389 protein-coding genes, 10 tRNA genes, 3 rRNA genes, 8 pseudogenes and 3 riboswitches (2 of these 413 cut by a window edge) are annotated in these 461373 nt (G+C 63.2%); of the genes and pseudogenes, 222 read left to right on the top strand and 188 right to left on the bottom strand.

Features of this window, described 5'->3' with window-relative positions; genetic code table 11:
- The 6 genes from fadB to C163_RS08000 form a co-directional block, all read left to right on the top strand.
- Positions 1-1386: the 3' portion of a fatty acid oxidation complex subunit alpha FadB gene (gene fadB / locus C163_RS07975; protein WP_025338323.1), read on the top strand. 762 nt of this gene lie to the left of the window's left edge; the window shows 1386 of its 2148 coding nt (coding positions 763-2148); its start codon lies beyond the left edge, outside the window; the stop codon is at positions 1384-1386.
- Positions 1387-1417: 31 nt separating this feature from the next.
- Positions 1418-2593: an acetyl-CoA C-acyltransferase FadA gene (fadA, locus tag C163_RS07980; RefSeq protein WP_013971712.1), complete on the top strand. Its 1176-nt coding sequence runs from the start codon at positions 1418-1420 to the stop codon at positions 2591-2593.
- Positions 2594-2670: 77 nt separating this feature from the next.
- A complete protein-coding gene (locus tag C163_RS07985; protein ID WP_023661154.1) occupies positions 2671-2922 on the top strand; it encodes a DUF1653 domain-containing protein in 252 nt (83 codons plus the stop codon).
- 100 nt (positions 2923-3022) lie between these two features.
- Positions 3023-5632 (top strand): type I DNA topoisomerase, encoded by a 2610-nt coding sequence (topA, locus tag C163_RS07990; protein ID WP_025338324.1) that lies wholly within the window; start codon positions 3023-3025, stop codon positions 5630-5632.
- A gap of 256 nt (positions 5633-5888) precedes the next feature.
- On the top strand, positions 5889-6404 hold the full coding sequence (locus tag C163_RS07995) for a DUF6586 family protein (RefSeq protein ID WP_025338325.1): 516 nt from the start codon (positions 5889-5891) through the stop codon (positions 6402-6404).
- 50 nt (positions 6405-6454) lie between these two features.
- The gene (locus C163_RS08000) at positions 6455-6688 is read left to right on the top strand and encodes a hypothetical protein (RefSeq protein WP_004376430.1); all 234 of its coding nucleotides are present in this window, start codon (positions 6455-6457) and stop codon (positions 6686-6688) included.
- A gap of 49 nt (positions 6689-6737) precedes the next feature.
- On the opposite strand, the gene sulA is transcribed toward C163_RS08000, so the two are convergent.
- Together sulA and lexA are read right to left on the bottom strand one after the other, a co-directional pair.
- Positions 6738-7214 (bottom strand): SOS-induced cell division inhibitor SulA, encoded by a 477-nt coding sequence (gene sulA / locus C163_RS08005; RefSeq protein ID WP_025338326.1) that lies wholly within the window; start codon positions 7212-7214, stop codon positions 6738-6740.
- A 13-nt stretch (positions 7215-7227) separates the two neighbouring features.
- Positions 7228-7836: a transcriptional repressor LexA gene (lexA, locus tag C163_RS08010; protein WP_004376420.1), complete on the bottom strand. Its 609-nt coding sequence runs from the start codon at positions 7834-7836 to the stop codon at positions 7228-7230.
- A 215-nt stretch (positions 7837-8051) separates the two neighbouring features.
- On the opposite strand from lexA, the gene C163_RS08015 reads away from it, so the two are divergent.
- From C163_RS08015 to nagZ, 3 genes are read left to right on the top strand one after another with little or no spacing between them, the layout of a single operon-like run.
- The gene (locus C163_RS08015) at positions 8052-8765 is read left to right on the top strand and encodes a TetR/AcrR family transcriptional regulator (RefSeq protein WP_025338327.1); all 714 of its coding nucleotides are present in this window, start codon (positions 8052-8054) and stop codon (positions 8763-8765) included.
- Between the two features lie 40 nt (positions 8766-8805).
- On the top strand, positions 8806-9330 hold the full coding sequence (locus C163_RS08020; RefSeq protein ID WP_025338328.1) for a L,D-transpeptidase: 525 nt from the start codon (positions 8806-8808) through the stop codon (positions 9328-9330).
- 22 nt (positions 9331-9352) lie between these two features.
- A complete protein-coding gene (nagZ, locus tag C163_RS08025; RefSeq protein WP_170978891.1) occupies positions 9353-10351 on the top strand; it encodes a beta-N-acetylhexosaminidase in 999 nt (332 codons plus the stop codon).
- A 266-nt stretch (positions 10352-10617) separates the two neighbouring features.
- On the opposite strand, the gene C163_RS08030 is transcribed toward nagZ, so the two are convergent.
- From C163_RS08030 to mfd, 3 genes are read right to left on the bottom strand one after another with little or no spacing between them, the layout of a single operon-like run.
- Positions 10618-13926: a DEAD/DEAH box helicase gene (locus tag C163_RS08030; protein WP_025338330.1), complete on the bottom strand. Its 3309-nt coding sequence runs from the start codon at positions 13924-13926 to the stop codon at positions 10618-10620.
- Between the two features lie 4 nt (positions 13927-13930).
- Positions 13931-14503: a CsiV family protein gene (locus C163_RS08035; RefSeq protein ID WP_004376408.1), complete on the bottom strand. Its 573-nt coding sequence runs from the start codon at positions 14501-14503 to the stop codon at positions 13931-13933.
- Positions 14504-14512: 9 nt separating this feature from the next.
- The gene (mfd, locus tag C163_RS08040; protein WP_025338331.1) at positions 14513-17962 is read right to left on the bottom strand and encodes a transcription-repair coupling factor; all 3450 of its coding nucleotides are present in this window, start codon (positions 17960-17962) and stop codon (positions 14513-14515) included.
- A 167-nt stretch (positions 17963-18129) separates the two neighbouring features.
- Here mfd and C163_RS08045 point away from each other — a divergent pair, with 167 nt between their 5' ends.
- The 3 genes from C163_RS08045 (at position 18130) to sthA (ending at position 22399) form a co-directional block, all read left to right on the top strand.
- Positions 18130-19593 carry a glyceraldehyde-3-phosphate dehydrogenase gene (locus C163_RS08045; protein WP_031324543.1) on the top strand — a complete coding sequence of 488 codons (1464 nt, stop codon included), beginning with the start codon at positions 18130-18132 and terminating at the stop codon, positions 19591-19593.
- Between the two features lie 210 nt (positions 19594-19803).
- Positions 19804-20802 (top strand): FAD:protein FMN transferase, encoded by a 999-nt coding sequence (locus tag C163_RS08050; RefSeq protein ID WP_025338332.1) that lies wholly within the window; start codon positions 19804-19806, stop codon positions 20800-20802.
- A 202-nt stretch (positions 20803-21004) separates the two neighbouring features.
- Complete coding sequence (gene sthA / locus C163_RS08055) at positions 21005-22399, top strand: Si-specific NAD(P)(+) transhydrogenase (protein ID WP_015269541.1); 1395 nt, start codon at positions 21005-21007, stop codon at positions 22397-22399.
- 42 nt (positions 22400-22441) lie between these two features.
- Here the strand turns inward: sthA and C163_RS08060 are convergent, their stop codons facing one another.
- Together C163_RS08060 and C163_RS08065 are read right to left on the bottom strand one after the other, a co-directional pair.
- Positions 22442-23164 carry a glycerophosphodiester phosphodiesterase gene (locus C163_RS08060; protein ID WP_015269542.1) on the bottom strand — a complete coding sequence of 241 codons (723 nt, stop codon included), beginning with the start codon at positions 23162-23164 and terminating at the stop codon, positions 22442-22444.
- 31 nt (positions 23165-23195) lie between these two features.
- Positions 23196-23780, bottom strand: coding sequence for a PilZ domain-containing protein (locus C163_RS08065; protein WP_025338333.1), 585 nt, complete (start codon positions 23778-23780; stop codon positions 23196-23198).
- A 93-nt stretch (positions 23781-23873) separates the two neighbouring features.
- Here C163_RS08065 and C163_RS08070 point away from each other — a divergent pair, with 93 nt between their 5' ends.
- The 3 genes from C163_RS08070 (at position 23874) to C163_RS08080 (ending at position 27118) form a co-directional block, all read left to right on the top strand.
- Positions 23874-25124 (top strand): lipoprotein-releasing ABC transporter permease subunit, encoded by a 1251-nt coding sequence (locus tag C163_RS08070; protein WP_025338334.1) that lies wholly within the window; start codon positions 23874-23876, stop codon positions 25122-25124.
- Positions 25125-25131: 7 nt separating this feature from the next.
- Positions 25132-25815 carry a lipoprotein-releasing ABC transporter ATP-binding protein LolD gene (gene lolD, locus C163_RS08075; protein ID WP_169774647.1) on the top strand — a complete coding sequence of 228 codons (684 nt, stop codon included), beginning with the start codon at positions 25132-25134 and terminating at the stop codon, positions 25813-25815.
- Between the two features lie 61 nt (positions 25816-25876).
- Complete coding sequence (locus C163_RS08080; RefSeq protein WP_015269544.1) at positions 25877-27118, top strand: lipoprotein-releasing ABC transporter permease subunit; 1242 nt, start codon at positions 25877-25879, stop codon at positions 27116-27118.
- Between the two features lie 130 nt (positions 27119-27248).
- Here C163_RS08080 and C163_RS08085 read toward each other — a convergent pair whose 3' ends face one another.
- Complete coding sequence (locus C163_RS08085) at positions 27249-28601, bottom strand: heavy metal sensor histidine kinase (RefSeq protein WP_025338335.1); 1353 nt, start codon at positions 28599-28601, stop codon at positions 27249-27251.
- On the bottom strand, positions 28598-29278 hold the full coding sequence (cinR, locus tag C163_RS08090) for a two-component system response regulator CinR (RefSeq protein ID WP_025338336.1): 681 nt from the start codon (positions 29276-29278) through the stop codon (positions 28598-28600). The genes C163_RS08085 and cinR overlap by 4 nt, the downstream gene beginning before the upstream one ends.
- A gap of 264 nt (positions 29279-29542) precedes the next feature.
- Between cinR and queF the strand changes: the two genes are divergently transcribed.
- On the top strand, positions 29543-30373 hold the full coding sequence (queF, locus tag C163_RS08095; RefSeq protein ID WP_025338337.1) for an NADPH-dependent 7-cyano-7-deazaguanine reductase QueF: 831 nt from the start codon (positions 29543-29545) through the stop codon (positions 30371-30373).
- Between the two features lie 146 nt (positions 30374-30519).
- On the opposite strand, the gene C163_RS08100 is transcribed toward queF, so the two are convergent.
- Positions 30520-30783, bottom strand: a complete 264-nt coding sequence (locus C163_RS08100) for a DUF4404 family protein (RefSeq protein WP_004376395.1) — start codon at positions 30781-30783, stop codon at positions 30520-30522.
- Positions 30784-30905: 122 nt separating this feature from the next.
- Entirely contained in the window at positions 30906-31469 is a 564-nt protein-coding gene (locus C163_RS08105) for a hypothetical protein (protein ID WP_025338338.1), read from the bottom strand.
- A gap of 200 nt (positions 31470-31669) precedes the next feature.
- Between C163_RS08105 and C163_RS08110 the strand changes: the two genes are divergently transcribed.
- The gene (locus C163_RS08110; RefSeq protein ID WP_015269550.1) at positions 31670-32377 is read left to right on the top strand and encodes a VacJ family lipoprotein; all 708 of its coding nucleotides are present in this window, start codon (positions 31670-31672) and stop codon (positions 32375-32377) included.
- Between the two features lie 166 nt (positions 32378-32543).
- Here the strand turns inward: C163_RS08110 and C163_RS08115 are convergent, their stop codons facing one another.
- Positions 32544-32843: a PilZ domain-containing protein gene (locus C163_RS08115; RefSeq protein ID WP_025338339.1), complete on the bottom strand. Its 300-nt coding sequence runs from the start codon at positions 32841-32843 to the stop codon at positions 32544-32546.
- 282 nt (positions 32844-33125) lie between these two features.
- Between C163_RS08115 and rssB the strand changes: the two genes are divergently transcribed.
- Both rssB and rssC read left to right on the top strand, forming a co-directional pair.
- Complete coding sequence (rssB, locus tag C163_RS08120) at positions 33126-34310, top strand: two-component system response regulator RssB (RefSeq protein WP_015269551.1); 1185 nt, start codon at positions 33126-33128, stop codon at positions 34308-34310.
- On the top strand, positions 34307-34789 hold the full coding sequence (rssC, locus tag C163_RS08125; protein WP_013971741.1) for an anti-sigma factor antagonist RssC: 483 nt from the start codon (positions 34307-34309) through the stop codon (positions 34787-34789). Before rssB ends, rssC begins: the two co-directional genes overlap by 4 nt.
- Positions 34790-34929: 140 nt before the next feature.
- Here the strand turns inward: rssC and C163_RS08130 are convergent, their stop codons facing one another.
- The 5 genes from C163_RS08130 to C163_RS08150 form a co-directional block, all read right to left on the bottom strand.
- Positions 34930-36780 (bottom strand): alkaline phosphatase D family protein, encoded by a 1851-nt coding sequence (locus tag C163_RS08130; RefSeq protein ID WP_025338340.1) that lies wholly within the window; start codon positions 36778-36780, stop codon positions 34930-34932.
- A gap of 186 nt (positions 36781-36966) precedes the next feature.
- A complete protein-coding gene (gene tal / locus C163_RS08135) occupies positions 36967-37893 on the bottom strand; it encodes a transaldolase (protein ID WP_025338341.1) in 927 nt (308 codons plus the stop codon).
- 295 nt (positions 37894-38188) lie between these two features.
- A complete protein-coding gene (gene dusA, locus C163_RS08140) occupies positions 38189-39199 on the bottom strand; it encodes a tRNA dihydrouridine(20/20a) synthase DusA (protein ID WP_025338342.1) in 1011 nt (336 codons plus the stop codon).
- Between the two features lie 366 nt (positions 39200-39565).
- Entirely contained in the window at positions 39566-41086 is a 1521-nt protein-coding gene (locus tag C163_RS08145) for an NCS1 family nucleobase:cation symporter-1 (protein WP_025338343.1), read from the bottom strand.
- 253 nt (positions 41087-41339) lie between these two features.
- Positions 41340-43751 carry a TonB-dependent receptor gene (locus C163_RS08150; RefSeq protein ID WP_025338344.1) on the bottom strand — a complete coding sequence of 804 codons (2412 nt, stop codon included), beginning with the start codon at positions 43749-43751 and terminating at the stop codon, positions 41340-41342.
- 244 nt (positions 43752-43995) lie between these two features.
- Here C163_RS08150 and C163_RS08155 point away from each other — a divergent pair, with 244 nt between their 5' ends.
- Positions 43996-45033, top strand: coding sequence for a sterol desaturase family protein (locus C163_RS08155; RefSeq protein WP_025338345.1), 1038 nt, complete (start codon positions 43996-43998; stop codon positions 45031-45033).
- A 33-nt stretch (positions 45034-45066) separates the two neighbouring features.
- On the opposite strand, the pseudogene C163_RS26280 reads toward C163_RS08155, so the two are convergent.
- From C163_RS26280 to C163_RS08160, 3 genes and pseudogenes are all read right to left on the bottom strand, one after another.
- Positions 45067-45240 (bottom strand): annotated as a pseudogene (locus tag C163_RS26280) (chitin deacetylase); the annotation flags it as partial.
- Positions 45241-45409 (bottom strand): annotated as a pseudogene (locus tag C163_RS26285) (FAD-dependent oxidoreductase); the annotation flags it as partial.
- A gap of 223 nt (positions 45410-45632) precedes the next feature.
- Positions 45633-46193: a nucleotidyltransferase family protein gene (locus tag C163_RS08160; RefSeq protein WP_025338346.1), complete on the bottom strand. Its 561-nt coding sequence runs from the start codon at positions 46191-46193 to the stop codon at positions 45633-45635.
- A 287-nt stretch (positions 46194-46480) separates the two neighbouring features.
- Here C163_RS08160 and C163_RS08165 point away from each other — a divergent pair, with 287 nt between their 5' ends.
- The 9 genes from C163_RS08165 to C163_RS08205 all read left to right on the top strand — a co-directional run bounded on the left by C163_RS08165 (position 46481) and on the right by C163_RS08205 (position 55477).
- Positions 46481-46771, top strand: coding sequence for a hypothetical protein (locus tag C163_RS08165; protein WP_015269619.1), 291 nt, complete (start codon positions 46481-46483; stop codon positions 46769-46771).
- 11 nt (positions 46772-46782) lie between these two features.
- Entirely contained in the window at positions 46783-47415 is a 633-nt protein-coding gene (locus tag C163_RS08170; RefSeq protein WP_025338347.1) for a hypothetical protein, read from the top strand.
- A 434-nt stretch (positions 47416-47849) separates the two neighbouring features.
- Positions 47850-48104, top strand: a complete 255-nt coding sequence (locus tag C163_RS08175) for a hypothetical protein (protein WP_015269621.1) — start codon at positions 47850-47852, stop codon at positions 48102-48104.
- Positions 48105-48207: 103 nt separating this feature from the next.
- Positions 48208-48495, top strand: coding sequence for a DUF3077 domain-containing protein (locus tag C163_RS08180; protein ID WP_025338348.1), 288 nt, complete (start codon positions 48208-48210; stop codon positions 48493-48495).
- Between the two features lie 175 nt (positions 48496-48670).
- Entirely contained in the window at positions 48671-49765 is a 1095-nt protein-coding gene (gene sfnG / locus C163_RS08185; protein WP_025338349.1) for a dimethylsulfone monooxygenase SfnG, read from the top strand.
- A gap of 588 nt (positions 49766-50353) precedes the next feature.
- Entirely contained in the window at positions 50354-50836 is a 483-nt protein-coding gene (locus C163_RS08190; RefSeq protein ID WP_025338350.1) for a formate dehydrogenase subunit gamma, read from the top strand.
- The gene (locus tag C163_RS08195; RefSeq protein ID WP_025338351.1) at positions 50830-52398 is read left to right on the top strand and encodes an NADH-quinone oxidoreductase subunit NuoF; all 1569 of its coding nucleotides are present in this window, start codon (positions 50830-50832) and stop codon (positions 52396-52398) included. The genes C163_RS08190 and C163_RS08195 overlap by 7 nt, the downstream gene beginning before the upstream one ends.
- The gene (gene fdhF / locus C163_RS08200) at positions 52395-55277 is read left to right on the top strand and encodes a formate dehydrogenase subunit alpha (protein ID WP_025338352.1); all 2883 of its coding nucleotides are present in this window, start codon (positions 52395-52397) and stop codon (positions 55275-55277) included. Before C163_RS08195 ends, fdhF begins: the two co-directional genes overlap by 4 nt.
- The gene (locus tag C163_RS08205; RefSeq protein WP_015269628.1) at positions 55274-55477 is read left to right on the top strand and encodes a formate dehydrogenase subunit delta; all 204 of its coding nucleotides are present in this window, start codon (positions 55274-55276) and stop codon (positions 55475-55477) included. The genes fdhF and C163_RS08205 overlap by 4 nt, the downstream gene beginning before the upstream one ends.
- A gap of 163 nt (positions 55478-55640) precedes the next feature.
- Here C163_RS08205 and C163_RS08210 read toward each other — a convergent pair whose 3' ends face one another.
- A complete protein-coding gene (locus C163_RS08210; protein ID WP_025338353.1) occupies positions 55641-56504 on the bottom strand; it encodes a universal stress protein in 864 nt (287 codons plus the stop codon).
- A 154-nt stretch (positions 56505-56658) separates the two neighbouring features.
- On the opposite strand from C163_RS08210, the gene C163_RS08215 reads away from it, so the two are divergent.
- Positions 56659-57276 carry a tRNA-(ms[2]io[6]A)-hydroxylase gene (locus C163_RS08215; RefSeq protein ID WP_025338354.1) on the top strand — a complete coding sequence of 206 codons (618 nt, stop codon included), beginning with the start codon at positions 56659-56661 and terminating at the stop codon, positions 57274-57276.
- 22 nt (positions 57277-57298) lie between these two features.
- Here C163_RS08215 and C163_RS08220 read toward each other — a convergent pair whose 3' ends face one another.
- The gene (locus tag C163_RS08220) at positions 57299-57619 is read right to left on the bottom strand and encodes a YqjD family protein (protein ID WP_025338355.1); all 321 of its coding nucleotides are present in this window, start codon (positions 57617-57619) and stop codon (positions 57299-57301) included.
- A gap of 129 nt (positions 57620-57748) precedes the next feature.
- Here C163_RS08220 and C163_RS08225 point away from each other — a divergent pair, with 129 nt between their 5' ends.
- Positions 57749-58012, top strand: coding sequence for a hypothetical protein (locus C163_RS08225; protein ID WP_025338356.1), 264 nt, complete (start codon positions 57749-57751; stop codon positions 58010-58012).
- Positions 58013-58030: 18 nt separating this feature from the next.
- Here the strand turns inward: C163_RS08225 and C163_RS08230 are convergent, their stop codons facing one another.
- Positions 58031-58513, bottom strand: coding sequence for an LEA type 2 family protein (locus tag C163_RS08230; RefSeq protein WP_025338357.1), 483 nt, complete (start codon positions 58511-58513; stop codon positions 58031-58033).
- A gap of 135 nt (positions 58514-58648) precedes the next feature.
- Here C163_RS08230 and C163_RS08235 point away from each other — a divergent pair, with 135 nt between their 5' ends.
- Both C163_RS08235 and C163_RS08240 read left to right on the top strand, forming a co-directional pair.
- Positions 58649-59770, top strand: coding sequence for a sigma-70 family RNA polymerase sigma factor (locus C163_RS08235; protein WP_025338358.1), 1122 nt, complete (start codon positions 58649-58651; stop codon positions 59768-59770).
- A 231-nt stretch (positions 59771-60001) separates the two neighbouring features.
- Positions 60002-62428, top strand: coding sequence for a TonB-dependent receptor (locus tag C163_RS08240; RefSeq protein WP_025338359.1), 2427 nt, complete (start codon positions 60002-60004; stop codon positions 62426-62428).
- A 752-nt stretch (positions 62429-63180) separates the two neighbouring features.
- Here the strand turns inward: C163_RS08240 and C163_RS08245 are convergent.
- Complete coding sequence (locus C163_RS08245) at positions 63181-64071, bottom strand: LysR family transcriptional regulator (RefSeq protein WP_025338360.1); 891 nt, start codon at positions 64069-64071, stop codon at positions 63181-63183.
- 102 nt (positions 64072-64173) lie between these two features.
- Between C163_RS08245 and C163_RS08250 the strand changes: the two genes are divergently transcribed.
- The 6 genes from C163_RS08250 to C163_RS08275 all read left to right on the top strand — a co-directional run bounded on the left by C163_RS08250 (position 64174) and on the right by C163_RS08275 (position 69867).
- Entirely contained in the window at positions 64174-65253 is a 1080-nt protein-coding gene (locus C163_RS08250; protein WP_025338361.1) for an extracellular solute-binding protein, read from the top strand.
- Between the two features lie 25 nt (positions 65254-65278).
- The gene (gene speB, locus C163_RS08255) at positions 65279-66244 is read left to right on the top strand and encodes an agmatinase (protein ID WP_013971812.1); all 966 of its coding nucleotides are present in this window, start codon (positions 65279-65281) and stop codon (positions 66242-66244) included.
- A 226-nt stretch (positions 66245-66470) separates the two neighbouring features.
- Entirely contained in the window at positions 66471-66788 is a 318-nt protein-coding gene (locus C163_RS08260; RefSeq protein WP_025338362.1) for a hypothetical protein, read from the top strand.
- A gap of 23 nt (positions 66789-66811) precedes the next feature.
- The gene (locus tag C163_RS08265; RefSeq protein ID WP_025338363.1) at positions 66812-67960 is read left to right on the top strand and encodes a PQQ-dependent sugar dehydrogenase; all 1149 of its coding nucleotides are present in this window, start codon (positions 66812-66814) and stop codon (positions 67958-67960) included.
- Between the two features lie 204 nt (positions 67961-68164).
- Complete coding sequence (gene zapE, locus C163_RS08270) at positions 68165-69271, top strand: cell division protein ZapE (protein WP_025338364.1); 1107 nt, start codon at positions 68165-68167, stop codon at positions 69269-69271.
- Between the two features lie 14 nt (positions 69272-69285).
- Entirely contained in the window at positions 69286-69867 is a 582-nt protein-coding gene (locus tag C163_RS08275; RefSeq protein ID WP_025338365.1) for a DinB family protein, read from the top strand.
- 130 nt (positions 69868-69997) lie between these two features.
- On the opposite strand, the gene C163_RS08280 is transcribed toward C163_RS08275, so the two are convergent.
- The 3 genes from C163_RS08280 to C163_RS08290 form a co-directional block, all read right to left on the bottom strand.
- Positions 69998-70996 carry an alpha/beta fold hydrolase gene (locus tag C163_RS08280; protein WP_013971817.1) on the bottom strand — a complete coding sequence of 333 codons (999 nt, stop codon included), beginning with the start codon at positions 70994-70996 and terminating at the stop codon, positions 69998-70000.
- A 75-nt stretch (positions 70997-71071) separates the two neighbouring features.
- On the bottom strand, positions 71072-71509 hold the full coding sequence (locus C163_RS08285) for a YqaA family protein (protein ID WP_013971818.1): 438 nt from the start codon (positions 71507-71509) through the stop codon (positions 71072-71074).
- Positions 71509-71940: a DUF411 domain-containing protein gene (locus C163_RS08290; protein ID WP_025338366.1), complete on the bottom strand. Its 432-nt coding sequence runs from the start codon at positions 71938-71940 to the stop codon at positions 71509-71511. The genes C163_RS08285 and C163_RS08290 overlap by 1 nt, the downstream gene beginning before the upstream one ends.
- Positions 71941-72206: 266 nt before the next feature.
- Here C163_RS08290 and C163_RS08295 point away from each other — a divergent pair, with 266 nt between their 5' ends.
- Entirely contained in the window at positions 72207-72857 is a 651-nt protein-coding gene (locus C163_RS08295) for a hypothetical protein (RefSeq protein ID WP_025338367.1), read from the top strand.
- Positions 72858-72866: 9 nt separating this feature from the next.
- On the opposite strand, the gene yegQ is transcribed toward C163_RS08295, so the two are convergent.
- Positions 72867-74186 carry a tRNA 5-hydroxyuridine modification protein YegQ gene (gene yegQ / locus C163_RS08300; RefSeq protein ID WP_025338368.1) on the bottom strand — a complete coding sequence of 440 codons (1320 nt, stop codon included), beginning with the start codon at positions 74184-74186 and terminating at the stop codon, positions 72867-72869.
- A gap of 133 nt (positions 74187-74319) precedes the next feature.
- On the opposite strand from yegQ, the gene C163_RS08305 reads away from it, so the two are divergent.
- A complete protein-coding gene (locus C163_RS08305) occupies positions 74320-75384 on the top strand; it encodes an AI-2E family transporter (RefSeq protein ID WP_025338369.1) in 1065 nt (354 codons plus the stop codon).
- A 189-nt stretch (positions 75385-75573) separates the two neighbouring features.
- Here C163_RS08305 and phnX read toward each other — a convergent pair whose 3' ends face one another.
- Together phnX and C163_RS08315 are read right to left on the bottom strand one after the other, a co-directional pair.
- Positions 75574-76401 carry a phosphonoacetaldehyde hydrolase gene (gene phnX / locus C163_RS08310; protein ID WP_025338370.1) on the bottom strand — a complete coding sequence of 276 codons (828 nt, stop codon included), beginning with the start codon at positions 76399-76401 and terminating at the stop codon, positions 75574-75576.
- A 33-nt stretch (positions 76402-76434) separates the two neighbouring features.
- Positions 76435-77541, bottom strand: a complete 1107-nt coding sequence (locus C163_RS08315) for a 2-aminoethylphosphonate--pyruvate transaminase (RefSeq protein ID WP_013971825.1) — start codon at positions 77539-77541, stop codon at positions 76435-76437.
- Between the two features lie 112 nt (positions 77542-77653).
- Here C163_RS08315 and C163_RS08320 point away from each other — a divergent pair, with 112 nt between their 5' ends.
- The 13 genes from C163_RS08320 to C163_RS08380 all read left to right on the top strand — a co-directional run bounded on the left by C163_RS08320 (position 77654) and on the right by C163_RS08380 (position 96849).
- The gene (locus tag C163_RS08320; protein WP_015269648.1) at positions 77654-78517 is read left to right on the top strand and encodes a LysR substrate-binding domain-containing protein; all 864 of its coding nucleotides are present in this window, start codon (positions 77654-77656) and stop codon (positions 78515-78517) included.
- 57 nt (positions 78518-78574) lie between these two features.
- Positions 78575-79597 carry an AraC family transcriptional regulator gene (locus C163_RS08325; RefSeq protein WP_024086600.1) on the top strand — a complete coding sequence of 341 codons (1023 nt, stop codon included), beginning with the start codon at positions 78575-78577 and terminating at the stop codon, positions 79595-79597.
- Between the two features lie 78 nt (positions 79598-79675).
- Complete coding sequence (locus C163_RS08330) at positions 79676-84184, top strand: NEL-type E3 ubiquitin ligase domain-containing protein (protein ID WP_025338371.1); 4509 nt, start codon at positions 79676-79678, stop codon at positions 84182-84184.
- Positions 84185-84304: 120 nt separating this feature from the next.
- Positions 84305-88735, top strand: coding sequence for a dermonecrotic toxin domain-containing protein (locus C163_RS08335; protein WP_025338372.1), 4431 nt, complete (start codon positions 84305-84307; stop codon positions 88733-88735).
- A gap of 122 nt (positions 88736-88857) precedes the next feature.
- Complete coding sequence (locus tag C163_RS08340) at positions 88858-90504, top strand: acyl-CoA synthetase (protein WP_025338373.1); 1647 nt, start codon at positions 88858-88860, stop codon at positions 90502-90504.
- Positions 90505-90517: 13 nt separating this feature from the next.
- Positions 90518-91285, top strand: a complete 768-nt coding sequence (locus C163_RS08345; RefSeq protein ID WP_025338374.1) for an SDR family NAD(P)-dependent oxidoreductase — start codon at positions 90518-90520, stop codon at positions 91283-91285.
- An 11-nt stretch (positions 91286-91296) separates the two neighbouring features.
- Entirely contained in the window at positions 91297-92490 is a 1194-nt protein-coding gene (locus C163_RS08350; RefSeq protein WP_024086601.1) for an acetyl-CoA C-acyltransferase, read from the top strand.
- Positions 92491-92498: 8 nt separating this feature from the next.
- Positions 92499-93626, top strand: a complete 1128-nt coding sequence (locus tag C163_RS08355; RefSeq protein ID WP_025338375.1) for an acyl-CoA dehydrogenase — start codon at positions 92499-92501, stop codon at positions 93624-93626.
- Positions 93627-93639: 13 nt separating this feature from the next.
- Complete coding sequence (locus C163_RS08360; protein WP_013971834.1) at positions 93640-94413, top strand: enoyl-CoA hydratase; 774 nt, start codon at positions 93640-93642, stop codon at positions 94411-94413.
- Between the two features lie 569 nt (positions 94414-94982).
- Entirely contained in the window at positions 94983-95387 is a 405-nt protein-coding gene (locus C163_RS08365; protein ID WP_003259022.1) for a TraR/DksA C4-type zinc finger protein, read from the top strand.
- Positions 95388-95565: 178 nt separating this feature from the next.
- Positions 95566-95760, top strand: a complete 195-nt coding sequence (locus tag C163_RS08370) for a hypothetical protein (protein WP_025338376.1) — start codon at positions 95566-95568, stop codon at positions 95758-95760.
- Between the two features lie 409 nt (positions 95761-96169).
- On the top strand, positions 96170-96640 hold the full coding sequence (locus C163_RS08375) for a hypothetical protein (RefSeq protein WP_003259020.1): 471 nt from the start codon (positions 96170-96172) through the stop codon (positions 96638-96640).
- Complete coding sequence (locus C163_RS08380; RefSeq protein ID WP_025338377.1) at positions 96637-96849, top strand: hypothetical protein; 213 nt, start codon at positions 96637-96639, stop codon at positions 96847-96849. Before C163_RS08375 ends, C163_RS08380 begins: the two co-directional genes overlap by 4 nt.
- Before the next feature lie 12 nt (positions 96850-96861).
- Here C163_RS08380 and C163_RS08385 read toward each other — a convergent pair whose 3' ends face one another.
- The 7 genes from C163_RS08385 to C163_RS08415 form a co-directional block, all read right to left on the bottom strand.
- Positions 96862-97227, bottom strand: a complete 366-nt coding sequence (locus C163_RS08385) for a Na+/H+ antiporter subunit G (RefSeq protein WP_025338378.1) — start codon at positions 97225-97227, stop codon at positions 96862-96864.
- Positions 97224-97502 (bottom strand): K+/H+ antiporter subunit F, encoded by a 279-nt coding sequence (locus C163_RS08390; RefSeq protein WP_003259015.1) that lies wholly within the window; start codon positions 97500-97502, stop codon positions 97224-97226. Before C163_RS08390 ends, C163_RS08385 begins: the two co-directional genes overlap by 4 nt.
- Positions 97499-97987 (bottom strand): Na+/H+ antiporter subunit E, encoded by a 489-nt coding sequence (locus C163_RS08395; RefSeq protein WP_025338379.1) that lies wholly within the window; start codon positions 97985-97987, stop codon positions 97499-97501. Before C163_RS08395 ends, C163_RS08390 begins: the two co-directional genes overlap by 4 nt.
- A complete protein-coding gene (locus C163_RS08400; protein ID WP_025338380.1) occupies positions 97984-99663 on the bottom strand; it encodes a monovalent cation/H+ antiporter subunit D in 1680 nt (559 codons plus the stop codon). Before C163_RS08400 ends, C163_RS08395 begins: the two co-directional genes overlap by 4 nt.
- On the bottom strand, positions 99660-100004 hold the full coding sequence (locus tag C163_RS08405; RefSeq protein WP_013971840.1) for a Na+/H+ antiporter subunit C: 345 nt from the start codon (positions 100002-100004) through the stop codon (positions 99660-99662). Before C163_RS08405 ends, C163_RS08400 begins: the two co-directional genes overlap by 4 nt.
- Positions 100004-102919 carry a monovalent cation/H+ antiporter subunit A gene (locus C163_RS08410; protein WP_025338381.1) on the bottom strand — a complete coding sequence of 972 codons (2916 nt, stop codon included), beginning with the start codon at positions 102917-102919 and terminating at the stop codon, positions 100004-100006. The genes C163_RS08405 and C163_RS08410 overlap by 1 nt, the downstream gene beginning before the upstream one ends.
- Before the next feature lie 150 nt (positions 102920-103069).
- Positions 103070-104020 carry a DMT family transporter gene (locus tag C163_RS08415; protein ID WP_025338382.1) on the bottom strand — a complete coding sequence of 317 codons (951 nt, stop codon included), beginning with the start codon at positions 104018-104020 and terminating at the stop codon, positions 103070-103072.
- An 83-nt stretch (positions 104021-104103) separates the two neighbouring features.
- Here C163_RS08415 and C163_RS08420 point away from each other — a divergent pair, with 83 nt between their 5' ends.
- Positions 104104-104667: a helix-turn-helix domain-containing protein gene (locus C163_RS08420; RefSeq protein WP_025338383.1), complete on the top strand. Its 564-nt coding sequence runs from the start codon at positions 104104-104106 to the stop codon at positions 104665-104667.
- Positions 104668-104792: 125 nt separating this feature from the next.
- Here the strand turns inward: C163_RS08420 and C163_RS08425 are convergent, their stop codons facing one another.
- Complete coding sequence (locus C163_RS08425) at positions 104793-105341, bottom strand: cysteine hydrolase family protein (RefSeq protein ID WP_025338384.1); 549 nt, start codon at positions 105339-105341, stop codon at positions 104793-104795.
- Between the two features lie 82 nt (positions 105342-105423).
- Between C163_RS08425 and C163_RS08430 the strand changes: the two genes are divergently transcribed.
- Entirely contained in the window at positions 105424-106407 is a 984-nt protein-coding gene (locus C163_RS08430; RefSeq protein ID WP_025338385.1) for a GlxA family transcriptional regulator, read from the top strand.
- Between the two features lie 106 nt (positions 106408-106513).
- Complete coding sequence (locus tag C163_RS08435) at positions 106514-106894, top strand: antibiotic biosynthesis monooxygenase (protein ID WP_025338386.1); 381 nt, start codon at positions 106514-106516, stop codon at positions 106892-106894.
- On the opposite strand, the gene C163_RS08440 is transcribed toward C163_RS08435, so the two are convergent.
- Together C163_RS08440 and C163_RS08445 are read right to left on the bottom strand one after the other, a co-directional pair.
- Positions 106873-107643 (bottom strand): S9 family peptidase, encoded by a 771-nt coding sequence (locus C163_RS08440; RefSeq protein ID WP_025338387.1) that lies wholly within the window; start codon positions 107641-107643, stop codon positions 106873-106875. The two genes, C163_RS08435 and C163_RS08440, sit on opposite strands and share 22 nt — an antisense overlap.
- On the bottom strand, positions 107627-108745 hold the full coding sequence (locus C163_RS08445) for a DUF3182 family protein (protein ID WP_025338388.1): 1119 nt from the start codon (positions 108743-108745) through the stop codon (positions 107627-107629). The genes C163_RS08440 and C163_RS08445 overlap by 17 nt, the downstream gene beginning before the upstream one ends.
- Positions 108746-108965: 220 nt before the next feature.
- Between C163_RS08445 and C163_RS08450 the strand changes: the two genes are divergently transcribed.
- Entirely contained in the window at positions 108966-110774 is a 1809-nt protein-coding gene (locus C163_RS08450) for an aminopeptidase P family protein (RefSeq protein ID WP_025338389.1), read from the top strand.
- Positions 110775-110815: 41 nt separating this feature from the next.
- On the opposite strand, the gene C163_RS08455 is transcribed toward C163_RS08450, so the two are convergent.
- Together C163_RS08455 and rhtA are read right to left on the bottom strand one after the other, a co-directional pair.
- Entirely contained in the window at positions 110816-111097 is a 282-nt protein-coding gene (locus tag C163_RS08455; protein ID WP_025338390.1) for a hypothetical protein, read from the bottom strand.
- 189 nt (positions 111098-111286) lie between these two features.
- Complete coding sequence (rhtA, locus tag C163_RS08460) at positions 111287-112174, bottom strand: threonine/homoserine exporter RhtA (protein ID WP_025338391.1); 888 nt, start codon at positions 112172-112174, stop codon at positions 111287-111289.
- Positions 112175-112531: 357 nt separating this feature from the next.
- Here rhtA and C163_RS08465 point away from each other — a divergent pair, with 357 nt between their 5' ends.
- The 7 genes from C163_RS08465 to C163_RS08495 all read left to right on the top strand — a co-directional run bounded on the left by C163_RS08465 (position 112532) and on the right by C163_RS08495 (position 121628).
- Complete coding sequence (locus C163_RS08465; RefSeq protein WP_025337292.1) at positions 112532-113482, top strand: IS110 family transposase; 951 nt, start codon at positions 112532-112534, stop codon at positions 113480-113482.
- Between the two features lie 798 nt (positions 113483-114280).
- Positions 114281-115817: ribosomal RNA gene (locus tag C163_RS08470) — 16S ribosomal RNA — on the top strand.
- An 85-nt stretch (positions 115818-115902) separates the two neighbouring features.
- Positions 115903-115979, top strand: a tRNA-Ile gene (locus tag C163_RS08475).
- A 24-nt stretch (positions 115980-116003) separates the two neighbouring features.
- Positions 116004-116079, top strand: a tRNA-Ala gene (locus C163_RS08480).
- Between the two features lie 242 nt (positions 116080-116321).
- Positions 116322-119213: ribosomal RNA gene (locus tag C163_RS08485) — 23S ribosomal RNA — on the top strand.
- 136 nt (positions 119214-119349) lie between these two features.
- Positions 119350-119465: ribosomal RNA gene (gene rrf, locus C163_RS08490) — 5S ribosomal RNA — on the top strand.
- Together the 16S, 23S and 5S rRNA genes with 2 tRNA genes alongside form the textbook arrangement of a ribosomal RNA operon.
- A gap of 354 nt (positions 119466-119819) precedes the next feature.
- Positions 119820-121628 (top strand): ABC transporter ATP-binding protein/permease, encoded by a 1809-nt coding sequence (locus tag C163_RS08495; protein WP_025338392.1) that lies wholly within the window; start codon positions 119820-119822, stop codon positions 121626-121628.
- Here the strand turns inward: C163_RS08495 and C163_RS08500 are convergent.
- On the bottom strand, positions 121625-122854 hold the full coding sequence (locus tag C163_RS08500) for an MFS transporter (RefSeq protein WP_025338393.1): 1230 nt from the start codon (positions 122852-122854) through the stop codon (positions 121625-121627). The genes C163_RS08495 and C163_RS08500 overlap by 4 nt on opposite strands.
- 301 nt (positions 122855-123155) lie before the next feature.
- On the opposite strand from C163_RS08500, the gene C163_RS08505 reads away from it, so the two are divergent.
- The 5 genes from C163_RS08505 to C163_RS08525 all read left to right on the top strand — a co-directional run bounded on the left by C163_RS08505 (position 123156) and on the right by C163_RS08525 (position 128361).
- Positions 123156-125390, top strand: coding sequence for a TonB-dependent siderophore receptor (locus tag C163_RS08505; protein WP_025338394.1), 2235 nt, complete (start codon positions 123156-123158; stop codon positions 125388-125390).
- 204 nt (positions 125391-125594) lie between these two features.
- Entirely contained in the window at positions 125595-125882 is a 288-nt protein-coding gene (locus C163_RS08510; protein WP_025338395.1) for a hypothetical protein, read from the top strand.
- Complete coding sequence (locus tag C163_RS08515) at positions 125879-127393, top strand: PepSY domain-containing protein (protein ID WP_025338396.1); 1515 nt, start codon at positions 125879-125881, stop codon at positions 127391-127393. The genes C163_RS08510 and C163_RS08515 overlap by 4 nt, the downstream gene beginning before the upstream one ends.
- Positions 127390-127722, top strand: coding sequence for a DUF3325 domain-containing protein (locus C163_RS08520; protein WP_025338397.1), 333 nt, complete (start codon positions 127390-127392; stop codon positions 127720-127722). Before C163_RS08515 ends, C163_RS08520 begins: the two co-directional genes overlap by 4 nt.
- Before the next feature lie 99 nt (positions 127723-127821).
- Entirely contained in the window at positions 127822-128361 is a 540-nt protein-coding gene (locus C163_RS08525) for a histidine phosphatase family protein (protein WP_025338398.1), read from the top strand.
- Positions 128362-128364: 3 nt separating this feature from the next.
- Here the strand turns inward: C163_RS08525 and C163_RS08530 are convergent, their stop codons facing one another.
- A complete protein-coding gene (locus C163_RS08530) occupies positions 128365-129150 on the bottom strand; it encodes a sulfite exporter TauE/SafE family protein (RefSeq protein ID WP_013971855.1) in 786 nt (261 codons plus the stop codon).
- Positions 129151-129410: 260 nt separating this feature from the next.
- The gene (locus C163_RS08535) at positions 129411-130004 is read right to left on the bottom strand and encodes a helix-turn-helix domain-containing protein (protein WP_025338399.1); all 594 of its coding nucleotides are present in this window, start codon (positions 130002-130004) and stop codon (positions 129411-129413) included.
- A 114-nt stretch (positions 130005-130118) separates the two neighbouring features.
- Between C163_RS08535 and C163_RS08540 the strand changes: the two genes are divergently transcribed.
- From C163_RS08540 to C163_RS08550, 3 genes are all read left to right on the top strand, one after another.
- Complete coding sequence (locus tag C163_RS08540; protein WP_025338400.1) at positions 130119-131255, top strand: FAD-binding oxidoreductase; 1137 nt, start codon at positions 130119-130121, stop codon at positions 131253-131255.
- A 12-nt stretch (positions 131256-131267) separates the two neighbouring features.
- The gene (locus C163_RS08545) at positions 131268-131645 is read left to right on the top strand and encodes a RidA family protein (RefSeq protein WP_025338401.1); all 378 of its coding nucleotides are present in this window, start codon (positions 131268-131270) and stop codon (positions 131643-131645) included.
- Positions 131646-131817: 172 nt separating this feature from the next.
- Positions 131818-132888, top strand: a complete 1071-nt coding sequence (locus tag C163_RS08550) for a membrane protein (RefSeq protein WP_025338402.1) — start codon at positions 131818-131820, stop codon at positions 132886-132888.
- 157 nt (positions 132889-133045) lie between these two features.
- On the opposite strand, the gene C163_RS27670 is transcribed toward C163_RS08550, so the two are convergent.
- The 3 genes and pseudogenes from C163_RS27670 to C163_RS08560 all read right to left on the bottom strand — a co-directional run bounded on the left by C163_RS27670 (position 133046) and on the right by C163_RS08560 (position 135953).
- Positions 133046-133786, bottom strand: coding sequence for a methyl-accepting chemotaxis protein (locus C163_RS27670; RefSeq protein ID WP_370290711.1), 741 nt, complete (start codon positions 133784-133786; stop codon positions 133046-133048).
- Positions 133787-133900: 114 nt separating this feature from the next.
- A pseudogene (gene mcpA / locus C163_RS27675) lies at positions 133901-134977 on the bottom strand (methyl-accepting chemotaxis protein McpA); the annotation flags it as partial.
- Positions 134978-135074: 97 nt separating this feature from the next.
- The gene (locus tag C163_RS08560) at positions 135075-135953 is read right to left on the bottom strand and encodes a LysR family transcriptional regulator (protein WP_025338404.1); all 879 of its coding nucleotides are present in this window, start codon (positions 135951-135953) and stop codon (positions 135075-135077) included.
- Between the two features lie 102 nt (positions 135954-136055).
- Here C163_RS08560 and C163_RS08565 point away from each other — a divergent pair, with 102 nt between their 5' ends.
- Positions 136056-136484: a PACE efflux transporter gene (locus tag C163_RS08565; protein WP_025338405.1), complete on the top strand. Its 429-nt coding sequence runs from the start codon at positions 136056-136058 to the stop codon at positions 136482-136484.
- A 122-nt stretch (positions 136485-136606) separates the two neighbouring features.
- Here the strand turns inward: C163_RS08565 and C163_RS08570 are convergent, their stop codons facing one another.
- From C163_RS08570 to C163_RS08600, 7 genes are all read right to left on the bottom strand, one after another.
- Positions 136607-137668: a hypothetical protein gene (locus tag C163_RS08570; RefSeq protein WP_025338406.1), complete on the bottom strand. Its 1062-nt coding sequence runs from the start codon at positions 137666-137668 to the stop codon at positions 136607-136609.
- A 243-nt stretch (positions 137669-137911) separates the two neighbouring features.
- Positions 137912-138580 carry a GntR family transcriptional regulator gene (locus C163_RS08575; protein WP_025338407.1) on the bottom strand — a complete coding sequence of 223 codons (669 nt, stop codon included), beginning with the start codon at positions 138578-138580 and terminating at the stop codon, positions 137912-137914.
- Between the two features lie 16 nt (positions 138581-138596).
- Positions 138597-139301 (bottom strand): FadR/GntR family transcriptional regulator, encoded by a 705-nt coding sequence (locus C163_RS08580; RefSeq protein ID WP_025338408.1) that lies wholly within the window; start codon positions 139299-139301, stop codon positions 138597-138599.
- Between the two features lie 44 nt (positions 139302-139345).
- Positions 139346-140656: a C4-dicarboxylate transporter DctA gene (locus C163_RS08585; protein ID WP_003260726.1), complete on the bottom strand. Its 1311-nt coding sequence runs from the start codon at positions 140654-140656 to the stop codon at positions 139346-139348.
- Positions 140657-141094: 438 nt separating this feature from the next.
- Positions 141095-141574 (bottom strand): Lrp/AsnC family transcriptional regulator, encoded by a 480-nt coding sequence (locus tag C163_RS08590; protein ID WP_025338409.1) that lies wholly within the window; start codon positions 141572-141574, stop codon positions 141095-141097.
- Between the two features lie 162 nt (positions 141575-141736).
- Entirely contained in the window at positions 141737-142801 is a 1065-nt protein-coding gene (locus C163_RS08595) for an ornithine cyclodeaminase (protein ID WP_025338410.1), read from the bottom strand.
- A 220-nt stretch (positions 142802-143021) separates the two neighbouring features.
- Entirely contained in the window at positions 143022-144770 is a 1749-nt protein-coding gene (locus tag C163_RS08600) for a sigma-54-dependent Fis family transcriptional regulator (protein WP_025338411.1), read from the bottom strand.
- Positions 144771-144994: 224 nt separating this feature from the next.
- Here C163_RS08600 and C163_RS08605 point away from each other — a divergent pair, with 224 nt between their 5' ends.
- The 6 genes from C163_RS08605 to C163_RS08630 are packed head-to-tail and all read left to right on the top strand — an operon-like array spanning position 144995 to position 150926.
- Positions 144995-146089, top strand: a complete 1095-nt coding sequence (locus C163_RS08605) for an ABC transporter ATP-binding protein (RefSeq protein WP_025338412.1) — start codon at positions 144995-144997, stop codon at positions 146087-146089.
- Positions 146089-147198, top strand: coding sequence for an ABC transporter ATP-binding protein (locus C163_RS08610; RefSeq protein WP_025338413.1), 1110 nt, complete (start codon positions 146089-146091; stop codon positions 147196-147198). The genes C163_RS08605 and C163_RS08610 overlap by 1 nt, the downstream gene beginning before the upstream one ends.
- Positions 147195-148058 (top strand): carbohydrate ABC transporter permease, encoded by an 864-nt coding sequence (locus C163_RS08615; RefSeq protein WP_025338414.1) that lies wholly within the window; start codon positions 147195-147197, stop codon positions 148056-148058. The genes C163_RS08610 and C163_RS08615 overlap by 4 nt, the downstream gene beginning before the upstream one ends.
- A 3-nt stretch (positions 148059-148061) precedes the next feature.
- Entirely contained in the window at positions 148062-148862 is an 801-nt protein-coding gene (locus C163_RS08620; protein ID WP_013971876.1) for a carbohydrate ABC transporter permease, read from the top strand.
- Between the two features lie 12 nt (positions 148863-148874).
- Complete coding sequence (locus tag C163_RS08625; protein WP_013971877.1) at positions 148875-149147, top strand: DUF2160 domain-containing protein; 273 nt, start codon at positions 148875-148877, stop codon at positions 149145-149147.
- 39 nt (positions 149148-149186) lie between these two features.
- Positions 149187-150926 (top strand): ABC transporter substrate-binding protein, encoded by a 1740-nt coding sequence (locus tag C163_RS08630; RefSeq protein WP_013971878.1) that lies wholly within the window; start codon positions 149187-149189, stop codon positions 150924-150926.
- A gap of 186 nt (positions 150927-151112) precedes the next feature.
- Here C163_RS08630 and folD read toward each other — a convergent pair whose 3' ends face one another.
- Positions 151113-151967 carry a bifunctional methylenetetrahydrofolate dehydrogenase/methenyltetrahydrofolate cyclohydrolase FolD gene (gene folD, locus C163_RS08635; protein WP_025338415.1) on the bottom strand — a complete coding sequence of 285 codons (855 nt, stop codon included), beginning with the start codon at positions 151965-151967 and terminating at the stop codon, positions 151113-151115.
- A 292-nt stretch (positions 151968-152259) separates the two neighbouring features.
- Here folD and C163_RS08640 point away from each other — a divergent pair.
- From C163_RS08640 to C163_RS08655, 4 genes are all read left to right on the top strand, one after another.
- Positions 152260-152336, top strand: a tRNA-Arg gene (locus tag C163_RS08640).
- Between the two features lie 41 nt (positions 152337-152377).
- Positions 152378-152453, top strand: a tRNA-His gene (locus C163_RS08645).
- A gap of 52 nt (positions 152454-152505) precedes the next feature.
- Positions 152506-152590, top strand: a tRNA-Leu gene (locus C163_RS08650).
- 44 nt (positions 152591-152634) lie between these two features.
- Positions 152635-152710: transfer RNA gene (locus C163_RS08655), tRNA-His, on the top strand.
- A gap of 73 nt (positions 152711-152783) precedes the next feature.
- Here C163_RS08655 and C163_RS08660 read toward each other — a convergent pair.
- Together C163_RS08660 and C163_RS08665 are read right to left on the bottom strand one after the other, a co-directional pair.
- Positions 152784-153086, bottom strand: a complete 303-nt coding sequence (locus tag C163_RS08660) for an XRE family transcriptional regulator (protein WP_025338416.1) — start codon at positions 153084-153086, stop codon at positions 152784-152786.
- Complete coding sequence (locus C163_RS08665; RefSeq protein WP_025338417.1) at positions 153083-153439, bottom strand: type II toxin-antitoxin system RelE/ParE family toxin; 357 nt, start codon at positions 153437-153439, stop codon at positions 153083-153085. The genes C163_RS08660 and C163_RS08665 overlap by 4 nt, the downstream gene beginning before the upstream one ends.
- A gap of 206 nt (positions 153440-153645) precedes the next feature.
- Between C163_RS08665 and C163_RS08670 the strand changes: the two genes are divergently transcribed.
- The 7 genes from C163_RS08670 to C163_RS08700 all read left to right on the top strand — a co-directional run bounded on the left by C163_RS08670 (position 153646) and on the right by C163_RS08700 (position 162671).
- Positions 153646-153945: a DUF6388 family protein gene (locus C163_RS08670; RefSeq protein WP_025338418.1), complete on the top strand. Its 300-nt coding sequence runs from the start codon at positions 153646-153648 to the stop codon at positions 153943-153945.
- A gap of 247 nt (positions 153946-154192) precedes the next feature.
- Positions 154193-155506 (top strand): trigger factor, encoded by a 1314-nt coding sequence (gene tig / locus C163_RS08675; protein WP_024086620.1) that lies wholly within the window; start codon positions 154193-154195, stop codon positions 155504-155506.
- 91 nt (positions 155507-155597) lie between these two features.
- Positions 155598-156239: an ATP-dependent Clp endopeptidase proteolytic subunit ClpP gene (gene clpP, locus C163_RS08680; protein ID WP_003259400.1), complete on the top strand. Its 642-nt coding sequence runs from the start codon at positions 155598-155600 to the stop codon at positions 156237-156239.
- 108 nt (positions 156240-156347) lie between these two features.
- Positions 156348-157631, top strand: a complete 1284-nt coding sequence (clpX, locus tag C163_RS08685; RefSeq protein ID WP_025338419.1) for an ATP-dependent Clp protease ATP-binding subunit ClpX — start codon at positions 156348-156350, stop codon at positions 157629-157631.
- Positions 157632-157794: 163 nt separating this feature from the next.
- The gene (lon, locus tag C163_RS08690) at positions 157795-160191 is read left to right on the top strand and encodes an endopeptidase La (RefSeq protein WP_015269697.1); all 2397 of its coding nucleotides are present in this window, start codon (positions 157795-157797) and stop codon (positions 160189-160191) included.
- A 152-nt stretch (positions 160192-160343) separates the two neighbouring features.
- On the top strand, positions 160344-160616 hold the full coding sequence (locus C163_RS08695) for an HU family DNA-binding protein (RefSeq protein WP_003259401.1): 273 nt from the start codon (positions 160344-160346) through the stop codon (positions 160614-160616).
- Between the two features lie 183 nt (positions 160617-160799).
- A complete protein-coding gene (locus tag C163_RS08700) occupies positions 160800-162671 on the top strand; it encodes a SurA N-terminal domain-containing protein (protein ID WP_025338420.1) in 1872 nt (623 codons plus the stop codon).
- Positions 162672-162848: 177 nt separating this feature from the next.
- Here the strand turns inward: C163_RS08700 and C163_RS08705 are convergent, their stop codons facing one another.
- Positions 162849-163889: a patatin-like phospholipase family protein gene (locus tag C163_RS08705; protein WP_025338421.1), complete on the bottom strand. Its 1041-nt coding sequence runs from the start codon at positions 163887-163889 to the stop codon at positions 162849-162851.
- Positions 163890-164067: 178 nt separating this feature from the next.
- Between C163_RS08705 and C163_RS08710 the strand changes: the two genes are divergently transcribed.
- The 3 genes from C163_RS08710 (at position 164068) to C163_RS08720 (ending at position 166018) form a co-directional block, all read left to right on the top strand.
- Entirely contained in the window at positions 164068-164346 is a 279-nt protein-coding gene (locus C163_RS08710) for a hypothetical protein (protein WP_003259403.1), read from the top strand.
- A gap of 17 nt (positions 164347-164363) precedes the next feature.
- The gene (locus C163_RS08715; protein WP_025338422.1) at positions 164364-165143 is read left to right on the top strand and encodes a CHAD domain-containing protein; all 780 of its coding nucleotides are present in this window, start codon (positions 164364-164366) and stop codon (positions 165141-165143) included.
- Between the two features lie 77 nt (positions 165144-165220).
- The gene (locus tag C163_RS08720; protein ID WP_025338423.1) at positions 165221-166018 is read left to right on the top strand and encodes an acyl-CoA thioesterase II; all 798 of its coding nucleotides are present in this window, start codon (positions 165221-165223) and stop codon (positions 166016-166018) included.
- 168 nt (positions 166019-166186) lie between these two features.
- Here the strand turns inward: C163_RS08720 and C163_RS08725 are convergent, their stop codons facing one another.
- From C163_RS08725 to C163_RS08735, 3 genes are all read right to left on the bottom strand, one after another.
- Positions 166187-166555, bottom strand: a complete 369-nt coding sequence (locus C163_RS08725; protein ID WP_025338424.1) for an Mpo1-like protein — start codon at positions 166553-166555, stop codon at positions 166187-166189.
- 75 nt (positions 166556-166630) lie between these two features.
- Positions 166631-168109, bottom strand: a complete 1479-nt coding sequence (locus C163_RS08730; RefSeq protein ID WP_025338425.1) for a methyl-accepting chemotaxis protein — start codon at positions 168107-168109, stop codon at positions 166631-166633.
- Between the two features lie 256 nt (positions 168110-168365).
- Positions 168366-169163, bottom strand: coding sequence for a TatD family hydrolase (locus C163_RS08735; protein ID WP_025338426.1), 798 nt, complete (start codon positions 169161-169163; stop codon positions 168366-168368).
- A 158-nt stretch (positions 169164-169321) separates the two neighbouring features.
- On the opposite strand from C163_RS08735, the gene C163_RS08740 reads away from it, so the two are divergent.
- From C163_RS08740 to greB, 4 genes are all read left to right on the top strand, one after another.
- Positions 169322-170728 carry a transglycosylase SLT domain-containing protein gene (locus tag C163_RS08740; RefSeq protein WP_025338427.1) on the top strand — a complete coding sequence of 469 codons (1407 nt, stop codon included), beginning with the start codon at positions 169322-169324 and terminating at the stop codon, positions 170726-170728.
- Between the two features lie 113 nt (positions 170729-170841).
- Complete coding sequence (locus C163_RS08745) at positions 170842-171279, top strand: DoxX family protein (RefSeq protein WP_015269705.1); 438 nt, start codon at positions 170842-170844, stop codon at positions 171277-171279.
- Between the two features lie 223 nt (positions 171280-171502).
- Positions 171503-171811, top strand: coding sequence for a hypothetical protein (locus C163_RS08750; protein WP_025338428.1), 309 nt, complete (start codon positions 171503-171505; stop codon positions 171809-171811).
- Positions 171812-171822: 11 nt separating this feature from the next.
- Positions 171823-172296 carry a transcription elongation factor GreB gene (greB, locus tag C163_RS08755; RefSeq protein WP_013971895.1) on the top strand — a complete coding sequence of 158 codons (474 nt, stop codon included), beginning with the start codon at positions 171823-171825 and terminating at the stop codon, positions 172294-172296.
- Positions 172297-172422: 126 nt separating this feature from the next.
- Here greB and C163_RS08760 read toward each other — a convergent pair whose 3' ends face one another.
- A complete protein-coding gene (locus C163_RS08760; protein ID WP_025338429.1) occupies positions 172423-174930 on the bottom strand; it encodes an ABC transporter permease in 2508 nt (835 codons plus the stop codon).
- Complete coding sequence (locus C163_RS08765) at positions 174930-175613, bottom strand: ABC transporter ATP-binding protein (protein ID WP_016714756.1); 684 nt, start codon at positions 175611-175613, stop codon at positions 174930-174932. Before C163_RS08765 ends, C163_RS08760 begins: the two co-directional genes overlap by 1 nt.
- A gap of 10 nt (positions 175614-175623) precedes the next feature.
- Here C163_RS08765 and C163_RS08770 point away from each other — a divergent pair, with 10 nt between their 5' ends.
- The 3 genes from C163_RS08770 (at position 175624) to C163_RS08780 (ending at position 177666) form a co-directional block, all read left to right on the top strand.
- Positions 175624-176229, top strand: coding sequence for an arylesterase (locus C163_RS08770; protein WP_025338430.1), 606 nt, complete (start codon positions 175624-175626; stop codon positions 176227-176229).
- A 58-nt stretch (positions 176230-176287) separates the two neighbouring features.
- Positions 176288-176578, top strand: coding sequence for a hypothetical protein (locus C163_RS08775; protein WP_025338431.1), 291 nt, complete (start codon positions 176288-176290; stop codon positions 176576-176578).
- A gap of 110 nt (positions 176579-176688) precedes the next feature.
- A complete protein-coding gene (locus C163_RS08780; RefSeq protein WP_003259779.1) occupies positions 176689-177666 on the top strand; it encodes a L,D-transpeptidase family protein in 978 nt (325 codons plus the stop codon).
- Between the two features lie 132 nt (positions 177667-177798).
- Here the strand turns inward: C163_RS08780 and oprI are convergent, their stop codons facing one another.
- Positions 177799-178050 (bottom strand): outer membrane lipoprotei OprI, encoded by a 252-nt coding sequence (oprI, locus tag C163_RS08785; RefSeq protein ID WP_003259780.1) that lies wholly within the window; start codon positions 178048-178050, stop codon positions 177799-177801.
- Positions 178051-178559: 509 nt separating this feature from the next.
- On the opposite strand from oprI, the gene C163_RS08790 reads away from it, so the two are divergent.
- Positions 178560-178841: a GNAT family N-acetyltransferase gene (locus C163_RS08790; protein ID WP_025338432.1), complete on the top strand. Its 282-nt coding sequence runs from the start codon at positions 178560-178562 to the stop codon at positions 178839-178841.
- A 131-nt stretch (positions 178842-178972) separates the two neighbouring features.
- Here C163_RS08790 and C163_RS08795 read toward each other — a convergent pair whose 3' ends face one another.
- Entirely contained in the window at positions 178973-180049 is a 1077-nt protein-coding gene (locus C163_RS08795; RefSeq protein WP_025338433.1) for a 3-deoxy-7-phosphoheptulonate synthase, read from the bottom strand.
- Positions 180050-180280: 231 nt separating this feature from the next.
- Between C163_RS08795 and C163_RS08800 the strand changes: the two genes are divergently transcribed.
- From C163_RS08800 to cysB, 3 genes are all read left to right on the top strand, one after another.
- Positions 180281-181228, top strand: a complete 948-nt coding sequence (locus tag C163_RS08800; RefSeq protein ID WP_025338434.1) for a putative 2-dehydropantoate 2-reductase — start codon at positions 180281-180283, stop codon at positions 181226-181228.
- A gap of 124 nt (positions 181229-181352) precedes the next feature.
- Positions 181353-181850, top strand: coding sequence for a universal stress protein (locus C163_RS08805; protein ID WP_015269711.1), 498 nt, complete (start codon positions 181353-181355; stop codon positions 181848-181850).
- A gap of 128 nt (positions 181851-181978) precedes the next feature.
- Positions 181979-182953, top strand: a complete 975-nt coding sequence (cysB, locus tag C163_RS08810) for an HTH-type transcriptional regulator CysB (protein ID WP_013971904.1) — start codon at positions 181979-181981, stop codon at positions 182951-182953.
- A 122-nt stretch (positions 182954-183075) separates the two neighbouring features.
- On the opposite strand, the gene C163_RS08815 is transcribed toward cysB, so the two are convergent.
- From C163_RS08815 to C163_RS08835, 5 genes are all read right to left on the bottom strand, one after another.
- Positions 183076-183810, bottom strand: a complete 735-nt coding sequence (locus tag C163_RS08815) for a phosphoadenylyl-sulfate reductase (protein WP_015269712.1) — start codon at positions 183808-183810, stop codon at positions 183076-183078.
- 196 nt (positions 183811-184006) lie between these two features.
- Positions 184007-185350: an aminodeoxychorismate synthase component I gene (gene pabB, locus C163_RS08820; protein ID WP_025338435.1), complete on the bottom strand. Its 1344-nt coding sequence runs from the start codon at positions 185348-185350 to the stop codon at positions 184007-184009.
- A 201-nt stretch (positions 185351-185551) separates the two neighbouring features.
- Positions 185552-186532, bottom strand: a complete 981-nt coding sequence (locus C163_RS08825; RefSeq protein WP_025338436.1) for an alpha-L-glutamate ligase-like protein — start codon at positions 186530-186532, stop codon at positions 185552-185554.
- Positions 186532-188067, bottom strand: coding sequence for an inactive transglutaminase family protein (locus tag C163_RS08830; protein WP_025338437.1), 1536 nt, complete (start codon positions 188065-188067; stop codon positions 186532-186534). Before C163_RS08830 ends, C163_RS08825 begins: the two co-directional genes overlap by 1 nt.
- 5 nt (positions 188068-188072) lie before the next feature.
- Positions 188073-188609 (bottom strand): ATP-dependent zinc protease, encoded by a 537-nt coding sequence (locus tag C163_RS08835; RefSeq protein ID WP_025338438.1) that lies wholly within the window; start codon positions 188607-188609, stop codon positions 188073-188075.
- Positions 188610-188938: 329 nt separating this feature from the next.
- On the opposite strand from C163_RS08835, the gene C163_RS08840 reads away from it, so the two are divergent.
- The 6 genes from C163_RS08840 to prpD all read left to right on the top strand — a co-directional run bounded on the left by C163_RS08840 (position 188939) and on the right by prpD (position 197578).
- Positions 188939-189655 carry a GntR family transcriptional regulator gene (locus tag C163_RS08840; RefSeq protein WP_025338439.1) on the top strand — a complete coding sequence of 239 codons (717 nt, stop codon included), beginning with the start codon at positions 188939-188941 and terminating at the stop codon, positions 189653-189655.
- Complete coding sequence (gene prpB / locus C163_RS08845) at positions 189652-190542, top strand: methylisocitrate lyase (protein WP_003259689.1); 891 nt, start codon at positions 189652-189654, stop codon at positions 190540-190542. Before C163_RS08840 ends, prpB begins: the two co-directional genes overlap by 4 nt.
- A 177-nt stretch (positions 190543-190719) precedes the next feature.
- Positions 190720-191847, top strand: a complete 1128-nt coding sequence (prpC, locus tag C163_RS08850; RefSeq protein ID WP_013971911.1) for a 2-methylcitrate synthase — start codon at positions 190720-190722, stop codon at positions 191845-191847.
- A gap of 169 nt (positions 191848-192016) precedes the next feature.
- On the top strand, positions 192017-194605 hold the full coding sequence (gene acnD / locus C163_RS08855; protein WP_025338440.1) for a Fe/S-dependent 2-methylisocitrate dehydratase AcnD: 2589 nt from the start codon (positions 192017-192019) through the stop codon (positions 194603-194605).
- Between the two features lie 143 nt (positions 194606-194748).
- Entirely contained in the window at positions 194749-195939 is a 1191-nt protein-coding gene (gene prpF / locus C163_RS08860; RefSeq protein ID WP_025338441.1) for a 2-methylaconitate cis-trans isomerase PrpF, read from the top strand.
- Between the two features lie 154 nt (positions 195940-196093).
- Positions 196094-197578, top strand: coding sequence for a 2-methylcitrate dehydratase (gene prpD, locus C163_RS08865; protein ID WP_025338442.1), 1485 nt, complete (start codon positions 196094-196096; stop codon positions 197576-197578).
- Between the two features lie 175 nt (positions 197579-197753).
- Here the strand turns inward: prpD and acnB are convergent, their stop codons facing one another.
- On the bottom strand, positions 197754-200363 hold the full coding sequence (gene acnB, locus C163_RS08870) for a bifunctional aconitate hydratase 2/2-methylisocitrate dehydratase (RefSeq protein WP_025338443.1): 2610 nt from the start codon (positions 200361-200363) through the stop codon (positions 197754-197756).
- A 406-nt stretch (positions 200364-200769) separates the two neighbouring features.
- Here acnB and C163_RS08875 point away from each other — a divergent pair, with 406 nt between their 5' ends.
- Entirely contained in the window at positions 200770-201237 is a 468-nt protein-coding gene (locus tag C163_RS08875) for a DUF1289 domain-containing protein (protein WP_161795747.1), read from the top strand.
- 71 nt (positions 201238-201308) lie between these two features.
- Complete coding sequence (locus tag C163_RS08880; protein ID WP_025338445.1) at positions 201309-202577, top strand: hypothetical protein; 1269 nt, start codon at positions 201309-201311, stop codon at positions 202575-202577.
- A 39-nt stretch (positions 202578-202616) separates the two neighbouring features.
- Here C163_RS08880 and queD read toward each other — a convergent pair whose 3' ends face one another.
- Together queD and C163_RS08890 are read right to left on the bottom strand one after the other, a co-directional pair.
- The gene (queD, locus tag C163_RS08885) at positions 202617-202973 is read right to left on the bottom strand and encodes a 6-carboxytetrahydropterin synthase QueD (protein ID WP_025338446.1); all 357 of its coding nucleotides are present in this window, start codon (positions 202971-202973) and stop codon (positions 202617-202619) included.
- 53 nt (positions 202974-203026) lie between these two features.
- On the bottom strand, positions 203027-204106 hold the full coding sequence (locus tag C163_RS08890) for a patatin-like phospholipase family protein (protein WP_025338447.1): 1080 nt from the start codon (positions 204104-204106) through the stop codon (positions 203027-203029).
- A 359-nt stretch (positions 204107-204465) separates the two neighbouring features.
- Here C163_RS08890 and C163_RS08900 point away from each other — a divergent pair, with 359 nt between their 5' ends.
- From C163_RS08900 to C163_RS08920, 5 genes are all read left to right on the top strand, one after another.
- Entirely contained in the window at positions 204466-204777 is a 312-nt protein-coding gene (locus tag C163_RS08900; RefSeq protein WP_025338449.1) for a PepSY domain-containing protein, read from the top strand.
- The gene (locus C163_RS08905; RefSeq protein WP_025338450.1) at positions 204777-205091 is read left to right on the top strand and encodes a PepSY domain-containing protein; all 315 of its coding nucleotides are present in this window, start codon (positions 204777-204779) and stop codon (positions 205089-205091) included. The genes C163_RS08900 and C163_RS08905 overlap by 1 nt, the downstream gene beginning before the upstream one ends.
- Positions 205092-205760, top strand: a complete 669-nt coding sequence (locus C163_RS08910) for a response regulator transcription factor (protein WP_013971919.1) — start codon at positions 205092-205094, stop codon at positions 205758-205760. It begins immediately after the preceding gene.
- Complete coding sequence (locus tag C163_RS08915; protein WP_025338451.1) at positions 205757-207076, top strand: sensor histidine kinase; 1320 nt, start codon at positions 205757-205759, stop codon at positions 207074-207076. The genes C163_RS08910 and C163_RS08915 overlap by 4 nt, the downstream gene beginning before the upstream one ends.
- 341 nt (positions 207077-207417) lie before the next feature.
- Positions 207418-208572: an HPP family protein gene (locus C163_RS08920; protein ID WP_025338452.1), complete on the top strand. Its 1155-nt coding sequence runs from the start codon at positions 207418-207420 to the stop codon at positions 208570-208572.
- Here the strand turns inward: C163_RS08920 and C163_RS08925 are convergent.
- Entirely contained in the window at positions 208546-209412 is an 867-nt protein-coding gene (locus tag C163_RS08925; RefSeq protein ID WP_025338453.1) for a LysR family transcriptional regulator, read from the bottom strand. The genes C163_RS08920 and C163_RS08925 overlap by 27 nt on opposite strands.
- 179 nt (positions 209413-209591) lie before the next feature.
- On the opposite strand from C163_RS08925, the gene C163_RS08930 reads away from it, so the two are divergent.
- Complete coding sequence (locus tag C163_RS08930) at positions 209592-211481, top strand: propionyl-CoA synthetase (protein WP_025338454.1); 1890 nt, start codon at positions 209592-209594, stop codon at positions 211479-211481.
- A gap of 127 nt (positions 211482-211608) precedes the next feature.
- Here C163_RS08930 and zapE (C163_RS08935) read toward each other — a convergent pair whose 3' ends face one another.
- The gene (gene zapE, locus C163_RS08935; RefSeq protein ID WP_025338455.1) at positions 211609-212679 is read right to left on the bottom strand and encodes a cell division protein ZapE; all 1071 of its coding nucleotides are present in this window, start codon (positions 212677-212679) and stop codon (positions 211609-211611) included.
- Positions 212680-212838: 159 nt separating this feature from the next.
- On the opposite strand from zapE (C163_RS08935), the gene C163_RS08940 reads away from it, so the two are divergent.
- Positions 212839-213264, top strand: coding sequence for a DUF1810 domain-containing protein (locus C163_RS08940; protein WP_025338456.1), 426 nt, complete (start codon positions 212839-212841; stop codon positions 213262-213264).
- Between the two features lies 1 nt (position 213265).
- Here the strand turns inward: C163_RS08940 and C163_RS08945 are convergent, their stop codons facing one another.
- Positions 213266-213508 (bottom strand): DUF465 domain-containing protein, encoded by a 243-nt coding sequence (locus C163_RS08945; protein WP_025338457.1) that lies wholly within the window; start codon positions 213506-213508, stop codon positions 213266-213268.
- Between the two features lie 260 nt (positions 213509-213768).
- Between C163_RS08945 and C163_RS08950 the strand changes: the two genes are divergently transcribed.
- Positions 213769-213843: transfer RNA gene (locus C163_RS08950), tRNA-Gln, on the top strand.
- Between the two features lie 91 nt (positions 213844-213934).
- Here the strand turns inward: C163_RS08950 and C163_RS08955 are convergent.
- From C163_RS08955 to C163_RS08965, 3 genes are read right to left on the bottom strand one after another with little or no spacing between them, the layout of a single operon-like run.
- Complete coding sequence (locus C163_RS08955; RefSeq protein ID WP_025338458.1) at positions 213935-216322, bottom strand: response regulator; 2388 nt, start codon at positions 216320-216322, stop codon at positions 213935-213937.
- Between the two features lie 13 nt (positions 216323-216335).
- The gene (locus C163_RS08960; protein WP_015269730.1) at positions 216336-216797 is read right to left on the bottom strand and encodes a response regulator; all 462 of its coding nucleotides are present in this window, start codon (positions 216795-216797) and stop codon (positions 216336-216338) included.
- A gap of 15 nt (positions 216798-216812) precedes the next feature.
- Positions 216813-219062, bottom strand: a complete 2250-nt coding sequence (locus C163_RS08965; protein WP_025338459.1) for an ATP-binding protein — start codon at positions 219060-219062, stop codon at positions 216813-216815.
- A gap of 263 nt (positions 219063-219325) precedes the next feature.
- Here C163_RS08965 and C163_RS08970 point away from each other — a divergent pair, with 263 nt between their 5' ends.
- The 7 genes from C163_RS08970 to C163_RS09000 all read left to right on the top strand — a co-directional run bounded on the left by C163_RS08970 (position 219326) and on the right by C163_RS09000 (position 225663).
- Positions 219326-219853 (top strand): spore coat U domain-containing protein, encoded by a 528-nt coding sequence (locus C163_RS08970; RefSeq protein ID WP_025338460.1) that lies wholly within the window; start codon positions 219326-219328, stop codon positions 219851-219853.
- A 30-nt stretch (positions 219854-219883) separates the two neighbouring features.
- Positions 219884-220420 (top strand): spore coat U domain-containing protein, encoded by a 537-nt coding sequence (locus C163_RS08975; RefSeq protein ID WP_025338461.1) that lies wholly within the window; start codon positions 219884-219886, stop codon positions 220418-220420.
- Between the two features lie 18 nt (positions 220421-220438).
- A complete protein-coding gene (locus C163_RS08980; protein ID WP_025338462.1) occupies positions 220439-220969 on the top strand; it encodes a spore coat U domain-containing protein in 531 nt (176 codons plus the stop codon).
- A gap of 3 nt (positions 220970-220972) precedes the next feature.
- Positions 220973-221476 (top strand): spore coat U domain-containing protein, encoded by a 504-nt coding sequence (locus C163_RS08985; protein WP_025338463.1) that lies wholly within the window; start codon positions 220973-220975, stop codon positions 221474-221476.
- 39 nt (positions 221477-221515) lie between these two features.
- Positions 221516-222292, top strand: a complete 777-nt coding sequence (locus C163_RS08990; protein WP_025338464.1) for a molecular chaperone — start codon at positions 221516-221518, stop codon at positions 222290-222292.
- A 108-nt stretch (positions 222293-222400) separates the two neighbouring features.
- The gene (locus C163_RS08995; protein WP_025338465.1) at positions 222401-224698 is read left to right on the top strand and encodes a fimbria/pilus outer membrane usher protein; all 2298 of its coding nucleotides are present in this window, start codon (positions 222401-222403) and stop codon (positions 224696-224698) included.
- Positions 224695-225663, top strand: a complete 969-nt coding sequence (locus tag C163_RS09000) for a spore coat U domain-containing protein (protein WP_025338466.1) — start codon at positions 224695-224697, stop codon at positions 225661-225663. Before C163_RS08995 ends, C163_RS09000 begins: the two co-directional genes overlap by 4 nt.
- A 164-nt stretch (positions 225664-225827) precedes the next feature.
- Here the strand turns inward: C163_RS09000 and C163_RS09005 are convergent, their stop codons facing one another.
- A complete protein-coding gene (locus C163_RS09005) occupies positions 225828-226976 on the bottom strand; it encodes a M14-type cytosolic carboxypeptidase (protein WP_025338467.1) in 1149 nt (382 codons plus the stop codon).
- Positions 226977-227118: 142 nt separating this feature from the next.
- Positions 227119-227180, top strand: a riboswitch (Fluoride riboswitch).
- A 74-nt stretch (positions 227181-227254) separates the two neighbouring features.
- Between C163_RS09005 and crcB the strand changes: the two genes are divergently transcribed.
- Positions 227255-227632, top strand: a complete 378-nt coding sequence (gene crcB / locus C163_RS09010) for a fluoride efflux transporter CrcB (RefSeq protein ID WP_025338468.1) — start codon at positions 227255-227257, stop codon at positions 227630-227632.
- Between the two features lie 223 nt (positions 227633-227855).
- Here the strand turns inward: crcB and C163_RS09015 are convergent, their stop codons facing one another.
- The 4 genes from C163_RS09015 to C163_RS09030 form a co-directional block, all read right to left on the bottom strand.
- Positions 227856-228629 (bottom strand): helix-turn-helix domain-containing protein, encoded by a 774-nt coding sequence (locus C163_RS09015; RefSeq protein WP_025338469.1) that lies wholly within the window; start codon positions 228627-228629, stop codon positions 227856-227858.
- A gap of 36 nt (positions 228630-228665) precedes the next feature.
- Positions 228666-229898 (bottom strand): MFS transporter, encoded by a 1233-nt coding sequence (locus C163_RS09020; RefSeq protein ID WP_025338470.1) that lies wholly within the window; start codon positions 229896-229898, stop codon positions 228666-228668.
- A 257-nt stretch (positions 229899-230155) separates the two neighbouring features.
- Positions 230156-230365, bottom strand: coding sequence for a hypothetical protein (locus C163_RS09025; protein WP_038408308.1), 210 nt, complete (start codon positions 230363-230365; stop codon positions 230156-230158).
- Positions 230366-230378: 13 nt separating this feature from the next.
- Entirely contained in the window at positions 230379-231161 is a 783-nt protein-coding gene (locus C163_RS09030; RefSeq protein WP_025338472.1) for a VacJ family lipoprotein, read from the bottom strand.
- Positions 231162-231329: 168 nt separating this feature from the next.
- Here C163_RS09030 and C163_RS09035 point away from each other — a divergent pair, with 168 nt between their 5' ends.
- Both C163_RS09035 and C163_RS09040 read left to right on the top strand, forming a co-directional pair.
- Positions 231330-232040 (top strand): response regulator, encoded by a 711-nt coding sequence (locus C163_RS09035; RefSeq protein WP_025338473.1) that lies wholly within the window; start codon positions 231330-231332, stop codon positions 232038-232040.
- Positions 232037-233392, top strand: a complete 1356-nt coding sequence (locus C163_RS09040) for an ATP-binding protein (RefSeq protein WP_025338474.1) — start codon at positions 232037-232039, stop codon at positions 233390-233392. The genes C163_RS09035 and C163_RS09040 overlap by 4 nt, the downstream gene beginning before the upstream one ends.
- On the opposite strand, the gene C163_RS09045 is transcribed toward C163_RS09040, so the two are convergent.
- The 7 genes from C163_RS09045 to C163_RS09075 all read right to left on the bottom strand — a co-directional run bounded on the left by C163_RS09045 (position 233393) and on the right by C163_RS09075 (position 239876).
- Positions 233393-233857: a nuclear transport factor 2 family protein gene (locus tag C163_RS09045; RefSeq protein WP_025338475.1), complete on the bottom strand. Its 465-nt coding sequence runs from the start codon at positions 233855-233857 to the stop codon at positions 233393-233395.
- Positions 233858-234119: 262 nt separating this feature from the next.
- On the bottom strand, positions 234120-235292 hold the full coding sequence (locus C163_RS09050; RefSeq protein WP_025338476.1) for an MFS transporter: 1173 nt from the start codon (positions 235290-235292) through the stop codon (positions 234120-234122).
- Positions 235289-235633 carry an adenylate cyclase gene (locus tag C163_RS09055; RefSeq protein ID WP_025338477.1) on the bottom strand — a complete coding sequence of 115 codons (345 nt, stop codon included), beginning with the start codon at positions 235631-235633 and terminating at the stop codon, positions 235289-235291. Before C163_RS09055 ends, C163_RS09050 begins: the two co-directional genes overlap by 4 nt.
- A complete protein-coding gene (locus tag C163_RS09060) occupies positions 235630-236583 on the bottom strand; it encodes a TIGR03571 family LLM class oxidoreductase (protein WP_025338478.1) in 954 nt (317 codons plus the stop codon). The genes C163_RS09055 and C163_RS09060 overlap by 4 nt, the downstream gene beginning before the upstream one ends.
- A gap of 4 nt (positions 236584-236587) precedes the next feature.
- Complete coding sequence (gene dkgB / locus C163_RS09065) at positions 236588-237391, bottom strand: 2,5-didehydrogluconate reductase DkgB (protein WP_025338479.1); 804 nt, start codon at positions 237389-237391, stop codon at positions 236588-236590.
- 354 nt (positions 237392-237745) lie between these two features.
- A complete protein-coding gene (locus C163_RS09070; protein ID WP_025338480.1) occupies positions 237746-238240 on the bottom strand; it encodes a DUF934 domain-containing protein in 495 nt (164 codons plus the stop codon).
- A complete protein-coding gene (locus tag C163_RS09075) occupies positions 238224-239876 on the bottom strand; it encodes a nitrite/sulfite reductase (protein WP_025338481.1) in 1653 nt (550 codons plus the stop codon). The genes C163_RS09070 and C163_RS09075 overlap by 17 nt, the downstream gene beginning before the upstream one ends.
- A 213-nt stretch (positions 239877-240089) precedes the next feature.
- Here C163_RS09075 and C163_RS09080 point away from each other — a divergent pair, with 213 nt between their 5' ends.
- Positions 240090-241166 carry an ABC transporter substrate-binding protein gene (locus tag C163_RS09080; RefSeq protein ID WP_025338482.1) on the top strand — a complete coding sequence of 359 codons (1077 nt, stop codon included), beginning with the start codon at positions 240090-240092 and terminating at the stop codon, positions 241164-241166.
- 263 nt (positions 241167-241429) lie between these two features.
- Here the strand turns inward: C163_RS09080 and C163_RS09085 are convergent, their stop codons facing one another.
- Both C163_RS09085 and metH read right to left on the bottom strand, forming a co-directional pair.
- On the bottom strand, positions 241430-241645 hold the full coding sequence (locus tag C163_RS09085; protein WP_003256398.1) for a DUF2970 domain-containing protein: 216 nt from the start codon (positions 241643-241645) through the stop codon (positions 241430-241432).
- Positions 241646-241805: 160 nt separating this feature from the next.
- Positions 241806-245513 (bottom strand): methionine synthase, encoded by a 3708-nt coding sequence (gene metH, locus C163_RS09090; RefSeq protein WP_025338483.1) that lies wholly within the window; start codon positions 245511-245513, stop codon positions 241806-241808.
- Between the two features lie 183 nt (positions 245514-245696).
- Between metH and C163_RS09095 the strand changes: the two genes are divergently transcribed.
- From C163_RS09095 to C163_RS09115, 5 genes are all read left to right on the top strand, one after another.
- Complete coding sequence (locus C163_RS09095) at positions 245697-247997, top strand: fatty acid cis/trans isomerase (protein ID WP_025338484.1); 2301 nt, start codon at positions 245697-245699, stop codon at positions 247995-247997.
- 209 nt (positions 247998-248206) lie between these two features.
- A complete protein-coding gene (locus C163_RS09100) occupies positions 248207-249241 on the top strand; it encodes an acyltransferase (protein WP_025338485.1) in 1035 nt (344 codons plus the stop codon).
- 58 nt (positions 249242-249299) lie between these two features.
- Positions 249300-249884, top strand: coding sequence for a Fe-S biogenesis protein NfuA (gene nfuA, locus C163_RS09105; protein ID WP_003250416.1), 585 nt, complete (start codon positions 249300-249302; stop codon positions 249882-249884).
- 340 nt (positions 249885-250224) lie between these two features.
- Positions 250225-250833 carry an SCO family protein gene (locus tag C163_RS09110; RefSeq protein WP_024086651.1) on the top strand — a complete coding sequence of 203 codons (609 nt, stop codon included), beginning with the start codon at positions 250225-250227 and terminating at the stop codon, positions 250831-250833.
- Positions 250834-251316 (top strand): copper chaperone PCu(A)C, encoded by a 483-nt coding sequence (locus C163_RS09115; protein ID WP_013971950.1) that lies wholly within the window; start codon positions 250834-250836, stop codon positions 251314-251316.
- A 127-nt stretch (positions 251317-251443) separates the two neighbouring features.
- Here the strand turns inward: C163_RS09115 and C163_RS09120 are convergent, their stop codons facing one another.
- The 8 genes from C163_RS09120 to C163_RS09155 all read right to left on the bottom strand — a co-directional run bounded on the left by C163_RS09120 (position 251444) and on the right by C163_RS09155 (position 257173).
- Positions 251444-251671: a hypothetical protein gene (locus C163_RS09120; protein ID WP_003260451.1), complete on the bottom strand. Its 228-nt coding sequence runs from the start codon at positions 251669-251671 to the stop codon at positions 251444-251446.
- A 72-nt stretch (positions 251672-251743) separates the two neighbouring features.
- A complete protein-coding gene (locus tag C163_RS09125) occupies positions 251744-252577 on the bottom strand; it encodes an AraC family transcriptional regulator (RefSeq protein WP_025338486.1) in 834 nt (277 codons plus the stop codon).
- Positions 252574-252888, bottom strand: coding sequence for an AzlD domain-containing protein (locus C163_RS09130; protein WP_025338487.1), 315 nt, complete (start codon positions 252886-252888; stop codon positions 252574-252576). Before C163_RS09130 ends, C163_RS09125 begins: the two co-directional genes overlap by 4 nt.
- Complete coding sequence (locus C163_RS09135; protein WP_025338488.1) at positions 252885-253577, bottom strand: AzlC family ABC transporter permease; 693 nt, start codon at positions 253575-253577, stop codon at positions 252885-252887. The genes C163_RS09130 and C163_RS09135 overlap by 4 nt, the downstream gene beginning before the upstream one ends.
- 222 nt (positions 253578-253799) lie before the next feature.
- Positions 253800-254495, bottom strand: a complete 696-nt coding sequence (locus tag C163_RS09140; protein ID WP_025338489.1) for a hypothetical protein — start codon at positions 254493-254495, stop codon at positions 253800-253802.
- Between the two features lie 138 nt (positions 254496-254633).
- Complete coding sequence (locus C163_RS09145; protein ID WP_025338490.1) at positions 254634-255716, bottom strand: hypothetical protein; 1083 nt, start codon at positions 255714-255716, stop codon at positions 254634-254636.
- A 39-nt stretch (positions 255717-255755) separates the two neighbouring features.
- Complete coding sequence (locus C163_RS09150) at positions 255756-256382, bottom strand: LysE family translocator (protein WP_025338491.1); 627 nt, start codon at positions 256380-256382, stop codon at positions 255756-255758.
- Positions 256383-256384: 2 nt separating this feature from the next.
- Positions 256385-257173, bottom strand: coding sequence for a YqcI/YcgG family protein (locus C163_RS09155; protein WP_025338492.1), 789 nt, complete (start codon positions 257171-257173; stop codon positions 256385-256387).
- Between the two features lie 159 nt (positions 257174-257332).
- Between C163_RS09155 and C163_RS09160 the strand changes: the two genes are divergently transcribed.
- The 7 genes from C163_RS09160 to C163_RS09190 all read left to right on the top strand — a co-directional run bounded on the left by C163_RS09160 (position 257333) and on the right by C163_RS09190 (position 268625).
- Positions 257333-258253 (top strand): LysR substrate-binding domain-containing protein, encoded by a 921-nt coding sequence (locus C163_RS09160; RefSeq protein WP_025338493.1) that lies wholly within the window; start codon positions 257333-257335, stop codon positions 258251-258253.
- 417 nt (positions 258254-258670) lie between these two features.
- The gene (locus tag C163_RS09165) at positions 258671-261031 is read left to right on the top strand and encodes a DNA polymerase II (RefSeq protein ID WP_025338494.1); all 2361 of its coding nucleotides are present in this window, start codon (positions 258671-258673) and stop codon (positions 261029-261031) included.
- Between the two features lie 81 nt (positions 261032-261112).
- Positions 261113-265600: an NEL-type E3 ubiquitin ligase domain-containing protein gene (locus tag C163_RS09170; protein WP_025338495.1), complete on the top strand. Its 4488-nt coding sequence runs from the start codon at positions 261113-261115 to the stop codon at positions 265598-265600.
- 199 nt (positions 265601-265799) lie between these two features.
- Entirely contained in the window at positions 265800-266354 is a 555-nt protein-coding gene (locus C163_RS09175) for a DUF4174 domain-containing protein (protein WP_025338496.1), read from the top strand.
- 163 nt (positions 266355-266517) lie between these two features.
- A complete protein-coding gene (locus C163_RS09180; protein WP_013971966.1) occupies positions 266518-267009 on the top strand; it encodes a hypothetical protein in 492 nt (163 codons plus the stop codon).
- Between the two features lie 76 nt (positions 267010-267085).
- Complete coding sequence (locus C163_RS09185) at positions 267086-267934, top strand: DUF692 domain-containing protein (RefSeq protein ID WP_049866756.1); 849 nt, start codon at positions 267086-267088, stop codon at positions 267932-267934.
- On the top strand, positions 267927-268625 hold the full coding sequence (locus tag C163_RS09190) for a DUF2063 domain-containing protein (RefSeq protein WP_025338498.1): 699 nt from the start codon (positions 267927-267929) through the stop codon (positions 268623-268625). The genes C163_RS09185 and C163_RS09190 overlap by 8 nt, the downstream gene beginning before the upstream one ends.
- Before the next feature lie 121 nt (positions 268626-268746).
- On the opposite strand, the gene C163_RS09195 is transcribed toward C163_RS09190, so the two are convergent.
- From C163_RS09195 to C163_RS09210, 4 genes are all read right to left on the bottom strand, one after another.
- Positions 268747-269235 carry a DoxX family protein gene (locus C163_RS09195; RefSeq protein ID WP_025338499.1) on the bottom strand — a complete coding sequence of 163 codons (489 nt, stop codon included), beginning with the start codon at positions 269233-269235 and terminating at the stop codon, positions 268747-268749.
- 14 nt (positions 269236-269249) lie between these two features.
- Positions 269250-269867, bottom strand: a complete 618-nt coding sequence (locus C163_RS09200) for a ferric reductase-like transmembrane domain-containing protein (protein ID WP_025338500.1) — start codon at positions 269865-269867, stop codon at positions 269250-269252.
- Between the two features lie 248 nt (positions 269868-270115).
- Positions 270116-271402 (bottom strand): HAMP domain-containing sensor histidine kinase, encoded by a 1287-nt coding sequence (locus tag C163_RS09205; protein ID WP_025338501.1) that lies wholly within the window; start codon positions 271400-271402, stop codon positions 270116-270118.
- Positions 271399-272139 carry a response regulator gene (locus tag C163_RS09210; RefSeq protein WP_003250463.1) on the bottom strand — a complete coding sequence of 247 codons (741 nt, stop codon included), beginning with the start codon at positions 272137-272139 and terminating at the stop codon, positions 271399-271401. Before C163_RS09210 ends, C163_RS09205 begins: the two co-directional genes overlap by 4 nt.
- 220 nt (positions 272140-272359) lie before the next feature.
- Here C163_RS09210 and C163_RS09215 point away from each other — a divergent pair, with 220 nt between their 5' ends.
- Positions 272360-272635, top strand: a complete 276-nt coding sequence (locus C163_RS09215; protein ID WP_025338502.1) for a DUF2790 domain-containing protein — start codon at positions 272360-272362, stop codon at positions 272633-272635.
- Positions 272625-273161 carry a thioredoxin family protein gene (locus C163_RS09220; RefSeq protein WP_177325756.1) on the top strand — a complete coding sequence of 179 codons (537 nt, stop codon included), beginning with the start codon at positions 272625-272627 and terminating at the stop codon, positions 273159-273161. The genes C163_RS09215 and C163_RS09220 overlap by 11 nt, the downstream gene beginning before the upstream one ends.
- A 119-nt stretch (positions 273162-273280) precedes the next feature.
- On the opposite strand, the gene C163_RS09225 is transcribed toward C163_RS09220, so the two are convergent.
- Together C163_RS09225 and aroQ are read right to left on the bottom strand one after the other, a co-directional pair.
- Complete coding sequence (locus C163_RS09225; RefSeq protein WP_025338504.1) at positions 273281-274129, bottom strand: shikimate dehydrogenase; 849 nt, start codon at positions 274127-274129, stop codon at positions 273281-273283.
- Complete coding sequence (gene aroQ, locus C163_RS09230) at positions 274126-274575, bottom strand: type II 3-dehydroquinate dehydratase (RefSeq protein ID WP_025338505.1); 450 nt, start codon at positions 274573-274575, stop codon at positions 274126-274128. Before aroQ ends, C163_RS09225 begins: the two co-directional genes overlap by 4 nt.
- 327 nt (positions 274576-274902) lie before the next feature.
- Here aroQ and C163_RS09235 point away from each other — a divergent pair, with 327 nt between their 5' ends.
- The 3 genes from C163_RS09235 to C163_RS09245 all read left to right on the top strand — a co-directional run bounded on the left by C163_RS09235 (position 274903) and on the right by C163_RS09245 (position 280645).
- The gene (locus tag C163_RS09235; RefSeq protein WP_038408053.1) at positions 274903-276123 is read left to right on the top strand and encodes a TolC family protein; all 1221 of its coding nucleotides are present in this window, start codon (positions 274903-274905) and stop codon (positions 276121-276123) included.
- A gap of 159 nt (positions 276124-276282) precedes the next feature.
- Complete coding sequence (locus C163_RS09240) at positions 276283-277482, top strand: efflux RND transporter periplasmic adaptor subunit (RefSeq protein WP_025341166.1); 1200 nt, start codon at positions 276283-276285, stop codon at positions 277480-277482.
- A gap of 16 nt (positions 277483-277498) precedes the next feature.
- Entirely contained in the window at positions 277499-280645 is a 3147-nt protein-coding gene (locus C163_RS09245; protein WP_025338506.1) for an efflux RND transporter permease subunit, read from the top strand.
- A 134-nt stretch (positions 280646-280779) separates the two neighbouring features.
- Here the strand turns inward: C163_RS09245 and C163_RS09250 are convergent, their stop codons facing one another.
- The 13 genes from C163_RS09250 to nhaR form a co-directional block, all read right to left on the bottom strand.
- The gene (locus C163_RS09250) at positions 280780-282117 is read right to left on the bottom strand and encodes an MFS transporter (RefSeq protein WP_025338507.1); all 1338 of its coding nucleotides are present in this window, start codon (positions 282115-282117) and stop codon (positions 280780-280782) included.
- Between the two features lie 329 nt (positions 282118-282446).
- On the bottom strand, positions 282447-284597 hold the full coding sequence (locus tag C163_RS09255; protein WP_025338508.1) for a TonB-dependent siderophore receptor: 2151 nt from the start codon (positions 284595-284597) through the stop codon (positions 282447-282449).
- 70 nt (positions 284598-284667) lie between these two features.
- Entirely contained in the window at positions 284668-285078 is a 411-nt protein-coding gene (locus C163_RS09260; RefSeq protein WP_025338509.1) for a DUF2946 family protein, read from the bottom strand.
- 134 nt (positions 285079-285212) lie between these two features.
- Positions 285213-285989, bottom strand: coding sequence for a ParA family protein (locus C163_RS09265; protein WP_025338510.1), 777 nt, complete (start codon positions 285987-285989; stop codon positions 285213-285215).
- A gap of 264 nt (positions 285990-286253) precedes the next feature.
- Positions 286254-287825, bottom strand: a complete 1572-nt coding sequence (locus C163_RS09270) for a sensor domain-containing diguanylate cyclase (protein ID WP_025338511.1) — start codon at positions 287823-287825, stop codon at positions 286254-286256.
- A gap of 77 nt (positions 287826-287902) precedes the next feature.
- Positions 287903-288382, bottom strand: a complete 480-nt coding sequence (locus C163_RS09275; RefSeq protein WP_025338512.1) for a hypothetical protein — start codon at positions 288380-288382, stop codon at positions 287903-287905.
- 208 nt (positions 288383-288590) lie between these two features.
- Positions 288591-289931: an OprD family porin gene (locus C163_RS09280; protein ID WP_025338513.1), complete on the bottom strand. Its 1341-nt coding sequence runs from the start codon at positions 289929-289931 to the stop codon at positions 288591-288593.
- Between the two features lie 16 nt (positions 289932-289947).
- The gene (locus tag C163_RS09285) at positions 289948-290736 is read right to left on the bottom strand and encodes an ABC transporter ATP-binding protein (RefSeq protein WP_025338514.1); all 789 of its coding nucleotides are present in this window, start codon (positions 290734-290736) and stop codon (positions 289948-289950) included.
- A complete protein-coding gene (locus tag C163_RS09290; protein WP_025338515.1) occupies positions 290733-291749 on the bottom strand; it encodes an iron ABC transporter permease in 1017 nt (338 codons plus the stop codon). Before C163_RS09290 ends, C163_RS09285 begins: the two co-directional genes overlap by 4 nt.
- Positions 291749-292744, bottom strand: a complete 996-nt coding sequence (locus tag C163_RS09295) for an ABC transporter substrate-binding protein (RefSeq protein ID WP_025338516.1) — start codon at positions 292742-292744, stop codon at positions 291749-291751. Before C163_RS09295 ends, C163_RS09290 begins: the two co-directional genes overlap by 1 nt.
- Positions 292745-292854: 110 nt before the next feature.
- A riboswitch (cobalamin riboswitch) is annotated at positions 292855-293053 on the bottom strand.
- A gap of 28 nt (positions 293054-293081) precedes the next feature.
- Positions 293082-294248, bottom strand: a complete 1167-nt coding sequence (locus C163_RS09300; protein ID WP_025338517.1) for a DUF1624 domain-containing protein — start codon at positions 294246-294248, stop codon at positions 293082-293084.
- A gap of 203 nt (positions 294249-294451) precedes the next feature.
- A complete protein-coding gene (locus tag C163_RS09305; RefSeq protein WP_025338518.1) occupies positions 294452-296578 on the bottom strand; it encodes a TonB-dependent siderophore receptor in 2127 nt (708 codons plus the stop codon).
- Between the two features lie 108 nt (positions 296579-296686).
- Positions 296687-296895: riboswitch (cobalamin riboswitch) on the bottom strand.
- Between the two features lie 35 nt (positions 296896-296930).
- Entirely contained in the window at positions 296931-297824 is an 894-nt protein-coding gene (gene nhaR / locus C163_RS09310; RefSeq protein WP_015269780.1) for a transcriptional activator NhaR, read from the bottom strand.
- 134 nt (positions 297825-297958) lie between these two features.
- Between nhaR and C163_RS09315 the strand changes: the two genes are divergently transcribed.
- Together C163_RS09315 and C163_RS09320 are read left to right on the top strand one after the other, a co-directional pair.
- The gene (locus C163_RS09315; protein ID WP_025338519.1) at positions 297959-298198 is read left to right on the top strand and encodes a hypothetical protein; all 240 of its coding nucleotides are present in this window, start codon (positions 297959-297961) and stop codon (positions 298196-298198) included.
- Positions 298199-298227: 29 nt separating this feature from the next.
- Positions 298228-298980, top strand: a complete 753-nt coding sequence (locus C163_RS09320; protein WP_003260907.1) for a TerC family protein — start codon at positions 298228-298230, stop codon at positions 298978-298980.
- 131 nt (positions 298981-299111) lie between these two features.
- Here the strand turns inward: C163_RS09320 and C163_RS27300 are convergent, their stop codons facing one another.
- Entirely contained in the window at positions 299112-299288 is a 177-nt protein-coding gene (locus C163_RS27300; protein WP_167506588.1) for a hypothetical protein, read from the bottom strand.
- A gap of 165 nt (positions 299289-299453) precedes the next feature.
- Here C163_RS27300 and C163_RS09325 point away from each other — a divergent pair, with 165 nt between their 5' ends.
- Positions 299454-300188 carry a peptidase C39 family protein gene (locus C163_RS09325; RefSeq protein WP_025338520.1) on the top strand — a complete coding sequence of 245 codons (735 nt, stop codon included), beginning with the start codon at positions 299454-299456 and terminating at the stop codon, positions 300186-300188.
- Positions 300189-300299: 111 nt separating this feature from the next.
- Here the strand turns inward: C163_RS09325 and C163_RS09330 are convergent, their stop codons facing one another.
- Positions 300300-301583 carry an FAD-binding oxidoreductase gene (locus C163_RS09330; protein WP_025338521.1) on the bottom strand — a complete coding sequence of 428 codons (1284 nt, stop codon included), beginning with the start codon at positions 301581-301583 and terminating at the stop codon, positions 300300-300302.
- 203 nt (positions 301584-301786) lie between these two features.
- On the opposite strand from C163_RS09330, the gene C163_RS09335 reads away from it, so the two are divergent.
- The 7 genes from C163_RS09335 (at position 301787) to C163_RS09365 (ending at position 307691) form a co-directional block, all read left to right on the top strand.
- Positions 301787-301863, top strand: a tRNA-Val gene (locus C163_RS09335).
- 202 nt (positions 301864-302065) lie between these two features.
- Positions 302066-302142 (top strand) — tRNA-Val (locus tag C163_RS09340).
- A gap of 168 nt (positions 302143-302310) precedes the next feature.
- Positions 302311-303681 carry an oligosaccharide flippase family protein gene (locus tag C163_RS09345; protein ID WP_025338522.1) on the top strand — a complete coding sequence of 457 codons (1371 nt, stop codon included), beginning with the start codon at positions 302311-302313 and terminating at the stop codon, positions 303679-303681.
- Positions 303682-304037: 356 nt separating this feature from the next.
- Positions 304038-305180, top strand: a complete 1143-nt coding sequence (locus C163_RS09350) for a hypothetical protein (protein WP_025338523.1) — start codon at positions 304038-304040, stop codon at positions 305178-305180.
- Positions 305181-305213: 33 nt separating this feature from the next.
- A complete protein-coding gene (locus tag C163_RS09355; protein WP_025338524.1) occupies positions 305214-306329 on the top strand; it encodes a glycosyltransferase family 61 protein in 1116 nt (371 codons plus the stop codon).
- 126 nt (positions 306330-306455) lie between these two features.
- A complete protein-coding gene (locus C163_RS09360; protein ID WP_025338525.1) occupies positions 306456-307025 on the top strand; it encodes an SPOR domain-containing protein in 570 nt (189 codons plus the stop codon).
- 240 nt (positions 307026-307265) lie between these two features.
- The gene (locus tag C163_RS09365; RefSeq protein ID WP_025338526.1) at positions 307266-307691 is read left to right on the top strand and encodes an HD domain-containing protein; all 426 of its coding nucleotides are present in this window, start codon (positions 307266-307268) and stop codon (positions 307689-307691) included.
- Positions 307692-307705: 14 nt separating this feature from the next.
- Here the strand turns inward: C163_RS09365 and C163_RS09370 are convergent, their stop codons facing one another.
- From C163_RS09370 to C163_RS09375, 3 genes and pseudogenes are all read right to left on the bottom strand, one after another.
- On the bottom strand, positions 307706-307948 hold the full coding sequence (locus C163_RS09370; protein WP_025338527.1) for a DUF1654 domain-containing protein: 243 nt from the start codon (positions 307946-307948) through the stop codon (positions 307706-307708).
- Positions 307949-308032: 84 nt separating this feature from the next.
- A complete protein-coding gene (locus tag C163_RS27680; protein ID WP_371257955.1) occupies positions 308033-308449 on the bottom strand; it encodes a LysR substrate-binding domain-containing protein in 417 nt (138 codons plus the stop codon).
- A gap of 13 nt (positions 308450-308462) precedes the next feature.
- A pseudogene (locus tag C163_RS09375) lies at positions 308463-308951 on the bottom strand (LysR family transcriptional regulator); the annotation flags it as partial.
- A 226-nt stretch (positions 308952-309177) separates the two neighbouring features.
- Here C163_RS09375 and C163_RS09380 point away from each other — a divergent pair.
- The 5 genes from C163_RS09380 to C163_RS09400 all read left to right on the top strand — a co-directional run bounded on the left by C163_RS09380 (position 309178) and on the right by C163_RS09400 (position 315838).
- On the top strand, positions 309178-310464 hold the full coding sequence (locus C163_RS09380; protein WP_025338528.1) for a dicarboxylate/amino acid:cation symporter: 1287 nt from the start codon (positions 309178-309180) through the stop codon (positions 310462-310464).
- A gap of 11 nt (positions 310465-310475) precedes the next feature.
- Positions 310476-311948: an aspartate/glutamate racemase family protein gene (locus tag C163_RS09385; protein WP_025338529.1), complete on the top strand. Its 1473-nt coding sequence runs from the start codon at positions 310476-310478 to the stop codon at positions 311946-311948.
- A gap of 454 nt (positions 311949-312402) precedes the next feature.
- On the top strand, positions 312403-313785 hold the full coding sequence (locus tag C163_RS09390; RefSeq protein WP_025338530.1) for an FAD-binding oxidoreductase: 1383 nt from the start codon (positions 312403-312405) through the stop codon (positions 313783-313785).
- Between the two features lie 13 nt (positions 313786-313798).
- Positions 313799-314149: a cupin domain-containing protein gene (locus C163_RS09395; RefSeq protein ID WP_025338531.1), complete on the top strand. Its 351-nt coding sequence runs from the start codon at positions 313799-313801 to the stop codon at positions 314147-314149.
- A gap of 177 nt (positions 314150-314326) precedes the next feature.
- Positions 314327-315838, top strand: coding sequence for a CoA-acylating methylmalonate-semialdehyde dehydrogenase (locus C163_RS09400; protein ID WP_025338532.1), 1512 nt, complete (start codon positions 314327-314329; stop codon positions 315836-315838).
- 74 nt (positions 315839-315912) lie between these two features.
- Here the strand turns inward: C163_RS09400 and C163_RS09405 are convergent, their stop codons facing one another.
- Positions 315913-317001, bottom strand: a complete 1089-nt coding sequence (locus C163_RS09405) for an asparaginase (RefSeq protein ID WP_025338533.1) — start codon at positions 316999-317001, stop codon at positions 315913-315915.
- Between the two features lie 405 nt (positions 317002-317406).
- Between C163_RS09405 and C163_RS09410 the strand changes: the two genes are divergently transcribed.
- From C163_RS09410 to C163_RS09440, 7 genes are all read left to right on the top strand, one after another.
- Complete coding sequence (locus C163_RS09410) at positions 317407-318363, top strand: sugar ABC transporter substrate-binding protein (protein WP_025338534.1); 957 nt, start codon at positions 317407-317409, stop codon at positions 318361-318363.
- A gap of 21 nt (positions 318364-318384) precedes the next feature.
- Positions 318385-319938 carry a sugar ABC transporter ATP-binding protein gene (locus tag C163_RS09415; protein ID WP_025338535.1) on the top strand — a complete coding sequence of 518 codons (1554 nt, stop codon included), beginning with the start codon at positions 318385-318387 and terminating at the stop codon, positions 319936-319938.
- Positions 319935-320930: an ABC transporter permease gene (locus C163_RS09420; protein ID WP_015269786.1), complete on the top strand. Its 996-nt coding sequence runs from the start codon at positions 319935-319937 to the stop codon at positions 320928-320930. The genes C163_RS09415 and C163_RS09420 overlap by 4 nt, the downstream gene beginning before the upstream one ends.
- 4 nt (positions 320931-320934) lie before the next feature.
- Positions 320935-321957 (top strand): LacI family DNA-binding transcriptional regulator, encoded by a 1023-nt coding sequence (locus C163_RS09425; protein ID WP_025338536.1) that lies wholly within the window; start codon positions 320935-320937, stop codon positions 321955-321957.
- A 15-nt stretch (positions 321958-321972) separates the two neighbouring features.
- Positions 321973-322881 carry a ribokinase gene (gene rbsK, locus C163_RS09430; RefSeq protein ID WP_025338537.1) on the top strand — a complete coding sequence of 303 codons (909 nt, stop codon included), beginning with the start codon at positions 321973-321975 and terminating at the stop codon, positions 322879-322881.
- Entirely contained in the window at positions 322878-323276 is a 399-nt protein-coding gene (gene rbsD, locus C163_RS09435) for a D-ribose pyranase (protein ID WP_025338538.1), read from the top strand. Before rbsK ends, rbsD begins: the two co-directional genes overlap by 4 nt.
- Before the next feature lie 148 nt (positions 323277-323424).
- Positions 323425-324426 carry a nucleoside hydrolase gene (locus C163_RS09440; protein WP_025338539.1) on the top strand — a complete coding sequence of 334 codons (1002 nt, stop codon included), beginning with the start codon at positions 323425-323427 and terminating at the stop codon, positions 324424-324426.
- Here C163_RS09440 and C163_RS09445 read toward each other — a convergent pair.
- On the bottom strand, positions 324398-324610 hold the full coding sequence (locus tag C163_RS09445) for a hypothetical protein (RefSeq protein ID WP_003260960.1): 213 nt from the start codon (positions 324608-324610) through the stop codon (positions 324398-324400). The two genes, C163_RS09440 and C163_RS09445, sit on opposite strands and share 29 nt — an antisense overlap.
- A 276-nt stretch (positions 324611-324886) precedes the next feature.
- On the opposite strand from C163_RS09445, the gene C163_RS09450 reads away from it, so the two are divergent.
- A complete protein-coding gene (locus tag C163_RS09450; RefSeq protein ID WP_023660761.1) occupies positions 324887-325207 on the top strand; it encodes an I78 family peptidase inhibitor in 321 nt (106 codons plus the stop codon).
- Positions 325208-325428: 221 nt separating this feature from the next.
- On the opposite strand, the gene C163_RS09455 is transcribed toward C163_RS09450, so the two are convergent.
- On the bottom strand, positions 325429-325641 hold the full coding sequence (locus tag C163_RS09455; protein WP_003250656.1) for a cold-shock protein: 213 nt from the start codon (positions 325639-325641) through the stop codon (positions 325429-325431).
- Positions 325642-325803: 162 nt separating this feature from the next.
- Positions 325804-326109, bottom strand: a complete 306-nt coding sequence (locus tag C163_RS09460) for a hypothetical protein (protein WP_025338540.1) — start codon at positions 326107-326109, stop codon at positions 325804-325806.
- A 338-nt stretch (positions 326110-326447) separates the two neighbouring features.
- On the opposite strand from C163_RS09460, the gene thrS reads away from it, so the two are divergent.
- The 10 genes from thrS to C163_RS09510 all read left to right on the top strand — a co-directional run bounded on the left by thrS (position 326448) and on the right by C163_RS09510 (position 335306).
- Positions 326448-328370 (top strand): threonine--tRNA ligase, encoded by a 1923-nt coding sequence (thrS, locus tag C163_RS09465; protein ID WP_013972004.1) that lies wholly within the window; start codon positions 326448-326450, stop codon positions 328368-328370.
- The gene (infC, locus tag C163_RS09470; RefSeq protein WP_013972005.1) at positions 328370-328921 is read left to right on the top strand and encodes a translation initiation factor IF-3; all 552 of its coding nucleotides are present in this window, start codon (positions 328370-328372) and stop codon (positions 328919-328921) included. The genes thrS and infC overlap by 1 nt, the downstream gene beginning before the upstream one ends.
- Before the next feature lie 61 nt (positions 328922-328982).
- Positions 328983-329177, top strand: a complete 195-nt coding sequence (gene rpmI, locus C163_RS09475; RefSeq protein WP_003250667.1) for a 50S ribosomal protein L35 — start codon at positions 328983-328985, stop codon at positions 329175-329177.
- Between the two features lie 27 nt (positions 329178-329204).
- Positions 329205-329561 carry a 50S ribosomal protein L20 gene (rplT, locus tag C163_RS09480; RefSeq protein ID WP_003250671.1) on the top strand — a complete coding sequence of 119 codons (357 nt, stop codon included), beginning with the start codon at positions 329205-329207 and terminating at the stop codon, positions 329559-329561.
- 109 nt (positions 329562-329670) lie between these two features.
- Positions 329671-330687, top strand: a complete 1017-nt coding sequence (gene pheS / locus C163_RS09485) for a phenylalanine--tRNA ligase subunit alpha (protein WP_025338541.1) — start codon at positions 329671-329673, stop codon at positions 330685-330687.
- Between the two features lie 31 nt (positions 330688-330718).
- Positions 330719-333100, top strand: coding sequence for a phenylalanine--tRNA ligase subunit beta (gene pheT, locus C163_RS09490; protein ID WP_025338542.1), 2382 nt, complete (start codon positions 330719-330721; stop codon positions 333098-333100).
- 4 nt (positions 333101-333104) lie between these two features.
- Positions 333105-333407 (top strand): integration host factor subunit alpha, encoded by a 303-nt coding sequence (ihfA, locus tag C163_RS09495; protein ID WP_003250679.1) that lies wholly within the window; start codon positions 333105-333107, stop codon positions 333405-333407.
- Positions 333388-333744, top strand: a complete 357-nt coding sequence (locus C163_RS09500) for a MerR family transcriptional regulator (RefSeq protein WP_003250681.1) — start codon at positions 333388-333390, stop codon at positions 333742-333744. The genes ihfA and C163_RS09500 overlap by 20 nt, the downstream gene beginning before the upstream one ends.
- Positions 333745-333856: 112 nt before the next feature.
- Positions 333857-333933 (top strand) — tRNA-Pro (locus C163_RS09505).
- A gap of 164 nt (positions 333934-334097) precedes the next feature.
- Entirely contained in the window at positions 334098-335306 is a 1209-nt protein-coding gene (locus tag C163_RS09510) for a hypothetical protein (RefSeq protein WP_025338543.1), read from the top strand.
- A 230-nt stretch (positions 335307-335536) separates the two neighbouring features.
- Here C163_RS09510 and C163_RS27075 read toward each other — a convergent pair whose 3' ends face one another.
- The 5 genes from C163_RS27075 to C163_RS09515 are packed head-to-tail and all read right to left on the bottom strand — an operon-like array spanning position 335537 to position 340114.
- A complete protein-coding gene (locus tag C163_RS27075; protein ID WP_155951611.1) occupies positions 335537-336322 on the bottom strand; it encodes a hypothetical protein in 786 nt (261 codons plus the stop codon).
- A 59-nt stretch (positions 336323-336381) separates the two neighbouring features.
- Positions 336382-337149 carry a DUF6339 family protein gene (locus tag C163_RS27080; RefSeq protein WP_155951612.1) on the bottom strand — a complete coding sequence of 256 codons (768 nt, stop codon included), beginning with the start codon at positions 337147-337149 and terminating at the stop codon, positions 336382-336384.
- Entirely contained in the window at positions 337142-337981 is an 840-nt protein-coding gene (locus C163_RS27085) for a hypothetical protein (RefSeq protein ID WP_155951613.1), read from the bottom strand. The genes C163_RS27080 and C163_RS27085 overlap by 8 nt, the downstream gene beginning before the upstream one ends.
- Entirely contained in the window at positions 337978-339867 is a 1890-nt protein-coding gene (locus C163_RS27090; protein ID WP_155951614.1) for a hypothetical protein, read from the bottom strand. Before C163_RS27090 ends, C163_RS27085 begins: the two co-directional genes overlap by 4 nt.
- Positions 339868-339892: 25 nt before the next feature.
- Entirely contained in the window at positions 339893-340114 is a 222-nt protein-coding gene (locus tag C163_RS09515) for a hypothetical protein (RefSeq protein ID WP_025338544.1), read from the bottom strand.
- A gap of 153 nt (positions 340115-340267) precedes the next feature.
- On the opposite strand from C163_RS09515, the pseudogene C163_RS27685 reads away from it, so the two are divergent.
- From C163_RS27685 to C163_RS27465, 5 genes and pseudogenes are all read left to right on the top strand, one after another.
- Positions 340268-340634: pseudogene (locus C163_RS27685) on the top strand (IS3 family transposase); the annotation flags it as partial.
- Between the two features lie 13 nt (positions 340635-340647).
- Positions 340648-341390 (top strand): annotated as a pseudogene (locus C163_RS27690) (transposase); the annotation flags it as partial.
- Positions 341391-341496: 106 nt separating this feature from the next.
- Positions 341497-341853: an IS66 family insertion sequence element accessory protein TnpB gene (gene tnpB, locus C163_RS09525; RefSeq protein ID WP_025338546.1), complete on the top strand. Its 357-nt coding sequence runs from the start codon at positions 341497-341499 to the stop codon at positions 341851-341853.
- Between the two features lie 75 nt (positions 341854-341928).
- A pseudogene (locus tag C163_RS09530) lies at positions 341929-342580 on the top strand (transposase).
- Between the two features lie 59 nt (positions 342581-342639).
- A pseudogene (locus tag C163_RS27465) lies at positions 342640-342846 on the top strand (IS3 family transposase); the annotation flags it as partial.
- Positions 342847-342984: 138 nt separating this feature from the next.
- Here the strand turns inward: C163_RS27465 and C163_RS26340 are convergent.
- Positions 342985-344682 (bottom strand): DNA cytosine methyltransferase, encoded by a 1698-nt coding sequence (locus C163_RS26340; RefSeq protein WP_256220393.1) that lies wholly within the window; start codon positions 344680-344682, stop codon positions 342985-342987.
- 34 nt (positions 344683-344716) lie between these two features.
- On the opposite strand from C163_RS26340, the gene C163_RS26345 reads away from it, so the two are divergent.
- Positions 344717-345145, top strand: a complete 429-nt coding sequence (locus C163_RS26345) for a very short patch repair endonuclease (protein ID WP_371257961.1) — start codon at positions 344717-344719, stop codon at positions 345143-345145.
- 141 nt (positions 345146-345286) lie between these two features.
- Here C163_RS26345 and C163_RS09535 read toward each other — a convergent pair whose 3' ends face one another.
- Positions 345287-345550 (bottom strand): DUF3077 domain-containing protein, encoded by a 264-nt coding sequence (locus tag C163_RS09535; protein WP_003256566.1) that lies wholly within the window; start codon positions 345548-345550, stop codon positions 345287-345289.
- Between the two features lie 164 nt (positions 345551-345714).
- Positions 345715-345957 (bottom strand): hypothetical protein, encoded by a 243-nt coding sequence (locus C163_RS09540; RefSeq protein ID WP_025338548.1) that lies wholly within the window; start codon positions 345955-345957, stop codon positions 345715-345717.
- A gap of 540 nt (positions 345958-346497) precedes the next feature.
- Here C163_RS09540 and C163_RS09545 point away from each other — a divergent pair.
- Positions 346498-347160, top strand: a complete 663-nt coding sequence (locus tag C163_RS09545; RefSeq protein WP_025338549.1) for an HD domain-containing protein — start codon at positions 346498-346500, stop codon at positions 347158-347160.
- A gap of 773 nt (positions 347161-347933) precedes the next feature.
- On the opposite strand, the gene C163_RS09550 is transcribed toward C163_RS09545, so the two are convergent.
- The gene (locus C163_RS09550) at positions 347934-348971 is read right to left on the bottom strand and encodes a sensor domain-containing diguanylate cyclase (RefSeq protein WP_025338550.1); all 1038 of its coding nucleotides are present in this window, start codon (positions 348969-348971) and stop codon (positions 347934-347936) included.
- 212 nt (positions 348972-349183) lie between these two features.
- On the opposite strand from C163_RS09550, the gene glsB reads away from it, so the two are divergent.
- The gene (glsB, locus tag C163_RS09555; protein ID WP_025338551.1) at positions 349184-350092 is read left to right on the top strand and encodes a glutaminase B; all 909 of its coding nucleotides are present in this window, start codon (positions 349184-349186) and stop codon (positions 350090-350092) included.
- 959 nt (positions 350093-351051) lie between these two features.
- Here glsB and C163_RS09560 read toward each other — a convergent pair.
- The 3 genes from C163_RS09560 to C163_RS09565 form a co-directional block, all read right to left on the bottom strand.
- A complete protein-coding gene (locus C163_RS09560) occupies positions 351052-352575 on the bottom strand; it encodes a Fic family protein (protein WP_025338552.1) in 1524 nt (507 codons plus the stop codon).
- 158 nt (positions 352576-352733) lie between these two features.
- Positions 352734-352964, bottom strand: coding sequence for a hypothetical protein (locus tag C163_RS27100; protein ID WP_155951615.1), 231 nt, complete (start codon positions 352962-352964; stop codon positions 352734-352736).
- Positions 352951-353868, bottom strand: a complete 918-nt coding sequence (locus C163_RS09565) for a LysR family transcriptional regulator (RefSeq protein ID WP_025338553.1) — start codon at positions 353866-353868, stop codon at positions 352951-352953. The genes C163_RS27100 and C163_RS09565 overlap by 14 nt, the downstream gene beginning before the upstream one ends.
- A gap of 137 nt (positions 353869-354005) precedes the next feature.
- On the opposite strand from C163_RS09565, the gene C163_RS09570 reads away from it, so the two are divergent.
- Entirely contained in the window at positions 354006-354830 is an 825-nt protein-coding gene (locus tag C163_RS09570) for a phytanoyl-CoA dioxygenase family protein (RefSeq protein ID WP_025338554.1), read from the top strand.
- Between the two features lie 80 nt (positions 354831-354910).
- Entirely contained in the window at positions 354911-356302 is a 1392-nt protein-coding gene (locus C163_RS09575) for an amino acid permease (RefSeq protein WP_025338555.1), read from the top strand.
- Positions 356303-356468: 166 nt separating this feature from the next.
- Here C163_RS09575 and C163_RS27470 read toward each other — a convergent pair whose 3' ends face one another.
- The 4 genes from C163_RS27470 to C163_RS09595 all read right to left on the bottom strand — a co-directional run bounded on the left by C163_RS27470 (position 356469) and on the right by C163_RS09595 (position 362389).
- Positions 356469-357269, bottom strand: a complete 801-nt coding sequence (locus C163_RS27470) for a DUF6708 domain-containing protein (protein WP_256220394.1) — start codon at positions 357267-357269, stop codon at positions 356469-356471.
- A 104-nt stretch (positions 357270-357373) separates the two neighbouring features.
- Positions 357374-358192 carry a DUF6708 domain-containing protein gene (locus tag C163_RS09585; protein ID WP_256220395.1) on the bottom strand — a complete coding sequence of 273 codons (819 nt, stop codon included), beginning with the start codon at positions 358190-358192 and terminating at the stop codon, positions 357374-357376.
- A gap of 178 nt (positions 358193-358370) precedes the next feature.
- Positions 358371-359174 (bottom strand): DUF6708 domain-containing protein, encoded by an 804-nt coding sequence (locus C163_RS27695; RefSeq protein WP_371257956.1) that lies wholly within the window; start codon positions 359172-359174, stop codon positions 358371-358373.
- Positions 359171-362389 (bottom strand): T6SS effector BTH_I2691 family protein, encoded by a 3219-nt coding sequence (locus C163_RS09595; protein ID WP_025338559.1) that lies wholly within the window; start codon positions 362387-362389, stop codon positions 359171-359173. The genes C163_RS27695 and C163_RS09595 overlap by 4 nt, the downstream gene beginning before the upstream one ends.
- Positions 362390-362635: 246 nt before the next feature.
- Here C163_RS09595 and C163_RS27305 point away from each other — a divergent pair, with 246 nt between their 5' ends.
- The 3 genes from C163_RS27305 (at position 362636) to C163_RS09605 (ending at position 364335) form a co-directional block, all read left to right on the top strand.
- Positions 362636-362803: a hypothetical protein gene (locus C163_RS27305; RefSeq protein ID WP_023660823.1), complete on the top strand. Its 168-nt coding sequence runs from the start codon at positions 362636-362638 to the stop codon at positions 362801-362803.
- A 96-nt stretch (positions 362804-362899) separates the two neighbouring features.
- A complete protein-coding gene (locus C163_RS09600; protein ID WP_170978830.1) occupies positions 362900-363079 on the top strand; it encodes a hypothetical protein in 180 nt (59 codons plus the stop codon).
- A gap of 305 nt (positions 363080-363384) precedes the next feature.
- The gene (locus C163_RS09605) at positions 363385-364335 is read left to right on the top strand and encodes an IS110 family transposase (RefSeq protein WP_025337292.1); all 951 of its coding nucleotides are present in this window, start codon (positions 363385-363387) and stop codon (positions 364333-364335) included.
- A 633-nt stretch (positions 364336-364968) separates the two neighbouring features.
- Here the strand turns inward: C163_RS09605 and C163_RS09610 are convergent.
- The 8 genes from C163_RS09610 to C163_RS09645 all read right to left on the bottom strand — a co-directional run bounded on the left by C163_RS09610 (position 364969) and on the right by C163_RS09645 (position 374442).
- On the bottom strand, positions 364969-365913 hold the full coding sequence (locus C163_RS09610) for a carbohydrate kinase (protein ID WP_025338561.1): 945 nt from the start codon (positions 365911-365913) through the stop codon (positions 364969-364971).
- A 33-nt stretch (positions 365914-365946) separates the two neighbouring features.
- Complete coding sequence (xylB, locus tag C163_RS09615; protein WP_025338562.1) at positions 365947-367437, bottom strand: xylulokinase; 1491 nt, start codon at positions 367435-367437, stop codon at positions 365947-365949.
- Positions 367438-367453: 16 nt separating this feature from the next.
- On the bottom strand, positions 367454-368929 hold the full coding sequence (locus tag C163_RS09620; protein ID WP_025338563.1) for a mannitol dehydrogenase family protein: 1476 nt from the start codon (positions 368927-368929) through the stop codon (positions 367454-367456).
- Between the two features lie 10 nt (positions 368930-368939).
- Positions 368940-370052 (bottom strand): ABC transporter ATP-binding protein, encoded by a 1113-nt coding sequence (locus C163_RS09625; RefSeq protein ID WP_025338564.1) that lies wholly within the window; start codon positions 370050-370052, stop codon positions 368940-368942.
- Positions 370053-370217: 165 nt separating this feature from the next.
- Positions 370218-371051, bottom strand: a complete 834-nt coding sequence (locus C163_RS09630; RefSeq protein ID WP_025338565.1) for a carbohydrate ABC transporter permease — start codon at positions 371049-371051, stop codon at positions 370218-370220.
- 10 nt (positions 371052-371061) lie between these two features.
- Positions 371062-371985, bottom strand: a complete 924-nt coding sequence (locus C163_RS09635) for a carbohydrate ABC transporter permease (RefSeq protein ID WP_025338566.1) — start codon at positions 371983-371985, stop codon at positions 371062-371064.
- Positions 371986-372082: 97 nt separating this feature from the next.
- Entirely contained in the window at positions 372083-373393 is a 1311-nt protein-coding gene (locus C163_RS09640; protein WP_025338567.1) for a sugar ABC transporter substrate-binding protein, read from the bottom strand.
- 143 nt (positions 373394-373536) lie between these two features.
- Positions 373537-374442 (bottom strand): AraC family transcriptional regulator, encoded by a 906-nt coding sequence (locus C163_RS09645; protein WP_025338568.1) that lies wholly within the window; start codon positions 374440-374442, stop codon positions 373537-373539.
- Positions 374443-374662: 220 nt separating this feature from the next.
- Between C163_RS09645 and C163_RS09650 the strand changes: the two genes are divergently transcribed.
- Complete coding sequence (locus C163_RS09650) at positions 374663-379789, top strand: RecQ family ATP-dependent DNA helicase (RefSeq protein WP_025338569.1); 5127 nt, start codon at positions 374663-374665, stop codon at positions 379787-379789.
- 118 nt (positions 379790-379907) lie between these two features.
- Here the strand turns inward: C163_RS09650 and C163_RS09655 are convergent, their stop codons facing one another.
- The 3 genes from C163_RS09655 to C163_RS09665 form a co-directional block, all read right to left on the bottom strand.
- Positions 379908-380672, bottom strand: a complete 765-nt coding sequence (locus C163_RS09655) for a hypothetical protein (RefSeq protein ID WP_025338570.1) — start codon at positions 380670-380672, stop codon at positions 379908-379910.
- 64 nt (positions 380673-380736) lie between these two features.
- Positions 380737-382014, bottom strand: coding sequence for a bifunctional O-acetylhomoserine aminocarboxypropyltransferase/cysteine synthase (locus tag C163_RS09660; RefSeq protein ID WP_025338571.1), 1278 nt, complete (start codon positions 382012-382014; stop codon positions 380737-380739).
- 114 nt (positions 382015-382128) lie between these two features.
- On the bottom strand, positions 382129-383886 hold the full coding sequence (locus C163_RS09665) for an OPT family oligopeptide transporter (protein ID WP_025338572.1): 1758 nt from the start codon (positions 383884-383886) through the stop codon (positions 382129-382131).
- 293 nt (positions 383887-384179) lie between these two features.
- Between C163_RS09665 and C163_RS09670 the strand changes: the two genes are divergently transcribed.
- Positions 384180-384587 (top strand): hypothetical protein, encoded by a 408-nt coding sequence (locus tag C163_RS09670; protein ID WP_256220396.1) that lies wholly within the window; start codon positions 384180-384182, stop codon positions 384585-384587.
- 9 nt (positions 384588-384596) lie between these two features.
- Here the strand turns inward: C163_RS09670 and C163_RS27700 are convergent, their stop codons facing one another.
- The 5 genes from C163_RS27700 to C163_RS09695 all read right to left on the bottom strand — a co-directional run bounded on the left by C163_RS27700 (position 384597) and on the right by C163_RS09695 (position 390131).
- Positions 384597-384866, bottom strand: coding sequence for a YkgJ family cysteine cluster protein (locus C163_RS27700; RefSeq protein WP_025338573.1), 270 nt, complete (start codon positions 384864-384866; stop codon positions 384597-384599).
- 2 nt (positions 384867-384868) lie between these two features.
- On the bottom strand, positions 384869-386491 hold the full coding sequence (locus C163_RS09680; protein WP_025338574.1) for a hypothetical protein: 1623 nt from the start codon (positions 386489-386491) through the stop codon (positions 384869-384871).
- A gap of 62 nt (positions 386492-386553) precedes the next feature.
- Positions 386554-387654: a hypothetical protein gene (locus C163_RS09685; protein ID WP_025338575.1), complete on the bottom strand. Its 1101-nt coding sequence runs from the start codon at positions 387652-387654 to the stop codon at positions 386554-386556.
- Between the two features lie 104 nt (positions 387655-387758).
- Positions 387759-388778, bottom strand: coding sequence for a YafY family protein (locus C163_RS09690; protein ID WP_025338576.1), 1020 nt, complete (start codon positions 388776-388778; stop codon positions 387759-387761).
- A 381-nt stretch (positions 388779-389159) separates the two neighbouring features.
- Positions 389160-390131, bottom strand: a complete 972-nt coding sequence (locus tag C163_RS09695; RefSeq protein WP_025338577.1) for a GlxA family transcriptional regulator — start codon at positions 390129-390131, stop codon at positions 389160-389162.
- Positions 390132-390261: 130 nt separating this feature from the next.
- Here C163_RS09695 and C163_RS09700 point away from each other — a divergent pair, with 130 nt between their 5' ends.
- Positions 390262-390903, top strand: a complete 642-nt coding sequence (locus tag C163_RS09700) for an HD domain-containing protein (RefSeq protein WP_025338578.1) — start codon at positions 390262-390264, stop codon at positions 390901-390903.
- 116 nt (positions 390904-391019) lie between these two features.
- Here C163_RS09700 and C163_RS09705 read toward each other — a convergent pair whose 3' ends face one another.
- Together C163_RS09705 and C163_RS09710 are read right to left on the bottom strand one after the other, a co-directional pair.
- Entirely contained in the window at positions 391020-392006 is a 987-nt protein-coding gene (locus C163_RS09705) for a 5'-nucleotidase (RefSeq protein WP_025338579.1), read from the bottom strand.
- 165 nt (positions 392007-392171) lie between these two features.
- Positions 392172-393080, bottom strand: a complete 909-nt coding sequence (locus C163_RS09710; RefSeq protein WP_025338580.1) for a LysR family transcriptional regulator — start codon at positions 393078-393080, stop codon at positions 392172-392174.
- Between the two features lie 94 nt (positions 393081-393174).
- Between C163_RS09710 and C163_RS09715 the strand changes: the two genes are divergently transcribed.
- On the top strand, positions 393175-394350 hold the full coding sequence (locus C163_RS09715; protein ID WP_025338581.1) for an MFS transporter: 1176 nt from the start codon (positions 393175-393177) through the stop codon (positions 394348-394350).
- A gap of 130 nt (positions 394351-394480) precedes the next feature.
- Here the strand turns inward: C163_RS09715 and C163_RS09720 are convergent, their stop codons facing one another.
- Positions 394481-395104: a glutathione S-transferase family protein gene (locus C163_RS09720; RefSeq protein ID WP_025338582.1), complete on the bottom strand. Its 624-nt coding sequence runs from the start codon at positions 395102-395104 to the stop codon at positions 394481-394483.
- Positions 395105-395301: 197 nt separating this feature from the next.
- Here C163_RS09720 and C163_RS09725 point away from each other — a divergent pair, with 197 nt between their 5' ends.
- The gene (locus tag C163_RS09725) at positions 395302-395604 is read left to right on the top strand and encodes a DUF3077 domain-containing protein (protein ID WP_025338583.1); all 303 of its coding nucleotides are present in this window, start codon (positions 395302-395304) and stop codon (positions 395602-395604) included.
- A gap of 78 nt (positions 395605-395682) precedes the next feature.
- Positions 395683-396405 carry a hypothetical protein gene (locus C163_RS09730; RefSeq protein ID WP_025338584.1) on the top strand — a complete coding sequence of 241 codons (723 nt, stop codon included), beginning with the start codon at positions 395683-395685 and terminating at the stop codon, positions 396403-396405.
- 99 nt (positions 396406-396504) lie between these two features.
- Here the strand turns inward: C163_RS09730 and C163_RS09735 are convergent, their stop codons facing one another.
- The gene (locus C163_RS09735) at positions 396505-396984 is read right to left on the bottom strand and encodes a transposase (protein WP_025338585.1); all 480 of its coding nucleotides are present in this window, start codon (positions 396982-396984) and stop codon (positions 396505-396507) included.
- A gap of 312 nt (positions 396985-397296) precedes the next feature.
- Between C163_RS09735 and C163_RS09740 the strand changes: the two genes are divergently transcribed.
- A complete protein-coding gene (locus tag C163_RS09740; RefSeq protein ID WP_025338586.1) occupies positions 397297-398217 on the top strand; it encodes a LysR family transcriptional regulator in 921 nt (306 codons plus the stop codon).
- A gap of 706 nt (positions 398218-398923) precedes the next feature.
- Here the strand turns inward: C163_RS09740 and C163_RS09745 are convergent.
- The gene (locus C163_RS09745) at positions 398924-400228 is read right to left on the bottom strand and encodes an MFS transporter (protein ID WP_025338587.1); all 1305 of its coding nucleotides are present in this window, start codon (positions 400226-400228) and stop codon (positions 398924-398926) included.
- 266 nt (positions 400229-400494) lie between these two features.
- Between C163_RS09745 and C163_RS09750 the strand changes: the two genes are divergently transcribed.
- From C163_RS09750 to C163_RS09760, 3 genes are read left to right on the top strand one after another with little or no spacing between them, the layout of a single operon-like run.
- A complete protein-coding gene (locus C163_RS09750; RefSeq protein WP_025338588.1) occupies positions 400495-401658 on the top strand; it encodes an iron-containing alcohol dehydrogenase in 1164 nt (387 codons plus the stop codon).
- A gap of 21 nt (positions 401659-401679) precedes the next feature.
- Positions 401680-401994 (top strand): NIPSNAP family protein, encoded by a 315-nt coding sequence (locus tag C163_RS09755; protein WP_013972037.1) that lies wholly within the window; start codon positions 401680-401682, stop codon positions 401992-401994.
- Between the two features lie 33 nt (positions 401995-402027).
- Positions 402028-402804 carry an SDR family oxidoreductase gene (locus C163_RS09760; protein ID WP_025338589.1) on the top strand — a complete coding sequence of 259 codons (777 nt, stop codon included), beginning with the start codon at positions 402028-402030 and terminating at the stop codon, positions 402802-402804.
- 124 nt (positions 402805-402928) lie between these two features.
- Here C163_RS09760 and C163_RS09765 read toward each other — a convergent pair whose 3' ends face one another.
- The 5 genes from C163_RS09765 to C163_RS09785 form a co-directional block, all read right to left on the bottom strand.
- Positions 402929-403864: a cyclase family protein gene (locus C163_RS09765; protein ID WP_025338590.1), complete on the bottom strand. Its 936-nt coding sequence runs from the start codon at positions 403862-403864 to the stop codon at positions 402929-402931.
- Between the two features lie 98 nt (positions 403865-403962).
- Entirely contained in the window at positions 403963-404505 is a 543-nt protein-coding gene (locus C163_RS09770) for a WYL domain-containing protein (RefSeq protein ID WP_025338591.1), read from the bottom strand.
- 107 nt (positions 404506-404612) lie between these two features.
- Positions 404613-405599 carry a zinc-binding dehydrogenase gene (locus C163_RS09775; protein ID WP_025338592.1) on the bottom strand — a complete coding sequence of 329 codons (987 nt, stop codon included), beginning with the start codon at positions 405597-405599 and terminating at the stop codon, positions 404613-404615.
- Between the two features lie 215 nt (positions 405600-405814).
- Positions 405815-406612, bottom strand: coding sequence for an SDR family NAD(P)-dependent oxidoreductase (locus tag C163_RS09780; RefSeq protein ID WP_025338593.1), 798 nt, complete (start codon positions 406610-406612; stop codon positions 405815-405817).
- A gap of 86 nt (positions 406613-406698) precedes the next feature.
- Positions 406699-407622, bottom strand: a complete 924-nt coding sequence (locus C163_RS09785) for a LysR family transcriptional regulator (RefSeq protein WP_025338594.1) — start codon at positions 407620-407622, stop codon at positions 406699-406701.
- Positions 407623-407992: 370 nt separating this feature from the next.
- On the opposite strand from C163_RS09785, the gene C163_RS09790 reads away from it, so the two are divergent.
- Together C163_RS09790 and C163_RS09795 are read left to right on the top strand one after the other, a co-directional pair.
- Positions 407993-409186 carry an MFS transporter gene (locus C163_RS09790; RefSeq protein ID WP_025338595.1) on the top strand — a complete coding sequence of 398 codons (1194 nt, stop codon included), beginning with the start codon at positions 407993-407995 and terminating at the stop codon, positions 409184-409186.
- A gap of 30 nt (positions 409187-409216) precedes the next feature.
- A complete protein-coding gene (locus tag C163_RS09795) occupies positions 409217-410323 on the top strand; it encodes an alkene reductase (protein ID WP_025338596.1) in 1107 nt (368 codons plus the stop codon).
- A gap of 202 nt (positions 410324-410525) precedes the next feature.
- On the opposite strand, the gene C163_RS09800 is transcribed toward C163_RS09795, so the two are convergent.
- Both C163_RS09800 and C163_RS09805 read right to left on the bottom strand, forming a co-directional pair.
- A complete protein-coding gene (locus C163_RS09800) occupies positions 410526-410921 on the bottom strand; it encodes a hypothetical protein (protein WP_023662326.1) in 396 nt (131 codons plus the stop codon).
- An 88-nt stretch (positions 410922-411009) separates the two neighbouring features.
- On the bottom strand, positions 411010-411918 hold the full coding sequence (locus tag C163_RS09805; protein WP_025338597.1) for a LysR family transcriptional regulator: 909 nt from the start codon (positions 411916-411918) through the stop codon (positions 411010-411012).
- Between the two features lie 291 nt (positions 411919-412209).
- On the opposite strand from C163_RS09805, the gene C163_RS09810 reads away from it, so the two are divergent.
- From C163_RS09810 to C163_RS09820, 3 genes are read left to right on the top strand one after another with little or no spacing between them, the layout of a single operon-like run.
- Positions 412210-413514: an MFS transporter gene (locus C163_RS09810; RefSeq protein ID WP_025338598.1), complete on the top strand. Its 1305-nt coding sequence runs from the start codon at positions 412210-412212 to the stop codon at positions 413512-413514.
- Between the two features lie 30 nt (positions 413515-413544).
- Complete coding sequence (locus C163_RS09815; protein WP_025338599.1) at positions 413545-414786, top strand: Zn-dependent hydrolase; 1242 nt, start codon at positions 413545-413547, stop codon at positions 414784-414786.
- Positions 414786-415808 (top strand): histone deacetylase family protein, encoded by a 1023-nt coding sequence (locus C163_RS09820; RefSeq protein WP_013972048.1) that lies wholly within the window; start codon positions 414786-414788, stop codon positions 415806-415808. Before C163_RS09815 ends, C163_RS09820 begins: the two co-directional genes overlap by 1 nt.
- Before the next feature lie 343 nt (positions 415809-416151).
- Here C163_RS09820 and C163_RS09825 read toward each other — a convergent pair whose 3' ends face one another.
- Positions 416152-417576: a PLP-dependent aminotransferase family protein gene (locus C163_RS09825; RefSeq protein ID WP_015269943.1), complete on the bottom strand. Its 1425-nt coding sequence runs from the start codon at positions 417574-417576 to the stop codon at positions 416152-416154.
- 323 nt (positions 417577-417899) lie between these two features.
- Here C163_RS09825 and C163_RS09830 point away from each other — a divergent pair, with 323 nt between their 5' ends.
- Positions 417900-419309 carry an amino acid permease gene (locus tag C163_RS09830; protein WP_025338600.1) on the top strand — a complete coding sequence of 470 codons (1410 nt, stop codon included), beginning with the start codon at positions 417900-417902 and terminating at the stop codon, positions 419307-419309.
- Between the two features lie 262 nt (positions 419310-419571).
- Positions 419572-420348 (top strand): trans-aconitate 2-methyltransferase, encoded by a 777-nt coding sequence (gene tam / locus C163_RS09835; protein WP_025338601.1) that lies wholly within the window; start codon positions 419572-419574, stop codon positions 420346-420348.
- Here tam and C163_RS09840 read toward each other — a convergent pair.
- Positions 420338-420709: a DUF2784 domain-containing protein gene (locus tag C163_RS09840; RefSeq protein ID WP_025338602.1), complete on the bottom strand. Its 372-nt coding sequence runs from the start codon at positions 420707-420709 to the stop codon at positions 420338-420340. The genes tam and C163_RS09840 overlap by 11 nt on opposite strands.
- Positions 420710-420865: 156 nt before the next feature.
- Positions 420866-421735 carry a LysR substrate-binding domain-containing protein gene (locus C163_RS09845; protein WP_025338603.1) on the bottom strand — a complete coding sequence of 290 codons (870 nt, stop codon included), beginning with the start codon at positions 421733-421735 and terminating at the stop codon, positions 420866-420868.
- Between the two features lie 243 nt (positions 421736-421978).
- On the opposite strand from C163_RS09845, the gene C163_RS09850 reads away from it, so the two are divergent.
- The 5 genes from C163_RS09850 to C163_RS09870 all read left to right on the top strand — a co-directional run bounded on the left by C163_RS09850 (position 421979) and on the right by C163_RS09870 (position 428335).
- The gene (locus C163_RS09850; RefSeq protein WP_025338604.1) at positions 421979-423295 is read left to right on the top strand and encodes an MFS transporter; all 1317 of its coding nucleotides are present in this window, start codon (positions 421979-421981) and stop codon (positions 423293-423295) included.
- A 15-nt stretch (positions 423296-423310) separates the two neighbouring features.
- Positions 423311-424702 (top strand): FAD-dependent oxidoreductase, encoded by a 1392-nt coding sequence (locus C163_RS09855; protein WP_025338605.1) that lies wholly within the window; start codon positions 423311-423313, stop codon positions 424700-424702.
- 226 nt (positions 424703-424928) lie between these two features.
- A complete protein-coding gene (locus tag C163_RS09860; protein WP_025338606.1) occupies positions 424929-425639 on the top strand; it encodes a YebC/PmpR family DNA-binding transcriptional regulator in 711 nt (236 codons plus the stop codon).
- 138 nt (positions 425640-425777) lie between these two features.
- Positions 425778-426722 (top strand): LysR family transcriptional regulator, encoded by a 945-nt coding sequence (locus tag C163_RS09865; RefSeq protein ID WP_025338607.1) that lies wholly within the window; start codon positions 425778-425780, stop codon positions 426720-426722.
- A 200-nt stretch (positions 426723-426922) separates the two neighbouring features.
- Positions 426923-428335 (top strand): DOPA decarboxylase, encoded by a 1413-nt coding sequence (locus C163_RS09870; RefSeq protein WP_025338608.1) that lies wholly within the window; start codon positions 426923-426925, stop codon positions 428333-428335.
- 75 nt (positions 428336-428410) lie between these two features.
- Here C163_RS09870 and C163_RS09875 read toward each other — a convergent pair whose 3' ends face one another.
- A complete protein-coding gene (locus C163_RS09875) occupies positions 428411-429784 on the bottom strand; it encodes an MFS transporter (RefSeq protein WP_025338609.1) in 1374 nt (457 codons plus the stop codon).
- Positions 429785-430160: 376 nt separating this feature from the next.
- Here C163_RS09875 and quiC point away from each other — a divergent pair, with 376 nt between their 5' ends.
- Entirely contained in the window at positions 430161-432068 is a 1908-nt protein-coding gene (gene quiC / locus C163_RS09880; protein ID WP_025338610.1) for a 3-dehydroshikimate dehydratase QuiC, read from the top strand.
- 144 nt (positions 432069-432212) lie between these two features.
- On the opposite strand, the gene C163_RS09885 is transcribed toward quiC, so the two are convergent.
- From C163_RS09885 to C163_RS09905, 5 genes are all read right to left on the bottom strand, one after another.
- Positions 432213-432824 (bottom strand): bifunctional 2-polyprenyl-6-hydroxyphenol methylase/3-demethylubiquinol 3-O-methyltransferase UbiG, encoded by a 612-nt coding sequence (locus C163_RS09885; protein ID WP_256220408.1) that lies wholly within the window; start codon positions 432822-432824, stop codon positions 432213-432215.
- 102 nt (positions 432825-432926) lie between these two features.
- Positions 432927-433790 (bottom strand): sensor domain-containing diguanylate cyclase, encoded by an 864-nt coding sequence (locus tag C163_RS09890; protein ID WP_025338611.1) that lies wholly within the window; start codon positions 433788-433790, stop codon positions 432927-432929.
- Between the two features lie 217 nt (positions 433791-434007).
- Entirely contained in the window at positions 434008-435336 is a 1329-nt protein-coding gene (locus C163_RS09895; RefSeq protein WP_025338612.1) for a TolC family outer membrane protein, read from the bottom strand.
- Between the two features lies 1 nt (position 435337).
- Positions 435338-436678 carry an HlyD family type I secretion periplasmic adaptor subunit gene (locus tag C163_RS09900; protein WP_025338613.1) on the bottom strand — a complete coding sequence of 447 codons (1341 nt, stop codon included), beginning with the start codon at positions 436676-436678 and terminating at the stop codon, positions 435338-435340.
- Between the two features lie 6 nt (positions 436679-436684).
- Positions 436685-438421, bottom strand: coding sequence for a type I secretion system permease/ATPase (locus C163_RS09905; RefSeq protein WP_025338614.1), 1737 nt, complete (start codon positions 438419-438421; stop codon positions 436685-436687).
- 544 nt (positions 438422-438965) lie between these two features.
- On the opposite strand from C163_RS09905, the gene C163_RS09910 reads away from it, so the two are divergent.
- On the top strand, positions 438966-450536 hold the full coding sequence (locus C163_RS09910) for a peroxidase family protein (RefSeq protein ID WP_025338615.1): 11571 nt from the start codon (positions 438966-438968) through the stop codon (positions 450534-450536).
- Between the two features lie 145 nt (positions 450537-450681).
- On the opposite strand, the gene ttdB is transcribed toward C163_RS09910, so the two are convergent.
- The 3 genes from ttdB to C163_RS09925 are packed head-to-tail and all read right to left on the bottom strand — an operon-like array spanning position 450682 to position 453590.
- Complete coding sequence (ttdB, locus tag C163_RS09915; protein WP_025338616.1) at positions 450682-451290, bottom strand: L(+)-tartrate dehydratase subunit beta; 609 nt, start codon at positions 451288-451290, stop codon at positions 450682-450684.
- Positions 451287-452186 carry a L(+)-tartrate dehydratase subunit alpha gene (gene ttdA / locus C163_RS09920; protein ID WP_013972067.1) on the bottom strand — a complete coding sequence of 300 codons (900 nt, stop codon included), beginning with the start codon at positions 452184-452186 and terminating at the stop codon, positions 451287-451289. Before ttdA ends, ttdB begins: the two co-directional genes overlap by 4 nt.
- A gap of 54 nt (positions 452187-452240) precedes the next feature.
- A complete protein-coding gene (locus C163_RS09925; protein ID WP_025338617.1) occupies positions 452241-453590 on the bottom strand; it encodes a dicarboxylate/amino acid:cation symporter in 1350 nt (449 codons plus the stop codon).
- A 196-nt stretch (positions 453591-453786) separates the two neighbouring features.
- Here C163_RS09925 and C163_RS09930 point away from each other — a divergent pair, with 196 nt between their 5' ends.
- Both C163_RS09930 and C163_RS09935 read left to right on the top strand, forming a co-directional pair.
- Positions 453787-454698 carry a LysR substrate-binding domain-containing protein gene (locus C163_RS09930; RefSeq protein ID WP_025338618.1) on the top strand — a complete coding sequence of 304 codons (912 nt, stop codon included), beginning with the start codon at positions 453787-453789 and terminating at the stop codon, positions 454696-454698.
- Positions 454699-454759: 61 nt separating this feature from the next.
- The gene (locus tag C163_RS09935) at positions 454760-455245 is read left to right on the top strand and encodes an isochorismatase family protein (protein ID WP_025338619.1); all 486 of its coding nucleotides are present in this window, start codon (positions 454760-454762) and stop codon (positions 455243-455245) included.
- A gap of 407 nt (positions 455246-455652) precedes the next feature.
- Here the strand turns inward: C163_RS09935 and C163_RS09940 are convergent, their stop codons facing one another.
- Entirely contained in the window at positions 455653-456351 is a 699-nt protein-coding gene (locus tag C163_RS09940; RefSeq protein WP_025338620.1) for a pirin family protein, read from the bottom strand.
- Positions 456352-456526: 175 nt separating this feature from the next.
- Between C163_RS09940 and C163_RS09945 the strand changes: the two genes are divergently transcribed.
- Positions 456527-459043 (top strand): UvrD-helicase domain-containing protein, encoded by a 2517-nt coding sequence (locus tag C163_RS09945; RefSeq protein ID WP_038408066.1) that lies wholly within the window; start codon positions 456527-456529, stop codon positions 459041-459043.
- Between the two features lie 7 nt (positions 459044-459050).
- Here C163_RS09945 and C163_RS09950 read toward each other — a convergent pair whose 3' ends face one another.
- Positions 459051-461373 carry the 3' portion of an NEL-type E3 ubiquitin ligase domain-containing protein gene (locus C163_RS09950; protein ID WP_371257957.1) on the bottom strand. Its footprint extends 2537 nt past the window's final position, so the window shows 2323 of its 4860 coding nt (coding positions 2538-4860); its start codon lies beyond the right edge, outside the window; its stop codon occupies positions 459051-459053.

Raw genomic sequence — 461373 nt, forward strand, 5'->3', positions numbered from 1 at the left:
GCCATCAAGACCATCCAGAAGGCTGCCAACTTCGGCCGTGACAAGGCCCTGGAAGTCGAAGCCGCAGGCTTCGCCAAGCTGGCCAAGACCTCGGTTGCCGAGAGCCTGATCGGCCTGTTCCTCAACGACCAGGAACTCAAGCGCAAGGCCAAGGCGCATGACGAAATCGCCCACGACGTGAAGCAGGCCGCCGTGCTCGGCGCTGGCATCATGGGTGGCGGCATCGCCTACCAGTCGGCAGTCAAGGGCACCCCGATCCTGATGAAGGATATCCGCGAGGAAGCCATCCAGCTGGGCCTGAACGAGGCCTCCAAGCTGCTCGGCAACCGCGTCGAGAAGGGCCGTCTGACCCCGGCCAAGATGGCCGAGGCACTCAACGCCATTCGCCCGACCCTGTCCTATGGCGATTTCGCCAATGTCGACATCGTCGTCGAGGCCGTGGTCGAGAACCCGAAAGTCAAGCAGGCCGTGCTGGCTGAAGTGGAAACCCAGGTGAAGGACGATGCGATCCTCGCTTCCAACACCTCGACCATTTCCATCAACCTGCTGGCGAAGGCGCTCAAGCGCCCGGAAAACTTCGTCGGCATGCACTTCTTCAACCCGGTGCACATGATGCCGCTGGTGGAAGTCATCCGTGGCGAGAAGTCCAGTGAAGTGGCGGTCGCCACCACCGTGGCCTACGCCAAGAAAATGGGCAAGAACCCGATCGTGGTCAACGATTGCCCGGGCTTCCTGGTCAACCGCGTGCTGTTCCCGTACTTCGGCGGCTTCGCCAAGCTGGTAAGCGCCGGTGTCGACTTCGTGCGAATCGACAAGGTCATGGAAAAGTTCGGCTGGCCGATGGGCCCGGCGTACCTGATGGACGTGGTCGGCATCGACACCGGCCACCACGGCCGCGACGTGATGGCCGAAGGCTTCCCGGACCGCATGAAGGACGAGCGCCGCTCGGCCGTTGACGCACTGTACGAGGCCAACCGCCTGGGCCAGAAGAACGGCAAGGGCTTCTACGCCTACGAAACCGACAAGCGCGGCAAGCCGAAGAAGGTCGCCGACGCCAGCGTGCTCGACGTGCTCAAGCCGATCGTCTTCGAGCAGCGTGAAGTCACCGACGAAGACATCATCAACTGGATGATGATCCCGCTGTGCCTGGAGACCGTGCGCTGCCTGGAAGACGGCATCGTCGAAACCGCTGCCGAAGCCGACATGGGCCTGGTCTACGGCATTGGTTTCCCTCCCTTCCGCGGTGGTGCGCTGCGCTACATCGACTCGATCGGTGTGGCCGAATTCGTTGCCCTGGCCGATCAGTACGCCGACCTGGGGCCGCTGTACCACCCGACCGCCAAGCTGCGTGAAATGGCCAAGAACGGCCAGCGCTTCTTCAACTGAGCGGTCAACGAGCTAGAGCGAGAGATTTGATATGAGCCTGAATCCAAGAGACGTGGTGATTGTCGACTTCGGTCGCACGCCGATGGGCCGCTCCAAGGGTGGCATGCACCGCAATACCCGCGCCGAAGACATGTCGGCGCACCTGATCAGCAAGCTGCTGGAACGCAACGACAAGGTCGACCCGAAAGAAGTCGAGGACGTGATCTGGGGCTGCGTCAACCAGACCCTCGAGCAGGGCTGGAACATCGCCCGCATGGCCTCGCTGATGACCCAGATCCCGCACACCTCCGCGGCGCAGACCGTCAGCCGCCTGTGCGGCTCGTCGATGAGCGCGCTGCACACCGCCGCCCAGGCGATCATGACCGGCAACGGTGATGTATTCGTGGTCGGTGGCGTGGAGCACATGGGCCACGTCAGCATGATGCATGGCGTCGACCCCAACCCGCACCTGTCCTTGCATGCCGCCAAGGCTTCCGGGATGATGGGCCTGACCGCGGAAATGCTCGGCAAGATGCACGGCATTACCCGTGAGCAGCAGGATCTGTTCGGCCTGCGTTCGCACCAGCTGGCGCACAAGGCCACGGTCGAAGGCAAGTTCAAGGACGAAATCATCCCGATGCAGGGCTATGACGAGAACGGCTTCCTGAAGGTGTTCGATTTCGACGAAACCATTCGCCCGGAAACCACCCTCGAAGGCCTGGCGTCGCTGAAGCCGGCGTTCAACCCGAAAGGCGGTACCGTCACTGCCGGTACCTCGTCGCAGATCACCGACGGTGCGTCGTGCATGATTGTCATGTCCGGCCAGCGCGCCATGGACCTGGGTATCCAGCCATTGGCGGTCATCCGTTCCATGGCGGTGGCTGGTGTCGACCCGGCGATCATGGGCTATGGCCCGGTGCCATCGACTCAGAAAGCCCTCAAGCGTGCTGGCCTGACCATGGCCGACATCGACTTCATCGAGCTCAACGAAGCCTTCGCTGCACAGGCCCTGCCAGTGCTGAAAGACTTGAAAGTACTCGACAAGATGGATGAGAAGGTTAACCTGCACGGCGGCGCCATTGCCTTGGGCCACCCGTTCGGTTGCTCCGGGGCACGGATTTCCGGCACCCTGCTCAATGTCATGAAGCAGAATGGCGGTACCCTGGGGGTGGCGACCATGTGCGTCGGCCTCGGCCAAGGTATCACCACTGTCTTCGAACGCGTCTGATCGCGTAGCGGGACAGCGACCGGGGCCTTGTGCCCCGGTTTTGTTTTTTACAGGTTTTATTCAAGAGGGTGGGCAACATGCAGATACAACCAGGCGTATACCGGCATTACAAAGGGCCTGAGTACCGTGTCTTCAGTGTTGCGCGGCACTCCGAAAGCGAAGAGTGGATGGTGTTCTACCAATGCCTGTATGGTGATTACAGCTTCTGGGTACGGCCACTTTCGATGTTCCAGGAGTCCGTCGAGGTTGACGGCGAGCAGGTGCCACGCTTTGCTTTGGTCAAGGCCGAAGAGGGGCTGCCCGGGTTGCTGGGCAAGTCGCACGAGTGATAGTCCGAACTTGACCTCACACTTTTGCCACTATATATAGCGGTGCCGCGTCTGGCACCTGACGTGTTTTTCATCTTCAGATTCAGGAATACTCCGATCCATGGGCAAATCGCTGGTCATTGTGGAATCCCCGGCCAAGGCCAAGACCATCAACAAGTACCTGGGCAACCAGTACGTGGTGAAGTCGAGTATCGGCCATATCCGAGACCTCCCCACCAGCGGTTCGGCCAGCGCCAGCAAAGAGCCAGCCGCCAAGCGTGGCAAGGCCGCGGGTGAGGCTCCGGCCCTGTCGCCGAAGGAAAAGGCCCGCCGCCAGCTGGTGGCACGCATGGGCGTCGACCCCGACCACGGCTGGAAGGCCAAGTACGAGATCCTGCCTGGCAAGGAAAAGGTGATCGAAGAGCTGCGCCGCCTGGCGAAGGATGCCGACACCATCTATCTCGCAACCGACTTGGACCGCGAAGGGGAAGCCATTGCCTGGCACCTGCGCGAGGCCATCGGCGGCGACGACACCCGCTACAAGCGCGTGGTGTTCAACGAAATCACCAAGAAGGCCATCCAGGAAGCCTTCTCGCAGCCGGGCGAGCTGGATATCGACCGGGTCAACGCGCAGCAGGCGCGGCGTTTCCTCGATCGCGTGGTCGGCTACATGGTTTCGCCGCTGCTGTGGGCCAAGATCGCCCGTGGCCTGTCCGCCGGCCGTGTACAGTCGGTGGCGGTGAAGCTGGTGGTGGAGCGCGAGCGCGAAATCCGCGCGTTCATCCCGGAAGAGTACTGGGAAATCCACGCCGACCTCGGCACCGCCAAGAACGCCAAGGTGCGTTTCGAAGTGGCACGCGAGAAGGGTGAGGCCTTCAAGCCGCTGAACGAAGCCCAGGCCATGGCCGCGCTGGAGAAGCTCAAGGCTTCCAGCTACAGCGTGGTCAAGCGCGAAGACCGCCCGACCAGCAGCAAGCCGTCGGCACCGTTCATTACCTCCACCTTGCAGCAGGCTGCCAGCAACCGCCTGGGCTTCGGTGTGAAGAAAACCATGATGATGGCCCAGCGCTTGTACGAAGCCGGCTACATCACCTACATGCGTACCGACTCCACCAACCTGTCGGCCGACGCCCTGGACATGGCGCGCAGCTACATCGAGCGCGAGTTCGGCAAGCAGTACCTGCCCGAGGCACCGCTGGTGTACGGCAGCAAGGAAGGCGCCCAGGAGGCGCACGAAGCGATTCGTCCTTCCGACGTGAATACCCACCCGAGCAAGCTCACTGGCATGGAGCGCGACGCCGAGCGCCTGTACGAGCTGATCTGGCGCCAGTTCCTGGCCTGCCAGATGCCGCCAGCGCAGTACCTGTCCACCAGCGTCACCGTGGCCGCGGGCGACTTCGAACTGCGTGCCAAGGGCCGTATCCTCAAGTTTGACGGTTACACCCGTGTGCTGCCGCAGCAGAGCAAGCCTGGCGAAGACGACGTGTTGCCGGAAATGGTCCAGGGCGAAGCGCTGAAGCTGATCCAGATCGACCCGAGCCAGCACTTCACCAAGCCACCGGCGCGCTTCACCGAAGCCAGCCTGGTCAAGGAAATGGAAAAGCGCGGTATCGGCCGCCCGTCGACCTATGCGGCGATCATCTCGACCATTCAGGACCGTGGCTATGTGACCCTGCACAACCGCCGCTTCTATTCCGAAAAGATGGGCGACATCGTCACCGAGCGCCTGTCCGAGAGCTTCTCCAACCTGATGGACTACGGCTTTACCGCCGACATGGAAGAGAACCTCGACGACGTGGCCCAGGGCGAGCGTGACTGGAAGAACGTGCTCGACGAGTTCTACGGCGACTTCAGCAAGAAACTGCAGACCGCCGAGTCCAGCGAAGACGGCATGCGCGCCAACCAACCGACCATGACCAACATTCCGTGCAAGGAATGTGGCCGGCCGATGATGATCCGCACTGCCTCCACCGGCGTGTTCCTCGGTTGCTCGGGCTACAGCCTGCCGCCGAAAGAGCGCTGCAAGGCCACCGTCAACCTGGTGCCGGGCGACGAGATTGCCGCCGACGACGAGGGCGAATCGGAATCCCGCGTGTTGCTGGGCAAGCACCGTTGCCCGATCTGCGCCACGGCGATGGATGCCTACCTGCTGGACGAGAAGCACAAGCTGCACATCTGCGGTAACAACCCGGATTGCGCCGGCTACGAGATCGAGGAAGGCAACTACCGCATCAAGGGTTACGAAGGGCCGAGCCTGGAGTGCGACAAGTGCGGCAGCGAGATGCAGTTGAAGACTGGCCGCTTCGGCAAGTTCTTCGGTTGCACCAACCCGGCGTGCAAGAACACCCGCAAGCTGCTCAAGAGCGGCGAGGCGGCACCACCGAAGATGGACAAGGTGGACATGCCAGAGCTCAAGTGCGAGAAGGTCGACGATACCTACGTGCTGCGTGATGGCGCTTCGGGGCTGTTCCTGGCCGCCAGCCAGTTCCCAAAGAACCGCGAAACCCGCGCACCGCTGGTGCTGGAGATCGTGCCGCACAAGCATGAGATCGATCCGAAGTACCACTTCCTGTGCGATGCGCCGCAGAAAGACCCGGAAGGCCGCCCGGCGGTGATCCGCTACAGCCGCAAGACCAAGGAGCAGTACGTGCAGTCCGAGGTTGATGGCAAGCCGACCGGCTGGAAGGCGTTCTACGACGGCAATGCGTGGAAGGTTGAAGACAAGCGCTGATTCTTCATCAGTCGCTGACCTGCGCGCGCCCTTGTAGGAGCGGCCTTGTGTCGCGAAAGGGCTGCAAAGCAGCCCCAGCAATTTGTGCGTCTGCGCTGAATCCTGGGGCTGCTTTGCAGCCCTTTCGCGACACAAGGCCGCTCCTACAGCTGACCGCGTTAACCGGTCAGGCGGGCAAGCCCGCGAAGGGGCGCAAAGCGGCCCCAATCATTTATGATGCAGCTATCCGCCTTGCAGCCTTAGGGAGGGCACTGAAATGGCCCAGGAACTCTACACCCGCACCAATCAGAAACTGTTCTTTGCCGGCCTCGCCCTGGAGTCCATGGCCAAGGCCGAACAAAGCCAGGCCATGAATGCCCAGGGTCTGGTCCAGGCCGAGCGCGAGTCGGCGCTGTTCCATCTCTACGGCGCACTGCTGGGCCTGTGTCATGAAATTGGTGGCTTCTACCGCCTGCCAGTTGTTGCAACGGTCGAGCAAGCACTGGCCGACGATGCCCTGAACGGCATCGCCATCCCGGAAGTGGCCGAGCTGCTGGAGCTGGCCCGCCAGCGCGAAACCTGGCTGGCGCAAATGCTCAGTGCTTATGCCGATTTGTTCCGACCACCGGTCGCGAAAAAAGCGCCAAAAACCGACGTCACCCAGCCATTGATCCAGGCGGTCAATCTCGATGAGCCCGAGCATCCGGCGCTGTCGCGTGCCGAACTGGAAAGCTGGCGCAGCAACCTCAAGGGCCTGGTGAGACGTTTCCGCGACGCGTTGAGTGAGTGCTGATAGCTGCTACGGCTGGTACAATACTGGCCTTTCGCGGAGAACTGCCATTTATGTCTACGTCGTTTCTGGAAATTGTCGAGTTGCCTGATGGCCGCATCGAACTGCGTCGCGCCGAGGATGAGGGCTCTCTGGTAACCCTGGATTTCTCGGAAGACGCCAAGGCGTTCCTGCAGGGTCAGCATGTGGAAGTGGCCAAGGCCATGCTCAGCGTGGGCGTGCAGATGGCCGGTCGCCTGATGGATGGCGAGCTTGAGCGTGATGAAGGGCCGCGTGTGCTGCACTGAGGTGCAGCAGGGCATCAGGTTTCATGCAGTGACAGGCAAAGCCTGAACATCAGCCGAGGCGGATGTTCAGGCTTTGTGCGTTTCCGGCACCGGCAGCGCGCAGCAATTGCTGGCGTGCAGTGGCGTTGACGTTGCCCAGCCAGCTGACCACAGTGTGGCTGCGGCCCAGGCGCAAGGCTTCGCAGGCCAGTTGAAGCGGGCTTTGATTGCCGCGAGGTTGCAGCAGCAGGATGCGTTCACGGTTGAGCCCGGCATCGCGCAGCCAGGCCTGGGTCAGGCTTGACGGCGGGGCGATCAGGGTCAGCCAGCGGGTCTCGTCCTCTTCGCTCAGTTCGCGCAGCACGGGTGCCAGCAGGCTTTGGCAGTGCCCGGGGGCTCCGCGCAGCGACAGTTCGCTGAACAGCTCGGGCTGGCTGCTCTTGCGCGCCACTTCGCTGGTTTTCAGGCCAGGCAGTACGGGCTGGGCGAGGAATGCTTCGAACAATGGCAACTGGGCTTGCTCGGGTGCGTGAATGAACTGCTGCATGACGCCTCCTGGATCAGCGGCGAATGACGCCGACGCTCAAGCCCTCGATCACCAGCTCCTGTTCTTTCAGGTCGACTTCGATGGGGGCGAATTCGGGGTTTTCGGCAAGCAGCCAGACCTTGCTGCCTTCGCGCTTGAAGCGCTTGACGGTGACTTCGTCGCCGATGCGGGCTACGACGATCTGGCCGTTGCGGGCTTCGCGGCAGGTGTGTACCGCCAGCAGGTCGCCATCGAAGATGCCGACATCCTTCATGCTCATGCCGTGTACGCGCAGCAGATAGTCGGCCTGGGGGTGGAAGAAGTCGGGGTTGATGTTGCAGGATTGCTCGATGTGCTGTTCGGCAAGGATCGGCGCACCAGCGGCAACCCGGCCGATGATTGGCAGGCCGCTTTCTTCGGCCTTGGCTTCCAGGCCGGGGATGCGAATACCACGGGAGGCGCCCGGGGTCATCTCGATCGCGCCTTTGCGGGCAAGGGCCTTGAGGTGCTCCTCGGCGGCGTTGGGCGACTTGAAGCCCAGCTCCTGAGCGATCTCGGCGCGCGTCGGCGGGAAGCCGTTGTCTTCCAGGCAACGCTTGATGAACGCGAGAATTTCGGCTTGGCGTGGCGTCAGTTTCAACATGGTGAGCGCTCTGTCTTTTTGTACAGTGACTGGGATTATATACAGTACTGGATGCGCTGCAAGCCAAAACCTGCAATAAACAGCAGCAATGGCGCTTGCAGCCGCCCGCATGGCGCTTTTAAATGGCGACCGGCCGGTCACCGAGCCTTGACAGAAGCAGGGCTGAAACGTATGTTTCAAACACCTGTTTGTCTGGCGGAGTAGTCGGAGTAGTCATGGCCCAATCGGAAACCGTTGAACGCATTCTCGATGCTGCCGAGCAGCTGTTCGCGGAAAGGGGGTTCGCAGAAACCTCGTTGCGGCTGATTACCAGCAAGGCCGGGGTCAACCTGGCGGCGGTCAACTATCACTTCGGCTCCAAGAAGGCCCTGATCCAGGCAGTGTTCTCGCGCTTCCTCGGGCCGTTCTGCGCCAGCCTCGAACGTGAGCTGGAGCGGCGCCAGGCCAAGCCAGAGCACAAGCCGAGCCTCGAAGAGCTGCTGGAAATGCTGGTCGAGCAGGCTTTGGCCGTGCAGCCGCGCAGCAACAACGACCTGTCGATCTTCATGCGCCTGCTGGGCCTGGCCTTCAGCCAGAGCCAGGGCCACCTGCGGCGTTACCTGGAAGACATGTACGGCAAGGTGTTCCGCCGCTACATGCTGCTGGTCAACGAGGCTGCACCGCGCATCCCGCCGCTGGAGCTGTTCTGGCGCGTGCACTTCATGCTTGGCGCCGCCGCCTTCAGCATGTCTGGCATCAAGGCCCTGCGGGCGATTGCCGAGACCGATTTCGGCATCAACACCTCAATCGAGCAGGTAATGCGCCTGATGGTGCCGTTCCTGGCTGCGGGCATGCGTGCCGATAGCGGTGTTACCGACGACGCCATGGCCACCGCGCAGTTGCGCCCGCGCACCAAGACCAGCGCAGGCGCCTCCACCGCCAAGGCCTGAAGGCTGGGCGGGGCAGGGCGCTTCGGCTAAGCTAGCGCCCATGCCCGACCTCGACTTCCTGCACATTTCCCTCGCTGACCAGTGCCTTTATGGCTTTGCCGATGGCCAGCTGCGCTTGCGCGTGCCGGTTTCCACGGCGCGCAACGGCGCCGGCGAGCGCAACGGCTCGGGTTGCACGCCGTGTGGCCTGCACCAGGTGCGGGCGAAGATCGGCGCGGGCTTGCCGCTGAATGCGGTATTGGCCGGACGGCGCTGGACCGGCGAGGTGTGGTCGCCGGCCTTGCATGCGCAATGCCCCGGCCGGGACTGGATCCTTACCCGCATTCTCTGGCTCAGTGGCTGCGAGCCGGGTGTCAACCGCCTGGGTGCGGTCGACACCTTCCGCCGTTATATCTACTTGCACGGCACCCCGGATACGGAACCCATGGGCGTAGCGCTGTCCCATGGTTGCATACGCCTGCGCAACACCGATTTGCTAAGCCTGTTCGAGCAGGTGCCGGCCCATTGCCCGGTGCGCATCGAGCAGGCCGCCTGCCCCCAGTGGGCTTCTCTCAGTCTTCAATGAAGGATTACCCATGACTGTCAGCCTGCAAGGCTCCCTGATGGTGGATATCGCCGGTAAATGGCTGACCGCCGAAGACCGTCACCTGCTGCGCCAGCCTGAAGTGGCCGGCCTGATCATCTTTGCCCGCAACATCGACAGCCCGCGCCAGGTGCGTGAACTGTGCGCGTCGATCCGCGCCATCCGCCCCGACCTGATCCTGGCGGTGGACCAGGAGGGCGGCCGCGTGCAGCGCCTGCGCCAGGGCTTTGTGCGCCTGCCGGCCATGCGTGCGCTGGCCGACAATGACAACGCCGAGTACCTGGCCGAGCAGTGCGGTTGGTTGATGGCGACCGAGGTGCTGTCGGTTGGCCTGGACCTCAGCTTTGCCCCGGTACTCGACCTGGACCACCAGCGCAGCGCCGTGGTGGGCAGCCGCGCCTTCGAGGGTGACCCGCTGCGCGCCACGCAACTGGCCGGGGCGTTCATCCGTGGCATGAATGCGGCGGGCATGGCGGCTTGTGGCAAGCACTTCCCGGGGCATGGCTGGGCCGAAGCGGATTCGCATGTGGCCATTCCCACCGATGAGCGCAGCCTCGAACAGCTGCGCCAGGCCGACCTGGTGCCGTTCACCCGCCTGAGCGGGCAATTGGCGGCAGTGATGCCGGCGCATGTCATCTATCCGCAGGTCGACAACCAGCCGGCTGGCTTCTCGCGGCGCTGGTTGCAGGACATCCTGCGTGGCGAGCTGGGCTTTGACGGGGTGATCTTCAGTGATGACCTGTCAATGGCGGGTGCGCATGTGGTCGGGGACGCGGCCAGTCGGATCGAGGCGGCGTTGAGCGCTGGCTGCGACATGGGCCTGGTGTGCAATGACCGGGCGGCGGCGGAGCTGGCGTTGAGTGCGGCGCAGCGGATGAAGGTCAAGCCCTCGCCACGGATTGCGCGGATGCGTGGGCAAGGGTTTGCGCGGACGGATTATCGCCAGCAGCCGCGGTGGCTGGAGGCGTTGGGGGCGTTGCGGGAGGCGCAGTTGGTCGATTGACCGCGCCGGCCCCTTCGCGGGCACGCCCGCTCCCACAGGTGCAGCGCGGGTTTCGAAATTAGTGTTGTACCTGTGCCGGCCTCTTCGCGGGTGAACCCGCTCCCACAGGTACAGCACCGCCCTTGAGGGCACTGATATCCCTGTGGGAGCGGGTTTACCCGCGAAGGGGCCGGTACAGGCAGCACAACAGCCTGAAAAGCAGCGCTGTACCTGTGGGAGCGGGCGTGCCCGCGAAGAGGCCGGTACAGGCAGCGAAGGATTCTAGGCTACCGCCCGCGCTTCCCCGGCAGCGGCGCAAACAGCGCTTCAATCTCTTCATCCCCCAGCCGCCATTGCCCGGCCTGCCCGCCATCCAGCAGGCTCGCCGCCAGCGCCGCCTTCTCCTGCTGCAACAGCTGGATCTTTTCTTCCACTGTCCCCCGGGTGATCAGTTTGAACACGAACACCGGCTTGTCCTGGCCGATGCGGTAGGCGCGGTCGGTAGCCTGGTTTTCGCTGGCCGGGTTCCACCAGGGGTCGAAGTGGATCACCGTGTCCGCAGCCGTCAGGTTCAAGCCCACGCCACCCGCCTTGAGGCTGATCAGGAACACTTCGCTATCACCCTGCTGGAACTGCTGCACCGGCGTGCGCCGGTCGCGGGTGTCGCCGGTCAGCAGGCTGTAGCGGATCTTGCGCTTCTCCAGCTCCTGCTCGATCAACGCCAGCATCGAGGTGAACTGCGAGAACAACAGCACCCGGCGCCCTTCGCTCAGCAGCTCTTCGAGCATTTCCAGCAGCGCGCCCAGTTTGCCCTTGTCGGCCTGGTTGCCTTTGCTTTCCACCCCTTTGACCAGGCGCAGGTCGCAGCATACCTGGCGCAGCTTGAGCAGGGCGTCGAGGATGATGATCTGGCTGCGCGCGGCGCCATTGCGGGCGATCTCATCGCGGACTTTCTTGTCCATGGCCACCCGCACGGCTTCGTAGGTGTCGCGCTGGGCATCGCTAAGCTCGACCCAGTGCACCATCTCGGTCTTGGCCGGCAGCTCGGTGGCCACCTGCTCCTTGGTGCGGCGCAGCAGGAACGGGCGGATGCGGCTGGCCAGGTGGGCCATGCGCTCGCTGTCGCCGTGGCGCTCGATCGGTGTGCGGTAGTCCTGGTTGAAGCGCTTCAGGTCACCCAGCCAGCCAGGCATGAGGAAGTGGAAAATCGACCACAGCTCGCCCAGGTTGTTTTCCATTGGCGTGCCGGTCAGGCAGACGCGCTGATTGGCCCGCAGCTCGCAAACCGCGAGGGCGGCCTTGCTGGTGCTGCTCTTGATGTTCTGCGCCTCGTCCAGCACCAGCACATGCCAGGCCTGGGCGCGCAGGTGCTCGAGGTCGCGCGGCACCAGGGCATAGGTGGTCAGGACCAGGTCGTATTCGTGCAGTTTGGCGAAATGCTTGCTGCGCCCCGGGCCTTGCAGGGCCAGCACGCGCAGCCCGGGTGCGAAGCGCTGGGCTTCGTCCAGCCAGTTGGGCACCAGGCTGGTCGGCATCACCGCCAGCGCCGGTGCGCTCAGGCGCCCGGACTGTTTCTCCAGTAGCAGGTGTGCCAGGGCCTGCAGGGTCTTGCCCAGCCCCATGTCGTCGCCGAGGATGCCGCCGGTACCCATCTCGCGCAGCGCCTGCAGCCAGTTCAGGCCTTGTTGCTGGTAAGGGCGCAGGCTGGCCTGCAGCCCGGTCGGCGGTTCTACCTGCAAGTCACGGGCATCGCGCAGGCGACGGCCCAGGTCGCGCACATGCTCGCCACCCTCCCAATGCAGGGGCAGGCCGTCGATGTCGTTCAGGCGTGAGGCATCGGCACGGTCCAGGCGCAGGGACGGGCCTGCGGCGTCTTCGTGCAGGTACAGTTCGCCCAGGGTGCCCATCACTGCCTTGATGCGGCCATAGGGCAAGGCAACGCGCAGGGCCGGGGCATCGAGGCGGCCACGGTTGAGGTCGATCAGCAGGTGCTCGTCGTCACTGCGCCGGGCCAGTTCGCTGGGGCGCAGCAGCTCCGGGTTGCTGCGCAGCAGTTGCAGCACGATCGGCAGCAGGCTGTGGCGCTGGCCATCGACCACGATGCCTAGCTCCAGGTCGAACCATTCATGGCCGGGCGCTTCGTCGATGGTGGCGTACCAGTCGTCCACTTCCTGCAGGTTGAAGGCGAAGTCGCGGTGGATGTCGATGTTCCAACCGGCTTCGCGCAGGCGCGGCAGGCCTTCGCGGGCAAAGCGCAGCCAGGCTTCGTCATCGGGTAACTGGAGCATCTCGCCGGCACTGTCAGGCAGGGCCTTGCTCTGCCGGGTGGCGGCCTTGAAACCGAGGTCGCGCAGCACCTTGCGCAGCGCCTGTTCGGCCTGGGGCTGGCGGCGGATGCGCTGGCAGGTGTCGCCGACCAGGCGGGACAGCGGCTTGTCGTCGCTGCCGCTGGCGCGCAGGCCGTCGTAGTCGAATGCCAGCGCGGCACGGTGTTGCATCTGCCGTTGCATGCGGCCGGTCTTGGGCATGTAGGCGCTGAATTCGAGACTGCCCAGGGTCAGGTGCGGCCTGGGCTGCAGGTCGTCAATGAGTTGTTCGTCCAGCGTGGTTGGCGTAGGGAGTTGGTGGTTCAAGGCGTTGAGCTTGTGGCTGAGGGGCACGACAAGGTGTTCCGGAACGTCAGGGGCGATGGTCAGTTGCAGGGCAATATGCGGATCGAGGCTGTGCTCGAGCTTGCCCACCACGCTGCCGGTGAAATCGAAATAGTAAAGTGGCAGCAGCGCAATCACGCAGTTCAGCGGCGTTTCACCGTGGTACCAGATGCCCCGATAGTGACCATTGTCCAGACGCACCCAGCGGAACTCGGCCGCAAGCGTAGGGCCTTCGCGCAGCAGGGGCTTGTTTTCGTTACAGAGCATGCGGCCGGTATCCAGTGCGCGCTGGAACAGCTCACCGCCTTCCCGACCTTTGAGCTGGTAGCCGCGGTCCTGGCTGCCGGCCTGATTGAGCGCCGAAAGCAGGCGCAAGATGCGGATATCGTCTTCCTTGACGAAGCGCGGAGGTTCGTAAAGGAAATCGTAGAGTGACTGCACACGGCTATAGCGCAGCCCCTGGTCTTCGCGTGTGCCTTTGCGTACCCGCAGCGCGCAGCCGGGCTCGTCGGTCAGCACGAGTTGGTAGCAAACCATGCGCCCGCGTTTGTCTTGGGTTTCGGCAGGCTCCTGCGCAGGCTGTTCGAGACCTTTCAGCCAGCGCTGCAGGTTGGCTGGCAGTGCGTCGCCGTCACTTTTCGCCGTTGCCTGCTGTTCGCTCAGGACGAACAGCGCGGCGGCGCAATGCTTGCAGTTGTGCCCCACGGGGCAACTGCACTGGCCGCGTACATGGCAGCGGCCAGCCAGGGCGGTGAGGGTGATCTTCTGCCGATAAGGGCTGCCCTCGCTGCCACGACAGCTGGCTTCGACGAGCGCGCCGGTGCAGCATTCGATCTCTACCCGGTCTTCCCGGGCGTAACGCTCGCCGCGTTGCAGGACCGGGCCGGTGAACGACTGGGTCCAGTTCGGGTACTCGCGCAGCAACTGGAGAGCGTCACGGCTCATTGCATCACTGCTCCATCATCTCCGGGTCCATCACCGGCATTTTCGGCGTACCTGGTGGCGTCACCTTCAGCAGCACCGCCAGGTGCCCACCGTCGAGGAAGGTCAGCTGGCCGCCCTTGACGTTGCTGTTGCTCTGCTTGAACTGCTCGCTTTGCAGCACGCTGCCGTTGCCGTCCAGCTGGTTGACCCAGAAGTTGGCCTCGACCGCAATGAAACGGCCCTCGGCGATGCTCAGGTTGCCTTCGATGGGGAAGTGGCCGAACTGCTCGGTGCCTTCGCCCAGGGCGATGCGGCTGGGCTCGCTGCCCACTTGCTGCTGCCAGGCCTTGTGCAGCAGCACGGTGTAGTCGGCGGTGGCTTCCAGGCGGGTGGCTTCATCTTCCAGCGCCAGGCGGCGCTCGGCGTCCTTTTCCAGGCGTGGAGCGCCAGCGCTCCAGTCTTCGGGGGCGAACGGGCTGGTGAAGGCGGGCACGCTGTTCTGCCGCACCAGGATCATTTCTACCTGATACAGGCCTTCGGCGAAGGCGGCCGGGGCGAACAGCGCCAGCAGCAGGGTCAGGCAACGGATGGCACGCATGGATCTTCCTTAGGCAGGCTGTGGGGTCAGGCGCTCGAACAGCGCCTCCAGGTTATTGAAGCGTTCGTCGGGGCGTTCCATCGGTACCAGGAAGCGGAACTGGGTGGCGCCTTCGAACTTGTAGCGTTTGGGCTGGCCCTGGATCAGCTTGATCAGGGTCAGCGGGTCGACCGGGGTCTCGGCCTCGAACTCGATCTTGCCGCCGTTGGGGCCGGCGTCGACTTTCTTGATGCCGAGCTTTTCCGCGTGCAGCTTGAGCGAGGTCAGGCGCATCAGGTTCTTGGTCGGCTCGGGCAGCAGGCCGAAGCGGTCGATCATTTCCACCTGCAGGTCCTTGAGGCCTTCTTCGTCGGCCGCCGAGGCAATGCGCTTGTACAGGATCAGCCGCGCATGCACGTCGGGCAGGTAGTCCTCGGGGATCAGTGCCGGCAGGCGCAGGTTGATTTCCGGGCCGCCGCCCAGCGGCTGCTCAAGGTTGGGCTGGGTGCCCTTGCGGATCGCCTTGACCGCGCGCTCGAGCATTTCCATGTACAGGGTAAAGCCCACCGCCTGGATCTGCCCGCTCTGGCCTTCGCCCAGCAGCTCGCCGGCGCCGCGAATCTCCAGGTCGTTGGTGGCCAGCACGAAGCCGGCGCCGAGGTCCTGGGTGTTGGCGATCGCCTCCAGGCGTTTTTCGGCGTCGGCGCTGACCTTCTGCCGGGTTGGCGTCAGCAGGTAGGCGTAGGCCTGGTGGTGGCTGCGGCCAACACGGCCGCGCAGCTGGTGCAGCTGGGCCAGGCCGAACTTGTCGGCGCGCTCGATGACGATGGTGTTGGCGCTGGGCACGTCGATACCGGTTTCGATGATGGTCGAGGCCACCAGCACGTTGAAGCGCTTGTGGTAGAAGTCGCTCATCACCTGTTCCAGCTCGCGCTCGCGCATCTGCCCGTGGCCGATGCCGATGCGCGCCTCTGGCACCAGTTCGGCAAGGTCGGCGGCGCATTTCTCGATGGTTTTCACATCGTTGTGCAGGTAGTACACCTGGCCACCGCGCAGCAGCTCGCGCAGCAGCGCCTCCTTGACCGTGCTCTTGTTCTGCTCCATGACGAAGGTGCGTACCGACAGGCGGCGCGCCGGCGGCGTGGCGATGATCGACAGGTCGCGCATGCCCGCCACCGCCATGTTCAGCGTACGCGGGATCGGCGTGGCGGTGAGGGTGAGGATGTCCACCTCGCTGCGCAGGGCCTTGAGCTGTTCCTTCTGGCGCACGCCAAAGCGGTGCTCTTCGTCGATGATGGCCAGGCCCAGGTCCTTGAAGCGTACATCGTCCTGCAGCAGCTTGTGGGTGCCGATGAGGATGTCGATCTTGCCTTCGGCCAGATCGGCGGCGGCGTTGGCAACTTCCTTGGCCGACTTGAAGCGGCTCATCACCTCCACGGTCACCGGCCAGTCGGCAAAGCGGTCGCGGAAGCTGTTGTAGTGCTGCTGGGCGAGCAGGGTGGTGGGCACCAGCACGGCCACCTGGCGGCCGCTGTGCACGGCAATGAATGCCGCGCGCATGGCCACTTCGGTCTTGCCGAAGCCGACGTCGCCGCATACCAGGCGGTCCATCGGCTTGGGCGCCAGCATGTCGGCGCGCACCGCTTCGATGGCAGCCTGCTGGTCCGGGGTTTCCTCGAACGGGAAGCCGGCGCTGAAGGTGGCGTAGTCGGCGGACGGGTCGGCAAATGCATAGCCCTTGCGCGCGGCGCGGCGGGCATAGATGTCGAGCAGTTCGGCGGCCACGTCGCGCACCTGTTCGGCGGCCTTGCGCTTGGCCTTCTGCCAGGCCTCCGAGCCCAGCCGGTGCAGCGGTGCCAGGGCATCGTCGCTGCCGGTGTAGCGGGCGATCAGGTGCAGGTTGGCCACCGGCACGTACAGCTTGGCGCCCTCGGCGTATTCCAGGGTGAGGAATTCGGCGGCCTGGCCGTCGATTTCCAGGGTTGCCAGGCCCAGGTAGCGACCCACGCCATGGTCGATGTGCACCACCGGCGCGCCTTCGCGCAGCTCGGTCAGGTTCTTGATCACCGCGTCGTTGGCGGTTTCGCCACGCTTGTCGCGGCGCCGGCGCTGCATGACCCGCTGGCCGAACAGCGGGCTTTCGGCGACCAGGGCGATGGCTGGGTCGTCCAGCAGCAGGCCTTCGTCCAGCGGGGCGATGGTGATTGCCAGGCGTTCGTTGCCGGTGATGAAGTCGGCCCAGCCGTCGACGGTATGCGGGCGCAGTTTCAGCCGCTCGAGCAGCTCCAGCAGCACTTCGCGCCGGCCTGCCGATTCGGCGGTGAACAACACCCGGCCGGGGAACTGGTCGAGGAAATTGGCCAGTTCGGCCAGGGGCTGGTTGGCCTTGGCCTCGATTGCCAGGTTGGGCAGGGGGCGCGCCGGGAAGCGCTCGCGGCCCACGCCCGGGTCGAGGTCTTCGGTGCTGACCACTACCCGTGGCCATTGCTTGAGCCGGGCGAAGCAGTCTTCCACCGGCAGGAACAGTTCGGCCGGTGGCAGCAGCGGCCGGCTCAGGTCGCCACGGCGGTCTTCATAACGCCCGCGCACGTCGTTCCAGAAGTGTTCGGCGGCCTGTTCCACGCCGGGCAGCGAGAACACCTGGGTGTCGGCCGGCAGGTAGTCGAACAGGGTCGAGGTTTCTTCGAAGAACAGTGGCAGGTAGTACTCGATGCCGGCGGGGATGATGCCGCTGGCCAGGTCCTGGAAGATCGCGCTGCGGCGGAAATCGACATCGAAGCGTTCGCGGAAGCGCGCCTTGAAGCGGGTCACTTCCTCTTTCTGCATCGGGAACTCGCGCGCCGGCAGCAGGCGCACCGAATCCACCTTGTCGATCGAGCGCTGGGTCTCGGGGTCGAAGGTGCGCAGCGTCTCGATCTCGTCATCGAACAGGTCGATGCGGTAGGGCAGCTTGCTGCCCATCGGGAACAGGTCGATCAACGCGCCGCGCACGGCGAACTCGCCATGCTCGTAGACGGTGTCGACGCAGCGATAGCCACTGGCCTCCAGGCGCAGGCGCATCTGCTCCACGTCGATGGTCTGGCCCACGTCCAGCACCAGGCTGCTGCCCAGCAGGAAACGGGTCGGCGCCAGGCGGTGCAGCGCGGTGGTGATCGGCACCACGAGGATGCCGTGGCTCAGCTCCGGCAGGCGGTAGAGGCTGGCGATGCGCTGGGAAATGATGTCCTGGTGCGGCGAGAACAGGTCGTAGGGCAGGGTTTCCCAATCGGGGAACGGCAGCACCGGCAGGTCCGGGGCAAAGAAGCGAAGTTCCTGTTCCAGACGATCGGCAGCCTGGCTGTCGGCAGTCAGCAGCAAAGTGAAGCGGCCCGCGCTGCTGGCGGCCTCGGCGATGGCCAGGCTGAGGGTGGCACCGGGTAGATTGCCCCAGGTTTGTTTGCCGGCCGTGGCCGACATTTGCGGTAGGCGCAGAACTGACACGGGAGATTGCACTCCAAGCGTTGCGGCAAAGAGATCAATTGTACCGGTGACGGTGCCGGCTGTCAGGTTCGAAAGGGCGTGAACGCTGGCTTGCGTGGCCGCGACAGGCGCTCATTGCCCGTAACGCGTTGGGGCGTCATAATGTAGCCCCTTTTTTCTGTCCCTACATGTGGAAGGTTCCCGTGACTCAGAAGCCCGACCAGTGTCTTGGTGAGTGGATCGATCGTGAAGCCCTGGCTGAAGCGATGATCCCGCTTATCGGTCAGCTCTACCGCAACAACAACGTGGTGAGCTCGATTTATGGCCGTAGCCTGATCAACCGTTCGGTTATCTCGATCCTCAAGGCGCACCGCTTTGCGCGTCATCGTCAAGCCGACGAAACCGAACTGTCCGTCCACGAGACATTCCCCCTGCTCAAGGCCATGAGCGAGCTGAAACTGGGCGCCGCTTCGGTCGACCTGGGCAAGCTGGCCAACAAGTTCAAGCAGGAAGGCAATGGCCGCACTGCCGAGCAGTTCGTCCGTGAAGAACTGGCCGAGGTGGTTGGCCAGCAGAACGCTTCGGCGCGCAAGGGCACCGACGTTGTCCTGTACGGCTTCGGCCGCATCGGCCGCCTGCTGGCGCGCATCCTGATCGAGAAGACCGGTGGCGGCGACGGCCTGCGCCTGCGTGCCATCGTCGTGCGCAAGGGCGCCGAGAACGACCTAGTCAAGCGTGCCAGCCTGCTGCGCCGTGACTCGGTGCACGGCCCGTTCGATGGCACCATCACCATCGACGAAGCCAACAACACCATCACCGCCAACGGCAACCTGATCCAGGTTATCTACGCCAAGAGCCCGAGCGAAGTCGACTACACCCAGTACGGCATCGAAAACGCGCTGATCGTCGACAACACCGGCGTATGGCGTGATGCCGACGGCCTGGGCCAGCACCTGGCCTGCCCGGGCGCTGCCCGCGTGATCCTCACCGCACCTGGCAAGGGCGCGCTGAAGAACATCGTGCACGGCATCAACCACGGTGACATCGCTGCCGATGACAAGATCATCTCGGCCGCTTCCTGCACCACCAACGCCATCGTGCCGGTGCTCAAGGCCATCAATGACCAGTACGGCATCGTCAACGGCCACGTCGAAACCGTTCACTCGTTCACCAACGACCAGAACCTGATCGACAACTTCCACAAGGGCAGCCGCCGTGGCCGTGCCGCGCCGCTGAACATGGTCATCACCGAAACCGGCGCCGCCACTGCTGCCGCCAAGGCACTGCCAGTGCTGAAGGGCAAGCTGACCGGCAACGCCATTCGCGTACCGACGCCGAACGTTTCGATGGCCATCCTCAACCTGAACCTCGAGAAGGCCACCAGCCGCGACGAGATCAACGAGTACCTGCGCCAGACCGCCATGCACTCGGAACTGCACAAGCAGATCGATTACGTCAGCTCGCAGGAAGTGGTTTCGACCGACTTCGTCGGTTCGCGCCACGCCGGTGTGGTTGACGCCGAAGCGACCATCTGCAACGACAACCGCGTTGTTCTGTACGTCTGGTACGACAACGAATTCGGTTACAGCTGCCAGGTGGTTCGTGTGATGGAAGAGATGGCCGGTGTGAACCCGCCAGCGTTTCCGCACTGATACGCTTGTAAGGCAATGAAAAAACGGGAACCTTCGGGTTCCCGTTTTTTTTCGCCTGATTAACTGATCGGGCATTTACTGTGCCTGTACTGGCCCTTTCGCGGGCACGCCCGCTCCCACAGGGATATCACAGGGCTGGAGGGCAGTGGGGTACCTGTGGGAGCGGGCGTGCCCGCGAAAGGGCCAGTACAGACATTCGAGATCTCGATATTGCGCGCATTTCTTTGTTTCTTGCTGATGCTGCTCACCGCCTGCAACCAGGGCCCCACCCTGGAGCGCCTGGGCGGCCCGACCATGGGCAGCAGCTACAGCATCCAGTACGTGCGCGAACCCGGCGGCCCGGCCCCGGTCCAGGTGCAGGCGGCAGTCGAAACCATCCTGCACGACATCGACCAGCATTACTCGACCTACCGTGGCGACTCCACCGTCAGCCGTTTCAACCAGTTGCCCGCCAACCAGTGCCTGGGCCTGCCGCCCGACATGCTCGAACTGGTCAGCCTTGGTCAGCACCTGGCCGAGCAGAGCGGCGGCGCCTTCGACCTTACCGTCGAACCCTTGCTCGACCTGTGGGGCTTCGGCCCTCAGGCCCGTCACGAGCAGGTGCCCGACCCGCTGGCCCTGGCCCAGGTGCGCGAGCGCGTGGGCTACCGGCACTTGCACATCGACGGCCAGGCCCTGTGCAAGGACGCCCCGGTGCAACTCGACTTCAACAGCATCGCCGCCGGCCATGCCGTCGACCTGATCGCCGCGCGCCTGCAGGCCATGGGCGTTGCCAGCTTTGTCGCCGAAGCCACCGGCGAGCTCAAGGCCGCCGGCCGCAAGCCCGATGGCAGCCCATGGCGCATCGCCCTGGAGCTGCCCCGCGAAGATCGCCAGATAGCCCGCCAGATCATCCCGGTCAATGGCCTTTCAGTATCAACCTCGGGTGACTATCGGCACTATTTCGAGGAGAATGGCCGGCGCTATTCGCACACCTTCGATGCCCGCCTCGGGCGCCCGGTGCAGCACGACCTGGCCGCGGTCACCGTGCTCGATGCCTCGGCGCTGCAGGCCGACGGCTATTCGACGCTGCTGTTGATCCTGGGCCCGGAACGTGGCTGGGATTTTGCCGTGGCGCATGGCCTGGCCGCGGTATTGGTGACTCGGGCCGAGGGTGGCTTCGTCTCCCGAGCTACGCCCGCATTCGAACGGGCAGTGAAAGGCGAGTGAAAGCGCAAGCAGGGATGATCGCCGCCAGGGAATGGTTCACACATGTAGTGCGGGCAAAATTGGCCTACGACGCGACCAAGGGTTAATGTGCGCGGCGTTCACGCTTGATTAGACTGCACCCGAATTTTCTCATGACGCCCCGGCGGCATGATCGCGCCCCGCGAGCGACCGTGGCTTGCGGGCCAGTTCTGAAGGAGTACGCATGGCTGTCTACAACTACGACGTAGTGGTGCTGGGTTCCGGCCCGGCCGGAGAAGGTGCGGCAATGAACGCCGCCAAAGCAGGGCGCAAGGTGGCGATGGTCGATAGCCGTCGCCAGGTCGGGGGCAACTGCACCCACCTGGGCACCATCCCGTCCAAGGCACTGCGTCACTCGGTGCGGCAGATCATGCAGTTCAACACCAACCCGATGTTCCGTGCCATCGGTGAGCCGCGCTGGTTCTCGTTCCCGGACGTGCTGAAAAGCGCCGAGAAGGTCATTGCCAAGCAGGTAGCGTCGCGCACCGGCTACTACGCGCGTAACCGCGTGGACGTGTTCTTCGGCACCGGCAGCTTCGCCGACGAGCAGACCGTCGAAGTGGTCTGCCCGAACGGTGTGGTGGAAAAGCTCAACGCCAAGCACATCATCATCGCCACCGGCTCGCGCCCGTACCGCCCGGCTGACATCGACTTCCACCACCCGCGCGTCTACGACAGCGACACCATCCTCAGCCTCAGCCACACCCCACGCAAGCTGATCGTGTACGGTGCCGGCGTGATCGGTTGCGAATACGCCTCGATTTTCAGCGGCCTGGGTGTATTGGTAGAGCTGGTGGACAACCGTGGCCAGTTGCTGAGCTTCCTCGACTCGGAAATTTCCCAGGCGCTGAGCTACCACTTCAGCAACAACAACATCACCGTGCGCCACAACGAAGAGTATGAGCGCGTCGAAGGCCTGGACAACGGGGTGATCCTGCACCTGAAGTCGGGCAAGAAGATCAAGGCAGACGCCTTGCTGTGGTGCAACGGCCGTACCGGCAACACCGACAAGCTGGGTCTGGAAAACATCGGTATCAAGGTCAACAGCCGCGGCCAGATCGAGGTCGACGAGGCCTACCGCACCAGCGTGCCGAACATCTACGGTGCCGGCGACGTGATTGGCTGGCCGAGCCTGGCCAGTGCCGCTCATGACCAAGGCCGCTCTGCCGCTGGCAGCATCGTCGATAATGGCAGCTGGCGCTTCGTCAACGACGTGCCGACCGGCATCTACACCATTCCGGAGATCAGCTCGATCGGCCGCAACGAACAGGAACTGACCCAGGCCAAGGTGCCGTACGAAGTGGGCAAGGCCTTCTTCAAGGGCATGGCGCGCGCGCAGATCGCCGGTGAGCCGCAGGGCATGCTGAAGATCCTGTTCCACCGCGAAACCCTGGAAATCCTTGGCGTGCACTGCTTCGGCTACCAGGCTTCGGAGATCGTCCACATCGGCCAGGCGATCATGAACCAGCCGGGTGAGCAGAACAACCTGAAGTACTTCGTCAACACCACGTTCAACTACCCGACCATGGCCGAAGCCTATCGGGTAGCTGCCTACGACGGCCTGAACCGGCTTTTTTGAGCGGCTCCGACCGGTGGCCTGAGCCGGTCGGAGAGACCGATTTCAACCCTGCCCGAGGGTGGTCTTGGCCAAACCGGGAAAGTCTGTAATCAGGCTGTCCACGCCAAAATCAGCGAGCCGGCGCATCAGTGCCGGTTCGTTGACCGTCCACACCGACACGTGCAAACCCTGGCCCTGGGCTTTCAGCAGGCGCTCGGGGGTGCACAGTGTCCAGTTCAATGCCAGCAGCTCGCAGCCGTAGTTCTGTGCCACTTTCAGCGGGTCGAGCCAGGCGTACTCGGCCACCAGCCCGCGCTTGACGTCCGGCACCAGCTCCAGGGCGGCACCCAGCACTTCGCGTGAGCTGGAGGTGATGGTCACCTTGTCCAGCAGGCCGTACTGCTGGGCCAGTTCGCGGATTGCCAGCACGGTGGTGGCGGCACGGGTGCGCGAGGCGCTTTTCACCTCCAGCTGCCAGTGCTCGAACGGGCATTTCTCGAACAGTTCTTCCAGTTTCGGGATCGGGCAGGGCTGGACGTGGCCCGGGCCGCCTTTGCGGGCATCGATCTTGACCAGTTCGGCGGCCGGGTGCTCGACCACCTTGCCGCGTTTGCCGGTGGTGCGCTTGAGGGTGGGGTCGTGGATCACCATCAGCTCGTTGTCGGCCGACAGGTGCAGGTCCAGCTCGCAGCGGGTCACGCCATGGGCGAGGCATTGCTGGAAGCTCTTCAGGGTGTTCTCGGGCGCTTCGCCCTTGGCGCCGCGGTGGCCGTAGATCAGGGTCACGTTCGTTCCTTCAAATCAGAGAAAAATGGGCTCAGGAGGCGGGGTCGTTCTGTTCCAGCTGCTGGCGCCGTTGTTGTTGCTGGCGCTGCAGGATGTAGCGAGCCAGCAGTTGCCGTTGGGCGTCGGTCATGTCGGTGAATTCGGTGCCGACCTCGAAGCCGCCCTCCGGGCGCGGGTCGCAATGGGTGATCTTGCCGCGCAGCAGCAGGCCATGGGCGCGCGGCATCAGCACCATCTTCACCTTCACTCGGGTGCCGGGGGCCACCGCAGTGGCTTGCGCGAATTCGATGCCGCCTTCGGAAATGACCACCGGCTGGGGCTGGCCAACTTCGCCGATCAGGGTCTGGGCAACCACCGCGCTAAGCAGGTCGAGGCGTTTGTTCTGCGCGCGCAGGAAGGCGGCGAGGGTGCGGTCCTTTTCGCTCAGCTGGCGCAACAGGTGCTGCGACTCGAAGTCGGACAGGTGCAGTTCGCTGAGCAGGTTGAATAGTGGCGAATCATCTTGCAACACATCTGGGTCAAGGGCTTCGGCCGCGCTGAGGGGGCTGATTTGAAGTGCGATCCGATCTTCGATGCGGTAGTATTCGCGGCGATCTTCTTCGTCTAATGTCGTCATGGCGAACCCAAGGTAGCGGCGGTGGTCCGAGTGTAAAGCCGCCGTAGGCGCCTCGCCACAAGGACGTTCCCTTTCATCCGAACAAGCCCCGACATGTTCAGACCTCTTTTCGCATTCATCGGCACGCGTTATACCCGTGCCAAACGTCGCAATCACTTCGTCTCGTTCATTTCCCTGACCTCGATGATCGGCCTCGCCCTGGGCGTGGTGGTGATGATCGTGGTGCTCTCGGTGATGAACGGTTTCGACCACGAGATGCGCACCCGCGTGTTGGGCATGATCCCGCATGCCACGCTGGAGAGCGGCCAGCCCATTGCCGACTGGCCGGCCCTTGCCCAACAAGTAAAGCAGAATCCGCAGGTGGTGGCGGTTGCGCCCTTCACCCAGATGCAGGGCCTGCTGACCCATGAAGGCAAGGTGCAGAAGGTGCTGCTCAACGGCATCGACCCGGCCCGCGAGCGCGAAGTGTCGATCATCGACAAGTTCGTCCTGCAAGGCCGCCTCGACCAGCTGTCGCCGGGCGAGTGGGGCATCATGATCGGCGACAAGGCCGCGGCCAAGCTGGGCGTGGGCATCGGCGACAAGCTCACCTTCGTCGCCCCCGAGGTCAGCGTGACCCCGGCCGGCATGTTCCCGCGCATGAAGCGCTTCACCGTGGTCGGCACCTTCCACGTGGGCGCGGGCGAGATCGACGGCTACCTGGGCCTGACCAACATCAGCGACCTGTCCCGCCTGCACCGCTGGAAGCCCGACCAGGTCCAGGGCCTGCGCCTGAAGTTCGACGACCTGTTCCAGGCGCCACGGGTGGCCTGGGACATCGCCCAGCGCCTGGGTGACCAGGAGTTCTACAGCCGTGACTGGACCCGTACCCACGGCAACCTGTACCAGGCGATCCGCATGGAAAAGGCCATGATCGGCCTGCTGTTGCTGCTGATCGTGGCGGTGGCGGCGTTCAACATCATTTCCACCCTGGTGATGGTGGTCAACGACAAGCGTGGCGACATCGCCATCCTGCGTACCTTGGGCGCCACGCCTGGGCAGATCATGCTCATCTTCATGGTCCAGGGCACGGTGATCGGGGTGATCGGTACCCTGATCGGCGCCGTGGTCGGGATCGTCGCCGCGCTGAACGTGAGCGCGGTGATCGCGGGCATCGAGAAACTGATCGGGCACAAGTTCCTCAACGCCGACGTGTATTTCATCGATTACCTGCCGTCGCAGATCCAGGCCCAGGACGTGTACATGGTCTGCGGTGCGGCGCTGGTCCTGAGTTTCTTCGCCACCCTGTACCCGGCCTGGCGTGCGGCCCGCACCCAGCCTGCAGAGGCGCTACGTTATGAGTGAGTCGCGCATGAGTGATAAAGCCGTTCTGAGTTGCCGCAACCTGGGCAAGTCCTACGACGAGGGCCCGGAATCGGTGCAGGTGCTGTCGGGGCTCAACCTCGAGCTGCATGCCGGGGAGCGGGTAGCCATCGTGGGTAGCTCCGGCTCGGGCAAGAGTACCTTGCTCAACCTGCTGGGCGGCCTTGACCGGCCGACCCAGGGCAGCGTCTGGCTGGCCGGTGAGGAGCTGTCGGCGTTGGGCGAGCGTGCCCGTGGCCTGCTGCGCAACCGCGAGCTGGGCTTTGTCTACCAGTTCCACCACCTGCTGCCGGAATTCACTGCCATCGAGAACGTGTGCATGCCATTGCTGATCGGCCGCACGCCCATCCCCGAGGCCCGTGAGCGTGCCGAGGCGCTGCTCAAGCGCGTGGGCCTGGCCCACCGCTTCAACCACAAGCCGGCCGAGCTGTCCGGTGGTGAACGCCAGCGGGTGGCGATTGCCCGGGCACTGGTCAACCGCCCCGGCCTGGTAATGCTCGACGAGCCGACCGGCAACCTCGACCACCACACCGCCCAGGGCATCCAGGAGTTGATGCAGGAACTGTCCAGCGCGTCGCGCACGGCGTTCCTGGTGGTCACCCACGACCTCAACCTGGCGCGCCAGATGGACCGTGTATTGAAGCTCGACGACGGCCACCTGGTGGCGATCTGATCGACTGCACGGGGTGGCCGGTGCCGCCCCGTTTTCCTGTTTTCATTGGGTGATTTCGTACATGTTCAGACCCTTGCCCATCTTCATCGGCGCGCGCTACACCCGAGCCAAGCGCCGCAACCACTTCATCTCGTTCATCTCGATGACCTCGATGATCGGCCTGTCGCTGGGCGTGCTGGCGATGATCGTGGTGCTGTCGGTGATGAATGGCTTCCAGCGCGAAATGAGTTCGCGCATCCTCGGCCTGGTGCCGCATGCCGCCATCCTCGGCGTGCAGCCGCTGGACGACTGGCACAAGGTGGCCGACGCGGCCATGCGCGACCCGGCGGTGATGGCGGCGGCGCCGATTACCGAAATGGAAGGCATGCTGTCGTACAAGGGCGCGATGCAGCCGATCCAGGTAGGCGGTATCGACCCGGCTGAAGAGGGCAAGGTCTCGATCGTCGGCCAGCATATCGTCCAGGGCCGCCTGCAGGACCTGCAGCCGGGTGAGTTCGGCGTGGTCATCGGTGAGCTGACTGCGCGGCGCTTCCGCCTGAATACCGGCGACAAACTGACCCTGATCGTGCCGGAAATCAGCAAGGAGCCGGGTGGCATCACCCCGCGCATGCAGCGCCTGACCGTGGTCGGCATCTTCAAGGTCGGCGCCGAGCTGGACGGCTCGCAGGCTTACATCCACGTCGACGATGCCGGCGCCATGCAGCGCTGGGCGCCGGGCCAGGTGCAGGGCGTGCGCCTGAAACTGCACGACCTGTATGCCGCACCGCAGGTGTCCAAGGCCATCGCTGCCGGACTGGGCGATGCCTACCGTGCCGATGACTGGTCGCATACACAGGGCAGCCTGTTCAGCGCCATGAAGATGGAAAAGACCATGATCGGCCTGCTGTTGCTGATGATCATTGCGGTGGCAGCGTTCAACATCATCGCCACCCTGGTGATGGTGGTGAACGACAAGGGCCCGGACATCGCCATCCTCCGTACCCTGGGCGCCACACCGGCGCAGATCATGGGCACGTTCATGGTCCAGGGCAGCCTGATCGGCATTGTCGGGACGCTGATCGGTGGCGTGCTTGGGGTGGTTGCAGCGTTCAACGTCAGCCAGATCGTCGGTTGGCTGGAGCGGGTGAGCGGGCAGCACATCTTTACTTCGGATGTGTACTTCGTCAGCAGCTTGCCGTCGCAGCTGCAGTGGGGCGATGTGGCGATCATCTGCACTGCCGGGTTGGTGATGAGCTTCCTGGCGACCATTTACCCGGCTTATCGGGCATCGCAGGTGCAGCCGGCGATTGGTCTGGCAGTTTAACTTCCTGTGGGATTTTAGGGGTGGTGTGGGAGCGGGCGTGCCCGCGAAGAAGGCACCGCGATGCATGGCACGGGCTTCGCCCGTGTTCGCGGGCAAGCCCGCTCCCACAGGGACCGTGCCAGCCCCGATGTCACTGGTCTTCAGTGAAATCGATCACGAATCGCGTCCATCCGTCCGCACACTCCGCCTGAATGCGCCCACCATGGGCCTGCACGATCGACCGGGTAATCGCCAACCCCAACCCGGCATGCTCGCTACTGCCTTCCCGCCGCGCCGGGTCCACCCGGTAGAAGCGGTCGAACAGCCGCGGTAACACCGCCGGCTCGATAGCCGCCCCGGTATTGGCCACGCCAATCCTCGGCCCTGGCCCCAATGTCACCCGTATCTGCCCTCCCGCCGGGGTGAAGCGCAAGGCATTGTCCAGCAAGTTGGACAGTGCCCGGCGCAGCATATGCCGGTCGCCCTGCAGCAGCGCCTCACCCTCGCGCAGCATCTGCACGCCGCTGTCCTCTGCCAGCGGCGCGTAGTACTCCAGCAGCGCATCCACCTCCTCATGCAGCACCAGCGGTGCTTGCCCCGGCACCAGCAGGCCATGGTCGGCCTTGGCCAGGAACAGCATGTCGTTGATCATCTGCGCCATCCATTGCAGCTCCTCGAGGTTGCCGTGCAGGGCTTCGCGGTACTCTTCGAGGCTGCGCGGGCGGGTGAGGGTGACCTGGGTGTGGGTCAGCAGGTTGGACAGCGGCGTGCGAAGCTCATGGGCGATGTCGGCGGAGAATGCCGACAGGCGCTGGAAGGCATCGTCCAGGCGCTGCAGCATGGCGTTCATGGCCGTCGCCAGTTCGGCCAGCTCTTCGGGCATCTGTGCCACCGGCAAGCGTGTGGTGAGCGAGCGCGCCGATACGCTGGCAGCCACCTGGCCCATCTGCCGCAACGGTCGCAGCCCGCGGCGTGCAGCCCAGGCGCCGAGCAGCGCCGTGGCCAGCGCCGACAGGCCCACCGTCAGCCAGATCAGCCGTTGCATGCCCTGCAGGAAGTGCTGGTGATGGGTGATGTCGAGGTACAGGGTCAGTTGTGGCGACTGCGGGGCGCCTTGCGCCAGGTGCACGGCCAGGCTGCGGTAGTCGGTGCCTTGCGCATGCAGGGTTGCAAGCCCGTCGGGCAGTGGCGTCCGGGGCAGGCCTGTACGGCTTTCGAACCAGGTGGCGCCGTCGCTGCCGTTGATGCGCAGGGCCAGGTCGGCCTGGTGGCCCAGTTCATCGCGCAAGGCAGGCAGGCGCGCCTGCAGCTCGGCCGGCGTGGTGATGCCGGCCAGCTGGGTGCGGAACAGCGACAGGCGCGAGTCCAGCAGTTGCTGGTCCAGTTCGACGAAGTGCTGCTCGCTGGCCCGGCTGAATATCAGGCCGGCGCCGAGCGAGACAGCGGCGGTGCAGGCGGCGAACAGCAGGGCCAGGCGGCTGCCGAGGGAGACCCGGCGCATCACTCAGTACGCTCTTCGAGTACATAGCCCATGCCGCGTACGGTATGGATCAGCTTGTTGGGGTGCGGGTCGTCGATCTTCAGGCGCAGGCGGCGGATCGCCACTTCGATCACATTGGTGTCGCTGTCGAAATTCATGTCCCACACCTGCGAGGCGATCAGCGATTTGGGCAGCACCTCGCCCTGGCGGCGCAGCAGCAGTTCAAGCAGGGCGAACTCCTTGGCGGTCAGGTCGATGCGCTGGCCGGCGCGCTCGGCGCGGCGGCGGATCAGGTCCAGGCGCAGGTCGGCCAGGCCCAGGGTGGTGTCCTGGCTGGGGCTGGTGCCCCGGCGCAGCAGGCTGCGCACCCGCGCCAGCAGTTCGGAGAAGGCGAACGGCTTGACCAGGTAATCATCGGCGCCCAGCTCCAGGCCGTGCACGCGGTCCTCCACGGCATCGCGGGCGGTGAGAAACAGCACCGGGGTGTCCAGGCCGGCCTGGCGCACGGCCTGGAGGATCTGCCAGCCGTCACGGCCGGGCAGCATCACGTCGAGAATCAGCAGGTCGTGGTCGCCGGTCAGGGCGAGGAACTGGCCGGTCTCGCCGTCGGTGGCCAGTTCGGTGGCGAAGCCGGCCTCGTTCAGGCCCTGGCTCAGGTACTGGCCGGTACGGGCCTGGTCTTCGACGATCAGCAATTTCATTGGGTGAATTGACTCCAGCAAACGGCACAAAACCCTGTGGGAGCGGGCTTACCCGCGAAGAATTCAACACGGTGCATGGCACCGGCTTTGCCGGTGTTCGCGGGTGAACCCGCTCCCACAGGGATTGGGTGATGCTGAGATGATACGTGACGATGCACCCGCTCGCCCCAAACTGACGAAGATGTAATCCCGCTGACTTGCGCTCCAAGGCAGGGTGCAAAACCGGTAGACTAGGGGCAATTTCGAACCTTCAGGTCAGTTTCCATGCATCCCGCTGCCGAACATTCCCCGCTGGGCAAGTCCAGCGAATACATTGCCACCTATTCTCCGGAGCTGCTGTTCCCGATTCCGCGTACCGCCAAGTGGGCCGAACTGGGCGTTACCGCCCAGACCTTGCCGTGGCAGGGTGTGGACTACTGGAACTGCTTCGAGCTGAGCTGGCTGCTGCCGTCGGGCAAGCCGGTGGTGGCGATCGGCGAGTTCGCCATCCCCGCCGATTCGCCGAACATCATCGAGTCCAAGTCGTTCAAGCTGTACCTGAACTCATTGAACCAGACGGTGTTCGCCTCGCTTGGCGAACTGCAGGCGTGCCTGGAGAAAGACCTGTCCGCCGCCGCCGGCAAGCCGGTCGGCGTGAAAGTGCGCACCCTGGCCGAGGTCGAGGCCCAAGGCGTGGTGGCCTTGCCGGGGCATTGCATCGATGCGCTGGACGTTGCCATCAGCAACTACGAACAGCCACAGCCAGAGCTGCTGCACTGCAACCCGGAGCGGCAGGTGGAAGAAACCCTGCACAGCCACCTGCTGAAGTCCAACTGCCCGGTCACCGGCCAGCCGGACTGGGGCAGCGTGGTGGTCGAGTACAAGGGCAGGGCGCTGGACCATGCCAGCCTGCTGACCTACCTGATCAGCTTCCGCCAGCATGCCGACTTCCACGAGCAGTGTGTGGAGCGGATCTACCTGGACTTGAAGAACCTGCTGCAGCCGGAGCATTTGACGGTGTATGCGCGCTATGTGCGCCGGGGTGGGCTGGATATCAACCCTTATCGCAGCACGGGGGTGATCAGCCCGGACAACAAGCGCCTGGTTCGGCAGTAAGGTTCGCAAGTACGCCGGGGGGCGCTTGGCGCCCCTATCGCGACACAAGGCCGCTCCTACAGGTACAGCGCAAGCCTCAAATCTTGCGCTGTATCTGTAGGAGCGGCCTTGTGTCGCGATAGGGCCGCAAAGCGGCCCCAGTATTTCTAGATCCCCATGCTGTGCAGCGAGTTGGCAATGCTGCGCAGGGTGGCGGTGAGGTCGGGGTGGTCGGCCTCGAAGCGTTCGATCGCCAGGTTCACGCCGTCCACCAGGTTGTTGTCTGGCGTGGCTTCCTCAAGCTTAAGTTGCGCCTCGATCTGGCGCGCTTCTTCGTGCAGCGCGGCCAGTTCCTCGTCAGAAAGCGGCACGTTGCGGTCCAGTTGCTCGCGCAAGCTGTTCAGGCGCTCTTGCAATTCGCGGGCAGGCATTGGCAGTTCTCCATCAATGGCTTGGCAAGCCATGGACCTCAGCGAAGCGGCAAAGGTTCTGGCCTGTCTTCAGCGTAATCCACCTGCCGTTGCTTTGCATGATCCGCGTCAATGGTGCTGTATCAGGGTTTTTCGCCCTTGCGCCGGCGTTGGGCGATGTCCTGCAGGCAGGTGTCCAGCGCTTCCAGGTGGTCGATCACCGAGTGCACGCCCAGGCTGAACAGTTCCAGCGTCGCCTTGCCACGGGCCAGGTCCTGTTCCTGCGCAGTCATGGCTTGCCATTGCCGCGAGCTGCGGTCGCAAAACGGGCTGCAGGCTGCCAGCCCTACCGTCCACAACCCCGCGTTCAGGCCAGATTGCAGCAGGCGAGGGTCGCCGCTGACCAGCACACAGCCGTCCAGGCGTTGGCTGTCGAGCGTCATCAGGGCCTGCCAGCAGGCATTCGGCGCCGGCCAGCGCACGCCGTTCACCGAATGCCCCGGCAGCCAGGCGGGCAGTACGTGCGCCAGGCGCTTGCTCTGGGTGGCGTCGAGGTCGTCCAGCCAGATGCACGGCACCTGGCGCTGGCGCAGGCTGGCGAGGGTGGCCAGGGCGCCGGGGGCGGGCGAGGGGGCGCCATTGGCGGCTTGCACCAGGCAGCCGCGCAAGCCGAACAGCACAGCGGTGAAGGCGGGTGCAGCGTCCATGGCAACTTCCCTCAAATAGTCCGCAGGCTATTCGGCGATTGTTACCGCCCTGTGACAGCGGGCGCCGCGCAACAGTTGTTCACAAAATATTGAGCAGAGATGTGTAAAGCTGTTTATCAGCCCGCAAGCCTCTATACTGCCGCCGTACAGCAGCGCACCCGTTTGCGCTTGCGGCCGAGAAATTCGATGGAGAAACACCTATGCGTAGGATCGGTGCCAGTGTGATCGAACGAGTCACCCAGGCCTGTGTCTGCGCCAGCATGCTGCTGGCGCCCGTGGCAGCCACCCAGGCCGCCACCGAGGAAGATCCCTGGGAAGCGGTCAACCGCCCGATCTTCCGTTTCAACGATACCCTCGACACCTATGCCCTCAAGCCATTGGCCAAGGGCTACCAGGCGGTCACCCCGCAGTTCCTCGAAGATGGCATCCACAACATCTTCCGCAACCTGGGTGACGTGACCAACCTGGCCAACGACCTGCTGCAGTTCAAGCCCCATGCTGCGGGCGTGGATACGGCGCGGCTGATCGTCAACACCACCTTCGGCCTGGGCGGCTTCTTCGACGTGGGTACCAAGATGGGCCTGCAGCGCAACGACGAGGACTTCGGGCAGACCCTCGGCTACTGGGGCGTGCCGAGCGGCCCGTACGTGGTGATCCCGCTGCTGGGCCCGAGCACCGTGCGTGACGGCGTGGCCAAGTACCCGGATACCTACACCAAACCCTACCGCTACATCGACCATGTGCCGACGCGCAATTCGATCTTCGCCCTGGATATCATCGACACCCGCGCCGACCTGCTGTCGGCAGAGAAGCTGATCCAGGGTGACAAGTACATCTTCATTCGCAACGCCTACCTGCAGAACCGCGAGTTCAAGGTCAAGGATGGCGAGGTCGAAGACGACTTCTGATCCTGCGCGTGCTTGGTCCTGCACAGTCCCCGTGTAGGAGCGGCCTTGTGTCGCGATAGGGCCGCAAAGCGGCCCCGGCAATTCATGCGGCGAAGCTGAAGCCGGGGGCTGCTGCGCAGCCCATCGCGACACAAGGCCGCTCCTACAGGGGGGGCCAGCAGGCCCATCAATGCATCGCCAGAATCCGCAACCCGAACTTCTGCTGCCCGCCAGGCTGGTCGGCAATCCACACCACTTCGGTGCTGGCGTGCAGCCCCTTCAGCGCCGGGTGGTCGGACTCGATCCGTACCTCGATATGGTCCCCCACATGGAAGCGCTGCGGTGCCTGCACCTGCATGCCGCCGCTGGACAGGTCCAGGCACACTGCCGCGATCACCTGGCCTTCGTGCAGCAGGCTGACCTCGGTGTCGATGCGCATGCGGATGAAATCGCGTTTCTCGCCATGGCTGGAGGGCGTGTGGGGCATGCTGCATCCTTCCCATCGGGTTGCGCTGGTCGACTTTCTTATAACTCCCGGTGATTTGCCCTGTAAAGTGCGGCGGGGTCGACCCTTGCATGCTTGAAACGCCTGCCGGATGGGAGTACCGTCTGCGCCTTACAAGGTAGCTCTCACAGTTGCCGGACAGTTGCCGGGCAGGTGATCTTGTCCTACAACTCAAAGTAGAGTGTGACCACAAAGAATTCCCGTAGCTGGCCGTCTGCCTTGCCGACACCGCTGCACCAACCTAAATCGGCGCCGTTCGCCCACATGCAGAAAACCAGTGCAACGCTGCTGATCATCGATGACGACGACGTGGTCCGTGCAAGCCTCGCCGCCTATCTTGAAGACAGTGGCTTCAGCGTCCTCCAGGCCGGCAATGGCCAGCAGGGGCTTCAGGTCTTCGAAGAACACCAGCCCGACCTCGTGATCTGCGATCTGCGCATGCCGCAGATGGGCGGCCTCGAACTGATCCGCCAGGTCAGCGAGCGCGCCCCGCAGTTACCGGTGATCGTGGTGTCCGGTGCCGGCGTCATGAGTGATGCGGTGGAAGCGTTGCGCCTGGGCGCTGCCGACTACCTGATCAAGCCGCTGGAAGACCTGGCCGTGCTCGAGCATTCGGTGCGCCGCGCCCTCGACCGCTCGCGCCTGGTGCTGGAAAACCAGCGCTACCGCGACAAGCTCGAAGCCGCTAACCGCGAACTGGAAGCCAGCCTGCACCTGCTGCAGGAGGACCAGACCGCCGGTCGCCAGGTGCAGATGAACATGCTGCCGGAAAGCCCTTGGGTGGCCGGCGAGTTCGCCTTCGAGCACCAGATCATTCCGTCGCTGTACCTGTCGGGTGATTTTGCCGATTACTTCCGGGTGGACGAACGGCGCATCGCTTTCTATCTCGCCGACGTCTCCGGGCATGGCGCGTCGTCAGCGTTCGTCACTGTGCTGCTGAAGTTCATGACCACGCGGCTGTTGTTCGAATTCAAGCGCGGCAGCAAGATGCGCGAATTCAAACCCTCGCAGGTGCTCAGCCACATCAATCGCGGGCTGATCAACTGCAAGCTGGGCAAGCACGTGACCATGGTTGGCGGGGTGATCGATGAAGACACCGGCCTGCTGACCTACGCCGTTGGCGGCCATCTGCCGCTGCCGGTGCTGCACACCCCCGAGCACACCCGCTACCTGGAAGGCCGCGGCCTGCCGGTGGGGCTGTTCGACGAGGCCACCTACCAGGACCTGGTGGTGGAGCTGCCGCCGCAGTTCAGCCTCAGCCTGATGTCCGATGGCATTCTGGACCTTTTGCCGGGTGACACGCTCAAAGATAAAGAAACCGCCCTGCCGGAAATCGTCAGGGCAGCAGGTGGCAGCCTGGATGGGCTGCGTCAACGATTTGGATTGGCTACGCTTGGGGAGATGCCGGATGATATCGCCCTATTGGTGTTGAGCAGGAACCTTCAATGAGTACCGGTAGAATCCAGTTCGCCGAGCAGAGCGGTACCTTCGTCCTGAAATTCGTCGGTGAAGTGCGCCTGACCCTGTGTTCGGCGCTGGATGCGACGATCGAGAAGATTTTCACCGCGTTGAACTTCTCGGCGATTGTCATCGACCTGACCGAAACCGAGAGCATCGACAGCACCACCCTGGGCCTGCTGGCCAAGCTGTCGATCCTGTCGCGCCAGAAGGTGGGCTTGTTGCCGACCGTGGTCACCACCAACCCGGACATTTCCCGGTTGTTGCAGTCGATGGGCTTCGATCAGGTGTTCAACATCGTCGATCGGCCGATCCCGTGCCCGGAATGCCTGACCGACCTGCCGTCCCAGGACCAGAACGAAGACGTTGTGCGCTCCAAGGTGCTGGAGGCGCACAAGATCCTCATGGGCCTGAACGACTCCAACCGCGAAGCCTTCCATGACCTGGTCAATGCGCTGGAGCGGACCTGATCTTCAGCCTGTACCGGCCTCTTCGCGGGTGAACCCGCTCCCACAGGTTATGCACCGGTCTTGAGTCATGCACTCTACCTGTAGGAGCGGGTTTACCCGCGAAGAGGCCGGCAAGGCCAACACAAGCATTACCTGCCTGATCACCCCCGCCGCGCAAACTCGGTAGCCTCACCCCCACCAGCGTCCAGCTGATACACCCGTGCCGGCCGCCCCTGTTCATCGAAGAACACCTGCCCCAACCCCGCGCCATTCCACAACCGCTCGCCAGCCTTGCTATGGCTGGGCGTACGCGGCACCACCTCCATTTCCCGCCGTTTGGTAAACCAGTTGAGCGGCGAGCGCGGCGCATACAGCCAGCGGTTGAGCCGGTCGAGCACATCCAGCAGGCGCCGCGGGAATTCGTTCTTGATCCCGCTGCTGGTCACCTGCCACAAGTGCGGGCTGCGCTGGCGGTGGCGGATCAGCACTTCATAGACGAACGAGTAATGCACGTCGCCGGACAGCACTACGTAGTGCCCCGGCGTGCGCGAGTGGCGGAAGATGTTGAGGATGACCTGCGCTGCACCGCGATGGGCCATCCAGTTCTCGGCATCCACCAGCAGTGGGTAGCCCAGCCAGCTGAACAGCTTCTGCACTGTCTCGATCAGCTTCACGCCAAAAATCGGCGCAGGCGACACGATGATCGCCGACGGGTGGTCCAGCAATGCTTGCTGCAACTCGCTCAGCGCCTCCCAGTCGAGCAGGCCGGACGGCTTGGCCAGGCTGCTTTCGCTGCGCCAGCGGCGGGTGCGGGTGTCCAGCACCAGCAAGGGTGGGTTGGTGGGCAGGCTGAACTGCCAGCCCTGGAAGCGCAGCAGTGCGCCGATCAGCTCATCCTGGGTCTGGCTGTTCAACGCCTGGCATTGCCCGACCAGGGGCTTGCAACCCTGCGGGTCGTTACCCCAGGCCTGGCACAGCAGGTAGCCGAGCAGGGCATTGCCGATGATCCGCCGCGAGAAGGGGTGGCCGTAGGCGGTTTCTTCCCATAGCGCCGAGAGGTTCCAGTCGTCGGTGATGTCGTGGTCGTCGAAGATCATCAGGCACGGCAGGTGGGCCATCACTCGCGCTACCTGGCCGAGGTCGTCGGCAAACGCCTGGATCAGCGGCAGCTCCTGCCGGTAACGGGCCTGGCGCGGTGCGGTGAGCCCGTTGGGCATGTCCAGGTTCACCAGCTGCCAAGGCACCGGTGACCACACCAGCAGGTACATGGCCATGACCTCGGCGAAGGTCACCAGATGGTTGTCGGCGTTGCTGGACGAGAAGATCGGCTTGCGCTTGCCGCCGAAAAAGCGCTCGCGCAGGGTTTCGTTGCGTTCCTGCGCCGGCAGCAGGTCGGCGCGGTGGTAATAGCAGGCCGGGTGCTGGTACAGCGCCTGGCTGTCGGGCACCACCGCGCCCTCCAGTTGCTCGTCGAACAGGCCCAGGCGCGCAATCAGGCTGTGGATGGCGCGCAGCATCGGGCCGGCGACGTCGTCGGCATAGACCTGGTCGCCGGTCATCAACAGCACGGCGGGGCGGTCCGCGGGGCTTTCGCAGGCCTGCAGCAGGCGGTCGGCGCAGAGCAGGCCATCGGTGGCCGGAAAATGCGGCTTGCGGCATGAGCCGTGCAGCAGGTGGTCGAGCCGATCGCGCAGCACCAGGCATGGGCGCCGGGCGCCGGGGTAGAGCAGGTGCGGTGCCCAGCCGGCGATGCCCTGGCCGTTGATGAGCAGGTCATAGTCGAGCAGCTGGTTGCAGGGCAGCGGCTGGGCGAAGTGGATGTCCAGCAGGTGGATGAAGGCGTGCTTGCCCACCGCGACCACCTGGCAATCGACCTGGGCCTCGCCTGCCGGGAAGATGAGTTCGGGTTGCAGCGGTTGCGTGGCGACCAGCCAGATGGCCAGGCGCTGGGGTTCCAGGCGGCGCAGTACCGGGCCGGCGAGTACGAGGGGCAATGGGGTAGAGGAGGTCATCGACAGCTCAGGTGGCTATGCGGGCCCTTTCGCGGGCACGCCCGCTCCCACAGGTATGGCGGCGCTTGTAGGAGCGGGCGTGCCCGCGAAGAGGCCCGAGAAACAAATACACAACTACGACTCGGTAAAACAAAACGGGCGGAAAATGCTGAACACTTCCCGCCCGTCAGGCAATCCCGAAATGTATCAGGCCTTTTCAGCCATCAACTTCTCCAGCTTCTCCTGGTCCCGCGCGAACTGGCGAATGCCCTCGGCCAGCTTCTCGGTACCCATGGCATCTTCGTTCATGGCCCAGCGGAACTGGCTTTCGTTCAGTTGTTGCTTGGGCTCGCCGGCATTGCCCGGCTTCAGCACCTGTGGCAGGTCGCCCTGGTCATCGCTGAGCTGCTGCAGCAGCTCTGGGCTGATGGTCAGGCGGTCGCAGCCGGCCAGCTGCTCGATCTGGCCGATATTGCGGAAGCTGGCACCCATGACCACCGTGTTGTAGCCGTTGGCCTTGTAGTAGTTGTAGATGCGAGTGACCGACTGCACGCCCGGGTCTTCGGCGCCCACGTATTCCTTGCCGGTGCTCTTCTTGTACCAGTCGTAGATACGGCCCACGAACGGCGAAATCAGGAACACCCCGGCATCGGCGCAGGCCTGGGCCTGGGCGAAGGAGAACAGCAGGGTGAGGTTGGTCTGGATGCCTTCCTTCTCCAGCTTTTCGGCGGCGCGGATGCCTTCCCAGGTGGAGGCCAGCTTGATCAGCACGCGGTCGCGGCCAATGCCAGCGGCTTCGTACAGCTCGATCAGCTTGCGCGCCTTGGCCAGCAGGGCGGGTTCATCGAACGACAGGCGGGCATCCACCTCGGTGGAGATACGCCCGGGGATGACCTTGAGGATGCCCGAGCCCACGGCCACCGCGAACTTGTCGCAGGCCAGGTCGACATTACCCTTGGCATCGGCCTTAACCTGCTTGAGCAGATCGGCGTAACCCGGGATGGCCGCAGCCTTGAGCAGCAGCGACGGGTTGGTGGTGGCATCGACCGGTTTCAGGCGGGTGATGGCGTCCAGGTCCCCGGTGTCGGCGACCACGGTGGTGAACTGCTTGAGTTGTTCCAGCTTGGAGGTCATGGGCGTGCTCTGTCCTGTGCAATGACTCGACATTACCCGAGCCCCGACGGCCACTCAAGGGCTCGCGAAGCGCGGTGCGAAAGGTGAGGATTCGAGTCACAAGCGGCCCCGAGGTTCCGTATGCACACGTCTGAAGCTGTCGCGACCCCTTGTAGGAGCGGCCTTGTGTCGCGAAAGGGCTGCAAAGCAGCCCCAGGGCTTCAGCGCTGATGCACAAATTGCCGGGGCTGCTTTGCAGCCCTTTCGCGACACAAGGCCGCTCCTACACCCGACCGCGTCAGATGCTTGGGCCGGGTTACCGCCCCTGCAACAGCTCCACCGCCTGGTCGAACACCGCCAACGGCTCCGCCGCCTTGTGGATATCCGCCGACAGCAACTGGCGGAAGCGCCGCGCCCCCTTGAACCCTTGGGCCAGCCCCAGAATATGCCGGGTAACGTGGTGCATCGCGCCACCACTTTCCATGTGCGCGACGATATAAGGCCGCAACTGCGCCAGCGCCTCGCTGCGGCTGACCACCGCCGCCTCGCTGCCGAATAGCTGCTGGTCCACCTCGGCCAACAGGTAAGGGTTGTGGTACGCCTCGCGCCCCAGCATCACCCCATCGAAGGTTTCAAGGTGTGCCTGGCACTCGTCCAGGGTCTTGATCCCGCCGTTGAGCACGATCTCCAGGTCCGGGAAGTCCGCCTTCAACTGCGCCGCCACGTCATAGCGCAGCGGCGGAATCTCACGGTTCTCCTTCGGCGACAAACCTTCCAGGATCGCGATGCGCGCATGCACGGTAAAGCTCCGGCAACCTGCCTCGCGCACCTGGCCGACGAAGTCGCACAGCTCGGCGTAGCTGTCGCGGCCATTGATACCGATGCGGTGCTTGACCGTCACCGGGGTCGACACCGCGTCACGCATGGCTTTCACGCAGTCGGCCACCAGCGTCGGGTGGGCCATCAGGCAGGCGCCGATCATGTTGTTCTGCACCCGGTCGCTCGGGCAACCGACGTTGAGGTTGACCTCATCGTAGCCAGCCTCCTCGGCCAGGCGGGCACAGGCAGCCAGGTCGGCCGGCACACTGCCGCCCAGTTGCAGGGCCAGCGGGTGCTCGGAGACGTCGTGGCGCAGGAAACGGTGGGCGTCGTTGTGCAGCAGGGCACCGGTGGTGACCATTTCGGTGTAGAGCAGGGTGTTTTTGGAAAGCAGGCGCAGGAAGAACCGGCAGTGGCGGTCTGTCCAGTCCATCATGGGTGCAACGCTGAAGCGACGGGAAGGCTCAGGGCGCGTGGTTGCTGGGTTAGAGCCTGGGTTTGTGGTCATATCGTTCAACGTGTCTTGTACCAAATTCAGCAATTTCGAGGGTGTTTGTAGCAAACCGAGGGCGCGACGTAGCAAAAGTCGGCGGCAGGAGATCGGTGATTGCCAGGGCAGGCGGCTAGTTTACCAAGAGAGCAGGGCATGCGTCTGGAAACAGGTCGGATGGTCCTGCCGAGCGAGCGGGTATCTCAGCTGGCTGCTGGGACCCTTGTAGGAGCGGCCTTGTGTCGCGAAAGGGCTGCGTAGCAGCCCCAGGGATTCAGCGCAGAGGCACAAATTGCTGGGGCTGCTGCGCAGCCCTTTCGCGACACAAGGCCGCTCCTACAGGGGGCCGCGCTGGCCGTGATAAGGGCGCGCTGGCAGCCCCGGTCAGTGGTGCGTGCTATCCACTGCGATGCTTTCGCCGGAAACCTCAAGGTACCTTGCGCTGCGGTTGGCGAGGGCATAGTGGATCAGCCCGCCCAGGCCCGCGCCGAAGAACCAGGAGAACTGCGACAGCGTTTCGAAGGCCGGCACCAGCGCCAGCACGATGGCGATCAGCGACGCCGGGATGAATGCCGCTACGGCGCGCAGGTTGACCCCGCCGCGATAGTGATAGGCGGCCTCGCTGCTTTCGCTATACAGCTCCGGCAGGTTCACCCGGCTGCGGCGTACCAGGTAATAGTCGGTGACGATGATCCCGTACAGTGGGCCGAGCAGGGCGCCCAGGCCGCCAAGGAAATACACGATCACGGACGGGCTGTTGTACAGGTGCCAGGGCAGGATCAGTACGGCGATGGCGGCGCTGAGCAAGCCGGCGCGGCGGAAGTTCAGCAGGTTCGGGGCCAGGTTGGTGAGTACGTAGGCCGGGGCGACGAAGTTGGCCATGATGTTCACCGCCACGGTAACGATCAGGAAGGCCAGGCAGGCCAGCACCAGGCCGGCGGTGCTAGGGATGGCTGCAACGATCTCGGTCGGGCCCTGCACCAGCTTGCCGTCGATGCTGAACTGCGCACCGGCGAGCACCACGGCGATCAGTGCGAAACCAAGCATGTTCACCGGCAGGCCCCAGAAGTTGCCCACGCTGATGGTGCGTTTGTCCGGGCAGTTGCGGGTAAAGTCGCAGAAGTTGAGGATCATGGTGCCGTACAGCGAGACCCACAGCGCGGCGGCACCCAGTACCTTCAGCCACATCGTGGAGCCGGTCGGCGCGTTGCCGCTGGACCAGGAAATCGACAGGCCGCTGCGCCAGTACATCCAGCCCGCCAGGCCTGCGAAGGCGACCAGGATGATCGGCCCGGCGAAGGATTCGTAGCGGCGCACCATCTCCATGCCATAGGCGAAGATCGCCACCTGCACGCACCAGATGCCGAGGAAGGTGATCCAGCCCAAGGTCGACAGGCCGAGGATCGAGTTCTGGTCGTAGGGCTTGAGGTCGGGAGCGATGGCGGTAAGCAGCACGCGCAGCACTACCGAAGCGAGGTAGGTCTGGATGCCGAACCAGGCGATGGCGATTACCGCGCGGATCAGTGCCGGGATCTGCGCACCATGGATGCCGAAGCTGATCCGGCACATGACGGGGTAGGGCAGGCCGGTCTTCTGCCCCATGTAGCCGGACAGGTTCATGAGGCCATAGATCACCAGTGCGCCGAGCGCGAAGGCTGCGAGGATCTGGGCGCCGCTCATGCCCAGGGCGAAGAGGCCGATGGCGAAGGAATAGTTGGCGATGTTGTGTACATCGTTGGTCCACAGTGCAAACAGGCTGTAGCGGCCCCAGGTGCGATTTGCCGCGCGGGTCGGTGCAAGGTCGGCACTGTAAAGGCGCGGGCTCAACTTCAACTGAGTGGGCCCAGCCGTTTCGGCAGGGAGAACATCAAGCTGGCTGACACCGGAACGTGAAATTGACGCCATCGGGACTCCGTAACTCTTGTGTACTTTTATTTTTGGTTTTGTATACAAACAAGATTCGTACCAATCCACCGAACAATTGGAGTTGGCGGTTCTCGGGCTTTTGTATCCTCTTTATTGGTCGCCGTCACCTCTGAAGCGAGCCTGGAGATGGGAAATTTGTACACATATATTGTGCGCATGTGTTACTGGCTGCGCCAAATATGGATACTTGTTCGGCGCCGCTGCCAGGCATCGGCAGCGAGCGCCGGCTGGGTCAGAACGCGTACACCAACGTGGCCGTGGCGCTACGTGGGCTGCCGTACCAGCCACGTGAGCCGATGGCCGTGTAGTAGGTCTTGTCAAACACGTTGTCGAGGTTCAGCGAGACGCTGGTTTGCGGTGTGAAGGCATATTGCGCCATCAGGTTGACCACGCTGTAGGCACCCTGGGTGAAGGTCTCCTTGTTGGGGCCTGCGTTTTTCTCGTACTCCGATCCTTGCCAGCGCACACCGCCGCCCACTTTCAGTTGCGGCAGTGACTGCAGGCGGTAGCTGGTGAACAGTTTGAGGGTGTCGCGGGGCACCTCGGTGAGCAGGCGCTCGCCATCCGAGTTCTTGCTCACGGCATAGGTGTAGCTGCCCGATACTTGCCAGTCAGGCAGGATCTCGCCCGCCATTTCCATTTCGAAACCGCGGGTCTTGGTGCCGGACTCGGCCCGGTAGGCCTGGTTGCCGTCCGGCGCCTGGACGTCGCCGTCCGCCACGGCCAGGTTGTCCTGGTGCACTTCGAACACGCTGAGTGCAGCAGTCAGGCGCTTGTCCCAGAACTCGCTCTTCAGGCCCAGCTCGTAGTTCACGCCCTCCAACGGGTCGATGTAGCTGCCCGATGCAGTCTGTTTGTCTTGCGGGTTGAAGATGGTGGTGTAGCTGGCATAGGCCGACCAGTTGTCGTTGATGTCGTAAACCAGCCCGATGTAAGGGGTGACGACCCCGGTTTCGCTGCGCGAGGTGCGATCGGTTTCACCGCTCGCCAGTGTCTCGTGGGTTTCGTCACGTCGCCAGTCTATCACCCGTGCGCCGGTAATCAGCGACAGGTCATCGGCCAGGCTCCAGCGCACCGAAGCCACCAGGCCGTCCTGGGTTTCGTCCAGCGCATTTTCCGTCGTCTTGTTGTGGATGGCGTCAGGTATCGGCAACGAGCCATCCCATTCATGGATGTTGTCGATATCTTGCCTGGTCCACAGATGGTAGCCGTCGTTGCGGTAGTAGGCCCGGTAGTGGCTGAGCCCGACGTACGCCTGGTGCTCACGCGACAGCACTTCGAACGGGCCCGTAGCCGACAGGTCGAACGAGGTCTGCCGAGGTTCGCCTGCCCAACGGCCAGTCCAGGTCTGTATGCCGCTGCCATCAGGTTTGACGGTGCCGCTGGCGGCGGTGGCAAATACGTCGTCATAGCTTCGGCGACTGTGCTCAGCATTGAATTTCAGGTGCCAACCGTTGGCCAGGTCGTGATCCAAGGTGGTGAACAGGGTCTTGGTGCGACGCTTGTGGTAGCTCCATTCAGAGGCCGAGTTGAACGAGCGGGAAGGGCTGAAGTGACTGCCATCGGAGTTGTACATCGGGAAGCCGTGGTTACCGGCGCCATCGTTGTCCATTTCCTGATATTCCGCCCCCACGGTCAGCATCGTGCTGTCAGTGATGTCCCATTCCAACACCCCATAGCCCACCTGCCGTTCCAGGGACTGGCGGTCGACGTAGCTCTGGCTGTCGGTGTTCGAGGCCACGAGGCGCCCGCGTACATTGCCGCTTTCCGACAGCTTTCCAGACACGTCCAGCTCGGTGCGGTAGGTGTCCCACGAGCCTGCTTTCAGGGTCAGCTTGCGTTGCGTTTCAAAGGTCGGCTTCTTGCGAATCAGGTTGACGGTCGCACCGGGGTCACCAGTGCCGGACATCAGCCCCGTGGCCCCGCGTACTACCTCGACCCGGTCATACGACACCATGTCGGCAAGGTCATCGCGAAAGCCAAAGCTGTCAGGCCGGTTGAGGCCGTCGACCTGGATGGTGCCGACCTCGAAACCACGTACGTAGATATGATTGGCGTCGCTGCCGGCCGGCCCCATGCTGTCGACGACCACGCCTGGGGTCTGTTCCAGTACCTGGGCAACATCGTTCAGGTTCTGGTCTTCGATCTGCTGGCGGGTCACCACGCTGATCGACTGTGGTGTCTCGCGTGCCGAGAGGCGCAGCCCGGTTGCCGTATTGGCCGAACCTGTGGTGTAGCTGCCGGTGCCCTCGGTGGTGGCACCCAGCCCCACGCTGGAGACCGTCGTTGCAGCAAGTTCCATCGTGCCATCCTGGCTCGGGCGGGCCAGCATGTAGTGCTTGTCTCCCGCTTGCAGCATCTGCAGGCCACTGCCTTGCAGCAGTTGCGCGAGGCCTTGCTCCAGCTCGTAACTGCCCTGCAGTCCCTCACTGCGCAGGCCAGCGATTTCTTCGTTGCTGACGCTGACAGTCACCCCACTTGCCGTGGCGAACTGATTGATCGCGGCCCCCAGCGGCCCGGCCGGGATGCTGTAGCTGACAGGCACGGCCCAGGCATTGGCACTGGCCAGCAGCGAGCCAGAAAGGCTTGCTACCAGTGCGGCTTGGCGAATGCTGAAGGCGGGGGGAGAAAAACAGGCGGACATCCATTGGCTCCTTTCGATGGACTATGCGGGCGCAATGATGAGAAGCGTATTGATAATGATAAAGCTTCGCATAAAGGCGGCCGGATAGTTGTCCTTCCTCCTGCAGTTGTCAATCGGTGTGTTGTGTTTTTGCGGGCGGGGGCAAGCGATTACCCGGTGCTTGAAGCACCACTTCATGCAGAAAGCCACTCGAGTAAATCAATCTGATTTACAATTGCGTCCCTTTTGCCGAGGCTGACGTTTCGTGGATGCCCTGTCGCTTGTCTTTGAGCACCTGACCGAGTGGGTAATTACGCCCGTTACCGACCAGTTTCTCGGCATTTTCAATGTGAACGGTCGTTTCGGGGCCTTGTTCCTTTGCATCTCCTATGGCGCAGCCTACGGCCTGTTCCGTTTCAGGAAGCGGCGCGGCCTGAGCGACGCCCAGTCGTTCTGGCAATTCATCGGTGGCGCCCGGGTACATCTGCATCCCTCGGCGCTGCTGGACTACCGCTACTACTTCGTGCGGGCCATCCTCAAGGTTGCGCTGGTGCTGCCCGTCATCCATCTGGTCGACCCCTACATCCTGCGCTCCGGCGATTACCTGGCCTTTTTCAGCAACCTCTGGGGCGCGCGCCCGCGCCTGGGCGAGAACCTTGCACTGTCCCTGCTCTACGGGTTGGGGGTGTTCCTGCTCAAGGACTTCATCCATTACTGGGCGCACCGCGCCTTTCACTCCCGCTGGCTCTGGGCCTTTCACAAGGTCCATCATTCGGCGCCCGTTCTGGTGCCGGCGACGGCGAGCCGGGTGCATTTCGTGGAAAAGATCGTCGAGAAACTGAGCACCGGCATTTGCATCGGCCTCTACGCCGGATGCTTCTGGTACCTTTGCGGCGGTGAAGTCAGCCGCTACACCCTGTTCGGCGTGACCTACCTGGTGTTCATCTTCAACAGCCTGGCGGCCAACCTGCGGCATAGCCATGTCTGGCTGTCGTTCGGCCCGCAGCTGGAGCATGTGTTTAACAGCCCGGCCCAGCACCAGATCCATCACAGTGACGCCCCGCGCCATTTCAACCGGAACTTCGGCACCAACCTGTCCCTCTGGGACTGGATGTTCGGCACGCTCTATGTCACCACATCAACGCCCGAATGCATCCGCTTCGGTACCGGCGAGCAGGACCACCAGCGTTACCTGACGGTCTATAGCCTGATCGTCACGCCCTTTGTCGAAACAGGCCGCAAGGTCCTGGTGAAATGCCAGCGCAAGGCTGTGCTTGGCGCGTCCGGCAGGGCAGGCCGTTAGCTGATCCCGTGTTTGTTGCGAACGACTGACCGCTCAGGCGGGGAACTGGGCTATCCAGTGCCTGGCAATCTCTTCGCGCCGGCAGACCCACACCCCGTCGTGGCCTTGCACGTAATCGAGAAAGCGCGCCAGCGCCATCGCACGGCCAGGATGGCCACTGATCCGTCCATGCAGGCCCATGCTCATCATCTTCGGGTGGTGCGCGCCCGAATGAGGTATTGATCCATGCGAATGAACGGCCAGTCACACCCGACGCTATGTTCTCAGCGTCGATCACGGTGACATTCGCACCTTTGCGAGCCAGGTGATATGCCAGTGATGCGCCCACGATGCCTGCACCAATGACAACGACCCGTTTGCCCTGACCAGTTGTCATACCAACCTCCGTTCTGTCGACGTGCCAATGGTAAGGCAGCGGGGGTAATGCCTGTCAGTTAACCAGTTTGGGGCCGCTTTGCGGCCCATCGCAGGCAAGCCAGCTCCCACAGTGATCGCACAACTTCTGAGTTTTACGCGGTCCCTGTGGGAGCTGGCTTGCCTGCGATGGGCTGCATGGCAGCCCCCTTCCAACACGGCCTCTACAGGTCAAAAGCGCACGCTCACTCAACCAAGGCCAGCCACGGCCAACGTGCCTGGTAGCTGGCAGCTTTTTCCCTGAACAAGCCTGGTCGTGGGTTCAGCTCGTTCATCCTGAGCAGGTCGTTCTGCAGGTCGTCCAGGCCATGCGTGCTGTAAAGCTCGCCAGTGCCGACATCGACCCCCAGGCAGGTCGACCGGATCAGATACCGGTCGATGCCATCCGTGACCTTGTTCAATGGCGGATAAGTGCCGCCGAACTTCGCCTCATACCACAAGTGAACACGGGCCTGGTTGCGCACTTCCACGTTGACGCCCAGGTGCGCGCACGCCTGATGAACCCGGGCGATGACACGGTCCTCTGCCTCCCAGGACAAGTCGGCGTCGAAATAGGCGATGTCATAGTCCTTGATGCCCCTCTCCGAAGGTAGCCCGGCGCGGTGGTTCCAGAATGTCTGGAACAGGGCGCCTGCCGTCAACATGCAGTGCGGGATATCCAGCGCTGGCAGGGCGGCCAGCAATGCCCGATTTATCGGGTTCTCGTGGATGATTGCCAGCACTTGTTCGTCAGTCAGTGAATGCATGGGTACCGTCCGTGGTGGTTGCATTGCGCTGGGCTGAGCTTACCTGAATGACGCCTCGGTGATGTGTTCGTGGGACAGGTTCTGCCCTCGAACGGGCAGTCGGAAAAGGCCATGAAAGCGTTGGTTACATTGCTCTACGCCGTCCTGCGGTCGATGGGACCATAGTTCATGCGTGTTCCGGATCGCTGTCTTGAGCTGGCCGGGGTGCCACTGGTCGCCCGGGCTCGGCAAACGGTAGATTTGATTCGGGTTTTGTACGATGATTTTCGTATTGGCAGGGATGAGCTATGAAATTCGGCTTCAGGGAGGCCCAGCGAGCGGTGATAGCGGCGCTTGAGTCAGGGGAGTATCAACACGTTTCACGCAGGGATATCGACGTAAAGAACCTGCTGGCTACAGGGGAAGTGTCAGCCGGCGAGGTTGCCGAAGTCGTTCGCTCATGCAGGGGTATTCATCACGCCAGCACCCCTCACCATGCCGTCGCAGCCATCGAGGTGCATGTGCTCAAACGGGATGGTTGGTACATAAAGTTCTTTTTCATCGAGCCAGACACCTGGTTCATCAGCGTTCACCAGTGAGTACCCAGATCATGAAGATCTTTTTCGAAGGCGACAGAGGAAATGCGCTTTGCGAGCATTGCCAGGCAGTGGTGCCCACGCACTATGCTCGCCGGGATGTGCCGTTTAGCGATGGCCAAGGTGTGGCCAAGGACATTCTGGTGGGCGTGTGCGCCCGTTGTGATGGTGTGGTCGCCATTCCATCGCAATCCACGCCGGCCATCCGCGAGGCGCGCAAGCAGCAGCTCAAGTCGATCGAGGCGCGTTTGCCGGCGGTCTATCTGGATGTGCTCGATGCGGCCATGCATGCGGTCAGTAATGAAGCGGGGGCAAATTTGCGCAAGTTGTTTCTTGCCCACTATTTCCAACAGTTGGTGCAGGCGCAGCAGTGTGGGCAGTTGCATGCGGCGCATCAAAAGTTCCTTCAGGCGCTGGATGAACAGCGAGAGCAGCGCGGGCTTGCGCGTTCCAATGTTACTCGGCGGTTGTCGATGAAGGTCAATCCGTACATGGCGGAGGACATGCTTGCGCTTCAGCAGAATACAGAGATGAACCAGACCGAATTGCTGAAGGCTGTGATCGCGCGTATTCAGGCGGATGTGCTGGAGAACCGGGATCAGGAGGTGATTCGAGCTTTGCAGCGACTGGCGCGGTTGGCGTTGTAGTGAGCATTTGAAAGAAGCACAGCGTACCGCCAAGCGCTGTGCTTCACACTCGGATCTTCGAGTCTTTTTAGAGAAACTCATATCAGTTCCTACAAGAACTAATCAGATTTTTCCCCTTCCTCGTAGTCCATTTCTGAATCATCCTTTTCAAGCCGTTTCACCATTGCGATGGAAACCTGAGCCCCCTAGTCTCGCCCTGTCGTTGCAAATTCAACGACCGGGTCTGCAAGCCTGGGGAAGTATCGAAAGCGTGCTCATCATCGAGCCGTTGGTCTGTGCCAATGGTTGTGCTTAATGGTGGCTGCGTACGGGTGACCTTTGGGTCAGCCGGGTTTTTCTCGATCTTCCCCGGTCTTGCAGGCCCGTACGCAGCCGCCACCCATTCTCTGCAAGGGATGGGGTGTGGTTTTCTCTCACGAAATCGAGATGTGACCATGCTCAAAATAGTCCCGGATCCCCCCATTTCCGACTCACCCCATCACTTGGAAGATACCCTGATCCAGGCCACGGAATACGTGCTCTGCGCCTTGTCCGTAGGCCATCACGCGATAGCCTCGCTCCCCAGATCTCCCGCCACGATCATGACCCTGGCGGTCATGCATGAAATGGAGGCTGTGCGCACGCTGCTGGAGTCGGCGATTGCGCAGGTGCAGCTCCGGGGCGGGCAGCCGGTGCATACATTGCACTGATGGGCTGATTTTCAAATTTTGCCAGCCTGGGCGGTGTGGTTTTCCTGCCAGGGACTGCAACCGGGAAATCGCACTGGCCGGCAGATTCAAAAGAGGGTTTCAGATGGACAAGGAATTGGATGACGACACCGGCACACTGGGCCTGACCGTAGGTGCGGCCACGTTCCTGGATGGTGTGCTGGACGGCAGGAAACTGTTCCGCGTAGAGGCGGGAAACTGCTGCGACCATGCCATCGAACAAGCGTCGGTCTTGATGGACTGCTCACGGCGAGCCTCGTTTATCGGGGTTATGGACAACGAACCGGTGCTGGTCTGGGCTTCGCACTTTCTCTGCGACATGGCCAAGGCGCTGATGGATGACGCGCATATGGGCATGCGCAAGAACCGCTGACCTGCCCCGGGGCGGCGATGTTGTGCAGGCAACAGCGATCCAGCAGCTTGTTCGACCGCATGCAGCCAATATCGCCGCCAATTTCATCTAACCAATTGAAATAAAAGCACTTTAAAGCCTGGCATGTTTGCTGCTCCTGCCTCCTTGAACCCGAGGATCACCAAGGAGCCTTACCATGAGCCACGCCCCGATCAAGTTCGCCTACTGGGTCCCCAACGTCAGTGGTGGCCTGGTGGTCAGCACCATCGAACAGCGCACCAGTTGGGACATCGACTACAACCGCAAGCTCGCGCAAATCGCCGAGCAGGCCGGTTTCGACTACGCCCTGTCGCAAATCCGTTTCACCGCCGGCTACGGCGCCGACAACCAGCACGAGTCGGTCACCATCAGCCACGCGCTGCTCGCTGCCACGGAAAAGCTCAAGGTCATCGCCGCCATCCTGCCAGGCCCGTGGAACCCGGCGCTGGCGGCCAAGCAGTTGGCGAGTATCGACCAGTTCACCAACGGCCGCATCGCCATCAACGTGGTCTCGGGCTGGTTCAAGGGCGAGTTCCACGCCATCGGCGAACCCTGGCTGGACCACGACGAACGCTATCGCCGTTCCGAGGAATTCATCCGCGCGCTGAAGGGCATCTGGACCCAGGACAACTTCACCTTCAACGGTGACTTCTATCGCTTTCGCGACTACAACCTCAAACCCAAGCCGCTGCAGCAGCCGCACCCGGAGATTTTCCAGGGCGGCAGCTCGCGCGCCGCACGGGACATGGCGGCGCGCGTGTCGGACTGGTACTTCACCAACGGCAACAGCGTGGAAGGGATCAAGGCGCAGGTCGACGATATCCGCGCCAAGGCGGCGGCCAACGGCCATTCGGTAAAGGTTGGAGTCAATGCCTTCATCATCGCCCGCGACACCGAAGAGCAGGCGCGTGCGGTGCTGCAGGAGATCATCGACAAGGCCAACCCCGAGGCGGTGCGGGCGTTTGGCCAGGAAGTGAAGCATGCCGGTTCTGCCAGCCCGGAGGGCGAGGGCAACTGGGCCAGGTCCAGCTTCGAAGACCTGGTGCAGTACAACGATGGCTTCAAGACTAACCTGATCGGTACACCGCGGCAGATTGCCGAGCGCATCGTTGCGCTGAAGGCGGTGGGTGTGGATCTGATCTTGTCCGGGTTCCTGCACTTCCAGGAGGAAGTAGCGTACTTCGGCGAACATGTGCTGCCGCTGGTGCGTGAACTGGAGGCCGGGCGCAGCGTGGACAAGGCGGTGGCCTGAAGCCGGTGCCATGCACCGCGTTGGATTCTTCGCGGGCGCGCCCGCTCCCACAGGTATGGCGCATTCCTTGGGCTACCGGAGCACCCTGTGGGAGCGGGCATGCCCGCGAACACCGGCGTAGCCGGTGCCATGCACCGCGTCGGATTCTTCGCGGGCGCGCCCGCTCCCACAGGTATGGCGCATTCCTTGGGCTATCGGAGCACCCTGTGGGAGCGGGCATGCCCGCGAACACCGGCGCAGCCGGTGCCATGCACCGCGTCGGATTCTTCGCGGCTAAAGCCGCTCCCATAGGGTACGCGGACCGCTTGCGAACTCAGTTCTCCAAGCGACAGCGCAGCAGACGGCATAAGGCCAGAAACAACCCGCGTCGGTTTCAGGATGCGCCTGGTCGTTCGCACGCAACCCCCCGGCGCCACAAGTGCCATGCTTGCAGGATGCCTCGGACCAGTGCGCGCAGACGTGCGGCCGCAGGCAAGGAGGCCGCTGGCACCACGCAACCGTGACGTGGCCGGCGCGCCGCAGCAGAACACGCCGGATACCTGCCCCCACAACAATTCAGGCAGGGTCCGTGATGCCGAGGTCCGCTGTATGCCTGATGAATTGCTCCACCTGCCTGTGATCCACCGCATTCTGGCCCGTGACAAGGATACCCCCGGCGCGCTGTTGCCGATCTTGCATGCCATCCAGCACGACATCGGCTACATCCCCGATGCCGCTGTCGCCGAAATTGCCCATGCCCTGAACCTCAGCCTGGCCGAGGTGCGTGGGGTGATCAGCTTCTACCACGATTTCCGCACCGCGCCACCGGCGCGCCACACCCTGCGCCTGTGCCGCGCCGAGTCGTGCCAGAGCCGGGGCGCCGAGGTGCTGGCCGCGCAACTGCGCGAACAGCTGGCGCTGGACGACCACGGCACCAGCGCCGACGGCGCCATCAGCCTGCGCCCGGTGTACTGCCTGGGCGCCTGTGCCTGCTCGCCAGCGCTGGAACTGGACGGCCAGGTGCATGCGCGTCTTACCCCTGAGCGCCTGCGCGCGCTGGTCAACGCTTGCCAGGAGGACGCAGCATGCTGAAGCTGTACATCCCCTGCGATTCGGTAGCCCGTGCCGTGGGCGCTGACCAGATCGCAGATGCCTTGCAACGTGAGGCCGAGCGCCGCCAGCTGCCGCTGGACATCCAGCGCACCAGTTCCCGCGGGCTGTACTGGCTGGAACCGCTGCTGGAGTGCGAGAGCGCGCAAGGGCGCCTGGGTTTCGGCCCGGTCACCCCGGAAGACGTGCCGTCCTTGCTCGACGCTTTTACCGGTGAGCCCGGTGAGTCTGGTGGCCACTCGCTGGCCCTGGGGCCGGTCGAGGACATCCCTTACCTCAAGACCCAGCAGCGCCTGCTGTTCGCCCGCGCCGGCATCACCCGCCCATTGTCGCTGGACGACTACCGTGCCCATGGCGGTTTCGCCGGCCTTGAAGCGGCCGTGGCCCTGGACGGTGCCGAGGTGGTCGCCGCCGTGCTCGATTCCGGCCTGCGCGGCCGCGGCGGTGCGGCGTTCCCGGCCGGCATCAAGTGGCGCACCGTGCGTGACGCCGGGGCAGGGCAGAAGTACGTGGTGTGCAACGCCGACGAGGGTGACTCCGGTACCTTCGCCGACCGCATGCTGATGGAAGGCGACCCGTTCCTGCTGATCGAAGGCATGATCATTGCCGGCCTCGCCGTGGGTGCCGACAAGGGCTACATCTATGTGCGCTCGGAATACCCCGACGCCATCCGCGTGCTCGACCAGGCCTTCGCCATCGCCCGTGACGCCGGCTATCTCGGCAGCGACGTGGCCGGCAGCGGCCAGGCCTTCGACCTGGAAGTGCGGGTCGGCGCCGGCGCCTATATCTGCGGCGAAGAAACCGCGCTGCTCGAATCCATCGAAGGCAAGCGCGGCATCGTCCGCGCCAAGCCTCCGCTACCCGCGCTGCAGGGCCTGTTCGGCCTGCCGACGCTGGTGCACAACGTACTCACCCTGGCCTCGGTACCCATCATCATGGCCAAGGGCGCGGCGTTCTACCGCGACTTCGGCATGGGCCGCTCGCTGGGCACCATGCCGTTCCAGCTGGCCGGCAACATCCGCCAAGGCGGCCTGGTGGAACGCGCCTTCGGCCTGACCCTGCGCGAGCTGGTGGAAGGCTATGGCGGCGGCACGGCCAGCGGCCGGCCGCTGAAGGCCGCGCAGGTGGGTGGCCCGCTCGGTGCCTGGGTACCGCCCAGCCACTTCGACACGCCGCTGGACTATGAAGCTTTCGCCGCCATGGGCGCGATGCTCGGCCATGGTGGTGTGGTAGTGGCCGACGACACCCTGAACATGGCCAGCATGGCGCGCTTCGCCTTGCAGTTCTGTGCCGAGGAGTCCTGTGGCAAGTGCACCCCATGCCGCATCGGCTCGACCCGCGGCATGGAAGTGGTCGACCGGCTGATCGCCACCAGCGACATGACCGAACGGCATGACCAGGCCCTGTTGTTGCGCGACCTGTGCGACACCATGCAATACGGCTCGCTGTGCGCCATGGGCGGCATGACCGCCTATCCGGTGGCCAGCGCGCTGAAGTACTTCCCCGCCGATTTCGGGCTGACCCACACGGAGGCCGCGCAGTGATCAATTTCTTCGACCCCGCTTCTGATAAAAGCAGCGACCTCGGCACCCCGGCCCGTGACAGCGAGGTACAGGTCAGCCTGAGCATCGATGGCCGTGCCATCACTGTGCCCGCCGGTACCTCGGTAATGCGTGCTGCGGCCATGCTCGGTACCAGCATTCCCAAACTGTGCGCCACCGACAGCCTCGAAGCCTTCGGCTCGTGCCGCATGTGCATGGTGGAAATCGAAGGCATGCGCGGCTACCCGGCCTCCTGCACCACCCCGGTCAGCGAAGGCATGGTGGTGCACACCGAAACCCCGCGCCTGGCCGGCCTGCGCCGCAACGTGATGGAGCTGTACATCTCCGACCACCCGCTGGACTGCCTGACCTGTTCGGCCAACGGCAACTGCGAGCTGCAGACCGTGGCCGGCCAGGTGGGCCTGCGCGAGGTGCGTTACGGCTACGACGGCGCCAACCACCTGGCCGAGAAAAAGGACGTATCCAACCCGTATTTCGACTACGAGCCAAGCAAGTGCATCGTCTGCAGCCGCTGTGTGCGTGCCTGCGAGGATATCCAGGGCACCTTCGCCCTGACCATCACCGGGCGCGGCTTCGAATCGCGGGTGGCGGCGGCGGGTGGTGAAAACTTCCTCGCCTCCGAGTGCGTGTCGTGCGGCGCCTGCGTGCAGGCCTGCCCGACCGCGACCCTGACGGAAAAGAGCCTGGTACAGCTGGGCCAGCCCGAGCGTGCGGTCATCACCACCTGCGCCTATTGCGGCGTCGGCTGCTCGTTCCGCGCCGAAATGAAGGGCGACCAGCTGGTGCGCATGGTCCCGGACAAGAACGGCGGCGCCAACCACGGCCACGCCTGCGTCAAGGGCCGCTTCGCCTGGGGCTACGCCACCCACCCGGACCGCATCACCAAGCCGATGATCCGCAAGCGCCTGGAAGACCCATGGCAGGAAGTCAGCTGGGACGAGGCGGTGACCTACGCCGCCAGCGAGTTCCGCCGCATCCAGCTGAAGTACGGTCGCGATTCCATCGGCGGCATCACCTCCAGCCGCTGCACCAACGAAGAAGCCTACCTGGTGCAGAAACTGGTGCGCACGGCGTTCGGCAACAACAACGTCGACACCTGCGCGCGGGTTTGCCATTCGCCCACCGGCTATGGCCTGAAGCAGACCCTGGGTGAATCGGCTGGTACACAAAGCTTCGACTCGGTGATGCAGGCCGATGTGGTGCTGGTGATTGGCGCCAACCCCACCGACGCCCACCCGGTATTCGGCTCGCAGCTCAAGCGCCGCCTGCGCCAGGGTGCGCGGCTGATCGTGATCGACCCGCGGCGCATCGACCTGGTCGACTCGCCGCACGCCCGCGCCGAGCTGCACCTGCAACTGCGCCCCGGTACCAACGTGGCCATGCTCAACGCCCTGGCCCACGTGATCGTCACCGAAGGCCTGCTGGCCCAGCGCTTCATCGATGCCCGCTGCGAAACCGAAGATTTCGCCCGCTGGCGCGACTTCGTCAGCCTGGCGGAAAACGCCCCCGAAGTGCTTGGCCCGGTCTGCGGCGTGCCTGCCGAGCAGATCCGCGCCGCCGCCCGGCTGTACGCCACCGGCGGCAATGCGGCGATCTACTACGGCCTGGGCGTGACCGAGCACAGCCAAGGCAGCACCGCGGTGATGGGCATCGCCAACCTGGCCATGGCCACTGGCAACATCGGCCGCGAAGGGGTAGGGGTGAACCCGCTGCGCGGGCAGAACAACGTGCAGGGCTCGTGCGACATGGGTTCGTTCCCTCACGAATTGCCCGGCTACCGGCACATTTCCAACGAGGGCGTGCGCGCCGAGTTCGAGCGTGCCTGGGGCGTGACCCTGCAGCCCGACCCGGGCCTGCGCATCCCCAACATGTTCGAAGCGGCGCTGGACGGCAGCTTCAAGGCCTTGTACTGCCAGGGCGAGGACATTGCCCAGAGCGACCCCAACACCCAGCACGTCACTGCGGCCCTGCTGGCCATGGAATGCGTGGTGGTGCAGGACATCTTCCTCAATGAAACAGCCAAGTTCGCCCATGTGTTCCTGCCGGGCAGCTCGTTCCTGGAGAAGGACGGCACCTTCACCAACGCCGAGCGGCGCATTTCGCGGGTGCGCAAGGTCATGGAGCCGCTGGCCGGCAAGGCCGACTGGGAGGCGACCGTGGCCCTGGCCAATGCCCTGGGCTACCCGATGAACTACCGCCACCCGTCCGAGATCATGGACGAGATCGCCCGCCTGACGCCCACCTTCCACCGCGTCAGCTACGCCGAGATCGACCGCCACGGCAGCCTGCAGTGGCCGTGCAACGACGCAGCACCCGATGGCACGCCGACCATGCACATCGACCAGTTCGTACGTGGCAAGGGGCGCTTCATGCTTACCGGCTACGTGCCCACCGAGGAGAAGGTCAACAACCGCTACCCGCTACTGCTGACCACCGGGCGCATTCTCAGCCAGTACAACGTCGGCGCCCAGACCCGGCGTACCGGCAACGTCGCCTGGCATGACGCCGACCGCCTGGAAATCCACCCGACCGACGCCGAAAGCCGTGGCATCCAGGACGGTGACTGGGTCGGCATCGGCAGCCGCGCCGGGCAGACGGTGCTGCGCGCCAAGGTCAGTGCACGGGTGGCGCCGGGGGTGGTGTACACCACGTTCCACTTCCCCGAGTCGGGGGCCAACGTGATTACTACCGACAACTCCGACTGGGCCACCAACTGCCCTGAGTACAAGGTGACGGCGGTGGAGGTGGTGAAAGTGTTCCAGCCTTCGCAGTGGCAGAAGCGCTACCAGGACTTCAGTGACGAGCAGCGGCGCTTGCTGAAGGAGCGCCGTATTGCGGAAAAAGCCGAGGTGCGCCGATGAGCAGTGAAAACCTGGTCAAGATGGCCAATCAGATTGCCCATTACTTCGACAGCGAGCCAGACCGGGCGCTGGCGGTGCAAGGGGTACGGCAGCATCTGCAGAGCTTCTGGACGCCGGCGATGCGCCGGCAGCTGGCGCAATGGATCGAGGCCAATGCAGGGGAGGGGCTGGACCCGAAGGTGCAGGAAGCGTTGGCCTGACTGGCTCAAGTTCCAAGACGTGCGCGGTCCTTGTAGGAGCGGCCTTGTGTCGCGAAAGGGCTGCGTAGCAGCCCCAGCGATTCCTGCGTAGACGCCAGGATCCTGGGGCCGCTTTGCGGCCCTTTCGCGACACAAGGCCGCTCCTACATGGCGCGCGTCACTTTTAGCCGCGGGCCAGTTCCGCCTGATGAGCAATTGCCTCCTCGCTCTTGAGCACCAGCACATCCCCTTCCAGCGAATCCAGCACCACCTCCGAGGTATTACCAATCAACGCCCCGGAAATCCCCGTGCGGCAAACCGTGCCGATCACCGTCACCACGGCATCGATCTTCTTCTCGGTATGCGGTATCAGCACATCCGCCGGCCCTTCGGCCACATGCAAGCGGTCTTCGCTGATGTCGTACTCTGCCTGGAATGCCTTGCACGCCTCGCGGTAGCGCTTTTCGATGGTCTCGCTCAACTGGTACACCGGGTCCGACGCCGACAGCATCGGCGACGGATGGGCGCTGATGACGTGCAACTCACCCTTGGCCAGCGCAGCAATGTCATAGCCATGGTCGATGATGCTGGCATGCAGGCGGCGGTGGTCCTCGTCCTGGTTGCCCACGTCCACCGCAGCCAGGACCTTGCCGCCGGTCCACGGCCGCTCGCTCTTGACCATCAGCACGGCACACGGGCACTGGCGCAGCAGCTTCCAGTCGCTGGGGGTGAGCAGGGCCTTTTTCAGTGGGTTGTCCGGGCGGTGTTCCTTGATCACCAGCTCGCAGCCCTCGGCCTGCTGCACGTAGATGATGGTGTCGTGCAGGTTGTCGCGCCAGGCCTCTTCATGGGTGACGTTGTCGTACCCGTCATCATGCAACTGGCTGCTCAGCAGGCTCAGCAGCGCGCTGTGGTCATGCCTTTTGTCGCACATCAGCAGGTGCAGGCGCGCGCCGGTGACACCGGCGATCAGCTTGGCCCGGGTCAGCGCCCGGCTGTGGGCGTGCTCGGGGTCGAGGACGACGAGGATGCTGCGGACGGCTTGCATGGGCGTTAACTCCCTTCAAAGGTGGCGACCAATGCCTGACTATAGTCGGCGCTTCCCCCGCTGGCGCTTGATGTACATCAAGCATAGTCACTGGCGCCGCCCGCCGCCGCCGGTATAATCGCCGGCCCTGCCTGTTCTTTGTGGTTGCACGCTCATGTCCCTGATCCCCGAAATCGACGCCTTTCTTGGTTGCCCGACACCAGACGCCTGGATCGAAGCGGCGCTCGCCGACCAGGAAACTCTGCTGATCGACCACAAGAACTGCGAATTCAAGGCTGCCAGCACCGCCCTGAGCCTGATCGCCAAGTACAACACCCACCTCGACCTGATCAACATGATGTCGCGCCTGGCCCGCGAGGAGCTGGTGCACCACGAGCAGGTGCTGCGCCTGATGAAGCGCCGCGGCGTGTCGCTGCGCCCGGTGTCGGCGGGGCGTTATGCGTCGGGGCTGCGGCGCCTGGTGCGCGCCCACGAGCCGGTCAAGCTGGTGGATACGCTGGTGGTGGGGGCGTTCATCGAGGCGCGCAGCTGCGAGCGCTTTGCCGCGCTGGTACCGCACCTGGACGAGGAGCTGGGCCGCTTCTACCACGGCTTGCTGAAGAGCGAAGCGCGCCACTACCAGGGGTACCTGAAACTGGCGCACAACTACGGCGATGAGGCAGACATCGCCCGCCGGGTGGAACTGGTGCGCGCAGCGGAGGTGGAGCTGATCCAGTCACCGGACCAGGAGCTGCGTTTCCACAGCGGTATCCCGATGGCGCAGGCCGCCTGATTCGCACCAGGCGGCCCAGGCGTCAGTGACGGCGGCCCAGCAGCAGGCCGACCACCAGCCCGAGGCCTGCGGAAATGGCTACGGTCTGCCACGGGTGGCCACCGATGTAGTCCTGGGTAGCCTCCACCACCGGTTGCGCCTTGCTACGCACCTTGTCGGCAGCATGGCGCGCCTGGCGTAGCTTGAGGCTTACCTGCGCGCGCAGGGTTTCTGCCTCGTCACCCACCAGGGCGGCGCTGTCGTTCAGCAGCCTTTCCGATTCTTCGATCAGCGCCTGCAGTTCGCTGAATACCTGGTCCTTGATCTGATCGCTGTCGGCCAGCGCGGCGTTTTTCCGGGCCATGAACTCGTCCTCGTCGATGGTGTGGTTTGAACAATGGATGCCGGCGCGTCGGGAAAGTTGCGGCGGCTTTGGGCTGTTGCAGTACCTGGGTGTAAGATAGCGGCCATTTTCAAACCTGCAGGTACCTTCATGAGTTTCAATCTGGCCAACATGAGCTTCGAGGAACGGGCGCAGATCGAGGCAGAGAAGGCCCGACTGTTCGAGCTGTGGCAGAACAACCTGGGCAAGGCCAAGGGCGAAGCGGCGCGGCTGATCGCCGAAAAACCACGGCGCAAAGGCAAATGGGCCGAGTGGGTGCGCGCCGAGCTGGATGGCATGTCGCCGCCCGAATACGCCAACATGGTGCGCAGCGAAGTCAACAAACTGATGGCCGCAGCCAGCGCCAACCGCTGATCACACCCCGCCAGGCGCCTACCGGTAGGCGCCCTTGGGCAGGTCCAGCTTGCCCTCGTCGGTAAAGCGCACGGTCCCCAGCAGCCCGCCGGCCAGCTTGCCGCGCAGCACATAGGGCAGGCCCTGCAACGAGTCCACCCGGCCCAGCCCATAGGCTTGGCGCAGGAAGGAAAACGCCGTGATGCTCACCGGCACCACGACCACCGCTTCGCCATAACGGCCGATGTGCCCCTGCTGGTCGCTGACCCCGGCGGCCAGCGGCTGGCCGTTCACTTCCAGGTTGATGGCGATGCCGTTGTAGTCGATCGGCGCCTCGTTGGGGTTTTGTACCCGCATCTTCACCGCCATGCGCAGTTCCAGCTCCTGCCCGGGCAGCGGCTCGATACCGATCACGCTGATATTGACCGGGTCGCGTGCCTGGAACAGCGCACAGGCCCCCAGGCCGCAGGCCAGCAGCAGGACCAGGAACAGGCGGGCGTAGCGGTGCAGACGGGCAGCCATGGGGTGCGACCTTGCCAGAGTGGGCGAATGGGCAGTGTGGCAAATACGCGTCGGCGTTGAAAGTCTCCGCCCAGATGAAAGATACTGTTTCTCATTAACGCCCGATAACTTCTCCTACTGGCCGTTCCCAAACCCATGCTGACCTCTCCCGCGCCGGGCCTGCTGGCAAGCTTCCAGGAGCACTACGACGACCTGCTGCAGTTCCTGACCCGGCGCATGAGCGACCGTCAGCGCGCTGCCGACGTCGCGCAGGAAACCTACCTGAGGCTGGTGAACATCGACCAGCAGGCGGTGCCGGTGCTGCACGCGCGCAGTTTCATCTTCCGCGTGGCCGGCAACCTGGCGATCGATGCCTTGCGCCGCGAGCAGCGCATTGCCGCCAGCCACGACGACAGTGAGCGGGCAGGTGAGGTGGCCTGCCCGGCGCCGGCCCCCGAGGCGGCCTTGCTGGCCCGGGAGCGCCTGCAGATCCTCGACCAGGCGCTGCTGCAGCTGTCCGACAATGCCCGCCAGGCGCTATTGCTCAACCGCGTCGATGGCCTGACCCAGGCGCAGATCGCGGAGCGCCTGGGGGTTTCCGAAAGCATGGTGGCGAAATACATCGGCCAGGCCCTGCGCCATTGCCGCAACTGGCTCAAACAGGCGGGCGTGGCTGCGGCCCTGGTGTTGGCCGTTGCTGTGGCGGGTTGGCAGCAGGCGCCGGTGCTGCTGGCGGATTACCACACCGGGGTGGGTGAGCGACAGGTGATTACCCTGGCCGATGGCACGCGGGTGACGCTGAACAGCGCCACTGCCCTGAGCGTGGTGTTCAGCGACCGTGAGCGGCGGGTGGTCCTTGAGTCTGGTGAAGCCTTGTTCGAGACCACCGATGATTCACGGCCCTTTGTGGTCGATACGGCCGGTGAGCGGGTGCAGGGGAGTGCGGCTACCTTCAGCGTGCGTCGCGATGGCCGCGTGGTATTGGCTCACGGCGAAGCCAAGGTTGGCGAGCGTGAACTGGCAGTAGCGGCCGATGCCGGCACGCAGATGGCCTGGCAGCGCGGCAAGTTGATCTTCAACGGCAAGCCGCTGGGGCAGGTGCTGGCGGAGCTCGAGCGTTACCGGCATGGGCGGATCGTGTTGTCCGATAGCAAGCTGGCGGCGATGGAGGTCAGCGGGGTGTTCGACCTCGATGAGCCGGAGGCCCTGTTGCGGACCCTTGAGCAGCGCTATGGGCTGAAGGTGACCTACCTGCCGTGGTTGGCCGTGGTTCATTGATTCGCCTGTGCCGGCCTCTTCGCAGCACAAGGCTGCTCCTACAGCGAACGCAGAGCCTTCAAACGGTGCGATCCCTGTAGGAGCAGCCTTGTGCTGCGAAGAGGCCGGCACAGAAACAAAAAATATTTTCCATTTGGCACTGCAAGTTCCTGCAAGTCAGATCGTCGTAGTGGGACTGATCAGCAACCAATTCTCATTTACGACTTGTCAGGAAGCTCATTCGTGCCTCTGATGCTCAAGCCCTTGCACCGCCGCCGCGGTCCGCTTCACCATGCCCTGATGTCCTGCAGTGCCCTGGCCATGCTGGTCGGCCCGCTGCAGGCGTTTGCCTCGACTGCCACCGAACAGGCCCAGACCCAGGCCCGCCTGGTCCAGCTCGACCTGCCGGCCCAGCCGCTGGACCAGGCCCTGACCACCTTCGCCGACCAGGCCGGCCTGCACCTGCTGTACACCACCGGCGACGTCGCCGGCCAAGCCAGCCCGGCCTTGCAGGGCAGCTACAGCATCGAGCAGGCCCTGCAGCAGTTGCTGGCCGGCAGCGGCATGAGCTGGCACTTCAGCGATGCCCGCACGGTGACCCTGCGCAAGGCCGACGCCGCGCCGCAGGCGGTCAACCTCAAGCCGATCGAGGTCAGCGTGGCCTCGCGCACCAGCACCGCGATCAGCGAAATCCCCGGCACCGTGTGGGTGGTCGACCAGCAGCAGCTGCGCGAGCAGATCGACAGCGGCGTCAGCCTGAAGGAAGCCATCGGCAAGCTGGTGCCAGGCCTCGACCTGGCGCCGGAAGGCCGTACCAACTACGGCCAGAACATGCGCGGGCGCAACGTGCTGGTGATGATCGACGGGGTCAGTCAGAACAGCTCGCGCGGCCTGTCGCGCCAGTTCGACAGCATTTCGCCGTTCAATGTCGAGCGCGTCGAAGTGCTGTCTGGTGCCAGTGCCATCTACGGCGGTGGCGCCACCGGCGGCATCATCAACATCGTGACCAAGAAGGGCGAACCCGGCCCGGCGCGCTTCGAGACCCAGCTCGGAGCCAGCAGCGGCTTCAACAACAGCGACGACCTGGCCACCCGCTTCGCCCAGTCGATCAGTGGCGGCAACGAGCGGTTCAACGCCCGCCTGGGGGTTTCCGGCGAGCAGAACGAAGCCTTCTACGATGGCGCCGGCGACCAGATCTTCATCGACAACACCCAGACCGACCTGCAGTACAACCGCACCATCGACGTGCTCGGCACCTTGGGGATGCAACTGAACGACCAGCAGAGCCTCGACCTGTTGGCCCAGTACTATGACTCGGGCAACCACGGCAGCACCGGCATCTACTTCCCCAACCTGAACCACAACGCCCCATCCGACCTCGAAGACGCCGAGCTGCGCAGCGGCTACTCGTCGGACCTGGAGCCGCGCACCCGGCGCCTGCTGCTGAACGCCAACTACCACCACGCCGACGTGCTCGGCCAGGACTTCTACCTGCAGGCCTCGTACCGCAAGGAAGACGACAACTTCTACCCGTTCCCGTACTACAACCGCGCCACGCCCACCGGCTCGCGCGGGGTGTACTTCGCCGCCTCGCAGCAGAACTTCGAAGTCACCAGCCTCAAGGGGCTGTTCGCCAAACAGTGGGACGCGCTGAAGCTGACCTACGGCGTCGACCTGGATCGCGAGCGCTTCAACGCAGAGCAGACCACCTTCAACGCCCAGACGTCGTCCGAGTCGGGTGGCCTGGATCTGGAAAAGGAAAGCAAGGCCGCACGCTACCCCAGCTACCGGGTCGATGGCGTGTCGGTGTACGCCCAACTGGACTGGCATGCCACCGATAACCTGACCCTGTCCGGCGGCGCCCGGCGCCAGCAGATGGATGTGGACGTCAGCGACTTCAAGGGTGTGCCGGGTGGCAGCAACGATTACCAGGTCAACCTGTTCAACGTCGGTGCCATCTACGATTTCAAGAATGGCCACCAGGTATGGACCAACTACGGCGAAGGCTTCGACCTGCCCGACCCGGCCAAGTACTACGGCAAGCCCGGCCTGAGCGTGGCCGACAACCCGCTGGCCGGCATCAAGAGCCGCCAGGTGGAGCTGGGCTGGCGCTATGCTGACCTGGACTGGGATGCCCAGGCGGCGCTGTATTACATCTGGTCGGACAAGATCATCAACGTCGACTCGCAGACCCTGACCATCAATGTGGAAGAGCAGAAAAGCCGTGACTTCGGTTTTGAGGGCGCTCTGACCCGACACTTCCAGACCGGCTGGGAAGCCGGTGGCACCCTGCACCTGACCCGCTCCGAGGAAGAGGATGTCGATGGTGGCTGGATCAAGCGCGATGCCCGCTATGCCTCGTTGTCCAAGGCTACAGCGTTCGTCGGCTGGAAGGGTGATGGCCGCAGTGCGCGGCTGCAGGCCAACCATGCCTTCAGCCTGAAGGACGATGCCGACCACGAGATCGACGGCTATACCACCTTCGACCTGCTGGGCAGCCAGGACACCGGCTTCGGCACCTTCAGCGCCGGTATCCAGAACCTGCTGGACAAGCAGTACAGCACGGTCTGGGGGCAGCGTGCGACGCTGTTCTACTCGCCGACCTACGGGCCGGCTTACCTGTATGACTACCAAGGGCGCGGGCGTACCTACACCCTGACCTGGAGCATGGCTTACTGACGCTGCGCGGTTCTGTAGGAGCGGCCTTGTGTCGCGAAAGGGGTGCGAAGCGCCCCCAGGACTTAGCTTCGCAGCACATATCGCCGGGGCCGCTTTGCGGCCCTTTCGCGACACAAGGCCGCTCCTACAGAGACCGCACATGCCTGAGGAAGTCGCGGTCCCTGTGGGAGCGGGTTTGCCCACGAAGAGGCCCGGTAAGACAAACGCCGCCAGCAAATCCTGCGCAAACGCCTGCTGTGCCTCGCCGCCCGGTGCTGACCTGGAGCATGGCTTACTGACGCTGCGCGGTTCTGTAGGAGCGGCCTTGTGTCGCGAAAGGGGGGCGAAGCGCCCCCAGGATTTCAGCTCTGCAGCTCATATTGGCGGGGCCGCTTTGCGGCCCTTTCGCGACACAAGGCCGCTCCTACAGAGACCGCACATGCCTGACGAAGTCGCGGTCCCTGTGGGAGCGGGTTTACCCGCGAAGAGGCCCGGTCAGACAAACGCCGCCAGCAAATCCTGCGCAAACGCCTGCTGCGCCTCGCCGCCCGGTGCTGACCTGGAGCATGGCTTACTGACGCTGCGCGGTTCTGTAGGAGCGGCCTTGTGCGGCGAAAGGGGTGCGAAGCGCCCCCAGGACTTAGCTTCGCAGCACATATCGCCGGGGCCGCTTTGCGGCCCTTTCGCGACACAAGGCCGCTCCTACAGAGACCGCACATGCCTGAGGAAGTCGCGGTCCCTGTGGGAGCGGGCAAGCCCGCGAAGAGGCCGGGTCAGGCAAACGCCGCCAGCAAATCCTGTGCAAACGCTTGCTGTGCCTCGCCAACCGCCTGCGCCCGGTGCCTGGCCAGGGTAAACGGCACCACAAAGTCCAACCCCGGGTCCAGCGACCACAACAACCCCTCAGCTTCCCAAGCTTGCGCGCAATGGCATGGCAGATAGCCAATATGCCGCCCCGACAGAATGAACGTCAGCACGCTCTCGATCTGCTCCGCAACCGCCATGCTGCGCTGGCTCTGGAACGGCTCACCGCCCTTGAGAAACCGGTACGGATGGCGCACCTGGTCCATCGCCAGCAACCGCTCCCGCCCAACGCCAGCCTCACCGAACAGCTCATGGCCCTTGCCGCAATACAGCCGTTGCCGCTCCTCGAACAGCGGCTGGTAATCGAAGGCTGCCTGGTTGCCGGAAAAGTAGCTGATGGCGTAATCCAGCCGCTGCTCCAGCAACAAGCGCTCCAGCTCTGCCGGTGGCGCACTGATCAGCTCCAGCTGCACCGCTTCCTCGCGCCTGCGAAACGCCGCAATGGCCGCCGCCAGCTTCAGGCTCACCGCCTTGTCCTGGTTCTCCGCCATGCCTATGCGCACGGTCCCCAGCAGCCGCCCGGCAACGCCATTGGCCTGCTGGCGAAACTGTTCGATGTTCAGCAATAACCCACGGGCGGCGTCCAGCAACAACGCGCCTTTTTCCGTCAGGTGAAAACCACCCTTGCCGCGACTGCACAGGCGGTAGCCCAGCCGCGCTTCCAGCTGCGCCATGCGCTGGCTGATGGTGGGCTGGCTCAGGCCCAGCACGCCTTGCGCGGCGCTGAAGCCACCGGCCTCGACTACAGTGACGAACAGCCGCAGCAGGTGCAGGTCGGGGTCGTGCACTTGTCCGAGCATTACATTGCCTCTGGTGAATGTCAGCTTTACAAACTTGCCATTCCTGCAATGTAACCCGGCTGGCATGCTCGCGGCATCCACCCATTTGCCGAGGTGTCCGCCATGCGTCGATCGTTGTGCCTGCTGTCCCTGGTCCTGGCCTTGCCCCTGCAGGCCGAAGAAAAGATCGTCAACCTCTACAGCTGGGCCGACTATGTCGCCCCGCAAACCCTCCAGCGCTTCGAGCAGGAAACCGGCTACAAGGTGCGCTACGACACCTTCGACACCACCGAAGTGCTGGAAACCAAGCTGCTGACCGGTGGCAGCGGCTATGACGTGGTGGTGCCGTCGTCGGCCGTGCTGGCCCGGGCGCTCAAGGCCAACGCCCTGCAGCCGCTCGACCCCCAGGCCATGCCCGGCTACGCCAACCTCGACAAGGACCTGCTGGCCAAGCTCGCCGAGGCCGACCCCGGCAACCGCCATGCCGTGCCCTACACCTGGGGCACCCTGGGCCTGGGGGTGAATGTGGAGGCTGTGCGCCAACGCCTGGGGGATGTGCCGCTGGACAGCCTCGACCTGCTGTTCAAACCCGAGTACGCCAGCCGGCTGAAGGACTGCGGCATCGCCATGCCCGACTCGCCCCAGGAGGTGATCGGCGTGGCCCTGAACTACCTGGGCAAGGACCCTTACAGCCAGGACAAGGACGACCTGGCCGCCGCGCAGAGCCTGCTGAGCCAGTTGCAGCCGTCGATCAGCTACGTCGCCAATGGCCGGCAGATCAGCGACCTGGCCAACGGCAGCGTGTGCCTGGCGCTGACCTACAACGGCGATGCGGCGATGGCCGCCGACCAGGCGCGCCGCGCTGGCAAGCCGTTCGAGCTGATCTACCGCATCCCCCGCGAAGGCACGCTGGTATGGCAGGACAACCTGGTCATTCCCAAGGACGCCCCGCACCCCGAGGCCGCGCGGGCGTTCATCGCCTTCATGCTCAAGCCCGAGTCGGTGGCCGCGCTGACCAACACGCTGTTCTTCGCCAACGCCAACCAGGCGGCCACGCCGCTGGTGGACGAAGCGGTGCGCAACGACCCGGACATCTACCCGTCGGCCGCGGTGCGCCAGCGCCTGTATGCCGACCGCAGCATGGCCCTGGCCGACCTGCGCCAGCGCAACCGCCTGTGGACCGCGTTCCGCAGCCGCAAGTAACCAATAACGACAAAGGAGCCCGACCGTGGAGCAAGCCGCAAACAACGACCAGGCCATGACCCGCGACAGCCTGTATGGCACCGCTGCGGAAAGTACCTACGCCGGCATTACCAGTTTCTCTCGCCGCCGCTACAGCCGCGACCTGCGTGGTGTCGATGTGGTGGTCAGTGGTGTGCCGTTCGATACTGCCACCAGCAACCGCCCCGGTGCGCGCTTCGGCCCGCGGGCGATCCGCGCCGCTTCGGTGCAGCAGGCCTGGGCCCGGCACTGGCCGTGGGCGTTCGACCCGTTCGATCACCTGGCGGTGATCGACTATGGTGATTGCGCCTTCGACAGCGGCACCCCGCAGTCGGTACCGGACAGCATCGAGGCCCATGCCACGCATATTCTGGAAGCAGGCTGCGCCATGCTCACCCTGGGTGGCGACCATTTCATCAGCTACCCGCTGCTCAAGGCCCATGCCCGCCGGCATGGCCCGCTGGCGCTGATCCACTTCGATGCGCACAGCGACACCTGGCCGGACGAGGAAGGCAAGCGCATCGACCACGGCACCATGTTCTGGCATGCCGCCCGCGAAGGCCTGGTAGACCCGGCCAGCTCGGTGCAGATCGGCCTGCGCACCACCAATGATGACAGCCAGGGCTTTGCCATCCTCGACGCCCGCCAGGTGCACCGGCAGGGCACCGAGGCGGTGATCGCGGCGATTCGCCAGCGGGTGGGCGAGCGGCCGGTGTACCTGACCTTCGATATCGACTGCCTCGATCCGGCCTATGCGCCCGGTACCGGCACGCCGGTGTGCGGCGGGCTGAGCACGGTGCAGGCACTGGAGATCCTCGGCGGGCTGCGCGGTATCAACCTGGTGGGCATGGACCTGGTGGAGGTGGCGCCAGCCTATGACCATGCCGATATCACCGCACTGGCCGGAGCGACCCTGGCGATGGAAATGCTGTGCCTGTATGCGGCGCGGCACAAGGTGGACAAGGGCCAGTAACCTGGGGCCGCTTTGCGGCCCATCGCGACACAAGGCCGCTCCTACAGGTAATCGCGTACCCCTGTAGGAGCGGCCTTGTGTCGCGATGGGCTGCAAAGCAGCCCCCAGGGCCCATACTGAAACATCAGGAATCATCTCCACCCGCATTCACACTTTTGCCGCGAACCCTTCGCGCCTTAGGCTATCAAACCCACCAGGCGCGGCATTTTCGTACAGGAGGTGAAGCATGACCCCGACATTGCCCATCCTGGCCCTCGGCCTGGTGCTGTGCCTGCCCGCGCAAGCGGCCCCCGAGCCGCCCTTGCAACTCGCCGCCGGCAACAATAACCCCTACAACAGCCCGATCCAGCGCGCCAACCCCAACAGCCGCCAAGGCAGCATGCCGGCCACACCTCCCGTGCGCGGCCCGTCCACCGACCCGTACCAGCGCACGCCCACCCTGGACAACCGCGGCATCGGCAATGGCGACAACCTGCGCCGCCAGCAGCAAACCCCGAACCTGGAGCCCACCCGACCACCCCGCGGCAACCCGCGCGCGCCATGAGCGCCCTACGAAAGGAATCCTGCATGCTTCGAGCACCCTGGCTTGTCACCCTTACCGCCGCCGCACTCCTGCCCCTGCTGGTGCAGGCGGCGGCCGAACAGCAGCTTCGCAGTGAAGAAGGCACCTTGACCGTCAGCACAGTGGCCGACGGCCTGCGCAATCCTTGGGCCCTGGCGTTCCTCCCGGGCGGCAAGGACATGCTGGTCACCGAGCGCGCTGGCAACTTGCGGGTGGTCAATGCCGAAGGCAAGGTCGGCCCGCCGATCAGCGGTGTGCCCAAGGTCTTGGCCGAGGGCCAGGGCGGCCTGCTGGATGTGGTGCTGTCGCCAGAGTTTGCCAAGGACCGCACCGTCTACCTGTCCTACGCCGAAGAGGGCAGTGACGGCAAGGCCGGTACGGCGGTCGGCCGTGGCCAGTTGTCCCAGGACCGCGCCCGGCTGGAAAACTTCAACGTCATCTTCCGCCAGCAGCCCAAGCTGTCGGAGGGCAACCACTTCGGCTCGCGCCTGGTGTTCGACCGCGACGGCTACCTGTTCATCGCCCTCGGCGAGAACAACCAGCGCCCGACCGCCCAGGACCTGGACAAGCTGCAAGGCAAGATCGTGCGTATCTTGCCGGACGGCGAAGTACCCAGGGACAACCCCTTCGTCGGCAAGGACAACGTGCGGCCGGAGATCTGGTCGTTCGGCCACCGCAACCAGCAAGGCGCCGCACTCAACCCGTGGACCGGCAAGCTGTGGACCCACGAGCACGGCCCGCGCGGCGGCGATGAGATCAACATTCCCGAGCCTGGCAAGAACTATGGCTGGCCGATTGCGACCCACGGCATCAACTATTCGCTGCTGCCGATTCCCGAGGCCAAGGGCAAGCATGTGCAGGGCATGGTCGACCCGCACCATGTATGGGAGAAGTCGCCGGGTATCAGCGGCATGGCCTTCTACGACAGCTCTAGGTTCAAGGCCTGGGATCACAACCTGTTCATTGGCGCGCTGGCTACCCAGGAGCTGATCCGCCTGCAACTGGATGGCGACAAGGTGGTGCATGAAGAGCGTTTGCTGGGTGAGCTGAAGGCGCGTATCCGCGATGTGCGGGTGGGGCCGGATGGCTACCTGTATGTGCTGACCGATGACAAGGACGGCGCGTTGCTCAAGGTAGGCCTGGGCGACGCTTGATCACCACTGTTGTACGTGGCCCCTGTGGGAGCGGGCGTGTCGAGGCGTCGAACCGCCGCGAAGCAGGCGCCGCGGTGGATGGCACGGGCTTCGCCCGTGTTCGCGGGCACGCCCGCTCCCACAGGGTTCGCGGCAGCCTTTTGAATTTGGGTAAGACCGTAATTCCTACAAGGTCCGCACTGTGTCAGCCGTGTAGAATGCCGCATGGCTATCGATCCCCATTCCCTCTACCAGCAGGCCCTGACCACTCAGGGCTATGTCGCCGACCCCGCCCAGGCCCGCGCCGTCGAGGCCTTGCAGGCTTGTTTCCAGGCCGTCGAACAGGGCCGCCCCACCCAGGGTATCTACCTCTGGGGCCCGGTCGGCCGCGGCAAGACCTGGCTGATGGACCAGTTCCACCACTGCCTGCGGGTATCCAGCCGCCGCCAGCACTTCCACCACTTCATGGCCTGGGTCCACCAGCGCCTGTTCCAGCTCAACGGCACCGCCGACCCGCTGCTGGCGCTGGCCGGGGAGCTGGCAGGGCAGATACGCGTGCTGTGCTTCGACGAGCTGTTCGTCAACGACATCGGTGACGCGATCATCCTCGGCCGCCTGTTCCAGGTACTGTTCGACCAAGGCGTTGTTATCGTCGCCACCTCCAACCAGCCACCCGAGCAGCTCTACCGCGACGGCTTCAACCGCGAGCGTTTCCTGCCGGCCATCGCCGCCATCCAGCGGCACATGCAGGTACTGCCGGTAGCCGGCGAGCAGGACCACCGCCTGCACCCCGGCGCCGAGCGCCAGCGTTACTGGGTGGCGCAAGCGGGGCAGGCCAGCCAGCTGGGCGAGGTGTTCCGCCAGCTCAGCCCCGGCGACGCAGGCCACGATCAGCCCTTGGCGATCGGCTCCCGGCAAGTGCAGGTGGTACGGCGCAGCGCGCAGGCCATCTGGTGCCGCTTCACCGACCTGTGCGAACAGCCGCTGGCGGCCATGGAGTTCATGGCCCTGTGCGACCGGTTCCCGGCCATCCTGGTGTCGGGCATTCCGGCGCTGGGGGGGGAACAGCGGGCCGGGCGCATTGCCCGGGGCACCGAGGATGCTGCGGCGCGGGTGGTGGCGGGTGACCGCGAGCTGCCAGCGCTGTCGCCCAAGGACGACGCGGTGCGCCGCTTCATTGCCCTGGTCGACGAATGCTACGACCGCCGGGTGGCGTTGTACCTGGAGGCACAGGTGCCGCTGGATGCCCTCTACACTCAAGGGTATCTGGCGTTCCCGTACCAACGGACCCTGAGCCGGCTACGGGAGATGCAACTGCAACGCTTCGCCTGAAAAGGAGCCGAACCATGGAGCCGCTGTCGCATCATCTGCTGACCCAGGCCTACAACAATGGCTGGGCCAACCACCGTCTTTACAAGGCCTGCCTGCAACTGACCCAGGACGAATTCGTCGCCCCGCGCTGCAGCTTTTTCCCGTCGATCAAGGCCACCCTCAACCACCTGCTGACGGTGGACTGGTTCTACCTGCACATGCTCGAGTGCGAGCAGCGTGGCGAGCAGCCCGACGCCGACGGCGAGCGCTTCTTCGACCCCGAACAGCCGTTTGCCACCTGCACCGACCTGCATGCCGAACAGGCCCAGGCCGATCACCGGCTGATCGCCTATTGCCGGGGCCTGCGCGATGGTGAGCTGGCGCGCTATGTGAGCATCGTGCGCCCCGAGCGGGTACAGCGCGAGCAACGGCTGCGGTTGTTGGCGCACCTGTTCGAGCACCAGGTGCATCACCGCGGGCAGGTGCATGCGATGCTCAGTGACACGGCAGTGAGGCCGCCGCAGCTGGATGAGTTTTTCTGCGAGGAAGAGGCGGGGTTACGTGCGGCGGACTTTGCCGAGCTGGGCTGGACCGAGGAGCAGGTCTGGAAAGTGTAGGGGGCTGCTTTGCAGCCCTTCGCGGGTTCGCCCGCTCCCACGGGTAGTGCACAGCTTCCCAAACCTGTGCAGTACCTGTGGGAGCGGGCGAGCCCGCGAAGGGCCGCAAAGCGGCCCCTCGACTATTGGCTCACTTGCCCAGCCACTCCACCAGCGTACGGTTGAACCGCACCGGCTCCTCGATCTGCGGCGCATGCCCCATGCCTTCAAAGGTAATCAGCTCACCCTTGGGAATCAGCTTGGCAACCTGCGGCCCCAGCACTGCATACTTGCCCAGCTTCGCTTTCACCTCCGGCGGCGCGATATCACTGCCGATGGCTGTGGTGTCCTGGTCACCGATCAGCAGCAGGGTAGGCATCTGCAGGTCCTTGAACTCGTGGTACACCGGCTGGGTGAAGATCATGTCGTAGATCAGCGCCGAGTTCCACGCCACCGCTTCATGCCCCGGCCCCTTGTTCAGGCCCACCAGCATCTGCACCCAGCGCTCGTACTCCGGCTTCCAGCGCCCGGCGTAGTAGGTCTTGCGCTCATACTCGCGCACGCCTTCGGCATCCAGCTTGAGCTCGCGCGCATACCACTGGTCCACCGTGCGGTAGGGCACGCCCAGGGCTTTCCAGTCTTCCAGCCCGATGGGGTTGACCATCGCCAGGCGCTCCACCTGCTGCGGGTACATCAGCGCATAGCGGGTGGCGAGCATGCCGCCGGTGGAGTGGCCGAGCACGATGCTTTGCTTCACCCCCAGCTGTTCGAGCAGGGCATGGGTGTTGCTCGCCAGCTGCTGGAAGCTGTACTGGTAATGCGCCGGCTTGCTGGAGCTGCAGAAGCCGACCTGGTCGGGGGCGATGACCCGGTAGCCAGCCTTGCTCAGGGCATCGATGGTGGTTTCCCAGGTGGCGGCGCAGAAGTTCTTGCCATGCATCAGCACCACGCTGTGGCCGTTGGCCTGGCCTTGGGCGGGCACGTCCATGTAGCCCATCTGCAGGGCCTGGCCCTGGGACTTGAAGTCGAAATGCTTGAGCGGATGCGGGTAGCTGAAGCCCTCCAGCTGGGGGCCATAGGTGGGCGATTCGGCGGCGATGGCCGAACTGCCGGCGAGGCAGGCCAGGGCCAGGGCGGTTGCGCGCAGCATGGGGGCACTCCGTGTAGGGCCATGTAGGAAGGGGCGACTGTAACAGCCAGTGGACCACGCGGAACGTGAAAGGTGTTACCAGGCGTGAAACCAGCCCAGGGTAATCATCGCCAGCACCCCATAGCGGCCGGCCTTGGCCAGGGTCACCAGCAGCAGGAAGCGCCAGAACGGCTCACGCATGATGCCGGCGATCAGCGTCAGCGGGTCGCCGATCACCGGCATCCAGCTGAGCAGCAGCGACCATTGCCCCCAGCGCTGGTAGCGCTGCTGCGCGCGCTCCAGCTGGGCAGGGCTGAACGGGAACCAGCGCTTGTCACGCAGATGCTCGATGGCCCGCCCCAGCACCCAGTTGACCACCGAGCCCAGCACATTGCCCAGGGTCGCCACCAGCAGCAGGGTGGCCCAGGCCTCGGGCTGGCGCAGCAAAAGGCCGACCAGCACGGCCTCCGATTGCAGCGGTAGCAGGGTGGCGGCGCCGAAGGCGCTGAGGAACAGCGCCCACAGGCTGAGCATCAGTAGTTGGCGACCACGGTGTCCTTGCCGTCCTGGGTCACGCCGATGACCTGGTAGGCATCCTTGTGGTCACCCATTTCCATGCCGGGCGAGCCCATGGGCATGCCCGGCACGGCCAGGCCCTTGAGGTCGTTGCGCTTGGCCAGCAGGCGCACCTGCTCGGCCGGCACGTGGCCTTCGACGAACTTGCCGTCGATCACCCCGGTATGGCACGACGCCAGGCGTGGCGCCACGCCCAGGCGTTGCTTCACCTCGCTCATGTTCGGCTCGACATGGTCGTTGACGATGAAGCCGTTGTCGCGCAGGTGGCTGATCCAGGCCTTGCAGCAGCCACAGTTGGGGTCGCGGTAGACGTCGATGGTCTCGGCAGCCTGGGCCAGGCCGGTGATGGCCAGCAGGCCCAGGGGCAGCAGGTGTTTACGCAGCTTCATGAAGCACTCCTTCAAAAACGTGGGCGGATACCGGCGACCAGGCCTGTGCCTTGCACGCGCCCGGTGTCGTTACGGCCCCAGGGGCGGTCCGATATCCAGCGGTCGGCCAGCAGCATAGCCTAAGCGGCCTTCAGGCGCAGCGCGGCCTGTTGCCGTTCACCAGCCTTGTTGGGCAAGCAGTCTACCTGCCAGGTAGTGGTTCCGGATGCCGGCCTGTCATCACGCTGGCTAACGTACGGCTCACCTATCTGAGAGCCTGCTGGATCATGACCCTACCACTGGACTGCCTGTTGTACTCCAAGACCAATCTGATCGGCATCGGACCAAACCTGTCCGAAGAGGAACGCCAGGACGTGCAAGCGTTGCTGGACCATGCCGATGAGTTCGCAAGCCGCTTCCTCGACCGGGACGAGCTATGGAAAAGCTGGTTCGACCGCTTCCGCAATCGCCTGGAGAAACATGGCTGCGTAAGGACGGCCGCCCTGGAGTTGCCGCCCCAGGTCATCAGGGACCATGACGATTTCGATACCGGGCTCGAGCCCATCGGCACAGGCAGCACACCGATGCTGTTGGCCCAACTGGCGCGCGCATCCATGCAGGAACTGCGTATCAGTGCTCACGCCAGCAAGTTCCTGAAGTCGGGTTGGCAGAACGACGTCGCCTCATCGTTTCTGATAACACCCTGCCAGAAGGACGAGGAAGGCCAGATCCATCTGGCGGTCTACTCGTTTCGCTTCAATGCCACGGTGGAAATACGCGACTTCGGATTCTGGAGCGAGGCCCAGCGTGACATCGTCGTATGGAACACCGGCACTGTTTACCGTTTTGACCTGGAACGTTTCGCCGCTTTTCGTCAGCAGATTCGTAAGGAATTGGGTGACCGGCGGCTTGGCGCCATTACCAGGATTGAACTCTAGCCACCTCGCTCAAGCTGGCAGGTCACGCATCAGCAGGCCGTATGCCAATGGCACCTGCTCGGGAACAGGAAGGTAGATGGTGTGGCCATCGCCAGGGGCGACCTGCAGCGGTTGCTGCTGGCCATTGCTCATGTGCTCGAGATCGAAGTGGTAGTTGCCGCGTGGAGTCATCAGTTCCAGATGGTCGCCCACGGCGAAGCGGTTCTTCACCTTGACCTCGGCCAGGCCGTCGACGCGCACCCCGGTCAGCTCGCCAACGAACTGCTGGCGCTCGGACACCGAGTTGCCGCGCTGGTAGTTCTGGTACTCGTCGTGCACGTGGCGGCGCAGGAATCCTTCGGTGTAACCGCGCTGGGCCAGGGATTCGAGGTTGTCCATCAGGGAGCGGTCGAATGGCCGCCCGGCCACCGCGTCGTCGATCGCCTGGCGGTACGACTGCACGGCGCGGGCGCAGTAGAAGTGCGACTTGGTGCGGCCTTCGATCTTCAGCGAGTGCACGCCCATGGCGGCCAGGCGCCCGACGTGCTGGATCGCGCGCAGGTCCTTGGCATTCATGATGTAGGTGCCGTGCTCGTCTTCGAACGCTGGCATTTCGGTGCCGGGGCGGTTGCTTTCCTGCAGCAGGAATACCTGCTCGGTCGGTGCACCCAGGCCCAGCGTCGGCTGCACTTCGCGCACGATGTCGCCAGTGGCGTTTTCGGTGGCCGGGGTGGCGTCGTACTTCCAGCGGCAAGCGTTGGTGCAGCTGCCCTGGTTGGCATCGCGCTTGTTGAGGTAGCCCGACAGCAGGCAACGGCCGGAGTAGGCCATGCACAGGGCACCGTGGACGAACACCTCCAGCTCCATTTCCGGCACCTGCTGGCGGATCTCTTCGATCTCTTCGAGCGACAGCTCGCGCGACAGGATCACCCGGCTCAGGCCCAGTTGCTGCCAGAACTGCACGCTGGCCCAGTTGACCGTGTTGGCCTGCACCGACAGGTGCACCGGCATCTGCGGGAAGTGCTGGCGTACCAGCATGATCAGGCCTGGGTCGGACATGATCAGGGCGTCCGGTGCCATCTCGATCACCGGCGCCAGGTCCTTGAGGAAGGTCTTGAGCTTGGCATTGTGCGGGGCAATGTTGACCACCACGTAAAAACGCTTGCCCAAGGCATGCGCTTCCTGAATGCCCAGGGCCAGGTTGGCATGGTCGAACTCGTTGTTGCGCACCCGCAAGCTGTAGCGTGGCTGGCCGGCGTAGACCGCGTCGGCGCCATAGGCGAAGGCGTAGCGCATGGTCTTGAGGGTGCCGGCGGGGGCCAGCAGTTCGGGCTTGGCGATAGGGGTCATGTGCGCACCGGAGCAAAAGGTGCGGATGCTAGGGTTGGCAGATACGGCCCGTATTGATTTGCATCAAGGGAATGGCGGCACTTTTGCCAAGGTGCGGCGCACTAATAACGCATAAGCCATGCGAGGACCCGCGATGAACCAGACCGCCCTGCAGAACAAAGCCCTGGCAGTACTGCTGGCGCTGGTGACCATTGCCTTCATCTGGATCCTGCTGCCGTACTACGGTGCGATCTTCTGGGCGGTGATACTCGGCATCCTGTTCGCCCCGCTGCAGCGCCACCTGCTGCTGCGTTTCGGCCGAAGGCGCAATCTGGCTGCGGCGGCCACCTTGCTGGTGTGCCTGCTGGTGGCGATCCTGCCGGTGATCATCACCAGCGCGCTGCTGGTGCAGGAGGGAGCCGCCCTGTACCAGCGCATCGAGCACGGGGAGCTGGATATTGCCGGCTATGTCGAGCGCGGCAAGGACATGCTTCCGGCTTTTGCCCAGCGGGGGCTGGACAGCATGGGCATGGGCAATCTCGACGGGCTGCGCGACAAGATCACCAAATGGGCCACCCAAGGCAGCCAGGTGCTGGCCAGCCAGGCGTTCAACTTCGGGCAGGGCACGTTCGAGTTCGTGATCAGCTTCGGCATCATGATGTACCTGTTGTTCTTCTTCCTGCGCGAAGGCGCGGAGGTCGCCCGCCAGGTGCGTCTGGCAGTGCCGCTGCCCGAACACCAGAAACGCCGTTTGCAGCTGAAGTTCAACCGTGTGGTGCGGGCGACGGTAAAAGGCAACGTGCTGGTGGCCATTACCCAGGGGGCGCTGGGTGGTTTCATTTTCTGGGTGCTGGATATACCGAGTGCGCTGGTGTGGGCGGTGCTGATGGCGTTTCTGTCGCTGTTGCCGGCGGTAGGGGCGGGGATCGTGTGGGCGCCGGTGGCGGCGTACTTCCTGCTGACTGGTGCGATTTTGTCGGGGGTGATCCTGACCGCGTTCGGCGTGCTGGTGATCGGCCTGGTGGACAACTTGTTGCGGCCGATCCTGGTGGGCAAGGACACGCGCATGCCGGACTACCTGATTCTGGTGTCGACGCTGGGCGGGCTGGCGGTTTTCGGGCTCAACGGATTCGTGATCGGGCCATTGATCGCGGCGCTGTTCGTGTCGAGCTGGGCGATCTTCGCGGCAACCAAACCCCGGGTGCAGTTGCCGGAGTAGCACTTGTTCGAGAAAGGCCTGCCGATACGGCGATCCTTGTAGGAGCGGCCTTGTGTCGCGATCGGGCTGCGCAGCAGCCCCAGCAAATTTCGCATTGACGCAGAAACCCTGGGGCTGCTGCGCAGCCCGATCGCGACACAAGGCCGCTCCTACATCTATCGCGCAAACGTTCAGGTATCACGCAAACGTTCAGGATGCCTGCGGCATCTCACCCTTGGCCAGGCGCCGGTTGATGTCGGCGATCACTTCGGGCAGTTCGTTGATGGTGTCGATCAGGTAGTGCGGGCGGGAGCCGGCGAACAGGGCGTGGATGCGCTGGCGCTCGCTTTCCAGCTTCTCGGCGCTCAGCGCGCGGTAGCCTTCCCAGGTCAGCCCCAGGGCATTGCCCGAGCACACCAGGGCCACGGTCCACATGCCGGCACGGCGGCCTTCGAGAATGCCTGGCACGGTATCGTCGACCTTCACGCACGCCGCCACATCGTCGATACCCAGCGCGATCACGTTGGCCAGGGCCTGGGCCGGCCATGGGCGGCCGTTCGGGGTTTCGTCGGTGGCCACCACATGGTCGGCCACGTAGCCGTTCTGCGCGGCCAGCTCCACCACCTTGTCCATCACCACCTTCGGGTAGCCCGAGCAAGAGCCGATCTTCAGGCCGTCCTGGCGCAGCCCGGTGAGGGTGTCCAGGGCGCCGGGGATCAGCGCCGAGTGCACGGCGATCTTCTCGATCTGCAGCGGCATGAAGCGGTTGTAGATGGCGGTGACATCATCGTCGGTCGGGGTACGGCCGAACACCTTGCGGTAGCGCTCGGCAATTTCCGGCACATCGCACAGGGTGCGGATGTGGTCCCACTTGCCCATGCCCATCGGGCCGCGGGCTTCTTCGATGGACACCTGCACATCGAATTCGGCAAAGGCTTCGACAAAGATCTGGGTCGGGGCGAAGGAGCCGAAGTCGACCACGGTGCCGGCCCAGTCAAGGATGGCGGCTTGCAGCTGGGTAGGGTTGCTGTAGTTCATGTGCGCTTGTTCCTGAAATTGGTGGGCAAAGGGTCAGATGTCCAGCACTTCCATTTCCCGCAGCACCTCGGCCACGGCATTCACGGCGGCCTGCATGCCATCCGCTCCAACCACGCCGATGCAGCCGACACGGAAGGTTTCCACCTGGGTCAGCTTGCCCGGGTAGAGGATGAAGCCCTTGGCCTTGACCCGCTCGTAGAAGTCCTTGAACTGGTAGCGGGGATCGTTCGGTGCGTGGAAGGTGACGATGATCGGCGCCTGGATCTCGGCAGGCAGGAAGCTGCGCAGGCCGATGGCGGCCATGCCGTCGAGCAAGGTCTTGCAGTTGTCGGCGTAGCGCTGGTGGCGCGCTGGCAGGCCACCTTCCTCGTTGTATTGCTGCAGCGCTTCGTGCAGGGCAGCAACCACGTGGGTCGGCGGGGTGAAGCGCCACTGGCCGGTCTTGGCCATGTAGGTGTGCTGGTCGTGCAGGTCCATGGCCAGCGAGTGGGCGTTGCCTTCGGCGGCGGCCAGGGCGGTTTTCTCGGCGAACACGAAGCCCATGCCAGGTACCCCTTCCAGGCATTTGCCGGAGGCGGCGATCAGCGCCTCGAAGGGGATGGCGCGAGCATCGATCGGCAGTGCGCCGAACGAGCTCATGGCGTCGATGATCAGGCGCTTGCCGTGGCCTTTGATCACCTGGGCGATCTCGGGCAGCGGGTTGAGGATGCCGGTGCTGGTTTCGCAGTGGATCAGCGCGACGTGGGTGATGGCCGGGTCGGCGGCCAGCAGGCGGTCGACGTCGGCGGCGGTGGTCGGCTGGTCTTCGGCGGTTTCGAAGGTGCTGTAGGCACGGCCCAGCACTTTGCAGATCTTCGCCAGGCGCTGGCCATAGGCGCCATTGATCAGCACCAGGACCTTGCCGTCACGCGGCACCAGGGTGCCGATGGCCGCTTCCACGGCGAAGGTGCCGCTGCCTTGCAGGGGTACGCAGTGGTGGCTGGCGCTGCCGTCGATGATGGCCAGCAGTTGCTCGCAGACACTGGCAGTCAATTGGTTGAAGTCGCGGTCCCAGGAGCCCCAGTCCACCAGCATGGCTTGGCGGGTGCGGATTGATGTGGTCAGGGGACCGGGGGTCAGCAGAATCGGGGCGTTGCTCATTCCGTTATTCCTCACAAGCGGTGGGCTGAAACTACGGGGCCTAGGTTGCAATTGGCGCTGTCATCAATCAAATTGTTTGTTGTTATCCGAGCTATAAGTCAGGCCGATAAATATGAACCTGTTCCAGTTGCGTGCCTTCGATGCCGTGGCCCGTGAGGGCAGCTTTACCCGTGCCGCCGCACGCCTGTTCATCAGCCAGCCGGCGGTGACCGGGCACGTGAAGGCGCTGGAGGAGCACTACCAGATCACCTTGCTGCGGCGTACCGCGCGGCGGGTGGAGTTGACCGAAGAGGGCACCCGCCTGGCGGCCATCACCCGCGCCATGTTCGGCTTGGCCGAAGAGGCGCAGGCCATGCTCGAGGCCAACCGGCAATTGCTGACCGGGCGCCTGGAGGTGGCGGCCGATGGCCCGCACCGGGTCATGCCGATGCTGGCGCTGCTGCGCGAGCGCTACCCGGGCATTACCGTCAACCTGCGCCTGGGCAATGCCCAGGAAACCTTGGCGGCATTGCTCAGCGAACATGCCGACGTGGCCGTGCTAACCGAGATCGAGCCGCGCAAAGGCCTGCATTTGCAGAACCTGTGCGAGTCGCGGTTGTGCGCCTTGCTGCCGGCGGGGCATGCCTGGGCCAGCGGCGAGGGTGATTTGCCGCTGGCTGAGCTGCACCAGCAGATCATGGTGTTGCGCGAACCCAGCTCCACCACCCGGCGCACCTTCGACAAGGCCTGCAGCAAGGCCGCCGTGCAACCTCGGGTGCTGCTGGAGCTGGACAGCCGCGAGGCGGTGACCGAAGCGGTGGCCTCGGAGCTGGGCATTGGCGTGGTGTCGTCCACCGAAGTCGCCAATGACCCGCGGGTGGTGGCACGCCCGCTGGCCGGTGACGGCCTGGTCAACCAGCACCTGATCGGCTGCCTGGAGCGCCGCCGTGAGCTGCGCCTGATCCAGGCGTTCCTCGGCCTGGCGGCGGGGCTGTGATGGCTGTTTTCAACGGGGCGGCCTAAGATGGCCGGCATTGAGCCGACAGGACCGTCGATGAGCGAGAAAGACACCATTTCCATGCAGCTGGTGCGCGAAGCGCTGTTGCAGACTTGCCCCGCCGGCGAGCCCGATACCGGCTTGCTGGCCCGGGCGGGTATCGCCGTCGAACAGCTGCACCTGCCAGCGGCACGGGTCAGTGCCGAGTCCTATGCCCGGCTCTGGCGTCTGCTGGCGCGGCGCTGCAACGATGAGTTCTTCGCCATGGACCCGCGCGGTCTGCGCAGCGGCAGCCTGGCGTTCATGTGCCGTGCCAGCATGGGCCAGCCAACCCTGGGCGCCGGCCTGGAAACCGCGCTGGCGTTCCTGTCACTGATGCTCGAAGACCTGCAGCCAAGCCTGGTGCGCCAGCAAGGCCTGGCCGAAATCGTCATCAACGAACCGCGTGACACACCGCGCCGCGCTTTCACCTATTTCACCTTCTGGATGATCGTGCACGGGGTGACCTGCTGGCTGGCCGGGCGGCGTATCCCGATCCTGGCTATCGATCTGCGCTGTGCCGAACCGCCGTTCTGCGATGACTACCGGGTGATGTTTTCGGAAAACCTGCAGTTCGAGCGCCCGCGCACGCGCATGATCATCGCTGCCGAGTGCCTCGAGCTGCCGCTGCGGCGCAGCGAAGAAGAACTGCAGCGCTTTCTGGCCGAGGCGCCGGGCAACATCCTGGTCAAGTACCGTGACCCGGCCAGCCTCGGGCGGCGCATTCGCACCGACCTGCTGCGCCTGGACCCGGGGCAGTGGCCCGATGGCGACAGCCTGGCGCGCCAGTTGTGCCTGTCGCCTTCTACCCTGCGCCGGCGGCTGGCCGAAGAGGGGCAGAACTACCAAGGGTTGAAGGACAGCGTGCGTCGTGAGCTTGCAATTGCTTGGCTGAGCCAGGAAGACGCGGCCATGGGCGAAATCGCCGAACGCCTGGGCTTTGCCGACAGCAGTTCGTTCTACAAGGCGTTTCGCAAGTGGTTCGGCTGCAACCCTGGGCATTACCGTGCGCTGATCCTCAAGCGCGGCAGTGGCGGCTAGGGAACCACGCCTTCCCGCTGCCGGCCGCCGCCGCTGGCAAGCATCGTGACAAGTCGATCACTGACCAGGAAATCGACGATGTCTCAACCTGCCTTGCATCCCAAGTTGCGTCACCCCGCCGAAGATTTCATCGCCCAAAGCTTGCCCGCCTGGCTGAAGGCGGCCAAGCCCAAGCAGCTTGCCAGGCTGCAATTGCGTTTCAACGCCTATCTGGCGAGCCAGCGGAAGATGGCAGGGTTCGCCGACCGCCTGCAGCCTCTGGACCGTTTCGCCAAGCAACTGTTCGAGCCTGCCTTGCGCCAGGACAGCCAGCTGAAGCTGCAGGTCGACCTGGACAAACTGGTGTGGCGCGAAACACGCGCACGGCTGGATGTGAGAACGGGCTTGATCCCTGATTATCAACCGTACTTCGTGCGCATGCCGGCCTTGCAAAAGCTGTTGCAGAACTTCAAGGCCAACGAGTCCTTCTTCCTCGGCACCGCCTTGACCCTCCCGGGAGCCCACCAGGACGAGCAGGTGGTGAGCGAAGACATCGAGCGGATTGTCAGCCTGTGCCGCCAGGTGGATGTCGGCAGCGCCTACCAGCGGCACCTGGCGCAGGTATTGACCCCTGACTTTGAAAAAGCCCTGGCCTCCGACCGGCGCCTGGAACTGGCCGTGGCGGTCGAGATCGCGGCCATCAAGCAGCAGCTGGATGCGGAAGACCTGCTGACGCTGCGTATCGCGTGCAAGGATGAACCCGCCGTGATCAAGGCGCCGCTGCAGTTGGAGATCGGTGCGCTGCAGGTCCTTGGCTGCCGGGTGGATGGCGCGCTGGCCGTTGAGTTGATCGAGCAGCCCCGCCACCAGTCCACGTTTCCCTTCGGGGTACCTGGGCGCTTGAAAAGAGTGATCCTGTATACCCCTGACGATCAGGCGCAACCCCTGCGCGCGTTCGCCAATTGGGATGAGGCGAACCGCGTCCTGGCCACGGCGATGGGCAACCAGGACTATCGGCAGGCATTCTTTCGGCGCATTGCCATGGGTGATCGCGCCACTTGCGAGCAGGCCCTGGCCACCCGCTTGCAGGATGCACAACCTGACCTGGAACCCCGCAGGGTGTTGGAAGCGGGGGACGGTTTTGCGTCGATGGCCGCCTGGCACATGCAGCGAATCAAGGCCGATGCACGTTTCCTTGCGGTGCCCACCGCCCAGGCCGACGACGCGGCTGCGGAGCAGCGCCTGGACGAGCTCAAAGGCGCCGGCCTGGTATTGCTCAACCTGGCGGGCCTGTTTGTGCCGGTCATCGGGGCTTTGCTGGTGGCGGACCTAGCCAGGCAACTGTTGATCGAGACCTTCGAGGGCGTGCGTGACTGGCAGTTGGGCCATCAGCATGAGGCCTTGACGCATATGCTTCAGGTGGCCTTCAGCGTGGCAACCACCGGTGCGGTGGTTGTCGGTGCCCACCTGGCCCGCAGCGCATTCGTCGACACCCTGGAGCCGGTCATCACCGAAGATGGCCGGCAACGGCTGTGGCGCAATGAGCTGGCGCCTTACCAGGACACTACTCCACCCGTTCAGCTGACGGAGCTCGACAACGGCTTGCTCGCCGAGGGTGAGCGTCATTGGTGGCGGTCGAATGGTGCCTTGTATCGGGTAAGGCAAACCGCCAATGGCGCTTGGCGCTTGCTGCATGCCGAAGGTGACGCGGCGTTCGGGCCGGTGCTGGAACGTTGCTCTGCGCGTGGCTGGCGGCTGGCTTACGAGCGGCCACTGGAATGGCAGGGCGCCGCACTGTTGCTCGGGCGGCTTTGGCCAGCGGTGGCCGCGATGGACGCCGTGCGGGTGGAGCAGGTGCTGAAGGTCGCGGATGTCGACGAGGCCTACTTGCGTGGCCTGCTGGTGGAACGGCGCGGGTTGCCGGTGCAGCTGCGCGATACCTTGCAGCGCTTTGCCGTGGACGCACGCGCGCAGGCCTTTTTCAGCCGGCTTGAAGCGGGGGAGGCTGATACCGCTACCGAGCTGTGGCAATGGTGCATCGAACGGTTGCATCTGCAGGGTGAAACCGTCGAAGAACAGGTGCTGTCGATCCGTGACGCGGCAAGCGAGTTGCGTGAGGCGATGCTCGAGCATTTCTCCAGGCTTTACCTGGCCGACGACCCGCTGCTGGGCTTGATCCAGCGCGACTTCCCGACGCTGCCAGAGGCCTATGCCCTCGATGTGCTGGAGCAGGCCAGCGAGGCTGTGCGCTTGCGCATGCAGGCAGAGTCCCGCCTGCCGCTGGCGTTGGCTGAACAGGCGCGGGTGGCCCTGCAACTGGCGCGCCTGACCCGTATGCGCGAAGCGTTGTACCTGCAGGGCAGTTATCGGCCGGAAGTGGTGGCGCTGGTCTTTGCCCTGCTGCGTCGGCATGGCCCCGGCGCTGCCGGGTTCAACCTGGTGTTGCGCCGTGACCCGTATGCCGGGGCGGCGATGGAGCGGCTGTTCGCCGAGACCGACCTTGAGCAGGCCGTGGTGCTGGTCAGGCGGGAGGGGCGCTTCCAGCTCTACAACGACAGAGGCTTGCCGGATGAGCGCGAGGTCGCCGCCCCCGAGGGGCTGTTCGAGGTGCTGGCCGCTTGCCTGCCGGTGGAATACCGGGTGCGACAGGGTTGGAATGGCGTCGATGCGCCGACCAGAATCCGCGAGCAGATGCAGGCCTGGCTACCCGGTGACCGGCAGGCCCTGCTGCGCCTGCTCGGCTGGCGGGAGGCAAGGCCCATGGCATCGCCCATGCAGCGTTTGGCCGATGGCCGAGCGGGCTATCCACTGGGTGGCTGCCAGTCGTGCATCGGCTCGCCGGAGCGCGTGGTGCGGCAGCGGGTGCGCGCGTTGTATCCCGGTATCGGGGATGCCGGCGTCGATCGCTATGTCCAGAGCCTGTTGGACATGCGCGGGGGCCTGTTCGAGAACCTGCTGCGCGTCGAGCAGGAATACCGCCGCCTGGATGACAGCTTGCTGGCCTGGGTTGAAGAGGTGGCGGGCAGCGCCAGCCGCGCACGCAGACGTGTCGCAGATTCGTTGCGGCGTGCCTGGCAGATGCGCAGCGACCGCGCCGTCGGGGCTATCGGCAACGATGCGGTGCTCAGCCTGAGCATCGTCGCCGTACCGGTGGGCAGCCTGCCCGTGTTGCCGGTCGGGACGGACTTCTCGCACGTGTCGGAATTGACCCTGTCGGCGCTCGGTCTGGATGCCATCCCGTCGGGGTTCCTCGCCTGCTTCCCCAATCTGCTGTGCCTGGACATGAGCGACAACGCCTTGCGCACGCTACCTGCGGGGCTGGAGCGGTTGACCGCCTTGCGCCAGTTGCTGATGCCGCGCAACCGTATTCGTATCTCGGAGCCGCAGGCCAATGTGCTGACCGGCCTGGCGCTCTTGCGTTCGCTGGACCTGAGTGACAACCCGCTCGGCGACATCAGGCTACAGTTCGAGCGGCTGCCCAGCTTGCGGATCCTGCGTTTGAACCGCGTGCAGATGACGGCGCTGCCCCGGGGCCTGGAGTGGTGTAGCCTGTTGGTGTTCGCCGATCTTCGCAACAACCAGATAGCCGAGTTGCCGGCAGCCTTGTTTCAGGCCCCGTTGCAGTTGCGCCGTGCCATGCACCTGGAGGGCAATGCGCTGCCAGTGCAGGATCTCGATCGCCTTTATGCCGCCGAACGCCTGCTGGCCACGCCCCGCCCGCAACGGCACGCCCCGGCCCGGGAACAATGGCTGCAGACCCTGGACCCAGCGGCGCGGCAGGAGCGGCAAGGGAAATGGGATGCGCTGAATGCCGAGCCCGGCAGCCTGGCTTTCTTCGAGCTGCTCAGGCAACTGACGAGCACGGCCGAATTCAGCAAGGCGCCGGCCGAACTCGGGTTCAGGGTATGGGCAATGCTGGATGCCGCCCATGCCGATACCGCCACGCGCATGGCGCTGTTTGACCTGGCAGCGGAGCCCACCACCTGTGTGGACAGCGTTTCCACCGTGTTCAGCCGCCTCGAGGTGCGCATGCATGTCGAGCAGGCCACCCGCGGCGGCGACCCGATTTCGACCCGCGCGGCACGCCTGCAGTTGGCCAAACGACTGTTTCGCGTGCACTGGGTAGAGAAAATCGCCCGACGCGAAATCGACACCCGCTACCAGGATGGACGTTGGAGCCGCGGGAACCATGATGAAGAGGAGGTGGAGGTCAATCTTGCCTACCTCAGCGGCTTGGCCCAGCGCCTGGACCTGTTGGGCCAACCTCGCCACATGCAGTTTGGCAGGCTGGCCAACGTGTCGCCGCTGCAACTGGAGGAGGCCTTCAAGGAAGTGCTGGAGGTGGAGGCGGGCGAGCAACGGGTCGTGTTCATCAGCGAGCGTGATTTCTGGTTGCCGGTACTGCGGGCAGAGCATGCGGACGACTTCGAAACCCTTGAAACGCAATTCTCCCTGCGACTGGAAACTCTGGACGAGCAAAGGGAGACCTTGACCAGTGACGAGTACTGGAACCTGAGCAACGCCCTGCGCGATGAGCGCGAGCAGGCCCTGGCCAGCCTTGCCCAGCGCCTTACGCGCGAAGCGTTCATGGTGCCAGAGGCAAAGTGACGGCGCTTCACGGGCGGCACGCAGTGTGCCGCCCTGCTTCTACCGCAGGGGTTCCCTCTGCGCAAGCGCCGGCAGGTTGCACACCATGCGTGGCTTTCGACAGCCATCCAGGGACCTGCCATGACCCGCGAACCACACGCACCACAACCCGCCTCTGCGTCTTCCAGCCACTTGCACGACGGTTTCATCGGTGACCGGTTGCCTGCCTGGCTCAAACAGGCCACGCAAAGCCAGATACGTACCTTGCGCGAAAACCTGGAAGCCCATCATGCCACCCAGGCCCGGTTGCGCGGGATCACCCTGGCGCTGCCGTCACCACAGCAGTTCGCCGAACGGCAATTCGCCAGTTTGTTGCGCGAGCCGCTGCCGGGCGACGTAGCGTTCTGGCAGTTGGAGTGGCTGGAGGTTTCCCATCGTTTTTCGTCCACGCCCGGCGCTGAGTCGCCATTTCCCACCTACGGGCAACGGCGTGAAAACGGCTTGCTCCGCCTGATGCGCAACTTTGCCGCCAGCAACGATTTCTATCTGGGAACCGGGTTGGTCGCGCCGGGGCAGGAACGGGTACTTTCGCCAGGCACCGATGAACTGGTCGAGGCGTGCCGCAAGCTCGATGCCGGGCGCCTGTACCAGCAGGAGCTGGACCAGACATTCGACGCCACGGCACAACGCGTCCTTTGTGAAGACAAGCGCTCCGGGCTGCGTCTGGCCGTGCAGGTTGCCGCGCTGAAAGGCGAGATCACCGAGCCGGTCAAGGAGGCATTGCAAGCCCTGGTGAATGAACCCGCGGATCGGCGATCCGCCAGCCTCACGGGCCACCCGGGCCTGCTTGAAGCCCTCGGTTGCCCAGTGGCGGATGGTGTGTGGATTCAACTTCGCGACACACATGGGCAAACGCAGGGCGGCGTGCTCTACCTGCCCAGCGACCCGGTACAGGCGTTGCGACACTTCGACGACCATGCCTCGATCAACCGCGCGTTGGTGGCCGAGCTGCGCCATGAACCCTATCGCCAGGCGTTCAGCCAGTTGATCGGCCTGGATCAGCGTGCCGTGTTCATGCACAAGCTGCAGGCCCGCCTGAAGGATGATCAGCCGGACCTGGAACTCGATGGCAGCGTGCCACAGCATGACATTTTCCAGGCGCTGGCTGCACAGCAGACAAACCGGGTGAAGCAGGATGGTCGCTTGTTGCTGGTGCCGACCGCCGATGCCGATGAAACCGCATCGCGTGAGCGGCATGAGGCGTGGAAGGCCGCCGGCCTCGATGTGCTCAACCTCGCGGGCCTGTTCATTCCTGTGGTGGGCGGCTTGCTGCTCGGGCAACTGGTGGCCCATACCCTCTCGGAGGTTTTCGAGGGCACGCAGGACTGGTTGCGAGGCCATCAGCACGAGGCGCTGGAGCACATGCTGGGCGTTGCCGAGATACTGGCGGGCACCGCCGCGACGGTGGCGGGCGTCACCTTCGTGCGCAGCGCGTTTGTCGCGGCGCTGGAGCCGGTAAGGCTCGCCAATGGGGCGGGGCGTTTGTGGTCCCGAGATCTGGCAGCCTTTGCCTCGACCCCTGAAACGATCACCTTGGGTGCGGACGGGGCCTATGCCGATGGCGAGCGCCGCTGGATGAAGGCCGACGGGGTCTTCTACGAAGTTCATCGGCCTGACCCCGATGGCCCCTGGCGTCTGCGCCATCCCGGTCGCGAAGAGGCGTACGGCCCCGTCGTGCTGCACAATGGCGAACGCAGCTGGCGCCTGATGCACGATGAGCCGCAGCGTTGGCGCGACCCTGCGAAAATGCTCGATACCCTTTGGCCGCGCGATCAACCTTTCGATGGCCAGCAGGCGCAGCGGATCTTGCGCATGGCCGGCATCGATGAGGACGAACTGCGCGGCCTGCTGGTGGAAAACCGGCGAACGCCCGCCACCTTGCGGGAAACCCTCAGGGCATTCGATGCCGATGCCCGGATCGACACGTTCTTCCGCAACCTGGAACGCGACACTGTCTCCGATGAGGACTTGCAGCTGCTGGCCTGGTGCGAGTCCCGACCGGGCAGTGTAAAGGGGCGTGCGGCAGTGCTGGCGGACCGGCCAAGGTCGAGCGAGCTGCTGTTCGCACGGCTGACACGCCTGCCCGAATCAGCGGAGCCTTTGCTCAAGCCGCTGATGGCGCTGGGGCTGCCTGAGCCCTATGCGCGCGATTTGGCCGACGGAGCAAGTCATGACGCTCGCCAGCTGTTCGTCGGTGGTGGAAAGTTGCCGCAAAGCCTGGCCACCCAGGCCAGGTCGTTGTGCTCGCTGGCGAAGGTGAGCAGGGCGTTGGCAGGGTTTTATCTGCCGAGCGCATATAGCGACGAAACGGGCAAGCTGGTGTTGGCATTGCTGAATGTCGAGGCCATTGATGCGTTCAGCCTGGCGTTGAGCAATGCTGCTGCGGATGCCGTGGCGTTGCAGCGCATCGGTTCGGTTGGCGATGCGGCCGAGCAGCGGGTGCTGGTGCGTGAGCAAGGGGTCTTTGCCCTGTATGACGGGCAGGGCCGAAAACTCGCGATGCAGCCACCTGCTTCCTCGTGCATCTTCCAGGCTGTGCTGGCCGCACTCGAATCGCGCAACCTGCTGGGTCGTTTGGGCCTGGCCGAGAACGCCAATGCCGAGGGCTTGCGCGAGAAACTCATGGCGCACCTGGGTACCCATGAGGAAATCGCCCGCATGCTGGGCTGGGCGCCGACGGAGCGCTGGTTCAACCCCGGGCAGCGCCTTGCCGATGGCCGCGTCGGGTACCTGCTCAGCGGGCGCGCGGCACTGCCCACCACACCCAGGGAACAACTGCGGGCCGGCCTGAGGCGATTCTTCCCGGGGCTGGGCGATTCGCTGGAAACGCAAGTTGACCGCTGGCTGCTGCAGAATGTGTCGGTCGCCGATGCGCTCCTGGCGCTGCAGGACGATTTTGAGCAGTTGAACCGCGCGCTCAATGGTTGGGTGTCGGCTGCGCTGAGTGACACTTTGCGGGCGCGACGCCAGCTGTTCGCCGAACGATTGCTGCGTGCCTGGCAGGCGCTTGGCGACCATGTGGTGGTCGACAGTGACGGCAAGCGCCAGGGGCTGCGCCTGGTCCTGAATGACTTGCCAACCGATTCGTTGCCGGTCATGCCTGCGCCTATCGATTTCTATCACGTCACCACCCTGGTACTGAGCGAGACGACCATCGGGGTGGTGAACGAGGAGTTTCTGCGGGCATTCACCTACCTGCAGGAGCTGGACCTGAGCCACAACCAGCTGTTGCGCTGCCCGCGCGGGCTTGGCTACCTGACCAACCTGCGCCGGTTGCGCCTGGGGCATAACCGCATTCGCCTGGATGCTCATGCCATCGAAGCACTGAACGGGTTGCCGCTGCTCAGCCACCTCGACCTGAGCTACAACAGCCCGCTGGGGGTGTACGAAATGCGCTTCCATCACCTGCCTCATCTGATCGAGCTGAATTTGCGCCGCTGCGGGCTCAGCGAGTGGCCCAGAGGGCTCGAGCTGTGTGGCTTCCTGCAACGAGCCGACCTGCGTGACAATTTCCTGCGGGGTGTGCCTGACGGCGTGCTGGCCATGCCGCTGGAGTTTCGCCAGCGCATCCTGGTCGATGGCAACCGCCTGAGCATGGCCGATTACGGCAAGCTCTATGCCTTGGAGCCGCTGCTGGAGGACCCGGAGGAAGAGATCGGCCGAGCCTGGTGGGTCGGTTCCGACTCCGCCAGCCATGGGCGTGGTGAGCTTTGGGACCGGCTGAGCACCCGAGACGAAAATGCCCGCCTGTTCGATCTGCTGGAGCTTCTGCAAGGCCTGGCGGACTACAGCTGGCCCAAGGCTTATCTGTTGCGCATGGGCTGGCAGTGCCTGTCGATGATGGAGACAGACGCCGAATTCGCTCGCCAGGTGCAACTGGCGGCCGACGATGTGGTAATGGATGACAACGGTGCCATCGACCTGTTCAGCCGACTGCTGCGTCTGCATGCCGAGCGCGACGCGGCAGGCGATGGTGCGCAATCCCGAGGCTCGAAGTTGCTGGCGTTGGGGCGCGCCTTGCACCGTCTGGACCGCCTTGACGAGTATGTCGAGGCCGAGCGGCAAAACCTCGAAGGCTTCGCCGAGCCCGCGGTACTGGCGACGTTAGCAATGCGCTACAGGGTACGCTTGCGCACCAGGCTCAGGTTGCCGTTCCAGCCTGCCAGAATGCGCCTCAGGGCCGCCGCCGTAGGGTTGAGCGAGCATCGGCTGCAGGCGGCAGAGGCGGCCGTGGAAAGGGCGAACCTTCTCGTTGATGTAGTCGCAAACCTGTGCACGCGCGCATTCTGGCAGCGCTTTTTGCAACAGCGCTTCGCCCGGCCGTTCAATGACCTTGAGCAACTCGCTGCGGAGCAGCGGGCGGCACTCGCGGTAAGGCGCGATGAACTGGGTGAAGCACAGTATCTGAACCAGGAACAGGCTCTGGATGCGCAGCTGCAGGCCGATCGGCTGGAGTTGCAACTGCAACTGACCGAGCACTACGTGATCAGCCTGGAGCGCGCACCGGGTTGATGGCCACCGGCCAAACCGGTCATCCAGTTTGACAACTTAGGCCATTGCCGCAACGCCAGCGCGGCGCGAACATCGTCGGACCGATGGTTCAACTCCAAAAACAAGAAACCAGGAGTCCGACGATGCGCGATTACACCGAGGCCGCTCGTGCGTTCGACCATGGCCAGGCTGCTGCTGCGGCGCTGCATGGCAACCTCGAAGCCCTCAATGCCTGTGTCGAATGTTGCGACCGCCATGCCGGTGAGGGCAAGACCGCACTGGTCTGGGAAGACCGCGAGGGCAAGAGTGCGCGGTTGAGCTTCGATCAGTTGCAAACACTGGCTGCCCGTTTCGCCAATGTGCTCCAAGCGCAAGGCGTGGGTGCGGGTGACCGGGTCGCCGGCCTGATGCCGCGCACCCCCGAACTGCTGGTCACCATCCTCGCCACCTGGCGTCTCGGTGCGGTGTACCAGCCCTTGTTCACCGCGTTCGGCCCCAAGGCCATCGAACATCGCCTGGAGCAGTCCCACGCCCGCGTGGTCGTCACCGACAGCCACAACCGCGCCAAGCTGGACGATGTGCACGCCTGCCCGACCATCATCACCGTCAATGCCCCCAATGGTGAGCTGGACTTCCAGCAGTGCCTGGACAATGCCGCAGACAAATGCGAGCCGGTCATGCGCTCGGGCAACGACCCGTTCCTGCTGATGTTCACCTCCGGCACCACCGGCCCGGCCAAACCGCTGGAGGTGCCGCTGCGTGCCATCGTCGCGTTCCAGGGCTACATGCGCGATGCCATCGACCTGCGCCCCGAGGACAGCTTCTGGAACCTGGCCGACCCGGGCTGGGCCTATGGCCTGTATTACGCGGTCACCGGCCCGCTGTCGCTGGGCCATGCCACCACCTTCTACGATGGCCCGTTCAGTGTTGAAAGCTGCGCACGGGTGATCGACAAGCTGGGCATCACCAACCTGGCCGGCTCGCCCACCGCGTACCGCCTGCTGATTGCCGCCGGGGATGACTTCTCGGCACCGATCAAGGGCCGCCTGCGGGTGGTCAGCAGTGCCGGCGAACCGCTCAACCCGGAAGTGATCCGCTGGTTCGCCGACGAACTGGGCGTGACCATCCACGACCACTATGGGCAGACCGAACTGGGCATGGTGCTGTGCAACCACCATGGCCTGCAGCACCCGGTACACCTCGGCTCGGCCGGCTTTGCCATCCCCGGCCACCGCATCGTGGTGCTGGACGAGCAGGGCAACGAACTGCCCGCCGGCCAGCCGGGCATCCTCGCGGTCGACCGCGAGCAGTCGCCGCTGTGCTGGTTCGCGGGCTACCACGGCCTGCCGACCAAAGCCTTCGTCGGCAAGTACTACCTCAGCGGCGACACCGTCGAGCTGAACCAGGATGGCAGCATCAGCTTCGTCGGCCGCAGCGACGATGTGATCACCACCTCCGGCTACCGGGTCGGCCCGTTCGACGTGGAAAGCGCACTGATCGAGCACCCGGCGGTGATCGAAGCGGCGGTGATCGGCAAACCGGACCCGGAGCGCACCGAGCTGATCAAGGCCTTCGTGGTATTGGCCAGCGGTTACCAGGGCAGCGCCGAGCTTGAAGAGGCTTTGCGCCAGCACGTGCGCCAGCGCCTGTACGCCCATGCCTACCCAAGGGAAATCGAATTCGTCAGCGAGCTGCCCAAGACCCCGAGCGGCAAGCTGCAACGCTTCATCCTGCGCAACCAGGAAGTCGCCAAACAACAAGCGCAACAGGCCACCCCTGCCAGCGCCTGAAAGGAAACCGATCATGCAAATAGCCAACAAACACTTCATCGTCAGCGGCGCCGCCTCCGGGCTGGGTGCTGCCACCGCGCAGATGCTGGTCAAGGCCGGCGCCAAGGTCATGCTGGTCGACCTCAATGCCCAGGCCGTCGAAGCCAAGGCCCGCGAACTGGGCGAAAACGCCCGTTTCGCGGTGGCCGACATCAGCGACGAGCAGGCCGCCCAGGCGGCGGTCGATGCGGCCGTCAGCGCCTTTGGCAGCCTGCACGGGCTGGTCAACTGCGCCGGCATCGTCGGCGCCGAGAAAGTGCTGGGCAAGCAGGGCCCGCATGGCCTTGCCAGCTTTGCCAAGGTCATCAACGTCAACCTGATCGGCAGCTTCAACCTGCTGCGCCTGGCCGCCGCGGCCATGGCCGAAGGGGCTGCCGATGAGGGGGGCGAGCGCGGGGTGATCATCAACACCGCCTCCATCGCCGCCTATGACGGCCAGATCGGCCAGGCAGCCTACGCTGCTTCCAAGGGCGCCATCGCCAGCCTGACCCTGCCGACCGCCCGCGAACTGGCGCGCTTCGGCATCCGTGTGATGACCATTGCCCCGGGCATCTTCGAAACGCCGATGATGGCCGGCATGACCGAGGAAGTACGCGCCTCGCTGGCCGCTGGCGTGCCATTCCCACCGCGCCTGGGTCGCCCGCAGGAGTACGCCGCGCTGGCCCGCCACATCATCGAGAACAGCATGCTCAACGGCGAGGTGATCCGCCTCGACGGTGCACTGCGCATGGCTGCCAAGTAAGGAGAGCGAACATGACCCTCGCCAATGATCCGATCGTTATCGTCAGCGCCGTGCGCACGCCCATGGGTGGCTTGCAGGGCGACCTCAAGAGCCTGACAGCGCCGCAGCTGGGCAGCGCCGCCATCCGTGGTGCCGTCGAGCGCGCCGGCATCGATGCCGCCAGTGTCGAGCAGGTGCTGTTCGGCTGCGTGCTGCCGGCAGGCCAGGGCCAGGCACCGGCGCGCCAGGCCGCGCTGGGCGCCGGGCTGGACAAGCACACCACCTGCACCACCCTGAACAAGATGTGCGGTTCGGGCATGCAGGCGGCGATCATGGCCCATGACCTGCTGCTGGCCGGCACCGCCGATGTGGTGGTGGCCGGTGGCATGGAAAGCATGACCAACGCACCGTACCTGCTGGACAAGGCCCGTGGCGGCTACCGCATGGGCCACGGCAGGATCATCGACCACATGTTCATGGACGGCCTGGAAGACGCCTACGACAAGGGCCGCCTGATGGGCACCTTTGCCGAAGACTGCGCCCAGGCCAATGCCTTCAGCCGCGAAGCCCAGGACCAGTTCGCCATCGCCTCGCTGACCCGCGCCCAGGACGCTATCAAGAGCGGTCGCTTTGCTGCCGAGATCGTGCCGGTCGAGGTCACCGAGGGCAAGGAGAAGCGCGTCATCAAGGACGACGAACAACCGCCCAAGGCGCGCCTGGACAAGATCCCGCAGCTCAAGCCGGCCTTCCGCGAAGGCGGCACGGTGACCGCCGCCAACTCCAGCTCGATTTCCGACGGCGCTGCGGCGCTGGTGCTGATGCGCCGCTCCGAAGCCGACAAGCGCGGCCTCAAGCCGCTGGCGGTGATCCACGGCCACGCCGCCTTTGCCGACACCCCGGCACTGTTCCCGACCGCGCCGATCGGTGCCATCGACAAATTGATGAAACGCACGGGCTGGAACCTGGCAGAGGTCGACCTGTTCGAAATCAACGAGGCCTTCGCCGTGGTCACCCTGGCGGCCATGAAGCACCTCGACCTGCCGCACGACAAGGTCAATATCCATGGCGGCGCCTGCGCCCTCGGCCACCCGATCGGCGCTTCCGGCGCGCGCATTCTGGTGACCCTGCTGTCGGCCCTGCGCCAGAACAACCTGCGCCGTGGCGTGGCGGCCATCTGCATTGGCGGTGGCGAGGCCACGGCCATGGCTGTCGAATGCCTGTACTGAGGTGAACCATGCTGGTAACTGACGAGCAACAACAGATCGCCGACGCGGTACGCGCCTTTGCCCAGGAGCGCCTGAAGCCGTTTGCCGAGCAATGGGACAAGGAACACCGCTTCCCCAAGGAGGCCATCGAGGAGATGGCCGAGCTGGGCCTGTTCGGCATGCTGGTGCCGGAGCAGTGGGGCGGCAGCGACACCGGCTACGTGGCCTATGCCATGGCCCTGGAGGAAATCGCCGCCGGTGACGGCGCCTGCTCGACCATCATGAGCGTGCACAACTCGGTGGGCTGTGTGCCGATTCTGCGTTTTGGCAGCGAGCAGCAGAAGGAGCAGTTCCTCACCCCGTTGGCCAGCGGTGCGATGCTCGGCGCCTTCGCCCTGACCGAACCGCAGGCAGGCTCCGACGCCAGCAGCCTGAAGACCCGTGCACGTCTGGATGGCGACCACTACGTGCTCAATGGCAGCAAGCAGTTCATCACCTCCGGGCAGAACGCCGGGGTGGTGATCGTGTTTGCCGTGACCGACCCGGACGCCGGCAAGCGCGGCATCAGTGCCTTCATCGTGCCCACCGATTCGCCCGGCTACCAGGTGGCGCGGGTCGAGGACAAGCTCGGCCAGCACGCCTCCGACACCTGCCAGATCGTTTTCGACAATGTGCGCGTGCCGGTTGCCAACCGCCTGGGCGCCGAAGGCGAGGGCTACAAGATCGCCCTGGCCAACCTCGAAGGCGGCCGCATCGGCATAGCCTCGCAGGCGGTGGGCATGGCCCGCGCGGCGTTCGAAGTGGCGCGCGACTACGCCAACGAGCGGCAGAGCTTTGGCAAGGCGCTGATCGAGCACCAGGCGGTGGCCTTCCGCCTGGCCGACATGGCGACGAAGATTGCCGTGGCCCGGCAGATGGTGCTGCACGCTGCCGCGCTGCGCGATGCCGGGCGCCCGGCGCTGGTGGAAGCGTCGATGGCCAAGCTGTTTGCCTCGGAAATGGCCGAAAAGGTCTGTTCGGATGCCTTGCAGACCCTGGGCGGTTATGGCTATCTGAGTGACTTCCCGCTGGAGCGGATCTACCGCGACGTTCGGGTTTGCCAGATCTACGAAGGCACCAGCGACATTCAGCGCATGGTCATTGCGCGCAATCTTTGAAGGAGCAGACTGCATGGCATTCGAAACCATCCTGTTGGACATCCACGGCAAGGTCGGCCTGATCACCCTCAACCGCCCGCAGGCGCTGAACGCGCTGAACGCGCAGATCGTCGGCGAGATCAACCAGGCCCTGGACCAGCTCGAGCGCGATCCGAACATCGGCTGCGTGGTGCTGACCGGTTCCGCCAAGGCCTTTGCCGCTGGTGCCGACATCAAGGAAATGGCCGAGCTGCAATACCCGCAAATCTACGTTGACGACCTGTTCAGCGATTCCGACCGCATTGCCAACCGGCGCAAGCCGATCATTGCCGCGGTGTCCGGCTTTGCCCTGGGCGGCGGCTGCGAGCTGGCGATGATGTGTGACTTCATCCTGGCGGCGGACAATGCCAGGTTCGGCCAGCCGGAAATCAACCTTGGCGTGCTGCCGGGCATGGGCGGCACCCAGCGCCTGACCCGTGCGGTGGGCAAGGCCAAGGCCATGGAACTGTGCCTGACCGGTCGCCTGATGGGGGCTGAGGAAGCTGAGCGTGCTGGCCTGGTGGCGCGTATCGTGCCGCAGGCGGAGCTGGTGGAAGAGGCGCTGAAGGTGGCCGCGACCATTGCCAGCAAGTCGATTCCGGTGAGCATGATGGTCAAGGAGAGCGTCAACCGTGCGTTCGAAGTCACCCTTAGCGAGGGTGTACGCTTCGAGCGGCGGGTGTTCCATGCGGCGTTTGCTACCGAAGACCAGAAAGAGGGGATGGCTGCGTTCATTGCCAAGCGCGAGGCGCAGTTCAAGGACCGCTGATTCTGGTTGGGGATTTGCGCGGGGCCTCTGGGTGCATGCCTTGAGAGGTCCGGCGCCTGTGAGATCGAGCGCCGCCCGCGCGGCGCTTCGCAGCGCAAGGCTGCTCCTACATCTGTTTCGGGCCAGTAACGCCTGTACCAATGCGCGCGACCGCCTTGTTTGTCCGACACGATATCGAGGTGGACACCAAGGGGGCGCGCGCGTTCGCCTCAGGAATAATTGGCCCGAAATAAATGTAGGAGCAGCCTTGCGCTGCGAAGCGCCGCGCGGGCGGCGCTCGATCTCACAGGCGCTGAACATGTTGTGGCGAGCAATTGGTGACTCCTACTCAATCCCCCCATGCCCCACAGGCCCCTCTCCCAGGGCCAGCCATCCATGCACCGACCAGCGGATTCCGAGCAATGGAAGCAAATTCGCACCCAATTGCAGTTGCTCCACGCGACGCGGCGCCTTAGACTGCCGCCCCCTGTAAAAGAGTGCCGGTTGGCGCTTGAAGAATTCCGCTGCCGATGTCAAGGCGTCGGCGGCACCTGAATCGCCCAAATGCACATTTTTTCATAGAGAAATCGATGACCAAGGAACAGTTGCTGGCCATGTCGGCCGATGACTACATGAACGCTGACCAGCTGGCTTTCTTCGCTGGCCTGCTGCAGGCGATGAAAGTCGAAACCCATGAACGCATCGAGCTGAGCCGTGCCACCATCGAAGGCCTGGACACCCCGTCGGATCCTGCCGACGTGGCTTCGGTCGAAGAAGAGCGTAGCTGGCTGGTGAACGCCATCGACCGCGACCAGCGCCTGCTGCCGCAGCTGGAAATGGCCCTGGACCGTATTGCCGACGAAAGCTTCGGCTGGTGCGATGACAGCGGTGAACCAATCGGCCTGAAGCGTCTGCTGATCAGCCCGACCACCAAGTACTGCATCGAAGCCCAGGAGCGCCACGAGCAGCTCGACCGCCACCAGCGCCAGGTGTAACCCCGCGCGGTGTGCCAAGCCCCACGGAGCGATCCCTGGGGCTTTTTGCGTTTCTTGCCGGCCGCGGTTTTGTTGCCCTGCACGTAACACTGCTGTACCGGGATGCGCTGTTTCCGCGCCGTACGCAGGCGTATCATGGCTTTATCGTTAGGGTGCTAATTAAATTCCGGAGGGAATGATGAATAGCCGGGTCGATGTAGCCGTGATGATTGGTTCGGGGGTGCCCGCCACACTGCGTGCGCTGGGTAAACGCATCTGCTGGGTGGTGCTGGTCAATGGCGAACGCCGTGGTACCGCATTCGCCACCCGTGAAGAAGCGCTGGAGTGCCAGGCGGCCTGGCAGCAGCAGTTGAAGAAGGGCCTGGCGGCTTGAGTGCAGTGAGTGCTGCCGACGAGCGAACAGGGTGTCGTTCAGGGCGTTCCTCTGTAAGAAATGTACTTTGCCTCTCGACGAATTTCGGTGTTTTCGTGCATATTCTTCCCCCAGTAATGCGCTGATGGATTGCAGGGCCCGTTCTCACGCGCGCTCTGGCATTGCCTGTCGCATCTTTTCTGGCGGTTTTGCTGTCAGACATTACGCTTCCCGTATCGGGAATATGCCGAAAGCCTGTATTTGAGGCCAGATCTGGCAAGCCAGAGTAAAGATTCCTGCACGCTGCATCGCCAGCGTGCACAGACATTTCGCATATCGCTTCATTACTCTTTTCGCCTATCGATAAGAAATGGCCGTGCCTCACCGAGCTTGGGTGAGGGCGGGTTGTAACCGGTTGAGGATTACTTCATTGGCAGTCAGCACTCTTGATACCCATGCGTTGTTCGCCCTGGGCGACTTGCGCGGTAAATTGGCCCAGCTGTTCCAGGGCCGCTTTGTCTATGTCACCGAACAGAGTCCCGAAGGCCTGTACATGGCCGAAATCGACACCGAAAGCGCATTGGTCGTCGATGACAAGCAGCGGTTGGAACTGAAGGTGGGCGACCACTTTCGCGCCGCCGTACTGCCCAGTCGCGAAGGAGGCAAACTGGAAATGCGCTTTCGCGAAATCAAGCTGAACGTGTATGGCGTGGGCGACTATGCCTTCGTCTCGGTGCCCGAAGGCGAGGGCATCGTGTTCCGTGAAGGCCACGGTGTGATGCTGGTGTTCGCCGCTCAGCAACAAGTACAGGAAGGCCTGGGCAAGTTGCTCAAGGCGGTGACCGGCAAGGTTGCCAAATGGCGCAAAGGTGAGCTGACCACCTTCAAGGCCAGTGAATGACCCACAGTGACGACGCGCCCGCCACGCGTGCCGAGTTCCATCGGCAGCATCAGGCGGATGCCGTGGCCGAGGCCGAGCGTTTGCTGGTCAGGCGCGAAGAGTTGCAGGGCGCCTGGTTGAACTGGGTGGCAGGGGAATTGTATCGCCTCGGCCCGCCGCCTTATGCGGCCATGGTCCGGCGCGAGTTGCAGCGCCTGGCCCAAGGGTGAGGCGGCAACCTTTCAGTTACCGCGATCGCGGCCGCTGCTGACTTCTTCAGGTACCGGCTCTTTCGCCATGCGCTTGCGGAACAGCGCTGCCCGGGCCAGCAACAGTGTGGTCACCGGTACGGTGATCGACAGCAAGATCGGAATCAGCCAGGCGTGCAGCACCGGGGCGTCCTTGAGCCAGGAAAAGTAGATGATCGAGGCCAGTGCCACGCACCAGGCACCAATGGTCGAGGCCAGTGCCGGCGGGTGCATGCGCTGGAAGTAGTCCTTCAGCCGCAACAGGCCCACGGCACCGATCAGGGCGAACAGGCTGCCGGTCAGCAGCAGCGCGGCAGTGACCAGCTCCAGCCAGAAGGGGAGTTGCAGGGTTTCAGTCATTCGATCACCTCACCGCGCAGCAGGAACTTGGCCAGGGCAAACGAGCCAACGAAACCGAACAGCGCAATCAGCAGGGCACCTTCGAAGTAGGTGTCACTGGCATAACGGATTCCCAGTACCAGCATGGTCAGCATGGCCAGGATGTACAGGTAGTCCAGCGCCAGCACCCGGTCCTGGGCGGACGGGCCGCGGAACAGCCGGATAAGCGCCAGGGCCATGGCCAGGGCGAAGATGAACAGGCTGGCGAGGACAGCGTTGGCGAGCAGGCCTGTCATTGGAAAATCTCCATCAGCGGGCGTTCGTAGGTGTCCTTGAAGTGCTGGATGAAGGCCGCCTCATCGTCCAGGTCGAACACATGCAGCAGCAACACGCTGCGGTCCAGCGCCAGCTCGGACCAGACCGTGCCGGGCACTACCGTGGTAATCATCGACAGCGCCGCCAGGCCATGCGGGTCGCGCAGGGCCAGCGGGATGTGCACGAACGCCGAGCGCGGCGGCTGCTTGCCGGCGCGCAGCACGCCACGGGCAACCAGCAGGTTGGACATGATCACATCGATGCCGACCCGGCCAATCAGCCGTGCGATGGCCAGCGGCCGGCGCACATGGGCATGCTGCGGGCGCAGCGGTGCCATCAGCAGCGGCGCCAGCACGCCAAGCGCGGCAGCCAGCAGCAGGTTGCCGGGGCTGACCGACAGGTTCAGCAACAGCCACAGGCCGAACAGCGAAACCGATAACAACGGTGCGGGGAACAGTCGATTCATGGCTGCACCTGTACGTCGAGCGAGGTGGGGCCAGGAATCGGCCGAGCGGCCATCACGGCTTCGATATAGGCGTCGGGGGCCTGCAGGCTGGCGGCGGTGTCCTGGGTGTAACGCAGCAGCGGTTCGGCCTTGAAGCTGAGGATGATGCACAGGCCGAGCAGGATGACGATGGGCAGGCATTCATAGCGGCGCAGCACCGGCGACGGGCGTTCCTCAGGCTTCCAGAAACGCTGGATGCCGATGCGGCCGAAGGCGATCAGCGAGGCCATGCCAGACAGGATCAGCAACGCCACCAGGCCCCAGCCCGCCGTGCCCAGCGGCTGCTCGGCAGGTACGCCCAGCCCCTGCGGGTTGAACAGCGCGCTGATCAGGTTGAGCTTGCCGACAAAGCCCGACAGCGGCGGCATGCCGATGATCAGCAGGGCGCAGGCGATGAAGCTGAGGCCGAGGAAGGCCATGGTCCACGGGATGATCTGGCCGATCACCACCTTCTGCTCATCGTCGAGGTTGATGCCCTTGGGCGGGTGCAGTGATTCCAGCGGTGGCGGCATGGCGTCTTCTTCGTCGTCCAGCGGTGCTTCGTTGGCCGAGCGCGAACGTTCGACCAGTTCGGCGAGCAGGAACAACGCGCACAGCGCCAGGGTCGAGTTGACCAGGTAGAACAATGCCGCGCCGGTCAGCGCCGCTTGCGCAAAACCGACGGCGCCGAGCAGGGTGCCGGCCGAAACCAGGATGCTGAGGGCGGCCATGCGCTCCAGGCGCTGTGCGGCCAGGATCGACACCGCCGCCACCGCCAGGGTGACCAGGCCACCGTACACCAGCCATTCACCACCGAAGTGCGCCGAGGCCCCGGCCTGCCCGGAGAACAGCAGTGTCCACAGGCGCAGCACGGCATACAGGCCGACCTTGGTCATGATGGCGAACAGCGCAGCCACCGGCGCGCTGGCGGAGGCATAGGCCGGCACCAGCCAGAAGTTCAGCGGCCAGATGCCGGCCTTGACCAGGAAGGCCATGGCCAGGATCGCCGCGCCGGCGTGCAGCAGGCCGCGGTCGGCCTCCGGCACCAGCGGAATCTTCAGGGCCAGGTCGGCCATGTTCAGGGTGCCGGTCACGCCATACAGCATCGCTGCGCCGATCAGGAACAGTGACGAGGCGAACAGGTTGATGGCAATGTAATGCAGGCCGGCACGCACCCGGGCGCGGCCCGAGCCATGCAGCAGCAGGCCATAGGAAGCGGCCAGCAGCACCTCGAAGAACACGAACAGGTTGAACAGGTCGGCGGTGAGGAAGGCGCCGTACAGGCCCATTAGCTGGATCTGGAACAGTGCGTGGAAGCTGGCCCCGGCACCGTCCCAGCGGGCGCGGGCAAACAGCAGGGCACTGAAGCCGATGATGCCGGTGAGGGTCAGCAGCAGGGCCGACAGGTGGTCGACCACCAGCACGATGCCGAACGGCGCCGGCCAGTTGCCTGGCAGGTAGACACCGATCGATTCCGCCTGGCCCTGGGTGCGCACCCACAGTAGCAGGCTGACCGCGATGGCCAGGCCGGCGAAGGTCGACAGCAGGTTCAGCCGGGCTTTTATCTGCCGGTGTTTCTCGCCCAGCAGCAACATCACTGCCGCGGTCACCAGGGGCAGCAGGATGGGCGCGATGATCAATTGGCTCATGCCACTCATTCGTCACGCTCCCGGCCATCCACGTGGTCGGTACCGGTCAGGCCGCGCGAGGCCAGCAACACCACCAGGAACAGCGCGGTCATGGCGAAGCTGATGACGATGGCGGTGAGTACCAGGGCCTGCGGCAGCGGGTCGGTGTAGTGCAACAGGTCCTGGGGCACGCCGTCCTTGATGATCGGTTCCTTGCCGATGAACAGGCTGCCCATGCTGAAGATGAACAGGTTGACCCCGTACGACAGCAGGCACAGGCCCATGATCACCTGGTAGGTTCGCGGGCGCAGGATCAGCCACACCCCCGAGGCGGCCAGAACGCCGATGGCAACTGCAATCACTTCTTCCATCAGGCGGCTCCTGCTTGGCTGGTTTTCGCCGGGTTGCCCGGGCGGTAGGCGCGCACCGACTGGTGCGCCAGGGCAGTGAGGATCAGCAGGGTCGAGCCGACCACCACGGTAAACACGCCGACATCGAAGAACAGCGCGCTGGCCACGTGCACATCGCCGAGCAACAGCAGGTGCAGGTGGGCGGTATGGGTGGTGAGGAACGGGTAGCCCAGCAGCATGGCGCCCGCGCCGGTCAGGGTTGCGCACAGCAGCCCGGTGCCCATCCAGCGCAGCGGGCGCAGGCTCATCTGCGCCTCGACCCACTGGGTGCCGGCCACCATGTACTGCAGGATAAACGCCACCGACATCACCAGGCCGGCGACAAAGCCGCCACCGGGCTGGTTGTGGCCACGCATGAACAGGTACATCGACACCAGCAGGGCGATCGGCAGCAGCAGGCGCACCAGCACCGCAGGCACCATCATGAAGCCCAGGGCGGTGTCGGTGGCATGCCGAGGGTTGATCAGGTCGGTGACCACGTCGGGTGCCAGCTGGCGCTGCTGCGCCGGCAGTTGCATGCTTTCCTTCGGCGGGCGGAAGCGCCGCAGCAGGGCGAACACGGTCAGCGCCACGGCCACCAGCACGGTGATTTCACCGAGGGTATCGAAACCACGGAAGTCGACCAGCATGACATTGACCACGTTGGTGCCACCGCCCTGGGGCAGGGCCCGGCTCAGGTAGAACGAGGAAATGTCGTTCGGCGTCGGCCGGGTGAGCATGGCGTAGGACAGCACGGCCATGCCGCCACCTACCAGCACCGCCAGCAGCAGGTCGCGTAGGCGGCGCATGCGCGCACGCTCCAGGCTGCCCGGCAGCGGCGATACGCCTTCGATCCGCCGCGGCAGCCAGCGCAGGCCGAGCAGGATCAGTACGGTGGTGACCACTTCCACCACCAGCTGGGTCAGGGCCAGGTCGGGCGCGGAGAACCAGACGAAGGTGATGCAGGTCATCAGGCCGCAGACGCTGACCATGATCAACGCCGCCAAACGGTGATACTTGGCCTGGTAGGCGGCGCCGATGGCGCAGGCAATGGCGATCAGCCACAGCGCGACGAACACGCCCGAGCCTGGAATCTTCGGCCGGTCACCCCAGCTCAGGCCGCTGTAGAGCATGGGGGTGAGGCCGGCGAGGAAGGCGGCGAGCACCAGCATGAACAGCTGCGACTGCAGGCGGCGGCTGGTGAGCAGGCGCTCGATGCGCCGCGCCAGCAGCATCAGTTGCACCTGGCCGTGTTCGAACAGGCGCTTGCCGTTGAAACGCTCGATCACTGGCGGGTAGGGGAAGCGGCCCAGGCGCAGCTGCTTGCGCAGCAGCAGATACAGCACGATACCGCCGCTCATGGCCACCAGGCTCATGATCAGCGGCGCGTTCCAGCCATGCCAGATGGCCAGGCTGTATTCCGGCAGGGTGCCGCCCACCACCGGCAGGGCGGCGGCGGCCAGCAGCGGGCCGACCGACTGGGCAGGGAAGATGCCCACCACCAGGCAGGTAAGCACCAGCAGTTCGACCGGCGCACGCATCCAGCGTGGCGGTTCGTGCGGGGTGTGCGGGAGGTCCTGCGCCGTGGGGCCGAAGAACACATCGACGGTGAAACGCAGGGCATAGGCCACGCTGAAGGTGCCGGCCAGGGTGGCGATCACCGGCAGCGTGGCCTCGACCCAGGCAGTGGAGCTGATGAACACCGTTTCGGCGAAGAACATTTCCTTGGACAGGAAACCGTTCATCAACGGCACGCCGGCCATCGAGGCGCTGGCCACCATGGCCAGGGTGGCGGTGTATGGCACCAGGCGTATCAGCCCGCTGAGGCGGCGGATGTCACGGGTACCGCTTTCGTGGTCGATGATGCCGGCGGCCATGAACAACGAGGCCTTGAAGGTGGCGTGGTTGAGAATGTGGAACACCGCCGCGACGGCGGCCAGCGGGCTGTTCAGGCCCAGCAGCAGGGTAATCAGGCCCAGGTGGCTGATGGTCGAGTACGCCAGCAGGCCCTTGAGGTCGTTCTGGAACATGGCGGCGAAGGCGCCGAGCAGCAGGGTGAGGGCGCCGGCACCGCCGACGATCCAGAACCACTCCTCGCTGCCCGACAGCACCGGCCACAGGCGCGCCAGCAGGAACACCCCGGCCTTGACCATGGTCGCCGAGTGCAGGTAAGCCGATACCGGGGTGGGCGCTGCCATGGCATGGGGCAGCCAGAACTGGAAGGGGAATTGTGCGCTCTTGCTCAGGGCGCCGATGAGGATCAGTGGCAGCAGCACCGGGTACAGCGCATGCTCGCGGATGGTGTTGCCGGCAGCCAGGACCTTGTCCAGGTCGTAGCTGCCGACCACATGGCCGAGCAGCAGGGCACCCACCAGCAGGCACAAGCCGCCCGCGCCCGTGACCATCAGCGCCATGTAGGCGCCGCGGCGGGCGTCGGCACGGTGGTGCCAGTAACCGATCAGCAGGAACGAGAACAGGCTGGTGAGTTCCCAGAAGAACACCAGCTGGATCAGGTTGCCGGAGATCACCAGGCCGAGCATGGCGCCCATGAACGCGAGGAAGAAGGCGAAGAAGCGCGGCACCGGGTCCTGTGGCGACATGTAGTAGCGGGCATACAGCGACACCAGCGTACCGATGCCCAGCACCAGCAGCGAGAACAGCCAGGCGAAGCCGTCCATGCGCAGCACCAGGTTCAACCCCAGGCTGGGCAGCCAGAGGAATTCTTCGCGAATCACGCCACCGTGGGCAACCTGAGGGTACAGCAGTGCTACCTGGACAGTGCCGACCAGGGCCACGAGCCCGGCGAGAATGGACTCCGCGTTACGTGCGTTGTGCGGCAGCACGGCTGCCAGGCAACTGCCCACGAACGGCAGAAGCAATAGCACTATCAATGACATAGCGTTCTATTCTGGAGAAGTTTGCAAAGAATCATACGTGCCGAGGGGTTGATCACCAACACGCAAGCTGTCGCAGAATCCTACAAACAGGCTGTGACAAGCTGTTTTTTTATAACAGATTCTTACAAAGCATAGCCGCAGTTGGCGGCTTTACAGGCCAGCCTGGCGTTCGCCTTCATCCTGCACGTCCCGTGCTTCGGCCACCTCGCGCGGGCGGCGTACCTTGAGTTCGCTGACCACCACCGCGATCACGATCAGCAGGCCGCCGAGCAGTGCCACGCCCGGCAGGCGCTCACCGGCGATGCGCCCGACGATCCCGGCCCATACCGGTTCGCCGGCATAGATGAGGGTGGCGCGGGTGGGCGAGACCGACTTCTGCGCCCAGTTCATTGCCACCTGGATCACCGCGCTCATGGCGCCCAACCCCACGGCACTGGCCAGCAGCAGCCAGGAAAAGTCGGGTATGCGCTCCTGGGTCGGCACGATCATCAGGAACGCCAGCAGCGAGGCGGTTGCCAGCTGCACCACGGTGACCCGGCGCACATCGACCTGGCCCGCGTAGCGGCTGATCAGGATGATTTCGCCGGCAATGGCCACGGCGCTGACCAGGGTTACCAGCTCGCCTTCGCTGAAGTGCAGGCTGCCACCCTCAGGGCCGGCCAGCAGCATCAGGCCGATGAACGCCAGGGCAATACCGATGCTGGGCATCAGGCCGGGGCGCCGGCCCAGCACCAGCCATTGCAGCAGCGGCACGAACGGCACGTACAGCGCGGTGATGAACGCCGACTGGCTGCTGCTGATGGTTTGCAGGCCCATGGTCTGCAGGCCGTAGCCGAGCATGATCGACACCCCGATCAGCATGCCGGCCTTCAGTTCGGTGAAGGTCAGCCCCGGCAGCGCCCGCGCCGAGACCACCCCGACGAACAGCGCGGCTGCAGCGAAGCGCAGGCCGACGAAGAACATCGGGCCGCTGACGGTCATCACGTTGTGCACCAGCAGGAAGGTGCCGCCCCACAGCATGGTGATGAACACCAGCACCAGTTCGGCCTTGCTCAGGCGAAAGGCAACGGCAGGGGTCGGTTTGCTGCTGGGCTGGCTCATGGTCTTGCGCACTCGGAGGGGGCGGCGCACAATCGCCGCAAAGTGGGCAGTATACTGCGCAATACCGACCAGTGAGCAATATAGTGCACAAAGATTCCTCGCACCGGGCATCGGTGCTGCAACATGTCAGCCTCAATGTACGCAGCCTGCGCAATGCCACGGGCATGAGCCAGACGGCGCTGGCGGAACGCTCCGGTGTCAGTCGGCGCATGCTGGTGGCGATCGAGGCGGGCGAAAAGAATGTCAGCCTGACTACCCTCGACCTGATTGCCGAAGCCTTGGGCGTGGCTTTCAGTACCCTGATCCAGGCACCTGACCAGCGTGATCCCGGGCGCATCGAAGAGTTGGCCTGGGCCGGGGAGCACCCGCAGAGCCGGGCGGTGCTGCTGGGCAGCAGTGTGGCGCGGCGCGAGGTGGAGCTGTGGGAATGGACCCTGGCACCGGGCGAGTGCTATTCCAGCGAGGCTGATGCCGAGGGCTGGAGCGAGCAGATCTATGTGGCGCAAGGGCAACTGACGCTGATTATCGAAGGGGCCGAGCATCGCCTGCAGGTCGGGCAGTTCCATGTGTTTCCCAGCAATTGCCGGTATGCCTATCGCAACGATGGGGCGGTTGCGGTGCGGTTTGTGCGCAATGTGGTGATCTAAGAGCGCGCAGGGCTGCACCACCTGTGGGAGCGGGCATGCCCGCGAACACCGGCGGAGCCGGTGCCATCCTCCGCGTCGCCTGATTCGCGGGCACGCCCGCTCCCACAGGTGCTGAGCAAGCCTGATCAGCTATTCAGCAACTCATCGGTCCTGACCACCTTGGCATAGGCAAACGCCAACGCCGCCATCACCGAATCATGCACCTGCGCCGCCGGCACCTGCTTGCCATCGAACTCCAGTGGCAGTGTGGCACAGGCGTCGTGCGCCACGGTCACGTCGTAACCGAGGTCGGCCGCGGCCCGGATGGCGGCGTCGATGCACATGTGGCTCATGCTGCCGACGATGGTCAGGGCCTCGACGCCATGCCGGTCCAGCGTGTGCTCAAGGTCGGTGCCGAGGAAGGCGTTGACCTTGTGCTTGAGCACCACCGGTTCACCGGCCTGAGGCTCGACCTTGGCATGGATCGCCGCACCCTGCGAGCCTGGCGCGAAGAACGGCGCATCGGCGCTGTCGAACTCATGCCGCACATGTACCACCAGGTCGCCCCGTTGACGCGCCGCCGCCAACAGGCGGGCAGCATTGTCGGCCGCCTGGTCGGCACCATCGAGGGTCCATTTGCCGCCCGGGAAGTAGTCGTTCTGGATGTCGATGATGATCAGCGCCTGCTTGCTCATGCTGCCTCCTGTGGCAGTAGTCGTTGGATGACGTTAGTTATAGGCTGTGTGCACTGACCTGAGGATTGGCGCGAACGACACTATGCAGGCAAAAACTGACAACCCCGCCAGCCTGGACATCGGCCTGCTGCTGTACCCCGGCGCGCAACGTGCTGCCGTGCATGGGCTGGCCGACCTGTTCCTGGTGGCCAATCGGGTGGTTGCCGAACTGGGGGCCGTCGTGTTGCCATCGGTGCGTATCAGCTTCTGGCAGGCAGACGAGGCGGGGCAGTTGCAGCCTGCCCCTGAGAGCCCACCTGCCGCCGCGGCCGATCTGCGGGTGCTGATCATTCCGCCGAGCCTGGAGTCGGCACCTCAGGGTGAGCTGCTTGAGCGCCATCGTGCGTCGTTATGCCAGTTGCACGGGCACGGCACGGTGCTGGCGTCGGTGTGCATCGGGGTGTTCTTCATCGCCGCTAGTGGCCTGCTCGACGGGCGCCCGGCCTGCACCCACTGGAACTACGTGCATTCGCTTGCCCAGCGTTTTCCCAAGGTGCGGGTCGAGGCCCAGCAACCGTTGCTGGACGATGGCGACATCGTCACCTCGGCCGGGTTGATGGCCTGGACCGACCTGGGCTTGCGCTTGCTGGAGCGCTTCATGGGCGCGACGGTGGCGCGGGAAACTGCCCGCTACCTGGCGGTCGACCCGGTCGCGGCGCCACTGCCCGGTGCAGTGTTCAATCCACGCCTGGACCATGGCGATGAGGCGGTGCTGAAAGTGCAGCACTGGTTGCAGGGCAACGGTGGGCAGGATGCCGACCTGGCCAGCATGGCAGCGTGCGCGGGGCTGGAGGAACGCACCTTCCTGCGGCGTTTTCGTGCTGCCACGGGGCTACGGCCAACCGAGTACTGCCAGCAGGTGAGGGTGGGGCGGGCGTGCCGCTTGCTGGAGTTCACCCGGCGCAATGTCGAGCAGATCGCCTGGGGCGTCGGTTACCAGGACCCGGGAGCGTTTCGCAAGGTGTTTCAGCGCATCACCGGCCTGACCCCGAGTGATTACCGGCGGCGCTTCGCGGTATCGGGTTAGGGCACGGGGGCGTTCCCAGTGCGGAAAACCGCTTGACCTTGACATAACTTGAGGTTTTACCCTGCTCGGCATCGCGCTGTAGGCGTCCGTCACCAGGAGACCGTTCATGACGGCAACATCCCATGCCCTGTGGTTTACCCAGATGATCGAATACGAAGTACCCGGCAGGTTCCAGCAGGCGTTGGCCCAGGCGCTGGTGGCGCGCAGCGAAGCGCTGGCCGCGCGTTGCGAAGGGCTGCAGGGTGTCAGTATCCAGGCCAGCGACGATGGCAGCCGGGTGCTGCAGTACCTGCAATGGCAGTCCCGCCAGGCGTGGGCAGCGGCGGCCGTTTATTTCGTCGGGGAACCTTTCCTCGAACTGCTTGGCCAGCATCAGGCGCGTGGGGTCAACTTTGCTGCCTACCAGACCCTGCGTAGCCTGGTGCGCGGCGCCGATGGCGGCCTGCATTGTCAGGTGGGCGAGCCTCAGGCATACCAGGGCGCGTAGTGCGGGTAGCGGTCCAGGCGGGCGCCAACGACCATTTCACTGATCCATGCCGCCAGGATCGAACTGTAGGCTTTCTGGCTCTCTTCGCTGGACAACGCGTGGTCGGCACCGTCGACGATGCGGTGGGTGAGCGAATGGGCGCTGACGAATGCCGAGCGGTAGCTCATCAAGGTGCTGTGCGGCACATAGTCGTCCTGCTCGGACTCCACCAGCAGTACATCGCCACCGAACTCGGCACAGGCTGCCAGTGCGCGGTTGTCCGCCGGGCCGAGCGGGCGCTGGCGGTAGGCGTTCAACCGTTGCCGGTCGAGGGTTTGCTTGGGGAGGTTCCATTCGTCGTCCCAGTACATCGCGGGTACCCGCAGGGCCAGCCATTTGACCGGCCGCTCACGGGTCAGCAGGGTGGCCAGGTAGCCGCCGTAGCTGCTGCCGATGATGGCGATGGCACTGGTGTCGACGGCCGGGTGGCTTACCAGCCGGTCGTAGGCCACCAGCAGGTCGGTCAGGTTCTGTTCGCGGGTGACCGTCAGCCGTTGGCTTTCGGTTTTTTCGTGGCCGCGCAGGTCGAAGGTCATGCACACGCAGCCCAGCCCGGTGATATGCCGGGCGCGGGCCAGGTCGCGTTGCTGGCTGCCACCCCACCCGTGGACGAAGAGGATGCCGGGCATCTTGCTGCCGGGGCTGACCAGGGTGCCGACGATGCTGTCATCCTCGACCTGCAGTTCAACGGTTTCACTCTGAATGGTCATGTTCACGAATCCGCGCGAATTTGCTGAGTTGTCCGAGTTCACTGTCGTTTCCTTGGTAAAAGAGGGTGGCGTCAGTGGGCAGTTCGGGGGTGCCGAACACTTCATGGGTAGAGGCACGCACCCGTTGCAATGCCGGGTCGTCGGCGAACGCCTGCAAGGCCAGCAGCTCGGCACTGCTGGCTCCGCCCAGGCGCCAGGATTGCTCGAGTACGCCGCTGCGCAGGTGGCCCAGGGGGTTGACGCCGCGGGCGATGTCGTAGTTGCGCCGTGAGGCGATGAAGCCGGGGAAGTGCTGCTCGGCGGCCTGCTCGTAGGCCATCGCCTGGTTGATGGCCAGGCGCAGCGGCTCGTCCAGCGGCAGTTGCAGCAGTGCCTGGTAGTCACCGCGCACCACTACCAGGTCGGAGCCGCCATACACTTCCGTGCCCTGGTGGTCGCGGGTCAGTTGCTGGGTACCGTGATAGCTGCAGGTCAGGCCGGCGACACGTACCTGGCCGACGCTGAAGGTTTGCACTTCGCTCAGGTCTTCCTCGAGCACCAGCCCCCACAGCGCAAGGTCCTGGTCATCCATGCCGGCCAGCAGCGGTTCCAGCTCATCGGCCGTGGTGATGACCTGTTGCCCACGGCCGGCGCAGGCCAGTACCGGCTTGATTCGCAACGGGCCGTCCGTCAATAACAGCTGTGCGGCGGTGCGCGCATCAGCCTTGCTGAACACGGTGTAGCCGCGCAGCAGGGCGTCGCTGGCTTGGCGGGCGAAGGCATCGGTCCAGCCCGGCGGGAAACTGGCCCCGGCCGGCAACGGGTGGGAGATCGCCTTGGTCGCCATGTAGGGGTGTGCGACCAGGCCACCGAACAGGTCCTGCTCGCTGCAGATGCCCAGGGCGGCATGGCGCTTGGGGTCGACCAGGGTTTCGGTGGGCAGGTAGTAGTAGCCATCGGTGGCGCTTGGTGGCTGGCTGGGTTGCACGTGTGGGCAGCCCAGCAGGCGGGCCAGGCCATCGGCAAGCTTCAGGTGCACGGCATGCTCGTGGTCGGGGGTGTGCGCTCGGGTGTCGAGCAGCACCACGCCGCTTTTAGGGGCGCAGGCATTGGGCATGGTCATTTGCCTGTGTGCAATGAATGTACTGAGTGTGAAGCCGGTGCTTTGAGGAAGTTCAGCGGAACTTGATCGGTGGTCCTGGCCCGTCTGTAGGAAATGTCCGGTATGCGAAGGGCGTGACGGGCAATGCATGCCGTGTGTCGGTCGCCACGATTGCAGGGCTTCGGCGGCTGTTCCATTATCGGCGCACTGGATAAACCGTGATGTAGCCGCAGGAGAGCGCATGAACGTTCAGACCACCTTTGGGCAAAGCGTGCCGCAGCGCCTGGCGCAGGTTCGCCAGGCCATGGCCGCAGAGGGCATCGATGCCTTGCTGGTACCCTCGGCCGACCCCCATCTTTCCGAATACCTGCCCGGTTACTGGCAAGGGCGCCAGTGGCTGTCGGGTTTCCACGGCTCGGTCGGCACGCTGGTGGTCACGGCTGACTTTGCCGGGCTGTGGGTCGATAGCCGCTACTGGGAACAGGCGGAACACGAGCTGGCTGGCAGCGGCATCGAGCTGATGAAGCTTTTGCCGGGCAAGCCTGGTGCGCTGGAATGGCTGGGCGAGCACGTCGAGACCAATGGCAGCGTGGCGGTAGACGGTGCGGTCATGGCCCTGGCTTCGGCGCGCCAGCTTGGCGACCGGCTGAAGGCGCGCGGGGCGCGACTGGTGACGGACAAGGACCTGCTGGGCCAGGTATGGGAAGGGCGCCCGGCGCTGCCAGGCAACCCGGTCTACCAGCATTTGCCACCGCACGCCACGGTAAGCCGTGCGGAGAAGCTGGCGCAGTTGCGCCAGAGCGTGCAGACCAAGGGGGCCGACTGGCATTTCATCGCTACCCTGGATGACATTGCCTGGCTGTTCAACCTGCGCGGTAGCGATGTGTCCTATAACCCGGTGTTCGTCGCCTTTGCCTTGATCAGCCAGCAGCAGGCCATCCTGTTCGTCGGCCAGGACAAGCTCGACGAACATCTACGCCAGGTGCTGGCGGCCGACGGTATCGAGGCGCGCGACTACGCCGAAGCAGGCAATGCCCTTGCCGCCATGCCGGCCGGCAGCCGATTGCTGGTCGACCCGGCCCGGGTAACCTGCGGCCTGCTGGATAACCTGCCGGCCGGGGTGGAACTGGTCGAGGGGCTCAACCCCAGCACCCTGAGCAAGTCGTGCAAAGGTGATGACGATCTGGTGCACATCCGCCAGGTGATGGAGCAGGACGGCGCGGCCTTGTGCGAGTTCTTCGCCTGGCTCGAGGCCAACCTCGGTCGGGAGCGGGTTACCGAACTGACGGTCGACGAGCAGTTGAGTGCCGCGCGTGCCCGCCGCCCAGGCTTCGTGTCGTTGAGCTTCTCGACCATTGCCGCCTTCAATGGCAATGGCGCGATGCCGCATTACCGTGCCACCGAGCAGTCGCATGCGGTCATCGAGGGCGATGGTCTGCTGCTGATCGATTCGGGCGGGCAGTACCTTGGCGGTACCACCGACATCACCCGCATGGTGCCGGTGGGCAACCCGAGCCTTGCACAGAAGCAGGATTGCACGCGCGTACTCAAAGGCATGATCGCCCTGTCGCGGGCCACCTTCCCGCGTGGCGTGCTGTCGCCGTTGCTCGATGCCATTGCCCGGGCACCGATCTGGGCTGACCAGGTGGATTACGGCCACGGCACCGGGCATGGGGTGGGTTACTTCATGAATGTGCACGAGGGGCCGCAGGTCATTGCCTACCAGGCGGCGCCCACGCCGCAGACCGCGATGCAGGTGGGCATGATCAGCTCGATCGAGCCGGGCACGTACCGCCCAGGGCAGTGGGGTGTGCGCATCGAGAACCTGGTGGTCAACCGCGAGGCCGGCAAGAGCGCCTTCGGCGACTTCCTGAACTTCGAGACCCTGACGCTGTGCCCGATCGATACCCGCTGCCTGGTGCCCGAACTGCTGGCCAGGGAAGAGGTGGACTGGTTGAACGGCTATCACGCCACGGTACGCGAGCGCCTGGCACCGTTGCTCAAGGGTGACGCGCTGGCCTGGCTGGAAGCGCGTACCGCGCCCTTGTAAGGTGGCAAATGAAAAGGGCAGCTTGCGAGCTGCCCTTTTTTCTACTTGCAGATGACGATCATGCTGCGGCTGGTGTAACCCGCCGGGTTGATGCCGAACAAGTAGTCACCGGGTTCTTCATCGCTATCGCCCGAGCGTGCAATGACCCGGTAGCCGCGCGTGCTGCAGGAGCTTGCGGCCTTGCTGTAGCAGTTGTCCCACGAGGAAGACAGGCCGGAGCAATTGATATGCAGGCCTTTCTTGCCCCTTTTGACCTCAGTCTTGGCCGTGGCGGCACATCCAGCAATAGCCAAGATGGCCAGGATGAGCAAAATACGTTTCATTCCTGTCCTTAAATGCAGGGCTGATAGCTGTATGGCCCTGTCGTTATCGCTTTGGTTCTTCCTGAAATTTCCCCAGCGTCCGTGTTCGGTCCAGTAGATAGCGTAAAGATGATGATTCTGTGACAGCTTAATCAGCGAGACGGGTCGCTACAATCACTAATCCTGTCTCAAATGAAAATATTTCTCATATCAGTCTGCTGCGACGGCCGGGCTGGGTTCCTTGCGCATGGACAGGGTGGTGCCAACCGACGCGGTAATGATCGCCAGGATGGCCAGCCACTGGGTAATCGTCAGGACCTCGCCCAGGAACAGCAGGCCGGACAGTGCGCCGAAGGCTGGTTCGATGCTCATGAGGGTGCCGAAGGTGCGTGCCGGGATGCGCGTGAGGGCAACCATTTCCAGGCTGTAGGGCAGGGCGGTGGACAGCACCGCAACGCCCAGGGCCATGGGGATCACGGCGGGTGTGAGCAAAGCGCTGCCGGCGTGGGCGATACCGATGGGGGCAACGAACAGCGCGGCGACCACAACGCCCAGTGCGGCACTCTGGATGCCATGCTCGGCCCCGGCCCGCTGCCCGAACAGAATGTACAGTGCCCAGCATACGCCCGCGCCCAGGGCATAGGCTGCGCCAACCGGGTCGAGGGCCTGCCCGCCATGGCCGGCCGGCAACAACAGCAGCAGGCCGACGATGGCCAGCGCAATCCACAGGAAGTCGATCGGCCGGCGCGAGGAGAAGATCGCCACGGCCAGCGGGCCGGTGAACTCCAGTGCCACGGCGATGCCGATCGGTACCGTTTGCAGGGCCATATAGAAGAGGAAGTTCATGCCGCCCAGCGCCATGCCGTAGATGATGACGTTGCGCAGGGCGTTGCGGGTCATGCGCACCCGCCACGGGCGCAGGATCAGTAGCATGATGATGCTGGCAAAGATCAGGCGCAGGGTGGTGGTGCCTTGGGCGCCGATGAGGGGGAACATGCTTTTGGCCAGGGAGGCACCGGACTGTATCGATGCCATGGCGATGAGCAGCAGGCCGATCGGGAAGAGGGTGGCGGCCAGGCTGCGGGGCTGGGTGTTCATTTCTGTGCAGCGATCCTTGAGCGAGGTGGGGGTGAGCAATATAGTGCGCAATTATGAGGATGGGGGGCAAGGTGCATGGCGTTGTATTTTCGGTGCCTGTGAGATCGGGCGCCGCCCGCGCGGCGCTTCGCGGGACAAGCCCGCTTGTGTCTTGATGGGGGATTAGAATTTGGAGTGAGAGCGGTGAATGGCAAGCTGAATGCCGTAGGTGCCTTGAGCACGTGTGGGAGCAAAAGCTGCCATTCACCGTTCCACTTTGGCGAGAGCCCGAACAGTTGGATGCGGCTCTGATCTCGAATCACAAGCGTGGGCCAAGCCAAAGTCCTCTCACTGTGTTGAGTTTAGGAGGTTTTGGTGATGGCTTCCTTCTTGGGTATCGATGTTTCCAGTCTCTCCCTTGATGCTGCGGTGCGGCCACAGGGCATCAAAATGCATTTAAGCAATGATCCAACAGGGTTTGAGGCGCTACTGGAGAGCCTTCGCAAGCTCAGTATCAAGCGCGTCCTGTTAGAGGCGACGGGTGGCTACGAGCGAGATGTCATGTGTTTTCTACAGGACGCTGGCTACAAGGTCATACGCGTCAATCCCAGGCGAGCCAGGTCATTCGCTGACTCTTTAGGCATCAAGGCCAAGACTGACGCCATCGACGCCGAGGTTCTGGCGCACTATGCCGAAGTCATTCCAGATCAACCCTCTCTGCGAGTCAGCCCCGAACGAGCGCTTCTGCGAGAGTTGCTTCAGCAACGTGATCGGATGGTTCAACAGCGAGATGACGACCTGCGGCGCCTGAAGCAGGTGCAATCGACTGCAGTTGCTAACTACCTGAATGCCAACCTGAAACACTTCAAGGCGCAGATCAAACGGGTTGAGTGTGAGATCGAACAGCAAATCGCGATGCTGAACGACGAACGGGTTGCCCAGCTGATCAAAGTGAAAGGCATTGGGATGGTGACAGCGGGCAAACTAATAGCGCTGCTGCCGGAGCTAGGTCGGGTTGAGTCCAGAGAAATTGCCTCCCTGGTTGGGGTGGCGCCCTTCAACCACGACAGCGGGAAATTCATGGGCAAGCGCTCTATCTCTGGCGGGCGATTTGCGGTCAGGCGATCGCTGTACATGGCATGCCTTGTGGCGATGAAATACAACCCAGCACTCAAGGCTCGTTATCAGTCACTGCGGGAGCGCGGAAAACTTCCCAAAGTCGCTATCGTGGCCTGCATGAGAACGTTCATCGTGCGGTTAAATGCCATGCTCAGAACGGGTACATCATGGCTCGATCTAGTGCTACCGCAGCCTGAAGGTACAACGTAAATCCAGAACGCAGCGTGAGCCGCCTGGAAGCGGGCTTGCCCGCGAAGCCAACACCGTGGTGGATGGCACGGGCTTCGCCCGTGTTCGCGGGCAAGCCCGCTCCCACAGGGATCGCGCCAGCTTTTTGAAATTGAGCAAGACAGTTGCTCCCACATTTGTTGCAACGTGGCCATGCCTGCGGGAGAGGCGTTGCCCGCTTTGGCGGAGTGTTTGAGACCGGCGAGGCGGCGGTAGCGCCAGCCGGGAAACCGCGTCAAGGCAACCAGGCTGACAACCATGGCCTGACAGGTTCGGCACGTTGCAACAAATGTGGGAGCGGGCTTGTCCCGCGAAGCGCCGCGCGGGCGGCGCTCGATCTCACAGGCGCTGCAAGGCTTGCGGCGAGCACCTGGCGGCCCTGACGCGGTCTTTTTCAAAAAAACCTAAATTATTGAAATTAAAGGTTGACCTCCTGAAACGCCGCCCTATAATGCGCACCACTCCAACGCGGTAGCGAAGCAAAGCCAGCCACCCTGTTGAGTCAAGTGTTTGAAGCTAAACGAGTTTCTCGCAAAAAACTTCAAAATAAACGCTTGACAGCAAATGAGGAAAGCGTAGAATGCGCGCCTCGGTTGAGACGAAAAGCTCTTAACCAAACGCTCTTTAACAAATCGAATCAAGCAATTCGTGTGGGTGCTTGTGAGTACGGACTGATAGTCACAAAGATTATCAGCATCACAAGTGACCATGCGAGAAATCACATAGTCATTTGAGATTGCTGAGCCAAGTTTAGGGTTTCTTAAAAACCCAAGCAGTATTGAACTGAAGAGTTTGATCATGGCTCAGATTGAACGCTGGCGGCAGGCCTAACACATGCAAGTCGAGCGGATGACGGGAGCTTGCTCCTTGATTCAGCGGCGGACGGGTGAGTAATGCCTAGGAATCTGCCTGGTAGTGGGGGACAACGTTTCGAAAGGAACGCTAATACCGCATACGTCCTACGGGAGAAAGCAGGGGACCTTCGGGCCTTGCGCTATCAGATGAGCCTAGGTCGGATTAGCTAGTTGGTGGGGTAATGGCTCACCAAGGCGACGATCCGTAACTGGTCTGAGAGGATGATCAGTCACACTGGAACTGAGACACGGTCCAGACTCCTACGGGAGGCAGCAGTGGGGAATATTGGACAATGGGCGAAAGCCTGATCCAGCCATGCCGCGTGTGTGAAGAAGGTCTTCGGATTGTAAAGCACTTTAAGTTGGGAGGAAGGGCAGTAAGCTAATACCTTGCTGTTTTGACGTTACCGACAGAATAAGCACCGGCTAACTCTGTGCCAGCAGCCGCGGTAATACAGAGGGTGCAAGCGTTAATCGGAATTACTGGGCGTAAAGCGCGCGTAGGTGGTTCGTTAAGTTGGATGTGAAAGCCCCGGGCTCAACCTGGGAACTGCATCCAAAACTGGCGAGCTAGAGTACGGTAGAGGGTGGTGGAATTTCCTGTGTAGCGGTGAAATGCGTAGATATAGGAAGGAACACCAGTGGCGAAGGCGACCACCTGGACTGATACTGACACTGAGGTGCGAAAGCGTGGGGAGCAAACAGGATTAGATACCCTGGTAGTCCACGCCGTAAACGATGTCAACTAGCCGTTGGAATCCTTGAGATTTTAGTGGCGCAGCTAACGCATTAAGTTGACCGCCTGGGGAGTACGGCCGCAAGGTTAAAACTCAAATGAATTGACGGGGGCCCGCACAAGCGGTGGAGCATGTGGTTTAATTCGAAGCAACGCGAAGAACCTTACCAGGCCTTGACATGCAGAGAACTTTCCAGAGATGGATTGGTGCCTTCGGGAGCTCTGACACAGGTGCTGCATGGCTGTCGTCAGCTCGTGTCGTGAGATGTTGGGTTAAGTCCCGTAACGAGCGCAACCCTTGTCCTTAGTTACCAGCACGTTATGGTGGGCACTCTAAGGAGACTGCCGGTGACAAGCCGGAGGAAGGTGGGGATGACGTCAAGTCATCATGGCCCTTACGGCCTGGGCTACACACGTGCTACAATGGTCGGTACAGAGGGTTGCCAAGCCGCGAGGTGGAGCTAATCTCACAAAACCGATCGTAGTCCGGATCGCAGTCTGCAACTCGACTGCGTGAAGTGGGAATCGCTAGTAATCGCGAATCAGAATGTCGCGGTGAATACGTTCCCGGGCCTTGTACACACCGCCCGTCACACCATGGGAGTGGGTTGCACCAGAAGTAGCTAGTCTAACCTTCGGGAGGACGGTTACCACGGTGTGATTCATGACTGGGGTGAAGTCGTAACAAGGTAGCCGTAGGGGAACCTGCGGCTGGATCACCTCCTTAATCGACGACATCAGCCTGCTGATGAGCTCCCACACGAATTGCTTGATTCATTGTAAAAGACGATGCTGTAACGCGACCCTGTTATAGGTCTGTAGCTCAGTTGGTTAGAGCGCACCCCTGATAAGGGTGAGGTCGGCAGTTCAAATCTGCCCAGACCTACCATTACATGGTTCAGCCGTAGAATACGGGGCCATAGCTCAGCTGGGAGAGCGCCTGCCTTGCACGCAGGAGGTCAGCGGTTCGATCCCGCTTGGCTCCACCACTTTCGCCGTACGCAGTAGCTTGTCAGAACTTAGAAATGAACATTCAGTTCGAATGTTGATTTCTGACTTTTGTCAGATCGTTCTTTAAAAATTCGGATATGTGATAGATATAGACTGATGACCAGTTTCACTGCTGGAAATCAGGCTAAGGTAAAATTTGTGAGTTCTGCTCGAAAGAGCAACATGCGAATTTTCGGCGAATGTCGTCTTCACAGTATAACCAGATTGCTTGGGGTTATATGGTCAAGTGAAGAAGCGCATACGGTGGATGCCTTGGCAGTCAGAGGCGATGAAAGACGTGGTAGCCTGCGATAAGCTTTGGGGAGTCGGCAAACAGACTGTGATCCAGAGATCTCTGAATGGGGGAACCCACTCAGCACAAGCTGAGTATCTTGTACTGAATACATAGGTGCAAGAGGCGAACCAGGGGAACTGAAACATCTAAGTACCCTGAGGAAAAGAAATCAACCGAGATTCCCTTAGTAGTGGCGAGCGAACGGGGACCAGCCCTTAAGTTGATTTGAGATTAGTGGAACGCTCTGGAAAGTGCGGCCATAGTGGGTGATAGCCCCGTACACGAAAATCTCTTGTCAATGAAATCGAGTAGGACGGAGCACGAGAAACTTTGTCTGAATATGGGGGGACCATCCTCCAAGGCTAAATACTACTGACTGACCGATAGTGAACCAGTACCGTGAGGGAAAGGCGAAAAGAACCCCGGAGAGGGGAGTGAAATAGAACCTGAAACCGTATGCGTACAAGCAGTGGGAGCCTACTTTGTTAGGTGACTGCGTACCTTTTGTATAATGGGTCAGCGACTTATATTCAGTGGCGAGCTTAACCGAATAGGGGAGGCGTAGCGAAAGCGAGTCTTAATAGGGCGTTTAGTCGCTGGGTATAGACCCGAAACCGGGCGATCTATCCATGGGCAGGTTGAAGGTTAGGTAACACTGACTGGAGGACCGAACCGACTACCGTTGAAAAGTTAGCGGATGACCTGTGGATCGGAGTGAAAGGCTAATCAAGCTCGGAGATAGCTGGTTCTCCTCGAAAGCTATTTAGGTAGCGCCTCATGTATCACTCCAGGGGGTAGAGCACTGTTTCGGCTAGGGGGTCATCCCGACTTACCAAACCGATGCAAACTCCGAATACCTGGAAGTGCCGAGCATGGGAGACACACGGCGGGTGCTAACGTCCGTCGTGAAAAGGGAAACAACCCAGACCGTCAGCTAAGGTCCCAAAGTCATGGTTAAGTGGGAAACGATGTGGGAAGGCTTAGACAGCTAGGAGGTTGGCTTAGAAGCAGCCACCCTTTAAAGAAAGCGTAATAGCTCACTAGTCGAGTCGGCCTGCGCGGAAGATGTAACGGGGCTCAAACCATGCACCGAAGCTACGGGTGTCATCTTTGATGACGCGGTAGAGGAGCGTTCTGTAAGCCTGTGAAGGTGAGTTGAGAAGCTTGCTGGAGGTATCAGAAGTGCGAATGCTGACATGAGTAACGACAATGCGAGTGAAAAACTCGCACGCCGAAAGACCAAGGTTTCCTGCGCAACGTTAATCGACGCAGGGTTAGTCGGTCCCTAAGGCGAGGCTGAAAAGCGTAGTCGATGGAAAACAGGTTAATATTCCTGTACTTCCAGTTATTGCGATGGAGGGACGGAGAAGGTTAGGCCAGCCTGGCGTTGGTTGTCCAGGTTTAAGGTGGTAGGCTGAAATCTTAGGCAAATCCGGGATTTCAAGGCCGAGAGCTGATGACGAGTTGCCGTTAGGCGACGAAGTGGTTGATACCATGCTTCCAAGAAAAGCTCCTAAGCTTCAGATAACTGGGAACCGTACCCCAAACCGACACAGGTGGTTAGGTAGAGAATACCAAGGCGCTTGAGAGAACTCGGGTGAAGGAACTAGGCAAAATGGCACCGTAACTTCGGGAGAAGGTGCGCCGGCGAGGGTGAAGGACTTGCTCCGTAAGCCCATGCCGGTCGAAGATACCAGGCCGCTGCGACTGTTTATTAAAAACACAGCACTCTGCAAACACGAAAGTGGACGTATAGGGTGTGACGCCTGCCCGGTGCCGGAAGGTTAATTGATGGGGTTAGCGCAAGCGAAGCTCTTGATCGAAGCCCCGGTAAACGGCGGCCGTAACTATAACGGTCCTAAGGTAGCGAAATTCCTTGTCGGGTAAGTTCCGACCTGCACGAATGGCGTAACGATGGCGGCGCTGTCTCCACCCGAGACTCAGTGAAATTGAAATCGCTGTGAAGATGCAGTGTATCCGCGGCTAGACGGAAAGACCCCGTGAACCTTTACTATAGCTTTGCACTGGACTTTGAATTTGCTTGTGTAGGATAGGTGGGAGGCTTTGAAGTGGGGACGCCAGTTCTCATGGAGCCATCCTTGAAATACCACCCTGGCAACTTTGAGGTTCTAACTCAGGTCCGTTATCCGGATCGAGGACAGTGTATGGTGGGTAGTTTGACTGGGGCGGTCTCCTCCCAAAGAGTAACGGAGGAGTACGAAGGTGCGCTCAGACCGGTCGGAAATCGGTCGTAGAGTATAAAGGCAAAAGCGCGCTTGACTGCGAGACAAACACGTCGAGCAGGTACGAAAGTAGGTCTTAGTGATCCGGTGGTTCTGTATGGAAGGGCCATCGCTCAACGGATAAAAGGTACTCCGGGGATAACAGGCTGATACCGCCCAAGAGTTCATATCGACGGCGGTGTTTGGCACCTCGATGTCGGCTCATCACATCCTGGGGCTGAAGCCGGTCCCAAGGGTATGGCTGTTCGCCATTTAAAGTGGTACGCGAGCTGGGTTTAGAACGTCGTGAGACAGTTCGGTCCCTATCTGCCGTGGACGTTTGAGATTTGAGAGGGGCTGCTCCTAGTACGAGAGGACCGGAGTGGACGAACCTCTGGTGTTCCGGTTGTCACGCCAGTGGCATTGCCGGGTAGCTATGTTCGGAAGAGATAACCGCTGAAAGCATCTAAGCGGGAAACTTGCCTCAAGATGAGATCTCACTGGGATCTTGAATCCCCTGAAGGGCCGTCGAAGACTACGACGTTGATAGGTTGGGTGTGTAAGCGCTGTGAGGCGTTGAGCTAACCAATACTAATTGCCCGTGAGGCTTGACCATATAACACCCAAGCAATTTGCGCACGAAAGCCAAATTGTGGTGGTGAAGACGAAAGAACCGAAAGTTCGCAACATCACAAATATCGCATATCCGAATTCGCTGGGCTGTCCATCTGGACATTCTGGCAACAGAATTTCTTGACGACCATAGAGCATTGGAACCACCTGATCCCATCCCGAACTCAGCAGTGAAACGATGCATCGCCGATGGTAGTGTGGGGTTTCCCCATGTGAGAGTAGGTCATCGTCAAGATTCATTTCGCAAAACCCCTATCTGCGCATGCAGGTAGGGGTTTTGTCTTTGTGGTGCAAAAATTCCCGGCATACGCAGCCCCTGTGGGAGCGGCCTTGTGTCGCGAAAGGGCCGCAAAGCGGCCCCAGGATTGATGCGCAACAGTTGAAATTGCTGGGGCTGCTTTGCAGCCCTTTCGCGACACAAGGCCGCTCCCACAGGGGATCGCGCCAACTTTTAGAATTTGAGCAAGACAGTTGCTCCCACAGGGCCCCGCGTAGCTCCGAAAAGCAATCATGAAATGTGCGTCATTTATGCCTGACGAGTTACAGGTCAATGCTACGCTCGCGGAAATACTCAGCACGGATACCCATCATGGAAATGAACTGGCACCAGGCCCTGCAAGAGAGCCTGAGCTGGCTGGCAATCGCCTCGTTCATCACCCTTGTCTGCTTCACGGCAGCCGCCACACTGGCCGTACGTTGTACGCGCTGGGGCAGCCAGTTCTGGCAGCTTGCCGGGCCTTATTTCAGTTTCAGGCGCAGTTGGCGGCCGTTACTGGTGTTCGCCCTGCTGCTGGTATTGACGCTATTCTCGGTGCGCCTGAACGTGCTGTTCTCGTTCTGGTACAACGGCTTCTACAGCGCCTTGCAAGGCCTTGATCAAGCCGCCTTCTGGTACCTGCTCGGCGTCTTCGCGGTATTGGCCACCATCCATGTGCTGCGTTCGCTGTTCACCTTCTATGTAAGCCAGGCGTTCAGCATCCAGTGGCGGGTCTGGCTGACCGAGCGCCTGACCCACGACTGGATGCACGGCGATGCCTACTACCGTGGCCAGTTCCTTGCCGAGCCGGTGGACAACCCTGACCAGCGTATCGAACTGGACGTCAACGCCTTTGTCAGCAACTCGGTGACCCTCGCCCTGGGCGCGGTCAGCGCGCTGGTTTCGCTGGTGGCATTCACCGGCATCCTCTGGGGGCTGTCGGCGCCGCTGGCCGTCGCTGGTGTGGAGATTCCCCGGGCGATGGTGTTTGCCGTGTACCTGTATGTCATCGTCGCCACATGGATCGCCTTCCGCCTCGGGCGACCGCTGATCCGCCTGAACTTCCTCAACGAAAAGCTCACCGCCAACTTCCGTTACGCGCTGATGCGACTGCGCGAGAACGCCGAGAACATTGCTTTCTACCAGGGTGCGCAGGTCGAGCGGGGCACCTTGCTGGGCCGCTTTGGTGCCTTGATCGTGAATGCCTGGGCGCTGGTGTTCCGAAACCTGAAATTCAGTGGTTTCAACCTGGGCGTGAGCCAGGTAGCAGTGGTGTTCCCGTTCATTCTGCAGGCACCGCGCTTCTTCAGCGGGGCGATCAAGCTGGGCGACGTCATGCAGACCTCCCAGGCCTTTGGCCAGGTGCAGGATTCGTTGTCATTCTTCCGCGAGTCGTATGATGCGTTTGCCCAGTACCGGGCTACCCTCGATCGTCTGACCGGCTTCCTCGATGCCAACGAGCAGGCGAGCGCTTTGCCGCGCGTCATCACCGAGGACCAGGAGCATGCCTTGGCGATCAGCCGCCTGCAGGTGCTGCGCCCGGACGGGCATGCCCTTATCGCCGACCTGAACCTTGACCTGCACGCCGGCCAGGCGCTGTTGATCAAGGGGCCGTCAGGCAGCGGCAAAACCACGTTGCTGCGTACGCTGGCGGGCCTCTGGCCGTATGCCGAGGGTGAGGTCAGGCGCCCGCTGGGCCACCAGGCGCTGTTCCTGTCGCAGCGGCCGTACCTGCCGCTGGGCGATCTGCGCGCCGTCATTGCCTACCCGGCGGCCAGCAGGCCTGAGGATGAAACGCGGATGCAGCAGGCCTTGCGCCAGGTCAACCTGGCCCACCTGGCCGAGCGACTGGACGTCAGCTGTGACTGGTCACACATTCTCTCGGTCGGTGAGCAGCAGCGCCTGGCATTTGCCCGGGTGCTGTTCAACCGGCCGCAGGTGGTGTTTCTCGACGAGTCCACTTCGGCCATGGACGAAGGGCTCGAGCATGCCCTGTATTCACTGTTGCGCACGGAAATGCCGGGAGCGTTGCTGGTCAGTGTCGGGCACCGCAGCACGCTGGCAGGTTTCCATACCCATCGGCTGGAGGTGGATGGGCATGGCGGCTGGTCGCTGCTGGAGCAGCAGCCAGCGCTGGCCTAGTGCGGCTTGCCGGTGATCGGGCCTGACCTGAGCAATGCGACCCCGGCCAGGGTGCTGCCGGCACACGCCGCGCCAAGCAGGAATGTCGCCTTGAAGCCGACCCCGTCCCACAGCAGCCCGGCCACCACGCTGGCCACCAGCAGCGCCACGCCGGTCAGCAGGTTGAACAGGCCGAAGGCTGTACCGCGCAGCTCCGCGGGGGCGCTGTCGGCGATCATGGCGGCAAAGATGCCTTGGCTGAAGCCCAGGTGCAGGCCCCAGGCAGCCACCCCCATGGCCAGCCCGGTCCAGCCCGGCAGCAGGGCCAGCAGCAGGTCGGCGGCGACCAGCAGCCCCAGCCCGGTCATCAGCACGCCGCGGCGGCCTACGCGGTCCGACAGCACCCCCGCGGGGTAGGCCGACAGCGAGTAGGCCAGGGCCATGAGCACCAGCACTGCCGGCGCCCACAGCGGCGCCAGGCCCATGTCCTGTGCGCGCAGCAGCAGAAACGCCTCGCTGAAGCGGGCGAGGGTAAACAGCGTGGCCAGGCCGATCAGCCGCCAGTAGGCCGGGCCCAGGCGGGCCAGCTCGTGCAGGGCCAGCGGTGAGCGCACCGGCCGGGTGGTGGCCGGCGTTTCAGGTTCGCGCACGAAGGCGATGAGGATGTACACCGCCACGAACGCCGGGAGCACCGCCACCCAGAACACCGTCTGGAAATGGCTCGCGGTCAGCCACATCAGCACGATTGCCAGCAACGGCCCAAGGAAGGCGCCCACGGTATCCAGCGCCTGGCGCAGGCCGAAGGCTGCACCGCGCAGTTCTGCGGGCGTAACGTCGGCCACCAGCGCATCGCGCGGCGCCCCACGAATGCCTTTGCCTACCCGGTCAACGAAGCGTGCTGCGGTCAACCACTCCAGCCCGGAGGCCATGGGGAACACCGGCTTGGTCAACGCACCCAGGCCATAGCCCAGCACCGTGAGCAGCTTGCGCTTGCCCAGCCGGTCGCTGAGGGCACCGGAAAACACCTTGGTGATCGAGGCGGTCGCCTCGGCGATGCCTTCGATAAAGCCCACCGCCACTACCGAGGTGCCGAGCACGGTGACCATGTACAGCGGCAGCAGTGCGTGAATCATTTCCGAGGAAATGTCCATGAACATCGACACGAACCCCAGCGCCCAGACACTGCGAGGGATCTTCGACAGGGACCTGGTGGCGTTCGTGGCGTGGCTTTCTTCTTGGCTGCGCATCAGGAGGCTCGGCAGAGAGGGCTACGTTCGAAACTGTAGGAGCCGTCACGCAGGATGCAAATCGGACAGGTGTATGCAAGCAACAGCGCGCATAGCCGGGCTGCGCCGGCAACGCTGTCGTGTCAGCAAAGTTCCGTTACAAACATGTAAACTTCGTAAATAAGATTTAAACTCATTTGCGAATCTCTATATTTACCATCCCTGTTGGCCACCAAACTGTGTTTGCGAGGCCGGTGGGCGAGGGCCCCCGGTTTCCGACAGGGATGTGCCGTTTCGCTCATGAATCGCAGGAGATGTACCCATGCAGTGCAAGACTTCACCCAACAGCCTGGCCCTGGCGTTCGTCGCGCTGGCGTCACCGGCCATGGTGGCCACCGTGGCCCAGGCCGAAGAACAGCGCACGGGTGAGGTGCTGGAGATGCCGGTTGCCGACAACGCGCTGGTGATTCAGGACACCCTGGTCACCGCCGAGCGCGAGGCACGCCAGGCCCTGGGTACGTCGATCATCACCGCCGAAGACATCAAGCGCCATCCGCCGGCCAATGACCTGTCCGACATCATCCGCCGCGAACCCGGGGTCAACCTGACCGGCAACAGCGCCAGCGGCGCGCGTGGCAACAACCGGCAGATCGACCTGCGCGGCATGGGCCCGGAAAATACCCTGATCCTCATCGACGGCAAGCCATCCAGCGCACGCAACGCCGTGCGCTATGGCTGGAACGGCGACCGCGATACCCGCGGCGAAACCAACTGGGTACCGGCAGAAGCGGTCGAGCGCATCGAGATCCTGCGTGGCCCGGCGGCCGCACGTTACGGTTCCGGCGCCATGGGCGGGGTGGTCAACATCATCACCAAGCGGCCCACCGACGAACTCAAGGGCAGCGTCAGCCTGTACACCCAGCTGCCGGAAGACAGCGCCGAGGGCGCCAGCCGCCGGGCCAACTTCAATTTGGGCGGCGGCCTGACCGACAACCTCGGCTTCCGCCTGTACGGCGGCCTGGCCAAGACCGATGCCGACGACCTGGACATCAATGCCGGGCATGCCACCAGTGCGCTGGTGGCCGGCCGCGAAGGCGTACGCAACAAGGACATCAATGGCCTGCTGAGCTGGAAGCTGAATGACGAGCACCGCCTCGAGGCCAGTGCCGGCTACAGCCGCCAGGGCAATATCTTTGCCGGCGACACCATGAACAGCAACGGCGGTGGTGACGTCGAGTTCGTGTCCAGCCTGTACGGCCACGAAACCAATGTGATGCAGCGCAGTACCTACGACCTGACCCACCTGGGCGATTTCACCTGGGGTACCAGCAAGACTGTGCTGGCCTACGAGTACGTGCGCAACTGGCGCCTCAACGAGGGCCTGGCAGGCCGCACCGAAGGTGCCCCCAATGCCGAAGGCGCCGCCATGTCGCGCCTGCGCAACACGCGCCTGAGCAGCGAAGTGAACCTGCCATTCGCCATGGGCAGCACCGAACATGTGCTGACCCTGGGCGGCGAGTACCTGTACGAAGCGCTCAATGACCAGGGCTCGCTGCGCCCGCAAAGCTCGGACCCTACCGGTAACGACGGGTTGGTCGGTTTCGACCGCAGCAGCTCGAAGATGACCGCCCGCAGCTATGCGCTGTTCGTCGAGGACAACATCATTGTCGGCGACACCACCATTACCCCGGGCCTGCGTTTCGACCACCACGAAACCTTCGGCGACAACTTCAGCCCCAGCTTGAACCTGTCGCACAAACTGACCGAAGCACTGTCGGTCAAAGGCGGTATCGCGCGCGCCTACAAGACCCCGAACCTGTACCAGTCCAACCCCAACTACCTGCTGTACAGCCGCGGCAATGGTTGCAGCGTGCAGCAGACCAACAACGGTGGCTGCTACCTGCAGGGCAACGCCGACCTCAAGCCCGAGATCAGCGTCAACAAGGAAATCGGCCTGATGTACGACCGTGGTACCTGGCGCACCAGTGCCACGTACTTTCGCAACGACTACAAGAACAAGATCGTCGGTGATACCGATGTGCTGTACACCATCGGCACCGGCAGCCGCGTGACCCAGTGGGACAACGCCGGCAAGGCGCGGGTGGAAGGTATCGAAGGCAACCTGTTCATCGAGCTGACGCCGGCCCTGGACTGGAACACCAACCTGACCTGGATGCTCGACAACGACAACCGCGAGACCGGCGAGCCGCTGTCGATAATCCCGGAATACACCGTCAACACCACCCTCGACTGGCGCGCCACCGAGAAGCTGTCGTTCCAGGTGGCGGGTACCTACTTCGGCAAGCAGAAGTCGCCGACCTTCAACGAACGCACCCAGCAAGGCTACGACAAGACCGCGCAACAGGACGTGGAAGCCTACGGCCTGGTGGACGTGAGCGCCGGGTACAAGTTCAACGCCAACTACGACGTGCGGGTGGGGGTGAACAACGTGTTCGACAAGCAGATCCTGCGTGGCGGCAACGCCAGTACTTCGGGCGCTAATTCCTATAACCAGCCGGGCAGGGCGGTGTTCGCTGCGCTGAACATCAACTTCTGATCCAAGGGGCCGCTGCGCGGCCCATTCGCCGGCAAGCCAGCTCCCACAGGGATCGCGCCAACTTTTAGAATTTGAGCAAGACAGTTGCTCCCACTGGTACCACACAGTATTCGAACCCTGTGCAATCCCTGTGGGAGCTGGCTTGCCGGCGAATGGGCTGCACAGCAGCCCCGGATGCCACCGATCAACGCCAAGGAGCCCCCGATGATCAAAGCCCCCGCCTGGCTGCAGATCCTCTCCCGCAGCTTTGCCGCACTGCTCGGCGGCTATGCCCTCAGCTACGCCGCCAGCGCCTGCCTGGCCCGCATCCTGCCGCTGGCTGCCGCCGATGCGGTCATCGTCGCGACCCTGCCGGCCTTCATCTTCTACACCGCCGCCATCCTCTGGGCCTTCGCCTGCAGTGATGCCCTGCGGGCCTGGGCTCCGCTGGCTGTGGCCGTACCGCTTGCCCTGATCGGCTTCTGGCCGCAGGCACTGGAGTGGCTGGCATGAAGAACACCTTCACCCAATCGATGGCCTGGCTGCACACCTGGGCCGGGCTGATATTCGGCTGGCTGCTGTTCGCCATCTTCGTCACCGGCACCCTGGCGGTATTCGACAAGGAACTCGACCACTGGATGCAACCGGAAATCCCGGTCACCGAGGTACCCCAGGCCGACGCCGCGCGGCGCGCCATTGCCTACCTGCAGGCCCACGAGCCGCAGGCTGGGAACTGGGGCATCAGCCTGCCGAGCGAGCGCTCGCCTGGGTTGCGGGTGTCCACCGGCGAGCGTCGCCATGGCCCCACCGTACAGCTCGACCCGCGTACTGGCGAGGCCATCGAGGTGCGTGACAGTGTTGGTGGCAACTTCTTTTTCCGCTTCCATTTCACCCTCGACCTGCCACGCAACTGGGGCATCTTCGTGGTCGGCGCGCTGGCGCTGGTGATGCTCGCGGCGCTGGTCACCGGTATCGTCATCCACAAGAAGATCTTCAAGGAGTTTTTCACCTTCCGGCCGAACAAGGGCCAGCGCTCTTGGCTGGATTTCCACAACGCCAGCGCGGTGCTGTTGCTGCCGTTCCACCTGATGATCACCTACACCGGCCTGGTGATCTTCATGCTCATCTACATCCCGGCCGGGGTCGATGCGCTGTTCGCCGGCGACAACCGTGCCTACTTCCAGGCCCAGGGCAATGCCCGCCTGGAGCAGCCTCGTGGCCTGGCCAGGCAACCGGCCGCGCTGGTCGATGTCGCGCCATTGCTGGCCCAGGCCGAGGCGCGCCTGGGGCCGATTGGTGGCCTGAATATCCGCAACCCCAACACGGCGGCGGCGCGTATCGAAATACGCCCCGGGCTGGGCAACCGCATTGCCTTGGCCAAGGGCCAGGCCATGGTCTTCGATGGTGTCAGCGGGCAGTTGCTCGGCGACGTCGCCGAATGGCGTGCGGCACCATTGACCCAGCGGGTCATGGCCGGCCTGCATTTCGCCCAGTTTGGCGGCTACCCGATGCGCTGGCTGTATTTTGTCTGCGGGCTGGTCAGTTGCCTGATGATCGCCAGCGGGCTGGTGCTGTTCTGCGTGAAGCGTGGGCGCAAGTACACCAGCGCCGCGGCTTCGGTGCGGCGTTGGTACCGGGTGGCGGAGGTGTGCAACGTGGGCTTCGTCAGTGGCCTGTTGTTGGCGTGCGTGGCGTTGCTGTGGGCCAGCCGCGTGCTGCCGGTGGAACTGGCGCAGCGGGAGAACTGGGAGGTTCGTGCGTTCTTTGGTGTATGGCTGCTGGCGCTGTTGCATGCCGGTATCAGGCCGGTACGCCGGGCCTGGGTCGAGCAACTGCTGCTGACCGCGTTGCTGTGCATTGGCCTGGGTGCGTTGGGTGGCTTGGGCGACGCCATGCGCCTGGGGGTGGTGGCCTGTGCCCTGGTGTTGGGTGTATTGCTCGGGCTGCTGGCCTGGCGCGTATGGCAGGCGCAGTGGGTGCCGCAGAAGGCCAGGGCAGGGCGGCGGATGGAGGCCGGGGCATGATGATGTGGATCATGGGCAGCGTGTTGTTCGCCTACGCTGGCATGCTGGGGCTGTGCCAGGGGCTGGAGCGGCATTACAAGCAGGTATGGAACCGCACCTGCCCGCCGGTGCTGCGTGTCGGCTTGCGCGCGGCTGGCTGGCTGGCGTTGCTGGCCAGTCTGGTGCTGTGTGCCCAGGCCTGGGGCTGGGCCATGGGGCCGGTGGCCTGGTTTGCCGTGATGTCGCTGGCGGGGATGGTGCTGGTATTGCTGCTGCCATACTGGCCGCGGCTGGCGGTGGGGTTGGTGGCGGCGGTGCCGGTTTGGGGACTGATACAGGTGATGATCTGACCAGGCCACATCGTCGGCGCAACCGGTGCCATGTTGTTGCGGTAAAAAGTGCCAAGGCATGTTAAACCTTGCGCCCCAACCCGCTGCGAGAGAAACCCGGTGAAAGCCGTCCGCCTGACCCTGATCTGCCACGCCCTTACCCAGGCCCAGAAGACCGGGCGCCTGCACCGTGCCGACGACGGCATCCTGCCGCTGGGCCAGCAGCCTTTCGCCGACCTTTCCGGTGTGCCGGTGCTGACTGCACCAGAGCGGAGAGCCTGCGAGACGGCGGCGTGGTTTTCGGGGCCGGTGCAGGTCGAGCCGGCCTTGGCCGATTGCGACCTGGGGCGTTGGCAAGGGCTGACGCTGAAGCAATTGCAGGCCGAGCAACCGCAGGCGATGGCCGAATGGCTGCAGGCCCCGGCCAGTGATGTGCACGGCGGCGAGTCGTTCGCCGTGCTTTGCCAGCGCATCGCCGCCTGGTTGGCGGCCTTCGACAGGCCGGGTGAATGGGTGGCGGTTACCCACCCGATGGTCATGCGCGCCGCGCTGGTGCACGTACTTGGCTGCCCGATGAGCGCCAGTCAGCGGGTCGATGTGTTGCCGCTGTCGCGCCTGGAGCTGAGCTTTACCGGGCAGTGGCGCCTGCGCCTGGGCTGAAGGTCAGAACGCCAGCTTGTAGCCGATCAGCAGCAGCATCGCCGCCAGGCACGGACGCAGCACGCGGTCGGAAATCCGCCCGGTGAGGTGGCTGCCCAGGTAGATGCCTGGCAGCGAGCCCAGCAGCAGGTAGCCCAGCAGCGACCAGTCCATGTTGCCCATGCCGGCATGGCCCAGGCCCGCCACCAGGGTAAGTGGCACGGCGTGGGCGATTTCGGTACCGACCAGGCGGCGGGTGACCAGGAACGGGTACAGCAGGAACAGCGCCACGGTACCCAGTGCGCCAGCACCGATGGAAGTGAGGGTGACCATCACCCCCAGCACCACGCCGGTGAGCACGGTAAGGGTGTTCAGGCTGCGGTCGCTGAGGTGGTAGTGGTCACCGGCATGGCGGCTGGCGAAGGCCTGCAGGCGCGATTTGAACAGGATGGCCAGCGCGGTCAGGATCAGCACCACCGCCAGGCCTTGCTTGATGACGGCGTTGAGCGCCGAGGTGTCGGTGTGCAGGGTGCTGAGGAACCACAGGGTCAGCGCCGCCGCGGGCACGCTGCCCAGGCTGAGCAGGCCGGTGATCTTCCAGTCGACGTTCTTGTTGCGCGCATGCACCCAGACGCCACTGGCCTTGGTGATGGCGGCGTATAGCAGGTCGGTGCCGACGGCTGTTGCCGGGCTGATGCCAAACCACAACAGGATCGGGGTCATCAGCGAGCCGCCACCGACGCCGGTCATTCCGACGATGAAACCCACGACCAGGCCCGCAATGGTGAAACCGAAAGAACCTACATCCATACGCTACTCGACTGCCCAACTTTGCCCGTTATCGGATGCAGCCCAGCATATAGATTTTTTTATAGCCAAATAGACTTGTTCGTTATTAGGTTATAACCGAGACGGCGACGTACGCGATCTTTGTAGGAGCGGCCTTGTGTCGCGAAAGGGCCGCAAGGCGGCCCCGACAATATGTGTTGTGCTGCTGTATCCCGGGGCCGCTGCGCAGCCCTGTCGCGACACAAGGCCGCTCCTACAAAAAGGCGCATCGTTCAACACAGTCAGCGATCAGTCATCACCACCATCACATGTGCATCTGCGCCATCGTCACTTTCCGACAGGTAGATATGCCCCACCTGGCTGTCGAAATACGCCGTCTCCTGCGGCCCGATGCTCACCGCTTCGCCGGTTTCGAACTCGATACGAACGCGCCCGCTCAGCACCAACGCGAACTCTTGCCCGGGGTGGCGGATAAAATCGTCGAACTGGCCGCGTTCACGGGCAATGATGCGGGCATAGGCGGGTGTCATGCGCCGTTCGGGGAAGTCGCCGGCGATCGGGTGGTAGTCATAGGTGCCGGTCGAGTAGCCCGCCGCCGCCGGCAGTGAATCGACCACCACGGTCACCGGTGTCGGTGCCGTGACCGTGCCGCTGGCGCGCAACAGCTGGGCAATGTCGACATTCAGCGCCCGGGCGGCGGCGGCCAGTTTTTCGTAGCTGACCGAGACCTGCGCCAGCTCCATCTTCGACAAGGTGGACAGCGGTACGCCACTGGCTTCGGACAATTGCTTGAGGGTCATCTGGCGCGCCTTGCGCACCTGGCGCAGGCGCTGGCCGACTACGGCACGGTCCAGCAGGGGTAGGGCAGCGGGCATTCAGGGTCTCGGCATGCGGCGTTGGTCGGGCATCTTACCTTGGACTCTTGCGTATTCGTAAATTCTCATATATTAGAATTCTCATAAATGATAATTAGCCTGGCAGGAGCGTGCATGACCCCGATCTACGACACCCTGATCATCGGCGCCGGCATTGCCGGTGCATCTCTGGGCTATCGCCTGGCCGGCCAGCAGAAGGTGCTGCTGCTCGAGCGCGAGGCACAGCCTGGCTACCATTCCACCGGGCGTTCGGCAGCCATGTTCATGGAGGCCTACGGCACCCCGCAGATCCAGGCGTTGACCCGTGCCAGCCGGGCCTTCTACGAAGCACCACCGCAGGGTTTCTGCGAGCACCCGCTGCTGGAACCGCGTGGCTGCCTGTACGTCGCCAGCCTGGAACAGCGCACGCTGCTCGAGCAGACCCATGCGCAGAACCTGGCCAACGGCACTGAGGTCAGCCTGCTCGACCGCGACGCCGCCCTGGCCCTGGTGCCGAGCCTGCGTGGCGAGAACCTCGCCGGCGCGGTGCTCGAGGCGGGGGCCATGGACCTGGACGTACATGCCCTGCACCAAGGCTTCTTGCGTGGCTATCGCGCCGCTGGCGGCGAACTGCGCTGCAACGCCGAGCTTGTCCAGGCCTGGTATCTGGATGATCTGTGGCAGGTGCAGCTGGGCGATGGCAGCCGCGTGCAGGCGCGCCAGCTGGTCAATGCCGCTGGCGCCTGGGCCGACCGTGTGGCCGAGCAGTGCGGCGTGGCGCGTATCGGCCTGCAACCCTGCCGGCGCAGTGCCTTTACCTTCCCCGGCCCGGCAGACCAGGACTTCGCCCGCTGGCCGGCGGTAATCGGCGTAGACGAAAGCTTCTACTTCAAGCCCGACGCCGGCCAGCTGCTGGGTTCGCCGGCCAATGCCGACCCGGTCGAACCCCAGGACGCCGCGCCCGAGGAGCTCGACGTGGCTTTGGGCATCTACAACATCGAGGCCATGACCACCCTGGCGATCCGCCGGCCGAGCCACACCTGGGCCGGGCTGCGCTCGTTCGTCGCCGACGGCGACCTGGTGATCGGTTTCGATGTGCACGCGCCAGCGTTCTTCTGGCTGGCGGCACAAGGTGGCTATGGCATCCAGTCGGCTGCGGGCGCCTCGCGCCTGGCTGCCGACCTGCTGCTGGGCCAGCCCCTGTGTCCTGGCCTTGTCAGCCAGGGGGTGGCGCCCGAGCGCCTGTCCCCGGCCCGTTTCCAGCAATCCTGAAAGGAGCATCCCATGAGCAATGATATCCAGCGTTTCCCCAGCAGCCTGCCGTTCCCGTTCTCCCGTGCGGTAAAAGCCGGCGGCTTCCTGTTCCTGTCCGGCCAGGTGCCGATGAGTGCCGGCGGCGAAGTGGTGCGCGGTGACATCCAGACCCAGACCCGCGCGGCCTGCGAGCGCATCGGCGAAAGCCTGGCGGCCTGCGGCGCGCGTTTCGACCAAGTGGTCAAGGCCACGGTGTGGCTGTCGGACATGAGCCACTTCGCCGGCTTCAACGAGGTGTACAAGGAGTTCTTCGGCGCAGCGCTGCCGGTGCGCTCGACCGTGGCCTCGGCATTGGCGCTGGGGGTGGATGTGGAGATCGAAGTGCAGGCGTTTGTCGGCGACGCCTGAGCGCTCTTGTAGGAGCGGCCTTGTGTCGCGATGGGGCGCGAAGCGGCCCCAGGATCTCAGCTTCGCAGCAAGAATCGCCGGGGCCGCCATGCGGCCCTATCGCGACACAAGGCCGCTCCTACACGGGGTATGTGGTGGCAGTGAGACAACAACAATAAATCCAGAGGTTCACATGCAAGAGCAGCTGAAGATTGCCGGCGCGTTTGTCGGCGTGATCGTGGGGGCGGGGTTCGCTTCGGGGCGGGAACTGTTGTTGTTCTTTGTCGATTTCGGTGTGTGGGGGCTGGTCGGTGCGCTGGTCAGTGCAGCCTTGTTCACCTTCCTCGGCATGGCCCTGGCGGGGCTGGGCAATCGCCAGCAGGCCACTTCGCACAAGGATGTGATCCAGGCCATCTGCGGCCGTCACCTGGGCCTGTTCGTCGACTGGCTGATCACCTTTTTCATGTTTGCCGTCACCGTGGTCATGCTGGCCGGTGGTGGTGCCTTGCTGGAGCAGCAGTTCGGCATCCCGGCGCTGGCCGGCAGCGTGCTGGTGACGCTGGTGGTGGTGGGCATCGTGTGCCTGGATGTGCGCAAGGTGATCCTCGCCATTGGTGCCATCACGCCGTTGCTGATCCTGGTGGCCTCGGCGATTGCGTTGTACGCCGTGTTCAGCCGGGAGCAGAGCTTCGCCCAGCTCGACCAGCTGGCCAGCCAGCAACAGGCAGGCACCCGTCACTGGCTGCTGGGGGCGTTCCTGTACGTGTCGTACAACATCGTTGCCGGCGCGCCGATCCTGGCCATCCTGGGCGGCTCGGCCAAGGGCGAGAGAACGGCGGTATGGGGTGGGCTGCTCGGTGGGGCAGCACTGGGCGGGCTGATGCTGGTGATGAGTGCCGGGCTGTTGTCGCGCCTGGACAGCGTGGCTGATCTGCCGATGCCGATGCTGTCGATCGCCAACGAAGTATCGCCACTGCTGGGGCTGGTGATGTGCCTGATCATCTTCGGCATGATCGTCAACACCGCGGTGGGTACGTTGTTCTCGTTTCTCTCGCGGCTGATGCCGGCGGGGACGGCGAAGTTTCGCTGGGGCTCGGTGGTGACCGGGGTGGTGGCGTTCGGCTGCAGCCTGGTGGGGTTCATCAGCCTGGTGGGTGAGGTGTACCCGCTGTTCGGCTACCTGGGCTTCGTGCTGATGGCGGCGGTGCTGCTGGCCTGGGTCCGGCGGAGCAAAGTGGTTAAAGCGGTAGCCAATGCTGCTTGATCTGCTGCTGGCGCGTATCCCTTGTAGGAGCGGCCTTGTGTCGCGAAAGGGTCGCAGAGCGACCCCGGCGATTTCTGCGGTGTAGCTGAAAATCCGGGGTCGCTGCGCGACCCTTTCGCGACACAAGGCCGCTCCTACAGAGGGTGTGCGTTCCGGTTTAGATCCTGAAGCTGCCTACCAGCTGCTTCAGGCGCCCGGCCTGCTGTGCCAGTTGGTCGCAATGGCGCAGGGTCTCATTGAGGTTCTCCACCCCTTGCTGGTTCAGGGCGTTGATCTGGGTGATGTCCAGGTTGAGGCTCTCGACCACGGCGGTCTGCTCTTCGGTAGCGGTTGCCACCGATTGGTTCATGCCATCGATCTCGCCAATGCGCTGGGTCACGCTGGCCAGGCGCTCGCCGGCCTGGTTGGCCACCTGCACGGTCTGCTCGCTGGAAACCTGGCTGGTGTTCATGGTGTGCACCGCTTCGCGCGAGCCTACCTGCAGGCTGGTGATCATGCGGTGGATTTCTTCCGCCGATTCCTGGGTGCGGTGCGCCAGGTTGCGTACCTCGTCGGCTACCACGGCAAAGCCACGGCCGGCCTCACCGGCACGGGCCGCTTCGATGGCGGCGTTCAGCGCCAGCAGGTTGGTCTGCTGCGAGATGCCCTTGATCACGTCGAGGATCTTGCCGATTTCGTCAGTGCTGGCGTTGAGCGTTTCGATTTGCGCGCAGGACTCGCTGATGCGCTGCGACAGGGCGGTCATGGCGCTGATCGCTTCTTCGACCACTTCACGGCCACCGTGGGCCTGTTCGCTGGCACCGCTGGCATGCTGCGAGGCATCGGCGGCGTTGCGGGCGATTTCCTGGGTGGCGGCACCCAGTTCGTTGATCGCTGCGGCCACGCTGTTGGTGCGCATGCTTTGCTCTTCGGAACCGGTGATCGACGCATTGGAGGCATTGACCACCTTTTCCGACAGGTCGTGCACCAGGCGGGTTGCCGAGGACACTTCGCTGATCGAGGCATGGATGCGCTCGACGAAGCGGTTGAACGAAGTGGCCAGTTCGCCGAACTCGTCCTTGTTCTGCACGGTCAGGCGGCGGGTAAGGTCACCTTCGCCCTCGGCGATGTCGCGCATGGCGCGGCCCATGGTGGTCAGCGGGCTCATCAGCACCGGGATCAGCAGGCCGAGCAGGCCGGCGATGGCCGCCACGGCGATCAGCATGGCGATGATCGCCGAGGTGCGGAACTGGCTGAGCGCGGCGTAGGCCTTGTCCTTGTCGATCGACAGGCCGATGTACCACTGTGCCGAAGGCAGGCCGGCCACCGGGGCGAAGGAGATGATGCGGTCCTGGCCATTGAGGGTGACATCCTGCATGCCGGCGGCGACTTGCAGGTTGCTGCCGGGGTAGATGTCCTTGAGGTTTTTCATCACCTGGTCTTTGTCGGGGCTGACGATCACTTGGCCATTGCTGTCGGCCAGGAAGGCGTGGCCGATGCCGCCGAAATCGACCGAGTTGATGATCTCGACCAGGGTGTCGAGGGTGACGTCACCGCCGACCACACCGATCAGCTCGCCATTGCCCTTGCTTTTCACCGGCGTGGCGATGGTGACCATCAGGCCGCCGACAGCACCCTGGTACGGGGCAGTCAGCACGGTCTGCCCGGCGCTGGCCGCGGCGCCGTACCACGGGCGCTGACGTGGGTCGTAACCGGCGGGCATCTGTGTATCGGGGCGCTGGGTGAACACACCGTTGGCCTGGCCCAGGTAGGTGAACAGGAAATTGCGCGTGTAGGACGGCTGCTCGATCAGCCCGGCCAGGGTGTCGCCGGCACCTTGCTGGGCGATGTCCTGGGCCAGGTTTTCCAGGACCAGGATGCGCCCGCTCATCCAGTTCTGCACGCTGCTGGCGGTCAGTGCGCCGGACTGCTGCACCGAAGCTTCGATGTTCTGGCGAATGGTGTTGCGTTGCAGGTAGTCGTTGTAGAGCGTGAACAGGGCAAATGCCAGGACTACGACGCCGCAGGCGCTGAGCAGGATCTTGTGGCGAAATTTCAGGTTCATGTTTCGAGACCTTGGGCCAATGAGGGGAGGGCGCAGCGCGCTCATGACGCATTGCGCAACCTATCGTTCGGGATATCGGCTCAAGGGGTAAAAGATTGAAGTGCTTACAGAAATTTCTTACGGTCATTTCGACGGACGGCATTCACTGGCTACACAACTGCTCGATCAACAGGCGTGCAGCCTGCTGCAACGGTTGTTGCTTGCGCCAGAAGATGTGTACCGGCAACTGCAGCTCGTTGCGGGTGTTGCGAAAATCCAGACGCACCAGGTGCCCGCTGGCCAGCAGTGGCGCGACCCGCGACAGCGGCAGGTCGCCCCAGCCCAGGCCGGCCTCCACCATCTGCAGGGCGAGGTCGAAGCTGTCGGTTGACCAGTGCGTAGCGCCTATCAACGGGCGTGGGTCGGCCAGCGGCAGGTCACGGCTGCGCACCAGGATCTGGCGCACCCGGGTCAGGTCTTCGAGGTAGTGGATACGCCCCTCGCGCAGGGCCGGGTGGGCGGGCGACAGGGTGGCCACCAGCGACTCAATGCCGATGTGCTGGAAGCCGCGCCGGGCATCGACCTGCAGCCCGGCAAAGGCCACACAGAGGTCGGCGCGGCCGCTGTCCAGCAGGCGCACGGCCTCTTCCTGCGGGGCGCTGAGCAGGGCGATGTCCAGCAGTGGGTGCCGCTCACCCAGGCGAGCGATGGCCGCCAGCAGCGGGCGGTGGTTGATGTCCGGCACCACCGCCAGGGTCAGGCTGCTCTCCAGCCCCTGGGACAGCTCCAAAGCATGCACCTGCAGCAGCCCCAACTGCTCGGCGATCAGCCGGGCATGGGGTTCCAGCGCCATGGCCTGGGCGGTCGGGCGGACTTCCCGCGGGCCGCGCTCGAACAGGGTGTAGCCCAGTTCGGCCTCGAGGTTGCCGATAGCCATGCTCACGGCTGAAGGCACCCGCTGCAGGGCGCGCGCGGCGGCGGAGAACGAACCGCGGTCGAGCACGGCGAGAAATAGCTGGATATTGTCGCTGGAAAAGTTCATGGCAGCCTCCTGTCAGTGGATCTGACAGCTGCTGACTTTTGCTGTCAAGCATGATGAAGCATGATCGCGCCCCATCGCTTTTGTCATTGGAGGTAACCCCGGGTGCAGGGACTCAAACGCAAACTGGTCTACGTGACTTTCTATGAACTGATCGGGCTGTGCATGTCGACCCTCGGGCTGGCCTACCTGTCGGACACCCAGGCATCGCATACCGGGCCTCTGGCGGTGATGATCACCACTATCGCCATGCTCTGGAACCTGATCTACAACACCCTGTTCGAGTGGTGGGAGAGCCGCCAGGCCAAGCGCGGGCGCAGTGTGGCTCGGCGGGTGGCGCATGCCATCGGCTTCCAGCTGACCCTGGTGGTGTACCTGATCCCGCTGATTGCCTCGTGGCTGGACATGACATTGCTGGAGGCGTTGCTGGTGGACATGGCGTTCATCGTGCTGGTGCCGTGCTACACCTTTGCCTATAACTGGGCGTTCGACCGGATCTTTGGCTTGCCCAGCTCGGCCTTGGCAGCAGCCTGATTCAACCTGTTCCGGCCTTTTCGCAGCACAAGGCTGCTCCTACAGCGACCGCACAATCTTCAGGCGGGTGCGGTCCCTGTAGGAGCAGCCTTGTGCTGCGAAGAGGCCGGAACAGTCAACCACTAGGGTGGCAGGCGAATGATCAAAGGCTCCTGCTGCTGCTTCACCTGCTGCTCGACCGGTTGTTCCGCCGGCCGCGGCGCACTGGCCAGCAAGCTGTCCTCGACCTGCCCCGACAGGTAGTACACCCCCGACATGGCCCCGCTCTGGCGGTTCTCCATCAGCTCCTGCCATTCCTGGTTCAGCGCCACGTTGAGGATCACCCGCAGCTGCTCGACCATTTGCGGGTGTTCGCGGTCATGGGTCATCATCCCGTAACCGGCCGCCGCAATCGAAATCATCGCCCCCGCCACCTTGCCCACCGCCGACGCCACGGCACTGGCGATGCCGCGCGGGGCCAGGGTGGCGCCGAGCTTTTCGCTGGCCTGGTTGGCCACCGAGTTCAGCCCGACATCGGTCTTCCCGGGGCCTTTGCTGGCCTGCTGGTGCAGGTGCTGGCGCATGGCTTGCCAGGCCGGTTGCTGGGCCAGCGACTTGGCCCGTAGCAGTTGGTACAGGCTGGCATTGCGCGCATCCGGCGGCCCCAGGGCTATGGCGGGAATGCGGTTGAGGCGCTGGCTGAACTGCTCGGGGGGCGCGTTGTAGCGGCTGATGATGGCCGGCAGCTGCTGGCCGAGCAGTTGCAGGTACAGCTCGCTGGCACGGTCGCGGATGCCTTCGGGGTTGATCTGCTCCGCCACCGGTTCGATCACCCGCTTGTGGTACTGCTCCTGCAGGTACAGCGCCAGGCGCTTTTCCGCCGGCTCCCGGCCTTCACCGCTGTCGATCTTGTACCAGGCCACCTTGAGGGTCAGCCACTGCTGGGTCCAGTAGCCGGTGAACCAGGGGATGAAGTCGCTTTCGGTGCGCTGCTGTACCTGTTCCTTCCACACTCGCATGGAGCGCCGGGCATAGTCGTTGGCCGAGCTGGCGGCGCCGACCGAGGCTTCGATCAGTTCCTGGTCGATGCGTTGCCAGGCGGCGGGGGTGAGCACCACCGGTGGTGGCGGGACAGGTGGGGGCTTGCCTGCGCAGCCGGCCAGGGCCAGCAGCAGGCACAGCAGCAGGAGGACTCGAGTGCTCACGCAACCGCCTCCCTGATAGAGGCTGGGGTGGTTCTCGGAGTATAGGGTGGGGAGTGAAGGGCTGCCGTGCAGCCCATCAGCCATCGCCCGGCCAACGCGATCCATGTAGGAGCGGCCTTGTGTCGCGAAAGGGCCGCAAAGCGGCCCCGGCAATTTCTGCTGCACAGCTGAAATCCTGGGGCCGCTTCGCGCCCCATCGCGACACAAGGCCGCTCCTACAAGGGGGGCGTCAGCTTGAATCGGTCATTCCAGGTCGAGCTTTTCTTCCAGGCGGTCGAGATGTTTGTGCATCAGTCCCAGCGCTGCCTCGGCATCGCCGTGCTCCACGGCATCGATGATCGCCGCATGTTCCTGCCACGCGCAGTGGTCGCAGCATGGCGACTCGTAGCGGGCGATGATCAGCGAGGTCATCGGCACCAGGCCGTTGAGGAACCGTGCCAGTGGCGCATTGGCGGCCACCTGCGCCAGTTTCAGGTGAAACTCGCCGCCCAGGCGGATCGCCGCACAACGCTCGCCGTTCTCATGGTGCTGGCGCTCGCGCTCCACCAGTTGTCGCAACTGGCGAATCTGTACCGGCCGGGCGCGTTGCGCGGCCAGGGTGATCAGCGTGGTTTCGGCCAGGCGCCGGGCGCTGAGCACCTGGCGGGCCTGCTCCGGGTCGGGCGCGGCCAGATGCGCAGTGTGGCTGGGGCGCTGCACCACCACCTGCTGGTCGGACAGGCGCCCGAGCACGCGGCGGATCACTGTACGGCTGACGCCAAAGGCGTGGCCCAGCGCCTGTTCGGGCAACAGGCTGCCAGGTGGCAGGCGCTGTTCGAGAATGGCATCGAACAGCCGCGGGTAGATCTGCTCGGCCGACAGGCGGGTTTCGCCGGCCGCGAGCAGGGCCGGCAAGTGAGGGGCGGCGTTCATGGTCGCTCTCCTGGGGTCATGGATGCGGGTGTTCGTCCGGGATGTTCAACGGGATGCCCATGCGCAACCCTTCGGCCAGGATGTGCTGGCGCATCTGGGCACTGGCCTGGGCGCTGCTGCGCTCACGTATGGCGCGCACCACCGCTTCGTTTTCCTTCAGCCGCGCGGCCAGGTGCTCTGGCGAATTGCGCAGCATGTCGGCGCTCTGCTTGAGGGCATTGCCGGTCTGTTGCACCACGCTCTGGAAGATCGGGTTGGTGGTCAGGGCGAACAGCGCTTCATGGAAGGCAATGTAGGCCCTGACGCCAGCTTCGCTGTCATCGGCCTCCAGCGCTTCACGCATGTCCATCAGGGTCAGGCGCAGCTGGCCGATGTCCTGGCTGTTGGCCGACTGCGCCACCAGGCCGACGATGAAGGGCTCAAGGGTGTAGCGCAGCTCCAGCACGTCGGCCAGGCTGGCTGCGGCGCTGGTGTCCACGCCCGGTTCCTGGGCGGCGGCATCGGCATCCAGCACCAGCACGCCCTTGCCCGGCAGCGAACGCACCAGGCCCAGGGTTTCCAGCACGGTCACCGCTTCGCGCAGGCTGGGGCGGCTGATACCCAGTTGTTCGGCCAGCTCGCGCTGGCCTGGCAGCATGTCGCCGGTACGCCATTGGCCTCGGGCGAGGGCCTGGCGCAGTTTTTCCACCACTGAGTTGACGACGGTAGATGAGCTGATCACGGTTCGCTCCTGGAAGGGCCGGCATCAGTGCCGGCCACGTTCGCTCAGAATTCCTGTTGATGGGGGTTGGGCTGCTTGCGTGGCGTGGGGGCGAAGCCGGGTTTGCCGTCAAGCACGTTGTGCGCGCGTTCCAGGTCGATGTCCTTCTCCCAGCGGGCGATGGCCACGGTGGCCACGCAGTTGCCGATCAGGTTGGTCAGCGCCCGGCCGATGCCCATGAACCAGTCCACCGCCAGTACCAGTACCAGGCCGACCACCGGGATCGCCGGCACGGCGGTCAGGGTAGCGGCAAGGATCACCAGCGCCGAGCCTGGGATGCCGTGAGCGCCCTTGGAAGTCACCAGCGACACCAGCAGGATGGTCAGCAGGTCGGTCATTGCCAGTGGCGTGCCGGTGGCGTTGGCAATGAACACGATGGCCAGGGTCAGGTAGATGGAGAAACCATCGAGGTTGAACGAATAGCCGGTGGGGATCACCAGGCCGACGGTGGAGCTGCCGATGCCCAGGTGCTCGAGCTTGCGCATGATCTGTGGCAGTACGGCATCGGACGAGGCGGTGCCCAGCACGATGGTCAGCTCTTCACGCAGGTACTTGATCAGTGGCAGCAGCTTCAGGCCCGACAGGCGCATGACCGTGCCCAGCACGATCAGTACGAAGCCGGCACAGGTCAGGTAGAACAGCGCCACCAGCCCGCCCAGGTGTTGCAGCGATTCCAGGCCGTACTTGCTGGTGGTGAAGGCGATGGCACCGAACACGCCGATCGGTGCCAGGCGCACGATCATGCCCATGATGCGGAAGATCACGTGGCTCAGTTCGTTGATCAGCCGCGAGATGCCGGCTGCCGAGTCACCCACCAGGTTCAGCGCGCTGCCGAACAGTACCGAGAACAGCAGCACCTGGAGGATGTTGTTGTCGGCGAAGGCGCCGATCACCGAGGTGGGGATCAGGTCCATGAAGAACGCCGTGGCACCGTGGATGTGCTGGCCGCGCTCGGCCAGGCTGCTGGCGTCGGCGCTGGACAGTTGGTCCAGGTGGATGTTGGCGCCGCTGCCGATGCCGCTGGTGAAGGCGAACACCAGGCCGATCACCAGCGCCAGGGTGGTCAGCACTTCGAAGTAGATCACCGACTTCAGGCCGATGCGCCCGACCTTTTTCAGGTCGCCGGCGCCCGAGATACCGCTGACCACCACACAGAACACGATCAGGCCGATGAGCATCTTGATCAGCTTGATGAAGCCGTCGCCAAGGGGTTTGAGTTGCAGGGAAAGGTCGGGGAAGCTGAGACCGCAGGCGATGCCGAGGGCAAGGCCGAGCACGACTTGAAGGAAGATCGAACGCGAGCACCATTTGAGCATGGGAGGGATCTCTGATCGGTGTCCTTGCTTCGGTAGCCGCACGGGGCGAAAGAGCGCAGGACTTAATTATTGTGGTCTTACCGGTTTGTTCAGCGCGAAGCCATGAAAGCGCGAAAAATCCGACATTGCAAGGATTTTTGGCCTTACCGGTCTGACCAGTTGTAGGGCAATCCAGCCTGCCTCGCTCTAATTCGGTGCGTCTGGTTGATCGGGCCGCAGTGCGGCCGTTCGCAGGTGAATCGCAGCGGCGAACCGCGTGCGCACATGAATCAGATCAGGCTTTGGCCAGTGCCTCAGGCATCTTTGCAATCAGCTTGCCAAGCGCCATGCCGACTTCGATATTTTCGATAACGCCATGATTCATAAGGGTCATCTGCATTATGCGGGTGACCTCGTAGAGTCCGCGCCCGGCGCAATGGCGCGACTCTTGATAGCGCGTCAGCGAGCCATTGGCTTGACCTCGGCCAGTACCGGGTGCGCGACCAGCTTGTCGATGTGCAGGGTGTCGTCGTTCATCCAGCTTTCGCTGAGCAACCGGTAGTGTTCCATGTCGCGGCAGCGCAGGCGCAGGCTGTAGTCGAAGTGGCCGCTGATCAGCTGGCACTCGTGCACTTCCGGGCAGTTGCGCAGGGTGGCTTCGAAGGCCTTCTGCGCGGCCCGCCCGCTTTGGTTGGACAGGGCGACCAGCACCAGCAGCGACACCCCGGGCGCCACCTTCTGCAGGTCGATGATCGCCCCGTAGCCGCGGATCACGCCACGGCGCTCCAGCTTGCGTACACGCTCCAGGCAGGGGCGGGGGGTGAGGTGGACGAGGCTGGAGAGCTTCTCGAAGGTGATGCGGCCGTCATGGCGCAGGATGTCGATGATCGCTTCGTCGATGCGGTCGAGGGGGTGGGCGTTGGCGTCCTTGGTGTCCATGCGCTAGGGCTTCGTTCGGAAGAGGGCATGGGACAGGTTAGGCGGTAAAGGGGGCCGCTGCGCGGCCCATCGCGACACAAGGCCGCTCCTACAAGGGATACGCGGTCCTTGTGTAGGAGCGGCCTTGTGTCGCGATGGGCTGCGCAGCAGCCCCAGGATCCATCAGGCGCAGACAGAACCAGCCTTGGCCACCGTCCGCAACTCCACCACCCGCGGCTGCAACAACCCATACAAATCCTTCGGATCTTCCAGCACCGGCACCAGCCCGATATCCGTGCCGATACCCAGCGCCTGCGCCGTATCCAGCACATAGCGCAAGGCCGAATAATCCTCCAGGGCAAACCCCACCGAGTCGAACAGCGTCACCTGTTCGGCGCGCTCACGCCCCTTGGCTTCCCCGGCAACCACACGCCAGAATTCGGTCACTGGCGAGTCCGCCGGCATCTGCTGGATCTCGCCTTCCACCCGGCTCTGCGGTTCGTATTCGACGATCACCCGGGCCCGCTCGACAATCGCCCGGTGCAGCTCGGTCTTGCCTGGGCAGTCACCGCCCACGGCGTTCAGGTGCATGCCCGGCTCGATCATCTCCGGGGTGAGAATGGTGGCGCAGGCCTTGTCGGCGGTCACCGTGGTGACGATATCGGCCCCGCGTACCGCTTCGGCCACGGAGCTGGCGATGCTCAGCTTGAGGCCGGGTCGGTTGGCCAGGTTGGCGACCAATTTGGCCGAGGCGGCCGGGTCGATGTCATACAGGCGGATTTCATCGATGCCCAGCAGGGCATTGAAGGCGATGGCCTGGAACTCGCTTTGCGAGCCATTGCCGATCAACGCCATGCTGCGGCTGTCTTCGCGCGCCAGGTAGCGGGCGGCCAGGGCCGAGGTGGCCGCAGTGCGGATGGCGGTGGTCAGGGTCATTTCGCTGAGCAGCAACGGTGCACCGGTATCGACGCTCGCCAGGGCGCCGAAGGCCATCACCGTGGGCAGGCCATGGCGAGTGTTCTTCGGATGGCCGTTGACGTACTTGAAGGCGTAGCGGCTGGCGTCCGAGATTGGCATCAGCTCGATCACGCCGTCCGCTGAATGGTTGGCCACCCGGGCACACTTTTCGAAGACGGGCCAGCGCAGGTGGTCCTGGCGGATGTACTCGGCCATTTCCAGCAGGCACGTGGGCAGGCCTTTGCGATTGACCAGGCGGGCCAGGTCTTGCACATCGATATAGCGGGTCATGAGGGGTCTCCCTGCGGTCGACGCTTCCAGAGTGGGCTCTGGTTTCATTGTGCGGCGGGTGGGGAGGTAAAGCTGGCTGTAATGGGCTGTGGCGGCAGCGGCTTTGGCTGATTTCGCTGCGCTGGCAGCCGAATCGGCTGCAACGGTGGGCGATGCTTTCCGGTGTAGGAGCGGCCTTGTGTCGCGATTGGGCCGCAAAGCGGCCCCAGGGAATCAAGCATCACTGCTCACGCAACCGCTTGTACAGCGTGGTGCGGCTGATCCCAAGCCCGCGCGCCACCGCCGACAGGTTGCCGTTGGCTTGCTCCACCAGCGCGTGCAGGTCCGCTTCCTCAGTGGCAAGCAGCACGGGGGCGTGCAACTCGGCCTGAAATCCTGCAGGCAGGTGCTCGACGCCAACCGGCCCATTACCCGCCAAGGCCAGCGCCACCTGCAGCACACTCACCAGTTCACGCACATTCCCCGGCCAGGGGTGCCGATCGAGCAACTCGATAATGGCCGCAGGCAGCCGCGCAGGCTGCCCGGGGTCGCGGTAGCGCGCATGCACCTGCTCGATCAGCTGCCGGCGGTCACTGCGCTCGCGCAGCGGCGGCAATACCACCGCCAGCCCGGCGATGCGGTAATACAAGTCCTGGCGAAAGCGCCCGGCGCGCACTTCTTCGGCCAGGTCGCGGTTGCTCGCCGACACCACGCGGATATCCACCGCCACCGGTTCGCCGCTGCCCAATGGCTGGATGCTGCGCGTCTGCAGCACGCGCAGCAGGCGGGCCTGGGTGGGCAGCGGCATGTCGCCGATTTCGTCGAGGAACAGGATGCCGTGGTGGGCCTTGCGGATCAGCCCCGGGTTGCCCTTCTGGTGGGCGCCGGTGAACGCGCCCTTGTCGTAGCCGAACAGTTCCGACTCCACCAGCTCGGCCGGGATCGCCGCGCAGTTGACGGCGATCAGCGGCTGGCTGGCGCGGCTGCTGGCCCGGTGCAGGGTATCGACGAATACCTCCTTGCCTACGCCGGTTTCCCCCTGCACCAGCACCGGGATGTCCTTTTCCAGCAGCAGGCCGGCCTGCGCCAGGGCCTTCTCCAGGCGTGGCTCGGCGCTACTGGCGGTGGGGCGGCTGGGGGCCTCGCGCGGCGGCTGCCACTGGCAATGAAAGCGGTTGCGCCCGGTGGCTTGCAGGGCGAAGGGCTGTTGCCGGGGATGGCTGAGCAGCTGTTGCAGGGGCAACTGGAACAGTTGCGCGATGTTCTGCTGCAGCGGGTTGCCCCCGAGCAGGGTGTCGGCCCGGTGATTGGCGGCCAGCACCTGCCCGTGCTCATCGAACACCAGCAGGCCGGCCCAGGGGCTGTCGAGGTTGTCGGAGGCGCTGTTGAAGATCAGTTGCGCGTGCTGGTCGGCATGCTTGGCGAGGATCAGGCGGTTCTCCAGGCTCTGGCCCATCATGCGTACCAGGCCCAGGGTCTGGCTGGCGGGCAGGTAGCCGTCGCTGGCCACATCGAGCACCCCGACCAGCTGCCGCTCGGCGTCGAACAGCGGCGTGGCGGCGCTGGACATGTAGCGGTTCTGGCGCAGGAAATGTTCGTCCTGGCCAACGTGAATCGCCTCGGCGCAGACCAGTGCGGTGCCCAGCGCATTGGTGCCGACACCGCGCTCGTGCCAGTGGGCACCGGCGCTGAAGCCATGCTGCTGGCGCGGCTCGATGAACCGCCGCGAGCCCCAGCTGTCGAGCAGGCAGCCACTGGCATCGGCCAGCATCACCAGGTAGCTGGCATTGCCCAGCAGGTGCGCATATTGCGGCAGCACCGCTTCGCGGGTCAGGTGCAGCAGGGCCTGGCGCTGCTCCAGCAGGGCGCTCAGCTCGGCGCGGGTCAGGCAGTCGAAGTCCGGGGCGTGCTGGGGTTGCAGGCCGTGGTCGCGGCAGCGGGCCCAGGAGGCCTGGATCAGTTGGGCATGGGGCGAAGCGGATGCGGCCATGGGCCTGTCCTGTGTGATTGTTGTCATGGGGCCGACCGCTGTTCAGTGTCGTGCACGGTTGTTCAATGTCAAACCGGCAAGTGTTCAGTTGTTCAGTGCTTGTGTTCACTTGTGAACCTGCGATTGGCCGGTGTTGCCAGCAGGGCCCCGGGCCAGACGGTCGCGGCGCAACTGGCACGAAACTGGCTGTGCCCGGCAGACAAAAACCACAAGAAGGCCACGCCATGTCCCTGGTGCTGGAACAGGTCAGCCGCAGCGTCGACAACCAAGCCTGGATCGTCGATGCCTCACTGCGTTTCGAACCCGGCTCGTTCAACGTGCTGCTGGGCCGCACCCTGGCCGGCAAGACCAGCCTGATGCGCCTGATGGCCGGGCTCGATCGCCCGGACCGGGGGCGGGTGCTGATGGATGGCCAGGACGTGACTGGCGTGCCGGTGCGCCAGCGCAATGTGTCGATGGTGTATCAGCAGTTCATCAATTACCCGACCCTCAGCGTGTACGAGAACATTGCGTCACCGCTGCGCCAGGCACGCATGGACGAGCCCCAGATTCGCCGACGGGTGCAGGAAACCGCCGAAATGCTGCGCATCGAAGCCTACCTGCAGCGCCTGCCGCTGGAGCTGTCCGGTGGCCAGCAGCAACGCACGGCAATGGCCCGGGCGCTGGTCAAGGATGCCTCGCTGATCCTGTTCGACGAGCCACTGGTCAACCTCGACTACAAGCTGCGCGAGGGCCTGCGCCAGGAACTGCGCGAACTGTTCGCGGCACGCCACTGCATTGCCGTGTATGCCACCACCGAGCCCAACGAGGCGCTGGCTCTGGGCGGCACCACCACCCTGGTGCATGAGGGCCGTATCGTCCAGAGCGGGCCTACCGCCGAGGTCTACCAGCGCCCGGGCAGCGTGCTGGCTGCCGAGCTGTTTTCCGAGCCGCCGATCAACCTGGTACCTGGCCGTATCAGCGGCAACGACGTGAGCCTGGCCCAGGCCGTGCACTTTGCCCGCAATGCCGACCTGCAGCCGCTTGCCGAGGGTGACTACCGCTTTGGCGTGCGGCCCAGCCACATCAGCCTGGTGCCGGCCCACGACGACGACCTGGAATTGTCGGTGCTGGTGGAACTGGCCGAGATCAGTGGTTCAGAGACCTTCCTGCATGTACGCAACGAACACTGGCGCATGATCCTGCACCTGCCAGGGGTGCACGAATACCAGGTGGACACGCCGATCCGCGTGTTCATCCCCACCCACAAGCTGTTCGTGTTCGACAGCGCCGGGGCGCTGGTGCAGGCCCCGGGGCTGCGCCAGGCAAGGAGAGGGTGATGGCCGAGATCCGCCTGCGCCAACTGGCGCACAGCTACAGCCGCCAGCCCGCCAGCGAGGCAGACTATGCCCTGCACGCGCTGGAGCATGTGTGGGAGCAGGGCGGTGCCTACGCCTTGCTCGGGCCGTCGGGCTGCGGCAAGTCGACCTTGCTCAACATCATTTCCGGGCTGCTGACACCGTCCCACGGCGAGGTGCTGTTCGACGGCAAGCCGGTCAACCAGCTGTCACCACAGGCGCGCAACATCGCCCAGGTGTTCCAGTTCCCGGTGGTGTACGACACCATGACGGTGTTCGACAACCTGGCGTTTCCCTTGCGTAACCAGGGGCTGGACGAAGCCCGGGTGCAGGCCCGGGTGGAGGAGATTGCCGAGGTGCTCGACCTCTCGGCCGTACTGCGCAAGAAGGCGCGCAACCTCAGTGCCGACGAAAAGCAGAAGGTCTCCATGGGCCGTGGCCTGGTGCGCGATGACGTGTCGGCGATCCTGTTCGACGAGCCGCTGACGGTGATCGACCCGCACCTGAAGTGGAAGCTGCGGCGCAAGCTCAAGCAGATTCACGAGCAGTTCAACATCACCATGATCTACGTCACCCACGACCAGTTGGAAGCCTCGACGTTCGCCGACAAGATCGCGGTGATGCACGGCGGGCGCATCGTTCAGTTCGGCACCCCGCGTGAACTGTTCGAGCGGCCGCGGCATACCTTTGTCGGTTACTTCATCGGCAGCCCGGGGATGAACCTGATCGAGGTACGCGCCGAAGCGGACGGGGTGGCGTTCGGCGATATTCACCTGGTGCTGCCCGGGCAACTGCGGGAGCACCTGCAAGGGCGCCTGGCGGCCACAGGCGGTGGACGCCTGCAGGTAGGCATCCGCCCGGAATTCGTGCAGCTGTGGGACAGCCCGTTCGATGACGCCTACCCGGCACGGGTGCTGGACGTCGAGGACCTGGGCACCTACCGCATCGTCACCCTCGAACTGGGCGGTGTCGCGCTCAAGGCGCGCCTGGGCGAGGACCGCCCGCTGCCGGTGGCCCAGGCCTGGGTCAGCCTGCCGGCGCAGTGGCTGATGCTGTACGTCGACGATGTGCTGCTGGAGGCCGGGCCATGAACAAGGTACCGAACAACAAGGCCTGGTGGCTGGTGCTGCCGGTGTTCCTGCTGGTGGCATTCAGTGCGGTGGTGCCGATGATGACGGTGGTCAACTACTCGGTGCAGGACATCTTCGACCAGTCCAACCGCTACTTCGTCGGCGCCGACTGGTACCGCCAGGTGCTGCGCGACCCGGCGCTGCACGATGCGCTGCTGCGCCAGTTCATCTATTCCGCCTGCGTGCTACTGATCGAGATCCCGCTGGGCATCGCCATTGCCCTGACCATGCCGACCAAGGGGCGCATGGCCTCGGTGTGCCTGATCGTCATGGCCATCCCGTTGCTGATCCCGTGGAACGTGGTCGGCACCATCTGGCAGATTTTCGGCCGGGCCGACATCGGCCTGCTCGGCGCCACCCTGGCCAAGCTCGAGGTCAGCTACAACTACGCTGGCGACCCGTTCGACGCTTGGCTGACCGTGCTGGTGATGGACGTGTGGCACTGGACATCGCTGGTGGCGTTGCTCTGTTACTCGGGGCTGCGCGCCATCCCCGACGTTTACTACCAGGCTGCGCGCATCGACCGCGCCTCGGGCTGGGCGGTGTTCCGCCATATCCAGTTGCCCAAGCTGAAGAACGTGCTGCTGATCGCGGTGATGCTGCGCTTCATGGACAGCTTCATGATCTACACCGAGCCCTTCGTGCTGACCGGTGGCGGGCCCGGCAACGCCACCACCTTCCTCAGCCAGACCCTCACGCGCATGGCCGTGGGGCAGTTCGACCTGGGCCCGGCGGCGGCATTCTCGCTGGTGTACTTCCTGATCATCCTGCTGGTTTCGTGGCTGTTCTACACAGCCATGACCCATGCCGACAAGGACTAGGCCATGAGCACGCGCAAATCGCTGGCCCTGTTGCTGTACTTCTTCTTCCTGCTGGTGCCGATCTACTGGCTGCTGAACATGTCGTTCAAGAGCAACACCGAGATCCTCGGCGGCCTGACCCTGTGGCCACAGGCGTTCACCCTCGACAACTACCGGGTGATCTTCACCGATGCCAGCTGGTACAGCGGCTACATCAATTCGCTGTACTACGTGTGCCTGAACACGCTGATTTCGCTGCTGGTGGCGCTGCCAGCGGCATATGCCTTCTCGCGTTACCGCTTTCTCGGTGACCGGCACCTGTTCTTCTGGCTGCTGACCAACCGCATGGCGCCACCGGCGGTGTTCCTGCTGCCGTTCTTCCAGCTGTATTCGTCGATCGGCCTGTTCGACACCCATATCGCCGTGGCCCTGGCCCACTGCCTGTTCAACGTGCCGCTGGCGGTGTGGATCCTCGAGGGGTTCATGTCTGGTGTGCCGAAGGAAATCGACGAAACAGCCTACATCGACGGCTACAGCTTCCCGCGCTTCTTCGTGAAGATCTTCATCCCGCTGATTGGCTCCGGCATCGGCGTGACGGCGTTTTTCTGTTTCATGTTCTCCTGGGTCGAGCTGCTGCTGGCGCGCACCCTGACCTCGGTGAATGCCAAACCGATCGCTGCGGTGATGACCCGTACCGTGTCGGCCTCGGGCATCGATTGGGGCGTGTTGGCGGCGGCGGGGGTACTGACCATCTTGCCGGGCATGCTGGTGATCTGGTTCGTGCGCAACCATGTGGCCAAGGGCTTCGCCCTGGGCCGGGTGTGAGGAGGACAAGGCATGGAGTGGATGGCCTGGACCTTGCCGACGGCGCTGTTCTTCGCCGCCGTTGGCGTGCTGCTGCTGGGCATGACCCTGCTCGAACTGCGTCGCCCCTGCGTGGAGCGACGCGGCTTCCTGCCGCTGGTCACCAGCCGTGGTGACCGCTTGTTCATCGGCCTGCTGGCCAGCGCCTACCTGCATTTGCTGGTGGTTGGCGTCAGCGAGTGGCCATTGTGGGTGGCCTCGCTGCTGTCGCTGGCGTGGCTGGTGGTGGTGCTGCGCTGGGGCTGAGCGAGTGGCCCTGTGGGATAACTGAAACGGGAGATCACAATGTTCGACAACAAGTACAACAGGCGACATTTGACCCTGGCCGCGTTGCTGGTACTGGCCAGCGTGCAGGGCACAGCCTGGGCCGACCAGTACGAGGATGCGGCAAGGAAGTGGCTCGGCAGTGAGTTCAAGCCTTCGACCCTTACCCCTGAGCAGCAGCTGGCCGAGTTGAAGTGGTTCATCAAGGCTGCCGAGCCGTTCCGCGGCATGAAGATCAATGTGGTGTCGGAAACCATCACCACCCATGAATACGAGTCCAAGGTGCTGGCCAAGGCCTTCAGCGAGATCACCGGTATACAGCTGACCCACGACCTGTTGCAGGAAGGCGACGTGGTGGAAAAGCTGCAGACACAGATGCAGTCGGACAAGAACATCTATGACGGCTGGGTCAACGACTCCGACCTGATCGGTACGCACTTTCGCTACGGCAAGGTGGAATCGATCACCGACCTGATGGCCAACGAAGGCAAGGACTACACTTCGCCGACCCTGGACCTGAAGGACTTCATCGGCATTTCCTTCACCACCGCGCCGGATGGCAAGGTCTACCAACTGCCCGACCAGCAGTTCGCCAACCTCTACTGGTTCCGTGCCGACTGGTTCGAGCGGCCCGAGCTGAAGGCCAGGTTCAAGGAAAAATACGGCTACGAGCTGGGCGTACCGGTGAACTGGTCGGCCTACGAGGACATTGCCAGGTTCTTCACCGAAGACGTCAAGGAAATCGACGGCAAACGCGTTTATGGCCACATGGACTACGGCAAGAAAGACCCGTCGCTGGGCTGGCGCTTCACCGATGCCTGGTTCTCCATGGCGGGTGGCGGCGACAAAGGCCTGCCCAATGGTTTGCCGGTGGACGAATGGGGCATTCGCGTGGAGGACTGCCACCCGGTGGGGTCCAGCGTGACCCGTGGCGGCGACACCAACGGCCCGGCCGCCGTATATGCCACGCAGAAGTACGTGGACTGGATGCGTGCCTATGCGCCCAAGGAAGCCCAGGGCATGACCTTCTCCGAAGCCGGCCCGGTGCCGGCCCAGGGCAACATCGCCCAGCAGATCTTTTGGTACACCGCGTTTACCGCCGACATGACCAAGCCCGGTTTGCCGGTAGTGAACGCCGACGGCACGCCGAAGTGGCGCATGGCGCCCTCGCCGAAGGGGCCGTACTGGGAGGAGGGGATGAAGCTGGGCTACCAGGACACCGGTTCGTGGACCTTCTTCAAGTCCACCCCCGAGAAGCAACGCCTGGCTGCGTGGCTGTACGCCCAGTTCGTCACCTCCAAGACCGTGTCGCTGAAAAAGACCATCGTCGGCCTCACGCCGATTCGCGAGTCGGACATCAACTCCCAGGCCATGACCGAACTGGCGCCCAAGCTGGGCGGGCTGGTGGAGTTCTACCGCAGCCCGGCGCGGGTACAGTGGACACCGACCGGCACCAACGTGCCGGATTACCCGCGGTTGGCGCAGTTGTGGTGGAGCCACATCGCCGAAGTGGCCAGTGGCGAGAAGACCCCGCAGGAAGCGCTGGACGGCCTGGCCCGCGACCAGGACCGGATGATGGAGCGCTTGCAGCGGTCCAACGCCCAGGCCACCTGCGCACCGAAGCTGAACCCGGAGAAGGACGCCCAGTACTGGTTCGACCAGCCCGGGGCGCCGAAACCGAAACTGGCCAACGAAAAGCCCAAGGGCGAGACGGTCAGCTACAACGAACTGCTGAAGTCGTGGGAGGCGGCCAGGAAGTGATCGGCTGAGTAACGCGCTGGCTTCTTCGCGGGCTTGCCCGCTCCCACAGGTACCCCGCGCGTCTTGAGAGCGGCGCAGTACCTGTGGGAGCGGGCAAGCCCGCGAAGAGGCCGGTAAACCCAGTGCACAGTTTACGGGCAAAAAAAACGGCACCTGCCAGAGGTGCCGTTTTCATGTCACGCGGTATTACTTGTGCAGCTCTTCCGCCGCATACAGCGTGTTCTCCAGCAGGCATGCGCGGGTCATCGGCCCGACGCCGCCCGGCACCGGCGTGATCCAGCCGGCGCGCGGCAGGGCGGTCTCGTAGACCACGTCGCCGACCAGCTTGCCGTCTTCCTGGCGGTTGATGCCCACGTCAATGACGATGGCACCTTCCTTGATCCACTCACCCTTGACCAGGCCCGGCTTGCCTGCGGCCACTACCACCAGGTCGGCGCGGCCGACATGGCCGGGGAGGTCCTTGGTGAAGCGGTGGCAGACGGTCACGGTGCAACCGGCCAGCAGCAGCTCCATGGCCATCGGACGGCCAACGATGTTGGAGGCGCCGACGATGACCGCGTTCATGCCGTACAGGTCCTGGCCGGTGCTTTCCAGCAGGGTCATGATGCCCTTCGGCGTGCACGGGCGCAGCAGCGGGATGCGCTGGGCCAGGCGGCCGATGTTGTACGGGTGGAAGCCGTCCACGTCCTTGTCCGGGCGGATGCGCTCGAGCAGCAGCGAGGCGTCCAGGTGCGCCGGCAGCGGCAACTGCAGCAGGATACCGTCGACGGCCGGGTCGTCATTGAGGCGGTCGATCAGCTCGGTCAGGGCCTGCTGCGTGGTTTCGCTGGGCAGGTCGAACGCCTGCGAAATGAAGCCGACCTCTTCGCAGTCCTTGCGCTTGTGCGAGACATAGACTTGGGAGGCGGGGTCGGTGCCGACCAGGATCACCGCCAGGCCCGGCGTACGCAGGCCTTGCTGGCGACGCTCCACGACACGTTGAGCGATCTGCTGGCGCAGGCTGGCGGCGATCGCCTTGCCATCGATTAGGTGTGCAGTCATAGACGCGTGATTAACCATCGAGAAGGAAACAATTGAAGAGGGCGCATTCTCGCACGACATGGGCCAAGGGCAAAGGCGGGTGGTCGGGCAAATCCCCTAAGCCCTTAAATAATTTAAATTTTTTTGAGAAAGGTGTTGACGACTATCAGGCCCGCCTATAAGATTCGCCGCACTTGTCGGGCACAGCCTAGCACTTGTCGGGCACAGCCTAGCACTGGTTGGCTAAGTCGGGCAGAATGAGTGGTTTAGCAGTTACCTGTTAAGGTCTCGTTCGGTTAGGCTTCAAGCTTAAGCGCCCGTAGCTCAGCTGGATAGAGCATCCGCCTTCTAAGCGGATGGTCGCAGGTTCGAGTCCTGCCGGGTGCGCCATTAGGCAGCTTTGGCAAGCAAGTAGGCTGTAATGCAATATGGTGGGCGTAGCTCAGTTGGTAGAGCGCTGGATTGTGATTCCAGTTGTCGTGGGTTCGATTCCCATCGTCCACCCCATATTCTTCAAAGGCGCCTCGATAGCATCTGGCGCCTTTGTTTTAAGCGTTACGCGGACGTGGTGAAATTGGTAGACACACTGGATTTAGGTTCCAGCGGCGCAAGCTGTAAGAGTTCGAGTCTCTTCGTCCGCACCATGCTTCTGTAAGGCTGTACCGCAACATCGCAAGACTGCAATATGGTGGGCGTAGCTCAGTTGGTAGAGCGCTGGATTGTGATTCCAGTTGTCGTGGGTTCGATTCCCATCGTCCACCCCATATTCTTCGAAGGCGCCTTGATCGTGAGATCGGGCGCCTTTTTGTTTTGCGCCCTGATCTGGTGGCGCTGCGCTCAGGCGAGGGCAGGGCTGTTTTCCGGTACCAGGCGCACCTCTACGCGATGCCCGAGGGCACGCGCTGCGCTGGCCAGGGTCGCCAGTGTCATGCCTGGGTCGTTCTGGTCGAGCGCCCGGTCAACCGCGGTGCGGCTGGTGTGCATGCGCTCGGCCAATGCCTTCTTGCTGATCTTCTGCGCTTTCATGGCCTCGGCGATCTGCCAGGCGATCAAGCGCTTCAGGGCAGCTGCGGATACCTCCTCTGCAAGGCCCTCGCCTGCCAGGAAGTCGTCGAAGTCGGAGCCGATATGTGTGGTCATTGCTTGTGCCTCTTTATGGCGGCTTGGCGCTGCCTGGCGGCGGCCAGGTCCGGCGCTGGTGTTTTCTGGCTCTTCTTGATGAAGCCGTGAAGCAGGACCATGGTGTTTCCATCCACGGTAAAAAGAACCCGGGCGATCGTGTTCTCAAGGTTGACCCTGGCCTCCCATAGGCCTTTCCCGAGCTTCCTGACAATGGGCATGCCTAGCGGCCATCCGATTTGTATTGTCTTGATCTCGGTTCCAATCAGGTGTTTGTGGGTGCGGGGGAGTGAGGTCAACCATTCGCGTACAGGCTCACTGCCGGCTTCGGTGCGAAAGAAGCGGACTTCTAGTGTTGTTGCGTTCCTGTCCATGGAAGTGTACCAAAAAAGGTACTCCATTCAAGCGCAGGGCAATCGCTTGTGCGATAGCGTGTTTCCCGCAGCGCTGTAGGAGTGTTCGCCGGGTTGCAAATCAATCGAGCCCGGCCCTTGCAATCCTCTAGTGACATCCCAATAAAAGCTGTTAGATTTCAGCCGGTTGAAACACCGGCCCATTTGGCCGGCAGAGGAACAGCCCGATGATCGCAAAAGAAGCCCGTCAGGCCCTGGCGCTACAGCGCTTTGCCGAGGCCAATCCGCAGCTGCTCGAAGAGATCCGTGAGCTGGATGCGCGCGAGCAGGCCCAGCAGATCGAGTGGGCGTTCGAGGATGCGGCCGAGGAGCAGGGTATCCAGCCTTGGGAGCTGGCCCTGCAACTGATCGCCGAAACCCCCGAGCAGCTGCAGGCCATGCGCCTGGAGACGCACCGCGAGGTAGCTGAGGCGCTGGGGATGGAGTGGGAGGAGTACTGCCAGTTCAACGAAATCGACCCTGAATAAAGGCAGCGAATTCGTTCCTGGTAGTTGTTTGACAAGGTATTTCGGCTGCAGGTCGCCCCGGGCGTCGTGCGGCCCCCATTGAAACAGGCCCGGCGTTATGTCGTGCGGGCCTTGAAAGTTAATCGACCGGCGTGGTTTCCCGTCGTCCCGAGTGGGGTGACTTCTGCTGCGCGACTCACTAGAATGCTTGCCCTTGATTCTGGAGTCGGGCTAACGCCGGCTAACGTCTGTGCAACGAGGAATATCCATGCAAGTTTCTGTTGAAAACACTTCCGCTCTCGAGCGCCGCATGACCATCGCCGTTCCGGCCGAGCGCGTCGAGAACGAAGTCAACAAGCGTCTGCAACAGACTGCCAAGCGCGCCAAGGTTGCCGGCTTCCGCCCAGGCAAAGTGCCGATGAGCGTGATCCGTCAGCGTTTCGAAGCTGATGCCCGTCAAGAGGCTTTCGGTGACCTGGTCCAGGCTTCCTTCTACGAAGCCATCGTCGAGCAGAAGCTGAACCCGGCTGGCGCCCCTGCGGTAGAGCCGAAGTCCTTCGAAAAGGGCAAGGACCTGGAATTCGTCGCCATCTTCGAAGTGTTCCCGGAGTTCACCGTTGGCGGCCTCGAGTCGATCAACGTCGAGCGCCTGAGCGCCGAAGTGGCTGACGCCGACCTGGACAACATGCTGGAAGTGCTGCGCAAGCAGAACACCCGCTTCGAGGCCGTCGAGCGCGCCGCGCAGAACGACGACCAGGTCAACATCGACTTCGTCGGCAAGGTCGACGGTGAAGTGTTCGCCGGTGGTTCGGCCAAGGGCACCCAGCTGGTATTGGGCTCCGGCCGCATGATCCCAGGCTTCGAAGACGGCCTGGTTGGCGCCAAGGCTGGCGAAGAGCGCGTTGTCAACGTGACCTTCCCTGAGGACTACCAGAACCTGGACCTGGCTGGCAAAGCTGCCGAGTTCACCATCACCGTCAACAGCGTTGCTGCTCCTGTGCTGCCAGAGCTGAACGAAGAGTTCTTCGCCCAGTTCGGCATCAAGGAATCGACCCTGGAAGGCTTCCGCACCGAAGTTCGCAAGAACATGGAGCGTGAACTGCGCCAGGCCATCAAGGCCAAGGTGAAGAACCAGGTCATGGACGGTCTGCTGGCTGCCAACCCGATCGAAGTGCCGAAGGCCCTGCTGGAAAACGAAGTCAACCGTCTGCGCGTGCAGGCTGTTCAGCAGTTCGGTGGCAACATCAAGCCTGAGCAACTGCCGGCCGAGCTGTTCGAAGAACAAGCCAAGCGCCGTGTGGTCCTGGGCCTGATCGTGGCCGAAGTGGTCAAGCAGTTCGAGCTGAAGCCGGACGAAGGCAAGGTTCGCGAAATGATCGAAGAAATGGCTTCGGCTTACCAAGAGCCTGAGCAGGTCATCGCCTGGTACTACAAGAACGACCAGCAACTGAACGAAGTCCGTTCGGTTGTGCTGGAAGAACAAGTTGTAGATACTGTTCTGCAGAAAGCGACTGTGACCGACAAGTCGGTCTCGTACGAAGATGCCGTTAAACCAGCACAGGCTCCAGCCGCCGCTGAGTAACAGGCTTCTCTCGTAGGAAACCCCCACAAGCCAGCCTTCGAGCTGGCTTGTGCGTATTCAAGCCATGACTATTTGGGAGTGAGCGCAGGACATGTCCCGCAATTCTTATATTCAGCAGAGCTCTGACATCCAGGCCGCAGGCGGCCTGGTCCCGATGGTTATCGAGCAGTCCGCCCGTGGCGAACGCGCTTACGACATCTACTCGCGCCTGTTGAAGGAGCGTGTGATCTTCCTGGTTGGCCCGGTAGAGGACTACATGGCCAACCTCGTCGTCGCGCAACTGCTGTTCCTTGAAGCGGAAAACCCGGACAAGGATATCCATCTGTACATCAACTCGCCGGGCGGTTCCGTCACCGCCGGCATGTCGATCTACGACACCATGCAGTTCATCAAGCCGGACGTCTCGACCATCTGCATCGGCCAGGCCTGCAGCATGGGCGCCTTCCTGCTGGCTGCAGGTGCCAAGGGCAAGCGTCACTGCCTGCCGAACTCGCGCGTGATGATCCACCAGCCGCTGGGCGGCTTCCAGGGTCAGGCCACCGATATCGAGATCCACGCCCAGGAAATCCTCAATATCAAGGCCCGCCTGAACGAGCTGCTGGCCTACCACACCGGCCAGGATCTCGAGACCATCAAGCGCGACACCGAACGTGACAACTTCATGAGCGCCTCGCGCGCGGCCGAGTACGGCCTGATCGACTCGGTCTACGACAAGCGGCAACTGGCCTCCTGAACCGGGGTGCCAGAGCAGGTGGGCGCCGAAAGCGCCTACCTGCGGACTTGAAAAAGCCCGCAATTGCCTTCATCTTGTGTTGCAAGCCTACCGGATTGGATCGATCGAATGACTGACACCCGTAACGGCGAGGACAGCGGCAAATTGCTTTATTGCTCCTTCTGCGGCAAAAGCCAGCACGAAGTGCGCAAACTGATTGCCGGGCCCTCGGTATTTATCTGCGACGAGTGCGTCGACCTGTGCAACGACATCATCCGTGAGGAGGTGCAGGAAGCCCAGGCCGAGAGCAGCGCGCACAAATTGCCTTCGCCGAAAGAAATCAGCGGTATCCTGGACCAGTACGTCATTGGTCAGGAACGCGCGAAGAAGGTGCTTGCCGTAGCGGTGTACAACCACTACAAGCGCCTGAACCAGCGTGACAAGAAGGGTGACGAAGTCGAACTCGGCAAGAGCAACATCCTGCTCATCGGGCCAACCGGCTCGGGCAAGACCCTGCTCGCCGAAACCCTTGCACGCCTGTTGAACGTACCGTTCACCATTGCTGACGCCACCACCCTGACCGAAGCCGGTTACGTGGGTGAGGACGTCGAGAACATCATCCAGAAGCTGTTGCAGAAGTGCGACTACGACGTGGAAAAGGCCCAGATGGGCATTGTCTACATCGACGAGATCGACAAGATTTCGCGCAAGTCGGACAACCCGTCCATCACCCGTGACGTCTCGGGCGAGGGCGTGCAACAGGCACTGCTTAAGCTGATCGAAGGCACCGTGGCCTCGGTTCCGCCGCAAGGCGGCCGCAAGCACCCGCAACAGGAATTCCTGCAGGTCGATACCCGCAACATCCTGTTCATCTGCGGTGGCGCCTTCTCGGGCCTGGAAAAGGTCATCCAGAACCGCTCCACCAAGGGTGGCATCGGTTTTGGCGCCGAAGTACGCAGCAAGGAAGAAGGCAAGAAGGTTGGCGAGTCCCTGCGTGAGGTCGAGCCGGACGATCTGGTCAAGTTTGGCCTGATCCCGGAATTCGTCGGTCGCTTGCCGGTACTGGCAACCCTCGACGAGCTGGACGAGGCTGCGCTGATGCAGATCCTCACAGAGCCGAAGAACGCCCTGACCAAGCAGTATGCCAAGCTGTTCGAGATGGAAAGCGTCGACCTCGAGTTCCGCAGCGATGCGCTCAAGGCCGTGGCGCGCAAGGCCCTGGAGCGCAAGACCGGCGCCCGTGGCCTGCGTTCGATCCTCGAAGGCGTGCTGCTCGACACCATGTACGAGATTCCTTCGAAGAAGGATGTCAGCAAGGTGGTGATCGACGAGAGCGTCATCGATGGCACCTCGCAGCCGCTGATGATCTACGAGAACAGCGAGCCGCAAGCCAAGGCCGCACCGGACGCCTGATCCAGGCAATGGCCGGTTGACGGTTGCAAGCAAGAAGGGGCCTACGGGCCCCTTTCTGCTTTTCCTGCGCTAGCGCTTGTAATTTCCCAAGTGTGCCCCCACATTAGGTCCAAGCATCATTTCCACCGGTTTCCGGCCATAAGGCCGCTGTAGAGGCGAAATCATGAAGACCACCCTCGACTTGCCTCTTTTGCCATTGCGCGATGTCGTTGTTTACCCGCACATGGTCATCCCGCTGTTCGTGGGGCGCGAAAAGTCCATCGAAGCCCTTGAGGCGGCGATGACGGGCGAAAAGCAGATCCTCCTGCTGGCCCAGAAAAACCCGGCCGACGATGATCCGGGCGAAGACGCCCTGTACCGCGTCGGTACCGTTGCCACCGTGCTGCAATTGCTGAAACTGCCCGATGGCACCGTCAAGGTGCTGGTCGAGGGCGAGCAGCGCGGCGCCGTGGAGCGTTTCAGCGAAGTAGAAGGGCACATCCGTGCCGAAGTTTCCCTGATCGACGAAGTCGACGCCGCCGAGCGCGAGTCGGAAGTGTTCGTGCGCACGCTGCTGTCGCAGTTCGAGCAGTACGTGCAGCTGGGCAAGAAAGTCCCTGCCGAAGTGCTGTCGTCGCTGAACAGCATCGAAGAGCCAGGGCGCCTGGTCGATACCATGGCCGCACACATGGCCTTGAAGATCGAGCAGAAACAGGAAATTCTCGAAATCGTCGACCTGCCGACCCGTGTCGAGCACGTACTGGCGCTGCTGGATGCCGAAATCGACCTGCTGCAGGTCGAAAAGCGCATTCGCGGTCGGGTCAAGAAGCAGATGGAGCGCAGCCAGCGCGAGTACTACCTGAATGAGCAGATGAAGGCCATTCAGAAAGAGCTCGGCGATGGCGACGAAGGCCACAACGAAGTCGAAGAGCTGAAAAAGCGCATCGAAGCCGCTGGCCTGCCCAAGGACGCACTGGCCAAGGCCCAGGCCGAGCTGAACAAGCTCAAGCAGATGTCGCCGATGTCGGCCGAGGCCACCGTGGTCCGGTCCTACCTCGACTGGCTGGTGCAGGTGCCGTGGAAGGCCCAGAGCAAGGTGCGCCTGGACCTGGCCAAGGCCGAGGAAATCCTCGATGCGGACCACTACGGCCTGGAAGAGGTCAAGGAACGCATCCTCGAGTACCTTGCCGTGCAAAAGCGCGTCAAGAAGATCCGCGGGCCGGTACTGTGCCTGGTCGGCCCACCCGGCGTCGGCAAGACCTCGCTGGCCGAGTCGATCGCCGCTGCCACCAACCGCAAGTTCGTGCGCATGGCCCTGGGTGGTGTGCGTGACGAGGCCGAGATCCGTGGTCACCGCCGTACCTACATCGGTTCCATGCCTGGCCGCCTGATCCAGAAGATGACCAAGGTGGGGGTGCGTAACCCGCTGTTCCTGCTGGACGAAATCGACAAGATGGGCAGCGACATGCGTGGCGATCCGGCCTCGGCACTGCTCGAAGTGCTCGACCCGGAGCAGAACCACAACTTCAACGACCACTACCTGGAGGTCGACTACGACCTCTCGGACGTGATGTTCCTGTGCACCTCGAACTCGATGAACATCCCGCCGGCGCTGCTCGACCGGATGGAAGTCATCCGCCTGCCGGGCTACACCGAGGACGAGAAGATCAACATCGCGGTCAAGTACCTGGTGCCCAAGCAGGTCAAGGCCAACGGCTTGAAGAAGGACGAGCTGGAAGTCGACGTCTCGGCGATCCGCGACATCATCCGCTTCTACACCCGCGAAGCCGGTGTGCGTGGCCTGGAGCGGCAAATCGCCAAGGTCTGCCGCAAGGTGGTCAAGGAACATACCGGGCAGAAGCAGGTCAAGGTCAAGGTGGCCAGCGAGCAGCTGGAACACCTGCTGGGTGTGCGCAAGTTCCGCTACGGCCTGGCCGAGCAGCAGGACCAGATCGGCCAGGTTACCGGCCTGGCCTGGACCCAGGTGGGCGGCGAACTGCTGACCATCGAAGCCGTGGTCATCCCCGGCAAGGGCCAGCTGATCAAGACCGGCTCGCTGGGCGACGTCATGGTCGAGTCGATCACCGCCGCGCAGACCGTGGTGCGCAGCCGTGCCCGCAGCCTGGGTATCGCCGCCGACTTCCATGAGAAGCACGACGTGCATATCCACATGCCGGAAGGCGCCACGCCGAAGGATGGCCCGAGTGCCGGTATCGGCATGTGCACCGCGCTGGTGTCGGCGCTGACGCAGATTCCGGTACGTGCCGATGTGGCCATGACCGGCGAAATCACCCTGCGTGGCCAGGTGCTGGCCATTGGCGGGTTGAAGGAAAAACTGCTGGCGGCACACCGTGGCGGGATCAAGACGGTGATCATTCCCGAGGAGAATGTTCGCGATCTGAAGGAGATTCCGGAAAATATCAAACAGGATCTGCAGATCAAACCGGTCAAATGGATTGACGAAGTCCTGCAAATTGCGCTGCAATACGCCCCGGAGCCCTTGCCAGATGTGGCTCCGGAGATTGTCGCGAAAGATGAAAAGCGCGACGGCGATGCTAAGGAAAGAATTAGCACGCACTAGTAGTTTTTGGCTGGGGGGCTTTCCTTGACAGTTTTTTCGGGGCCTTGCTATAAAGCGGCACGCTATTGTCATCAGGCCACCCAGCGCACGTTTCATAAGCTTTTCATTACATACTTAGAAACAAACTCAATAGAGAAATAAGGGGACTTAGAGTGAACAAGTCGGAACTGATTGACGCTATCGCCGCATCTGCTGACATCCCGAAAGCTGTAGCCGGCCGTGCGCTGGACGCAGTCATCGAATCCGTCACCGGCGCCCTGAAGCAAGGTGACGATGTGGTACTGGTTGGTTTCGGTACCTTCTCGGTCAAGGAGCGTGCAGAGCGCACCGGCCGCAACCCGCAAACCGGTAACGCGATCAAGATCGCTGCCGCCAAGGTTCCAGGCTTCAAGGCTGGCAAAGGCCTGAAAGACGCCGTCAACTAAGTCGTCTCTTTCAGCCGGACCCGGCCTGGCCAGGTCCGAGCACGGTGATGGCGGGGCGCAAACGTTCCCGCCTGACACGTTTGCTAAGAAAAGGCGCATCCTCGGATGCGCCTTTCTTTTATCAGGTTTCTACCCACGCTCCGCGGTTGTCGACGCAGTGGTACAGCCGTTTCTGGGGGACGCATGCTGCAAAATATCAGGGACAATTCACAAGGTTGGATTGCCAAGACCATCATCGGCCTTATCGTCGTGTTGATGGCGTTGACCGGCTTCGAAGCCATTTTCCAGGCCGCCACACATAGCCAGGACGCCGCCAAGGTGAACGGCCAGACCATCAGCCAGAACGAGCTGAGCCAGGCGGCCGACATGCAGCGCCGTCAGCTGATGCAACAGTTGGGCAAGGATTTCGACCCGGCGCTGCTGGACGACAAATTGCTGCGTGAAGAGGCACTGAAAGGCCTGATCAGCCGCAAGCTGCTGCTGCAAGGCGCCGAAGATGCCAAATTCGCCTTCTCCGAGGCCGCGCTGGATCAAGTGATCCTGCAGACGCCGGAATTCCAGGTGGACGGCAAGTTCAGTGCCGACCGTTTTGACCAGGTCATTCGCCAGATGGGCTATGGCCGCATGCAGTTCCGCGACATGCTCGCCGAGGAAATGCTTATCGGCCAGCTGCGCACCGGCCTGGCCGGCAGCAGCTTCGTCACCGACCAGCAGGTCGATGCCTTTGCCCGCCTCGAGAAGCAGACCCGTGACTTCGCTTCCCTGACCTTCAAGGCCGACCCGGCCGCGGTCAAGGTCAGCGATGAAGAGATCAAGGCGCACTACGACCAGCATGCCAAGGAGTTCATGTCGCCAGACCAGGTGGTGATCGACTACATCGAGCTGAAGAAGTCGGTGTTCTTCGATCAGGTCAAGGTGACCGACGAAGAGCTCAAGGCCCAGTACGAGAAGGAAATCGCCAACCTCGCCGAGCAGCGCCATGCCGCGCACATCCTCATCGAGGTCAACGACAAGGTCACCGACGCCCAGGCCAAGGCCCGCGCCGACGAGATCGAGCAGCGTCTGGCCAAGGGTGAAGACTTTGCCGCGCTGGCCAAGGAGTTCTCCCAGGACCCGGGTTCGGCCAACAGCGGCGGTGACCTTGGCTTCGCTGGCCCGGGCGTTTACGACCCGGCGTTCGAAGATGCACTGTACAAGTTGCAGGATGGCCAGGTCTCGGCGCCGGTGCGCACCGAGTTCGGCTACCACCTGATCAAGCTGCTGGGCGTACAGGCACCGGAAGTGCCGAGCTTCGCCAGCCTGAAGGACAAGCTGACCCGTGACCTGAAGATCCCGCTGGTCGAGCAGCGTTACGTAGATGCCAGCAAGCAGCTGCAGGATGCCGCCTATGAGGCTTCCGACCTGGCCCAGCCGGCCCAGGACCTGAACCTGAAGGTGCAAACCTCCGCAGCCTTCGGCCGCGAGGGTGGTGAAGGCATCACTGCCAACCGTTCGGTCGTGCAGGCCGCATTCTCCGAAGAAGTGTTGGAGGAGGGTGCCAACAGCACCGCGATCGAGCTCGACCCGGAAACCACCGTGGTACTGCGCGTCAAGGAGCACCGCAAGCCTGAGCAGCTGCCGCTGGAAGCCGTGGCCAAGAACATCAGCGAGCACCTGGCCAAGGAGAAGGCGACTGCCGAGCTCAAGGCCAAGGCGGACAAGCTGATTGCCGGCCTGCGTGACGGCTCCATCGCAGCGGGCAGTGTGCACGAAGGGCAGGGCTGGAAGGCCTATGAAGCAGTTACCCGCGGCGAGGACGGTATCGACCCGGCCGAGCTGCAGGCGCTGTTCCGCCTGGGCAAGCCACAAGCCAAGGACAAGCCGGTTTATGGCAGCGTCGTGCTGCGTGACGGTAGCCTGGTGGTACTGCAACTCAAGGGTGTCAACGAAGGCGCTACTGCCACCGACGAAGAGAAGCAGCAGATCCGCCGCTACCTCGCGTCGCGTGCTGGCCAGCAAGACTTCGCGGCGTACCGCAAGCAGCTGGAAGCCAAGGCGGACATCACCCGTTACTAAGGTGATGGATGCATGAACGAACAGGCCGCCTTGAGCGGCCTGTTTCGTTTCTGTTGTCTGTACCGGCCTCTTCGCGGGTAAACCCGCTCCCACAGGTCCAACACAGGTTTCAAATACTGTGGTGAACCTGTGGGAGCGGGTTTACCCGCGAAGAGGCCGGCACCAGCAGCACAAGGCCTAGCGTTTCACCCCTTCATAATTATCCAGCGTATCCCGCGCAATCTCCCGCCCCAGGGCAATCAGCTCTGGCGCCTTGTAGAACTCGAAAAACCGGCACACCCGTTTAGGCACGTTGATCAGTACATCCGGCGGATAGCCGGCGATCTTGTACTGCGCCAACGAGGTCTGCATGACCTCGAAGCTCTGGTTGATCAAGTCCAGCAGCGAAGCGGGCCCCACGTTGTCGATGATGAACGAGCCGGTCGCCGACTTCGGTGCGCCTTCGCGCTCCGGCGCCGCCGCCGGTTGCTGGCCTTCCGGGTTGGCGGCATCGGCCAGCCATGGGTTTGGCGGCGCAAGCCCTTCGGCGACGATTTCCTGCTCGATGCGGATCAGCTCCTCCGCCGGCTTGCGCCGGAACGGCAAGCGCGAGCCCAGCGAACTGAGCAGGGCATCGAAACGCATCTTGAACGCCGCCGGGCGTTCGATTACCGGTAACTGGTACTGCTTCTGGTTGGTGGCGTTGAGGTTGACCGCGATGATCAGGTCGCAGTGGCTGGACACCACCGGCACGATCGGCAGCGGGTTGAGGATGCCGCCGTCGACCAGCATGCGGTTGCCTTGCATCACCGGGGTGAACAGGCTGGGGATGGCCGCCGAGGCGCGCATGGCCTGGTGCAGGCAGCCCTCCTGGAACCAGATTTCCTGCTGGTTGGTGAGGTCGGCTGCAACCGCCGTGTAGGGGATGCGCAATTGCTCGATGTTGATCTCGCCGACGATCTTGCGGATTTGCCCGAACACCTTGTCGCCGCGAATTGCGCCGAGGCGAAAGCTGACATCGACCAGGCGCAACACATCCAGGTAGTCGAGGCTCTCGATCCAGTTGCGGTAGTCTTCCAGCTTGCCGGCGGCATAGATGCCGCCGATCACCGCGCCCATGGAGCAGCCGGCGATGCAGGCAATGTCGTAGCCACGGCGCTCGATTTCCTCGATCACCCCGATATGTGCATACCCCCGGGCTCCGCCGGATCCCAGTACCAGTGCCACGCGTTTGCTCATGAACATTCCCCGGCCAGTGCAACCATGGTCCTACAATGCACCCATCGCCACCTGTGCTTCAATGTGCATCGCGCTGAGCTACTGTAATAAAACTGGCTGGGCCAAGCTGGCTGGGCAGGGCACTTTTCAGCTGCCGAGGCGTCAAAAAGCCAACGTTTTTTCTTTTGAGGTATTACCGATGAAAGCCTGGATCTGCCTTCCCTTGATCGCCTTGGCCCTTGCTGGCTGCGCGGGCAAGACGGCCTACCGCGAGAGTTGCGCGACCCAACTGGATGCCGCCTGGAAGGAACTGGACCTGGCCAAGGCCGAAGGCTTTGCCGGTGCCGTGAGCTACTCCAAGGCCTTGTCGCTGTTGACCGGGGCCAAGACCCAGCAGCAGTTCGAAGGCTATGAAAGCTGTACCAGAAAAGCCGAAAAGGCCCGTTTCTACATTCGTGAGTCTCGCGCCGGGCGCTGACCAAGGAGCGTCTTTCGATGTCTGCCATGCTCGATCATGTGGTTGCCCAGATAGTGGCCTTGCAGGTGCGCCTGCTGGCCTGCCGCGAGCGCCTGGCTGCCGATACCGACAGTGAGGCCTTGCATGACCTGCGCACCACGCTGCGGCGCCTGCGCAGCCTGCTGCGGCCGCTGCGTGGGCTGCCGGGGGTGGAGCAACTGGAGGACGCCGCCAAGTCGTTGGGTACACTGACCACGCCGTTGCGTGACCGTGAGGTGCTGGCGGCCGAACTGATCGGGCGTGGTTTTGCCGAGGCCGGGCAGCGGCGCCTGGAAGGGCGTGGCAGGACCTTCGCCAGTGTTGCCGTCAGCCCGCAGCTGACCCGGGTGCTGGCGATTGTCGACGCGTTTCCGCTGTTCCTGCGTGCAGCTGGCCGCGAGGGCCTGGTCAAGGGGTTGGAAAAGCGTATCGACAAACGCCTGGTCAAACAGTGGCGCAAGTTGCACAAAGCGCTGCAGGACCCGGCCCACGATCGCCATCGCCTGCGTTTGCTGATCAAGCGTGCGCGCTACGGTGACGAGGCATACCCGCAGCTCGACCATGCGGGCAAGCAGTTGCGGCGCTTGCTGAAGCAGGCCCAGGGCGACCTGGGTGACTGGCATGACCGCCTGCAATGGCTGTTGCAGGCGCGCGACCATGCCGACCTGGTACCGTGCAAGGCCGCCTGGGAGCAGGAATTGCACGAGGCCGAGCGGCATTCGGATGTGACGCTGGATGCACTGCAGCAGGCGCTGGCGCGGCGAAAGCCCGAAAAATGACCGATATGCGGGCTGATCGACAAGGGTTTGCTGGCTAGGATGGACAGACCTTTTTCGCTGCAGGCAGGAGCCGGCCAATGAATTTCAACCAACTGCTCGACGCCGTGCGGGCCAACCCCGAAGCGGTGAGCGTCCCGCCCAGCTGGGCCCAGGGTCGCGCCGCCTTTGGCGGGCTGATGGCGGCCATGGTGTATGAAGCCATGCGCCAGAAAATCTCCGATGACCGCCCCGTGCGTTCGCTGGCCATCAGCTTTGTGGCGCCGGCCGCGGCGGATGTGCCAATCCGCTTCGACGTGGAGGTGCTGCGTGAAGGCAAGGCAGTCAGCACCTTGCTGGGCCGTGCCGTTCAAGACGGCCAGGTGGTGACCCTGGTGCAGGGCAATTTCGGTGCGGGGCGGCCATCGGTGGTCGATGTGCCGGCGTTGCCGGCCACGGAAATGAAAGCGCTCGAAGACGCAGCCCCCGAGCTGCCCCATATCAAAGGCGTTACCCCGGAGTTCATGCAGCATGTGGCCTTGCGCTGGGCGGTGGGTGGGTTGCCGTTCAGTGGCAATCAGTCGCGCCAGATGGGCGGCTGGGTACGTTTGCGCGGGGTGGAGGAAGAGCCGGTCAACGAGGCGCACCTGCTGGCGTTGGTCGATGCCTGGCCACCGAGCCTGATGCCGTTTCTCAAGCAGCCCGCTGCCGGCAGCACGTTGACCTGGACCATCGAATTCATGCAGCCCAGGGCGCAGCTGTCGACCCTGGACTGGTGCCGTTATTGCGTGGAAACCGAACATGCGCGGGATGGTTATGGGCACGCTGCCGCTGCGTTGAGGACGGCGCAGGGCGAGTTGCTGGCCTTGAGCCGGCAGACGGTTACCGTGTTTGCCTAGCAGATACCTGCAGGCCTGCACGCTTTTCTGTAGGAGCGGCCTTGTGTCGCGAAAGGGCCGCAAAGCGGCCCCGGCAATCTTCACGGCGAAGCTGTAAATCTGGGGCTGCTGCGCAGCCCTTTCGCGACACAAGGCCGCTCCTACAAAAGATTGCGCGTGATTGGAGCATCAATGGCGATGCTTGTGTCGTTCCCGCCAGGCCTTCCACCAGGCCCCGCTCAGCAAGAAGCGCGGAAAGGTGATGAACTGCTCGGTCAACAGGCGTTGCACGGCATCCTTGCGGTTGGCGAAGGGCTCGGGTTGCTCGGCTTCCAGGCGATGGCCCTGGCGCTGCAGGCCCAGGCCGGCGATCAAGGCAATGATGCCAACGGCAATCTGGCCCAGATCCAGGCCGAACAGGCCGGACAGAATCAGCAACGCGCCAAGGATGAACAACGGCACGGCGATCAGGTGCAGCACCAGGTTGGTCGGGTGGCGGTGGTTGTGGTGGTAGCCGCGCCATTGCCAGGCGGGCAGGTTGGGCAGGCGTTTGCTCATGGGCATTTCCTCTCGGTCATGCCCAAAGCTTAGTGCGCCCCCCAGGCGGGGGCCAATCGAGGCTGGCTATGGTGACTATAGCTTGAGCTGGCCAATGGCCTTGTTCAGTTCACCGGCCAGGGTTGCCAGTTCGCTGCTGGTGGTCGCCGAGCCCACGGTCTGTTGCACGGTCTGTTCGGTGACATCGCGAATACTCACCACGGCGCGGTTCATTTCCTCGGCCACCTGGCTTTGCTGCTCGGCTGCCACGGCAATCTGGGTGTTGCTTTCGCGCATCTGCGCCACGGCACCGGTAATCTCGGCCAGTGCTTCGCCGGCCTCCTGGGCCTGCCTGACGCAGTCGTCAGCCTTGTACGAGCTTTCCTGCATGAAATCCACTGCATCGCGGGTGCCCGACTGCAGGGCCGAGACCATGGTGGTGATCTCGTCGGTGGAGTTTTGCACGCGCTTGGCCAGGTTGCGCACTTCATCGGCCACCACGGCAAAGCCGCGGCCCAGGTCGCCGGCGCGCGCTGCTTCGATGGCGGCATTGAGCGCCAGCAGGTTGGTCTGCTCGGCGATGCTGTGGATCACACTGACCACGCCATTGATCTTCTGGCTGTCTTCGGCCAGCTGGCGAATCATCTCGGCAGTTTGCTGAACGCCGCTGGACAGCCCGGAAATCGAGTCCTGCACCCGGCTGACCACCTCCTGGCCGCTACCGGCCAGGGTGTCGGCGGTTTGTGACAGGTCACGGGTGGCGCCGGCGTGCTGGGCGATGTGGTGCACCGTCGCCGACATTTCGTTGATGGCGGTAGCGGCCTGGTCGGTCTCGCTCTGTTGGCCGAGCATGCCGTGGCGCACGTCGCTCATGCTCGCAGCCAGGCGCGCGGCACCGGAGTCCAGTTGCGCTGCGGTGTGGGCGACGGTACTGACCACGCGGTGGTAGGTCGCCTGCATGGCATTGAAGGCCCCGGCCATCTGGCCGACCTCGTCGCCACAGGCCAGCGGTACGCGGGCCGACAGGTCGCCGGTTTTTTCCACGTGCAGCATCACGTCCTTGAGCGTGTTGAGCTGGCTGAGCAGGAAGCGGATCAGCAGCTGCGAGGCGCCGAGCATGGCCAGCATCAGGACCAGCACGCATACCGCGTAGTTGCTGAAGCGGTCGAGGAACACCTGGCGCAGGCTGGGCGACTGGGCCAGCACGGCCATTTGCTGATCGCCATTGCGCAGCACCTGCGCGCCCTGTAGCGGGTTGTTGCCCAAGAGCCGGGCGGCGGGCAGTTCGACCCAGCCTTGGGCATTGCGCAGGGCCTCGAGGGGTTCACCGGCGAAGGTGGGCGTTTGCCCGGCTGACCAGCTGATGACGTTGGCCGGCCGGGGTAGCGGCTGGCCGGCCGGCCAGGCAGCCAGCAATTGGGCCTGCGCGGCCGCCTGGGCCTGCGCGGCCTCGGCGCGGGCGCGCTGCTCCAGGTGCACGGCATAGAGCACCAGCAGCAAGGTCGTGACAAAGGCCACCGCGTTGACGGCCCAGAACTTGTACTTCAGGGAAACATTGCTAAGCCAGGCACCCATGGGCAGGTCTTCTCTGAGTTGAGCGGGAACAATATTGGCAAGGTGCCATCATTGTGCCTGCGCAAGCCAGGGCCTTTCTTGATGTGCATCAAGAAAATTCTGCCGCAAGTTCTGACGCGCTTTTGTAGGAGCGGCCTTGTGTCGCGATAGGGGTGCGAAGCGCCCCCAGGTTTTCAGCTTCGCCGCATAGATTGCCGGGGCCGCGTTGCGGCCCTTTCGCGACACAAGGCCGCTCCTACAGGAGAACGCGACGGGTTCAGGGGAGTCGGAAAAACGCCTGCGCCGTTGCCGTGGTATGCGCCGCCGTCTGTTCGGTCGACTCGCCCCGGTGCAAGGCCACTTCACGCAACACCTCTGGCAGGAACGCTGGTTCGTTGCGCCCGTTCTTCGGCTTGGGCCGCAGGCTGCGCGGCAGCAGGTAAGGCGCATCGCTCTCCAGCATCAGCCGCCCCTCGGCAATGTTGCCCACCAGCGGGTGCAGGTGGGTGCCACGGCGTTCGTCGCAGATCCAGCCGGTAATACCGATGTGCAGGTCCATGTCCAGGTAGGCGAACAGCGCGTCGCGCTCGCCGGTAAAGCAGTGCACCACTGCGCCGGTCAGGTGGTCGCGGTAATCCTTGAGGATCGCCAGCAGGCGTTCGCTGGCGTCGCGTTCGTGCAGGAACACCGGCAGACGCAGCTCGGCAGCCAGTGCCAACTGTGCCTCCAGGGCTTTTTCCTGCAGCGGGCGAGGGGAGAAGTCGCGGTTGAAGTCCAGGCCGCATTCGCCCACGGCGCGCACGCGTGTTTCATTCAGCAACTGGCGCAACTGGCGCTCGCTGCCGGCATCCCAGGTTTTGGCATCATGAGGGTGTACGCCTGCCGTGGCGAACAGGTGCGCGCCGCTCGCATCCAGTTGCTGGCACAGCTCCAGCGCCTGTTCGCTGACCGCCAGGCTGGTGCCCGTCAGCACCATCTGCGTGACCCCGGCCTCAAGGGCGCGCTCGACGATTGCCGCCTGCTGGTCGTGGAAACTGCTGTTGGTCAGGTTGACGCCGATATCGATCAGTTGCATGGTGCTATCTCGTGCCGCGGGGCGGCCAGCATAGCAAAAACCGTGTTTTTCTGAAAAAACCAAGAACTTCATGCTGTTGCCGTGGTCTTTTACCGTCATTTCTCTCTTGGCGGTGCAACCCCATGGATGCCGCCCACCGACCACGGACACGTTTTCGCATGCAGCGATGCTGGCTCATTTTCCTGCTGACGCTTGGGCTGACCTTGACCGGGCCTGCCCACGCGCGCGTGCCGGGACCGCAGCAGAACATCGCGCCGGCCAAGGTCCGTGACCTGCAACAGATTCGCACCAGCCAGGTGCTGCGGGTGCTGGTCAACCAGAGCCGCAACAGCTCCGGTGAGGTCAAGGGCGAGCCGGTCGGCATCGAATACTATCGCCTGCGTGCCCTGGAACATTACCTCAATGACCGCGCCGCCGACGGCCAGGAGATCCAGCTCAAGCTGATCCCGCGGGCCAAGGAGCAGTTGCTCGGCGCCCTGGCCCGGGGCGAGGGTGACCTGGCCGCGCCGGGTGAGCTGCTCGACCCCGCCGTGGTGCGTGGGGTCAGCAGCAGCGCGCCGGTGCTCGACCAGGTGCCGCTGCTGCTGGTGGGGCGCAAGGGCGAGCGCAGCTTCAGCCATGTCGAGCAGTTGTCCGGGCGTACCGTGGCCCTGACCAGCGCCAGTGCCGCCGGCCCGTTGATCCAGCAGGTAAACCAGCAGCTGGCGCTGCGCAAGCGCGCGCCGATCAAGGTGGAGTGGGTCGACTCGACCTTGGCGGTGGAGGATGTACTGGAAATGGTCCAGGCCGGCATCTATCACCTGACCGTGGTCGAGCAGCCGATCGCCCGGCGCTGGGCCCGGGTGATGCCGCGCCTGCGCCTGGACAGCCGCGTAAAGCTGGGGGCGCCGCAAGCCATGCGTTGGTATGTGAGGCCCGATGCGCCGCAGTTGCAGGCCACGGTCGATCGCTTTCTGCAGGGCTACCGCGCGCCGGACAACCAGGACGCCGCGTTCGAGCGCATCTACCGCCGCCAGTACCGGGTGCACGACCCATTGGCCAGCAAGAATCGCCAGCGCCTGACCGCGCTGCGGGCGGTGCTGCAGAAACACGGTGAGGCGCAGCAGATCGACTGGCTCAACCTGGCCGCGCTGGCCTTCAAGGAGTCGACGCTCAACCCGGCCGCGCGCGGCACCGGAGGGGCCCATGGCCTGATGCAGATCACCCCTTCGGCGGCGCAGCGTGTGGGGGTGAGCAACACCGCCACGGTGGATGGCAATGTCCAGGCCAGCGCCCGTTACCTGGCGCTGATCCGGCGCAAGTTCTTTGCCAGCGCCAAGATCAACGAGCGCGAGCGCATGGCCTTCGTGCTGGCGGCCTACAACCTGGGCCCCGAGCGCGTCCAGGCCATGCGCGCCGAAGCGCGGCGGCGCGGGCTGAATGGCGACCAGTGGTTTTTCCAGACCGAACGTATCGCCATGGAGCAGGTGGGCATGGGGCCAGTCAACTTCGTCAATAGCGTCAACAAGTACTTTGTAGCGTTCAACCGGGAGCGTGCCGCGCTGGAGCGTGTGGCGAATCGCTGACAAATCGATTTTGTCGATTGTTATGTTGGGTTTTTTGCGATTTTCATATCTATTGAATCGATTATGATGGCGCCCATCCCAACACAACTTCCCCGCTTCAAGGAGTCTTCGACATGAACAACGCTACCCTCAACGCTCTGTTCTCCACCCGCGCCGGCGCTGGCCTGAGCGTCATCCGTATCTTGGTCGGCATCATCTTCATTGCGCATGGTGCGCAAAAACTGTTCGGCATGTTCGGTGGCTATGGCCTGGAAGGCACCGGCCAGTGGATGGAGAGCATCGGCCTGGCCCCGGGTTACCTGATGGCCCTGCTGTCCGGTAGTGCCGAATTCTTCGGCGGCCTGGCCCTGGTGATCGGCCTGCTGGCCCGCCCGGCGGCCCTGGTGCTGGCGGTGACCCTGGTGGTGGCGATCCTCTCGGTGCACATCGGCAACGGCCTGTTCATGTCCAACAACGGCTATGAGTTCGGCCTGGCCCTGCTGGCTGGCACCGTCGCGGTACTGATCGAAGGCGCTGGCCGCTTCTCGCTGGACCGCCTGATCGCCCGCTGATACACCGCAAATGCCAAGATACAAGCCTCAGGCCGATCACTTTCGGCTTGAGGCTTGTATCTTGCCGCTTGTAGCTCTAGCATACCGTCTGCGCCGATTTAAACAGCTACTTGCGGGGCGCAGGAAAGCCCCTCTCCGGGTCATCCGAAATACCGCTAAAGCGCTGGTTCGGTGACGCCTCCCACCGCTGCCCAGCGGGATTCGCGAGGCGGAGAGAAGCTCCATGAGTTGCCCACGTACCAGTGTCTGTTTGAGCCCCTTGCCTGCCAGCCAGGCGTCCCGCACACCGCGCATCCTGCTCGGCGGCCAGCATCAACCCACTCTTTTACGTCACCTTGAAGGCCTGTCCCGGCGCAAGGGCCAGGCGCGTGCATTTCTGATCCAGTTCGCCGATACCGGCTGCCACCTCGCACAGTATGGCAATGACCGTTTCGACCTGGCCGTGATCCAGGCCCCGGCACCGGACGAGGCCGCCGAAATCATCGGCCACCTCACCCGTATCGCGCGCCAAGGCCTGATTACCCGCCGCTGAGGAGCGCGCTGTTGAGTACCAACATCATCACCACGGAAGGCCATGAGGCGCTGAAGAAAGAACTGGACCACCTGTGGCGGGTATACCGCCCGGAGATTACCCAGAAGGTTACCTGGGCGGCATCGCTGGGCGACCGCAGCGAGAATGCCGACTACCAGTACAACAAGAAGCTGCTGCGCGAGATCGACCGCCGGGTGCGTTACCTGCGCAAGCGTCTTGAAGATGTGAAGGTGGTGGCCTACTCGCCGCAGCAGGAGGGCAAGGTGTTTTTCGGTGCCTGGGTGGAGATCGAGAACGACGAGGGCGAGACCATGAAGTTTCGCATTGTCGGGTATGACGAGATCTATGGGCGCAATGACTACATCTCGATCGACTCGCCCATGGCTCGTGCCTTGCTGAAGAAGGAGGAGGGTGATGAGGTGGTGGTGCACACACCTACCGGTGAAGCGACCTGGTATGTGAACAGCATCAGCTACGGGCAGTGATCTGATGTTGCCTGTGCCGGCCTCTTCGCGGGCTTGCCCGCTCCCACAGGTCCGACACAGGTTTCAAGTACTGTGGTGAACCTGTGGGAGCGGGCAAGCCCGCGAAGAGGCCGGCACAGGCTGTCATCAACTCTCGCGTAAAACCGCCAACGGGCTGGCATTCAACGCCCGTCGCGTCCCCAGCACCCCCGCACCACCTACCAGCAGCGCCCCTGCCAGCGGCAACAGCAGCAACCACACATGCGGGCTCCATTGCAGGTCGAAGGCATAGCGGTACAGCACCAAGGTAATCAGCTCACACCCGACCGCCGCCAGCAAGCCGCTGGCCGCACCCAGCAAGCCGAACTCGATCCGCCGCGCCTTGACCAGTAATGGCCGCGCCGCGCCCAGCGCACGCAGCAAGGCGCCCTGGCGGATGCGCTCGTCCAGCGTCGCCTGCAAGCCAGCGAACAGCACCGCCAACCCGGCTGCCAGCACGAACAGCAACACATACTCCACCGCCAGGGTCACCTGGGCGAGGATGCTGCGCAGCTGATCGAGCAAGGCATCCACCTGCAGGATGGTCACTGCCGGAAATGCCCGTGACAGCGCCACCACATCCAGGTCATGGCCCGGTGCCAGATAGAAGCTGGTCAGGTAGGTGGTCGGCAGCCCCTGCAACGTGCCGGGCTGGAAGATCATGTAGAAGTTCGGCTGGAAGCTGTCCCAGTGCACGCTGCGCAGGCTGCTGACCCGGGCCTGGCGCTGCTGGCCGCCGATGTCGAAGGTCAGCAGGTCGCCCAGTTGCAGCTTCAGGCTGCTGGCCAGTTCCGCCTCCACCGACACACCGGGGATTTCATCTTCGGCGGGCAACGCCTGCCACCAGTTGCCGCCCGTCAGTGTATTGCCTTCGGGCAGTTCGGCTGCCCAGGTCAGGCTGAGGTCGCGCTGCACGGCGCGTTCGCCTGCCGAGTCCTTGCTGACCACCTGCTGCACCGGTTGCTCGTTGATGCGCACCAGGCGGCCGGGTGTCACCGGGTACAGCGGTGCCGAGGTGGCATTGACCTGCTGCAGGTGTTGGGCGAAGGGCTCACGGTCATCCGGCAGGATGTTCAGGGCGAAATGGTTGGGTGCATCCTTGGGCAGCTGCGCTTGCCAGGTGTCGAGCAGTTCCGCGCGCAGTAGCGCGACCAGGGCCATGGCCAGCAGGATCAGGCCGAAGGCCAGGGCCTGGCCGGCAGCGGCCATGGGGTGGCGCAGCAGTTGGCCCAGCCCCAGGCGCCAGGTCAGTGGTGCCCCGGCCAGCAATTGGCGCAGGCTGCGCAAACCGAGCAGCAGCAGGCCACCGAGCAGCAGCGCGGCGACCAGGCCGCCACCGAGCAGGGCGAAGGTGAGCAGCAGGTCGAGGCTCAGGCGCCACATGATCAGGCCCAGTGCGAACAGGGCCGCGCCGTACACCAGCCAGCTGCTGGGCGGTATCGGCAGCAGGTCGCGGCGTAGCACGCGCAGCGGCGGCACCTGGCCCAGCGCGGCAATTGGCGGCAGGGCGAAGCCGGCCAGGGCCACCAGCCCGGTAGCGATGCCAGCCAGGGCCGGGACGATGCCGCCTGCAGGCACCACGCTTGGCAGCAGGCCATGCAGCAGGCGGAACAGGCCCAGCTGGGCCAGCCAGCCGAGCAGGGCACCGGCCAGCGCGGCGACCAGGCCGAGCATGGCCAATTGCAGACAGTACAGGCCCAGTGCCTGGCGGCGCGAAAGGCCCAGGCAACGCAGCAGGGCGCTGGCGTCCAGGCGGCGTGCGGCATAGCGGCTGGCCGACAGGGCAACGGCGACGCCTGCCAGCAGCACCGCCACCAGGCTGGCCATGTTCAGGTAGCGCTCGGCCTTGCCCAGGGCGCCGCCGACCTGCTGGTTGCCATCGCGGGTGTCGCGCAGGCGCTGGTTGGCGGCCAGGTCCTTTTTCAGTGCCCCGCGGTACTGGGCCAACGCTTCGGCATCGCCGCGCCACAGGTCGCGGTAGGTGACCCGGCTGCCCGGCTGGATCACGCCGGTCGCCTGCAGGTCGACCAGGTTCATCATTACCCGTGGGGTAAGGCTGTAGAAGTTGTTGGCGCGGTCCGGTTCGTAGGTCAGTACGCGGCTCATGCGCAGCGTCTTCATGCCCACGTCGATGCTGTCGCCAACCTTCAGCCCCAGTGCCGCCAGCAAGCGTGGTTCGACCCATGCTTCGCCAGGTGCCGGGCCGCCGCCCGGGGTTTCTGCGGCATAGGGCTCCGCGGCACTGCGCACTTGCCCGCGCAACGGGTAGGCACCATCAGTAGCCTTGACGCTGGACAGTTGGATACCGTTGTCGCCGCCGACCACGCTGGTGAACTCGACCACCTGGGCGTGGCGCAAGCCAAGCGCCTTGCCGGCTTCTATCTGCTGGTCGCGGGCCGGGGCACTGCCCTGCAGCACCAGGTCGGCACCGAGGAACTCGCTGGCGCGCAGTTGCATGGCGCCGTTGAGGCGGGCACCGAAATAACCGATGGCAGTGCTGGCCGCGACCGCTACCAGCAGGGCGAAGAACAGCACGCGCACTTCGCTGGCGCGAATGTCGCGCAGCAACTGGCGCAGGGCCAGGCCGCACAGGCGAGACAGCGGCATGTGGTTCATCAGGCCTCCACCGGGGCCACCAGGCGGCCCGCATCCAGGCGGATCTGGCGGCGGCAGCGCCGGGCCAGGCGTTCGTCATGGGTAACCAGCACCAGGGTGGTGCCGCGTTCCTTGTTCAGTTCGAACAGCAGGTCGCTGATGCGCTCGCCGGTGTGGCTGTCGAGGTTGCCGGTGGGTTCGTCGGCGAACAGCACCGCCGGTTGCGCGGCGAAGGCACGGGCAATGGCCACCCGTTGCTGTTCGCCGCCCGAAAGCTGGCGCGGGGTGTGGCTCAGGCGCTTGCCCAGGCCGACCCGTTCGAGCAGGGTGCGCGCGTGTTCGCGGGCGTCGCGGCGGCCGTCCAGCTCCAGCGGCAGCATGACGTTTTCCAGGGCGTTGAGGCTGTCGAGCAGCTGGAACGACTGGAACACGAAGCCCACATGTTCGGCGCGCACCCGCGCGCGCTGGTCTTCATCCAGCGGCCCCAGGTCGTGGCCAGCGAGGATGACCTTGCCGGCACTGGGCTGGTCGAGGCCGGCGAGCAGGCCGAGCAGGGTCGACTTGCCCGAGCCCGAGGCGCCGACGATGGCCAGGCTGTCGCCCTGGGCCAGGTCGAGGGACAGTGCGTGCAGGATGGTCAGGTCACCTTCCGCGCTGGGGACCACTTTGCTAAGGTTCTGCGCAACGAGAATGCTGGGGCCCATGGAGAATCCGATGCGAGTGTGGTGGTTGAGTGCCGGTCTGGCCCTGTATTGCCTGGCCCAGAGCGCGGCGGCGGGAACACTGCTGGTTGTCGGCGATAGTATCAGCGCCGGTTTTGGCCTGGATACCCGCCAGGGCTGGGTCTCCCTGTTGCAGACCCGCCTGCGGGACGAAGGTTTCGACGACAAAGTGGTCAATGCATCGATCAGCGGCGACACCAGTGCAGGTGGCCAGGCGCGGCTGCCGGCGCTGCTTGCAGCGCACAAGCCGAGCCTGGTGGTGCTGGAGCTGGGCGGCAACGATGGCCTGCGCGGGCAGTCGCCAGCGCAATTGCAACAAAATCTTGCCTCGATGATCGAAAGTTCGCGCAAGGCCGGTGCCAAGGTGGTGCTGCTGGGCATGCGCCTGCCACCCAATTATGGCGTGCGCTACACCACCGCGTTCGCCCAGGTGTATGAACAGCTGGCGGCAGAAAAACAGGTGCCGCTGGTGCCGTTTTTCCTCGAGGGGGTAGGGGGCGTGCCTGAGTTGATGCAGGCGGACGGCATTCACCCGGCCCAGGCTGCCCAGCAGCGCCTGCTGGAAAATGCCTGGCCGGCGATAAAACCCTTGCTGTGACGCTTTAAACGGCGCCGGCTTTCGGCTAATGTTGCGCCCCCCGTTTCGAGTGCCACCGATGCCGCGCCCTGCCTGGTCCCTGTATGCCTACCAACTGATCGAGCCTGATGAGCAGCTCGACCTGTTCGCCTGCCAGGAAATCCGCGTTCACCTCGTGGCCCGCCAGCTCGAGCTGGGCGTACCGGCCGACCGCACTCTGTGCGGTGGCCTGCTGCCGGCGCAACCGCGCTGGTCGGGGGTGGCGCGCTCGATCTACCGCGACGGCCGCCTGTGCGACCTATGCCGCGCCATCCTCGATGCCCAGCGGCGCGGCATGCGCCCGGTGTGGCCGGAGCTGCAGGGCGCCTGAACACGCGCCTTTCATCATCTGGAACGCTTGCATGGCGCCAATGCCTCCCGCTTGCATCGGCGCAGGTGTACAATCGATTCTCTTGACCCACCTTTCGAAGGATTTACCGGATGTTGCCGCGCTTTCCTGCCGTCACCCGTAGCCTGTCCCTGGCCGCCCTGCTGGTAGCAGGCCCCGCTGCTGCGCTGGAGCTGCCACTGCCACCACCCGGTGAAGACATCATCGGCCAGGTGCATGTGATCAAGGCAAAGTACGAGGACACGTTCGCCGATATCGGCACTGCCAACGACCTCGGCTACCTGGAAATGATCGCCGCCAACCCGGGCGTGGACCCATGGCTGCCAGGTGCCGGCACCGAGATCATCCTGCCGACCCGTTACATCCTGCCGCCGGGCCCGCGCGAGGGCATCGTCATCAACCTGGCCGAATACCGCATGTACTACTTCCCGAAAGGGCAGAACGTGGTGCATACCTTCCCGCTGGGCATTGGCCGTGAAGGCTGGGGTTCGCCGATCGCCAATACCAAGATCACCGCCAAGACGCCGAACCCGACCTGGACCCCGCCAGCATCGATCCGTGCCGAGCACGCGGCTGACGGCGACATCCTGCCGAGCGTGGTGCCGGCCGGCCCGGACAACCCGTTGGGGCCGTTCAAGTTCACCCTCGGCGTGCCGGGCTACCTGATCCATGGTTCGAACAAGAAGTTCGGCATTGGCATGCGTACCAGCCACGGTTGCTTCCGCATGCTCAACAACAACGTGCTGGAACTGTCGAAGATGGTGCCGGTGGGTACGCCGGTGCGCATCATCAACGAGCCCTACAAGTTTGGTATCAGTGGCGGCAAGGTCTATCTGGAGGCGCACACGCCGCTGGACGATCAGGGTAATCCGTCGGTGGTCGATAAACACACTGCTGTTATCAACGCCTTGCTCAAGCGTGAAGACCTGGCCAATAACCTACGCATGAACTGGGACATGGTCCGTGACGTGGTGGCCGCGGAAGATGGCATGCCGGTGGAAATTGCCGTGCCGACCGAAAACCAGGGTGGCGCACCGATGGTTTCGAGCATTCCGCCCGAACTGCAGTAAGGTAATTGCGACACACCCGGGCCTGCCTTAGTGCAGGCCTTTTCGTTTCTGCCTGGCGCGTTTGCCTTGTGCGCAGGCAATAAAAAAGCCGACCCACAAGTGGGTCGGCTCCATAACAATCCGTGAGGATTATTACTTGCGGCTGGCTTTGTCCAGCATACGCAGAGCGCGCTCGTTGGCTTCGTCAGCGGTCTGCTGAGCCTTCTGAGCGGCTGCCAGTGCGTCGTCAGCCTTACGGTAGGCTTCGTCTGCACGAGCTTGAGCGCGAGCTGCTGCGTCTTCAGTCGCAGTCAGACGAGCTTCGGTTTCTTTGGATACGCTGCTGCAACCGGTAGCCAGAACTGCGGCCAGAGCCAGAGCAGAGAATTTCAGAACGTTGTTCATCGTGTTCCCCTTCAAGGACTTTCTATTAAATAGCCATCTCTCGGAAAAGAGAAACTGGCCGGCGTACATAGTACCCATTACTTGTAGTAAGTAAACTGACTAAGCGCAAGAACTGCAAAAAAAATGTTGCTTGACGCCTTTCCGACAAGATTTGCGACACACCTGTGAAAAAAACGTACAGGGTTCGCAAGCGACTGTAGTACAGGAACTTTTTTGTTGAACTAAGGGTGACTTTAACTGTCCTTCGGCGTCTTAAGCCCTAGTACATCCGGTGGCTGCCTGGCGCGTTGCCAAGAATGGCATCTGGCTGCATTTTCGCCATTTTTAACCGCCACCACCTTGAGCAATCCCGCCTGCGGCGCCTACTATCTTGTGAGTGCCAGAGGATCCGAACGATTGCAATCGTCCAGTGGTCGAAGGGGGCAACAGGTGGCGTAGAGGATTCTGTGCCGGATAAACCACCATCGGTTAAGGTATGGGTCTGCCGAGAAGACCTGCGAGGAGTAGTGATGAGCGAAGCGCTGACCATCCACCATGACCAGGCCGGTCATCAGTTCGAGACCAACGTGGACGGTCATCGTGCCTATCTGACGTACATGGACTTGGGCAAGCAGACGCTGGACATCTATCGCACCTTCGTACCCAACGCCCTGCGTGGCCGCGGGATTGCTGCCGCCCTGACCGAACGGGCCCTGGAGTACGCTGAACAGATGGGCTACACGGTGATTCCGTCCTGCTCGTACGTGGAGCGCTACATGGAGCGCCAGCAGCGGCATTCGAGCAAGGTCTGATTCTGTAAAAAAAAGCGGGGCCGCTTCGCGCCCCATCGCGACACAAGGCCGCTCCTACAGGAAATCGCATAACCCTGTAGGAGCGGCCTTGTGTCGCGATGGGGCGCGAAGCGGCCCCGCTCTTTATCGCATCAGCCGCGCTTGCGCTGCGGCAGCACATCCTTCAGCTTGGTACGCATGCTGCGCAGGGTCTTCTCGGTAGCCGACCAGTCGATGCAGGCATCGGTGATCGACACGCCGTATTGCAGCTCGTCCAGGTTCTTCGGAATCGACTGGCAGCCCCAGTTCAGGTGGCTCTCGACCATCAGGCCGATGATCGACTGGTTGCCTTCGAGGATCTGGTTGGCGACGTTCTCCATCACCAGCGGTTGCAGGGCCGGGTCCTTGTTGGAGTTGGCGTGGCTGCAATCGACCATGATGTTGGCCTTGATCTTGGCCTTGGCCAGGTCCTGCTCGCAGAGGGCGACGCTGACCGAGTCATAGTTCGGCTTGCCGTTGCCGCCGCGCAGTACCACGTGGCCGTACGGGTTGCCCTTGGTGGTGACGATCGACACGCCGCCTTCCTGGTTGATGCCGAGGAAGCGGTGCGGCTTGGACACCGACTGCAGGGCGTTGATGGCAACGGTCAGGCCGCCGTCGGTGCCGTTCTTGAAGCCGACTGCCGAGGACAGGCCCGAAGCCATCTCGCGGTGGGTCTGCGATTCGGTGGTGCGGGCGCCGATGGCCGACCAGCTGATCAGGTCCTGCAGGTACTGCGGGGAAATCGGGTCGAGCGCTTCGGTGGCGGTCGGCAGGCCCATTTCGGCCAGGTCCAGCAGCAGTTTGCGGCCGATGTGCAGGCCATCCTGGATCTTGAACGAGTCATCCAGGTACGGGTCGTTGATCAGGCCTTTCCAGCCGACGGTGGTGCGCGGTTTTTCGAAATACACGCGCATGACCAGGTACAGCGTGTCGGACACTTCCTCGGCCAGCACTTTCAGGCGCTCGGCGTACTCGTGGGCGGCCTTGATGTCGTGGATCGAGCAAGGGCCGACCACGACGAACAGGCGATGGTCCTTGCCGTCGAGAATATTGCGCACCACTTCACGGCCGGCAGTCACGGTCTGCAGGGCCTTGGCGCTGAGGGGGATTTCCTTCTTGAGCTGATCGGGGGTGATCAGGGTCTCGTTGGAGGCAACGTTCAAGTCATCGATCGGTAAATCAGCCATCGTGTTACTCGTCAGGTCACGGGTGCCGGCCGCCAACTATCCCCGTGCGGCCCAGCAGCAAGAATAATCGCAGCGGGGAGCCGAACCTTAGCGCGTTACAGGTGGCGCGACAATGGGCTGGGCCCAGTCCGTGTGGGGTTTTTCCGAGATGGCAGGTGTTTGCCGTGCATGGGCTGCCCAGCGCTGCGCAACCTGTGTAAAAAGAGGGCTGACTTTTACCTGGAGATCGGCATGCATCCGCACACACCACGTATCGGCATCATCGGCAGTGGCGCCATCGGCGGCTTCTATGGGTTGATGCTGGCCCGGGCCGGCTTCGATGTGCATTTTCTGTTGCGCAGCGAGTACGAGGTTGTCCGCGAGCAGGGGTTGACCCTGGACAGTGCCGTGCATGGCAACTTGCAGATAGAGGTGCAGGCCTATGCCAGTGCCGCCGACATGCCGCCCTGCGACTGGCTGCTGGTGGGGGCCAAGGCCACCAGCAATGACCAGTTGGCGCCGCTGATCGTGCAGGCGGCCGCGCCGGGCGCCAAGGTGGTGCTGCTGCAGAACGGCCTGGGCGTGGAGGAGCAGTTGCGCCCGGCCTTGCGCAGCGACATGCACCTGCTCGGCGGCCTGTGTTTCATCTGCGTCAACCGCCAGGCGCCCGGCGTGATCCGCCACCAGGCCCTGGGCGCGGTCAACCTCGGCTACCACAGCGGGCCGGCCAACGATGGCGGTGCCGCGCTGGTCAATGAGGGCGCGGAGCTGTTCCGGGCTGCGGGCATCGACTCGCAGGCCATGCCCGACCTGGCCCAGGCACGCTGGCAGAAGCTGGTGTGGAACGTGCCCTACAACGGCCTGTCGGTGCTGCTCGGCGCCAGCACCACGCCGCTGATGGCCGACAGCCATGGCCGCGCCCTGATCCAGGCCTTGATGGCCGAGGTGGTGCAGGGTGCGGCGGCGTGTGGCCATGTGTTGCCCGAGGGGTATGCCGAGCACCTATTCCAGGTGACCGAGCGCATGCCCGACTACTGGCCCAGCATGTACCACGACCATGTCCACAAGCGCCCGCTGGAGCTGCAGGCCATCTATGCCGAGCCGTTGGCACAGGCGCGTGCGGCAGGCTGCCACTTGCCGCGCATGGAGATGCTGTACCAGGCGCTGGCTTTCATCGACCGGGGCGAACAGCCTCGCTGAGGGTGGTTCTGGCCCCGCCGGGGCCCTCCAGCCCGCATCAGCAGCGCGCCGGACGGCAAAGCGTGCGTCCGGCGCGCTGCTAAGCTGAAGCTTGCTCTGCCGCAGCGGCAGTCAAGGAGGTCGAATGATCCACTCCATGCTGTACGCCACCGACCTCGGTGTCTACGCCCCTTTTGTCATGCAACACGCGCTGGCGCTGGCGCGCACATTCGGCGCCGAGTTGTATGTGATCCATGCGGTAGAGCCCATGGGCCAGTTCGCTGAATCTCTTCTGCAAAGCTACCTCGATGAACAGACGCTCGACCAGCTGCACAGCCAGGGGGTGAACACGGTGATGGCCAATATCGAGCAGCGTGTGCTGGAAAACTTTCGCGACGAATTGGGCGAGGAGGCCGACCTGGCGGTGATCAAGGCGGTGCGGGTGCGCCAGGGCGACCCGGCGCAGGTGATCCTCGACCAGGCACAGCGGCTGAGCGTCGACCTGCTGATTTTCGGTAGCCACAGTGCTGGCGCCGGCGTGGATGTGCCATTGGGGCGCACGGCGGTACGGCTGCTGCAGCTGTCGCCGGTACCGGTGTACATGGTGCCGCTGGCGCAGCATTTGGGGCGTAGGAAAGCATGAAGATGGCCGTAGGCCATTTCCGGGGGTATGTAACAAAATAGTTCTAGATTTATTTCCAGAACCACTAATATAGTTATATATCGTCGCTGCCTGCTGCCGCGGACTCATCGCTGAACCGAGGGGAACCTATGAAGCTTCAACAACTGCGCTACATCTGGGAAGTGGCGCACCATGACCTCAACGTCTCCGCGACGGCGCAGAGCCTGTATACCTCCCAGCCAGGTATCAGCAAGCAGATCCGCCTGCTCGAGGATGAGCTGGGTGTTGAAGTCTTTGCCCGCAGCGGCAAGCACCTGACCCGCGTTACCCCGGCGGGTGAGCGCATCATCAATACTGCCGGCGAAATCCTGCGCAAGGTCGAAAGCATCAAGCAGATTGCCCAGGAGTTCTCCAACGAGAAGAAGGGCACGCTGTCCATCGCCACCACCCACACCCAGGCGCGTTATGCCTTGCCGCCGGTGATCAGCAACTTCATCAAGCAGTACCCGGAAGTGTCCTTGCACATGCACCAGGGTTCGCCCATGCAGATTGCCGAGATGGCCGCGGACGGGACGGTGGACTTCGCCATCGCCACCGAGGCGCTGGAGCTGTTCGGCGACCTGATCATGATGCCGTGCTACAAGTGGAACCGCTGCGTGGTGGTGCCGCAGGGCCATCCGTTGACCAAGCTGCCAAAGCTTACTCTGGAAGCGGTCGCCGAATACCCGATCGTTACCTACGTGTTCGGTTTCACCGGGCGTTCGAAGCTGGACGAAGCGTTCAACCACCGCGGCCTTACGCCGAAAGTGGTGTTTACCGCGGCTGACGCCGACGTGATCAAGACCTATGTGCGCCTGGGGCTGGGCGTGGGGATCGTCGCCAAGATGGCGGTGGACACCAAGCTCGACAGCGACCTGGTGGCCTTGGATGCCAGCGAACTGTTCGAAGCCAGCATCACCAAGATCGGCTTCCGCCGCGGCACCTTCCTGCGTGGTTTCATGTGCGACTTCATCGAGAAGTTCGCCCCGCACCTGACCCGTGAAGTGATGGCCAAGGCCATCCAGTGCCACAACAAGCAGGAGCTGGAAGACCTGTTCGAAGGCGTCGAGCTGCCGGTGCACTGATCCAGAATTGCAGGGGGCCGCTTTGCGGCCCATCGCGACACAAGGCCGCTCCTACAGGAGATCACATTCCCCTGTAGGAGCGGCCTTGTGTCGCGATGGGCTGTGAAACAGCCCCGGCTATTTCAAGCCTTGCTGATCAGGTTGCCCGCGTGCAACCCGCATTCCTTCTGCGTCGACTCTTCCCACCACCAACGCCCTTCGCGCTCATGCTGGTTTGGCAGCACCGGGCGGGTGCAGGGCTCGCAGCCAATGCTGATGAAGCCGCGCTCGTGCAGGCTGTTGTACGGCAGCTCCAGCATGCGGATATAACCCCACACTTCCTCGCTGGTCATCTGTGCCAGTGGGTTGAACTTGTACAGGGTGCGCTCGGGGGTGGAGAAGGCGCTGTCGATTTCCACTGCCGCCACCTGGCTGCGGGTACCCGGGCTCTGGTCGCGGCGCTGGCCGGTGGCCCAGGCGCTCACGGTGGCCAGCTTGCGACGCAGCGGCTCGATCTTGCGGATACCGCAGCACTCGCCGTGGCCGTCCTTGTAGAAGCTGAACAGGCCCTTTTCCTTGACGAACGGGTCGAGCTTGGCGCGGTCGGGGCTGAGGATCTCGATCGGCAGGTTGTACTGCTCGCGGACCTGATCGATGAACCGGTAAGTCTCCGGGTGCAGGCGGCCGGTGTCGAGGCTGAACACCTTGACCTGCTTGTTCAGCTTCCAGGCCATGTCCACCAGCACCACATCCTCGGCGCCGCTGAAGGAGATCCACAGGTCATCACCGAAGTGCTCGAAGGCAAGCTTGAGGATGTCCTGCGGGGACTTGTTGGCATAGGTCGCGGCCAGGGCGGCGACGTCGAAGGGTTGGCTCATCAGGCGGTTTCCATCGTGGCTGTGGCGCTGTGCGCTCGTAGTAAGGTGATGGTAACAAAAAATGGCGGGGTAGACGGGCTGATATCGGTGTCTGGCCCTTCGCGGGCACGCCCGCTCCCACAGGGTGCGTGCAAACATGACAGATGTGCGCTGTACCCTGTGGGAGCGGGCGCGCCCGCGAAGCAGGCGCCGCCGATCACAAGCCTTGCAGGGTCTCCATCAACACCCGCACCTTGGCAATCGACTCTTCATATTCGGCCTGCCACTCGGAGTCGGCCACCACCGCGCCGCCGCCCCAGCAGCTGACCTGTCCACCCTTGACCAGCAGGCTGCGAATGGCAATCGAGCTGTCCATCTCGCCGCGCACATCCACGTAGAGCAGTGAGCCGCAGTACAGCGCCCGGCGTGCCGGCTCCAGTTCGTCGATGATCTGCATGGCGCGGATCTTCGGCGCGCCGGTGATCGAGCCGCCCGGGAAGCTGTCGCCGATCAGGTCCAGGGCGTCTTTATCGCGGGCCAGCTGGCCGGTGATGCTGCTGACCAAGTGGTGCACGTTGGGGTAGCTCTCCAGGCTGAACAGCTCGGGCACCTTCACCGAGCCGATCTCGCAGGTACGCCCCAGGTCGTTGCGCAGCAGGTCGACGATCATCAGGTTTTCCGAGCGATCCTTGGGGCTGTGCAGCAGCTCCTCGGCATTGCGCATGTCTTCAGCCGGGTTGCTGGCGCGCGGGCGGGTGCCCTTGATCGGCCGGGTTTCCACCTGGCGCTGGCTGACGCGGATGAAGCGCTCGGGCGAAAAGCTCAACAGGGCGCTGCCGTCGGCCAGTTGCTGGTAGCCGGAGAAGGGGGTGGGGCAGGCTTTGCGCAGGGCCTGGTAAGCGTGCCACGGGTCGCCCTGGCAGGGCGCGCGGAAGCGCTGGGTAAGGTTGATCTGGTAGCAGTCGCCGGCCTGGATGTAGTGCTGCACCTGGTCAAAGGCGGCCTTGTACTGCTCGGGCTGCAGGTCGCCGGCCATCGGCGCGAGTAGCTGGAAGCTGCCGCTTTCTGCGTTGTCGACACCTTCGAACAGGGCGATCAGGCGTTCCCGTTCGCTGCCGGGCAGGCTCGGGTGGAACACCAGTTGACTGGTCGCGCACTGGTGGTCGGTGACCAGCGCCCAGGCATACAGCCCCAGTTGCGCGTCCGGCAGGCCAAGGTCGTCCACGGCCAGGCTGGGCAGGTGTTCCAGGCGGCGGCCGAAGTCATAGCTCAGGTAGCCGATCAGGCCGCCAGCGAACGGCAGCTCGCTGCCTGCGGGCAACTGCGCATGGCCCAGTCGTGCCAGGCCGGCGCGCAGGCGCTGGAGGAAGGTGCGGCCATCTTCGTCGGGCTGCGCCTGCAGGTGTTGCTGCGGCCAGGCGCTGAGCAGGTCGAAGCGCCCGCGTTCGGCGCCGGGGCGGGCGCTGTCCAGCAGGATCGCACCGGGGGCCTGGCGCAGGCGGGCGAAATAGGCGGCAGGGTCGGGCTGGTAAGGCAGGGGGTGGAGCGTACAGGTCGGCATCAGTGTGGACGGCGATGTAAAAGCGAGGAGGGCGATTGTAGACCTGTGCAGGAAATGCGCCTAGCTTTGTGGCGACATTCAAGCACTGGGTTTCGCCCTTGGGGCCCATTCGCAGCACAAGGCTGCTCCTACAGGATCACGCGATATCCTGTAGGAGCAGCCTTGTGCTGCGAATGGGCCGCAAGGCGGCCCTTGGCGATTTCAGCGCGGGTGCACGTGCCCGAACAAGCCTTGTGATACCCGCACACGCTGTTCGGCATCTTCGCTGATGCCATCCTTGGCCAGCGCTTCCAGGTGCGCCTCGATGGCGTGGGTGCGCTGGGTCAGGCCGCAGTCGTTGGCGATCTGGATGTTCAGGCCGGGGCGGGCGTTGAGCTCGAGAATCAGCGGCCCCTTGTCCTGGTCCAGCACCATGTCGACACCGATGTAGCCCAGGCCACACAGCTCGTAGCAGCCGGCGGCCAGCTTCATGAAGCCGTCCCAGTTCGGCAGTTGCACGCCATCCACCGCGTTGGTGGTGTCCGGGTGCTTGCTGATGATGTTGTTCAACCAGGTGCCGCGCAGGGTCACGCCGGTGGCCAGGTCGACACCCACGCCGATGGCGCCCTGGTGCAGGTTGGCCTTGCCGCCGGACTGGCGGGTCGGCAGGCGCAGCATGGCCATCACCGGGTAGCCCATCAGCACGATGATGCGGATGTCCGGCACGCCTTCGTAGCTGATGCTCTTGAAGATCTGGTCGGGGGTGACCCGGTACTCGATCAGCGCACGGTCGCGGTGCCCGCCCAGCGAGTACAGGCCGGTGAGGATGCTCGAGATCTGGTGCTCGATTTCCTCGTGGCTGATGATCTTGCCCGACACCGTGCGGTAACGGTCCTCGAAGCGGTCGGCGATCACCAGGATGCCGTCACCACCGGCGCCCTGCGCCGGCTTGATGACGAAATCGCTGCGCCCACCAATGATCTGGTGGAGTTTCTCGATCTCTTTCTCGGTCTCGATGATGCCGTACATTTCCGGCACATGGATGCCGGCCGCCAGGGCGCGCTCCTTGGTGATGATCTTGTCGTCGACGATCGGGTACAGGTGGCGCTTGTTGTACTTCAACACGTAGTCCGCGTTGCGCCGGTTGATACCCATGATGCCCCGGGCCTCCAGGGCTTTCCACGTCTTGATCAGGCCAAACATCAGGCGTCAGCCTTCTTCAGGAATGCCTTGAAGCGCACGAGCTCGGTCAGGCGGTAGCCGCGGTAGCGACCCATCGCCAGCATGAAGCCCACCAGGATCAGCAGCACGGCCGGGAAGGTGAACACGAAGTACACCAGCTCTGGCACCATCATCAACAGGTGCGCCAGGGAAGCGGCGAACAGGGTGCCGATGGCCACTTTCATGGCATGGCCGCCGCCACGCTCTTCCCAGGTGATGGAAAGGCGCTCGATGGTCATGGTCAGGATCACCATCGGGAACAGCGCTACCGACAGCCCGCGCTCCAGGCCCAGCTTGTGGCTGAACAGGCTGATGGCGGCAATCAGTACCACGACGAAGGTCAGTACCACCGACAGGCGTGGCAGCATCTGCAACTTCAGGTGTTCCAGGTACGAGCGCAGCGACAGGCCCAGGGCGGTGATTACCGTGAACAGCACGATACCGAAGCCAAGCTGGGTCTCGCGGAAGGCCAGGGCGATCAGTACCGGGGTGAAGGTACCCAGGGTCTGCAGGCCGACCAGGTTGCGCAGCACCAGGATCACCAGCACACCGATCGGGATCATCACCATGATCATGAAGGTTTGCTGGGTCTGCAGCGGCAGGCCGTACAGCGAATATTCGAGGAAGTCGGCGTCGGTATTCTCGTCGGTCAGCTTGGCCAGGCGGATGGCGTTCATCTCGCTGTTGTTCATGCTGAAGGTAACGTTGGCCTTCTTGCCGCCATCGACGGTGATCAGGTTGTCGTCACCGGTCCACCACAGCAGGCGATCGCTGGGCAGGCCCTGCTCGCCGGTGTCCGGGTTGAAGTACAGCCAGTCGGTACCGTTGAAGCTGCGCAGCCACAGTTCCGGGGTTTGCGGGGTGTCGGCCACCAGGCGGATGGTGTGCACCTTCTCCATCGGTACGTGGGCGATCGACAGCAGCAGGTCGATGACCTGGGCCTTCTTCATGGCCGTGGTGTCGCCGGCCAGCAGCAGCTTGACGTTGTCGTCGTTGAGGTTGTTGACCCGCTTGATGGTCTCGCTGACGAAGGTCTCGACGTCGGCCGAGTGCTGGCGGATCGGCGCCATCAGGGCCTCGGCGGCGATCTTCTCGGGGCCTTCCACTGCCAGGCTGTCACGGAAGGTCGGGCCTTTGACCGTGGTCTTCTCGTTGCTGTAGCGCTTGGTCAGCACCAGGCGGTAGTAGAGGGTCTGGTTGCCGCTGGCGCGGCGGGCCGACCAGGTGACCTTGCGGTTGCCGTCGGCACGGTTGACGCTCACCCCGTAGTTGTTGGAGATGAAGCTCTCGTTGAGGCTGACGTAGTCGCGGTTCAGCGGTGGCACGAACATCTGCACCTTGACCGGGTCCTTGGTGCTGGCCACGAACTCGACCTTGGCGTCGATGTTCCACAGGTCGTCGGTTTCATCCTCGGTTACCGGGATGCCGAGTACGAAGATCTGATAAGCCGTGACCGCCACGCCCAACAGCACCAGCACGGTGATCAGGACTTTCAGATGGAGGGTAAGAGAGCGCATCGGGATTACTCTGCTTTGGGAGCGTCGGTGGCACAGGCAGGTTTGCCGGCCGCGTATTTAAGGCTTGGGTCGACCAGCGCGTCGAAGTGCTTGAGCGCCTCGGAGCCGATCAGCAGCGGGAACTGGAAGGCGCTGCGGTCGGTGAGGTTGACTTCGATGGTGCGCATGGCCTGGCCCATGCAGATTTCAAGTTCGATGACCGGGCGCGCGGTGTAGGCCTTGCCCGATTCAGCATCATAGTCGCCGGCCCGGCGCTTGATCTTGCTTACGCGTGCCAGCGGGCGTTCGATGGGGTGCGAATGGGCGGCGTCGATGGCCAGGTAGAAGCGCACCCAGCTTTCGCCGTTGCGCTTGAAACGCTTGATGTCGCGGGCGCTGAGCGACGCGGTCTTGGCGCCGGTGTCGAGCTTGGCGGCCACTTCCAGGTCCAGGTCGCCCAGGCGTGCATATTCGTTGAGACCGTACACGGTCTTGCCTGCGGCCTGGCCAAGGGCCGGCAGCAGGGTGAGGCAGAGCAGCAATAATGCGGGTGTAAGTCTCATATTCCTGGCGCGGTGCAGTGCAAGGTTCGGGGCTGTTTTCAAAGCCATGTTCAGAGCCGTGTTCAGGGCAAGGCGACTGGCAGCGACTGCGCAAGCTTCCTCGTTCATCTGTCAACAGCATGAATGGATGACAGACAGGCTATCCATACTCCATCGGAGGCGCGGCATTCTATCACGCCGGCGCCTTGACGCCAGCGGTGCGCGATCTGACAGCACCGCGCTGGCATTAGTTCGTTCTTAGACGATTGTCGACAATATTCATTTTGTCTTTGACTGCCGCGGTCGAATTAGCTAATTTCTGGCAAAGAGATTTGCAAGGTGTCGACAATATGCAGGACCTATCCACCCCCAGCCCGGTGCTGGCAGACGAAACGGAAACCTTGTCCGAAAACGTCTTCCGGCGCATCCAGGCGGCCATCGTCAAGGGCGATATCGCCCCCGGCAGCAAGATTTCCGAGCCGGAGCTGGCGCGTACCTACGGCATCAGCCGCGGGCCGCTGCGCGAGGCCATCCACCGCCTCGAAGGCCAGCGCCTGCTGGTGCGCGTGCCGCATGTGGGGGCGCGGGTGGTGTCGCTCAACCATGCCGAACTGATCGAGCTGTACGAAATTCGCGAATCGCTGGAAGGCATGGCCTGCCGCCTGGCCGCCGAACGCATGAGCCAGGCCGACATCGACGAACTGCGCCGGGTGCTCGACACCCACGAGCGCGATGCCGCGTTCCAGGCCGGCCTTGGCTATTACCAGCAGGAAGGCGACTACGACTTCCATTACCGGATCATCCAGGGCAGCGGTAACCAGACCCTGGTCAAGATGCTCTGCGGCGAGCTGTACCAGCTGGTGCGCATGTACCGCATCCAGTTTTCCGCCACGCCCAACCGGCCACGCCAGGCCTTTGCCGAACACCACCGCATTCTCGATGCCATCGCCGACCGTGACGGCGAGCTGGCCGAACTCCTGATGCGCCGCCACATCGGCGCGTCCAAGCGCAATATCGAGCGTCATTACCTGGACGCCCACAACAACAGCCCACGAGGTGAGAAATGACTGTGAAGAGCACCCCCGGTCAGCGTTTCCGCGACGCCGTTGCCGCTGAACATCCGCTGCAGGTGGTTGGCGCCATCAACGCCAACCATGCCCTGCTGGCCAAGCGCGCCGGCTTTAAGGCCATCTACCTGTCCGGTGGTGGCGTCGCCGCCGGTTCGCTGGGCCTGCCGGACCTGGGCATCAGCGGCCTGGACGATGTACTCACCGACGTGCGCCGCATCACCGACGTGTGCGACCTGCCGCTGCTGGTGGATGTCGACACCGGTTTCGGCGCCTCTGCCTTCAACGTTGCCCGTACCGTGCGCTCGATGAGCAAGTTCGGCGCTGCCGCCATCCATATCGAGGACCAGGTCGGCGCCAAGCGCTGCGGCCACCGCCCGAACAAGGAAATCGTCAGCCAGCAGGAAATGGTCGACCGCATCAAGGCCGCAGTCGATGCCCGTACCGATGACAGCTTCGTGATCATGGCGCGTACCGATGCCCTGGCCGTCGAGGGCCTTAACGCCGCTCTGGACCGCGCCGCCGCCTGCGTCGAGGCCGGTGCCGACATGATCTTCCCGGAAGCCATCACCGAACTGCAGATGTACAAGACCTTCGCCGACCGGGTGAAGGCTCCGATCCTGGCCAACATCACCGAATTCGGCGCCACGCCGCTGTACACCACTGAAGAGCTGGCCTCGGTCGACGTGTCGCTGGTGCTGTACCCGCTGTCGGCGTTCCGCGCCATGAACAAGGCGGCCGAAAACGTGTACACCGCGCTGCGCCGCGACGGCACGCAGAAGAACGTGATCGACACCATGCAGACCCGCATGGAGCTCTACGATGCCATTGGTTACCACGCCTTCGAGCAGAGCCTCGATGCGCTGTTTGCCCAGAAGAAGGGCTGAAGGCTTTTATTGGAGCGGCTGGCCTCTTCGCGGGCGCGCCCGCTCCCACAGGGACCCCACAGGCCTGGAGTGCCACGCAGTCCCTGTAGGAGCGGGCGTGCCCGCGAAGAGGCCGGCACAGGCAAAACTGATTAGCCAGCTAGATTTCCATAACAAGTTCAAGAAAGGAGAAACACCATGGCCGAAGCAAAAGTACTCAGTGGCGCAGGCCTGCGCGGCCAGGTGGCCGGCCAGACCGCGCTGTCGACCGTGGGCCAGGCCGGTGCCGGGCTGACCTACCGTGGTTACGACGTGCGTGACCTGGCCGCGGGTGCCGAGTTCGAAGAAGTCGCCTACCTGCTGCTGTACGGCGAGCTGCCGAGCAAAGCCGAACTGGCCGACTACAAGCGCAAGCTCAAGGGCCTGCGTGACCTGCCGCAAGCCCTGAAGGAAGTGCTCGAGCGCATCCCGCGTGATGCCCACCCGATGGACGTGATGCGCACAGGTTGCTCGGTGCTGGGTACCCTGGAGCCCGAACTGACCTTCGAGGCCCAGCGTGACAAGACCGACCGCCTGCTGGCGCTGTTCCCGGCAGTGATGTGCTACTGGTACCGCTTCACCCACGACGGCGTGCGTATCGACTGCACCAGCGACGAAGACACCCTCGGTGGCCACTTCCTGCACCTGCTGCATGGCAAGAAGCCGAGCGAGCTGCACGTCAAGGTCATGAACGTGTCGCTGATCCTCTACGCCGAGCACGAGTTCAACGCCTCGACCTTCACCGCCCGCGTCTGTGCCTCGACCCTGTCCGACCTGTACTCCTGCGTAACCGCTGCCATCGGTTCGCTGCGCGGCCCGCTGCATGGCGGTGCCAACGAGGCGGCGATGGAGCTGATCGAGCGCTTCCAGAGCCCGCAGGAAGCCACTGCCGAGCTGCTGCGCATGCTCGAGCGCAAGGACAAGATCATGGGCTTTGGCCATGCCATCTACAAAGAGTCCGACCCGCGCAACGAGGTGATCAAGGGCTGGTCGAAACAGCTCGCCGACGAAGTGGGTGACAAGGTGCTGTACCCGGTTTCCGAAGCCATCGACAAGACCATGTGGGAGCAGAAGCGCCTGTTCCCCAACGCCGACTTCTACCATGCCTCGGCGTACCACTTCATGGGCATCCCGACCAAGCTGTTCACCCCGATCTTCGTCTGCTCGCGCCTGACCGGCTGGGCTGCGCACGTCTTCGAGCAGCGCGCCAACAACCGCATCATCCGCCCGAGCGCCGAGTATGTCGGCGTCGAGCAGCGCCAGTTCGTGCCGATCGAACAGCGCTGAGTCATAGATCGCTGGGGCTGCTGCGCAGCCCTTTCGCGACACAAGGCCGCTCCCACAGGGACGGCGCAGTACCTGTGGGAGCGGCCTTGTGTCGCGAAAGGGGCGCGTAGCGCCCCCAAGGCCTGAGCCGCACCTGCCCCCGAATACCGTGACCGAGCCTGATAACGATATGAACACTGCATTCCGCAAGCACCTGCCAGGCACCGACCTGGACTACTTCGATGCCCGCGCGGCGGTCGAGGCCATCAAGCCCGGCGCCTACGATGGCCTGCCTTACACCTCTCGCGTACTCGCCGAAAACCTGGTGCGCCGCTGCGACCCGGCTACCCTCGACGCCTCGCTGGGCCAGCTGATCGAGCGCAAGCGCGACCTCGACTTCCCGTGGTTCCCGGCCCGCGTGGTGTGCCACGACATTCTCGGCCAGACCGCACTGGTCGACCTCGCCGGCCTGCGTGACGCCATTGCCGACAAAGGCGGCGACCCGGCCCAGGTCAACCCTGTGGTGCCGGTGCAGCTGATCGTCGACCACTCGCTGGCCGTCGAGTGCGGCGGTTTCGACCCGCAGGCCTTCGAAAAGAACCGCGCCATCGAAGACCGTCGCAACGAAGACCGCTTCCACTTCATCAACTGGACCAAGAAGGCGTTCAAGAATGTCGACGTGATCCAGCCGGGCAACGGCATCATGCACCAGATCAACCTGGAGAAGATGTCGCCGGTGATCCACAACGACCGTGGCGTGGCCTACCCGGACACCTGCGTCGGCACCGACAGCCACACCCCGCATGTCGACGCCCTGGGCGTGATCGCCATTGGCGTGGGGGGCCTGGAAGCCGAGAACGTGATGCTGGGCCGTGCCTCGTGGATGCGCCTGCCGGAAATCGTCGGCGTCGAGCTGACCGGCAAGCTGGCGCCGAACATCACCGCCACCGACCTGGTGCTGGCCCTGACCGAATTCCTGCGCAAGCAGAAAGTCGTCGGCGCCTACCTGGAGTTCCACGGCGAGGGTGCCCGTGCCCTGACCCTGGGCGACCGCGCCACCATCTCCAACATGGCCCCGGAATATGGCGCCACTGCGGCGATGTTCGCCATCGACCAGCAGACCATCGACTACCTGCGCCTGACTGGCCGCGAAGAGCAGCAGGTCAAGCTGGTGGAAACCTATGCCAAGGCCACCGGCCTGTGGGCCGACAGCCTGGGCGGTGCAGTCTACGAGCGCACCCTGAGCTTCGACCTGTCGAGCGTGGTGCGCAACATGGCCGGCCCGTCCAACCCGCATGCCCGCGTCGCCACCAGCGACCTGGCGGCCAAAGGCATCGCCGGCAGCTGGGAAGAAGTGCCAGGGCAGATGCCAGATGGCGCGGTGATCATTGCCGCCATCACCAGCTGCACCAACACCAGCAACCCGCGCAACGTGATTGCCGCAGGCCTGCTGGCGCGCAATGCCAACAAGCTGGGCCTGGCCCGCAAGCCGTGGGTCAAGTCGTCGCTGGCACCTGGCTCCAAGGCCGTGCAGCTGTACCTGGAGGAGGCCGGGCTGGAGAAGGAACTGGAACAGCTCGGCTTTGGCATCGTCGCCTTCGCCTGCACCACCTGCAACGGCATGTCCGGCGCCCTGGACCCGGTGATCCAGCAAGAAATCATCGACCGTGACCTGTACGCCACTGCCGTGCTGTCGGGCAACCGCAACTTCGACGGGCGTATCCACCCGTATGCCAAGCAGGCCTTCCTCGCTTCGCCGCCACTGGTAGTGGCCTACGCCATCGCCGGTACCATCCGCTTCGACATCGAGAAGGATGTGCTGGGCGTGGTCGACGGCAAGGAAATCCGCCTCAAGGACATCTGGCCCAGCGACGAAGAAATCGACGCCGTGGTGCGTGCTGCGGTCAAGCCGGAGCAGTTCCGCAAGGTGTACATCCCGATGTTCGCCATCGAGGAAGACCGTGGGCCGAAGGTGGCGCCGCTGTACGATTGGCGCCCGATGAGCACCTACATCCGCCGCCCGCCATACTGGGAAGGTGCCTTGGCCGGTGAACGTACCCTGCGCGGCATGCGCCCGCTGGCAGTGCTGCCGGACAACATCACCACCGACCACCTGTCGCCGTCCAACGCCATCATGCTCGACAGCGCTGCCGGCGAGTACCTGGCGAAGATGGGCCTGCCGGAGGAGGACTTCAACTCCTACGCTACCCACCGTGGCGACCACCTGACTGCCCAGCGCGCTACCTTTGCCAACCCCAAGCTGTTCAACGAAATGGTGCGCAAGGAAGACGGTAGCGTGAAGCAGGGCTCGCTGGCGCGTATCGAGCCGGAAGGCAAGGTCACCCGCATGTGGGAGGCGATCGAGACCTACATGGATCGCAAGCAGCCGCTGATCATCGTCGCCGGTGCCGACTACGGCCAGGGTTCGTCCCGTGACTGGGCGGCCAAGGGTGTGCGCCTGGCCGGTGTCGAGGCGATCGTCGCCGAAGGCTTCGAGCGTATTCACCGTACCAACCTGGTGGGCATGGGCGTACTGCCGCTGGAGTTCAAGCCGGGCACCGACCGCAAGACCCTCGGCCTGGATGGCAGCGAGACCTATGACGTACTCGGCGCGCGTACGCCGCGGGCGACGCTTACCCTGGTGGTTACCCGCGCCAACGGCGAGCGCCTGGAGGTACCAGTGACCTGCCGCCTGGACACCGCCGAGGAGGTGTCGATCTACGAGGCTGGCGGGGTGCTGCAACGCTTCGCCCAGGACTTCCTCGAAGCGACCGCCTAATTGTAGGGGGGCCGCTTTGCGGCCCATCGCGACACAAGGCCGCTCCTACAAGCGTTACCAGATCCCTGTAGGAGCGGCCTTGTGTCGCGATGGGCTGCAAAGCAGCCCCAGAGGCCATATGCATCTCAGACAGGACCACATCCATGGCTCACGTACCGCAAGTAAAAATCCCCGCCACCTACATCCGTGGCGGCACCAGCAAAGGCGTGTTCTTCCGCCTGCAAGACCTGCCCGAGCAAGCGCAGATCCCCGGCCCGGCCCGCGACGCACTGCTGCTGCGGGTGATCGGCAGCCCCGACCCCTACGGCAAGCAGATCGACGGCATGGGCGGCGCCACTTCGAGCACCAGCAAGACCGTGATCCTGTCGCAAAGCATCAAGCCTGAACACGATGTCGACTATCTGTTCGGCCAGGTCAGCATCGACAAGGCCTTTGTCGACTGGAGCGGCAATTGCGGCAACCTCTCCGCCGCGGTCGGTTCGTTCGCCATCAGCAGCGGCCTGGTCGACCCGGCGCGCATTCCGCGCAACGGCATCGCCACCGTGCGCATCTGGCAGGCCAACATCGGCAAGACCATCATCGCCCATGTGCCGATCACCGAAGGTGAAGTGCAGGAAACCGGCGACTTCGAGCTGGACGGGGTGACCTTCCCGGCCGCCGAGGTGCAGCTGGAGTTCCTCGACCCGGCGGCCGACGAAGATGGCGACGGCGGGGCGATGTTCCCCACCGGCAACCTGGTCGATGACCTCGAGGTGCCGGGCGTCGGTACGTTCAAGGCGACCCTGATCAATGCCGGCATCCCGACCATCTTCGTCAATGCGGCGGATATCGGCTACACCGGCACCGAACTGCAGGACGCCATCAACGGCGACCCGCAGGCGCTGCTGCGCTTCGAGACAATTCGCGCCTATGGCGCCGTGCGCATGGGCCTGATCGACAACGTCGACCAGGCTGCCGGGCGTCAGCACACGCCGAAAGTGGCTTTCGTCGCGCCGCCGAGCACCTACACTGCGTCCAGTGGCAAAGCGGTGCAGGCGGGTGATATCGACCTGCTGGTACGGGCCTTGTCGATGGGCAAGCTGCACCATGCAATGATGGGAACGGCCGCGGTGGCCATCGGCACCGCGGCGGCCATTCCGGGCACGCTGGTCAACCTCGCCGCAGGCGGGGGCGAGCGCAGCGCCGTGCGTTTCGGCCACCCCTCGGGCACCCTGCGGGTGGGGGCCGAGGCGCGCCAGGTGAATGGTGAATGGACAGTGATCAAGGCAATCATGAGCCGCAGTGCTCGCGTGCTGATGGAGGGCTGGGTTCGCGTGCCTGGCGATAGCTTCTAACGCACCACTGGCGCTCGGCTTTAGTTCGTTGGGGCCGCTTTGCGCCCCTTCGCGGGCAAGCCCGCTCCTACACGGTTTGCGCGGTACCTGTAGGAGCGGCCTTGTGTCGCGAAGGGCTGCAAAGCAGCCCCGGCAATTCTGAAGGGAGCTGGATATGAGCGCCAACGTAGACCTCAACGCCCGCCCGGACTACGACCGGGTGCTGCAAACCCTCGCCGATTACGCCCTCACGTACCGGGTCGAATCCGCCGAAGCCCTGGACACCGCGCGCAACTGCCTGATGGATACCCTCGGCTGCGGCCTGCTGGCCCTGCGCTTCCCCGAATGCACCAAGCTGCTAGGCCCCCAGGTGGAAGGCACCCTGGTGCCCAATGGCGCCCGCGTGCCCGGCACCGCCTATCGCCTGGACCCGGTCAAGGCCGCTTGGGACATCGGCTGCACGGTGCGCTGGCTGGACTACAACGATACCTGGCTGGCCGCCGAATGGGCCCACCCCTCGGATAACCTCGGCGGCATCCTGGCGGTTGCCGATCACCTGTCGCAGAAGCGCGTGGCCGCAGGTGAAACGCCACTGTTGATGCGCGATGTGCTCGAAGCCATGGTCATGGCTCACGAGATTCAGGGCGTGCTGGCGCTGGAAAACGCCTTCAACCGCGTTGGCCTCGACCACGTGATACTGGTCAAGGTAGCCTCCACCGCCGTGTGCGCCAGGCTGATGGGGGCCAACCGTGAGCAGATGCTGAGCGCCTTGTCCCACGCCTTCGTCGACGGCCAGGCGCTGCGTACCTACCGCCATGCGCCCAACGCCGGTTCGCGCAAATCGTGGGCCGCTGGTGATGCTTCCAGCCGTGGCGTGCGCCTGGCCGATATTGCCCTGCGTGGCGAGATGGGCGTGCCGGGCGTGCTCACTGCGCCGCAGTGGGGCTTCTACGATGTGCTGTTCAGTCACACCAACAAGGACCTCGCGCTCAAGCCGTCCGAGCAGCAAGAGCTGCGCGTGCCGCAAGCCCTGGGTAGCTATGTGATGGAAAACGTGCTGTTCAAGGTCAGTTTCCCGGCCGAGTTCCACGCCCAGACCGCCTGCGAGGCAGCGGTAACCCTGCATCCACTGGTGCGTAACCGCCTGCACGAAATCGACCGTATCGTCATTACCACCCAGGAGTCGGCGATCCGCATCATTTCCAAGAGCGGCCCGCTGGCCAATGCCGCCGACCGCGATCACTGCCTGCAGTACATGGTGGCGGTGCCGCTGATTTTCGGTCATCTGGTGGCCGAGCATTACGAAGACACCTTCCATGCCAACCACCCCAGTATCGACCGCCTGCGCGAGAAGATGGAGGTGGTGGAAGACCCACGCTTCAGCCGTGAATACCTGGAGCCGGACAAACGCTCGATCGCCAACGCGCTGCAGGTGTTCTTCAAGGATGGCAGCAGTACCGAGCAGGTGGTGGTGGAATACCCGATCGGGCATCGCCGGCGGCGAGGGGAGGGCATACCGTTGCTGGAGGCCAAGTTCAGGGACAACCTGGCCACGCGCTTTGCGCGGCAGCGGTGTGGGGAGATTCTTGAGGTGTGCAAGGACCAGCAAAAGCTGGAACAGATGGCGGTGCACAGGTTTGTCGACCTGTTCGTGATCTGAGTTGCCTGTGCTGGCCTCTTCGCGGCTAAAGCCGCTCCCACAAGGTCCTGCGCAGCCCTCGACAACTGTGGGGTCCCTGTGGGAGCGGCTTTAGCCGCGAAGAGGCCGGTACAGGTTGAAACAAGAAAGCCCCGGCATTTCTGCCGGGGCTTTCCTTTACATCTTACAACTCAGCTTACGCCTGAACCACCGGGATCTTGGCGTTGGCTGCCGCTTCGCGGAACTCGGCGATCTGGTCGAAGCTCAGGTAGCGGTAAACGTCGGCAGCCATGCTGTCGATGTCCTTCGCGTACTGCATGTACTCTTCGACGGTCGGCAGCTTGCCGATGATCGAAGCGACAGCAGCCAGCTCGGCCGATGCCAGGTACACGTTGGTGGCGTCGCCCAGACGGTTCGGGAAGTTACGGGTCGAGGTGGAGACCACGGTCGAACCGGTCTGCACACGTGCCTGGTTACCCATGCACAGCGAGCAGCCTGGCATTTCCATGCGCGCGCCAGCCTTGCCGTAGATGCCGTAGTAGCCTTCTTCGGTCAGCTGGTGAGCGTCCATCTTGGTTGGCGGAGCCAGCCACAGACGGGTCGGGATACCGCCCTTGACCTTGTCCAGCAGCTTGCCGGCAGCGCGGAAGTGGCCGATGTTGGTCATGCACGAACCGATGAACACTTCGTCAATCTTCTCGCCCTGTACCGAAGACAGCAGGCGGGCATCGTCCGGGTCGTTCGGCGCGCAGAGCACAGGCTCTTTCACGTCGGCCAGGTCGATTTCGATGATTTCGGCGTATTCGGCATCGGCGTCGGCCGACAGCAGCTCAGGCTTGGCCAGCCAGGCTTCCATGGCCTGGGCGCGGCGCTCCAGGGTGCGGGCATCGCCGTAGCCTTCGCCGATCATCCAGCGCAGCAGGGTGATGTTGGACTGCAGGTACTCGGCGATGGCCTTTTCTGGCAGCTTGATGGTGCAACCGGCAGCGGAACGCTCGGCCGAGGCGTCGGACAGCTCGAAGGCTTGCTCGACGGTCAGATCGTTCAGGCCTTCGATCTCGAGGATGCGGCCGGAGAAGGCGTTTTTCTTGCCTTTCTTCTCGACGGTCAGCAGGCCCTTCTGGATGGCGTAGTAAGGGATGGCGTGGACCAGGTCACGCAGGGTGATGCCTGGCTGCAGTTTGCCCTTGAAGCGCACCAGGATCGACTCTGGCATGTCCAGCGGCATGACGCCGGTGGCGGCGGCGAAGGCCACCAGGCCGGAACCTGCCGGGAACGAGATGCCGATCGGGAAGCGGGTGTGCGAGTCGCCACCGGTACCCACGGTGTCAGGCATCAGCATGCGGTTCAGCCAGCTGTGGATGATGCCGTCGCCCGGGCGCAGCGACACGCCGCCACGGGTGCGGATGAAGTCTGGCAGGGTGTGGTGGGTGGTGACGTCGATCGGCTTCGGATAGGCCGCGGTGTGGCAGAACGACTGCATCACCAAGTCAGCGGAGAAGCCCAGGCACGCCAGGTCTTTCAGCTCGTCGCGGGTCATCGGGCCAGTGGTGTCCTGGGAACCGACGGTAGTCATCTTCGGCTCGCAGTAGGCACCTGGGCGCACGCCCTGGCCTTCTGGCAGGCCGCAGGCACGGCCGACCATTTTCTGTGCCAGGGTGAAGCCCTTGCCCGAATCGGCAGGCTGCTCCGGCTTCTTGAACAGGTCGGAAGCACCCAGGCCCAGTTCGGCACGGGCTTTTTCGGTCAGGCCACGGCCGACGATCAGCGGGATACGGCCGCCAGCGCGGACTTCATCCAGCAGCACTTCGGTTTTCAGCTCGAAGTTGGTGACCAGTTCGTCGCTGCCGTGACGGCGCACTTCGCCCTTGAACGGGTAAACGTCGATGACGTCGCCCATGCCCAGGTTGGTGCAGTCGAATTCGATCGGCAGGGCGCCGGCGTCTTCCATGGTGTTGTAGAAGATCGGGGCGATCTTGGTGCCGAAGCAGAAGCCACCGGCGCGCTTGTTCGGCACGTACGGGATGTCGTCGCCGAAGAACCACAGCACCGAGTTGGTGGCGGATTTACGCGAGGAACCGGTACCGACCACGTCACCGACGTAGGCAACCGGGAAGCCCTTGGCCTTGACGGCTTCGATCTGGGCCAGCGGGCCGACCGAACCAGGCTGCTGCGGCTCGATGCCGTCACGGGCCATTTTCAGCATGGCCAGGGCGTGCAGCGGGATGTCAGGGCGCGACCAGGCGTCCGGGGCAGGGGACAGGTCGTCGGTGTTGGTTTCGCCAGGCACCTTGAACACGGTCAGGGTGTACTTGTCGGCGATGGCCGGACGCGAGGTGAACCACTCGCCGGCAGCCCAGGATTCCAGCACGGCCTTGGCGTGAACGTTGCCGGCCTTGGCTTTTTCGGCCACGTCGTGGAAGGCATCGAACATCAGCAGGGTGTGCTTGAGCTGTTCGGCCGCGACGGCGCCCAGTTCGGCGTCATCCAGCAGTGCGACCAGCGTTTCGATGTTGTAGCCGCCCTGCATGGTGCCCAGCAGTTCGGTGGCGTGCTTGCGGTCGATCAGAGGCGACTTGGCTTCGCCTTTGGCGACGGCGGAGAGGAAAGCGGCCTTGACGTAGGCAGCTTCGTCGACCCCTGGTGGTACGCGGTTGGTGATCAGGTCTACGAGGAAGGCTTCTTCGCCGGCCGGCGGGTTTTTCAGCAGCTCGACCAGGCCTGCAGTTTGTTCGGCGTTCAGCGGCTGGGGCACGATACCCAGGGCGGCACGCTCTTCGATGTGTTTGCGGTAGGCTTCAAGCACAGTTATTTCCCTCATCAGTGGTCCCTAAAGGGGGTCCGGGACGCTCATCCAGCATTCAATGCACCCATGCGCTGCCACGGCTTTGTGGGCCGCCCAGCCAGAGTCGCAAAGAATCCTTACAGAAGCTGCTTTCAAAGTTTTACGCCTGCAGAACGGGGAGCTGATGAGGGCTGGCACGGGCATGCGAGGGATGCATGGCCCGGGCCAACGCCGTTCTACCGGATGAACTGTGCTCGTGACGCTTTGAAAACAGCTTCCAACGGACATTGTTGCCTTTGAAAAGGCGGGATGATTCTACGGCAAAAAAAGCTCGAACGTAAGGCGGCGAAGATGACTTTAACGAGTGACCCTGGTTAGACAAAGGGCTAACATGAGCCCGTGTTCCACCGCCAAGCTGTTGTTTTTCATGTCCAACAAGTCCATCAAGACCCCTTGCGTCGGCCTGTGCTCCACGGTTTACGGAGACACGGTTTGCCGTGGCTGCAAGCGGTTCCACCACGAAGTGATCAACTGGAACGGCTACGACGATGCGCAGAAGCGCGCCGTGTGGCTGCGCCTGGAGCAGCTACTGGTGCAGGTGATGATGGCCAAGCTGGAGGTGTTCGACAAAGGCCTGCTGCGCCAGCAACTGGAGCAGCGTTCCATCCGCTTTGTCGAGCAGCAGTCGGAATATTGCTGGGCGTACCAGCTGATTGCCCGCGGGGCGCGGATGATCCGCGACCTGGAAGCCTATGGCATGGTGCTGTTGCCGGAATTCCGCGACTGGGAGCTGCCGCAGTTGCGCGACGCCATCGACCGCGAGTTCTTCCTGCTGTCCGAGGCGCATTACCAGCGCTACATCGCCCCGGCGTTCCTGCAACAGGCTTTGGAGTAGGCTGTTTCCCCCTGATTTCGGGCGGCATCGCTCGCGTAGTGTCCGGCGTTTTCCATGTACAGGAAGCGCCCATGAGCGACTATGTCTACCACCCGGAATTTTCCTTCTTGGCTCGCTGCTGGTGGCAGCTGGGCGATGAGCTCCTGCATCCCGATCAGTGGGACGCTTCGACCGCCAGGCTTGCCCCCATGTGGCTGCATTATGGCGGGGCCGGGTTTCACAACGACCACTGGTACCGGTATCTGCGGGCTGAGCCCGAAGGCACCGGTCCATTGCAGCTGGAACCATGGAGCTACACCTTGCCCAGTCATGTGTATGGCGAGCTGTTCTGGTTCGGAGCCTATGTCAGCGGTACGGACCGGACCGGGGCGACGCTGCGCTATGAAATGCGGCCTTATGACCGGAACTGGAAACCGCTGAACCGGATTGTCTACAGTAAGCCGGGGGCGCTGTCAGGCTTTGCAGGCTATGCGGGCGTGAAGGACCAGACCGAGGCGGCGGCCGGGCGTCAGCATCTGGCCGACCCGCAGCACCTGTGGAACCTTTCGGGTATCAACCACAACGATATCAAGCGCGGGGCGCGGTTATGCAATGTCGTTCTGGTCGACGCCGCCGGGCAACGGGCCAGGCGCATCGCCAACCGGGAGGCGTGGCTGATAAACACGTTGACTGGCGAGCCAGGCCTGATGGCCCTCGAAGTGCTGGACTACGCCCATGAAGCGCGTGATGTCGCCTGGGGCACGGGCCTGCAGCGGGCGGGCAGCAGTCATGTGTTCAAGGCAGAGCACAGTTTCATCGCCAGTTTGTGCTGGCGGTCCGACGAGACGCCAGCCGACCCTGCCGGCTCCCCGGACGGCGTGCAGGGCTTGGTGGCAGCTCGCTTTGACGAAGGCTGGGAGTGGAACCCACGGGCAAGGTTGAGTGTGGAGCAGACCGATTCGTTGGGCACGCGCTGGCGCGACGATGAAACCCGACCGGCATGCGAGCGTTTCTGGTTTGCCGCTTACCTCGATAACGGGGTGTATGCGTATGAGATCTGGCCGCTCGACGCGCGTGGTCGGCGCCTGAACTTCACCCTGCGCAAACAGAAGGGCTGGACCATGAGCCTGGCGCAGCGCTGGCAATCGGTTCGTGCGCAGGCGGATTTTCTCTGGCATCTGGACGGGTTGGACCCGGCTGCCTTGCAGGTGGGGGCAACAGTGGCCAACGTGAAACTCAGGCACAGCAGTGGCCGAGTCGTGAAGCTGGCAGATCGCAGCGAACGCAGGCTGGGTACGGAGGCGCTGGGTGAGGAAGGATCCCTGACTGTGCAGGTGGTGGAAACCTCGGCCAGGTTCTAGGGGGGCGCAAGGGCGCTGCTACAGCGCCCTTGCCGGGGTTCAGTCGCCGCTGTACTCGCAGCCGCTGGTGCAGGTCTCGTGGATGCGGACCTTCGACAGTTCCGGCAGCAGCGGCTTGACCTGGTCCCAGATCCACTTGGCGATCACTTCGCTGGTGGGGTTTTCCAGGCCCGGGATGTCGTTCAGGTAGTTATGGTCCAGTTGCTCGTAGATCGGCTTGAAGATCGCCTTGATCTCGGCGAAATCGCGGATCCAGCCGGTGTGCGGGTCGAGCGGGCCGGTCAGGTGCAGGCCGACCTTGAACGAGTGGCCGTGCAGGCGACCGCATTTGTGCCCGGCAGGGACGTGCGGCAGGCGGTGGGCCGACTCGAATGTAAATTCTTTAAAAATTTCCACGCTGTCATAACTCTGTGTGAATCAAGAATGCGCGCAGTCTACCAGCATGGCCGCTACAAGGCTTGCAGGCGTTCATGCAACCGCCCGGTGGCAATCAGCTCCAGCAGCTCGTCGCCCAGCCGCTGGCTCTCGGCAATGGCCTTGTACCAGTAGCGCTTGCGGCCAGGCGCATCGCCCATGAAACGCTTGAAGTCGTTGCGGTCGGGCAGCTTGCCGTAGGGCAGCGCCGCCAGGTACTGCGGCGAGGGTGTCATCAGCAGCACGTTCTGCAGGCGGGTGGCATCGCCCTTGCGCCAGGGCAGGGCCTTGTCGAACCAGCCGGGTACGACCTTGTCGGTGAAGTGCGGGTACAGCACCAGGTCGTCACCGCGGTAGGGCAGGTCGAGGTGGTAGTCCAGCAGGCCGCCGTCGCGGTAGGTGCCTGCACCTGCGCCTGGGATGTCTTTCACACCTTCCATGACCATGGGGATGGACCCTGAGGCGAGCAAGGCATGGCGCAGGTTGGCCAGGTCCAGCGGCAGGCAGCGCGAGGGGAAGTCGGTCAGTGCGTCGAGCGGCGGCGTGGCGCGGCCGTCGTGCAGGATGATGCGTTCGAAGTGCCGGGCCAGGCGCGAACGGCCGAGCAGGTTGCTGGCTATCACCGAACCCAGGCCGAGGCCCAGGCGGCCGCGATGGTCGTGGGCGAGCTGGCCATGGCTCTTCACTACCAGGATGTTCAGGCGATAGTGCGGGTTGGCCAGCAGTTGGCCGTCGCGGCCTTGCAGCAGGTTGTCGAGCATGTGTTGGCAGCTGCGGCTGATTTCGGCCGGGGTGACGCCCTTGGCGAAATCCTGCTCGGTGTACAGTTCGCCCAGGCGACGGATGCCTGCGACCGGGTCGTCGAGGCAGGCACTGGCGAAGCGCCAGGCGCCGATCGAGGCGCCGATCAGCGCACGTTGGCGTGGTGCCGACGGCAGCCACTCACCGAACAGCGCCAGGTCCAGGCCCTGGATGCCCAGCGGTTTTGGCCCGCCAGCCGCACCCGGCAACACACCGACATCGGCCGCCTGCAGGCCGCGCTCGCGGACCTGCCGCAAGGCACGTTGGCCGGCCTTGAAGGTGAGGGCGGGGTATTTGATGTGAATGGCGCTCATGGCGGGTCTCTTGGGCAGCAGGCGAGTCATTGTAAAGGGTTCAAGGCATGCACAGGGCCTGCAGGAGATTGCCCAGCCCATCGGGTTGTGCTGTCGCATAGGGAACAAGGTTCTAGAGCATGTCACATTCCCTGTGGGAGCGGGCGCGCCCGCGAATGGCCCAGCGCGGTGTATGGCACCGGCTCCGCCGGTGTTCGCGGGCATGCCCGCTCCCACAGGGACCGTGCAGGATTCGGTGATGGCGAGACAGCAGCCTGACCTGCGCTATCATGGCGCCAGTTGTTTTCAGGTTGAATTAAGGACCGGTGGTTAATCTTAACCCCGTAGACAACTTGCACAGTTCTCAGGAGAGAAGAACGATGAAACACATGACTGCCCTGTTCACCGTAGCCGCCGCCCTTGCCCTGGGCGCCCATTCCGCCATCGCCAAGGATGTGCAGCCCGACGAAGTGGTCAAACTGGTCAATGCCAAGACCGTCAAGTCGCTGGACGAACTCAAGGCCGCCGCCGTGGCCAAGCACCCGGGTGCCACCGTCACCGACTCGGAGCTTGAAGACGAGTACGGCCGCTACATCTACAAGGTCGAGTTGCGCGACACGCAGAACGTCGAATGGGACGTGGCGCTGGACGCCAAGACCGGTGAAGTGCTGAAGGACGAGCGGGACAACTGATGACCCACCTACTGCGGCCGGCGCGCTACCTCGCGCTGGCCCTGCTGGCCGTGTGTTCCCTGGCCGTTGCCCGCGACCTGGACCAGGACGAAGCCCTGGAGCTGCGCCAGAAGGGCATCATCCTGCCGCTCGAGCATCTGCTGGAAACCGCCCTGGGGCGTCACCCCGGGGCGCGCCTGCTGGAGGCCGAGCTGGAAGAAGACGACAATCGCTACGAATACGAAGTCGAGTTGCTGACGGCTGAAGGCGTGGTGCGCGAGATCAAGCTCGATGCCAGCAGCGGTGCCCTGCTCAAAGACGAGGAAGACGACTGAATGCGCCTGTTGCTTGTCGAGGACAATGTACCGCTGGCCGATGAACTCACCGCCGGCCTGCAGCGCCAGGGCTACGCCGTGGACTGGCTGGCCGATGGCCGCGACGCGGTGTACCAGGGCCAGAGCGAACCCTACGATTTGATCATCCTGGACCTTGGCCTGCCGGGCCTGCCGGGCCTGGAAGTGCTGGCCCAGTGGCGTGCCGCCGGCCTGGCCACGCCGGTGTTGATCCTTACTGCCCGTGGCTCGTGGGCCGAGCGTATCGAAGGGCTGAAGGCCGGGGCCGATGACTACCTGAGCAAACCCTTCCACCCCGAAGAGCTGCAGTTGCGCATCCAGGCGTTGTTGCGCCGTGCTCGTGGCCTGGCCAACCAGCCGACGCTGGAAGCGGCCGGCCTGCACCTGGACGAAAGCCGGCAGTGCGTGAACCGTGACGGCGTGGATATCCAGCTGACCGCCGCCGAGTTCCGCCTGCTGCGCTACTTCATGCTGCATCCGCAGCAGATCCTGTCCAAGAGCCACCTGGCCGAGCACCTCTACGACGGTGAAACCGAGCGCGACTCCAACGTGCTGGAAGTGCACGTCAACCACTTGCGACGCAAACTGGGCCGCAGCGTCATCGAGACCCGCCGCGGGCAGGGCTACATCTACGCCGGGAGCGCCGCGTGAAGTCGATCCAGGCGCGCCTGAGCCTGGGCCTGGTGGCGGTGCTGGTGGTGGTCGGCCTGGTGCTTGCGCAGCTGACCCTGTGGCTGTTCGAGGTCGGCCTGCAGCGCTACCTGGAGAATGGCCTGCGCAAGGAAAGCGAAAACCTGCTGGTGGCCCTGGTGCGCGGGCCTTCGGGCCTGCAGCTGGATGAGCGGCGTATCTCGGCTGCCTACCAGCGGCCGTTTTCCGGCTATTACTTCCGCATCGATTTCGATAAAGGCACCTGGCGCTCCCGTTCGCTGTGGGATCTGGACATGCCCAAGCCCGCCGCGCCGGGCCTTTCCGACAGCCACGAGCTCGGCCCGGAAGGCCAGCAACTGCTTGCCCTGCGTGCCGACTACCGGCGCCTGGGCCAGGACATCTCGATCAGCGTGGCACAGGATTATTCACCAGTACGCGAAGGTTTCCGGCGCCTGCAGCAGATCGGCCTGGGCATGGGCCTGGTGGCGCTGATCCTGGTGCTGGTGTTGCAGCGCATCACCGTGACCCGCTCGCTGCGGCCACTGGAGCGAGCACGCCAGCAGATCGCCCAGTTGCAGCAGGGCCAGCGCTCGCAGCTGGATGCCGAAGTGCCCAGCGAACTGGCGCCGCTGGTGGGGCAGATCAACCACCTGCTGAGCCATACCGAAGACAGCCTGCGCCGCTCGCGCAATGCCTTGGGCAACCTGGGCCATGCACTGAAGACGCCACTGGCGGTGCTGCTGAGCCTGGCCTCCAGCGAGCGCCTGAAGGACCTGCCGGATGTTCGCGCGCAGATGCGCGAGCAGCTGGAGCAGATTCAGCAGCGCCTGGCGCGTGAGCTGAACCGTGCGCGCCTGGCCGGGGATGCGCTGCCTGGCGCGCAGTTCGACTGCGACGTCGAGCTGCCGGGGTTGCTGGGGACGCTGGGCATGATCCATGGCGAGGGCCTGCTGCTGGCCAGGGATGTGCCGCCCGGGCTGCTGCTGCCTTGGGACCGCGAGGACTTCCTGGAGCTGCTCGGCAACCTGCTGGACAACGCCTGCAAGTGGGCCGACAGCGAGGTGCGGCTGGGTATAGCGCCGAATGCCGAGGGCTACCAGGTGTGGGTCGATGATGATGGCCCCGGTATCCCCGAGGGCCAGCGGCAGCAGGTACTGGAGCGCGGTTCGCGGCTGGACGAGCAGGTAGACGGGCACGGGCTGGGGTTGGGCATCGTGCGCGATATCGTCGAGGCCTGGGGCGGGCGCCTGGCGCTGCTGGATAGCCCGTTGGGCGGCTTGCGGGTAAGCATCGACTTGCCGCGCAAGGCTCGGTAATACCGGGTCCCTGTGGGAGCGGGTTTACCCGCGAACACCGGCGAAGCCGGTGCCATGCACCGTGTCGCATTCTTCGCGGGTGAACCCGCTACCACAAGTTGCGCGGCGCGCTTGAGGAATTTGCTGGCCATATCACCACTGCAAAAAAATTGCAGTACAGCCGCATTTTTTTGAATTAGCCCAATCTCACCCCACCCGGCAAAATTCCCCCACGAAACCCTGCGGTTTCCATCTCTCCACGGACGGAGCCCCTTGTGCTATTGCAACCGCAATACGAGGCCCAGGCCACCTCGGCTGGGCTTTCTTTTTAACCAGAAAAACTACAGATTCCGATTACCTACATGTCTGCCTCGCGTTCCGAAAGTCGTCTGCAGCGGCTGTTGCCAGCGCCCCTGAATATTCCCCCCAAAGAATGGTTGCGTGCCGGTATCGGCGCGTTGCTCGGCCTGTTCCTCGCCGGCTGGCTGACCAGCATGGCCTATGGCCCCAGCATCGCCTTGCACCTGCTCGGCCCGCTGGCGGCTTCGGCCGTGCTGGTGTTTGCCGTGCACTCGGGCCCGTTGGCCCAGCCCTGGCCGGTGCTGGGCAGCTACGCCCTGGCCGGCGCGGTCGGCCTGGCCATGCGCCAGGGCTTCGGCCCGGAGCTGTGGGTGGCCGCTGCCGCCCTGGGTATCTCGATCCTGGTGATGTGCCTGCTGCGCTGCCTGCACCCGCCAGGTGGCGGAGTGGCGGTGAGCGCGGTGCTGGCCGACCCGGGGCTGACCGCCATGGGCGACCACCTGCTGGAGCCGGTGCTGCTCAACGCGTTGATCCTGGTAGCGGTGGCGATCCTCTACAACCGCATCACCGGCGTGCGCTACCCGAAAGGCGCGGTGCCGCGTAAGGACCTGCACCACACCCATGACCCGCTGCCCAGCGAGCGGGTCGGCATCCGTGGAGAAGACCTTGACCAGGCCCTGGAAGAACTGGGCGAGTTCGTCGACGTCACCCGTGACGAACTGGAACGCATCATCCTGGCCACCGAGCAACACGCCCTGCAGCGCAGCCTTGGCGGCATCACCGCAGCCTCGGTGATGTCCCGCGACGTGCAGTTCGCCACGCCCGACACCACTCTGGAGCAGGCCTGGAAAATGCTGGCCAGCCACCACCTGAAGACCCTGCCGGTGCTGCAGCAGGGCAAGCTGGTGGGCATAGTCAGCCTCAGCGACCTGGTCGGCCCGGCCATGCAGCGTGGCCGCTTCAGTTGGCGCGGGTTGTTCGGCCGCAAGGCGGTGCGCATGGAGCAGGTGATGAGCCGCCGGGTAATCAGCGTCAGCAGCCAGCACCCGCTGGAGCGCTTACTGCCATTGCTGTGCGAACAGGGCCTGCATTGCCTGCCGGTGCTCGATGCCGACCAGTTGGTGGGGGTGATTACCCAGACCGACCTGATCGCCGGCCTCAAGCGCCAGCTGCTCAGCAAGGCCGAGGCTTCAGATAACCGGGTCCCAGCGTTGTGACCAGTCGCTGGCGCCGGCGGCTACCAGCCGGCGCAGGATGGCGAAGGCCTGTTGCAGGGCTTCGCTGTCGCGCTTGCGCGGGTACACCAGGAAGGTCGGGTAGGTGAATTCCGGCGCCTGCGGTACCCGCTCGAACACCCCGCTGTCCAGGTAGGCCTGCACCACCCGCGTGCGGAAGTAGCCACTGCCGCCCTGGTCGAGTATGAACTGCAAGGCCAGCGGGCCCAGGTTGAAGCTCAGCGCCGGGCGCGCGCAGTCGGGCAGGGCGGCATCGTGCTGGCGACGGAAGGCTTCGCCCCAGTCGATATAGATGTACGGGTCCGGTTGGGCGACCCGGCGCACACGGATCAGCTTTTCCTCCATCAGCTGCTCCACCTGCAGGCCCGGGCCGTAGGTCGGCTGGTAGACCAGCGCGGCATCCAGCAGGCCCATCTCGACCTTGCGCAGCAGCGATTCGCCGTCGCTCACCTCGCTGCGGATGGCATGGCTGGGCAGCTCGCGGTGCAGGGCACTGACCCAGTCGAGCAGCATCGGGTTGCCCAGGCTCACCTCTCCGCCCACGTGCAGCACTTGCTGGCAGCCTTCGGGCAGCGGCAGGTCGCGGCGCGCCGCTTCCCAGGTTTGCACCATCTGGTTGGCATAACTGACGAATGCCTCGCCGTCGCTGGTCAGGCTGGCGCCGTTGCGGCTGCGCACGAACAGCTGGCAGCCCAGTTGCTGCTCCAGGCGCTGCACCCGCGCGGTGATCGCCGTCTGTGACACGAACAGGCGTTCGGCGGCGGCGACCAGGCTGCCGCAACGCACGATTTCCAGAAAGGTACGGGCCTGATCGATGTCCATGAGCTGCTCGGTGGCTGAAGGGTGGCCTATTCTAGAGGCTTTGCACCGTTATGGGGCGTTTTTGCGTTGTCTGCAAATTTGCAGGTCGGTTGTGACTTTAGTCCCATGGCGGCGCGGGTGTAGCGGTCCATACTCAAGTTTCGCCCTTCAATAACAACAAGTACCGGGTTTCTTTCGATATGAGCTACCAGCACAGCTACGCCCATTCCATTTCCGACCCTGCCGCTTTCTGGGCGGAACAGGCCGCGCACCTGGCCTGGCACCGCAAGCCTGCCCTCACGCTGCAAGACAATGCCGACGGTACCCACCGCTGGTTTGCCGATGGCCGCCTGAACAGCTGCTACCTGGCCCTCGATCATCAGATCGAGCAGGGCCGTGGCGAGCAGCTGGCGCTGATCTACGACTCGCCGGTGACCGGCGTGCAGCAGGCCTACACCTACCACCAATTGCGCGACGAGGTGGCGCGCCTGGCCGGGTTGTTGCGCCAGCTGGGGGTGAACAAGGGCGATGGCGTGATCATCTACATGCCCATGGTGCCGCAGGCGGCCATGGCCATGCTGGCCTGCGCGCGGATTGGCGCAGTGCACTCGGTGGTGTTCGGTGGCTTTGCCGCCAACGAGCTGGCCTTGCGCATCGACGATGCCCAGCCGGCGCTGCTGCTGACGGCCTCCTGCGGGCTGGAGTTCGACCGGGTAATCGAATACAAGCCGCTGGTCGATCGCGCCCTGCAACTGGCCCGTCACCAGCCGCGCAACGTGCTGGTGCTGCAGCGCCCGCAGGCGCGTGCCCAGCTGCAGCCGGGCCGCGACCTGGACTGGCAGGCGGCATTGGCCAAAGCCGAGCCGGTGGCACCGGTGGAGCTGGATGCCGGCGACCCGCTTTACATCATGTATACCTCTGGCACCACCGGCAAACCCAAGGGCATCGTGCGGGAAAACGGCGGCAATGCCGTGGCGCTGTGCTACGCCATGCGCCATATCTACGGCATGCAGGCCGGCGATGTGTGGTGGGGCATATCCGACGTGGGCTGGGTGGTCGGCCATTCGCTGATCGTCTATGGGCCGCTGATGAGCGGCTGCACCACGGTGTTCTACGAAGGCAAGCCGATCCGTACCCCGGACGCCTCGGCCTACTGGCGGGTGGTGGAGCAATACAAGGTCAATGCATTGTTCTGCGCGCCCACGGCCATGCGCGCCATCCGCAAGGAAGACCCCGAGGGGGAGCTGATCAGCAGGCACGACCTGAGCTCGCTGCGCCAGTTGTTCCTGGCTGGCGAGAAACTGGATTCCAGCACCCACGAATGGCTGGAGCGGGTCAGTGGCAAGCCGGTGCACGACCATTGGTGGCAGACCGAGACCGGCTGGCCGGTCACCGCGCCCTGCGTAGGGCTGGAAGGCAGCGCGGCGAAGCCGGGGTCCAGCAACCGGGCGGTGCCGGGCTATCACGTGCGCGTGCTGGATGACGAGGGCCACCTGCTGGGGCCCAACCACCAGGGCTCGATCGTCATCGCCCTGCCATTGCCGCCCGGGTGCAGCCAGACGCTGTGGGGCGACCATGAGCGTTACCTGCAGGCCTACCTGCGGACCTACCCGGGGTATTACCACACCGGCGATGGTGGCTACCTGGACGATGACGGCTTCGTCTACATCATGGGGCGCACCGATGACGTGATCAACGTGTCCGGGCACCGGCTGTCCACCGGCGAGATGGAGGACCTGGTGGCACGCCACCCGGCGGTGGCCGAGTGCGCGGTGATTGGCGTGCATGACGAGATCAAGGGGCAGGTGCCGTTGGCCCTGGTGGTGCTCAAGGACGGCGAGGGCATTGCCGAGGCGCAGTTGCTGGTGGACCTGGTGGGCAGTGTGCGTGAGGAAATTGGCGCGTTGGCGTGTTTCAACCGGGTGCGGTTGGTGAAGCGGCTGCCCAAGACCCGCTCCGGGAAGATTCTGCGGGCGGTGCTGCGCAAGATTGCCGACGGGCAGGACTATGTGCCGCCTTCGACCCTGGATGACCCGGCGGTGCTGGGGGAGATCGAAGCGGTGCTGGCGGATTTGCCCAGGGCGGGTTGATGTTTTGACTTTGCTGGCCTCTTCGCGGGTAAACCCGCTCCCACAGGTATTGCACCGCTCTCAAGGCCTGTGACATCCCTGTGGGAGCGGGTTTACCCGCGAAGAGGCCGGCCCAGGCAATGCAGTTCTAGGGCCCTACCTGATGCAGCTGCCCCAACCGGCTGCGCGTACGCATCAGGTCGGCAAGCGGCCCGCCCAGGCTTTCTTCCAGCGGCCGCTTGCCGATCACCAGCACCTGCCGGTCCTGGTCATACAGCACATCCACCAGGTTGACGAAACGTTGCTGCGCCGCCAGCGAACATTCAGACAGATCATCCAGCCCATCGATGATCCACTCATCGTACTGCCCGGCCAGCACCAGGTAGTCGATCACTGCCGTGGCCTTTTCGCACAGGTCGTCAAAGCCAAGCACCACCCGTCGGCCATCGACGGCCAGCGCGCGCAGCGGGCGCTTGTTCACTTCCAGCATCACCGGCTGCGGCTCGGGCACCTTCAGCGCCTGGCGCTGCGCTGCATTGCCCGGCCACATATAGTGGCCCCGGGTAAAGCGCTGATGCTCGCGGTTGGCCGGCAGGCTGCGGAAATCGGTATCGCCACCCACTTCCAGCACTTCCATCGCGCTGTTGATCAGGCGGATCACCGGCAGGAAACGCTCGTGGTACAGCGGGTTGGGCAGCAGCCCTTCGGGTGCATAGTTGGACGTCACCAGCAGGAACACGCCGCGGCTGAACAACGCATTGAACAGCCGGGTAAGCAGCATGGCATCGCCAATGTCGTGCACATGGAATTCGTCGAAGCACAGCACCTGGCAATCGCCCACCAGCTCGTCGAGGGTCGCGCCCAATGCATCGTCCAGCGCCCGGTGGCGGTGCATGCCCTGATGCAGGCGGGCGAAGAAGTCATGGAAGTGCAGGCGCAGCTTGGCCTGCACCGGCACGGCCTGGAAAAAGCCATCGAGCAGCCAGCTCTTGCCCCGGCCTACCGAACCGTACAGGTACAGGCTGCGCGGCTGGCCTTGTTCGAGCTGCGCCAGTTGTTCGGCCATGCAGTGGATCACCCGGCGTTGGCCGTCGCTGAGCTGGTAACCGCGGCTGTGCGCCTTGTCCTCGAACCAGCCGAGCAGTTCGCTCTGGTTGGCGGCGGCGCCGCGCAGGCGTTGGCCAAGCTGGCGTAGCGGGGTAGGGATCCAGGCAGGCAAAAGCAAAGCTCCTTGGGCGATGGCGGGGCAGCGTGCAGCTTGCCCGAGGGCGGCCATTTTGACCAATACAGAAAGTGCGCGGCAATTATCGCCTGACGAGATAGGTTTGCCATGGCAGGCGTACAGTAGAGGCTGGAGCCGATGCGAGGAGGGGCGAGCATGCACGCCGACTTTGATCTGCAGCGCTTCGTCGAGGCGCAGAACCCTGTGTATGACCAGGTGATGCAGGAGCTGCAGGCCGGGCGCAAGCGCAGCCACTGGATGTGGTACGTGTTCCCGCAGCTCGGTGGCCTGGGCCACAGCGCCATGGCCGAACGCTATGCGCTGGCCGGTATCGACGAGGCCCGTGCCTACCTGGCTCATCCGCTGCTTGGCCCACGCCTGGAGGCTTGTGTGACTGCGCTGCTGCAGCACAGCGACAAGAGCGCCCGTGAAATGCTCGGCAGCCCCGACCACCTCAAGCTGCGCTCGTGCCTGACCCTGTTCGCCCGGGCGGAGCCCGACAACCCGTTGTTCCAGCTGGCGCTGGTGCAATTTTACGGCGGTGATCAGGACGCCCTGACCCTGGCCATGTTGCAGGGTTAGTTCAGGCCTTGTGCTCCAGTTGGCGCTCGATCATGTACTTCACTGCCAGCCGACGTTCTTTCAGGCGGCGCAGGTCTTCATCCTCGAAGTTGCCCGCCGAGATCGACTCGGCGGCCAGCACCTGGTTGTCGATGTCCATGTACTCGTCCAGCAGCCGGTCCAGTGCCTTGTCCTGCTGACGGCGTTGCTGGACGATTTCGCGCGGGTAGTGCAAGTCCTGGTAAAGGTCGTGGGAGACAGGCATGGGGTCCTCCTTGGTCAATGCAGATGGCTCATCTGATTGGAAGGGAGGAAAGCGATTGTGTTGAAGCCAAGCGGGCGGAAAACGACGGATGGTCGCCGCGCCAACCCCGAAAATGACTAACTCGCTGTTTTTTGGTAATTTTTTTTCATCGGGGGGTTCACAGACCGAAAGTTTGTTGTTAAAGTGCCGCGCATTCCAAGACAACAACCCAGTTGTCACTCAGTTGGAATTGTCAGAGCAGCAAACGCTGCATCCGATACAGGGGCGTCGCCAAGCGGTAAGGCAGCAGGTTTTGATCCTGCCATGCGTTGGTTCGAATCCAGCCGCCCCTGCCATTTTCCTGCTTTAAACGTATCTCGGTCCGGTGCTTGGAAAGACAAGCGCTGGGCTTTGTCGTTTCCGCAGGTTTTGTCGCGGGCTGTTCGGTCACCTGGCAGTTCCAAGCATCTCGTTCAGCAAGCGGGCCAGTTCATCGGCCTGTACCGGCTTCTGGATCACCAGGCTGCCCGGCAACTCCAGCCCCTGCAATTCTGCATAACCGGTTAGCAGTACCACCGGCAGGTGCGGGTACCGCTCGCGTGCCGCCAGTGCCAGTTGCGCACCGTTGAACTCGGGCATGGCGAAATCGCTCAGTAGCAGGTCGATCTGCTCATCCAGCAAGGCCAAGGCCTGTTCGCCACTGTGCGCCTGGCGCACCTGGTAGCCGTACTGGCGCAACACATCACCGAGCATATCGCGTACAAGATGGTCGTCATCCACCAGCAGCACGGTGCGATTACGGCCGCTTTCGCTTATCGAGTGGCTGAACAGCGACGGCACCGGTTCGTTGACGGCTTCACCCTTGACTGCCGGCAGATACACGGCCACCTGCGTACCACGCCCAGGCGTGGTGTCGATGCGCACGCCACCCCCGGACTGTTTGGCGAAGCCGAATACCTGGGCCAGGCCCAGGCCAGAGCCCTTGCCGATATCCTTGGTGGTGAAGAACGGCTCGAACACCTTGGCCAGCACCTCTTCACTCATGCCACAGCCGGTATCGCGGATGCTCAGCATCACGTACTCGCCAGGGTCCGGGTCTTCCGGGCGCTGCGGGCGGGCGTCGATCCGGGTGTTGCGGGTCGACAGCGTCAGTTGGCCGCCGTCGGGCATGGCATCGCGGGCATTGATCGCCAGGTTGAGAATGATCATTTCGGTCTGGGTCGGGTCGGTCAGCGCCTGCCACAGGGTTGGTTCCAGGTCCAGGCGCACCGAGACATTGCCGCCCAGGGTGCGGCGCAGCAACTCTTCCAGGCCGGCCAGGGTGCGGTTGAGGTTCAGCGCCACCGGTTCCAGGCGCTGACGGCGGGAGAAAGCCAGCAACTGCGAGGTCAGCTTGGCGCCGCGCTCGCCGGCTTCGCGGATGTGCGTGAGCCGCGCACGGGCTTTTTCAACGTCGGCTTTGGCCAGGTCGCGCTCGAGGAAGCTGGCACCGGTGAGGATTACCGTCAGCAGGTTGTTGAAGTCGTGAGCCACACCGGCGGTCAGCTGGCCGACCGCTTCCAGCCGCTGCATCTGCTGCAGCGCGGCCTCGATACGTTCGCGCTCGGCGATCTGCTCGCGCAGGCGGGCGTTGGCTTCGGCCAGGCCCAGGGCGGCTTCGCGCTCGCTGGTGATGTCGCGCGCCACCACGTACAGCAGGGTGTCTTCCGGCACCACCACCCACGACAACCAGCGTTGCTGGCCACCGGCATCCAGGATACGCCCGACAAAGCGGGCGCTGGTGCGGCCATGGGCGAGGGCGGCCAGTTCGGTGAGCAGCAGCTCCTGGTCGGGCTCGGGCAGCAGGTGCAGCAAGGACGACTGGCTCAGGCGTTCGCGGGACAAGCCCAGGCTGGCTTCCCAGGCGGGGTTCAGCGCGACTGGGGTCAGGTCCTTGTTGAGCACGGCCAGCAAGTCCTGCGACAGCTCCCAGGCACGGTCGCGTTCGCGGGTGCGGCGCTCGACCCTTTCACCCAGCATCTCGTTGAGTTGGTGCAGTGCCTGGTTGGCCAGGCGCTGGGCGTGGATGTCTTGCAGCACCCCGGAAAAACGCACGCACTTTCCGTCGACGAACTGGCTCTGGCCGCTGCTGAGCAGCCAGCGCGGTTCCAGGCCAGCGGGTTGGGCGATGCGGAATTCGACCCGATACAGGCCGCCACTTTCCGGGCACATGGCGTGCTCCACCGCCTCGCGCACCTGCGGCAGGTCGTCGGGGTAGATGCCGGCGTAAAACACCTCGAGGCTCATTTCGGTATCGGCGGGCAGGCCGAACAGGGTCTTGCAGCGGTCATCCCACAACAACAGGCCTTCTTGCGGGCGCATGTCCCAGGTGCCCATGCCGGCAGCGTCGATGGCAATGCGTGCACGTGCCTCGACGTCGGCCAGGGCTTCTTCGGCGCGGCGTCGGCGCTGGCGCTCCTGCACTTCGGTCAGGGCCCGGCGTACGGCCTTGGGCAGCAGCGGCAGGTTCTTCTTGAGTACATAGTCGGTGGCGCCCAGGCGGATCATTTCCACCGCATGTTCTTCGCCATAGATGCCAGACAGGAAGATGAACGGAATGTCCGGTGCCAGGCGCTGGGCGATGGCCAGCACTTCGGTGCCGGACGAGCCCGGCAGCACGCAGTCGCACAGGATCAGGTCGTAGCGGGCCTCGCTCAGGGCTTGCTCGACACCGGCATGGTCGAACACCAGTTGCGCCTGCACCTGCAGCCCGCTGCGCTCCAGGCGCATCAGGGTCAGTTCGGCGTCCATCGAGTTGTCTTCGACCATCAGCAGTTTCAGCGGTGTTGGCTGCATCGTCGCGGGCACCTCAGATGCTGCCACGCCGGTTCAGGCGCAGCGAGCCGGGTGGCGGTTCGTTGAGTACCGCCCAGAACACCCCCAGGTCGGAAATGGCGGCGACGAATTCCTTGAACTCCACCGGCTTGACCACGTACGCGTTCACCCCCAGCTCGTAGGCGCGCAGCAGGTCGGGCTCCTCGCGCGAGGACGTCAGCATCACCGTCGGGATGCTGCGCAGCTCGGCGGTGGCGCGTACTTCCTTCAGCACCTCCAGGCCGTCGACCTTTGGCAGTTTCAGATCCAGCAGCAACACGGCGGGGTTGCCATCGTCACGTTCGGCATAGGCATTGCGCCGTAGCAGGTAGTCGAGTGCTTCGGCACCGTCACGCAGCACGATGACCTCGTTGGCCAACTGGCTGCGCTCCAGCGCCAGGAGCGTCAGCTCCAGGTCCCGTGGGTTGTCTTCGACCAGCAGGATGGGTTTGAGCATGATGGTAGCGGTGCCTCAGGTAGTCGCGGGGTGGCGCGGGAGGGTGAAGTGGAAGGTTGCACCTTGGCCAACCTTGCCATGGGCCCAGACCCGGCCGTCATGGCGTTCGATGATGCGACGCACGCTGGCCAGGCCGATCCCGGTGCCTTCGAAGTCTTCCATGCGGTGCAGGCGCTGGAACACGCCGAACAGTTTGTTGGCGTAGGCCATGTCGAAGCCCACGCCGTTGTCGCGAATGCAGATCTCGGTTTCGCCCGGGTGTTGCACGGCGCTGATGCCGATGCGCGCCGGGGTGCGCCCACGTGTGTATTTGATGGCGTTGGCCAGCAGGTTGTGCAAGGCCATGTTGATGAACGCCGGGTCACCGACCACCTTGGGCAACTGGGCAATGTCCCAGACAATTTCGCGGTTTTGGTAGTCGGGCGCCAGTTCGCTGCGAATGGCCTCGACCAGGGCGTTGAGGTCGACCTCGGACAGGCGCAGGGCAGAGCGGCCCATTTGCGAGAAGTTGAGCAGGTTGTCGACCAGGCTTCCGGCAAAATGCGCGGCTTCCTCGATGTGTTGCAGAAAGCGCCTGCCGCGCTCGCTGAGGCCCTGGCCCTCGATTTCCCCGAGCAGTTCGGAGTAGCCGGCAATATGGCGCAGGGGCGCGCGCAGGTCATGGGACACGCTGTAGGAAAACGCTTCGAGCTCCTTGTTCGAGCGGCGCAGCTCCCCAGCCAGCTGCGCCAGTTCCTCGGCCTTGCGCAGGACAATGCCGAGCACTGCCGTGCGCAGCTCCTGCACGCCTTCGATGACCAGTGGGTGCCAGGGTTCGCAGTAGCCGCGCAGTTTTTCCTGCCAGCTTTCGAAACTGTGCCGCGGGTCGAGGTTGCCCTGCGGCCCGACCTGTTTGTTCGGCTGCCCGGCCCAGTTCACCGTGCGCACCTGCTCGGGGCGGAACCACAGCAGGTAGTGCGAGTGGATCTGCGAAATGGCCACTGCCAGCACACCGCCTGCATGGGCCGCGAGCTCGGGCAGTTCATCGATGTCGCGGCGCAGGTTGTCGCTGTGGAACACGCTCTCTTCGCCACGCTGGGAGAGCCAGTGCACCAGGGCGTTTACCTGCGCGGCCGGAGGGGTCTTGCCGATCAGGTCGCAACGTTCGGCGGATATGACCGCGGCACCTTGGGCGCCGGCGAAGGCCAGCAGTACTTCCGGCAAGTCGCGCAGGCCGTCGCCGACACTGTCATGGTCGGCCATGGACGAGATCATGCGCACGATGTGCTGGCGCAGCTCCAGCAACTGGCGAGTGTTGGCGTGGGACTCGCGCGACTCGATCTGCAGCGACAGCACACTGGCCAGCAGCTCGCAGGCGGTACGGGTGCGCAGGTCCACCGGGCGCGGCTGTTCGTGATGACAGGACACCAGCCCCCAAAGTTGCCCGTCGACCACGATCGACAGCGACATCGATGCCAGGGTACCCATGTTGCGCATGTACTGCAGGTGCACTGGCGACACGCTGCGCAGCGCGGCAAAGCTCAGGTCCAGCGGCTTGCCGGTGCGCGGGTTGGCAGCTGGCAGCAACGGCGAGGCCTGGTAGTTGGCGTCCTCGATCACGCGGATGCGGTTGATTCGGTACAGCTCGCGCGCCTGGCGCGGTATGTCCGAAGCGGGGAAGCACAGGCCCAGGTAGCTCGGGTAGCCCGGGTCGGCCACCTCGGCCAGCACCTGGCCGTTGCCTTCGGCATCGAAGCGATAGGCCTTGACCCTGCCAAAGCCGGTGATGCGCTTGAGCTGCAGCACGGTTTGCTGCAGCAGTTCCTCGAGGCTGCCGGCCTGGTGCAGGCGGCCTACGAAGCTGCGCACCAGCGGGTAGTAGTCGCCTTGCCCGGCAAGGTCCGCCGGCAGGCGAGGGGGTTCGAATTCGGCGATCAGCACCTGGTCGTGACGATGCACCAGCAGGTGCAGGTTGCCGCGGTAAGGCGCGTCCTGGCGCAGGTGCACATCGCTGATGTGGAACGGAAAGACCTCGTCCTGCGGCAGGCGGGCCAGGTGCAGGCGCAGGTCGAAGGCACCGCTGACCAGTTCGGAGAAGTCGCGACCTATCAGTTCACTGGCCGGCATGCCCAGCCAGTGCTCGACATTTTCGCTGGCCTGGAGTACCCGCATGTCGGTTTCGTCCAGCACCAGCAGGAAACCGTGGGGCTGGATGCTGCCAGGCAGCTGGATCGGCTCCTGGGCGCAGCGCTCGAGGGCTTGGGTGAGCGTGCTGTCTGCAATCATCTATGAAAACGCTCCTGTCGTGTCCTTCCATGCATGCCGCATGAGTCTAGGCAGGATGAAAGGGATACACCCTAACAGAATATCGGTCCGGATAACGGCCTTTGGCCATTTGAGAAGAATGTCGGCGATGCGTTCTGTGTCGTGCGGCTTTTTTTTCAGGTGGTAACGCTTTTTGGCTAATACAAAAAAATGGCTCGATGCCAGCAGCGTGATGCCACCTCGCTGCTACGCTCAGGTCAGCAGACATCGACAAGGATAATTAGGTGACGGAGCGCTACTTGGCCGCCCTGTTGGGCCTTATGTTGAGCAGCAGCGCCATGGCGGCGGACTTCCTGGTGGAGGTGCGGGTGCTGGTGCAGCGCGGCTGCATGCTGGTCAACCAGCCCCGCGATGCCGGGGCACAGGCGCTGGGGCGCATAGACCTGGGCGCTGCTGCACGGCTGGATGGCCCTGGCGCGCCGCTCACCGGCGCGCTGTTGAGCCAGCGCCCGCCACGCCTGGAATGCAATCCCCACACCCCCTATCAGGTCCGCGTTGACGGTGGTCAGCATGGCGGCGTCGGCGATTTGCGCTTCCTTGCCAGTGACGATGCCACGGCCCGGCCCATCCCGTATCGCCTTTACCGCGACGCTGCCTGGCGCGAACCGCTGGCGGTGAACGTGGCGCATTCGGCGCGGGTGCCGAACAGCGGTTCGGTCGAGCTGCCGTTGTTTGCTCGGATCGACAAGCTGGCCTGGGTACCGCCTGCAGGCTTGTACGCCGACCTGCTCAAAGTCACCGTCAGCTGGTAGGGATGCCACCATGCACAAGGACGCGACGCCATGAACCGTACCTCGATCCTGCTGCTTTCCCTGGGCCCGTTGCTGGTGCCCGGTGGTGCCGCGCATGGTACCAGCACCGGTTTCATCCAGGCGCGGCTGGTGATCAGCACCGCTTGCCAGATCAGCAGCAACGAGACGCAGCCGGCAACGGTGGGTAACCCCGGCCTGATGGACTTCGGCGAGCGCGGACCGAACTGGGACCAGCCGCTGCGCAGCCGGGTTGATGATGTGAGCGGCGAAGGCAGCCTGCAGATCAGTTGCACGCCTGAGGTGCGGGCGTTCAACGTGCGCATCAACGGCGGCCTGAATGACAGCGACGGCATACGGCGCCTGAGCAACGGCCGCGAGCTGATCCCCTATCAACTGGCGATCGACCCAGGCGGTAACAGCCGCTACGGCATCGGCCAGGCGCGTGCCTTCACCATCAGCAGTACCCGGCAGATACCGATCCCCATCTACGGTGTGATAGTGGCGCAACCGCGCGCGCTGCCGGCCGGGCTGTACCGTGACACCCTGAGGGTGACCCTGGACTGGTAACGACACAAGGAGACTTCGATGCGAACGAACCTTTCACGCTGCATCCTGGCCGGCCTGGGGCTGATGCTGGCTTCCCAGGCCCAGGCTGCCACTACCGGGACCATCGAGTCGACGCTGACCTTGACCGCAGCGTGCCAGGTCAACGGGAGCTCAGCCTCCTCGGGGGCCGACTTCGGTACCTTGGACTTCGGCACTCACAATGCCTTGTTCACCACTGCCAACGCCCAGGTAATCGGCGGTGGCGGTGGGGCGATCAGCATTCTCTGTTCGGCCGGCACGGTACCCGTGATCCGCGTGGGTGCAGGTTCCCACGATGGCCAGTCGACCGGGGGCAGCCGTGCGCTGGCGGATGGCGCAGGCAACTTCGTGCCGTACGACTTCTACACCGATGCCGGGCGCACGCAGGTGTTGGCCATCAACGGCACCATCACCTTGCCGATCAGCAGCGGTACGGCTCAGACCGTCAACCTGTATGGCCAGGCGCGCGGCAAGGCAGGCCTGCCGGCGGGGGCATACACCGACACAGTGTCCGTCGAGCTGTCGTTCTGAACCATGCGCAGCTGGCTGGCGGGCGGCCTGAGCGGCCTCGGCGTGCTGCTGGCCGCGCCTCTGGATGCGGCGACCACCAGCAGCTTCCAGGTGACGGCGCAGATCGTCGCCGGGTGCCTGGTGGTGGGCGGTGTGAGCAGCTTCGGGACGCTCGACTACGGTTCGCAATCGGCACTGGCCACCGGAGTCATTGGCACCTCGTTGGGCGGCAGCACGGTGACCTTCCAGTGCACCCCGGGGGTGGCCTTGAGCATGAGCGTGGATGGCGGGCAGAACAGTGTCAGTGGCACACGCAACCTCAAGCGCACGGGCGGCACGCAGGTGCTGGCCTACCAGTTGTACCGGGACGCGGCATACAGCCAGAGCCTGGGGATCGGCCAGAGCGTGGCTGTGAGCTACACCGACCCGACGGCGATCAAGCTGCCGGTGTACGGGCGGGTCCAGCTGACCGGCACGCTGCCGGCGGGGACCTACACCGATGTGGTGCAAGTGACGGTGACCTGGTGAATGCATCGGCACCAACGACCAGTATCCAAGGAGAGCTTCATGGGGGCAGGCGCGAAGTGGGCGCGTGGATTGATCGGAGCATTGTGGCTGGCGAGCCTGCCGGCCGGGGCCGCCACCTCGGTGCTGATCTGGCCGATCGACCCGGTGCTGGAGGCTGACCAGAAGGCTGGCGCACTGTGGCTGGAAAACCGCGGCACGGCACCGGCGAACCTGCAGGTGCGGGTGTTCGCCTGGCGCCAGGGTGACTACCAGGAACAGTACCAGGCACAGCGCGAGATCATTGGTAGCCCGCCGGTGGCCAATATCGCCCCCGGGCAGAAGCAACTGATCCGCCTGACCCGCACCGGCCCCTCGCCAGTCGGCCAGGAGCAGGCCTACCGCATCATCATCGACGAAATTCCGCCCGCCATTCCCGTCGACAAGGCCGAGCCCGGCACCACCGCGGCGATCCGCCTGCAGATGCGCTACTCGGTACCCCTGTTCGTCTACGGCGAAGGCCTGTGGGGCAAGGCCGATCCTGCGGGCAAGCGCAATGCCGAGGGCGTCGGCAAGCCGCAACTCAGCTGGCGTGCGGTGACCGTGCAGGGCAAGCCGTACGTGGAACTGCGCAACACCGGCCCGGTGCACGCCCGCCTGACCGATGTGGTGGTGCAGCAAGGCAGCCAGAGCAAGCCACTGGCCGAGGGCCTGCTGGGCTATGTGCTGCCGGGGGCCAGCATGCGCTGGCCGGCACCGTTGGCACCGAGTGCCGGCAGTGTGCTGAAGGGGAGGGTAAACGGCCAGAGCAGCGCGGACGCCATCCGCCAAAGCCAATGAGCCTGCGCCTGAATGCCGCGCAGGGGCCAGGGAGGACCCGGCAATGGTTGGAAACCGTGTGTGAGGTGGCTGACAGCGAGGACGCACCGCTGGTGCCTGGGGCTGGCCCTGGTCGGCCCTGGCCTGGTGCTGGCCGACGACCTGCCGCCACCACCCACGGAGCTGTCCGCGATCGCCGATGCCACGTTGTACCTCGAGCTGCTGGTGAACCAGATGCCCAGGGCTGAACTGGTGCCGGTGCAGCAGCGTGCCGGGCAGTTGTACCTGGACAGCGAGGTGTTGCGGGCGGCCGGCGTCTCGCTGCCAGGCAACCCGCAGGGCGAGGTGGCCCTGGAGGCCATCGCCGGGCTGCACGCCGACTACGACAGCCAGAACCAGCGCCTGCTGCTGCAAGTGCCGCCGGCCTGGCTGCCCGACCAGCAACTGGGCGACCGAAACCTGTATCCGGCCAGCGATGCGCGCAGCAGTTTCGGCGCCTTGTTCAACTACGACCTGTACCTCAACGACACCGATGACGGCGGCAGCTACCTGGCGGCTTGGAACGAACTGCGCCTGTTCGACAGCTGGGGTACATTCTCCAGCACCGGGCAATGGCGCCAGTCGTTCAATGGTGCGCCGACCGACGACGCGCGCCAGGGCTTCTTGCGCTACGACACCACCTGGCGCTTCACCGACGAGCAGCGCCTGCTGACCTACGAAGCCGGTGACCTGGTGACCGGGGCCTTGCCCTGGACCAGCTCGGTGCGGGTTGGTGGCCTGCAGTTGTCGCGCGATTTCGCTGCGCGCCCCGACCTGGTCACCTATCCGCTGCCGGCGTTCTCCGGTGAAGCGGCGGTACCGACCTCGCTGGACCTGTTCATCAATGGCTACAAGTCCAGCACCAGCGAATTGCAGCCGGGCCCCTACACGTTGACCAACGTGCCGTTCATCAACGGCGCCGGGGAGGCGGTGGTGGTCACCACCGATGCCCTTGGCCGGCAGGTGTCCACCACCTTGCCGTTCTACGTCACCAGCAGCCTGCTGCAGCAGGGCCTGACGGACTATTCGGTGGCAGCCGGCAGCCTGCGCCGTGACTACGGGGTGCGCGATTTTGCCTACGGCCCCGGGGTTGCCTCGGCCAGCCTGCGCTATGGGGTCAGCGACATCTTCACCCTGGAGACTCATGCCGAAAGCGCCGAATCGCTGATGCTGGGCGGCCTGGGCGGCAACATGCGGCTGGGCAACTTCGGCGTGCTCAACGCGGCCCTGGCGCAGAGCCGGTTCGACGGCGACAAGGGTCACCAGGTCGCCCTCGGTTACCAGTACAACAGCCAGCGCATCGGCTTCAGCTACCAGCGCCTGCAACGCCATGGCGACTATGCCGACCTGACCCGGGTCGACAGCCGGGACATACAGCTGAGCCAGCGCAGCGAACAGGTCACGTTGAGCCTGAACCTGAACGAATACGGCAGCATCGGCGCCGGCTATTTCGATGTGCGCGCCGGCGACGGCACACGTACCCGGCTGATCAACCTCAGCTACAGCAGGCCGCTGTGGGGCAACAGCAGCGTGTATCTGTCGGCCAACCGCGAAGTGGGGGACAGCCAGTGGGCGGTGCAGGCGCAACTGGTGATCCCGTTCGACCTGCATGGCACCCTGGCCTTGGGCATGGAGCGCAGCCAGCAAGGCGAAGACCTGCAGCGGGTCAACTACAGCCGCGCGACGCCGGTGGGTGGTGGTGTCGGTTACAACCTGGGCTACGCCGCCGGTAGCGAGCGCGATGCCTACCGCCAGGCCGATGTCACCTGGCGCCTGCAGTCGGTGCAGTTGCAGGCCGGTGTGTATGGCAGCAGTGGCGAGATGACCCGCTGGGCCGACGCCAGTGGCTCGCTGGTGTGGATGGATGCCGGGCTGTTCGCTGCCAACCGCATCGACGATGCCTTCGTGGTGGTCAGCACCGGTGGTTACGCCGATGTGCCGGTGCGCTATGAAAACCAGGAGGTCGGCCGCACCGATGCCGACGGCCACCTGCTGGTGCCGTACAGCAGCGGTTACTACCGCGGCAAGTACGAGATCGACCCCATGGACTTGCCACCAGACATCCTCGCGCCGGAAGTGGAACAGCGGGTGGCGGTGCGCCGGGGCAGTGGCTACTTGCTGGAGTTCCCGCTCAGGCGCGTGCTGGCGGCCAGTGTCGAACTGGTGGACGCCGACCAGCAGGTGCTCAAGCTGGGCAGCCGTGTCACCCATGCAGAAAGCGGCAGCCAGGCGGTGGTCGGTTGGGATGGCCTGGTGTATCTGGAGAACCTGGCTCCGCATAACCGCCTGCAGGTGGAGCTGGAGGGGGGCGGGCATTGTCAGGTGGCGTTCGACCTGCCTGAAGCACAAGGTTCGATCCCCTTGATCGGCCCGTTGGTGTGCAAATGAAGGCCTGCTGGCGGGGTTTGTGGGCATGCGCCTTGTTGTTGTGGGCGGGCTCGGCCTGGGCCAAGTGCACATCAGTGTCAACTGCGCCGGCGGCGTTTGGTTCGCTCAACTCGACTCAGGTACGTGGCACGGTACAGACGGCCTCCAGCACCAACTCAGGCCTGCAATGCAACGGTTCGGTGATCAACGTGCTCAGTAGCACCGACTCCTTCAAGATCAAGATCACCTCTACCACCAGCGGCCTGGTAGGGCCTACCGGGGATGTCATCCCTTACACGCTGTATGCCGACGCCAGTACCAACTATCCGATCACCCGTGGCACTCCCTTCGAATTCAGGACCACCGGTATCCTTGACTTGCTGGGGTTGCTCAACGGTACACCCAAGAACGTGCCCATCTACATGCGTACGCAGGGTGGCAGCAACGTTTCGGCGGGGCTGTATCAGGAAACCCTCGACGTCGAGTGGTCCTGGGAGTATTGCGATGGGATTGGTGTTGGCGGGCTTTGCATAGGGCAGGACAAGGGCTCCGGTACCAAGAGCCTGCTGGTGAGCATGACGGTGACCAACGACTGCCAGATCACCACACCCAGCATCAACTTCGCCAGCGCCCCGGTGGTGGCGGGGTTCGGTACGGTGAGCCAGAGCCTGAGCGTGTCGTGCACCAAGGGCAGCAACTACACCGTGGGCCTGGATGACGGGCAGAACGTGGCCAATGGGCGGCGGCGGATGAAGTCGGCGGCCAACAACTACCTGGCCTATGACATTTTCAAGAGCGCCGGTGCGGTGCGCTGGGGTTCGGTAGGGGCTGCGCGACGGGCCAGCGCCGATGCCGATGTGAACCCCGGCACGGGGACCGGCACCGGTAGCCAGGTGTTCAACTACAACGCCAAGGTCTACACCGACCAGGCTACACCCCCGGCTGCGACCTATATCGACAGCGTGCTTCTGGATGTGCAGTTCTGACATGGCTCCCGGCTGACGCGATCGTTGTAGGAGCGGCCTTGTGTCGCGAAAGGGGCGCGCAGCGGCCCCACATTTTCAGCTTCGCCGCAGATATCGCCGGGGCCGCTTTGCGGCCCTTTCGCGACACAAGGCCGCTCCTACAGGGGGCGCGTCGGCCAGGGGCCTCAGCGCAAATCGCCAACTATCTTCGCCAATGTCTCCAGCACCGCCCCGGCCAAATCCTTCGAGCGCGCCCCCGACCACCCGGTGACGGCATTCGGAGCGTCGTCATGGTCCTTGAACGGCATTTCCAGGGTCAGTGACAGGCAGTCATGCGCCATCCCCACCGCATTGCAGGCCAGCGTCGTGTTGGCTTGCCCCGGTTCGTCGCGGGTGTAGCCATGCACGGTCTGGAAGTCGCGGGTCAGGCTGCACAGGGTGCTGCGGAACTGCTCTTCCAGCTTGGCCAGACGCGGCGTGTAGCCGGGGTTTCCCTCGCAGGCTGCGGTGAACACATGGGGAATCTCTTCGTCGCCATGCGCGTCGATGAACGCATCCACGCCGTATTGCTTCATCTGCGCCTGGGCGAAGAACACCTCGGGGCTGAGCTCGACGCTGGCGTCCTGCCAGGCACGGTTGAGGTCCTTGCCCTTGAAGTTGGTGCGCAGGTGGCCGAGGAAGGCGCCGTCGGGGTTCATGTTGGGGATCAGGTACAGGTCGGCCTTGGCCAGCAACTGCCGGATCACCGCGTCGTTGGCCTGCAGGCGGTCGATCACGCCCTCCATGAACCATTCGGCCATGTGTTCGCCCGGGTGTTGCTGGGCAATCAGCCACAGCTTGCGCTTGCCTGCGGCACCATCACCGGCGCGCAGCAGGGGAATGTCGCGGCCCTGTACGCTGCGGCCACTGGCGAGCAATTCGACCCCCGGCAGTTGCCGTGCACGCTCGATCAGCTGGTTGTGGCGCGCGCGCGGGTAGGGCTCGAAGTAGGCGAACCAGATGTGCGGCTGTTCGGCCTTTATCTCGAACGACAGCGCCGTGCCGTCGAACTGGCTGGGGACGCGAAACCAGGTTTGCTGGTCGTAGGAGGCCACGGCGTTGTAGCCGCTCCAGGCGTTCTTGTAGGAGGAACCGGAGGCGTTGTCGAGGCTGAAGCGATGGACCTGGCCCGGCGTCAGCCCGCTGACCTTGAAGTGGAACCACTGGTAGTGGCCGCTGTGGGTGTCCGGGCGGATGGCCAGGTGCACCCGGGCCGGGTTGCTGGCATCCAGCACCTGGATGTTGCCGGAGTCGAAATCGCAGTCGATCTGCAGGGGGGACAGCGTCACGGTCATGTGCCGGGCTCCTTCTGGGGGCTTTGTTGTGAGGCTACTGTACACGGCTTGGCAGGGTTGCTGCGCGAGATCAGGCAACGCGGGGCCGATCAGGCGGTTGATGTATCAGGATATTGCATAGTAGCGCCTGGTTTCATAGCATCTCCCCCCAGGAGATGGCATTCCTCCTTGAACCGCCCCCGCGCTGATGATGCCTACGCATACCCTGTGACAGGGGCGCGTAGGCTATCGCCCGCCGTCTACCCACAGGGTTCCCGTTTACCCTGTGGAGTTTCCCGATGTACCTGTCCCTTTTTTCCGTAGTCGTTGGTGGCAGCGCTGGCTGCGTGTTGCGCTGGCTATTGGGCCTGCGCCTGAATTCGCTGTTCCCGGGCATGCCCTTCGGCACCTTGCTGGTGAACCTGGTTGGCGGTTTCATCATTGGCGGGGCCATGGCGTTCTTCTTGCGCTGGCCCAACCTCGACCCGGCCTGGCGGCTGCTGGTCACCACCGGCTTCTGCGGTGGCCTCACTACCTTCTCGACGTTTTCCGCCGAGGTGATGGCGATGCTGATGCATGGCCGTTATGGCTGGGCCATGGCCACGGTGTCGGCGCATGTGCTGGGCTCGCTGCTGATGACCTTCGCCGGTTTCGCGCTGGTGCGCTGGCTGGGCTGAGCAGGAGCGCGCTGCCTGGCACCGGCTTCGCCGGTGTTCGCGGGTAAACCCGCTCCCACAGAGGCCGCGTCGCGCTTAGGAATTGAATTCTCTGCGCGAAAGCGCAGCCCAGAGTGCCGGGTGATCTCCTACAGGAGTGTCACTAGTCTCAGGTGCGGTGATATCCCTGTGGGAGCGGGTTTACCCGCGAAGAGGCCCGCACAGTCAATGTGTCTCTTCCAGGTTATTTGAAGAACTGACTCGGCGTGATACCGAACTGGCGCTTGAACATGCTGGCGAAGGCACTTGGGCTGTCATACCCCAGCGTCCCCGCCACATCGATGATCCGCTCGCCCAGGGCAATCCGCTCCAGTGCCTGCATCAGCCGCGCCTGCTGGCGCCACTGGCCGAAGGTCATGCCGGTTTCCTTGCGGAACAGGCGCTGGATGGTCTTTTCGTCCACCCCCAGCTGCTGGCCCCAGTCGGCCACGGTGGCGTTATCGTCAGGCCGCTCGTGCAGCGCGGCGCAGATTGCCTGCAGGCGCTTGTCGCCGGGCTGCGACAGCTTCAGCGGCAAGGTCGGCAGCACGCAGATCTCGTCGAGGATCAGGCGCATTACTCGGGCTTCACGCGAGTCTTCGGCAAACGGCGCGGTAAAGCCGACGGAGGCCTTGATCAGTTCGCTGAGCAACGGCGAGATGCTGATAGCCTTGCTCTGCACGGGCAACTGCACTGCCGCGTCGGTGCGCACGAACACACTGCGCATCTTCACATCGCCCACGCAGCGGATCGCGTGCACCTGGCCGCAGGGCATCCATACGCCGCGGCTGGGTGGCACGGTCCAGCGTTCGTTACCGGACTCGACGATCATCAGGCCTTTGATGGCATAGATCAGTTGGTGCTTGGCATGGCTGTGGGGCTCGATGAACCAGTCGGTCGGGTAGTCCGTCGCACGGCTGCCCACCTCCCAGCTCCACTCATCCACCTCCACCAGCAATTCGTGCTGCGGCTTCAGCATTTCGACCTCTTGTACGGGCAGCCTGGCGCGCCCACTTTAACAGCAGCGGCTGGGGCGGGCTTGTGAGCGGGTTGTTGGCAGCAGCGCGGTGGCCAACCCCAGCAGCGGCAGGAACGAGATGATCTGGTACACCCACTCGATGCCATGCCGGTCGGCCAGTTCGCCAAGCCCGGCGGCGCCGATGCCGCTGATACCGAACATCAACCCGAACATCACCCCCGACACCATGCCGACCAGGCCCGGCACGGCCTCCTGGGCGTACACCACCAGGGCGGCGAAGGCCGAGGACATCACCAGGCCGATGGCCACCGCCAGTACCGCCGTCCAGGCCAGGTTGGCGTAGGGCAGGGCGAGGGCGAAGGGCGCCACGCCGAGGAACGAGACCCAGATCACCGCCTTGCGCCCGATACGGTCACCCACCGGGCCACCGGCAAAGGTGCCCAGGGCCACGGCTGCGAGGAACACGAACAGGTACAGCTGGCTGTGCTGCACGCTCAGGCCGAAATGCTCGATCAGGTAGAAGGTGAAGTAGTTGGTGAACGAGGCGATGTAGACGAACTTGGCGAACATCAGCACGGCGATAACCGCCACCGCACGCCACATGGCACCACGCGACAGGCCGGGGGCCTGCTGGCCGGCGAAGGACTTGAGCCGGGTCTGGCCGTGGCGCACGGTCCAGCCGGTCACCCGCAACAGCACCAATACCGCCAGCGCGGCCGCCAGCATGAACCAGGCAATGGCCGGTTGGCCGTGCGGAATGACGATGGCAGCGGTCAGCAGCGGGCCGAGGGCCGAGCCGGTGTTGCCACCGACCTGGAAGGTCGATTGCGCGGTGCCGAAGCGCCCACCGGAGGCCATCCTGGCCACTCGCGAGGCTTCGGGGTGGAAGGTTGCCGAGCCCACGCCGACCACCGCCGCGGCTACCAGCAGCATTTCATAGCTGCTGGCGAAGGCGAGCAGGGCGATGCCCAGCAGCGTCACCAGCATGCCAGCCGGCAGCAGGTAGGGTTGCGGGTGCTTGTCGGTGTACAGGCCGACCCAGGGTTGCAGCAGGGACGCGGTCACCTGGTAGATCAGGGCGATCCAGCCGATCTGGGCAAAGCTCAGCGCGAAATCGCTCTTGAGCATCGGGTAGATGGATGGCAGCACGGCCTGGATCAGGTCGTTGAGCAGGTGGGCGAATGCGGCAGCGCCGACGATGCGGACCAGAAAGCCCTGGGGTTGGTCGGCAAGCGTGGTGGCGGCCATGGAGGCGGTGGAGGTCGTCATGGGCGATCTTCTTCTGGCGAAAGGGAACAAGGCATTTGCCGAAGAAGGGTAGCCAGTGCCCGGTTTGCCTGTCTCACGCCGAACAGGCAGCCACTGTCGCGTTTCGGACATGTCCATCGAGGCTGCGGCTTTATTGGGGCTGCTTTGCAGCCCTTCGCGGGCACGCCCGCTCCCACCGGAATCGCGTACTTCCTGGGCTCAGTGCGGCACCTGTGGGAGCGGGCGTGCCCGCGAAGGGCCGCAAAGCGGCCCCAATTTCACTGACCCTGCCGCGCCACCCAGCGCAGCAATGCTGCAATCGGTACGCTGCGGTGAGCCTCGTGCCGGTAGGGCTTGCCTTCGGCGGTAAAGCGTTCGCGATAGCGGCTCAGCACCAGGCTCCGGCCATCGGCAGAAACCCGGGCCTCCAGTTCATGCAGCAAAAGCGGTTGCCGGGCAGCGCCTTCAAGGCGCCTGAACAGCAGCATGGCGGCTTGGGCATCATTCTTCACGGGCACCCCCTGCACAATCCACAGGCCACGCCCCCGGCTCGCCGGCCTTGCCTTCTGCCACCCGGTTGCTGCGCCGCTGCGCGGTGTAGTCACGCAGCGCAACGTAGTAGTCAGGCCAGGTGCGCAGCAGGTCGGTCAATGGCAGTGCTTCGGCCCGTGCATCGACGATGCCGCCGGCCGTGGCTACGTTGCCCATGGTTTCGACGGTATCGCTGTTGCCGCCAAACGGGTCCAGTGCCAGGCCCAGCAGCGTGCCGGTGGCATCGCGCAGGTTGTGGGTGCCCAGCAGCGGCAGCTCGACGATGGGGCCAGCGGCGATGTTCCACACCCCGAAGGTCTGGCCAAAGTCCGAGCGATGCTGGCTCAGCCCCATCTTGCCAGACACGTCGACCAGCCCCGCCACACCCAGGGTGGTGTTGAAGATGAAGCGGCTGAGGCTGGTCATCGCCCGTTCGCCATTGCCCTGCAGCAGGTCGTTGACGAACACCTTGGGCTCACCGAAGTTGCTGGCAAAGTTGTGCATGCCCTGTTGGGCAAAACCGGGCAGCGCGGTGTAGCCCCGGGCGACGGGGGCCAGCAGATAGTCATCGACCGTGCGGTTGAAGGCGAATACGGCGCGGTTGGCGGGCTCGGCCGGGTCACTGACCTGATAGGCGACATTGCCGCAGGCCGCCGTGGCCGGTGCACGTTGGCTGCAGCCTCCCGCCGCAAGCAACGACAAGGCCAGCGCGGCTGAGCGCGCTGAGCGGGAGGCGGATGATGAACGGGACATAGATACATTCCTGGCAAGAACTGGCGGCGATGCTGCGCAGTTTTCTTTGCCTGGGAATGTCCGGATTGTCTCGGCGTCGACACTTTGTTTCCGGGTTGAAATATATGACGGCTGCGTGGGGATGGCCTTAAAGTACGGCTTGGTAACCTTGTTTTGCGGTGCTTTTTTGTGAGCCATTTGCTGATAGTCGACGATGATGTCGAGGTGCTCGACCTGCTGCAGAAGTTTCTCTGCCAGCATGGCTACGAGGTTGATGTGGCCAGGGATGGCAAGGCGCTGTGGCAGGCCGTTGAGCGGCGGGTGCCGGACCTGGTCATTCTGGATGTGATGCTGCCTGGCGACAGTGGCCTGGTGTTGTGCCAGCGCTTGCTGGCCGAGCACAAGGTGGCAGTGATCATGCTCACCGCCATGGGTGAGTTGAGCGACCGGGTGGTTGGCCTGGAGCTGGGTGCAGACGACTACCTGACCAAACCGTTCGCCGCCCGTGAACTGCTGGCCCGGGTGAGGGCAGTGCTGCGCCGTGCCGGTGAAGCGGCCGGTGGCACGGCGGGCCATGCCTGCGCGACCCTGGAGTTTGCCGGCTGGCGGCTGGATGTGGTGCGGCGCGAGCTGCGTTCGCCGGACAACGTCATGATCCCCTTGTCCAACGGTGAGTTCGAGCTGCTGCTGGTGTTCGCCGAGCATCCACGGCGGGTGCTCAGCCGCCAGCAGTTGCTGGACATGGCTCGTGGCGATGCCTACGACGCCTATGACCGCAGCATCGACGTCCAGGTGAGCCGGCTGCGCCGCAAGCTTGAAACCGACAACGGCAACGAGCCCTTGATCCGTACCCTGCGCAACGCCGGTTACCTGTTCACGCCCACGGTCGCGAAGCGATGAAGCTGCTGGCCAGGGTTCGCCAGGCCCTACCACGGCCCAGGATCACCATTGCCCGCTGGATCGCGCTGACCACCCTGACGGCGATGCTGTTCCTGCTGCTGCTCAAGGGGCTGTTCAGCCTGTTGCTGAGCGTCTGGGCGCAGCCACCGCTGCTGGAGAGCGGGGTGATCGAGAAGGTTGCAGCGGTCACCCGCATCATCGATGCCGCGCCTATGGCGCAGCGTGCCAACATCGCCAGTGCGGCGGGCGACGGCTCATACTCCGTGCGATGGCTGCGCCGCCATGACGAAGCGGGTGTGCCAGTGCTGGTCGATGCCGAGTTCAGCGAGGGCACGCCTATCCTGCGCGCACTGCTAAAGCGCCCGGATGCCAGGGTGGAGGCTTTCGAACCGTCCGACATGCCGGAGTACGCACCTGAACGTGGCTATGCGCTGATGATCGAGCTGAGCGACAAGTCCTGGGTGCTGTTCCGTGCCACCAGCCGTAGCTGGGGCCTGGATGAACTGCCGCGCAACCTGATCATCCTCGGCCTGATGCTGGTTTCCAGCCTTGCCGTCGCGCTGCTGGCCACGCGCTACCTGGCCAAGCCTCTGGAGCGCTTTGCCGAAGGTGCGCGGCGTTTTGGCAAGGACTTCAACGCCCCGCCCATTCCGGTGGTCGGCCCGCACGACCTGCGCCAGGCCATTCTTGCGTTCAATGCCACCCAGGCGCAGCTCAAGCATTTTCTCAACGACCGTACCCAGATGCTTGCGGCCATTTCCCATGACTTGCGTGCACCGCTGACGCGCATGCGCTTGCGCGCCGAGTTCATCGACGATGCCCAGCTACAGGCCAAGTTGTTCAAGGACGTCGACGAGATGCAGGCGATGGTCGATGCGGCGTTGGAGTTCTTCCGTGATGACGCACGGCTGGAGCAGACGACCGTATTCGACCTGGGCGAGCTGCTGCTGACCGTGGTGGACGACTTCAAGGACGCGGGGGTCGAGGTCGGCCTCAGCGGGCCGCGCCGCTGTGTGTACACGGGGCGGCCCGTGGGTATCAAGCGCGTGCTGGTCAACTTGATCGACAATGCAGCGAAATACGGCTGTGAGCCAACGGTGGTGTTGGCGGTAAGCGCCAGGCAGATCGAGATTACCGTGCAGGATCGCGGCCCGGGCATTGCGCCGGAGCTGCATGAGCAGGTATTCGCGCCGTTCTACCGTATCGAAGGTTCACGCAACCGCAATACCGGTGGCGTTGGGTTGGGCCTGCCCGCAGCACGGGCCATCGTGCTTGAGCAGGGGGGCAGCGTGACCCTGTGCAACCGCCCGGGTGGCGGGCTGGAAGTCAGGGTCATGCTGCCGCAGGGCTGATCAGAGCCCCAGTTCGCTGAGCCCGGGGTGATCATCCGGGCGCCGGCCCAACGGCCAGCGGAACTTGCGCTCGGCTTCGCTGATAGGGTGCTCGTTGATGCTCGAATGACGGTTCTGCATCAGCCCGTCCTCGGCAAACTCCCAGTTCTCGTTGCCATAGGCGCGGTACCACTGGCCGCTGTCGTCGTGGTACTCGTAGGCATAGCGCACGGCAATGCGGTTGCCGGTGAAGGCCCACAGCTCCTTGATCAGGCGGTACTCCAGTTCATGGTTCCATTTGCGCGTCAGGAACGCCTCGACCTCGGCACGGCCGCGGGGGAACTCGGCGCGGTTACGCCAGACGGTGTCGATGGTATAGGCAAGCGCGACCTTGGCCGGGTCGCGGCCGTTCCAGCCATCCTCGGCCAGGCGGACCTTTTCGATGGCGCTTTCGCGGGTGAAGGGCGGCAGGGGTGGGCGGGACATCGGGGTACTCCTCAGTTCGATTGGCTGGTAGGAGAGTAGTAGCCGCTGGCCGAACAGAGAATGGGTGTGCCTGGCACATCATAATTGCAGTGCGTGGAACAATGCCGAGGTGCCATGCCAGGCGCGGTCCACGTGTAGGAGCGGCCTTGTGTCGCGACAGGGCTGCGTAGCAGCCCCAATAGCTCCAGAGTTGACGCAAGCACCTTGGGGCCGCCTTGCGGCCCATCGCGACACAAGGCCGCTCCTACAGGGGGGGGCTCTATCAGGCTGCGTCGGCTGCAGTTTTCCCGGCAGCCTTGCTACGCCCGCCCAGCCACACCAGCAGCAGCCCGGCAGCCGCCAGCACACCACCTGCCATCGGCACTGCCGCATAGCCCAGGTCCAGGCTGATCACCGCACCACCCAGCGCCGCGCCCACGGCATTGCCCAGGTTGAACGCGCCGACGTTGATCGACGAGGCCAGCCCCGGTGCTTCGATGGCCGCGATCATCACCCGCATCTGCAGCGGCGGTACCACGGCGAAGGTGAACATGCCCCACACCAGCAAGGCGATGGCGGCGCCGATGTGGCTGCCGAGCACCAGCGGCATCAGCAGCATGATCACTGCCAGTGCCGCGAGGAAGATCCGCGCCGCCCCATCCAGCGACCAGTCGGCCAGGCGGCCACCTAGGCTGTTGCCCAGGGTGAAGCCCACACCGATCAGCACCAGGCCGAGGGTGACGAAGCTGTCCGAGGCGCCGGTCAGTTCGGCCAGTACCGGTGCCACGTAGGTGTACAAGGTGAACATGGCGCCGGCACCGAGCACGGTGGTGGCCATTGCCAGCAGCACGCTGGGGCGGGCGATGACCGCCAGCTCCTTGCGCACGTGCGGCACGCTGCCGCGTTCACCCTTGGGCAGGGCATACCACAGCGCGGCCATGGCCAGCAGGCCGAGCACGGCGGTACCGGCAAAGGCCATGCGCCAGCCAACCTGCTGGCCGATCCAGGTGGCGGCCGGCACGCCGCCGATGTTGGCGATGGTCAGGCCCATGAACATGGTGGCCACGGCGCTGGCCTGTTTCTCCTTGGGCACCACGCTGGCAGCCACTACCGCGCCAAGGCCGAAGAACGCGCCGTGGTTGAGGCTGGTGACCAGACGCGAGGCGAGCAGGGTGTAGTAGTCCGGTGACAGCGACGACAGCAGGTTGCCGAGGGTGAAGATGGCCATCAGCGCCATCAGCGCGGCGCGCTTGCCGAAACGGCTGAACAGCAGGGTCATGATCGGCGCACCGACCATCACCCCGATGGCATAGGCGGTAATCAACATGCCAGCGCTGGGGATGCTGACATCGACACCTTGGGCGATCACCGGCAGCAGGCCCATCGGGGTGAACTCGGTGGTGCCGATGCCGAAGGCGCCGATGGCCAGGGCAAACAGGACGCGCCCAGCTTTCATTGCGCAGGCTCCTGCGCGTCCAGTTCGGTCAATGGCCCTTGCATACGGTAGAAGGTCAGGTCGCTGGCGGTGAAGAAGGCCTTCGAATGGCCGTTGGCGAAGTCATCGACATGCACCACGGTGGCGCCGTCGGCTTCCTGCCAGGAGATCACGTAGACCCCTTCGGCAATCTGCTGCCACTGGCATTCGGCTTCGCCGCTGGCGCCAGCGTAAGGGCCGGAAACGATGGCGTAGCTTACGCGGCGGCCATCGGCGGAATAGATGTTGTGCGCGGCCAGGCCGGGGTATTCGACCTGGAAGCTGCGGCCTGCGAAGGCCGGCAGTGGGGTTGGGGTGCTCATGGGGTGGCCTCCGTCAGTTGGGCTTTTGTCTCATGGAATTGTGGCAATACGTATTCGGCGATTTCGCGCAGGGTTTCGTCCAGCGGCCGCACGTTACGCCGCAGGTGCAGGCCGATATGGTCGACGCCCGCCGCACGCAGGGCGCCGAGCTCGGCCGCCAGCGCCTTGCGGCCGCCGCGGAAACCGAAGCGCCAGCGTTGCAGCGGTTCGTCGGGGTTCTCCGCCAGGTCCAGGTGGATGAAGCTGCTGTAGGGCTTGTTACCCGCCACCGCGCGCCAGGCGGCGACCCGCTGCCGGTGGTCGTCCGCTGTGCCGGGGTAGGCCAGGCAGCCGTCCAGGTTGCTGCCGATCCATGCCGGGCTCTGCTGGGCCAGGCCGGCTACCAGCAACGGTAGCGGCGAAGCGGTGCTGGGTAGCACGGCCAGCCCTTCGGGCAGGTGGCCGTTGGCACCATCACGCAGCAGCGCGACGTGTTCGCGGAAGGTGTTGCCACGCCCCTCGAAATCCCGACCGAACAGTGGGTACTCCACCGGCCGGTCACCACTGGCCACGCCCAGCAGCAGGCGGTTGCCACTGAGGCGCTGCACGCTGTTGGCCGATTTCAGGGTCAGCAGTGGTTCGCGAATCGGCAGCACCACGGCAGCCGTGCCAAGCAGGATGTCGCGGGTTACCCCGGCCAGGTAGCCGAGGTAGGCAAACACCTCGAACACCTGGGCGGCGTCGCCGAACGACGGGTCGTACAGCGGCACATCGCGGACCCACAGGGCGCGGTAGCCCAGGCGGTCGGCCAGTTGTGCCAGTTCTGCGTGGCGGGCCAGGTCCGGCTCGCCGAACTGGCGGCCATCGCGGCGCCGCGCCTGGTCGCCGGTGGGCGTCCAGTCGTGGTCCAGCGGTGCTTCCAGGCCGATGCTGAAGCCGCCAGCGGTCAGGCGTTCGAGGGGCGTGGTCATGGTATCAATCCCAGATTGGCGCCAGGCCGTCAGGGCTGACTTCGCGGCCATTGCGCTCGAGCTTGGCGATGCGTGCCATGTCGTCGGCGTCCAGCTTCAGGTCACGGGCGAGCAGGTTGCTGGCCAGGTTTTCGCGCTTGGTCGACGACGGGATCACCGCGTAGCCCAGCTGCAGGGCCCAGGCCAGGGCAACCTGGGCGACGGTGGCCTTGTGCTTGGCGGCGATGTCAGCCAGAACCGGGTCCTTCAGCACCTTGCCGTAGGCCAGGGTCATGTACGAGGTGACGGTGACGCCTTGTTCCTTGAGGAACGTGGTCAGCTTGCTGTTCTGCAGGTACGGGCTGAGTTCGATCTGGTTGGTGGCGATTTCGCCTTTGCCGACCACTTCGATGGCCTGGCGGGTCAGTTCGATGTTGAAGTTGGACACACCGATCTGGCGGGTCAGGCCCAGCTTCTTGGCTTCGGCCAGGGCGGTCATGTACTCGCGCAGCTCAACGCCGTTGCCTGGGGCAGGCCAGTGGATCAGCAGCAGGTCGACGTAGTCGGTGCGCAGTTTCTGCAGGCTGTCGCGCAGGCTCGGGATCAGCTTGTCGGCGGCGTAGTTTTCGACCCAGATCTTGGTGGTGATGAACAGCTCGTCGCGCTTGACGCCGCTTTCGGCGATGGCTTGGCCGACGTCGGCTTCGTTCTGGTAGATCTGCGCGGTGTCGATGACCCGGTAGCCCAGTTCCAGGGCCGACTTGACCGAATCGATGACGGCCTGGCCGGTGAGGCGGAAGGTGCCGAGGCCGAAGGATGGAATGCTCATGGATCTGCTCCTGGTGAGTGAGAGGTGAGCCGAATCGAGCCTGGTCGCTCGGGTTCGATCGCTCTTCGTGTGGGGAGCAGTGTGCGGCTTTGAGGGGGATTGATTAAGGTGGGGCGGGGCCAAGGTCATTTGACCGGGAGGCAAGAATAGGTCGCTGTGCCTTGACTGTTGCTGAGGGAATGCAGGGTAAACCTGTACCGGCCTCTTCGCGGGTGAACCCGCTCCCACAGGGACCGCGCCGCACTCAAGAACGGTGCAGTGCCTGTGGGAGCGGGTTCACCCGCGAAGAGGCCGGTACAGGAAAACGAAACGGCCCGCCATAGAGGCGGGCCGTCCGGCATTGCAAGGTGACGATCAGCGGCGGCGGAACAGCGGCAGCGGCTCGTCGGTGGCGGCCTGGTAGGTCACCGAGAAGTCCTTCAGGCTTTGCAGCGCGTCTTCCGGGTCCTTGTCGGCACGGATGGCGAACGCGTCAAAACCGCAACGGGCCATGAAGAACAGCTGGTCGCGCAGCACGTCGCCAATGGCGCGCAGCTCGCCCTTGAACTTGTAGCGGTCACGCAGCAGGCGCGCATTGGAGTAGCTGCGCCCGTCGGTGAACGCCGGGAAGTTCAGTGCGATGACCTGGAAGTGCTGCACGTCCTCGCCGATTTCCTCCGCCTGCTCGTCGCTGTCCAGCCACACGCCCAGGCCGCCGTCGCGGGCCTTGAGTACGTGGGCATGGTCGCGCCACATCTGCAGCGGGACGATGTAGTCGTCGCAGTTGGTCAGCTCGTCAAAGGACGTTTCCTTGGGCAGCAGATGCCAGGTTTCGTCGACGATCTGGTTGTTCTTAATGATTCGCTGCATAGACGCGTTCCTTGAAGGGGTCGATGCCGATACGCTGGTAGGTGTCGATGAAACGCTCTTCCTCGGTACGTTGCTCGACGTACACGGCGATCAGCTTCTCGATCACATCGGCCATGTCATCCTGTGCGAAGGACGGGCCGAGGATCTTGCCCAGGCTCGCGCCACGCGCGGCATTGCCGCCCAGCGACACCTGGTAGAACTCCTCGCCCTTCTTGTCCACGCCGAGGATGCCGATGTGGCCCACGTGGTGGTGGCCGCAGGCGTTCATGCAGCCGGAGATGTTCAGGTCGATCTCGCCGATGTCGAACAGGTAGTCCAGGTCGTCGAAGCGGCGCTGGATGGATTCGGCGATCGGGATCGACTTGGCGTTGGCCAGCGAGCAGTAGTCACCACCCGGGCAGCAGATGATATCGGTCAGCAGGCCGATGTTCGGGGTGGCGAAGCCGCTTTCGCGCAGTTCCAGCCACAGGGCGTGCAGCTGGCGCTGCTCGACGTCGGCGAGGATGATGTTCTGCTCGTGCGAGGTGCGCAGGAAGCCGAAGCTGTAGCGCTCGGCCAGGTCGGCCACGGCGTCCAGCTGCTTGTCGGTCAGGTCGCCCGGGGCAACGCCGGTGGGCTTCAGCGACAGGGTCACGGCCACGTAGCCAGGGCGCTTGTGGGCGCGGGTGTTGCGCGAGCGCCAGCGGGCGAAGCCTGGGTACTCGGCGTCCTGGGCGGCGTAGTCGACGTTGTCCAGGGCCAGGTAGGCCGGGTCGACGAAGTGGCGCGATACACGCTGCACTTCGGCTTCGGTCAGCGTGGTGCTGCCGCCGCGCAGGTGGACCATTTCGGCCTCGACCTTCTCGGCGAACACTTCCGGGGTAAGGGCCTTGACCAGGATCTTGATCCGCGCCTTGTACTTGTTGTCACGGCGACCGTAACGGTTGTACACGCGCAGGATGGCGTCGAGGTAGCTGATCAGGTCCTGCCACGGCAGGAACTCGTTGATGAACGAGCCCACCACCGGGGTACGGCCCAGGCCGCCACCGACCAGCACACGGAAGCCCAGCTCGCCAGCGGCATTGCGCACCGGCTCCAGGCCGATGTCGTGCACTTCGATGGCGGCGCGGTCTTCCTGCGAGCCGTTGATGGCAATCTTGAACTTGCGCGGCAGGTAGGCGAATTCCGGGTGGAAGGTGGTCCACTGGCGGACGATTTCGCACCACGGGCGCGGGTCGACGATTTCGTCTGCGGCCACACCGGCGAACTGGTCGGTGGTGGTGTTGCGCAGGCAGTTGCCGCTAGTCTGGATCGCGTGCATCTGCACGGTGGCCAGTTCGGCGAGGATGTCCGGGATGTCTTCCAGTGCCGGCCAGTTGTACTGCACGTTCTGGCGGGTGGAGATGTGGGCGTAGCCCTTGTCGTAGTCGCGGGCGATCCTGGCCAGGGTGCGGACCTGGGTGGCGTTCAGCTGGCCGTACGGCACGGCGACGCGCAGCATCGGTGCGAAACGTTGGATGTAAAGGCCGTTCTGCAGGCGCAGAGGGCGGAATTCTTCTTCGCTCAGCTCACCGGCCAGATAGCGGCGGGTCTGATCACGGAACTGCTTGACGCGGTCCTCGATGATCCGCTGATCGTACTCGTCGTATACGTACATAAAAGTCCTGTCTCAGGCATGCAGCTATTCGCGCGCACGGCCGCGCACTCCGCTTCGGAGCCGGGGAACGATAGCAGGTTGCGTTTATGCGCTAAAGTGATGTTTTTGCATATGAAAAGAACCAAATGGACTATGTGAGACTGACTGCCATTTGTGCGTTGGGCGTGGGCTGGCGTTTATAATCCGATGTTTGCTTCGCAGGGATGTCAGCCCATGCTCAAGGCATTGTGCCAAAGCTTGTGTCTTGCCTTGCCGCTGGCGGCGAGCGCGCAGCCGGCTTCGGTGGTTTTCCTCAACCCGGGGCTGTCCACCGAGACGTTCTGGACCAGTTATACGCGCTTCATGCAGGCCGCCGCAGACGAGCTGGGCATGACCCTGCGCGTGGAGTACGGCGAACGCCGCGCCGACCTGGCGCTGACCCAGGCCAGGGCGATCCTGGGCGGGCCGCAGCGCCCGGATTACCTGGTACTGGTCAACGAGCAGTACGTGGCCCCGGAGATCATCCGCCTGTCGCGCGGCAGCGGGGTCAAGCTGTTCCTGGTCAACAACGGCCTGACTGCCAGCCAGGCCCGCAGCATCGAGGCCCAGCCCGACAAGTATGCCGAGCTGCTGGGCACCTTGACGGCCAACGACGAGCAGGCGGGCTTCCAGATGTTGCACCAGATGGTCGCGCAATTGCCCCGTGACAGCGGGCCGGTGGACCTGCTGGCGTTTGCCGGGGTCAAGACCACCCCGGCCTCGCAACTGCGCGAGGAAGGCATGCGCCGGGCTCTGGCCGACTTCCCCCAGGTGCGCCTGCGCCAGGTGGTATATGGCGGCTGGAGCCGCCAGCGCGCTTATGAGCAGGCGCAGCAACTGCTGGAGCGCTACCCGGCCACCCGCCTGGTGTGGTCGGCCAACGACGAAATGGCCTTTGGTGCCATGCAGGCGTTCGAGGAGGCGGGGCGCAAGCCAGGGCGCGATGTGCTGTTCAGCGCCATCAACAGCTCGCCAGAGGCCCTGCACGCACGTATCGACGGGCGCCTGAGCGTGCTGATGGGCGGGCATTTCACCCTCGGCGGCTGGGCCATGGTGATGCTGCACGATGATGCCCAGGGGCTGGCGGTGAACCGTGATGGCCTGCGCGAGCATCGCGTGCCGGTGTTGCAGCCGATCGACCAGGCCAAGGCAGCCCGATGGCTGAAACTGCTGGAGCAGCCGGACTACGGCATCGATTTCCAGCATTACAGTGCCGAAGGGCGGCCGCCCGACTACCAGTACCCGTTTCTGACATCACCGATCAATTATTGAAAGACCCTGCTTGAGGGAAGGGCATTGCTCGTCTTAACTGCTGGTGGTGAAGTGCATTCCCATAACCACTACAAGAGGCAATGCAATGGGAAACTCAACCAAGGTCCGCAAAGCTGACAGCAGCGTCGATGCCTGGGCGATCCTCTGCCTGATCGTTCTGGTGGTGGTCACTGCCGTGTATTGGGTCAGTCACCAGTAGACTTGTATTCAAGACCGTGATGCAGCCAGAGCGCCTGCGGGAGGGAGTCCCGCAGGCGTTTTTGCTAGCGCGCAAGGTGCAGGGCCAATTGCACCAGGCCGATCAGTACGGCAATGAACACCAGGGTGAACAGCGTCCCCAGCGCAATGAAATGGCTGGCCTTGCCGTGTGTGAAGTCGCGGGCGCGGTTCTTGCCGCTTTGCACGCCGAAGGCGGCAGCGAGGATGCTGTGCAGCATCTGCCAGAAGGTAGGGGGCTTGCCCTGGCTGGAATCGTCCATGGTGGCTCCTGAGGAAATCAGAGGCAATCAGGGACAGTGTAGGTGGCTATTGGGGCTGCTGTGCAGCCCATCGCGACACAAGGCCGCTCCTACAAAGGATTGCATTCTCCTGTAGGAGCGGCCTTGTGTCGCGATGGGCCGCAAAGCGGCCCCAAGGGTCTTAGCTGTCGTAACCCAGGTTAGGCGCCAACCAGCGCTCGCTGACGCTCACATCCTGGCCCTTGCGCGCGCTGTAGCGCTCGATCTGGTCCTTGTCGACCTTGCCCACGGCAAAGTACTGCGCCTGTGGGTGGGCAAAGTACCAGCCGCTGACTGCCGCCGCCGGGAACATCGCGAAGTGGTCGGTGAGGAACACGCCGCTCGGCCCGGTCTCGCCGATGGCAGTGCCGTCAAGCAGGCGGAACAGGGTTTCCTTCTCGGTGTGGTCCGGGCAGGCCGGGTAGCCGGGGGCCGGGCGAATGCCGCGGTACTGCTCCTTGATCAGCGCCTCGTTGTCCAGGTGTTCGTCGCGGGCATAACCCCAGTGTTCTTTACGCACTTGCTCGTGCAGCCATTCGGCACAGGCCTCGGCCAGGCGGTCGGCCAGGGCCTTGACCATGATCGAGCTGTAGTCGTCGCCCTTGTCCTGGTAGGCCTTGGCCACTTCCTCGGCACCGATGCCGGCGGTGGTGATGAAACCGCCCACGTAGTCAGTAACGCCACTGGCCTTCGGCGCGACGAAGTCGGCCAGCGACCAGTTGGGCTTGCCGTCCGGCTTGATGGTCTGCTGGCGCAGGTGGTGCAGGGTAGCCAGGGCCTGGCCGTCCTCGCCGTACACCTCGATATCGTCATCGGCCACCTGGTTGGCCGGCCAGAAGCCGAACACCGCGCGGGCGCTGATGAGCTTCTCGTCGATCAGCTTGTCGAGCATCTCGCGGGCGTCCTTGTACAGCGCCGTGGCCGCCTCGCCGACCACTTCGTCGGTAAGGATGCGCGGGAACTTGCCGGCCAGGTCCCAGGAAATGAAGAACGGGGTCCAGTCGATGTACTCGGCCAGGGTGCGCAGGTCGATGTCTTCCAGCACCTTGACGCCGGTGAAGGAGGGCACCGCTGGCTGGTAGCCAGCCCAGTCGTACTGCGGCTTGGCGCCGATAGCCTGGGCGTAGCTCAGGCGCTCGGTGCGGGCACTGCGGTTGGCGGTGCGCTCGCGTACTTCCTCGTATTCCTGGCGGGTCTTCTCGACGAAGCCGGCTTTCAGCTCCTTGGACAGCAACTGGGTGGCAACGCCCACCGCACGCGAGGCGTCGGTGACGTAGACCACGGCGTCGTTGCTGTACTTGGGCTCGATCTTGACCGCGGTATGCGCCTTGGAGGTGGTGGCGCCGCCGATCATCAGCGGCAACTGGAAGCCCTGGCGCTGCATTTCGCGGGCAACGTGGACCATTTCGTCCAGCGACGGCGTGATCAGGCCGGACAGGCCGATGATGTCGCACTTCTCGTCGCGGGCGGTTTGCAGGATCTTCTCGGCCGGCACCATCACGCCGAGGTCGACGATGTCGTAGCCGTTGCAGCCCAGCACCACGCCAACGATGTTCTTGCCGATGTCGTGCACGTCGCCTTTTACCGTGGCCATCAGGATCTTGCCCTTGGCTTCCGGCTTGTCGCCTTTCTCGGCTTCGATGAACGGGATCAGGTGGGCTACCGCCTGTTTCATCACGCGGGCCGACTTGACCACCTGGGGCAGGAACATCTTGCCCGCGCCGAACAGGTCGCCGACCACGTTCATGCCATTCATCAGCGGGCCTTCGATCACTTCGATCGGGCGGGCGCACTGCTGTCGGCATTCTTCGGTGTCTTCGACGATGAACGCGGTGATGCCCTTGACCAGCGCGTGCTCCAGGCGTTTTTCCACCGGCAGCGAGCGCCACTCTTCGTTTTCCACTTCCTTGGTTGCGCCGCCGCCCTTGTAGTCGTCGGCGATGGCCAGCAGTGCGTCGGTGCCATGCGGGGTACGGTTGAGCACCACGTCCTCGACCTTTTCACGCAGGGCAGCCGGGATCTCGTCATAGATCTCCAGCTGGCCGGCGTTGACGATACCCATGGTCAGGCCGTTCTGGATCGCGTGGTACAGGAACACCGAGTGGATGGCTTCACGCACCGGGTTGTTGCCACGGAACGAGAACGACACGTTGGACACACCGCCCGAACTCAGGGCGTGCGGCAGGTGGTCGCGGATGTAGGCACAGGCCTCGATGAAATCGACGGCGTAGTTGTTGTGCTCTTCGATGCCGGTGGCGACGGCGAAGATGTTCGGGTCGAAGATGATGTCTTCCGGCGGGAAGCCCACTTCATTGACCAGGATGTCGTAGCTGCGCTGGCAGATTTCCTTCTTGCGCGCGGCAGTGTCGGCCTGGCCGACTTCGTCGAAGGCCATCACCACCACGGCAGCGCCATAGCGCTTGCACAGGCGGGCGTGGTGCTTGAACTGCTCGACGCCTTCCTTCATGGAAATGGAGTTGACGATGCCCTTGCCCTGGATGCACTTGAGGCCCGCTTCGATCACTTCCCACTTGGACGAGTCGATCATGATCGGCACGCGCGAGATGTCCGGCTCGCCGGCGATCAGGTTGAGGAAGCGGACCATGGCGGCCTGGGAGTCGAGCATCCCTTCGTCCATGTTGATGTCGATCACCTGGGCGCCGGCCTCGACCTGCTGCAGGGCGACTTCCAGGGCTTCGGTGTAGTTCTCTTCACGGATCAGCCGGGCGAACTTGGCGGAGCCGGTGATGTTGGTGCGCTCGCCGACGTTGACGAACAGCGACTGGCGGTCGATGGTGAACGGCTCCAGGCCCGACAGGCGGCAGGCCTTGGCGATTTCCGGAATCTCGCGCGGCTTGTACTTGGCCACGGCCTCGGCGATGGCCTGGATGTGGCCAGGGGTGGTGCCGCAGCAGCCGCCGATGATGTTGAGGAAGCCGCTGGCGGCGAACTCCTCGACCACCACGGCCATTTCCGCCGGGGTTTCGTCGTATTCACCGAAGGCGTTCGGCAGGCCGGCGTTGGGGTGGGCCGAGACATGGGTGTCGGCCTTGGTCGCCAGCTCTTCCAGGTACGGGCGCAGGTCCTTGGCGCCGAGGGCGCAGTTCAGGCCCACCGAAATCGGCTTGGCGTGGCGTACCGAGTTCCAGAACGCTTCGGTGGTCTGGCCCGACAGGGTACGGCCCGAGGCGTCGGTGATGGTGCCGGAGATCATGATCGGCAGTTCGATGCCGTCTTCCTCGAACACCTGCTGCACGGCGAAGATCGCCGCCTTGGCGTTGAGGGTGTCGAAGATGGTCTCGATCAGCAGCAGGTCGGCGCCGCCCTCGATCAGGCCGCGGGTGGCCTCGATGTAGTTCGTTACCAGCTCGTCGAAGGTGACGTTGCGGTAGCCGGGGTCGTTGACGTCCGGGGAAATCGAGCAGGTGCGGCTGGTAGGGCCGAGCACGCCGGCGACGAAGCGCGGCTTGTGCGGGGTTTCCAGGGTCTTGGCATCGGCCACCTGGCGGGCGATGCGCGCGCCCTCGACGTTCAGCTCGTAGACCAGCGACTCCATGCCGTAGTCGGCCTGGGAAATCTGCGTGGCGTTGAAGGTGTTGGTTTCGAGGATATCGGCGCCGGCATCCAGGTAGGCCTTTTCGATGGCGGCGATCACATCCGGGCGGCTGAGCAGCAACAGGTCGTTGTTACCCTTGACATCGCTTGGCCAATCGGCGAAACGCGTGCCACGATAGTCGTGTTCCTCGAGCCGGTAGCTTTGGATCATAGTACCCATGCCGCCGTCGAGGATCAGGATGCGCTCTTTGAGTGCGTTCTGGAGTGCTTGGAGACGAGCGCTGCGGTCGGACATAGGAACTACCTGGTCGGGCAAATTTCAGAAGGTGCAGAATCATAACAAAGCTGCGCGGTTTTTAGGCGCATCGCCCATTTGCATGAAAATGGCTCATGTTGGGCGGGCGTCGGCGAAGCAGGGCACCCAAGGACGACCAGGCAACAAATCGTGATGGCTTTCAATACCCAGGACTTTCCGCACATGGTGCATCGTATTCTTGCCGGCGTTTTCGCCCTGCTCATCAGCAGTGTGGCGTTCGGGCAAGCCCCCCAGTCGAGCCCGGCTATTTCCTACACCCGGGACATTCAACCGATCTTCACCGAGAAATGCGTGGCCTGCCACGCCTGCAACGACGCCGCCTGCCAGCTGAAGCTGGAAAGCCCCGAAGGCGCGGTGCGCGGCGCCACCAAGGTTCCGGTGTACCAGGGCGAGCGCAGCAAGGCAGTGCCCACCACGCGGCTGTTCTACGACGCCCACAGCGAGGGCGAGTGGCGCAAGAAGGGCTTCTACTCGGTGCTCGACAACCAGGGCAGCCAGGCCGCGCTGATGGCGCGCATGCTCGAGCTGGGGCACAAGACCCCGCTCACGCCCAATGCCAAGCTGCCCGAGGAAATCGTCCTGGGTCTGAACCGCAACAACATGTGCCCGTTGCCGCATGAGTTCGATGCCTATGCCGGCGCCCACCCCAAGGAAGGCATGCCACTGGCGGTGACCGGCCTGACCGACAAGGAATACGACACCATGCGCCGCTGGCTGGCCGCCGGTGCGCCGGTCGAGTACCAGCCGATCAAGCCAAGTGCGGCCGAAGCCAAGCAGATTGCCGACTGGGAAGAGCTGCTCAACCGCCCGGGTTCCACCGAGGCGCTGGTTGGCCGCTGGCTGTACGAGCACCTGTTCCTGGCGCACATCTATTTCGTTGGTGGCGAGCAGGGTCACTTCTTCCAGTGGGTACGTTCGCGTACACCGAGCGGCCAGCCGGTCGACCTGATCGCCACGCGCCGCCCCAACGACCCGCCGGGCACCGACTTCTACTACCGGTTGATCCCGGTGCAGGGCGTGATCGTGCACAAGACGCACATCACTTACCCGATGGGGCCGCAGAAGCTCAAGCGGGTCAAGCAACTGTTCTACGCCGGCGACTGGCATGCCACCGCGCTGCCAGGCTACGGCCCGCGCCACCGGGCCAACCCGTTCGAAACCTTCGAAGCGATCCCGGCCGTGGCGCGCTACCAGTTCATGCTGGATAACGCCGAGTACTTCGTGCGCACCTTCATCCGTGGCCCGGTATGCCGTGGGCAGATTGCCACCGACGTGATCCGCGACAACTTCTGGGCGTTGTTCCAGGAGCCGGCCCACGACCGCTACATCACCGATGCCAAGTACCGTGGCGAGGCCACGCCGCTGCTGGCCATGCCTGGGCAGATCGATGACGTGGGCAGCGTGCTGAGCCTGTGGCACGCCTACCGTGACAAGCGCAACGAGTACGAAAAACTGCGCCGCGAAGCCTATGCCGACATGCCGGCGCCGGGCTGGGCGACGCTGTGGGCCGGTAACGACAACGCGTTACTGAGCATTTTCCGCCACTTCGACAGCGCCTCGGTGACCAAGGGCCTGATCGGTGATGTGCCGCTGACCGTGTGGCTGTTCGACTACCCGTTGTTCGAGCGCACCTATTACCAGCTGGCGGTCAACTTCGATGTGTTCGGCAACGTCTCGCACCAGTTGCAGACGCGCCTGTACTTCGACCTGATCCGCAACGGCGCCGAGGTCAACTTCCTGCGCCTGATGCCGGCCGACCAGCGCAAGGCGATCCTCGGCGACTGGTACCAGAACAGCGGCAAGGTGAAGATGTGGATGGATTATGAAGACATCGACACCGACACCCCGAGCGGCATCCAGCTCGACCCGCGTAACCCCAAGCGCGACTTCGGCCTGAAGCTGTTGCAGCGCACCGGCAGCCTGAATGCCGCGCCTGACCCGATCAACCGCTGCCAGGGCGCGTTCTGCTCGCGGCCGCAGGTGAGCGAAGAGTTCCGCAATGCCGAGCAGTCGCTCAGCCGCCTGGTGTCGCGCCCGGCTGCCGGGTTGAAGGTGATCAACCAGCTGCCCGAAGCGACCATGCTGCGCATCGAAGGGCAGGGTGGCCAGCGCCAGGTGTACAGCCTGCTGCGCAACCGCGCGCACAGCAACGTGGCGTTCCTGCTGGGTGAGGCGTACCGCTACCAGCCGGGGCTGGATACCCTGACGCTGTACCCGGGCGTGCTCAGCAGCTACCCCAACTTCATCTTCAACATCCCGACCAAGGATGTGCCGGAGTTCGTCGAGGACATGGAGTATGCGAAAGATGACCCGGCCAGGTTCGAGCGCATCGTCATGCGTTGGGGTGTGCGCCGCAGTCACCCAGAGTTCTGGCGCTACTTCCATGACCTGAACAGCTTCATCAAGGAGACCGAACCGGTCGAGGCGGGCGTGCTGGACATGAACCGCTACGAGAACCTCTGATCGGTTGGGCTGACCTTTCCGATTACCCTGCGGTCGGAATGGGTGGGTGGTCCGGGGGCTGCTGTGCAGCCCCATTCGCGGGCTTGCCCGCTCCCACAGGATATGTGGTGCTTTCGGGCATGGCATGAACCCTGTGGGAGCGGGCAAGCCCGCGAACGAGCGCGGTGCGCTCGCCGGGCCTCAATGCACCGGCAATTGCAGGGTTCTCCATGCTGTATTCGCTTCAGGCACTGCGGGCGTTCGCCGCCTGGGTGGTAGTCTGCCACCATTTCATGCAGATCTTCTTCGACTTCCAAGCCTCCGGCCCCATCGGCCAACTGCTCACCGACCGCGGCGCCGCAGGCGTCGACATATTCTTCGTCATCAGCGGGCTGGTGATCTACCTGTCGACTTGCGACAAGGCCATCGAGCCCCGCCAGTTCCTGCTCAACCGGGCGCTGCGTATCGTCCCGGCCTACTGGTTCTACACGGTGCTGATGGCAACCCTGCTGCTGGCCTTCAGTCAATGGATGCCGCACCAGGCATTCACCTGGCACCATCTGCTGCTGTCGATGCTGTTTATTCCGGCGGAAAACCCCGGTGGCTACGGCTTGTACCCGACTCTGAACGTGGGCTGGACGCTGAACTTCGAGATGTTCTTCTACCTGCTGTTCGGCCTGGCCTTCCTGGTGCGCCAGCGTCATCACCAGTTGCTGGTCACCGCCGCGCTGCTGCTGGCCAGCGAGATACTGGGCCGGCTGGGCGTGCTCAGCCGCTTCTACAGCAACGACATCATCTACGAATTCCTGCTCGGCATCGGCCTGGGCGTGCTACACCGTCGCGGGCTGATCCACCAGGGCCGCTGGCTGCCGTTGGCATTGCTGGCGGTTGCAAGCCTCGCCATCTACCACCTGGACGCATCCCGGCGCTTGCTGCACTGGGGCGTGCCGAGCGCAATGATCGTGCTGGCCTTCGTCGCCCTGGAGCCGGTGTTCCGCGGCAACCGGCTGCTCAAGGCGCTGGGTGACTGTTCGTATTCGGTGTACCTGGTCCATGTGCTGGTGCTGTACGCAGGCTGGTTCGCCAGCCAGCGCCTGCAGTTGAACCCGTACCTGGTGTTCGCCCTGTGCGTGCCGTCCATTGGACTAATGTCGTGGTTCAGCTACCAGTGGCTGGAGCGCGGCCTGTACCGGCGCATGCAGGCCTGGCTGGCGGCGCCACGGGGGCGGGCCCCTGAATATGCGCTTTCCCGAGTCAAATACTAGGACTTTGTTCGAAGGCCGGGTTGGCGTACACTTGGCCGCAAGTCTGTGAGGAACCTACATGAGCGCTATAACCATTACCGACGCCGCCCATGACTACCTGGCCGATCTGCTCTCCAAGCAGAACACGCCTGGCATCGGCATTCGCATTTTCATCACCCAGCCGGGCACCCAGTACGCCGAAACCTGCATCGCCTACTGCAAGCCGGGCGAAGAGAAGCCTGACGACACCGCCGTGGGCCTGAAGAGCTTCACCGCTTACCTGGACGCGGTCAGCGTGCCGTTCCTGGAAGACGCACTGGTCGACTATGCCACCGACCGCATGGGTGGCCAGCTGACCATCAAGGCGCCGAATGCCAAGGTGCCGATGGTCAACGAAGACAGCCCGATCAACGAGCGCATCAACTACTACCTGCAGACCGAGATCAACCCCGGCCTGGCCAGCCACGGCGGCCAGGTGAGCCTGGTGGATGTGGTCGACGACGGCATTGCCGTGCTGCAGTTCGGTGGTGGTTGCCAGGGTTGTGGCCAGGCCGACGTGACCCTGAAGGAAGGCATCGAGCGCACCCTGCTCGAGCGTATTCCCGAGCTGAAGGGCGTGCGTGACGTGACTGACCACAGTCAGAAAGAGAACGCCTACTACTGAGGCTGACGCGCTCTGTCGTGTGTAGGAGCGGCCTTGCGTCGCGAAAGGGCTGCGGAGCAGCCCCGGGATATTGGCGGCGAAGCTGGTATTGCCGGGGCCGCCTCGCGGCCCTTTCGCGACACAAGGCCGCTCCTACAGGGATCGCGTTGAACCCACTTCCTTAGCAACAAAGTGTTACTGTTTCAACCCCTGCGACAACAGGCCGCAGCCCGTATTCAAAGGGCTGCAGCCGATCCTTGCCTTCGTCGGGTAGAACCCCTCGGGGTGTCGTGCCAGAATGCCCCGGTTTTTCGACCGGCCCGTCCCGAGGGCCGGCACCTTCCCTGTAAAGGATGGTTTCATGAATGATCTATATACCCGGCGCGCAGTTGTCGCCGGGATGGGCGTTCTCGGGCTTGGCCTGCTCGCAGGCTGCAGCCCGGCCCGGGGGCTCGAGTTCAAGTACGGCAAGAACATGAGCAACGAAATCCTTGGGCGCAAGTTCAGCCTCAAGGACACCCAAGGCAATGTGCGCACCCTGTCGAGCTTCTACGGCAGCATGCCGATGATCTTCTTCGGCTTCACCCAGTGCCCGGCCGTGTGCCCGACCACCCTGGCGCGCGCTGCGCAAATCCGCAAGCTGCTGCGCGGCCGCGATCGCGACCTGTTCCAGGTGGTGTTGATTACCCTGGACCCGGAGCGCGACACCCCCGAGGTGCTCGATGCCTACGTGAAGGCGTTCGACCCGTCGTTCACCGCGCTGACCGGCACCCCCGAGGAAATCGCTGCGGTGGCCAAAGAGTTCAAGGTGTTCTACGAGAAAGTCCCGGCCGGTGATACCTATACCGTCTCTCACTCGTCCACCAGCTACGTCTACGATACGCGTGGCACCCTGCGCCTGAGCCTGGGCCATTCCCTGACCGCCCAGGAATGCGCCGAAGACCTGGTCACCCTGATGGAGATCTGCTGAATGTCGATGCAACCGATCAAGCACGGCCTGGCTGCCCTGGTCCTGATGGGCCTGGCGCTGCCGGCCCTGGCCCAGACCACCGTGAGCGACGCCTGGGTGCGTGCGACCGTGCCGCACCAGCAGTCCACCGGTGCCTTCATGACCCTGACCGCCAGCAGCGACAGCAAGCTGGTGGGCGTGGCTTCGCCTGTGGCCAAGACCGTGCAGGTGCACGAGATGACCATGAACGGCGATGTGATGGGCATGCGTGAGGTCAAGGCGGTCGAGTTGCCGGCCGGCAAGGCGGTGACCCTCGACCCGAACAGCCTGCATGTGATGCTGATGGGCCTGAACAACCAGGTGAAGGAAGGCGAGAAAGTGCCGCTGACCCTGACCATCGAAGATGCCAAGGGGGCCAAGGAAACCCTGGACGTGCAGGCCGAAGTGCGTGCGCTCAACGCCGAGGCGGGCGGTGGGCATGATCACATGCACATGAAGCACTGATCAGGCTGAACCCTTTGGGGGCGCTTTGCGCCCCATCGCGACACAAGGCCGCTCCCACAGGAGAACGCATATCCCCTGTGGGAGCGGCCTTGTGTCGCGATGGGCTGCCAGGCAGCTCCCGGTTCAATCAGCTGCGAAACTTGGGCAGCGGCCTGTCGAGGGTCAGCGAGGTCAAGGTCTTGCGGACCTGGGCCTCATCGGCCTCCAGGGCCTTGAGACTTGCGCGGATCTTGCCGGCGGCGGGCACGTCGCCCTGCCGGTCGATCCAGTCGGCTATCTCCTTGCAGGCACTGCTCAGGCAGGCCTGGCGCTGGTTCATCAGCGACAGGAGGGTGGTGAGCTCTCTTTCGGACATGGCAGGATCCTCCATTCAGCCTTGTCAGTGTAGCAGTGGCTGGCCGGCCTGCCTGAGGCCGGCTGTCGCAGCTCAGCCCTGCAGGCAGGCGCTGCGATAAGCCCCTGGCGTTACCCCATAGGCCTGCTTGAACTGCCGGCTCAAATGGCTCTGGTCGGCAAAGCCCAGGTCGAACGCCACTTCCGAGGCAGCCCAGCCACGCTTGAGCATTTCCCGCGCACGGGCCAGGCGCCGCTGCTTCAACCAGGCATGTGGCGGCAGGCCGGTGGCCTGGCGGAACACCCGGGCGAAGTGGAACGGCGACAGGTTGACCGCCGCCGCCAGGGCCTCAAGCGAGGGCGGGTCGGCCAGTTGGCTTTCCAGCAGCTCACGGGCGCGGGCCACTGCCAGCGGTTCGTGGCCAGGGGCGGCTGGTTCGGCGCATTGCCCGTGCCGTTGCACCAGGGCCAGCACCGCCTGGCGCCAGGCGGTCTGCTGCTGCAGGGCGCTGGCGCCGGCTTCGGACAGCTGGTGCAACTGGCTGAAGGCAAGCGCCAGGGCCGGGTCGTGTATCACGCTGTCCTTGAAGCTGGGCATGCCGTGGCGGCCCAGTTCCAGTTCGTCGAGCACCCCGGTTACCCGTTCATGTTCCGGGTAGAACCCTCGGTAGCGCCAGCCCGCTTCGTGGGCGGTGGCCCCGGTGTGCAGTTCGTCGGGGTTGATCAGCACCATGCTGCCGACCGGCGCCAGGTGCTCGCTGCCGCGATGCCAGAAGCGCTGGGCGCCCGACTCGATCACGGTGAACACATAGCCTTCATGCACATGCGGGGCGAAACGCTGCTGGAAATAGCGCGCGTGCAGCATCTCGACGTCGCCCAGTGCCGGCGCCTGCCAGAGGTGTGTCTGCTCGCGCAGGGGCGTGCTCATGCCAGCCAGCTGCGCAGGAGGAAGAAGATCAACATGCTCACCAGCATGCTCAGCAACACGCTGCGGGTCAACAGCACCAGGGCGATGGCCACCAGCGAACCCAGCAGGTAGGGGTTGAGCAGGCTCAGGTTCAACTGGTGCTCGGGCATGAAGATGATCGGGCCGCAGATTGCGGTGAGCATGCCCGGCACGGCAAAACCGAGGAACTGCCGGGCGTTGGAGCTCAGGCGCAAGGGCAGGCGCGGCTCCAGGAACGCATAGCGGTTGATGAACACGATGGCGCCCATGGCAAGAATCAGGACCCAGGTCATGCGCGGGCTCCGGTGAATTTCTGGCAGACGAAACCGGCGCTCATGCCCAGCAGGCCTGCGGCCACCAGGGCGGTTTCCCAGTGCCAGTAGCTGAACAGCACCGAACAGAACAGCGACACCGCCACGCACACAAGCGTGGCCAGGTTGCGCACCAGTGGCGCGATCAGGGCGACGAAGGTGGCGACAATGGAAAAGTCCAGGCCGAGCTGGTCCAGGTGCGGAATGTTCTGCCCCAGCAGGATGCCGGCCAGGGTGAACAGGTTCCAGGCGACGTAGAAGGTCAGGCCCACGCCCAGGGCGTACCAGCGGTTGAACTGCTGCTGGTCGTACTGGCTGGTCAGGGCGAAGAACTCGTCAGTGAGCAGGAAGCCCAGGCCCAGCCGCCAGCGCAGCGGCTGGCTGGACAGCACCGGGCGCATCGTCAGGCCATACAGCAGGTGCTGCGAGGTCAGCAGCAGGGTGGTCAGCAGGATCGACGCCAGGTTGGCGCCGCCCTTGAGCATGCCGATCGCCACCAGTTGCGCGGCACCGGCGAAGACGATGGCCGAAAGCCCTTGCCCCTCCCAGGCGCTGAGATTGGCCTCGATGGCCATGGAGCCGGCCAGCAGGCCCCAGGGGGCGACGGCCAGGGACAACGGGAGAATGGCGATGGCGCCGTGGAGAAAGGCTTGGCGGGCGATGTGGGGCATGGTGGCTGCAGTGCGTGTACGTGGCAGGCCAGCATGCCAGACGGGGCGGGGGATGGCTTGAACGATCTTGCTATGCCTGGCACGGTCCCTTGTAGGAGCGGCCTTGTGTCGCGATGGGGCGCGCAGCGGCCCCGGCAATATCTGCGGCGAAGCTGAAATCCTGGGGCCGCTGCGCGCCCCATCGCGACACAAGGCCGCTCCTACACAGAAACCGTGTCCGTGTTACGGACGGCTGGTCAGGTGCTGCTGCGCTGTCACGCAGCCGTTGGTATCCACGGCCTTCTGCAGCAGGCTCTGGCGGTGCTGCGGGTCGAGGTCGCCGAGCAGGCGGTATACCTCGGCCTGGTAGTCACGCTGGCGCCCCCACTGCATTTCCAGGCCTTGTGGCCGGTTGCGGTTGCAGGCCAGGCGCGTGGCCGGTTGCGGGTAGTAGGGCGCATACACGGTAGCCATGTTGGGGATGGCCTCCAGCGCAGTACGGTACTCGCTGCTGACGTTATAGGGCGGGCACCAGGTGGCGATGGCCGGCGCCGGTGCGGCAAAGCCCTGTCTGAGGCTGGCTTCGAGCAGCGGGCAGGCGGCATCCGGGATTTGCGCGGCGGGCAGGTAGGTCATGTAGTACAGCGCCAGACGGTACTGTGCGACCGGGTGGCCCAGCTCCACGGACTTTTTCAGCAAGGCGACGGCTGTCGGCAGGGTGTGGGCCATGGCCTGGCCCTGGCGGCTGAGCTCCGGGTCGCCGCCGATGGCCGTGCGCAGCGTGCTGGCGCCGTCGTCCTGGCTGTCGGCCTGCTCCAGCAGGGGCAAGGCCTGGCGGTAGAGCAGGTCGGCATGAGGGTCGATGCGCACTTCCAGCGCGTGCGCGGCCAGCGGCATCAGGGCGATCAGCAGTAAGGGCAAGCGAAGCATGCGGCTCACAGGCAAGCCCCATGGGGTGCCAGGTACTGATGGATGGCTTCGATGTTCATGGCGGTCAAGCGTGCGCCTCGGGCAGATCGGAACGACGGCCTATTCTAGCCACCCAAGGGGCCTGGCCGGAAGACCACCTGGCAACTGTCAGACGAGCTTGATCGGCGTGACCTTGCGCTGGGCATGTTTTTCCTGGGCCAGGCCAAGCTTGGCGGTAATGACCTTGGCCAGGGCATTGTTGCCCAGGTCGTTCAGGTGCAGGCGGTCGATGAACAGGTCGGCGCCGAACACCGGCGAGCTGCTGAGCATGCAGTTCATGTCATAGCAGGGCACCGGGTCGGCCTGGCTCTTGATGCGACGGAAGAAGGCCGAGTGCAACTGGCTGTCGAACGCGCCGTCCAGCAGCCGGTCGAAATTCGCCGGTCGTCGCTGCAGCGCGTCCAGCATGGCCTGCTCGCCAGCGGGCAGGCTATCCCGGCACCAGGGCAGCAACGGCTGCAGGATGAAGGTGAGGGTGGAATGGCTGTCTGCCAGCAGGCGGTCCCATTGGCGCAAGGTCCGGCCAATGCTGTCGGCGGCACGGGCCAGGCGCTTTTCCGGGGGGGACAGCGGCCAGGTGGCAGGTGTTGCGACCGAGGGTGTGGCCAACGCCTGGCCGATGCGCCGCCACAGCGATTGCCGGCGGGGCGCCGCCGTGGGCTGCATGCCTTCGCTGAAACTGTTGAGAAAATCCTGGTAGGCCTTGGCGTGCCGCGGGTCGCTCAGGCTGGCGAGGACTTCGCAGAGGGCTTCGTGGGCCAGGGTGTTGAGGCCGCTGAGCACCACCACATGGCCGAGCTGGCCAAGGCGGTGCTGGTGGGTCAGGAACATCAGCAGCTCCTGGCTGGCATTGAGCCCGCAACCAGCCAGGCTCAGCCAGACTTCGCCAGTCAGCATCGACAGGTGCGAGGCCACCGTGTGTTCGTCGGAGCTGGCACCGATACCCAGGGCGGTGGAGCCGCCGACCAGCAGGTTGATGCGTGACGCACCACCGCGCTCGGCTGCCGAAAAGCGCTTGCCGGCGCAATGGCTGTAGCGCAGGCCCAGGGCATCGGTGTTGATGGTGCCGGAGCGGTAGCCGGTTTCGTGCACATGCACGGTGTGCGGGGCGCGCCGGCTGCCCAGCAGCAGAAAGCGCTGGTAGTCCTGTTGCAACGGCGAAGGCGACGAGGTCGTGTCAGTCGCGGTCATGGGTTCTCCTTCTGTTGCAGCGGGCACCTTGCGTCACGTTCAGGCCGCCAGCTCCTTGACGTTGTACAGCAGGCCGCCGGCGGCGATCAGCAGCAGGGCGACCCCCGAGGCCAGGCTGATCATGCGGTTGCTGCGCTGCGAGGCGATCTTGCCGATGGCGAAGATGTACAGGCTGAGCACGGCAAAATCGATGGCTACCCACAGCATCGACAGCACCACCATGCTCTTGCCGAACGACTCGGTGATCTGGATGAACTGCGGGAAGAAGGCGATGAAGAAGATGATGTCCTTCGGGTTGGAAATGCCCACCATGAAACCTTGCAGCAGCCCGCCGCGGCCAGGCTTGGCGAGCTCGCCCGGTGCCTCGGCTGCTGGCGCCTGCAGGGCGTCCCGCAGCGTGCCGACGGCAATGTAGCCGATGAACAGGCAACCCAGCAGGCTCATGGCGCTGAGCCAGGCCTTGTCGATGGCGGCGCTGGTGAGGATGATCCAGGCCGCCGCGCCGATCAGCACCAGTGATGCCCAGTTGGTGCCCACAGCCGTGAACATGGCCTTGCGTGAGCCGGAGGCGGCCGCGGTGTTGACGATCAGTGCCACCACCGGGCCGGGGGTGGCGATCAGTAGCAGGACAGTAAGGGCGTAGGTAGCGGTGAGTGCGGTATTCACGGTCAGGTCTCGATCAGTATGTCGGGTGTTGCCGGCTGTACGGCATGGGCGTGGAACGGGCAGCGGGACGGGTTGAGCGACCCTGCCTCCTGCAGTTGGTACTGCTTCCACTCGTAGTTGTCGGCATCGCCGAAGAAACCAAGGGTGTCGGGCATGACGCCGTCGTTGTAGTGGTGCACGCGCTCGCGGATGCGTTCGCGGATACGATGGCCGCTTTCGGTGTTGACGTTGGCCACTTCGTCGAAGTTCGCCCGCGGGTTGATGACGAAGGTGATGTGCGGCCCCAGGTTGCGGCTTTTCATCTGCTGGTGGCCGGGGAAGTTCATGTTGATGAACAGCGGCATGCCGGCAAAGCAGAACGACCAGGCGTTGTCGTCGGGGTCGGTCGGGATGCCCTGCGGCCAGGGATGCGGGTCGCGCGCGTGCACGCCACGCAACACCTTCCAGGCCAGCGCCTGTTGCTCGGCCAGGGTGTAGTCGGCGGCGGTTTCGAGAAACACCACCAGTGGGCTGCCGATACGCTGCTTGGGTGGGATAGGTGTGACGGTGCGCACGTAGTCGGCCAGGCCCATGGCGATGTCATCGGCCAGCTGCCCGGCGCGGGCGAAGAGGATGTGGCAGGTTGCGCCGTTTACCGCCTTGCGGCCGAACAGGCAGGGGAACTCGGGGTTGGCGAGGACACTGCGAAAATGTTCTACGGCTTTGTAGGTCCAATGTCGCGCGTTGCGCACATGGTCAGCGGCCAGCTCTAGCGCATCCAGGCGATAGCAAGTTCCATAACCCGTCGACATGATTTCCCCAGGCGTAAATTTGATGAACGTTCAAGTCACATGCAGGCAGGATCTTGGTTATGTTTATTATTTACCCGCATTTTCCGAGACGTCCTTGGCGTTGTAAAACGCGTGGAACTATGACCTACTATTAGTCTTACTCATGCTCGGGGCGTCGCCATGTCGGAACGGATTCAGGCTTTGCACGCGCTGCGTGCCTTCGAGGTGGCCTCTCGCTATGGCTCATTTACCCGTGCCGCGGAAGAGCTGGCCCTGACCCAGGGCGCCGTCAGCCACCACATCAAGACCCTCGAAGCCATGTTCGGCTGCGACCTGTTCGAGCGCCGCGGGCCGAAGCTGGCCCTGACCGAGCACGGCCGCCTGCTGGCGCAGGAGCTCAAGGTTGGCTTCAAGATCATCGAAAATGCCTGCGCCCTGCTGCGCCAGGACCGCTACGGCCTGCGTCTGAAGGCACCGTCCACGCTCACCGTGCGCTGGCTGCTGCGGGCGCTGGATGCGTTCAAGAAGGTCGAGGACAACTGCAGCGTGCAGCTGTCCAGCGTGTGGATGGACATCGACAGCGTGGACTTCTATTCCGAGCCCTACGACTGTGCGATCCTCCTGGCCAACGGGCGTTTTCCCGCCGATATCGAGAGTTTCAAGCTGTTCGATGAATGGCTGATCCCGGTGTGCCACCCGGATTACATGGCCCAGGCACAACCGGGCCTTGCCGACCTGGCCCAGTGCGAATTCCTGCACCCGTCCCCTGACCGACGAGACTGGCGGCGCTGGCTGGCTCGCATGGACGCGCTGGACATCAGCATCGACCACGGGCAAGTGTTCGATACCCTCGACCAGGGCATCTCGGCCGCACAGCAAGGCCTGGGTATATCGGTGGTCGACCTGGTGCTGGCCAGCGCCGACCTGTTGGCCGGGCGCCTGGTAACGCCGTTCAAGCACGCGGTGGCCACCGGCGACGGCTATTACATGACCTGGCTCAAGGCCAGCCCCAAGGCGCGGCAGATGCATAAGCTGCGCGAGTTCCTGCTTGGCCAGGTGCCACCGCTGGCCTGCAAGGACATCAATTACCTGTACGGTTGAACACGCGTTCGAGCAAACGCCCGGCGGTGGAGTGGTTTGTGGCGGGGGTGTTTGTCTTGAGGGATTCAGCGCCTGGGAGATCGAGCGCCGCCCGCGCGGCGCTTCGCAGCACAAGGCTGCTCCTACATCTGTTTCGGGCCAGTTATTCCTGTGGCAAAGGCGCGCGGCCACTTGGTGTCCACCTCGATATCATGCCGGGCAAACAAGGCGGTCGCGTGCATTGGGGCAGGCGTAATTGGCCCGAAACAGATGTAGGAGCAGCCTTGTGCTGCGAAGCGCCGCGCGGGCGGCGCTCGATCCCACAGGCGCTGAAAATATTTCGGCAAACACCTGCTGGCCCCAACAAAATGCGCTGCGACGGTGCGTCAGCGGTAGAATCCCGCAATCAGCACAACAAACGATTCAGAGGTCGACGCGGTGGAGTTGCAGCAGGGCTTTGTCCTGACCCGACATTGGCATGACACGCCCGAAGGCACCTGCGTGGAATTCTGGCTGGCCACCGACCAGGGGCCACGACAACTGCGCCTGGCGCCACAGGTATCGGTGGCATTCATCCCCCAGGCGCAGGAAGCACACGCGCGGGTGCTGCTGGCCAACGAAGCCGGTGTCGAGTTGCGGCCGCTGCAGCTGAAGGACTTTGACCAGCGCCCGGTGCTGGGCCTGTACTGCCGCCAGCACCGGCAACTGATGCAGCTGGAGCAACGCCTGCGCACGGCCGGTATCGAGGTGTTCGAAGCCGATATTCGCCCGCCCGAGCGCTACCTGATGGAGCGCTTCATCACCGCCCCGGTGCAGTTCACCGGCCAACCGGATGCCCAAGGCGTGCTCTGCGATGCCCAGCTCAAGCCCCTGCCGGGTTATCGCCCGCCGCTGCGCCTGGTGTCGCTGGACATCGAGACCAGCGAGCGGGGCGAGCTGTACAGCATTGCCCTGGAAGGCTGTGGCCAACGCCAGGTGTACATGCTCGGGCCGGCCAACGGCACGGCTGATGACCTCGACTTCGACCTGCGCTACTGCGCCGACCGCGCCGACATACTGGCCTGCCTCAACCAGTGGATGGCCGAGCACGACCCGGATGCAATCATCGGCTGGAACCTGATCCAGTTCGACCTGCGCCTGCTGCACGAGCACGCCAAGCTGCTGCAAGTACCGCTGGCACTGGGGCGCAATGGCGCGCCGATGACCTTGCGCAGCCATGCCGGTGGTGGCCACGTGTTCGCCGATGCCCCGGGGCGGCTGCTGATCGATGGCATCGAGGCGCTGCGCTCGGCGACCTGGAGCTTCCCGTCGTTCAGCCTCGAAAGTGTCGCCCAGACCTTGCTCGGTGAAGGCAAGGCCATCGACACGCCGTACCAGCGCATGGATGAAATCAACCGCCGCTTCGCCGAGGACAAGCCGGCTTTGGCGCGCTACAACCTCAAGGATTGCGAGCTGGTGACGCGCATCTTCGCCCACACCCGCCTGCTCGAATTCCTGCTGGAGCGGTCTTCGGTCACCGGCCTTGCGGTGGACCGCAGCGGTGGTTCGGTGGCCGCGTTCTGCCATTTGTACATCCCGCAGATGCACCGCCTGGGCTTCGTCGCCCCCAACCTCGGCAGCCGCCCCGACGAAGCCAGCCCCGGTGGCTTCGTCATGGATTCGCGCCCGGGCCTGTACGACTCTGTGCTGGTGCTGGACTACAAGAGCCTGTACCCGTCGATCATTCGTACCTTCCTGATAGACCCGGTGGGGCTGGTCGAAGGCTTGCGCCTGCCCGACGATGAACACTCGGTGGAAGGCTTCCGCGGGGGGCGTTTTTCCCGTAGCGAGCATTGCCTGCCGGCCATCGTCGAGCGTGTATGGCAGGGCCGGGAAGCGGCCAAGCGCGAGGGCAACGCGCCGCTGTCGCAGGCGCTGAAGATCATCATGAATGCCTTCTACGGAGTGTTGGGTTCGAGCGGCTGCCGCTTCTTCGACCCGCGCCTGGCTTCATCGATCACCATGCGCGGCCACCAGATCATGCGCCAGACCCGTGCGCTGATCGAAGCCAGGGGCTACGAGGTGATCTACGGCGATACCGACTCCACCTTCGTCTGGCTCAAGGGCGCCCACGGCGAGGAGGCAGCAGCACGCATCGGCCGTGAGCTGGTGGCCCAGGTCAACCAGTGGTGGCGCGAACACCTGCGCGAGCAGATGAACCTGGAAAGCGCGCTGGAGCTGCAGTTCGAGGTGCATTACCGGCGCTTCCTGATGCCCACCATCCGCGGCACGGACGAAGGCAGCAAGAAGCGCTACGCCGGGCTGGTGCAGCGGGCCGATGGCAGCGAGCAGATGGTCTACAAGGGCCTGGAGTCGGTGCGTACCGACTGGTCGCCGCTGGCCCGGGAGTTCCAGCAGGAGCTTTATGGCCGGATATTCCGCGGGGAGCCTTACCAGGCGTATGTGCGCGATTATGTACGGCGCACCCTGGCGGGCGAGCTGAATGAGCTGATGGTGTACCGCAAGCGTTTGCGCCGGCCGCTAGCCGATTACCAGCGCAATGTGCCACCGCACGTGCGTGCGGCCCGGCTGGCCGATGACTACAACCGCCGCCTTGGCCGCCCGTTGCAATACCAGCGCGGCGGCTGGATCAGCTATCTGATCACCCTGGCGGGCCCCGAACCCCTGGAAAACCTGCAAGCACCGGTGGACTACGAGCATTACCTGACGCGGCAGCTGCAGCCGGTGGCTGATGCCATCCTGCCTTTCGTTGGCGACAGTTTCGAAGGGCTGACCGGCCAGCAGCTGGCGCTGTTCTGAAGAGGTGGTAGCTATCTAGCCAATCGCTTGGCAAGCCTGCGTCTAGTGTCGGGCCTTTGGATCAGCCAGAGGCGCAACAACGTGACTACACCCCGCCAGGAACTACCGCCAACCGCCGATACGCTGGCCATGGAGCAGGCCTATCAGGACAACCTCATCGTCAAGCGACTGCCCAGATGGATTCGCCGGCTGCGTATCGTATCGCCGACCGAGCAGAACATCCCGGCCAACGGTCTGTATGAATCGCAGCATGCTGCTTTACGTAACGCATTGAAAGACAGCCTGGCCTGTCGACAGTGGCTGGAAAAGGAGCTTGCGCGCATCGAGGGCATCGACCGTTTCGTCAAGCCGCTGCTACAACACGCCATGCAGGAAGAATTCGTCACCAGGGAAAATGTCGATGGCCTGTATTTCAGGCGCTGGTACACCTACACCGCTCCCAGCCAGGGCACCGTGTGGGGGCGCTACCCGGTGGTGGAAAAGGACTATTTCGACGTACCGCTGATCGAGGCGGCACTGGACAACTTCACGCCGGGCGAGGGGCGGAACGAACAGCACAAGGACAACTGCATCGTCGACAGCCTGTCGCAACGCCTCGCGTCGCCAACCGCGCCTGCCTTCGCGCGCTTGTGCCGCAAGCTGGACCTGGGCAAGCGCTATCAACAGCACCTGGACTCCGTGCTCAAAGCGCCGAACAGCCAGGCCAGCGGCTGGCGCAGCATGGCTTCGACGCTTGCCCAGCTGTACAGCTCGGTCATGCTGATCGATGCGTGCAAGGCCAAGAGTGATGGCGTACTGAATGCCGCTGAACTGGAACTGGTGGTGGACCTGTGCAAGCACGGACGCCCCGGCACGCTCTACGAATCGAAAGTGGTGGCCCGGCAACTGAAGGCGTTCGGCTGCGACTTGCAACAGATCGTGATACTCGATGTATTTCATGACAAGGTCAGCCGCAAGATCATTGTCTATATTCCCGATGACCCCCACGGTCCCTGGACCGCAAGCCCCGACCTGGAAAGCTTCACCCGCAAGGTCCTGGGCCAGCGTCTGCGAGACAAGCGCTATCAGGATTTCTTCAAACGCTTCATACGCCGGCGCGACAGCCAGCAGTTCTTCTCCAGAGTTGCCAAGGACCTGGTAGGCGTCGCCGATTGGGCAACCCGGGAAATGGACCAGCACATGCGGGACTACCCGCTGCCGTTGTTCGAGCACCTTGCTTGCGCGCGCATCGATCACATCAAGGACGATGCTGCGCTGATTGCAACGCCGGTGTCGGACCTTGATCGCAAGGCCCAGGAAGCCCATCAACAAAGGTTGGTTGCCGAGGGTTGGACCCTGGCCACGGTGGCGGGCGTGTTCATCCCTGCGCTCAATGCACTGCTGCTGGCGGTAATGGTCTGGGACCTGCTGGGCGAGTTGTTCCAGGCCGTGGAAGACTGGCGCGAGGGCGATACCAGCGCCGCAATGGAGCATGTGCTCAGCGTGACCAAAGACCTGGCCGTGATCGGTGTAACTGCTGTGGTATGGCGGGAAGCGAGCCGGGCCTGGGCCGCATTGGACCAATGGGTGCCAGCGCGCCTGGAAGACGGCAGCGAGAAACTCTGGAATGGAGACCTGGTGCCGTTTCGCAGCGCTGCACCTCCCGCTGGGGAAGTGGCCGATGCAATGGGCATCTACCGTGCCCAGGACAGAAGCTGGATGACCATGGACGGCCACAACTACGAAATCGTCCAGCGCGCAGATGAAGAGTGGCAACTGGCACCACGAGATGGTCATGGACCTTTGTTGCGTCACAATGACGCCGGTGCCTGGCGGCTATGGACCGAGCAACCGGCCAGCTGGACAGACAAGCACAGGATGTTCCGCCGCCTTGGTGAGCGTTTCGCTCGCCTGGATGATGAACAGATTGACCAGGCCATGGCCGTCCATGCCCTGGATGCAGAGCATCTACGGGCGCTGCATGTGTACGGCCGACCACCTGAGGCCGAGCTGGTCGATACCGTAGAGCGCCTGCTGATCGACCGCCGGCTGCAAACGCTGCTGGACGATTTGAAGCTCGGGCGGGTGCCGGAGGACGCGCCGTTGCTGGCGAAGGCCCGCGCCCTGCCTGGTGTCACCGAGCAGGGCGGGCCAACATTGGCGGCGCAGGTTTCGGCAAGGCGGCGCCAGCTGTTTCAACAGGTGTATGACGGGCAGCAGGAGCCAGACGATGCGGCGGTGGCAACCTTGCGCAAGGCCTTCCCGAGCCTGCATCGCCGAGCGGCGCGCGAGCTTGTAGGTGAGCTGTCGGCAGAAGGTGCGGAGTTTCAGGCACTGGTCAGCGGCACGGTGCCGTTTCGGCTGGTCGAAAGGGCCAGGCTGAGCGTACTGCGCATACGTGTTGCGCGTGCCTGCGAGGCGCTGTTCATCGAGACGCCCCAGACCCTGGACCAGGCCAAGGTCGCGCTGACGCTGCTGGAGACGCTGGATGTCAGGGAGACCAGGCCGCGCTGGCGGCTGTACGATGGCGATAGCCCGCAGCCGATAATGACTACTGCTGGCGACGGGCAGAACTACAGGCTTGTGCATGACAACGGGCAGTTCGAGCTTGAAGATGCGCTAGGCCTCGAACTGAGTGGCCCCGGCGAGCTGTTCGAGACCTTGGCGGCTGCGTTTGCCCCGGCCGATCATGCGGCACTCGGTATCACTGAACCCTACGGCCCGGGTTTGAGAGCAGTGTTGGCCCGGCAAATGCCCGGGCACAGCAAAGTACTCGCCCAAGTGTTGGGCAAAAACCCTCGACAGCCATGGATGCTGGCGCCACTTCGCCTGGAGGATGGCAGGGTCGGTTACCCGCTGGGCGGCGGCCTGGGGCGCTTTGCCCGGCCTGCGTCTCGACCCCGGGCATTCGAAGCGCGTCTGCGCGACCTTTACCCAGCGTACAGTGACGAGCAGATCGAAGCCTGGCTGACCACGTTGCATGCTTCGGGGCGTGATACCGACACCGAGCTTGGTGTGCTCGAAGAGCAGGCCCGCCGGTTGAGCGACCACTTGAAAAGCTGGGAGCGCCGAGGGTTGCTGGCCGGAGAACAAGCCGAGCGCAAGCGGTTTCGCAAAGCAATCATGCAATGCTGGCGGGAACGGGTGCCCGCTCAAGTTACACCTGAGCATCAACGTCTGGCTTTAACTTGGCAGTACAGCGCGTATGACCTGTGCTCATTGCCTGAACTGGGCCCACTCTTCAGCTTCCCGCACGTTACCGAACTTTCCCTGCGCAGCCTGTTGCTGAAAGAGGTACCAGAGCAGTTCCTGCTCTCATTCCCCAATCTGACGTCCCTGGAACTGAGCTACAACCAGTTGCAACGTCTGCCAGCGAGCCTGTCGTTGCTCAATGACTTGCGCATACTCGACTTGTCCGGCAATCGCATCTCTCTGGACGAGCCCCAGGCTCAATTGCTGGCGCAATGCAGCCGGTTACGTTACCTGAACCTTTCGGACAATCGCTTGAACATGACCTTTTCTGTGGCGCAGATGAACCAGTTGGCCGAACTGCGTTTGCGCAATGCCGGGTTGGTATTGCTGCCCGAGGGCATCACGGATTGTCAGACGTTGTACATGCTCGATGCTTCCAACAACTTCATCACTCTGTTGCCTCCCAACTTCATTCAGTCCCCGTTGTGGCGGGACGGCTACGTGGCGCTGTCAGGCAATCCTGTGCTGCTGCACCAGGCTGAAGATGTGCAGGAGGCCTGGAACATTCCGGAGGACAGTTTGGTCCCTCACAAATTTCGCTGGGTGGACCGCCTGGACGGTGATAGACGCGAAGATCTGGGTAACCTGTGGGCTACTGTTGAGCAGATGGATGGGGTGACGAACTTCATGCAATTGCTGAAACAGCTTACGCGCTCGCAAGACTTCACCCATCCTCGATATGGGGAAATGCTGGCTACACGCGTTTTGACCATGATGGAAAAGGTGGACAGCTCAGCAGCATTGGCCAATGAAATTTTCGCCAATGCGCTGGTTGAAAACTGTGCCGACAATGCCACGGTTGTCTTCCAGCAGCTTGAGATCCGATGCCTTGTGTGGGAAGCCAAGCAGGCCGCCCCTTCTGGTAGCCAGGAACGAGCCCTGGTAAATCTGGCGCGGCAGTTGTGGAGGCAACAGGAGGTTGACTTCATCGCCATGCGCGAGGCTGAGGCTGCAGGTGCGAGCATTGAGTCGGTCGAATGGGCGCTGGCCTACTCGATCCGCTTGCGCGAGGACCTGGGCCTGCCTGGCAACGCGCGGAGCATGCTACACGCGGGCATCCCGAACCTGGATGACGCTTCGGTGATGCGCGCGGCTGATCAGGTCAGGCGTAACGAGACAGACCAATCGGTGGCAGTGTGGATGGTCCAGCAACCGTTCTGGAGAAATTATCTCGAGAAACGCTACGTGCGCGAACTGGAAGTACCGGCCAGTTTTCAGAACCAGTTGGCAGAGGATGCCGATGCCGAGGACGCCGCCAGGTTGATGGCGGAAATCAGGCTTTGGACCGAAAAGACCGAGCTTCAACTGACCATCGAGGCTCTGCAACGGCCGGTATGACCAGGGCGCATTGGACTATGCTCAAGCTACAAGTGATAGAGGTACTTTTTCGGGCTCGGGACGGGGAGCGACCGCACTTGGTAACCGCCGGTTACTGTTCATTCAAACATGGAGGCCTTTTGCTGGTTTACGCTCGCTCGTCGGATCTTTCGCCCTGATCTGTAGTCTTCTGGTTTATCGAGAGAATAAGGAGATACGCATGCTCGTCCGGTCACTGACCCTCGCCACCTTGCTCGCGCTTGTCGCCCCTGTGTTTGCTGCCGACAGTGACGCGCCGCTGGCCAAGGAACTGGGCAAGGCCAGGCCCTTGGTCGTCATTGCACCCAGCAGCGCCGACCCAACGTTGCGTGGGTTGAACGAGGCCCTCAAGGACCCGGCCACCCAGGCCGCCTTCAAAGAGCGCAACCTGGTGGTGTACAGCGTTGCCAACATGATGGGCAAGCGTGAGGACAAGAACCTCGAGCAGCAGACCACCATGGCCTTGATCCGCGAGTTGAAGCTGGGTGCCAGCAAAGGCACCAAGGTGATCCTGGTGGGCAAGGACGGTGAGCGGCACATGCTCAAGGACGACGAAGAGGGAGGGGCCATCGACCCGCAGGTGATCCTCAAGGCGGTCGATGATCTGCCCGCCAGCGAAAAAGCCGTGTCGGCGCCGGAGCCTGTGGCAGCGGCGGCACCGGAACCCAAGGCCAAGGACAGCAAGCCGGCAAAGCCCGCCAAGCCGGCCGCGCCACCCAAGCCGCTGGAAGACTGACCCTGCACGACGGCCCCGAGGCACCTTGGGGCCGTTGTGTATCCCACTGTATCTGCCCACGCCGCAGACCCATTCCCATACAAAACCGCACCCCGCGCGATACATCCACGACATACCGCAACGGCCTAATGGCTCCACATTCCAACCACAGTGGAGCGACACCATGACTCAAGTACGAAACACCCTCGGCCTGCTCGGCGCTGCCCTGATCGGCAGCATGGCATTGAGCAGCAGCGCCTTTGCCGTCGAGCCGTTGGCCCAGGGTTACCAGCTGGCTTCGGCCAAGGTGGCAGGCGAGGGCAAGTGTGGTGAAGGCAAATGTGGTGGCAGCGCAAAGGCCACCCAGGGCGAAGGCAAATGCGGTGAGGGCAAGTGTGGCGCCAGCGCCAAGGCCGGTGCCGAAGGCAAGTGTGGCGAGGGCAAGTGTGGTGATGCCTCGTTCGCCAAGACCGACAGCAACCACGACGGCAAGGTCTCGCGCGACGAGTTCCTGGCGGTGGCCAAGGACCGTGCCGGCGACTTCGACAAGATCGACAGCAACCATGATGGCTTCATCTCCGAACAGGAGGCGGCGGATCACCTCAAGGCGATCTACCAGGCAAATGGCAAGGCCATGCCCGAAGGCTTGTTCAGCCACCTGACCGGCAAGTCCTGACTTTCTGCCCCATGAACCGCGCAACGCCCCTCCTGCTGGTCAGGCGGGGCGTTGTGCCTGTTGCGGAGACCTTTTCATGCACCCCACATCTTTGTCCCCTGTACCTTTAGAGGCCGGGCTAGGCCTGCGTCGCGGCCTGCTACCGGAACTGCTGGCCATGGAGGCTGGTGCCGTGGACTTCCTGGAATGCGCACCGGAAAACTGGGTTGCCGTGGGCGGTGCCTACGGCAAGGGCCTGGCGCAGTTGGCCGAGCGTTTTGCCATTACCTGCCACGGGCTGTCGTTGTCGCTGGGTGGCAGCGAGCCGCTGGACCGCCATTTCCTTGGCCAGACCCGCCAGTTTCTCGATCGCCACCAGGTGCGCCTGTACAGCGAGCACCTGAGCTACTGCAGTGATGACGGGCACCTGTACGACCTGATGCCCATTCCATTCACCGACGAAGCGGTGCGCCATGTGGCCGCGCGGATTCGCCAGGCCCAGGAATACCTGGAGCGGCGCATTGCCGTGGAAAACATCAGCTACTACGCCGCGCCGTACCAGGCGATGAGCGAACTCGACTTCATCCGCGCGGTACTCGATGAGGCCGACTGCGACCTGCTGCTGGACGTCAACAACGTCTTCGTCAATGCCTGCAATCACGGCTATGACGCCCGTGAATTCCTGGCGGGCTTGCCCCAGGCGCGGGTCTCCGGCATGCACGTGGCTGGCCATTACGATGAAGCGCCGGACCTCAAGGTAGACACCCATGGGGCTGCGGTGAAGGAGGATGTGTGGGCGCTGTACGCGGTCGCCTGTGCGCGCTTCGGTGTGCAACCGACCGTGCTCGAGCGTGATTTCAACTATCCGCCGCTGGCCGAGCTGCTCGCCGAGGCGGCGCGCATCCGCACTGTGCAGCGTGCTGCGGGAGGGCATGCAAATGAATGAGACCTTGCGTGAGCAGCAGTACACCTTGGCCCGGCACCTGCGTGACCCGCAGCGCCATGCGCCGCCGCCGGGCGTGGAGGCCCGGCGCCTGAAGGTTTACCGCGAGCTGTTCTATGGTGCTATCGAAGGTTTGCTGGCCGGCAGTTTTCCGGTGATGCGCCAGGCGTTGGGCGAACCGCGCTGGCATGCCCGAGTGCGAGATTTCTATGCCAACTATCGCAGCCAGACACCGTTGTTCACCGAGATTGCCGAAGCGTTCGTCGATTACCTGCAAGGCATCGAGCTGGATGCGCCCTGGCAGCTGGAGCTGGCGCACTATGAGTGGGTCGAGGCGCAGTTGTATCTGAGCGATGCCGAGGACCCGGCCCATGAACCGGCAGGCGACCTGCTGGAAGGGGAGCCACTGTTGTCGTGTGTGGCACGCGTGTTGGCCTATCGCTGGCCGGTGGAGCGGATCGGGGCGGATTACCAGCCAGCGGTGGCGCCAGAGGCGCCGACCTTGTTGCTGGTTTATCGCGATGCTGGGTTGAAGGTGCGCTTCGCGCGCCTGGCGCCGCTGGCGTACCGGTTGCTGGCATTGGAACAGGGCAGTGGGCGGGCGCGGTTGGAGGCGTTGGGCGGTGCTGTGGAGGAGGGGTTGGCGTTGCTGGAGGGGCTGCGCGAGCAAGGGGTTATCATCGGTACAGGTTGAGTGCGGGTACGGGGGGCGCCTTGCGCCCCTATCGCGACACAAGGCCGCTCCTACAGAGGTACGCGATCCCCTGTAGGAGCGGCCTTGTGTCGCGATGGGCTGCAACGCAGCCCCGGCAATATCACCTGCAGAACCGCCCTCTGAGCCAATGATCCAGGCTCAACCGCCCAGCCCCTTTCAGCAGCAGTGGCAGCAACGCCACCAGGTAGATCAGCGGCAACTTGAAGTTGCCAAAGCCCTGGTCGGTAATCGCATACCCTTGGGCCAGCTCGGCCAGGTTCGACCAGTGCGCCGGCCAATGCACCGCGGCAATCGCCACCACGGTCACCACCATCAGCCCCAACGAGGCCAGCCGGGTACCTAGCCCCAGCAACAGCAGTAACGGCAGGATCAGCTCCGCCCACATCGACAGCTGCCAGTTCAGCTCTGCAGGCAGCAGCTTGAAGGGGAACGGGAAGTTCCCTTGCAGGTCGGCGAACCAGTTGCTGCCATTGAATTTCTCCCAGCCGGATTCGAAAAATTCCCAGGCCAGGAACAGCCGCAACGGCAGGTCGGCGCTCCAGGTACCGAAACGGTCGAAGGTGGTCAGGGTGCGGGTCAAGGTGGTCATGCTGGTTTCTCTCTTCAGGAAAGGGCACGGGCGTTACGGCGTTGCTGACGGGCCAGCTTGGCGGTGAGCTTGACGGCGATGGCGCTGAACATCAGGGCGAACGCCAGCGGGTACCAGCCGCCCATGGGGATGCGTTTGTAGAACGACAGGCAGAACACCGCGGCCAGTACCCACATGCCGGTGCTGTGCAGGGCCTGCCAGGCACGGCCACCCAACAGGCGCATCGGGGCCTTGAACGAGGTGATGGTGAGCAGCAGCAGGAACAGGTAGCCGAGGGTGCCGGGCAGGCTGGAAGTGAGCGTGCGGCCGGCCCAGAACAGCTCGGGGAATTGCTGGGCATAGCGGTAGATCAGTACGCCGTGCACGGTGTGGGAAAAGGCGAATGCCAACCCCAGATAGCGCCGTTCCTGGAGGATGCGGCGGCTGCTGGTGCCAGGCAGCAAGGTCACCAGCGACGAGGCCAGGAAGGCCAGCAGGAATAGCGCGAAGGAGCTGCGCGCAGTGGCACGGATCGCGCTGCGCAGGCCGTCCGGATCAGGTTGGCTGGCCAGGACCACGGCGGTCATCGCCAAGGTCAGGCCGGCGAGCGTGGCGAACAGCTTCCAGCCGGAGGGAAGGGTGAGGGGTTTCATCAGGGAGGCTCCCGGGGTGTGGTTGTGTGACCGGGAGTGTGTCGGGGTGGGGTATCTGCAGTGTGTCGGCGGTGGTGGGGTTGTGTATCGGATTGTAGAAGTCGCTCAAGCGCCGCAGTCCCTGTAGGAGCGGCCTTGTGTCGCGATGGGCTGCGAAGCAGCCCCAGGTTTTCAGCTTCGCCGCATGAATTGCCGGGGCCGCTTTGCGGCCCGATCGCGACACAAGGCCGCTCCTACCTGAGATTGCCTTACTTCAGCTCGATCTGCGCGCACAGCCCGCCGCCTGCGCGGTTGCTCAGGGTCAGTCGGCCACCCATGGCCTGGATCAGCTGATGGGCAATCGCCAACCCCAGCCCTGTGCCGCCGGTGCTGCGGTTGCGTGAACCTTCCACGCGATAGAACGGCTTGAGCACTTCATCCAGTTCGCCGCCGGGTATGCCTGGCCCGTTGTCGAGCACGCGGATCAACGTCCTGTCGCCCTCGCGGCACACCTCCAGTTCGGCAGCACCGGCAAACTTGAGGGCGTTGTCCACCAGGTTCACCAGCACCCGGCGCAGGGCATGCGGGCGGGTTTCCAGCAGGCTGCCGCTGCTGCCATGGCGCTCGACCTGGGCGCCACTGTCCTGGTAGTCGAACACCAGGCTGTCGAGAAAGGCATCGAGGTTGACCCGGCACGGGGCCTCGGTGCTGGTGTCCATGCTGCGGGCATAGGCCACGCCTTCGCGCACCAGGTGTTCCATTTCACCCAGGTCGCTCCACAGCTTGTCCTTTTCCACCCCTTCGTCCATCACTTCGACACGCAACTTCATGCGCGTGATCGGTGTTTGCAGGTCGTGGGAAATGGCCGCCAGCAACTGCATGCGTTCCTTGAGGTAGGCAGCGATGCGCGCCTGCAGGGCGTTGAAGGCCACGGCGGCGTAGCGCACCTCGCGCGGGCCGCTTTCATCCAGCTGCACGCCAGGCTTGTCCGGGTCGAGGTTGTCCACCGCACGGGCCAGGCGGGTCAGCGGGCCGATCGCCAGGCGTACCGCCAGCCAGGTGCACAGCAACAGCACGGCCAACTGGATCAGCAACACCACGGGCAGCCAACGTGCCACCGGGACCGGCGATGGGGTTACGTCGATGGTCAGCGGTGCGCCATCGGCCAGGGTCAGGTGTGCCTGGAAGTGCGCATTCGGGCCGGGTATTTCCTGGAAGGAAAGGCGATAGTCGGCGCCAATGGCCTTGACGATCGAGTCGGCGGCCATGGGCGGGTCGCTGGTCGGCATGGCTTCGCCCGCCAGGCCCTGGTCCAGCCGGTAGCGGTAGGTACGCCGCTCCAGGCGCGGCAACCAGGCGGCGCGCTCGGCCGCGGGCAGGCGGTCGAGGATGGCCACCGAGGTGGCCACGTCCTGCTCCAGGGTGCTGAGCATCATCGAGCGGCTGCTGATGTAGCGCTCGTAGGCCTGCAGGCCGAACGACAGGCCGTAGGCCAGCACCAGGCCGGTGAAGAAGATCAGTGCCAGGCGCGAGGCCAGGGTACGTGGCCATTTCATGATGGTGACTCGAGCAGTTGCACCGGCAGCGAGAACACGTAGCCCTCGCTGCGCACGGTCTTGATGCAGCTGGGTTCGCGGGCGTCGTCACCCAGGCGCTGGCGCAGGCGGCTGACCAGCAGGTCGATGGAGCGGTCGAAGATGTCGGCTTCGCGGCCCTGGGTCAGGTTGAGCAACTGCTCACGGCTGAGCACCCGCTGCGGGTGGTCGAGAAACACCCGCAGCAGGCGGTATTCGGCACCGCTCAGGGCTACCAGGGTGCCTTCGCTGTCGAGCAGGTGGCGCGCGGTGGTGTCCAGCCGCCACTGGCCGAAGCCGAGCAGGCGGCTGCTTTCGCTGATGGTCAGGTTGGGCGGCAGCATGCGCGTGCGGCGCAGCACGGCGTTGATGCGGGCCAGCAGTTCGCGGGCCGAGAACGGCTTGGTCAGGTAATCGTCGGCGCCCATTTCCAGGCCGATTATACGGTCGGTTTCGTCGTTGCGGGCGGTCAGCATCAGCACCGGGGTGTTGCGGTGCTTGCCGGCGCGCAGCTCGCGGCACAACAGCAGGCCGTCGTCGCCGGGCATCATGATGTCCAGGACGATCAGGTCGACGCTGTTGGCTTCGAGAAAGGCGCGCATCTGCCGGCCGTCGGCGACGATGCTGGTGCGCAGGCCGTTCTTCTTCAGGTAGTTGCCGACCAGTTCGCGGATTTCGCGGTCGTCGTCGACGATCAGGATGTGATCGACGTGTTCCATGCGCTGCGTTCCTGTGCAAGAGGGGATGGGCGCAGTGTACCGAGCGCATTCGCGCTTGCCTGCGGGGGTTTGTATTGCAGTGTATCTGGCATGTGTACAGACACAGGAGGAAGCACATCACAGCTTCGGGCGACACATACGGGATACCTGGCCGGCGTGAAATGGCTCTCGACCGGGGAGCACAACTCCCCACCCTCAAGCGTTACACAGGAGAGATGCCATGAACTTCATTACCTTCGCCCGTGCCAGCCTGTTCGCCGTGCTCAGCTTTGGCGCCATTGCCGCCCAGGCCTCCACGATGCCGATGGACGATACCGGGGTCATGCAGTACCGCTACGGTGACCACCTGGATGTGAAGAAAGTGCTGTCGATTCAGGATGACCAGAGCGACGCCTGCGGCCTGGTGAACACCCGCATGGACTACCTCGACTCCAAGGGCCAGCAGCAGAGCGTGCAGTACCGCACCTACGCCACCGGCGGTTGCCATGAGAATTGATCGCCGCTTGTTGTTGAAGGTTGGCGGCGTTGCCCTGGCGCTGGCCGGCCTGGGCCTGGCCGGGCACCTGATGGCCCGCGACAGCTACGGTGCCATGCCGTCGCTGTCCGGCGCCAGCCAGTGGCTGAACTCGGCGCCGCTGGATGGCCCCGGGCTCAAGGGCAAGGTGGTGCTGGTGGACTTCTGGACCTGGGACTGCATCAACTGCCGGCGCAGCCTGCCGCATGTGAACGAATGGGCGCGGCGCTATGCCGACCAGGGCCTGGTGGTGGTCGGCGTGCACACCCCGGAGTACGACTACGAGCACGATGTAGGCACCTTGCGTGACAAGGTGGCCAGCCTGGGGATTGGTTACCCGGTGGCGGTGGATAACGACTACAAGGTGTGGAATGCCTGGGGCAACCAGTTCTGGCCGGCGCATTACTTTGTCGACCGCAAGGGGCAGGTGCGCCATGTGCACTTTGGCGAGGGGGATTATGGTGGGCAGGAGCAGGTGATACAGGCGTTGCTGGATGAAAAAGGGTGAGTTGTCTGTGCCGGCCTCTTCGCGGGCTTGCCCGCTCACACAGGGATTTGCGTAATCAGTGAAATCTGCGCAGTACCTGTGGGAGCGGGCAAGCCCGCGAAGAAGCCAACCCCTGTCTGTCAGGTGAAACTGGCAAAGTGCGCCTGCATCCGAGCCGCATCCGCCTGGCGCCCGCTGAACAGCTCGAACGCCTTCACCGCCTGGAACACGGCCATGTTGCTGCCATCCAGGGTGCGGCAGCCCAGCGCCCGGGCGGCGCGCAGCAGTTCGGTCTCCAGCGGGAAGTAGATGATCTCCGCCACCCACAGGCGCGCATGCAGCAACTCCACCGGCAGCGGTGTGCCCGGCAGCTTGGCCATGCCCACCGGTGTGGTGTTGACCAGCCCGTCCGCTTCGGCCAGGGCCGTGGCCAGGTCGTTGCCGACCACGGCGCGCCCGGCACCGAAGTGGGCATTCAGGTTGTCTACCAGGGCCTGCGCACGGGCCGCGTCCACTTCGAACAGTACCAGCCGCTCGACCCCTTCACCCAGCAGGGCATGGGCCACGGCCGAACCGGCACCACCGGCACCCATCTGCACCACCTGGCGCCGTGCCACATCAGGCAGGCCACGGCGCAAGCCTTCGGCAAAGCCCAGGCAGTCGGTGTTGTGGCCGACCCGCTTGCCGTCCTTGAGCACCACGGTGTTCACCGCCCCGATGCCGCGGGCTTCGTCCGACAGTTCGTCGAGCAACGGCAGGATCGCCTGCTTGAACGGGTAGGTGATGTTGAGCCCGGTGAAACCGGTGTGCTGGGCGGCGTCGAGCAGGCCGGGCAGGGCGCTGTCGTCCAGTTGCAGCTGGTCGGCATCGATCAGCCGATACAGGTAGCGCAGCGCCTGGGCATCACCTTCGTGTTCGTGCAGGGCAGGGGTGCGCGACAGCTGGATGCCACGGCCGATCAGGCCGGCGAGGATGGCTTGCTGGCTCATGCGCTGTGCTCCTGCAACATTTCGGCGAAGTGGCTGATGGCCATGCGGTAACCATGGCTGCCCAGGCCGCAGATGACCCCGACGGCGATGGACGATACGAACGACAGGTGACGGAACGGTTCGCGCTTGTGCACGTTGGACAGATGCACTTCGATTACCGGCACTTCGCTGGCCACCAGGGCATCGCGGATGGCCACCGAGGTATGGGTCCAGGCACCGGGGTTGATCACGATGCCGGCGCAGCGGCCACGGGCGGCATGGATCCAGTCGATCAGTTCACCTTCGTGGTTGGTTTGGCGGAATTCGATTTCCAGGCCGTGGGCATGGGCGGTATCGGCACAACCCTGGGCCAGGTCGGCGAGGGTTTCGTGGCCATATTGGGCAGGCTCGCGGGTGCCCAGCATGTTCAGGTTGGGGCCGTTGAGCACGAGAATGAGGGGCTTCATGACGGGCATCGCTTTGTTGTTGTTGGATGCGTCTAGTTTTGTACCGACTGGTTAGTTTAGTCAATTGGACTAAACCGCTGTACCGGGAAAGTGGGCGATTATCGAACCCTCAGCATGTACACACCCTCTGTAGGAGCAGCCTTGTGCTGCGAAGAGGCCGGCAATGCCATTACATCTGCTGTGGCAGTACCGGCCTTTTCGCAGCACAAGGCTGCTCCTACAGAGAAACGCGGACTGGATTACAAAATTGTAATTTTCCCGCCACCGCCCCGATAAGCGCGGCTTTCTACAGTCCCTCGCCAAAGCTCGCCGACGAGGATCTGTTTCGTGCCCATCCCCCGCAAGACCGCCTTGCTCTGCCTGTTGCTGGCTGTTGCCGCCAGCGCCCAGGCCAGCCAGAGCCTGAGCCTGCCGCAGGCGCTTGACGCCGCCTTTGCCCAGAACCCGGAGCTGGCCGCGGCCGGCCGGGAAATCGGCATTGCCGATGGCGAGCGGCGCCAGGCCGGGCTGATCCCCAACCCGGAGCTGTCCTGGGAGGTCGAGGACACCCGCCGTGACACCAGCACCACCACTGTCACCCTCAGCCAACCGTTGGAGCTGGGCGGCAAGCGCGGTGCACGCATCGCCGTGGCCGGTGCCGGCCAGGCCATTGCCCAGTTGGACCTGGAGCGCCAGCGCAACGGCCTGCGGGCCGATGTGGTGCAGGCGTTCCACGCGGCCCTGCGCGCGCAGACCGCGCTGGAGCTGGCGCAGCAATCGCAGGCGTTGACCGAGCGTGGGCTGCGAGTGGTGCAGGGGCGGGTGACCGCTGGCCAGTCATCGCCAGTGGAGGCCACCCGGGCCCAGGTGCAGTTGGCCCAGGCCCAGGCCGAAGTGCGCCGTGCGCAAACCCAGCGCAGTGTGGCTTACCAGGCCCTGGCACGGTTGACCGGCAGCCCGCTGGCAAGCTTCGACCAGTTGCAGGCCGCCAATCTGTCCCCCGGTGATGCGCCCAGCGCCGACGCCCTGCTCGACCAGGTCGAGCAAACGGCTGAATGGCGTCTTGCCGCCGCCCAGGTCGAGCGCGGCGAAGCGTCCCTGGGTTCGGAAAAGGCCCTGCGCATTCCCAACCTCACCGTCAGCCTTGGCAGCCAGTACAGCCGCGAAGACCGCGAGCGGGTCAATGTGGTGGGCCTGTCGATGCCCTTGCCGCTGTTCGACCGCAACCAGGGCAACGTGCTGGCCGCGGCCCGCCGTGCCGACCAGGCGCGTGACCTGCGCAACGCCGTGGAGCTGCGCCTGCGCAGTGAAACCCGCAGCGCCGTCAGCCAGTGGGCCACGGCCATGCAGGAAGTGCAGGCCTATGACCGCACCATCCTGCCCTCTGCCCAGCAGGCCGTGGACACCGCCACACGCGGTTTCGAAATGGGCAAGTTCGCCTTTCTCGATGTGCTCGACGCCCAGCGCACGCTGATCGAGGCGCGCGGGCTGTACCTCGAGGCGCTGGCCTCGGCGACCGACGCGCGGGCGCAGGTCGAGCGGATCTATGGCGACCTCGGTTCACTGTAGGAGCGGCCTTGTGTCGCGATCGGGCCGCAGAGCGGCCCCGGCAATGTGTGCATGCCGTCGAGAACCTGGGGCCGCTCTGCGGCCCGATCGCGACACAAGGCCGCTCCTACAGGCGATGGCATCAGCGCAGGACATTTGCATTCAACAGCAGGAGCAACAATGAACAACCCACGCAAGCTCGCCCTCCTGGCCGTGGCCATTGCCGCGCTTGGCCTCGGTGGCCTGGCCTGGACCGGCAACCTCGGCAACGCGTCAGGCACTGAAGCCCGGCACGACGACCACGGCGAAGACAGCCACGGCCACGGCGAGGAACAGGCCGGCGAAGGCCACGAAGAAGAGGAGGGCAAGCTGCACCTGTCCATCGCCCAGATCGAAGCTGCCGGTGTGCAACTGGCCAATGCCGGCCCTCGTGAACTGGGCACCGCCATCAGCTTCCCGGGTGAAATCCGCTTCGACGAGGACCGTACCGCCCACGTCGTGCCACGCGTGCCCGGTGTGGTCGAGTCGGTGCAAGCCGAGCTGGGCCAGGCGGTCAAGCGTGGTCAGGTGCTGGCGGTAATCGCCAGCCAGCAGATTTCCGACCTGCGCAGCGAACAACAGGCTGCCCAGCGCCGCCTGGAACTGGCGCGCCTGACCTTCCAGCGCGAACAGCAGCTGTGGCAGGAACGCATCAGTGCCGAGCAGGATTACCTGCAGGCCCGTCAGGCGTTGCAGGAAGCCGAGATTGCCTTGGCCAACGCCCGGCAGAAGGTCGCCGCCGTGGGCCCGGCCGGCGCCGGCAACCGCTATGAACTGCGCGCGCCGTTCGATGCAGTGGTGGTGGAAAAGCACCTGACCGTGGGCGAGGTGGTCGATGAGACCAGCAATGCCTTCACCCTGTCTGACCTGAGCCGGGTCTGGGCCACCTTCGCCGTCGCCCCGCGCGACCTGGACAAGGTGACCACCGGCCGCAATGTCACGGTCAGCGCGCCGGACCTGGGCGCCCAGGTCGAGGGCAAGGTCAACTACGTCGGCAGCCTGCTCGGCGAGCAGAACCGTGCCGCCACTGTTCGCGCCACGCTGGCCAACCCCAACGGCGCCTGGCGCCCCGGGCTGTTCGTCAATGTCGCGGTCAGCGTCGAACGCTTCAACGCCGCCGTGGTTGTACCGCAAAGCGCCCTGCAAACCTGGGAGGAGCAGACCGTGGTGTTTGCCCGTACCGAGGAAGGCTTCGAGGCCCGCCCGGTGAAGACCGGCCGCCGCGACGCCGGCCAGGTGGAAATCACCACCGGCCTTGCCGCCGGAACCCAGGTGGCCGCTGCCGGCAGCTTTGTCCTCAAGTCCGAGCTGGGCAAAGGCTCGGCCGAGCACAGCCATTGATCACGGGGACGCCTGCATGTTCGAACGCCTGATCCAATTCGCCATCGAGCAGCGCCTGGTGGTGATGCTGGCCGTGGTCCTGATGGCCGCGGTGGGTATCCACAGCTACCAGAAACTGCCGATCGACGCTGTACCGGACATCACCAACGTCCAGGTGCAGATCAATACCGCCGCACCCGGCTATTCGCCGCTGGAGACCGAGCAGCGCATCACCTTCGCCATCGAGACCGCCATGGCCGGCCTGCCCGGGCTCAAGCAGACCCGCTCGCTGTCGCGCTCGGGCCTGTCGCAGGTCACGGTCATTTTCGACGACGGCACCGACCTGTTCTTCGCCCGCCAACTGGTCAACGAGCGCCTGCAAGTGGCGCGTGAGCAGTTGCCCGACGGCATCGAAGCGGGCATGGGGCCGATTTCCACCGGGCTGGGTGAAATCTTCCTGTGGACGGTGGAAGCCGAGCAGGGCGCGCTGAAGGAAGACGGCACGCCCTACACCCCGACCGACTTGCGGGTGATTCAGGACTGGATCATCAAGCCGCAGCTGCGCAACGTGCCCGGGGTGGCCGAGGTCAACAGCATCGGCGGCCATGCCAAGCAGTACCTGATTGCGCCGGAGCCCAAGCGCCTGGCGGCCTACAAACTCACCCTCAACGACCTGATCGCGGCGCTGGAGCGCAACAACGCCAACGTCGGCGCCGGCTACATCGAGCGCAATGGCGAGCAGTTGCTGATTCGCGCGCCAGGCCAGGTGGCGTCGGCCGAGGACATCGCCAACATCGTCATCTCCAGTGTCGATGGCACGCCAATCCGCGTCAGCCATGTTGCCCAGGTCGGCCTGGGCGAAGAGCTGCGCTCGGGCGCGGCCACCGAAAACGGCCGGGAAGTGGTGCTGGGCACGGTCTTCATGCTGATTGGCGAGAACAGCCGCACGGTGTCCCAGGCGGTTGCCGCCAAGCTGGTCGAGATCAACCGCAACCTGCCCAAGGGCGTGGTCGCGGTGACGGTGTACGACCGCACCAACCTGGTGGAAAAGGCCATCGCCACGGTGAAGAAGAACCTGGTCGAAGGTGCCATTCTGGTTATCGCCGTGTTGTTCCTGTTCCTGGGCAACATACGCGCTGCGCTGATCACCGCCATGGTCATTCCGTTGTCGATGCTGTTCACCTTCACCGGCATGTTCAGCAACAAGGTCAGCGCCAACCTGATGAGCCTGGGCGCACTTGACTTCGGCATCATCGTCGACGGCGCGGTGGTGATCGTGGAGAACGCCATCCGCCGCCTGGCCCACGCCCAGCAACGCCATGGCCGCATGCTGACCCGCACCGAGCGCTTCCATGAAGTGTTCGCTGCCGCCCGTGAGGCGCGTCGGCCGCTGATCTATGGCCAGCTGATCATCATGGTGGTGTACCTGCCGATCTTTGCCCTGACCGGGGTGGAGGGCAAGATGTTCCACCCTATGGCCTTTACCGTGGTCATCGCCCTGCTCGGTGCCATGATCCTCTCGGTTACCTTCGTGCCGGCGGCCATTGCCCTGTTCGTCACCGGCAAGGTCAAGGAAGAGGAAGGCCTGGTAATGCGCACGGCGCGTCAGCGCTATGCCCCGGTGCTGGCCTGGGTGCTGGGCCGGCGCAAGCTGGCGTTCGCTGGCGCCGCCACCCTGGTGTTGTTGTCCGGGGTTATGGCCAGCCGCATGGGCAGCGAATTCATCCCCAGCCTCAGCGAAGGCGACTTCGCCCTGCAGGCTTTGCGCGTGCCGGGCACCAGCCTGTCGCAGTCGGTCGACATGCAGCAGCGCCTGGAACAGGCGATCATCGCCCAGGTGCCGGAAGTGCAGCGGGTGTTCGCCCGCACCGGCACCGCCGAGATCGCCTCCGACCCGATGCCGCCGAACATTTCCGACGCCTATGTGATGCTGCGTCCGCGTGAGCAATGGGTCGACCCGGGCAAGCCGCGTGATGAGCTGATCGCCGAGGTACAACGTGCCGCCGCCAGCGTGCCGGGCAGCAACTACGAGCTGTCGCAGCCGATCCAGCTGCGCTTCAACGAGCTGATTTCCGGGGTGCGCAGCGATGTGGCGGTGAAGCTGTTCGGTGATGACATGGATGTGCTCAACCGCACAGCCGCGCAGATCGCCAGCAGCCTGCAAGGCGTGCCGGGCGCGTCCGAGGTAAAGGTCGAGCAGACTACCGGCCTGCCGGTGCTGACCATCGATATCGACCGCGACAAGGCGGCCCGCCATGGCCTTAACGTGGGTGATGTGCAGGACGCCATTGCCATTGCCGTGGGTGGCCGCACGGCCGGCACGCTGTACGAAGGTGACCGCCGTTTCGACATGGTGGTGCGCCTGTCGGAACCCCTGCGCACCGATGTCGACGGGCTGGGCAGCCTGCTGATTCCGGTGCCGGCCAGTGCTGCTGCGGGTGCCGGGCAAATCGGCTTCATCCCGCTGTCACAGGTAGCCACGCTGAACCTGCAGCTGGGGCCGAACCAGGTCAGCCGCGAGGATGGCAAGCGGGTGGTGGTGGTCAGTGCCAACGTGCGCGGGCGCGACCTGGGTTCGTTCGTCGAGGAGGCCGAGCAGACGCTGATCGAGCAGGTGCAGATACCGCCGGGTTACTGGACCCGCTGGGGCGGCCAGTTCGAGCAGCTGCAGTCGGCGGCCGAGCGCCTGCAGGTGGTGGTGCCGGTGGCCTTGCTGCTGGTCATGGCGCTGTTGCTGATGATGTTCAACAACCTCAGGGATGGCCTGCTGGTGTTCACCGGCATCCCGTTCGCCCTTACCGGCGGGGTGCTGGCGCTGTGGTTGCGGGACATTCCGTTGTCCATATCCGCTGGTGTGGGGTTCATTGCCTTGTCAGGGGTGGCGGTGCTCAACGGGCTGGTGATGATCGCCTTTATCCGTAGCTTGCGGGAGGAGGGGCGCACGCTGCGGGCAGCGGTCGAGGAGGGCGCGCTGACGCGCTTGCGGCCGGTGCTGATGACGGCACTGGTGGCGTCGCTGGGGTTCATCCCGATGGCCTTGGCGACCGGGACCGGGGCCGAGGTGCAAAGGCCGCTGGCGACCGTGGTGATTGGCGGGATTCTGTCGTCCACCGCACTGACCTTGCTGGTGTTGCCGGCGTTGTATCAGTGGGCGTATCGGCGGGAAGAGGTGCAGGAGGGTTGAGAATCCTGGGGCTGCTTTGCAGCCCATCGCGACACAAGGCCGCTCCTACAGGGGACCGCATCAGCCGCAAATTGACGCGATCCCTTGTAGGAGCGGCCTTGTGTCGCGATGGGCCGCAAAGCGGCCCCAAATTCTCAAACAGTACGACGAGTCCCAGCCCTAGCACCGTCGCCCCCCGCCTCATCATGCAACGAAATCCGCGAAGTCTCCGGCAACGCCAACCCACCCACCAACGCCACCAGTGCAATCACCACCAGGTAGAACGCCGGTGCCAGGCTGCTACCGGTCTGCCCGATCAGCCAGGTCGCCACCAGCGGTGCGGTGCCGCCAAACAGCGTATAGGCCACGTTGTAGGTAATTGCCGAAGCGGTATAGCGGGTGCGGGTAGGGAAGCTTTCCGACAGCAATGCCGCCGTGACCACGCCACTGCACAACGCCCCCACCGCCAGCAGGATCACCCCCAGCAGCGCACCGGACATCGAGCCGGAACTGGCCAGCCAGTACGCCGGGAACACGCACAGCATCACCCACAGGCAGGTAAAGCCGATGGTCTTGCGCCGCCCGACGCGGTCCGAGAACGCCCCGGCCAGCGGGCAGCCGACCGCGGCGAACAGCAGGGCCACGGTGGTTACCAGCAGCGATTGCGCGCGGGTCAGGTTGCCGACCAGTTGCAGGTAGGTGGCGAAGTAGGTGGTGAACATGTAGAACGACAGCGCGGTCAGCGAGATGAAGGCCCCCAGGTTGCGGATCGCCCGGCCATGGTTGCGCAGGGTTTCCTTGAGCGGCGAATGTTCATGCTCCTTGCCCTGGGCGATGGCTTCGCGGAACGCCGGGGTTTCTTCCATGCGCCAGCGCAGGTACAGGCCGACCAGCCCCAGCGGCGCGGCGATCAAGAACGGGATGCGCCAGCCCCAGGCGTTCATCGCCTCGGCCGACAGGCTGGCTTCCAGGCCATAGGCGATCACTGCAGCGCAGGCAAAGGCGGAAAAGGTCGACACCGGTACGAAGCTGCCATAGAAGGCGCGCTTGTCGTTGGGCGCATGCTCCATCAGGTAGGCGCAGGCCCCGGCATACTCGCCACCGGCGGAAAAGCCCTGCAGGCAGCGCGCCAGGGTCAGCAGCGCGGGGGCTGCCAGGCCGATGCTGGCGTAGGTCGGCAGCAGGCCGATGAGGGTCGTGGAGCCGGCCATCAGCAGGATGGTCAGCGACAGGATGCGCTTGCGCCCCAGGCGGTCACCCAGCGCGCCGAACACGATGCCGCCCAGCGGGCGCAGGGCGAACGCCACGGCGAACACCGCAAAGGTCTTGAGCAAGGCCACGCTGGCGTCTTCGCTGGCGAAGAACTGGCTGGCGATTAGGGTAGCGAGAAAGCCGTAGACGGCGAAGTCGAACCATTCGACGAAATTGCCGATGGCCGAGGCGGCGATCACCCGGCGCAGGGTGGCGGGGGATACCTCGTGAGGTGCGGGCATGCGAGTGCTCTCCGGTTCCATTGGCAGGCATGATGAAAGTGGCGCGGTCGGGCCGCGCCATCATTGTTGTGCTTGCCAGTAGATAGCCGGGCGCTGGAAGGCGCTTTGTCGAGGGCGACCTCGGGATACCTGAATCAACCGCGAGCTGTTCGCTTGGCGCGGTCCACTGTGGGAGCGGCCTTGTGTCGCGAAAGGGCTGCGCAGCGGCCCCTCGATTGCAGCTTCGCCACTGACATCGCCGGGGCCGCTTTGCGGCCCTTTCGCGACGCAAGGCCGCTCCCACAAGAGCCAATGCAGGCCGGGATGTTCATGCAAGACAGGCCATGGGCTCAGAAGCGCATGTCCAGCGCCAGCTCGAAGGTACGCGGCGGCCCCATGTAGTACTGGCTGTTGTAGGCCTGCTTGGCATACACCTCGTCGGTCAGGTTGCGTACCCGCCCGGTCAGCGTGGTGTGTTCATCCAGCCGGTAGCGGGCGAACGCGCCGAACAGGGTGTACGCCGGGGCCTTGAGGCTGTTGGCGTTGTCGGCATACACCGAGCCCACGTAGCGCCCGTCTGCCCCCACCGACCACGCCGGGGTCAGGCTGTAGGTCAGCCACAGGTTGGCGACGCTGGCCGGTACGTTCACCGGTGCGTTGCCCTTGCGCGATACCGACACGCCGTTGACCGCCTCGTTGAACTCGTCGTACTGCGCATCGACATAGGCATAGTTGGCCTCGGCCAGCAGCTTCGGCGTCACCTGCAGGCGCCCGGACAACTCGACACCGCGTGAGGTCTGCTGCCCGGCCTGGACGGTGAGGTTGGCGTCGTTGGAGTCGCGCACGGCAAAGTCCTTGCGCACGATCTGGTACAGCGCCAGCGTGGCTGCGCCGCGCCCGTCGAGAAAGTCGAACTTGCTGCCCACTTCCCACTGCTCGCCCTTGGACAGGTCGAACAGCCCGACGTTGGAATAGGTCGCTGCCGCCAGCGAGCCGGCCGGCAAGTCGGCAGAGGTACTGTACTGCGCATAGACGCTGGCGGATGGGGTCAGCGCGTAGGTCAGGCCGATACGCCCGGAAAGCGGCTCCCAGCGCCGTTCGAAGAACGCCGGCGAGGTTGGCGTCACCGCGCCGTAGTTGGTCACCTGCATGTCCAGATAGTCGTAGCGCAGGGCGGTCAGCAGGGCCAGGCGTTCGGTGAGTTGCAGGCGGTTTTCGGCAAACACCGCGCGGTTGGTCACCTCGTGGCGGCGTTGCTTGGTCAGGCCGGCATTCATCCCGGGGATGTCGTCGAAGCTGCCGGGGTCGAAGTGCTCGGCATCGACCACATCGCTCCAGCTGCTCGAGGTGGGGTAGAGGGTCTGGCGCATGCGCGAGTACTCCAGCCCCAGCGACCACTGGCTGGCCAGGCCGAACAGTTGGTTGTCGTGGCGCAGCTCGATGCGGTCGCCCAGCAGGTTCTGGTCGTGGCGCTGAAGGTAAGGGCTGCTGCGCCGTACCTTGCCATCGCTGGTGTAGCTGTAGCGTTCGAGGTTGCGGTAGTCGCGCTGGGCGTTGTAGTGGTACAGCGTGTTCTGCACGCTGGTGCTATCGCTGAGCTGGTAGTCGAGGATCGAGCGTAGCCAGCGTACCCGCTGCTCATAGCGCCCGTCGCCGACGTTGTAGTTTTCGAAGCGACGGCTGTTATCGATCTTCATCGTGCTGCGCCCGGGCAGGATCGGCGAGCCCCAGTAAGGGCTGTCTTCGCGGTCTTCCTGGTACTCCAGGGCCAGGGTGTGGGTGAGGTTGGGCGTGAGGTCGCTCAGCAACGAGAAGGCCAGGCTGTCGGTCTGCCGTTCGTTGCGGTCGATGTAGCCGTTGCCCTGCCCGCGGCTGAAGTCCAGGCGCATGAAGTGGCGGGCATCGGCGGGGTTGCTGGCCAGTGCCTGGTTGATGCCGAACGCCACTTCGCTGTCGTCGAAGCTGCCATGGCGGATACGGCCGTCGATGGTCTGCTGATCGCGGCTGGCCAGCTTGGTGATGTAGTTGATCGAGCCGCCCACCGCGCCCGCGCCATGCAGGAACGACGATGGCCCGCCGATCAGTTCGACGCGGTCGAGCACCCAGGCATCCACTGGCCGGGTGGCGCTGCTGTAGCCCAGGTTGATGCCGTTGTACAACTGGGTAACCTGGTTCTGGGTGAAGCCGCGGTAGGCGACGAAGCCGCCAAAGCCGGGGTTGGCCGAGGCATTGACGCCGGTCATGGCGTTGATCACGTCCTGGCTGTCCTTGGCGCCGCGCTCCTCGATCAGGCGGCGGTCCGAGACACTGACCGAGGCCGGCGTTTCCCGCGCGGTGAGGCCCAGGCGCGAACCGGTGCGGATCGGCTCGTCCAGTTGCACGCCGCTGGCGGCGTCGCGTTCACCGTCGATGGTGGTGGCGCTCAGTTCCACCGGGGCAGCATCCGCCCAGGCAAGGTTGCAGGTGCCCATGAGGAGCACCAGGGAGGTTTTGCGAAGCATGTTGGTGTGTCTTCCACGCAAAGGTCATGGCTGACCGCGAGCGCGCGCAGTCAGGCGCGCCCGGCTGAGGTCAGGCGAAATGAAGTACGGCTGCGGGGAAAGCGACGGGGGAGGCGCGGGGGTTGAGGGCGGGGCGTTGATAGCGCGGCGGCGGTTGCGCCCAACTGCGCACCACGATGGGCGATGTGGCCACGGCTTGCGCCGGGGTGAACGACCAGCCGCTGCTGCTGAGCGGCACGGCCAGGCCGAACGAGGAGCACACCGGGCAGTCGAGCTGGGCCATGTGCTGGTCGCCGCCGGCGCCATTCAGGTCGATGGCAACGCCGTGTTCGCTGTTGACCGAGCAGAAACCGCCTTCCAGGCCGGCCAGGCGCAGGCCACCCATCTGGCCATGGTGCAGGCCGCACAGAACCAGGCTGAACAGGACGCTGGCGTAGAGCGTCCAGGCGGTCAGCGTGCGGGTATGCCGGGTGGTTTTCATGGCGGCGAATCTACCATCCGGATGAACGGTCGGGTAGTGCTTCGGGCTTGATATTTTGGGGCTGCAATTGACGCGATCCCTTGTAGGAGCGGCCTTGCGTCGCGAAAGGGGCGCAAAGCGTCCCCAGGGTTCTATCAGGCCGCACGCTCCAGTACATCCAGCAAATCAACAAACTCCAGCGCCAGTTTATGCCGCGGCGCCAGGTGCACCAGCGGCACCGAGGCCTGGTGCGATTCACGCATCTTGATCGAACTGCTCAGGTACACCGGCAGCACCGGCATGCCTTCACCGCGCAATTGCTCGACCAGGGTCTGGTGCAGCGCGGTGCGCCCGGCGAACTGGTTGACCACCACACCTTCCACCTGCAACGCCGGGTTGTGGTCCTGGCGCAGTTCTTCGACCTCGGCCATGACGCAGTGCAGGGCCTGGCGCGAAAAGCTGTCGCAGTCGAACGGGATCAACAGCCGCTCGGCCGCCACCAGCGCGCTGAAGGTATAGAAGTTGAGCGCCGGCGGGGTGTCGATGTAGATCCGCTCGTAGTCCTCGCCCAGTTCCACCAGCAGCTTGCGCAGCTTGTTGATCTTGAACTTGCTCTCCAGCTTGCCTTGCAGGTCGCTGAGGTCGGGGCTGGCGGTCACCAGGTGAAGGTTGCTGTAACGGGTTTCGGTGATCGCCACCCGGTGCTTCTTGCCGGCAGCGGTGACTGGCGACAAGGTCTGGCGGAAGAAATCGGCGATGCCGGAAGGAATGGCGTCATTGACCAGGCCGGTCAGGTAGTAGGTGGCATTGGCCTGCGGGTCGAGGTCGACCAGCAAGGTCCGGTAGCCTTCGGCGGCACTGGCGGCGGCAAGGTTGCAGGCGATGCTGGACTTTCCGACGCCACCTTTCTGATTGAAAACCACACGACGCATTAGACGCTCATCCATGAAGTGAAAATGTCAGGTTGGGGTCAATCCTATGACTGGAACAAGACAGTTTTATGACAAGGAATGTTACAGCCTGCCAAGTTCATTCCGTCATGTGGCAATCGGTTTGCCTTGAGCTGTGTAGTGTCTGTTCCGGCCCTTTCGCGGGTGAACCCGCTCCCACAGGTTATGCACCGCCCTTGAGGGCTGCGGGGTACCTGTGGGAGCGGGTTTACCCGCGAAGAGGCCGGAACAGGCAAGCAAGGGCGTTCAGGCAACAACCACCCGATTGCGCCCCTCCTGCTTGGCCCGGTAAAGCGCCCGGTCAGCCTCGCTCAACGCATCCCCCGGTTCGCTCTCGGTCTCGCCATCCCAATGCGCCACCCCCAGCGACACCGTCACCGCCCCCACCGGCTCCACTGGCGTATCCTGCACCGTCACCCGCAGCCGCTCGGCCACCACTGCCGCAACGTCCAGGCCGGCCCCCGGCAGCAGCATCAGGAATTCCTCGCCGCCGGTGCGGCACAGCAGGTCACCCTCGCGGCAGCAGCGGCGCATCAGCTCCGCCAACCGGCGCAACACCTGATCACCCACCTCATGCCCGTGGCAGTCGTTTACCCGCTTGAAATGGTCGACATCCAGCACGATGGCCGCAAACGCCCGGCCTTCGGCTTCCAGCAACGACAGGCTGAACTCCAGGCTGCGGCGGTTGCCCAGGCCGGTCAGCGGATCGGTCTGGGCGTCGCGGTTGAGTCGGCCGATGCGTTCATGCAGCAGGTTCAGCCCGAACAGCAGCGCGCGCTTCAGCTCGGCCGCCTCGAAGTACCAGGCCGGTACCCGATGCAGGCGCTCGGCAGTGCCGGCCCGGTCCATCGAGCGGGCGCCGGCGGCCAGCTGCCACAGCGGCCGGGCGATGGTCATGGCCAGCCACCACAGCAGCACGCTGCCCACCAGCGCCAACGGTGCGGAGGTGCCGACCACGTTGAGGATCAGGTGGCTAAGCGGCGTCACTGTCTGGGTCAGCGGCTGCTGCGCCACCACGCCCCAACCGGCGCTGGGCACGGTGGCGTATCCGGCGAGCATTTCCACGCCGAGGCTGTTGGTCAATTGACGGGTACCATTGCCCAGGCCCGCCAGCTGGTCGATCAGTGCATTGCCCTCAACCACCGTACCCACCCGCTGACTGTCGGGGTGGTACAGCAGACGCCGGTTGCGGTCGACCACGTACAGGTAGGAACCATCCTTGTAGAAATGCTCCCCCAGCAGGCTGTTGAGGATGTTGCGTTCACGCAGGTACAGGCTGCCGCCGACATACCCCAGGTAGCGGCCATTGCTGTCGAAAATGGGTTGCGACAGCGCCACCACCAGGTTGTTGGCCGCCGATATGTAGGGCGTCGACACCAATGGGCGGCGCGCCTGCAGCGCCTCCTGGACACCGGGCGAATGCATGTGGCTGCCGACCAGGTGCCGCAAAGGGGCGGGGGAAATCGCCAGCAGCACCCCGTTGGCATCGATCACGAAGGTGGAATTGAAGGCCATGCTCTGGCTCAGGACACGCTCGGCCTCCGCCTGCAGGGCGACGGCGTCACCTAGCTGGCGGCCTTGCACGCCCGCGCTGAACGACAGCTGCTGCAAGGCGTTGTCGATAAAGGTCTCGGTGATGCTTGCCAGCTTCATCGCATACACCCGGTTGGCTTCCAGGGCATGGTCGATCAGCAGTTGGCGTTGCACCCGGTAGCTGGCGAAGTAGCTGGCGCACAGCATGACCACGGCGGTAAGGGCGCAAAGCACCAGAATGAGTGTGCGTAGACCCAGGCGCAGTCCGTGCTTGGCGTGTGGCAATCCTGACCTCGGGTGATCGAAAACAGCTACGAAATGGGAACAACCTTACGCCTTATGAGCGCAGTGGGGAACCGTGTTCAGGAGCCTGCCTTTTCCAACGCGTCCAGTTCGTCTTCCACCTGCTGCATGCGCTGCTCGGCCAGGGCCTGTACCTTCGCGTCGCGGGCCGATTCGCGCATCAGGGTGGTGAGCTTTTCGCTCAGGCGCTTGCCGGCCTCGGTGTCTTCCAGGGCACGGGCCTTGGCCGGGTCCTGGGTGGCCTCGACGATGGTAGCGAACTCGGCATCGCTGAAGTTCTTTTCGCTGTACAGGCGGAACAGGTCCTGGCGCTGGTCCTCGACGGTCAGGTGCTTGCGCAGCACGTCCTGGATGGTCGCCTGCGGCAGCTGCGGGTGCGTGCGGCCGAGCAGCGCGGCCATGCGCTCGATGTTGTGCGTGTAGGCATCCTGCAGCGGCAGCTGGGCCAGGATCTGTTCTTCACGGGAGGGTTTCTGGTCGCAGGCGGTGAGGGCTGCAGTCAGCAGCAGGGGCAGCAGCAACTTCTGGAGGCGAGGCATGGCGTGGCCTGGTTGGGCAGTGAGTGCTGCCGATTATACGGCAGTTGTGGTTGCCTGATGGATTTTGGGGGCCGCTGTGCGGCCCATCGCGACACAAGGCCGCTCCTACAAGGGATTCGCATACAGATCTGGCCAAGCGCGATCCCTGTAGGAGCGGCCTTGTGTCGCGATGGGCTGCAAAGCAGCCCCATTCAGGCAACGCGGAGCATCAGAACCCACCCCCCAACGGCCATTCCACCGCCAACCGTATCTGGTCCCCATCCAGCTCCGCCTGCGCCGTATTGCCCCGATGCACGTTATGCCGCAGCGAAAACGCGGCGCCCTTGGCCTTGCCGCTCTGCACCACATACCGTGCCTCCAGGTCGCGCTCCCAATGCTTGCCCCCCTTGCCATACCCCAGGTACGCATACCCGCCCGCAGGGTCGACATGGCTGCCGTCGATATCGAACCCGCGCACGTACAACGCCGTCAGGTTCAACCCCGGTACGCCGTAGGCGCCCATGTTCAGGTCATAGCGCGCCTGCCACGATTTCTCGTTCGGCGCGTTGAAGTCCGACATCTGCACCGCGTTGGCAATGAAGATTGCCCCTCGCGTCACGTAGTCGAATGGCGTGTTGCCGTCCACCTGCTGCCAGCCCAGGCTGAAACCGTGCGGCCCATGGTCGTACCGCGAGACCAGGCTCCAGGTGGTGTTGTCGATGTGCCCGGACAGCGCTTTGCCGGTGTCGGTCGTGCGGTACAGGTTGAGGTCGAGGGTGAGGCTGCGTCGCTCATCCAGGGCATGGCTGAGGGTGCTGCCCAGGTAGTGCTGGTTCCAGCTGTCCTGGTAGCGTGAGGTGTACAGGCTGCCGCTGAAGGCGGCGCCGGGGTTCCACACCACGCCGGCCAAATCGAAGCTGTTGCCCTGACGGCCATTGGAGTAGTTCACCACGAAGCCCTGGTCGTGGCTGGAAGCATTGCGGTCGGCGTTTTCGTTGAAGTGCCCGGCCACCAGCCTGAGGTGCTCGAACTCGGTGCTGTCAAGGAAGAACCCGGTCGCGGTCTCGGGTAGCAGGCGGCTGTCGGAGGAACTGAACACCGGGGTCTTGACCCGTTGCTCACCGTAGGACAGCACGGTATCGGACATGCGCAGTTTCAGTGCCGCGCCGGCACGGCTGTATTCGTTCTTCGGGTGCCCCTCGTTATCCACCCCGAGCAAGCGTGCCTTGCCCACGCGCCCGCCGCCGCTGTCGAGTTGCACGCCCAGGTAGGCGTGGGCGTCGACCCCGACACCAATCAGCCCCTGAGTGAAACCGGACCGGAAGGTGCCCATCAGGCCATAGGCCCATTCCTCGGCCTTGCCGCTACGTTCATCGCGCGGCTTGTAGGCGTTGCGCCCGGCACTGTTGCGCCCGCCATGCTTGTAGTCGCGCTGGTCGAATACGCTGCGGTTGAGCAGGCTCCAGCGGCCATCCTCGACAAAACCGTTGCTTTGCGACTTGGCGGAGTCGGCCAGCGCAGGGGGCGCGAGCAGGGCGCTGGCGAGCAGCAAAACGGCAGGGCGCGGCATGGGCAGAACTTCCTGTTCAGGGGGCGCGAAAACGCAGGATGTGCGCGCCGTCGAAGGGGTCGATGAGGTAATGGGCGTGCACGCCGAAGGTGTTCAGCAGGCACTCGGGTGTAAGTACCTCGAGCGGTTTGCCGAGGGCGACCAGGCGGCCCTTGTCGAGCACCGCGACGCGGTCGCAGGTGAGCGCCTGGTTGAGGTCGTGCAGGGCCACCAGGGTGGTCACCGGCAGGGCCTGCACCTGTTGCAACAGGCTCAGCTGGTGCTGGATATCCAGGTGGTTGGTCGGCTCGTCCAGCAGCAGCACCTGCGGCCGCTGTGCCAGGGCACGGGCAATGTGCACGCGCTGGCGCTCGCCACCGGACAGCGACCCCCACAGGCGGGTGCGCAGGTGCAGGGCGTCGAGGTCGGCCAGGGCCTGCTCGACGATCGTGCGGTCCTCCCGGGAGAACGGCGCCAGCGCCGACAGCCAGGGGGTGCGGCCCAGGGCAACGGCATCGAACACGCTGATCGCATCGAGGGTGTCGGCCTGCTGTTCGACCAGCGCCAAGGCCTGGGCGACACGGCGGCGGGGCAACCGTGCCAGCGGTTCGCCCAGCAGTTGCACGCTGCCGTTGCCTGGCTTGCGCAGCCCGGCCAGCACCTTCAGCAGCGAGGATTTGCCGGAGCCGTTGGGGCCCACGATGCCCAGGGTTTCACCGGCGACAACGCTCAGTTCGATATCGCTGAGCACGGTGTTGCCGGCCAGTTGCAGCCCCAGGTTCTGGCAACTCAAGGGGGCCATCTGTAGCGCCGTCATGACCGTCATGGGCGCCCCCGGCGGCTGACCAGGATCAGCGCGAAGACCGGTGCGCCGAGCAGCGCGGTGACCACGCCAACGGGGATCACCTGGCCCGGGATCAAGGTGCGCGACAGAATGTCGGCGGCAATCAGGAACAGTGCCCCACCCAGTGCGCTGGCGGGCAGCAGGCGGCTGTGCCCGGGGCCGAGCAGCAGGCGCAGGGCATGGGGGATCACCAGCCCGACAAAACCGATGGCACCGACGATGGACACCATCACGGCGGTCACCAGCGCCGCGCAGCTGATCAGCAGCAACTGGGTACGCCGCACCGGGATGCCCAGCGACGCCGCCGAGTCGGCACCGAAGGTGAAGGCATCCAAGGCACGGCGATGCCACAGGCACACCAACAGCCCGAACAGTACAACTGGCACGGCCAGCCACACCGAAGGCCAACGCACGCCACTGAGGTTGCCCAGCAGCCAGAACAGGATGCCGCGCGCCTGCTCGGCGGTGGCCGACATGGTGATGAGGAAGGCGGTAAGGGCGTTGAACAGTTGCGAGCCGGCGATCCCGGCAAGGATCACCTGGGCATTGTTGCTGCTGGGGCCGGCTGCCCGAGCCAGCACCAGCACCAGGGCGAACGCTGCCAGGGCGCCGATGAAGGCACCGCCGGACATGCTCAGCGCCAGGCTGCCGAAGCCCAGCAGGCCCACCAGCACCGCACCGGTCGAGGCGCCGGCAGACAGCCCCAGCAAGTAAGGCTCGGCCAACGGGTTGCGCAACAGTGCCTGGAGGATCACGCCGCAGGTGGCCAGGCCGGCGCCGCAGGCCGCAGCAACCAGGGTGCGGGGCAGGCGGTAGTTCCAGACGATGCCGGCGTCGATCGGGTCGACCGGGTAGCCGGCCTGCCACAGGTGGTTGGCCAGCACCTGGCCGACCACGCCGGGCGACAGGTTGGTTTCGCCGATGGCGGTGCCGGCCAGCAGGGCCGCCAACAGGGCGGCCAGGGCAACGGCGATGAAGGGTAACAGGCGCATCATCACTGGGCTGCTTTGCCGCTGGCGAAGGCGGTGGCCAGTGTCTGCAGGCCGCTGAACAAGCGAATGCCGGCCTGCATGGCGTCGGCGTCGAGGATGATGATGCGATCGTGCTTCACCGCGTCCATGTTGCGCGTTACCGGGTCGCTACGCAGGAATGCCAGCTTCTTCTGGTAGTCGTCGGCGGGGTAGCGACGGCGGTCCATGCGGGCAATGATCAGCCAGGTGGGGTTGGCCTTGGCCAGGGTTTCCCAGCCTACGGTCGGCCATTCTTCGCTGGACTCGACCACGTTGCGCACGCCGAGGGTGCGCAGCATGAAGTCGGCGACCCCCTGGCGGCCCGCCACGTAGGGGTCGATATGCAGGTCGGCGCTGGAGAACCAGAACAGCGCCGAGGTGGCGGACAGGTCCTTGTCGGCCAGTTGTGCCTTGGCACTGTCCAGGCGGCCTCTGAGTTCGGCATTCAGGGCCGTGCCACGGTCCTGCACATCGAAGATTGCCGCCAGCTGGCTGACGCTCTTGTAGATAGTGTCGACCTGGAACGCCTGCAGGCGGGTGCCATCGGCGCCCACCAGGTTGTCCTTGCCTTCGCAATCCGACGGCAGCAGGTAGGTGGGGATGCCCAGTTCATCGAACTGCTCGCGGGTGCCGACCACGCCCTGGGCACCGACCATCCATTCGAACTGCACCGTCACCAGTTGCGGGCGCTTGCCCACTACCGCCTCGAAGCTGGGTTCGTTGTCGGCCAGGCGCGGTACCTTGGCGTTCTGCACCTGGTACTCGGGCAGCACGTTGTTGAACCACAGCGAGGTGGCCGCCAGTTTGTCGCCCAGCCCCAGCGCGTAGAGCATCTCGGTACCGGCCTGGCCAATGGTGACCGTGCGTTGCGGCGCCTGGGCGAAGGTTTGCGGCTTGCCGCAGTTGTCGACCGTCAGCGGGTAATGGGTGGCAGCAGCCTGGGCCAGGCCGGTGAGCAGGGTGGCAAAACGGGGCAGCATGCTGGGCGATCTCCTATCGGACAGTTCGGGTGAGGAACGCACGGACAGGCATCGCCGAGCCCCCGCTGGCGGCAGGGGCAACACTGATGGCCAATCCCGGACACCCCGCCGGTTGGTGAATGTAGGCCGGCAGGTCTCCTGACTGGTGCGTCATGGCCTGGCTCCGGCCTTCCCGGGTTCGTGGCCCAGTGGCATCGATGGAGCAGGCTCGGCACCTACAGTTGCGGGGGCAGTTCCGTTTGGCCCGATTTGGCGGGCCTGGGATTCCCTATTGATTCCGTGGTGGAAACCGGCGGCCGGCATGGTAGACCATCGTGCCGCCGGGTGAAAACGCTTTTCAGAAGTACTTCAGCCAGGTGATGTCGCGCCGCCGCGCCTTCAGGCGGGCGAACCAGCGCACCGGCAGGTACAGCGAAACTGTCAGCAGCGCTGCCCCCAGCCACACCGCGGCGATGCCGTCGAAGCCGAAGTAGTCGCCATGGTTGCGGCCGAACAGCGCCACGCTGGCCAGGTACAGCAGCTTCAGCACATACAGGTGCAGCAGGTAGAAGAACATCGGTGCCGCGCCGAACACCGCCAGGGCACTGATCCAGCGGGCCTGGCCGGCGCGTTCGAAGGCGCGCAGCAACAGCAGGCCACAGCCCAGGGTCAGGGCCAGGAACAGCAGCGACGGCGGGTACTTGGTGATGTTGAAGAAGCTCATCAGGGTTTGCGTGACGGTCGGGTAAGCGCTCCACGGCGCCTCGCCGTAGCCGTTGACCAGGCGCAACACGACAAAGCCCAGCAGCGCGATCAACCCGGCCAGCAGCAGGCGATGCTGGCGTTGGCCGGCCGCGCTGCCACGGGCGAACCACGGGCCCAGGCCGTAGCCCAGGGCGATGACACCGATCCACGGCAGCACCGGGTAGGAGGTGCGCAGGCGCAGGTTTTCGGAGAACTCCAGCCAACCCCGGTCATGCAGGATCGCCCATGGCACATGCAGGGCGGATTCGGCGCCGAAGTGCAGGCCGTCGAGCAGGTTGTGGCCGGCGATGATGATTGCGCCCAGGGTGATCAGGGCGGCACGTGGCAGCCAGACCAGCAGGGACAGGGCGATCATGCTCACGCCGATGGCCCAGATCACCTGCAGGTAGATGACGCTGGGCGGCAGCTGGAAGGTCCAGGCGAAGTTGACCAGGGTGAATTCCAGCACCACCAGGAACAGCCCGCGCTTGAACAGGAACGCCGAGACATCGCCGCGGCCCTGGTGTTTCTCGCCGTACAGCCAGGCCGACAGGCCGGTCAGCATGACGAACACCGGCGCGCAGAGGTGGGCCAGGGTGCGGCTGAAGAACAGCGAAGGCTCGGTGGTATCGATGGCCATCGGGTCGCTGACCTGGCGGTGCAGGAAGAAGGTTTCGCGGACATGGTCCAGGAGCATGAACAGGATCACCAGGCCGCGCAGGGCATCGATGCTCTGCAGGCGCTGGTTGAGCAGGGTGGGGGTGGCGCTGGCGCTTGTCATGGGAGGTCGCTGATAGGAATTGATGTCAACTGAAACGTTATCTTATAACTAAATGGTAGTGAGTTGGTAACTGTTTTTGTGGTGCCTGTACCGGCCCTTTCGCGGGCTTGCCCGCTCCCACAGGAATTTCACCCATTCTGAAATCTGTGCAGTACCTGTGGGAGCGGGCAAGCCCGCGAAGAGGCCGGTGCAGGCAGTGCAGATCAGAAGCTGTAATCCACCGTCGCAAAGTACGACCGTGGCATCCCCATCAGCCACTGCTGGCCACTGAACGCCGACTGCACATACTCACGGTCGAACAGGTTGTTCAACTGCAACCCCAGCCGCACATCCGGCAACACCTGCCAGCCGATGTCGGCATCGACCACGGTGTAGCCGGGGGCGCTCTGGGTGTTGGCGGTATTGGCATATCGTTCGTCCACATAGCGCGCGCCAATACCGGCCTCCAGTTGCTGGCCGAAGCCTTTGCTCAGCCACAGGTTGGCGGTACGCCGCGGGACATTGGCCGGGCGATTGCCCGCACGGTCCTGCGCCACGCCGCCGACCATTTCGTCGAAGTCGTCATACCTGGCGCGCACGATCGCCGCGTTGGCCGACACCTGCCACTGGTGCGCCAGCGCCAGTTCCAGGGTTGCCTCCAGGCCGTCGGACGTCTGCTGGCCAGCCTGTTGCTTCTCGTGGGTGATAGGGTCATCCACCAGCAGCTTCTTCTTGACGATGTGGTAGGCCGCCAATGTCCATTCGCCACGCCCCTCCCAGAAGCGCTGCTTCAGGCCCACCTCGGTCTGCCTGGCCTCGGTCAGGTCGTAGTGCATCTGGTTGGCGCTGAGGCTGATGAGGTTGTCGACCCCGTCCTCGCTGGTGGAGTACTGGCCATACAGCGACAGGTCGTCGCTGACCGCAAACACCAGCCCGGCACGCCAGTTGCCCCCTTGCAGGCTGCGGTCGCTGCGGCTGTCGGTGGTCAGTTTCTCCTGGACGATGTGGTTCTGGTCGCGGCGCACGCCGGTGACCAGGGACAGGCGATCGCTCAACTGCAGGCGGTTTTCGGCGAACAGGGCAAAGGTGTGGGTGGTGGACAGCGTTTGCGGGCGCAGCGGCGAGGCGCTGTGGAACCAACCCGGTTGTGGCTGCCAAGGGTCGACGTAGTCACCGCCCACATCGTTGTAGGGCGCGTTGCTGTCGACGTTGAAGCGGACCTTGTTGTACTCGGCGCCGACCACGGTCTTGCTGGCCAGGCCGAACAGCGTGTGGTCGAGGGTGAAGGCCTGGCGATCGCCGAACTGTTCCTGGTTGTGCTTGATCTGCAGGTAGCTGCCGCGCAGCAGCTGCTGGCGCCCGGCATCCCAGCTGTACTCCTCGGCATTGCGCCAGTGACGGCGGCTCTTGATGTAGTACAGCTGGTTGCTGGCGCTGAGGTGGTCGCTCAACGTCCAGTCGGTGTTCAGGCGGGTCCATTCATCGACGTAGTGCTGCACATCGTCCTGCACGTTGTAGTTCTTCTTGCGCAGGCTGCTGCGGTAGTGGCCGTCGATCAGCGGGGTGCCGTAGTAGTTGGCAGGCTGCGCATCGCCGCGGTCGTGGGCGAGGGTGAAGCTGAGGTCGTCGCTGGCATCGAAGCGCAGCGCGGCGCTCAGCGCCAGGCTGCGTGACGGGGTGCGGTCGACCCAGCCGTTACCGGTTTGCTGGTTCAGGGCCAGGCGGTAGCTCAGGCGCTCACCGAGGCTGCCGCCGCTGTCCAGGCCGAGCTGCTGGCGGTCCCACGAACCGTAGCCCAGGCGCAGGTGGTTGCGTACCTCGCCGGCAAACGGCTTTTTCGGGACCACGTTGACCACCGCACCGGTGGCGCCTTCGCCATACAGCACCGAGGCCGGGCCGCGAATCACATCGATGCGCTCGACCATCCACGGGTCGACCGGGAACGTCTGGGTACCGGCACCGGTGTACAGGCGTGCGCCGTCGAACAGGGTCATCACCGAGTTGTGCCCGGTAAAGCCGCGGGCGGACAGGCCCGTGCCGCCGTCGCCCGGGGAGCCGATGTAGCTGATGCCCGGTGAGCGGGTTACCGCGTCCTGTACGGTGAGGTTGTTGCGCTGCTGGATCTGCTCGGCGCTGATGCTGCTGGTGCTGGCCGGTGTCTCCAGGGCGCTGAGGCCCAGGCGCGAGCCCGCCTGGGTCGGGGTGGTCAGGTCGATGGGGTGGCTGCCTTGGGTGTCGGTGATGGCCGTGGAGGGCAGGGCCAGTGGCTGTCGCTCGAGGTCATCGGCCAGGGCCGGCAGGGATACGGCCAGGCAGGCCGCCAGGGGGTGAAGCTTGAAGATACGGGACATGTCGTTCCACTACTGCAGGAATGAATGGATCCCGGTGGAAAACACGCAAAGGCGCACCGTGCACGCAGGCGCACGCACGGATACCGGCCTGCGCCCGCCCACCGCGGGTTGCCAAGTGAAGCTCCAGGCCGGTCTCCGGGCTTGCGAGGGGCATGAAACCTTCACCTTCCCATGCATGTGCACAGTGGTATCTCGAAGGGTTCGCTCGCTTACCGTTGCGGGGGCAGCGCCGGACTTGTCGTGGGCAACACGACGCACCGGCTTCCCGTTTCACCCTGCGCGCGGCGGCGCAGGGCACCTGAAACTGGCGGGCATATGACCATTGAAACGCGGGAGGCGTCAAATCTGCCTGCTACCAATGAAACAACTCTCGTCGCGCCCCCTCGGTAATCGCCACGATCCCCGGGTGCTTGACCTTGCGCTCTACCGAAATGGCATAGAACGACTCGTGCACCGCCTCGGTCTGCCCGATCAGCTCCACGCCATACTGGCGGCACACTTCCTCGGCGATCACGCTGGGCGCGACGAAGATGCCGCTGCCCGACTGCCCGAACGCCTGCATCAAGGCACTGTCATCGAACTCGCCCACGATCCGTGGCTGCACCTGCTGTTCACCCAGCCAGCGCAGCAGGCGGCTGCGTACCACGGTTTCCTGCCCGGGGATAAGCAATGGCGCATCCTGCAGGCAGGCGGGGAAGGGGCCTTCCAGGCGTTGTGCCAGCGCCGGGGTGGCGAAGAAGCTCAACCCACACTCGCCCAGCTTCTGGCTATAACCCTTGATGTCCAGGTGGCTGGGCATGGGGCTGTCGGAAATCACCAGGTCCAGGCGCTGGATCGCCAGGTCGGCCAGCAGCCGTTCGAGCTTGTCTTCGCGGCAGTTGATACGCAGCACGTCGTCCAGCTCCATGGTCGGTGCCAGCAGGCGGTAGACGATGGACTTGGGCACCACGTCCGCCACGCCCACGCGGAACAGGATCTGCTCCTGCGGGCCGGCCCGCAGCATGGCCTCCAGCTCGCTACCCAGCTGGAACATCTGCTCGGCATAGATCAGCGTCTGGCGCCCTGTTTCGGTCAGTTCCAGCTGGCGCCCCACGCGCTGGAACAACTCCAGGCCGTAGGTCTGTTCGAACAGACTGATCTGCCCGCTGATGGTTTGCGGGGTCAGGTTCAACTGTTCGCTGGCGCGGGCGATGCTGCCGGTCTTGGCCACGGCCCAGAAGTAGTGCAACTGCCGATAGTTGAGCATCGGTATGTTTCCGGAATCGTAAAAACCGAAGTATAACCGCTGAAAATACGAATTTTCCGGATGTGTTGCGCTCTTTAGAATACGACTCCATCAGGCGCCGTGTGCGCCGCCGGAACATGAAAAGCGAGGAACCCATGCTGCAACTCAAATCCATCGGCACGCCGCTGGTGCTGGCCTTGGCCCTGTTCACCCTGGCCGGTTGCGAGCAGGCCGAGAAATCTGCCCAGCAGATGCTCGACCAGGCCGCACAGTCGGCCAAGCAGGCCATCGACGACACCAACAAGGCCGCACAGCAGGCGTTGAGCGAGGCCATCGGCAGCGAAGGGCACAAGCCCAAGGACGCCGACAAGAAAGAAGACACCCAGGAAATCTGACCCCCAACCGCTGCTGCAGGATTTGAACAATGGAATACTTGCTGGAACTCGTCGCTAGCCCTACCGCCTGGGTTGCCCTGGCTACGCTGGTAGCCATGGAAGTCGTGCTGGGCATCGACAACCTGATCTTCATCTCCATCCTGACCAACAAGCTGCCGGTGGAGTACCGCTCCAAGGCGCGCCGTATCGGTATCAGCATGGCCTTGGTCATGCGCCTGGCGTTGCTCAGCACGGTGGCCTGGATTGTCCAGCTGACCGACCCGGTGTTCGAAGTGTTCGGCAATGCCTTCTCCTGGAAGGACGTGATCCTGATTGCCGGTGGCCTGTTCCTGCTGTGGAAGGCGACCAAGGAAATCCACGAGAACGTCGACCCGCACGGGGCCAAGGAAGAAGCCAAGGTGTCGTCGACGGTTACCCTGGGCTTTGCCGCGGCGATCTTCCAGATCCTGTTGCTGGACATCGTCTTCTCGGTCGACAGCATCATCACCGCCGTGGGCATGACCGAGCATCTGCCGATCATGATCATTGCCGTTATCACTGCCGTGATCGTCATGATGGTGGCCGCCGACCCGTTGGCCAACTTCATCAACGACAACCCGACCGTGGTGATGCTGGCTCTGGGCTTCCTGATCATGATCGGCATGACACTGATCGCCGAAGGTTTCGGCGCCCATGTACCGAAGGGTTATGTGTACGCAGCCATGGCCTTCTCGACGGCGATCGAGATCCTCAACATCCTGGCCCGTCGGGCGCGGTTGAAGCGTGAGGCGGCTGAAGGTTGATGTGAAAAAGCGGGGCGCTTGCGCCCCGTTCGCGGGCTTGCCCGCTCCTACAGGTGCCGCGTCAGCCAGATAGCTACGCGGTCCCTGTGGGAGCGGGCAAGCCCGCGAATGGGAGTAGGGAGAATCTGTAGTCAGTGCACCCCGGCATGCCGCCGCGCCCGACGCACAGGCTGTGGCTTGGCGGGGGCCTGCGGTGGCAGGTGGTGGTGGGAGTGACGCCGCACGATACGCAGTACACCCCATAGCATGGCGGCTGCAACGCTCAGCCACATGCCCACCAGCATGAGGATTGCCATGGTCAGGCTCATCTGTGCCTCCATCTCTACGGGCCGCGCTCGGTCGCCGACGCTGGCCTTCCAGACACTGCTTTAGTCTAGTCTCTCGCCTGTGACGTTCCATTGACCAAAGGTCTATTGCTTGGTCCGATTTGCTCCTAACCGGTGTCGGACTATACCCGCGCCGCTGTCCGACCTATGATCGGTGGCCAGAGCCGGGCGCTGCCTGCCCGGCGTTGGAGCAAGCGAGTGTCCATGCAGCAACCTTCCTTCAAGACCATCCCTCGTCGGCTGCTGGCGGCCTGCCTGGTAGCGGCCAGCCTGGCCGGTTGTGCCAGCGCACCCTCCGCCAACCTCAAGGGCCTGCCGCAGCGGGTCGAGATCAGCAGCGTGCCGTTCTACCGTGGCAACGCCAACCACAGCGGGGCCATGGCATTGGCGGCGGTGCTGTCGCAACAGGGGGCTCCGATCACGCCGGGGCTGCTGGACAAGCCGCTAAACCTGCCCCAGGGCGCCGAGGCGCTGGACACCGGCATCCCCCGGGTGGCGCGCGACTACGGCATGGTGGTGTATCCGCTGGACAAGCAGCTGGACGCGCTGTTGACCCAGGTGGCGGCGGGCAACCCGGTGCTGCTGCGTTACGAGGATGGTTCGGCCTGGTGGAGCGAGCCACGCTATGCCGTGCTGATCGGCTACGACCGCTACAAGCAGCGGGTGCTGTTGCGCTCGGGCATGCACCGGCGGCAGCTGATGGCGTTCGATGACTTTGCCTCGGCGTGGGCGAAGCTTGGGAGTTGGGCGGTGCTGGTGCAGCCACCGCGGCAATTGCCGGCCCAGGTGGACCGCCAGCGCTGGTTGCAGGCTGCGGATGAACTGGCGCGGGCGGGGCAGGAGATTGCGGCGAAGCAGGCTGTGAGTAGCCTGAACAAATAGCTTTGTCTGTACCGGCCCTTTCGCGGGCACGCCCGCTCCCACAGGGGCCGTGCAACCGGCACAAGTCCTGTGGGAGCGGGCGTGCCCGCGAAGAGGCCAGCCCTGCCTACATCAGAAGCCCAGGCGATCGCGCAGGCTGTAGTACCAGGCACCAATGGCGCTGAACGGCACACGCAGCATCTGGCCACCCGGGAACGGGTAGTGCGGCAGGCCGGCGAAGGCGTCGAAGCGCTCGGCCTGGCCGCGCATGGCCTCGGCCAGCACCTTGCCCGCCAGGTGGGTGTAGGTCACGCCGTGACCCGAGCAGCCCTGGGAGTAGTAGATGTTGTCGCCGATACGGCCAACCTGCGGCAGGCGCGACAGGGTCAGCAGGAAGTTGCCGGTCCAGGCGTAGTCGATCTTCACGTTCTGCAGCTGCGGGAAGGCCTTGAGCATCTTCGGACGGATGATCGCCTCGATGTTGGCCGGGTCACGCGCGCCGTACACCACGCCACCACCGAAGATCAGGCGCTTGTCGCTGGTCAGGCGGTAGTAGTCGAGCAGGTAGTTGCAGTCCTCGACGCAGTAGTCCTGCGGTAGCAGGGTGCGCGCCAGTTCGTCGCCCAGCGGCTCGGTGGTGATCACCTGGGTGCCGCATGGCATGGATTTGCTGGCCAGTTCCGGCACCAGGTTGCCCAGGTAGGCGTTGCCGGCGACGATGATGAACTTGGCGCGGACCTTGCCCTGCGGGGTATGCACCACCGGGTTGGCGCCACGCTCGATGCGTACGGCCGGGGTTTGTTCATAGATGATGCCGCCCAGCGACTCGACCGCGGCGGCTTCGCCCAGGGCCAGGTTCAGCGGGTGGATGTGGCCGCCGCTCATGTCCAGCATGCCGCCCACATAGTTGTCGCAGGCGACCACTTCGCGGATGCGCTTCTGGTCCATCAGCTCCAGCTGGTTGTGGCCGAAGCGTTCCCACAGGCGCTTTTGCGACTCCAGGTGGCCCATCTGCTTGCTGGTGAGGGCAGCGAACACGCCACCGTCCTTCAGGTCGCACTGGATGTTGTACTTGGCCACGCGCTCACGAATGATGCGCCCGCCTTCGAAGGCCATCTGGCCCAGCAGCTGGGCCTGCTTGGGGCCGACGGTGCGTTCGATGACGTCGATGTCGCGGCTGTAGCTGTTGACGATCTGGCCACCGTTGCGGCCCGATGCGCCGAAGCCGACCTTGGCCGCTTCGACGATGCTCACCTTGAAGCCGTTCTCCAGCAGGAACAGGGCGCTGGACAGGCCGGTGTAGCCGGCGCCGATGATGCACACATCGGTTTCCACCTCACCCTGCAGCGCCGGACGTGGCGGCACCGGGTTGGCCGAGGCGGCGTAGTAGGACTGGGGGTAGGGGGTGTTAGCCATGCTGCAGGAACCTCGTGTTTTATATTTTTAACGAATGTACCGATGCTATCAATAATAATAAACACCCGCTAGTCGTCCGTTGAAAATCCTTTACTCGGTCCCCGTCAGCACGCCTTTCTATAAAGGGTTTAAGATTCAGTAGGTTAGCGCGAAAAAAAATGTTGACAGGGTTTTTGGAATGGGTAGAATGCGCACCACACGACAGGCACATAGCTCAGTTGGTTAGAGCACCACCTTGACATGGTGGGGGTCGTTGGTTCGAGTCCAATTGTGCCTACCAAATCGAAAAAGGGGTGATCCGAAAGGGTCACCCCTTTTTTCATTGTGATTTTATGCGGCCAGGGGCTGGTGCGCAGCCCATCCGACCAATGCCGTGCTCCGGCAAGGTGGCCCCATGTGTAGAAAACTCGAAAGTTTTTGATTTTTCTCAAAAAAACGCTTTACAGGTACGCATTCGATCACTAATATGCGCACCACACGACAGGCACATAGCTCAGTTGGTTAGAGCACCACCTTGACATGGTGGGGGTCGTTGGTTCGAGTCCAATTGTGCCTACCAAACAAAAGTCCCGGTTTCCGGGCATCAAAAGGGCGACCCCAAGGGGTCGCCCTTTTGTTTTTGTCGTGCCCAACGAAGGGCGACTTCACGCGCTACAGCCTCGTCGTATAACCGCATAGCGAATTGCGACTATAGTGAGTCTCTAGCGATGGGGTCAGAGATGCGGCTATGCCTTCGATTGATGTGTCGCTTCCGTTGAGCCTGCGCAAACGAGCCATGTTGGCCAGTGCGTTGAACCTTCTCGCTGTCTTTGCTTCCCAGGTCATGCGGCTGGGCGGCAATCTGGTGATCACCCGCTTGCTCGTGCCGGAAATGTTCGGCGTGATGGCCATTGCAACCACTGTTTCAGTGGTGCTGCAACTGCTTTCCGATGTTGGGCTGCGGCCGAACGTCATTCAGAGCTCGCGCGGCGACGAACCGCTGTTTCTCGATACCGTGTGGACGGTGCAAGTCATCCGTGGGTTTGTGCTGTTCCTTCTGACGTTGCTATTGGCCCTGGGGGCAAAATTCACGCAGTACATCGAACTGTGGCCGGCCCATTCCACCTACGCCGCTCCAGAGCTACCGATGGTGCTGGCTTTGTCTGGGTTCGCCGCGATCATCTATGGCTTCCAGTCGCCCAAGGTCGATGTGGCCATCCGTGTCTTCCAGCAGAAGAAGGTAGTGATCGCCGAACTGATTGCACAGTTTGTCGGTTTGATCGTGATGCTCGTGGCAGGCTATCTCACCCGCTCCATCTGGTCATTGGTGGCGGCGGGGCTGCTGAGCACACTGGTTTTCACCGTACTCAGTCACTTGGTATTCCAAGGGCCGCGCAACCGCCTGCGATGGGACCCCGCCGCGCTGCGCGAGGTGTTCGATTACGGACGCTGGATCTTGTTGTCGTCCTCCGTAGGGGTGCTGGCGATGCAGGGTGACCGGATCTGGTTCGGCGGAAGTATGTCGGTCGCGGAACTAGGGGTCTATTCCATCGCTGTCGCCATCCTCGGGGCGATTCAGTCGGTCCTGCTGCGGCTGGCGGGGGCAGTCGCCTTGCCGGCCTTCAGTGAGGCAACGAGAAGTGGCGACAAAGAGCGGGTGCGCAGCCTTTACTACCGCTCCAGGGTGCTGTTCGACCTGACCTCGCTGTTCGCTTGCGGTTTTTTGCTGACTGCCAGCCCGCTGTTGATCAGTTGGCTGTACGACGACCGTTATGCCGGCGCCGGCAATACCATGGCCATTCTCTCGCTCTCTCTTTTCACCTTGCGCTTCACGCTGGCACACCAGCTCTGGTTGGCCCTGGGGCTGACCAAATACGTGGCGATGGACAACATCATCCGGGTCGTTTCGCTGTTTATCCTACTGCCGGTCCTCATGGCCATCGGTGGCGTGAGCTATGCCATCTGGGGTGTGGCGCTGCATACCTTCTTCACGCTTTTCCTGATTTTTCCTGTCAACCGCAAGCTGGGTCTGCTGGACCTGAAGCGCGAGGTTGTAGTACTGCCTGCCCTGCTGATCGGCGTCTTTTTCGGTGAAATGATAACCAGCCTGTTCACCTGATTGGGCCGTGAAGGCGCAGGCAGGTGAGCGTGTGGTCGGTAGACACATGGGCCGCGAAAGGTTCCAGCGCCTGGGAGGGGAGGCTGCATCAGGCGGCCCCAGAGACCGCACGGTCAGGTATGCCGTTGTTATCTTTCGCCATATTCACAAGTAGAAAAAATGGCGCCATAAAACATACGGTTTCCACTGGCTAATCATTGAATAATCAATGATTAAGCGTGTCTTGACAGATCTTTTTTGCAGATCTTTAATCTTTTGGTATATGGCAGCCTGTGGCGTTTAAGTGCCGAAGGTTATTGGGTGTTTATTTGGCAGCACTTATTGCCTGTTAACTGGATACGCTCCAAGGACATGAAATGAGAGAGCACATACGAAAGCTCATAACGCCGTCGATGCGCTTCGAAATAAGAAAGTTCTTGATTTGGGCCCAGGATATAATGGGGCGCGCGTGTTTGTGGCGCTGGGAAATTACCAGTTTTCGGCTGCAGACAAGTAACGACTACGAAGTCTTATATGTCGGTCGAAAGAGCCGCAAGGAGATGGCCAAGCTGCTCATCGGCGGTAAACCCGAGGTCGACACCAAATCCGGCGATAGCGCGCAACAGCCTGGCGCCGCGTCCCATAGGGTGTTGATCAGCGAGATGCCCAGTGCAGGTGCCCTGTACGTGCCCCATTACCTGAGTGCCATCATCCCCCTGGGGCGTCCGCTGGAGGAGATCATCGCCCGCTACGACGGTGAACTGCGCCGCAACATCCGCAAGTGTCGGCCGCTGTACCGCATGCAGCAGGTGCTGACGGACGAGGAGATTGGCAAGGCCGACCGGGAAATGTTGCAGCCTTATGCCCAGGCGCGGCATGGCCTGCATGCCAAACAATTCGACTCCCAGGAAGTGTTGCGCATCGCCCAGACCGTTGGCCGGCTCGACCTCGTGATGAAAGGCGAGGAGGTTGTAGCCTGTCATTTCGGTTGTGTAATAACCCGGGCCGGCAAGCGCTATTGGAGCACGCTTCGCTTTGGCTACCCGGAGGCCGTCTTCAACGACCCAAAACGACTGCGCGAGGTCAACTCGATCACTACCTTCATGGCCCTGGAATGGGCCATCGAGCAGGGTTTCGATTATTACGATATCGGCCAATGTCTGGCACGTCCGGACGATGGGCTTTTGAAATGGAAGCGCCGGCGCGGCGGTGATGTGGATACCTTGGGCAACCAGGCTTATATGTTCGTCCGGCTGCCGAAGACCGGTATCGCCAAGTTTCTCTGGGAGTTCCCGTTATTTGCCGTCGAGGACAGCAGGCTTACACTGCATCTGGGTTTGCCGGATGGGCCAAGTGACGAGGAGATTGTCGACCGCTATCGTGAAATGGTCTTCGGTGGCTTATTCAAGATATACATTTACTGTGCGAAAGCGCCTGGCGAACTGCTGCTGGAGAACTTGCGCGATCGATATGCTCACTTCCAGTCCCCTCCCATTCTGGAAAAAGTAGTGTGCAACTGAGCGTGAAAGATAGCCTTTCAATGAGAGCGCTGCATGATGAACGACATTTCGGGTATAGAGACGAAGGGATCCGACCATAAAAGCTGGAGCTTGGCCGCATACAAGTACCTCGCAAGAAAGCGGCTGGTACGAAAGCCGTCGGAGAACCTGAAGAACCTTGCGGTCAGGACTTGGGATATCGCCCCGGCCGAGGTCACCCCAGCGCCTCCCGCTTTCTTTCTGCCGAATCAGTTGGAGCGAGTGACCGGCTGGGAAGCGAAACGTTTCTTTCCTTTCGAGCATCCGCGGCGGACCATGGAGGGGCTGGGCAGCGTCGCACAGGCCCCTACCAAGGGCTATCTGATCAAGGACGTCATTCTGATCGATGGCGCACTCTACAAGAACAATGCCAGCTTCTGGCTGTCTGACCGGCCCAACGGGTTGCCGCGAATCGTCGTGGAGCAAGAGATCGAGCGTGGGGCCGCTTATTGTTCACGTTACGGCAACCGCTGGTTTGGAACGTGGCTGGCCGAGGATTGCGTCACATATGCTTTGGCCCGTAACGAAGGCGTGCCGGTCACCACGGCACCCTCCGGCAGGTTCCCCCTTTTTTCCCAGGCTGCGCAGTACGAAGAATGGCTTGGCATGCATCCGCTTCGGCTGCACACGGCCTTTTTTCGAGAGTTGGTGCTGTTCGATGACTTCAGCCACAACACAAACCAGTCCGAGCGATACCGCGCCATGGGCCAAAAGTTGTTGTCGCGGGTAAATTACCAGTCCCACCCGGGGGTTTTCATCTTGCGGGGCTGTGACGGAGATCTGCGCCTGCTGCGCAACGAACTACAGATTGCCGAACATCTGCAAAAACATCGCGGCTTTCGCATCCTTGCCCCTTTGGGGGGCGACCTGGCAACCATCGTGGAAACCTGTGCCGGGGCGAGGGTAGTGGTGGGCGTCGAAGGCAGCCAGCTCATCCACGGTATGAATGTGCTGTCGCCCGGCGCTTCGGTGCTGACGCTGCAGCCACCTGATCGCTTTGTCTGCTTCTACAAGTACCTGACTGATCGCGATCAACAGCATTTCGGCTTTGTGGTCGGGATACCTGATGGCAGCGGCTTCCGCATCGACCTCGATGAGCTCGAACGGACCTTGGATCTGCTGCCGTCATGACAGGGCAAGGCATGCCATGACTGCCTGAGGTGCATGAGCACTGGTTGCACGGTGTAACGTATGGTCGCGGTCCTTGCCTGGGGAGGGCGTGCTAGAATCCGCGCCTTCGAATCTGGAGGTACACGCGTGCGCAAACTGGCTGTGGTAATGGCAGTGCTCGCCCTGGCGGGCTGTGAGAACGAGGTCGAAGGCGTGCACAAACAGGTGGCCGAACACCTGCACAACCCCAAGACCGCCAAGTTCGGCAACGTGCGGATCGACACCCAGGGCACCATCTGCGGCCAGGTCCGCGGCAAGGATGATGCCGGGCAGTACGAAGCCTACCGCAGCTACGTGGCGATCAAGCGCGATGGCCAATACGAAATCATCGTCGACGACAGCGGCAACAACCTGCGCATCCGCGAGATGTGTGGCGGCGCCGAGCTGCAGCGTCGCGCCGAAGCCCTGGCTGGCCAGCCGGCCCCGCAAGGCTGGGATGTGGAAGTGATCCAGGGCGCCAACATGGGCGCGCTCAGCGACATGACCGCGCGCCTGATCGAAAAGGGCATCCCGTCCTCGGTGGAGTACCGCGACGGCAAGCCGGTGGTGCTGATGGGGCCGTTCCCCAGCCGTGAGGAAGCCGAAGCACGCAAGGCCGAGGTGATGGCCAAGCTGGGTACCGATTCGGTGGTGATCCAGCACGGCGCAGCGCGCTGAAAACCCTGTGTGCGTGGGGCCTGTAGGAGCGGCCTTGTGTCGCGACGGGCTGCGCAGCAGCCCCGGGATTTCGGCATCACAGCAGATTCTGTGGGGCTGCTTCGCAGCCCGTCGCGACGCAAGGCCGCTCCTACAGGGCGTGCGCCAGCTTCCGGATTTCGAGCAGTCAAACGCGCACTAGACATTGTCCGCACAGTTTTGGCTATGCTTGGCAGGAAGAAGCCGAACGGGGAGGGCCTCATGTCTACACTGGAGCGGGCCATTGCCGTGGCCGCCAGGGCGCATGAAGGGCAATACGACAAGGGTGGGGCTGCTTATATCCTCCACCCGCTACGCGTGATGATGCGGGTTTCCACAACCGAACAACGGATTGTCGCGGTGCTTCACGATGTGATCGAAGACACCCCGCTGACCCTGTCCGACCTGGCGCGCGAGGGTTTCGCGCTGAAAATCCTTGCCGCCTTGCTGGCGCTCAGCCGCCGTGAGGGCGAGGCCTACCAGGACTTCGTGGTGCGCCTGGGCGGTGACCCGCTGGCACGCACCGTCAAGCTGGCCGACCTGGCCGACAACAGCGACCTTTCGCGCATCCCCTGCCCAGGCCCCACCGACCTGGCGCGGCTGGCGCGTTACCGCCAAGCCAGCGCCTACCTGCAGGCGTTGGCCTGAGGTTGAATACGCGGTCAGTCTTCCTTCGGCACGGTCCAGAAAATCTGCACACCGCCATCGTCGCGGTGGGCGAGGGTGACGTTATCGTTTTCGGCGATTTCCTCGAGCAGGGTTTCCCAGTCTTCCGGGGCTTCCTGTTCCAGGCGAAAGATCAGCGCCGCGCGGCTGCGCTGGGCAGTGGGGCTGTTGATGATCTTCTGGATGCGAATACCCAGTTGTTCATAGCTGCTCGGGGTGGCGGAGGCGGTGCTGGACACAAGTGTTTCCTTGTTTTTGCTGTATGCACATACAGTATTTCACTGTAAGTAATTTCGCAACAGCTTGTCAGGCGAAAACTGTGCTCAAGCGTGGGCTGATCCGTGCGCAGCGTTATCCAGGGTATTCCACAGGCTTCTCATCGTAGGGTTCTGATTCAACAGCGAGCAGTACGAGCGGATCTCCAGGCGAGTGCTCCATTCGGCGCCTCCAGCCTGCACGAGCAACCCTCTTTCCAGCTCGTCATTCACTGCACTGTGGGGCAGCCAGGCTACCCCATAGCCCTCGACAGCCATGCGAACCAGCAGCATCGCCATATCGGCCTCATAGCAGCGTTCCAGGGGGGGCGACTTCAGGTGCGTTGCGAATGACGACGTCTGCCACTTTCCCCAGGAATGTCGTGGCCGTGTACGCCAGGTGCGGAATAGGTTTCTTGCCGGCGCAAAGCCGGAACATCGGCTTGCCCTGCGCGTCGGGCGCACACACGGGGATGAATGCATCATGGCCGAGTGCCAGGCTACCGAAGCGCTCAGGGTCCAGGGAGATGGGGGTAAGCGGATGATGGTAGACAATCATCAGGTCGCAGCTGCCTTCTTCAAGGGCGATGACGGCGTCATTGATGTTGGCCGCCACTACCCGGGCATTGAAGCGCTCGTTTTGCTGCTGGAACTGGCTGAGCCATTTCGGCAGGAACGTCATGGACAGGCTGTGGGCTGCCGTGATCTGGATCGAGCGCCCTGGCATCCGTTTCACGTCCCTCAGGTCGGCGCGCAGTGCCATCAAGGCGGCGAGCGCCTGGCGGGCTTCAGCGCAGAAGGTCTGGCCGGCGGGCGTGAGCTGTACCGGGTAGGTGGCACGATCAACCAGCTCGACACCCACCCACTCTTCGAGCGAGCGGATTCTCCTGGAGAGCGCGGACTGTGTAACGCATCGCACCTCGGCGGCGCGGGAAAAATTCTTCCACTCGGCGATCGCCATGAGGTCGTCCAGCCACTTGATTTGCATCGCTGATCTCCTTCGCCAGGCGCTCAGTGTAAGCGTGTTCGCACAAGCCTCGACAGCGATGCCTATAAACTATTCCGAAAACGCATAGGGTCAGCCCTATTACTCATCAACTTGTTTTTTCGTGGCGATAAACTTGTCTCCAGCACTCTCCTAGCGAGTTGCTGTTCCTGTCTTTATTCCAATCCTGCCAAGTAGAAAAAATAGAAAATAACTTGAGGAAAATATCGTGAAAAACAATAAGCTTCCGCGCCGAATTGCGATAGGTATCGCCTTGGGCGTAGTCGTCGGCTGGGCATGTCATCATTTCGCAGGCAGCGAACAGGACGCCAGGCAGATAGCAGCCTACTTCTCCATGGTGACGGACATCTTTCTGCGTCTGATCAAAATGATCATTGCGCCGCTGGTGTTCGCCACACTTGTCGGCGGGATCGCAAGCATGGGCAATTCACGTTCGGTCGGCCGCATCGGCTTTCGTGCCATGGCCTGGTTCGTCTGCGCTTCGGCCATTTCACTGGCGATCGGCATGGCGCTGGTCAACCTGTTCGAACCAGGCGCTGGCATCAACTTGCAGGTCGCGCAGCACGCTGATGCCGTTACAGCCCCGGTGAATACGGGTGACTTCAGCCTCAAGGTATTTATCAGTCATGTATTCCCTCGCAGTATTGCCGAGGCCATGGCCAATAATGAAATACTTCAAATTGTGGTCTTCTCTTTGTTCTTCGGCTTCGCTCTGGCTGGCGTCAACCGAGCCGGCCATACAAAGATTGTGGACTGCATCGATGAACTTGCGAAAGTGATGTTTCGCATCACTGACTATGTCATGGCATTTGCACCGATCGGGGTTTTTGCAGCGATCGCTTCGGCAATCACTACTCAAGGCCTGGGGCTGCTGGTCGACTATGGCAAGCTCATTGTCGAGTTCTACCTGGGCATCCTGCTGCTGTGGGCAGTGCTGTTCGGTGCGGGTTACTTGTGCCTGGGCAAGTCTGTTTTCACGCTCGGCAAACTGATTCGCGAGCCTGTGCTGCTGGCGTTCTCCACGGCCAGCAGCGAGGCGGCCTACCCGAAAACGATGGAAGCGCTCGAGAAGTTCGGTGCGCCGAAACGCGTGTCCAGCTTCGTCCTGCCGTTGGGCTACTCGTTCAACCTCGACGGTTCGATGATGTACCAGGCGTTCGCCATCATGTTCATCGCCCAGGCATACAACATCGACCTCAGTTTCACCCAGCAGGTGTTGATCCTTTTGACACTGATGATTACCAGCAAGGGCATGGCGGGCGTGGCGCGGGCGTCGGTGGTGGTGGTCGCTGCGACCTTGCCGATGTTCAACCTGCCTGAGGCTGGCCTGCTGTTGATCATCGGTATCGATCAGTTCCTCGACATGGCGCGTACCGCTACCAACGTCGTGGGCAACAGCATTGCCACGGCGGTGATCGCCAGATCAGAGCCACAGACCGAGCCGGAAGCGGCAAGCGGGGCGTCCACCCTCGACCGCCCGGTATCGGCCGCCTGAGGAGTTTGCTCATGAAGTCGAAGAAGGCAGCAGGTCCACAAGCTTTTGCCCACACGATCGGGATTGTCGGCGGGCTTGGTTCGCTCGCGGGGGGCGACCTTTTCTACAAGCTTGTGAAGTCGCGGGCGGTGCTGGAGGACCAGGGGCGTTTTCATTTCCTGCTCGAGCAACATCCCTTCAAGGATGTGCTGCTGCCTCTGGACGCAAGCGCAAGCATGACCTCGCGAAAGTTCTACGTTTTCGAGGTGTGCAGGTCATTCGAAGCGAGCGGTGTGGATGCGATCATGCTGCCTTGCTTTGCCAGCCAGACGTTCCGCGCACAGATCCAGGAAGAGCTGGGGATTCCGGTACTGGACATGATGGAAGCCTTGGTGCGATACATCCGTCAGGTCGCGGAGCCAGGCAGTACACTCGGTGTGCTTGCTTCGGATTATGTGCGCCATTCCGGGCTCTTCGAACAAGCGTTGGGCCGCCAGTACGATGTGGTCTACCCCGACGCGCAAGCGCAGGTCGCGCTGATGGAGGCCATGTATGGCGTCAACGGCATCAAGGATGGGCACCTGAATGGCATGCCTCTGGAGTCCGTGTACCAGGCATGCCTGTCAGTGCAGGCACAGGGTGCCACCTTGGTCGTGCCGGGTATGACCGAGCTTTCGCTGGTGTGCGCCGACCTGCAGCGCCGGGGCGTTGCCGCACTGGATATCAATGAGCTCTACGCCACGTTCGCGACCCAAGGCTCAAGTGCGCCCCGTGAACTGCCTTTCAAGCTGGGTATCGTGGGTGGTGTCGGCCCTGCAGCGACGGTGGATTTCATGGGCAAGGTGGTTGCCGGTACGCCTGCGGGCCGGGATCAGGACCATATCAAGATGGTGGTCGAGCAGAACCCGCAAATTCCGGACCGCACGGCCAGCCTGCTGAATGATGAAACCGACCCGACGATGGCCATGTACGCGACCTGCAAGCGCCTGGAAAGCGCCGGTGCCAACGCAATTGCAATCCCGTGCAATACCGCTCACGCGTTTGTTGAACGCATCCAGGAGCACCTGCGCGTGCCAATCGTCAACATGCTCACCGAGACGATCGACTGGATAAGGCAAACATACGGCCGCGACAAGTCAGTCGGCCTGCTGGCGACGTCAGGCACCGTCGCCAGCCAGGTCTATCACCAGGCAGCGAGCCGCGCCGGGCTTGAGATTGTTGTGCCGGCGCCGGATTACCAGAAGCTGGTCATGGAGGCCATTTACGGTGAGCGGGGCATCAAGGCTGGCTTCACTGAAGGACTGTGTCGGGACCAGTTGCTGATTGCGGCCGAGCATCTCTCGGAAGTGGGGGCGACGGTGCTGATTCTGGGCTGTACGGAACTGCCGCTGGTGCTCAGCCACTGTGATGCTTATGAGCTGAGTGGCAGGACGGTTGCCCTGGTGGACCCCACCATGATTTTGGCACGCAGATGTGTCGCGTTGGCTGGGGGGGCAGGTAGTTAGCAGCATACTCATACGTTGCACATTCCCTGTGTGGGTTTCACCCGCAATGGGTCGGTGCCGGGTGTCTGGCGGGTACCTGGGCTTTGTTGAAATCAAGCGGCAGCCGTGATTGAGCTCGAGGGCCTCTTCGCGGGTGAACCCGCTCCCACAGGTTCAGCGCCAACTCGAAGCCCGCGCCGTCCCTGTGGGAGCGGGCGCGCCCGCGAAGCAGGCGACGCGGTGGATGGCACCGGCTTTGCCGGTGTTCGCGGGCATGCCCGCTCCCACAGGTACCGCGCAACTGCAAATGCTGATGATCGTTCATACATTTGTATGGCTGATGGCTCCGTCTATTGAAAATGGTCGATACCACCCCCCGCCAACCCCGCATAACCTCAGGCCAACACGCACTGGTCACTACTGACAAGACGAAGCCCTCTACACCAGTCGCAAACGCCAACGGGAAGCCACCAGCATGTCAGCGAAATCCGATTTGTCCCTGTTACCCAACAAACCGCTATGGTTTGCCCCGAGCGCGCCACGGGCCCGGCTGGACGGCGTGGCCGATGCCGATGTGGTGATCGTCGGTGCCGGGTACACGGGGTTGTGGACCGCCTACTACCTGCTCAAGAGCGACCCGTCGCTGCGCGTGGTGCTGCTGGAAAAGAACGCCGTCGGCTTCGGCGCCTCGGGCCGCAACGGCGGTTGGGCCTCGGCGATCTTCCCGATTTCCCTGCACCGGGTGGAGCAACTGTATTCCCACCATGCGGCCTTGCACCTGCAGGCTGCGATGAACGCAACGGTCGACGAGATCGGCCGGGTGCTGGTGCTGGAAGGGGTCGATGCCGACTATGCCAAGCAGGGCTTCCTCTCCCTGGCCCGCAGCGCCCCGCAGATGGCGCGGGCGCGTGCGGCCGTGGAGTCCTCGGCGCGCTTCGGGCTGCCTGACCAGTGGCGAGTGCTGGAGGCTGCCGAAGCCCAGGCCCGGACCGGCGCCCAAGGCACCCTTGGCGGCCTCTACACCGAACACTGCGCGCTCATCCACCCCGGCAAGCTGGTGCGTGGCCTGGCCAAGCTGGTCGAAAGCCTGGGCGCGACAATTTACGAGCAGTCGGCGGTCACCCAGATGGCCCCGGGCGTGGTGCACACCGAACATGGTTCGGTACGTGCCGGCATGACCGTGCGGGCCACCGAAGCATTCACTTCGCAACAGCCGGGCAAGTCGCGTTTCGTCATCCCGCTGTATTCGCTGGTGCTGGCCACCGAGCCGTTGCCGCGAGAGCTGCTGGCCCGGCTCAACCTCGACCACCGCCTGGCGTTCAACGACATGCGCCACCTGCGCGTATACGGCCAGGTCACTGCCGAAGGCCGGCTGGTGTTCGGTGGCCGGGGCGCGCCCTACAAATTGGGCTCGAGCATGCCCGAGCAGGCCGACCTGGTGGACAGTATCCACGGCAAGATCCACGACACCCTGCTCGAATTCTTCCCGGCCCTGCGCGACGCCCGCATCACCCACCGCTGGGGTGGCGCGCTGGGTGTTTCCCGCGACTGGTGCCCCACCGTCAGCATCGACCGCAACCAGCGCATGGCCTGGGCCGGCAACTACGTCGGTGACGGCGTGGCCACCAGCAACCTGGCCGGGCGCATTCTGCGCAACCTGATTCTCGAGCGTGATGAAGACATCAACACGCTGCCCCTGGTCAACCACCGCTCGCCATCCTGGGAGCCAGAACCGCTGCGCTGGTTCGGCATCAACAGCGGCCTGGCTGCCGCGTCGCTCAGTGATCTGGAAGAGCGCTACACCCACAAACCTTCACGTACCGCGATGCTGCTGGAAAAGCTCACCGGCGCCCATTGAAAGGAGAAACCCCATGCCTTCGTTCACCATCATCAAGCACGCCGACATCAAGGCACTGCCACTGAACCCTGCCGGTCAGCGTGCCGGCGCCGACAAGGGGGACCCGCAGATCGCCATCAGCAAGCAGGCCCCGGAAGCGGTCGGCAACCTCGGTGTGTGGGAGTGCCAGCCGGGTGGCTGGCCGGTGGTCGACCGCCCTGACACCGAGTTCACCTACATCATTTCCGGCAAGGCGCTGCTCACCGACGACAGCACCCGGGAGGTGGTGGAAGTGACCGGCGGCGACCTGATCATCCTGCCGCCAGGCTGGACTGGCCGCTGGGACGTGCTGGAAACCGTGCGCAAGGTCTACGCCATCTACTGACGCAACACTGGCCCTTTGTACCTTGCTCGGCATTTGAAAGCTGGCGCGATCCCTGTGGGAGCGGGCTTGCCCGCGAACACGGGCGAAGCCCGTGCCATCCATCGCAGTGCCTGATTCGCGGGCACGCCCGCTCCCACAGGGGCAGGCGCTCTACCAATGAATTACGGGAAAAATACAATGACCCAAACCATCATGAACTGGATCTCCGGCGCTCAGGCCGAGACCACCAGCGGCCAGCAACTGCCGGTCTACAACCCGGCCACTGGCGTGGTCACCGGCCAGGTGCAGCTGTCTGCACAAAAGGACGTGGACGCCGCCGTCGCCTCGGCCAAGGCCGCTTTCCCGGCCTGGAGCAACCTCTCGCCACTGCGCCGTTCGCGGGTGCTGAACAAGTTCCTGGCGTTGCTCAACGAGCACCGCGACGACCTGGCCCGCATGATCACCGCCGAGCACGGCAAGGTGTTCACCGATGCCCAGGGCGAGGTGATGCGCGGCATCGAGATCGTCGAGTTCGCCTGCGGCGCGCCGCAGCTGCTGAAAACCGACTTCACCGACCAGGTCAGCACCAACATCGACAACTGGACCCTGCGCCAGCCACTGGGCGTGGTCACCGGCATCACCCCGTTCAACTTCCCGGTGATGGTGCCGATGTGGATGTTCCCGGTCGCCCTGTCCACCGGCAACACCTTCGTGCTCAAGCCCAGCCCGCTGGACCCGAGCCCGAGCCTGTTCATCGCCGAGCTGCTGAAGCAGGCCGGCCTGCCGGACGGTGTGTTCAACGTGGTGCAGGGCGACAAGGACGCGGTCAACGCGCTGATCGAGCACCCGGATGTGCAGGCGGTGTCGTTCGTCGGCTCCACGCCGATCGCCAACCACATCTACGAAACCGGTGCCCGCCACGGCAAGCGCGTGCAGGCGCTGGGCGGGGCGAAGAACCACCTGGTGGTGATGCCCGACGCCGACATCGATCAGGTGGTCGATGCGCTGATCGGTGCCGCCTATGGTTCGGCTGGCGAGCGTTGCATGGCGATCAGCGTGGCGGTGTTTGTCGGTGACGATACTGCCGAGAAGGTCATGCCCAAGCTGATCGAGCGTACCCGCGAGCTGAAAGTGCTGAACGGTACCAACCTCGAAGCCGAGATGGGCCCGATCGTCACCCGCGCGGCGCTGGAGCGCATCACCGGCTACATCGAGCAAGGCGTGAAGGAGGGCGCGAAGCTGCTGGTCGATGGCCGCAACTTCAACGGCCAGGCGGCTGGCGAAGGTTGTGGTGACGGTTTCTGGCTGGGCGGCACGCTGTTCGACAACGTCACCCCGGACATGCGCATCTACAAGGAAGAGATCTTCGGCCCGGTACTGGCCTGCCTGCGGGTGAAGGACTTTGCCGAAGCGGTCGACCTGATCAACGCCCACGAGTTTGGCAATGGTGTGAGCCTGTACACCCGCGACGGCCACATCGCCCGCGAGTTCGGCCGCCGTATCCAGGTGGGCATGGTCGGTATCAACGTACCGATCCCGGTGCCGATGGCCTGGCATGGCTTTGGTGGCTGGAAGAAGAGCCTGTTCGGCGACATGCATGCCTACGGTGAGGAAGGGGTGCGCTTCTACACCAAGCAGAAGAGCATCATGCAGCGCTGGCCGCAAGCCATCGCCAAGGGGGCGGAGTTCGCGATGCCGACCAGCCACTGAGGCATTCGGCTAGCTGACAGCAAACGGCCCCGCCCACGCAGCGGGGCTGTTTGCATTTCAGGGGGTACTAGCGATCAGTACTCCCAGAAGATCCGCTGCAGCTCCTTGCTGTCCTGGGTCCTGGTCATCGCCACCATCGCCAGGATCCGCGCCTTTTGTGGGTTCAGGTCATGGGCCACGACCCAGTCGTTCTTGTCATCCGGCTGTTCGGCGTTGCGCAGCACGAAACCACCTTGGTTGACGTGCGACGAGCGAATGATCTGCACGCCGTTCTTGCGCAGTTCCTGCAGCGCCGGCACTACCCGCGACGACACCGAACCGTTGCCGGTACCGGCATGGATCAGTGCCTTGGCACCATTCTGCGCCAGCGCCTTGTAGGCGGTGTCGGTGACGTTGCCATAGCCATAGGCGATGTCCACCTGCGGCAGGCTGCTGATCTGCTTGATGTCGAACTCGGAGTTGACCGTGTGGCGCTTGGCCGGCAGGCGGAACCAGTAGGACTTGCCTTCCACCACCATGCCCATCGGGCCCCAGGCGCTCTTGAAGGCTTCGGTCTTGATGTTGAGCGCCTTGCTCACATCGCGGCCGGACTGGATCTCGTCATTCATGGTCACCAGCACGCCCTTGCCGCGCGACTGCTTGTCGCTGGCCACGGCCACGGCGTTGTACAGGTTGAGCATGCCGTCAGCGGACATGGCGGTGCCCGGGCGCATCGAACCGACGACCACGATCGGCTTGTCGGTCTTTTCCACCAGGTTGAGGAAGTAGGCGGTTTCTTCCAGGGTGTCGGTGCCGTGGGTGATGACGATACCGTCCACGTCCTTGCTTTCGGCAAGTTCGGCAACGCGTTTGCCCAACTTGAGCAGGTCGTCGTTGGAGATGCTCTCAGAGGCGATCTGCATGACCTGCTCGCCGCGTACGTTGGCCAGGTCGGCCAGTTCCGGTACGCCGGCGATCAGCTTGTCGACGCCCACCTTGGCGGCCTGGTAGGTGGCGCTGTTGGCGGCGCTGGCGCCAGCACCGGCAATGGTGCCGCCGGTGGCGAGAATGACCACGTTGGCCAGCTTCTGCTGGGTTTCGGCTTCTTTGGCCGAGGCGGTGGTTGGCAGCACCAGCAGCAGGGCGAGTGCGCTGGGGGCGAAGGTTTTCAGTGCGGCATTCATCGTTATTGTTCTCTCTCTTCCTAATGAGATGGTTGTTTTGTCGCACAGGGTGCAAGGCAGGTTTCGTACCAGGCATGTGCGCGCTGCCTGTAGGAGCGGCCTTGTGTCGCGATGGGGCGCGTAGCGGCCCCAGATTCACGGGCGAATACACAAATTGCCGGGGGCTGCTGCGCAGCCCATCGCGACACAAGGCCGCTCCTACATGAAGGGGTGTTCCATTCGAGATTCCGAACAAACGTAGGAAAAGACGTTCGGCTTTTCGGAAAAAATCCGGATAAACTGCCCCAGGCTCGACTTGACCTCCCACAGCCAAACGGATTTGACAAACCCCGGTCCTGTTTCCATAGTTAGGCAACGCAAACGTTTGCGATCCGACAAAAAACACAAGATCCGGAGTCATCGTCCATGAAACTGCCGTTCCCCGGTCGTCTGCTGGCCCTCGCGGTCATTTCCTCGCTGTCCCTGGCCCTGCCGTTTTCGGCCGCCCACGCCGAAGACAAGCCCAAGGTCGCCCTGGTCATGAAGTCGCTGGCCAACGAGTTCTTCCGCACCATGGAAGACGGCGCCAAGGACTACCAGAAAGCCCACGCCGATGAATTCGAGCTGATCGCCAACGGCATCAAGAACGAGACCGACACCGGCGAGCAGATCCGCATCGTCGAGCAGATGGTCAACGCGGGCGCCAAGGCCCTGGTCATTGCCCCGGCCGACTCCAAGGCGCTGGTATCGGCGGTGAAGAAGGCCATGGACCAAGGCGTGGTGGTGATCAACATCGACAACCGCCTGGACCCTGAACTGCTCAAGAGCAAAGGCATCAGCGTACCCTTCGTGGGCCCCGACAACCGCAAGGGCGCGCGCCTGGTCGGCGACTACCTGGCCAACGAGAAGCTCAAGGCCGGCGACCAGGTCGGCATCATCGAAGGCGTGCCGACCACCACCAACGCCCAGCAGCGTACCGCCGGCTTCAAGGACGCCATGGAGGCCGCGCAGATCAAGATCGTCTCGGTGCAGAGCGGCAATTGGGAAATCGACAAAGGCAACGCCGTCGCCGCCTCCATGCTCAACGAATACCCCGACCTGAAAGCCCTGCTGGCCGGTAACGACAGCATGGCCCTGGGCGCCGTGTCGGCCGTGCGTGCCGCCGGCAAGACCGGCCAGGTGCAAGTGGTGGGCTACGACAACATCAACGCCATCAAGCCGATGCTCGCCGATGGCCGTGTGCTCGCCACCCTCGACCAGGCGGCCAGCCAGCAGGCGGTATATGGCATCCAGGCGGCGCTGAAAATGGTCGAGGGCGAGAAACCCGACGTGGATGCCGACAACGTCATCCAGACCCCGGTCCAACTCATCACCAAACCCTGATTGCTGGCAGGAGAAACGGCCATGCCTGCATCGGCCAATGAAGTGGTGCTCGCCGCCAGCGGCCTGGGCAAGACCTACGCCCAACCCGTGCTCGGCGAGGTCAGCCTGAACCTGCGGGCCGGCGAAGTGCTGGCGCTGACCGGTGAGAACGGCGCCGGCAAGAGCACCCTGTCCAAGCTCATCAGTGGCCTGGAAACCCCCACCACCGGGCACATGCACTACCGCGGCCAGGCCTACGCGCCTGGCAGCCGCAGCGAGGCCGAGCGCCTCGGCGTGCGCATGGTCATGCAGGAGCTGAACCTGCTGCCCACGCTGACCGTGGCGGAAAACCTGTTCCTCGACAACCTGCCCGGCCGCTTCGGCTGGATCAGCCAAAAGCGCCTGCGCCAACTGGCCACGGCCGCCATGGCCCAGGTCGGCCTCGACGCCATCGACCCGGACACCCCGGTCGGCGAGCTGGGCATCGGCCACCAGCAGATGGTCGAGATCGCCCGCAACCTGATCGGCGACTGCCATGTGCTGATCTTCGATGAACCCACCGCCATGCTCACCGCGCGCGAGGTGGAGCTGCTGTTCACCCAGATCGAGCGCCTGCGCCAACGTGGCGTGGCCATCGTCTACATCTCCCATCGCCTGGAAGAACTGCAGCGCGTGGCCCAGCGCATCGTCGTGCTGCGCGACGGCAAGCTGGTGTGCGACGAGCCGATACAGCGCTACAGCAGCGCCGAACTGGTCAACCTGATGGTCGGCCGCGAGCTGGGCGAGCATATCGACCTGGGCCGCAGGCAGATCGGCGCGCCGCTGCTCAAGGTCGACAAGCTCAGCCGTGCCGACAAGGTGCGTGAAGTGTCATTCGAGGTCAGGGCAGGGGAGATCTTCGGCATCTCCGGCCTGATCGGTGCCGGCCGTACCGAGCTGTTGCGCCTGATCTACGGCGCCGACCGTGCCGACAGCGGCAGCATTGCCCTCGGCCAGCCACCGCAGGTGGTCACCATCGACTCGCCCAAGGCTGCGGTGCAGGCCGGTATCGCGCTGATCACCGAAGACCGCAAAGGCGAGGGCCTGCTGCTGACGCAGTCGATCAGCGCCAATATTGCCCTGGGCAACCTCGGCGCGGTATCACGGGCCGGGGTGCTCGATGGCGAAGCCGAAGCGGCCTTGGCCGAGCGCCAGATCCAGGCCATGCGCATTCGCAGTGCCGGCCCGCAGCAGGTGGTGGGCGAGCTGTCTGGCGGCAACCAGCAGAAGGTGGTGATCGGCCGCTGGCTGGAGCGCGATTGCCAGGTGCTGCTGTTCGACGAGCCCACCCGTGGCATCGACGTCGGCGCCAAGTTCGACATCTATGGCCTGCTGGCCGAGCTGGCGCGCCAGGGCAAGGCCCTGGTGGTGGTGTCCAGCGACCTGCGCGAGCTGATGCTGATCTGCGACCGCATCGCCGTGCTGTCGGCCGGTCGCCTGATCGACACCTTCGAGCGTGACCATTGGAGCCAGGACCAGCTGCTGGCCGCGGCCTTTGCCGGTTATCAGAAACGTGACGCACTGCTGCATGACGCAGCTCCCAGGATGGATGCATGAAAACCACCCCGCTCGACAGCCAAGGCGCCGCACCGGTGCGCCGCAGTGGCACCTATCTTGGCCTGGGTACCTACCTGGGCCTGGCCGGCGCCTTGCTGGCGATGATCGTGCTGTTCTCGTTCCTCAGCAGCCACTTCTGGTCGTACAACACCTTCAGTACCCTGGCCAACCAGATCCCCGACCTGATGGTGCTGGCGGTGGGCATGACCTTCGTGCTGATCATTGGCGGCATCGACCTGTCGGTGGGCTCGGTGCTGGCGCTGGCAGCCTCCACGGTCAGCGTGGCGATCCTCGGCTGGGGTTGGGGCGTGCTGCCCTCGGCCCTGCTGGGCATGGCCGTGGCCGCGCTGGCCGGCAGCATCACCGGCGGCGTCACCGTGGCCTGGCGCATTCCGTCGTTCATCGTTTCGCTCGGGGTGCTGGAAATGGCCCGCGGCCTGGCCTACCAGTTCACCGACTCGCGCACCGCCTATATCGGCGATGCCTATGCCTGGTTCTCCAACCCCATCGCATTCGGCATCTCGCCGGCGTTCATCATCGCCTTGCTGGTGATCGTGCTGGCCCAGTTGGTGCTGACCCGCACGGTGTTCGGCCGCTACCTGATCGGCATCGGCACCAACGAAGAGGCCGTGCGCCTGGCCGGCATCGACCCGCGCCCATACAAGGTGCTGGTGTTCGCCCTGATGGGCCTGCTCGCCGGCCTGGCCGCGCTGTTCCAGATCTCGCGCCTGGAAGCGGCAGACCCCAATGCCGGCTCCGGCCTGGAGCTGCAGGTGATCGCCGCCGTGGTGATTGGCGGCACCAGCCTGATGGGCGGGCGTGGCTCGGTCATCAGCACCTTCTTTGGCGTGCTGATCATTTCGGTGCTGGCCGCAGGGCTGGCGCAGATCGGTGCCAGCGAACCGACCAAACGCATCATCACCGGGGCGGTGATCGTCATCGCCGTGGTGCTCGACACTTACCGTAGCCGGCGTGCAGGCCGGCGGAACTGAGAACATGGCAACCATCAAAGACGTCGCGGCACTGGCGGGCATTTCCTACACCACCGTGTCCCATGTGCTGAACAAGACCCGGCCGGTCAGCGAGCAGGTGCGGCTGAAAGTCGAAGCCGCCATCGCCGAGCTCGACTACGTGCCCAGCGCCGTGGCCCGCTCGCTGAAGGCGCGCAGCACGGCCACCATCGGCTTGCTGGTGCCCAACAGCGTCAACCCGTACTTCGCCGAACTGGCGCGGGGCATCGAAGACGCCTGCGAGCGCAACGGCTACTGCGTGATCCTGTGCAACTCCGACGACAACCCGCAGAAGCAGCGCAGCTACCTGCGTGTACTGCTGGAAAAGCGCATCGACGGTCTGGTGGTGGCGTCGGTAGGCCAGGACAGCGACCTGCTGCAAAGCCTGGCTGGCGTGCGCACGCCGATGGTGATCGTCGACCGCGAACTGGATGGCGTCGATGCCGACCTGGTGCGCATCGACCACGAGCAGGGCGCCTACCTGGCCACCCGTCACCTGCTGGAGCTTGGCCACCGCGACATCGCCTACATCGGCGGCCCCGCCGAGACCGGGGTCACCCAGCTGCGGCTGAGCGGCTTCCGTCGCGCCATGGCCGAGGCCGGCGCAGCGGTGCTGGGCGACCGCGTGCTGCACTGCGACTTCACCAGCCCGGGGGGCCATGCGGTGGCAAGCCGGTTGCTGGAGGGCAAGCGGCCCACGGCGATCTTCGCCGGCAACGACATGATCGGCTTCGGCGTGCTGCGTGCCGCGGCCGAACGCAATATCAACGTGCCTGGCGAGCTGTCGGTGATCGGCTTCGACGACATCGAACTCAGCCGCTATGTGTACCCACCGTTGACCACGGTGGGCCAGTCGATCCGCGAGTTGGGCGAGAGCGCCGCGTCGCTGTTGCTGGCGCGTATCGGCACACCCCGGCAGGGCGCGGCGGAGCAACGCATCGTCGCCCCGCGCATCGTGCTGCGCGAGTCCACCGGGCCGCGCCCGGACCTGTTCAACGATTACCGCTAACGCTAAGGAAATGTCATGAGTGCCAAGGTCGTGGTAGTCGGTAGCCTCAACATGGACCTGGTGGCCCGCGCCCAGCGCCTGCCCCGGGCCGGCGAAACACTCCCCGGCGAAAGCTTTTTCACCGTGCCGGGCGGCAAGGGGGCCAACCAGGCGGTGGCCGTGGCGCGCCTGGGCGGCAGCGTGGCGATGATCGGCAACGTCGGCGACGATGATTATGGCCGGCAACTGCACCGGGCCTTGTATGTGGAAGGCATCGACTGCCAGGGCGTCAGCACCTGCCAGGGCGTGTCCAGCGGTGTGGCGCTGATCACCGTGGATGCCGCCAGCCAGAACTGCATCGTCATCATCCCTGGTGGCAATGGCCTGCTGACGCCGCAGTCGGTGCAGCGGTTCGATGCGCTGCTGCAGGCAGCCGAGGTGATCATCTGTCAGCTGGAAATACCGGCCGACACCGTGGCCTGGACCCTGGCCAGGGGGCATGAACTGGGCAAGCGGGTGATCCTGAACCCGGCGCCGGCGACCGACCCCTTGCCGGCGGGCTGGTTCGCCCACATCGACTACCTGACGCCCAACGAAAGCGAGGCCGAAGCCCTGACCGGCGTGGCGGTGGCTGATCTGGACAGTGCCCGGCGCGCCGGTGAGCGCTTGCTGCAACTGGGCGCGGGCAAAGTGATCATTACCCTGGGCGCGCAAGGGGCCTTGCTGGTCACCCGTCAGGGCCACCAGCACTTCCCCGCGCCGGTGGTGCAGCCGCTGGACACAACGGCAGCCGGCGATACCTTCATCGGCGGCTTTGCCGCTGGCCTGGTGCGCGGCCTGGAGGAGGGCGAAGCCATCGCCTTCGGCCAGCGCGCCGCGGCCCTGTCGGTTACCCGCGCCGGTGCCCAGCCGTCGATTCCCTACCTGGCGGAGCTTGCGCCATGAAGAAGACCCCACTGCTGAACGTCGCCCTGTCGCGGACCATTGCCGGCATGGGGCATGGCGACATCCTGGTGATCGGCGATGCCGGGCTGCCGGTGCCGCCGGGCGTCGAACTGATCGACCTGGCCGTCACGCCCGGCCTGCCGGATTTCGCCAGCGTGTTGCGGGTTGTGCTGAGCGAATTGCAGGTAGAGCGCCACGTGCTGGCCGAAGAGATGCAGAAAGTGGTGCCACCGGCGCTGGTCGAGATCGAGCGGCTGAAGGGCAAGCTGGGCAAGCGCGAATGGCTGAGCCATGAAGAATTCAAGGAATTGTCACGCAGTGCCCGTGCGGTAGTGCGCACCGGCGAGTGCCAGCCCTACAGCAACATCGCGCTGATTTCCGGCGTGACCTTCTAGCTCGTCGCCCCCTGTGGGAGCGGGTTCACCCGCGAACACCGGCGAAGCCGGTGCCATCCACCGCGCTGCCTTCTTCGCGGGTAAACCCGCTCCCACAGGGATTTGCGGTGTATCAGGAATACCAATCCAGGCAACAGGAGTGCCACCCATGCTCAAACCCTTGTTACAAGGAATCGCCCTCATGGCCGCAGCCACCACCCTCCAGGCCGCCCCCATCGACCTGATCATCGACACCGACCCCGGCGCCGACGACGTGGTCGCGCTGTTCCTGGCCATGGCCTCGCCCGACGAGCTCAACATCCGCGCCATCACCACCGTGGCCGGCAACGTGCGCCTGGAAAAAACCTCGCGCAACGCCCGCCTGGCCCGCGAATGGGCCGGCCGCGAAGACATCCCCGTGTACGCCGGCGCCGCTCGCCCGCTGGTGCGCAAGCCTATCTACGCTGCCGACGTGCACGGTGAAGAAGGCCTCACCGGCATCCAGGTCCACGAACCGAAAGCGCCGCTGGCCCAGGGCAATGCCGTGCAATACCTGGTCGACACCCTTGGCACCGCCAAGCCCCACAGCATCACCATCGCCATGCTCGGCCCACAAACCAACCTGGCCCTGGCGCTGATCCAGCGCCCGGATATCGCCAAAGGCATCAAGCAAGTGGTGGTCATGGGCGGTGCCCATTTCAATGGCGGCAACATCACCCCGGCGGCGGAATTCAACCTCTATGCCGACCCGCATGCCGCCGAAGTGGTGCTGGCCAGCGGTGTGCAACTGACCTACCTGCCGCTGGACGTCACCCACAAGCTGCTGACCAGCGATGCCCGCCTCAAGCAACTGGCGGCGGTGAACAACCAGGCCAGCAAACGGGTGGTGGATATCCTCAACGCCTACATCACCCACGACATGGACCTGTACGGCATGCCCGGCGGCCCGGTGCACGACGCCAGCGTCATCGCCTACCTGCTCAAGCCCGAGCTGTTCAGCGGCCGGCGCATCCATATGAGCATCGACAGCCGCGAAGGCCCCAGCTTCGGCCAGACCCTTGCCGACTGGTACGGCGTGCTCAAGCAGCCAGCCAACGTGATGTGGGTGGAGGAGGGCGATGCCCAGGGCCTGTTCGACCTGCTCAGCGCCCGTTTGGCGCGATTGGAATAGCCGTGTGCGGCGCGTAGCGCTCGAACACCTGGTCGAAGAAGCTGCGTGCCGCCTCGGCGCCGCGATCGCGCACCAGCAGGTCGATGGCAATCAGCAGCAACTCCTCCGGCGTGCCAGGGCTGTACGCGCTCTGGCCTTCGGCCCATTTGACCTTGATATCGGCTTCGATGCTGTGGCTGCTCATGAAAGGCTCTCGCTTGGGGCCCGGGACGAAGGGGCGAACACCTGACCCTGGTGTTCGATGGAGGCGGGGTGCGCTCCACTTCTTGCACTAAATCATGACTTTGCGTCAGTGACCTTGCGGCTTAAGCATATGGCAAACGCAGCAGGTTGTGCAAAATCCGGTCACGATTGCGTTTTCGCCTCGGCTGGCGAGTTCAGGCAGACTTGACCGGTTTTGCAACAAAAGATCAGCGGAACTGTCGGATCAGACAGTTCCCGGACCGATTTAGGAGGCTTCATGTTCCGTACCCGTGCTTACCTGGCAACCCTGGCGGTGGCTGCTGTCCTGGCTGGTTGCAGCACTGGTGGCAATTCTGCTGGTGGCGCTGCGCCAGCCACGCCGGCAGGCAACGATGGCCGCTGCGAAGCCAGCGGCGCCGATTTCGCCATTGGCAAGCTTGCCAGCGCCGAGCTGCTGGAGCAGGCGCGCAAGGCCAGTGGCTCGCAGATGGCCCGCATTCTCAAGCCGCACGATGTGGTTACCCTCGAGTACCGCTCCGAGCGCTTGAACCTGAATGTGGACGAGCAGGGCAAGGTGGTTCGCGTCAACTGCGGTTGATACAGCCCGGAGGATCGACGCGGTCCCTGTAGGAGCGGCCTTGTGTCGCGAAAGGGCCGCAAAGCGGCCCCGGCCATTGATGCTGCGAAGCTGAAACCCTGGGGCCGCTACGCGCCCCGTCGCGACACAAGGCCGCTCCTACAAAAAGCGAGCGCGTGCAGCCTGGCAAACGCCCATAAAAAAACCCGCCACAAGGGCGGGTTTTTTTACAGCTATCCGAATTACTCCGGACGAACCTGTGCAGCCTGCATGCCCTTCTGGCCGCGCTCGGCGACGAAGGAAACAGTCTGGCCTTCTTTCAGGCTCTTGAAGCCGTCAGATTCGATGGCCTTGAAGTGAACGAACAGGTCGTCGCCGCCGCCTGCTGGGGTGATGAAGCCGTAGCCTTTCTCATCATTGAACCATTTGACGGTGCCTTGTTGGCGATTGGACATGGGTGAATCTCCAGAACATTTAGTTTTTTCAGTGGTGCAATGCGGCCGAGGCTACGGAGCACGGGACACATCATAGTCTAATTCTGCGCATCTAGCGCCTTTTACCTTCGCAGGATATTGATCCAGCTCAAAGAATGGCTGGTCTGCTCCGGCTTTAAGGTTTCAGCTCTTCGGTGCGCAGGCCTGTTTCACGACCGTCTGGGCCTTCTGCATCAGCTTGGCGTCCACGCCATCGTTGCTGTCGAGGTCGGCAATCTCCGCGTCGGTGAAATTCTTTTTGATGGTTTGCGCGCCACAGTCGCAGTGTTTTTTCGCGGTCGCAGCGTCAACGCCTTGGCCTTGAGCCACTTGCGTGCACTGGCTCATGTAGGCGGCTTCCTTCCCGGCCGGGAAGTTGCCGGCGTTCGCAGCCATGGGCAGCAGCAGGGCCCCAGCGGCCGCCAGGGCCAGAAGAGACGGAACTCGCATAACCAGTTACTCCTTGGGTTAAGGTCTCATCAAGAGTAGGTTGCTTCCCAAGGTCTGATAGGAATTTTTCCGCGTTAGTTCACCGCTGCGGCGTAATTTCCAAATATTTCTGCCTGGCATGCAACCCGCGTGCTAGCATGCCCGGCTTGCAGCTGACAACTTGCAGCCTGCAGCTATCTTTTTTCTTTCCAGTCACTCTGGTTCGTCCCTGGCAAGCCGAAAGGCTTCTGCCACTGTGAGGCAGGCTTCCCGTTGCGGGAAGGCAGGTCGGATCTTGTACTGGCTCATCCCAACCCACGTGACCTTTGGTAGGGGTCACCACTAGGAGAGGAGGCGCCATGCCCGTTATTACTCTTCCCGATGGCAGTCAACGTTCGTTCGATCATGCCGTATCCGTAGCCGAAGTCGCCGCTTCCATCGGCGCCGGCCTGGCCAAGGCCACTGTGGCCGGCAAGGTCGATGGCAAACTGGTCGATGCCTGCGACCTGATCAGCAACGACGCCACCCTGCAGATCATCACCCCTAAAGATGAAGAGGGACTGGAGATCATCCGTCACTCGTGCGCCCACCTGGTCGGCCACGCGGTGAAGCAGCTGTACCCGACCGCCAAGATGGTTATCGGCCCGGTCATCGACGAAGGCTTCTACTACGACATCGCCTACGAGCGCCCCTTCACCCCTGAAGACATGGCCGCCATCGAAAAGCGCATGATGGAGCTGATCGACAAGGACTACGACGTCATCAAGAAGGTGACCCCGCGCGCCGAAGTCATCGACGTGTTCAAGGCCCGTGGCGAAGACTACAAGCTGCGCCTGGTCGAAGACATGCCGGACGAGCAGGCCATGGGCCTGTACTACCACGAAGAATACGTCGACATGTGCCGCGGCCCGCACGTGCCGAACACCCGCTTCCTCAAGGCATTCAAGCTGACCAAGCTGTCCGGCGCCTACTGGCGCGGCGATGCCAAGAACGAGCAGCTGCAACGCGTGTACGGCACCGCCTGGGCCGACAAGAAGCAGCTGGCGGCATACATCCAGCGCATCGAAGAAGCCGAAAAGCGCGACCACCGCAAGATCGGCAAGCAGCTCGACCTGTTCCACCTGCAGGAAGAAGCCCCGGGCATGGTGTTCTGGCACGCCAACGGCTGGACCGTGTACCAGGTACTCGAGCAGTACATGCGCCAGGTCCAGCGCGTCAACGGCTACCAGGAAATCAAGACCCCGCAGGTTGTCGACCGCATTCTCTGGGAGCGTTCCGGCCACTGGTCCAACTACGCCGAGAACATGTTCACCACTTCGTCGGAAAGCCGTGACTACGCAGTCAAGCCGATGAACTGCCCATGCCACGTGCAGGTGTTCAACCAGGGCCTGAAGAGCTACCGCGACCTGCCGCTGCGCCTGGCCGAGTTCGGTGCCTGCCACCGTAACGAGCCGTCCGGCGCCCTGCACGGCATCATGCGCGTGCGTGGCTTCGTGCAGGACGACGCGCACATCTTCTGCACCGAAGAACAGGTGAAGAAAGAAGCCGCCGACTTCATCAAGCTGACCCTGGACGTGTACAAGGACTTCGGCTTCACCGACATCGCCATGAAGCTGTCGACCCGCCCGGCCAAGCGCGTGGGTTCCGAAGAGCTGTGGGACCGTGCCGAAGGCGCACTGGCCGACGCCTTGAACGAATCGGGCCTGGAGTGGGAATACCAGCCGGGCGAGGGCGCCTTCTACGGCCCGAAGATCGAGTTCACCCTGCGCGACTGCCTCGGCCGTAACTGGCAGTGCGGTACCCTGCAGTACGACCCGAACCTGCCAGAGCGCCTGGATGCCAGCTATATCGCCGAAGATAACAGCCGAGTTCGCCCGGTCATGCTGCACCGCGCCATCCTCGGTTCGTTCGAGCGCTTCATCGGCATGCTGATCGAGCACTACGCTGGCGTGTTCCCGGCCTGGCTGGCACCTACCCAGGCCGTGATCATGAACATCACCGACAAGCAGGCCGATTTCGCCCTCGAGGTGGAAAATACCCTGAACGGTAGCGGTTTCCGTGCCAAGTCGGACTTGAGAAATGAGAAGATCGGCTTTAAAATCCGCGAGCATACTTTGCTCAAGGTCCCGTACCTTTTGGTTATAGGGGATCGCGAAGTCGAAACGCAGACCGTCGCCGTACGCACCCGTGAAGGCAAAGACCTCGGCTCCATGCCGGTGGCTGAATTCACGCAGCTGCTCAACAGCGCTGTTGCCCAGCGCGGTCGCCTAGAATCGGAGTAATGACTATTAAGCGTGAAATGAGAAACGATAAACGAACTGCACCGAAAGCCCCGATCAACGAGAATATCTCGGCACGCGAGGTTCGGTTAATTGGCGCTGACGGCGAGCAGATTGGCATCGTCTCGATTGATGAAGCGCTTCGTATCGCTGATGAAGCGAAGCTGGATCTGGTGGAAATCTCCGCCGACGCGCAACCGCCCGTCTGCAAGGTGATGGACTACGGCAAGCACCTCTTCGAGAAGAAGAAGCAGGCCAACGAAGCCAAGAAAAACCAGAAGCAGATCCAGATCAAAGAAATCAAGTTTCGTCCAGGGACGGAAGAAGGGGATTACCAGGTAAAACTACGCAACCTGGTACGTTTCCTTACCGATGGGGACAAGGCCAAGATCTCTCTGAGATTCCGTGGCCGTGAGATGGCCCACCAGGAGCTGGGCATGGAGCTGTTGAAGCGGGTCGAAGCCGACCTCGCCGAATACGGCTCCGTTGAGCAGCATCCGAAGATGGAAGGACGCCAGCTTATGATGGTCATCGCCCCCAAAAAGAAGAAGTAATCTCCCGGGCACGGCAGGCCTGATGATTATTGTGTAATTTTATCGAATGCGGAGTTCCAACATGCCAAAAATGAAAACCAAGAGCGGTGCTGCGAAGCGCTTCCTGAAGACCGCTTCCGGCTTCAAGCACAAGCACGCTTTCAAGAGCCACATCCTGACCAAAATGTCGACCAAGCGTAAGCGTCAACTGCGCGGTGCCAGCCTGCTGCACCCGTCTGACGTGGCAAAAGTCGAGCGCATGCTGCGCGTACGTTAATTCTGGTTTAGATAGAGGAAGTTACTCATGGCTCGTGTTAAGCGTGGCGTCATCGCTCGTAAGCGTCACAAGAAAATTCTGAAACTGGCTAAAGGCTACTACGGTGCACGCTCGCGCGTATTCCGCGTTGCCAAGCAGGCTGTCATCAAGGCAGGTCAATATGCCTACCGTGACCGTCGTCAGAAGAAGCGTCAGTTCCGCGCACTGTGGATCGCTCGTATCAACGCCGGTGCCCGCACCAACGGTCTGTCCTACAGCCGTCTGATTGCTGGCCTGAAAAAGGCTTCGATCGAAATCGACCGTAAGGTTCTGGCCGATCTGGCAGTGAACGAAAAAGCGGCGTTTGCTGCGATTGTCGAGAAAGCTAAAGCCGTTCTGGCTTAAGTACCCGCGACAATCACCCGGCGGCGCTAGCGCCGTCGGGCATTGAACGTCATCGATAGGGGAAGAGCCTTCAAAGCTCTTCCCCTATTTTCGTATCTGGAGTCTGTACATGGAAAACCTGGATGCGTTGGTCTCCCAAGCCCTAGAGGCCGTGGAGCGCGCTGAAGACATCAATACCCTGGAACAGATCCGGGTGAATTATCTCGGCAAGAAAGGCGAGCTGACCCAGGTGATGAAGACCCTGGGCAACCTGCCAGCCGAAGAGCGGCCGAAAGTCGGCGCGCTGATCAACGACGCCAAAGAGCGCGTCACCGTTGTGCTCAATGCCCGCAAGGCCGCCTTCGAAGAAGCCGAGCTCAGCGCTCGCCTGGCTGCCGAATGCATTGACGTCACCCTGCCAGGCCGCGGCCAGGCCACCGGTGGCCTGCACCCGATCACCCGTACACTCGAGCGCATCGAGCAGTTCTTCACCCACATCGGCTACGGCATTGCCGAAGGCCCAGAGGTGGAAGACGACTACCACAACTTCGAAGCGCTCAACATCCCCGGCCACCACCCGGCCCGGGCGATGCACGACACCTTCTACTTCAATGCCAACATGCTGCTGCGTACCCACACCTCGCCGGTGCAGGTGCGGACCATGGAGTCCACCCAGCCGCCAATCCGCATTGTCTGCCCGGGCCGCGTATACCGCTGCGACTCGGATATCACCCACTCGCCGATGTTCCACCAGGTCGAAGGCCTGCTGATCGATCGCGATATCAACTTCGCCGACCTCAAGGGCACCATCGAAGAATTCCTGCGCGTGTTCTTCGAAAAAGAACTGGCGGTACGTTTCCGCCCATCGTTCTTCCCCTTCACCGAGCCGTCCGCCGAAGTCGACATCCAGTGCGTGATGTGTTCCGGCAACGGCTGCCGCGTGTGCAAGCAGACCGGCTGGCTGGAAGTGATGGGCTGCGGCATGGTGCACCCGAACGTGCTGCGTATGTCCGGCATCGACCCTGAAGAGTTCCAGGGCTTCGCCTTCGGCATGGGCGCCGAGCGCCTGGCCATGCTGCGCTACGGCGTCAACGATTTGCGTCTGTTCTTCGATAACGACCTGCGGTTCCTTGCCCAATTCCGCTAGGCCCAATCGACGCACATTCTAGGAGAACAGCATGAAATTCAGTGAACAGTGGCTGCGTGGTTGGGTAAACCCGCAAGTCTCCCGTGACGAACTGGTCGCCCGCCTGTCCATGGCCGGCCTCGAAGTCGACAGCGTTACCCCCGCTGCCGGCCAGTTCAGCGGCATCGTCGTGGGCGAAATCCTCGCCACCGAACAACACCCGGACGCCGACAAGCTGCGCGTGTGCCAGGTAAGCAACGGCCAGGAAACCTTCCAGGTCGTGTGCGGCGCTCCTAACGCCCGCCCAGGCATCAAGATCCCGTTCGCCATGATCGGCGCCGAACTGCCAGGCGACTTCAAGATCAAGAAGGCCAAGCTGCGCGGCGTCGAGTCCTTCGGCATGCTGTGCTCGGCTGCCGAGTTGCAGATCAGCGAAGAGAACGACGGCCTGCTGGAACTGGCTGCCGATGCCCCGGTTGGCGAAGACATTCGCCAGTACCTGAGCCTGGACGACGCCAGCATCGAAATCGGCCTCACCCCCAACCGCGGCGACTGCCTGTCCATCGCAGGCCTCGCCCGCGACGTCAGCGCCCTGTACGACACCCCGGTCACCCGCCCGGTAGTGCCAGCCGTACCGGCTGCCCACGACGAAGTGCGCCCGGTCGAAGTCAGCGCCCCGGCTGCCTGCCCACGCTACCTGGGCCGCGTCATCCGCAACGTCGACCTGAGCAAGCCGACCCCCCTGTGGATGGTCGAACGCCTGCGCCGCAGCGACGTGCGCAGCATCGACGCCGCCGTCGACATCACCAACTACGTGATGCTCGAACTCGGCCAGCCGATGCACGCCTTCGACCTGGCAGAAATCAACGGCGGCATCCGCGTGCGCATGGCCGAAGAGGGCGAGAAGCTCGTCCTGCTCGACGGCCAGGAAGTTGCCCTGCGCGCCGACACCCTGGTAATCGCCGACCACACCCGCGCCCTGGCCATTGCCGGCGTCATGGGTGGCGAGCACAGCGGTGTGAACACCGAAAAAACCCGCGACCTGTTCCTCGAAAGCGCCTTCTTCGAGCCGATCTCCGTCGCCGGCAAAGCCCGTTCCTACGGCCTGCACACCGACGCCTCGCACCGCTACGAGCGCGGCGTAGACTCGCAGCTGGCCCGCGAAGCCATGGAGCGCGCCACCCAGCTGCTGCTGGACATCGTCGGCGGCGAAGCCGGCCCGGTCGTCGAAGCCGTCAGCGAACAGCACCTGCCGCAAGTAGCCCCGGTTACCCTGCGCGCCGAACGCATCACCCAGATGCTCGGCATGGAAATGGACCCAGCCCAGGTCGAGCAGCTGCTCAACGCCTTGGAGCTGACCACCACCAAGAGCGGGGAAGGGCAGTGGACGGTGAACGTGCCGAGCCACCGCTTCGACATCAGCCTGGAAGTGGACCTGATCGAAGAGCTGGCCCGCCTGTACGGCTACAACAACCTGCCGGTTCGCTACCCGCAAGCCCGCCTGGCCCCCCAGGGCAAGCCGGAAACCCGCGGTGACCTGCCGACCCTGCGCCGCCTGCTGGTTGCCCGCGGCTACCAGGAAGCCATCACCTACAGCTTCATCGACCCGAAACTGTTCGAACTGTTCAGCCCGGGCGTAGAGCCGCTGCTGCTGGCCAACCCCATCTCCAGCGACATGGCCGCCATGCGCGCGTCCCTGTGGCCGGGCCTGGTCAAGGCACTGCAGCACAACCTGAACCGCCAGCAAGACCGCGTGCGCCTGTTCGAAAGCGGCCTGCGCTTCGTCGGCCAGCTCGGCGACCTGAAGCAGCAGCCGATGATCGCCGGCGTTGTCACCGGCAGCCGCCTGCCAGAAGGCTGGGCCAACGGCCGCGACAGCGTCGACTTCTTCGACGTGAAGGCCGACGTGGAAGCCCTGCTGGGCTACTCCGGCGCCCTGAGCGACTTCGCCTTCAGCGCCGGCAAGCACCCAGCCCTGCACCCAGGCCAGACCGCCGCCATCGAGCGTGACGGCAAGCTGGTCGGCTACCTCGGCGCCATCCACCCAGAGCTGGCAAAAGCCCTGGACCTGGACCGCCCGGTGTTCCTGTTCGAGCTGGTGCTGGGCGATGTGGTCGAAGGCCGCCTGCCGAAATTCAGCGAGCTGTCCAAGTTCCCGGAAACCCGCCGCGACCTGGCTTTGATCGCAGGACGTGATGTAGCTTCTAGCTCGGTGCTTGAAGTAATTCGTGACAATGCAGGCGAATGGCTCACAGACCTCAGGCTGTTTGATGTCTACCAAGGTAAAGGCATTGATCCTGATAGAAAAAGCCTTGCCGTCGGCTTGACCTGGCAGCATCCATCGCGCACTCTTAACGACGATGAGGTGAACACTACCCTGCAAAACATCCTCACCTCGCTCGAACAAAGGTTGAACACCACGTTAAGGAAATAACGGCATGGGTGCTCTGACGAAAGCTGAGATGGCCGAAAGGCTGTACGAGGAGCTGGGGCTTAACAAGCGTGAGGCCAAGGAGCTGGTCGAGCTGTTTTTTGAAGAAATTCGGCACGCACTTGAAGAGAACGAGCAGGTCAAGCTGTCCGGTTTCGGCAACTTCGACCTTCGCGACAAACGCCAGCGGCCGGGCCGCAACCCCAAGACAGGGGAAGAAATCCCGATCACCGCACGGCGCGTCGTCACCTTTCGTCCAGGGCAGAAGTTGAAGGCCCGGGTTGAGGCCTATGCTGGAACCAAGCCATAACGACGAACTGCCCCCCATACCGGGCAAAAGGTACTTCACCATTGGTGAGGTGAGTGAGCTTTGTGCGGTAAAACCGCACGTGCTGCGGTATTGGGAGCAGGAGTTCGATCAGCTCAATCCCGTGAAGCGGCGGGGGAACCGGCGGTATTACCAGCGGCAGGATGTGCTGATGATTCGCCAGATTCGTGCGCTGCTTTATGACCAGGGGTTCACCATTGGTGGGGCTCGGTTGAGGCTCTCCAGTGATGAGGCCAAGGATGAGTCGAGCCAGTACAAGCAGCTGATTCGGCAGATGATTGTCGAGTTGGAGGATGTGTTGGTGGTGTTGAAGAAGTGATCTGGGTTTTTGATGAGTGAAATTTTTTGAGAAAAAGCTTTCATTTATCAGGAGGTTAGGGTACATTCTTCAACGTTCTCGGTAGCATTGAGAACATGCTTCAAAGCCCAGTCGGGGCGTAGCGCAGCCCGGTAGCGCACTTGCATGGGGTGCAAGGGGTCGAGTGTTCGAATCACTCCGTCCCGACCATTATTGAAACGGAAAAGCCCAGTCGGTGACGACTGGGCTTTTTTGTTTTGGAATAATTATGAGTTCGTTTTCTCTTCTTGACGAGAGGTCCGCTTACTGGCATTTATGATAGTGCCATTATGCTACTATTGTTGTTTCCTTTGAGGGATGGAAGGGGGCTTTGAATGTTTGATGATTATGCTTTCAAAAATACAGAAACTCGGATTCGCTTCAAATTCTTGCAAAAAAAAGATGAGCCTCTTTACCCTTGGGAAATTGCTAGTTTCCTGAAAGGGTTCAACACGGTTTACTATAAATTTGAGTTATTAAACTCAATATGCTCCGCATTAAATCATGGAATTCTTCCAGAAGACATTATAATCTTTGATCATTCGCTACCGCTCTATGAGCGTTATGCCGAAATGAATTTGCTCTCTGAGGCAACAGCAGCAAAGTTATTTTACCCTATTGGTCTTCCGGTGGCATTGACTCCAAGTGAATGGTCTATCAATTACCATTTCTTGTATTTGTCATTTAAGGCTGTTAATTCGCTTTTAAAAGTTAAGCATGTACAGCCGCTGAGGCTAGAGCAGATTATTGGACTGTATGAGGCATTGAATATTGAAGGATTGGATTATGTAAAATCTCGGCTTGTGGACTTGGCTTTAGAACAGTCCGAAAAGAGTTATAGGATAGCTGTTGAGAAGGGTGAAAAGAAGGAAGAGTTAAAGCGGAGTGATTTTGATAGGGCTCTGATCAAACCAGTAAGGTTTAAAGAGCAGTCACAGAAAGATCTCGAATTTATCAGTGGGTTGAATGATGACCAAAAGGTAGAACTATTAACTTCACCTGGGCGCAACAATCAACGATTAGCTGTGTTTCTTACTTCCTTTTTTGATAAGTTCGATAAAACGGTAAGACCCCTTGTGTGCGCGAGAGTAGGGAGTGGTAAATTTCGGGTGCTCGGCCGGTCACTAGTGAATAAGAAAGAGCGCACAGGATTAGAGTTAAAGGAAATTAAGAAAAATAGCCCTCTTGGAGCACTTTTTGAAGCTGGCGTCACCGCATATCAAGCTATTCAGCAAGAAAAAAGAGCTAAAGAACTGCATGAGATCGATAAAAAAATTAAGGCCAAAGAGATAGAGCTTTTGGATGCGAGAATTCAAGGGGAAAAAATTAAGAATTTTGAGCTTGAGTTACAAGTAGCTAACCGCTACGCGGAGATTTCGCGAGGAACTGACCTTGATGCTATAAAAAGTTTGTCACCATCCTTTGTTCAGTTGCAAATAAGTAAGGCCTACGGTGTTGAGATAGGCAATGCCGTAAGCGTACTGCATAAACAAGATTTGAAATTGGATTATAGTTCGGTATCCGCGATTGATCTTACTGTATGATTTTACTAAATCCTATATGCCTTACCGAGGCGGTGAGGCTATACTATTTTGCAAGCATGCGGACATTTTCGCTCATTTTGACGTCTTTAGTTTGGGGTTTTACAAGTGGTTAAATTATTCAGTTTTGAGTTTTCGGCGCGCTAGGTTTATTTCTTTAATGGCAGGCCTTATAAAGTATTTTCGCAGTTTTAAGCATATTTGTTTTGTGAGATTATGAATAGAATTTTAAGTTATATGTTTGGTTTTGTAATTCCTGCATCTTTCCAGTAAGCTTCTAGAGTCAGATATCCCGCCGGTGGGTGTGCCCAGCCTCGCTCTTCAGGCGTATAAGAAAAGTCAACATAATGTTCAGGCACTATTGGTTGTGGGGTGATTTCCCCCAAATAGCTGTAAAACAAATGATTTATTGAACACTCATAAAGTTTTCCTCGGAGCTCACTCCATCGAGCGTCCTCGTCATAGCCCTCTTCTATAAGTGAGGTACATATCCATCCGAGGACTTCAATCTCTGCGTCATCAATTGAGAGTCCCATCTCGGAGAAGTTTTCCTTTGTGTAGTATTGCTGCTGGTCAATAAATTTCCCTAACTCGATATAACAATCGTGAATTATTCTTAGAATTAGAATAAAGTGACTACGACATGCGGATAGTACGTCCAAGGGTGGGCATGGCTGTCGAGATTCATTTTTTAAAAAAACATACTTTGCAGCTTCTCGCGTAAATACACCGCCGCGTACCGGATATGGACCACCATGTATATGTGCATTCCGAAGATCCAGCATAAACTTGGCTAATGGATTGCTTTTGAGTGTCAGTTGATGTTTTGAATACCACTCTTGAAAACCAGGCAGATGCTTGAATTGTTGAAGCGCGAGCGTAGAAGTTCGTGATGAAGCTAGATAGGCACTGAGGTAGCACTCAAATTCAAATTTCATAGAACCTGCTTGTGCCATTTTTGTTAGGAAAAACTCTGCTTCGGCCACTTTTTGCTCTACAACATCGAAGTTATGGTCCATATCGCCCTCAAGAAAATATCTTTATCCACTTTTGATGTTGACTTTGTGATTTTTTAAATCTATTGCGCTAGTCTCTCTAGATGTTCAAAAGCTTTTTCAGAGCACTTCTTAACTAGATCCTCAGAGTCTGTCTCTGAAAGGGCTTCAAAAAGAATACCGCCTGCATCTCGATTTATTTCTATCATTAGCTGTCTAAAGTTTGAATCTTTAGATGCCCAGGAATTTTCATATATAGAGTTTAGTATTGCTCGAGCTAAAGGGATACGTGCCCCCGTCCAAGAGCGCTCAACAAATGCTTGCCGGATGTCAGCTGACCTAATCAACTTATATAAATAGGTCTCTGCGCTCTCCCTTCCACCGGCTATAAGACACGCTATATACATATTCCACCACAAGCGGGAGATAGCATTATCGTCCCGAGTTCCTGGTACCCCTCGAGCAAAAAAATGCTTTAAAATATTTCTATCAAACTTATCAATGTCGTCTTTTTTGGCAGGCCATCTCGTTCGGCTATAGTCTATGCATTCTATGTGAGTCAAACGAACCCATACACGTTCATCCATAGCCAAGGCTGGAGTCATGCCTTTCAATGCATCATATACGATAATAGAATTTTCAGCGTCCAGCTGTGCAGATCTATCGCTATAGTTCAAGCTTTTTAGAGCATCACGGTCAATGCTTGCATGCTTGCTTTCGGTTCTCCAGCCATTGTCTAGCTCCAGATCGAAAAAGTCACCGCTCGCATATCTTTCTCGATTGGATGACACACTTTCTCGAAGTTCCTGTAGCTTAAGTTCAGAAAGAAACCAAAAAGTATTTTCAATCATTTTGCTCTCCGTTTACGCTCTCGCACAGTTCAAATAAAGGGTCTTCTAATAATATTTGTGCGCCTTCCAGTGACGAGCCGCCGGCAGCTAAAGAAACTCCTTTAAAGTTGCACTTGTCATGGAAGGGCTTGTACCATCTAAAATCTATATACTCTTCAGGATAGCTGCGAATTGTATCGAGTACCTCCATTACTACAGGGAGGTAAATTGAAGCTGTTACAGCGGGCAGGTATTCCTCTTGACCTCGTAAGGTGTTAACCGACGAAAAAGTTTTTGGTCCTAACACAATAGCAATGCGACTGCCATCAAGTTTAACTGCTACCCTACCTTCTGGGACGTTAGGGGAAGGAACTAATTCGAAAATACTTTCTAATGGGGTTAGTTTTGCATTTCCTACATCAATTGTTGTTTCAATGTCAATGGCGAGGATGTCTCCTCTCGCCAATAACGCAGTTTCGTCAAACTCAGGGTTTATATTAGTGCTGGATAGCTGAATGGTTTCGTCATTAAGCCAGATAATTGGTCTTAAGCCGACCTCTCCAAATAGAGCTCCCGCAGGAAAATCTATAAATCCACTTTTCCAATCTAATTTGTGTAGTCTTATATAGTATGTTTCGAGTGATACAACAATACATCCAACGGTTGCGCGCTCATTGTAAACTAATTCGGAAATGCATGGCTCATCAATAATGACGTCGTAGCGGAGAGTTAGCGCCCCGCTGCCTAGATCTTCGCTTACGGCAAAGTAAACATTAAACTGACCATTTGCGTAGTCGTCACTAAAAGGTGAAAGAACCGGATGTGGGTAGCGTGTGCTATCTGAAATTCTCACTCTGACTCTCCTGTCGCTATGCTGGCAATTATTTCAATTGGGCCGTCATATGATTCGTCGAATGAGACGGTTATGGCATATCGCTTTGCTTCCGCAGTATCAAGTATTAGACTCCCATTTTTTACACTACCAAGGCTTGAGCTTATTATTTTTAGTGGCTCTGCACTACTTAGTCCCAATGCAAGTATTTCGATTTGGATCGTACTGGCTTCGTTGGAGTCAAAATAGATCGTTCTCGACAATTTGTTATAACTTTCACTTTTGGGTATCTTGTTCCTGAAGTTTTTCAGTTCCACTATCTTTTTATTTCCTGTCCCTATAGCGCCGTTGCGTCCGCTCCCCCGACGCCCAGGGGGCCTGTTGCCACCGTTGCCTCTATTCCCCCTGTCCTTTTGGGAGTTCCTGCCAAGATCCCTTACTCCACCGCCGGTGCCCAATCGAGGGGGGCGTTTCTGAACAACTTTATAAATAAATCGTTCAGGGTCAAGAGCATTATTTGATTTGCTCTCGGACGAGCTTTCATGTGCCGCGAACAAACTGGCTAATTCATCCAGTATGACAGCACCCTCTACTTTAGCACCTGCGCTGTTGTTGATCATATTCCTGAGTTCAGTTCCAAGGTCACGCATCGCTTTGGTAGCGGCTTCGCGCTTTTTAGGCTCAGCTATTCTGTCTGCGGAGAAATCCTTGTGTTTTGGGTTCTCTAATTTTTTAAGAAGTTTGTTTGACGCTGTGTCTGCTGGTTCTATTAGGCAAATAAAATCCTTTGCAGCAGGGAATCTTTGAAATTTATGGCCGAAGTAACTTAGGTTGTCGGTTATTAGCATTCCGTTCCGAACAAAGCCCAGTCGTTTTGGCATGCCAGTTTCTGTGAGTATTCGGATCTTTATCCGGCCTAGGTTTTTTATCTCTATTTCTTGAGTAATCGCTGCGCCTGAAATAAGACAGCGGTGCAAGTCGCGAGCAAAATTAAGCTCATCCTCGAGGTCAGTCCCTTCCGCTGCGTTGTGAAGGTCAGAAGAGTTTAATAGGGATTCAAGAGTGTTCGAGTTTATTTTTGTATTTCCGACCTCAAATTCCATTTGTCTGTTCTCTATTGCGCCAAAGAAGTTGGAAATAATGGAGCAAACCATTAGGTCTTCCCAGCTACCATCACCCTCTCGAAATCCGATGCAGAAAATTGAAGTCCCGATCGTGCTACGCTTCATCCAAGACGGTACATTTGTTTGATCAGTAATAGCACTGAATCCTTCTGGGTTTCCCCAGTAGCCAGTTGGGCGTCTATCTACGCCATCCGTCCCTTTGTGAGAAATTAAAATTGCTTTTCCTTGTGCTGCGAACTGCTGGGCGCCCGCTTCATCTTCATATATTGTGGAATAAAATACCGTTTGAAGATCAGAGACAGCCAATACCGCATTCTTACCAATCCCAAATGATCCGGTAGAGTCTTCATTACTTCCTTTGTTCGTGACTCCACGAGATTTTAATAGGGAATGGAATGCTGTTCCTCTAGTGTTTGGTGGGCCAACTAGTCCAGTGGTGTTGTAATCCGCAATCCTTAATACAGTTACCTTTTCTTTACTTATCGCGTTCAAGGCGGTGGTAAAGAAGTCTTGGTTTTTCTCCTCCTGCGCCATGTCTAGGCATGAGTGGAGAGCGGACTCGAGACTGTAAAGATCTGGGATTTCGTTGCGCGGGACATGTAAAACATCGAAAGTAACCCGGACTGGAACATCAGGCGCAGATGCAGCATCTCTGGAGTTTTGTCCTGTTTCTCTCGCACAACTGGCGTACGCGGAGTCACGGAATGTCTCAATCCCAGCATCTCCAAGCCCATCATTTTCTACGGCGGTATCTGGGGGGAACTCGAGCTTTAAATCACTCATGCAGAATCTCCTTGCTTGTACACATTCACAGCTTGAAATCACCGACAGAAGCGTTTTCGCTTTCAGAGAAACGGGCTTTTGCCTGATCAAGCTCCTTATGTAGTGCTTTGAAGATCTTCTTTATATCGTCGTCGGTGAAGCTGTAGGCGCTACGATTTGAAAGGTTGCCGATCAGGCTGATGTCCTTGATCGCCCTGTTCACGCGCTGCTCTGCTAGCCTTACGAATTTTTCGCGTTTTTCTGACATACATTCCTCAAATATTCCACGTGGAGACGTATTTTTTCGCAACATTTCCGATATGTTTACGAAATGTTTGTGATTTCGTCAAGCGCTTTGTGAAGGCGATGCGCCATCAGTCACCTCATAGGCTCAGGACGTGGACTCCAGCTGTGAGAGGCGGTGTATCAAGAGCGAGACGTTCTGGAAAAAGGCCGGCGCGTACTTTGCCAAGGAGTGCGGCTGACGTACGCCTTCATCAAGAAGCGCTCGACTGATTCACCGGTGTGGCCCTTTTGCCAAACCCTCAAGGTTCACCCTGGCGGCTGCTCCGCTTGGCTGGCAGAGCCTCAATCTGACTGAAAGAAGATCAACGTCGGCTTGGCTTGCAAACATGCTTGGCTGGAAAGCAGGCGTGTGTACGACTATCGGAAATTCATGATGATATTCATGAGCGGGGAAGGCCTGCGTGCGAAATTCAGTCGGGAGCTTGATGCAGGTGGAGGGGCTGCGCTCGCAAGCGGGCTATCGGCGGCGTCTAGGGATTTTCCGATCAATTCAGCATGGGTCAACGCATTCACTTGCTACAGAACTGGTTTTCGCTGAGCGATCCGGCGATGGAAGAAGAGTTGTACAAGGTCACCTGGATGCGCCAGTTTGCTCGGCTGACGCTAAGCGCCCCGATCCCCGAAGTTGCTGGAGAAGCACCAGTTGGCGGCAGGCATCCTAGGCTCTGTATGAAAAGTCTTGAAACGAAGGTCAGGCAAGGCGAAAACAGCCGAGGAAGCGGAGTTTACGGGTTGTAAATGAGCATTCCGAGGCTGTTTTCAACGCAGCATCACCGAGTATCAAGGCTTTTCGTACAGAGCCTAGAAACCATCAATATTTACCTGCGGGACAAGAGGCTGTTGCTGCGCTAGAGCACGATTGTCGATGCCACGCTTATCCATGCGCCAGTTCGACCTACAATAGGGAGGGCAAGCGCGATCCAGAGACGCATCAAACGAAGAAAGGCAACCAGTACTTCTTCGGCATGAAGGCCCAGATCGGTGTTGATGCTGAGTCCGGGCTTGTGCACCACGTTCGCGCCACTGCTGCGAACGTGGCCGGCTTAACGGAGGTTGCACATGTACTGTGTGGCTTGAAGAACGTCGTCTGTGCCGATGCCGGCTATACCGGCGTTGAGAAAAGACCAGAGCATGAAGGGCGGCCAGTGAACTGGCAGATTGCAGCGCGACGCAGCGCTTACCAGCACTTGGGCAAATGCAGTGCGCTCTACAAAGCCAAGCGCAAGATCGAGGAAGCACCCCGTTCCGGGTGATCAGGCGTAAGCGCTCCATGAACCCCACATTCAAAGCGCCTACCTGATCCCTGATGCTGTGCTCCCGATTTCTTTCTGAAGCTCGCCGACCATGACGCGACCCGACGCTAAAATCGAAAAAGTGGACCTCTACCCCAAACCCGTCGACTTCCGAAAATCCATCAATGGCCTGGTCGCACTGGTCGAACTCGATATCAGGGAGGTGTTCGACCTGGTGCATTTCGTCTTCCTCAACAAGCCGTGCAACCGCGTGAAGATCCTGTATTGGGAGCGCAACGGCTTCTGCCTCTGGCTCAAGCGCCTGGACTCTGAACGGTTCAAAACTTCACCCGATCCGACTAACATCGCTATTGTGCTGATCGTTCAGGAACTGAACTGGCTGCTCGACGACTTTGAGCTATGGCGCAACCGTCCGCATCAGGTTTTGACGCCTCGATACGTCGCCTGATTCGGTCCGCGGCATGATTTCTACGCCCGAAACCTCCCTGGCGATCCTGTTCTGCTCAAGTAACTGCTTGAGTAGATGATCAACGAGCGCGCGTCCGACAAGGGCAAGATCGTTCATCTCGAAGAGGAAGTTGCGCTGCTGCGCCAGCGCTTGTTTGGGCGTAAGACCGAGTAGACAGGCGATTTGGTGACACCACAATTGCCGCTCTTCGACGAAGCGGAAAGCCTGGCCGAACCCTTAGATGAGGCTGGACGAAGAAGTTGATGCGCCGACCAAGTACCGGCAAGCGCAAGCCATTGCCGGCTGATTTCCCGCGTATCGAAGTTTCCACGAACTGCCTGGGCATGAGCTGACGTGCGCTTGTGGCTGCCGCAAACATGCCATCGGTGGAGAGGTCAGCGAGCAGCTTGAAATTTTCCCGATGCAGATTCGCGTCATCAAACATGTTCGCAAGTTGGAACGCTGCGTCGAGCAGGGTGACTTGCCGATCGACAATAACGCTGCCGAACGAGCGATCCGGCCGTTTGTCATCGGCAGAAAGAACTGGCTCTTCAGTGACACGCCTACAGGCGCCACGGCCAGCGCGAAACTTTACAGCTTGGTCGAGACGACCAAAGCCAATGGCCAAGAGCCTTATGCGTGTCTGCGCCACGCACTGGACCGCCTGCCGCTGGCGTCTTCAGTGGAAGACTACGAAGCACGGCTGCCGTGGAATTGCAGGCCTTAAATACATAGTTAAGTGCTCCGCCCATCTTTGGTTAGGTGGGATTCGTGGAGCGCTTACAAATCAGCTACATTCGCCCCTATGATGTGTGGCTGTATCTGACGATAGTGCTGGATTTGTTCTCTCGTCAAGTCATTGGTTAGCCAATGAAGCCAGGATTTTACAGCGACTTGGACATCGATGCGAGGTTGATTATTGTATATTGATGCTGGTCACAGCAGCAACTGATGATTCACTCTGGTCAAGGCAGCCAGTTCAGGGTGTTAGTTTGACAAGATTACTTGAAGGCCAATAATTTAATCATGTAGCATGAGCTGGTTGGAAATAGTCATAATAATACCGGAAAAAAGAAAAGGCTCATGCAGATGGTATGAGCCTTTCGTTAAGTTTGATAATGGTTGTTTATATTAGGTTAAAGCTAATGAAGTGCTCGATTTTTGTGTGGAATTGTCGTCATGTTTTTTGACTTTATCAAAGAGGATGCGGAACACAACCTTTGCTATTTGAGCTGCGAGTAGGGGAGGGACTGCATTGCCTACCTGATGAAATTGTTCAGTCCTGTTACCTTGGAAGAAGTAATTATCAGGGAATGTTTGGAGGCGGGCCGCTTCGCGTACAGATAGACTACGACATTGTGTTGGATCATAGTGGATAAAATAATGTCCATCTTTTGATATATGACTAGTTATTGTTGTTGCTGGTAAATTCTCAGCCTGCACTCGGAAGCGATCGCTGAAAACGCCGCTCTTCCAGTTCGCATGGTCGGGGGCAAGACCTTTTAGGTTAAAGCCTTTATGTCCTTTTGGAGAAACCCCATGGAGCTTCGCATAGGAGGCTGCAAAAATATATCGGCGCAGGTCTGTTAGCATGTGGCCGCGGACTTCGTGGTTAAGCCAGTAATCGAGGCTTTCATCGCGGTACCAATTGTCTAGTTGGTCGTTGCCCGTCTTGCCGTCAGTTTTGTTAGACGCTCTCTTTACACGTCTACCACCTGTGGTTTCAGGTGGGACAAAGTCTTTTGTTACGTCTCCAAGGACGCGCCACATTTCATCAGATACGTCAATTTGCTCGCGAAGGTATTTAACCTGTTCTTGTACTACAGAAGCCCAATTTTGTTGATTATCTACCATCTTCGTAAGGCCGCTACGCAGCCTCGGTAACTGGCTCAGAACTTGTCCAACAGTTGCGTCAGAACTGCTAGTGCTCATCTTGACTTGATGAGGGCTTGCAGGAAGGCAGTCTTCGGAGATGCCTAAAAGAATAACTCGGTGCCTGGCTTGAGGGATGCCATATTTTTCTGCTCGAATTATAAATGCTCTAGGATCGATTTTGTCTACGTTGTCGCCGGGAGAAAAGTGCGTTCCAGTAACTAGGGAATATATATGATAGCGTTTTCCTGTGCCTCCTTCGTGCAGAGCTTGGTGTGGGTCGGATAGATCGCGCAGTATGCTTGAGAATATGCGTTCATCGTTAACTTTTGACGAAAGAATACCTTTGACATTTTCCATTACGAAAACGGTCGGTTGTTTCTCTCTGATTATTCTCAGGTATTCCTTGTACAAAAAATGGCGGTGATCTTCTTCAGCCTTGTAGTCTGCTTTAGCTTGATTTCTAGCTCTTCCGACTACGGAGTATGCTTGGCATGGAGGTCCTCCAATTAGCACCCAAGGACGATTTTCGTTGAGCCCATGCTTCTCGTGGTTTAGTGCGTTATCTAGGATGTCATTGCCTGATACACTTCCCAGTGTTATGCACTTGGCTTCTTCTGCGGCTTCACCCCATAGCTCTTTTGTTTCGTCGGATGGTATGAATTCGCCAGTCGCAGATGGGTTGTTGCAATAATTATAGTATTCGAAAAGATGTGTCGGTTTTTTCTTTTTCAGCAGGCGAAAAAAGGCTCTCAGCCTCAGTGTTTGCCATGCTTTAGAATCCTTCTCGGCTGAAACAACAATCTCGAAACGTTGACCATCGCCGAGCGAAGTAAAGCCTTCCCCTAAGCCCCCTGGTCCAGCGAAGAGATCAACCACTTGGATTGGGTAGTCGAGCTCACCAATTGGATCTACGGGTGTAGACTCGGGAAGAAAGGTCATTTGGTCTTGATTCATGGACATAGTCAGTAAGGAAGTGAGGTCTCGCATGATGGCGGGGATCCGGGGGAGCCACACCTCTCCGGAGATCAAGGTCAGGCGCTTGTTACACCGGCATGGCTTTAGGTTTCGGCTTCACGGAAAAAAGCTACCCGGTAAGCCTGATCTGGTTTTGCCTCGTTATAGAGTGTGTATTTTTGTGCACGGGTGCTTCTGGCATAGACATCCAAGATGCCGTTATGCGACCACCCCTAAGACCCGAGCAGATTTCTGGCAGCACAAATTCGATCAGAATGTGAGCCGTGACACAAGGGTAAAAAACGAGCTGTTGGCGTCAGGCTGGAGGGTGATCGAGCTTTGGGAGTGCGGGATCCGAGGCCCTGAGTCGGAAATGGACTGGCTCTTCGAGGCAATCCGCGATTGTAATCAAAAAAGCTTGTCTTGGCCCAGCTTTCATGAGGAAGGTACAACACCGGAGTGATGGAGGCCCTCTGAATTTTTTAGCCAGCGGAGTTCTTGCGAAGCATCTGGGTCACGGTGTCATAGATTCCTAAAACGGTATGAGTGCCTTCAGGTAGATTGGACTTGGTTTCTGAAAGCACTCCCCGAGCGAATAGCTACCTCAGCGCATCATGCCCAGCTCGGCATCATCCATCAGCGCCTTAGCCAATGCGCAGAGGTAATGCGATGCCCAGATCAGCTGGGGTTTGTCTTCCATTAAGCCGTCCAGGGTCATATCCCGTGCGTAGCCCATAAGCTCCGAGGCTTGTTCTCGGGCGCTCTGGCAGGGGATGCCTGCTTCGATGCGGAACAGCGGATGGGTCTGGTTTTCACCTTGGTAGAAGGTGGTTTTGCCGACGGTGAATTTGGTTTCTTCTGTGGTCATTGTTCAGTCTCCCCGAAATCTCTAGTGCCTGGTCTGGCCTCATCGCCGGCAAGCCAGCTCCCACAAATACTGCATAGGCCTCGAGATTTGTGGCGTAGCTCAGATCCATGCGGGAGCCCGGCTTGCTCGCGATAGGGGCAGCCAGGCGACACATCAATGAAGCCTTAGTGCAAAGTCCTGGGCTCAGTGGGCATTTGCACCTGGATCAGTGCGGACTCAAGCAAAGCTCGCAGCGTCTCCAGTTCATGCATTGAGGTCATCATCAAAATCGACGCAGGCGATTTGGGCTGCAGCAGCATTGCCTGATGCACGACGGTTGCCGCGCATAGTGCATAGTCCGTGGCTTGGATCAGGGTGTCTTCAAGGCAGAGAGTCTTGTGGGGAGGATCTGGAACAATCTTGAGCATGGTGAAGCTCCAACGTAGAAGGAGGAGCTACCACGGCCATGCCGTCAAGCAATGGGGTGGTAGCTGTACGCGGGTTGACGGACCGAGACGTTGGCACTCGGCGCACCACAGGGTGCCCGCACGTACAGCCACCATAAAAGTGTGCACATGAGGACAGCGTCATCGGTCCGTCAAAACCGGTCGCTGAATTGGCAGCGACGAGCCGAGACTAAAATCCACGTTGGTCATGTGCAACGAAAAACAGGCGCAGGGAGTATCTTTGGGAAATGGCCTACAAGGAAGGGGTTAATTCTGACTTTTTTTGCCCGTTCACCTTCATTGCCTGCAACACTGGCTGCTCTGTTAACGGTTTGTGGATCTCAAAAAGCTTTCCACTCACGAATCCCTGTATCCAGTTATGTCGCGATGCCAACAAACGGCCCAGCATGGACTTTCATCACTCAAGCCCTGAAACTGACCCGCTCGCATCTGCACCAAGGCAGGTCACGGGCCAACCCCTGACAACGGACGCCAAGTAACAGCCCATGGAATGCACCGAAGATGACTATCGAAGCTTTTGCCCCTTTCCAGCGCCTCGCCACTGACCTGCTGAAGTACCTACCGGCTGACCAGCCAGATGGCTCCCACGACCTGTCCCACATCCATCGCGTATGGGGCAACGCACAACGGATACAGCGCGTAGAAGGCGGCGACCTGGAAGTGCTGCTTGCAGCGACTGTGCTGCATGATTGTGTCGCAGTAGAAAAGAACTCGCCCTTGCGTGGGCAGGCGTCAACGCTGTCCGCACAAAGGGCGGCGTCAATCCTGGCTGATATGGGCTGGCCCTTGCAGCGCATCGAGCAGGTGGCGCATGCAGTCAAAACCCACAGCTACTCGGCTGGCTTCGAGCCGCTCACCCTTGAGGCCAGAATTCTTCAGGACAGTGATCGCTTGGACGCCATAGGTGCAGTGGGTATCGCCCGGTGTTTTTACGTTTCCGGGCGAATGGGGTCGGCACTGTACGATTTCGAGAACCCCACTGCGTGGGGGAGGGAGTATCAGGACAAGGCGTATACGGTCGAGCACTTTCATACCAAGCTGCTCAAGCTTGCGTCAGGTTTTAAAACTGCTGAAGGGGCTCGGCTGGCTGCTGAACGTCATGCTCGGCTTGAAGTGTTTCTTGCGGATTTCATGGATGAGATCGGGGCTGGCGGGCAGGGGTGAAGTGACGGGGCTTGGGACGATTGGCAGGTTTTTTTGGCGTGAGCCAGCTGTATTGGAACTGCTCACGACTGGATCGATTTTGTGGGTGGCTTTGGGGAAGTAGCCAGGCCCTGGGGCGGGTAGCTGTGGTGTCATGGGCCTGAGTGTTCTGTTTGGGCGGGGAAGAATTTAGCGTGGGCATGGCACCGGCTGCGCCGGTGTTCGCGGCTGAAGCCGCTCCCACAGGGGGGCCTGCTAATTCAGGGAGATATTTGCAGTTTTTGAGGGCGGGTTTGTTCGTGAAGACCTTGTCGGCGATGCCATTCGCTGTGTTGGAGTCTTCGTGGGTATGTTGGACCGCGGCGCCGCCGGTCCCTTAGAGGCTGGGTCTGTGCTTATCGGTTGAGCTATCCGTGCGGCAACGCACCTCTGGGCTGGGCCTTCTTGTACTAGGTTCTGCTGATCGATGAGTTGTGTGCAGTTTTTTTGAGCGGGTTTACAGTGGATGGCACGGGCTGCGCCCATGTTCGCGGGCGCGCCCGCTCCCACAGGGATCGCGCCATATTTTAGATTTTGAGCAAGGCCTTTGCTGCCACAGGGATCGCGGCAACATTTAGAGTTTTTGCAAGGCAGTTGCTTTCACAGGGGACGTACAGGGTTTGAGTGCTGGGTTTGCGGCTTTTAGATGATCCAGCTTTGGCGGCAAGGGCATGCCGAGCGGGGCGGGCTCTGGGATATGAACAGCCGGGCTGACATGCGAGAAGAGATGCCGTACAGCCCGGATCGTGCTCGTCTCAGAGAGGCGGCACTACATAGATAACCCGATCACGCCCATTCTGTTTGGCGGTATAGAGCCCCTTGTCGGCGCGTTCCAGTGCGTCATCCAGCGTTTCACCCTTGGCGAACAGCGTGCACCCAATGCTCAGGGTTACCTTCAACTGACCACAGGGCAACTGCATCGGGCTGGCACCCACCTGTTCGCGAATCCGCTCAGCAATCCGCGTCAGTTCTTCGCTGTCTTTGACGTGCAAAATAGCGACGAACTCCTCACCCCCATGGCGCACCAGCAGGTCATCGGGGCGAAGTGCTGCGCGCAGGCGGCGGGCAGATTCGCAAAGCACCTTGTCACCGCCGCCATGGCCGTACTTGTCGTTGATGGATTTGAAGTGATCCAGGTCGGCATAAACCGCACCCAGTTGTAAGCCGTTCAACTCTGCCAATCGCCGTTCATGGTCTTCAAACGCCGACAGCGCGCCGCGGTTCCACAGTTGTGTCAAAGGGTCGAGCAGGGCTTTGCGCTGCTCGCGATCCATTTCAAGCCGCAGATCGCGGTTCACCTGCGCCAAGGTACGCAGTTGCAGATATCCCTCGGCGAGCGTGGCCAGGTCCCTGAAGTTCGCTTGTTGAGCCTCGCTGAGCACGCGCGGGTGGGGATCGAACATGCACAGCGTGCCGATGGCTTTGCCGTTGCCGGCGCGCAGGGGGTGGCCGGCGTAAAAACGGATATAGGGCTCGTTGAGCACCAGTGGATTGTCGTCGAACCGGCTGTCGCGCTTGGCATCGGGGACCATCAGGGTTTCGTCACCGAGAATGGCGTAGCCGCAGAAGGAAACACTGCGCGTCGTTTCGGTTGCCTCAAGCCCTATTCGAGCCTTGAACCACTGTCGGTCCTGGTCGATCAGGCTGATAAGCACAGTATCCACATGGGCCAGGTCCTGGGTAAGCCGCACCAGGGTATCGAGGTAATGCTCGGCTGGTGTATCGACCAGGTTCATGTCATCGAGCGTGCGCTGGCGAAGCGCTTCGTCTGCGGGTAAAGGGCAAGCTGGCATCGTTGGTCCTCCATTCCCTGGTTGGCTGCTTTTGCACCTGGCGGGGGCGCGTTCTCTATACCGTCGAAACAAGCACAGCATAGGTTATAGCGTGGAGCCTTGGGCTGCAGGTGCGGCTGGCCATTCTTGCCGAGAGTGTGATTTCTTTCGCTCGATCTTCGTCAAGAATGCTACCCCTTAGCCGTCGTCTGGGGACTGATACAGGGCCTTTCATGCAAACGCTGTTGAACGAGATTCTCGAAGAAGTACGTCCCTTGATCGGCAAGGGCAAAGTGGCTGACTACATTCCTGCGCTGGCCGATGTGCCAGCGAACCAGCTGGGCATCGCGGTCTATGGCAACGATGGCAGCTATTACTGCGCAGGCGACGCCCTGGTGCCGTTCTCGGTACAGAGTATTTCCAAGGTGTTCAGCCTGGTGCAGGCGATTGGGCACTCGGGGGAGGCAATTTGGGAGCGGCTTGGCCATGAGCCTTCCGGCCAGCCGTTCAACTCGCTGGTGCAGCTGGAGTTCGAGCGTGGTCGGCCGCGTAATCCTTTTATCAATGCGGGGGCGTTGGTGATCTGCGATATCAACCAGTCGCGCTTTGCTGCACCCACGTTGTCGATGCGCGATTTTGTGCGGCGGCTATCGGGCAATCCGCATATCTCGATCGATGCTCGCGTTGCCGATTCGGAGTATCAATTCCGCGCGCGTAACGCGGCCATGGCTTACCTGATGCAGTCGTTCGGCAACTTCCATAACGAGGTGGAGACGGTGCTGCGCAGCTATTTCAGCTATTGCGCGCTGCAGATGAATTGCCTGGACCTGGCCCGGGCGTTCTGTTTCCTGGCCAACGATGGTTTTTGCAAGCACAGCGGTGAGCAGATTTTGACCCGGCGTCAGACCCAGCAGGTGAACTCGATCATGGCCACTAGTGGGTTGTATGACGAAGCAGGGAATTTCGCCTATCGGGTGGGGTTGCCGGGCAAGAGTGGCGTGGGGGGCGGGATTGTGGCGATCGTGCCGGGGCAATTCACCGTGTGCGTGTGGTCGCCGGAGTTGAATACGGCGGGTAACTCCCTGGCGGGGATGGCGGCGCTTGAGTTGCTGAGTACACGGATTGGGTGGTCGGTGTTCTGATTGGCGGGCTCGCTTGTTGTGCGATGTGGCGGTTTGACTTACCTGTGCAGAATGCGACGCGGTGTATGGCACCGGCTGCGCCGGTGTTCGCGGGTGAACCCGCTCCCACAGGTACTGTGGCTGCGTTGAAGGCTGTGGTGATCCTGTGGGAGCGGGCGTGCCCGCGAAGAATGCGACTTGGTGCATGGCACCGGCTGCGCCGGTGTTCGCGGGCAATGCACAGGCCACGAGATCTGTGGCGCAGCTCAGCAGCCTTCATGGATGAGGTCGGGGAAAGCGGGGCCGGCAGAGGTGCGTGAATCCCTTGTGGGGTATGGCGAATCTGTGGGGCTGGCTTGCCCTACGATGCAGGCGACTCGCTGGATGGCGTGGGCTTTGCCCGTGTTTGCGGGGCACCCTGCTACCCTAGCGGGTCGAGTTGAGATGGGTGAGATTGACCGATCGACTCAATCACAACCGTAGGGCCCATAGTCTTCAGGAAATAGCTCTCGGTGCCGAACTCTCAGCAATCCTTTTGCCGCGTGCATCACATCACAACGTCTGGACTGATGAGAGCCCAGAAGGTGTCGCTCCAAGCCAGTTGGTACGGCAAAGCCAACACCATATGTCTGAGTCGTTTCTCCGCAAAGCGGGCATGCCGCCCGACCTTGTGGGTCTGCTTCCACCAGTTCCAGGACCTTCCGAACGGTCTCGTATTGCCAGGATCTTCCTTGTTCCTGAGTGAAGCTGTAGGGCGGCTTTATGAGGATACGGAACCGCTCAGGGACCAGCGACAATACAGCCTGCCGTAATACATACATTTCCTCACGCATACGTTCCATACGTGCTTCGGGTAATAAAGCTGGATCTACAAGATAGCGTCTCGCCACGTTAGCTCTTCCATTAATCTCGGGTTAGAGAAAGGTGCAGGCAGGAGCCCGTTCGGATGACATTCTGCCTAGGGCAGTGCTCACCCAAAACTAAGTATCAGCCTCTGATCCACCGTCCTGGTGCGCTTCCATCGTTGCACGCTGGGCGGCAAGCACCTGCTGCGTCGTCAGCTCGATGAAGTCGAACACCGCTTCGGGGACCCTGTATAGGTATTGCTTGCGCCGATTGTTGGATACGACTCCCCCATTGCTCAGGCACATCATGACCAAGTTTGCGAGGTCGCTGCCGCGAACATCGAATCGCTCATCCACGGCTTTGTAGACGGTGTCATAGTTTTCCAGGAAGGCTGTCTCATCTCGCAGCTCAACTTCCAAAGCACGCTTTGCCATCAGGCAAGTGAATACCACGCTGGGTGTTGCATCCCAGAACCGGTACACGGCATCAGCGCCCTTGAACTCAAAGCTGAACTGCTCGTAATCGATCCAGTTCACACGCCAAAACTCCCGCACCGGCTTGGAAAAGGCCTGCAGTGTCTCCAGGTACATGCGTTCCTCCCGTTTCATGGCGACAGATACTGGCAGCAGCAGGCCATTATCAAGCGCTTCGGATTGGCAGAAGGCCTGGTGGATCAAGAAGCGCGACAAGCGACCGTTACCATCCATGAAGGGGTGCAGGAACACGAAGCCAAAAGAGATGATGCCTGCAACGACCAGCGGATCGACCTGGGTTGGGGCCTCATTGGCAAAGCGCATCAGGCTTTCCATCAGTTCCCGGCACAATTCAGGAGGAGGTGGCACATAGGTTACGCCTGCAGCACCATGCATACCGTTACTTAGGTGGTTCTGCTCATGCCGAAACGCAGCTGCCAGATCCAAAGGGTTCGCCACAGCAGCGTTCTGCAGGTTGACCAGATAGTCCTCGGTCAGCGGTTGGCGTTCGTGAGCCTGGCGCAACAGTTGGATGAAGCGGCGGGACTTATCTTCAGTTGGAGCTTCTTTCTCGATAGCGAACGAGTCTTGGGTTTCGTGTAGATACGCCCAGTTGATAGCCCGGTCCATCATCATCGGAGGGAGTGAATCGATGAATTCCTTGGCTTTGCCAAGAATGTCATGCGCTAGAAGCGCTGAGACCTCCGGGGTACGCTCGACGGTGGCGCAGTACGATAGATCTCCCAGGCCGTTAAACTCCACCCGCCACTTGGAATTCCGTTCGCCCGGCCGAGTAATGTACTGCTTCGGATCGAACAACTGAACGAATGCTCCGCGCACAGGCGAAGGCTGCACGATCTCTTCGCCGGTGAAGGCTTCCCTCAGGTAGCAGGCTTTGCGGATGTAGACCCCGTTAGGGGAAGCCCTCAGCGCTTCAAGGAAATGCTCGGCAGGAATCTGGGCTAGGGCTTGGGCGAGAATTGAGAGGTTGATACCCTCATGCTTAAGCGCGAAAAGCACATTCCCAAGGAGGTCCTCCTCTGCGGGAGCCAACCTCTGGGGCACTGCGAGCGTGCGTCCGATCACTTCAATCCGGGTGACCGGTTGGACGATAGCAGGGCGGTTGAGCGCAACCGCAGTTATCTGCAGCCTATCGTGTAGTAGCGAATATCCGGCTGCTCGCATGCACCTTTCCTTCCGTTTAATGGTGAGCGCCGATATTTTCTTGACTGGGCTCACAAAATCTTGAGGTCTAGCGATTATGCCGATTTTTCTTTCAGTTTCCAGCTAATGGCTTATGTGTGGCCACTATATTGCCATCTTTGTGCTCGCAATCTTCCCTTTCAATCAATCGCCGGCGCAGCAATTTTCTTCACTGGGAAACGAAAATCTTCAAATTTTCCAGTAGCACAGATTTTTTCTTGAGTCGCGACACGCTTAAGCACTCCGCGTAGCGCGCTTCCATAGGGGTCTTCGAACTGATCATTAATTGTCCCTCGAGAAATTTTTGCAAACTGCAACGAGGTACCTGGTTCGTCACCCAACATACCTATGGCTACCTCAATCGAACTCATGCCCCCCACCAGCTATCTCTCGAGCAACCCAGCCCTTGAACGCCTCCGCCACCGGCGATGGGTGCATGGCGCCTGATTGGGCCAGCACCACTTTTTGCGGTGATACCTCTTCCAGTAATGGCCGGCATAGCAGCGGTGTGCCGTCATAGCAGTGGTCCCCGGCGGGCCGGGTGCATGACAGGGCAACCCCATAGCCATGCGCGACGAGGCCCCGTTGCATCTCGAAGGTCTGGGTGTATTGCTGAGTGCGTGGTTGCAGGTTGTGCGCCCAAAACAGTGAAAGAAAATACTCACGCGTTTGTGCGATGTCCTCAAGAATCAAACACTCCTGCGCCAGCTCATGCAGCGGTATCGCTGCCAGGTGGGCTAGGCGGTGGTCAGTGGCGATGAGTGCGTAGGGCTTCAACTCAGCCAGTACCTGGCGCGGCAGCAAGGGATCAAGGCCAATGTCATAAGTCAGCGCGAGCTCGGCTTTACCGGCGCTCAAGTGGCGGTGTACGCCTGCCAGGTCAGTCTCGAAAAGCGTTACCTCGACATCGGGATACTGCTTGCGAAAACTCGACAGCAGCCGCGGCGCGTAATAGGGGCCCAAGTCTTGAAAGCAGATGAGCGACAGGTTGCCGCGAAGCGAGCCGCGCGTGGTATCCGCGTTCTGATTCATGGCAATGGCCATGCCGATGATATCGCGTGCCTGGGCCAATAAACGCGTGCCCGCTGACGTCAGCTCCAGTCCGCGGCTCACCTGGCGCCGGAACAGCCTCTCGTTCAGCGCCTCTTCCAGCTGGGCGATCGCTACCGAAACCGATGGCTGTGAAACGTGCCGGGCTCTGGCCGCAGCGCTGATGCTGCCGTGCTCGGCCACGGCGACGAAGTACTCGAGCTGCCTGAACGAGAACCCTATCATCTTTTCCTATACTCGGGATTAGGAAATATATTCTTTTCCTATTGTGGCTGAAAAGCAATACTCGCGGTGCACCTTGCTTATTCCGCTTGAAAACTGGCAGTGGTGCTGTTGCCCAATAAAAAGACCAAAGGGTGCTTATGAAACAGTCCGCCGAATTTCAACTGAGTGACGAAACCATCGAGGCTTTCCAGCGTGATGGTGCCGTCTGCGTACGTAATTTGTTCACGCCGGAAGAAGTTGCACTGCTCGAAACCGGCATCGAACAGAACCTGAAAGCCCCAAGCGAGCGCGCTAAAGTGGCAAGCCGCCCTGATGACCCGGGTTGGTTCTTCGAAGACTTCTGTAATTGGGGGGATATTTCGGCCTATCGCCAGTTCATCTTCGAAAGCAGGGTAGGTAGTGTTGCAGCGCAACTCATGAACAGTGAGACAGCCCGGCTTTATCACGATCACCTGCTGGTCAAGGAGCCAAACACGCGCCAGCGAACGCCCTGGCATCAGGACCAGCCGTACTACAACATCGACGGGCGGCAGAACTGCAGCATGTGGATGCCAGTCGACCCGGTCTCGAGAGAATCCACCCTTGAATTCGTAGGGGGCTCGCACCTTGGGCCATGGCTGATGCCGCGCAGCTTCCTCGACAGCCAGGCGCAATGGTTCCCGGAAGGCAGCCTTGCGGACTTGCCGGATATCGAGGCCGATCGCAGCGCCTGGAACATCCTCGGCTGGGAGCTCTCCCCAGGCGACGCCGTGTTCTTCCACATGCTCACCTTGCACGCCTCGGGCGGTGTCGGGGGCAACCGTCGGCGTCGTGCCTTCTCGGTACGTTTCCTGGGCGATGACATTACTCACGCACCGCGCCAGTGGAAAACCTCGCCACAGTTTCCCGGCCTCGAAACGCAACTCGCCAGCGGTGCCCAAATGAACCACGAACTGTTTCCGGTGCTGTGGCCTAGGGCTTGATGATTGGAATGCTGCGTGCCTGATAAAACCGCACGGCATTAGCGTTGTGCGGACCTGATAATAAAACCAAGAAGGTATCTATGAGCGCTCAATCTTCACACCAGTTGAAGCGGGGTCTCTCTACCCGGCATATTCGTTTCATGGCGTTAGGTTCTGCTATCGGTACGGGGCTGTTCTATGGCTCGGCATCGGCAATAAAGTTGGCAGGGCCTTCAGTTTTGCTGGCTTATCTGATTGGTGGCGCCGCCATTTACATGATGATGCGCGCCCTTGGCGAAATGGCGGTTCATAACCCGGTGTCAGGCTCGTTCGGGCACTATGCCAGCCAGTATCTGGGGCGTTACTTTGGCTTTCTGACAGGTTGGAGTTACGCGTTCTCGATGTTGGTGGTTTGCCTGGCAGACGTGACGGCCTTTGGCGTTTACATGGGGCTGTGGTTCCCTGAAACACCTGCCTGGATCTGGGTGCTTGGGATAGTGTTCTTTATCGGGGCGCTGAACCTGTGCAGCGTGAAAGTGTTCGGGGAAATGGAGTTCTGGCTGTCGTTGCTGAAGGTGACCGCGATCGTTGCCATGATTGTGGCAGGCGCGGCTGTGCTGCTGCTGGGTATCCAGTTGAATGACGATGCAGGCACGGTTGCCGGAGTCTCGAATCTATGGAGCCACGGCGGGTTCTTCCCTAATGGCGTCAGTGGGATGATCGCTTCGTTCACTGTCGTGATGTTCGCCTTTGGCGGGGTCGAAATGATCGGCATCACCGCAGGCGAGGCAAGGGACCCGAAGCGCGTGCTGCCGAAGGCTATCAACTCGGTGCCCCTGCGCATCCTGCTGTTCTACATTCTTACCCTGTTCGTACTCATGGCCATTTATCCTTGGACCAGCATTGGCAGCCACGGTAGCCCGTTCGTGCAAATCTTCAGTGGTCTTGGCATCAGTTCAGCGGCCACCGTGTTGAACATCGTGGTGATTTCAGCTGCTGTTTCGGCGATCAATAGCGATATCTTCAGTGCTGGGCGGATGATGTACGGAATGGCTCAGGACGGCCAGGCGCCAGCCGGTTTTGCATCGTTGTCGCGATTCGGTGTGCCGTGGATGACGGTTGCGGTGATGGGCGTCGCGCTGCTTCTGGGTGTGGTATTGAACTACCTGGTGCCGGAAGACTTGTTCCTGGTTCTTGCGGCGGTAGTCACGTTCTCCATTGTCTGGGTCTGGTTGATGATCCTGCTTTCTCAAGTGGCCATGCGGCGCGGCATGAGCAATGAGGAGGTGGTAGCACTGGATTATCGTGTGCCGCTGTGGCCGGTAGGGCCAGCTTGCGCGATTGCTTTCATGGTGTTCATTTTTGGTGTGCTCGGTTGGTTCCCGGCCAGCCGCACAGCCATGTATGTCGGGGTTGGCTGGTTGGTGCTGCTATCCCTGGGTTACTGGTTGTGGGGTGTGCGTGCGCCACGTCATGTGTCGGCCAGCGCTTGAGGCATTGAACCAAACTGTGGGAGCGGGCTTGCCCGCGAAGAATCCAACGCGGTGGCTGGCACCGGCTACGCCGGTGTTCGCGGGCATGCCCGCTCCCACAGGTACTGCAACTGCCTTGAAGGCTGTGGTGATCCTTACCTTCTAGGCCCCGGGGGCATCGGCCTTCTCATTCAGATGGGGCAGTACGGGATTCGCGGTCAATATCCTCCGGCCAATGAACCTTGGGCGCCAGGCAATGCATATGGCTCAGGCCATCGTCATCGTTCCAGTCACGGGGTGGGTGCACGAACTTCGGCAAGGCTTCGGGACCTTGCTGCATGAACAGCCGGGCGATGGCCCAGTAGGCTTCGCCTTGGTAGAGGTCATAGGTGAAGAACACGCGGTCGATGACTTCATTGGTGTCCGGGTTGCGGATCGACAACATGACGTTTTCGATCAGGCCACCGTGGCCGGGGGCGTAGACTCGGTAGACTTCGGCGGTTACGTCGTCCCAGTTGTAGGCGACCGGTTTGACGCCCCATCGTTTGCGACTGAAGATGAAGATACGGTCATATCGAAACTCATAAATATATATTTTTTGGCGTAGTCGATTGAAGCGAATTGGCTCGTCTCTAGGGGCAACCAGATCAAGCCTGACATAGGCAGTCAAAGCCCATAATGCTACCGGGGGAAGAGCTATTGATATGTTTGTAAGCCAGTCGCGCGGCCAACCGCCATGCAAAAGGATCCAATATAAGTAAAGCGTCATTCCTAGAATAAATAGTAAGCTCGGAACCCCAACCAAAAATATAACACCTCGAAGGATGGTGCTGCTCCGTGGTAACTCGAGATACACATCATCGAAATAATTGGGTGCAGGCTTGACACTCGCCCATACGCTCCGCCATTTTGGCACTTCATCCACCTTGGGAAGGTCATGACTCCAGCCTAAAGCGCGTTCGCACAAAACTTCATCATCACGCTTCACTCGTTAATCTCCCTTGCACAAACCCCAATGTACCCACTTGGCATCTAGGCAGAGCGTGTAGCAGCAGGGTGCTTACCGGGCCCTCAGCACCTCGCGCTAAGGTTTTAGACGACTTCATCTGTTGTCGGTGCGCTGCGAGACTCCAAGTCGATTTTCGCTGGCCATCGGACCTTGGGGGCGAGGTATTGCATCGGGTTCAGACCATTGCCAACCTTCTGACCCTGCAAAGGGCGTATAGAGTCAGGAAGAGCGTCATAGCCACTTTGCATGTACAAACGTGCCAGTGCCCAATACTGCTTGCCTTGCTCTATGTCGTCACATAGGAACAGGCGGTCGATGACTTCCTCGGTGCCTGTTTTACGAACCGATATCATTACATTTTCAATGAGGCCGCCGTAGCCCATTGGGGCGTATACCCTGTAAACCTCGGCAGTTAGGTCGGCCCAGTCATAGGCCACAGGTTTTACCCCCCAACCCTTGCTGCCGAAGGGGTATAGGCGATCAAATCTGTACTCGTAAAAATAGACTTTTTGACGTGCTCTGTTGAAGCGTATGGGTTCATCGCGAGGAAGTCGTAGGTCCATACGAAACAATGGAAAAAAGGCCCAGGTTGAAAGAATTATAATCATGATGCCTATGGTCGTAATTTCAATTCCCGATTGCCAGTCGTCAAGGAGGGAAGTGATGATGTCTGGCACGATAAACACCATGGTGTAAATTAAAATAATCAAGCCTCCGAAAAAAGATATCCCCCGCACGCTGACCGACGACCTTGGGAATTCGATAAATATATGTCCAGCCCGATTGATCTTTAAATTAGATGCCAAACACACCTCGCGCTGCGCGGGTGCAATATCATGCGGAGGAAGATCATACTTCCAGCCCATCCCTCGGGTAGGTAGCATCTTTCTCTTTCTTTTCATGCATTCAGTTCCGTGGAAACAGTGATGGGTAGGACGATGATGGCCTGGCTGATGATGGCAAGCAGAGCGGGGAGCAGCCTGCCGCAGGGCCTGACTGGGCAGTGGCCACGCGGCAAGAGTGAGGCTGCCGCAACCCAGGGCAGCCTATACCTTCTGGACTTGGGGTTCATCGGCCCTCTCAGTCAGATGGGGCAGTACGGGACTCACGGTCAATGTCCTCCGGCCAATGAACCTTTGGTGCCAGGCAATGCATGTGGCTCAGGCCATCGTCATCGTTCCAGTCACGGGGTGGGTGTACGAACTTCGGCAGGGCTTCGGGGCCTTGCTGCATGAATAGTCGGGCGATGGCCCAGTAGGCTTCGCCTTTGTAGAGGTCATAGGTGAAGAACACACGGTCGATGACTTCGTTGGTTTCCGGGTTGCGGACCGACAGCATGACGTTTTCGATCAGCCCACCGTGGCCGGGGGCGTAGACTCGGTAGACTTCGGCGGTTACATCGTCCCAGTTGTAGGCGACCGGTTTGACGCACCAGCGTTTGCGGCTGAAGATGAAGATGCGGTCATATCGAAATTCATAAATATATATTTTCTGGCGAAGTCGGTTGAAGCGAATTGGCTCGTCTCTAGGGGCAACCAGATCAAGCTTGATGTAAGGAATCAAGGCCCACAGTATTGCTGAGGCGGTAATTATCAATGATAGATTCATCAGCCAGTCGTGCCGCCAGTCGTCGTATAATAAATCCCAGTACAAGTAAAACGCCATTCCAAAAAGAAAAAGCAGACCCGCAACACCGATTAGGAATATAACGCCTCGAAGGATGGTGCTGCTCCGCGGCAACTCGAGATAAACATCATCGAAATAGTTGGGCGACGGTTTGACACTCGCCCACACTTCCCGCCACTTTGGCACTTCATCCACCTTGGGAAGGTCATGGCTCCAGCCTAAAGCACGCTCCCACAGAACTTTACCATCACGCTTCACTCGTTAGTCTCCCTGATACAAATCTCAATGTACCCACTTGGCAAGCTCCGATCCGGCCAGTACATCACCAACAGCGTAGCTGCCAGAGTCGTGTGTTTTCCTATAGTCGCCATGAGCGATATCGAGCCAGAAATCTCTAACTGACAGAGTCCAGTAGAATAAGGTTTCTGCTTCTCGCTAATTGAAATACTGCGGTCGTGATCGGGGATCAGTGGCGATGCAAAGCTGGAAAATGAAGAGGACGGTGAGAGAGGTTCTTCAGCGTTTGCAAAGAAATTGCCCGAAGCAATAGTTTCCCCACCAACGTAATCAGGGTGATTGCCGTCACCGTGACGATGTACAATCAATTTCCAGCGATATCCCGAGGACCGCTCATCGTACAGAGGCAATGCGATCAAGAATTTTAACTTCCTAATTATTTCGGCACTAATCAAGCCGCCGACTTTCGGAAGTCCTGGTTCAGTGGCCAAGCGCGACTCAAAATTCAACTTCGCCTGAACGCCTAGCGTGGCAGCATTGAGTTCGGCAAAAGCGATATCCGCATGTTCTGGAGCATTCCAATGAATACTCGGCTTTTCGTTTGCTTTTCCAAAGCAGCATCGCCTTACCCACCGCTCCAGATCCGTTGATTCATTTTCCTGAGCCAGTTTGCTTAGTTGATAAGCAGCAAGCGTGAGGGCTATCGCCAGTCCCAACGGGCCGAAAAACAAGGGCTTGAGTACTGCAACACTAAATACAATAGTGCCCGAGCCATATAAGAGGAATGAAAAGAAGTGTTGGCTCCTCGCTGCATCATCACCCGCAGCGGCGGTGCGCCTCATGGCATTGATTGCTTGAGCCGCATCAAAGACCCCTGCAACCGCACTCACCAAAGCACCAAGCCTTATCAAGGCCCCCCCACTGGCTGCAACACCCTTTGCCCACCCCAAATTCAGTGGACCAGCACTTGATCTCAAAATGAGCCCAACCAGCTCGATTTGCCCTCCCAACAGGCCCAACTGCGATCCTTGCAACGCCAACTTGGCTTCATACGCCTTGGGCCCAATCTCCGTTTCCGCCTTTTCCTGATTCCTGCCCAGGCTGTCCTGCTGCAGATACAACCCGCCTATCGCCAGCAGAACCTCCCAGCTGCCAGCAATCCCGCGCAACCCGGAAAAACCGGTTTTTACCAATCGGGTCGCCTGCTGCGTCGTGATCTTCATCCCGTGCAACAACCTGCGCGCATCGGTTTCCAACGTCCCTGCCGCCACCGAGATATCCACCAAGGCAAGCTGCGCCGCGCTGCTCGCCTGGGTCACGCCCATGCTGACCTCCTTGAACAACCGCCCATGCACTTCCTCGGCCTTGCCCTCGACCCACACCGTCACGCTGATCATCGAATTGGTGAACCGCGGGTCGAGTACGGCCAGGCTCATCAGCCCATGCTGGATGATCGGCCGCACCTTGCGCATGGCCTTCATCGAGCCAAACTCGAAGTCATCGATATTGCGGCGCATCCGGTCCCGTGCCTCGGCGATCGACGCATTGGCCTTGTGCTGCAACTCCCGAAGGTGCGCGCTCTGCAAGGCGTAGTACTCGCCCAGCTTCATCTTCACTTCCAGCTCGATCAGGTGGACGCCGTTGTAGAGAAACTGCGTGGCGCTGTTCAGATGCCGCACGGCCTTCTGAATGCCAGGCGACAGACATGGCGCCAGCCGCTGACTGGCCGCATTGAGTGCGCCCTGTGTTTCAGCAATGGCCTGCTTGAGGGTATTGCGCATGCGCAGGCCGGCGTCATCGCTGGCGATGATCTTGCTCAGCATGCCGTAGAGCTTGTCGCTGTCGTTCCAGTTGATCGCTTCTGTGGCCGAGAAACTGGGTAGCAGCCCGGCCAGCAGTGCCTGGTCGCGCATCAGCAAGGCGCGGTAGGGCGGGCTGTCCGGGTCCTTTAGCCATTTCAACCAGAGCAGTTCGCTGGTGCCGGAAGCGGGCACATGCGGTTCAAGGTGGGGAACGACAGCTTCCGTAACGCCACCACCCAGGCACAGGGCCATGGTCTTGGCGTAGGCCACCCCGGACTCGCGATCGTTGCCGTCGTAGTCGTACGCCTCGGCCACCTTGAACATGGGTGTATCGAACAAGGCAACGTACGCCCTTGTGTCCTTGTCGATGTAACGCTGAAACTCGCGCTCCTGTTGCTCGTATTCAGCCTGGAACGCTGCCCGCTGCGGTTCGTGGTAGCGCTCTTCAAGCCGCTCGTCACTCTCCTGCTGCGCACGCTCGACCAACAGCTGCCGCTCGACTGCCGGGTCGGTGAACACCGGCGGCCCATCGCCCGTCATCGGCTCCAGCAACGGCACCTTCTGCGCCGCCCACTCCCTGTGCGTGGCACGAATGATCTGCAGGATCTGCGAGGTCTGCAGCTGATAGGCCCGCATCGGTTCTTCACGCCAGGCCTGACGCTTCAGTACCCAGTTCAGACGCTGATGGTTGTACTCCTGAATCAACCCGACGGTATCGTCGAGCACCACCGCCAGCACGCCGTTTTCCAGCTTGTGCCGGTTGACCGCATTGACCAGATAGCCGCGCAGGGCGAACCGGCGCAACCAGCGGCTGTGGAAGCCATGTGCACTGTCGAAGGGGGCGCAGCCATGCTGGGCGTACTCGAACACCTGCTGGTCGACCCCAAGCTTATCGGGCGTCATGGCGATGCCCAGCAGCTCGGGATTGTCGCGTGCCTGAATCAGGTCCAGGCCCTCGAAGCGATGCGCAGGCGACGCGCCGCTCTTGTAGGCGTTCAGCACGCTCACCGGCCAAGGATCGCTGGAGAAGGCCAGCCAGGCGCTGGCGTACCTGCTGGTATCGATGTTGAGAAAGGCCGAAGGAACGTCGTGATCTGCGTTCACGCATTTTTCGGGCAGCGGCGAAGGCGGGCCGTCTGGCGGCTCATAAGGATTAAAGCGGCGCAGATGACCTTGCTCGCTGACGGCATAGGCGTGCCAGACCTGCTGGTCGAGCAGGACATACAGGTAGCCCCTGCGCAAGGTGCGCAAGCCGATCTTCGCCGTGATATGCCGGTTATCCGCCACGGTGGAGACACACTCGGGGCGGGTATCGGGCACCAGGGCGCGGCGCAGCGGCAGGATCGGCAGGCCCTGGCGCTCGCAGAACATGCACTGGTCGTGCGGCAGCCCGGCTTCGGCGATCGCGAGGGCAATACGTTGGCTGATGGTCATGAGCGATCCTCGTGTTGGACAGGTCCTTGTCGACCTCTGAACACTAACGGGGAATCGCTTTCCAGAGAGGCTTTGGGCTTCCTAAAAGCTTGTAGGAAACGTCTCTTAATGATGGATGCAGCTCAGTGTATGGCCATGGCCGGTACCCCGGCCTTTTGCGCCACCTGTCGAACCCGGGGCACTGCTGGTGGCCGTTTTCCGTCCGATCTGTATGCGCGATCAACGCGCAAACCCAGGAGAACTTCCATGGCAAACGATCAGAATGACCCCGGCCTCGAGCAAACCGAATCCCAGCCCGGCAGCGGTGACGGAGAGGTCCCGCTACCTTCGGATGACGAAGGCCCGATCGAGGAGGAGATGGAGGACGTGCAGGCCAACAATTCGGTTTCTGCCGAGCACCCGCAGCCTCGCTGACGGAATTGCCCGGAACGAATGCGGTTCACACCTTTTCTTGCGAGGTATGCAGCGATGAGCCCCGATCCGAATGCACAAGGCGGCACGAACCCGGACATGCCCACTTCACCTGACCCGGCCGTTGACCCCGACCGCCCGACCATACCCGACCCTGACGACGACCCGCTCATGAACGAAGAAGAGGGTGGTGATTGGCAGGAGGAAGACAGCTTGGCTGATGACGGCAGGCAGAGCGTGGAGCAGCCTGCGGTAGACCTGGATCAGCGCAGGGAGTGACCATTGATAGGGCAGGGCCCTGTGGGTTTACCCGCGAAGAATCCAACGCGGTGCATGGCACCGGCTGCGCCGGTGTTCGCGGGCATACCCGCTTGTGTCTTGATGGGGGATTAGAATTTGGAGTGAGAGCGGTGAATGGCAAGCTGAATGCCGTAGGTGCCTTGAGCACGTGTGGGAGCAAAAGCTGCCATTCACCGTTCCACTTTGGCGAGAGCCCGAACAGTTGGATGCGGCTCTGATCTCGAATCACAAGCGTGGGCCAAGCCAAAGTCCTCTCACTGTGTTGAGTTTAGGAGGTTTTGGTGATGGCTTCCTTCTTGGGTATCGATGTTTCCAGTCTCTCCCTTGATGCTGCGGTGCGGCCACAGGGCATCAAAATGCATTTAAGCAATGATCCAACAGGGTTTGAGGCGCTACTGGAGAGCCTTCGCAAGCTCAGTATCAAGCGCGTCCTGTTAGAGGCGACGGGTGGCTACGAGCGAGATGTCATGTGTTTTCTACAGGACGCTGGCTACAAGGTCATACGCGTCAATCCCAGGCGAGCCAGGTCATTCGCTGACTCTTTAGGCATCAAGGCCAAGACTGACGCCATCGACGCCGAGGTTCTGGCGCACTATGCCGAAGTCATTCCAGATCAACCCTCTCTGCGAGTCAGCCCCGAACGAGCGCTTCTGCGAGAGTTGCTTCAGCAACGTGATCGGATGGTTCAACAGCGAGATGACGACCTGCGGCGCCTGAAGCAGGTGCAATCGACTGCAGTTGCTAACTACCTGAATGCCAACCTGAAACACTTCAAGGCGCAGATCAAACGGGTTGAGTGTGAGATCGAACAGCAAATCGCGATGCTGAACGACGAACGGGTTGCCCAGCTGATCAAAGTGAAAGGCATTGGGATGGTGACAGCGGGCAAACTAATAGCGCTGCTGCCGGAGCTAGGTCGGGTTGAGTCCAGAGAAATTGCCTCCCTGGTTGGGGTGGCGCCCTTCAACCACGACAGCGGGAAATTCATGGGCAAGCGCTCTATCTCTGGCGGGCGATTTGCGGTCAGGCGATCGCTGTACATGGCATGCCTTGTGGCGATGAAATACAACCCAGCACTCAAGGCTCGTTATCAGTCACTGCGGGAGCGCGGAAAACTTCCCAAAGTCGCTATCGTGGCCTGCATGAGAACGTTCATCGTGCGGTTAAATGCCATGCTCAGAACGGGTACATCATGGCTCGATCTAGTGCTACCGCAGCCTGAAGGTACAACGTAAATCCAGAACGCAGCGTGAGCCGCCTGGAAGCGGGCTTGCCCGCGAAGCCAACACCGTGGTGGATGGCACGGGCTTCGCCCGTGTTCGCGGGCAAGCCCGCTCCCACAGGGATCGCGCCAGCTTTTTGAAATTGAGCAAGACAGTTGCTCCCACAGGTACTGCGGCTGCGTTGAAGGTTGTGGTAATCCTGTGGGAGCGGGTTTACCCGCGAAGACTCCAGCGCGGTGGCTGGCACCGGCTGCGCCGGTGTTCGCGGGTGAACCCGCTCCCACAGGTACTGCGGCTGCCTTGAAGGTTGTGGTAATCCTGTGGGAGCGGGCGTGCCCGCGAAGAATCCAGCGCGGTGGCTGGCACCGGCTGCGCCGGTGTTCGCGGGTGAACCCGCTCCCACAGGTACTGTGGCTGCCTTGAAGGTTTTGGTAATCCTGTGGGAGCGGGCATGCCCGCGAAGAATCCAACGCGGTGCATGGCACCGGCTACGCCGGTGTTCGCGGAACAAGCCCGCTCCTACAGGTACTGCGGCTGCCTTGAAGGCTGTGGTGATCCTGTGGGAGCGGGTTTACCCGCGAAGAATCCAACGCGGTGCATGGCACCGGCTTCGCCGGTGTTTTCGGGTAAACCCGCTCCAGCGCATCAGGATATAAGCGATACCTCATGCTCAAACGGCAGGTCCGGGCCCACTCGGGAGCAGGTGATCGCCGCAGCACGGATCGCATAGGCAAGCATCGCATCGATGGTGTCACGCTCAAGCATCGCCAAACCTGCTGGGCTGTCGGCTCCGAGCCTGGCGAGGTAGGCGAGCACTGCCGCCTGGAAGGTATCGCCAGCACCCACGGTATCGCGCACCGGTAAAGACGTATCCGCCGGACGCAGCCATGACCCGTACGCGCAATGCACGCTTGCCCCGTCACCGCCATGCGTGACAAACACCAGCCTGCACCGTTCGCCAAGCCAGCCTCGAGCCACTTCTGCGGGGTCGCGCCCCGGGTACAGCAGGGCCAGGTCTTCCTCGCTGGCCTTGATCAGATGGGCGCGGCCGGCAAAGGCTTCAACCTGGCGCCGCCACAGTGCCACATCCGGCTGCGGGTTCAGCCGCACGTTCGGGTCGAGGCTGATCAGGCGTTGATCACTTTCGCGTTGCACCAGCGCCATCAGCGTATCGGCCACGGGCGTCACCACCAGGGTGTACGACCCCACATGCAGCCCGCGCACGCGCTCATCCAGCGCAGGCAGATGTTCCAGCCGCACCTGTCGGTCCGCGCAGCCTTCACCGCGAAACTGGTACTGCGCCGAGCCGTTGGCATCCAGGCCGACCATGGCCAGTGTGGTTGGCGCATCACTGCTCACCAGGTAGCCGCACTCCACGTTTTCCTCTTCAAGCACCCTGCCCAGTCGCACACCCAGGTAGTCACTGGACAGGCCGCCGAACAACGCGGCGTCCGCGCCCAGCCGGCGCAGGCCGACCGCGACATTGAACGGCGAGCCGCCGGCAATCGCGGTAAAGCCCAGCTCGCTACTGCGGGGGCTGTTTTCCACGCTGAACACATCGAACAAGGCTTCGCCACACACCAGATACATGGAGTTCTCCAATACGAAAGGTAAGGCCGGCGATCAGCGTGCCGGCAGATGATCCCGGTAGCGTTGATAGGCAACCTGGTACTCGGCCTGCTGTGCCGGGCGGGGCAGGGTGCGTGTGCTTTCGTCCAGGGCCACGCAGCGTTGGCAAAGGGTTGCAAGGCTGTCGCCATGGCCCGACTGCCGGCCGAGGCTCCAGGCGGCCTGGATTGCAGCACCCAGGGCGGCGGCTTCGGTCTGTTGCGGGCACACCACTGGCAGGCCGAGCAGGTCTGCCAGCACCTGGCGCCACAGCGGGCTTTTCGCCGCGCCGCCGACCAGGCGGATTTCGCTGCCTTGCAAGCCACTGGTGCGCAGCAGGTCGAGGCCGTGGCGCAGGCTGAAGCAGGTGCCTTCCAGCACTGCCCGGCACAGGTTGGCGCGGGTCAGGTTGGCACTGGTCATGCCGTGCAGGCTGGCACTGGCGTTGGGCAACGCGGGTACGCGCTCGCCGTCGAAGAAGGGCAGCATCAGCAGGCCGTCGGCACCGATGGGGGCTTGGCTTGCGAGCTCGGTGAAGCGCTTCAGGTCCAGCTCCAGCAGCTCGCGCACCAGGGCGCAGGCGCTGGTCAGGTTCATGGTGCAGATCAGCGGCAGCCAGCCGCCGCTGGAGGCGCAGAAGGTCGCCACTTCGCCCTGTGCGCTGACGCGGGGCTGGTCGTCATGGGCCGCCAGGGTGCCGGAGGTGCCGAGGCTCAAGGTGATCATGCCGGGGGCGATGTTGCCGGTGCCGATGGCGCCGAGCATGTTGTCGCCACCCCCGCTGGCCACCCACGCGTGCGGGCTCAGGCCCAGCGCCTTGGCGGCGTGCTCCCGCAGGGTGCCGATGCACTCGCCGGACTCGACCAACTCGGGCAAGGCTGCCAGCAGCCGCTCGCCTGGCTCGATGCGTTGCAGCACGTCGGCGGCCCAGGTTCGACGGCGCACGTCGAAATACCCGGTACCGGAGGCATCGCCGGGCTCGCTGCAGGCGCGGCCGGTCAGCCAGTGGTTGAGGTAGTCATGGGGCAGCAGGATATGAGCCAGGCGGGCGAACAGGTCGGGGTGCTGGCGCTTGGTCCATAGCAGCTTTGACGCGGTATAGCCTGGCGCGATCACCAGCCCCAGGCGTTCGAGCGAGCCTTCGGCGCCACCGAGTGCATCGAGCAGTTGCTGGTTCTCGGGCGCGGTTTCGGTATCGCACCAGAGCTTGGCCGGGCGCAATACCTGGCCCTCGGTATCGAGCAGCACCAGGCCATGTTGCTGGCCGGACACCGCCAGTGCGCGGACCGCCCGACCGTCGACACCGGCCGCACGCAGTGCGCCGGCCACCGCGCTGCGCAGGGCGGCCAGCCAGTCGGCCGCGTCCTGCTCGCGGCGCCCATCGCGGCCTTGGGGTGGGGCGTGGGCGGCGCTGCCCAGACCGAGCACCTGGCCGCTGCCGGCGTCCAGCACCAGGGCCTTGGTGCCTTGGGTGCCGCAGTCGATGCCGAGGAACAGTTCATCCATGTCGATACGCTCCGGGTCAGTCGCCGAGGACCTGGCGCAAGGTTGCACTCACGCCGTGTTCGCGCAAGCTGTCGTACAGGCGCTCGAACGCGCTTACGAAGGCCCTGGATGCCGGTATCGCCGTGCCGAAGATCGCCTCGTCGCCGAGCACTCGGGCGGCCAGGCCGTCACGCTGCACCACCCGCGCCTGGCAGTCGGCGGCGCGTGGGTCGGGGATGCTGTAGCGGGTGCCGTGTTCGTCTTCGCCACGCAGGTACACCGCCCAGGCCGCGACCACCAGGGCGACGCGTTCCAGTGGCTTGCCATCGGCGATCAGGCGGTTGGCGGTGGGCACGATGAACTTGGGAAACTTCGACGAGCCGTCCGAGCACACGCGCTCCAGCTGGTCGGCGATGGCGCGGTTGGCGAAGCGTTCGCTGAGGCTGGCCTTGTAGCGCTCCAGGTCGATACCCGGCACGGGGGCCAGTTGCGGGGTCACGTCCTGGTCCATGAAGGTGCGCATGTAGCGATGCAGCAGCGGGTCGGCGAGGGTTTCGTGGACGAAGCGGTAGCCCTGCAGGAAGCCCAGGTAGGTGAGCGCCAGGTGGCTGCCGTTGAGCAGTTTGATCTTCATCGCTTCATAGGGCGTGACGTCGTTGGTGAACTGCACGCCGACCTTTTCCCAGGCCGGGCGCCCGGCGACGAACTTGTCTTCCACCACCCATTGCAGGAACGGCTCGCACACTACTGGCCAGGCATCCTCGACGCCATGGCGCTCGAGCAGTTGCTGGCGGTGGGCGGGGCTGGTCATCGGCGTGATGCGGTCAACCATGGCGTTGGGGAAGCTGACATTGCCGCCGATCCACTCGGCCAGCTCAGGGTCGAGCAGCCGGGCGAAGGCCAGCAGCGCCTTGCGCGCCACATCGCCGTTGTGCGGGAGGTTGTCGCAGGACATCACGGTGAACGGCCCGCTGCCGGCCGCGCGGCGGCGGCGCAGGGCTTCGCAGAGAAAGCCGAACACACTGTGCGGAGACTGTGGGTTGGCCAGGTCGTGCTGCACCTGTGGCAGGTCGGCGCGGAATTCTCCGGTGCTGTCATCGATGCAGTAGCCGCCTTCGGTGATGGTCAGCGAGACGATGCGGATGGCGGGCTCGGCCAGCTTGGCCAGCAGCGCGCCGGCACCGTCCTCGGCCAGCAGCATGCCGTTGAGGGCGGCGATCACCCGCACTTCGGTGTCGGGCTGGTCACCCAGTTCGAACAGGGTATAGAGGTGGTCCTGCGCGGCCAGGGCATCGCGCATGGTGCGGTCTTCGCTGCGCAGGCCGGCGCCGCAGATTGCCCAGTCGAGGCCTTCGCCGAGGTTCATCAGGGCGTCGGTGTAGGCGGCCTGGTGGGCGCGGTGGAAGCCGCCGACGCCGATGTGCACGATGCCCTGGCGCAGTTGCCCGGGGTCGTAGGCGGGGCGGGTGACCGTGGCCGGGAGCTGGCCGAGGTTGGCTTGGTTCAGTTTCATCATGGAGTCCTCAGGCCGCTTGTTGCAGGCGTTTGTCCAGGGCCTGGCCGTTGCTGTCGAACAGGTGGCAGTGGGCTGGGTCGAAGGTCAGCTCCAGTTGTTCACCAAAGGCCGGCGCGAAGTCGCCGCGCACGCGTACGGTAAGCATCTCCCCGGAGGCGGCACGCACATGGCAGTAGCTATCGCTGCCCAGCCGCTCGCTGACGTCGGCGGTCACCTGCAGCGAAGCTGGGGCGCCTTGGCTGGCGAGGGTGATGTTCAGGTGCTCGGGGCGGATGCCCAGGGTCACCTGGCTGCCGGTGTGCAGGTCGCCTGCGCACAGGGGCAGGGTGATGCGGCTGCCGCATTCGAGGGCGACCTCGCACTGGTTGCCCTGGTTGCGGCTCAGGTGGCCACGCAGGAAGCCCATCTTCGGGGTGCCGAGAAAGCCCGCCACGAACAGGTTGGCCGGGTGATGGTACAGCTCCAGCGGCGAGCCGACCTGTTCGACGCGCCCACCGTTGAGCACCACCACCTTGTCGGCCAGGGTCATCGCCTCGACCTGGTCGTGGGTCACGTAGATCATGGTCGCGGCCAGCTCCTGGTGCAGGCGTGCCAGCTCCAGGCGCATCTGTACGCGCAGGGCGGCGTCGAGGTTGGACAGTGGTTCGTCGAACAGGAAGATCTTCGGGTTGCGCACGATCGCCCGGCCGATCGCCACCCGCTGGCGCTGGCCGCCGGAAAGCTGGCGAGGCTTGCGCTCGAGCAGCGGTTGCAGCTCGAGGATGCGCGCGGCGTTGTCGACCTTGGCGGCCACTTCCTGCTTGCTGACGCCGGCCAGGTCCAGGGCGAAGGAGAGGTTCTTGCGCACGGTCATGTGCGGGTACAGGGCGTATGTCTGGAACACCATCGCCAGGTTGCGCTTGGCCGGGGCGGTGTCGGTGATGTCGGCGCCGTCCAGGGTGATGCTGCCGCCGCTGACCTCTTCGAGGCCGGCGATCACCCGCAGCAGGGTGGACTTGCCGCAGCCGGACGGGCCGACGAACACCACGAACTCGCGGTCGCGCACGTCCAGGTCGATGCCCTTGATGATGGCGTGGCCATCGAAGCCTTTGTACAGGTTGCGGATCTTCAGGTCAGCCATGTCGGGTTACCTCTGCGGTGGCCAGGAATTGATAGGAGTTAGCTGGACCCTGTGGGAGCGGGTTCACCCGCGAACACCGGCGCAGCCGGTGCCTGACACTGAGTCGCCTGCTTCGCGGGTGAACCCGCTCCCACAGGGGCTGTGTTACAGGGGCATGAATGCGGTTCATTTCACGGCTCCGAACGAGAGGCCACGCACCAGCTGCTTCTGGCTGACCCAGCCAAAGATCAGGATCGGCGCGCAGGCCAGGGTCGAGACGGCCGAGAGCTTGGCCCAGAACAGCCCTTCGGGGCTTGAATAGGACGCCACCAGCGCCGTCAGCGGCGCGGCGGCGGACGAGGTCAGGTTCAGTGACCAGAATGCCTCGTTCCAGCACAGGATCAGCGACAGCAGCAGGGTCGAGGCCAACCCGCCGCGGGCGATCGGCAGCAGCACGCGGACAATCTCATGCCAGGTGCCTGCGCCGTCCAGCCGCGCGGCTTCGAGGATGTCCACGGGGATATCCTTGAAGTAGGTGTAAACCATCCACACCACGATCGGCAGGTTGATCAGGGTGTAGACGATGATCAGCGCCAGGCGCGAGTCCAGCAGGCCGAACTGCTTGGCCAGCAGGTAGATCGGCATCAGCACGCCCACCGGTGGCAGCATCTTGGTCGATAGCATCCACAGCAGCGTGCGCTTGGTATGGCGGGTTTCGAAGAAGGCCATCGAGTACGCTGCCGGCACGGCAATCAGCATGCACAGCAGGGTTGCCGAGACCGAGATCAACACCGAGTTCCAGGCGTAGGCAAAGTAGTCGCTGCGTTCGTTGATGTGCAGGTAGTTCTCCAGCGTCGGCGTGAACAAAAACTGCGGCGGCGTGGCGAACGCATCCAGTTCGGTCTTGAAGCTGGTCAGCACCATCCACAGGATCGGGAAGAAGATCACCAGGGCGATGCCCCAGCACAGCAGGCCGAGCAGTGCATTTTGCAGGCGGCGGTTTTGCTTGAGTGTCAGCATGGCGGGCTCCTCAGCTGCGTTCGGTGAGGTTCTTGCCAATCATGCGTACCAGCACGATGGCGGCGATGTTGGCGATCAGCACGGCGATCAGCCCGCCCGCCGAGGCCATGCCCACGTCGAACTGCAGCAGCGCCTGGTTGTAGATCAGGTAGGCGAGGTTGGTGGACTCGAAACCCGGGCCGCCACTGGTGGTGGTGAAGATCTCGGCGAACACCGACAGCAGGAAGATGGTCTCGATCATCACCACCACGGCGATGGGGCGAGCCAGGTGCGGCAGGGTCAGGTGCCAGAAGATCGCCAGCGGGCCGGCACCATCCAGGCGTGCGGCTTCCTTCTGTTCCTGGTCCAGCGACTGCATGGCGGTCATCAGGATCAGGATGGCGAACGGTAGCCACTGCCACGAGACGATCAGGATGATCGACAGCAGCGGGTAGTGCGCCAGCCAGTCCACCGGCTGCGCGCCAAACAGCCGCCACAGCGCGGCAAGGATGCCCGACACCGGGTGGAAGATCAGGTTCTTCCACAACAGCGCGCTGACCGTGGGCATGATGAAGAATGGCGAGATCAGCAGCACCCGCACCACCCCACGCCCCCAGAACTCGCCGGCTTCCAGCAGCGCGGCGATGAGCACGCCGAGGACGATGCTGATGGCCAGCACGCTGCCGACCAGGGTCAGGGTGTTGAGGGCGCCGGGCAGGAAGCCGGCATCGGTGACAAAGAAGGTGAAGTTTTCCAGGCCGACGAATGCGTTTTCGCCGGGGTACAGCAGGTTGTAGCGGATCAGCGAGAAGTACAGGGTCATGCCCAGGGGCACGATCATCCACAACAGCAGCAGCGCTACCGAGGGGCTGACCAGGAACCAGCCGGGGCCGACACGGCGTTTGCCGGGGCGCGCGGTGGCTAGGCTCGGGCTGTCTAGGGCCGAAGTGTTCATGGCGACTCCGTGTGCGTCGAAAAGGGCGAGCGGCCGGCCGCCACCGCGCGGGTGTGCGGCGCGGCAACGGTCAGGTCATGCCTGCTCGGGGTGGCTGTTACTTGGGATAACCGGCGCGTTTCATCTCGCGTTCGGTCGACTGCTGGGCCGCAGCCAGCACCTGGTCCACCTTCATCTGCCCGGTGAGGGCGGCAGAGAACAGCTTGCCGACCTGAGTGCCGATGGCCTGGAACTCGGGGATGGTCACCAGCTGGATGCCCACATAGGGCACAGGCTTCAGGGTGGGGTGGTCGGGGTCGACGCGTTTGAGCGATTCCAGTGTCACCTTGGCGAAGGGGGCCGCGGCCAGGTAGGCGTCGCTGTAGGTCGAGGCGCGGGTGCCAGGCGGTACGTTGGCCACGCCTTCCTGCTCGGCCACCAGCTTGCCGTAGGCCTCGGAGGTGGCCCAGGTGCTGAAGGTTCTGGCGGCGTCCTTGGCCCTGGAGCTGGTGGGGATCGCCAGTGCCCATGAGTAAAGCCACGTGGCGCCCTTGTCGGTGACCTCCTTCGGTGCGAAGGCGAAGCCGACCTGGTCGGCGACCTTGCTCTGGGCCTTGTCGGTGACGAACGAGCCGGCGACGCTGGCATCGACCCACATCGCGCACTTGCCGCTGTTGAACAGCGCGAGGTTTTCGTTGAAGCCGTTGCTGGAGGCGCCGGGTGGGCCGTACTGCTTGAGGGTGTTCACGTAGAAGTTCAGCGCGTTTTTCCACTCGCTGCCGCTGAACTCCGGCTGCCACTGCTCATTGAACCAGCGCGCGCCGAAGGCGTTGGCCACGGTGCCGATCAGCGCCATGTTCTCGCCCCAGCCGGCCTTGCCACGCAGGCAGATGCCGTACTGGTCCTGGTCGGGGTGGTTGAGTTTGGCGGCGAACTCGCCGATCTGGGTCCAGGTCGGTTGCTCGGGCATGCTGAGCCCGGCCTTTTCGAACAGGTCCTTGCGGTAATAGGTGATCGAGGCTTCGGCGTAGAACGGCAGAGCGTATAGCGTGCCGCCCGCCGACAGGCCATTGCGCACCGAGGGGAACACATCGTCCAGCCTGTAGTCGGCGGGCAGGTCGTTCATCGGGGCCAGCCAGCCTTTGGCGCCCCACAGCGCGGCCTCGTACATGCCAATGGTCAGCACGTCGAACTGCCCGCCCTGGGTGGCAATGTCGGTGGTCAGGCGCTGGCGCAGCACGTTTTCTTCCAGCACTACCCACTTCAGCTTGATGTCCGGGTGCTGCTGCTCGAACACCTTGGCCAGGCGCTGCATGCGGATCATGTCGTTGTTGTTGACCGTGGCGATGGTCAGGGTTTCGGCGGCCTGGGTGAACAGCGGCAGGCTGAGGCAGGCGGCGGCCAGGCAGGTCTTGATCGAGTTGTTCATCGGTGAACCCCCTTACCGGGCCGGGTGACGGCGCGGAAGACATTATTGTTTTTGTGTCGCTCGCCGCCGATTACACCGCCCCACGGCGATGCCGACAAAGCCTCGCCTGCACTCGCACTGATACTTTTTTGCAGCGCTTGGGCTCAGGGGCGGTTCTGTTCGGTCAGCCGCTGGGTCACCAGGCTGCGGTAGCTGGAGGGGGTCATGCCCTTGAGTTGCTGGAAGCGCCGGTTGAAGTTGGACAGGTTGCTGAAGCCCGATTCGAAGCACACTTCGGTCACCGGCAGCTCGCTTTTGGCCAGCAGTTCGCACGACTTGCTGACCCGCAGGCGGTTCACGAACTCGACAAAACCGCGCCCCGCGGCCTGCTTGAAGAAGCGCGAGAAGTAGGTGGGGGTCATCCCCAGGTGCTCGGCCACCTCGTTCTGGGTGAGGTCCTGGGCATAGTGCTGGAAGATATAGTCCACCGCCCGGTTGATGCGTTCCACATGGTGCTCGTCGGCCAGTTGCGAGGAGGTGACGGTGGACAGCAGGTGGTAGTCCTCGCAGGCGGCGAGCTGTTCCATGAGGATAAAAAAGTATCCCAGGCGGGTCATGCCGCGGCTGTCGGCGATACGTTGCAGCAGCATGCGGCTTTCGGCGATCAGCGCCGGGTCGCGGAACTCGATGCCATAGCGCGCCCTGGCCAGCAGCGGGGCCAGTTGGCCAAGCTCGGAGAACACCTGGCTACCGTCCTCCAGCACTTCGTCGGTGAAGTTGACCAGCATGTCGCGCTTGTCCACCACCTCGTCGGGGGCCATCTGGCTGATCCAGTTGTGCGGCAGGTTGGGGCCGGTGAGGAATAGCGTATCGGGGGCGAAGTTGCCGATGTAGTCGCCAATGAATACCTTGCCGGCACTGGCGACGATCAGGTGCAGCTCGTATTCCTTGTGAAAGTGCCAGCGCACCAGCGGGCTGGGGAAGCCGTGCTGGCGGTAGATCAGCGAGTGGCCTTCGTGGTCGTCCATCAACTCGTAGGACGGGTCGGTGACTTTGTTCGTTCTGGGCATGGCGCTGTCCGGGCCTTGGGAGGGCGAGGCGTTATCGTAGCTCGAAGTGGTGGAGCAGGGCAGAGCCAGCTTCACCTGATCGTTTAACGCGGTCAGTTGCAGGAGCGGCCTGGCCGGGGCGACTGGCCGTTCGATCGAACGCTTACGCTTTCTTGTATGGCGCTTTACCTTTAAAGTGCAACCAGGCATTTTGCAAGCAACAGTAGGGGTTGCATCAGGGATGTCATCAGTTCCCCAGCCCAAGAGCTTGGTTCTCGATCTGGAAGTCGCTCCCGGAAAGGAGGGGTGCCCAGATCGTATCTTCAAGGTTGGGGCGGCTCGGCCTGACCTGGGTGTCGAGCTTGATCGCAAGGTCTCGAAAAACCTCCCTGAAATTCTTGCTGAAGTTGATGCGTTGTCCGAAGGTGCTGGTTTTCTCCTGGGGCATAACGTCATCGAGCATGACTTGCCGATCCTCAAACAGCAGGCACCTGACTTAGCGCTGCACGTACTGCCAGTCATCGATACCTTGCGTTTGTCTCCGCTGGCCTTTCCGCAGAACCCGTATCACCGGCTGGTCAAGGATTACAAACTCATCCGAGACAGCCTCAACTCGCCGCTTGCGGACTGTCGTTCGACTCTGGTTCTGTTCAGCGATCAGCGAGATGCATTCGCGCAGCTGAATGAGACCAACCGTGCTGAGCTGCTCTGCTACCACGCACTGCTTGCCCCGAGCCTGAAGAGTGATCTGGGATCATTCTTCGCTTCGCTAACGGGAGAGACTGCAGTTCCAATCTCGGAGCTGCAGCGGCTCATTCCGAGTCTGCTGGTGGAAACCGATCCCTCATTGGATCGTGATCTGAAGGTATGTAGAACTCGACTGGACGCTCTTCTGAGCACGGATCTTGAGCAGAAGGTTTTGCATCTGCCCTTGGCCTATGCCCTGGCGTGGTTGAGGGTGTCTGGCGGCAATTCTGTGCTTGCACCATGGGTACGGCATCAGTTCCCCGCTGTCGGGCGACTGATTACTGAGCTCCGGGACGTTCCCTGTGACCGTTCAGACTGCCGGTACTGCCGTACCACCCATGATCCACGCCATGAGCTCAAGCGATACTTCGGCTTTGCTGATTTCCGCTACGAGCGACCCGGTGAGAGTCTGCAACACAATGTGGTTCTTGCAGGCATGCAGGGCCGGCATGTGCTTGCGATCCTGGCAACCGGTGGTGGTAAATCGCTGTGCTACCAGTTGCCGGCGCTGAATCGCTTTCATCGCAACGGCAGCCTGACCATCATCATTTCGCCTCTGCAGTCGCTGATGAAGGATCAGGTTGACGGGCTTCTGGAACGCAATGTGCAGTGCGCTGCGACGCTCAATGGCCTGCTGACCATGCCTGAGCGCGCGGACGTGCTGGAGAAGGTCCAGATGGGCGATGTCGGTATCCTGCTGGTGTCTCCTGAACAGTTCCGCAACAAGGCTTTCCGGCGTGCGATACGCCAACGCCAGATCGGTGCCTGGATTTTCGATGAGGCCCACTGCTTGTCGAAGTGGGGGAATGATTTCCGCCCGGATTACCTGTATGCCTCGCGCTTCATTCGTGAGCACACCGGCGATCGATCCCTGGCTCCCATTGGCTGCTTCACAGCAACGGCCAAACCGGATGTATTGGCTGACATCCGCGCGCATTTCAAGGAAAGCCTCGGGATTGAGTTCGATCAGTTCCTGGGGACCCATGAGCGGACGAATCTTGGCTTTGAAGTGTTGCCCTGCAGTCGAGGTGAGAAGTGGCCTAGAACCCATCAGCTGCTAGAGGATCAACTCGGTAGCCAGGACGGTGGGGCGGTCGTTTTCGTTGCAAGCCGTAAGGGCGCTGAAGAGCTTTCAGCGTTTCTGGTCGAGCAGGGATGGTTGTGCCGTCATTTCCACGCGGGGCTCGAGCCCAACGAAAAGAAAGACATCCAGGACGATTTCAAAGCAGGGCGGCTCCGCATCATTGTCGCCACCAATGCGTTTGGCATGGGCGTCGACAAGTCTGATATCCGGCTGGTAGTTCATGCGGATATCCCAGGCTCGCTGGAGAACTATCTCCAAGAGGCTGGAAGGGCGGGGCGTGATCAGGATGCAGCACGCTGTGTGCTGCTTTATGACTCGCAGGATATCGAGACCCAATTTGGGTTGTGTGAGCGTTCCAGGCTCAGTTTACGTGACATCCAACAAATTCTGCGCAAGCTGCGTTTCGAGTACGCCAGGCGCAAGGGTGGCGAATTGGTCATCACCGCTGGCGAGATTCTCATGGATGAAACCGTCGAGACCTCGTTCGACGCGGATGACAGCGATGCTGAAACCAAAGTGGTCACCGCGGTCGCCTGGTTGGAACGAGGACATTACCTCAAGCGAGAGGAAAACAGCACACAGATTTTTCCGGCGCGCCTGAGCCTCGGCGAAGTGGATGCGAAACAGCGTTTGCTTAAGGCCAATCTGTCGGAGCGCCGCCGTGAAGAGTTCGGCGCGATTTTAAGTTACCTCTATCAGGCCGACGCTGATGAGCGGGTGAACACGGACAACTTGATGTCGCTCACCAGCCTGACGTCTGAGGAAGTCGTTAGCACCCTGAAGCAGATGGAAGAGCTGGGGTTACTGGTCAATGACACCCAGTTGACTGTATTACTGCGTCACGGCGTGGCGGGGGCTTCCACTCAACGCTTGGCACAGACCTTGGCATTGGAGGCGGCGCTGTTCGAGGTACTTGGCGAACTAGCGCCAGATGCCGAGGATGGAAGTTGGCAGGATCTCAATCTCGCGGCTCTGACGGCGGGGCTCAAAGCCAGGCTGGAGAACGAGGATGTCATTCCGTTGCAAGTGCTTCGTCTGCTGCGCAGCCTCTCTCAAGATCGTGAAAGTAACAGTCAGCCGCGTACGAGTTTTGAACTGAAGACGGTCAATCACGACTTCATCAAACTGAAAATTCAAGGTAAGTACAGCTGGTCACAGATTGAACGCTTGGGTGAAAAGCGCCGAGTCATTGCCAGCAAGCTGCTTCAGTTCTTGATCAGAAAGCTGGCTCCGGCTTCCAAGGGCAAGGATCTGATGGTGCAGTCTACCTTCGGTGAATTGGTCGGCTTGATCGAGTCGGACCTGGAGCTCTCTCAGGTCATTCCCCCGAGTCAACGCCACAGAGCAATTGAGCATGTGCTGTTGTATCTGCACAAGCAGGAGGTGCTGACGCTCAACCACGGTATGACCGTAATGCGTCGGGCAATGACCATTGAGGTCAATACCGACAAGAAGGGCAGCTATCTCAAGGACGATTACCTACGGCTCGATGAGCATTACAGCGAGAAGCGTATCCAGGTCCACGTGATGCGCGAGTATGCCGAGGTTGCACTGAAGGAGATGGCGAACGCGCTCAAGCTGGTACTGCATTACTTCACGGACTCCAAAGATACTTTTCTACAACGCTACTTTGCCGGTCGCGAGGAGGTGCTCAAGCATGCCACCAGTGAAGCGTCCTGGAGTTCCATTGTTGAGGATCTGAGCACTCAGCAACGACTCATCGTCGCCGATGACGATGACGTTAATCGATTGGTACTGGCGGGGCCAGGGTCTGGCAAAACTCGTGTAATCGTTCACCGTATCGCTTACCTGCTGCGTGTTCGACGAATTCCAGCCTATGCCATTGTGGCGTTGACCTTCAATCGGCATGCGGCCAATGAAATTCGTAAGCGTCTTTTAAGCCTGGTTGGGGCTGATGCCTACGGTGTCAGCGTCATGACCTACCACAGCATGGCCATGCGCCTGACAGGCACTCGCTTTGAGCGCAGGGATGTTGTCGACGAGGGCGCTCTGAAGCGGGTTTTGGTGGATGCTGTCGAGCTTCTGGAGGGGAAAGGAACTGCCGATGGCGATGACGACCTGCGTGAACAGTTGTTGCGTGGCTACCGCTACATCCTGGTTGATGAATACCAGGACATCGATGCCCTGCAATACCGTTTGGTGAGCGCACTTGCCGGTAGACAGACCGGTGAGGAAGGGCATTTGTGCATTTTGGCGGTGGGGGACGATGATCAGAACATCTACGCTTGGCGCGACACCAATAATCGCTACATCGAACGCTTTCGGGAGGACTATTCTGCTGCGACCAGCTACCTCGTCGAGAACTATCGATCCACTCAACGCATCATTGCCGCGGCAAATCAGCTGGTCGGCAATAACCCGGGGCGCCTGAAAGCCTCTTATCCCATCCGAATTAACCGAGAACGTCAGTCAGATCCTCTCGGTGGGCAGTGGCAGACGCTTGATTCAGATCGATCGGGGCGTGTTTTGCGACTGGCCGTTGAACCCAGCGACAAAGCTGTCGGTAATCTTCAGGCACAGGCTGCTGTCGGTGAACTCAAGCGGCTGCTGGCGCTGGAGGACGGTGATTGGAGTGGATGCGCCATTCTTGCCCGTACCCATCAGTATTTATGGCCAGTCCAGGCGCTTTGCGAGCTTGCTGGGGTTCCGTACTTCCTGGCCTCGGATAAAGACAGTGCGCTGCCCATCACTCGACAACGTGATTTTGTGTCGGTTGTTGATCAGCTTCGCGAAATCAACGAGGCGCTTTCCGCTGCGCTGGCGTGGCAGCAGGTATCGGCGGGGGTGAGTGAGAGCTGGCGCAGTTTTTTTCAGGAGGCTTTCACCCAATTGCAGGTCGAGTTGGGCGAGTGCCAGCTCAACAGTGCTGCAATCGTGGACTGGCTCTACGACTATGCTCGGGAGATGCGGCAGCAGCCCAGGAGTGGCCTGTATCTAGGTACGGTGCATTCAGCGAAAGGCCTCGAGTTCAGGCATGTCGTTCTGCTTGATGGTGGCTGGAGTGTGCAGCCCGAGGGGCTCAACGATGAGCGCCGATTGTATTACGTGGGGATGACACGTGCAGAGCAGACGCTGACGCTGTGTGAGTTCAGTGCATCGAATCCTTTTAGTGGGAGTTTGTCGGCTGACATCGGGCAGCAAATTTTTACCGGCAATTACAGTGCAGCCCTGGAGCGGCGTTACCTGCAGCTCAGTCTGAAGGACATTGATATTGGCTATGCCGGACGTAGCCCTGTAACAGATCTCATCCATGAGGCGCTGAGCTGCTTGGAGCCTGGGGCAGAGCTGAAGCTTGAAAAGCAGGGTGAGCGCTACCTTGTGCTGGATAGTCAGGGGCGAAGGGTTGGGCGGACTTCGCAGTCCTTCAAGCTTGATCTTGAGGTTGAGCGATGCGAGGTTGCGGGTGTGGTGATTCGGTTTTTGGAGGATAGCGAGGAGCAGTATCGGCCGCGCCAGAAATGCGACCGTTGGGAGGTGGTTGTTCCGCGAGTCTGTGGTGTTCCTGGTTGCATTTGAATCGGCTTGATCAAGAAACCGGAAAGTAACGGTACGGCGATCACTCCTTCCCGACTCCTCCACAGAAGGCCATCGTGGCCACCTGATTTTTATGCTTGGCGTCGACAGCGCCGGGCGATCACGCCCGTCGCAATACAGTGGCCAGCGCGACGGTCAGCACTACCGCGCAGAGCATGGCCAGGCTGATGGTAACGGCCACGCCCCACCTTTCGAGCAGCCCTGCCAATACCAGATAAAACGCAATCACCCCCACCGCCCCGATCGCATTGCCCCGCACCATCGCTGCCATTCCGGCACGGCCATTCCGCACATGGGCGAACACCACCAGCGGCCAGGCAATCACCGGGATCGGCGCCAGCATGCCGCTGGCCGCCGGGCCCAGCCAGTTGGCCAGGCTTGTGATGACCATCAGCAACGAAGTGGCAGACACCATGCGCAGAGGGATCTCCCAAAACCGCTGCCGTGGCCGGGCCAGGGCATCCGGCCTGGGCTCGCGGCCGCTGGCGCGTATCAGCACGCCGATCAACACCAGCGCCACGGCAATCGACAGGTACAGGTTGCCCCCGTGGGTAAACGCATAGGCCGCTACACCATAGAACAGCATCGCCAGCAATACGGCCGGGCCGATGCCGAGCCTGCGTGTAGCGAACAGGTAGAAGGTGTACGTGGCCTGCACCGCCGCCAGGCCGCCCAGCGCGCCGGGCACCGCCCCCAGGGCGAAGGCCGTGCCCTGTTCCAGGCACAGGAAGGTCATTACCAGTGCCGAGGTGATCGGCAGGCCAGACAGCAACCCGCCGAGCAGGCCGCCCCAGCGACGCGAGGCGAGGGAGATGGCCCACATCAGGAGAGGTGTGACGATCAGCTTGAGGTAGAACAGGGTCATCGCAGGGCTATCCATATGTGCGAAAGGTGCGCCCGCCGTAGGCATTGGGTAGGGCGCAGATGAATCAACCGCGGCTGGCCTCCAGCGCCTGGGCCAGGTCGGCGATGATGTCGTCGCTGTGCTCGATGCCGATCGACAGGCGCACCATGTCCCGTGGCACGCCGGCCTTCTCCAGCTCCTCGTCGTTGAGCTGGCGGTGGGTGGTGGAGGCGGGGTGGCAGGCCAGCGACTTGGCGTCGCCGATGTTCACCAGGCGCACCACCAGCTGCAGTGCATCGATGAAGCGCGCGCCGGCCGCCTGGCCGCCCTTGATGCCGAACGACAGGATCGACGCTGGTTTGCCGCCGGTATAGCGCCGGGCCAGTTCATGCTCGGGGTGGTCGGGCAGCCCTGCATATTTCACCCACGCCACCTGCTCGTGGGCTTGCAGGTAGCGGGCGACCTTCAGCGCGTTCTCGGTGTGGCGCTCCATGCGCAGGGCCAAGGTTTCCAGGCCTTGCAGGATCAGGAAGGCGTTGAACGGCGACAGCGCTGCGCCTGTGTTGCGCAACGGCACCACGCGGCAGCGGCCGATGAAGGCGGCGGGGCCGAAGGCTTCGGTGTAGGTGACGCCGTGATAGGACGGGTCGGGGGTGTTGAGCAGGGCGAAGCGTTCCTTGTTGTCGGCCCAAGGGAACTTGCCGGAGTCGATGACGATGCCGCCGATGCTGGTGCCGTGGCCGCCGATGTACTTGGTCAGCGAGTGCACGACGATATCGGCACCGTGCTCGAACGGCCGGCACAGCACCGGGGTGGCCACGGTGTTGTCGACGATCAGCGGCACACCATGGCGGTGGGCGGCCTCGGCCAGCGCGGCGATGTCGACGATATTGCCGGCAGGGTTGCCGATGGACTCGCAGAACACCGCCTTGGTGCGCGAATCGATCAATGCTTCGAGGGCGGCAATGTCGTCGTGGGCGGCGAAGCGGGTGTGGATGCCCATGCGCGGCAGGGTGTGGGCCAGCAGGTTGTAGGTGCCGCCGTACAGCTTGGCCACCGAGACAATGTTGTCGCCGGCCTCGGCGACGGTCTGGATGGCGTAGGTGATGGCCGCCATGCCCGAGGCCACCGCCAGCGCGCCAACCCCGCCCTCCAGGGCGGCCATGCGCTGCTCGAGCACGTCGTTGGTGGGGTTCATGATGCGCGAGTAGATGTTGCCGGCCACCTTCAGGTCGAACAGGTCGGCGCCGTGCTGGGTGTCGTCGAAGGCGAAGGAAGTAGTCTGGTAGATCGGTACGGCCACTGCCCGGGTGGTCGGGTCGGGGCTGAAGCCTGCGTGGATGGCGAGGGTTTCCAGCTTCATGCAATCGTTCCTTGAGCGTGGGTGGAGCGATCGAGCATGTGGCGGGGGGAGGGTGTGGGTCAAGCGTGAACGCGCGATGGGCTGCCCGGCAGCATGGCCGCGCCATGCCAACCGCTACAGCATCCGCACCATCTCCCAGAACGATGCCGCCACCCCGGTAATGCTTTCCCCGGCAATCAGCCCCGCTGCGGCCGTGATCGCAAACCGCTCGGTAACGCTCGGCCAACGGCAGCCGACCAGCCAGGTAACCACCGCGCCGAGCCCCATCATCATGCTGATCGATGCCGGCAGTATGAACGCCAGCCCCAGCGCGCCGGTACTCGGCAGCCAGCGCGCCACCCATTGCGGCAGCAGGCTGTCCAGCGCGCCCAGCAGTACGCCTGCCGCGCTGCCGGCCACGATCGCCCAGCGCAGCTCCGGCGACAGAGCCCCCAGCCCCTGCATCAGGGTCTGGGCCACGGCTTTCCAGGTCGCCACGGCCGGTGCGGGCCATTGCTCGCTAAGCAGCAGGGTCTGCGGATCGGGAATCAGCACCAGGTACACCAGCACGCCCGCCACGCTGCCGATGAGAATGCCCAGGCACTGTGCAATCAGTTGCTTGTGTGGTGTGGCGCCGATCGCCTGGCCAACCTTGAAGTCGTTCATCAGGTCGGTGGCTTGCCCGGCCGCGCCGCCGGCAGTGTTGGCGCTCATCAGGTTGATGGCCACCTGGCCCGGGGCGACCAGGCCAAAGCTGAGCTGCGACAGCTTGCCGATGGCGCCGATCGGCGCAATACCGGTGGCGCCAACCACGCGCGCGGCGACCACCGCAAGGCATATCGCCAAGGGAATGCTCAGCAGCGCCATCCACCAGTCGATGCCGAACAGCAACGCCTGTAACGCCACCACCAGCGCAATGGACAATAACAGCCCGCACGCAGGTGCCAGGGAAAATCGCCCACGGGCGTGCGCTGCCCGACTTGCCAGCGGGGCGGTGGGCCTTTGCCGGGGCATTTGCAACAGGCGGACCGACAATGAAGTCAGGGTCGCGCATACCATCAGGCTGACGCCCGGCCACAACAGCCATTCCACCAGGGCAGCGAACTGTGGGCCGCTGGCGTTCGGGGCCAGCACCACCAGGGCATGGTCGATCAGCCACGGTGCCAGCCCGCCCCAGGCCAGCGCGGCGCCGAACAGCAGCGTCAGGCCCACGCGGATACCGATGATGCCGCCGAAGCCGACCAGCATCAGCGAAGGATCGAGCGTGAAGGTCAGGCGCTCGAGCACAGGCGAGGGTGCCCAGCGCGGTATCGCCCAGACGAACCCGTCAATCCACTTCACCAGCCCCGACAGCAACGCGGCGCTGCACAGCACCTTTATCCGCATCATGGCTTCGTGGCCGTGGCGGTAGATCTGCTGCAATGTCTCCAGGGTCGCCATGCCCTCAGGGAACTTCAGGCCATGGTCATCGAGCAGGGCGGGGCGCAGATACCAGGCGATCCAGATGCCCAGGAAGCTCACGGAGAACACCCAGGCCATCATCGGCAGCGGGTCCAGCTGGTGACCGGTGAGCAGGGTATAGGCGGGGATCGGCGCGACCAGCCCGCCAGAAACGATGGACGCGGCGGCCGAGGCCACGGTCTGGTTGATGTTGCTTTCGTGCAACGTCCATGCGGGCCGGCCCTTGCTGCGCCCCGCCAGGCCCTGCCACAGGGTGAAGCCGACCAGCAAGGCGATGATCGACATGTTGAACGACCAGCCGATCCGAAGGCCCGCGTACACATTCGAGGGTGTCAGCAGAATGCCCAGCACTACGCCGGTGAGCACCGCCCGCAGGCTCAGTTCACGTTCGATGCGAGCCTGGGGAAGGGCGGTGGACGGGGCATCTCTCATGGCAATCCCTTGTCGGAGTGGTAAGCGCGCTTTGCACAACTGAGCCACTGCCGCCACAAAGGTTCACTGTCGCTTCTGGTTGTGAAAGGTGCCCAGCAACAGCCCGGAAGTGCTAGCGGCAACACCGTCGGGTCTCAAGGAAAGTGCTGTGCACAGGGGCTCGCTTGACATGCCGAATCAAGAGAGATTAGTTAAGTTATCTAAATTCGATAACTTTCCTAATCTCGGTATAAGTCATGGACCCGCCTGCAGAAGATGAAGGCGTAGCATTCTAAGATACAGCGCTGGAAAGTGTGCTGACGCATTCACAGGGCTATCCCTACTTCCTGCAGGAGTGGGGCAAGCATTCATGGGATGTAGCCACGCAGGGCCCCATCACCAGCGCTGATGTCGAAACCGCTTCAGAGCAGGCGATTGCCACATTGGATGAGAGCTTCTTCCGGGTGCGCTTTGACCGCCTTACGCTTGCGGAAAAGAAGTACCTGCGTGGCATGGCGGATCTGGGGGCCGGCCCTCATCGCTCTGGGGATATTGCGGCGCGCCTGGAGCGGAAGGTTTCCACGCTCGCGCCGTTGCGTAGTGCATTGATCGATAAAGGGATGATCTATAGCCCGAACCACGGTGATACGGCGTTCACGGTACCGCTCTTCGATGAGTTCATGCGACGCATCATGCCGGGCGATGATTGGCGGATGGCGTAGGCAGCAGATCTAGCCTTGTGGCGACTGCTCTTGCAGCACCTCACATACCTGAACATTAAGCTTCACAAACTCGTCCCAGCCATACCGGTTGGCGTAGTGCAGCTCATATTGCCGATCCACCCGGCATATATCGGGCCTGTCGTTGTAGATCGTGCAGCGTTTGCTGGGCAAGTCATGATGTCGACAGGTACCGTCCCCCCGGTCGAGGAAGCGCGTTTCCTCGGCCAGGTGAACGTTTCGGCAGCACAGGCCGCACTGGTTGCACGGAAACGGCTGCATCCTTACACCAGCGAGGCCAGCCAGTCGCGAGTGCTCGCACTGTTGCCCATTTCAAACGGCAGCTCGATGTTGCGCTTGGCTACTTCAGCTTTCAGCACCATGCCGCGCTGAAGTTCATCGTTGCAGGCCATCAGTGTCAGCGAGAACGCTTCAAGCTCATAAGCATCCAGGTTGAACTCAAGCTTGCTCAGCTCGGTCAGGTAACGGTCCAGCTCTGCGTTTACCGACTCGAAGTGCTTGACCACACCGGCGTGGGGCATGATCGACTCGATGAAGGCCCAAAGCTTGTGGGCCACTGGGCTGTGCAGCAGGAAGTAGTTCAGGCCCAGGGTGACCACGCCGGTGACCAGTGCGCTGGCAAACGCCACCAGTTCACCGCCGAACGGGAAGCTGCACAGTGGCAGCAGTTGGGCATGCACCATGGTGCCCACGACAGTGGCGGCACCGAGGGACATCAAGCTGGTAACGGCCTTGCAGAGGTCGACGAAGCCCAGTTGTTCGGGGTTGAAGATCATCAGTTTGATGGCCTTGACCAACTGGCCCCAGACCTCGCGGATGATCTTGACCGCCATGACCTTGGTCGTGGCGAACACATTGAACAGCGTGGTGGTCGCGCTGGCCATGACACCCGCGAAAACGCCGTCCTTGAAGCCGATGAGAAAGTCCGTGAAGCGTTTTTGCACACGCGTCCAGATGCCTTTCAAGGTGCTGTTGACGCTGTCGATGAAGGTTTCGAAGTCGAACTTGTGCTTGAGTTTTTCAAGCAGCGCCGGCACCTGCCCGCGCAATTCGAACCAGACTTCGGCCAGCACCAGGCCAAGCATCTGGCGGGCACCCATTTTCAGGCCGGCATCCAGCGACGCGGAAGCGCTTTGCTTCCAGAACTTGCTGCTGGTGTAGTAGGCGCGGTTGATCTGTTCGTTGTAGGGCGCCCGGGCAGCCTCGTCCCGTTTGCGCATCTCATCGGGGTCGATGGCCTTCAACGTTTCGATCTTGTTTTCGTCTTTGCGAATCTGATCTTCCAGCACGCGTGCATTGTGCTGTTGCTCGGGGGTGTCACGCGGCAAGGTAGCCAGGCGTGCTCGGTCCTTTGCCAGTTTGGTTTCGCTTCTGCCGATCAGCTCGGGCAAATCGCGGAGGTAGTCGTTGATAGGCGTCTGGCCTTTCGACTTGTTGATGCTCTCGTGGGTCGTTTGCAGGTTGCTGCTCTGGTTCGCCAGCTCGACACCGTCCAGCCCGGCCAGCACGCGGCCGGCATCGTCATGAATTTCCTTGGCACTGATAACGTGATCAAGGTTGCGTTTCTGGGCTGCAGTCAACGTGGTGTTGCGGTAAGGGTCGTGAAGTTCGCCAGCCAGGTGAGTGGCTTTGTCCCGGCGCCCTGTCTCGATGTAGTTTTCGTGCTGATGGTATGGATCCGGATTGTAGTCGCCGCGCTTTTCAAAGCGTTGCTTCTCCTGCTCCGTTGCCCAAACGCCATTGCGTGCATTGTGGATGGTGTCCACCTCGCCGCCGTGTTTGTCCTGGAACAAAAGAAAGTCCAGGCCAAAACTGGTGGCCAGGCTGGTGACTACGGTTTTCTCGAGCTCTTCAGCCCAGGGATAGTCTCGCGCTGCGGCGTGCATGTTCGGGTCCATGAAAATCGAAAAGGGGGAGGTGGGGAAGGCGAGCCTTCCCCGGGAGGGCATCAGGCTGCTTCGACCTTTTCTGCTTCAGCGCTGGCGCTGACCATCACTTTGTCGAGTTCGCTCTCGTTCAGGACCATCGAACCGTCGTTGTCCAGTTCCATGGTCGGAACGCCATCTTTGTCCTTGGCGACCTGACCGTTGACCTTCTTGAGCTTGAAGATCGGGGTGGTGATGACGTTCACCAGAATGGCCGCCAGGGCGTAGCCGTTTTCGATGGTGCGCACGATCGACTCGTTGTGCTTGGCCAGTTCCGCCTTGGCATCGACGTTGCGGCCTTTGAGGTCCTGCAGGAAGCTGTCGATGTCCTTCAGGCTGTCGAAATACTGATTGAACTGGGCGTAGATGGACATCAGCGAACGACGGATCTTGCGGGTGTAGTGTTCTGTTTCACCGAGCATTTCGGTGGCGCGGGCAAGCTTGCCGACTGCCGCTGTAACTTCCTGGTCGGCTTTGCGGGCGTTTTTCAGTGCCTCCTCGCCGTGGCTGTTGTAAGCCCAGCCAGCAATCGCCAATACCGGGGCGGCCACTGCTGCGCCCAGAATTGCGGTACCGCCTGCCATGCCCAGGCCACCGGTAGCCAAAGAGCCGCCACCGATTGCCGCCAGGGTCGCGTTGGTAGCGGCAACACCAGCCAGCGACGAAATGGCGGTGCCGGTCGATGCCGCGCCCAGGGCCATTACACCGCCATAGACGGCGAAGCCCGCCGCAGCGCCCGCAGTACCTGCGCCCGCTACGGTACCCAGCACGCCAACAGCAGTGAAGCTGTAGCTGTCGACCTTTTGCAGGTTGTGCTTGGGAATGTTGACTTCCAGTTTGTGCTGGCGGCCGGCGTTCATCTGGTCCAGCAGTTTGTCGGCCAGTACCTTGAATTCAGCAAAACTCTGGCCGATCTCCAGTTCCTTTTTCCCCAAGGCTTCGAGAGCGGAAGTGGTTTTGGTTTCCTGCTCGTCAAAGATTTCCTTCTTCGCCTCATAGCGTTCCTGGGCGCCTTTGACAATTTCGTCGGCTTCCGAATGACGTTGGTATCCGTCGTAGCCTTTCTTGGCTCCGTAAGCAGCTGTAACCAGGGCGGCGGCACCGAGGATTAGAGGAAGCGGCATGGCAATGTCCTTTTGGTGGATATCGATATCTGTCTAGGTTTGCTTTCGCGCTCACATTGAGCAGCGGTAGCGGAAAATCGGCACAACGTACTGCAGGGTCGAGGTCAGGCGGGGCAAGCCTCCAGGTAGAACGCTTGCATCGAGCGCAAACGCTGGCGGATCTCGTCGACCCAGACCTGTGGGGCATGTAGGCGGATGTTGTCGTTGAGCGCGAATATCCACCACAGCGTTTCCCGGTCCAGGGGCACCTTGGCGCGTAATCGCTTCCAGTCCTCTGAAGGCAGGTCAGTCAATTCCTGTTGCTGGCTGAGGGGCGTCTCGTGCAACAAGGTGGCGATCTGTGGATGAACATCGGCGATCAGTTCTACATGGGCGTCGGATTGGCGCAGGTTGAATACGCCGCTGGCGATGTAGTCGTCGACATCGAAGCTGCTGTGCAGCTCGGCAGCTTCGCCGAGCACTTCGATTTGCTGGATGCGATGCAATGCAAACTGGCGCAGGTCACTGTAGTCATCAACCGTCGCAATCAGGTAGCTGATGGCATGGCGCGATACCAGCCCGGCCGGATGCAGGCGAAATTGCTTGATGGCATCTTTGCTGCGGCTTCGATAGCTAACCTGCAGTTGCCGACGCTCCAGCAACGCGCTGGATACCTGTGCCCATACCTCTGGCAACACCGCAGCCGGGATCAAGGTTTTACCGTTGGGCAGTGCACGAACGCGCCGGGCCCAGTCGGCCAGGCCATTGGCCCCTACGCCATGCAGGTAGTTACGGGCGCGGCGGAACTGCGGGCCCAGTTGGTCCAGGACTGTTTGCGGCAACAAGGCATGCAGATGGTTTTCGGACAGGTAAAGCGCCAATGCCGTAGGCGCATCCATGTCTTGCATCTGCAAGGGTGCGTTACGAGTGAAGCTCCAGCGGAAAGGCATCTCGCTGTCGTCGCACACGAGGGAGAAGGGGATGGACAACCGATTCAGGTCGCGTTGAATGGAACGCAGCGTGACCGAAAACCCGCGATCGCGAAGCTTCTCCAGCAACGTGGGGGTGGCAATGCGCTGTGGCTCTGTCGGGATAAGACGGAGTAAGGCAAACAGTCTGAGCAGCGTATCCTTCGCTTGTGACATGAAAACGACCTTGTTCTGGATCACCGGCTGCCCGGCACGACTTCTAGCTGTGCGGATCGTACCGGTGAATGGTGGCCATGTGCTAGTGGTAATGGCGGTTTAATGGCGCATTTGCGCGTCAATTTTTATCGCCTTTGGTATTACACGGCTTTGCGGGCTCACTGCCGTTGCGCTTTTTCGCGTTTGAGCTCGCTGTACTCGCGATACCACTCGTATCCCTTCTTCACCACCACGGCAAAGCCGATGACTGCAAACAGGTCTCTCATCTCGTTTTCCTCCTGGCTTGGTGTGGGTAGCTTTTGCCAGGAGGGCGACAACCTGTGTCGCTGGGGGCAGATTGGCGTTGCACATTGCGTGAACGCCACGCTTATCAAGGTCTCCTCACCCCGACCGCCCAAACCGCTTGCGATACTCCGCCGGCGTCACCCCCACATGCTTCACGAACGCCCGCCGCAATGTATCCGCATTGGCAAACCCACACAGCGCCGCCACCTGCTTCGGTGCCTCCCGCCCAGCCTCCAGCCGCGCCCGCGCAGCATTCACCCGCGCCAGCTCCACCCACGCGGCCGGGGTCATGCCCACATCACCCTGAAACACCCGTGCAAAATGCCTCGGGCTCAGCCCAACCCGCGCAGCCAGGCTGGCAACCCCGTGGTCCAGTGCAGGGTTGGCGGCCACGTAACGCTGCAACCCCTGCAATGCCGAACGCCCAACCGGTGATGTCCCGCCCTGCCGGCTGAACTGCAGCTGCCCGCCAGGCCGCTTGAAGTACATCACCAGGTGCCCGGCAACCTGCTTGGCAATATCCCGCCCCAGGTCTTCTTCCACCAGGGCCAGTGCTAGGTCCAGCCCGGCCGTTACCCCCGCAGCGGTACGCAGGTTGCCGTCATGCACCTGAATGGCATCGGCATCCACCTGCACCCGCGGATAACGCTCGGCCAGCGGCTGCGCCACGGCCCAATGGGTGGTCACACGCCGGTCATCCAGCAACCCGGCAGCCGCCAGGGCAAACGCCCCCGTGCACACCGAGCCGTAACGCCGGCAAGCGCCCGCGCGTTGCCGCAGCCAGTCCAGAATGCCGGGGCGCAGGTATTGCTCGGCAGCCTGCGGCGTGCCGGCTACCAGCAAGGTGTCGATGGCTTCCAGGTCTTCGCCGATCCAGCCGTCGGCGACCAGGCGCGTACCGGAAGAGCTCACCAGCGGCCCCGGTTCGCAAGCCAGCAACAGCAGGCGATAGGCGTCACGGCCGGCCTGGCGGTTGGCTTCGGCGAACACATCGAGCGGGCCGCAGGCATCCAGCAGTTGTACGCCGGGCATGGCCAGGATGGCGACCGTGAAGGGGGCAGAGGGCATGGTGGCTCCGGGCGTTGCGCCGCAAGTCCGTAATCCGCCGACAATGGCAGTATCTGGCGCTACAAGTCAATTGAGGACATGGGCTCACGACCGCAGACTGGGCTCGTCATCAACCCACCCAGGAGCGACCATGTCCTCATCCATCGCCGGTATCCAGGTGCCCGACAGCGCCATGGCTCGGGAAATCACCGAGCTCGTCCGTGACACGGCTTCCCCTTTGCTGTTCCACCACTCCAGCCGGGTGTTCTACTTCGCGGCCCTTGCCGGGCAGCGGCTGGGGCTGCGTTACGACAGTGAACTGCTGTACGCAGGCTGCATGTTCCATGACATGGGCCTGACCCATCAGCACAGCAGCGATTGCTGCCGCTTCGAGGTGGACGGTGCCAATGCGGCGCGCGATTTCCTCCAGCGCCACGGCGTGGACGAGCGCGATGTCGAGCGAGTGTGGACGGCGATCGCGCTGCATACCACGCCGGGCATTCCAGAGCACATGCACCCGTTGATCGCCCTGGTCACGGCGGGGGTGGAGACTGATGTGCTGGGGCTGCACCACGAAGGGCTGGGGATTGCCGCGCGGGATGCCGTGGTCCAGGCGCACCCGCGTGGGGAGCGGTTCAAGGAGGCGATCATCCAGGCGTTTTACGACGGGATCCGGCACAAGCCGCAGACCACGTTTGGCAACGTGAAGGCGGATGTGATCGCGGACAAGGAGCCTGCATTCCGGCCTGGGAATTTCTGCAGCGTCATTCGGCAGTCCTGCTGGGCGAGCTGAGTAAAGCGGGCTGGTGTTGCCGGTGATCGCAGTCCCTGGTGCCTGTCAGCTATACAGATTGGGGCCGCTTTGCGGCCCTTCGCGGGCGTGCCCGCTCCCACAGGTTGGGCATCAGATCAAACCGGTGCTATCGAAGTGGGAGCTGGCACGTCGAGCGCAGAGTCCGCTACCGAGCGCTCGCGATTCGCCACCCCGAACGGCACATGCACCATCGGCAAATCCCCCGCCGGCGATTGCAAATGGCTGCGCTGGTCATCAAAGAACACATGCGGTTTCAGTATCGACAGCACCCTGGGTTTTTCCATCCCGCCCAGAAAGAAGCACTCGTCCGGCGATACGCCCCAGTCCTTCAACGTCGTCACCACCCGCTCATGCGAAGGGGCATTGCGCGCCGTCACAATGGCAATCCGCAAGATGCGCTTGTACGCCGGGTCCTCGGCCAACTTGCGGTCTTCGAGCATGCGAATCAGCGAAAGCTTGCGGTACAGGTCCGCCAGCGGCCCCGGCGAATGCGGGATGCCCTTGCGCACGCGTTCATGCTCCTGAAACTCGTCCAGGTTGTCGTCGCGCTTGTAGACGCGCTCGGCCTCGTCATCGGCAATCACCCCGTCAAAGTCGAAGGCTACCCGCAGTTCGGTGTCGATTTCGTCATCGTAGATGCGTGTCGGCAGCACCCGGCCGGCCGGGTAGTTGGCGTCGATGGCTTTCTGCACATCCTCCTCGTTGGCGCTGAGGAACAGCGAGGCATTGAACGCCGGGATGTACTCATAGGGCGAGCGGCCCGACATGAACGCCGCGCGGGTGATGTCCAGCTGGTAGTGGCTGATCGAGCGAAACACCCGCAGGCCGGTTTCCGGCGAGTTGCGCGACAGCAGCACCACCTCCACCGGCAACTGCTCGGGGAAGGCCTGGTTGATGCTCAGGAAGCGGCGAATGAACGGGAACGCCACACCCTTGGGGAAGGGTTCGTCCAGGTTCTGCTGCTGGTGCTGGCGGTAAGCCTCGACGCCCTGGGTCTGGTAGATGTCGTCCGAGACGGTGAGGTCGAACAGCGCACTCGAAGCAACGCCGATGACCAGTTTCTGTTCGATGGGGTAGGGCATGAAGTAACTCCTGAACATGAGCCGAGGGCAAGGGATCCTGTACAGCGCGATTCTGTAGGAGCGGCCTTGTGTCGCGAAAGGGCCGCAAAGCGGCCCCTGGATTTCAGCAACTGTGCATAGTCTGTTGGGGCTGCTCTGCAGCCCTTTCGCGACACAAGGCCGCTCCTACAAGGCGCTGGGCAGGACTGACAGTTGCTCCACCAGAAAATCCACGAACACCCGCACCCGCGCCGGCATCGCCGGGCCGCCGACGAACACCGCATGGATCGGCTCGCGATCACCCGGGTTGTACGCCTCCAGCAACGGCACCAGCTGCCCGTTGGCAAGGTCGTCGGCCACGGTAAAGGTACCGATGCGCGCCACGCCGGCGCCGAGCCTGGCCAACTGCGCCAGGGCCTCGCCGCTGCTGCATTCGATATTGCCCGTCACCTTCAATGAAAACGCCTGCCCGTCGCGGCGGAACGGCCAGTCGGGCGCGGCGCGGCGGAAGTTGAAGCGCAGGCAGTTGTGCCGGGCCAGGTCCTCTGGCACAAGCGGCGTACCGCAGCGCGCCAGGTACTCGGGCGAGGCGACGATCACCTGGCCGGTTTCGCCAATGGCGCGGGCGCTCAACGAACTGTCCGGCAGGTGGCCGAAGCGCAGCGCCACGTCGGCCTGGCCGCCGAGAATGTCGGCCACTTCGTCGCTGAGTGTAAGGTCGACCAGCACCTTCGGGTAGCGCGCGCTGAATGCCGCCAGCAACGGCACCACGGTCAAGCGGCCATGGCCCAGCGCTGCGCTGACCCGCAAGCGCCCGCGTGGCACGCCTTGGTCGGTGATGGCCTCTTCCACTTCGAGCATGTCGGCCAGCACCCGCCGTGCACCGCGCAGGTACGCTTCGCCTTCGGGCGTGAGGGTGATCGCCCGGGTGGTGCGCAGCAGCAGGCGGGTGCCCAGGCGCTGTTCGGTGCGCGCGAGGATGCGGCTCACCGCCGAAGGCGTCAGGCCCAGCGCCCGGGCGGCTGCGGACAGGCTGCCCTCCTGGGCCACCTTGGCAAATATTTCCATCTCTCCGGATCTTCCACTGAAGTCCATTTGTGCCTCTTCAGCAAAGGTGGTTCGCAAAAATGCAGTCTAGTGCGGCTTGGCTTCGGATCGTAGCATTTGCAGCACAGATAAGGAGCTTGCCATGCGTATCAATCCACCTCTTGTCGCACTCGCCATCGGTGCCTTTGGCATCGGGGTCACCGAGTTCGCCCCCATGGGCATGTTGCCCAGCATCGCCACCGACCTTGGCGTCTCCATCCCCGCTGCCGGGCTGTTGGTCAGTGCCTATGCGATCGGTGTGCTGATCGGCGCACCGTTGATGACCCTGGCCACGGTGAAGATCCCGCGGCGTTACCTGCTGATCGGGCTGATGGCCATCTTCACCCTCGGCAACCTGATGTCGGCCCTGGCCAGCGACTACGCCAGCCTGCTGGTCGCTCGCGTGGTCACCTCGCTGAACCACGGTGCGTTCTTCGGCATCGGCTCGATCGTCGCGGCCAGCGTGGTGCCGCCCGAGAAGCGCGCCGGGGCCGTGGCCGCCATGTTCATGGGGTTGACCCTGGCCACCATCGGCGGAGTGCCGCTGGCGACCTGGTTCGGTGAAATGCTGGGCTGGCGCACGGCATTCTGGGGCATCGCCGGGCTCGGCCTGGTGGCAATGACCACCCTCTGGTACGCACTGCCCAATGTGCCGTCGCCCAAGGGTGGCGGGGCCATGGCCGAAATCCGCGTGCTCGGCCGCGGGCCGGTGCTGGCGGCACTGCTGCTGACCGTGGTGGGCTCCAGTGCGATGTTCACGGTATTCACCTACATCGCGCCGATCCTGCAGAGCGAGGCGGCAGCGTCCACCACCTTCGTCACGGCCATGCTGGTGTTGTTCGGTGTCGGCCTGACCTTGGGCAATGTGTGGGGTGGCAAGGCGGCGGACCGCTCGATCGACCGTACCCTGATGCTGTCGCTGGCCGTGCTGATTGCGGTGTTGCTGGTGTTCCCGCTGGTGATGGACTGGCCGCTGCCGACTGCGCTGGCGATCCTGGTGTGGGGCGCTGCCAGCTTTGCCCTGGTGCCGCCGCTGCAGATGCGGGTGATGGAGGCGGCCAAGGATGCGCCCAACCTGGCGTCGGCGGTGAATATCGGGGCGTTCAACCTGGGTAACGCGATTGGTGCGGCGCTGGGTGGGGCGGTGATCAATGCCGGGCTGGGGTATTCGGCGGTTTCCCTGGCGGGGGCGGCGATGGCGGTTTTGGGCCTGGTGTTGGTGCTGCTGTTCGCTTGGCGGGGGCGGGCGGGGGCTGCGGCGAGTCAGGTTGCTGTGTAACAGGTGGAGATCTTCGGGGGCGCTTTGCGCCCCATCGCGACACAAGGCCGCTCCTACAGGAAACCGCGATTCCTTGTAGGAGCGGCCTTGTGTCGCGATGGGCTGCAAGGCAGCCCCACAGTTTTGCCCATCACGGCGTACCGTTACGGCCATGCAGGTGATAGGCCGGGCGCTCGCTCAGCCGCTCGTAATAATCGCGCACTGCCGGCAGGTGCGGGTGCTCGAACGGCGTTTCGAACCAGCGGTTGACCGACAGGCCAATGGGGATGTCGGCCAAGGTGAACTGGCTGCCGGCCACGTAGGCACCGGTGCTTGCCAGCTGGCGGTCGAGAATGTGCATGTAGCGCGCCCAGTCCGCGCAGCCGGCGGCCAGGGCCTGTGGGTCCTGGTGGGCGGGCGAGTGCCTGACCAGCGACATGAACGCGTAGCTCCAGGAACGGTTGAGGTCCGAGGCCTGCCAGTCGATCCACTGGTCGATCCTGGCCCGCGCCTGCGCCTCGCCCGGGTAGAACCCGGTGGCGCCATAGCGCGTGGCCAGGTAGCGGATGATGCTGTTGGATTCCCACAGGGTGAAGTCGCCATCCTGGATCACCGGGATCATGGCGTTGGGGTTTAACGCAAGGAACTCGGCGCTGTCCGTGGGCTTGAAACCCGCCCCCCAGTCTTCGCGCTCGAACGCGACCTCGAACTCGGCGCACGCCCACAGGACTTTTCGTACATTGATGGAGGAGGCTCTGCCCAGTATCCGTAGCATGGTGTTCATCCTTGTGGGGGGAGATTGATCGTCCGTCACTGCCGGTTGCCGGTCAAGAGCCTGAGTGGTGGTGGAGCATCCCCTTTGTAGGTTCCTTGTAGTCCATTTCCGAAAGTAAGCCTTTCCACCCCCAAGGTTATTGTGGCGGGGCATGCAGCGCCCTAGTCTCGGCACGCTCGTAACCCCGAGGAATGGACATGGACAAAGACACTCCGAAAGAAAGCAGCAACCTCAATGTCGTGCGCGCAGCGGGCCGTTTTGGCAACGGCGGCGCCGAACTGGTGCAGATGAACGCGCAGCTGCCAATGCGTACGGCGCTGATGGAGGCCTCGAGCATCATGGGCTGCATTACCGAACTCACCCGCAAGGCCATCGACCGGCCTGGTGACCGCAAGGCGATGATGCAGGCCACGTATTACCTGGCAGGCATGGCCAAGGCGCTTATCGACGGTCAGTTGCAGCAGTTGCGCCAGGCTCGGGGAGGCGAGCAGGAGCCTTAGTCAGACTTGCCTGGGGACCATGAACTTGGCACCCTTGGTCAGTTTGAATCTCTGTATCACGACAGAAGGAAGTTCGCATTGAGCTGGGACAAGGTGGGGAAACTCCTCGTAGCCGTGCTGCTTGGCCTGATGGTCCTGCTGGCCGCCTATGGGTTGCTCAGGGGCAACCCGCGCCTGGAGGCATCGCTGACCTATGCCTACCTCACCTATCCCAGCCAGTTCAGCGAACGCATCACCAAAGCCAGCGAGCAGCTCAAGTACGAGCAGTTGCAGGGGCGTATCAATGCCATCAGCGAGGGCGGGCTGAGCCACGATCAGGTCGAGCGGCTGATCGAAATGGCCCAGGCGCCGTATGCCCAGCTGTTCGCCAAGCCCTTCGAGGCCGGGCTGGTCGACCACCGTACCGGTCTGCTCATCGAGCTGCGCAACAGCGGTGATGCGCAGGTGCGCCAGGTGAAAATCCGCCTGCCGGCGAAAGGCCTTGTGCAGGTGCGCGATGCAGCTGGCAATGACACCATCCTGGAAACCTCCACCATGCAAGCGGACATCCCCGTCATCGAGCCGGGTGGCGCGTGCAAGGTATGGGTGTATTTCGATGCGGACTACTCACAGATCCGCCAGGGCGGGGTCAGCATCAGTCACGCCGATGGCAAGGCTGACATACAGGTTTACCGCGAGGTCATCGGTTTCCCGGCCTGGGTGGCCCGTTACAGCCGCGAGCTGATGGTGCTGCTGGGCGTATTGGCGGCCAGCGTGCTGGGCCTGGGGTATGCCTGCCTGTCGCGTCGTAACCCGCACTGAACGCCTCACCTGTAGAAGCAGCCTTGTGCTGCGAAGAGGCCGGTACTGACTGAACATGTGTATCGCCTGTACCGGCCTCTTCGCAGCACAAGGCTGCTCCTACAAGGAGTTGTGCAGGCTGTCAGTGAGCCATACTGCGTCCCAGTGTGGATAATCGCCAATCTCTGCTACCAGGCCAGCCCGCAGAGGGTTGGCAATGATGTATCGGGCTACCTTGCGCACATCATCGTCCTGGCGCAGCGCTCGGTCATGAAACCCGCGTTGCCAGACTTGGCCCGGGCTCACGCCCGCCTTGCACAATGCCGTACCAGATCGCGATTTGAACTGCCGCATCAGGCTGCTCAATGTGACAGCACGCAGCTCTACCAGCCAATGCAAGTGGTCAGGCATCAGCACCCAGGCAAGTGAGCGGCAAGCACCAAGGCGTTCCGACCGCCTCAGCTCCCTGATGACCAGGCGAGCTGTACGAAGATCCTGAAACAGCGGCTTGCGTGCATGGGTGACAGTGGTCAGCAGGTACAGCCTGCCAGGCTCTGAAAAACGCCCCCGGCGTAGCAGGTTGGCCTCAGCACGATCCATGTAGTGTTCCTCGCATCCGTTTCGTGTGGGATACCTACAATAGAGATTCCAGACGCTACCGACGTTGGCAGATCGTTACCTTGTTTTGCAGCCATACACCTTTGTAGGAGCAGCCTTGTGCTGCGAAGAGGCCGGTACGAGTGATACACATGTTTGGTCAGTACCGGCCTCTTCGCAGCACAAGGCTGCTCCTACAGAAAAGGCGAAAATGCGTGTTTCTGGGGCAAAGGACATTTGCCGCAAACTCAACAATCGCCCGTTGACAACCCTCTATAGTGCTCGGCATTACAAGACCCATGCCGAGCCTGCCTGATGATCCCCTCCCTGGACTCCATTTTTTCCCGCCTGCGCCTGCGTCAGTTACGCCTGCTCATCGAACTGGACCGTTGCGGCTCCCTGCACAAGGCGGCGGAGGCCATGGCGATTTCCCAGCCTGGTGCAACCAAGGCCTTGCGCGAGGTGGAGGAGGTGCTGGGTGTGCCGTTGTTCCAGCGCCTGCCCAGCGGCCTGGTGGCCAATGACGTAGGCCGTTGCGTGGTGCGATATGCGCGGTTGATTCACAGTGACCTGGGGCATTTGCGCGAGGAGGTGCTGGGCATCGTCCAGGGCCAGGGTGGGCGGCTGGCGGTGGGTAGCATCATGGGTGCCATGCCGACCCTGGTCGGTGCCCTCGGGCGGTTGCGCCGCAAGCAGCCGCAACTGGCGGTGGAGATCGCCGAGAACACCAGTGCCAACCTGCTGGCCCAGCTTGATGAAGGGCGCCTGGACCTGGCCATCTGCCGGCCAGGGCTGGGCCGCAACGCGGCGGACTACGCCTTTGTCGAACTGGCCCAGGAGCCGCTGGCGGTGGTCGCGCACCCGCAGCACCCGCTGGCCGGGGCGGCGGCGCTGGAAGTTGGCGACCTGAGCCAGTACCGTTGGATTGTCTACCCGGCGAACATGCCCATGCGCCAGGCGCTGGAGCGTGAGTTGAGCGAGGCGGGGGTGGAGGTACCACGCTACCCGCTGGAAACCTTCTCCACCTTTGCCACCTTCATGCTGCTGGAAGACGACCCGACGCTGGTGGCGGTGATCCCCAGCGCCGTGGCGGCCTTTGCCGAGCAGCGCGGGTTGCTGGTGTCGTTGGCAGTGAAGCTGCGGGCACTGAGCGAGCCGTTCGGGATCGTGCACCGGGTGGCAGCGCCGCTGTCGCCGGCGGCGCGGTTGCTGGTGGAGGAGCTTACGGCCGGTTGAGCCCTGTTGCGACCCCCTGTGGAAGCGGGTTCACCCGCGAAGAATACGACGCGGTGGATGGCACCGGCTGCGCCGGTGTTCGCGGCCACGGCCGCTCCCACAGGTAAAGCGTGAACCCGAAGCCCGCATAGTACTTGTGGGAGCGGGCATGCCCGCGAAGCAGGCGACGCGGTGGATGGCACCGGCTCTGCCGGTGTTCGCGGCTGAAGCCGCTCCCACAGGTACAGCGTGATCCCGAAGCCTGCGCCGTACCTGTGGGAGCGGGCATGCCCGCGAAGCAGGCGACGCGGTGGATGGCACCGGCTCTGCCGGTGTTCGCGGCTAAAGCCCACACAGATACAGCGTGAGCCCGAAAGCCTTCGCCGTACCTGTGGGAGCGGGTTCACCCGCGAAGAATACGACGCGGTGGATGGTACCGGCTGCGCCGGTGTTCGCGGCTAAAGCCGCTCCCACAGGTAAAGCGTGAACCCGAAGCCCGCATAGTACTTGTGGGAGCGGGCATGCCCGCGAAGCAGGCGATGCGGTGGATGGCACCGGCTGCGCCGGTGTTCGCGGCTGAAGCCGCTCCCACAGGTACAGCGTGAGCCCGAAGCCTGCGCCGTACCTGTGGGAGCGGGTTCACCCGCGAAGCAGGCGACGCGGTGGATGGCACCGGCTACGCCGGTATTCGCGGCTGAAGCCATACAGGGATCTCGCAATCTCGATCTCAGAACCGCCGCTCGCGGTAATCGATCAAGCTGGAAAACACCGCAATCAACACCGCAGCCACCACAAAAAAGATCAGCGCAAAGAAGTAATCCCCGGTGAACTGCACGATAAGGCCGATCACGATCGGCACCAGCACCCCGGCCATGTTGCCGCAGAAGTTCATGGTGCCACCCAGCACGCCGGTACGCGACGGCCCGCCGATGATCGCCGGCAGGCACCAGTACATCCCGCACCAACGGATGAAGAACATCGCCACGCACAGCAGGCTGATCACCGCGACGGTCTCGCCCACATAGGCTGCCGCCAGGATGCACAGCGCCGCCACCAGCGCCGAACCGCTGAACATGGTGCGCATCACCAGGTTCGGCGAGGCACCGCTGGCCCGCCAGCGGTCACCGATCCAGCCGCCGATCAGTTCGCCGACAAATCCGCACATGAAGATCAGGAAGGTCGCCCCGCCCATGGCCGAGATGTTCAGGCCGTGGGCCTTGTGCAGGTAGCTCGGCATCCAGGTCAGCAGGCCGTAGAACACTGCCAGGATGCAGCTGTAGCCGGCGAACATGGCAAAGATCGAACGGTCCTTGAGCAGCTCGCGCAGCGGCAGCCTGGCCTTGGCTGCCGCGGCATGGGCGCTGGCGTTGCCTTCGGTGATGTGGCGCAGCTCGGCCTCGTTCACCCCCGGGTGCTCGCTGGGGTGGTTGCGGATGTACTTCCACGCCAGGATGCCGGCCAATACGGTGCCGACCCCGGCCACCACGAAGGCCAACCGCCACGAACCCAGCCAGGCAATCAGCCCGGAAATCAGGATCGCCCCCAGGGCGCTGCCCAGCGGCGCGCCGCCATCCACCAGCACCGCGCCACGGCCACGTTCGTTAGGCGTCAGCCAGGCGCCATTGAGCTTGGCCCCGGCGGGCATGATCGGCGACTCGGCCACGCCCAGGCCGATGCGCGTCAGCAGCAGTACCAGCCAGTTGTGCGAGGCCGCGCCCAGTGCCTGGAACAGGCCCCAGGCCACGGTTGCCGCGCCAATGATGCCGCGGGTGTGGAAGCGGTCCAGCAGCATGCCGCCAGGGATCTGCATCAAGGCATAGGACCAGAAGAACGCACTGAGCATCAGCCCTTCCATGGCCGGCGTCAGGTTGAACTCGGGGGCGATCAGCGGCAGCGCCACCGACAGCGAGGCGCGGTCGATGTAGTTGATTGCGGTCAGCAGCAACAGGATCAGGAAGATGCGCCAGCGCACTGTGGTCATCGGGGCCGCAGCGGGCAGCGCCAGGTCGGCCGGGGAGGGGATGGTCTTCATCGCAGGAGCTCGTTGTTGTGATTATCGGGAGGCGTAGCAACTACGCAGGCCGATTGTTGGAGCGCTGCCGGCAGTGCAGGTAATGAAAAGAGCTGATCCGCCAATAACGCCTGCTTATTACCCGGGCAGGGGATAAGCAGTGGTTATTGGCGGATCAGCTCTTTTCATTATCGGCGGCCCTGGCCCGCGCTCTAGATTGCCCCGGCACGGCCCGCCAGCGTCACGGCGGGCACAACAAGAACAACGCAGTTGCCTGAGGACCCCTCATGAGCCAATTCCAGTTCCATTTCCCCACCATTGCCAAATGTGGCGCGGGCCTGGCCGACCAGGCCGGTGCGCTGCTCAAACCGTACGTGGACGGCACCCTGCTGGTGGTCACCGACCAGGGCCTGATCGACGTTGGCATCCTGGCCGGCTTCTTCGCCTCGCTGGAGCAGGCGGGCATCGACTACCAGCTGTTCTCTGCCGTTGAGGCCAACCCCAGCACCGACGTGCTCGACGCTGCCGTGGCGCTGCTGAAAGAGCGCAACTGCACCGCCGTGATCGGCGTGGGCGGCGGCAGCAGCATCGACACCGCCAAGGGCGTGGCGGCGATGGCCACCAACCCTGGCAACATCCTCGACTACGAGGGCTACGACAAACTGACCCAGCCGCCGCTGCCGATCTTCGCCATCCCGACCACCTCCGGTACCGGCAGCGAATGCACGGCTTCGACCGTGTTCACCAACAAGCGCACGCTGTTCAAGACGGTGATCGTCAGCCCGCGGCTGTTCCCGCGCCTGGCCATCCTCGACCCGGCACTGACCCTGAAGCTGCCTGCGGCCATCACCGCCGCCACCGGCATGGATGCCCTGACCCATGCCATCGAGTCGTATGTGTCGCGCCAGGCCAACCCGATCAGCCAGGCCATGGCCCTGCAGGCCATTCGCATGATTGCCGGCAGCCTGGAAAAAACCTACTTCGTCGGCACCGACATGGCGGCCCGCGAGCAGATGCTGCTGGGCTCGTTCCTGGCCGGGGTGGCGTTCTCGCAATCCAAGCTGGGCAACGTGCATGCCATTTCCCACACCTTCGGCGGGGTGTTCAACATCCCCCATGGCATCGCCAACGCCGCCCTGCTGCCTTACGTGATCAAGTTCAACCTGCCGGCCTGCCCGGAGCGCTTCCGCGACATCGCCATTGCCCTGGGCGCCGATGTGACCGGGCTCAGCGTGGAGCAGGCCGCGGCACGCACGGTAGATGCAGTGGTGGCCCTGAACCAGGCCATCGGCATTCCCGCGACCATCCGTGAACTGGGCGTGGACCTGGAGTTCCTGCCGCAGATGGTCAGCGACTCGATGCGCAGCGGCAACGTGCTGGTCAACCCACGCCTGACCACCGCGCGCGATGTCGAGCGCCTGATCACCGACGCCTACCACGGCAACCTCTGAACCTCTTATGGAACCACGACCATGTTCTATGAAATGCGTACCTACACCCTGCACATCGGCAAGATGAAGCAATACCTGGAGCACTTCGAAAAGGAAGGCTTGCCGGTGATCTCGCGCTACGCCAAGCTGGTGGGCTGGTGGTACACCGAGATTGGCGAACTGAACCAGGTGGTGCACATCTGGGCCTACGAGAGCCTTGACGACCGCATCGAGCGCCGCGCCGCCCTGTACCGCGATGCGGACTGGCTGGAGCGCTTCATTCCCGTGGCCTTCCCGATGCTGGTGCGGATGGAATCGAAGCTGTTGATGCCTGCCGCGTTTTCGCCGATCCAGTGACCCTGTAACTGCATTGCATCAAGGAGCAACCCAATGGATCTAGGCATTACCGGCCGCTGGGCCATCGTCTGCGCGGCCAGCCAGGGCCTGGGCAAAGGCTGCGCCGAGGCGCTGGGCAAAGAAGGCGTCAACCTGGTCATCAATGCCCGCACCCAGGCCACCCTGGAGCAGACCGCCGCCGAGTTGCGCGCGGCTTGCCCGGGCATCGAGGTGCGCACCGTGGCCGGTGATGTCGCCGACGCCGAGGTGCGCCAGGCGCTGCTGGCAGCCTGCCCGCAGGTGGATATCCTGGTCAACAATGCCGGTGGCCCGCCCCCGGGCGACTTCCGCGACTGGGGCCGCGAGGACTGGCTGAAGGCACTGGACGCCAACATGCTTACCCCCATCGAGCTGATCAAGGCGGTGGTCGATGGCATGGCCGAGCGCGGGTTTGGCCGGGTGGTGAACATCACCTCCGGCGCGGTGAAGGCGCCGATCGATATTCTTGGCTTGTCCAATGGTGCGCGCAGTGGCCTGACCGGCTTCATCGCTGGCCTGGCCCGTCAGCAGCGCCTGGCGGGCAGCAACGTGACGCTGAATAATCTGCTGCCTGGGGCGTTCGACACGGCGCGCCTGCAGAAGACCTTGAAAGCGGCAGGTGGCGATGTGGAAGCCACCGCCCAGTCGCGGCGCAAGGCCATCCCGGCGGCGCGCTTTGGCAGTGCCGGCGAGTTCGGCGCTTACTGCGCGTTCCTGTGCAGTGCGCATGCCGGGTACATCACCGGGCAGAACCTGTTGATCGATGGTGGGGCGTTCCCCGGTACCTTCTGAAAATGGGGCCGCTTTGCGGCCCTTTCGCGACACAAGGCCGCTCCTACAAAGGGATGTGCATTCCCCTGTAGGAGCGGCCTTGTGTCGCGAAAGGGCTGCAAAGCAGCCCCAGGATCGAAATCGATCAGTGAATCGCCACGGGGTTGATGTTCACCTGGGTCGAGCCCTTGTACAGCGGCTGGCCCAGCACGAACAGGAACTCGAACGCCTTGTCCTTCACCAGCGCGCGGGTGTCGATCAGCTCCAGGTTGTAGATGCCGCGCTTGGCCAGCATGAACTGGTTGACCGGGAATTCTTCACCGGTCGGGTTCGGGTACACCTCCGAAGCCCAGGTATCGCCACCAAAGGCGACAATGCCCTGGTCAGCCAGCCACTCGGCCGCCGGCAGGTCGATGCCCGGTTCGGTGGCGAGGAACTGCTGGTTGTCCTTGCCGATCAGTTCCAGCCAACCGGTGTTGAACAGCACCACGTCACCCTTGCGCAGGGTAATGCCTTCTTTCTTCAGTACGGCCTTGATGTCGTCGACGGTGAACGAGGTGCCGCCCGGCACGATGGCCTTGCCGTAGTGAGCGGTCATGTCCAGCACCACGCCGCGGGTGACCATTGGCGGTACTTTTTCCACGCCCAGCTTGGTCACGCCTTCGACGGTGACGAAATCGGCAGCCTTGTTGCCGTTGTAGTAGACGTTGTCGATACCGATGTGGCCGATGCCGTTGAGCTGGGTGCCGACGCCGGTCCAGCCGTTGACCAGTTCATCGTTGAAGCTGAACTTGTTGCGGCCCAGGGTCTGGCCGGCCTGTTCGCCAGGCTGGATGTTGTACAGGTGGAAGCTGCGGTGGCGGAAGGCCGGCAGGTCTTTGCTCACCGGTACGGCCAGCGGGTAGGTCTTGCCGGTCTTGACCAGGCCGACCGCCTGCTTGACCACTTCAGGGGTGAGCAGGTTGGCGGCGCCGATTTCATCCTGTTTGCCGTAGGGCGAGGTCTGCCAGTCGGCGGCCAGGGTGGCCTGGGCAGTGGTCGCCAGTGCGACGGCGAGCAGCAGGGGCTTGAAGCGTTTCATCGGGTACTCCTGATAGTGAGGCGTTGTCAGGAGCAGATTCTGCGCAGGGCCAGCTATGGGAAAAAGCGGCCCGGGGGACAATGACTTTTGCTTGCCGGTCAACAACCACCCTCGTGCAGCGCCAGGCTCTGGCGCAACTGTTCGAGCATGGCCTGGCGCAGTGCCTGCGGCGCCTGCACGCGGATCGAGCCGGCCTGGGACAGCAGCCAGCCCATCAGCGCACGGTTGTCGTCGACGGTGGCTACCAGGGTGGCGCCACCGTCCGCTTGCAGCGTCAGTTGCATATCTGCCGACAGGGGCGCCGCTTCCAGGCGCCGGGCCAGCGCATCATCGACCCAGGCGTGCAATTCGACCTGTTCCGGGGGTGTGAGCGCATCGGGCTGCAGCTGATGCGCCTCACCCAGGTTCAGGCCCGGTTGCCAGTACCAGCCGTAGGGCATGCCTTTGCTGTTGCACTGCAGCGGGAACAGCGCCGCGAGTTCGACCAGGTCGCGTTCGACGGTGCGTTTGCTGGTGATATGGCCCACGGTTGTCAGGGCGGCCTGCAACTGGGTGGAACTCATCCCCGGGTGGCGGCCGGGCAGCAGCTTGAGCAGCTGCCACTGGCGGGCGATGGTGTGACGGGTAGGGTGGCTGGGCAAAGGGTTCGTCCTTGAAGGCAGGCACGAAGCCTGCCTGGGTAGTGGCGTTTAGCTATTGCCCAGCATACCTTGTAGCAGAATGGGATCCAAGTTCTCGCGTACGGCGTTCAGTCGAGGCGCGTCACCCATTTGCCTGCGCCTTGGCCCTCTTTCAGCTGCCGCAGAGCCTGTGGCAGTGCCGAGAAGGTGAACTCGCGGCGTTGTGGCGCGATCAGGCTGCCATCGGCGACGGCCTGCAGCAGGCGTTCACCGGCCACGCGCAGGGCTTGGCGATCTGCCAACCGGCCATGGGCATGAATGCTGTTGAGCGCCACTTCATGCAGCGAGATCGCCGTGCCGAAGGCGGGCGTTGGCGCGGTTTCCTGGCGGTCCTGGATGCACACCAGGTGGCCGTTGTAGCCGAGCAGGTGGGCAAGGCTGCCGGCATGGGCGCCGCTGACGGTGTCGAACAGGGCATGCAGCGGGCGCTCGCCCAGGGCGGCTTGCAGTTGGTCCTGCCAGTCGGCGTCGTGGTAGTCGAACACCCCACTCACACCAAGGGCCTTTAGCGTGGCGTGGTGGCGTTGGCCGGCACTGGCCCACACGCGCAGGCCTCGTTGCGCGGCCAGTTGCGCGAGGTAGAAGCCCACCGCGCCACCGGCGCCGATCACCAGCACGTCGCGGCTGGCACCTTGGGGCACCTTGGCCAGGGCCTGCCAGGCGGTCAGGGCGGGGCAGGGCACGGCGGCCGCGGCGGTGTCGCCGAGCGCACTGGGGATATGCATCACCAGGCTGGCATCCAGCAGGCAGTGCTCGGCAAAGCTGCCGTCACGCGCCAGCGATTGGTGGTAGGCAACGCGGCTGCCCAACGGCATGTCGACGCCTGCGCCAACGGCGACTACCACACCGGCGCCATCCACGCCCGGGACCGTGCCTTGCTGCCAGGCAGGGTGGCCCCACTCGCAGATTTTCCAGTCCACCGGGTTGAGGGCAATGGCGCGGTTGGCCACCAGCACCTCACCGGGGCCGGGTTGTGGCAGGGGTTTACGCAGCAGTTGCAGGCCGTCGAGGCCGGCGTTCGGGGTCCAGGCCCAGGCTTGATGATCGGTTTGCATGGTGCGGGTCCTTTCGAGACGGGTGGGCGGCAGGCTAGCGGGGATCAAGAGGGGGAAACAGGTGCGGTGAGGGCAAGGTGTTTTGATTTCAGGGCAAAAGTCTGGGGCCGCGTTGCCGCCCATCGCGACACAAGGCCGCTCCTACAGGAGAACGCGTTTCCTTGTAGGAGCGGCCTTGTGTCGCGATGGGCTGCAGAGCAGCCCCCAGGTTGAACTCAGATAGCCAGGCTGTCGACTACGCCACCATCGACTCGCAGCGCTGCACCGGTGGTGGCGGACGAGTAAGGGGAGGCGAGGTACACCGCCAGGTGGGCGACTTCGTCGACATCGGCGGCACGCTGGATGATCGAGCTCGGCCGTGCAGTACGCACGAAGTTGTCGGCTTCTTCACGAATGCTGCGCCCGGACGCCTGGGCTGCATCAGCCACCAGCGCGGCCACGCCGTCGGTCAGGGTCGGGCCGGGCAGCACTGCGTTCACGGTTACCCCGGTGCCGGCCAGGCGCTTGGCCAGGCCATGCGATACCGCCAGGTTGGCAGCCTTGGTGACGCCGTAGTTGATCATGTCGGCAGGGATGGCGATGCCCGATTCCGAGGAGATGAACAGGATCCGCCCCCAACCTTTCTCGACCATGCCCGGGGCATAGTGGCGGGCCAGGCGTACGCCGCTCAGCACGTTGGTGTCGTAGAAGCGCGTCCACTCGCTGTCGGCCACGTCGAAGAAGTCGACGTCGTCGTAGATGCCCAGGTTGTTGACCAGGATGTCGGCCCGTGGGTGGGCGGCGAACAGGGTTTCGGCACCGGCGGCGGTGCCCAGGTCGGCAACCACGCCGTGGATCTGGCCACGGCCGCCTTGCTCGCGCAGTTCGGCCAGGGCGGCATCCAGCGACTTCTGGCTGCGGCCGGCAATGACTACGTCAGCGTTGGCGCGGGCCAGGCCGCGGGCGATAGCCAGACCAATACCGCCGGTCGAGCCGCTGATGATGGCGGTGCGTCCGCCGAGGTCGATGTTCATGGAATGGCTCCTGTGGGTGAGTTGCATCGATAGGAGTCATCCTAGTGAGGCGCGGCAAGACTGTAAAAGACGTAATTCGACTGAGTTCAGACCTGCCTGGACTTATCAAGCCCTTGCTCGGCCAATGCCAGCACCCGCTCGCGGAAAATGCCCACGATCGGCCGCAAGTCGACCTGGTGCCAGACCGCCCACAACTGCTCGCTGGGCTGGAACCAGTCCAGCTGGCGCAGCACCACGGTCGGCCCGGCGCTGGCCGACAGGCTGCTTTGCACCATGGCCAGGCCCAGGCCGGCGGACACCAGGCCGAGCACGCTCAGCGGGTCGTTGGCCTCCAGCGACAGACGCGGGGTGAAGCCGGCATCGCCACAGCGGGCGATGAAATCGTCACGCTTGTGGCCCTGGTCGGGCTGCCCACCGGTGATGATCCAGTCCTGTTCGTGCAGGTCGGCGGGGGTCAGTTCGGCCTTGCTGGCCAGCGGGTGCGCGGCCGGGATGGCCAGCAGCAATGGGTCGTCCAGCACCGGCTGGCCGCGCAGGTCGGGGTCATTCTTTGGCGGCGGCTCGCAAACCAGGGCAATGTCCAGGCTGCGCTGACGCAGGCCTTCGAACTGTTCGTTGGGGGTCATGTTGTACAGCGCAATATGAATGTTCGGGCGCTCGCCACGAATCGCCCGCACCGCGCCCGGCAGCACGCCGGCGTGGATGGCGTGGTTGACGTAACCGATGCACAGCCCGCCTTCCTCGCCACGGCCCAGGCGCTTGCCCAGCGATTCCAGGCGCTCGGCATGCTTGAGCAGGCCACGCGCTTCGGCCAGGAAGGTGCGCCCGTCCCTGGTCAGGTACAGGCGCTGGTTGCGCCGTTCGAACAGCGCCAGGCCAAGGTTGTCCTCCAGCTGGGCGATCTGCCGGCTGAGGGGGGATTGGGAAATATGCAGCTGCTCGGCGGCCCGGCCGACGTTCTCGCATTCGGCGACGGCTACGAAGTAGCGCAACTGACGTAGATCTTGCATGAGACCTCCTGGGACTTAACTGTTGATGATTATGACTTGGGCGGTCTCGACATGGCCAGCCTGGGATGTGCTCACTTCGTCGGTTGAGCATGCCGACCAGGGCTTGGTGCTGTTTAACGCAAGGGGAGGGCTTTGCCCTCCATTCGCGGGCACGCCCGCTCCCACAGTTCAAATGCAGCGCAGTACCTGTGGGAGCGGGCGTGCCCGCGAATGCGTCTGTTCAGGCACCACAAAAGATTGATCCTTCCGCAACAGCCCAACCACCACCTTTGCTTCAGAGGCAAAACTCATTGTCCCGCGCCCGTCTTTTTCCCATCCCCGCGTCCCCCCGAGAATTCACCCATCCCAACCTTCCACAGGTGATTCTCAAATGCCTCTCGCCTTGTTAGCCCTGACCTTGGCGGCCTTCGCCATCGGCACCACGGAGTTCGTGATCGTCGGCCTCATCCCGACCATCGCCAATGACCTGGCGGTCACCCTGCCTTCGGCCGGCCTGCTGGTCAGCCTTTACGCCCTCAGCGTCGCCATCGGCGCGCCCCTGCTCACCGCCATGACCGGCCGCGTCCCGCGCAAGCTGTTGCTGGTCGGCCTGATGGCGCTGTTCACCGCCGGTAACCTGGTGGCCTGGCAGGCGCCCAGCTACGAATCGCTGATCATGGCGCGCATCCTCACCGGCCTGGCCCACGGGGTGTTCTTCTCGGTCGGCTCGATCATCGCCACCAGCCTGGTGCCGAAAGAAAAGGCCGCCAGCGCCATCGCCACCATGTTCAGTGGCATGACCGTGGCCTTCGTCACCGGTATCCCGCTGGGTACCTTCATCGGCCAGCACTTCGGCTGGCGCGTGACCTTCCTGGTGGTGGCTGCCTTCGGCCTGGTGGCGCTGCTCGGCGCACTGCTGTTCGTGCCCAAGCGCATCCAGCACAGCCAGCCGGCACCGCTGCTGCGCCAACTGCGGGTGATGCTGCAACCACGCCTGCTGCTGGTGTATGCCATGACTGCCGTGGGTTACGGCGGCTCGCTGATCGCCTTCACCTTCCTTGCCCCGATCCTGCAGGACATCGCCGGCTTCGGCGCCAACAGCGTCGCCCTGGTGCTGCTCGCCTACGGCGTTTCGGTTGCCCTGGGCAACATCTGGGGGGGCCGCCTGGCCGACCGCAAAGGCCCGGTCAAGGCACTGTCGATCATCTTCCTGCTGCTGGCCGTTGTGCTGCTGGCGCTGACCTTCACCGCGCCGCATCCGGTGCTGGTGGTAATCACCGTACTGGCCTGGGGCGCGGTGGCCTTCGGCAATGTGCCGGGCCTGCAGGTGTACGTGGTGCAGCAGGCGGAAAAGGTCGCCCCCGACGCAGTCGACGTGGCTGCCGGTTTCAACATCGCCGCCTTCAACCTGGGTGTGGCCGGTGGTTCCTGGGGCGGTGCCCAGGTGGTGCAACAGCTCGGCCTCGGCCACACCCCATGGATTGCCGCGCTGGTCACCCTCGGTGCCCTGGCCCTGACCCTGTACAGCGGCCGCCTCGACCGCCGCGTACCTGCCCAGCCACAACCTGTTGTCAGCCGCGCCTGACCCCTGATTCGCATTACGGAGATGCTCATGATGACTCAAGATCCGCTGTTCCAACCCCTGCAATTCGGCGCCCTTAACCTGCCCAACCGCGTGCTGATGCCGCCGATGACCCGCTCCCGCGCCGCCCAGCCTGGCGATGTACCGACCGCGCTGATGGCCGAGTACTACGCACAACGCGCCAGTGCCGGGCTGATCGTCAGTGAAGGCACCTGGATCTCGCCACTGGGCAAGGGTTACGCCCGCACCCCGGGTATCCATACCCAGGCGCAGATCGACGGCTGGCGCCTGATCACCGAGGCGGTACATGCCGCGGGCGGGCGCATCTTCGCCCAGCTCTGGCACGTTGGCCGCCTCAGCCACAGCAGCCTGCTCGGCGGCCAGGCACCGGTGTCGTCCTCGGCGATGCAGGCCGAAGGCGTGAATGTGTTCATCGACAATGCCGACGGCACGCCAGGCTTTGTCCAGGCCTCGAAACCACGCGCGTTGAGCGAAGCGGAAATTGCCGAGATCATCGAGCAGTACCGCCAGGCTGCGCGCAATGCCATGGCGGCCGGTTTTGACGGTGTCGAGTTGCATGCGGCCAACGGTTACCTGGTCAACCAGTTCCTCGATTCCGGCGCCAACGACCGCACCGACCGCTACGGCGGTTCGCTGGAAAACCGCCTGCGTTTCCTCGACGAGGTCACCCGTGCGCTGGTCGAAGGCACCGGCGACGCCCAGCGCGTAGGCGTACGCCTGGCGCCGCTGACCACGCTCAATGGCTGTGTCGATGCCGACCCGGTCACCACCTATACCGCAGCGGCCAAGCGCCTGGGCGAAATCGGCATTGGCTACCTGCACATTGCCGAAGCCGACTGGGATGACGCGCCGGACATGCCGGTGGACTTCAAGCAACAGCTGCGGTCGGTGTTCCCCGGGGTGATGGTGTATGCCGGCAAATACACCGGCGAACGTGCACGGCGCGCGCTGGAGGAGGGCTGGGCTGACCTGATCGGCTTCGGCCGACCATTCGTGGCCAACCCGGACCTGCCGGCACGGCTGAAGCTGAATGCGCCCCTGGCCGAGCACGAACGGGCCACGCTGTTTGGCGGTGATGCCCATGGCCTGACCGATTACCCGGCACTGGCAACAGCCTGACTTCAGGTTCTACTTCTGTAGGAGCGGGCTCACGCTGTACCTGTGGGAGCGGCTTTAGCCGCGAACACCGGCAACGCCGGTGCCATTTACCGTGTCGCCTGCTTCGCGGGTGAACCCGCTCCCACAGTGACCGTGCAATTTCGAGGTAGGGTGTAAAAAAGCCGGCTGCACTGAAGTTCCTGCAAGGCCGCCATTCTCTGTTCTATTCCATCAGCATCACAGCGTTGGCGTATTTTTCCTGGTCCGGTGTGAACGTTGTCAGCATGCCGGTGTGATTACAGGTCAGGGTGAGCTCTGTTCGCGTATCGATGAACAGATCCTCGCCGCGAAGGCCCTGCCATTGCGCCAGGTACTTGAACGAACCGTACTTCATCGGTTTCTTCAATGCGCGATCATGGCCACCTTTCCAACCTAGCACCGGGAGTGCGCCATCGGCGCAGTGCCGGGCAAGTTCTGGTTGGGCCAGAGCCCGCTCACGGCCAATCTCCCAGCAGCGGATCAAGCCCTCGTCGGGCCCTTTCCATGCTTCTTCCCAGGTGATCAAGGGGCGGATAGGGTGATGAATGGGGCGTCGAATGACCCCGGTAGCTCGATCCATGACTGAGATTGTCCGTAATGTTCAGTTGGCCTGGATGCTACTAATTGGCCACTATCGTGTCCAGTGCTCGCCGACCCCAGCTCTGCGTTCAGTCAAGGCTCTGCTGCAACGCCTCGATAAACACCTCTTCTGCCCGGCTGAAGCGTTGCTCCCTGTTCCACAACAGGTGGATATCCACATCGGCAATCCCTTCCTGCGGCGGCAGCTTCCACAGCAACCCGGCGTCTACATCCGGCGCCACCACATGCTCGGGCAGGCAGCCTATGCCAAACCCGGCAATCACCAGCCGGCGCACTTCTTCAAGGCTTGGTGACGATGCCACGATCCGCCCGGCAAACCCTTGCTGGTCGCGGAAAATGGTCAGTGGCGACAGCATGCCGCCAATCTGGTCACTGGTGAAACTGACGAAGTTCTCCCGCTGCAGGTCGCCTTCGGCCTGGCCGAACAGGGCATGGTGCTTGCCACAGAAGAAGGCATAGCGCTGGCGCAGGAACAGACGCTGCTCCAGCCGTGGCTGCGCACGCCGGTTCAGGCTGAGGCCCGCCGTGGCGGTTTTTTCCTGCAGGGCGGCGACGATGTCGGAGCTGCGCATCACGTCGATCTCCAGCTCCACCCGCGGGTGCTGGCGGTGGAAGTCGGCGAGGAAGTCGTCGAAGCGTTCGTTGACGATACGGCTGATCATCAGCAGGCGTACCTTGCCCACCAGTTCGTCCGCCGGCTGCTCCAGCAAACCGCCAATCTGCGCCATCTGCCCATAGACCTCGCCGGCCAGCTGGAACAGCTGCTCACCCATTTCCGTCAGCACGAAGCGCGGCCCGCGGCGGGCGATGAGCTGGCGGCCAAGCTGTTCTTCAAGGCGCTTGAGCGCCTGGCTCACTGCCGGCTGGGTGAGGTGCAGGCGGGCGGCCGCGCGGCTGATGGACAGCTCCTGGCCGATGACCCGGAAGGTGCGCAGCAGGTTCCAGTCGAGGCGGTCGTTGAGCAGACGGTCGGGCATGGCAGGGCTCGATAATAAGCAAGGCTAATATTTCGAATAATAAATAGAAAATTGACTAATCATAGCCCCGGGCCGATAAATCGCAGGTATCGAGGCCTGCTGAGTCGGTGCTGGCCTCTTCGGGGGCTTGCCCGCTCCCACAGGGTCACCACAAGTTTCGAATGCTGCGCAGTACCTGTGGGAGCGGGCGAGCCCGCGAAGAAGCCAATACCGATTCAACAAGCCAAGCGCCACAAGAGCGCCCCCGTGCCCCTGACAACTCCTGCCAGAACAACAAGCAAAGGAGCCCCCATGAAGCCCACCGCTTCCCCCCAGCCACGCCGTGCTGCCGCCGCCGCGTTCATCGGTACCATGATCGAGTGGTACGACTTCTACATCTACGCCACCGCCGCCGCCCTGGTGTTCGGCGCGCTGTTCTTCCCCTCCGACAACAGCCTGTTCAGCACCATGGCCGCGTTCGGCACCTTCGCCGTCGGCTTCTTCGCCCGGCCGCTGGGTGGCATCGTATTTGGCCACGTGGGCGACCGTATCGGCCGCAAGAAGTCGCTGGTCATCACCTTGCTGATGATGGGCATCGTCACCGTGGGCATCGGCCTGCTGCCGACCTACGCACAAATCGGCGCCAGCGCGCCGGTACTGCTGATCCTGCTGCGCATCGTCCAGGGCATTGCCGTGGGCGGCGAGTGGGGCGGGGCGGTGCTGATGGCCGGTGAGCATGCCCCCAAGGGCCGGCGCAACTTCTTCGCTTCGTTCGCCCAGTTGGGCAGCCCGGCGGGCCTGATCCTGTCGCTGCTGGCCTTCGGCGCGGTCACCCGCCTGCCGGAAGAAGACCTGATGAACTGGGGCTGGCGCGTGCCGTTCCTGGCCAGCGCGCTGTTGCTGCTGGTGGGCCTGGCGATTCGCCTGGGGGTGAATGAGTCGCCCGAGTTCATCGCCAGCCGCGAGCAGGCGGAAAAGGCCCGGCGCAAGGAGCAGGCTCCGGTATTCGAAGTGCTGCGCACGGCCTGGCGCCCGCTGTTGCTGTGCATCGGTGCCAATACCCTGGGTATTGCCGGGGTCTATTTCACCAACACCTTCATGATCAGCTACACCACCCAGCAGCTGCACCTGGAGCGTTCGTTGATCCTGGAGTGCCTGTTCTTCGTGGCGATCATCCAGTTCTGCGTGCAGCCGTTGGCCGCCTGGCTATCGGAAAAGATCGGTGCCACCCGCTTCCTGGCCCTGGTCGCGCTGCTGGCGATGGCCTCGCCTTACCCGATGTTCGTGCTGGTCAGCTCGGGCCAGGGGCCGTTGATCGTGCTCGGCATCGCCCTGGCCGCCGCGTGCATGGCGTCGTTCTATGCGGTGATCGCCGGCTATGTCAGCGGCATGTTCGACACCCGCGTGCGCTACACCGCCATTTCCCTGGCCTACCAGATCTGCGGCGCCATCGCGGGCGGCCTGACCCCGCTGATCGGTACCTGGCTGGCCCACACCTTCACCGGCCAATGGTGGCCGATGGCGGTGTTCTACACCCTGATCGCCACCATCTCGCTGGTCTGCGTGCTCGCCCTGGCGCGCCAGTACGCCCGCAGCCAGCGCCTGGAACTGGCCTGATCGAACCGCTTTTTTCTGGAGTACCCGCACATGTTGAAAAGCAATGGCGAACGCCTGTGGGCGAGCCTGATGGCCATGGCCGAAATTGGCGCTACCGCCCGTGGCGGCAGCTGCCGCCTGGCCCTGAGCGACGAGGACAAGGCTGGCCGTGAACTGTTCAGCCACTGGTGCCGCGAAGCCGGCCTGACGCTGACTGTGGATGCCATCGGCAACCTGTTCGCTCGCCGTGCTGGCAGCGGCCCCGATGCAGCGCCGGTGATGATGGGCAGCCACCTCGACACCCAACCTGAGGGCGGCCGTTTCGATGGCGTCTACGGTGTGCTGGCGGGCCTTGAAGTGGTGCGCCGGCTCAATGACCTGAACATCCAGACACGGAAGCCGCTGGAAATCGCCGTATGGACCAACGAGGAGGGCGCCCGCTTCACCCCGGCCATGTTCGGTTCGGCGGTGTTCACCGGCACCCTGGCACTGGACGAAGCGCTGGCCATTCGCGACGCCGATGGCATCAGCGTCGCCGACGAACTGCAACGCACCGGTTACGCCGGCCGGCGCCCGCTGGGCGGCCAGGTCGATGCCTATTTCGAGGCGCATATCGAGCAAGGCCCGATCCTTGAAGACAACGCCAAGGCCATTGGTGTGGTCAGCGGCGGGCAGGCCATCCGATGGCTCGACGTCACGGTCGAAGGCATGGCCGCGCACGCCGGCACCACGCCGATGCCGCTGCGCAAGGATGCCTTGTACGGCACCGCACGGATGATCCAGGCGGTCGAGCAACTGGCTGCCGATTTTGCCCCCGAAGGCCTGACCACGGTGGGTGAACTGTCCATCGCCAAGTCCTCGCGCAACACCATTCCAGGGCTGCTGCAGTTCACCGTCGACTTGCGTCATCACCGGGATGAAGCCATCGAGGCGATGGAGCGCGACCTGACGTTGAAGCTGCAAGCCATCGCCAATCAGCGCGGGTTGCAGGTGCGTATCGAGCGCCATTGGGTCAGCCCGGCCACACCATTCGATGCCGATTGCGTAGCCGCCGTGCAGCAGGCGGTGGATGGCCTGGGCTATGCCCAGCAGTCGATCGTCAGCGGCGCCGGCCACGACGCCATCCTGCTGGCCCGCTACTGCCCGACCGCCATGGTGTTCATCCCTTGTGTCGGCGGCCTGAGCCACAACGAGGCCGAAGACGTACTGCCCGACGACGCCCGCCAGGGCGCCGATGTACTGCTCAATGCCGTGCTGGCCCGCGCGGGTCGTATCGAACAAGGAGACGCCTGATGCGTTGCTACTTCCACCCCGAACAACTGCTGCACCACCCACGCAGCTATTACTCGCGCGGCGCCATGCGCACCCCGCAGGAAGTCCCCGAACGCGCCCAGCGCCTGCTGCAGGCGGCCAAGGATCTGGGCTTCGACATCCGTCAGCCTGAGGACGCCGGCCTCGAACCGCTCAAGGCAGTGCATGGCGAGGCCTACCTGGCCTTCCTCGAAGAGGCCCATGCGCGCTGGAAGGAAGTGCCCGAGGACTGGGGCGACGAGGTCATGTCCAACATCTTCGTGCGTGAACCCAACGCCCTGCGCGGCATCCTCGCCCAGGCCGGGCGCTACCTGGCTGACGGCAGCTGCCCTGTAGGCGAACACACCTGGCGCTCGGCTTATTGGTCTGCGCAAAGCGCAGTGGCCGGTGCCAAGGCCATTCTCGACGGCGAGCCGGCGGCCTATGCCCTGTGCCGGCCGCCAGGCCACCATGCGCGCTTCGATGCAGCCGGTGGTTTCTGCTACATCAACAATGCCGCTGTCGCTGCCCAGGCCTTGCGCAGCCGCTACAGCCGCGTGGCCATCCTCGATACCGACATGCACCACGGGCAGGGGATTCAGGAAATCTTCTACGACCGCCGGGATGTGCTGTATGTGTCGGTGCATGGCGACCCCACCAACTTCTACCCGGGTGTGGCCGGGTTCGCGGACGAGCGTGGCAGCGGTGCGGGGGAGGGGTACAACCTCAACTTGCCGATGGCGCATGGGGCTAGCGAAGCGGACTTCATGGGCCAGCTGGAGATCGCGCTGGCTGCGGTGAAGGACTTTGGCGCCGAGGTGCTGGTGTTGTCGCTGGGGTTCGATATCTACGAACTCGACCCGCAGAGCAAGGTGGCGGTGACGACTGAAGGGTTTGCGGTATTGGGCGAGCGGATTCGGGCGATGCGCTTGCCGTGCCTGATCGTGCAGGAAGGGGGGTATCACCTGGAGAGCCTGGAGGCGAATGCGCAGGCGTTTTTTGCCGACAAGGCGGACTGGCGATAACGTATTGTCGGGGCTGACGGGTGCTTGCCTTGACAGTTTCAGCGCCTATGAGATCGAGCGCCGCCCGCGCGGCGCTTCGCGGGACAAGCCCGCTCCCACATCTGTTTCGGGCCAATTACTCCTGCGCCAGATGGGTTGCAGCCTTGGGGCATGGCTGAAGATCGATGAAGAGCAGTCGCGCCCCCTCGATATCGAATGGAACAAACAAGGCGGACACAGGTGCCCTCACAGGAGTGACTGGCCCGAAACAGATGTGGGAGCGGGCTTGTCCCGCGAAGCGCCGCGCGGGCGGCGCTCGATCTCATAGGCGCTGAAAGTGTTGTGGCGAACACCCCGCAGCCCCTTACACCCCACCCCGCCGCACATGCTTCACCAACACCTTCTCCAGCAACTCCCACATCGCCGGCTCGGTACTGAACGCCACGTTGAACCGCATCCAGCCGGTCGCCTTGGCATCGACCATGAACAACTGCCCTGGCCCGAGCATGATGCCTTTCTCCAACGCATCATCCAGCAACGCCGCGCTGTCCGGAATCGCCGGGTGGCGGGTCCAGATATACATCCCTTCATCCGACTCGATGAACAGCTCGAAGCCCAACCGATGCAGATGCCGGCCAACTTCCTGGTGCGCCTCGGCCAAACGCTGGCGCAGGCGCTTGAGGTGCTTGCGCCAGCGCCCGTCGATGATCGCGGCATACACCACGCGCTCCATCACCTGCGAAGTGGTGAGGCCAGAGCGCATCTTCAGGTGCAGCAGCTTCTGCATCAGCTCGGGGTTGGCCAGCATGTAGCCGACCCGCACATTGGGCGAAATGCTCTTGGAGTAGCTGCCCACGTACACCACCTGCTGCAGGTGGTCGAGGCTGGCCAGGCACGGCTGCGGTTCGGCGACCATGTCGGCGTACAGGTTGTTTTCCACCAGGCGGAAGCCATGCTGGCTGGCCAGTTGCAGCAGGCGGTGCAGCTGCGGCAGCGGCGTGCGCGAGCAGGTCGGGCTGTGCAGGTGCGGCTGGGTGAAGAACGCAGTGGGGCGGTGATGGGTGAGCAACTGCTCCAGCTGGTTCAGGTCGTAGCCGGCCGGTGTGCGCGGCACGCCGACCAGGGTTGCGCCCTGGGTGCGCAGGATGCTCATCAGGTTGGGGTAGCCGGGGTCGTCCACCAACACCACGTCGCCCGGGCGCACCAGGGTGCGTGCGGCCAGGTCCAGGGCCTGGCTGGCGCCATGGGTGAGCATCAGCTGCGCCGGGTTGGCGACGATCGACAGTTCTTGCTGCAGGTTCTGTGCGGTCAGTGCTCGCAGCTCCATCAGGCCCATGGGGTCGCCGTAGCCCGACAGCTCCAGCGGGCTGCCGGCCACCTGGCGCAGGCCGCGGCGCAGGCCGTCTTCGTACATCCAGTCGTTGGGCAGCCAGCCGCAGCCAGGCTTGAACGGCAGCTGGCGGATTTCGAAGATCTGCTGCAGGTACCACTCGGAGTTGAACGTTGGTCGACTGGTGTCGGCCTCGGCGTTGTGCGGGTCGAGCAATTCGCCCGCCGCGCGGTTGACGAAGAACCCCGCATTGCCCCGGCTCACCAGCAGGCCCTGGGCGACCAGACGGTCGTAGGCCTCGACCACGGTGAAGGTGCTCACCGAATAGCTCGCGGCAAAGGCGCGGATCGAGGGGACCTTGGCGCCTGGCTTGAGGGTCTGGTTGTCGATCAACTCGCGCAGCCCGTCGATGATCTGGTTCACCAGCGGGGTCGAGGAGTCTGGATGTAATTCGAACATTCGGGGCCTTCAGGGTGCGTATCGCCCGGCGTTTGCAAGGTGTATTGCATGGGCGACCTGTACAGTGCAGTGCGAGTTTCATGCCACTGTGCATGGCTCTCTGCGTCGGACATTTTTACATTAGGTGTCAGATATCGCCACCTAAAGCATGTTCAGTTCGCCCCAGGCGCCTGCCCTGGGGCGCGTCAGCAGGCCGCCATGGAGGGCCTGCGTGTGTTCGCTCACACCATCCTGCGCGCATTAGCACTGATGTACGTGAAACCGCCAGCCATCGGGGTTTCACAGTTTTCCTTGGATAAAAAGAAGCACGGGGTACACAACTGATGGACGCAACATCCACAACCACCACCGCGAAAAGCGGGCACGAGAGCAAGCTCAGTGCCTCGCTCAAGTCGCGCCACCTGACGATGATGTCGATCGCCGGGGTTATCGGCGGCGCCTTGTTCGTCGGTTCCGGCAGCGTGATTCACAGCGCCGGCCCAGCCGCGGTGCTGGCCTACCTGGCAGGCGGCATCCTGGTGGTACTGATCATGCGCATGCTGGGTGAAATGGCGACTTCCTCGCCAGACACCGGTTCGTTCTCCACCTACGCCGATCGCGCCATCGGCCGTTGGGCCGGTTTCACCATCGGCTGGCTGTACTGGTGGTACTGGGTCATCCTCATGGCCTGGGAAGCTTATGTGGCGGGCAAGATCCTGCATGGTTTCTTCCCCGACGTCAGTGTCAACGTGTTCGTGCTGGCCACGACCCTGTTGCTGATCACCGTCAACTTCTTCAACGTCAAGCACTACGGTGAGTTCGAGTTCTGGTTCGCCTTGATCAAGGTGATCGCGATCGTCTGCTTCCTGATCGTGTGTACCGCTGCCGTGCTGAACATCTGGCAGTTCGGTGAAGTGCGTGGCATCAGCCACCTCACCGCCGAAGGCTTCATGCCCAATGGCATCACCACCGTGATCGGTGCCTTGCTCGGGGTGATGTTCGCCTTCCTCGGCGCGGAAATCGTCACCATCGCCGCTTCCGAAGCCAAGGACCCGGCCGCGCAGATCGTCAAGGCGACCAACTCGGTGGTCTGGCGTGTGTGCCTGTTCTACGTGGGTTCGATCTTCCTGATCGTCTGCCTGGTACCGTGGAACGATCCGCACCTGGGCGTTTCCGGCTATGGCGCCTACCGTCGCACCCTGGAACTGCTGGGCGTGCCGTATGCCGAGCTGCTGATGAACTTCGTGGTGCTGACCTCGGTGAGCAGCTGCCTGATCTCGGGCCACTACACCGCTTCGCGCATGCTGTTCTCCCTGGCCCAGCGTGGCGACGCGCCGTCGTTCTTCAAGATCACCCGCGCCGGCACCGGTGTACCGGTGTACGCGATCATGGGTTCGTGCGCCGTGGCCGTGGTGTGTGCGCTGATCAACTTCAGCGAGACCCTGCGCCCGAAAGACGTGCTGGAAACCCTGATGAACACCACCGGCATGATTGCCCTGCTGGTGTACCTGGTGATTGCCTTCTCGCAGCTGCGCATGCGCCGCAAGCTGATTGCCGAAGGCAAGGAAGTACGCCTGAAGATGTGGCTGTTCCCGTGGTTGACCTACCTGGTGATCGCGTTCATCGTGGCCGCCCTGGTGACCATGGCCTTCATGCCTGACTACCAGATCCTGGTGATTTCCACCGGTATCGCCGCGGCAATCGTGGTGGCGATGGGTGTGGTGCACCAGATCCGCACTGGCAAGCAGCACTAAGCGTCACTCGCTTCTCGAAACGGCCGGCTCCCTCAGGGACCCGGCCGTTTTGCGTTGTTGGGCCAGTTCCGGCTTGTGCACCGTTGTAGGAGCGGCCTTGTGTCGCGATCGGGCCGCAAAGCGGCCCCAGATTTCTCGATTGCTGCGACTATCGCTGGGGCCGCCTTGCGGCCCGATCGCGACACAAGGCCGCTCCTACAGGGATCGCGCCGCCTGTTACATGGCATATGCTGAACACATCGCCCGCCCAAAGGAGCTTCACATGGCCTGGTCCGCCACCCAGTACTCGCTGTTCGAAGACGAGCGTACCCGCGCCGTGCGCGATCTGCTCGCCGCTGTGCCACCACGCCCGGTACGACACGCCACCGACCTGGGCTGTGGCCCTGGCAATTCCACCGAGGTGCTGCTGCAACGTTACCCGGATGCCCAGGTGACGGCCCTGGACAGTGACCCGGACATGATCGAAAAGGCCCGCGAGCGCAAACGGCTGTGCATCCCCCGGGTGCGCACTGTCGTCGCTGACATTGCCGGCTGGTCCGCCCCCGAGCCGCAGGACCTGATCCTGGCCAATGCCTCGTTACAGTGGGTGCCCGACCACGCCTCGCTGTACCCGCACCTGGTGCGCCAGCTGAGCGAAGGTGCCAGCCTGGCTGTGCAGACCCCGGACAACCTCGACGAGCCGGCCCACCGGCAACTGCGCGAAATCGCCAGCCAGGGCCCCTGGGCGGCGAAGTTCGCTGATTTCCAGCTGCCGCCACGGCACAACACGGCGTTCTACTACGACCTGCTCAGCCCGCTGTGTGCACGGGTGGATGTGTGGCGCACCACCTACCACCACCCGTTGGCCGGTGGCGCGGAAGCCGTGGTGGAATGGTTCAAGGGTTCGGCCTTGCGTCCGTACCTGGGGCGGTTGGAGGAGCAGGAGCAGGCGGATTTCCTGCAGATGTACCTGCAGGCGATGCAGCGCGACTACCCGCCGGCCACCGATGGCAAGGTGCTGTTGCCGTTCCCGCGGCTGTTCGTGATCGCTACCCGCTAGGGCGGCGCCAGCGCCAGGCCACGTAGCTGTAGATGCCGAGGTTGAGCAGCAGCACGAAAGTGCCCAGCAGCAGCTGGATGTGCGGTGTCAGCCCGGCGGGGTAGATCAACGGCCAGATATAGTGCTCGACGAAGCCGCCCTGGTAGCCCGCGTCACCAGCCGCGCTGCGCATGCGGTTTTCCCAGGTGGTCAGCGGGCAGCCCAGGTGCAGGCATTCCACCGCCAGGCCCCAGGCCAGCGCCGGCAGGTGCAGCAGCAGGGCAGGGCGCCAACGCAGTACCAGCAGGCCGCCGAACAGCACCAGCAGGATGAAGAGCAGGTGCAGCAGGACCAGGGTGTCGGCGGCAAGGCGGTAGAGCATGGGTTGTGTGCCGAGGGTTGAGGTTATCCCAGCATAGTTGGGTTGCCTGTACCGGCCTCTTCGCGGGCTTGCCCGCTCCCACAGGCACTGCACAGCATTCAAAACCTGTGGTGATCCTGTAGGAGCGGGCGAGCCCGCGAAGAGGCCGGCACAGGCTTACAACCCGTCCTCCACCATCTGCAGGAAGGTCGCCACCACCCGCCGCGTGCGCTGCTCGCTCAGGCACACCAGTGTCTCGGTCAGGTGCCGCTGGCAATCGACGATCGGCAACGCGCACACCCGCGCATCCGCACCAAACTCCGCCGCCGACACCACCCCCACACCAATCCCCACCACCACCGCTTCCCGCGCCGCTTCCCGGCCTTCCACCTGGATCGCCGGGCGAATCCGCAGCCCGGCCCGTTGCATTTCTTCTTCCAGCGTCTGCCGCGTCACCGACCCGGGCTCGCGCAGCACCAGCGGCGTATCGTCCAGGTCCGCCAGGCTGATCGCGCCGCGGCTGGCCCATGGGTGCTGGTGCGAGACAAACGCCACCATCGGGTCGCGGCGCAGCGGCAGGCAGTGCAGCCGCTCATCGTCGACGTCCCGCCCCAGCAGTGCCAGGTCGGCCTGGTAGCTGAACAGCCGGGCCAGCGACTCGTCGGTGTTGCCGGTCTCGATCTTCACCTGGATGCCCGGGTAGCGCTGGCAGAAGCGGGCGATCTGCGGCAGCACGTGCACCGGCGCATCCACCGCCAGCACCAGGCTGCCGGTGTGCAGCGCACGCGAATCCTGCAGCAGTTCATGGGCCTCGGCCTCGCAGGCGAACAGGCGCTGGCTGATGCCCAGCAGGCGCTCGCCGAGGTCGGTGAGCTGCACCGAACGCTTGTTGCGGTGGAACAGCAAGACGCCGAAGCGCTCCTCCAGTTTGCGCACCTGGTCCGACACCGCGGGCTGGGTAAGAAACAGCTTTTCGGCGGCGCGGGTAAAGCTGCCGTGAACGGCCACGGCATGGAAGGCCTTGAGTTGTGCGTGGGAAACCGACATGACGACCTCAGTAACAAGCTGGGCTTATGTGTGAAATACGATAAATCGATTTTATTTATCTTAGCGCAACTGTTTCCATGCATGTCAGCCCGACGCTGGTACCACAAGTGCCGCCAGGGCCATGGCACCCACACGGCGCCATCTGACCCGATGACAGCCTCGTCATCGCTGTGCGTAACACAAGAACAAGACAGGCGTTTCTTCACATTCTGCCGGCACACTCAAGCAAGAGGTCAGACTTACATGAACCAATCCCTAGCCGCGTTCAAACGCTGGCGTATCCAGATTTTCGCCATTACCTGGCTGGCCTACGCCGCCTTCTACTTCACCCGCAAGGCCTTCTCGGTGGCCAAGCTGGGCATCGCTGAAGACCCCAACTTCATGCTCGACAAGGCCGCCATGGCCAACCTCGACGCCATCTACCTGGCCGCCTACGCCGTGGGCCAGTTCACCTGGGGCATGCTCGCCGACCGCTTTGGCCCACGCGTGGTGGTGCTCGGCGGCCTGTTGATTTCTGCTGTTGCGGCGGTGGTGATGGGCAGTTACGCCACCTTCCCGATCTTCGCCACCTGCATGCTGGTGCAGGGCCTGGCGCAATCCACCGGCTGGGCCGGGTTGTGCAAGAACATCGGCAGCTTCTTCCCGGCGTCGCAGCGTGGGCGGGTGCTGGGCCTGTGGAGCTCCTGCTATGCCTTCGGCGGCCTGGTGGCCTCGCCGTTCGCCGGCTGGTGGGCCTATACCCTGGTCGGTACCTGGCACGCGGCGTTCTTCTCCAGTGCCGCGGTGGTGGCGCTGGTGGCCGTGCTGTTCTTCTTCCTGCAGCGCAACAAGCCTGAAGACGTCGGCCTGCCGGCGGTGGAGCCCGAGCCGCAGAGCATGGCCCCGGCCGGCAACCTGTGCAGCGTGTGGGCGCCGCTGAAGGAGATCATGCGCAACCGCACGGTGCTGACCCTGGGGCTGGCGTACTTCCTGTTGAAGCCGGCGCGCTACGCCATCCTGCTGTGGGGGCCGGTGATCGTCTTCGAGCAGATGCCCTCGGTGGGCAAGGTGGGGGCAGCGATCATCCCGACAGCCTTCGAACTGGCCGGGCTGCTCGGCCCGATCATCATCGGCCTGGCCTCCGACAAGCTGTTCGGCGCCCGGCGCATGCCGGCCTGTGTCATCAGCCTGGTGTTGCTGACCGTGGCGTTGGCGGCGTTCATGGCGGCCATGCACACCGGCAGTGTGATGCTGGTGGTGACCCTGCTGTTCGTCATGGGCCTGACCCTGTACGGGCCGGACTCGATGATCAGCGGCGCTGCGGCCATCGACTTCGGCACTGCCAAGGCCGGCGCCACCGCAGCAGGCTTCGTCAACGGCTGTGGCTCGGTGGGGGCGGTGCTGGGCGGGCTGCTGCCGGGGTACTTCGATGGTGTCACGGTGTTCATCGTGTTCGCCGGCTGCGCGCTGTTCTCGGCGCTGGTACTGCTGCCGCACTGGAACAGCCGCCCGGCCAGCGCTGCGCAAAGCGCCGACGTGGCACCGAATACCAGCATGGCAATCAAGCCACTGCGTACCTGAAAGGAAAGCGAGCGAATGAGACCCTTCTGGCTGCAACAGGCCCTGGATTCGGCGCAAGAGGCGGTGTGCCCGCCGCTGCAAGGCGATGCCCGTTGCGATGTGTGCATCGTCGGTGGCGGCTATACCGGCCTGTGGACCGCGCTGATGCTCAAGGAAGCGGTGCCGGCCCTGGATATCGTGCTGATCGAGGCCGATATCTGCGGTGCCGGTGCCAGTGGCCGCAATGGTGGCTGTGCGTTGTCCTGGTCGGCCAAGTACTTCACCCTCGAGCGGCTGTTCGGGGTGGCCGAGGCGGTGCGCCTGGTGCGTGAGTCGGAGCGCAGCATCGGTGAGATCGGCGCGTTCTGCGCGGCCAATGGCATCGACTGCGACTACCGCCTGGACGGCACGCTGTACACCGCCACCAACGCCGCCCAGGTCGGCGCCACCGACGCGGTGATCGCCGCGCTGGAGCAAAAGGGGATCAATTCGTTTCGCCGCCTGCCGCTGCAGCAGGTGCAGCGCCTGGCGGGTTCGGCGCGGCACCTGGAAGGCTGGTTCTCGCCGGCCGCGGCCACGGTGCAGCCGGGCAAGCTGGTGCGCGGCCTGCGCCGGGTGGCCTTGCAGCGCGGCGTGCGCATCCATGAGGGCACCGCCATGACCGGCCTGGAGCACGGCGCCCCGGTGCAGGTGCGCACGGCCCATGGCACGGTGCGCGCCGACCGCGTGGTATTTGGCCTGAATGCCTGGATGGCGCGGGCTTTCCCGCAGTTCGAGCGCAGCGTGGCGATTGTTTCCAGCGACATGGTGATCACCGAACCTTGCCCCGAGCTGTTGCACCAGGTCGGCCTGGACAGCGGCATCAGCGTGCTCGATTCGCGGATATTCGTGCATTACTACCACAACACCTCCGATGGTCGGCTGATGCTCGGCAAGGGCGGCAATACCTTCGCCTATGGCGGGCGCATGCTGCCGGTGTTCGACCAGCCGTCGCCGTACCGGCCGCTGCTGCGTGAAAGCCTGGGCGGGTTTTTCCCGGCGCTGGCCGAGGTGCCGCTGGCGGCGAGCTGGAACGGGCCGTCCGACCGCTCGGTCACCGGTTTGCCGTTCTTTGGCCGGCTGGACGGGCAGGGCAACGTGTTCTACGGCTTTGGTTACTCCGGCAGCGGCGTCGGGCCGTGCCACATGGGCGGGCAGATTCTGTCGTCGCTGGCGCTGGGGCTGGACAACCCATGGACCCGTTCGCCGCTGGTCAAGGGGCCGCTGGGGCTGTTCCCGCCCGAGCCGATTCGCTACCTGGGCTCGCTGATGGTGCGCAATGCCATCCGCCGCAAGGAGCGGGCCGAGGACCGTGGGCTGCGGCCGCGCAGGCTGGATGTGCGCCTGGCGCGGTTTGCCGCGGCGGCGGGCAAGGCCGATAAAGGCTGATATTTTGGGGGCGCTTCGCACCCCTGTCGCGACACAAGGCCGCTCCTACAGGGGGACGCGCGAGCCCAGATTGGCGCGCTTCTTCTGTAGGAGCGGCCTTGTGTCGCGATAGGGTCGCGAAGCGGCCCCAGCGATTTCTTGTCGAACACAGGCCAGAGGGCGTATAAACTGCACCCACTTTTGGCCGGTCGCTTCCTGAACCGGCCGCTGAAACAAGAGAGTCGACATGGGCGCACAGTGGAAAGCCAAACATAAAGAAGCCGCGGCCAACGCCAAAGGCAAGATCATGGGCAAGCTGTCCAAAGAGATCCAGATCGCCGCCAAGTCCGGCGCCGACCCGGACATGAACCCACGCCTGCGCCTGGCCATCGAGCAGGCCAAGAAGGCCTCGATGACCCGCGAGACCCTGGAGCGCGCAATCCGCAAGGGCGCGGGCCTGGACGGCGATGCCGTGCAGTACTCGGCGGTAAGCTACGAAGGTTTCGCCCCGCACCAGGTACCGCTGATCGTCGAGTGCCTGACCGACAACGTCAACCGCACCGTCGCGCAAATCCGCGTGCTGTTCCGCAAGGGCCAGCTGGGTGCCAGTGGTTCGGTGGCCTGGGACTTCAACCATGTCGGCCTGATCGAAGCCACCCCGAGCGGCGACGCCGACCCGGAAATGGCGGCCATCGAAGCCGGCGCCCAGGACTTCGAGGAAGGCGACGAAGAGGGTTCGACCCTGTTCATCACCGACACCACCGACCTGGACGCGGTGCAGAAGGCCCTGCCGGACCATGGCTTCACCGTGACCTCGGCGAAGATCGGCTACACCCCGAAGAACCCGGTGAGCGCGGCAACCCTGAGTGCCGAGGCGCTGGCCGAGGTGGAAGCGTTCCTCGAAGCCATCGACGAGAACGATGACGTGCAGAACGTTTATGTTGGTCTGACTGACTGATCTGCTTCTCTGGGGCCGCTTTGCGGCCCATCGCGACACAAGGCCGCTCCTACAGGGGAACGCATGACCCATGTAGGAGCGGCCTTGTGTCGCGAAACGAGGGCAAAGCCCTCGCCAGCGGTCTGGAGCCGAACCCCGATGAACCCCGCTTTCGCCTCCCTCAGCCTCGCCCACCTGCGCACCCTCGACCACCTGCTGCAGCTGAAGAACCTCAGCCACGCCGCCGAGCGCCTGGGCGTCAGCCAGTCCGCCCTCAGCCGCCAGTTGGCCCACCTGCGCGAAGCCTTCGACGACCCCTTGCTGGTACGCCAAGGCCGCGGTTACGTGCTCAGCGAACACGCCGAAGCCCTGGTCGAACCCCTGCGCCAGGTTCTCGAAGAGCTGCACGCCCTGCGCCAGCCCGCGGTGTTCGACCCGGCGCGCTGCGAGCGGCGTTTCTGCCTGGCCGCTTCGGACTACGTGGCCGAGCACATGCTGCCGCTGCTGGTGGCGGCGCTGGAGCGCGAAGCGCCGGGTGTATCGCTGGAGTACCGCACCTGGCAGGCCGGCCAGTACGCCTTGCTGGCCAGCGGCGAGATCGACCTGGCCACCACCTTGTTCGACGAGTCGCCACCCAACCTGCACGGGCGGCTGTTGGGTGAGGACCGCGCGGTGTGCCTGATGCGCCACGACCACCCGCTGGCCGCCCGTGGCGCGCTCAGCCAGGCCGACTACCTGGCGCACAAGCATGTGCGTATTTCCGGTGGAGGCGACAAGGACAGCTTCATCGACCGCCACTTGCGCGCCCAGGGCCTGCAACGGCGGGTCAGTTTGGAAGTGCCGTTCTTCTCTGCCACCGTGCAGGTGATCGCCAACAGCCAGGCGCTGGCCACCGTGCCCGAGCACATCGCCCGGCAGCTGTGCCGCCTGCATGACCTGGCCTGGCGGCCGCTGGGCTTCATCGACCACAGCCAGCGCTACTGGGTGGTGTGGCACCAGCGCCTGCAGGCCTCGGCCGAACACCGCTGGTTGCGCAACCGGGTGTTCGAGTTGTGGCGCCAGTCGCAGTTCGGTGTGCAGGGCGGGCATGCGGGTTTGCCATAGCAGGTATGCGCGAGGCGGGGTTATTCACTTCGGGATAGGTGCCTAGACTGGGGCATTGTGTTGCCTGTACCGGCCTCTTCGCGGGCACGCCCGCTCCCACAGGTACTGCATCGCTCTCAAGCCTGGTGCAATACCTGTGGGAGCGGGCGTGCCCGCGAAGAGGCCAGCACAGGCAGCGAAAAACCCACAGGAGACCCCAGGTGACCCCCGAACAATTCCGCCAGTACGGCCACCAACTGATCGACCTGATCGCCGACTACCGCCAGTCCGTCGGCGAGCGCCCGGTCATGGCCCAGGTCGAGCCCGGCTATCTCAAGGCCGCCTTGCCCGCTCAGGCCCCCCGGCAAGGCGAACCTTTCGCAGCGATCCTCGACGACGTCAACCAGTTGGTCATGCCCGGCCTGTCCCATTGGCAGCACCCGGACTTCTACGGTTACTTCCCCTCCAACGGCACCCTGTCGTCGGTCCTCGGTGACTTCCTCAGCACTGGCCTGGGCGTGCTGGGCCTGTCCTGGCAGTCCAGCCCGGCCCTGAGCGAGCTGGAGGAAACCACCCTCGACTGGCTGCGTCAGCTGCTCGGCCTGTCTGACCAATGGAGCGGGGTGATCCAGGACACTGCATCCACCAGCACCCTGGTGGCGCTGATTTGCGCACGGGAACGCGCCAGCGACTACGCACTGGTACGCGGCGGCCTGCAAGCCCAGGCCAGGCCGCTGATCGTCTATGTCAGCGCCCATGCCCACAGCTCGGTGGACAAGGCTGCATTGTTGGCCGGTTTCGGTCGCGACAACATCCGCCTGATCCCGACCGACGAACGCTATGCCCTGCGCCCGGAAGCACTGCAGGCGGCGATCGAGCAGGACCTGGCCGCCGGCAACCAGCCCTGCGCCGTGGTCGCGACCACCGGCACCACCGCTACCACGGCCCTCGACCCGCTGCGGCCGATCGGCGAGATCGCCCAGGCCCACGGCCTGTGGCTGCACGTGGACTCGGCCATGGCCGGCTCGGCGATGATCCTGCCGGAATGCCGCTGGATGTGGGACGGCATCGAGCTGGCCGATTCGCTGGTGGTCAACGCGCACAAGTGGCTGGGCGTGGCCTTCGATTGCTCGATCTACTACGTGCGCGACCCGCAGCACCTGATCCGGGTCATGAGCACCAACCCCAGCTACCTGCAGTCGGCGGTGGATGGCGAGGTGAAGAACCTGCGTGACTGGGGTATCCCGCTGGGCCGCCGGTTCCGTGCGTTGAAGCTGTGGTTCATGCTGCGCAGCGAGGGGGTCGAGGCGTTGCAGGCACGGCTGCGGCGTGACCTGGACAATGCCCAGTGGCTGGCCGGGCAAATCGGCGCGGCGGCGGAGTGGGAGGTGCTGGCGCCGGTGCAGTTGCAGACGTTGTGCATTCGCCATCGGCCGACGGGGCTGGAAGGGGAGGCGCTGGATGCGCATACCAAGGGGTGGGCCGAGCGGCTGAATGCGTCCGGGGATGCCTACGTGACACCGGCGACGCTGGATGGGCGGTGGATGGTGCGGGTGTCAATTGGCGCATTGCCGACTGAGCGGGAGCATGTCGAACAGCTCTGGGCGCGCCTGCAGGAAGTGGTCAAGGGCTGAAACTGCCGGGGCCGCGTTGCGGCCCATTCGCGGGCATGCCCGCGAATGGGCTGCAGAGCAGCCCCCTGCAATCTGTCAGTGGCTCACTGCCTGAAAGCTCCCTTTACGGCTAGCCTCATACGCGGTCTTGTCCATCGGCTTGGCATCGGGGTTGCCAAGGTCTTCCATCGCCAGGCGATGGGTTTCCGGGGCGATGTACGCTGCCAGGGCACACACGCAGGTGATGAAGAACGCCAGGCCACCGACCACCAGCGGGATGTTGTCCGAACCAGGCGGGGCAACCAGAGCGAACAGTGCCGGCAGCATGGCGGTCAGCATGGTGCCGATGTTCTGCGCGATGGCCATGGCCGAAACACGGTAGCGGGTGTGGAACAGCTCTGGGTAGAAGCTTGGGAACACCGCGTTGTAACCCTGGTAAACCATGCCCCACATCACGATCGACGAGGCGAACGCCAGCGGTACGTTCTGGATGCTGATCGCATACAGGTAGACGAAGGCCAGCAGGCCCGAGCCGAGGCAACCGGCGATCATGGTCGGGCGACGGCCGATCTTGTCGGACAGGTTGCCGACAAACGGAATCACCAGCACCGCGACGATGTTGCCGACTACCGGAATCCACAGGTACACGCTCTTGTCGAAGCCGATGCCATAGGCCGGCTGCACCGCGTAGGCCGCGCCGAAGATGGTGGCGACCACCGGGATCACGTTCATCAGGGCCATGAACATCACCAGTACCATGTGCTTCCAGCTGTGGCGGAAGGCCTCGCTGATCGGCGACTTGGCGACTTTGTCCTGCTTCTCTTCCTTCACGAACGCCGGGGTTTCGTGCACTTCCTTGCGAATGATGAAACCGGCGATCAGCACGATGGCGCTCATCAGGAATGGAATGCGCCAGCCCCAGTCGTTGAAGGCTTCGCTCGGCATGAAGTAGGCCAGTGGCAGGAACACTGCCGCCGCCAACACCTGGCCGGCCTGCACGCCTTGCAGGGTGAAGCTGGCGTAGTAGCCCCGTCGACCGAATGGCGCATGCTCCATGATCATCGAACTGGCACCGGAGATTTCCCCGGCCACGGCAAAGCCCTGGATCAGGCGCAGCACCACCAGCAAGGCCGGGGCGAGCAGGCCGATGTCGTGGTAGGTGGGCAGCAGGCCCACGGCCATGGTCGACAGGCCCATCAGGAACATGCACAGCAGCAGTACGTTCTTGCGGCCGCGGGTGTCACCCCAGTGGCCCAGCACGAAGGCGCCGACCGGGCGCGCCAGGTAACCCACGCCGTAGGTGGCCAGCGAGGCAATGATGGCCATTTTCGGGTCGGTGTTGGGGAAGAAGATCTGCGGGAAAATCAGCGCAGCGGCCTGGGCGTAGATGAAGAAGTCGTAGTACTCGAGTGCCGAGCCTATCCATCCACTGGCGGTCGCTTTCTTGGCTTGAGAGCTGGAGTGAGCCATCGTTGTCTCCGTTGTTATTGTTGTTTGCACAGGTTCCGCCGGAGATTCGCCAAGGCAGGAGGCGAGGGTCGGTGTGCCTGCGTCTGTGGTTCATGTTGACCACGGGCCAGTGGGCTGGCAATTCGCTAAAACCGGTTTTGTGCGATAATCGAACGCAAAACTAACCATTCCGTACAAAGAGATTGAAGCGACGACTTTACCTGCGAATAATCGATCGTGCCAGGAACTGTGGTCCTGATTTTCCAGGCCCGGCCCAATCGCCGGCAAGCCAGCTCCCACAAGGTATGCGCCAATCCTGTGGGAGCTGGCTTGCCAGGCGATTGGGCCGGTACAGGCAGCCCTGGCCTCAACCCTCTAACAACAAGGAACTCCCGCCATGCAGCGTTCGATCGCTACCGTGTCCTTGAGCGGCACCCTGCCGGAAAAGCTCGAAGCCATCGCCGCCGCCGGTTTTGACGGCGTCGAGATCTTCGAAAACGACCTGCTCTATTACGCCGGCAGCCCGCGCCAGGTACGGCAGATGTGCGCCGACCTGGGTATTGCCATCACCCTGTTCCAGCCGTTCCGCGATTTCGAGGGCTGCCGCCGCGACCGCCTGCAGAAAAACCTCGACCGCGCCGAGCGCAAGTTCGACCTGATGCAGGAACTAGGCACCGACCTGGTGCTGGTGTGCAGCAACGTCCAGGCCGATGCCCTGGGCGAAGAGCAATTGCTGGTTGACGACTTGCGCCTGCTGGCCGAGCACGCTGGCAAACGCGGCCTGCGCATTGGCTACGAAGCGCTGGCCTGGGGCCGCCACGTCAACACCTACCAGCAAGTCTGGAACCTGGTGCGCCAGGCCGACCACCCGGCCCTCGGGGTGATCCTCGACAGCTTCCACACCTTGTCGCTCAAGGGCGACCCGAGCGCGATCCGCGACATCCCCGGCGACAAGATCTTCTTCGTGCAAATGGCCGACGCGCCGATCCTGGCCATGGATGTGCTGGAGTGGAGCCGCCACTTCCGCTGCTTCCCGGGGCAGGGCGAGATGGACATGGCCGGTTTCCTGGCGCCAATTCTTGCCACTGGCTACCGCGGGCCGCTGTCGCTGGAAATCTTCAACGACGGCTTCCGCGCCGCACCGCCCCGGCAGAATGCCGCCGACGGCCTGCGTTCGCTGCTGTACCTCGAAGAGCACACCCGCCTGCGCCTGGAGCAGGAAGGTACTTCGATCGAGCCCGGTGTGCTGTTCACCCCACCGGCGGCCAGTGCCTATGACGGCGTGGAGTTCCTCGAATTCGCAGTCGACGAAGCCGTTGGCGCGCGCCTGGGCAGCTGGCTGAAGCGCCTGGGCTTTGCCGATGCCGGCAAGCACCGCAGCAAAGAGGTGCAGTTGCTGCGCCAGGGCGATATCAACATTGTGCTGAACGCCGAACCCTATTCCTTCGGCCACAACTTCTTCGAGGCCCACGGGCCGTCGCTGTGCGCCACCGCGCTGCGGGTCAAGGACCAGCAAGCCGCCCTGAAGCGCGCCACCGCCTTCCGTGGCCAGCCGTTCCGTGGCCTGGTCGGGCCCAACGAGTGCGAAGTGCCGGCGGTACGAGCGCCAGATGGCAGCCTGCTGTACCTGGTGGAGCAGGGCACTGCCGGCCAGACCCTGTACGACACCGACTTCAGCCTGGACAAGAATGCCACGGCCACCGGCGGCCTGCGCCGTATCGACCACATGGCCCTGGCCCTGCCGGCCGAGTCGCTGGACAGCTGGGTGCTGTTCTACAAGAGCCTGTTCGATTTCGCTGCCGACGACGAAGTGGTGCTGCCGGACCCTTATGGCCTGGTCAAGAGCCGCGCCCTGCGCAGCCAGTGCGGCACCCTGCGCCTGCCGCTGAACATCTCGGAAAACCGCAACACCGCCATCGCCCATGCGCTGTCCAGCTACCGTGGCTCGGGCGTGCACCACATCGCTTTCGATTGCGACGACATCTTCCGCGAAGTGGCGCGGGCCAAACTGGCTGGGGTACCGCTGCTGGAGATCCCGCTGAACTACTACGACGACCTGGCGGCGCGTTTCGATTTCGACGACGAGTTCCTCAGCGAACTGGCGTACTACAACGTGTTGTACGACCGCGATGCCCAGGGCGGCGAGCTGTTCCACGTGTACACCGAGCCGTTCGAAGAGCGTTTCTTCTTCGAGATCATCCAGCGCAAGGGAGGGTACGCCGGTTACGGTGCGGCCAACGTTGCGGTGCGCCTGGCAGCCATGGCCAAGGCCCGCAGCGGGGCGGCGCGCAAGCCGGTCCTCTGAGCCCGGCGCGGTCCCTGTAGGAGCGGCCTTGTGTCGCGATGGGCCGCAAGGCGGCCCCAGGATTTCAGCAGCACCGCATGAATCTTGGGGCCGCTTTGCGGCCCATCGCGACACAAGGCCGCTCCTACACCGACCGCGTATGCTTCAAGGGCGTTCGGCCACCAACAGCAGCGACTGCGGCAGCGCACTCTGCGGGTGCTGTGGCTCCTGCAGGCTGACCAGCCGCAACCCCGCCATGTCCAGCGCGCTCAGCCAGCTGGCCAGGGTACGGAAGTACCACGGCATCACCTGCCAATCCCCGGCGAACCCGGCAAACGCCTCCTCCCGCCAGCCATCCTGGTAATCCCCATCCGCCACGCTCCACGGGTGCAGGGTCTGGATCACCAGCGCACCGCCGGGCGCCAGCAACGCATTCATCGCCGCCAGCAGTGGGATGATGTCTTGCTGCAACAGGGCGAAGTTGGCGCAGATCAGGTCATAGTCCTTGCCAACATAGGCCTGCCCGGCGGCCAGCTGTGCATAGCTGGCCAGGTGCACCTCGGCGGAACCTGCAGCACGCGCGGCATCCACCAGCGCCCGGTCTCCATCCACACCTACCGCCTCGACACCCCGGTCGGCCAGCGCGCGCAGCAGCCAGCCTTCACCACAGCCCAGGTCGAGCACCCGTTCGGGCTGGCGGCCAAGAATGGCCAGCAGGATGGCCTGGTCGGTGACCTGGCGACGGCTCTCGATACTGCCGCTGCGCACCGCATCGATTCAGGCCTGGGCGTTGTGCTGCCAGCTGTCGAGCAAGGCGTCTTCAGGGTTGCGCATGGTCATCTCCGTCGTGCTGGTTTCCGCTGGCGGCCGCCAAAGCGCTCAGCCGGCTGCAGCGCGCTGTCGCTTGATCCGGTACATATCGCCATCAGCATGGCGCAGCAGCATGTCGGCATCGTTGCCGTCCTCGGGGAAACGGGCCACGCCAATGCTGCAGGATGGCGCATCGATGCCCGCAAATTCGGCGCCGAGTGGCTCGGCCATGGTGGCCAGGATGCGTGCCACCTGCTCGGCGATGGCCTCTGGCGACACGTAGTCGGTCAGCAGCACGGTGAACTCGTCACCACCCATCCGCGCCACTGTATCGGTCGCACCTACGCAGCCTTCCAGGCGCCGGGCCAGGGTGCACAGCACCCGGTCACCCACGCTGTGGCCATGGTTGTCGTTGATGTCCTTGAAGTCATTGATATCGATGAACAGCAACGCCAGCGGGTGGTTGTGGTGCCGGGCCGCGGCAAGGGCTGTGTCCAGCCGCTCATTGAACATGGCCCGGTTGGCCAGGCGGGTGAGTGGGTCGTGGTGGGCCAGGAAGCGCAGTTCCTCCTCGGCCTGGCATTGGGCGGTGACATCCCGCGCCACACCGATGCGGGCATCGGCCTCATCGGACCAGCAGGCTGCCCACAGAATATGCACGATACCGCCATCCTTGCGGATGTAGCGGTTGCGGAAGTCGTAGTGGGATTGGCCGTTCATCACCCGGACGATCGATGCGCGGGTGATCGCCAGGTCGTCAGGGTGCATGTAGTCGGTGATCGGGGTGCCGATCAGTTCGCAGGCCCGGTAGCCCAGCAGCGCCTCGCAGGCATCGCTGACGAAAACGATCTGGTTGTCCCGGTCGACCACGAACACCGTGTCCAGCATCAGGTGGATCAGCCTGGGGTATAACGCTTGGAGGTCTACGGGCATGGGGCAGGGCGTCCGCGGCGGGGTGACCGATCATAGCCTGAAGAGGAGAGGCGCAGCTATGGGGGCAGCGAGGGTTGTACGGTTCGTTGTAGGAGCGGCCTTGTGTCGCGATCGGGCCGCAAAGCGGCCCCGGCAATTTGTCCTGCGTAGCTGAAATCCGGGGGCCGCTCCGCGGCCCGATCGCGACACAAGGCCGCTCCTACAAGGGCCGTTGCCATCAGTTACTCACCACCAGTTCCGGCCCGAGGTAATCGTTGATCTGCTGGATATCGTCATCCCCCAGGCTGCCCACCGACGATGCCAGGCGCAGCCGCGACATCAGGTAGTTCAGCTTCGCCTCGAACAGGTCATGCCGGGCGTCAAACAGCAACTCCTCGGCATTGAGCACATCCGAGTTGGTGCTGGTGCCGCCTTCCCTGAAACCCTTGCGGGCCGAAAGCAGCGAGCGTTCGTTGGACGCTACGGCCTTTTCCAGCGCCTGAATGCGCAAGGCGCCACTCTGCACGCCGCGGTACTCGCGGGTGGTGCCGGAGATCACTTCCTCGCGCGTGGCGTCCAGTTCATCCAGGGCCTTGGAACTGTTGGCGCTGGCCTGGCGGGTGAGGGCGCTGGTGCTGCCGCCGCTGTACAACGGAATGTTCAGCTCCAGCCCGATCGAGCTGTAGTGATTGCGCTGGTTCAGTTCGGAAATCGACTGGCTGCTGCCGGCGGTATAGCCCGCCACGAAATCCAGGGTCGGCCAGTGCCCGGCGCGGGCGCGTTTCACTTCTTCTTCGGCCAGCTCGTAGTTGTGCCGGCGCGCATGAATCAACGGGCTGTCGGCCTGGGCCTTGACCAGCCAGTCCTGCAGGTTGCCCGGCATCAGCGGCGGGGTGCTGAAGCCCGGCTGCAAGGTGGTCAGCGACTCCGGCGTTTCGCCGATGTATTCCTCCAGCTTGCGGCGGGCGTTGACCAGGTTGTCCTGGGCCTCGATCAGGTCGGCCTCGGCCAGGTCGCGACGGGCTACCGACTCGTCGATGTCGGTGATGGTGCCGGCACCTAGCTCCATGCGCCGCCTCGCCGACGCCAGCTGCTCTTCGAAGGCATTCAGCTTGGCCTTGGCCAGGGTGATGGTTTCGCTGGCCAGCAGCACGTCGAAGTAGGCGTCGGCCAGCCGGACCGCAGCGTCCTGGGTCTTGGCATCGAACACCGCCACGCTGTAGTCGGCACGCTGCTGGCCCTGGCGGTACTCGGCCATCTTCTGCTTGTTGAACAGCGGTTGGCGCAGCCGCACGTTGGCACCCTTGGAGTCATAGTCCAGGTCGCTGTCCCGGCCATTCTGCCGCTGGCTGCCATTGACCTTGTTGAAGTAGCCCGCAGCATTGATCTGCGGCAGCAGGCCGGCCTCGCCGATGGCGCGGTTCTCGCTGCCGGCTTCTTTCTCGTGCACCGCGGCGCGGTAGATCGGGCCCTGATACTGCAGCAGGTCCCAGGCTTGCTTCAGGTCCATGGCACTGGCCTGTACGGACAACCCCAGCAGGCACAACATCAGGCACGGGCGTTTCATGTCATTGCTCCTTGAACGAGGCGTCCACGCGCTCGAGCATCGGCTTGAGCAGGTAGCTGAGCAGGTTGCGCTCGCCGGTCTTGATGGTGACGGTGGCCGGCATGCCGGGGCGGATGTGGTTGCTGCCCAGCAAGCCCATGCCGCCCTGCGTCACTTCCACCTGGGCCAGGTAGTACGGCTGCTTGCTTTCTTCGTCCATCAGGCGGTCGGCGGAAATGGTCATGACCCGCCCGGGGATGTTCGGTGTCTTGGCATGGTTGAAGGCCGGGAAGGCCAGGTCCACGTCCAGGCCGGGCACCATCTTGTCGATGGCCTGCACCGGGATCATCGCATCGACCTGCAACGGCTGGTCGAGCGGCACCACCTCCATGATCTTGGCCCCAGGCTGGATGATGCCGCCGACCGTGGCGATGCTCAGTGCCTGGACCATGCCGTCGATCGGCGAGCGGATCACCGTGTGGGTCACTTCGTAGTCCAGCGCGCGCAGGCGATCGGCCAGGGTGGTGTTCTCCTTGGCGGTATCGGTCAGTTGCGATTCCACTTCCTTGAGGTAGTCGTGCTGGCGTTGCAGGATGCGCAGCTTGATCTCGGTGGCCTGGCTGCGCGCCCGGGCAATGTTGTTGAGGTTTTCGGCCTGGCCGGCGGACAGGTCGGCGTTGTTGCGCTCCAGCTCCAGCAGGCGGTTGCGTGGCACATAGCCTTCGGCGGCCAGCACGCGTGTGCCTTGCAGTTCCTGGTTGAGGAAGCCGATCTGCGAGGCGCGGGCGCCGTACACCTGCTGCAGGCCCTTGAGCTGCACCGCCGTGGCGGCCAAATTTTCCTCGAGGATGCTCAGTTCACCGGCAAGGCCCGCGCGGCGTGTATCCAGCAGGCGCTGTTGCAGGTCCATGGCTGCCAGCAGGCGCGGGTCGCTGCCGTAGTGCTTGAGCAGGGCAGGGTCGAAGGTGACTGTGTCGCGGCCGTCGCGCTCGGCTTCCAGGCGGTTTTCCACGGTCTTGCTGACGATGTACTGGGCACTGACCGCGCCCTGTTCGGCCACCGCGCGCAGGGCGTCCAGGCGTACCACCTCCTGGCCTTTCTTCACCACATCGCCTTCGCGCACCAGGATCGCCTCGACCGTGCCGCCGGTCAGGTGCTGCACTGCCTTGCGGTTGCTGGTGACCTTGACCGTGCCAGTGGCGACCACGCCGGCGTCCAGTGGCGCCAGGCACGACCACAGCAGGAAGCCGCCAAAGCCGGCGATGACCAGCCATACGCCCCAGCGTGCCGGCCGCCCCGCGTCCAGGTCGATCAGGTTGCGGGCCTCGGCAGGAATCAATTCGGTGTGTTGGGTCATCTGCATGATCGGTCACTCCCGTACTTTTACCGAGGCCAGCGGTGCTGCGGTCGCTGCCGGGATCACGCTGGCCTTGCGCAGCGCCGCGAACACTTCGTCGCGGCTGCCGAACATGTGCACGGCACCGTCGCGCAGCATCAGCACCTTGTCGACCGCGCACAGCACATTGGGCCGGTGGGAAATCAGGATTACCGTGGCCCCGCGCGCCTTCAGCGCAGCCAGCGCATCGACCAGGGCCTTTTCGCCAACGTCATCGAGGTTGGCGTTGGGCTCGTCCAGCACCACCAGGTTCGGCTCGCCATACAGCGCACGGGCCAGGGCGATGCGTTGCTTCTGGCCACCGGACAGCGGGCTGCCGTCGGCTGCCAGGCGGGTATCGTAGCCCTGCGGGAAGCGCAGGATCATGTCGTGCACGCCACTGCTGCGGGCAGCGCGGATCACCGCTTCGCTGTCCACTTCGGTGAAGCGTGCGATGTTCTCGGCGATGGTGCCCTCGAACAACTCCACGTCCTGCGGCAGATAGCCGAGCCACGGGCCAAGTTCGGCCTTGTTCCAGGTGAAGATGTCGGCGCCGTCCAGGCGCACCTTGCCGGCCTGGGTCGGCCACACGCCTACCAGCAGGCGGGCGAGGGTGGATTTGCCCGAGGCCGAAGGGCCGATGATGCCCAGGCTTTCACCCGGGACCAGGCTGAAGCTGACCCCGCGCACGATGTTGTTGTTGGTGCCGGGGGCGCCTGCGATCACGTTTTCCACGGCCAGCATGCCCATTGGCCGCTGCAGCGACATGCTCGGTGGCCGCTGCGGGTAGTCGTGCAGCAGGTCGTTGAGCCGGCCCCAGGCGGAACGGCAGCCCAGCAGTTGCTTCCACGCGGCGATCGCCTGTTCAACCGGGGCCAGGGCGCGGCCGGTAAGGATCGAGCAGGCGATCATCATGCCGGGGGTGATCTTGCCTTCGATCGCCAGCAGTGCGCCGGCACCGAGGATCACCGACTGCAAGGTGATGCGCACGAAGCGCCCGGTGCTGCTGATCATTGCGGCGCGGTCGGAGGCCAGGGTCTGCATCTGCAGGATGCGCAAGTGCCCCTGGTACCAGCGCTTGCCGATCGCCGGCAGCATGCCCATGGCTTCGATCACTTCGGCGTTGCGCAGGTTGTTGTTGGCATAGCTGGCCGACGACATGGCCGCCTGGTTGGCTTCGGCCAAGGGTTTTTGCGTGGCCTTCTCGGTGAGGTAGGCCAGGCCCACCAGGATCAGCGAGCCGATCAGCGTCACCAGCCCCAGCAGTGGGTGGATCAGGTAGCAGACCAGCAGGTAGATCGGCGTCCAGGGGGCATCGAAGAAGGCGAACAGGCCGTTGCCGGTCAGAAACTGGCGCACCTGCGCAAGGTCCTGCAGGGCCTGGGCCGGGTTGCCGCCGGCGCGGCTCAGGTTGCGTTCGAAGGCAGCGCTGAAGATGCGTCGGTTGAGGTCCATGTCGAGGAAGTTGCCGACCCGGATCAGTACGCGGGTACGGACCATCTCCAGGGCCGACATCAGCATGAACAAGCCGATCACCAGCAGGGTGAGCATGGTCAGGGTGGTGACGTTGCGGCTGACCAGGGCGCGGTCGTACACCTGCAACATATAAATTGCTGGCGTCAACATCATGACGTTTATGACGCCGCTGAAGGCGGCCAGGGCAAAAAAGCTGCGGCGCAGGCGGAACAGCACGTCGGCCAGCTCGGAACGAGTGCGTGGTGGCTTGTGCATCGGGGCCTCCCTTTATCACAAATCGGGAAGCCCTTGCGGCGCCCCGTGCAGCGGTAATCGTGGCTTCTGGTTGGCTCGCAGGCGGATCGCTCTAATGGCGGATACTCCAAAACGCTGCGCTGCTCCCACATGCTGGAGCGTAGGTTGCAGCGACATAGCCGGTAATATCGTTTCGCTCTATGAAGTCTTTGAACTTTTCATAAGTGCCAAAAAAACAGCTATTTGCATCGCATTATCATCGCCAAATGATTTTTTCGACGGGATATTGACAACCTTTTCGCCTGCGACTTTAGTCTGATGTATTCGGGCCCTGTGCGAGCTGGGGTCGATGCATGTGCGTTACAGCTGTATCGCATGCTTAACAAGGCCCCCCGGATGGTGGGTGCCGGCTTGCGAATGATGAGGCCAGTGGGGGCCAGCACAAGAGTGTTGTGCCCACTGAACCTGGACCACCGAACCAGTATCTGCGCACGTCAACACTGACTGGGCGCGGGAAGGACCCTGTTGCCCTGTGTCATCTCCGGACAGATCGAGGGCAATTGAAATGGCAGATTTCAGCAAGTCGGACCTGGAGTTCATCCTTCAACAGATTTTCATCGCCGAAGCCCACGCCGATGGCGCGAGCCTGACCGACCTGCTGCCCAACAGCCAGGTACCGTTCGGCCTGCGCACCGTGGACGGCAGCTACAACAACCTGGTAACCGGGCAGAGCGAGTTCGGTGCCGCCGACAACTCGTTCCTGCGCCTGCTCAGCCCCTCCTTCAGCGGCGACTATGCCGGCACCGGCACGGTCACCGATTCGCAACCACGCACCATCAGCAACCTGATCGTCGACCAGACGGCGAACAACCCGGCCGCGGTCGAGGCCAATGGTGGTGCCGCTCCGGTGATCAGCCCCGGCATCGACGGGGTGTTCGGCACCGCTGACGACACCGAAGTGTTCTTCATCCCCAACGTGTCGCCCGACGTCGGCCTGACCGCCGGCTTCAACGCCTGGATGACCTTCTTCGGCCAGTTCTTCGACCACGGTCTGGACCTGGTCACCAAGAGCAGCACCGACTTCGTGTTCATCCCGCTGCAGCCGGACGACCCGCTGTTCGTCGAAGGCAGCCCGACCAACTTCATGGTGCTGCCACGGGCTGTGCGTACCGCAGGCGCCGATGGTGTTGTGGGTACCGCCGACGATGGCCAGACCAACACCACCTCGCCGTTCGTCGACCAGAGCCAGACCTACAGCTCGCACCCCTCGCACCAGGTGTTCCTGCGTGAATACACGCTCAATGCCGCAGGCGACCCGGTAGCCACCGGGCGGCTCATCACCAACCGTGACCTGGGCGCCGATGGCCGCTTCGGCACCGCCGACGATGGCAACGGCGAAAGCGGTGGCATGGCCACCTGGGCGGTGGTCAAGGCCCAGGCCCGCGACCTGCTCGGCATCAATCTGACCGACGCCGACGTGCACAGCGTGCCGCTGCTGGCCACCGACCCCTACGGCAACTTCGTGCGCGGGCCCAACGGCATGCCGCAGGTGGTGATGCGCGTTAGCAATGGCGCCGACGGCATCGCCGGTACCGCCGACGACGTCACCACGCTGGTCGAAGGCAACCGCGACGCGCCGATCAGCCTGGCCAATGCCGTGAGCACCGGGCATGGCTTCCTCGACGACATCGCCCACAACGCCGCGCCGGTGATCGTGAACGGTGTGCTGCAGGCCGACGCCGATACTGCCGTCGGCAACGCACAGCCGGTGGGGCCGGGTGGCAACAACCTGACCTACGACAACGAACTGCTCGACGCCCACTACATCGCCGGCGACGGCCGGGTGAACGAGAACATCGGCCTGACTGCCGTGCACCATGTGTTCCACTCCGAGCACAACCGCCTGGTGCAGCAGACCAAGGACACCCTGCTGGCTTCCGGCGACCTGGCGTTCCTCAACCAGTGGCTGATCGATGATGTCGCTGCCATCCCCACCACGCCCGCCGAAATCGCTGCGCTGGTATGGGACGGCGAGCGGCTGTTCCAGGCGGCCAAGTTCGGCACCGAGATGCAGTACCAGCACCTGGTGTTCGAAGAGTTCGCCCGTACCATCCAGCCGCAGATCGACGAGTTCCTGGCCCCCAACGGCTACGACACCTCGATCGACCCGGCCATCCTCGCCGAGTTCGCCCATGTGGTGTACCGCTTCGGTCACTCGATGCTGACAGAGACCGTCGACCGCTTCGACCCGGCGTTCGCCCCGGTGAACGGCGACCCGCAGCTCGGCCTGATCGCTGCCTTCCTCAACCCGCTGGCCTTCGCCGGCAGTGGCGTTACCGCCGACGAAGCGGCCGGCGCGATCATCCGTGGCGTCACCCGTCAGCTGGGCAACGAAATCGACGAGTTCGTCACCGAGGCGCTGCGCAACAACCTGCTTGGCCTGCCGCTGGACCTGCCCGCGCTGAACATTGCCCGTGGCCGTGACACCGGCATCCCCACCCTCAACGAGGCGCGGCGCGATTTCTATGCCATGACCGGCGACAGCCAGCTCAAGCCTTACATCAGCTGGGCCGACTTTGCCGACCATCTCAAGCACCCGGCGTCGCTGATCAACTTCATCGCCGCCTACGGTACCCACGCCACCATCACCGGGGCGGACACCGAAGCGGCCAAGCGCGCCGCCGCCGTGGCGCTGGTGCTTGGCGGTGACGGCGCGCCAGCGGACCGCCTGGACTTCCTCAACGGCACCGGCGCCTACGCCAACGTGACACTGGTCGGCGCGGACGGCATCCCCGGCACCGCCGATGACATCACCGGAGTGACCGTGACCGGCGTCGATGACATCGACTTCTGGGTCGGCGGCCTGGCCGAGCAGAAAATGCCATTCGGCGGCATGCTCGGCTCCAGTTTCAACTTCGTCTTCGAGACCCAGCTGGAAGCCCTGCAGAACGGCGACCGGTTCTACTACCTGTCGCGCACCGCGGGCATGAACTTTGGCACCGAGCTGGAGAACAACTCCTTCGCCAAGCTGATCATGCTCAACTCCGATGTCACCCACCTGTCCAACACCGTGTTCCTCACGCCGACCTTCACCCTCGAGGTGAACCAGGCCAACCAGTTCACCGGGCTGGGGGCCGATGGCCGGGCCGACCCGACGGGCGGCATCATGATCAACGGCGTCGAAGTGGTGCCGCTGGTGATTCGCGACAACCCCGATACCGTGGGCACCGACACCAACTTCCTGCATTACACCGGCGAAGACCACGTGGTGCTGGGCGGCACTTCCGGCAACGACATCATCATCTCCGGTGAGGGCGACGATACTGTCTACGGCGACGCCGGCAACGACACCCTGGAAGGCGGTGCGGGCAATGATGCGGTACTGGGCGGCGCCGGTGATGACATCATCACCGACTCCTTCGGCGACAACCGCCTGGAAGGCAACGACGGCAACGACGTCATCGTCGCCGGCAGCATGCTGGTGGGCGGTAACCTGATCCTGGGTGGCAACGGCCAGGACTTCATCATCACCACCGAAGACATCAGCACCACCTTCGGCGGCCAGGGCGATGACTTCATCCTCGGCGCAAAGACCAACCTGCCACCGACCGGCAACGAGGGTGATGACTGGATCGAGAAGGGCACCCAGGACGGTGCGCCCGGCGATAACTTTGCGCCGCTGCTGGGTGACGAAGTGGTCGGCAACGACATCTTCGTCGGTGGCGGTGGCTTCGACGAGATGATCGGCGAGGGCGGTGACGACATCTTTGTCGGCAGCGACGCCCAGGACAAGATGGACGGCATGTCCGGCTTCGACTGGATTACCAACAAGAATGACCAGGTTGGCGTCACCGTCGACCTGACCCTGGCCGCCCTGGCTCAACCCCATGGCAACGCACCGAACCAGAACACCGGTATTTTCAACCCGGTCGGCGCCTCGCCGGCTTCCATCCTCGACCGCTTTGCCGAGGTCGAGGGCGTGTCCGGCTCGAACTTCGCCGATGTGCTCAAGGGCGATAATGTCGATGCCGTGACCATCCTCAACCACGGCGGTGCCACCGGCAGTGCGCTGACCAACGTGGCACTGATCCGTGGCCTGCAGCAGTTCCTGGCCGATGCCGGGTTGCCGACCACCGGCTTTGCCACAGGCAACATCATGCTCGGCGGCAACGGCAGCGACCTGATCGAAGGCCGTGGGGGCGATGACCTGATCGACGGTGACAAGTGGCTCAACGTGCGCATCGCCGTGTATGCCCCAGGAGACGTCAACCACACCGGCCCTGAGATCGCCAGCTTCGACAGCATGGTCGACATGATTCCGTTCATGCTCGACCGCACCTACAACCCAGGCCAGCTCAAGGCCGTGCGGGAAATCCTGCCCGGCACCTCGACGGGTGGGGCGGCGTTCGACACGGCAGTGTTCTCGGGGGTGCAGAGCGAGTACACGGTGACGCAGAACACCAAAGGTACGCTCGACACTTCCGATGATGTCTGGACCGTGACCGACAACGTCGATGGCCGCGATGGCGTCGATACCCTGCTGCACATCGAGCGCCTGCAGTTCGCCGACAGCCAGCGGGTGCTGGTGGAGGGGCTGAATGCGCAGCCTACCGGCAGCCCGGCCATTACTGATGGCAACGGCGGTGCGATCACCGTGGGCGATGTCCTTACCGTAAACGTGGCCGGCGTGCTGGATGCCGACAACATCAGCGCCGGCAACCCGCTGGGCACGCTCGCCGACCGTTCGGTGTCGTACTACTGGCAGTTCGAGGCCACCCCGGGCAGTGGCGTGTTCGAAGACATCATCCTGCTGCCGGCCGGCGACCTGGCGTTCCAGAGTGCCGACGGCACCACGTTCAAGGTGTCGCCGGACCTGGCCGGGTTGTCGCTGCGGGTCAAGGCGATCTACCAGGACGCCCATGGCACCACCGAAGTGCTGTTCTCCCAGCCCACTACCGTGGTGCAACCGGGCGCGCCTGTGGTACCGACGCCAGCCACGCCGGTGGCGGATGCCACTGCTGGCGGCGCCGGGCTGCACATGGTGCGTTCCGACCTCAACTTCATCCTCGACCAGATCAAGATCGCCGAGGCCGATGCCAACGGGGCAGACATCCTCTCGCTGCTGCCCAACATCCGTGCGCCGCTGGGCCTGCGGGCGGTGGATGGCTCGAACAACAACCTGATGAACCTCAACGGTATCAACAATACGCAGTACGGTGCCGCCGACAACGTCTTCCCGCGCGTGACCGACCCGGTGTTCAACCCGGCCGAAGGTGCACCGGCCGGCTTCTTCGGCCCTGGCTCGCCGGCCATTCCGGGCTCGTCGTACGAGCAGACCAGCGGCCCGGTGTTCGACTCGCAGCCGCGCACCATCAGCAACCTGGTCGTCGACCAGACTTCCAACAACCCGGCGGCCTATGCCACCGCGTATGACCCGGGTGCGGACGGCGTGCTCAACTTCGGTGCCGTGGGCAACGACGACGTGCTCAAGGACGGCGTGCGCATCGTCGCCAGCCCGGGCCTGGACGGCCAGTTCGGCACCGCCGACGACCACGACGTGTACCTGTTCGAGAACACCGCCGCCGATGCTGGCCTGTCGGCGCCGTTCAACGCCTGGATGACCTTCTTCGGGCAGTTCTTCGACCATGGCCTGGACCTGGTCACCAAGGGGGGCTCGGGCACTATTTACATCCCGCTGCAACCGGATGACCCGCTGTACGTGGAGGGCGGTTTCACCAACTTCATGGTGGTGACCCGTGCGACCAACCTGCCTGGGCCGGATGGCATCCTCGGCAACGCCGATGACATCCACGAGCACACCAATACCACCACCCCGTTCGTGGATCAGAACCAGACCTACAGCTCGCATCCTTCCCACCAGGTGTTCCTGCGCGGCTATCTGCTGACCGACGACGGGCCTATCGCCACCGGCCGATTGATCACCAACCGGGACCTGGGCGCCGACGGCCGCTACGGTACCGCCGACGACACCGAAATTGGTGGCATGGCGACCTGGAAGGTGGTCAAGGCCCAAGCCCGTGACGTACTGGGCATCAACCTGACCGATGCAGACGTCGACAACGTGCCGCTACTGGCGACCGATGCCTACGGCAACTTCATCAAGGGGCCCAACGGTTTCCCGATGGTGATCATGAAAGGGGCAGACGGCATTGCCGGCACGGCCGACGACCAGCAGGTCGAAGGCAACCCGCTGGCGCCGATCGACCTGACCAATGCCGTGCGCACCGGTCACCAGTTCCTTGCCGACATCGCCCACAATGCCGTGCCGGTGTTCAGCAACGGCGTACTGGTGCCTGATGCCGATACCGATGTGGGCAATGCCGTGCCGGTGAACCCGCAGACTGGCGCCAACCTTGCCTACGACAACGAACTGCTCGATGCGCACTACATCGCCGGCGACGGCCGGGTCAACGAGAACATCGGCCTGACCGCCGTGCATGCGATCTTCCACTCCGAGCACAACCGGCTGGTGGCGCAGACCATGGACACCGTGCTCGATTCGGGTGACCTGGCCTTCATCAACGAGTGGCTGCTCAACCCGATAACCGTGCTGCCGGCCGACCAGGCCGCAATCGACGCGCTGGTGTGGAATGGCGAGCGGCTGTTCCAGGCCGCCAAGTTCGGTACCGAGATGCAGTACCAGCACTTGGTGTTCGAGGAGTTCGCCCGCACCGTACAACCGCGGGTCGACCTGTTCTTCGCCCCGACCCAGGTGTATGACGTCGACCTCGATGCGTCGATCGTGGCCGAATTCGCCCACACCGTGTACCGCTTCGGCCACTCGATGCTGACCGAGACCGTCGACCGCTTCGACGTCGACTTCACCGTCATCAGCGACCCGGCCAGCGCCAACCCCGACCAGCAATTGGGCCTGATCGCGGCGTTCCTCAACCCGCTGGCGTATGCCGCCAGTGGCGTCACCCCCGAGGATGCCACCAGTGCCATCGTGCGCGGGGTCACCCGCCAGGCCGGTAACGAGATCGACGAGTTCGTCACCGAGGCGCTGCGCAACAACCTGCTCGGTCTGCCGCTGGACCTGCCGGCGATCAACATCGCCCGTGGCCGCGACGTCGGTATTCCTTCGCTGAACGCTGTGCGCCGCGACATCTACGCGCAAACCGGCGATACCCAGCTCAAGCCTTACACCAGCTGGGTCGACCTGGTGCAGCACCTGAAGCATCCGGAGTCGCTGATCAACTTCATCGCCGCCTACGGCACCCATAGCACCATCACCGGGGCCACCACGTTACTGGAGAAACGCGCGGCGGCCATGGCCCTGGTGTTCGGCGGCGACGGCGCGCCGGCCGATCGCCTGGACTTCCTCAACAGCACCGGAGCCTACGCCAACGTCACGCTGCCTGGCAGGGATGGCGTGCTGGGTACCGCCGATGATCTGAGGGCAGTGACCGTGACCGGGGTCGATGCCATCGACCTGTGGATCGGCGGCCTGGCCGAAGCGAAAACACCGTTCGGCGGCATGCTCGGCAGCACCTTCAACTTTGTGTTCGAGAACCAGATGGAGAAACTGCAGGATGGCGACCGCTTCTACTACCTGGAGCGCACCGCCGGCCTGTCGATGAACGCCGAGCTGGAAAGCAACTCGTTCGCCAAGCTGATCATGGCCAACACCTCGGCCACCCACCTGCCGGGCCTGGTGTTCTCCGACCCGGGCTTCTACCTGGAAGTGGACCAGAGCAAGCAGTTCAACGAAGGCCTGGGCAACCTCGACCCACTGGGCGAAAACGGCGAGCAGGTGGTGTTCCGCGACAGCCCGCTGACGGCAGGCCCGGACACCAACTACATCCGCTATGCCGGTGCCGAGCACATCGTGCTGGGCGGCACCGAGGGTGACGACATCCTGGTGTCCAGCGAGGGTGACGATACGGTCTGGGGCGATGGCGGCAACGACCGCATCGAGGGTGGCGACGGCAACGACCAACTGCGTGGTGGTGCCGGCGACGACATCATCAGCGACATGGGTGGTGACGACAACATCCAGGGCGGCGACGGCAACGATGTGTTGCACGGCGGTAATGGCGTCAACCTGATCATCGGCGGTTTCGGCAACGACTTCATCGTCACCGGTGAGGACGCCTCCGAAGCCATTGGCGGCCAGGGCAACGACTTTATCCTCGGCAGCAAGGCCAACGAGCAGGACATGGGCAACGAAGGTGACGACTGGATCGAGAAGGGCACCTCGGACGGTGCACCTGGCGACAACTTCGACCCGCTCGGCAACGACCCGATCATCGGCAACGACGTGTTCATCGGTGGCAACGAGAACGACAAGTTCAACGGTGAAGGCGGCGACGACATCATGGTCGGCAGCCTGGGCTTCGGTGACCGCTACATCGGTGGTTCCGGCTACGACTGGGCGACCTTCAAGGGCCTGGCCCAGGGCGTGACTGCTGACTTCAGCGACCGCTTCTTCGATGTGCCGCCGGTACCGGGCTCGGGCGCGTCTGCGCTGGTGCGCTTCGACATCATGGAAGGCCTGTCGGGTTCGGCCCATGGCGACTTCCTGCGCGGTGACAGCGAAACTTCTGCCACCTTGCCGACCAACGGCGCCAACGGCAGCGTGCTGACCAACATCAGCCTGATCAACGGCCTGTCCGGCCTGCTGGCTGCCGGGGCAACGTTCTACGATGGTGGCAACATCATCCTCGGCGGCAGCGGCAGCGACCTGATCGAAGGCCGTGGTGGCGACGACATCCTCGACGGTGACAAGTGGCTGAACGTGCGCATCAGCGTGCGCGCCAACAGCGACGGCACCGGCCCGGAAATCGCCAGCTTCGACAGCATGGAGCCGATGGTGCCGCTGATGCTCAATGGCACCTACAACCCGGGCCAGCTGGTGATCGTCCGTGAAATCCTGAGCGGCACCGACAGCTACGACACGGCGGTGTTCTCGGGGGTAGCCACCGACTATAGCGTGGTGGTCGATGGCAACTCGGTGATCGTCACTGACCTGGTGGACGGGCGTGATGGTGTCGACCGCCTGACCGGTATCGAGCGCCTGCAGTTCTCCGACAGCGCCCAGGCCTCCGGTGTGGGCACTGCGGTCAACGCCGGCCCAACGGGCCACCTGGCGATCCTCGACGCTGTCACCGGCCTGCGTAACGACACATCGGTCAGCGGCCAGTTGCTGCGGGTGAGCAACGTGGCGGTGCACGATGCCGACAATGTCAGCGCCACCAATGCGAGCGGCGCCATCAACGGCCCTGTGGCGTACTACTGGCAAGTCGAGACCCTGCCAGGTTCGGGTGTCTATGAAGACATCACCTTCGTCGCTGCCGGCGAAGTTTCCCGGGCCACCGGCGCCACCTACCGGGTCACGGACGATGTGGCGGGGCTGAACATCCGCGTACGGGCGGTGTACCAGGACGCCAAGGGCACGCTGGAAATCGTCGATTCGTCGGCGAACAGCGCGCCGACCGCCGGGCCGACCGTGACTGGGCTGCTGGTGCAGAACCAGACCCTCACCGCCAACACCGCGACCATCGTCGATGCCGACGGCCTGAGCAACCCGCAGTTCACCTTCCAGTGGCAGTCCAACCGCGGGCTCGGCTGGGTCAATATTGCCGGCGCCATCAGCAGCACCTTTGTCCTTACCCAGGAACAGGTGGGGCAGAACATGCGGGTGGTGGTCAGCTATGTGGATGACGTCGGGGTGCAGGAAAGCATCGCCTCCGACATCCTCGACCCGGTGGCCAACGTCAACGATGCGCCTACCGGTGCCGTGCTGATCAGCGACACCACGCCAGCCCTGGGGCAGACGTTGACGGCGCTTACCGGCAGTATTGCCGACCTGGACGGGCTGGGGGCGTTCAGCTTCCAGTGGCAGCAAGGAACTGGCGGCATCTTCACCAACATCATTGGTGCTACTTCGGCCACCTTCACCCCGGGCCTCGACCAGGGAGGCCAGCAACTGCAGGTGATCGTGCGCTACACCGACGCCTTCGGCGCGCAGGAGTCACTCACCTCGGCGGCGACTGCTGCAGTGCCAGGCTTGACGCTGGTCGGTACCAATGGTGCCGATATCCTGATCGGTAGCTCGGGTAATGACGTGATCTCTGGTCTGGACGGTGCCGATCAGCTGTTTGGCGGGCTTGGCAACGACATCCTCGACGGCGGGCTTGGCGCGGATGCCATGAACGGCGGTGGTGGCAACGACACCTTCGTGGTGGACAACGACGGCGACACGGTGATCGAGGCGCTTAACGGCGGTGTTGACTTGGTGCAGACCAGCCTGGCCAGCTACCGCATGGCCAGCAATATCGAGAACCTGACTTATACCGGATTGGGCAACTTCGTCGGTGGCGGTAACACGCTGGACAACATCATGATCGGCGGTGCTGGCAACGACTTTCTCAATGGTGGTGCGGGTGCCGACCGCCTGGTAGGTGGTCTCGGCAACGACACCTACATGGTGGATAACGCCGGGGATGTACTGATCGAGGTCACGGGGGGGGGGACGGATACCGTGCGTACCACGCTAGACAGCTACCGCATGGCCAGCAACATCGAGAACCTGACCTATACCGGAGTGGGTAACTTCGTCGGTGGCGGTAACACGCTGGACAACATCATGATCGGCGGTGCTGGCAACGACTTTTTCAATGGCGGTGCGGGTGCCGACCGCCTGGTAGGTGGTCTCGGCAATGACACCTACATGGTAGATAACGCCGGGGATGTGCTGATCGAGGCTACGGGGGGGGGTACGGATACGGTGCGTACCTCGCTTGACAGCTACCGCATGACCAGCAACATCGAGAACCTGACCTATACCGGAGTGGGCAACTTCGTCGGTGGCGGTAATACGCTGGACAACATCATGATCGGCGGTGCTGGCAACGACGTGCTCAACGGCAACGCAGGTAGCGACCGCCTGGTGGGTGGTCTCGGCAACGACACCTACATGGTGGATAACGCCGGGGATTTGGTGATCGAGGCCACGGGAGCCGGTACGGATAGGGTGCTTACCGAGCTAGCCAGCTACAGCCTGGGTGCGAACATCGAGATCCTGACCTATACCGGGGTGGGCAACTTCATCGGTATTGGTAACGCGCTGGACAACATCATGGTCGGTGGCGCTGGCAACGACGTGCTCAACGGCAATGCAGGTACCGACCGCCTGGTGGGTGGTCTCGGCAACGACACCTACATGGTGGATAACGCCGGGGATTTGGTGATCGAGGCCACGGGAGCCGGTACGGATAGGGTGCTTACCGCGCTAGCCAGCTACAGCCTGGGTGCGAACATCGAGATCCTGACCTATACCGGGGTGGGCAACTTCAGCGGTACCGGTAACGCGCTGGACAACATCATGGTCGGTGGCGCTGGCGACGACGTGCTCAACGGCAATGCAGGTACCGATCGCCTGGTGGGTGGTCTCGGCAACGACACTTACGTGGTGGATAACGCCGGGGATTTGGTGATCGAGGCCACGGGAGCCGGTACGGATAGGGTGCTTACCGCGCTAGCCAGCTACAGCCTGGGTGCGAACATCGAGAACCTGACCTATACCGGGGTGGGTAATTTCAGCGGTACCGGTAACACGCTGGACAACATCATCACCAGCGGCGCTGGCAACGACCTGCTAAACGGTGGTGCAGGTAACGACCAACTGCTGGGTGGCATCGGTAACGATACCCTCAACGGTGGCGACGGCAACGATAGCCTCAATGGTGGTCTGGGTGACGACATCCTCAACGGCGGCGCAGGCAGTGACACGCTGTTCGGCGATAATGGTAACGACATTCTGTCGGGCGGTAGTGGCAATGACTTCATCAACGGTGCGGCTGGCAACGACACGGTCAACGGCGGCGCGGGCGATGACACCATGATGGCTACTGATGGCAATGATGTCTTCCAGTTCGCCGCAGGCTTCGGCAATGACCTGATCATCAACTTCGACAGCAACGCGACGGGTGGGCAGGACCTGCTGGATATCACTGCCTTCAACATCACCGCGGCCACCTTTGCCGCCAACGTGACCATCGCCGATGACGGCGCGGACACGCTGGTCAGCATCGGTGCTACCGACTCCATCCGCCTGGTGGGAGTGGCGGATGCAACCACAGTGACCGCAGCGGACTTCAACCTGGCAGTTTGAGGAACCGAAGGATAAGCTGTCGGCATTGAAATGCACGGGCTGCTGCGCAGCCCGTCGCGACACAAGGCCGCTCCTTCAGGGGATCCCCTGTAGGAGCGGCCTTGTGTCGCGATTGGGCCGCAAAGCGGCCCCATATCGCACGCAGTTATTTGATGAACCGCACCTGGCTGTTGATCTTCTCGATCACCGCCCCCTTGCGTTCGTTGAACCGGGCCTTGTTCTGCTCGAACAGGTTGTTGCCCTTGGTGTCGATGGAGATGATCAACGGGCCGAACTCGCGCACGCGGTTCACCCATAGCGTCTCCGGCATGCCCAGGTCCTGCCATTCCGCACGCTCGATCTCTTCCACCTGGGTCGCCGCCAGTACCGCGCAACCGCCCGGGAACACTGCATGCACTGCCTTGTTCTCCAGGCAACCGGTCGTGGTATCCGGGCCCATGCCGCCCTTGCCGACGATCAGCTTTACGCCGGTCTGCTCGATGAACTGCTTCTCGAACTTTTCCATGCGCATGCTGGTGGTCGGGCCGATGGAGACCATCTCGAAACTGCCATCGTCCTTCTTCCTGACGATGGGGCCTGCGTGGAAAATCGCGCCGCCACGCAAGTCGACCGGCAGCTCGCGGCCCAGTTCGATGAGCCGGCGGTGGGCAACGTCACGGCAGGTCACCAGTTGGCCGGTGAGGTAGACCACATCGCCCACGTTGAGGTTGGCCAGGTCTTCGTCGCTGATAGGTGTGCTCAGGATCTTTTTCACAGTACTACCCCTTCGTGCGAGAGGATGTCGTAGGACAAGTCGGCGTTGATGCGGATCTTGCCGCGGCGGTGCGCCCAGCAGCCGGTGGACACCGCCACACCGATGGTGGACGGGTGGCGGGCCGAAGACTCGATGTTCACGCCCATCACGCTGCTGTTGCCGGTCAGGCCCTGCGGGCCGATGCCGATTTCGTTGAGGCCTTCCTCCAGCAGCTTTTCCATCATCGCCGCGCTTTCGTTGGGGTGGCTTGAGTCCACTTCGCGCAGGATGGCCTTCTTCGACAGGCGTGCCGCCGTCTCCACCGAGGTCGATACCCCTACACCCACCAGCAGTGGCGGGCAGGCGTTGACACCGCGCGAGGTGATGACATCGAAGACGAACTCTGTCACCCCTTCATAGCCTTGCCCCGGCATCAGTACCTTGGCCGAGCCCGGCAGGGTGCAGCCGCCGCCGGCCATGTACACGTCGACGATGGCGTAGTCGGCATCGGGGATGATTTCCCAGTCCAGCCACGGGATCTTCGAGCCGGTGTTGGTGCCGGTGTTCTTCTCGATGAAGGTTTCCACCGCATTGTGGCGCAGCGGCCCCTGGATGGTGGCTTCCCTGGTGGCGTTCTCGAGGATGCCTTCCATCTCGCCCAGCAGCGGGAAGCGCGCGCCCGCCGAGACGAAGTACTGGATGACGCCGGTGTCCTGGCAGCTGGGCCGGTTGAGCTTGTCGGCGTATTCCTGGTTGTCGGCCATCGAGTCGTACACGGCGATGGCCAGCGGGTTGGTTTCGGCGGCGCGCAACTTGGCGGTCTTTTCCTTGACGTCGCGGGGCAGGCGCTTGCCGATATAGGCGGTGAACTTGGCCATCACGTCGGTAAGCGATGACACGGCTGTTTCTTTGTCCATGATTATTTCCTCACTGCATCACAAGGCGGGTTCTTTTTGCTGTTTTTCGAAAGGTCAGGGTGCGGGTGTGCCGGCCTCCATGCGTGCAAGGGCAGGGTGCGGCACAGCGGCCTCGGGTTCGGGGACGGTCGGTAGCTGGCCGTCCAGGGCCTGGGCCATGCGCTGCTTGTCCAGCGCACCCACCCAGTTGGCGATGGCCACGGTGCCGACCGCGTTGCCGATGGTGTTGGTGATGGCCCGGGCTTCGGACATGAAGCGGTCCACGCCCAGCAGCAGGACCATGCCGGCCACCGGGATGTTGTCCATGGTCGCCAGGGTCGCGGCCAGGGTGATGAAGCCCGAGCCGGTTACGCCTGCAGAGCCTTTGGAGGTGAGCAGCAGCACACCCAGCACGATCAGTTGGTCCATCAGGGTCAACGGTGTGTTGGTGGCCTGGGCGATGAAGATGGCGGCCATGGTGTAGTAGATGCACTGGCCGTCCGGGTTGAAGGTAAGGCCCGAGGGGATCACCAGGCCGACCACAGGCTTGGACACGCCAACCTTTTCCAGCTTGTTCATCAGTTGCGGTACCACCGACTCGGATGAGCTGGTACCCAGTACCGTGAACAGTTCTTCCTTGAGGTACTTGAGGAACTTCCACAGGTTGAAGCCGCACAGCCGGGCAATGGCGCCCAGCACCACCACCACGAACAGGAAGCAGGTCAGGTACATGGTCGCCATCAGCTTGCCCAGCGAAACGATCGAGCCCAGCCCGTACTTGCCTACGGTGAAGGCCATGGCCCCGCAGGCGGCCAGCGGTGCCACGCGCATGATCATGCCGACGATGAAGAACATGCCGTGGGAGAACGCTTCGAGCACATCCACCATCGGCTTGCCGCGCGGGCCCAGGTGGGAGAGGGCGATGCCGAACAGGGTGCTGAACAGCAGGATCGGCAGGATCTCGTTCTTGGCGAAGGCATCGATCACGCTGCCGGGTATCACATGCAGCAGGAAGTCGATGAAGCCGCCGCTGTTGCCGGCTGCCGCGGCGGTGTAGGTGGAGATGCTCTTGGCATCCAGGGTGGCAGGGTCGACGTTCATGCCCTGGCCGGGCTGCACGATGTTGACCACCACCAGCCCCAGTACCAGGGCAAAGGTGGACAGCACTTCGAAGTAGATCAGCGCGCGCACGCCGACGCGGCCGAGTTCCTTCATGTTTTCCATCTTGGCGATGCCCAGCACCACCGTGGCGAAGATGATCGGGGCGAAGACCATCTTGATCAGTTTGATGAAGGCATCACCGACGGGCTTCAGGTCAGCGCCAACCTGTGGCCAGAACACCCCGATCAGCACCCCGAGGGTTACGCCGATCAATACCTGTACGTAGAGCTTGCCGAACAACTTGCCGAACAATCGCTTGGCCATTGCCGTCTCCGAATTATTGTTGTGAGTCGGATTAATCTGGCGGCCGGGCTGCTCGTGAGGGGTGCAGGTCACACCTGGCCTTGGCGGCCGAAGAGCCCAGCTTTCTTGTGGTTAATCACGCAGGGCAAAAGGTAATGGTTTTTAAAAAATGCTGTAATACAATGAAATTCAACTCATTGTTTCCCTCAGGTTAATTATGAATCCGGTATCGGAGCTGGCGTTCTTCACCCAGCTGATCAGGGTGGGTAGCCTGGCGGGCACTGCTCGCGAACTGAACCTGACCCCGCCAGCGGTCTCCAAGCGCCTGGCCCAGCTGGAACAGCGCCTGGGCGTGCGCCTGCTCAACCGCACCACACGCAGCATCAGCCTTACCGCCGAGGGCGAGACTTACCTGGTGAATGCCAAGCGCATACTGGGCGAGATCGAGGAAATGGAGCGGCAGGTGTCAAGCAGCCGCGCCGAGCCCAAGGGCTTGCTGCGGGTCAATGCGCCGCTGGGCTTTGGCCGTACCCACGTGGGGCCGGCGGTGTCATCGTTTGCCAAGCGCTACCCCGAGGTGGAGGTGCAGCTGCACCTGACCGACCGCCCCATTGCCCTGCCGAACGATGCCATCGACGTGGCCATCCGTTTTGGCGAGCTGCCCGACTCGCGGCTGATCGCCCGCAAGATCGCGGCCAACCGCCGCCGATTGTGCGCGTCGCCCGGTTACCTGGAAGCCCACGGTACCCCCGAATCGCCAAAGGACCTGGCCAGCCACAATTGCATCGTGTTGCGCCAGAACGACGCCGCGTTCGGTATCTGGCGGCTCAGCCGCGGCAAGCAGAGCGAGTCGGTGAAGGTGCATGGCAGCCTCAGCACCAACGATGGCGAGGTCGCCCTGAACTGGGCGCTGGACGGGCAGGGCATCCTGCTGCGGGCCGAGTGGAACCTGGCCGACCACCTGCGCAGCGGGCGCCTGGTGGAGGTGCTGAGCGATTACCACACGCCGCCTGCGGATATCTATGCGGTGTACCTGGAACGCCTGAACCTGTCGGCCAAGGTGTCGTGCTTCGTCGAGCACCTGAGGGCATTCTTCCGCCAAGGGGACAGCCTGGCAGCGTGGCATTGAGGCCTTTACCACAGGCGATCGCGTTATACTCCGCGCCTTTGCCCATGCCCGGAATCCGCCCATGCGCCAGGTTTTGCTCATTGTCGATGTCCAGTCCACCTTCAGCCCGCCCGAGTGGCTGGTCGATGGCCTGCGCCGGTTGTCGGCGAACATCCCCACCATCGCCTCGGTCGAGTTGCACGACGAACAGGCCACGCCGTTCGAGCGCCAGCTTGGCTGGCACCCGGCGGCCGAGGACGACAGCCTGGTCGAGGCCGACCAGGTGTTCGTCAAGCATGGCTACGGGCAGAGCGCCGAGGCCATCGACTACATCAAGAAATTGGGTGTGGAGCGCGTGCTGGTATGCGGGCTGCAGACCGAAACCTGTGTGCTGGCCGCCGGTTTCGCCCTGTTCGATGCGGGGTTGATGCCCACCCTGGTCACCGACATGACGGTAGGCTCTTCGCTCGACAGGTCCGGCAAGCTGGGCATCGACCTGTGGAAGCATCACTTCCGCCAGGTCACCACCTCGGCCGAGGTGCTCGCCGAAGTGGCTACACCAGGCTAGCGCCGCAGCCCAAAAGGCCTAAATTGTAGGAGCGGCCTTGTGTCGCGAAAGGGCCGCAAAGCGGCCCCGGCAATATGTGCTGCGCAGCTGAAATCGAGGGGCTGCTGCGCAGCCCGATCGCGACACAAGGCCGCTCCTACAGAGAACGCGTCGCAAGGCGAAAGCCTCAGGCCACATCCACCAGCACGATCTCGCTGTCCTCGATGGCGGTCACCCGCAGCGCCTCCTAGGCCAGAGCCGCAGCCCAAAAGGCCTATGCAGTACTTGTAGGAGCGGCCTTGTGTCGCGAAAGGGCCGCAAAGCGGCCCCGGCAATATGTGCTGCGCAGCTGAAATCGAGGGGCTGCTGCGCAGCCCGATCGCGACACAAGGCCGCTCCTACAAAGATCGCGTCGCAAGGCGAAAGCCTCAGGCCACATCCACCAGCACGATCTCGCTGTCCTCGATGGCGGTCACCCGCAGCACCTCCTCCTGCTCGATCGCCACGCCATCGCGCGCCTTGGCACGCAGCCCGTTGACCTCCACCAGCCCCTTGGCCGGCACCAGGTAGCCCCGGCGTGCGGCATCGAAGCGGTACTCGGCAGTTTCGCCGGCACGCAGGGTGGCAGCCACCAGCCGCGCATCGGTGCGGATCTGCAGGCTGTCCTCATCGCCCTCACGGCCGCTGGCCAGGGTCACGAAGCCTTCGCCACGTTCACCTTTGGGGAACGGCCGGCTACCCCACTGCGGTGCTTCGCCAGTGCGCTCCGGCACGATCCAGATCTGGAAAATACGCGTGTCGACGTCTTCCAGGTTGTACTCGCTGTGCACGATGCCGGTACCGGCGCTCATCACCTGCACGTCACCGGCTTCGGTACGGCCTTTGTTACCCAGGCTGTCCTGGTGGCTGATCGCACCTTCACGCACATAGGTGATGATTTCCATGTCGCGGTGCGGGTGCGGCGGGAAGCCGCTGCCGGCAGCGATCAGGTCGTCGTTCCACACCCGCAGGTTGCCCCAGTGCATGCGCGCCGGGTCGTAGTACTCGGCAAACGAGAAATGGTGGTGGGCGTCGAGCCAGCCGTGGTTGGCGTGGCCGAGGCTTTCGAACGGTCGCAGTTGCAGCATGGTCGTGCTCCTTGAATCAGTGGAATGAGGCCATGATGCGTCAAAGAAGCATCGAAAATAAGCGTAAATATCGGCTTAAAACAATCACTAAAATAGATTAATTGCGATGGAGTGTTTTATCCGCTTCATCGCCTAATCCACTGATCTGCAAGCATTCGCTGGCGATTTTTTGTCGATGCGGCGAACATGCCCGCTGATTTTGTTTTTCAACGGAGTGACCGTGGCCCACGAGCAACCCCAGGCCCCTGCCGACCTTACCCCTCCTGCCCAGCTGCCCTGGTTTCGCCGCCTGGCGGCCCGCCTGCTGGGGCGTGGCCTGACCCGCTTGCAGGCCCAGCACCGCGACTCCTGGTTCCTCGGCCACGCCAGCGGCCAGCGCAGTGGCCATGCCGATGGCGTGCGTGAAGGGTTCGAACGCGGGCGGGTGGAAGGTTACGAGGACGGGCGCCAGGTGCTGGTGATCCGCGATACCCGGCCCGACACCGCCGCGGTGCCGGGCCGGGATGACAACCTGTTCGATGACTGGCGCCTGCCGCTGACTGCCGAGCTGAAAAAGCGCTTCAAGGCCGATGTCGCCCAGCGCCTGCCCGCCGAGGCGCAACCCAGTGCCGCGCAATGGAAGCTGATTTTCAGTGACACACCGTCCACCTGCGTGGTGGCAGGGGCCGGGGCGGGCAAGTCCACCTCGCTGGTGCTGCGCATCCTGCTGTTGCGCCACTACCTGGGCTACGAGCTGGATGCGATGACCGTGGTCACCTTCACCCGCGAGTCGCGCAAGGACTTCATCAAGCGCCTGCTGCAGGTGTTCGCCCTGTGGCAGATCAACCTGCAACCGCTGCAGGCTCGCGAGCTGGTGCGCACGTTCCATTCGCGCATCCTGCCGCTGGTGCGCAGCCTGCCGGGCTTTGGCCAGGTGCGCGCGTTCGAAACGCTGGGTAACGAGATGCCGGTCGGTCGTGAGGCCGAGGCCGAGAGCAACCCGTTCGACCTGCGCCTGAACGATGCCCAGCGCCAGCAGCTGAACCAGTGCTACAGCACGCTGCTGGGCGAGAGCCCGCGTTTTGCCGAGCTGGTCGGCCTGTTGCGCAGCGAAGCCCTGCAGTTGAAGCCGCTGGACCCGAACAACCCCGATGTGCAGAAGCGCGCCCAGGTAACCCAGCTGGCTGCCCAGCGCGACGAAGAGCTGTGCGACGTGATCGAAGACCTGTGGTTCGCCGCCGGCGCCTGGCCGATCAAAGGCATCGAACCCTGCCGCGAAACCATCCAGATCCGTGGCAGCCGCTTCCATGTGCATGGCCGTCTGGCTGGCCAGGGGCCTTTGCTCGTGCTGGGCTTCGACCCGGCGGAAAGCGCGCAGTACCAGCGCCCCGGCGCCAAGCTGGCAGTGCGCGCCGAGTGGGCGGTCAAGCGCACCCTGTTGCAGGCCTTCTGCGACCAGCCGCTGATCTGGCTCGACAACTACGCCATGGCCCGGCGCCTGGCAGCCTCGCTGGCCGGTGATGCCGTGGCCGGCCCCGGCTTCGAATACAAGGTCAAGGGCGAACTGGCCCCGGCGCCGCTGCTCGATGCCTTTGTCGGTGCGGCGAATTTCATCGAGAACCTCGGCCTGGAGGTGAACACTGCCGTGGCGGCGATGAGCTTCCCCTCCGGCGACAGCGATGCGCTGTTTTTCGAGGCCCTGGCCCTGTACTGGAAGGCCCTGGAGGCCCACCTGCTGGACCAGTCGCCGCCGGTGATGAGCTACAACCGCATGTTCGCCTTGTTCGGCGAGAACAACCCGGAAAACCTGCAACTGCTGCCCGACCCGTTGCTGCGGCCGCTGGCGCACCTGATGATCGACGAGTTCCAGGATGTGTCGCCGCAGATCGTCAGCTGGCTGCGCGCCAGCCTCGCCGAGATCCGTCGTCGCGGCCCGGCGATGCACATCGGGCACCATGCCCAGCATTCGTCGCTGCTGTGTGTGGGCGACGACTGGCAGTCGATCTACGGCTGGCGCGGCAGTTCGCCCAAGTACTTCATGGAGTTCACCAAGGCCTTCCCGTCGCCGGCCAACACCCGGGTGATGCTGGTCGACAACTACCGTTGCCAGCAGCAGGTGATCGACGCGGCCGAGCACCTGGTCAAGGGCACCCCGGCGATAGCCGGCAAGAAAGCCCGGGCCAGTGGCCCGGCGGCCGAGTTGCCAGGCTCGCCGGTAAAAGTGTTCGATCGTGACGAGGCCGCCCTGGGTGAAACGCTGATCGAGCACTACCAGCGTGGCGAGACGGTGATGATGCTTTACCGCAAGGGCAGCGACAGGGCGCTGATGAACGAGCACCTGCAAGGCGTGCTGCACGCCGAAGCGGCGTTGCCGGCCGAGCAGCGCCGTTTGCGCCAGTTGACCTACCACAGTGCCAAGGGCTTGCAGGCCGATGCAGTGTTCATGCTGGGCGACTGCCAGTACCTGACCAGCTCGCCCTACAAGAACCAGGTGTATCGCCAGGCCGGGCTAGGCAAGGCCGGTGATGCCCAGCCGTTCGATACCGCGCAGAAGGAAGAGGTGCAGCGCCTGGCCTACGTGGCGGTAACCCGCGCGATCAGGCACTGCTACTGGCATGTGGAGGCGGCCAACGCAGAGGCGGCGGCAGCGCCGCGTGCGTCGAGCCAGGTGGATGGGCGGCAGGCCTTCTTCGAAGACCTGCGTGGTCATTGATCAGTGTTCAGGCATCGAGGATGTCCGCTTGCCGGGTAAGGCTCAGCAATAGCCCGGCTTCTACCTCCTGCTGTGCCTGGGTCAAGGCGTTCGTGGCCTTGACATACGCTTCCTCATTGAACGGAACCCTGCGCAATGTGCCGTTTTCGTCCAGCGCCGGTATGGGCTTTTTCGGGAACAATACTTTTATTATCGCGTTGTCCAGGTAAGTGATCGGCTCCTGGCTTTCGTCCAGGCAATAAAAGAGGTAATCGAGGCCTGGGCGCCAGAAGTCGGTAATGGCTTCGAACTGACTGGCATATTGGCGCTTGAGGTAGCCAACCCAGGCCGGTTGTTCGCTCATCCACTGCTGCCTGGCGGTGGTGTCCGCATCGAGTTCCAGCACGGCAGCGCGAACGTTGTCGATGATTTGCTGGTTGATCCTTGCGGTATCGCGATAGAGCATGCCGCTGCTGGGTTCGGGGAAATCGAGCTTTCCGCTCAAGGACTGGCGCAGTGCCAGGCGGACTTCGATGTCGTCAACCAGGCCCCTGGCCAGGACCGTATCGGGGAAGGCCGCCGGGACATCCAGCTCATCTCGAGCCGGTAACTGGGCGGCGTGTTCCTGTAGCGCCTGCTTGCGCAGGCCGCGTCGCAGGCTGATGCGATCCGCCAGTTCGTTGACTTTCTCGCGACGATACAGCTTGCGGTAAAGGTCGAGTAGCGGCTTGGCCGTATCCCGTGCCCAACCTGACGCCTGGTTCGCCAGCAGCTCCACTTCCAGAGCGCTGAGTGCTTCGGCGCCGGCATCACCGCAAGTTGGGGGGAAGGATTGCGCCACCTCGTTCAGACGTTCGCGCAGAGCTGTGTCCCCGCGGGCGTGCTCCAACAGTTCCCACACTCGCGCACGCAGGCCTTCGGGATCCCTTCTTGCTTCCAACGATTCGGTAAGGCGCTCCAACACTGCCTGCAGGTCGCCATTATCGTTCTGATCGAACAGGTCGGACCAAAGTTGCCTCTGATCGTCGGTCGCGGCACCGCGCCAGAACCCTTGCCACTCCTGCCTGTCGGGGGCGTGCTCGAAGACATTGACGCCGCTGGCTCGCAGGCGCCTGGCCGACTCGGCTTCCAGATTGTTGTAGTTGAAGAACCAGCGGCGCCCGGGCAACCGCGCAGCGACGTCCCGCGCATACGGACTGCCCAGGATGCTTGCCAGGCCCGGAACATGGCGAATTTGGTTGGATGAGAGGTCCAGGTAGCGCAGCTGGTATTGTAACTGGTTCATCAGGTTGCTCAAGCCAGGGGGAAAGGCCCGCAGATGAGCGTTGGACAGGTTCAGGTGCTGCAACCGCGCCATGTAGCGCACATCAGGTGCGTGCTGCAGCGGGTTGAAGTCCAGGTCCAGTTGCTGCGGATGGATCATGTCCTGGAAGCGCGTGGCGAGGTTTTCATCGAGCGTGATGCGATTGTGCCCCAGCCTCAGGACATCCAGTGGTCGGCCGCAAAGTAAAGTCAATGTCGCTTCATCCAGTGTCAACTGGTTGCGCCGCAGGTTCAGCTGGCGCAGGTCTGGCATCGCTGCCAGCACTCGCTGTGCGGTGGGCGAAAGGGTAGCAAGGGTGTTGTTGGTCAGGTCCAGCGTGCGCAGCCTGGGCACCGATTCAAGTGCCTGGAACAGCGCTTCCCCGTCGATTTCTCGGTTGTTGGTGACTTCCAGCACTTGCAGGTTGGGGAAACGTGACAGGAACGTGCTGTCCAGTCGTTGCAGCTGAAGCTCGTTCAGCTTGAGCTCACGTATGTGGGGTAGGCTGGCTGTGATCGCTGGCAACTCGGGTAACCGAATTCGCTCCAGCACTAGCGTGCGACCCTTCCGCTGCCAAGCCTCGATGAGGCGATCAGTGCATCTTTGTCGATCGAGGCGCTCGAAGATGTCGTTTGGGCTCTTGTACCACGCCTCCAGATAGCTATTCAGATCTCTCCACTCTGTTTCCAGTTGCCGAATTGCCGAGCCGAGATCACCGGTCTGGCTCAGTTCGCCCCTCAGGGCGTTGATCTCGTCGCTCTTCAGCGAGGGGAAAAGTGAGTTGAGCCGACGTGTTGCGGCGTATGCGCCGATCGGGCCTGTTCCTCGGCCACTGAGTGGGTAACCGAATCGTCCATGTGCCAGGCGCATGGGCGAGCGAAAGCCTGGCTTGATTGGCTGCTGGCCCAGCAGTGCGGCGCAGCCCGAGCGGTCGGCGACGGCGCTGGCGAACACTTCGGCCTCAGTCGCCTGCGGCTTTTCGGCTACCAATGCATCGCGCAGCAGTTGGCTGTCATCATTGGCCAGGTCTGCTCGGTACAGGCCGGTC

The organism is Pseudomonas sp. FGI182, assembly GCF_000511325.1.
GTDB lineage: Bacteria > Pseudomonadota > Gammaproteobacteria > Pseudomonadales > Pseudomonadaceae > Aquipseudomonas > Aquipseudomonas putida_Z.

What these genes read in the sequence shown, in the direction of transcription:
- C163_RS08920 (WP_025338452.1), top strand. Translation starts at nt 207,418, where the DNA reads ATGTCTGCCTCGCGTTCCGAAAGTCGTCTGCAGCGGCTGTTGCCAGCG.
- C163_RS09255 (WP_025338508.1), bottom strand. Translation starts at nt 284,597, where the DNA reads ATGCTTCGCAAAACCTCCCTGGTGCTCCTCATGGGCACCTGCAACCTT.
- C163_RS08320 (WP_015269648.1), top strand. Translation starts at nt 77,654, where the DNA reads ATGAACCTGTTCCAGTTGCGTGCCTTCGATGCCGTGGCCCGTGAGGGC.
- C163_RS08020 (WP_025338328.1), top strand. Translation starts at nt 8,806, where the DNA reads ATGCCCGACCTCGACTTCCTGCACATTTCCCTCGCTGACCAGTGCCTT.
- rbsD (WP_025338538.1), top strand. Translation starts at nt 322,878, where the DNA reads ATGAAGAAGACCCCACTGCTGAACGTCGCCCTGTCGCGGACCATTGCC.
- C163_RS09690 (WP_025338576.1), bottom strand. Translation starts at nt 388,778, where the DNA reads ATGTCACAAGCGAAGGATACGCTGCTCAGACTGTTTGCCTTACTCCGT.
- C163_RS08370 (WP_025338376.1), top strand. Translation starts at nt 95,566, where the DNA reads ATGAATAGCCGGGTCGATGTAGCCGTGATGATTGGTTCGGGGGTGCCC.
- C163_RS09385 (WP_025338529.1), top strand. Translation starts at nt 310,476, where the DNA reads ATGAAGTCGAAGAAGGCAGCAGGTCCACAAGCTTTTGCCCACACGATC.
- C163_RS08350 (WP_024086601.1), top strand. Translation starts at nt 91,297, where the DNA reads ATGACCCTCGCCAATGATCCGATCGTTATCGTCAGCGCCGTGCGCACG.
- C163_RS08445 (WP_025338388.1), bottom strand. Translation starts at nt 108,745, where the DNA reads ATGACCATGCCCAATGCCTGCGCCCCTAAAAGCGGCGTGGTGCTGCTC.
- C163_RS09655 (WP_025338570.1), bottom strand. Translation starts at nt 380,672, where the DNA reads ATGACCCTGTTCTACCTCAAGCTGATCGTCACACCTCTCCTGATGTGG.
- C163_RS08015 (WP_025338327.1), top strand. Translation starts at nt 8,052, where the DNA reads ATGGCCCAATCGGAAACCGTTGAACGCATTCTCGATGCTGCCGAGCAG.
- C163_RS08395 (WP_025338379.1), bottom strand. Translation starts at nt 97,987, where the DNA reads ATGAATCGACTGTTCCCCGCACCGTTGTTATCGGTTTCGCTGTTCGGC.
- C163_RS09050 (WP_025338476.1), bottom strand. Translation starts at nt 235,292, where the DNA reads ATGAAAGCTGGGCGCGTCCTGTTTGCCCTGGCCATCGGCGCCTTCGGC.
- C163_RS08765 (WP_016714756.1), bottom strand. Translation starts at nt 175,613, where the DNA reads ATGGGCCCCAGCATTCTCGTTGCGCAGAACCTTAGCAAAGTGGTCCCC.
- C163_RS09260 (WP_025338509.1), bottom strand. Translation starts at nt 285,078, where the DNA reads ATGAAAACCACCCGGCATACCCGCACGCTGACCGCCTGGACGCTCTAC.
- sulA (WP_025338326.1), bottom strand. Translation starts at nt 7,214, where the DNA reads ATGCAGCAGTTCATTCACGCACCCGAGCAAGCCCAGTTGCCATTGTTC.
- C163_RS08780 (WP_003259779.1), top strand. Translation starts at nt 176,689, where the DNA reads ATGTTGCCGCGCTTTCCTGCCGTCACCCGTAGCCTGTCCCTGGCCGCC.
- C163_RS08495 (WP_025338392.1), top strand. Translation starts at nt 119,820, where the DNA reads ATGGAAATGAACTGGCACCAGGCCCTGCAAGAGAGCCTGAGCTGGCTG.
- C163_RS08990 (WP_025338464.1), top strand. Translation starts at nt 221,516, where the DNA reads ATGGGGGCAGGCGCGAAGTGGGCGCGTGGATTGATCGGAGCATTGTGG.
- C163_RS08665 (WP_025338417.1), bottom strand. Translation starts at nt 153,439, where the DNA reads ATGGACAGGAACGCAACAACACTAGAAGTCCGCTTCTTTCGCACCGAA.
- C163_RS08410 (WP_025338381.1), bottom strand. Translation starts at nt 102,919, where the DNA reads ATGTCATTGATAGTGCTATTGCTTCTGCCGTTCGTGGGCAGTTGCCTG.
- C163_RS08830 (WP_025338437.1), bottom strand. Translation starts at nt 188,067, where the DNA reads ATGCGCTCTCTTACCCTCCATCTGAAAGTCCTGATCACCGTGCTGGTG.
- C163_RS08600 (WP_025338411.1), bottom strand. Translation starts at nt 144,770, where the DNA reads ATGGCCGCATCCGCTTCGCCCCATGCCCAACTGATCCAGGCCTCCTGG.
- C163_RS09605 (WP_025337292.1), top strand. Translation starts at nt 363,385, where the DNA reads ATGGCTTCCTTCTTGGGTATCGATGTTTCCAGTCTCTCCCTTGATGCT.
- C163_RS09850 (WP_025338604.1), top strand. Translation starts at nt 421,979, where the DNA reads ATGAACCAATCCCTAGCCGCGTTCAAACGCTGGCGTATCCAGATTTTC.
- C163_RS08455 (WP_025338390.1), bottom strand. Translation starts at nt 111,097, where the DNA reads ATGAAACGTATTTTGCTCATCCTGGCCATCTTGGCTATTGCTGGATGT.
- C163_RS09450 (WP_023660761.1), top strand. Translation starts at nt 324,887, where the DNA reads ATGTTCCGTACCCGTGCTTACCTGGCAACCCTGGCGGTGGCTGCTGTC.
- C163_RS09905 (WP_025338614.1), bottom strand. Translation starts at nt 438,421, where the DNA reads ATGCACAAGCCACCACGCACTCGTTCCGAGCTGGCCGACGTGCTGTTC.
- C163_RS09600 (WP_170978830.1), top strand. Translation starts at nt 362,900, where the DNA reads ATGCCCACTTCACCTGACCCGGCCGTTGACCCCGACCGCCCGACCATA.
- C163_RS08770 (WP_025338430.1), top strand. Translation starts at nt 175,624, where the DNA reads ATGCGAGTGTGGTGGTTGAGTGCCGGTCTGGCCCTGTATTGCCTGGCC.
- C163_RS08220 (WP_025338355.1), bottom strand. Translation starts at nt 57,619, where the DNA reads ATGGCCCGGAAAAACGCCGCGCTGGCCGACAGCGATCAGATCAAGGAC.
- C163_RS09045 (WP_025338475.1), bottom strand. Translation starts at nt 233,857, where the DNA reads ATGTCCCGCCCACCCCTGCCGCCCTTCACCCGCGAAAGCGCCATCGAA.
- C163_RS08725 (WP_025338424.1), bottom strand. Translation starts at nt 166,555, where the DNA reads ATGAGCAAACGCCTGCCCAACCTGCCCGCCTGGCAATGGCGCGGCTAC.
- C163_RS08245 (WP_025338360.1), bottom strand. Translation starts at nt 64,071, where the DNA reads ATGCTCGGACAAGTGCACGACCCCGACCTGCACCTGCTGCGGCTGTTC.
- C163_RS26345 (WP_371257961.1), top strand. Translation starts at nt 344,717, where the DNA reads ATGGCGGGGATCCGGGGGAGCCACACCTCTCCGGAGATCAAGGTCAGG.
- C163_RS09085 (WP_003256398.1), bottom strand. Translation starts at nt 241,645, where the DNA reads ATGGACGATTCCAGCCAGGGCAAGCCCCCTACCTTCTGGCAGATGCTG.
- C163_RS09805 (WP_025338597.1), bottom strand. Translation starts at nt 411,918, where the DNA reads ATGCCCGACCGTCTGCTCAACGACCGCCTCGACTGGAACCTGCTGCGC.
- C163_RS08305 (WP_025338369.1), top strand. Translation starts at nt 74,320, where the DNA reads ATGAACCAGACCGCCCTGCAGAACAAAGCCCTGGCAGTACTGCTGGCG.
- C163_RS09075 (WP_025338481.1), bottom strand. Translation starts at nt 239,876, where the DNA reads ATGTACGTATACGACGAGTACGATCAGCGGATCATCGAGGACCGCGTC.
- C163_RS08535 (WP_025338399.1), bottom strand. Translation starts at nt 130,004, where the DNA reads ATGCCCGCTGCCCTACCCCTGCTGGACCGTGCCGTAGTCGGCCAGCGC.
- C163_RS08150 (WP_025338344.1), bottom strand. Translation starts at nt 43,751, where the DNA reads ATGTCCGCCTGTTTTTCTCCCCCCGCCTTCAGCATTCGCCAAGCCGCA.
- C163_RS08510 (WP_025338395.1), top strand. Translation starts at nt 125,595, where the DNA reads ATGATCAAAGCCCCCGCCTGGCTGCAGATCCTCTCCCGCAGCTTTGCC.
- C163_RS08980 (WP_025338462.1), top strand. Translation starts at nt 220,439, where the DNA reads ATGCGAACGAACCTTTCACGCTGCATCCTGGCCGGCCTGGGGCTGATG.
- C163_RS09265 (WP_025338510.1), bottom strand. Translation starts at nt 285,989, where the DNA reads ATGCGTCGTGTGGTTTTCAATCAGAAAGGTGGCGTCGGAAAGTCCAGC.
- C163_RS08880 (WP_025338445.1), top strand. Translation starts at nt 201,309, where the DNA reads ATGAGCGACTATGTCTACCACCCGGAATTTTCCTTCTTGGCTCGCTGC.
- folD (WP_025338415.1), bottom strand. Translation starts at nt 151,967, where the DNA reads ATGACTGCACACCTAATCGATGGCAAGGCGATCGCCGCCAGCCTGCGC.
- C163_RS08530 (WP_013971855.1), bottom strand. Translation starts at nt 129,150, where the DNA reads ATGGATGTAGGTTCTTTCGGTTTCACCATTGCGGGCCTGGTCGTGGGT.
- C163_RS08775 (WP_025338431.1), top strand. Translation starts at nt 176,288, where the DNA reads ATGCCGCGCCCTGCCTGGTCCCTGTATGCCTACCAACTGATCGAGCCT.
- C163_RS08740 (WP_025338427.1), top strand. Translation starts at nt 169,322, where the DNA reads ATGCAGCGATGCTGGCTCATTTTCCTGCTGACGCTTGGGCTGACCTTG.
- C163_RS09130 (WP_025338487.1), bottom strand. Translation starts at nt 252,888, where the DNA reads ATGACCTGGGTCCTGATTCTTGCCATGGGCGCCATCGTGTTCATCAAC.
- C163_RS08425 (WP_025338384.1), bottom strand. Translation starts at nt 105,341, where the DNA reads ATGAGCAAGCAGGCGCTGATCATCATCGACATCCAGAACGACTACTTC.
- C163_RS08265 (WP_025338363.1), top strand. Translation starts at nt 66,812, where the DNA reads ATGCTTCGAGCACCCTGGCTTGTCACCCTTACCGCCGCCGCACTCCTG.
- C163_RS08160 (WP_025338346.1), bottom strand. Translation starts at nt 46,193, where the DNA reads ATGCATTCACTGACTGACGAACAAGTGCTGGCAATCATCCACGAGAAC.
- C163_RS09860 (WP_025338606.1), top strand. Translation starts at nt 424,929, where the DNA reads ATGGGCGCACAGTGGAAAGCCAAACATAAAGAAGCCGCGGCCAACGCC.
- C163_RS09720 (WP_025338582.1), bottom strand. Translation starts at nt 395,104, where the DNA reads ATGCTACGGATACTGGGCAGAGCCTCCTCCATCAATGTACGAAAAGTC.
- C163_RS09550 (WP_025338550.1), bottom strand. Translation starts at nt 348,971, where the DNA reads ATGCCAGCTTGCCCTTTACCCGCAGACGAAGCGCTTCGCCAGCGCACG.
- C163_RS09185 (WP_049866756.1), top strand. Translation starts at nt 267,086, where the DNA reads ATGCACCCCACATCTTTGTCCCCTGTACCTTTAGAGGCCGGGCTAGGC.
- C163_RS09565 (WP_025338553.1), bottom strand. Translation starts at nt 353,868, where the DNA reads ATGATAGGGTTCTCGTTCAGGCAGCTCGAGTACTTCGTCGCCGTGGCC.
- C163_RS09535 (WP_003256566.1), bottom strand. Translation starts at nt 345,550, where the DNA reads ATGACCACAGAAGAAACCAAATTCACCGTCGGCAAAACCACCTTCTAC.
- C163_RS09940 (WP_025338620.1), bottom strand. Translation starts at nt 456,351, where the DNA reads ATGCTGCAACTGCGACCGTTCGAAAGCCTCGGCCACGCCAACCACGGC.
- C163_RS09785 (WP_025338594.1), bottom strand. Translation starts at nt 407,622, where the DNA reads ATGCAAGATCTACGTCAGTTGCGCTACTTCGTAGCCGTCGCCGAATGC.
- C163_RS09645 (WP_025338568.1), bottom strand. Translation starts at nt 374,442, where the DNA reads ATGCCCAGAACGAACAAAGTCACCGACCCGTCCTACGAGTTGATGGAC.
- C163_RS09875 (WP_025338609.1), bottom strand. Translation starts at nt 429,784, where the DNA reads ATGGCTCACTCCAGCTCTCAAGCCAAGAAAGCGACCGCCAGTGGATGG.
- C163_RS27075 (WP_155951611.1), bottom strand. Translation starts at nt 336,322, where the DNA reads ATGGACCATAACTTCGATGTTGTAGAGCAAAAAGTGGCCGAAGCAGAG.
- C163_RS09210 (WP_003250463.1), bottom strand. Translation starts at nt 272,139, where the DNA reads ATGGAACACGTCGATCACATCCTGATCGTCGACGACGACCGCGAAATC.
- C163_RS09500 (WP_003250681.1), top strand. Translation starts at nt 333,388, where the DNA reads ATGCTGGAACCAAGCCATAACGACGAACTGCCCCCCATACCGGGCAAA.
- C163_RS08930 (WP_025338454.1), top strand. Translation starts at nt 209,592, where the DNA reads ATGAGCTACCAGCACAGCTACGCCCATTCCATTTCCGACCCTGCCGCT.
- C163_RS08560 (WP_025338404.1), bottom strand. Translation starts at nt 135,953, where the DNA reads ATGAACTTTTCCAGCGACAATATCCAGCTATTTCTCGCCGTGCTCGAC.
- C163_RS08590 (WP_025338409.1), bottom strand. Translation starts at nt 141,574, where the DNA reads ATGGACACCAAGGACGCCAACGCCCACCCCCTCGACCGCATCGACGAA.
- nhaR (WP_015269780.1), bottom strand. Translation starts at nt 297,824, where the DNA reads ATGCTCAACTATCGGCAGTTGCACTACTTCTGGGCCGTGGCCAAGACC.
- acnD (WP_025338440.1), top strand. Translation starts at nt 192,017, where the DNA reads ATGAACACTGCATTCCGCAAGCACCTGCCAGGCACCGACCTGGACTAC.
- C163_RS09395 (WP_025338531.1), top strand. Translation starts at nt 313,799, where the DNA reads ATGCCTTCGTTCACCATCATCAAGCACGCCGACATCAAGGCACTGCCA.
- aroQ (WP_025338505.1), bottom strand. Translation starts at nt 274,575, where the DNA reads ATGAAGCCCCTCATTCTCGTGCTCAACGGCCCCAACCTGAACATGCTG.
- C163_RS09225 (WP_025338504.1), bottom strand. Translation starts at nt 274,129, where the DNA reads ATGAGCCAGCAAGCCATCCTCGCCGGCCTGATCGGCCGTGGCATCCAG.
- C163_RS09815 (WP_025338599.1), top strand. Translation starts at nt 413,545, where the DNA reads ATGTTGAAAAGCAATGGCGAACGCCTGTGGGCGAGCCTGATGGCCATG.
- C163_RS09890 (WP_025338611.1), bottom strand. Translation starts at nt 433,790, where the DNA reads ATGCCCGTAGACCTCCAAGCGTTATACCCCAGGCTGATCCACCTGATG.
- C163_RS09625 (WP_025338564.1), bottom strand. Translation starts at nt 370,052, where the DNA reads ATGGCTGACCTGAAGATCCGCAACCTGTACAAAGGCTTCGATGGCCAC.
- C163_RS09650 (WP_025338569.1), top strand. Translation starts at nt 374,663, where the DNA reads ATGTCATCAGTTCCCCAGCCCAAGAGCTTGGTTCTCGATCTGGAAGTC.
- tam (WP_025338601.1), top strand. Translation starts at nt 419,572, where the DNA reads ATGGCCTGGTCCGCCACCCAGTACTCGCTGTTCGAAGACGAGCGTACC.
- C163_RS09060 (WP_025338478.1), bottom strand. Translation starts at nt 236,583, where the DNA reads ATGACCACGCCCCTCGAACGCCTGACCGCTGGCGGCTTCAGCATCGGC.
- C163_RS08890 (WP_025338447.1), bottom strand. Translation starts at nt 204,106, where the DNA reads ATGAGCGCCATTCACATCAAATACCCCGCCCTCACCTTCAAGGCCGGC.
- C163_RS08385 (WP_025338378.1), bottom strand. Translation starts at nt 97,227, where the DNA reads ATGACTGAAACCCTGCAACTCCCCTTCTGGCTGGAGCTGGTCACTGCC.
- C163_RS27090 (WP_155951614.1), bottom strand. Translation starts at nt 339,867, where the DNA reads ATGAGTGATTTAAAGCTCGAGTTCCCCCCAGATACCGCCGTAGAAAAT.
- C163_RS08660 (WP_025338416.1), bottom strand. Translation starts at nt 153,086, where the DNA reads ATGACCACACATATCGGCTCCGACTTCGACGACTTCCTGGCAGGCGAG.
- C163_RS08330 (WP_025338371.1), top strand. Translation starts at nt 79,676, where the DNA reads ATGTCTCAACCTGCCTTGCATCCCAAGTTGCGTCACCCCGCCGAAGAT.
- pabB (WP_025338435.1), bottom strand. Translation starts at nt 185,350, where the DNA reads ATGCCGACCTGTACGCTCCACCCCCTGCCTTACCAGCCCGACCCTGCC.
- C163_RS09445 (WP_003260960.1), bottom strand. Translation starts at nt 324,610, where the DNA reads ATGAGCAGCCACAGCATCGAAGCCGATATCAAGGTCAAATGGGCCGAA.
- C163_RS09945 (WP_038408066.1), top strand. Translation starts at nt 456,527, where the DNA reads ATGCGGCGAACATGCCCGCTGATTTTGTTTTTCAACGGAGTGACCGTG.
- C163_RS08195 (WP_025338351.1), top strand. Translation starts at nt 50,830, where the DNA reads ATGCTGAAGCTGTACATCCCCTGCGATTCGGTAGCCCGTGCCGTGGGC.
- dusA (WP_025338342.1), bottom strand. Translation starts at nt 39,199, where the DNA reads ATGACCACAAACCCAGGCTCTAACCCAGCAACCACGCGCCCTGAGCCT.
- C163_RS08000 (WP_004376430.1), top strand. Translation starts at nt 6,455, where the DNA reads ATGTCTACGTCGTTTCTGGAAATTGTCGAGTTGCCTGATGGCCGCATC.
- C163_RS09715 (WP_025338581.1), top strand. Translation starts at nt 393,175, where the DNA reads ATGCGTATCAATCCACCTCTTGTCGCACTCGCCATCGGTGCCTTTGGC.
- C163_RS08715 (WP_025338422.1), top strand. Translation starts at nt 164,364, where the DNA reads ATGTCTGCCATGCTCGATCATGTGGTTGCCCAGATAGTGGCCTTGCAG.
- C163_RS08520 (WP_025338397.1), top strand. Translation starts at nt 127,390, where the DNA reads ATGATGATGTGGATCATGGGCAGCGTGTTGTTCGCCTACGCTGGCATG.
- C163_RS08065 (WP_025338333.1), bottom strand. Translation starts at nt 23,780, where the DNA reads ATGACGACATTAGACGAAGAAGATCGCCGCGAATACTACCGCATCGAA.
- tal (WP_025338341.1), bottom strand. Translation starts at nt 37,893, where the DNA reads ATGACCTCCAAGCTGGAACAACTCAAGCAGTTCACCACCGTGGTCGCC.
- C163_RS09280 (WP_025338513.1), bottom strand. Translation starts at nt 289,931, where the DNA reads ATGCCGCGCCCTGCCGTTTTGCTGCTCGCCAGCGCCCTGCTCGCGCCC.
- C163_RS08720 (WP_025338423.1), top strand. Translation starts at nt 165,221, where the DNA reads ATGAATTTCAACCAACTGCTCGACGCCGTGCGGGCCAACCCCGAAGCG.
- C163_RS09910 (WP_025338615.1), top strand. Translation starts at nt 438,966, where the DNA reads ATGGCAGATTTCAGCAAGTCGGACCTGGAGTTCATCCTTCAACAGATT.
- C163_RS09355 (WP_025338524.1), top strand. Translation starts at nt 305,214, where the DNA reads ATGATGAACGACATTTCGGGTATAGAGACGAAGGGATCCGACCATAAA.
- C163_RS09775 (WP_025338592.1), bottom strand. Translation starts at nt 405,599, where the DNA reads ATGCAAACCGATCATCAAGCCTGGGCCTGGACCCCGAACGCCGGCCTC.
- C163_RS09115 (WP_013971950.1), top strand. Translation starts at nt 250,834, where the DNA reads ATGTCGATGCAACCGATCAAGCACGGCCTGGCTGCCCTGGTCCTGATG.
- C163_RS09275 (WP_025338512.1), bottom strand. Translation starts at nt 288,382, where the DNA reads ATGCCTCGCCTCCAGAAGTTGCTGCTGCCCCTGCTGCTGACTGCAGCC.
- C163_RS08315 (WP_013971825.1), bottom strand. Translation starts at nt 77,541, where the DNA reads ATGAGCAACGCCCCGATTCTGCTGACCCCCGGTCCCCTGACCACATCA.
- C163_RS08905 (WP_025338450.1), top strand. Translation starts at nt 204,777, where the DNA reads ATGACCCACCTACTGCGGCCGGCGCGCTACCTCGCGCTGGCCCTGCTG.
- ihfA (WP_003250679.1), top strand. Translation starts at nt 333,105, where the DNA reads ATGGGTGCTCTGACGAAAGCTGAGATGGCCGAAAGGCTGTACGAGGAG.
- C163_RS08165 (WP_015269619.1), top strand. Translation starts at nt 46,481, where the DNA reads ATGAAATTCGGCTTCAGGGAGGCCCAGCGAGCGGTGATAGCGGCGCTT.
- C163_RS08745 (WP_015269705.1), top strand. Translation starts at nt 170,842, where the DNA reads ATGAACAACGCTACCCTCAACGCTCTGTTCTCCACCCGCGCCGGCGCT.
- C163_RS08190 (WP_025338350.1), top strand. Translation starts at nt 50,354, where the DNA reads ATGCCTGATGAATTGCTCCACCTGCCTGTGATCCACCGCATTCTGGCC.
- C163_RS08875 (WP_161795747.1), top strand. Translation starts at nt 200,770, where the DNA reads ATGTCCAACAAGTCCATCAAGACCCCTTGCGTCGGCCTGTGCTCCACG.
- C163_RS09660 (WP_025338571.1), bottom strand. Translation starts at nt 382,014, where the DNA reads ATGAAGCTGGAAACCCTCGCCATCCACGCAGGCTTCAGCCCCGACCCG.
- C163_RS08975 (WP_025338461.1), top strand. Translation starts at nt 219,884, where the DNA reads ATGAACCGTACCTCGATCCTGCTGCTTTCCCTGGGCCCGTTGCTGGTG.
- C163_RS09305 (WP_025338518.1), bottom strand. Translation starts at nt 296,578, where the DNA reads ATGTCCCGTATCTTCAAGCTTCACCCCCTGGCGGCCTGCCTGGCCGTA.
- C163_RS08945 (WP_025338457.1), bottom strand. Translation starts at nt 213,508, where the DNA reads ATGCCTGTCTCCCACGACCTTTACCAGGACTTGCACTACCCGCGCGAA.
- C163_RS09205 (WP_025338501.1), bottom strand. Translation starts at nt 271,402, where the DNA reads ATGAAATGGCCACGTACCCTGGCCTCGCGCCTGGCACTGATCTTCTTC.
- C163_RS09325 (WP_025338520.1), top strand. Translation starts at nt 299,454, where the DNA reads ATGATCGGTGGCCAGAGCCGGGCGCTGCCTGCCCGGCGTTGGAGCAAG.
- C163_RS09160 (WP_025338493.1), top strand. Translation starts at nt 257,333, where the DNA reads ATGTCGGAACGGATTCAGGCTTTGCACGCGCTGCGTGCCTTCGAGGTG.
- rssB (WP_015269551.1), top strand. Translation starts at nt 33,126, where the DNA reads ATGCAGAAAACCAGTGCAACGCTGCTGATCATCGATGACGACGACGTG.
- prpB (WP_003259689.1), top strand. Translation starts at nt 189,652, where the DNA reads ATGACTGTGAAGAGCACCCCCGGTCAGCGTTTCCGCGACGCCGTTGCC.
- C163_RS09820 (WP_013972048.1), top strand. Translation starts at nt 414,786, where the DNA reads ATGCGTTGCTACTTCCACCCCGAACAACTGCTGCACCACCCACGCAGC.
- C163_RS09845 (WP_025338603.1), bottom strand. Translation starts at nt 421,735, where the DNA reads ATGTCGGTTTCCCACGCACAACTCAAGGCCTTCCATGCCGTGGCCGTT.
- C163_RS09365 (WP_025338526.1), top strand. Translation starts at nt 307,266, where the DNA reads ATGTCTACACTGGAGCGGGCCATTGCCGTGGCCGCCAGGGCGCATGAA.
- sthA (WP_015269541.1), top strand. Translation starts at nt 21,005, where the DNA reads ATGGCTGTCTACAACTACGACGTAGTGGTGCTGGGTTCCGGCCCGGCC.
- C163_RS08465 (WP_025337292.1), top strand. Translation starts at nt 112,532, where the DNA reads ATGGCTTCCTTCTTGGGTATCGATGTTTCCAGTCTCTCCCTTGATGCT.
- C163_RS08260 (WP_025338362.1), top strand. Translation starts at nt 66,471, where the DNA reads ATGACCCCGACATTGCCCATCCTGGCCCTCGGCCTGGTGCTGTGCCTG.
- C163_RS09695 (WP_025338577.1), bottom strand. Translation starts at nt 390,131, where the DNA reads ATGCCCTCTGCCCCCTTCACGGTCGCCATCCTGGCCATGCCCGGCGTA.
- C163_RS09015 (WP_025338469.1), bottom strand. Translation starts at nt 228,629, where the DNA reads ATGCTGAAGCCGCAGCACGAATTGCTGGTGGAGGTGGATGAGTGGAGC.
- C163_RS09330 (WP_025338521.1), bottom strand. Translation starts at nt 301,583, where the DNA reads ATGGCTAACACCCCCTACCCCCAGTCCTACTACGCCGCCTCGGCCAAC.
- C163_RS08325 (WP_024086600.1), top strand. Translation starts at nt 78,575, where the DNA reads ATGAGCGAGAAAGACACCATTTCCATGCAGCTGGTGCGCGAAGCGCTG.
- yegQ (WP_025338368.1), bottom strand. Translation starts at nt 74,186, where the DNA reads ATGACCCCTATCGCCAAGCCCGAACTGCTGGCCCCCGCCGGCACCCTC.
- C163_RS08805 (WP_015269711.1), top strand. Translation starts at nt 181,353, where the DNA reads ATGATCCACTCCATGCTGTACGCCACCGACCTCGGTGTCTACGCCCCT.
- C163_RS09620 (WP_025338563.1), bottom strand. Translation starts at nt 368,929, where the DNA reads ATGAAACTGAACCAAGCCAACCTCGGCCAGCTCCCGGCCACGGTCACC.
- C163_RS09135 (WP_025338488.1), bottom strand. Translation starts at nt 253,577, where the DNA reads ATGCCCCACATCGCCCGCCAAGCCTTTCTCCACGGCGCCATCGCCATT.
- C163_RS08240 (WP_025338359.1), top strand. Translation starts at nt 60,002, where the DNA reads ATGCTCAAGCCCTTGCACCGCCGCCGCGGTCCGCTTCACCATGCCCTG.
- C163_RS09790 (WP_025338595.1), top strand. Translation starts at nt 407,993, where the DNA reads ATGCCTCTCGCCTTGTTAGCCCTGACCTTGGCGGCCTTCGCCATCGGC.
- C163_RS08080 (WP_015269544.1), top strand. Translation starts at nt 25,877, where the DNA reads ATGTTCAGACCCTTGCCCATCTTCATCGGCGCGCGCTACACCCGAGCC.
- C163_RS09030 (WP_025338472.1), bottom strand. Translation starts at nt 231,161, where the DNA reads ATGTCCCGTTCATCATCCGCCTCCCGCTCAGCGCGCTCAGCCGCGCTG.
- C163_RS08365 (WP_003259022.1), top strand. Translation starts at nt 94,983, where the DNA reads ATGACCAAGGAACAGTTGCTGGCCATGTCGGCCGATGACTACATGAAC.
- C163_RS09455 (WP_003250656.1), bottom strand. Translation starts at nt 325,641, where the DNA reads ATGTCCAATCGCCAACAAGGCACCGTCAAATGGTTCAATGATGAGAAA.
- C163_RS08985 (WP_025338463.1), top strand. Translation starts at nt 220,973, where the DNA reads ATGCGCAGCTGGCTGGCGGGCGGCCTGAGCGGCCTCGGCGTGCTGCTG.
- C163_RS09930 (WP_025338618.1), top strand. Translation starts at nt 453,787, where the DNA reads ATGAATCCGGTATCGGAGCTGGCGTTCTTCACCCAGCTGATCAGGGTG.
- C163_RS09810 (WP_025338598.1), top strand. Translation starts at nt 412,210, where the DNA reads ATGAAGCCCACCGCTTCCCCCCAGCCACGCCGTGCTGCCGCCGCCGCG.
- C163_RS09700 (WP_025338578.1), top strand. Translation starts at nt 390,262, where the DNA reads ATGTCCTCATCCATCGCCGGTATCCAGGTGCCCGACAGCGCCATGGCT.
- C163_RS08295 (WP_025338367.1), top strand. Translation starts at nt 72,207, where the DNA reads ATGACCCTACCACTGGACTGCCTGTTGTACTCCAAGACCAATCTGATC.
- C163_RS07985 (WP_023661154.1), top strand. Translation starts at nt 2,671, where the DNA reads ATGCAGATACAACCAGGCGTATACCGGCATTACAAAGGGCCTGAGTAC.
- C163_RS09780 (WP_025338593.1), bottom strand. Translation starts at nt 406,612, where the DNA reads ATGAACATCGACCTCGGCGGACGCACCGCCATCATCAGCGGCTCGACC.
- lon (WP_015269697.1), top strand. Translation starts at nt 157,795, where the DNA reads ATGAAGACCACCCTCGACTTGCCTCTTTTGCCATTGCGCGATGTCGTT.
- C163_RS08620 (WP_013971876.1), top strand. Translation starts at nt 148,062, where the DNA reads ATGAGCACGCGCAAATCGCTGGCCCTGTTGCTGTACTTCTTCTTCCTG.
- C163_RS09545 (WP_025338549.1), top strand. Translation starts at nt 346,498, where the DNA reads ATGACTATCGAAGCTTTTGCCCCTTTCCAGCGCCTCGCCACTGACCTG.
- C163_RS08110 (WP_015269550.1), top strand. Translation starts at nt 31,670, where the DNA reads ATGCGTAGGATCGGTGCCAGTGTGATCGAACGAGTCACCCAGGCCTGT.
- C163_RS09125 (WP_025338486.1), bottom strand. Translation starts at nt 252,577, where the DNA reads ATGAGCACGCCCCTGCGCGAGCAGACACACCTCTGGCAGGCGCCGGCA.
- C163_RS09200 (WP_025338500.1), bottom strand. Translation starts at nt 269,867, where the DNA reads ATGAAACCCCTCACCCTTCCCTCCGGCTGGAAGCTGTTCGCCACGCTC.
- C163_RS08595 (WP_025338410.1), bottom strand. Translation starts at nt 142,801, where the DNA reads ATGACCCGCTATATCGATGTGCAAGACCTGGCCCGCCTGGTCAATCGC.
- C163_RS09120 (WP_003260451.1), bottom strand. Translation starts at nt 251,671, where the DNA reads ATGTCCGAAAGAGAGCTCACCACCCTCCTGTCGCTGATGAACCAGCGC.
- C163_RS08170 (WP_025338347.1), top strand. Translation starts at nt 46,783, where the DNA reads ATGAAGATCTTTTTCGAAGGCGACAGAGGAAATGCGCTTTGCGAGCAT.
- C163_RS09245 (WP_025338506.1), top strand. Translation starts at nt 277,499, where the DNA reads ATGTTCGAACGCCTGATCCAATTCGCCATCGAGCAGCGCCTGGTGGTG.
- C163_RS08180 (WP_025338348.1), top strand. Translation starts at nt 48,208, where the DNA reads ATGGACAAGGAATTGGATGACGACACCGGCACACTGGGCCTGACCGTA.
- xylB (WP_025338562.1), bottom strand. Translation starts at nt 367,437, where the DNA reads ATGGATGAACTGTTCCTCGGCATCGACTGCGGCACCCAAGGCACCAAG.
- C163_RS09680 (WP_025338574.1), bottom strand. Translation starts at nt 386,491, where the DNA reads ATGCACGCCGCAGCGCGAGACTATCCCTGGGCTGAAGAGCTCGAGAAA.
- C163_RS08610 (WP_025338413.1), top strand. Translation starts at nt 146,089, where the DNA reads ATGGCCGAGATCCGCCTGCGCCAACTGGCGCACAGCTACAGCCGCCAG.
- C163_RS09740 (WP_025338586.1), top strand. Translation starts at nt 397,297, where the DNA reads ATGATCCCCTCCCTGGACTCCATTTTTTCCCGCCTGCGCCTGCGTCAG.
- C163_RS08585 (WP_003260726.1), bottom strand. Translation starts at nt 140,656, where the DNA reads ATGCTCAAATGGTGCTCGCGTTCGATCTTCCTTCAAGTCGTGCTCGGC.
- C163_RS08940 (WP_025338456.1), top strand. Translation starts at nt 212,839, where the DNA reads ATGCACGCCGACTTTGATCTGCAGCGCTTCGTCGAGGCGCAGAACCCT.
- C163_RS09440 (WP_025338539.1), top strand. Translation starts at nt 323,425, where the DNA reads ATGCTCAAACCCTTGTTACAAGGAATCGCCCTCATGGCCGCAGCCACC.
- C163_RS08360 (WP_013971834.1), top strand. Translation starts at nt 93,640, where the DNA reads ATGGCATTCGAAACCATCCTGTTGGACATCCACGGCAAGGTCGGCCTG.
- C163_RS08070 (WP_025338334.1), top strand. Translation starts at nt 23,874, where the DNA reads ATGTTCAGACCTCTTTTCGCATTCATCGGCACGCGTTATACCCGTGCC.
- C163_RS08210 (WP_025338353.1), bottom strand. Translation starts at nt 56,504, where the DNA reads ATGCAAGCCGTCCGCAGCATCCTCGTCGTCCTCGACCCCGAGCACGCC.
- C163_RS09705 (WP_025338579.1), bottom strand. Translation starts at nt 392,006, where the DNA reads ATGCCCTACCCCATCGAACAGAAACTGGTCATCGGCGTTGCTTCGAGT.
- C163_RS09145 (WP_025338490.1), bottom strand. Translation starts at nt 255,716, where the DNA reads ATGACCGCGACTGACACGACCTCGTCGCCTTCGCCGTTGCAACAGGAC.
- C163_RS08615 (WP_025338414.1), top strand. Translation starts at nt 147,195, where the DNA reads ATGAACAAGGTACCGAACAACAAGGCCTGGTGGCTGGTGCTGCCGGTG.
- C163_RS09390 (WP_025338530.1), top strand. Translation starts at nt 312,403, where the DNA reads ATGTCAGCGAAATCCGATTTGTCCCTGTTACCCAACAAACCGCTATGG.
- nfuA (WP_003250416.1), top strand. Translation starts at nt 249,300, where the DNA reads ATGAGCGCTATAACCATTACCGACGCCGCCCATGACTACCTGGCCGAT.
- C163_RS08115 (WP_025338339.1), bottom strand. Translation starts at nt 32,843, where the DNA reads ATGCCCCACACGCCCTCCAGCCATGGCGAGAAACGCGATTTCATCCGC.
- C163_RS09825 (WP_015269943.1), bottom strand. Translation starts at nt 417,576, where the DNA reads ATGTTCGAATTACATCCAGACTCCTCGACCCCGCTGGTGAACCAGATC.
- topA (WP_025338324.1), top strand. Translation starts at nt 3,023, where the DNA reads ATGGGCAAATCGCTGGTCATTGTGGAATCCCCGGCCAAGGCCAAGACC.
- C163_RS08400 (WP_025338380.1), bottom strand. Translation starts at nt 99,663, where the DNA reads ATGAGTGGCATGAGCCAATTGATCATCGCGCCCATCCTGCTGCCCCTG.
- C163_RS09100 (WP_025338485.1), top strand. Translation starts at nt 248,207, where the DNA reads ATGCTGTATTCGCTTCAGGCACTGCGGGCGTTCGCCGCCTGGGTGGTA.
- C163_RS09405 (WP_025338533.1), bottom strand. Translation starts at nt 317,001, where the DNA reads ATGAATGCCGCACTGAAAACCTTCGCCCCCAGCGCACTCGCCCTGCTG.
- C163_RS09155 (WP_025338492.1), bottom strand. Translation starts at nt 257,173, where the DNA reads ATGTCGACGGGTTATGGAACTTGCTATCGCCTGGATGCGCTAGAGCTG.
- C163_RS08815 (WP_015269712.1), bottom strand. Translation starts at nt 183,810, where the DNA reads ATGAGCCAACCCTTCGACGTCGCCGCCCTGGCCGCGACCTATGCCAAC.
- rpmI (WP_003250667.1), top strand. Translation starts at nt 328,983, where the DNA reads ATGCCAAAAATGAAAACCAAGAGCGGTGCTGCGAAGCGCTTCCTGAAG.
- C163_RS08575 (WP_025338407.1), bottom strand. Translation starts at nt 138,580, where the DNA reads ATGAACGCCGCCCCTCACTTGCCGGCCCTGCTCGCGGCCGGCGAAACC.
- thrS (WP_013972004.1), top strand. Translation starts at nt 326,448, where the DNA reads ATGCCCGTTATTACTCTTCCCGATGGCAGTCAACGTTCGTTCGATCAT.
- C163_RS08390 (WP_003259015.1), bottom strand. Translation starts at nt 97,502, where the DNA reads ATGACAGGCCTGCTCGCCAACGCTGTCCTCGCCAGCCTGTTCATCTTC.
- C163_RS09575 (WP_025338555.1), top strand. Translation starts at nt 354,911, where the DNA reads ATGAGCGCTCAATCTTCACACCAGTTGAAGCGGGGTCTCTCTACCCGG.
- zapE (WP_025338364.1), top strand. Translation starts at nt 68,165, where the DNA reads ATGGCTATCGATCCCCATTCCCTCTACCAGCAGGCCCTGACCACTCAG.
- clpP (WP_003259400.1), top strand. Translation starts at nt 155,598, where the DNA reads ATGTCCCGCAATTCTTATATTCAGCAGAGCTCTGACATCCAGGCCGCA.
- quiC (WP_025338610.1), top strand. Translation starts at nt 430,161, where the DNA reads ATGCAGCGTTCGATCGCTACCGTGTCCTTGAGCGGCACCCTGCCGGAA.
- queF (WP_025338337.1), top strand. Translation starts at nt 29,543, where the DNA reads ATGCATCCCGCTGCCGAACATTCCCCGCTGGGCAAGTCCAGCGAATAC.
- C163_RS09735 (WP_025338585.1), bottom strand. Translation starts at nt 396,984, where the DNA reads ATGGATCGTGCTGAGGCCAACCTGCTACGCCGGGGGCGTTTTTCAGAG.
- C163_RS09585 (WP_256220395.1), bottom strand. Translation starts at nt 358,192, where the DNA reads ATGAAAAGAAAGAGAAAGATGCTACCTACCCGAGGGATGGGCTGGAAG.
- C163_RS08700 (WP_025338420.1), top strand. Translation starts at nt 160,800, where the DNA reads ATGCTGCAAAATATCAGGGACAATTCACAAGGTTGGATTGCCAAGACC.
- C163_RS09935 (WP_025338619.1), top strand. Translation starts at nt 454,760, where the DNA reads ATGCGCCAGGTTTTGCTCATTGTCGATGTCCAGTCCACCTTCAGCCCG.
- C163_RS08550 (WP_025338402.1), top strand. Translation starts at nt 131,818, where the DNA reads ATGCAAGAGCAGCTGAAGATTGCCGGCGCGTTTGTCGGCGTGATCGTG.
- C163_RS08710 (WP_003259403.1), top strand. Translation starts at nt 164,068, where the DNA reads ATGAAAGCCTGGATCTGCCTTCCCTTGATCGCCTTGGCCCTTGCTGGC.
- C163_RS27700 (WP_025338573.1), bottom strand. Translation starts at nt 384,866, where the DNA reads ATGCAGCCGTTTCCGTGCAACCAGTGCGGCCTGTGCTGCCGAAACGTT.
- C163_RS08435 (WP_025338386.1), top strand. Translation starts at nt 106,514, where the DNA reads ATGACGGCAACATCCCATGCCCTGTGGTTTACCCAGATGATCGAATAC.
- C163_RS09095 (WP_025338484.1), top strand. Translation starts at nt 245,697, where the DNA reads ATGGTGCATCGTATTCTTGCCGGCGTTTTCGCCCTGCTCATCAGCAGT.
- C163_RS09540 (WP_025338548.1), bottom strand. Translation starts at nt 345,957, where the DNA reads ATGCTCAAGATTGTTCCAGATCCTCCCCACAAGACTCTCTGCCTTGAA.
- C163_RS09290 (WP_025338515.1), bottom strand. Translation starts at nt 291,749, where the DNA reads ATGATGCGCCTGTTACCCTTCATCGCCGTTGCCCTGGCCGCCCTGTTG.
- C163_RS08440 (WP_025338387.1), bottom strand. Translation starts at nt 107,643, where the DNA reads ATGACCATTCAGAGTGAAACCGTTGAACTGCAGGTCGAGGATGACAGC.
- C163_RS27680 (WP_371257955.1), bottom strand. Translation starts at nt 308,449, where the DNA reads ATGATGCATTCATCCCCGTGTGTGCGCCCGACGCGCAGGGCAAGCCGA.
- C163_RS08335 (WP_025338372.1), top strand. Translation starts at nt 84,305, where the DNA reads ATGACCCGCGAACCACACGCACCACAACCCGCCTCTGCGTCTTCCAGC.
- C163_RS09425 (WP_025338536.1), top strand. Translation starts at nt 320,935, where the DNA reads ATGGCAACCATCAAAGACGTCGCGGCACTGGCGGGCATTTCCTACACC.
- pheT (WP_025338542.1), top strand. Translation starts at nt 330,719, where the DNA reads ATGAAATTCAGTGAACAGTGGCTGCGTGGTTGGGTAAACCCGCAAGTC.
- prpF (WP_025338441.1), top strand. Translation starts at nt 194,749, where the DNA reads ATGGCTCACGTACCGCAAGTAAAAATCCCCGCCACCTACATCCGTGGC.
- C163_RS09410 (WP_025338534.1), top strand. Translation starts at nt 317,407, where the DNA reads ATGAAACTGCCGTTCCCCGGTCGTCTGCTGGCCCTCGCGGTCATTTCC.
- C163_RS09345 (WP_025338522.1), top strand. Translation starts at nt 302,311, where the DNA reads ATGCCTTCGATTGATGTGTCGCTTCCGTTGAGCCTGCGCAAACGAGCC.
- C163_RS27670 (WP_370290711.1), bottom strand. Translation starts at nt 133,786, where the DNA reads ATGCGCACCAACAGCGTGGCCGCAGCGATCAACGAACTGGGTGCCGCC.
- C163_RS08175 (WP_015269621.1), top strand. Translation starts at nt 47,850, where the DNA reads ATGCTCAAAATAGTCCCGGATCCCCCCATTTCCGACTCACCCCATCAC.
- C163_RS09350 (WP_025338523.1), top strand. Translation starts at nt 304,038, where the DNA reads ATGAGAGAGCACATACGAAAGCTCATAACGCCGTCGATGCGCTTCGAA.
- C163_RS09415 (WP_025338535.1), top strand. Translation starts at nt 318,385, where the DNA reads ATGCCTGCATCGGCCAATGAAGTGGTGCTCGCCGCCAGCGGCCTGGGC.
- C163_RS27100 (WP_155951615.1), bottom strand. Translation starts at nt 352,964, where the DNA reads ATGAGTTCGATTGAGGTAGCCATAGGTATGTTGGGTGACGAACCAGGT.
- C163_RS08355 (WP_025338375.1), top strand. Translation starts at nt 92,499, where the DNA reads ATGCTGGTAACTGACGAGCAACAACAGATCGCCGACGCGGTACGCGCC.
- C163_RS09400 (WP_025338532.1), top strand. Translation starts at nt 314,327, where the DNA reads ATGACCCAAACCATCATGAACTGGATCTCCGGCGCTCAGGCCGAGACC.
- C163_RS08960 (WP_015269730.1), bottom strand. Translation starts at nt 216,797, where the DNA reads ATGCTCAAACCCATCCTGCTGGTCGAAGACAACCCACGGGACCTGGAG.
- C163_RS08035 (WP_004376408.1), bottom strand. Translation starts at nt 14,503, where the DNA reads ATGCGTGCCATCCGTTGCCTGACCCTGCTGCTGGCGCTGTTCGCCCCG.
- C163_RS08910 (WP_013971919.1), top strand. Translation starts at nt 205,092, where the DNA reads ATGCGCCTGTTGCTTGTCGAGGACAATGTACCGCTGGCCGATGAACTC.
- C163_RS08285 (WP_013971818.1), bottom strand. Translation starts at nt 71,509, where the DNA reads ATGCTCAGCCTGTGGGCGCTGTTCCTCAGCGCCTTCGGCGCCGCCACC.
- cysB (WP_013971904.1), top strand. Translation starts at nt 181,979, where the DNA reads ATGAAGCTTCAACAACTGCGCTACATCTGGGAAGTGGCGCACCATGAC.
- C163_RS09420 (WP_015269786.1), top strand. Translation starts at nt 319,935, where the DNA reads ATGAAAACCACCCCGCTCGACAGCCAAGGCGCCGCACCGGTGCGCCGC.
- C163_RS08505 (WP_025338394.1), top strand. Translation starts at nt 123,156, where the DNA reads ATGCAGTGCAAGACTTCACCCAACAGCCTGGCCCTGGCGTTCGTCGCG.
- C163_RS08965 (WP_025338459.1), bottom strand. Translation starts at nt 219,062, where the DNA reads ATGATTGCAGACAGCACGCTCACCCAAGCCCTCGAGCGCTGCGCCCAG.
- C163_RS08430 (WP_025338385.1), top strand. Translation starts at nt 105,424, where the DNA reads ATGCAGGCAAAAACTGACAACCCCGCCAGCCTGGACATCGGCCTGCTG.
- C163_RS08705 (WP_025338421.1), bottom strand. Translation starts at nt 163,889, where the DNA reads ATGAGCAAACGCGTGGCACTGGTACTGGGATCCGGCGGAGCCCGGGGG.
- C163_RS08825 (WP_025338436.1), bottom strand. Translation starts at nt 186,532, where the DNA reads ATGTTTGGCCTGATCAAGACGTGGAAAGCCCTGGAGGCCCGGGGCATC.
- C163_RS08235 (WP_025338358.1), top strand. Translation starts at nt 58,649, where the DNA reads ATGCTGACCTCTCCCGCGCCGGGCCTGCTGGCAAGCTTCCAGGAGCAC.
- rplT (WP_003250671.1), top strand. Translation starts at nt 329,205, where the DNA reads ATGGCTCGTGTTAAGCGTGGCGTCATCGCTCGTAAGCGTCACAAGAAA.
- C163_RS09570 (WP_025338554.1), top strand. Translation starts at nt 354,006, where the DNA reads ATGAAACAGTCCGCCGAATTTCAACTGAGTGACGAAACCATCGAGGCT.
- C163_RS09865 (WP_025338607.1), top strand. Translation starts at nt 425,778, where the DNA reads ATGAACCCCGCTTTCGCCTCCCTCAGCCTCGCCCACCTGCGCACCCTC.
- C163_RS09005 (WP_025338467.1), bottom strand. Translation starts at nt 226,976, where the DNA reads ATGACCGTGACGCTGTCCCCCCTGCAGATCGACTGCGATTTCGACTCC.
- C163_RS08205 (WP_015269628.1), top strand. Translation starts at nt 55,274, where the DNA reads ATGAGCAGTGAAAACCTGGTCAAGATGGCCAATCAGATTGCCCATTAC.
- C163_RS09190 (WP_025338498.1), top strand. Translation starts at nt 267,927, where the DNA reads ATGAATGAGACCTTGCGTGAGCAGCAGTACACCTTGGCCCGGCACCTG.
- phnX (WP_025338370.1), bottom strand. Translation starts at nt 76,401, where the DNA reads ATGAACTACAGCAACCCTACCCAGCTGCAAGCCGCCATCCTTGACTGG.
- C163_RS09630 (WP_025338565.1), bottom strand. Translation starts at nt 371,051, where the DNA reads ATGCTGACACTCAAGCAAAACCGCCGCCTGCAAAATGCACTGCTCGGC.
- C163_RS07995 (WP_025338325.1), top strand. Translation starts at nt 5,889, where the DNA reads ATGGCCCAGGAACTCTACACCCGCACCAATCAGAAACTGTTCTTTGCC.
- rssC (WP_013971741.1), top strand. Translation starts at nt 34,307, where the DNA reads ATGAGTACCGGTAGAATCCAGTTCGCCGAGCAGAGCGGTACCTTCGTC.
- lolD (WP_169774647.1), top strand. Translation starts at nt 25,132, where the DNA reads ATGAGTGATAAAGCCGTTCTGAGTTGCCGCAACCTGGGCAAGTCCTAC.
- prpC (WP_013971911.1), top strand. Translation starts at nt 190,720, where the DNA reads ATGGCCGAAGCAAAAGTACTCAGTGGCGCAGGCCTGCGCGGCCAGGTG.
- C163_RS09040 (WP_025338474.1), top strand. Translation starts at nt 232,037, where the DNA reads ATGAAGCTGCTGGCCAGGGTTCGCCAGGCCCTACCACGGCCCAGGATC.
- C163_RS08545 (WP_025338401.1), top strand. Translation starts at nt 131,268, where the DNA reads ATGAGCAATGATATCCAGCGTTTCCCCAGCAGCCTGCCGTTCCCGTTC.
- C163_RS08800 (WP_025338434.1), top strand. Translation starts at nt 180,281, where the DNA reads ATGCATCCGCACACACCACGTATCGGCATCATCGGCAGTGGCGCCATC.
- C163_RS09195 (WP_025338499.1), bottom strand. Translation starts at nt 269,235, where the DNA reads ATGACCACCTTGACCCGCACCCTGACCACCTTCGACCGTTTCGGTACC.
- C163_RS08450 (WP_025338389.1), top strand. Translation starts at nt 108,966, where the DNA reads ATGAACGTTCAGACCACCTTTGGGCAAAGCGTGCCGCAGCGCCTGGCG.
- C163_RS09300 (WP_025338517.1), bottom strand. Translation starts at nt 294,248, where the DNA reads ATGACAAGCGCCAGCGCCACCCCCACCCTGCTCAACCAGCGCCTGCAG.
- C163_RS09925 (WP_025338617.1), bottom strand. Translation starts at nt 453,590, where the DNA reads ATGGCCAAGCGATTGTTCGGCAAGTTGTTCGGCAAGCTCTACGTACAG.
- cinR (WP_025338336.1), bottom strand. Translation starts at nt 29,278, where the DNA reads ATGAAATTGCTGATCGTCGAAGACCAGGCCCGTACCGGCCAGTACCTG.
- crcB (WP_025338468.1), top strand. Translation starts at nt 227,255, where the DNA reads ATGTACCTGTCCCTTTTTTCCGTAGTCGTTGGTGGCAGCGCTGGCTGC.
- C163_RS08415 (WP_025338382.1), bottom strand. Translation starts at nt 104,020, where the DNA reads ATGAGCCAGCCCAGCAGCAAACCGACCCCTGCCGTTGCCTTTCGCCTG.
- C163_RS08795 (WP_025338433.1), bottom strand. Translation starts at nt 180,049, where the DNA reads ATGGCTGATTTACCGATCGATGACTTGAACGTTGCCTCCAACGAGACC.
- C163_RS09180 (WP_013971966.1), top strand. Translation starts at nt 266,518, where the DNA reads ATGACTCAAGTACGAAACACCCTCGGCCTGCTCGGCGCTGCCCTGATC.
- C163_RS09560 (WP_025338552.1), bottom strand. Translation starts at nt 352,575, where the DNA reads ATGCGAGCAGCCGGATATTCGCTACTACACGATAGGCTGCAGATAACT.
- C163_RS08340 (WP_025338373.1), top strand. Translation starts at nt 88,858, where the DNA reads ATGCGCGATTACACCGAGGCCGCTCGTGCGTTCGACCATGGCCAGGCT.
- C163_RS09665 (WP_025338572.1), bottom strand. Translation starts at nt 383,886, where the DNA reads ATGAGAGATGCCCCGTCCACCGCCCTTCCCCAGGCTCGCATCGAACGT.
- C163_RS09640 (WP_025338567.1), bottom strand. Translation starts at nt 373,393, where the DNA reads ATGAACAACTCGATCAAGACCTGCCTGGCCGCCGCCTGCCTCAGCCTG.
- C163_RS09795 (WP_025338596.1), top strand. Translation starts at nt 409,217, where the DNA reads ATGACTCAAGATCCGCTGTTCCAACCCCTGCAATTCGGCGCCCTTAAC.
- C163_RS09710 (WP_025338580.1), bottom strand. Translation starts at nt 393,080, where the DNA reads ATGGACTTCAGTGGAAGATCCGGAGAGATGGAAATATTTGCCAAGGTG.
- C163_RS09215 (WP_025338502.1), top strand. Translation starts at nt 272,360, where the DNA reads ATGAACTTCATTACCTTCGCCCGTGCCAGCCTGTTCGCCGTGCTCAGC.
- rbsK (WP_025338537.1), top strand. Translation starts at nt 321,973, where the DNA reads ATGAGTGCCAAGGTCGTGGTAGTCGGTAGCCTCAACATGGACCTGGTG.
- C163_RS09285 (WP_025338514.1), bottom strand. Translation starts at nt 290,736, where the DNA reads ATGACGGTCATGACGGCGCTACAGATGGCCCCCTTGAGTTGCCAGAAC.
- C163_RS09510 (WP_025338543.1), top strand. Translation starts at nt 334,098, where the DNA reads ATGTTTGATGATTATGCTTTCAAAAATACAGAAACTCGGATTCGCTTC.
- lexA (WP_004376420.1), bottom strand. Translation starts at nt 7,836, where the DNA reads ATGTTGAAACTGACGCCACGCCAAGCCGAAATTCTCGCGTTCATCAAG.
- C163_RS09900 (WP_025338613.1), bottom strand. Translation starts at nt 436,678, where the DNA reads ATGCAGATGACCCAACACACCGAATTGATTCCTGCCGAGGCCCGCAAC.
- C163_RS08250 (WP_025338361.1), top strand. Translation starts at nt 64,174, where the DNA reads ATGCGTCGATCGTTGTGCCTGCTGTCCCTGGTCCTGGCCTTGCCCCTG.
- C163_RS08500 (WP_025338393.1), bottom strand. Translation starts at nt 122,854, where the DNA reads ATGCGCAGCCAAGAAGAAAGCCACGCCACGAACGCCACCAGGTCCCTG.
- pheS (WP_025338541.1), top strand. Translation starts at nt 329,671, where the DNA reads ATGGAAAACCTGGATGCGTTGGTCTCCCAAGCCCTAGAGGCCGTGGAG.
- C163_RS09000 (WP_025338466.1), top strand. Translation starts at nt 224,695, where the DNA reads ATGAAGGCCTGCTGGCGGGGTTTGTGGGCATGCGCCTTGTTGTTGTGG.
- C163_RS09515 (WP_025338544.1), bottom strand. Translation starts at nt 340,114, where the DNA reads ATGTCAGAAAAACGCGAAAAATTCGTAAGGCTAGCAGAGCAGCGCGTG.
- C163_RS08790 (WP_025338432.1), top strand. Translation starts at nt 178,560, where the DNA reads ATGAGCGAAGCGCTGACCATCCACCATGACCAGGCCGGTCATCAGTTC.
- oprI (WP_003259780.1), bottom strand. Translation starts at nt 178,050, where the DNA reads ATGAACAACGTTCTGAAATTCTCTGCTCTGGCTCTGGCCGCAGTTCTG.
- C163_RS08840 (WP_025338439.1), top strand. Translation starts at nt 188,939, where the DNA reads ATGCAGGACCTATCCACCCCCAGCCCGGTGCTGGCAGACGAAACGGAA.
- sfnG (WP_025338349.1), top strand. Translation starts at nt 48,671, where the DNA reads ATGAGCCACGCCCCGATCAAGTTCGCCTACTGGGTCCCCAACGTCAGT.
- C163_RS08275 (WP_025338365.1), top strand. Translation starts at nt 69,286, where the DNA reads ATGGAGCCGCTGTCGCATCATCTGCTGACCCAGGCCTACAACAATGGC.
- C163_RS09895 (WP_025338612.1), bottom strand. Translation starts at nt 435,336, where the DNA reads ATGAAACGCCCGTGCCTGATGTTGTGCCTGCTGGGGTTGTCCGTACAG.
- C163_RS08900 (WP_025338449.1), top strand. Translation starts at nt 204,466, where the DNA reads ATGAAACACATGACTGCCCTGTTCACCGTAGCCGCCGCCCTTGCCCTG.
- C163_RS09855 (WP_025338605.1), top strand. Translation starts at nt 423,311, where the DNA reads ATGAGACCCTTCTGGCTGCAACAGGCCCTGGATTCGGCGCAAGAGGCG.
- prpD (WP_025338442.1), top strand. Translation starts at nt 196,094, where the DNA reads ATGAGCGCCAACGTAGACCTCAACGCCCGCCCGGACTACGACCGGGTG.
- dkgB (WP_025338479.1), bottom strand. Translation starts at nt 237,391, where the DNA reads ATGAGCATTCCATCCTTCGGCCTCGGCACCTTCCGCCTCACCGGCCAG.
- C163_RS08605 (WP_025338412.1), top strand. Translation starts at nt 144,995, where the DNA reads ATGTCCCTGGTGCTGGAACAGGTCAGCCGCAGCGTCGACAACCAAGCC.
- C163_RS08045 (WP_031324543.1), top strand. Translation starts at nt 18,130, where the DNA reads ATGTGGAAGGTTCCCGTGACTCAGAAGCCCGACCAGTGTCTTGGTGAG.
- C163_RS08230 (WP_025338357.1), bottom strand. Translation starts at nt 58,513, where the DNA reads ATGGCTGCCCGTCTGCACCGCTACGCCCGCCTGTTCCTGGTCCTGCTG.
- C163_RS09315 (WP_025338519.1), top strand. Translation starts at nt 297,959, where the DNA reads ATGCTGCAACTCAAATCCATCGGCACGCCGCTGGTGCTGGCCTTGGCC.
- clpX (WP_025338419.1), top strand. Translation starts at nt 156,348, where the DNA reads ATGACTGACACCCGTAACGGCGAGGACAGCGGCAAATTGCTTTATTGC.
- C163_RS08225 (WP_025338356.1), top strand. Translation starts at nt 57,749, where the DNA reads ATGAGTTTCAATCTGGCCAACATGAGCTTCGAGGAACGGGCGCAGATC.
- C163_RS09765 (WP_025338590.1), bottom strand. Translation starts at nt 403,864, where the DNA reads ATGAAACGCTTCAAGCCCCTGCTGCTCGCCGTCGCACTGGCGACCACT.
- C163_RS09320 (WP_003260907.1), top strand. Translation starts at nt 298,228, where the DNA reads ATGGAATACTTGCTGGAACTCGTCGCTAGCCCTACCGCCTGGGTTGCC.
- C163_RS09025 (WP_038408308.1), bottom strand. Translation starts at nt 230,365, where the DNA reads ATGCTGCTGTTCAGGCGCCTTGAAGGCGCTGCCCGGCAACCGCTTTTG.
- C163_RS08105 (WP_025338338.1), bottom strand. Translation starts at nt 31,469, where the DNA reads ATGGACGCTGCACCCGCCTTCACCGCTGTGCTGTTCGGCTTGCGCGGC.
- C163_RS09295 (WP_025338516.1), bottom strand. Translation starts at nt 292,744, where the DNA reads ATGCTGCCCCGTTTTGCCACCCTGCTCACCGGCCTGGCCCAGGCTGCT.
- C163_RS09460 (WP_025338540.1), bottom strand. Translation starts at nt 326,109, where the DNA reads ATGCGAGTTCCGTCTCTTCTGGCCCTGGCGGCCGCTGGGGCCCTGCTG.
- C163_RS09725 (WP_025338583.1), top strand. Translation starts at nt 395,302, where the DNA reads ATGGACAAAGACACTCCGAAAGAAAGCAGCAACCTCAATGTCGTGCGC.
- C163_RS08515 (WP_025338396.1), top strand. Translation starts at nt 125,879, where the DNA reads ATGAAGAACACCTTCACCCAATCGATGGCCTGGCTGCACACCTGGGCC.
- ttdA (WP_013972067.1), bottom strand. Translation starts at nt 452,186, where the DNA reads ATGGACAAAGAAACAGCCGTGTCATCGCTTACCGACGTGATGGCCAAG.
- C163_RS09220 (WP_177325756.1), top strand. Translation starts at nt 272,625, where the DNA reads ATGAGAATTGATCGCCGCTTGTTGTTGAAGGTTGGCGGCGTTGCCCTG.
- C163_RS09830 (WP_025338600.1), top strand. Translation starts at nt 417,900, where the DNA reads ATGGACGCAACATCCACAACCACCACCGCGAAAAGCGGGCACGAGAGC.
- C163_RS09840 (WP_025338602.1), bottom strand. Translation starts at nt 420,709, where the DNA reads ATGCTCTACCGCCTTGCCGCCGACACCCTGGTCCTGCTGCACCTGCTC.
- C163_RS09745 (WP_025338587.1), bottom strand. Translation starts at nt 400,228, where the DNA reads ATGAAGACCATCCCCTCCCCGGCCGACCTGGCGCTGCCCGCTGCGGCC.
- C163_RS08100 (WP_004376395.1), bottom strand. Translation starts at nt 30,783, where the DNA reads ATGCCTGCCCGCGAATTGCAAGAGCGCCTGAACAGCTTGCGCGAGCAA.
- tnpB (WP_025338546.1), top strand. Translation starts at nt 341,497, where the DNA reads ATGACGCGACCCGACGCTAAAATCGAAAAAGTGGACCTCTACCCCAAA.
- tig (WP_024086620.1), top strand. Translation starts at nt 154,193, where the DNA reads ATGCAAGTTTCTGTTGAAAACACTTCCGCTCTCGAGCGCCGCATGACC.
- C163_RS08760 (WP_025338429.1), bottom strand. Translation starts at nt 174,930, where the DNA reads ATGAACCACATGCCGCTGTCTCGCCTGTGCGGCCTGGCCCTGCGCCAG.
- C163_RS09750 (WP_025338588.1), top strand. Translation starts at nt 400,495, where the DNA reads ATGAGCCAATTCCAGTTCCATTTCCCCACCATTGCCAAATGTGGCGCG.
- C163_RS08290 (WP_025338366.1), bottom strand. Translation starts at nt 71,940, where the DNA reads ATGAAGCTGCGTAAACACCTGCTGCCCCTGGGCCTGCTGGCCATCACC.
- C163_RS08630 (WP_013971878.1), top strand. Translation starts at nt 149,187, where the DNA reads ATGTTCGACAACAAGTACAACAGGCGACATTTGACCCTGGCCGCGTTG.
- C163_RS08215 (WP_025338354.1), top strand. Translation starts at nt 56,659, where the DNA reads ATGTCCCTGATCCCCGAAATCGACGCCTTTCTTGGTTGCCCGACACCA.
- metH (WP_025338483.1), bottom strand. Translation starts at nt 245,513, where the DNA reads ATGTCCGACCGCAGCGCTCGTCTCCAAGCACTCCAGAACGCACTCAAA.
- C163_RS08955 (WP_025338458.1), bottom strand. Translation starts at nt 216,322, where the DNA reads ATGCAGCCAACACCGCTGAAACTGCTGATGGTCGAAGACAACTCGATG.
- C163_RS08625 (WP_013971877.1), top strand. Translation starts at nt 148,875, where the DNA reads ATGGAGTGGATGGCCTGGACCTTGCCGACGGCGCTGTTCTTCGCCGCC.
- C163_RS09080 (WP_025338482.1), top strand. Translation starts at nt 240,090, where the DNA reads ATGCTCAAGGCATTGTGCCAAAGCTTGTGTCTTGCCTTGCCGCTGGCG.
- C163_RS09240 (WP_025341166.1), top strand. Translation starts at nt 276,283, where the DNA reads ATGAACAACCCACGCAAGCTCGCCCTCCTGGCCGTGGCCATTGCCGCG.
- C163_RS26340 (WP_256220393.1), bottom strand. Translation starts at nt 344,682, where the DNA reads ATGAATCAAGACCAAATGACCTTTCTTCCCGAGTCTACACCCGTAGAT.
- C163_RS09760 (WP_025338589.1), top strand. Translation starts at nt 402,028, where the DNA reads ATGGATCTAGGCATTACCGGCCGCTGGGCCATCGTCTGCGCGGCCAGC.
- C163_RS08130 (WP_025338340.1), bottom strand. Translation starts at nt 36,780, where the DNA reads ATGACCTCCTCTACCCCATTGCCCCTCGTACTCGCCGGCCCGGTACTG.
- C163_RS08670 (WP_025338418.1), top strand. Translation starts at nt 153,646, where the DNA reads ATGATCGCAAAAGAAGCCCGTCAGGCCCTGGCGCTACAGCGCTTTGCC.
- C163_RS08405 (WP_013971840.1), bottom strand. Translation starts at nt 100,004, where the DNA reads ATGGAAGAAGTGATTGCAGTTGCCATCGGCGTTCTGGCCGCCTCGGGG.
- C163_RS27305 (WP_023660823.1), top strand. Translation starts at nt 362,636, where the DNA reads ATGGCAAACGATCAGAATGACCCCGGCCTCGAGCAAACCGAATCCCAG.
- C163_RS09755 (WP_013972037.1), top strand. Translation starts at nt 401,680, where the DNA reads ATGTTCTATGAAATGCGTACCTACACCCTGCACATCGGCAAGATGAAG.
- C163_RS08380 (WP_025338377.1), top strand. Translation starts at nt 96,637, where the DNA reads ATGACCCACAGTGACGACGCGCCCGCCACGCGTGCCGAGTTCCATCGG.
- C163_RS08835 (WP_025338438.1), bottom strand. Translation starts at nt 188,609, where the DNA reads ATGAGACTTACACCCGCATTATTGCTGCTCTGCCTCACCCTGCTGCCG.
- C163_RS09070 (WP_025338480.1), bottom strand. Translation starts at nt 238,240, where the DNA reads ATGCAGCGAATCATTAAGAACAACCAGATCGTCGACGAAACCTGGCAT.
- C163_RS09610 (WP_025338561.1), bottom strand. Translation starts at nt 365,913, where the DNA reads ATGTATCTGGTGTGTGGCGAAGCCTTGTTCGATGTGTTCAGCGTGGAA.
- C163_RS08030 (WP_025338330.1), bottom strand. Translation starts at nt 13,926, where the DNA reads ATGAGCCGTGACGCTCTCCAGTTGCTGCGCGAGTACCCGAACTGGACC.
- C163_RS08540 (WP_025338400.1), top strand. Translation starts at nt 130,119, where the DNA reads ATGACCCCGATCTACGACACCCTGATCATCGGCGCCGGCATTGCCGGT.
- C163_RS09595 (WP_025338559.1), bottom strand. Translation starts at nt 362,389, where the DNA reads ATGACCATCAGCCAACGTATTGCCCTCGCGATCGCCGAAGCCGGGCTG.
- C163_RS08925 (WP_025338453.1), bottom strand. Translation starts at nt 209,412, where the DNA reads ATGGACATCGATCAGGCCCGTACCTTTCTGGAAATCGTGCGTTGCGGC.
- C163_RS09250 (WP_025338507.1), bottom strand. Translation starts at nt 282,117, where the DNA reads ATGCCCGCACCTCACGAGGTATCCCCCGCCACCCTGCGCCGGGTGATC.
- C163_RS08345 (WP_025338374.1), top strand. Translation starts at nt 90,518, where the DNA reads ATGCAAATAGCCAACAAACACTTCATCGTCAGCGGCGCCGCCTCCGGG.
- C163_RS08280 (WP_013971817.1), bottom strand. Translation starts at nt 70,996, where the DNA reads ATGCTGCGCGCAACCGCCCTGGCCCTGGCCTGCCTCGCCGGCAGTTCG.
- C163_RS09055 (WP_025338477.1), bottom strand. Translation starts at nt 235,633, where the DNA reads ATGAGCACCCCAACCCCACTGCCGGCCTTCGCAGGCCGCAGCTTCCAG.
- glsB (WP_025338551.1), top strand. Translation starts at nt 349,184, where the DNA reads ATGCAAACGCTGTTGAACGAGATTCTCGAAGAAGTACGTCCCTTGATC.
- C163_RS09800 (WP_023662326.1), bottom strand. Translation starts at nt 410,921, where the DNA reads ATGGATCGAGCTACCGGGGTCATTCGACGCCCCATTCATCACCCTATC.
- C163_RS27080 (WP_155951612.1), bottom strand. Translation starts at nt 337,149, where the DNA reads ATGATTGAAAATACTTTTTGGTTTCTTTCTGAACTTAAGCTACAGGAA.
- infC (WP_013972005.1), top strand. Translation starts at nt 328,370, where the DNA reads ATGACTATTAAGCGTGAAATGAGAAACGATAAACGAACTGCACCGAAA.
- C163_RS09110 (WP_024086651.1), top strand. Translation starts at nt 250,225, where the DNA reads ATGAATGATCTATATACCCGGCGCGCAGTTGTCGCCGGGATGGGCGTT.
- C163_RS09685 (WP_025338575.1), bottom strand. Translation starts at nt 387,654, where the DNA reads ATGCCGCTTCCTCTAATCCTCGGTGCCGCCGCCCTGGTTACAGCTGCT.
- C163_RS09635 (WP_025338566.1), bottom strand. Translation starts at nt 371,985, where the DNA reads ATGAACACTTCGGCCCTAGACAGCCCGAGCCTAGCCACCGCGCGCCCC.
- C163_RS09020 (WP_025338470.1), bottom strand. Translation starts at nt 229,898, where the DNA reads ATGACGACCTCCACCGCCTCCATGGCCGCCACCACGCTTGCCGACCAA.
- C163_RS08730 (WP_025338425.1), bottom strand. Translation starts at nt 168,109, where the DNA reads ATGGGTGCCTGGCTTAGCAATGTTTCCCTGAAGTACAAGTTCTGGGCC.
- C163_RS08145 (WP_025338343.1), bottom strand. Translation starts at nt 41,086, where the DNA reads ATGGCGTCAATTTCACGTTCCGGTGTCAGCCAGCTTGATGTTCTCCCT.
- fadA (WP_013971712.1), top strand. Translation starts at nt 1,418, where the DNA reads ATGAGCCTGAATCCAAGAGACGTGGTGATTGTCGACTTCGGTCGCACG.
- C163_RS08735 (WP_025338426.1), bottom strand. Translation starts at nt 169,163, where the DNA reads ATGCAACTGATCGATATCGGCGTCAACCTGACCAACAGCAGTTTCCAC.
- rhtA (WP_025338391.1), bottom strand. Translation starts at nt 112,174, where the DNA reads ATGAACACCCAGCCCCGCAGCCTGGCCGCCACCCTCTTCCCGATCGGC.
- C163_RS08750 (WP_025338428.1), top strand. Translation starts at nt 171,503, where the DNA reads ATGAGTTGCCCACGTACCAGTGTCTGTTTGAGCCCCTTGCCTGCCAGC.
- C163_RS27300 (WP_167506588.1), bottom strand. Translation starts at nt 299,288, where the DNA reads ATGAGCCTGACCATGGCAATCCTCATGCTGGTGGGCATGTGGCTGAGC.
- C163_RS09175 (WP_025338496.1), top strand. Translation starts at nt 265,800, where the DNA reads ATGCTCGTCCGGTCACTGACCCTCGCCACCTTGCTCGCGCTTGTCGCC.